Here is a 345611-nt window from a genome sequence, read left to right on the forward strand (position 1 = left end):
TGTATGCAACGACCTGATCGCCCGATCTAATGCGTCGTAGAAAGCCCTCATCTCGCGGAATTTCTACTCGATTGACGCAAGGCACGGCGAGTCCGAACATCCATTGCATATGCCTCAATCCGAGGTCTATCAGGCGTTAGGCCGCACACTGTCTTGCAAGGAGCGGATATGAGCAATGAACCCGGTACAAAGTCGGTCAACAGGGAAAAGGAGACCGGTAAGGCACGCGCCATCGTCGGAACATCGGTGACTCTCCTAGTTTTTCCGTAATTGCTTGGTTTCTTTTCGCTGGACGTATTTCCTATGCTGCGGCCGAGTGTTCCAAAGGCGCCAAGCAGTGTGCTGTTGGCGTCGCTGTTGCGCTGGGTATTGTTGATGTGTACGACAAGAAGGGTCACTGTACCGGTGTCGGATGCAACTTCTAATCTTTCAAAGAGCCCGAACTCGCGGGGCCCAAGTGCGGCCTAACCATTCATTAAAGCGGACGGCTCTGCTGCCGCTTAATTCCAGCGTTAGCATTCATGCCCATAGCCGAAATAATTGCAGCTCAGAGAGTCGTTGCGTCGGTAAGGAGCGCCTTCCCACGCGAGGCGCGCTTGATTGAGGCGGGTCTTCGAGATGGCTGTTATGACGTCGAAGAATCGCCTCATATCTGGCTGGAGCGCTTCTCTCAGCTCACTACAAATGCAATCAAAGAAGGCCAACAGTCCAAGGCCTCCGAACATTTCAAACTGCTATCTGCCTTGCTGGCTGATGCAGACGAACCAACTACTCGTTGCATCGACACTGCATACGTTGAGTCGCTTTTGTGGGACATAAAAGACAATAAGGCCAAGAGCGATGGTTGGCAGCTCATTCCATGCAACCTCCGGTCGCTCTACATTGCCATGTGGGGAGAGCGGTCCTTCATGCATAGCACGAGGTGAGGGCTCACTATGCCCTCAAGCGGACGCCGGACTGGATGTTAGGTGCTCCTGACGTGGCGGCCGGTGCCGCTTAGTTTAGGCGTTATACGGCCTAACGAAATTGCGGGAAGCTGCTTTGCTTTTCCAAACCCCTGTGCGGCGGTGAGGCGTGGTCGATAGGCCCGCAGGGGAATCGACAGGGATGTCGATTCCTTTTCGTCAGGACAGGAGTCCTGTCGAAAAGCCCGGCCACGGCTCACGGACTTGGCGGGCGCAGCCCGCCAAGCGCCAAGTGGGGTGGCCTCTCTTTTGGTTACTTTTCTCTGGCCACGCAGAGAAAAGTGACTCGCCCTCCGAAGGAGGACGAAAGCTCTAAAGTCTTTTTGGCTTTACCCATTGAGCCGTTGAGCGAGAAGGCAAAAATCGTTACTAGTGCGGAGTCCTTCGAATCCGCTTCGCTACGTTCAGGGTGAACGAAGTTGCGAGATGTGCGGCATGCGTTTATTCCCGGCGGTAACTTGGCGTGCATCGTGCCAAGCCATATCGCAGGTGCGCCAAATCAGCCCGCCGCAGGCGCCTTCTTCCCCGCCACCGCCACCTTGTCAAACTTCCGAATAAAATCCCGCACCTGCGGATAAACAGTCTCGCGCCACCGCCGTCCACTGAAAATCCCATAGTGCCCGGCGCCATCGATCACCTTGTGCGCCCGGCGCTTCGTCGGGATGCCGCTGCACAGGTCGTGCGCCGCCTGCGTCTGGCCCAGGCCGGAAATATCATCCAACTCACCTTCAATCGTCAGCAGCGCGCTGGTCTTGATCGCGCTGGGCGTGACGCGTTCGCCAGCGACATCCCACAGCCCACGAGGTAGCAGAAATTCCTGGAACACCTTTTCGATGGTGTCGAGATAGAACTCGGCTGGCATGTCGAGTACGGCGTTGTATTCGTCGTAGAACTTGCGATGTGACTCGGCGTCTTCCAGGTCGCCGCGCAGCAGATCCTGATAGAAATCCCAGTGCGAATTTAGATGGCGATTCGGGTTCATCGCGATGAAGCCTGCGTGCTGCAGGAAACCTGGATATACCTCGCGGCCGTGGCCGGGATAGTTCGCCGGCACGGTGTGGATCACGTTGCCCTGGAACCACGATAGCGGCTGGGTGGTAGCCAGGTTGTTGACGCTGGTGGGGCTGCAGCGTGGATCGATCGGGCCACCCATCATGGTCATGCTGCGTGGCGTGGCTTCGCCGCGCGCTGCCATCAGGGAGACGGCGGCCAGCACCGGCACGGTGGGCTGACACACTGAAATCACGTGGACGTTTGCTGCGCCGATATGGCGGATGAATTCCTCGATATAGGCGACGTAGTCATCGAGGTTGAACGGGCCGAATTCGTTCGGCACCATCCGCGCATCGACCCAGTCGGTAATGTAGACCTTGTGGTCGTGCAGCAGGGTGCGCACAGTGTCGCGCAGTAAGGTGGCGTGGTGGCCGGACAGTGGCGCGACCACCAGCACGATCGGATCGTGCTTCATCTTTTCGATGGTGGCCGGGTCGTCGCTGAAGCGCTTGAAGCGCTTCAGCTGGCAAAACGGTTTGTCCAGCGCAACGCGTTCGATCACCGCGATCTCATGATCGTGCGCCATGGCGCTGGTGATGCCGAACTCGGGTTTTTCGTATTCCTTGCCCAGCCGATGCATCAGCTCATAGCCGGCAGCCAGACGCTGCGCGCCGGAGAGCTTGCCGAGCGGGCTGCTGTTGTCGTTGAGCATGCGCGCGTTGGCTTGCGCGAAGTAGCTCAAGGGGCCGAGAAATGCGCGCTGCCATTCGTGGAGTTGATAAAGCATCGGAAAGGCTGGCCGGGAAAAGGAATTCTCCCATCTTAGCGCGGTTTGCTCTGGCTTGTTGCGATGCCGCAATTCCCTGCGGGAATGGTTCAGAAACTTTTCCAATCAGTCACTTGGCGGTGACCGTAGTTGCGGACGAACTTGGAAAGTTACTGGTAGCGACAGCGCAGCAGCAGCTCGTCCACGCCGCGCGTGTCACCCATGCCGGTGCGCCACGCCAGAGGTTTCTGGAAACGCACGCCCAGCGGCATGAAAACCCGGTTGTACCACCACATGGCGCGCTTGCGCTGGTGGGTGAGGAACCACAGGCCGACATCGAGCAGGCGCGAGGATTTTGGCTGCATGCCGTACACGGCGCTGTGTTCGATGGTGAAACCGTGCTGGGCCAGTCGGGTGGCGATCTGCGTCGGTTCGTAGCGGCGGCAGTGGCCGACGAAATCGTCGAAGGCGGTCCAGGCCTCGGGATGCAGCGGCACGGACAGCAGCAGAGTCGCACCCGGTGTGGCAACCCTTGCCAGTTCGGCCAGCGCGGCGTTGTCGTCGTCGACGTGTTCGAGAATATCCAGCGCGCAGATCAGATCGAAACGCGCATTGGCGCAGGGTAGCGCGCCGATCATGCCATGTACGGCGTCGGCACCACGCTGGTGCAAGCGGTGCAGCGCGGCGTGGCTGAGGTCAATAAAACAGGTGCCATCGAGCGGCATGCGCGGGCGCAGGCCGGGTGCCACTTCCAGCCGATGCGGTGCGTTGGCGGCCAGTTCGCTGAGCAGTGGCCAGGTGTTGAAGCGATCGGGATTGATCAGCTGCGACTCGGCCCACAACGATTCGTAAAAGCCGCGATTGGCGCGGATCAGTTCGGAATCATTGCGAGTTTGGGCTGGCTGGCTGGACATCTGTCGGGTGGAATCCAGAGACTGAGCGGATTATCAGGATTTACCGAGCAGGCGAATCTCGGTATTGGCGGCTAGGTCATGCAGGGTCCGCCGACGGGTATTGAACAACGCTACCGCAAACCATGTGAACCATATGACTAGCACCGTCCAGAGCGTGGCGCGAAGTCCCAGCACGGGTTCCAGCAGAAGCAACAGCAAGGGTGCGGCAGCGACGAGTAATCGGACCAGGCATTGCTGTATCGATGGTGTCGCGCCGGCCGTGGAGGTGACGCGGATGCGCCAGGGCCGCATGCCCACCGTCTGTCCGCCACGGCGCCATGCACTGATGAAATACGCGGCGACGACCAAGCCCTGCAGCGCCTGATACCAGACCGGCACCGAAGTCGTTGCGCCAGTGCTGATCAACTTGCCGCCGGTAGCCAGCTGGCACAGCAGACCTACCACCATCACGATCGCCACCACGATCAGCAGGTCGTAGACCAGGGCGAGTAGTCGCCGCCACAGCGGACAGGGGATCGAGCTGATATGGAGCGGAGTTGTTTGCAGCGTGGTCGGCATCGGCGGCTTATCGCTTGCGTAGTGCGCGCGCAATGGCCAGCATCGTGCGCATGAAAAAGGAAGAAAGTCGCACCAGTATCGCCGAAGCCGATCGGCACAGTATCGCTGCGTTTCTGGAGCGCGTGTGGTCGGAGGACGGACTCGCCGATCGCACGCTGGAGGCTTACCGGCGCGATCTGGAAGCGTTGGCTGGCTGGTTGGCTGGCCGTGGCCGCACGCTGCCCACGGCACAACGCGAGGACATTTCCGCGTATCACGGCCGCGCGTCGAATGGCATGCAGCCGGTCGCGATACGTTCGATCGCGCGGCGGCAGTCGGCGTTTCGCCGTTACTACGCGTTTCTGGCGCGGAACGAGCCAGGCTTTGCCGATCCGACCCTGTTGATCGAGCGGCCGCGCATGCCGCGCAGCCTGCCGAAGGCGCTGGCCGAGCGCGAGATCGTCGGTCTGCTCAACGCGCCCGATACCGCCACCACATTGGGCTTGCGTGATCGCGCGATGCTGGAGCTGATGTACGCCTCCGGCCTGCGCGTGTCCGAGCTGGTCGAGTTGCCGCTGGCGTCGCTCAATACGCGGCAGGGCGTGCTACGGGTGACGGGCAAGGGCGGCAAGGATCGGCTGGTGCCAGTCGGCGAAGTGGCACTGGAATACATCAATACCTACCTTGCTGGCGCCCGACCCGAGCTGGCGAAAGGTCGTCAGCCCGTCGCGCTGTTTCTCAGTCGTCGCGGTGAGCGCATGACCCGGCAGATGTTCTGGACCCTGGTGAAACGCTATGCGTTGAAGGTCGGTATCAACGCCAAACGCATTTCGCCGCACGTGTTGCGGCATTCGTTCGCCACGCACCTGCTCAATCACGGTGCCGACCTGCGCGCGCTGCAGATGCTGCTCGGCCACAGCTCGCTCAGTACCACCCAGATCTACACTCTGGTAGCGAAGGAAGGATTGAAGCGTCTGCATGCGCAGCATCACCCGCGCGGCTGAGGCCGCGCGCGAAGACGCGTTATGTGAAAGTCGGTTCAGGCGGTTATGCGAGAATGGCCTTTCGACGCCATGGTCAGGCACCGGCGTGACATGCCATGAGGCTTTTTTAGATGTTGAAGAAATGGTTACTGGCTGTCTGCGTGGTCGCGTATGCGTCCGGCGCGTATGCCACCGATGGCGCCGCCGGCTCGGTCAGCGGCAAGGGCGTCACTCCCGCGGCCGAGAAGATCGTGCGCCAGTCGATCGCCGTGTTGTCTACCAAGGCCGAAATCGATTCGATCGAGCTGGCGCCGATGCCAGGTTTCTATCAGGTGATTGCCTCGGGCCAGATGCTCTACGTCAGCGCCGACGGCAAATATCTGCTCAACGGTGACATGCTTGATCTGGGCAGCAAGCAGAATGTCAGCAAGGTTGCCTGGGCGACATTCCGCAAGGCCGAACTGGCCAAGGTGCCTGCCGCGCAGCGCATCGTGTTCGCACCAGCGCATCCCAAGGTCACCATCACCGTATTTACCGACGTCAACTGCGCTTTTTGCCGGGCGTTGCACGAGCACATCGCCGAGTTCAACAAGGCAGGCATCGCGGTGGAGTACCTGGCGTGGCCGCGCGAGGGCGTGGTCACCACTGCGGGTCGTCCTACGCCGACGTATACGGAGATGGTGTCGGTATGGTGCGCCAGTAATCGCAACGCGGCGTTCAGTGACGCCACCGCCGGCCGTGCGCCGAAGGCGGCCACCTGCACCAACCCGGTCAAGGATCAGTTCGAGCTGGGCCTGAAACTGGGTATCGACGGCACGCCGACCATTTTCGGCCCTGACGGCCGCACGCTGGGCGGTTACGTCACCCCCGATCAGTTGCTCAAGGCGATTGCCGATGGCAGCGACGGGGACGGCAGCGACCAGGGCGAAGATCCGGGCACCGGCGAATAGCGCGCAAGCTGCTCTTTTGTCGCAGGTTTCGTCGGACAGCGATGCCGTACTGCAGCATCGGTCAGGCTGCATCGGTTAGAATTGGCGTTTCCATTGCAAAGCGCCGTTCCCCGCATGATCGCACTCGACGGGCAGAGCGCCCTCTCGCCGTTCCGCCTTGAACGCCTCAACGCCCGCCTGGATGCCCTGCATCACGGCGTGCGCGTGCAGGCCTCGTGGTTTGTCTATTTTGTCGACACCGATACGGCGCCGCAGGGAACGCTGCGACAACACCTGCTGGCCGTGCTCGAAGCGAAAGATGCCAAGCCCGAGCCGGCCACGCTATGGGTAGTGCCACGACTGGGCACCATCTCGCCCTGGTCGAGCAAGGCGACTGACATTCTGCACGGCGCGGGTTTTGGTGGGACGGACTCGGACATTCGCCGCGTCGAACGTGGCATGGCCTGGCAGATTGCCGGGCTGCCGCCGGCTAGCGCGCCAAACCATGCGGCGATCATGGCGGAACTGTATGACGCGATGACGCAGTCGGTGCTGACCCATATCGACGAGGCGCAGGGTTTGTTCCTGGCGGGCCAGCCCGGTGATCTGGTGCACATCGCGCTCAGTGGTGAGCCGAAGGGCGCGCTGGACGAGGCGAATAGCCGATTGGGCCTGGCACTGGCCGATGACGAGATCGAATATCTGGCGGATCGCTACGCCGAGCTCGGCCGCGACCCGACTGACGCCGAACTTTTCATGTTCGCGCAGGCCAATTCCGAGCACTGCCGGCACAAGGTATTCAACGCCAGCTGGACGCTGGATGGTGTGGATCAGGAGAAAAGTCTGTTCGGCATGATCAAGCATACGCATGAGCAGTCGCCGGCGCATACCTTGTCAGCGTATTCGGACAACGCCGCGGTGATCGAGGGCAGTGTCGGCAAGCGTTTCTTCCCAGATGCCAAAGATGGCATCTGGCGCGCACACGAAGAGCGCATCGACTTCGCGATCAAGGTGGAGACGCATAACCATCCCACCGCGATTGCGCCGTGGCCCGGTGCGGCCACCGGTGCCGGTGGCGAAATTCGCGATGAAGGCGCTACCGGTCGCGGCGGCAAGCCGAAAGCCGGCCTCACCGGCTTTTCGGTGTCCGATCTGCGTATTCCTGGCCATCCACAACCGTGGGAAGTGGAGCGTCCGTTGCCACCGCGGATGGCCAGCGCATTCGAAATCATGCGCGACGGCCCGCTGGGTGCGGCGGCGTTCAACAACGAGTTTGGTCGTCCGTGTCTGGGCGGCTATTTCCGCACGTACGAACACGAAACCGGCGAAGCCGGCCTGCGTCGTGGCTACGACAAGCCCATCATGCTGGCCGGTGGCCTGGCCAACCTGCGCCCCGGTCATGTGCTGAAGCATGCCGTGCAGCCGGGTAACAAGGTGATCGTGCTGGGCGGCCCGGCAATGCTGATCGGCCTCGGTGGCGGTGCGGCATCGTCGGTCGCGTCGGGCAGTTCCAGCGCGGAGCTGGATTTCGCCTCGGTACAGCGCGACAACGCCGAAATGGAGCGGCGCTGCCAGGAAGTCATCGACGCCTGCTGCCGTCGCGGCGATGACAACCCGATCGTCAGCGTGCACGACGTGGGTGCCGGTGGCCTGTCCAACGCGATCCCTGAGCTGCTCAACGATGCTGGCGTCGGCGGCGAGATCGACCTGTCGAAAATCCCCTGCGACGATCCGCAGCTTTCGCCGATGCAGGTGTGGAGCAACGAGTCGCAGGAGCGCTACGTGCTGGCGATTGGTCCGGAGAATCTGGCCGAGTTCGAGGCGATGTGTCTACGCGAGCGCTGTCCCTACGCGGTGGTCGGCGATGCGACGCAGGAGCGTCGTTTGCGGGTAACCGATCCGCGCCGCGACCTGGTAGTGATCGACCTGCCGATGGACGTGTTGTTCGGCAAGCCGCCGCGCATGCATCGCAACGCCAAGCACATCAAGCCGCGCATCGACGTGCTGCCCGATCTCACTGGTATCGGCATGAACGAGGCGTTGCTGCGCGTGCTGCGGCTGCCGGTCGTGGGCAGCAAGAGCTTTCTGATCACCATTGGCGACCGCACGGTCGGCGGGCTCAATCATCGGGACCCGATGGTCGGGCCGTGGCAGATACCGGTGGCCGATTGCGCGGTGACGCTGGCCGACTTCGATGGCTACGTCGGCGAAGCGATGGCGATGGCCGAACGCGCGCCGGTGGCCATACTCAACAGCGCTCAGGCCGCGCGTCTGGCGGTCGGTGAGGCGATCACCAATATGGCCGCTGCGCCAATTGCCAGCCTCGGCGAGATCCGCCTGTCGGCCAACTGGATGGCTGCGGTGAATCATCCCGGCGAAGATGCCGCCCTGTTCGATGCGGTGAAAGCAGTCGGCATGGAGCTGTGTCCGGCGCTGGAGATTTCGATCCCGGTCGGCAAAGACTCGCTGTCGATGCAGACACAATGGCAGCACAATGGCACATCGCAGCGCACGGTATCGCCGGTGTCGCTGGTGATCACCGGTTTTGCCCGCGTCAGCGACGCACGCCGCACGCTGACGCCACAATTGCGACTGGATCACGGCCACTCCGACCTGTGGCTGATCGATCTCGGCGCGGGGCGCGATCGTCTCGGCGCCTCGGCGCTGACCCAGGTATTCAACCGTGGCGGCGGCGTGCCACCGGATCTGGACGATGCGAAGCGGCTGAAAGCGCTGTTCGATCTGGTGCAGGAAGCAAACGCCGGCGGTCTGCTGCTGGCCTATCACGATCGCTCGGACGGCGGCGCCATCGTCACCCTGCTGGAGATGGCCTTTGCCGGCCACTGTGGTTTGGAAATTCATCTGGACGGCTGGGCCGAAGCGACCCTGCGCGGCCTGTTCAACGAGGAACTTGGCGCGATCCTGCAGGTGGCCGAAGCCAACCGCGAACCGTTCGAGGCGCTGCTGGTCAAGCACGGCCTGGCTGCCATCAGTCACCGGATTGGACGGCCAAAGGAAAAGCTCGGCATCAAGCTGTTCCTCGGTGGTGACACCTTGTTCAAGTGGAACTGGAGCACGCTGTTCGAGGCGTGGAATGAAACCAGTTACGCGATGCAGCGCCTGCGCGACAATCCGGCCAGCGCCGATGCCGAGCAGCACTGGCGGCGCGACGATGCCGATCCCGGCATCACGCCGAAGCTCGGCTTCAGTACGACTGAGAATGTCGCCGCGCCGTTTATCGCCGCGTCCAAAGGTAGCGGCGAGCGGCCACGCATCGCGGTGCTGCGCGAGCAGGGTGTCAACGGCCAGGTGGAAATGTCGGCCGCATTCACTCGCGCCGGTTTCGATGCAGTGGACGTGCACATGTCCGATCTGGCCAGCGGCCGGATCAAGCTGGCCGACTTCCGTGGTCTTGCGGCCTGCGGCGGCTTTTCCTACGGCGACGTGCTTGGCGCTGGCCGCGGTTGGGCTACGTCGATCCTGTTCAACGAGATGTTGCGTGCGCAGTTCACCGCATTCTTCGCCGATGAATCCAAGTTCGCGTTGGGCGTGTGCAACGGCTGCCAGATGATGGCGCAGCTGAAGGAGATCATCCCCGGCGCACAGCATTGGCCGAAGTTTCTGCGCAACGCGTCGGAGCAGTACGAGGCGCGCGTGGCCACGCTGGAGATCCTCGATTCGCCCAGCCTGTTCTTCAAGGGCATGGCCGGTTCGCGCATTCCCGTGGCAGTGGCGCACGGCGAGGGTCGGGTGAGTTTCCCGAGTTCGTGCAGCCCGGCGAAGGCGCATGCGGCGGTTCGATTCGTCGACAACCGTGGCAAGCCGACCGAAAACTATCCGCTCAATCCGAATGGCTCGCCCGGCGGGCTGGCGGGGTTCACGGCAGCCGATGGCCGTGTGACGATTCTGATGCCGCACCCCGAGCGCGTATTCCGCAGCGTGCAGATGAGCTGGCATCCGGAGAGCTGGGGCGAGGATTCGCCATGGATGCGCATGTTCCGCAACGCCCGTGTGTGGTGCGGCTGATCCTGTTTGCTGATGCAAGGCTGCGCTGAGCCATGGCCCGGCGCTTTACGTTTTCACCGGCAGTCTGGCTGTCGAGGATTGCATGGGCCGTCGTGCTGGCGTTGTCGCCGTGGTGGATCGGTTTTCCACTGTTGCTGGCGATGGTCGCGGCTTTGCTTTTGCTTGAACATCGGCTTGCCCCCGAGCACTGCCGGCTGCTGAGGCACGGCCTGAGTTGGGGCCTGCCCGGCGCATTGTTCGCGCTGCAGCGCGCGATTGGCGGCAATGTCTTCGCTTGGGTAATCGCGCTGCTGGGTGTGCTGACTGGCTACACTCTGCTCGCAGGTTTGGAGGCTTGGCTCGATCGCGATCTGCGTCGCGCGAGAGCGGCAGAAGCTATCGGCGCAAGCGAGCCGGCTGTGGACAAGTCGATGGAATGGCCGCGACTGGCACTGGCGCCGATCGGACCGCCGGCAGAAATCATCGAGCTGCAGCTGCCGGTCTGGCATGCCGACGTCGACGGCATGGAAGATCCGAACGGTGGCCGCGTTATCTATCGCGATGGCGCTTTTCGTTTCGACGACGGCACGCAAGTCGAGCGTGTCAGCCCGCACGCTGGATTCAGTCCTTCGGGTCGCTGGTTTGCGGCGCGGATGGAGAACGATCGCGGTATCGTGTTGCGCGATCGTGAGCAGGGCAGGGTGCACCGTTTGCGTGGTTGGCGACTGGGCGGCTGGTATCGCGAGCAACCGTGGCTCGTCAAGCGTGATGGCGACATGCCGCTGGCCTTGCGCGCGGTGCTGGGCGAGGATGTTGCCGTTGACTGATGCCGTTCCCGTATCCGTCGATTCGGCCTGCACGCCGTTGCGCGTTCCTTTCCCTCGATTTTGTGACGGAATGATGCAATTCATGAATCTGGCGCACATTCAGCTCGATTGTTCGATGTTGCAAGGTTCTCCCATCACTCAACCTAAAGCATACTGATCAGGTGAATAGCCCAGATTCCCCTCGCTCGCCATTTGCGATCGCACTCAGCGTCATCGTTGTGTCTGCCGACAGCGGTCCAATGATGCGCGATTGCGTGCGCCGTCTGCTCAACACCACATTGGCGCTAGAAGTGATCCTGGTCGACAACGGCTCCACCGACGGCGTGCCGCAGGCCATCGGTCGCGCCTATGAGGGCGACCCGCGTCTCACCGTGATCTATAACCGCGCCAACCTCGGCTTCGGGCCAGCGATGAATATCGGCGCCACCAAGGCCATCGGCCAGGCGCTGCTGCTGCTCAATCCTGATTGCCTGGTGCAGGAAGCTGACCTGTCTCGCTTGCTGGAAGTCTTGACGCGCAATCCGAAGGCGGGCCTGATCGGTGCGGTGGTCTGTGACGCTGAAGGCCATCCCGATCCTGCCTCATGGCGTCGCGATCCGCTGCTGCGGCGTGCGCTTAACACGATGTTTGGACGATCCGGCGAAGGCGTCAATATCAACGAAGACATCCCCGAAGAAGTGATCGACGCCGAGGCGGTTTCCGGTGCGCTGATGCTGATGCCGCGCAGCGTCTTCAATCGCCTCGGCGGATTCGATGAGGACTATTTCCTGCATTGCGAAGACCTCGACCTCTGTCGCCGCGTGCGCGACATGGGCTATCAGGTGCTGCTGGCTGGCGATGTTCGCGTGACGCATGCCAAGGGCACATCGAGCGTGCACCGACCGGTATTCGTCAGCCGCAACAAGCATCGCGGCATGTGGCGCTGGTTCCGCAAGCACGATCCGGCGGGGCGCAATCCGATGATTGCGGGCGTCGTCTGGGTGGGTATCTGGTCGCATTACTTGCTGCAGATTCCCGGTCAGCTGTTGCGGCGCAAGTGACTTTGTCGGAGCCCGGCTCCCGACGGATCGAGCTGCTGGCTACCCTCGGTCTGCTGGCGATGACTGCCGTCTGGGGCTCGACCTTCGTGCTGATCAAGGACGTGGTCGCCCGCATGCCGGTGGCGGATTTTCTGGCGGTGCGTTTTGTGGTCGCCGCGGCAGTGATGCTGGCGCTGTTTGCGCGGCCGGTGATGCGCCTGGGACGCCAGCAAATTCTGCGCGGCCTGATACTGGGCGCTGTCTACGGCGCTGGACAGCTGCTGCAGACCTGGGGACTTTCGCGTATTGCGCCCAGCGTCAGCGGTTTCGTTACCGGCATGTACGTGGTGTTTACGCCGATCCTGGCCACCGTGCTGTTGCGTCACCGCATGCCCGGCGTTGTGTGGCTGGCGGTGCTGCTGGCGACCGGCGGCCTGGCGCTGCTTTCGCTCAATGGCGTGTCGGTCGATCTAGGCGTGTGGCTGACCCTGGCTTCGGCCTTGATGTACGGCCTGCATATCGTTGGTCTCGGCCAGTGGTCGCGCAGTGGCGAGGCATTTGGCATGTCGGCGGTGCAAATGGTAGCCATCGCCATCGTGTGTCTGCTGGTCACCGCGCCGCATGGGCCAAGGTTGCCGCCGGATCGCAGCGCGTGGTTCGCTGTGCTTTATATGGCACTGATCGCCGGTGCCGGGGCGATGCTGATGCAGACCTGGGCACAATCGCATCTGCCGGCAACCCGCGCGGCGATCGTGATGACCACCGAGCCGGTGTTTGCCGCCGGTTTTGCCGTCGCCTTCGGCAGCGATCTGCTGACCTGGCGCATGCTGGTCGGCGGTGGCTTGGTACTCGCGGCGATGTATACGGTGGAACTGATGCCGCGACGCGACGGCAACGCCGGTGAGCTACCGGCCGAGGCGATTCATCACGAAGTCTGATGTTGGCGCCGCGTGCCAGTCAGATGGCTGAGTGTTCGAAGGCCTCGTTCAGCCGGCTGCCTTCTTCATCTCTGCTCGCGACTGCAGGGCAATGCGGACCAGATAGATCACAATGAGCGAATTGGCGATCAGCACGGCCAGTTTGAGCCAGCTGAAGTGGTTGATGGACTCGTAAATCTCCAGCGGGATCAGCGATCCGGTGGCGATCACGGTGAACCATTCGGCCCAGTACTTCTGCAGCCACAGACCAATACCTTCGGTGGCGAAAATCGCCGCATAGGCCAGCGCCACGAGGCCGATCGCGACAAACTTGTTCGGCCCCATGTCCTCCAGCAGCTGCACCAACTTCCAGCGTAGGCCGTTGCTGTCGGCCAACGATAGATGTTCCAGCCAGTGCACCAGCCCGTCGAAATTCTGGGTCTTGTACAGATGGAACGAGGCGATGGCGACCAGGATGAGGCCGACCGTCTTCACCGCCTTGTAGATCGCGATAACCCGCAGGCCCACGCCATGCTGGGATTCACGCCTGAGAGGCTTACTCTTGCCTTGGCCTGCGTTGCCGGAAGCTGTTGTGCTGGACATATCGGACATAGGGTCGTTTCGTGAGTCTAGCTAGGTATTGTCGTTGTTAAGGGGTGAATGGTCGATGGAGGGGTTTGTCCCGTGATTGTTCGATGAAAACCTCCCGGCAACGGTCGGCGGCGGGTATTCGCTGCCGCTGAGGTTATAACAGTTCAGCTTGACGCCACTGCAGCCGGTCGGCACGCTGCGTGGATGAATCTTCTGCTTCTGAGAAATGCGCAGGTCTATGCGCCCGAACCGCTGGGCCTGCAGCATCTGCTGCTGGGCGGTGGACGCATTCTGTGGATGGGCACGCAGCTGGCCGATTTACCGGCCGCACTGTCTGTAGACACGATCGATTTGCAAGGCCGCCGGCTGATTCCCGGCTTTATCGATGCGCACGTGCATGTCACTGGCGGTGGTGGCGAGGCAGGTTTTCGTACGCGCGTTCCGCCGGTTGGCGTGTCGCGTTTCACCCGCGCTGGCATCACCACGGTGGTGGGCTTGCTCGGTACCGACGATGTCGCCCGCGGGCCGCGCGATCTGCTGGCGACCGTCTATGCGCTGCGTGAGGAAGGGCTGAGCGCGCTGGCGTTCACTGGCGGCTATCACGTGCCGCCGCAGACGCTGACTGGCAGTGTGCGCGGCGATCTGGTGTTTATCGAGGCATTGATCGGCATCGGTGAAGTGGCGATCAGCGATCACCGCTCCAGCCAGCCCACGCTGGACGAGCTGATGCGGCTGGCTTCCGACGCGCATGTTGCCGGCCTGATGACCGGCAAAGCCGGCGTGCTGCATCTGCATCTCGGTGACGGATTGCGCGGGCTCGATCTGGTGCGCCAGGCGCTGGAAAAAAGCGAGCTGCCGCCGCGTGTGTTTCATCCCACCCACGTCAATCGGCGCAAGGGATTGTTCGACGAGGCGCTGGCGCTCACCGCGCACGGCTGCACGATCGACCTCACCGCGTTTCCGGTGGAAGAGGGTGAAGACGCATGGAGCGCCGCCGATGCGCTGCTGCGCTATCTCGACAGCGATGCACCGGCCGAGCGCATTACGGTGAGTTCCGATGCCGGTGGCTGCCTGCCGACCTTTGATGCCGATGGCCACGTCTGTCGCATGGGTGTGGGCGAATCGGGTGCGCTGTTGGAAACCCTAAATGAAGTTGTCGCACGCGGCGTATCGCTGGAGCGCGCGCTGCCGGCGTTCACCAGCAACCCGGCACGGCTGCTGCGGTTGGTGTCGAAGGGGCGCATCGGCGTCGGTGCGGATGCCGATCTGGTGGCGCTGGACGATGCGGGCGCTGCGCACGATGTCATCGCTCGCGGCGTGGTGCATGTGCGCGACGGACACATCAAACACCACGGCACGTTCGAGGATACGTCGACATAACGGCACAACGTGCGTTGTCGCACTATCTGCAGGGCGCAATCGTGCGCCATGAACATTTAACCGACGTTCGATGCGTCACGATTGATGGGCTAACTCCATTGATCCCAGAGACTCAGAGAACCCATGACTCCAAATAAAGACGAGAACGAAATCGATGAGGGCAGGATGAGTCCCAGCAGGGTGGTGGAAGGGGAGCAGCGAGGCTGGATCGTGCCAATTGGTGGTGCGGAAGAAAAAGAAAACGACCCACGGATACTCAAGCGATTCGTCGAGTTGTGCGGTGGCAGCGATGCCAATATCGTGGTGATTCCCACGGCCAGTCAGTTGGCCGATACGGGCGAGCGCTACGAAAAACTGTTTACCGGATTGGGCGTGGGCGAGGTCGGTGTGCTCGACTTCGACATGCGCCGCGATACCGAGGAAAAGAATCGCCTTGCGCGGCTTGATCAAGCGACCGGTATCTTTTTTACCGGCGGCAATCAGTTGCGCCTGTCGACGATGTTGGGTGGTACGCCGGTGGCGCAGCGCATACGTGCCTTGAACGCGCGTGGCGTGCATGTGGGTGGCACCAGTGCAGGGGCGAGCATTCTCAGCGAACACATGATCGCCTTCGGCAAGGAAGGTCTCTCGCCTACCGCTGGCAGCGTGCGGCTGGCGCCAGGGCTGGGCCTGACCAACCGTTTCATCATCGACCAGCATTTCAGCCAGCGCGACCGGTTGGGCCGGTTGATGGCTGCACTGGCGTACAACCCCTATGCCGTGGGCATCGGCCTGGATGAGGACACCGCGGCGTTTATCCGCCCGGACAACACGGTCGAAGTCGAAGGCAGCGGCTCGGTCACTGTGCTGGACGCGGGCAACCTGCAGTTTTCCTCGATGGCGCAGGCTGGCGAGCACGATCCGGTGTGCATGCTTGGCGTCACTATTCACGTGCTGATTGCTGGCGCCACCTTCAACATGCAGACGCGCCACGCCTCGGCAGGTACGCTGGCTACTCCGAAAAAAAGCGACTGACCCAAGCACGACCCAGCGAGACCGCCGTAGCCCATTCAATCTTCCAAGGAAACCCCATGCGCATTCTGGAACGCTCTGTTTTTGTCGGTCCGTCGCTGTATGCGCATTTTCCGGTTATCCGGCTCGAGCTGGATCTGGGTGAGCTGGAGCAATGGCCGACCGGCCGTCTTGGTGCGGCTTTCGTCGATGGACTGATTTCCGCGCTGCCAGGCCTGGCCGAACACGGTTGTTCGTATCGCGAGCCAGGCGGCTTTATCCGCCGCATGCGCGAAGGCGACGGCACCTGGCTCGGCCATGTGCTCGAACACGTGGCGATCGAACTGCAGAACGTCGCCGGTGAAGACGTGACTTTTGGCAAGACCCGCAGCGTCGACAAGCCCGGCGTGTATTCCGTGGTCTATGAGTACGCACAGAAGGAGGAGGGCATCGCGGCGGGCGAACTCGCGCTGCGCCTGCTTTCGTCATTGCTGCCCGAAGAACTGCGAACGCGTGGTAGCGTGCCGGAAGGCTGGGAGTGGCCGACGGCACGCGATGAGTTCATCCGCTATGCGCAGCGCCGTGCGCTGGGGCCATCGACCGCTTCGCTGGTGCGTGCCGCCGAAGAGCGCTGCATTCCGTGGCTGCGTTTGAACGGCCAGTCGCTGGTGCAGCTTGGCCATGGCAAATACCAGCAGCGCATCCAGGCCACGGTCACCGGCCGCACGCCGCATATCGCGGTCGAGCTGGCCAGCGACAAGGAAGAGACCAACAAGATCCTCGCCACCCTCGGCCTGCCGGTGCCGAAGCAGGAGCTGGTCACCAGCGAGGATGGCGCGCTACGCGCCGCACGCCGGCTTGGCGTACCGGTGGTGACGAAACCTTTCAACGGCAACCACGGTCGCGGCATCTCGATCCATCTAATGACTGACGAGGAAATCATCGCCGGCTTCAACGAGGCGCGCGAAATTTCGCGTTCGGTGATTGTGGAGAATTTTCTCAGCGGCGACGATCATCGTCTGCTGGTAGTCAACGGCGAACTGGTGGCCGCTACGCGCCGTACGCCTGGCCATGTGATCGGTGACGGCACGCACACGATTGTGCAGCTGGTCGATGCAGTGAATGCCGATCCACGCCGCGGCGTCGGTCACGAGAAGGTGCTGACTCGGCTGGTGCTCGACGCACAGGCGGAGATGATGATGGAGCGTGTCGGCTACACGGCCGAGTCGATACCGAAGGCCGACGAGACGGTCTTTCTGCGCTCCACTGCCAACCTCTCCACCGGCGGCACGGCGACCGATGTCACCGACATCATCCATCCCGACAATCGCGATATGGCCGTACGGGCTATTCGGGCCATTGGCCTGGACGTCGGCGGCGTGGATTTCCTCACCACCAATATTGCCGAGAGCTACAAGACCATCGGCGGTGGCATCTGCGAGGTCAACGCCGCGCCGGGCTTCCGCATGCATGTCAGCCCCAGCGAAGGCTCGCCGCGAGATGCGGCCGGCCCGGTGATCGATATGCTGTTTCCGCCGGGCACGCCTTCGCAGGTGCCGATTGCGGCGATCACCGGTACAAACGGCAAGACCACCACGGCGCGCATGCTGGCGCACATCACCAAGATGGCCGCGTATACGCCCGGACTGACGACTACCGATGGTGTTTACATCGACGGTCAGCGCACGGTCGAAGGCGACATGACCGGGCCGGTCTCCGCGCGTATGGTGCTGTCCGATCCACAGATCGATATCGCCATTCTGGAGACCGCTCGCGGCGGTCTGATCCGTGCCGGCATGGGTGTGCCCAAGGTCAATGTGGGCGCGGTGCTCAACGTGCAGTCCGATCATTTGGGGCTCAAGGGCATCGATACGCTGGAGCAGCTGGCCGAGGTCAAGCGGATTGTCGTCGAGGTCGCCACCGATTGCGCCGTGCTCAACGCGGACGATCCGCTGGTGCTGAAAATGTCCGGCTACACCGACGCCAAGGTGATCTGCTACGTCACCATGAACCCCTCGCACGCGCTGGTGCGCGAACACGTACGCGCTGGCGGCCGCGCTTGCGCGCTGGAGGCGGGCGTCAATGGTTCGATGATCACGCTATACGACAAGGGTAGCCACATCCCGTTGCTGTGGACGCACCTGATTCCGGCGACGATGGAAGGCCGCGCATTGCACAACGTGCAGAACGCCATGGTTGCCGCGTCGATGGCGTTCTCGCTGGGCATCAAGCTCGATGCGATCCGTCAAGGTTTGCGCACGTTCGACACCACGTTCTTCCAGGCGCCGGGTCGCATGAACGTGTACAGCGAGCATCCGTTCAAGGTGCTGTTCGACTACGGCCACAACGCGCACGCGGTATCGGTGATGGCCGATCTTGCGCAGCGGCTCGATGTCACCGGTCGGCGCATCGTGGTGATCTGTGGACCTGGCGATCGCCGCGACGAGGATCTGGTCGCCATCGCCAACGCGGTGGCCGGCCGCTTCGATCACTACATCTGCCGTCGCGACGATTCACTGCGCGGCCGCGATGGCGACGAGGTGCCGGGCATCCTGGCGCGTGCGCTACAGGCGGCCGGCATACCCGACGAAGCTATCTCGATCATCCCGGACGAACAGAAGGCCATCGACGCCGCGCTGCATATGGGTCGCCACGGCGATCTGTTGCTGATCTTCGCCGATGCGCTGGTGCGTTCGTGGAAGCAGATCATCAAGTTTCGGTCCGAGGGTGCGCCAGAAGTTCGCGCGGAGTCCGCCACGAGTGCTGTGGTATCCGTGATCGGCGAGTCGGTTTTCGACGAATCGAGCTTTGCCGATCTCGGTGACGTGGTGCGCGACGAGCGCGGCGTGCGCTTCTCGCGCGAGAGCGACGACTAATTCGATGCCTGCGATTGAACCTTCCGATCCGGCAGTTTTTACTTCCACGGCGTCTACACCGGTGTCATCTGAGCCTATGCCGTTCGAGGACTCGCGGCGGCTCACCGGTATCAACCTGTATTTTGCCGGGACCGGTGCGGTACTCGAAACGCTCGGTGTGCCGCCTGATGAAGCACTGGTGCGTGCGTGGCGCAAGCAGGTCTCGTTAGCCCGCGATGCACTCGGTTGGCCGCACGCGCCACTGTTCGAACGTCAGCACGTCGGTGGTGCCGCGCTGGCCTTCGAGGCGCCGGTCGACCAGCTCTACAGCGCCACCGAGGTCAACGAGTGGGCGTGGCTGGCCACGCTGGCCGACGCGTCCGCGGTGAACGTTGGCCTGCATGCGCCGGGCCATCCGGCGACGTGGGATAACGATTCCGCTTTCCACACGTTGCGGGCATTTGTAGCCGCCGAACGTCGCCCCGAATTGTTGGCTCTAGTACGCGCCGCCGGAGCACGTGGAATCGCTGCGCTGGCGGATGAGGATGCATTGTCGATTGGCGAAGGTATCGGCTCGCGTGTCTGGCCGATCTCGGAACTGCCCATTGTCACTGCGGTGGACTGGCCATCGCTGCACGATATTCCTGTTGCCGTGGTTACTGGCTCCAACGGCAAGACCACGACCGTGCGGCTGCTGGCAGCGATGGCCAGCGCACACGGTTGGCATGCTGGTCACAGCTGCACCGATGGCGTGTTTATCGATGGCCAAGCGATCGACACCGGCGACTTTTCCGGCCCGGCCGGCGCGCGCGAAGTACTGCGCCAGCCGACCGTCGAAGCGGCCATTCTGGAAACCGCGCGCGGTGGCATCCTGCGCCGCGGCCTCGCCGTGCAGCGTGCAAACGTGGCCGTAGTCACCAACGTCAGCGACGATCACTTCGGTGAATACGGCATCCATAATCTCGACGATCTCACTGAGGTCAAGCTCACCGTCGCTCGCGTGCTGGGGCACGATGGCCTGCTGGTGCTCAATGCTGACGATGCCATGCTGGTAAAACATGCCGAAACGATCGTTGCGCCGCTCGCATGGTTTTCGCTCGACGACACTCATCGGCTGTTGCTTGCTCATCGCGAACGGGGCGGCAGCACTTGCGGCGTGCGCGATGGTCATCTGCGTCTGTTCCATCAGGGCATCGATCACGATCTGGGCATCGTTGCCGACATGCCGCTCAGTTTTGTCGGTAGCGCCACCTACAACGTCGCCAATATCTCTGCTGCCGCGCTGGCCGCTACGGCGCTGGGCATCCCGGCCGACACCATCGGCAAGGTACTGGCACGCTTCGGCAGCACTCACGCCGACAATCCCGGTCGCCTTCAACATTGGAAGTTCGGCCAGCTGCAGGTCTTCGTCGACTACGCGCACAACCCCGAAGGCCTGCGCGGTCTGCTGGGTGTGGCGATGAGCGCCGGCAGCAGCGGGCGACTTGGCCTCGTACTTGGCCAGGCCGGTAATCGCGAAGACGCCGAGATTTGCGAACTCGCGGCCGTCACCGCCAGCTTCAATCCCCAGCGTGTCGTGCTCAAGGACATCGAAGGTATGCTGCGTGGTCGTCAGCCAGGCGATGTGACCGACATCCTGCGTGCCGAACTCCTGCGCCAGGCCATGTCCGCCGACACCATCGTCGACAGCCTCGACGAAATCGATGCCGTGCGCGGTCTGCTGAACTGGGCACAAGACGGCGATCTGCTGGTGCTACCCACGCATGGCACGCAGGCGCGACAGGCGGTCGTGGCGTTGCTTGACCAGCTTCAGGCAACGGATTGGTTGGCGGGCACGCCGCTCCCGTAGGTTGGGGTTCGCTGCGTTCCGCCTGACCTACACGGCTATCGCCGACGCGTTGGGATTACGAGCCGCTCTTGCGGCTCGCCCTTCGGGCCATTCGTTTCACGAATGTTCGTTCCGGCATTATGCCTTCACTGTCGCGTTGCTCATCCCAACCTACAACATCACGCTCACGTGCCTGAGCTACCCTTGTATACAAGCCCCCATCGACACCCGACCCCATGACTTTCCACAGCACCGACACCTACGTCGCCACCGCCGACCTCAGTCTTGCGGTCAATGCGGCCATCACCTTGCAGCGTCCGCTGCTGATCAAGGGCGAGCCGGGCACGGGTAAGACCTTGCTGGCCGAGGAGCTGGCGCGCTCGCTGCAGACGCGGCTGATCACCTGGCACATCAAGTCCACCACCAAGGCGCAGCAGGGCCTGTATGAATACGACGCGGTGAGTCGCTTGCGCGATTCACAGTTGGGCGTGGAAGGTGTGCACGACGTGCGCAACTATCTGCGCAAGGGCAAGCTGTGGGAGGCCTTCGAGTCGGGCGAGCGCGTGGTGCTGTTGATCGACGAGATCGACAAGGCCGACATCGAGTTTCCCAACGACCTGTTGCAGGAACTCGACCGCATGGAGTTCTACGTCTACGAGACCGACGAAACCATCAGCGCCCGCCATCGCCCGATCATCATCATCACCTCCAACAACGAGAAGGAGCTGCCGGATGCGTTCCTGCGTCGCTGCTTCTTCCACTACATCGCCTTCCCGGATGCGGAAACACTGCAGCAGATCGTGGCCGTGCATTTCCCCGACATCGAGAAGGCGCTGGTCGATAAAGCGCTGGCGATGTTCTTCCAACTGCGCGACGTGCCTAACATCAAGAAAAAGCCGTCGACGTCGGAGCTGATCGACTGGCTCAAACTGCTGCTGGCCGATCGCATCCCTGCGTCGGCGCTGCGCGAGCGTGATCCCGGCAAGGCCATACCGCCGCTATATGGCGCGCTGATCAAGAACGAGCAGGACGTGCAGCTGCTGGAGCGGCTGGCCTTCATGCACCGTCGTCAGTCGCGCTGAGGTCGATGGCGCATGTTGATCGGTCTGTTCAATGCAGTGCGGGCGGCTGGCGTGCCGGTGAGCTTGCGTGAACTGCTCGACCTGCACAGTGCGCTGCAGGCGCATCTGGCATTTGCCGACCAGGACGACTTTTACGAACTGACACGGTTGATCTGGGTCAAGGATGAGCGCCATTACGACCGCTTCGACCAAGCGTTCGGCGCGTGGTGGCAGGGCGTCGTCACCGAACCGCTGACGCCCGATGCGCTGATTCCCGACGAGTGGCTACGGCGTGACTTCATGCGCCAATTCAGTGACGAGGAAAAAGCGCAGATCGAGAAACTCGGCGGCCTGGACGCGTTGATGGAAGCGTTTCGCCAGCGTCTTGCGGAACAGAAAGAACGTCACGCCGGCGGCAACCGCTGGATCGGTACCGGCGGCACCAGCCCGTTCGGTTCGGGCGGCTATCACCCGGAAGGTATCCGCGTTGGCCAGGGCGGCAATCGCAGCGCGGTCAAGGTATGGGACAAGCGCCAATTCCGCGGGCTCGCCGACGATGCCGAGCTGGGCGTGCGCAACCTGCAGATGGCCTTGCGCCGATTGCGCCGCTTCGCGCGGCAGGGTGCGCAGGAAGAGTTCGATCTTGGTGGCACCATCAACGCCACCGCGCGCGACGCCGGCCTGCTTAACGTCAAGATGCGGCCAGAGCGCCGTAACGCGATCAAGGTGCTGCTGTTGCTCGATATCGGCGGTTCGATGGATGACCACGTGCACACCTGTGAACAGCTGTTCACCGCCGCGCGCGGCGAGTTCAAGCGGCTGACGCATTACTACTTCCATAACTGCGTGTACGAGCGCTTGTGGCAAGGCGATGGCGGAACGTACAGCAACAGCATCGACACGCTGGAAGTGCTGCGCACTCATCCACCCGACACGCGGCTGATCTTCGTTGGCGATGCCGCCATGGCGCCCTACGAAATCACCCACTCCGGCGGCAGCGTTGAGCACAATAACGCCGAATCTGGTGCCGTGTGGTTACAGCGGATGGCCACCAAATTCCCACGCCTTGCGTGGCTCAACCCGATGCCGATGAACAGCTGGGATTACACCGTTTCCAACCGTCTGATCACCGAACTGCTCGGCCCGCGCATGTTCGAGTTGACGCCCAAAGGGATTGAGCTGGCGATGCGGGAACTGGTGCGCTGAGCTGATGGCCGGTTAGACGTTTCTGAAGAACGACTCAAAGTATTTTCGTAATCCGTATCGGGAGCTATTTGTGCGTGGCAATAATCCACGGGCATCGTCCATGTCTTTACTACCTGCATCCCCGGAGACTCTATGCCGAAGTTCTGCTCCATCGTCTGGTTGGCTTTGCCATTGAGTCTGCTGTCATTGCAGGCCATGGCCGCCTGTGGCACATCCACCGATCCCGAACACGTCGTGCAGGCCGAGGTCGATGCGTTCAATGCGCACGATATCGAGGCCTTCGCCGCGTGCTTTGCCGACAATGTCGCCATCGTGGACCTCGCTGGCAAACGGCCAGTGCGCAACGGTCTTCCTGCGCTCAGGGACGCTTATGCCTTCCTGCGCACATCGCCGAAGGATTTCCATGTGGAGATCGTCAAGCGCATCGTCAGCGGGCCAATCGTGGTCGATCACGAGCGCGCGCTTGGTCTGCCTGCGGAGAAGGGCAAGCCTGAGGCGGTGGCGGTCTATGAGGTGCGCAACGGCAAGATTTTGAATATGTGGTTCCCGCCGCCGAAATGAGGCCGAAGGAATGAGGCGACGAAAAGTAGCAGCCGCCTACAGTTAGCTCGGTTCGGCCGTTACATTGAGGACGCGTCGCAGGAAATCCAGACTGTCCTGGTATACCCGTTCCGCCTCAGCCGAGCGCCAGGGCGAGGCGATGACATGCGAGGCATTGGCGTAGGCTTGTCGAAGCTTGCATTCTGACGGTGTGCCCAGAGCGTCGAACATCTCGTCCATCGCCGCTACCGATGAGGTCGGATCCTGCTCTTGTTCGTCTTTGTAATAGCAGGCAAGAAACAAAGGTGCGTGCACCTGGCGGAACAGCGCCGGCTGCATGCGCTGGAACAGGGCGTAAAGACTCCGGTAGCCGTCCACATGCGCCGCCGCGCTGCTGTAGCGGCGACGCTCCGGTGGATACGCATCCAGCGAGCGCGTTAGGATTTCGTCGCCGCGTTCGCATAGCGCCTGCAACGCCGAATGGTCGCGTACGCGGACACCCGGCGACCATGCCAACACGGCCGCCACTGATGACGGATGTGCTGCTGCCAATTGGATGGCCAGGGTGGCCCCCATGGAGGTACCGACCAGGATGACCTGCTCGCCCAGCGTATGGCCGATCGCGAGCGCCTCGGTGGCTGCTTCGATCCAGTATTCGGCACGGATGCCGCGCATCGCACCGTCCTCGCTCAGGCCATGTCCTGGTAGTCGTGGCAAGTAGAGATTGCCCTGCAGCGCCTCGGCCAAGCGCCGATGCTGCGGATCGCCTTCGCCCTGGCTTGCGGTGAAGCCGTGCAGATAGACGATGCTATACCGCGTCCGCTCGAGCCGCGACGGATCGTGCCATACGATGCGTGCCTGGTTGTCAGGACGGATGCCCGGTTGCGCCGCTTCACGCGAGGACAGCCACTGTTCGAGCCGTTGCAGATCCTGCGGCAGCTCAGGCAGCGGGAAAAAGTCGGAGGGCGCCATCGAATCCATCAATCCAATTCGCCCGATCAGCAGCAGCGTCCGCCAGTACCGCGATAGCGCGCCACTTGTCGCTCGCGGAAAAATTCTTTGTAGCTCGGCACGGCGCGCTCTGGATGCTGTTCGCGCAGGTGCTGCACATACGCGTCGTAATCGGGCACGCCACAGCACAGGCGGGCAGTTTGCACGGCGCGTTTCCAGCCGTGATGCAGGGCAGTGGTGATTGCTGATCGGGTCATCGTTGCATCCTTTCAGTGCGTCACGCTGTTGAGTGCCACGTAGGGTTCTTCGTTCGCCGTTGGCTTCTCGGTTTGCCACGCCTTGACTAGCGCGCGTAGCGAGAAGGCGAGCATGGTCACGATCAGCAGCATGAACAGGCCGGTGAGGGCGGCGTCGACCTGGTTGTTGGTGACGATGCGCTGCATCTCGGCGGCGGTCTTCGCCGGTGCCAGCAGATGACTCTGTTGCGCGGCCTGCGTGTATTTGGTGGCGGCAGCCGTGAAGCTGATCGGGCCGACCAGCTTCTGCCAGCCAGCGGTGAGCGTGCAGGTAACCAGCCACACAGCGGGGATGCCAGGCACCCACACGTAACGCTGGCGCTTGAGCTTCACCACGACCACGGTCGCCAGCATCAGTGCGATGGCCGCCAGCATCTGGTTGGCGATGCCGAACAACGGCCACAACGTATTGATGCCGCCAAGCGGATCGACCGCGCCCTGATACAAAAAGTAACCCCAGAGCGATACGCAGATCACGGTGGCCAACAGGTTGCCAGTCCACGATTCGGTGGCCTGCAGCGGCTTGTGAATCAGACCGGCGATCTCCTGGATCATGAAGCGGCCCACACGCGTGCCGGCGTCGACGGTGGTGAGGATGAACAGTGCCTCGAACAGGATCGCGTAGTGGTACCAAAACGCCATCATGCCGCCGCCGGGCAGGATATTGTGCAGCAGCTGCGCCATACCGACAGCCAGCGTCGGCGCACCGCCGGCGCGGCTGAGAATGCTGGTTTCACCGATGTTTTTCGCGGTCTGTAACAGCTCGTCAGGTGTAACCACGAAACCCATCTGGCTGATTGCAGTGGCGGCACTCTGCACGGTGCTGCCGATCAGTGCACCGGGCGCATTCATTGCGAAATAGACGCCCGGATGCAGCGATGCGGCAGCGATCAGCGCCATGATCGCCACGAAGGCTTCCATCAGCATGCCACCGTATCCGATCAGTCGCGCTTCGCCCTCGTTGCCGATCAGCTTGGGCGTGGTGCCCGAGGCGATGATCGCGTGCCAGCCGGATACGGCGCCGCAGGCGATGGTGATAAACAGGAATGGGAACAGGCCGCCCTGAAACACCGGCCCTGTGCCGTCGATGAATTTCGTCACCGCCGGCATCTGCAGCGTTGGCGCGGCGATGAAGATCGCCAGCGCCAGCAGCGCGATGGTACCGATCTTCAGGAACGTGCTGAGGTAATCACGCGGCGCCAGCAGCAGCCACACCGGCAGCACCGAGGCACAGAAGCCGTAGGCGATCAGCAGCCATGCCAGCGCCTTGGCGTCGAAGTCGAACAGTGGCGCCAGCGTCGGTGATGCAGCGACGTGTGCGCCGTAGCCGATCGAGGTCAGCAGCAGCGCCAGCCCGATCAACGACACCTCCAGAATGCGTCCCGGTCGGAACCAGCGCAGATAGATGCCCATCAGTAGCGCGATGGGAATTGTGGCAGCCACGGTAAACGTGCCCCATGGGCTGTGCGTGAGCGCTTTCACCACCACCAGCGCCAGCACCGCCAGCACAATCATCATCAACACCAGTACGCCGAACATAGCCACCACACCGGGCGCCGGGCCAAGCTCCTCGCGCAACATATGGCCGAGCGAGCGGCCGTCGCGGCGTAGCGATAGCGCGAGAATCATGAAATCCTGCACTGCGCCAGCGAACACCACGCCGAACAGGATCCATAGGGTGCCGGGCAGGTAACCCATCTGTGCCGCCAGTACCGGACCGACCAGGGGGCCGGCACCCGCAATGGCGGCGAAGTGGTGGCCGAACACTACCCATTTGTTCGTCGGGACATAGTCCAGCCCGTCGTTGCGCAGCACCGCCGGCGTGGCGCGGGTTGCATCCATGCGCAACACAAATCTGGCGATGAAGCGGCTGTAAAAGCGGTAGGCGATGGCGAACACCGCCAGTGACGCCGCTACCAGCCAGATCGCGTTCACCGGTTCGCCGCGACGCAGGGCCACCACACCGAGGCATACCGCACCGATCACGGCGATGATCGCCCACAGCAGGCGGCTGGCGATGGTGACTGGGGCATCGGGAGTGTTGAGAGAATCGGGCATGGAGGCTATCTCGTGCGACTGAGAATGCAAGAGTCGCGGGGCTGGAGGCGGCGGTCAATGCTGCAATGCTCTCTAGGGGTTCCAGCCAATCGATATGGCCTCGCGGGAAGCGTGCTGTCATCCCGTTTGATGCGTAAACTCGGCGCTACCGTCACTTTGCAGGAGTCCGTCATGCGCACTTTCGCCCGTTGTGTGTTCGGCGTTGTACTTGGTAGCGCTGCGCTGTCGCTGAGCGCGGCCGGCGCTGGCCAGTTGGATAATTTGCTCAATAAGGCAAAGCAGGCCGCGCACGGTTCGTCATCATCGAACCTGGGCAGCAACCTGCCGACCAGCGATATCGCCTCGGGCATCAAGGAGGCGCTGGCCAAGGGAACCACCAATGCGATCAACAACCTTGGCCACGAAGGCGGATTCTCGAATAACCCGAGCGTGCGGATTCCACTGCCGGGCAAGCTCGAGCAGGCCGGCAATCTGGCGCGCAAGCTGGGGCAGGGTGCCAAGGTTGATGCGTTCCAGCTGAGTCTTAATCGCGCAGCGGAAAAAGCCGTGCCGCAGGTTGCCGACATCTTCGGTGACGCGATACGCAAGATGACGCTGGACGATGCGCGCGGCATCCTCACCGGCGGTGATCATGCCGCCACCGATTTCTTTCGTCGCGTGGCGGGTGATGCGCTGACCGCACGGATCCACCCGATCGTGGCGCAAGCCACCGACAGCGTCGGCGTCACGCAGAAGTACAAGGCATTCACAGCAAGCAGTGGCGGTGGCGGCGGTGCGCTCGGTGGCTTGGGCGGTGCATTGGGCAAGTTCGGCGGTGGCAAATCGAACACGGACGGCAGCCCGCTCGATCTGGACAACTATGTCACCGCAAAAACGCTGGATGGCCTGTTTGCCATGATCGGCCAGGAGGAGCAGTCGATTCGGCAGAACCCCGCGGCGCGCAGCACCGACCTGCTGAAGAAGGTGTTTGGCGGCAATTAGCTCCACAACGTTTTTTGAACGTCGATGCTGCTTGAGTAGAGGCTGAACCCGGCGCATTGACTTGCATTCGCGTGATGCGACCACATCAAGTCAAGAGGGCGTTTTAGACGATGAGGCTTGCATGATTCACGAGATTTTGAGGATGGGCGACGAGCGCCTGCTACGCATTGCGCCGCTGGTGCCCGAAGCACTAATCGGCAGCGCCGAGCTGGATACGCTGATCGCCGACATGTTCGAGACCATGCATTCGGTCGGCGGCGTGGGGCTGGCTGCGCCACAGATCGGCGTCGACATGCAGTTGGTGATTTTCGGTTTCGAGAGCAGCGAGCGTTATCCTGATGCGCCGGCGGTGCCGCAGACGATCCTGCTCAATCCGGTGATCACTCCGCTGTCGCAGGATATGGAAGAAGGCTGGGAAGGCTGTCTCTCCGTTCCTGGCCTGCGCGGTGCGGTGAGCCGCTTCAGCCTGATCCGCTATGAGGGCATCGATCCCAAAGGCGAGCGCATCGAGCGCACTGCCGAAGGCTTTCATGCGCGCGTGGTGCAGCACGAATGCGACCATCTGATTGGCCGTCTATATCCCACCCGCATTACCGATTTCAGCAAGTTCGGCTACACCGACGTGCTGTTCCCCGGACAGGAGTTGACCGATGACTAAGCGTGCATTGTGGAAAGGCGTGGTGCTGGCCGAGAGCGACAATACGGTGGTGGTCGAGAACAACCACTATTTTCCGGCCGAGTCACTGCACAAGGAAAACTTTCGCAGCAGCGATCACCATACGGTCTGCGGCTGGAAAGGCACGGCCAGCTATTACGACGTGCTGGTCGGTGACGAGGTGAACGCCAACGCGGCCTGGTATTACCCTGAACCGAAGGAGGCCGCGAAAGAGATCAAGGATCACGTGGCGTTCTGGCACGGGGTCGAGGTGGTCTGATCTCTGGTGCTAGTCGATATGTCGCGGGTCGCTGAAGTCGATCATCAATCGCAGCTTTTGATCAAAGCCAGGTAAACATCGCGTCGCCCCGGGTATGCTTCATCCATCACTCTTTGGGGCGATCTGATGAATGTGTCCGGCGCCGCGCCTGCGCGTGGCTTTCGTTATTACGACATGCTGGTTGCCGGCATGGTCGCGGTCCTGTTGTGTTCCAACCTGATCGGCCCGGCCAAGGTCAGCGTGATCGATCTGCCGTGGATCGGTGCACTGAGTTTCGGCACCGGCAATCTGTTCTTTCCGATCGGCTATATTTTCGGTGACGTGCTGACCGAGGTGTACGGCTATGCACGGGCGCGGCGCGCGATCTGGGCCGGCTTCGGCGCGATGATCTTCGCCACGGTGATGTCGTATGTGGTCATCCACATGCCGCCCAGCGGCGCCGAGCCGTTCAATCAAAAGTTGCAGCCAGCGCTGGAGACCGTCTTCGGCGGTACCGCGCGTATCGCGGTGGCCTCGATGATCGGCTACTGGGTCGGCGACTTCGTCAATGCGTTCGTGATGGCTCGGCTCAAGCTCCTCACCAAGGGCAGGCATCTGTGGACGCGCACGATCGGCTCCACCGTGTTCGGCCAGGCTTTCGACAGCATCACCTTCTACCCGATCGCCTTCTATGGCATCTGGGAAAGCACGACCCTGGTCAAAGTGATTCTGTTCAACTGGACCATGAAGGTACTGGTCGAAGTGGTGCTGACGCCGGTGACCTATGCCGTGGTTGGCTGGCTCAAGCGCACTGAAAACGTGGATACCTTCGATTACGGCACGCGCTTCAATCCCTTCAGCCTGCGCGATGAAGGTGGGCAGGCGCCGCATGCGTGAGGTCGTCAGAGTGAGCCGCTTTGCGACAGAGCATGCGGGTGTGCCGGCCAGCGCACCGCGCAATGTCGGCATCGATTTGCTGCGCGGTCTGGCCATCGTGTTGGTGATTTTCAACCATATTGGCATTCGCATTCCGCTGAAGAAGACCGCGCTGGCTGATTTGCTGCCGGCGCGTTTTCTGTCCGATCTGAACTACAACGGCTACGAAGCGGTGTTCGTGTTCTTCGTGATATCGGGTTTCCTGATTACCGGTAACGCGCTGCGCCGTTGGGGCGATCTGGCGCGAATCGACATGAAGACCTTCTATGCGCTGCGCTTCTCGCGCATCGTGCCATGCCTGCTGTTGCTGGTGGCCTTGCTAAGCGCACTGCACGGGCTTGGCGTACAGGATTACGTCATTGATCGTCCTGGGCAGTCGCTACCTCGCGCCGTTCTGGCCGCGCTCGGCCTGCATCTGAACTGGTACGAGGGCATGACCGGTTACCTGCCGGGCAACTGGGACGTGCTGTGGTCGCTGTCAATCGAAGAGGTGTTCTATATCGGCTTTCCGATCGTCTGCCTGCTCACGCGCCGCGTCTGGATACTCGCACCATTGCTGGTGCTGCTGGCCGTGTCGATGCCGTGGACGCACGCGGCGCTGACGGACAACGAGATCTGGCAGGAGAAGGCATATCTGCCGGGCATGTCAGCCATCGCGATTGGCGTGATTGGCGCGCTGCTGGCGCGGCGCTGGCCGGTGCTTTCGATGACGCAGGCGCGCGTTTTGATCGTCGTGGGCGCGCTCGGCATGATCGCGGAAATGTTTGGTGGCCGCTTTCTCTGGCCGATCTTCGGTGACAGCATCCTGCTGCTGCTTACGGTATCGGCGATGCTGATGCTGATTGCCCTGCAGGCGCGCCCCGTATCGAGGGTCCGCAGATTCGGCTGGCTGGCTTCGTGGGGCAGGCTCAGCTACGAGATCTATCTCAGCCACATGTTTGTGGTGTACGGCGTGGTGCATGTTTACAAGGCCATGGGCAGCGATGTCACGCTCGGTTTTCTGTGGTATCTGCTGGCGTTGCCGCTGTGCTGGCTACTTGGACGTGCGGTGCAACGCTATGTGTCCCAGCCATCCGAGCGGTGGCTGCGTGCACGGCTGATCACGGCGAAGTCATCGATCCGCTTGGCGCAGGTGAACGAAAGCGCCTGAGCTGCAGCTCAGATTTCCAGCAGGTCGTGTCCCACGATCAGACGCCCTTTAAAGTGCGGGGCCACCGCGTTGCGCCATATCTCATCGGCGATGGGCGGATAGCCGCCCGGTACGAAATGGGTAAGCACGAGTGTCTTCACGCCGGCTTCGGTGGCGATGCGCCCGACCTGCTCGGTGGTGGTATGGCTGGCGAGCAGGTGTTCGCGCAGTCGCGCGGCGTTGGGTTCGGTGGCGATCAGCTTTTCCAGTGCGGGCAGGTACATCACTTCGTGCACCAGCACGTCGGCACCGCGCGCCAGCGCTATCAGATTGTCGGAGGGACGCGTGTCGCCGGAGAACACGATGGAACGATCCGGGCAGTCGAAGCGATAGGCGAACGCGGGCGTGACGGGTGGATGCTGCACCAGGGCGGCGGTGACTTTTACGCGTGCGTCCTGCATCACTACGCCGGCTGCGCTGAGTTCGTGCGGCACGATGAGCGGTGCCAGGGGCTGTCGTCCCTCGTCGGTGATGCGCGTGCGGATGTCGTAGTCGTTCATTTGCAGGAACAACCGCGTCATCTCGGCGAGCGGCGGCGGTCCCCACGTATCCACGCGTGTATGCAGCGGACCGGCCCAGGAGAGCCACAACAAGTTGCCGTAGTCGGCGTTGTGGTCGGAGTGCTGATGGGTGATGAAGACGTTGCGGATTGCGCCAAGATTGAGCCCGGCCTTTACCATCTGGCGCGCCACGCCGTTGCCGCAATCGATCACGTAGACCACGCCGTCGACAACAATGGCGTTGGCCGGCGCGGATCGATCCGCCTTCGGCGTGGGGCCGCCGGCGGTGCCGAGCAGGATCAGACGCGAGCGAGGCTTGGCGTTGGTGGCTTGCGCCATCAGGCGCAGCGGCAGCGTGCCGGCGGCCAGAGCCAGACCGCCGGCCAGCAGCAGGCGTCGACGCGAGGGATCGAAGCTATCGGTGTGATCGGAAGGTTGGCGCATGGGACTTGTCATCCGGGAGACCGGATGACAGTAGCGCAATGACGTGGGGATCGCTTAGCGATAGCACGTTGCAGAGGCCGTGCAGGTCATCGGTTTGGTGGGGTCACGCTTTGCTGCGTGTCGCCGCCGGTTGCATGTCGAAGGCAAGCGTCATTCTGGGCTCGTTATCTGGAAAGGGTACGGTGCCGTGCCACATATACGAGGGGAACAGCGCCAGATGTCCGGCCTTCGGACGAATCACCCGACGCGGTGATAGATCCAGTCCCAGTTCGACGGCAGGCTGGCCAAACTGGATGCAGCCGGTTTCCTGTCCGGTTTCCTGACTGACCGATGGCGGCAGTGATACATAGAAGGCTGAGCTCATCCAGCCCTCTTGATGGAAGTGGTTGGCATGGTGTCCGGACGATCGCAGCTTGACTGACCAGGAGCCCACCATCCTCACGCGGTGACTGTTCCTTCCGAGGAAAGGGTGCGTTGGGTCAACCGGCAAAGAGGCCAGCCAACGTTCCGTTGCCGCCTGCAGTGTGGCCCGGGCCATGGCGATCGTGGGGTCTGGCTTGGCAAAAAGATGCCCTGATGTCTGAGAGCCGTTGCGCACGCTCTGGTTGAGTGGGTCGCGTCCTGTCAGATGCATGCCATCCAGCGTGGCCTTCAATGCTTCCAGTGACTCGGCCTGGCTGGCAAACAACGGCATGGGTTCGACCTCGACCATGCCAACCAGTCGTTCGTAGTCCATCAGCCAGTACTCGCGAGGGTCGCCGGCCAGCCGCCAGGCGGTGCCCAAGTGGGCCCATGATTCCTGATTGGTGGAATCCAGAACGATCGCTTCATTCGCATAGCGTGTTACCGCATCCCAGTCGCCAGACCCATAGGAATGGCGGGCATAGGCGTTGAGGAAGTCCGCGCTGCGCAAACCAAGTACGGGGTAGGCCTGTGCATACAAGCGGCTGGCTTGTTCGCGCAGCTGCAGCGAATCGCATGCAAGGGCTTCCATCCACACAAGGAACAGGTCGTCACTGTTCGAGCGTCGCATTGCACGCACGAGATCAAGCGCTTCCTGACTCTTGCGCGCCTCGATCAGCAGACCGATGAACTCTATTTGCAAGGCGTGATTGCGCGGTTGTTGCCGCACGGCGGTGCGCATGATCGCGAACGGATCGTGTTCGGCATCGTGCTCCGTATCATGTGACCACAGCAATCGAGCGAGCTTCACCTGCCCGGGAGCGAAATCTGGATGTGTGATCACCAGTCGCCGGCTTTGTTCCATGGCTTCATCCGTACGCCCCAGATCCGCCAGCAGACCAGTGATGGCGTTTGAAATGGCGGGACTCGTTGCACCATGTCTTCGGGCCTGCTCGAAACTTGCCATGGCCTCTTCCAGATGCCCAAGCGATTGCAATGTCGTCCCTAGGTCGATCCACGGCGAGCTATCGCCCGGCGAAAGCATTGTGGCCTTGCGCAAGGCTGCCGCTGCCGCATCGAGATCACCCAGAGATTGCTGCGCCCTGCCCAAGCCCTGCCATGCATGTGCCGCATCGGGTTGCAATTTCACCGCATGCTGGAATGCCCCGGCGGCCTGCGTAACGTCACCCAGTTCCAGCATGATCGTGCCAAGCCTGATCCAGGCGCCGACGAAACCAGGCTCAGCCACAGTGGCAGCGCGGTAACTTTCGACTGCTGCTTGCCGTCGCCCCTGACGACACAGCCAAGTGCCGAAATTGAACAGGATGCCAGGGTGGTGCGGAGCCTGTTCCAGTGCATGCATGAAGCTCGCTTCCGCTCCCGCCACGTCCCCGACGTCGGCCAAGCACATCGCAAGCAACTGCAAGGCATCTGCCGAGTGCGGGGCATCTTTCACCACCCGTCGCACCAAGGCGAGGGCATCACCGGCGTGGCCCTGCCGCAGCAACTGATGAGCCGACTCTAGCTCTTTCAGCTGTGCTGGGGTCAATCGCTGCGGTATGCCAGGCGTCATGAGACAACCTCTCGTGCAAGGCCACTCGCATCTGGTTGAGATGTCCCCTGACGTCAGGTACGCGAATACCCCAGATCGCTCGCGTACACGGCCCCCACCAGACGAGCTCTGTGCTGATACTGACTGAGCGATTTGCGTCCGTCTACACTCGGATGCGCGATGCGCCTGCGCCAATATCCGGCAGATACCCTACGGGTCAGTGGGTGCCGGTATACCTCAGCGGTAGCGGTTGATCGTATCGCGCAGATCCAGCGCCGAGGCGCGTGCGGCTTCGACGAAATCTTCGCCGCTGCTGGCGTAGAGAATCGCGCGGGACGAGTTGATCATCAGGCCGGTGTGGTTGGCGGTCTGGCCATAGCGCACCACGGCTTCCACGTCGCCACCTTGCGCGCCGATGCCAGGTACCAGCAGCGGCATGTCGCCGATCAGTGCGCGGACTTCGGCCAGCTGTTTCGGCCAGGTGGCGCCGGTGACCAGGGCGCAGTTGCCGTTTGTATTCCAGTCGCGCGCGATGATCTGTGCCACGTGCTGGTAGAGCGGTTTGGCGACGCCATCGGCGTCATGCACGGTGAGATCCTGTAGATCGGCCGCACCAGGGTTGGAGGTATGGCAGAGCAGGATCACGCCCTTGTCGGCGCGATCGAGAAACGACTGGGCCGAGTCGCGACCGAGGTAAGGATTGAGCGTCACGGCATCGGCGCCGTAGCGATCGAACGCCTCGGTGGCGTAGTGCTGTGCTGTAGAGCCGATGTCGCCGCGCTTGGCGTCCAGGATTACCGGCACACCGGGGTGCTTGTCATGGATATGTGCGATCAGTCGCTCGAGTGCATCCTCGGCACGCAGCGCGGAGAAGTGTGCGATCTGCGGCTTGAATGCGCAGGCCAGATCGGCGGTGGCATCGACGATGGCGCGGCAGAAATCAAATACCGCATCCGGTTCTCCGTGGAATGCGGCGGGAAATTTCGCGGGCTCCGGATCCAGCCCTACGCAGACCAGCGAGTTGTTGCGTGCCCATGCCTGCTGCAGCGACTGCATGAAACTCATCGTGGTCTCCCGTCTTTGTAAGCATGCCGGCTTTATCAAAAGCCGGCATGAGATTTCAGCGCAAGTGCAACGTCCGTGAATTACGCCAGCTTCTTGTACTTCACCCGGTGTGGCCGCGCGCCTTCTTCGCCGAGGCGACGCTTCTTGTCGGCTTCGTACTCGTTGTAGTTGCCGGGGAAGAATTCGACGTGTGAATCGCCTTCGAACGCGATGATGTGCGTGGCGATGCGGTCGAGGAACCAGCGGTCATGCGAGATCACCATCGCGCAGCCGGGGAACTCGAGCATCGCATCTTCCAGTGCGCGCAGCGTCTCGACGTCCAGATCGTTGGACGGCTCATCGAGCAGCAGTACATTGCCACCTTGCATCAGGGTCTTGGCCAGGTGCAGGCGACCGCGCTCACCACCGGAGAGCGAACCAACGAGTTTTTGTTGGTCGGTGCCCTTGAAGTTGAAGCGACCGATGTACGCACGCGATTGCAGTTCGTAGCGGCCGATGGTGATGATGTCGGCACCGCCGGAGACTTCCTGCCACACGTTCTTTTTCGCATCGAGGTTGTCGCGCGACTGGTCGACGTAGGCCAGCTGCACGGTGTGGCCGAGCTTCACCTCACCCTGGTCCGGCGTTTCCTGTCCGATGATCAGCTTGAACAGGGTCGACTTGCCGGCGCCGTTGGGGCCGATCACGCCGACGATGGCGCCCGGCGGCACCTTGAACGACACATCGTCGATCAGCAGCTTGTCGCCGAACGACTTGCTGACGTTCTTGAACTCGATCACTTCCTGGCCCAGGCGCTCGCCCGGCGGGATATACAGCTCGTTGGTCTCGTTGCGCTTCTGGTACTCGACCGAGTTCAGCTCTTCGAAGCGATTGATACGCGCCTTGCCCTTGGACTGACGGCCCTTGGCAGCGGAGCGCACCCATTCGAGTTCGCGGGCGAGGGCTTTCTGGCGACCCTTTTCTGAGGCTTCTTCGCGTGCCAGACGCTCGCCCTTCTGCTCCAGCCACTCGGTGTAGTTGCCCTTCCACGGAATGCCGCGGCCGCGATCGAGCTCGAGAATCCACTCGGCGGCGTTGTCGAGGAAGTAGCGGTCATGCGTCACAGCTACCACGGTACCTGCGTAGTCGTGCAGGAACTGCTCCAGCCAGTCGACCGACTCGGCGTCCAGATGGTTGGTCGGCTCATCGAGCAGCAGCATGTCTGGCTTGGACAGCAGCAGACGGCACAGCGCCACGCGGCGCTTTTCACCACCGGACAGCGGCCCGATCTTGGCATCCCACGGCGGCAGGCGCAGCGCGTCGGCGGCCACTTCCAACTGGCGCTCAAGGGCATGCGCGTCGTTGGCGGCCAGCAAGTTCTCGAGCTTCTGCTGCTCGATAGCCAGCTTGTCGAAGTCGGCGCCTTCTTCGGCATAGGCGGCGTAGACCTCTTCCAGCCGCTTCTGCGCATCCAGAATTTCGGATACGCCTTCCTCGACGGCTTCGCGCACGGTCTTTTCTGGATCGAGCTGCGGTTCCTGCGCCAGGTAACCGATCTTGGTGCCGGGGTTGGCGCGTGCCTCGCCCTGGAAGTCGGTATCCACGCCGGCCATGATCTTCAGCACGGTGGACTTGCCGGCGCCGTTGACGCCGAGCAGGCCGATCTTGGCGCCAGGGAAGAAGGACAGCGAGATGTCCTTGATGATCTGACGTTTCGGGGGAACGATCTTGCTCACCCCGTTCATGGTGTAGATGTACTGCATGCAGCCTCCGTAGGCTTACCGCGCCGTCCACAGAGGGCGACGCGAAAAGAAAAATCGTCTAGCCGCCTATTATAGCGGCTTGTGGTGATCGGACGTTGACGGAGGGCGCTTTCGCGAGTGCTCCGGGTCCTGATCGAGTCACACCTCCGAGGCATGTCCATGCAGGTCGGCTGTCATCTGCCGGCGGATTGCCTCCAGCGCGCTGCGGCATGGCCATGACGGTGGCTGATCCTCGGTGAATCCCGATGGTTGGAACGCCTGCCCATGAACTTCAAAGCCATCGCGCTGCCCTGGCGCTATGTGAACGTGCTGGACTGGCAGCTGGCTCGACGCCTGCGCCCGCACGGACGTCTGGCCGTGTTTGCCCATGAGTTCGTGTGCTTCGGCGTCAAGCAGGCGTCCGCCTGCCTGTTCGGCGGGCTGATGGTGGCGCTGCTGCTGGCTACCTGGCGCTGGTATCCGGCCGATGCGCCGTTGGCGCGCTATGACTTCCTCACGCTGGCGGCGCTGGCGATCCAGCTGGTCTTGCTGCTGTCGCGGCTGGAAAGCATCGAGGAGGCGCGGGTGATCCTGCTGTTTCACGTCGTCGGCACGCTGATGGAGCTGTTCAAGACCTCGGTCGGCTCCTGGGAATATCCCGAGCCGTCGCTATTGCGGCTCGGCGACGTACCGCTGTTCAGCGGCTTCATGTATGCGTCGATCGGCAGCTACCTCGCGCGGGCGTGGCGGTTGTTCGATTTCCGCTTCACACGCCATCCGCCGTTCCGTTCCACCGTGGTGCTGGCAATGGCGATCTACCTGAACTTTTTCACGCATCACTATCTGCCAGATATCCGTGCGCTGCTGTTCGTTGCGCTGGCGTGGCTGTTCGGACCGTGCTGGGTGCATTTCCGCGTGCGACGCGTGCATCGACGCATGCCATTGCTGTTGGGTTTCGTGCTGGTGGCGTTGTTCATCTGGTTCGCGGAGAACGTCGGCACGCTAAGCAAGGCCTGGCTGTATCCGGCGCAGCGGCATGGCTGGCACATGGTACCGCTGGGCAAGCTCGGCGCGTGGCTGCTGCTGATGGTGATCAGTTATGTGATGGTATCGGCTGTGCACATGTGGCCGATGCGATCAGCGCGTCGTACCAGTTAGGCCTTGTCGGGCTTCGGTCGGGCCGCGTCGAACAGCGTGCCGGCGGTACGCGTATGCAGGGCGGTGGCGTCGAAGCCTTCCGGCAGCAATCCAGCGATTTCCAGCATTACCGCGCCATGTAGCGACGCCCAGATCTGGTGGCCCAGGATGGCCGCGTCGGCCTCGACGGCGCCTTCAGCGATCATCACTTCGACATGGGCGGCAATGGTCCTCCACATGCGCGCGTGGGCCGCGCTGTACTCGGGGTCGTCCTTGTTCGGCTCCGGGTATTCGAACATCAGCCGATAGGTTGGCGTGTTGTGGCGGGCGAAGGCGATGTAGGCATCGCGCACGGCACGGCTGCGGCTGCGGCCATCGCCGGGCGAGGCCAGAGCCTGTTCCAGCGCTTCGGAAAACTGGTGCATGCCGCGTGTACGCACCGCGGTGATGATCGCCTCCTTACCGGAAAAATAGCGATACGGGGTCATGGTGCCGCAGCCGAGTTCGACGGCGATGCGGCGCATGGTGACGGCGGCAGGGCCTTCCTCCACGAACAGCGTCGCCGCCGCCTGGCAGAGGCGCGCGCGAAAGGTTTCGGTTTCGTTCTCGCTGAGTGCCTTGGGCAAGATGACTCCGGATCAGTGGGCGGGCGCGGCCAGTCTCTTGCGGAAGAAGGTCAGCGCGTCGGCATTGATCTGCGCGTGGACTTTGACACGGTCCACTCCTGCCGGGTCGGTGCAGATATCGGGCGCTTCCTTGGTCAAGGCAGCGGAACACGGTGCGAGGAACACCCAATGATCCGCCTTCGGCACTGCCTTGACGCCGGCCAAGGTCTTGATCAGTGGCTGGATATGCTCGGCGTTTTCCGCGGGCAGCAGCACGTGGTCGTCTGTGCTGTAGTAGAGAAAGACCGGCCGGTCGATGGCCGCGGCGCCAGCTTTATCGAAGACCAGGCTCATCGGTGCCATGGAGAAGGCGGCCTTGACCCGCGGATCGGCGGTAGGGCCCCAGCGGGTGAGATCCTTTTGGACGCCTGCCATCATTTGCTGGAGCGTCTGGCCGTTCCTGGCGGCCTCCGCCTTGAACTGTTCGAGGGTGCCGCAGATCGACCGGTCGTCGGGTCGTCGCGTGCAGTAGTCGACAAAACGCTGGAACTGCGGCACGGCACCCACCACCAGCAGACTGGTGTAGCCGCCGTTGGAGAAGCCTGCGACACCGATGCGGTTCGCATCGATCAGGTCTTTCCAGCGGGGATCGTCGAGCAGGGCGCTGATCGTGGCCGACACCTGGACCGGCCGGCCGACCATCACCACAGCGTGGCCATCACCACTCTGGTCGTGGACATTGTCCCTGGGGTGTTCAAGCGTCGCGACGACAAATCCGTGGCTGGCCAGGTAGGTGGCCAGGTCATGGTGGCCCAGGTCGGAGCCGCCGTGGCCATGCGAGATCACCACCAGCGGCTTGGCGCCAGGGATGGCCGGAGCGTCGGTGGTGGCGGCAATGTCATACGGGCCTACGCGGGTGATGCTTTTGGCCTGCGCGGAGGGGTAGAACACATAACCGGGCATGGTGCCGCCGCTGACCGGATCGTGGATGCGGATGGCGTGGAATCCCACGCCGGAAGTGCTCTGAGCGAAGACGCTGGAAGGCGCAGAAACGAGCAGCAGGATCGCGAGACACCACGCGCGCGTGGCAAGGCTGCGGATGGAGATCGACATGGAGGTCCTGGTCAATGTTGATTGCGTACAACGTACAGTACATCGTACGGAAATGTCTGCGCAAGGCCCGGCGATGGCCCCCATCGCCCATGGCCGCTACACTTCAGAGTTAATCCCCGCCTATTACCCATGAGGTTCGAATGTTCCCCAAGGACTGCACAATCGCCGGTTACGACGAAGAACTGGCCAAGGCCATCGCCGACGAAGGCCAGCGCCAGGAAGATCACGTCGAACTGATCGCCTCGGAGAACTACGCCAGCCCACGCGTGATGGAAGCCCAGGGGTCGAAACTGACCAACAAGTACGCCGAAGGCTATCCGGGCAAGCGCTACTACGGCGGCTGCGAATACGTGGATATTGCCGAGAAGCTGGCGATCGAGCGATTGAAGGAGCTGTTCGGTGCCAATTACGCCAACGTGCAGCCGCACTCCGGCTCGCAGGCCAACCAGGCGGTGTACTTCGCGCTGCTGCAGCCGGGCGACACGATTCTCGGCATGTCGCTCGCCCATGGTGGCCATCTCACCCACGGCGCCAAGGTCAATTTCTCCGGCAAGATCTTCAACGCCGTGCAGTACGGCGTGAACGAACACGGCATGGTCGATTACGACGAAGTCGAGCGCCTCGCCGTGGAACACAAGCCGAAGATGGTGGTGGCCGGCTACAGCGCCTACTCGCAGCTGATGGACTGGGCGCGCTTTCGCGCCATCGCCGACAAGGTCGGTGCCTACCTGTTCGTCGACATGGCACATATCGCTGGCCTGGTCGCTGCTGGTGTGTATCCAAGCCCGTTGCCGCATGCGCATGTGGTCACCTCGACCACGCACAAGACGCTACGCGGCCCACGCGGCGGCATCATCGTCGCCAGCCGCAATGCAAGCGGAAGCGCCGGCGAAGAGATCGAGAAGAAGCTGCAATCGATCGTGTTCCCCGGCATCCAGGGTGGACCGTTGATGCACGTCATCGCGGCCAAGGCCGTGGCTTTCAAGGAAGCGCTGGAGCCGGAGTTCAAAACTTATCAGGCGCAGGTCATCAAGAACGCCAAGGCGATGGCCAAGACCTTTATCGAGCGCGGCTACAAGATCGTTTCCGGCGGCACCGAAAACCACCTGATGCTGGTCGACATGATCGGCAAGGACGTTACCGGCAAGGACGCGGAAGAGGCGCTGGGCAAGGCGCATATCACCGTCAACAAGAATGCCGTACCGAACGACCCGCGCAAGCCTTTCGTCACCTCTGGTCTGCGCGTCGGCACGCCGGCGATCACGACGCGTGGTTATCTCGAAGCCGATACGATCGAACTGACGAACTGGATTTGCGACGTGCTGGATAAGCCAGGCGATGAGGCCGTGATTGCCAAGGTGCGCGATGCGGTGACGGTGCAGTGCAAGAAGTTTCCGGTCTACGGCTGAGCTTTCTAGCATGTCGTCCTTGCAGATCGGACTCATCGGTGATCGCAATGACTCTGTCGTTGCGCATCGCGCTATCCCGTTGACGCTCGAGATGGCGGCCGTTGCGTGTGACGTGTCGATCGACGTTATCTGGATCGGCACGGATCAAATCGGTGATGGTGCGGCTTTGTCCAAGCTTGACGGCGTGTGGTGTGTGCCGGCCAGTCCGTATCGCGATATGGACGGCGCGCTCACGGCGATTCGCATCGCGCGCGAACAACAGATTCCCTTTCTGGGTACCTGCGGTGGTTTCCAGCATGCCGTGATCGAATACGCCCGCAACGTCATGGGCTGGACAGATGCCGAGCATGCCGAGACGGCCCCGCAGGCGGAACGCCAGGTCATCGTGCCATTGCTTTGCTCCCTGGTGGAGGTTGCCGACACGGTGCATCTGGTCGAAGGTTCGCGGCTGGCACGCGCGTATGGCGAGACATCGATTGCCGAGGGATATCACTGCAGCTATGGCTTGAGTGCCGACTTCCGCCACGCGCTGACCGACAGTCCGCTCCGTGTCAGCGCGCTCGATGATAGTGACGATATTCGCGGCATTGAACTGGATAACCATCCGTTCTTCGTTGCCACGCTGTTCCAGCATGAGAGGAACGTATTCAAAGGCCGGCTATCACCGCCGGTGCGTGCGTTCGTCGAAGCCATCATCCACACTCGGTAACCATGCATTGCCCCTTCTGCCAGCACGAAGACACCCGCGTGATCGATTCACGCCTCGCCGAGGACGGCGGAACGGTGCGGCGTCGGCGTGAGTGCCCGCAGTGCGGCGAGCGTTTCAATACGTTCGAAACGGCCGACCTGAAGCTGCCAACCATCGTCAAAAGTGGCGAGCGCCGCGAGACGTTCGATGAGCGCAAGCTGCGGGTGAGTTTCGAGCGTGCGTTACAGAAGCGTCCCGTCACCAGCGATGCGGTGGATGCGGCGGTGCGTGCGATCGTCAATGACCTGCGCCGCAGCGGCGACCGCGAGGTGCCGTCGCGCGAGGTGGGTGAGTTGGTGATGCGTGAACTGAAGAATCTCGACCAGGTAGCCTACGTGCGTTTCGCCTCGGTCTATCGCAGTTTCGAAGACGTACACGCCTTTCGCGAAGAGATCGAAAAGCTCGAGCGCGATCTGCCGGGGCTGGAAACACTGCAACTGCAGCTGCTCGGCGAAACCGCCGCCAGGCGCACCAAAAAAAGCTGATCGGCTTCGCGCACCGATGTAAGGAGCAAGCATGTTTGTGGCCATCTACCGTTGGCGTCTGCACCCCGAGCTGGAGCAGGACTTCATCGCCAACTGGCACCGCATTACGCTGTTGGGAGTTGCGGCGGGCTCGGGCGGCTCCAGTCTGTTCAAGGATACGGAAGGCTGTTGGGTTGCAATCGCACGGTGGACATCGCGCGCGGCACGCGAACATTTTTTCCAGTTGATGGAAGGCGATGACGCCGAGCCCGGCATGCGCGAGCGCGCGGCCCTGGCGATCATCGAGCGCCTGCCGCCGCAGGAGTTGGAAAGCGTGCTGGATTACTGGGCGCCATTCCCTGAATCCAACGCGGCATCCGGTTCATGACGGCTTTCAGCGCCATGGATCATGGCCATATGGCACACGCGCTGCGACTGGCCGAGCTTGGGCTTTACACCACGCAGCCGAATCCACGCGTGGGCTGCATCATCGCGCACGGGGAGCGGGTCGTCGGTGCAGGCTGGCATCAGCGCGCCGGTGAACCGCATGCGGAAGTGTTCGCCCTGCGCGAAGCGGGCGAACGGGCTCGAAGCGCGACCGCTTACGTTACGCTGGAACCTTGCGCGCATCACGGCAGAACGCCGCCATGCGCCGAGGCGCTGATCGCGGCGGGCGTGGCACGCGTGGTGATCGCTGCGGAAGATCCCTTCCCGCAGGTCGCAGGACGAGGTATTGCCATGCTGCGCGAGGCTGGCATCAGCGTTGAAAACGGTTTGATGCGTGATGCCGCGCGCGAACTCAATATCGGCTTCTTCAGCCGCATCGAGCGCGGCCGGCCCTGGTTGCGCATCAAGCTGGCGATGAGTCTGGACGGTCGCACCGCGCTGGCCAACGGCGAGTCCAAGTGGATTACCGGCGAAGCCGCGCGGGCCGACGTGCAGCGCTGGCGTGCGCGCAGCTCGGCCATCCTCACCGGCAGTGGCACGGTGCTGGCGGACAATCCGCGTCTGACCGTGCGCCTGCCCGACGATCAGGCATTTACGCCGCCGTTGCGCGTGGTACTGGATCGTCAGCGGCGCACGCCGGCAGGCAGTCATGTACGGGATGGCAGTGTGCCGACCCTGATTCTTCACTCGGCGACGATCGATGATTCCGCTGACGAAGGCGGCGAACCTTCCAGTCCGTCTGAATACCTGTTCGTGCCGGAGCAGGGCAACGCGCTCGACCTGAAGGCTGCGCTGACGCTGCTTGCCGAGCGCGGTTGCAATGAAGTCCAGGTGGAAGCCGGCCCGGTACTCTGCGGCGCGCTGTTCGCCGCCGGCCTGGTCGACGAGCTGTTGCTCTACATCGCGCCGCTATTACTGGGCGATAGCGCCCGCCCGCTACTGCACCTGCCCTCGCTGGACGACATGGCCCATCGCTGGAAGCTTCAAACGATTGAACATAGGCAGATAGGTGAAGATTGGCGCTTACGGTTACGTCCGGCCATCTCTATCTGAATGAAGAACCGTCTCGTTCAATAGGCGATCCAGCACGCTGAAGTTATAGGCTTGAGCATCAACTGGAGAGGCCGCCAGGGCAAGTCGGGCCAACTGGTCTTCGATGAAGCGATTGATGACAGGCATGGCTGGGGCGTTTTCACTCTCTTTTGCCTGTCGTTTGATTATCAGTAACGCACTGATCGCGGCGAGCAGGTCATCGTCGAAAACCAGTGGGTCGACCAATTGCTGGAATGCCATGGGAACCGGACCACGGCCTTGTTCTATCCACAGGCAAGCAAGAAGTGGCCGAAGTACGTACAGATACTTTTTCAGGCGCACGGTTTCGCCTTGCAAATGCTGGCGGTAGTTCTTTCTTGCCATGTGCAGATAGTGATGAAATGCGCGCTCCGGTCGATAAACCTGTGGCAAGGCATTTCTGATTGCGGTGATGAAGGCCTTGTTCTGGCGATATACCACGGGCGAAGAGAGCCACTCGACCAACGTGGCATTGCCTTGTCTTAATAAACCGAGCGCCTTTCGAAGCTCCCATCCGCTGACGTCGTAAACCGCGTCGATAGGAATTTCGATGACGTCACGTGCGGGAAAGACGGTGAGATACCAGTCAGTTTTATGCACGTAAACAAAGCGAACATCGTAATCACTGTCGGGAGAGGCGAAGCCCCAGCCACGGCTGCCGGATTCGCAGGCATAGAGAATATGCACGTCGTGTCGGCGTTCCACTTCATCGATGGTTTGCATGATCTGCGCGCCAATCTCCGGGTCAATCGGATGGTCGGCATGGTTTATTGTGTTGATGGACATTGCGCGGCGGACTCTGGTCGTTATGGCAGGATCTGATGATCAGGCACGGTGTGGCTCGGGTAAATCATCGGTTGTTCCTCAGGGTGAACGTAGTATTTCACCCCTTTGCGCTCAGGCATCCCTGGATGCGGTGTTAGAATGCACAAGTCGGCTTGCCGGCAAACACCATAGCGTCTTCAGGGCGGGGCGAAATTCCCCACCGGCGGTAGGTTGAAGGGCGGCCTTTATGGAGGCTTTCCGACAGCGAGCCCGCGAGCGCCTCGGCCAACTCCGTGAGGAGTTAGACAGAGGGTCAGCAGATCCGGTCAGAATCCGGAGCCGACGGTTGGAAGCTGGCGACAGTTTCCAGAAAGTCCGGATAAAAGAAGACGGTCGAACGTGCAGCCTCGCGGTTGCGCGCCGACCTCGTGCCTTGGGGCGTTTCTTCGCATGCATTCAACGCGGGAAACGTTTCATGAAACTGATCCAGTTGTTCCAGTCGATCATCCTCTCGAGCATCCGCCTCCTGCCGGAGGTGCGCTGATGTTTACCGGCATTATTCAAACCGTTGGTCGTATAGCGCGGCTCGAACCGCGTGGTGGCGATGTGCGTCTGGCCATCGATACGGCCGGACTCGATCTCGCCGACGTGCAACTGGGCGACTCGATTTCTGTCTCCGGCGTATGTCTCACCGCGATCACGCTGGAGGCGCGCGGCTTCAGCGCCGATGTTTCCAACGAGACGTTGTCACTGACTACGCTGGGCAAGCTGAAAGCCGGCGACCCGGTGAATCTGGAAAAGGCGTTGCGTCTGGCCGATCGTCTCGGCGGTCATCTGGTTTCTGGGCACGTCGATGGTTTGGGCAAGGTGGTGTCGATCACGCCGGATGGCCGTTCGCAGCGTTGGGTATTCGAAGTGCCCGCCGCGCTGGCGCGCTATATCGCTGCCAAGGGTTCGGTCTGTATTGACGGCACCAGCCTCACTGTCAACGAAGTGGCCGGGCAGCGCTTTGGCGTCAACCTTATTCCGCATACCGTCGAAAACACCGCCTTCCATGCGCGTCGCGTCGGCGATGCGGTGAACATCGAAGTGGACGTGATCGCGCGCTACGTCGAGCGCCTGCTGGCCAACCGCGATGCGCCGAAGCTCGACGAGGCCTTTCTGAAACAACACGGCTTTGCCTGAGCTCAACGCTTCTAGTTCGCGATGCCCTTGGCGTCGCGCAAAAAAACCTGCAGGGAACACTCATGGCCTTCAATACCATTCCTGAAATTCTGGAAGACATCCGCGCCGGTCGCATGGTGGTGATCCTCGATGACGAGGACCGCGAGAACGAGGGCGATCTGATCATGGCTGCCGAGAAAGTGCGCGCCGAAGACATCAACTTCATGGTGCGCGAGGCGCGTGGTCTGGTCTGCCTGACGCTGACTGAACAACGCACGCGCCAGCTTGGCCTGAAGCCGATGGTCAGTGACAACACCTCGCAATACCACACCAATTTCACTGTCTCGATCGAGGCGGCCGAAGGCGTGACCACCGGCATCTCGGCGCACGATCGCGCGCGTACCATCCAAGTGGCGGTGAAGCCCGATGCGAAGCCGCAAGACATCAACCAGCCGGGCCACATTTTTCCGCTGACCGCACAACCGGGTGGTGTACTCACACGCGCCGGCCACACCGAGGCAGGTTGCGATCTGGCTGGCCTTGCGGGACTTGAGCCGTCCGCCGTGTTGATCGAGGTGTTGCATGAAGACGGCTCGATGGCGCGTCGCCCTGAGCTCGAAGTCTTTGCGGCCAAACACGGTTTGAAGATTGGCTCGATCGCCGACCTGATCCGTTATCGCCTGGAAACTGAAAAGACCGTGACGCGTGTCTATGAGGACGACGTGCAGACCGAGTTCGGTCCATTCAAGCTGATCGCCTATCGCGACGCCATTCGCAAGGGCCTGCACTACGCGCTGGTGCGCGGCACCGTCGATGACGGCGCCCCCGTGCTGTCGCGCGTCCACGTGCGCAACACGCTTTCGGATGTGCTTCATCTGCAGCGCGACGATCTGGGCCTTACCGTCACCTCGGCCTTGCGCCGCATTGCCGATGAAGATCGCGGCGTACTGCTGGTGCTGTCCGGCGAAGACACGCCCGAAGCGCTGCTGGCACGCCTCAACCGCCAGCCCACCACGCAGGCGCCTGAAGAAATGCAGCAACAGGAATGGCGCCAGCACGGCTTGGGTGCGCAGATCCTGGTCGATCTGGGCGTGCATCGGCTGCGCGTGCTTGGCACGCCGCGAAAGCTGGTGGGCCTGGGTGGCTTCGGGCTTGAGGTGACGGAGTACGTCTGAGCGCGACGCGCCACTGCAAATGCTCTTCGGTGCCCCGTTTTCAACATGCCGCAGGTACTGCTTACCGGCATACTCCAGCTTTCTCACCGACTGACCGTGACGATGACACATACAGCTGTCCGCCTGCTGGCCCCCTCCGGTTATCCACACGATCGCGCTGCGATGGCGCGTGGCGTGACGCGCCTGCGTGAGGCGGGCTACGAGGTGAGTGGACTGGATGTACTCGATCGCGTCGAGCTGCGTTATGCCGGCAGTGATGCGCAGCGCGCTGCCGATATCAACGCGCTAGCTTCGATGGATTCCCTGCCTGACATCGCACTCGCGGTGCGTGGGGGGTACGGTGCCACGCGCCTGTTGCCGCATCTGCACTACGAGGAATTGCGCGAACGCCTGACCGGCAGCGATATCGTGCTGGTCGGTCATAGCGACTTCACTGCGATCCAAATGGCTCTGCATGCGAAGTGCGGGCTGGTGACTTTCGGGGGGCCGATGCTGGGCCCGGATTTCGGCGCCGAGGTCGCCAGCGAATTCACCCTGCAGCATTTCTGGAACACCATGCGCGCGCCGCAGTCTTCGGCCGCCTGGAGCACGAGCGATCAGGTCGATATCGACGTGGAAGGTCCGCTCTGGGGCGGCAATCTGGCGATGCTGTGCAGCCTGATCGGCACGCCGTATTTCTCGGCGATTGACGGCGGCATCCTGTTTGTCGAGGACGTCACCGAGCCACCATTCCGCATCGAACGGCTGCTGTATCAGCTGCATTTGTCGGGTGTACTGGGTCGCCAGCGCGCGCTGTTGCTGGGTGACTTCACCCAGTGCAAGGCCAGCAGCTACGACAACGGCTACAACCTGACGCAAGGTTTCGCGCAGTTGCGTGGTGTGGTCAATATTCCGGTCATCGACGGCTTGCCGTTCGGCCACGAACCGAAAAAATTCACCCTGCCGTTCGGTGCGCCAGCGCGGTTGCGGGTGTCTGGCGGCAAGGCGCAGTTGGATTTCAGCGGTTATCCGCATCTCAAGCGCTAATGCCTGAATAGCCATCCGGTACCTGCAATCAAGCAGGAGTGCTGGCAAACCCGTAAAATGCGCAGTCAGCCTGGACTGCGGTCCACCAAGGAATACGTAAATGAAGATCATCGAAGGCGATTTCGCCACACCCAAGGGCAAGTTTGCCATCGTCGCCGGCCGCTTCAACGGCTTCGTCGTCGAGCCACTGGTCGCCGGTGCGCGCGATGTGCTGGTACGCCATGGCGTGAAGGATGACGCGATCGAGCTGATCCGCGTACCGGGCGCCTGGGAGATCGCGCTGGCCGCGCATAAGCTGGCCAACTCCGGCAAATACGCCGCAGTCATCGCACTGGGCGCAGTGATACGCGGCAGCACACCGCACTTCGATTACGTCGCCGGCGAATGCGCCAAGGGTCTTGCGCAGTCCGCATACAGCTCCGGTGTGCCGGTGGCGTTCGGCGTATTGACCACCGACAGCATCGAGCAGGCGATCGAGCGCTCGGGCACCAAGGCCGGCAACAAGGGCGTCGACGCCGCACTGGCCGCGCTCGAGATGGTCAACCTGTACGGCAAGCTGTGATGGCACAGGCGCCGCAGGGCCTGGACATGGCCGCGCGTTCGCGCGCACGCCGTCGTGCGCTGCAGGCGCTGTATGCGTGGCAGCTCAGCGGCAGCCATATGAACGCGGTGATCGACCAGTTCCGCCACGAACAGGACATGGAAATCGCCGATCTCGAATACTTCGAGGATTTGCTGCATGGCGTGGAAAAAAACGTCGACACGCTCGACGAAGCGTTGCGCCCGCATATCGACCGCGAGGTCGCACAGATCGACCCGATCGAGCGCGCCGCGCTGCGACTGGCCACCTACGAACTGAAGTTTCGCCCCGACGTGCCATATCGCGTGGTGATCAACGAGGCGATCGAAGTCACCAAGCGCTTCGGTGCCGATCACGGCCATAGCTACGTCAACGGCGTGCTGGACAAGCTGGCCGCCGAACTGCGTGCGGTGGAGAAGCGCGGCTGATGTCGGGCGCAGCCAGCTTGCTTGAAGTGACTGCGCCTGTATTGGAAACCGAGCGCCTGCGCTTGCGTGCGCATCGGGCCGACGATCACGCGGCGCTGACGGCTACTTGGGCTGATCCAGTTGTGTATCGATATCTCAGCGGCCAGCCAACGCCACCGCCTGATGTGTGGATGCGGCTACTGCGCTACGGCGGGTTGTGGTCGGTGCTCGGTTACGGCTACTGGGCGGTCGAGGAAAAGGCCAGCGGCCACCTCATCGGCGATATTGGCTATGCCGACTTTCGGCGTGACATGACACCTTCGCTTGATGGCATGCCGGAACTCGGTTGGGTGCTTGCTTCGCAGGCGCATGGCAAAGGTTACGCCAGCGAGGCGCTTGCCGCCGTGCAGACGTGGGGCGACGCCCATTTCGGCGCGCACCGCTCCTGCTGCATCATCGATCCGGAAAACAAGGCATCGACGCGGCTGGCCGCGAAAGCCGGTTTTGACTTCTGGATGGAAGGCCAGGTTCACGGCTCTACCGTGCACGTCTTCACGCGCGACACGTAAACGCTACGCTGCCAGAGATAAGGAGATGGAATTCAGCCTGATCGAATGCATCCGCGCGCTCACACAACAACCGCGTGATGACGTCAGACTCGGCATCGGCGACGACGCTGCCTTGCTGTCTGTTCCGGTCGGGCAGGACCTGGCCGTTGCTATCGACACGTTGGTTGAAGGTGTGCATTTTCCGCCCGGCACGGCGGCGGCCGACATCGGCTGGAAGGCGCTGGCGGTGAATCTCTCCGATCTGGCGGCGATGGGCGCAAGCCCTGCCTGGGCTCTACTGGCGTTGACTTTGCCGCAGCCGAATCAGGCTTTTGTCGAGGATTTTTCTCGAGGCTTCGCTGAGCTTGCGCGGCCGCACCGGCTGGCGTTGGTCGGTGGCGATACCACGCGCGGACCGTTGAGCATCAGTGTCGCGGTGCATGGTTTTGTCGCGCCGGAAAAAGCGCTGGTGCGCACTGGTGCGAAGGTTGGCGACGCGGTACTGGTGACCGGCACGCTGGGCGATGCAGCGGCGGGTTTGCATGCGCTGGGCAATCCATTCCAGGCAGACGATAAGCACAGCAGCGCGCGCGATTTTCTTGTCGCCAGGCTCAATCGGCCCACGCCGCAATTGGCTGCTGGTTCAGCGCTGCGCGGTCTGGCGCATGCCTGCATTGATATCTCTGACGGACTCGTAGCCGACCTCGGTCACATTTGCACGGCAAGCGGCGTTGCCGCGGAAATCGACACCGCGCTGATGCCGTTGTCGCCCGCACTGATGGCGCTTTACGACGATGCCAGCGCGCAGCAGTTTGCGCTCACCGGCGGTGACGATTACGAGCTGTGCTTCACCGTGCCGATGGCACGGCTGGCCAACGTGCAGTCCGATCTTTCGCGTATCGGCTGCGGTTTTACGCGCATCGGCCGTATCGTCGAAGGTAGTGGCGTGAAAGTGCGTGGCGCGAATGGCGAATGGCTGGAAAGCGGGCACGCTGGCTGGGACCACTTCGCATGAGCACCAAGAAAACGCTCAGCGCCGAGCAACGGCGCGCGCTGCTCTCCACACCCGCCGGTTGGTTGGCCTGTGGTTTTGGTTCGGGCCTGACACCCGTGGCGCAAGGCACCTTCGGTTCGCTTGCCGCATTATTGCCGTGGCTGCTGCTGCGCAGCCTGTCGATGCCGCTTTACCTCTTGGTACTAGTAGTCGGTTTCGTCGTGGGCGTATGGGCCTGCGATGTCGCCGGTCGTGCATTGGGCGTGGACGATCACCGTAGCCTGGTCTGGGACGAATTCATCGGCCAGTGGATCGCGCTGGTCCCATTATTGATTCCAGCGCTGCTGCCGATTCGCCTGTCGATCTGGTGGCTACTGCTGGCTGGCTTCGCGTTATTCCGCCTGTTCGATGTTTGGAAGCCATGGCCGATCCGCTGGATGGATCGGCACCTCAAGGGCGGCATGGGCGTGATGGTGGATGATGTGGCGGCAGGGATTTTCGCGGCCATCGTGCTGGCGTTGGCGATGTATTCAAGTCGCTAGCAAAAACGCGCTTTTGCTCCGGTGGGGCGTGATGCGTCGCTTCGCAACAACCGAGTGCTCTGCGTTCGTTCACAGGCAGCCCATGCCTTGCAAGGTATCGGCAATCGCGGTATCGAGCTTCGTATGCGGCTCGGCACCGAGCAGGGCGACCAGCTTGCGATTGTCGAGTTGCAGTGGCTGACGCCACAGGTAGCGCATTTCACGTACTTCGCGGAATGTCGTGACGAAGGGCGATGCCAGCGTGACGAGCCACCAGGGGAACGATCGCAAGGGCAGTTTCGGATTGGCGGCAGCCTTTCGAACCGCATGCATCAAGGTATTGCCGTCAACCCAGTGGCCGCCAAAATGAAATCTCTCGAAGGCCGCCAGCTCGTTCTCGCGTTCCAGTAGCAACGCAACCGTGGTGCCGACATCCGGCAAATAAGTCCATGCGTGAGGCAAGTCGCGCTGTGCCGGATAACTTACGGAGCGTAGCTTCTGCCCCGGTTTCACCATGGCGTTAAACCAGTTGTTGCCGGCCCGTGGGCCGAAGAAATCACCGCAGCGAAGTATCAGCACGCGTACGCCGTCAACCGCTGCTGCTTCGAGGCGCTTTTCCATCTGCACCCGGATCGCACCTTTGCGCGTCTCCGGTTGCTGCGGCGAGCTTTCGGCCAACAGCGGTAGCGCGTCTGGTCCGAAATTGTAGACGGTGCCAGGCAACACGATACGCGCGTTGTTTTCCCTTGCGGCGGCGATGGTGTTGTCGAGCATCGGGAGCACCAGCGTATTCCAGTTTCGATAGCCGGGTGGATTGACGGCATGCACGATGACGCCAACGCCGCGCGCTGCCTTCGCTACATCATTTGCGTTCATGGCATCGCCCTCATGCCATTCGATACCAGCCGCCAAGTGGGCTCGCGTGGCGTCACGAACCAGTCCACGAACCGTCCAGCCGCGATGCACAAGCGCTGAAGCGATTTCACTGCCGGATCCGCCCGTAGCGCCAAGTACCAGAGCTATGCGTGCTGTTTCCATGATCTTCTCCCGTTGAATGTGGGAATCAGGATGGGCGCTTCGAGGCCAAATGAAAATTGGCTAAATGTGAACTTCTGCTATACATATATGCATGGCTATAAAAGAACCGGGTTGGGAGCTGTATCGGTCTTTCCTCGCGGTGATCCGCGAAGGGAGCCTGTCGGCAGCGGCGCGCAGCCTGGGCATGACCCAGCCAAGTCTGGGGCGGCATATCCGGCAGCTGGAATCCGATCTTGATGTCGTCCTGTTTACGCGTTCTCCGCAAGGGCTCGCTCCCACCGATCTTGGCGATGAACTGGCGACACACGCCCAGGCGATGTACGCGAGCTCCGCGGCCCTGCGTCGTGCCGCCTCGGGCAGCAATGCCGAGGTGCGTGGTGTCGTGCGCGTGACCTGCAGTGAGGTGATTGGCGCCGAGGTGCTGCCGCCCATTCTGGCTGCCTTGCGCCAGCAGCATCCCGGCATCGTGATCGAGTTATCGCTATCCAATCGGAGCGAGGATCTGTTGCGCAAGGATGCGGATATCGCCGTGCGCATGATCCGTCCGGTGCAGGCAGCACTGGTGGCTCGCTATATCGGCGCTATCCCGCTTGGACTCTATGCGCATCGTCGTTATCTGAAATCCAACGGCACGCCGCTGGTGTTGGCTGATTTACATCGGCACGCGACCATCGGCTATGACCATGACATGCCGGCACTGCGTGCCATCCGCGACAAGCTGCCGTTTGGCCGCGAGGATTTTTCGCTGCGGACCGATAGTGATCTGGCGCAGCTGGCGGCCATCCGTGCCGGGTACGGCATCGGTGGCTGCCAGTGTGCTCTTGCCGAGCGCGATAAAAATCTGGTGCGTCTGTTGCCGCAGGCTTTCGCGCCCAACCTGGATACCTGGCTGGTGATGCACGAGGATCTCAAAGCCAGTCGCCGCACGCGTCTCGTATTCGACCATCTCGCGCTGGCACTCGCGGATTATGTCGGTGTCGTGGCCTAGCCGGCTGAGCTAGTTTGCTGGAGCGCCGACCTGCGACTGCAGCAGGTCAATGTGCTGGTGCGTTGTGTCGATATCGACGGCCAATAGCGAATAAGTCCATATGCCATCGTGCTTGCTTGCACGCAGATGTATTGCGGCAGAGCCTTTGGGGCCATGCAGTGGAATGATCAGACGGGCCTCGCCATTCTCATTGCTGGTGCTGATATTGCCGGTGGTGAAGTAACTGGTTGCTATGGGCTGGCCCAGAGCAGCGATCACGGCCGGTTCCCTGCTTGCCTGTGTTACCGCCTGTTGATAGGCGCCCGAGTTTTTCATCATGCCGAGCACCAGCACAAAGATGCTGACGAACAAACCGGCAAACAGCGCTGCTGCCATGACGCACAAGACGGGCATGAACCACTTCCAGTGGCGATCCCACCAGGTTCGGCGTCCGATGGTGTTCATTCTTGCTTGTCCCCCGTCGTTGTCGTTGTCGGATCGAGCTTACACAACTCCGCAGCAGCAAACCGACACATGGATTGGACGCGCTAACGCCATTGTTGTCATGCTCGTCATCTCTGTTCCCGGCATAAGGATCATTCCCATGCAATATCGCCGCCTCGGTAGCACTGGTCTGCAACTTTCCGCGTTGTCGTTTGGCGCGTGGGTGACCTTCGGCAAGCAGGTAGGGCGTTCGCAGGCGCGCGAACTGCTGGCGCTGGCGCACGATCGTGGGGTGAATTTCTTCGACAACGCCGAGACGTATAACAACGGCGTGGCCGAGCAGCTGATGGGCGACGTGCTGGCAGACCTGCGTTTTGCGCGCGACAGCTATTGCGTATCGAGCAAGGTGTTTTTTGGTGCGGTGGACCATCCTCTGCCGACCCAGCGTGGGTTGTCGCGCAAGCATGTGATCGAAGCCTGTCATCAAGCGCTGCAGCGGTTGCGTGTCGATTACCTGGATCTGTACTTCTGCCATCGACCCGACCCCGATACGCCGATTGCGGAAACGGTGGCGGCGATGGATACCTTGATCCGCCAGGGTAAGGTGCTTTATTGGGGCACCAGCGAATGGCCGACGGAGGCGATCCACGAAGCACATCGCGTGGCCCGCGAAAATCATTTTTACGCGCCGGTGGTCGAGCAGCCGCAGTACAACTTGCTGCACCGTGAGCGGGTTGAGGTTGAATACGCACCTTTGTATGAGGCTTACGGCATGGGCACCACGATCTGGTCACCGCTGTCGTCCGGCCTGCTAACGGGTAAATACAACAACGGTGTGCCGGCGAATTCACGTATCACCCAGCCGGGTTACGAATGGCTACGCGACAGGGTGCTTGGCAAAGGTAAAGAGCGGGTCGACAAGGTACGCGCGCTGCAGCCGATCGCCGATGAGCTGGGTGTCGAACTCGCGCAGTTGGCAATCGCGTGGTGTCTGCTCAATCCGCACGTCTCCACGGTGATGCTGGGTGCAAGCAAAATCGAACAGCTGGAAAAGAATCTCGGCGCGCTTGACGTGCTGCTGCGTATCGACAAGGCGCTGCAAAAGCGCATCGAGCAGGCGGTCGCGTAGCACACGGTTCTCAATGACCGTTGTCGGCGCGATGAAACTTCGTGCCACGCGTACAGTCCCATGATTGTGGGTAGAGCGTACCTGTGGCATCGATCTCAACGGCTCGGATAACACAAGGGAACAACCATGAAGAACCTGATGCAGTTTCTGGCGAGAAACAGGGGCCTGTTCGTTTTCGTGATTGGCATGGTGATATTCCGCAGCGCGGCAGCGGACTGGAATGTAGTTCCGACCGGCTCGATGCAGCCGACAATCCGCATTGGCGATCGCATCCTGGTAGACAAGGCGGCCTATGACATCCGACTGCCGCTGACTCACGTTTCATTGGTGCATCTTGCTGACCCCATGCGAGGTGACATCGTGGTGCTGGACTCGCATGCGGCGGACGAGAAGCTGGTGAAGCGCGTGATCGGTGTGCCCGGCGACGTAGTGGCAATGCGGAATAACCAGCTCATCATCAATGGCAAACCGGCGATTTACGCTGCAGGGTCGGCGACCGGTATTCGCGATGACGCCAATGATCCGGCGCGCTATGCGCTCGAGAGTGTCGACAACGTCAGCCATGCGATCCGCCTTTCGATTTACCGGCCGTCGCCGATCACCAGTTTCGGACCAGTGAGGGTGCCGCAGGGGCAATACCTGTTGCTTGGCGATAACCGCGACAACAGCGAGGATTCGCGTTACCTGGGATTCTTTTCGCGTGCGGAGATCGTTGGTCGCTCGCGCTACGTGGTCGCATCGCTTGATCCGGGTCGCTATGACTTGCCGCGCTGGAATCGCTTTGGGGCGTCGCTCGACGGTAATTCGCTGAAGTAAATCCGACGGCTCGTATTCGTCTATTCAGGTCGCCGGTCCGGCTCCGCGGCTGACAGTAGGATCGCACAACGAGTCATTTGCCCCGCGAACAGTCGTCGTTCAATAGTTTGCGTGAATCGCAGCGATAGACAACAGTTGACACTTAAATGAGAATCATTATCATTAAAGGCGTCACTGACTTTCTACGGAGCGTGCCATGTCGATTTCCACCCTGTCTCAGTCTCATTCCATTGCGCCTACCATCACGGCGAATGCGCGATCGCTGCAACTGGTGAGTACGCGGGTAGCAGCGACGCCGGATACATCAGCGATTCCTCGAATCTCCAGCCAGTTGCTTCTGGATGGTGGTCGCGAGCTGGTGATTCAGCATCAAGGTGGCGAATACCACCTGCGGCTGACCCGCAACGACAAGCTGATCCTCACCAAATAATTCGTTTCGTAGACGCGCGAGGCCCGTGCTTGCGCGGCTGCATCTGCACCCCGAGGCCCTTGCCAGACCGCCCGCTGCTTGCGGGTTCCAGCCGGCCATCACCGCATGCCCATTACCGCTGGAGGTACCATGTACGGCTGGCTTGATACTTCGCTATGCGCGGCGCGCGCATGGTTTACTGATCCGAGTGAACGCTGCCTGCGCACCACGCCCACGGCACTCGTGCAGTGGTTGCCGTTGCTAGGCAGCGTGTTGTACGTGCCTTCGCGCATGCATGCTGATTCTTCCGCGCGATTGCCGAATGGCCTGCTCAGCGAAAGTCCGTTGCTGACGCCGCTGCTCCGCACGTCTTATCTGCGGGTACTCGGTATGGTCAGTGCGGACGGCCCGCGCGAATGGATCGAATGCCTTGATGTACGTGGCGAGATTCTCGCTGAGCTGCATTTATTGCCCGATACCGACTATCTGGCTTGGGACAACCTGCCCAGCGAAAGCGTTACGATCGATAGCGTGCCGCGATATGGCAGAGCACGGATGTTCCGCGGTGCGGCCACGCATCTGATCCGCTTCCGCTGCCAGTCGCTGGCTACCATCACCTGTCTTGGCGAAGCTTTGCCACCGCGCATCTCGTCGCTGGGACGGGTCATCGCGCAGGCGATTGCGGGCGCGCAGCCACTGTTACTGCATGGATCACCCATGTTGCCGTAAGGGCAATACGTGTGCGTCGGCTGAATCAAACAGCGACGCGCGATCCGCGTACAGCGTGACTGTCCGGCACGCTCGCCGCAGTGTCCGCGGACACTGATCACTGCGTCTCCGACGAGCGCAAAGCCTTACTTTGACTCATTCTTCGCGTTGGCATGTGGATTGCAATGCCCTGTGTGGGACCGCCCGGTGCGCGGTCAGGGATGCATCACATGATTCGCGACACTTCCGCGCAAGACCGTATCGTCGAGGTCAAACCCAACCGCAAGCGCCGGCTGATGCTGATCGGCGGCGGCGTGGTCGTACTGGTTCTGCTGGTATGGCTGGTGCCGGGTATTGGTCGCCTGTTTTCTGCCTCGTCATCGGTCAGCAGTTCACGGCTGTCGTTCGCCGTGGTCGAACGAGGTCAATTCATCAATGACATCGCCGCCGAGGGCAAGGTCGTCGCAGCAGTGAGTCCGACGCTATATGCCACCTACGGCGGCGCTGTCACGTTGCAGGTGCATGCCGGTGACACGGTGAAAAAAGATCAGGTGCTGGCCACCATTGATAGCCCCGAGCTGCGCAACAAGCTGGCGCAGGAGCAGTCCAAGGCCGATGCCATGCAGGTGGACTATCTGCAGTCGCAGGTTGACGCGCGCACCAAGCGCAGCGATCTGCAGAAAGCCTTCGACAACGCGCAGATTGACGAAAAGAGTGCTGAAACCAATCTGGCCCGCGAACAGAAAGCCTTTGCCGCTGGTGCCGCCACCGGCGTCGAAGTCGATCAGTCCAAGGACGCACTGGAAAAGGCGCGCATCGTGCTGGTGCATGCCAAGTCCGATCTGGGAATGAACAACGACAGCCTGAAGTTCAACATCCAGTCCAAGAAGCTCACTCACGATAACCAGATGCTGGTGGTGCAGGACCTGCAGCGCCAGGTCGACAACCTCAACGTCAAGTCGCCGGTCGATGGTCAGGTGGGTCAGCTGTTTATTGCCGAGCGCGCCACAGTGGCGAAGGACGCGCAGTTGCTCAGCGTCATCGATCTGTCTGCGCTGCAGGTGGAGATGCAGGTGCCTGAAAGCTTCGCGCGCGATCTGGGTATCGGCATGGGTGGTGAGATCAGCGGCAACGGCAACGTGTGGAAAGGTCTGGTCAGTGCGATCTCACCCGAAGTGGTCAATGGCGAAGTTGCTGCGCGGCTGCGTTTCGATGGCCAGACGCCGAAACAGCTGCGCCAGAACCAGCGTCTGTCTGTGCGCGTGTTACTCGACAAGCGCGACAACGTACTCACGGTGCAGCGCGGCTCGTTCGTCGACGAATCCGGTGGCAGCTATGCCTATGTGGTGCGCGACGGTATCGCCACCAAAACGCCGATTCGCGTCGGCACCAGCAGCATCGACAAGGTCGAGATACTCGGCGGTCTGAAAGAAGGCGACCGTATCGTTATCTCCGGCACCGACAACTTCAAGAATGCGGCAAAGGTTGCCATCAGTAATTGATGAAGGCGTGGAGCAGGGGGCACGGAACATGCGGTGCGGTGAAATTCCCACCCATGGCACGACCAAGCTCCCACTCCACGAAAAACATAAGCAAGCTCCAATCAAAACGTTCCACGTTCTCCAGTTCACGCTCTACCTAACTACCACCACCGAGGAAACATCATGCTGAAGATGAGCCATCTGTCCAAGGTCTATCGCACCGAAGTGGTCGAGACCTACGCGCTGCGCGATTTCAATATCGACGTGAAAGAGGGCGAGTTTGTCGCTGTCACCGGGCCATCCGGTTCGGGCAAGACGACCTTTCTGACGATTGCCGGTCTGCTGGAAACCTTCAGCGGTGGTGAGTACCACCTCGACGGTATCGAGGTGAGCAACCTCAACGACAACGCACGTTCGAAGATCCGCAACGAAAAGATCGGCTTCATCTTCCAGGCGTTCAACCTGATTCCCGATCTCAACGTGTTCGACAACATCGAGGTGCCCTTGCGCTACCGCGGCATGAAGGCCGCCGAGCGCAAGCGGCGCATCATGGAATCGCTGGAACGCGTCGGTCTGGCTTCGCGTGCCAAGCATTACCCGGCCGAACTCTCCGGCGGTCAGCAGCAGCGCGTGGCGATTGCCCGTGCGTTGGCCGGTTCCCCGCGTCTGCTGCTCGCCGATGAGCCGACCGGCAACCTCGATACGCAGATGGCTCGCAGCGTGCTCGAGTTGCTCGAAGACATCCACCGTGGCGGCGCCACCATCGTGATGGTGACGCATGATCCTGAGCTGGCTGCGCGCGCGCAGCGCAACGTGCACGTGATCGATGGCCAGGTGGTGGATCTGTCGGAAGACCCGCGCTTTCACGGTGCGGTGGTCGCGGCACAGGGCGGCGCCCGTTCGGACTGATCTCATCTGCTGTCTCGCGATGGCCGTTTATCCGTCTATAACCTGAGAGATTCATCCATGCGTGTGAAGTTGCTGCCCGTGCTACTCCTGCTGGCCATCGCTCCCTTGTCGGGTCACGCGGAGGATTTGATGGAGGCCTACCAGCAGGCCATCGCCAATGACCCGGTGCTGAGTACCGCCGATGCCACACGCCTGGTGGTTGCCGAGGGCGTGCCGCAGGCGCGTTCTGCCTTGCTGCCGCAGCTATCCGCCAGCCTTGGGCTGGAGCAGATCCACGGCAGCGACGGCTCGACGGTCGACGCCAACGGCAACTCGGTGACTACCAGCAGCATCGGCCACACCCGCGAGCGAGACATCAGTACCCAGTTGAGTCAGCCGATCATCAACTTCGCCAGCATCGCCACGCTGCGCGCGGCACACGCCACCAGCGATTCGCAGGAGCAGACCTATCGTGCAGCGCTGCAAAATCTTTACGTGCGCGTCGCCTCGGCCTACTTCAACGTGCTGGTCGCGGAGGACTCGCTCGACATCAACAAGGCTTACGAGGATGCGTACAAGCAGGAGTATGAGCAGTCCAGCGAGCGCTTCAAGGATGGCCTTGCCACTGCGGCAGACATGACGCAGTCACAGGCGTACTACCAGTACATCAAGACGCAGCGGATCAGCTCGCAAGACAATCTGAAAGACGCTCTGCGTGGGCTCGAGCAGATCACCGGCAAGCCTACGGGCACCCTGAAAAAACTACGCGACGATCTGCCCATGCAGCCACCTGTGCCAAACGATGCCAAGGCCTGGGTAGATGCGGCGATGGAAACCAACCCGACGATTCTTGCCGGTCACTACGCGGTTACCGCTGATGAGCGGAAGATCACCGCTGCACGTGCCGGCCATCTGCCCACCATCAGCGCCACTCTGAACTATGGCAAGTTCGGCAGCTGGTCCAGTGCCGTGCCTGGCAGTTCCGCCAATGGGCCTGGCATCACCACGGTGGGCCTGGTGCTCAACGTGCCGATCTTCAGTGGCGGACTTACACAATCCCAGGTGCGTCAGGCGATCTACCAGCGCGATGAAGACGAAGGCAATCTCGAAACCTTGCGTCGCCAGGCCGCTCGTGACGCCAACAATTATTTCAACCTCGTCACCGACGGCATCGAGCAGGTCAGCAGCGCGCGTACATCGCAGGAGGCCGCCACGAAATACGTGGCCTCGATGCGCGCGGGCTATGCCATCGGCACGCAAACGTTAACCAACGTGGTGTTCGCCATCCAGACACTGGCCGAAGTACAGAGCCAGTACACCGTCGTGCGCCACCAGTTCATCCTCAACAAGCTGTTGCTCAAGCAGGCTGCCGGGACCGTCGACATGCACGATCTCGAAGACATCAACCGGTTGCTGCAGTGAATGCCGGCCGCCGCCAAAACGCCATGCAGTGGAAGCCTGACCAGCTGAGCGGAGGGCAGAACTGTGTTTGCCTACTATTTTGAACTCGGCCTGCGCAGTCTGCGGCGCAATCCGGTGTTAACCGGGTTGATGATCGTAACGATCGCCTTTGGCGTGGCGGCGTCGATGACGATGTATTCGGTGTTTCGTGCGGTATCGAACAATCCGATTCCGCAGAAATCTTCGCAGCTGTATGCCGTGCAGATAGACAATTTCGGGCCTCAGAACAATCAGAACAGCGAACCGCCTGATGAGCTGGACTATATCGATGCGATGGCACTGCTACGGGCGCACAAGGCTCCGCGACAGACTGCCCTGTACCCGGTGAAGCTCTCGGTGATATCGGATGACGCAAGTCAGTTTCCGATCAGACCGACGACCTATGCGATCTCCAACAATGCTTTCCCGATGTTCGATATTCCGTTTCTGTATGGCGGCGGCTGGGGTGCGGAGGACGACGAAAATCGGGCGTCGGTCGTGGTGATCGGCCGGACGCTGAACGATCGGCTATTCCACGGCGCGAATAGCGTGGGTCGTGAAATCAATCTCAGCGGGCACAACTATCGCATCGCAGGCGTCATGGACAGCTGGGATCCCAAGCCGCTGTTCTTCGATCTGGCGAGTAACGGCGGGTTTGCCGATGCCATCCAGTTGTTTATTCCGATGAGTCGCGCGGTCGATTTGCAGCTCATTACCGCAGGCGGTACGGACTGCGGTGCCCAGAACTACGGAACTGGCTGGGATGCCTTTCTGCGTTCCAGCTGCAGTTGGGTTATTTACTGGGCCGAGTTGCCGAGCAAGGCGGATGCCGATGCCTATCGCCAGTACCTGCGTGACTATGCCGCCGCGCAGCAACGGGCAGGCCGGTATGGCTGGGCTCCCAACGTACGCCTGCGCGATGTATCGCAGTGGCTGGACTATGAACATGCCGTGCCGCCGGAGAGCAAGCTTTCGCTGTACTTGTCGTTGGGCTTTTTGGTGATTTGCCTGGTCAACACGGTCGGGCTGCTGCTGGCCAAGTTCATGCGCCGCGCCTCAGACATTGGCGTACGCCGGGCGCTGGGTGCATCGCGTCGAACGGTGTATGCGCAGTTTCTGATCGAGGGCGCGACGATTGGTCTAGCCGGCGGTGTGCTGGGCTTGTTGCTGACAGGTGTAGGCGTCTGGAGCGTCGGTTTGATCTTTGACGCGCAGATTGCACGGTTGGCCACGCTCGATTTTTCACTGGTCGCGCTGACGCTAGGGGTAGCCGTGCTGGCGACAGTACTAGCCGCGTTTTACCCCACTTGGCGGGCAGCACAGATCGCCCCCGCCTGGCAGCTGAAGTCCAACTGAGGTGATGGTCATGCTGCAGATCAAGCCTGTTCTCGCTGCGCTCAAACGGCACAAGGCAGGTACCGTGCTGATCGGTTTGCAGATCGCGCTGACGCTGGCGATTGTCTGCAACGCGCTTTTCCTTATTCAGCAAAAAGTGACGCATCTTTCGCGGACTACCGGGATTGTCGAAAGCGATCTGTTGACGGTCGGTAGTGAATGGACCAATGCCAGTGGGGTGGAGGTCGGATCTCTGGTTCGCACGGATTTGCAGACTTTGCGCCAACTGCCCGGTGTGGCGGATGTGGGAGTGAGTTACGGCTATCCGCTTCGCGGTGGTGGTTGGAACGACGGCGTAAGTACCAAACCTGATGCCAAGCAATCTGCAGCCTTGGCCTGGCGGTTCTTTGTGGATGACCATGTGCTGTCGGTATTGGGAGCGAAACTGATTGCCGGACGCAACTTTCGTCCGGACGAAATTCGCGTGGTGGACTCGCACAACCTTGTTACGCCAGCGCAGTTGATCATCACCAAGGCTTTGGCCGACAAGGTTTATCCGAATCAGTCGGCTTTGGGCAAACCGCTGTACATTGCAGCTGCGACTTCTCCCAGCACGATCATTGGCATCATTGATCATCTACAAGGAGGTTCGGCGAGCAGTTGGTCCGATGCCATTTCAGACTATGTGGTGCTCGAGCCAAAGCTGCTCACCGACAAGTCAAATGCCTATCTGGTTCGGGCGCAGCCCGGCCAACTGAGCGCGATAACCAAGGTCGTGCGAACCGCACTTTTCAAGACCAATCGCATGCGGATCATTCCCGATGGCGAAGGTGAGGGTGCCGGTGTGCGCAGCTTCGCCCAGGTGCGTGAGCAGGCCTACAAAAGCGATCGCGGCATGGCGATCATCATGAGCGTGATCTGCGCGGTACTTCTGATCATCACCGCTGCCGGCATTGTGGGGCTCACCAGTTTTTGGGTTAGCCAGCGACGCAAGCAGATCGGCGTGCGTAGGGCATTGGGTGCTACGCGCGGGGACATCCTCAGCTATTTCCTTGCGGAAAACTTTCTTATCAGTCTCGGTGGCGTGCTGGCTGGCATTGTTCTCGCGCTCGGTATGAGCCTGTGGCTGGTCATGCATTTCGAGACGCAGCGGCTTTCCCTGCCATACGTGCTGGTTGGTGTGCTGCTGCTTTTGCTGCTCGGCCAGGCTGCCACGCTGGCACCGGCACTGCGCGCCTCGCGCGTATCGCCTGTCGAAGCGACACGTTCGACATGATGGAGGCCTATTAAATGTTTGCCTACTATTTTGAACTCGGCCTACGCAGCCTGCGGCGCAATCCGGCGCTAACCGCGCTGATGGTGATGGCGATCGGTTTTGGTGTGGCGGCATCGATGATTACCTACTCGGTATTTCGCGCCGTGTCGGGCAATCCGATTCCGGAGAAATCCGCGCAGCTGTTCACGCCGCAGATTGACAGCTGGGGCCCGCAGCAGAATCTCAAGGGCGAACCTGCTGACGCGCTGAATTACATCGATGCCATGGCGCTGATGCGTGCGCATCGGGCCCGGCGGCAGACCCTGCTGTATGGAGTGGGTATGTCCGTACTACCGAGTGGCAACGACAGCTTGCCTGTCGCCGCGAACGGCTATGCGGTATACGGCGACTTCTTTCCGATGTTCGAAGTGCCTTTTCTTTACGGTGGCGGCTGGAACACGGCGGACGACGATCGGCGCGCGGCCGTGGTAGTGCTGAGCGAGGAGTTCAATCAGAAATTGTTCGACGGCGCCAATAGCGTCGGCCGCGAAATCACTCTGGATGGGCACGACTATCGCATCGCTGGTGTCACCCGACATTGGGATCCCCAGCCGCGCTTTTTCTCGTTGTTCAACACCAGCGGTTTCAAGGACGCCACGGATTTCTATCTACCGTTCACTCGTGCACTGGATGTGCAGGCTAATCCGGGTAGCAATAGCTGCCGTGGGCATATGGACTTTTCTGGCTGGGACGGCTGGCTGCGCAGCAGTTGCGTCTGGGCCACGCCATGGGTGGAGCTGGATAGTGCGGTGGAAGTTGCGCGCTACGGCAAGTTCCTCGAAGACTATGCAACGGATCAGCAGCGTGCAGGGCGTTTCGCCTGGGCACCCAACGTGCGCTTGCGCAACGTGATGCAATGGCTTGACTACCAGCATGTCGTACCGCCGGAAAGTCGCATCTCGCTGCTGGTGTCGCTGGGCTTCTTCGCGATCTGCCTGGTCAACACCATTGGTCTGCTGCTGGCCAAGTTCCTGCGTCGTGCGGGCGAAATCGGGATACGCCGTGCCTTGGGCGCCTCGCGCCGGGAAATCTATACGCAGTATCTGATCGAGGCGGCTACTGTGGGACTGGCCGGTGGCGTGCTGGGCCTGCTGCTTACCACCGTGGGCATTTCCGGGGTGGGTCTGCTGTTTCAGCCGCAGATCGCGCGCCTTGCGCACCTGGACTTTTCGTTGGTGGCGCTGACCCTGGCTGTTGCGATTCTCGCCACCGTGGTGGCGGCGTTCTACCCCGCCTGGCGTGCGGCGCGAGTGCAGCCAGCCTGGCAGCTGAAATCCAATTGAGGCGGAGACCGGCATGCAGATCAAACCCATTCTCGCCGCATTGCGCCGTCACAAGGCCGGCACCGTGCTGATCGCCTTGCAGATCGCGCTGACTCTGGCGATCGTCTGCAATGCGCTATTCATTATCCAGCAGCGGTTGGCGCATATGTCCGAGCCTACCGGTATCGACGAAGCGAACCTGCTGGTGATCTCCAACCAATGGGCGGGTCATAGGTCGCCGCAAGAGGTCGATGCGCAGATCCAGGCTGACTTGGCCGCCTTGCGACAGTTGCCCAGTGTGCGCGATGCCTCGCCAAGCGATGGCTATCCGCTGACCGGCGGTGGCTGGGACAACTACGTGATGCTGACGCCAGAGCAGATCGAGAAGACCACCGACGCGTCGGTGTATATGGGCGACGAGCATATGCTCGATACCCTGGGCGTGAAGCTGATTGCCGGGCGCAATTTCAACGCTTCCGAAGTCATGCAGATGACGTCGCGCCAAGTGGTGATTCCGCCTGTGGTAATTGTGACCAAGGCCCTGGCCGACCACTTGTTTCCGGATGGCTCGGCGCTGGGCAAGCCGATCTACTCGATGAGCAGCACGCCGAGCACCATCATTGGCATCATCGAACGTCTGCAGAGACAGGACGTCAAGACCTGGAGCAAGCCCTACGCCTACGAGTCCTTGTTGTGGCCGATGCGCGAGGACACAGATGGCCTCTACTACATCGTACGCGCCAAACCGGGCCAGCTCGCCGCCGCCATGCGCGCGGTTCCGCAGGCCCTATACGCGCAAAACCGCATGCGCATCATCGATCCCAAGGACGGTGGCACCTATGCCCAGATCCGCGAACGCATCTATGACAGCGACCGCGGCATGGCGATCCTGATGTGCATCATCAGCGCGGTATTGCTGGCGATCACTGCTGCCGGCATCGTCGGGCTGACCAGTTTCTGGGTCGGCCAACGGCGCAAGCAGATCGGTGTGCGCCGCGCTTTGGGTGCCCGTCGCGGAGACATCCTCAACTATTTCCTTACCGAAAATTTTCTGATCAGCGTGGGTGGCGTGATGGTCGGCACGGTGCTGGCGGTTGGGATCAACCTTTGGATGATGGCTCGGTTTGAGATGGCACGGCTGTCGCTGGCTTACGTGATCGACGGTGTGATCATCCTGCTGTTACTCGGCCAACTTGCCACGCTGGCTCCGGCCTTGCGGGCTTCGCGCGTGTCACCTGTCGAAGCGACACGTTCGACATGACGGAGGCCTGAAATGTTCGCCTACTATTTTGAACTCGGCCTGCGCAGCCTGCGGCGCAACCCGGTGTTGACGGCGCTGATGGTGATGGCGATCGGCTTCGGCGTGGCGGCGTCGATGACGACATATGCCGTGTTTCGTGCGGTGTCAGGCAATCCGTTACCTGATAAGTCAGGTCAGTTGTTCGTGCCGCAGATAGATAACTGGGGGCCGCAGAGTCGCAAGACGGGTGGCGATCTTCCGGAGTCGCTTAGCTACACCGATGCCATGGCCTTGATGCATGCGCACAAGGCCGTCAGGCAGACCGCGATCTATCCGGTCGGTTTCACCCTGGTACCGGTCGATCCATCGAGTCAGCCATTTGCCGTCAATGGATACGCGGCATACGCCGACTTTTTTGCGATGTTCGACGTGCCTTTTCAGTATGGGAGCGGCTGGCAAGGCGTCGATGACGATAATCGAGCCAACGTCGTCGTTATCAGTAATGAACTGAATCAGAAAATCTTTGCTGGCGCCAACAGCGTAGGTCGCGGAATTCAATTGGATGGCCGTGATTACCGTATTGCCGGCGTCGTGGCAGATTGGGATCCGCGGCCGCGTTTCTACGACGTCAACAACGGCAGCGGCTTCGGTGATGCTCCCGATGTGTTCATGCCATTGACGCGTGCGATCGATCTTCAGACCGAAACCCTGGGTAACAACAATTGCTACGGCACCACAGGCCAGGCACCGGGTTGGGACGGCTGGCTCCATTCGGAATGTGCCTGGATTTCACTTTGGGTGGAGCTGCCCGATGCCAATGCCGTGGCGCGCTACCAGTCCTATCTGGAAGCCTATGCCGCCGATCAGCAGCATGCCGGTCGCTTTCACTGGGTGCCAAATATTCGGCTGAGCAATCTCATGCAATGGCTCGATCGTGAACACGTGGTGCCCAAGGAAACGACGGTCTCGTTGGTGCTGGCGCTCGGCTTTCTACTGGTGTGTCTGGTCAACACCATTGGTCTGCTACTGGCCAAATTCATGCGTCGTGCATCGGAGATTGGTGTGCGTCGCGCGCTGGGCGCATCGCGTCGTCAGATTTACACGCAGTTTCTCACCGAGGCGGCGGTTGTCGGTGTTGCTGGCGGTCTGCTCGGTCTGTTGCTGACGGCATTTGGCGTACTGGGTATCAGCCTGGTTTTCGAACCTGAAATAGCGCGACTGGCGCGCCTCAATGTCAGCCTGGTCGGATTTACGTTGCTGGTTTCGGTCGCAGCTACGGTTGTTGCCGCGTTCTACCCCACCTGGCGTGCGGCGCGTGTACAGCCGGCATGGCAATTGAAGTCAAACTGAGATGGCCGGCATGCAGATAAAACCCATTCTCGCTGCGCTCAGACACCACAAGTCCGGTACGGCGCTGATCGCTTTGCAGATCGCGCTGACGCTGGCCATTGTGTGCAACGCGTTATTCATCATTCGTCAGCGTATGGCGCACCTCTCCCGTCCCACCGGTGTCGATGAGGCGAGTCTGCTGGTCATCCAGAATCAGTGGGCTGGTAAACCTTCGACGGATGAAATGTCGTCGTTGATGGCCGCCGACCTGGCCACGTTGCGGCAGTTACCAGGTGTGGCCGATGCCTACGCCACCAATGCGTGGCCACTGGGTAACGGAGGCATCTCGTTCGGCATGGGCTACACGCCCGAAAAGCAGGCATCGGTGACGAGTACGGCCATCTACTTCGCGGATCAGCACACGTTGCCGACGCTCGGTCTGAAGTTGATCGCAGGGCGAAATTTCCAAGCGGATGAAATCAGGCAGGCGAAAGATGTCTCCAGCATGGCGTTGTCGGAAATCATCGTTACCCGGGACCTGGCCGAAAAAATGTTTCCGCGTGGCGATGCATTGGGCAAGGCGGTTTACCTCAGTGCCAAGCCGAGCACCATCGTCGGCATCGTCGAACGCATGCAGGTGCCATGGGTCTACAGTTTTGCCGACAACTGGGCCGAGCGCTCGACGCTGGTGCCTGATCAGCTGTCGACGTTGCGGGGCGACAACTATGTGGTGCGTGTCAAGCCGGGTCAGATGGATGCGGTGTTTGATGGCGTATCAAAGGCTTTATTCGCAGCCAATCGACTGCGCGTTATTTCCCCCCGGGATGGTGTGCAGCGTTTAAGTGATGTACGCACCAAGGCCTACAAGAGTGATCGCGGCATGGCGATCATGATGGGTTTGATTTGCGTGGTGCTTTTGGCGATCACCGCTGCCGGCATCGTCGGGCTTACCAGCTTCTGGGTGGGCCAGCGGCGCAAGCAGATTGGCGTGCGCCGTGCGCTGGGTGCGACTCGACGCAATATTCTCGACTACTTCCTGACCGAAAATCTTTTGATCAGCACCGGCGGTGTGATAGTCGGCTCGGTACTCGCAGTGGGCTTGAATCTGGGGCTGATCGCGTATTTCGAATTGAATCGAATGCCGCTTGCGTATGTCGGCGTCGGTGTCCTTGTGGTGCTTCTGCTCGGCCAACTCGCCACGTTGGCACCGGCCCTGCGTGCCTCGCGCGTGTCGCCAGTGGAGGCAACCCGCTCGGTATGAACACCCTCAAATTTTATCCCATCGAATTTACCTGTCTGATGGCGCCCCAATCCGGAGATACGCATGTTCAGTTATTACCTTGAGCTCGCGCTGCGCAGTCTGAAGCGCAGCCCCGGACTTACCCTTCTGATGGTGCTGGCCATCGGCTTTGGTGTGTCGGCGTCGATGACAACGTACTCGGTGTTTCGCGCAGTGTCGGGTGATCCGATTCCATGGAAATCGTCGCAGCTGTTTGTACCGCAGATCGACATGTGGGGACCGGCCGGACGAGGGGCGGATGGCGAGCCGCCGAACGCGCTGGACTATATCGACGCCGTGGCGTTGATGCGTGATCACCGCGCCAAACTGCAGTCGGCGAGCTACCGCGTGGCGCCAACGATGGAGGTGCCGGGGTCGGGTCGTCATCCGATCAGCATTTCCGGGCATGCGGTTTACAGCGAGTTTTTTCCAATGCTGGACGTGCCGTTTGCTTATGGCAGCGGTTGGTCGGTCGATGCCGATACCAACCAGGCGGCTGTTGTAGTGATCAGCGGCAAGCTCAATCAGAAAATGTTCGATGGCCAGAACAGTGTCGGCAAGACACTGGATATCGGCGGCAAGGATTACCAGATTGTTGGCGTACTCGGTAAGTGGGACCCGCAACCTCGGTTCTATGACGTGGTCGACACTGGCGGATTCGATACCGATACCGATGACGTTTTTCTGCCTTTCACGCGCGCCATTGCCGTGAACATGAACAACGCCGGCAACACTTCTTGCAATAGCAATCCTGCGGAAGCCGGATTCGCAGGAATGCAGCGTTCAAGCTGTGTCTGGATCGAGTTCATGGCGGAGCTGGACGATGCCACCGCCATACAAAAATACCGTGAGTATCTTGACGGCTATGCGCTGGCGCAGAAAAGCGCCGGTCGTTTCACCTGGGCGCCGAACAATCGCCTGCGCGATGTGCCGGCCTTCCTCGATAACCAGCACGTAGTGCCGAGTGACACCAAGGTGTCGCTGTTGGTGGCACTGGGCCTGTTGATCGTCTGTCTGGTGAATACGGTTGGATTGCTGCTGGCCAAGTTTCTTCGTCGCAGCAGCGAGATCGGCGTACGTCGTGCGCTGGGTGCACCGCAGGCGGCGATCTATGCACAGTTTCTTACCGAGGCCGGCATCGTGGGTCTGGCAGGCGGTGTAGTCGGCTTGGTGTTTACGGCGCTGGGCGTGCTCGGCGTCGGCATGGTGCTGCCCAAGGACATTGCCGCGCTGGCGCACGTCAACTTCTCGCTGTTGCTGCTGACCCTTGTCGTCGCGGTGATCTCCGCACTGCTGGCTGGCCTGTACCCCACCTTCCGTGCGTCACGCGTGCAACCCGCGTGGCAGCTGAAATCGAATTGAGGAATCCATCATGAGCACGCATCCGATCCTCGCCGCTCTGCGCCGACACAAGGCCGGCGTCATCCTGATTGCCCTGCAGATTGCGTTGACCCTGGCTATTGTCTGCAATGCGATCTTCATCATCGGTCAACGTGTCGATCGTGTTAACCGTCCCACCGGTATTGACGAGGCGAATCTGTTTGTCATTTCGCAGCAATGGGTGGGCACGCCCGAGGATGGCGCGCCAGACGCTGTCGAAAAAATCGATTCGTTGGTGCGTGCCGATCTGGATACCTTGCGGCGGCTGCCAGGTGTGGAGTCGGTAGCCGCTACCAATTCGCTGCCGCTGTTCAACAGCTCGATGATCAATGGCATCACGCTGACGCCGGACCAGAAAAATTCGACGCTGTCGGCAACGATGTTTCTGGGTGACGAAAAGCTGATGAGCACGCTGGGTGTACAGCTCGTTGCCGGGCGTGCATTCACCGCGGCCGACGTTCAGCACCAGGGATTCCGCGATGACGCGCTGCCGCCCTCGGTCATCGTGAGTCAGGCCGCTGCCGAAAAATTGTTTCCGAACCAGAGTGCGGTGGGCAAGACGATCTACAGCGACACCAAGGGCACCACGATCATTGGCGTTGTCAAGCTGCTGGAGTCGTCCATGGTGGAAACTTTCGGCAATAACTCCGATTACTACACGATAATCGAGCCAGTTCGTCAGGACGGCAACATCTCGCGGTATGTAGTGAAAACCAGGCCGGGCCAGCAGGCCGCGGTGATGGCGGCCGCACGCACAGCACTGTTTTCCGCCAACCCGGAACGGGTCATCGACGAGGATCGTGGCATTCGCAGCTTTGCCGAGATACGCCACGAGGCTTATCGAGCCGACCGTGGCATGGCCATTTTGATGGCGGTGGTCTGCCTGATCATGCTTTGCGTCACCGCGGCAGGTATCGTCGGCCTGACCAGTTTCTGGGTCGGCCAGCGGCACCGGCAGATCGGCGTGCGCCGCGCGCTTGGCGCACGCAAGGTCGACATCCTGCATTACTTCCAGATCGAAAACCTGATGATTGCCGGTGGTGGCGTGGTGGTCGGCGTCGTACTCGCCGTCGGGCTCAACCTGTGGCTGATGAGTCAGTACGAGATGCCGCGCATGCCGGTGATCTACGTGCTGATCGGCATGGTCGCATTGCTGGCACTGGGTCAGGCGGCAGTATTTGTACCGGCACGCCGCGCTTCGCGTGTGTCGCCAATCGAAGCGACACGGGCGGCGTGATGCAAAGCAGGGGCGAGGGGCGAATCGTGAGGGGCAACAGTGACAACGCCGTGGCGCCGGCGTTGCTCACGCCCTGCATATCGACGGCTCACGAACCGACACCCTCGTTGCTTGCTGCTCGTTCCCCCTCTCTATTTTCTGCGCCTTCACCACTCACCCGCACCGGAGCCTGACGCATGTTTGCCTATTACCTCGAACTGGCCCTGCGCAGCCTCAAGCGCAGCCCCGGACTGACCATTCTGATGGTGCTCTCGATAGGTTTCGGTGTGGCCGCATCGATGACGACGTATTCGGTGTTTCGTGCGGTGTCGGGCGATCCGATTCCGTGGAAATCATCACAGCTGTTCGTACCGCAGATCGACATGTGGGGACCGACGGGGCGCGGCGACGATGGCGAGCCACCCGTCGCGATGGACTATACCGATGCGATGAAACTGATGCGCGATCACCGCGCCAAACTGCAGTCGGCGATGTACCAGGTTTCCCCGTCTATCGTTCCGGCCGATGCCAGCAAACATCCGATCAATGTCAGTGGGCATGCCGTATACAGCGAGTTTTTTCCGATGCTGGACGTGCCGTTCAAATATGGCAACGGTTGGAGTGCGGACGACGACGAGCAGCGCGCTGCGGTGGTGGTGATCAGCAGCAAGCTCAACGAGAAATTGTTTGGTGGTGCCAACAGCGTGGGCAAGACGGTCAATGTCGAAGGCAAGGACTACCGTGTGGTTGGTGTGACGAACGACTGGAATCCGCAGCCGCGCTTCTACGATGTCGTTAACAGCGGCGGATTCTCGACCGGTCTGGACGATGTGTTTCTGCCGTTCGAGCGGGCGATTGCGCTCTCCATCCCCAACGACGGCAACACCAACTGCAACGCAATCCCTGCGGAATCGGGTTTCGTCGGCCTGCAGCATTCCAGCTGCGTCTGGATCGCCTACATGGCCGAACTGGATGACGCGGCGACGGCAAGTACATACAAGGCATATCTGGACGGTTATGCGCATCAGCAGCAGCAATCCGGCCGCTTTGCCTGGGCGCCCAACAATCGCTTGCGCAATCTGCCGGACTGGCTGGATTCGCAGCATGTGGTGCCCAGTGACACCAAGGTCTCGTTGCTGGTGGCGCTTGGGTTGTTGATCGTCTGCCTGGTCAACACGGCCGGTCTGCTGCTGGCGAAATTTCTGCGCCGTAGCAGCGAAATCGGCGTGCGCCGCGCGCTGGGTGCGCAGCGCCTGTCGATCTACGCGCAGTTCCTTACCGAGGCCGGGATGATCGGTCTGGCCGGTGGCGTACTCGGCCTGTTGTTGACCGGCGTGGGCGTGGCCAGTGTTGGCTGGGTGTTGCCGAAGGACATCGCCGCGCTGGCCCGGGTGGATCTGATGTTGCTCGCCATGACCCTGCTGATTGCCGTCGTCGCGACGCTGCTGGCTGGCCTGTACCCCACTTTCCGTGCTGCACGCGTTCAGCCCGCGTGGCAGCTCAAGTCGAACTGAGGACAACGTCATGGCTCTCCATCCCATTCTCGCGGCATTGCGCAAGCACAAGTCCGGCGTCGTGTTGATTTCGATGCAGATCGCGCTGACCTTGGCGATCGTCTGCAATGCCATCTTCATCATCGGTCAGCGTATCGACCGGGTGAACCGGCTCACCGGGCTCGACGAGGGCAACCTGTTTCTGGTTACCCAACAGTGGGTAGGTGCTCCCAGCGGCGATGACCCTGCCGGCGTCGAAAAACTCGACAGCATGCAGAAGGAAGATCTGGTCGCGCTGCGCACTCTGCCGGATGTCGCTTCGGTCGCGTCGATCAATTCGCTGCCGTTGCTCAACTCCTCATCGAACGGTGAGATTTCGCTCAAGCCGGGAGCGACCGAGAGCAAGGGCAACACGCGGACGACCTTTTATTTTGGCGACGAACAGATGCTTTCCACGCTGGGGCTGCGTCTGATCGCCGGGCGTGCCTTCAATACGGGCGACATCCAGCACCATAGTTTTCGTGATCAGACCGAACCGTCGATCGTCATTGTCACCAAGCCCATTGCGGACAAGCTGTTTCCGCAGGGAAGTGCGGTCGGCAAGGTGATGTATCTCGATGGAGGTACCACGCCGACCACCATCATTGGCGTGGTCGAACGCCTGCAGGTACCGGGCTCCGGCAGCTGGACCAACAATTTCGCCTACAACGCCACGCTGGAGCCAACCCGGATCGACCACAACTATGCGCGCTATGTGGTACGTGCCAAGCCGGGTCGTCTGGAGGCGGCTATGCGTGCGATACCGCCGACGCTCTACAAGGTCAACCCGCTGCGCGTCCTCGACGACGACAGCGTCAAGTCGTTCGCCGATATCCGTGCCAGTGCCTACCGAGCCGATATCGGTATGGCAATCCTGATGGGTGTGGTCTGCCTGATTCTGCTCGGGGTTACCGCGGCGGGCATTGTCGGCCTGACCAGTTTCTGGGTCGGTCAGCGACATCGGCAGATCGGCGTGCGGCGCGCGCTGGGGGCTCGCAAGATCGACATCCTGCATTACTTCCAGATCGAGAACCTGATGATCGCAGGCATCGGCGCGGTGATTGGCGTACTACTCGCCCTCGGGCTCAACGCCTGGCTGATGCAGCATTTCGAGATGGATCGCATCCCGTTGGCCTATGTGCTGGTCGGTCTGGTCGCGCTGGTGATACTGGGCCAGGTTGCTGTCTTCGTTCCCGCACGGCGCGCGTCCAACGTGTCGCCGGTCGAAGCGACGCGAGCGGCGTGATGGGAGGCAGGGGCGAGGGGCGAGTTGTGAAGGGCGACGGTGGCAGCGTCGGGCTGCACATGTTGCCTGCTGTCGACGTTGTGCTGTTGCCTTCGCACCCGCCGGGCTGGTGGTCATCTCGCGGACTTGCGCTCTCGCGACTCGCCCCTCGTCTCTTACTTTTTCCCGGAGCCTGATGCATGTTCGCCTATTACCTCGAACTGGCCTTGCGCAGCCTCATGCGCAACAGGGCGCTCACCGCGCTGATGGTACTGGCGATCGCGCTCGGTATTGGTGCCAGCATGACCACGTTGACCGTGCTGCATGTGCTGTCCGGTGATCCGCTGCCGGAGCGCAGCAACACATTGTATTACCCGCAGGTCGATCCTCGTGACAGCGCCGGTCACGATTCCGACAAAGAGCCGATGGAGCAGGTGAGCTGGACTGACGGCAAGAATCTGTTGCAAGCGAAGCGTGCGAATCGTCAAGCGCTGATGACAGGCGGCACGGTGGCGGTCCAGCCGACGCAGTCCGCGCTCGACCCGTTCTACGAGGACGCGCGCTTCACCACCGCCGATTTCTTTCCGATGTTTGGTGTGCTGTTTCAGTACGGCCATGGCTGGAACGCTGCCGATGACGACAGCAGCGCACGGTTGGTGGTGATCAGCAGCGCGTTGAACGACAAGTTGTTCGGCGGCAAGGACAGTACTGGCCAGATGCTGCGGCTGGAGGGCACGGCATTGCGCATCGTCGGCGTGCTCGGCGACTGGCGACCAAACCCGCATTTCTATGACCTCAATGTGACCAACTATGCCGAGAGCGAGGGGGTTTATATGCCACTGTCCACCTCGCAGGATCTGCAGCTTGTCCATGATGGCTCCGTCGATTGCTGGGGCAACGGTGGGGCGGGTCAACGCCCGGACCACAGCGGAACTTGCGTGTGGCTGCAGTTCTGGGTGCAACTGGACAACCCGGCGCAGGCTGCGGTCTACAAAGAGTTCCTGGTGCATTACTCGCAGGAACAAAAAGCGCTAGGGCGTTTCCAGCGGCCGCCGAATGTACGCCTGCGCAATCTGATGGGCTGGCTGGACTACAACATGGTGGTGCCCGGGGACGTGCGCCTGCAGGTATGGCTGGCGTTCGGCTTTCTGCTGGTGTGTCTGGTCAATACGGTGGGGCTGATGCTGGCCAAGTTCATGCGCAGAGCGGGTGAGCTGGGTGTGCGCCGAGCGTTGGGCGCCTCGCGCCGTGCGCTGTTCGGGCAGCTGTTGGTGGAGGCTGGTGTGATTGGTCTCAGCGGCGGCATTGGCGGTTTGTTACTGGCCTTTCTCGGTCTGTGGCTTGTGCGCCAGCAACCGACCAGCTACGCGGCACTGGCGCATCTGGACCCCTGGATGCTGCTGACCACCTTCCTGCTGGCGCTAGGCGCGAGCCTGCTGGCCGGCTTGTTGCCGGCCTGGCGCGCTTGCCAGATCACTCCTGCCCTGCAACTGAAGAGCAACTGACATGGATATCCTGCCGATTCTCTCCACTTTGCGGCGGCACAAGATCACCGCATGGCTGCTCATCCTGGAAATCGCGTTGACCTGCGCGATCGTGTGCAACGCGGTGTTCCTGATCAGCCAGCGCCTGGAGCGCATGAATCTGCCCAGCGGCATCGCCGAGCATGAGCTGGTGCAGGTCCAGCTGGCCAACATCGGCAACCGCTCCGATGCCGAGGCGCGCGCCAAAACCGATCTGGCGGCATTGCGGCAGATTCCGGGTGTAACCCAGGTGGCGTTGGTCTTCCAAATGCCATTCACCGATGGTGGTTCGTCGAACAGCGGTATCAAGCTCGATCCGCAGCAGCAGGAGGACACGGTAGACGTCACCCAGTACATGGGTGAAAACCTGTTGTCTACATTGGGCACAAGACTGGTGGCAGGGCGTGATTTCCGGCCGGACGAATTCGTCGATCTCGATGCTGCCGTGACAGCCCTGCACAGCGGGAACCTCAAGGGCTTGCCGCAAGTGCTGGTGATCACCCAGATGCTGGCCGAAAGGCTATGGCCGGGGCAGAGCGCGCTGGGCAAGCAGATCTATCTGGGCCAGGGCCTTCCGTTCCGGGTGGTCGGCGTGGTCGCACACCTGGCTCGGCCGAACCGATTGTCAAAGGGCGTCGAATACAGCACGGTATGGCCGATCAGCATGAACGTGGCGCAGGGCGCCAGCTTCTTGATCCGCTGCGCGCCGCAGGAGCGCGAGCGGGTACTGAAATCCGCGCTGGCTGCGCTGAAGCAGCTGGACCCTAATCGCGTGGTGCTGCAGAAACGCACCTATGACGAGGCGCGCCACGCATTTTTCGCGAACGATCGCGCGATGACCGGCATCCTGGTGGGCGTGTGCCTCGCGCTGCTGATCGTCACCGCACTGGGTATTGTCGGCCTCGCCAGCTTCTGGGTGGCGCAGCGTCGACGCACCATCGGCGTGCGCCGAGCGCTCGGCGCCACCCGCGCCAACATCCTGCAGTACTTCCAGACCGAGAATTTTCTGCTGGCAACCATCGGCATCGTGATCGGCATGGCGCTCGCCTTCGGCATCAATCTGTTCCTGATGCAGCACTACGAATTGCCACGACTTCCCGCCATCTATTTCCCGGTTGGCGCGATCGCGTTGTGGGTGATCGGGCAGCTAGCGGTGCTTGGCCCGGCATTGCGTGCGGCGGCGGTGCCGCCGGTGGTGGCGACGCGGTCGGTGTGACTTGATGTGATTGCCTCCGCTGCTTGCAGGGGCGGAGAAGCTGACGGAGTGTACGAAATGTTCGACTACTACCTTGGCTTGGCGCTACGCAGTCTGCGGCGCAACAAAGTGCTTACGGCGCTGATGATCGTCACGCTGGGGTTGGGCATCGGTGCGTCGATCACCACATTGACGGTGCTGCGTTTGCTCTCAGGCGATCCGTTGCCACAAAAGAGTGCGCGCCTCTTCTATGCGCAAGTCGATCCGTATACCAAGGATGGCTATGAGGCAGGGAAAACCAAGCCGCAGCGCCTGATAGCCTACACCGACGCGATGAACCTGCTGCACGCACATCAGGCCGATCGACAGGTCGCGCTGGCATTGACCGACGCAAGAATTGCACCGCTGCGCAGCGGTGAGCATCCGTTCTTCAGCGATGGTGTGATGACCACGGCGGATTTCTTCACGATGTTCGATGCGCCGTTCCAGTACGGCGGCGGTTGGTCAGCGGCGGACGATGAGAGCCGTGCACAGGTCGTAGTGATCTCCGACTTCCTCAACGACAAGCTGTTTGGCGGGGCCAGCAGTGTGGGTCGGATCATTCGCGTCAATGACCACGATCTACGCATCATCGGCGTGTTGAAAAAGTGGGCGCCACAACCGCGCTTCTACGCGCAGGAGTTGGGCGGACGCAGCTATGGCGATGGTGATGCGGTGTTCCTGCCGTTGCAGACCGCGCGTGCCGCCAACATGGATCCGACGAACGACGACTGTTGGGCGGTTGCTGACATCACCAAGCTGGAAACGGCACCCTGCATATGGCTGGGCTTCTGGGTGGAGCTATCCAGCGATGCCGAGGTCGCCGCGTACACGCAATTCCTGTCGAACTATGCACAGCAGCAGATCGCACTGGGCCGCTTCTATCGCCCCGAGGTGGCGTTGTCGGATCTGATGCAGTGGCTGCGCAACGAGAAGGTGGTGCCTGACGACGTGCGCTTGCAGGCCGGTCTGGCTTTTGGCTTTTTGCTGATCTGCGTGGTGAACACGGTAGGCCTGTTGCTGGCCAAGTGTCTGCGCCGTTCGCAGGAGATCGGTGTGCGCCGCGCCTTGGGGGCCATGCGGCGTGAGATTTTCGCGCAGTTCATGGTCGAAGCCGGCATGGTCGGGTTGGCAGGCGGTTTGCTGGGCTTGGTCTTTGCGGAGTTTGGTCTCTGGTGCATCCGCCACCAGCCAGCTGAATATGCCGGACTTGCTCATCTGGACGTCCACATGTTTCTGCTCACGTTCCTGGTGGCGCTCGTTTCGAGCTTGGTCGCCGGCTTGCTGCCGGCGTGGCGAGCCAGCCAGCTTGCGCCCGGTTCGCAACTGAAGGCCGCCTGAGGTGCTTATGGAAATCCGACCGATTCTCGCCAGCCTGCGCAAACACCGGATTCCGGCCATCCTGATCGTGCTGGAGATCGCGCTGGCCTGTGCCGTGCTGTGCAACGCGGTATTCATGATCGGCCAGCGCGTGGTCGATATCCACCGCTCCAATGCCATCGACGAGCGGGGCATCGGGGTGATTACCGTGGACGGCAGCGACCCGAAGATGGCTTCCAGTGACATCCCGCGCAATCTTGGCCGGTTGCGTGGCATAGCCGGCGTACAAGCGGTGGCGGTAACCAACACGGTGCCATTGAGCAACAACAACTGGGGCTGGGCGTTTGGTGCCACGCCGGATAGCAGATTCAACGACGCCGTGAATATCTCGGCGTACTTCCTCAGTGAGGGTGGCGACAAGGCGCTTGGCCTGCAATTGCTGCAGGGACGTTTCTTCAGCTCAGACGAATACGCCGACAGCAAACGGGGTTCGATGCCACTGGTGGATACGCATGTCGTCATCATCACGCAAAGCTTGGCTGAGCGGATGTGGCCGGGGCAGCCGGCGCTGGGCAAAGTGCTCTATTCCAAACCGTTGGCCTACACGGTGGTCGGCGTGGTGGCTGATGTGCTGCGCCCGTTCGTGAACAGCCAGAAGGCCTGGTACAGCACCTTCTTTCCGCTCAGCCCCGACGGTGCGCTGAGCTACTACGTGGTGCGTAGTGCGCCGCAGGATCGCGACCGCGTGGTTCGGCAGGCCCAACAGACTTTGAGCGAGCTCAACCCGATTGCAGTCGTCAAGGGCCACAGCTACACCGATATCCGCGAACGGTATTTCGCCAACATGAGCAGCATGGCCTGGATGCTGGTGCTGGTATGCGTGGTGATGCTGGCGGTCACCGCTTTCGGCATCGTTGGCCTGACCAGTTTCTGGGTGCAGCAGCGTCGCCGGCAGATCGGCATCCGCCGTGCCGTGGGCGCCACGCGCGGCCACATCATGCAGTACTTCCAGGCCGAGAATTTTCTGCTTAGTACGGCTGGCGTGGTCATTGGTATGGGTCTGGCATTCGGCATCAATCTGTACCTGATGCAGCACTACGAGATGGAGCGCATGCCCTGGTATTACCTACCAGGTGGCGCGATTGCGTTGTGGCTGATCGGTCAGTTCGCTGTGTTCGGGCCGGCGCGTCGCGCAGCAGCAGTGCCGCCCGTGGTGGCGACGAGGTCAGCATGATGATGAAGTCTTTTGTGAGCCGGCGTCTGTTGGTCTTCCTGATCGTCTGCTTCAGTGTGACGTGGAGTGCGTGGGGCCTCCTGGGCTGGCTGGCGCGTACGCAGCAGCTCGTCTATGGCGAATGGCCATTCATGCTGCTCTATGTGCTCGGCGGTCTCGGGCCGATGATCGGAGCATATGTAGCTGTGCTGTCGACTTCGTCGCAGGCTCCGCTCAGGGAATTTCATCAACGATTGTTTCGTTGGCGGGTTGCCGGCTGGTGGTATGCCGTGGCCATTGGCCTGCCAGTAGTTCTGGCTATCGCCTCGACGATGATTGCCGTGCTGTTCCGTCCGGATCTGTCGAGCGCACTTTCGATCCGGCCCTGGTACATGTTCGTGCCGCTGCTCGCCGTCATGATCGTGGGCGGCGGCCTGGAGGAGCCCGGCTGGCGGGGTATTGCCCAACCGGAGATCGCGCGTACCACCGGGTCTGCAAAGGCGGCTCTATTGGTTGGCCTGGTCTGGGCTCTCTGGCACGTTCCGCTCTTTTTCCTCCCCGGTGTGAGTCAGTACGGCAGCAACTTCCCGGTTTTTGCACTGGGTGTGGTCGGCATGGCCCTGATGCTGGGTTGGCTGTACAGCCGTACCGCAAGCATCCTGCTCTGCGTTGTCTTCCATGCTGCCGCAAACGCGATCACCGCGCTTGGGGTCGCTATCCCACATGAGGCTGGTTGCCTGGTTCTACTGAGCCCATGCCTTCACGTCTTGGCGGGATTCGTTCTGCTGCTGGCGGCTCGGGCTCGATCCGATGAGCGCGTTGCTGCGGAGTTTGTATGAGCTTCGTATCCGGTGTGAGGGCAAGGCGTTTTCAGATGTTTTACTTTTCAGGGGGCGAATGAGCATGTTTGGTTATTACCTCAACCTTGCCCTGCGAAGTCTCATGCGCAACAAGATGCTGACCGCGCTGATGGTAATCGCGATTGCTGTCGGTATCGGTGCGAGCATGACCACGCTGACGGTAATGCACCTGCTGTCCGGTGATCCGCTGCCTGGGCGCAGCCAGCACATCTTCTATCCGCAGGTGGATCCGTCGCCGTTGCCCGATCCGGAGAACACCCACAAACCGTGGGACATGATGGATTACCGTTCGGCGACGGATCTGTGGAGTGCTCATCGCGCCGATCGCCAGGCGCTCATCGGCCGCAGTGCGTTGCGCTTGACCGCGCCCGATATGAACCAGCCGCCATTGATGGCGCAAGTGCTCTCGACCACTTCGGATTTCTTCCCGATGTTCGCGGTGCCTTTCCAGTACGGCGGTAGCTGGCAGCCTCAGGACGATCAGCAGCGCACGCGCGTGGCCGTGATTTCCTCTGATCTCAACATCAAGCTATTCGGCGGCGCCAATAGTGTCGGCCGCACGTTACGACTCAAGGACAGCGATGTGCGCATTATCGGCGTTCTCGCGCCATGGCGGCCATCGCCGCAGTTCTACGACTTGGTCGGTGGCCGTTTCTCGAACGGCCAGACGGCAGACTTCTACAGTAAGCCGCAGGAAGTCTTCATGCCGTTTTCGAGTTCGTTAGATATCAACACCGACGGCTTCATGGCCTTCACCTGCTGGCGTGCGCCGGATCCGGGTACGTCGATGACGACATCGCCTTGCGTCAGCGTTGCGTTGTGGGTGGAGCTCGGCAACGCCGCCAAAGTCGCTGACTACAAGGCCTTCATCACCGACTACGCCACGCAGCAGAAAGCGCTCGGTCGCCTGACGCATGCCGACAACACGAGGATGCCCAGCCTGATGCAGTGGCTCGACTTCAACCAGGTCGTGCCCAGCGACGTGCGCCTGCAGACCTGGCTGGCATTCGCGTTCCTGCTGATCTGTTTGTTCAACACGGTCGGCCTGCTGCTGGCGAAATTCCTGCGCCGTTCTGGCGAGATCGGTGTACGCCGTGCGCTCGGTGCGACGCGTGGTGCCGTGCTGACGCAGTGCCTGGTTGAAGCCGGTCTGATCGGGTTGATCGGTGGTTTCGGCGGATGGCTTCTGACACTGCTCGGACTTGCGTTGATCCGCCAGCAGCCGGTGGCGTACGCCGATCTGCTGCACCTGGATAGCACGATGTTCCTGGCGACGTTCGTCATGGCCATCGTCGCCAGCCTGCTCGCAGGTGCGGTGCCCGCTTGGCGTGCCAGCCGTGTTGCGCTTGGTCTGCAACTGAAGACTTTGTGATGCGCTTTCCATGCGCGTGAAAGCGGCCATCCGTGGCCGCACTCCTCAAAAAGAGCGTTTTCTTACAGGTACTTTCGACATGCAGATCCAGCCGGTTCTTGCCGCCCTGCGTCGCCATCGCCTCGCCACCATCCTGATCGCCATGGAGATCGCACTGGCGTGCGCGGTGTTGTGCAACGCATGCTTTCTGATTGCCAGCCGTATCCAGATGACACATGTCGACAGCGGCGTGGACGAGAGTTTCCTGGCTACGATCAAGCTGACCGGTTACGACGAGGCCAAGGCCAGCGATCTCAATGCCCGCGTGACGTCCGGTCTGCGCGAGATTCCGGGCATGCAGTCGGTCAGCGTGATCAATGAGGTGCCGTTCGGCGAGACCGCCGGTAACGCTGGCATCACGCTGGACAGCGCCGGTCAGAAGTTCGCTGGCGTGGTCGATTTCTACGTGGCCGGCCCGGGAAATTTCGAGGCGCTGGGCCTGCAGCTCATCTCCGGACGCGCACCGCGGGCAGATGATTTTCAACCGATGAAAGCGTTTCTTCCTTCGAGCGCAAACGTGATCGTGAGCCGCTCACTGGCCGAACACCTGTGGCCTGACACCGATCCGTTGGGCAAGGAATTCTGGTGCGGGGACTTCCACTTTCGCGTGACAGGCGTGGTGGCGCATCTGGCGCGTCCGAGTGCCGGTGAGGGTGGTCCCGGCACCATCGAGTGGTCGGTATTCACGCCGGCACAACCGGGCGCGAATCTCTCGGGCGTCTACCTGCTGCGCGCCGATCCGGCACAGCTCCCGCGCGTCTTGCGGGACGCGCGCGCCGCGATCGCCAAGTTGGCGCCGGATGCGGTAGTCGAACAACAGGCCAGCCAGACGATCGGCGATCTGCGGCAAGTCTATTTCCGTCAGGACCGCATCATGGCGGGAATGCTGCTGGGCGTGATCGTGGCTCTGCTGCTGGTCACCGCGCTCGGTATCGTCGGTCTCGCCAGTTTCTGGGTGCAGCAACGGCGCCGGCAGATCGGCATCCGCCGCGCGATCGGTGCGACGCGTGGCGACATCCTGCGCTACTTCCAGACCGAGAACTTCCTGATCGTTACGTCGGGTATCGCACTCGGCATGTTGCTGGCGTACGCGTTGAACCTGTTGCTGATGACGCAGTACGAATTGCCACGACTACCGCTGTACTACCTGCCCGCCGGAGCCCTGATCTTGTGGGGACTCGGCCAGCTTGCCGTGCTGGGTCCGGCGTTGCGCGCTGCCGCCGTGCCGCCGGTGGTGGCGACGTGGTCGGGATGAAGCCGCGCACGCCACGCCATTTCAATCAGTAGGAAACAATGACTCAAGTACTCAAGGGGGCACGATGTTCGGCTATTACTTCGATCTGGCACGGCGTAGCCTGATACGCAGCCCGATTCTCACCGCGATGATGGTGCTGGCTATCGGGCTTGGCATCGGCGCGAGCATGACGATGCTCACGGTGCTGCATGTGATGTCGGGTGACCCGATACCGGAGCACAGCGGGCAGCTGTATTACCCGCATCTCGATGCACGTCCGCTCAGTTCGAAGGACGACAAGAATGCGCCTGACCCCAGCGCGAATCTGAGCTGGATCGATGCAAGCAATCTCTTGCGAGCTCATCAAGGAGATCGACAGGCGGCGATGGCGGGTGGAAGCGTTCTCGTGCGTCCGGCACAAACCAGTCTGCGGCCGTTTTTCGAGACGGGTCATTACATCACCGCGGATTTCTTTCCGATGTTCGACGTGCCGTTCCGCACGGGCGGCGGCTGGACGCAGGTGCAGGACGAGCAACATGAGCGGGTCGTGGTGCTCAATGGCGACCTTGCTCGCAAGCTGTTCGGCGACACGTCCGCTACCGGCAAGATCGTTCGGCTGCAGGACACCGACTTCCGGGTCATCGGCGTGCTGAATGACTGGTATCCGCAACCCGCCTTTTATGGCGATACGAGCGGCCATGCCTTTGGCAAGACCGATGAATTTTTCCTGCCGTTGACGACGGCGATGGATCTGAAATTCGACAGTAACGGCAATATGTCGTGCTGGGGATCGGGCGGAGATCAGCGCACCAGCGGAGAATGCACTTGGCTGCAATTCTGGGTCAGCCTGGATGGCCCAACCAAGGTGCATGCGTACCAGCAGTTTCTCGAGGATTACTGGCGCCAGCAACAAGCTCATGGTCGCTTCGCACGGCCGGTTGATGCAAAGCTCTATGGTCTGCTGGCATGGCTCGACCACATGCAGCTGGTACCTGGAGATGTGCGTCTGCAGCTGTGGTTGGCACTGGGCTTTCTTGCGGTGTGCATGGTCAACATTGTCGGCCTTCTGCTGGCCAAGTTTTTGCGCCGTAGTGGTGAGGTGAGCGTGAGGAGGGCGCTGGGTGCACGCCGGCGCGACATCTTCCTGCAGTTCGGCGTCGAGTCGGCCGTGATCGGTGTCGCCGGTGGCCTGCTCGGACTTGGCATCGCACAACTGGGGCTTTGGAGCGTGCGCCATCGTCCGGATGACTATGCGCATCTCGCGCAAATGGATGTTTCGATGTTGTTGGGCACCCTGGTACTGGCCATTGTCGCCAGCGTCTTGGCAGGTCTGCTGCCGGCCTGGCGTGCCTGCCGCATTACGCCCGCCCTGCAACTCAAGACCCAATAAGGTGATGTCATGCAACTGAGGCCGATCCTTTCCAGCCTGACGCGTCACAAGCTCACGGCGTTCCTTCTGATACTGCAAGTGACCTTCACGTGCGCGATTGTCTGCAACGTGATGTTCATGATTGCTACCCGCACCAGCCAGATGCGTCTGCCCAGTGGTATCGCGGAAAACGAGCTGGCCATGATCGACTCGGTGGATATTGATGCGACCGAGAATCCGTTGGTCAGACACGAGCAGGATCTGGTCGCTCTGCGTGGCATCGCTGGTGTGAAATCGGCTGTGGTGGTAGATGCCTTGCCGCTCAACCGCGACAACTGGACCAACGGTATTACCACCGTTCCCGATGCCGATACACATGTGGGGGCGAGCGCATACAACGGCACACCCGGTGAACTGCAGACGCTTGGCCTGCACCTGATAGAGGGGCGTGATTTCCAGGCCGATGAATACATCGCCGAAGATGTGCCGCATGGTTACAAGGGTATCGACACGGTACCCGTCACCATCGTGACCAGGGCATTGGCCGAGCAATTGTTTCCGGGGCAGTCCGCACTGGGCAAGGATATTTACGCGAGCGGGACTCACCCCACCCGCGTCGTTGGGGTAGTCGATCACATGCTGCGTCCAGCGTTGCGCGATCCGGCTACCAATGAATACGCCATGCTTTTCCCAATGAAGCCCGATGACAGCGAGGTCACCTACGTGATGCGTACTGCACCGCACGACCGTGAGCGTGTGCTGAAAGAAGCTTCCGCCGTGCTGGTCCGGCTTAATGGCAATCGCATCCTCAAATCGCCACAAACATTTACTCAGGTGCGTGACAGCTATTTTCATCGCGACCAGACCATGGTCGGGTTGTTACTGGTGGCGGGTCTTGGCCTGCTTTTCGTGACAGCCCTTGGCATTGCTGGCCTGGCCAATTTCTGGGTGCAGCAACGACGTCGACAGATTGGCGTTCGCCGCGCGTTGGGCGCCACGCGCAGCGACATTCTGCGTTACTTCCAGACCGAGAACTTTTTGATCGTCAGTGGCGGAATCGTGCTGGGCATGGCGCTGGCGTTTGCGCTGAATCTTACACTGATGAAGTTCTACGAGCTGCCACGTCTGCCGCTTTACTACCTGCCTATCGGCGCGTTGGCGCTGTGGCTGCTGGGGCAGCTAGCCGTACTGGGCCCGGCGTTGCGAGCTGCCGCGGTGCCGCCGGTGGTGGCGACTCGGTCGGTCTGAAGAACCATGCACTCTGGCACGGGAGGATCGGCGCGTCGGGGGGCACAATCGGGGTTCACATTCTGGGAGAGGTGCTTGATGAAAACGCTACCGTTGTTGATTGCGATGAGCCTGCTGGGCTCGATGACTCTTGCGGCATCCGTGCAGGCGGCTCCTGCGACGCAGGCGTCGTCGATGAGTGTGGCAAGTCGTGTGGCGGCGCTCAATGCGTTGCTGGCGGAGCAGTGGCAGCATCAGTTGGAGAGCAGCCCGGAGTTCGCCACCACGCTCGGCGATCTTCGCTACAACAGTTTGTGGAGCAATGCATCGCTGGCGCATGTGGCGAGCGAACGCACGATTACCGAGAATTTCCTCAAGCGTTTCGAGGCAATCGATACGACTGGTTTCTCCGACAGCGACGCGCTCAACCAGCAGCTGATGGTGCGCCAGCTCAAGGACGGCCTGCGCAGTACCGATCTCAAGCTGTATGAAATGCCGCTGGATCAGATGAGCGGCGCGCATATTGCGCTGGCCGGTTTCGTCAGCTCGATCCCGTTCGACAACACGAAGGAATATGACGATTACCTCGCCCGCCTGAAGGCCGTGCCGAAGTTGTTCGATCAGGTGACGGAGGTCGCGAAGCAGGGCTTGCGCGACAAGATGATGCCGCCGAAGTACGTGCTGGAAAAAGTCGTGGTGCAGATCGACAACATTGAGAAATCGGCCGGTATGGAGAGCGTGTTCGCCGAGCCACTGAAGCATTTTCCGGCGTCGGTATCGGCGGCTGATCAGAAGCGCCTGCACGACGCCATTCTCGCAGCCATCGATGACAATGTGCGCCCGGCGTACAAGAAGCTCGGCGAGTTTGTGGCGAAGGATTACGCGCCGCACGGACGCGCCGAACCAGGTATCTGGAATTTGCCGAACGGCGACGCCATTTACCGTTTCGACGTCGAGCAGATGACCACTACCAAGGAGACGCCGGAGCAGATTCACGCGCTAGGTCTGGCCGAGGTCAAGCGCATCGAAGGGTTAATGACGGGCATCGCCAAGTCGCAGGGCTTTGCTGATCTGGCCAGCTTTCGCGCCTCGCTGAAAGCCAATCCGAAGACACATGCGACGTCGCGTGAGGACATCCTCAATCGCTATCGTGGCTATCTGGCGCAGATGCAGCCGCAGTTGCCCAAGTTCTTCGGTCTGTTGCCGAAAACCAAGGTCGTGGTGGTGCCGGTTGAAGCCTTCCGCGAGAAAGAGGCTGCTGCTGCCGAATATCATCAGGGCACGCCGGACGGTTCACGGCCCGGGCAGATTTTTGTCAATACCGGCGACTTCGCCAATCGCAGCGTGCTGACGATCGAGTCGACCGCCTACCACGAAGGCATTCCGGGTCATCATCTGCAGATATCGATTGCGCAGACGCTGCCAGCGCTGCCGCCGTTCCGTCAGCAGGGCGGTTACACCGCCTATATCGAGGGCTGGGCGCTGTATTCCGAGCAACTGGGCAAGGACATTGGTTTCTATCAGGATCCGCTGTCCGATTACGGCCGTCTCTCCGACGAGTTGCTGCGTGCCGATCGACTGGTACTCGACACCGGCGTGCACGACAAGCACTGGACGCGCCAGCAGATGGTCGATTTCTTCCATGCCCATTCCAGCGAGGACGAACCCGACGTACAGGCCGAGACCGATCGCTACATCACCTGGCCGGGCCAGGCGCTGGCCTACAAGACCGGTGAGTTGAAGATTCTCGAGCTGCGTGAGCGGGCGAAAAAGGAACTGGGCAGCCAGTTCGACATCCGCGCGTTCCACGACGAAATCCTCAATGGCGGCGCGCTGCCGCTGGACGTGTTGGAGACGCGGGTCAATGCGTGGATTGCGGCGGTGAAGTCAGGCAAGGCGCCGGCACATCCGGCGGCGGCTGCGAGCTGATCCAGGTGCGCTGCCCGGGCATGGTTCGGGCAGCGCTTTTGATCACGTCATACGGGGAGTTGTGATGCGACGACTGATACTTGGCGGAACGCTGGTGTTGGCCAGCATGCTGACTCAGTCGGCAATGGCTGACTGGAAATATCAGTTCAACTCGGACGACAGCCTGAGTTGGCGCATCGCTGGTCACGCGTTGAAGCTGCACTCGGATAACACCACAGGCATCACGGTTACCAAGATCGGTGCCGATCCGGTCTGGGGCTTGCAGAAGGGCGATGTCATCGTTGCCGTTGACGATTATCCGGTGAAGCACGTGAGCCAGCTGATGGATCGATTGCGTGCGGGTAGCCCCTCCAGCGTCAAGTTGCATGTGCGTCGCGGTGCCGAATCATCCGTGTTGACAGTGACGGCGGCTGAGTACGGGCAAGTGGTCTCGCCTACTGCGCCCGTACCGCTTAAGCCATCGGCCCCATCCGCTCCGTCTGTACCGGCCACATCGCCTGTGATGGAGAGCGGTTGGTATACCTATGAGCACGATACCGATGACAGCCTCAGCTGGCGCATCCCCGATCATGTATTGAAGCTGCAGTCGGATAACACGACCGGGATTACGGTTACCAAGATCAGCCCCGATGCTTTGTGGGGTTTGCGGCAGGGCGATGTCATCACCGCGGTCGACAATCATCCGGTGAAGCACGTGAACGAGTTGATGGCACAATTGCGTGCGAGCAGGCCCGTCGCGGTGAAGCTGAATGTGCGTCGTGGCAATGCAATGCCGGTGATTACCGTGGCCGCTGCCGACTATTCACGTATCGTATCGCCCGGACAACCGGCCTCACCCAGTAAATGACCTCGTGCATACATTTCGTTGCCATCGATACCCCACTAGTCCGATAGTCATGCAAACCTTTGGGCTCGGAGCGGCATCTATGTCCGCATGTGCAGAAAAAAAATGACGCGTAGCGTACTCATCATTGACGACAACCCGGCTGTTGGCGAGGCGCTTTCGCTGGCACTGTCGTTGAACGATATTCGACCACTCACCGCGTTGACGCCTGATGAAGGCCTGGCGATGCTGCAGCACGAGTCGATCGACGTGGTGATTCAGGACATGAATTTCACAGCCGACACCACGTCGGGCGAGGAGGGCGTGGCACTGTTTCGGGCTATTCGCCAGCAGCATCCGGATCTGCCGGTGATTCTGCTGACGGCCTGGACGCATCTGGAAACTGCCGTCGAGCTGGTTAAGGCTGGCGCGGCGGATTATCTGGCCAAGCCGTGGGACGACAGCAAACTGATCGCCACGGTGGAAAATCTGCTGGAGCTGTCGGAGTCCACCCGCGAGGTGGCACGTACCCGGCGCGAGCGCAGACGTCGGCGTGAGGCACTGCAGGGCAAATACGAGCTGGACAACCTGGTATTCGCCTCCGAGGCGATGGCGCGCACGCTGGAACTGGCCTGTCAGGTCGCCAAGGCTGACGTACCCGTGCTGATCACAGGCCCCAATGGCACCGGCAAGGAGCGGATTGCTGCGATCGTGCACGCCAATTCGGCCGTACGGCGCGGCGCGTTTGTCGCGGTGAACTGCGGCGCATTGCCGGGTGAGCTGATCGAGGCCGAACTGTTCGGTGCCGATGCGGGTGCCTATACCGGTGCCAACAAGGCACGCGAGGGCCGCTTCGAGCTGGCCGATGGCGGCACGCTGTTCCTCGACGAGATCGGCAACTTGCCGCTACCCGGCCAGATGAAGCTGTTGCGCGTGCTGGAAACCGGCCAGTTCGAGCGGCTTGGTTCCGGTCGTACGCGACAGGTGAAGGTGCGCGTGCTGAGTGCGACCAATGCCGATCTCAAGGCAATGATCCGCGCCGGCACTTTTCGCGAGGATCTTTACTACCGGCTCAACGTGATCGAGGTCAACCTGCCGCCGCTGACCGAGCGCAGCGACGACATTCTGCCGCTGGCGGAATTCTTTCTGGGTGGCCGTGCCGAGATCGGGGATGCGGCGCGCGATGCGATGCTCAATTATCCATGGCCCGGTAACGTACGCGAATTGAAGAATGCGATCGAACGCGCGGCGCTGCTCGCTGGCGGCGTTCCGATCACACCCGAGTTGCTGAATCTCGCGCCGCATGTTTCTACTGCCACGCGCAATCTCGACGAACCGAGCCGCGAAACGGTGGAAGCCGCGCTGCACAAGGCCGATGGTGTCGTCAGCCGCGCGGCGCAGAACCTCGGACTATCGCGGCAGGCGTTGTATCGGCGAATGGAGCGCTATGGTCTGGCGGCACCGGCCTGATGGTATTGGCATGGCCAAATGAAACGCCAGGGAGCGTCGCATGTGGCGTCGCCTGAATTCATTGCAGACGCGGCTCACCGTGCTGTTGGCGCTGGCCAGCGTGGCCGGCGCATTCATCTACGCGGGCGTTACGCAATGGCCGCTACCGCAGCTGCTGACATGGATGCAGACGGAGCTAACGGTCAACGATTCGACGGTACCACTTGCAGTCAAGGCAGCGCCGGTAACGCACCTGGGCATCTACAGCGCGCTCGGTATTTGTGCAGTGCTGTTGCTGCTACTCGCGTCCTGGCTGGCCGGCCAGGCGATGGCGCCGGTGAGCCGCCTGTTGCGCGCGCTGGAAGGTGCCGTAGCCAGCTATCGCGACGGTGATTTCAGTATTTCCATCGCGATCCATCGTCGCGATGAACTGGGTGAACTGATTCACATGCACAACGCGCTGGGTCAGACCCTGCGCGAGCAGCGCCAGCATCTGGCGCAGCGCGAGCTGCTGCTGGATACCGTGGTGCAGAACACACCGGTTGCCCTCGTGCTGACCGATAGCGTCGGTCGCGTGGCCTACGCCAATATTGCCTCGCGACATCTTTTCAACGAGGGACGCAGCCTGCACGGGCTGGAATTTGCCCGATTACTGGACGGTGTGCCCGAGGCGCTGCGCCGCGCAGTGGAAGACGGCGAAGACGCTCTTCTCAGTGTGGAAATGGACGGCAGCGAGGAAACCTTCCACATTTCGCAGCGGGCGTTTCGCCTGCAGGGCCGGCCACATCGGTTGCAGCTGTTCCGGCGGATGACGCGCGAGCTGTCGCGACAGGAAGTAGCGACCTGGAAGCGGGTGATCCGCGTGATCAGCCACGAGCTCAACAATTCCCTGGCGCCGATTTCCTCGCTGGCACACTCCGGTGCCGAGCTGGCGCGGCGCGGCGATGTCGATCGGCTGCCTGGCGTGTTTGCCACCATCAGCGAGCGGGCCAAGCACCTGCACAGCTTCATCTCCGGCTACGCCAGCTTCGCCAAATTGCCGACGCCGCTGTCGGTCGCCATCGAATGGGCGCCTTTCCTGGACGGACTGGCGCTGCACTGCAATTATCGCCTCGCCTCGCCCGCGCCGACGCGGCCGGGCCACTTCGATGCGGTACAGATCGAGCAGGTACTGATCAACCTGATCAAGAACGCGCATGAGTCAGGCAGCGCGGAGGACGATGTCACGCTGTCCATCATCGAGGTCGGCCGCGATTTGCGCATCGAAGTGGCCGATCGCGGGCCGGGCATGACCGAAACCGTGCTGGCGCAGGCGTTGCTGCCGTTTTATTCGACCAAGCGTGCTGGTACCGGGCTGGGTCTGGCTCTGACTCGTGAAATTGCCGAGGCGCACGGTGGCCGCGTGCTGCTGGCGAACCGCGAGGATGGCGGCTTGCGCGTCACACTGCTGCTGCCGCAGACCGCTGTTGTTCGTTAGCGGCGAGCGCCGACAGTGCGCGTAACAACAGCTCGCCTATACTTGTGACTTCGTCACGGATGGGGACAGGCAATGGGTCAGATTCTCGCGTTAGTCATCGTATTGGTCGTCGTGGTCACCCTGGCCAAGCTGGTGCGCATCGTGCCGCAGGGTTTCGAGTGGACGGTCGAAACCTTTGGCAAATACACGCACACGCTAAGCCCCGGTCTGCATCTGCTGATTCCGATCTATCAGACGGTCGGCCGCAAGATCAACATGATGGAGCAGGTGCTCGATGTGCCCTCGCAGGACGTGATCACCAAGGACAACGCGGTGGTACGCGTCGATGGTGTGGTGTTCTATCAGGTGCTGGACGCTTCCAAGGCGGCGTACGAGGTGTCCAATCTCGAGCAGGCATCGCTGGCGCTGATCATGACCAATATCCGCACCGTGCTCGGCTCAATGGACCTGGATGAATCATTGAGCCAGCGCGACGGCATCAATGCCAAGCTGCTGCGCGTGGTGGACGAGGCGACGCATCCCTGGGGCGTCAAGGTCAACCGCATCGAGATCAAGGACATCGCGCCGCCGCGCGACCTGATCGACGCGATGGCGCGACAGATGAAGGCTGAGCGCGAGAAGCGTGCCAACATCCTCGACGCCGAAGGTTTCCGTCAGGCGGCCATTCTCAAGGCCGAGGGCGCGAAGCAGTCGGTCATTCTGGCGGCCGAGGGCGAGAAGGAGGCCGCGTTCCGTGCCGCCGAGGCGCGCGAGCGTTCCGCCGAAGCTGAAGCCAAGGCCACCACGATGGTGTCCAATGCGATCGCCGGTGGCAACGTCAACGCGCTGAATTATTTTGTCGCCAACAACTATGTCGAGGCGCTGAAAGAGATGGCTAAATCACCGAATCAGAAAATGCTGCTGCTGCCGATCGAGGCCACCGGCATTCTCGGTTCGTTGGCCGGCATCGCCGAGCTGGCCAAGGAGTCGCTGGGCCAGCAGCAGCGCTCGATCGCGCAGCCGCCGACGTCCACCCCGTTCCAGCCGCCGCAGCGCTGAGGCCGATGCCATGCCTTTTCCCGTGCATTACCTGTGGTGGATTCTCGCGCTGTTGCTGATCGGCAGTGAGGTGCTGCTGCCGGGGTATTTTCTGCTATGGATCGGTCTGGCAGCGGCAGCGCTAGGTGCGGTGCTTTTGCTGACGCCGCCGCTCGGGCTGCTGGTACAGGCGGTGCTATTTGCTGTACTCGCGTTTGCGGCCTGCGTGCTTTATGCCCGCGTGTTGCGACCCAAACTGGATAAGCGCGAGCCCGGTAGCGAGACGCTCAACCGTCGTGGCGAGCGCATGATCGGCCAGCGCTACGAGCTGATCGAACCGATTGTCAACGGTCGTGGCAAGGCGCGCGTCGGCGATGGCCAGTGGCTGGTGAATGGGCCGGATCTACCGCTCGGCAGCCTGGTCGAAGTCGTTGCGATCGACGGTACCACGCTGAAGGTACGCGCGGCGGCATGAGTGCGAATAGCGCCAGCAGCGGCGTGATCCATCCGTCGTTCGCCACCACCGCGATCAGCACGCGCATGGCGTTTTTGCTGGAGCTGGCACGCCGACTGCATCAGTACGGTGCGGCGTCACCACGACTGGAGATGGCGATTTCCAGCTCAGCGCAACGCTTGGGATTGCTAGCCGATGTATGGTCCAGTCCGACCGCCGTCATTATTTCGTTTACCGATCTGGGGCAGGGTGAGGAAGGCGTCGCACAGACCACCCAGGTTATGCGTCTGGCGCCCGGCGATGTAAATCTGGCACGGTTGTGCGAGGCGGATGAGATCGCGGATCAGGTAATTGCCGGGGAGGTCGGTCTGCGCGAAGGCTTTCACCGGTTGCGCGCACTGGGCCGGCCGGATACACGACGTGAACAGGCGGCGGTGATTGCGACCTACGGCCTGTCAGCGGCCTGCGTGGTGGCGTTGTTTCTGCACAGCGCATGGCCCGATCTTTTAACGGCCGCCTTCATTGGCTTGATCATTGGCAGCATCACCGTGATGGCGGCCAAGCGACCGCGACTGTCGATCGCCAGCGATGCGATCTGCGCATTGGTGGCGACCACGGTGGCGATCGTGGTCAGCGCCTTCGTGGTGCCGCTGGCGATCAAGTCGGTGGTACTGGCCAGCCTGATTGTGCTGGTGCCTGGCATGTCGCTGACCACGGCGGTGCGCGAGATTTCCAGCCAGCATCTGGTGGCTGGCATGGCGCGCATGGGCGGCGCGGTCGCAACCCTGCTTAAGCTGACCTTTGGCACGGTGGCGGCAACGACGCTATGCACGGCCGTGGGCATTCAGGCGCGCGATTACACGTTACCGCCGTTACCGGGTTGGACCGAATTGCCGGCACTGGTCATTGGCGCGTTCGGGTTTGCCATTCTGTTTCGTGCGGCTCGCAAAGACTGGCTGGTGGTGATGGGGGCGGTGATTGTCGGTTATCTCGCCACGCGCTGGGGTGGCAGGATTTCCGGTTCGCTGCCGGCGGCGCCGTTTGGTGTGTTTCTCGGCGGTTTTTTACTGAGTGCGCTGGCCAATTTCTATGCGCGCTTTGCCCATCGACCGGGTGCGGTGATTCGTGAGCCAGGGATTATTCTGCTGGTGCCGGGCAGCGTTGGTTTTCGCAGCATGTCGTTTCTGCTTCAACGCGATACTTCGCTGGGCATGGATACCGGCTTGCTGTTGCTGACTCTGCTCGTGTCGCTTGTTGGCGGACTGATGTTTGGTGAGCTGCTGGTTTCACCACGTCGATCGCTGTAAGTAAAGCCGGTTTTAGCGATCTTTTCTGAACGCGCATCTACGCGCATCTATAAGTTCTGCGTAAAGAAAAACACCGGCTCGAGGCCGGTGTTTTTCTTTACGGAACGGCGCTAGATAATCTTGCGCCAGAACTTGGTTGAATGGACCCGCTGGTCAGATCGCCAGATCCTTTTCCTTCTTGCCGGCCTTCAACGCATCGTTGAACCAATGCGGACGTTTGCCACGGCCGGACCAGGTCTGTGCAGGGTTGGCAGGGTTGCGATATTTCGGCGCCACCGGGCTGCCGGCGCGTTTGGCTTTGCCGCGAGCCTGACCAAAAATGTCTTCGAAGGTATAACCTTCGGCCTTGATCAGCGCGTGGACTTTATCGCGCAGCTTGACGACCTTTTCCTTGCTCAACTCGGTCTGGCGAATCTGCGCCTTGGTGATGAGGTCTTTGAGCTGGGTGTGATTGAGGTTTTTGATATCGACGGCCATGATGGATTCCCGGGTAAGAATGTCTGATTGAGACTGTTTGATTGGTTTTTGAATGATTCGTTTTAATGTGTTTTTGATTAAAGGGTCTGGCCAGTATGCAGGGAAGGCAGACCCGATCAATGGTGTTTCACCGGTGATTCTGGCTGATTTATCAAAGCATTGTAAAGGTAGGAGTATTGGCGTACCTATTTTCGGATAGCTGGTGATTAATTTGCGCCGGATCGATAACTGTCGCGAGCTATTGAAATGACCTCTGTGCCACCCGAATGACCGAAACGAAAATGGCCGCACATGGGCGGCCATTTCGATTAAGTCCGGGTGGGTCTGGTTGAGCGTGTTTAATCAGACACTTTTGCCGGGTGATTTCCGATTCAGCGAGTTAATCCAGTAGGGTGAACAGCTCGTCCTGGCTGACGGCGCGGCTTTCGCTGTCCTGCCGGGCGCGATATTCCAGCGTGCCTGCGGCCAATCCGCGCTCGCTTACCACCACCCGGTGCGGAATGCCGATCAACTCCATGTCGGCAAACATGCCACCGGGGCGCAGGCCGCGGTCGTCCAGCGCGGCCTCGATGCCGCGTTCATTCAGTGATTGGTATAGCGCCTCGGCAGCGACGCTGACCTCCGGCAGGTTCTTCGGATTGATCACGCACACCACCACGCGCCATGGTGCCATCGCGTCGGGCCATACGATGCCGGCATCGTCATGGCGTTGCTCGATGGCAGCGGCCACGATGCGGCTGACGCCGATGCCGTAGCAACCCATGGTCAGCACCTTGCTCTGGCCATCGTCGTCGACCACGGTGGCCTTCAGGGCTTCGGCGTATTTCTGACCGAGCTGGAACACGTGGCCGACCTCGATGCCGCGCGCGATGTGCAGGATGCCGTGGCCGTCCGGCGAGACATCGCCTTCGACCACGTTGCGCAGATCGGCGATGCGGGTAACCCGCGCATCGCGCAGCCAGTTGGCGCCGGTGTAGTGGCTGCCGTCGGCGTTACCACCGCAAACGAAGTCGGCCAGCATCGCGGCATCGCGGTCGACGATGACGGGGACGGTGTCGGGCAGGCCGACTGGGCCGATGAAGCCCGGACGCGTGCTGGTGGCGGCACGGATTTCCTCTTCCGAGGCCAGCACGGATTCCTCCGGTAGTTCGGTCAGCTTGCCGGCCTTTACTTCGTTGATCTCGTGGTCGCCGCGCAGGCACAGTGCCACCAGCCCGTCGCGGCCGCGCACCAGCAAGGTCTTGATGCACTGTTGTGGTGGAACCTTGAGGAACGCCGAGACCTCGTCGATGGTTTTCTGGCTGGGCGTATCGACACGCTGCAATTCGGCGATCGGAGCCGGACGCTCGGCCGTGGGCGCCAGAGCCTCGGCCTTCTCCATATTGGCGGCGTAATCCGAACCGTCAGAAAACACGATGGCATCCTCGCCCGAATCGGCCAGCACCTGGAATTCATGACTGGCGTTGCCGCCGATCGCCCCGGTATCGGCCTGCACTGCGCGGAAGGTCAGGCCGAGCCGGGTGAAAATGCGCGTGTACGCCTGGTACATCGCTTCATAGGTTGCCGCCAGCGATTCCTGCGTGAGGTGGAACGAATAGGCATCCTTCATCAGAAATTCGCGTGCGCGCATCACGCCGAAGCGGGGGCGGATCTCGTCGCGAAACTTGGTCTGAATCTGGTAGAAGTTGACCGGCAGCTGCTTGTAGCTCTTCAGCTCGTTGCGGGCGAAGTCGGTGATTACTTCCTCATGCGTGGGGCCGTAACAGAACTCCTGTTGCTTGCGGTCCTTGATCTTCAGCAGCTGGCCGCCGAATTTCTGCCAGCGGCCGGTTTCGTCCCACAGTTCGCGTGGCTGGATCGAGGGCATCAGCATTTCGATGGCGCCAGCGCGGTCCATCTCCTCGCGCACCACCTTTTCTACCTTGCGCAGCACGCGCAGGCCCAGCGGCGACCAGGTGTACAGGCCCGAGGCCAGCCGGCGGATCATGCCCGCGCGCAGCATCAGCCGGTGACTGGCGATTTCGGCGTCGGCGGGTACTTCCTTGACGGTGGCCAGGTGGAATTGGCTGAGGCGCATGCGGGGTTCCGGCGTGATGAAAGACGCCAATTGTAGCGGGCTGCTGGCGAGGCCGTTCAGGTGAATGGCGCCGAGTGAGGCACAGACCTCCACCGGCGCAGAACAGGGCGCCAGTATGACAAGCGGGAAACGACTTACTTCCCGCAGTACTGCTGATACTGCGCCTGCGCCGCGCTGGCCTGCTGCTTGCGCGCACTGTCATCAAGCACGGTCTGTTTGCCATCTTGCTGCATCACCACCGGAGCACTGCCTTGCAGGGCCGCCAGATTGGTTGTCAGCGAGCTGCATAGCTTGCTGCGGTTCTCCGGGGTGTCGGCGAGCGTCGTAGTGGCAGGCGTCGGCGCGGCATCGGGTTTGCTGGCGGCTGCCGCCGTTACAGGGGGCGGCGTATCCGGATCAATAGTGCCGCTGGATTTCATTTCTTTGTACTTGGTTCCCTGGGTCGACGGTGGTGACTGCGAGTAATGCACCGTGCCGTTGGCATCTTTCCACTTATAGACCTGTGCACTGATGAGCGGAGCCACCAACAACAGCGCCAGGGCGATGAGTGAACGATGCATGGTTTTCTCCCTAAAAGTGGTTCGACGACAGAGGTAAATCGACGTGCAATGAATCATCATGAATCCGGCTGAGGGCCAGATCAACAGTTCTTTAGTTAGCACCCCTACCGTCCGGACTCAAGTGACCGATGGTTTACACTGCGCGCATCCTGCCACGGTCTTGATTCATGAGCGAACCGATGCCCGTCCGTCAACCGCCCCATCGCGGTATCTACCTGCTGCCGAACCTGGTGACCACCGGGGCGATGTTTGCAGGTTTCTACGCGATTGTTGTCAGCATTGGCGGACGCTACACCGATGCGGCAGTCGCGGTGTTCATTGCTGCCGTATTGGATGGTCTGGACGGCCGCGTGGCCCGGCTCACCGGCACCCAGAGCGAATTTGGCGTGCAGTACGACTCGCTGTCCGATCTGATCAGCTTCGGGCTGGCGCCGGCGCTCGTGATGTATACATGGTCGCTGTCCACGCTAAAGGACTTTGGCCCGCTGTGGGGCAAGCTGGGCTGGGCCGCCGCCTTTATCTATGCTGCCTGCGCTGCGCTGCGTCTGGCGCGATTCAACACGCAGGTCGGTGTGGCCGACAAACGTTATTTTCAGGGCCTGGCCAGCCCGGCGGCGGCGGCGGTGTGCATGTCGTTCGTGTGGGTAGTGGACAAGACCGGTTTGCCCGGCAGCGAGTTCTGCTTCATCACGCCGGTCGTTGCGGTGGTCGTGGGCCTGCTGATGGTCAGCCGATTCCGCTACTTCAGCTTCAAGTCGTTGACGATGGGTGAACGCGGGCGCGTGCCGTTCGGCTGGATGGTTTGCGCGGTACTGCTGCTCGGCCTGCTCATGCTCGATACGGCGTGGGTACTGTTCGTCGGCTTTACGATGTATCTGTTATCCGGGCCGTTGTGGACGATGTGGGGATTGGCCACCCACCGGCGCCGCATTCGCCGGAGCAACGCCTGATGACAATGCCATTGCGCCAGCGGGTTGCCGCCAACCAGCGAGTCCGGGTGCTACGGGCTCTGGGTGTAACGCCCTGGGTGCAACGCGTTGAGCGTAGTGTGCCTGTAACCAATTCGGTCGAGCCTGTGCTTCCCACGCATGACTTGGCGGTCGGCGTTGCCTGCGTGGTGGTGCTGCCCGAAGGCGGCAGCACGCGCGAGCTCGATCTGCTCGGTCGCTTGCTCAATGCCTGCGGGACAACCTTGGCCCGAGCTGCACGCGTCAGAGTGGTTGGCGGCCAGCTGACGGCCGACGTGCCGCACGCGCGGGCCTATCTGGTTTTCGGCGAGGCGCAGGCGCATGCGTTGGGGCGGACGTTGCCGGCGGCGGTCATGCATCGCGCGCAGATCGTGCTGGCGGATGAACTGCCGCTGGTGCTGACCGCCGCTGATGCCAAGCGACGGCTATGGAGTGCGTTGCGCAATCTGCGCCGCGCATTGGCCGCTCCGGAGAACTGAGCGATGGTCGCGGTCGTCAAGCCCGTCATTCAGGTACGCGCGATGCGCAGCGACGACCTGGCCAGGGTCAGCGAACTGGAAATCGCCTCGTATGATTTTCCCTGGTCGCTTGGCGTATTCGCCGACTGCCTGAAAGCCGGCCATCCTTGCTGGGTGCTGTGCGTGGACGCGTTGGTTGCGGGTTACGGCATCCTGTCGATGGGCGCGGGCGAAGCGCACGTGCTCAATATCTGCATCGATCAGGAGTATCGCGGCCAGGGACTTGGCCGGCATCTGCTGCGGCGGCTGCTGGATATCGCGCGCTGGAATGGTGCCGAGCGCATCTTCCTCGAAGTCCGACCGTCCAATCCGCTGGCGAAGACACTGTACGAGTCGATCGGGTTCAGGGAGATCGGCAAGCGGCCGCGATATTACCCGGCGAGGAACGGCCGCGAGGATGCGATTGTCATGGTGTTGGTGTTGGGCGCAGCGTCGACGTAGGACGTAGCACGCTGTGTTTTCGCCTCCTCTCCCCGACAGGGAGAGGATTGATATGCGAGGTGGGGCTTTCCTGCCCCTGTGGAGCTTGAGTAACTTTCCCCTTTCTTACCCCAGCTTCTGCGCCTGCTCACGCAGGGCGTCGATCTGTTGGGTCCAGTCGGTGATGCGTTGGCGTTCCTGTTGCACGACTTCAGCGGGGGCATTGGCGACGAAGTTGGCGTTGTTGAGTTTGCCTTCGCACTTCTTGATTTCGGTTTCGATGCGGGTGATTTCCTTGGCCAAGCGGGCCTTTTCGGCACCGAGGTCGATCAGGCCGGCCAGCGGAATCATCACGCGAAGGGCGCCGATCACAGCGGCAGCGGCGGCGGGTTCATCGGCACCGCTGTCGATCCACTGCGGTACCTCGACGCGAGCGAGGAAGCTGATCTGCGCGGCGAATTTCGTGATGCGCGTACGGTCGTTGGCATCGCCGTCGGCAAGTAGCAGCGGGATCACCTTGCCGGGCGAGATGTTCATCTCCGAGCGGATGCGGCGAATGCCGCTGAGCACGTTCTTGAACCACTCGATTTCGGCAGTAGCCGCATCGTCTGCGGTGTAGTCGTCAGCGCGCGGGTAGGCGCATTCAAGGATGAGGTGCTTGGAAGAGTCCGGTAGGGATGCTGGCGTGTTCTTTGCGCTCAGGGAGGAGCGGGCGGGCAACTCCTGCCAGATCTCCTCGGTGATGAAAGGAATGATCGGATGCAGCGCGCGCAACACCGATTCCAGTACCACCAGCAAGGTACGACGGGTGGATGCCGCCGCGGCCGCATCGTCGCCGCTCAGCGCGGGCTTGGACAGCTCCAGGAACCAGTCGCAGAACTCGTTCCAGACAAACTCGTACAGCGCTTGCGCCAGATGATCGAAGCGATAGCTGCCGAAGTGCTGCTCGACTTCGCTCAACGTCTGTTTGAGACGGGTGAGTATCCAGCGTTCTGCCTCGGTGACCGGGGCCCCGATGGGTGCGGCTATCTCGCCTTCGGACACGTTCATGAGCACGAAGCGCGCCGCGTTCCACAGCTTATTGCAGAAGGCTTTGTAGCCCTCGGCGCGCTTGATGTCGAAATTGATCGTGCGGCTGTAGCTGGCCAGCGCGGCGAAGGTGAAGCGCAGGGCGTCGGTGCCGATCGAGGGAATGCCGTCGGGATAATCCTTGCGGATGCGCTTTTCGACTTTCTCGCGCACCTGCGGAATCAACAGTGACTTGGTGGATTTCTCCAGCAGCGGCTGCAGCTCGATGCCATCGATCAGGTCCAACGGGTCCAGCGTGTTGCCCTTGGACTTGGACATCTTCTTGCCTTCCGCGTCGCGCACGATGGCGTTGATGTACACCTCGCGGAACGGCACCTGGCTGGTGAAATACTTGGTCGCCATTACCATGCGTGCGACCCAGAAAAAGATGATGTCGAAGCCGGTGACCAGCACGGCACTGGGCAGGAAGATCTTGTCGTCCTGCCAGTTGGCTACGATTTCGCCGCGTTCGTTCTTCACCGGGCCGTTGGCGGGCCTGGCGGGCCAGCCGAGCGTGGAGAATGGCCACAGCGCGGAGGAGAACCAGGTGTCGAGCACATCTTCATCCTGGCGCAGCGCGCCGACCGGTGGTGTGCTCGCGTTGGCACGCGCATCGGCCTCGTCCTCGCCCACGAAGATCGTTCCGGCCTCGTCGTACCAGGCCGGGATGCGGTGGCCCCACCAGAGCTGGCGGCTGATGCACCAGTCCTGGATATTGTCCAGCCACTGCGTATAGGTGCTGGTCCAGTTCTCCGGTACGAACTTGATCTCGCCCGAACGCACGGCATCGAGTGCGGGTTCGGTGATTGCCTTGCGGCCGCCGGGACGTCCATCTGGCAGCGTGTCGGATGTCAGGTCGACAAACCACTGGTCGGTCAGCATCGGCTCGATCACCGCGTCGGAGCGATCGCTTACCGGCACCTGCAGCTTGTGCGGTTCGACCTTGACCAGGAAACCGTCACGCTCGAGGTCTTTCACCACGGCCTTGCGCGCGTCGTAGCGATCCAGCCCGCGATACGCTTCCGGCGCGTTGTAGCTCATATGCGCATCGAGCGTCATGATGATGATCATTTCGAGGTTGTGCCGCTTGGCAACCTCGTAATCGTTGAAGTCGTGTGCACCGGTGATCTTCACGCAGCCGGTGCCGAACTCGGGCTCGACATAGGTATCGGCAATAATCGGAATACGCCGATCGCACAGCGGCAGGTCGACGAAACGACCCACCAGATGCTTGTAACGCTCGTCGTCCGGATGCACGGCCAGCGCGCCATCGGCCAGCATGGTCTCCGGGCGGGTGGTGGCGATGGTCATGCCGTCGAGGCCATCGATCGGACCATCGCTGAAGGGGTAGCGGATGTACCACATCGAACCATCGCGCTCGACGTTGTTCACCTCCAGATCGGACACCGCCGTGCCCAGCACCGGGTCCCAGTTCACCAGCCGGTTACCGCGATAGATCAGCCCCGCGCGATACCACTCGACGAACACCTTGCGTACGGCTGCCGACAGGCCCTCGTCCATGGTGAAGCGCTCGCGCGACCAGTCGGCTGCCGTGCCGATCCGGCGCATCTGGTTGGTGATGGTGGAGCCGGATTCCTCCTTCCACTTCCACACGCGTTCGACGAACGCCTCGCGACCCAGGTCGTGGCGTGTCTTGTCTTCGACGGCGAGCTGGTTCTCGACGATCTTCTGCGTGGCGATGCCCGCGTGATCGGTGCCCACCTGCCACAACGTATTCATGCCGCGCATGCGCTGGTAGCGCACCAGCATGTCCATCACGGTCTGCTGGAACGCATGGCCCATGTGCAGTGTGCCGGTGACATTTGGCGGCGGCAACAGGATGCAATACGGCTCGCCCCGGCTTTTATCGTCATGGCCCGCAGGCTTGAACGCACCGCTGGCTTCCCAGCGCGCGTACCACTTGGACTCGATCTGGGCGGGTTCGAAACTCTTTTCCATGGGGACTCGCAATGGCGCACCGTTTCGGGCGCGCAGATGGGCAACGGCAGAGATCCCATTGTACGGGGCAGGGATAGAGCTGCCAAAGCATTCATAATGGTGATTGCTGTGCGGAGCCGCCTTCAGTGAGCGGCTGCCCGCGAGATCCAGCGTTCACCTAATGGTCCGGCTGTTGCCACGACTATGGGTGGCGAGCTCCACGGTGACGCGTCCCCCACGTCATTGCCACCGTATATTGCCAAGGCATCTGAAGTGGATGCTGCCTAATTTCGGTGCCGTGATGATGAGAAGGCAGCTGCTGCAAGATGCGTGACCAAAAGGTTTGGCCAAAAAAGGTTTTTGCGTGCGATTGATCAAAACGTATGTGCTGGACAAGATGGAAGCGTGTTTTCGGTGGCCGCAGCGGCATATGCTGTGGATTCTGGCCACTTGTTGGATCACTGCAATCTCCGTGGTGGGTATTTCCAACGCGTACGCGGAAATACCCAAGCAAAAAGGCTGGACGCTGCAATTCAGTGACGACTTTGTCGGGGCGGCGAATCAGCTGCCATCCAGGGCGAAATGGCGCTTCGATACCGGCCACCAGTATCCGGCAGGCCCTCCCAAATGGGGCACGGGCGAGATACAGGCCTACACCGCTGCTCCGGCCAATATTTCCCTGGATGGACACGGCAACCTGCGCATTACGCCACTGCGCGATCATGCCGGCAACTGGACCTCGGCCCGCATCGAAACCAGGAAAGACAACTTCAAGCCGCCAAAGGGTGGTCTGTTGCGCATCGAAGCGCGTATCCAGATGCCAGACGTCAGCGACAAGGCGGCACTGGGCTACTGGCCCGCGTTCTGGGCACTCGGCCATAGCTATCGTCGCAACGGTAAATGGCCGCAGGCTGGTGAATTCGACATCATGGAAAACGTGAACGGCATCGACAGCGTATGGGGCATCCTGCACTGCGGCGTTTACCCCGGAGGTCCTTGCGGCGAGCCTGACGGGCTCGGTCGCCGTGCGGCGTGCGCTCCCGCGACATGCCAGGCCACATTCCATGTCTACGCTTTCGAGTGGGACAACAGCGTATCGCCGGTGCAACTACGCTGGTACGTCGATGGCACGCTCTTTGACCATGTATCGCAAAACCAGCTGCCGGCGGCAACATGGAAGGAAATTACCGGGCAGGGCGGCTACTTTCTTCTACTGAATGTGGCCATGGGTGGCGGATTTTCGTACGCGATGGCCGGCGCTATACCAACGCCGAATGAGACTACCGAGCCAGGGCATCCAATGGTGGTGGATTATGTGGCGGTGTGGACGAGAGCGAGTGCGGCTAAGCACTGATCGCTATCGTGCAGCGCGACTCAATGATGGGCCGTGGTGTTGTCGCTCCGTGAGCTTATTGAAGCCAAGAGCTTTCCCGGGAAACGGCGGATGTACACCGCTTACACCCCGCCATCAATCGTCAAAACCGTCCCCGACGTATACCCGGATAGCGGACTCGCCAGAAATGCCACCGCCGCCGCGATTTCCGCCGGCTTGGCGGGGCGGCCGAACGGCATGGTCTTGAACATTTCGCGCCAGCGTTCGGCGTCGCCCAGTTCACGTTCGGCGTTGGCGCGCTGCATGGTTTCCAGACGTTTGGTTTCGACCGGGCCGGGGTTGATGGCGACCACGCGAATGCCATCGACATGGCTGCCACGCGCCAGCGCTTTGGTGAAAGCCATGAGTGCAGCATTACCCGTGGCGCCAGCGAGATAGCCCGGTGGAAGCCACTGACCGGCAGCGCCGATCACGTTGACGATGACGCCGTGTTTGCGTTTGGCCATCATCGGATAGACGGCCCGGCTGAGCGAGATATAGCCGAATACCTTGAGGTCCCAGGCTTTGCGCCATGCGGCGTCGTCGACCGAAGTCAGCGTGCCGGGCGGAATCGCGCCGGCGTTGTTCACCAAGATATCGACGTTGCCTGCCCAGTCGGCGACAGCGCGAACGGTAGCGTCGGTCGACAGGTCGGCCGCCATGGTTTCCACGTTCACCGGAAATCGAGCTCGTAAAGCCGTAGCAGTCTCTTCTAATGCAGCGGCATCGCGGGCGACCAGTCGGAGGTCGCAGCCTTCGGTCGCCAACAGCTCGGCGATGGCTTGCCCGATCCCTTTGGAGCCACCGGTGATCAGCACGCGTTTGCCGGAAAGTTGCAGGTCCATGTTGTTGCCCTGATAGTCACTCGGAGGGTTAGAGGTATATCAGGACAGCCGTCATCGCCTGGTAAAACAGCGAGGCGCAATCAAATACTGGCTTAGGCCAGGAGCGTCCGGCGAAAGATTCTCAGCCGCGCAGCGTGCGCCCGTAAGCATGGACTTCATCCACCAGTACCTTCACGTGCTCGGGATCGACTTCCGGCGTAATGCCGTGTCCCAGGTTGAACACGTGACCCGGATGATTGCCGTAGCTATCCAGCACGGCGCGCGCCTCATGGCGGATAACCTCCGGGCTGGCGCGCAAAATGGCGGGGTCGAGGTTGCCCTGCAGTGCCACGCGGCCACCGACGGCGGCGCGGGCATCGGCGAGGTCGATGGTCCAATCAACGCCGAGTGCAGTGCAGCCGGTATCAGCGAGTGCGCCGAGGTGCTGGCCAGCGCCTTTGGAGAACAGCACGATCGGCAGATCGCGGCTGTGCGGGCTGGCTTTCAGCACATCGACGACATGAGCCATATAGCGCAGCGAGAATTCGCGGAACGGCGCGGGGCCGAGCAGGCCACCCCAGGTATCGAACACCATCAGCGTCTGTGCGCCGGCGGCGGCCTGGGCGATGAGGTACGCAGCGACGGCTTGCGCGAGAGTATCGAGCAGCCGGTGCGCGAGCCTGGGCTCGTTCCAGCACATCGCCTTGAGGGTGGCGAAATCCTTCGAGCCCGAGCCTTCGACCATGTAGCAGGCCAGTGTCCATGGGCTGCCGGAGAAGCCGATCAGCGGCATGCGGCCGTCGAGCTCCTTGCGGATCAGCCGCACGGCATCCATCACGTAGCGCAGCTCGGCGTCCATGTCGGGCACGGCGAGGGTTTCGACGTCGGCTCGTGTGCGCACGGGATGCGAGAAACGCGGGCCTTCACCTTGCGCAAAGCTCAGGCCCAGTCCCATCGCATCGGGGATGGTGAGGATGTCGGAAAACAGGATCGCCGCGTCGAGTTCGAAGCGCTCCAGCGGCTGCAGGGTAACCTCACAAGCCAGCTCGGGGTTCTGTGCCAGCGCCATGAAGCTGCCGGCGCGGCCGCGGGTAGCGCGATATTCCGGCAGGTAGCGGCCAGCCTGCCGCATCACCCAGATCGGCGTGGTATCGGTAGGTTCACGACGCAGTGCGCGCAGGAAGCGGTCGTTCTTCAGTTCGGTCATGTTAGAGCCTGTGTGCGGTCTCCACGTGGCCCGCGCCGGGAGCGGTTTGCGCCCAGGCCAAGGAAGAAGGAGGGAGTGTACGTCGGTACACGACCGAGTGATGACGCCGGCATGGGTGCAAACCGCTCCCGGCCCCAAGGGTTGAGCTGTCGCACCCGCCCGGCCGCCGCGCACAGCTTGACCTGACCACCAGTCAGGCGCTGCGCCACGCGCAACCACCGGGCGGGTGCGACAACTCAACGCGGACCACATGGAGACCGTACACAGGCTCTTAACGCCCGTACGGGCCTTCCAGGCCTTGCGCAAACATCACGCGAAACCCCCGCTTGAGCTGCGCGTCGCGGGCTTTTTCGAACGCAGCAATGGCCTCGTCACGCTCCAGATACTGCTCGCGCTTGAGCGAGGCGCGACCGCCCTGATTGCCGGATTCGCGGTACAACGTCCAGCCGCCGAGCAGATCCTGCTCCAGCGTGATCTGGACGTAGCGCGGTGCGTCGGAGTTGCCGGGCACGGTTTGCAGATAGAGGCGCATGGTTTCCCGATGAGCAGTACGGCGAGACAGACCGTAAAGCTTCGCATTCTAGAAGGCTGGCGGCTTGGTAGCGAGCGAGTCGATGCGTCAGATCAGCTAATACGGGTGTCTGGCAGGCCAAAGATTGTTGTAGATCGCAATGGCTGACCATAGGCAAGTCAGAACGAGTAGTCCGGTGAGCGCAATCCGATTGGCATGCTGTTCAATGGCTCGACCGCGTGGATAACGCCCGAAAGTGCATGCGAGCAAGGTCACGCGGCCAAGAGTGAACAGTAGGAAATTCCATATCATCCATACAAAGACAAACTTCACGATCGCAGCGATGCCACGGCGATCAGGTCCTTCATGAAATGCCCCGCATCGGTTCGACTTCAGCTGGCGGTGGCTGCATGAAGCGTTGCCAGTACATCGGCTTCGCTCACTCCGGCCACAATCTCCGCCCGTCCCATTCCGCGCCATAGAATCAGCCGCAGCGAACCGGCGGTGTTCTTTTTGTCCAGCCGCATCAGCGCCAGCAACTGCTGCGGGTCCATGCCGGGTGGAATGGCCGTGGGTAGGCCAATGGCGTGCAGCAAGCTGTGCAGGCGAGTGGTGTCGGCCGGATCGCTCATGCCCAGGCGTTCGGACAACTGCGCGGCCAACAGCATGCCTACGGCGACGCCTTCGCCGTGCAGCAGGGTGGTGTAACGGCCGGCAGTTTCCAGTGCGTGGCCGAAGGTGTGACCGAGGTTGAGCAGGGCGCGCTCACCCTGTTCGGTCTCGTCGCGCGCCACCACGCCGGCCTTGTAGCGCACTTTGCGCGCGATGGCCTCCAGCAAGGTGTTGCTGTCGCGGGCAGCGAGCAGATCGGCGTTGTGTTCCAGCCAGTGGAAGAACGGTTCGTCGCCAATCGCCGCGCCTTTCACCACTTCGGCGAGGCCTGCGCGGTATTCGCGATCGGGCAGGGTGATCAGGGTGTCGATATCGGCGAATACCGCGCGCGGCTGATGAAATGCGCCGACCAGATTCTTGCCTGCCGGCAGGTTGACGCCGGTCTTGCCGCCAACCGAGGAATCAACCATGGCCAGCAGCGTCGTCGGCATCTGGATGAAGTCGATGCCGCGCATCCAGCAGGCGGCGGTGAAGCCGGCCATGTCGCCGATCACGCCGCCACCCAGCGCGATGATGCTGGCGTCGCGAGTGGCGCCGAGTTTGGCCAGCGCGTCCAGCGCGAGGCCGACATTGGCGAAGGTCTTGTGTGCCTCGCCGTCCTCCAGCAGTAGGGACGACCACGACAGGCCTTCCAGCCCTTTCGCGACATGATCCAGATACAGCGGCGCGACGGTGGTGTTGCTCATCACCAACACATGGCGGCCACGCAACGCGGCGCGCCAGCGTGCGTGATCGGCCAGCAGGCCGGCGCCGATTTCAACCGGATAGCTGCGTTCGCCGAGTGCGACGGTGATGGTCTGGATGTCGGGGAGATTCATGCGGTCTGCTGGGATGAGGCAAGGGGATGACGCTGCCAATAATGATCGATCAACGCGATGCAGCGTTCGGTCGCGGTGGCCACGCTGCCGTGTTCGCCCGGTACCGCGAGATCGGCGACGTCGCGGTACAGCGGTTCGCGGATCAGCGCCATCGATTGCAGCCGTTCGTGACGATCGGAGACTTCCAGCAGTGGGCGATGGTGGTCGCGTTCCAGGCGCTCCAGCTGCTGCGCGATGCTGGCCTGCAACCACACCACGTAACCGCGGTCGAGCAGGTAGGCGCGATTGTATGCGGCCAGCACGGCGCCAGCGCCAGTGGCCATCAATACACCGTTGCGCTGGCTGCACTCGTCGATGGCCGCGGTTTCGCGCTGGCGAAAGCCCGCCTCGCCCTCGATCTCGAACACGGTGCTCACGTCCACACCGCACTGGTGTTCGATCTCCTGATCGATATCGACGAACGGCAGGCCATAATGCACGGCGAGGCGACGCCCGATGGACGTTTTGCCGGCGCCGGTCGGGCCGACGATGAACAGGTTGCGTGACGGGTTCATGCGCAAATGCTAACAGGGCGCGTACCCGTTGCTGTAGCGAGGCTATGGTGACTGAGGATGATGCATTGAGCGAACGCGTATTGCTGGCGGGCTGTGGCGACGTTGGTTTGCGTGTGGCGCATCGACTGTTGGCGCGTGGCGACGAGGTATGGGCGCTACGTCGCCAACCGCCGGTAGATGACGACAATGGCCTCCATTGGCTGCGCGGTGATCTCACCCATGCCGACAGCCTGCACGTCTTGCCTGTAGGCATCACGCAATTGGTCTATCTGCCGACGCCGGATCGGCGGGATGAAGCGGCCTATCGCGCCACCTTCATCAATGGGCTGCGACATGTGCTGGATGCGCTGAGCGGTGCTGCATTGCAACGTGTGCTGTTTGTCTCCTCCAGCGCGGTCTACGGCGAGCATGGCGGTGACTGGGTGGATGAATCGACGCCTGCGGCACCTTGCGGTTTCAACGGCAAAGTGCTGCTGGATGCGGAGCAGTGGCTGGCGAGCCAATCCGTTACTTCAATCACGTTGCGTCTTGCCGGGCTGTATGGTCCTGGCCAATTGCAGTTGCTCGATCGTCTGCGCACAGAGCAGGTTCGCGTACCGCGCAGGACGAAACATTGGGCCAACCGTATCCATACCGACGATGCGGCATCGGCGATCGTGCATTTGCTGCAACTCGCCGATCCGCTACCGCTATACCTCGGTACCGACGACACGCCGCTGCCACTGGATGTGTTGTACGACGCACTGGCACAACTGATCGGCGTTGATCCGCCGCAGGAAGGACCAACGCCCGCCGGGATCGGCAGCAAGCGACTCAGCAATGCGCGCCTGCGCGGCAGCGGTTTTGCACCGCGCTGGCCGGATTCGCGCGAGGGCTACGCGGCTGTGCTCGATAACTCATTCACTTGACCACAGAGAACACTCATGGCGAACAGCATCATCTGGCCAGCACCAGCAACGAGATCCGCGGCAGTTGTATCGTTCGATCGTTGTCGACCAGCTCAACCGTGGCTGAGTCCGGTCACATGCCGATCGTCGTCGTACTCGACGCAGCTGTCGGCGATTGCCGGCAAGGTCGCGAGAGCATGTCGGCTGAGGCGTTCGTAGTGGGCCAGGAAGCGGACCATCGCCTCGGCATCCATCGCCAGCGGCGCATGGCGCGCCAGCAGATCTTCTTCCTGTTCACTGCGCCAGCGACTCACGATATCCCAGCTCGGCGCCTGCAACACGATCAGTGCATCGAACTTGCGCCATAGCGGCTGATAACCGCGCAGCTGCTTGTTGACCCAGTGGCGCCAGCTGCCGTCGGGATCTTCCTTGCGCTCAAGCTCGTTGACCGGGTCGGCAAGGGCGGCTTCGGTTTCCGGACGAATGCCCAATGCCCACCCTTCCACGATGACGAGCTTCGGCGGTCGGGTCGAACGTGGCCAGCGCGAGGGGGGAATGCGCGTATCGCGACCTTTGTCGAATCGCGGGTGTGCCACCGGCAACTTGTCCGATGCCTTGGGCAGCGCGGCCAGCACAGACAGCATCAGCTCGATCTCATGCGTGCCTGGCACGCCGCGGGTGCGCAGCAGCGGGTGGATCTGGTGAGCCAGTGCCTCGCGGTCGCTGCGCGAGTAATAGAAATCATCAAGTGATAGCACGTCGGTATGCCAGCCGCGCGCTTCGGCCTGCGCCTTCATCACCCTCGCCAGCGTGCTCTTGCCGCTGCCCTGCAGGCCGGACAGGCCCAGAATATAAGGCCGGCGCGAGCGGGCGATGCGGCCGGCATACTGATCCAGCAGGTGGCCGGCAAGAGCCTCGTTCTGCGCGCTGGCCTGGGCCGTCATGGCGAACGACCCAGGCAGCAGCCAAGGACTGCGCGATGCAAAGCCGTGTCGCAGCAGTGCGCCATCACGCCACATGCATGGGCGTTACGGGATAGATGCGGCATTGCACTATCATCGGTCGTGTTCATCCGCGCCATGATGGCGCGTGTTGGCCTCGATGCAAAAGGAAAGTTTTTACCGCCATGCTCAACCCCGAAATTCTTAATACTTTTGTACAGCTGCTGGACGAAGCCAAGGCCAGCGGTGAACTCGAGCCGACGGCGATGAACCTGGCCACCGTGGACGGTTCTGGCCGGGTGGCCTCGCGTATCGTGCTGCTCAAGGGCGTCGATGAGCGCGGCTTCCGCTTCCACAGCAATTACCAGAGCGACAAGGGCAGCCAGCTCGACCTGCATCCACAGGTCGCGCTGTGCTTCCACTGGAAGCAGCTGCGCCATGGCGTGCAGGTGCGTGTGGAGGGTGTCGCGCGCAAGCTGCAGGCTGCCGAATCCGACGCGTATTTCGCCGGCCGGCCGCGCGGCAGCCAGATCGGCGCGTGGGCCTCGCAGCAATCGCAGACATTGCCCGATCGTGAAACCTTCGAGCAACGCGTGGCGAAGTACGAGCAGGAATTCGAAGGCCGCGATGTCACACGTCCGCCGCATTGGGGCGGCTTTCTGGTTGAGCCTGACACGGTCGAGTTCTGGTACGGCGCTGAGTTCCGCCTGCACGAACGCGTGCGTTGGAACCGCCACGGCCAGACCTGGACCAGCCGGTTGCTTTATCCATGAATCGCGCGATGTCCGCCGAGCAGGTCGCACAGGACAGCTTCGCGGTGCACACGCACGGCCGCGGCTTCAGCGACATCACGGCACGGGTGGATAATCTCGTGTCAGCCAGCCACGTGCAGACCGGCATCGCGAATATCTTTACCGCGCACACCAGTTGTTCGCTGCTGATCAGCGAAAACGCCGATCCCGCCGTTCGCCGCGATCTGGAGCGGTGGTTCGCTCGCGCTGTACCCGATGGCGATGCGATCTTTGAGCACGACGCGGAGGGTCCGGACGATATGCCGTCGCATATCCGTGCCACTTTGACCGGCGTCACGCTCACGGTGCCGGTGCATGGCGGCAAGTTGCAGCTGGGCACATGGCAGGGCATTTTTCTGTGGGAACACCGCACCGATCCGCACCAGCGCAAGGTCATGGTGACGGTACTTGGTCAATGAGCGTTGGACGCGTCGCGCGTGACTGATAGCAAGCCGTTGGATCATTATCCGCAACGCATCGTCTGCCTTACCGAGGAGCCGACCGAAGTGCTGTACGCGCTCGGTGAGGAACACCGCATTGTCGGCATCTCCGGCTTCACCGTGAGGCCATCGCGGGCGCGCAAGGAAAAGCCGAAAGTCTCCGCCTTCACCAGCGCCAAGATCGGCGAAATCATGAAGCTCGAACCCGATCTGGCCATCGGTTTCTCCGATATCCAGGCCGATATCGCGCGTGAGCTGATCAAGTGCGGCGTCGAGGTGTGGATCAGCAATCATCGCAGCGTCGACGGCATCCTCGCCTATATCCGCCGGCTCGGCGCGATGGTTGGTACGAGCGAAAAAGCGGAAGTCTACGCGCAACGCGCCGAGCAGCACATCGCTGATATCCGTGCGGCGGTTGCGAAGCTGCCACGCCGGCCGAAAGTCTATTTCGAGGAATGGGACGAGCCGATCATCACCGGTATCCGCTGGGTCGCCGAAATCATCGGCATCGCCGGCGGCGACGACTGCTTCCCCGAACTCGCGCGCGAACCGCTGGCCAAGCAACGCATTCTGGCCAATGGCGATGAAGTGATCCGGCGCGCGCCGGACGTCATTCTGGGCTCATGGTGCGGCAAGCGGTTCCGGCCTGAGAAGGTGGCTGCGAGGCATGGTTGGGAAACCATTCCTGCGGTGATCCACGGTGATCTCTACGAAATCAAATCACCGATCATTTTGCAGCCGGGGCCAGCAGCATTGTTTGATGGGTTGGATGCGATTCATCGGATTGTGAGGGAGTGGGCGCTGCGCTAAATCGGCTCTTTGTGATTGTTGGGGAAGGTGCGGTTAGTTGTATTGCATCGTGCGATGCCGATTATTGGCGGCGATAGTCGTGGTGACTTATGCAATCGTGTTCGCCTGCCGCGGGCTTTCGTCCGCCACCGGCGGCCGAGTCACTTTTCTTTGGCCACGCAAAGAGAAGTAACTCGCCCTCCGAAGGAGGACGAAAGCTCTGTTTCTAAAACATCGAAAAATCAGCCAGTCAAGGCCAACCTAGTCCCCAAATCCAACAACGGCGCCGCTATCAAAATGCGCGCCAGCAATAATCCCACCATCACCACCGTCGGCGAAAAATCAATATTTCCCACCGTGAGCTTCCCACGCAATGGCCGCAGCAGCGGCTCAACGATAGAGCCCGCCAGACGCAGTACCGGCTGCCGCCGATCCACGGCCAGCATGCTCATCAGCGACCACGCAAAAATCAGCACCAGATAAAACAGCAGCACAAAGTCGAGCAGTTCGGCGAACGCCAATACCACTAGGCCGAGAGCATGCGGCATCACACCGATCAGCAGAAACAGCACCAGTCGTTTCAGCAGCATGACCAGCCATGCGAGCAGCAGTGCCGCGAGGTTGATGCGACGCCAGTTGGGCAGTACCCGCCGCACGGGTGCCAGCACAGGATTGGTATAGCGGTAGACGAACTGGCTCAGCGGGTTGTTGAAATCGGCGCGGCAGGCTTCGGCAAGCAGGCGCACGATCAATAGGGTGATGACGGCGTCGAAAGCGAGCTCGATCAGCAGAGATATGGCATTTAGCAGATAGCTCACGAGATGGTATCCAGACTGGCGGCGAGTTCGACGCCGCGATGGGTGGCGGCTGCAACGGCGCGCGCAACGATGCGTGGGAGTTCGTCAGCGCTGAAGCTTTCGAGCGCAGCTTGCGTCGTGCCATTGGGTGAGGTGACGCGTTGACGCAGCACGCCGGGATCTTCGCCACCTTCGACCAGCATGCGGCCTGCACCCAGGCAGGTTTGTGCGGCTAGGGCGCGGGCGGTATCGCGCGGCAGGCCTTGTGCAACGGCAGCGGCTTCGAGCGCTTCGACCAGCATGAAAAAATACGCCGGGCCGGAGCCCGATAGCGCGGTGACGGTATCCATCAGCGTTTCATCGTCGATCCAGCGAGTGAGACCGGCAGCATCGAGAATGTGCTGTGCCTGCGCTTTTTGCGCCGGGCTCACCCGATGGTTGGCGCAAAGGCCGGTGGCGCCCGCACCGATCAGCGCAGGGGTGTTGGGCATGCAGCGCACGATCGGGAGGCCAGCACCGAACCAGCGCTCAAGCTGATCCAGCCGCACGCCCGCGGCGATCGAGATCAGCAGCGGTCGGTTGCGTTGCAGGGTGTCGCGCAGATCGGTGTGGATCGCGGGCATGATCTGAGGCTTCACGGCCAGCACGATGACTTCGGCGTCGGCCGCGGCGAGGCGGTTTTCGGCGTAGCAGGCGACGCCGAATTCGCGGCCCAGTGCGTGGCGCGCTTCGGCCAGCGGTTCAGCCACGCTGATGGTCGCTGCGGGCATACCGGTTTTCAGCAGGCCGCCGATCAGGCTGCGCGCCATGTTGCCACCGCCGATAAAGGCAAGTCGTGCCATGCAAGGTTCCTCAAAGGCCGAATGTCGAGGCCGCTACCTTACCGGAGGCGGGGGTTCGGCGATGCTGCCTTGTCGTCACAGCCGCACAGAATGGAGGCTGCCAGCAGGTCGACGTTGCCTCGCTTATGGCGGTGACTCCTGTTTTGCGAGGCAGCGCACAGGCTGCCGGGATTTTATGCTTTTGCGGTGGGAAAAGACTGGCTGCACAGCCTGTTGCGCGAGTAGTATCGAAGCGACTGCAGGGGGATTCGGGGTTCTTCGCTTACAGATGCAAGGGGGCGCGCGCAACGCGCGACAGCACCTTATCCGTGCGATTATCGTCGGCATTCGCGATGGCATATCTGCATTCACGCCATAAAACTCAAGCCATCCAGACGATGGGTTCAGGGGAAAACATAGATGGATATTGCCGAACTGCTTGCCTTCTCGGTAAAGAACAAGGCCTCGGACTTGCATTTGTCCGCCGGGCTGCCACCGATGATCCGCGTCGATGGCGACGTGCGCCGCATCAACATTCCCGCGCTGGAACACAAGCAGGTGCATGCGCTGGTCTACGACATCATGTCGGACAAGCAGCGCCGTGATTACGAGGAATTCTACGAGACCGACTTCTCGTTCGAGATTCCGGGGCTGGCGCGTTTCCGCGTCAACGCGTTCAATCAGAACCGTGGCGCCGGTGCGGTGTTCCGTACCATTCCGTCGGAAGTGCTGACGCTGGAAGACCTGGGTTGCCCGCGCATTTTCAAGGAGCTGATCGAGCAGCCACAGGGCCTGATCCTGGTGACCGGCCCGACCGGTTCAGGCAAGTCGACCACGCTGGCCGCGATGGTCGATCACATCAACAAGAACGAATACGGTCATATGCTGACGGTCGAGGACCCGATCGAATTCGTGCATACCTCGCAGAAGTGTCTGGTCAACCAGCGCGAGGTGCATCGCGACACGCTGGGCTTCAACGAGGCGCTGCGTTCGGCGCTGCGCGAGGATCCCGACTACATCCTGGTCGGCGAGTTGCGCGATCTGGAAACCATTCGACTGGCGCTGACGGCGGCGGAAACCGGCCATCTGGTGTTCGGTACCGTGCATACCAGCTCAGCGGCCAAAACCATCGACCGTATCATCGACGTCTTCCCGGCAGGTGAAAAGCCGATGGTGCGCTCGATGCTGTCCGAATCCTTGCGCGCGGTGGTTTCGCAGTCGCTGCTGAAAAAGGTCGGCGGCGGTCGCATCGCGGCGCACGAAATCATGGTTGGCATTCCGGCCATCCGTAACCTGATCCGCGAGGACAAAGTGGCGCAGATGTATTCGGCGATCCAGACGGGTCAGCAGTTCGGCATGCAGACGCTGGATCAGACGCTGCTGGACCTGGTCAAGCGTGGATTGGTAACGCGCCAGGAAGCATCGACGTATGCCAAGAACAAGGATTCTTTCAAGTGAGAGCGGGAGCAGGGAATAGTAAGCATGGATCGGCTGAAATATACCGGGTTCCGGCTTTGGCTCTTGTTTCCGGCTCCTTAGTATCCCGTTTCCTTTTCTGCGGAGTCTCGCCATGAGCGATTTTGATTTCACCTCGTTTCTGAAGTTGATGGTGCACAAGAAGGCATCCGATCTCTTCATCACGGCTGGTGTGGCGCCGTCGATGAAAGTGCAGGGCCGCATCGTGCCGATCACCCAGAGCCCGCTCAGTGTGCAACAGTCGCGCGACATGGTGCTGAACGTCATGACGCCAGCGCAGCGTGAGGAGTTCGAGAAAACCCACGAGTGCCAGTTCGCGATTTCCGCACAAGGCGTGGGGCGTTTCCGCGTGTCGTGCTTTTACCAGCGCAACTGCGTGGGCATGGTGCTGCGCCGGATCGAGTCGAAAATTCCAACGCCGGAAGAGCTGACCCTGCCGCCGGTGATCAAGCAGCTGGCAATGACCAAGCGCGGCATCATCATCTTCGTTGGCGCCACCGGCAGTGGCAAATCGACGTCGCTGGCATCGATGATCGGTTACCGCAATCAGAATTCGACTGGCCATATCATCACCATCGAGGATCCGATCGAGTACGTACACAAGCACGAGGGCTGCATCATCACGCAGCGCGAACTCGGCATCGACACCGACAGCTGGGAAAACGCGCTGAAGAATACCCTGCGCCAGGCACCCGACGTGATCATGATCGGCGAGGTGCGCACGCGCGAGACGATGGAACACGCGATCAACTTTTCCGAGACAGGCCATCTTTGCCTGTGCACGTTGCACGCGAACAATGCCAACCAGGCGATGGACCGCATCCTGCACTTCTTCCCCGAGGATCGTCGCGAGCAGCTGCTGATGGATCTCTCGCTGAACCTGAAGGGCATCGTGGCGCAGATGCTGATTCCCACGCCGGATGGCAAGGCACGCCGGGTTGCGGTGGAAGTATTGCTAGGCACGCCGCTGGTGCAGGATTACATCCGTCAGGGCGATATCCACAAGCTCAAGGAAGTGATGAAGGAGTCGACTTTGCTCGGCATGAAAACGTTCGATCAAAGCCTGGTCGAGCTGTATCACGCTGGCGAGATTTCCTACGAAGACGCGCTGCGCTACGCCGACAGCTCCAACGAAGTGCGCCTGCGAATCAAGCTGGCGCAGGGTGGCGACGCACATACCCTGTCGCAGGGACTTGACGGCGTTGAGTTGGAAGAAACGCGTGATTCACACGGGTTCGGCGGTGGAAGCAATCTGCTCAATCGCTGATTTCGCCTTGGCGCTCAAGCAACGGAAAAAGGAGCCAGAAGGCTCCTTTTTCCGTTGCTATCGCATTACGAGCAATGCGGGATCAGCCTGTTACATGCCGGAGCTGGAGCCCGATGCCGGTGCAGCGCTGACGGTCAGGCCGGAAGCATCAACACTCTTCACGCCCTTCACTTTCTTGGTCACGCGAATCACGTGCGACTTCTCGTGGGCGTTGGTAGCCGTGCCAGTCAAAGTAACGGCGCCTTCTACCGTGGTAACCGAGATATCGGTGGACTTGATGCCCTTGGTGGTGGCCAGTACGGACTTGATCTTGGTGGTGATCAGGCCATCAGCTGCCTTTTCCGGAACGGTCTGGTTGGAAGTCGCTGAATCCTGGGCCATGACTTGGCTAAACGGAACAGCTGCGAAGGCGACCATCAGGCCGGCGGCAATGACGCTGTTGCGAATCAGTGAACGTGTACGCATGGCTATCTCCTTGGTGATGGAAAGCTGTCGGTAGCGACAGTTGGATGCCGTTGCTGCCGGCTTCCGTGCTGCATATGGCAACAGCCGATGCGTGAAAATTGTGTGGCGATCCGGTGCTTCGGTTCAGCAAGTGACGATGCATGCAAGGCGGGCCTCACAGGGAACCGGCAGATTTGCAGACGGCTTTAGTAAGTCAATCGCGAGTTCAAAAAAAACCGGAGCGCATTGGCACTCCGGCTTTATGAGCGGTGTTGCACCCTGCGGCCACCAATGTAGATGGCCGCAAGAGGATGTGGCTTTTACTTCAACGTGGTCTGGCTGGTGATCACCATGCCGTCGGCCTCAACGTGCGTTTCCGCATCGATGCTGTTGACGCGGGCGGCCTGTGCCTTCATTGCGGCGAACTGCGCTTTTGAACGTGCGGCATCGGCGGCTATCTGAGTGGCGTCTTCAGGGCTGCTGTCTGCGGCATCGATTGACGGATCATCGCTCTTGCCCAGCGCAGCTGCAGTGGCGGAAAGGCTGTCCGCCTTCGCTTCCATCAGCTGTAGCCAGGTCATGTACATTGCGCCGCTAAGATGCATGCGGCCGGTGCGCCCGGTGTCGCCCGTGGGCGCCTTGAGCGTGTCGGCAAGCTGTGCATCTTCACCCGCACCCACGCCAATCGCGATGGCTTTGTCGCCGAGTGCAATCCACATCGGCTGTCCAAGCATGCTGGCCATATCCTTAGGCAGTGGTACTGGCGGTCCGTTGGGTGTGAGTTTGAGCTGGGCCAACGCCGGCACCATCATTTGGCTCATCGCCAGCAGACCGGTGGGGTTATTGCTGCCCAGCACGACACGGCCGGTGAAGGTCGGCATGCCGGTAGCGTCCTTGGCCGGCACCAGCGTGTCCAGCACGATGCGCAGGCCGAGCATGTCGCCGAACGGTGGAATCGCCGCCTTCTGCATGGCCGGGCCGAGCTTGGCGAAACCGTCGTTGAGATCGGTTAGTGCGGGACAGGTGAATGGATGAGCCGTGACGGCGTCGGCTTGAGCCGACCAGAATGTGCGCAATTGTGCGATCGGCAGTGCAATGCTGACGTCGAATGGCGCGGTCCCGGCGCTGCCCAGACCAGGTAGTTCCACCTTCAATCCGGAGAACGCCTTGCTGATGTCGTCAGCTAGCGCGATATCGAAGCGCACGTTCTGGTGTCCGGTATCCAGCTGGGTGTATCCGAAGCTGACGGCTGGCACGCGTGCGGCGATGCGGGCTGCTTCGGGTGCGCAGCTGGGCGAGGTCTGCAGCTGGTTGGCCACCGGCTCGCCGGTTTTGGCCGATTCAGCAGCGGCGTGTGCCTTGATGATCGAGGCGAACAATGGATCGGTGCCGCTGATCGCCATCGGCAGTGCGCGGGTCAGGTCGAGGTCGCCGACCACCCAGTTCTGATAACCCTTGGCCTTGGCCAGGGTCGCCAGTCGGCCGTCATCCTGCAGGCTCTTCTCCGGTCGGTCGAGGCCAAGCGCCTGACGCAGTAGCGCTGGCGATGCATCCGCCGGCAGCAGTGAGAGCACGGCCTGCTTGCCGACCATCGCGATAATGGCCTGCGTGCCTGAAGCCGCAAAGGTGTATTTGCGATAGCTCTGCGCACCGAGACTGACGACATCGAGCTTCTTGCCATACGCGGTTTCCAATCGTCCGATAAAACCATCGAAGGCTTTCGGGTCGCTCAGGCCGATGCGCAATACCGGCGCCAGGCCCAGGCCATACAGAGCGGAATAACCCTTCAGGTCGAGGCCGGCATTCTGGGCGAAGGTTTCGATCGTCTTGCCGTTGAATTCGGCGACCAGCGCGTGCATCAGGCGCGCGCCATCCGGATCTTTCTGGGCCATCTGGTCGGCCGTGGCATTGAGCTGAGCCAGCTGCGAAGGCAGTTGCGTATCGGCTTGGGTCAGCAGTGCCTTGCGCGTGTCGTCGTCCAGCACATCCAGATTGGCTACCACGTAAGGCGTATCGGCCGGCACGAAAGCCAGCGGAGCGTCCTTGTCCTTGTGTCCGCAAGCTGCCAGCACGAAGCTAGTCAAGCCCAGCGCCATGAAGCGCGTCGTCGATCGCATGATGATCCCCAGAGTTTATGAGTGCTGCGGGGATATTATGCCGCTTTGCGGGTTGTCGCGGTGCGGCAAATTAACGATAACTTTGCGTATCCGGCCAAAGATCAAAGAACGTCCGCTTTGGTTGCCGCTAGGCGGGAGCCTGGTTCGTCAGCGCGCCAGCAGCTCGTTCAGCACGGCCATACGTACAAACACGCCGTTGCCGACCTGTTCGAGAATGCGCGACTGCGCACCGTCAGCCACGTCGGAAGCAATCTCGATACCACGGTTGATCGGGCCAGGGTGCATCACCAGGCAGCCCTTGGCGGCAAGCGCGAGGCGGCGCTGATCGAGGCCGTAATGGTTGAAGTAGGCGGTTTCGTCCGGCAGATCGATAGCGGCCATGCGCTCTTTCTGCAGGCGCAGGGTAATCACCGCGTCGGCGCCGCGGATCGCCTCGTCGAAATTCTCGACGTAATGAACCTTGGGAAATTCCTCCGCTGACGGCATCAGCGTGGACGGGCCGCACACGCGAATTTCCTTGGTGCCCAGCGCGGTCAGCGCGTGGATGTCCGAACGCGCCACGCGCGAATGCTTGATGTCGCCGCAGATCACCACGATCAGATTTTCGAAATCCGGTCGGTGCTGGCGGATGGTCAAGACGTCGAGCAGACCCTGCGTGGGATGCGCGCGGTTGCCGTCGCCGGCGTTGATCACCGACACGCCGCTCATCGCATGTCCCACCAACTCGTCTGGCGTACCGGACTGCTTGTGGCGCACGATGATCGCATCGAGGTGCATTGCCTCGAGGGTATGCAGGGTGTCGAACAGTTCCTCGCCCTTGCTGGTCGACGAGAAGCCGATATCGAAGTTGACGACGTCTGCACCGAGTCGCCGCGCGGCCAATTCGAACGAAGTGCGCGTACGCGTGGAAGGTTCGAAGAACAGGTTCAGTACCGTGCGACCGGCCAGTACGCTGAGCTTGCGCGTACCGTGGGCACAGGCGTCTCGCAGCGCTTCGGCGCGATCGAGCAGGCGCTCGATGGTGTCGCGCGGCAGGTTTTCCAGCGTGGTGAGGTGGCGCAGACGTGGGCTCATGGCATCGGTTCTGAAAGTGGGGTATGAAGTGCTCAGTGATCGGTGGCAGGCGCTGCTGGGGTTTCAAGCAGCCAGCGTTCCACGATGACAGCGGCGGCCTCGGCATCGATTGTTACAGCATCACGCCGCCGCTTGAGGCCGGCGGCGCGCGCTTCGGCAAACCTTTCGGCAGCGTCCTGCGAACTGTGCCGTTCATCGACAAAGGCGACGGGCAGGCCGTAACGTTTTTGCAGTTGTCCGGCAAAACGGCGGGCGGTGCGACTAGCTGGCTGTTCACCGCCATCGAGGGTCAACGGCAGGCCAACGATCAGGGTGTCCGGCAGCCATTCCTTGTGCAGGGCATCGATGCGTTGCCAATCCGGCTCGCCATCACGCACGGCAATCGTGGTGAGTGCCCGTGCGCTGGCGGTAAAGCGATTGCCGACCGCCACGCCAGTGAGTTTGCTGCCGACATCGAAACCGAGCACACAGCTCATGCGTGGCCCGCGTAGCTGGACAGCTGCCGTGGGTCGACGCCGACCAGCCCGGCGGCGGCGCTCCAGCGATCTTCCAGTGGTGTGTCGAACACGATGCTGCCGCTGGCTTCGGCGGTCAGCCATGCGTTCGCCATCAGTTCCTGCTCCAGCTGGCCGGCGTCCCAGCCGGCGTAGCCGAGCGCCATCACGGCCTGGCTAGGGCCTTCACCGGCGGCCATTGCCACCAGGATGTCGCGCGACGTGGTGACAGACCACTGGGCATTGATGCGGTAGCTCGACTCCCAGTAGCCGTGCTCGCGGTGCAGCACGAAGCCGCGCTCCTGCTGCACCGGCCCGCCGATCAGCACTGGCGCGTCGGCCAGATCACTGTCGAGGCATTCGAGTTTCATCTGTGCCAGCACGTCACCGAAGCGATACTCGGACAACTGATTTACCAGCAGGCCGACGGCCCCATCCTCGTCGTGCTGGCAGAGCAGCGCCACGCCGCGCGAAAACGGCGGATCGGCCAGACTGGGCATGGCGATCAGGAAATGGCCGGTGAGTATGTTGGGTACGACGGTGTTCATGGCACCATTGTAAGCACGTCACACGCGTCGCGCTTCAGCGGGTTTGCAGCACGTTGTTCGGCTGGAACTGCCAGGTGCGGGTGATATTGAGTTCGTCGATCTTTTCGCCGCTTTGCGGTGCCGGTGGGAATGGCGCAGCCAGTCGCACAATCCGTTCAGCTGCGGCATCAAGCAGCTTTTCTCCGGAGCTGTGGATCACGTCAATGCTCTTGATGCTACCGTCAAGATTGAGCACGACGGTAAGCAGCACGTCGCCATGCACGCCACGCCTGCGCGCCTCGTCCGGATAGTTCAGATTGCCGATCCGTTCGACGCGGTCGGACCATCCGCGCATATAGGCGGCGTAAGCGTATTCCTTCGTGCTGGCAGTGAGGAATTTGATCTTGGGGCGCTTGGCGTAGGCTACCTTTTTACGATTCACCTCGGCGGTGAGCTTCGCGATGGCCTGCTCAGTCTGCGCTTCCGTGCTGGTGGCGGCCTGATTCTGCGGGTCGACCTGCTTTTCCGCGGTATCGCTATTCACGTCGAAGTTGCTGGTGCCGCTGGTAGTCACCATCCGGGTTGGCGTGGCATCGGTGGGTTGCGCAATGGCTGCTTCGACCGGAGTCGGCGCCGTGCCTGGGTTCGGCTGCGGAAGCGGGCCGGAAAAAAGATCCGAGGGCCTTGCGGCGCGGTCGTTTTGTCCGCCACCGCTGTTGTTGGCCTGGGCCAGAAAGTCCACTTTGTCCGGTGCTTCCTGATTGGCGACGTTGACCAAGGTAACGTCCAGCGTGGGAAGGCTGGGCTTCAGCTTCGCAAAGTGGAAGGTGATGCCGAGCAAGAGCACCCCGTGCAGCAACAGTGAAAACAGCAGGGTGGCGCTGATCGGGTTGGGTGCTTCGCCGGCCGCTTTTATCGAGACGGTCGGCTTGAGGTGATCCGTTGCAGGTTGACTCACGCGGCGCGATTTCCGGAAACGCGCTGCTCGATGACGTCGAACAGCTGGCCGGCAATATTAAGCCCGAACTGTGCGTCCAGTTCGCGCACGCAAGTCGGTGATGTGACGTTGATCTCGGTCAGGTAATCCCCGATCACGTCCAGGCCGACGAACAGCAGGCCGCGTCGGCGCAGCTCGGGTGCGACCTGGGTCACAATCCAGCGATCGCGTTCGGACAGCGGCAGGCCTTCGCCGCGACCGCCGGCCGCGAGATTGCCGCGAAATTCGTTGCCCTGGGGAATGCGCGCCAGCGCGTACGGCACCGGTTCGCCGTCGATCACCAGGATGCGTTTGTCGCCGGCGGTAATTTCGGGAATGTATTTCTGCGCGATGGTGAGCTGACGGCCTTCACCGTGGGCGCCGCCGGCCAGCAGGGTTTCCAGCATCGAGTTGAGATTGCTGTCGCCGGCCTTGACCCGAAAGATGCCGCGCCCACCCATCCCGTCCAGTGGTTTCAGCACTACCTCGCCATGTTCGGCGGTGAAACGGCGCAGTTCCGTCGCGTCGCGCGCTACCAGCGTCGGCACGATGCACTGCGGAAACTGCAGCGCGAACAGCTTCTCGTTGCAGTCGCGCAACGACTGCGGATCGTTGACGACGGCCACGCCACTGCGCTGGGCGACTTCCAGCACCATGCTGTCGTAGATGAACTGGGCGTCGACCGGTGGATCCTTGCGCATCAGCACCACGTCGATCTCGCGCAGATCCTGCCAATGCGCCTCGCCCAGCGTGTACCAGTTTTTCGGATCGTCGCGCACGCTGAGCGTAGCGATCCGCGCCCACGGCGCGCCATCGCGCAGCGCCAGATCGCCCTGCTCGAAATAATGCAGCGTGTGTCCGCGACGCTGGGCTTCCAGCAGCATGGCCAGACTGGTGTCCTTGGCTACCTTGATCGCGCCGATGGGGTCCATCAGCACGGCGACCGAAAGGGTCATGGCGATTCTCCGTTGTTATTCAAATGCGGTATTCAACCCAGCGCCGGACAAGCTCGCGGCCACGCAGGCCTCTTGAATTCGTCAGATTGACATCATCGGGTGCGATGGTCGTCGAGATGGTCGGCGGCGACAAGCTCGGCTTGGCCGGAGCTGTCGCCATGAGCCCGATGGTGCCAATATAGGTCACGTTGTGCGTGTTGCTTGTTGAGTCTGCGCGATTATTGCTTGACAGTCTTGGCGGGCAGGCGGTACACAACTAAAGCTTATTGAGCGCCGGCGCAGAGCGGGCTTCGCCTGATTTTGTTTCGTGATTTTTTACACGTACGAACGACGGCACACAAGTTGCTTGTCTTCGTGATTGACCTGAGCTCGCGCGGGCCCCAGGGGGAGTAGTGAATTTGAACGTTAGTGCTAATGACTTGACCGGTCTCAAGGTCATGGTGATCGACGACTCAAAAACCATTCGGCGCACAGCGGAAACCTTGCTGACGAAGGAAGGCTGTGACGTGGTGACAGCAGTTGACGGGTTCGAGGCGCTTGCCAAGATCTCCGACCAGAAACCGGCGATCATTTTCGTCGACATCATGATGCCGCGGCTGGATGGTTATCAGACCTGCGCGCTGATCAAGAACAATCCGCAGTTTCGTGCGACGCCCGTGATCATGCTCAGTTCGAAAGACGGCCTGTTCGACAAGGCGCGTGGCCGTATCGTGGGTGCCGAACAATATCTGACCAAGCCGTTCACGCGTGACGAACTGCTTGGTGCCATCCACCGCCATGTCAGCACCGTGCCTGCGAGCCGCTGACTGCAGATTCTGAGGGGAGCCTGTGGCCAATATTCTCATCATCGATGACTCACCGACCGACGTGCGCGTGTTCACCACGCTGCTCGAGCGTGCGGGGCATGAGGTTGTCGCCGTCAACAGTGCTGAAGAAGGCATCGAACGGGCGCGGGCTGATTTGCCCAGCCTGGTCATCATGGACGTGATCATGCCAGGCATGAATGGGTTTCAGGCCACGCGCACGCTGAGCCGCGATCCGATCACGGCGGGCGTGCCGATCGTGATGATCACGACCAAGTCGATGGAAACCGATCGGGTGTGGGGTTTGCGTCAGGGTGCCCGCGCGTTCATCACCAAGCCGGTGAATGAGAAAGAGCTGCTGGCCTGCATCAACGATCTGTTACCGGGTGTGGCATGAACCAGTCCGTCAACCGCACGCCTTTTGAGATTCTGGCCCGCTACGAGCGGCTGTCGCTGGCACACGCCTCTGACACGCAGGACAAGCTGGAAGCGCCTGGGTTGTGGCGCGGCATCGGTTTTCGCGTCGGTTCACGTTTGCTGGTCAGCGGCATCGACGAGATCAACGAGCTGCTGGCCGTACCCACGCTCACGCCGGTGCCGGGTACCCAGCCCTGGTTGCTCGGTGTGGCCAACGTGCGCGGCAATCTGGTGCCGGTAGTCGATTTTGCGCGCTTCCTGTTCGGCGAGCGCACGCAGTACTCCGATCGCACCCGCCTGCTGATCGTGCGCCAGGGCAATGGCAGCGTGGCGCTGCTGGTCGACGAAGTATTCGGCCAGCGCACGGTAGACGAGGAGCAGCGGCGTGACGCTGGGCGCGAGGACGACCCGCGGCTGACGCGCTTCGTCGAAAATCGCGTCGGCGAGCAGCAGTTGGCGATTTTCAGCATGCATCGATTGGTACGCGCACCGGATTTTCGTCAGGCCGCGGCCTGATCATCCGATCGCGCTTTAGACAAGAAGGGCCGGCGCCCATCGTGGCCGGATTTTGGTTAGCAAGTCCCAGGCCGGTACCCGCCCAACAAAGCGGAGCCGATCAGGTCAGGTCAGACGGACGAGGTGAACATGAGCACTACCGGGGGCGTTAGCAGGGAACGGGGTTATGCCGTTTACATTGTCCTGCTTGTGGTTTCGATTGGTTTTGCGGCGCTCGATTTCGGTTTGCTGAACCAGAAGAACAGCGAGGATCGACAGGCCATCGCGCTGACCACACAGATTCAGGTGCTGTCGCAGCAGACGGCAAAATCCGCGCTGGAAGCGGCGAACGGCAATGCCGAGTCCTTCAATGAACTCGCAGCCAATCGCAATTCCATTGATTCGGCAGTGCAGCGTCTGATCAAGGGCGATACGCATACAGATATGCCGGGCTACGACGATAAAAGCACCACATTGACCGGTCGCGCCGTGATCGCGCTGAATGATTCGTGGAAGCAGCTCGACGACGACATCGGCAAGATCCTTTCCAACAAGGCGGTGGTGACCGACTCCGGCGTGCGCGCCAATACGCTGGCGCAGCAGATGCCCTTGCTCAACTCGAGCATGGAGCAGGTGGTCAACATTCTGCAGCAGCACAACGGCAGCTCCGATCAGATGCTCGGCACGTCCCGCCAGATGCTGTCCGGTGACCGAATCATCCGTCGCGTGCAGGAAGTGTTACAGGGTGGCGACAACGCGCAGTCGGCGGCCGATGGCCTGTCCCGCGATGCGCAGTTGTACGGCAACGTATTGAAGGGTCTGCTCGAGGGCAATTCGGAAAGTGGCGTGAAGCCCATTGGCGACGCCAACGCCAAAAAGATCCTCACGGATATGACGGATAGCTGGAACAAGCTGGCCGATCCCGTGGCCAAGCTGGTTGCAGCGGCCGGCAACCTTGCCGACGTGAAGCACGCCGGTAACCAGGCTTCGCTGGATTCGCAGACGGTGCTGTTGCGCGCGAACGATTTGTCCGAGCAGGTCGGCAAGCTGCCGTTGCGCCGCCTGTTCCCGAATGTATGGTGGGGCTTGTTCGGTGCGATCGCCGCGGTGGTTTTCGCCGTCGCGCTGGTTATTACCCTGGTCGGCGATCAGCGCCGCCGCTTCGCCAGCAGTGCCGAGCTCAACCAGCGTAACCAGGAGGCGATCATGCGCCTGCTGGACGAAATGGGTTCGCTCGCCGAGGGCGACCTGACCGTAAAGACCACCGTGTCGGAGGACATCACCGGCGCCATCGCCGACTCGGTGAACTACGCCATCGACGAGCTGCGCTCCCTGGTAACCACCATCAACGAGACCTCCGAGCAGGTGTCGTCGTCGGCGCAGGAAACACAAACCACGGCGCGTCATCTGGCCGACGCCGCCGAACAACAGGCGCAGCAGATCAGCTCGGCGACCTCGGCGATCAACCAGATCGTGAGCTCGATGGACATCGTGTCGAAGGATTCTGCCGAGTCGGCCGACGTGGCCGAGCGCTCGGTGAAGATCGCTTCGCACGGCGCCGAAGTGGTGCGCGAAACGATCTCCGGCATGGACTCGATTCGCGACCAGATCCAGGAAACATCCAAGCGCATCAAGCGGCTGGGCGAATCCTCGCAGGAGATCGGCTCGATCGTGGAACTGATCAACGACATTGCCGAGCAGACCAACATCCTGGCGCTGAATGCCGCCATCCAGGCAGCCTCGGCCGGTGAGGCCGGTCGCGGTTTCGCGGTGGTGGCGGACGAAGTGCAGCGACTGGCCGAACGCTCGACCAGTGCGACCAAACGTATCGAAACGCTGGTGCAGACGATTCAGTCCGATACCAACGAAGCGGTGAACTCGATGGAGCAGACCACCGCCGAGGTGGTCGCCGGTGCGCGCCTGGCGGAGGATGCCGGTAGCGCGCTGGGCGATATCGAGCGCGTTTCGCACGATTTGTCGGCGCTGATTCAGAGCATCTCCACCGCGGCACGCGCGCAGTCGGCGGCGGCAACGGATGTCTCGGTGTCAATGAACGCGATTCAGGAAATTACTTCGCAGACCTCGCAGGGCGCGAGCCAGACGGCCGACTCGATCGGTACGTTGGCGCAGCTGGCGAGTGACCTGCGCCGCTCGGTGGCGCATTTCAAGTTGCCGGGTTGATTGAACTATCCGTCGGGCTGATGGCAGACCGATGAATACAAGCACAAGACGGGGGGCATTCTCGTTGGTTGCGTAACGTGCTGTTGGGCAATCGTCGAGAGAGGCACATGAGACTTCAAGACCACATCGATTTCACCACGCTGCAGTGGGTCAAGCCGGAGCTCGACGAAACCTTGTCGACCGCCCGCGAGGCCTTGGCAACGTACGTTGAGCATCCGACCAATCGCGATGCCATGCGTTCGTGCGCCGAGCATCTGCATCAAGTGCGCGGCACCCTGCAGATGGTCGAGTTGTACGGCGCAGCCCAGATCACCGCGGAGATGGAGACGCTGGCTGGCGCGCTACTTCAGGATCAAATAACTCACCGTGAGGAAGCATACGCGTCGTTGATGCGAGGCCTGATGCAGCTGCCCGATTATCTCGAGCGGTTGTCCAGCGGTCATCGCGATGTACCAGTGGTGTTGCTGCCGCTGTTGAACGATCTGCGCGCCAGTCGCGAGCAGCCGCCGCTGACCGAGTCGGCGATGTTCCATCCCAACCTCGATGCGTTCCTGCCCGAGCAGGCGCCAGCGGCGATGAGCGAGACGTATGCCGAAGCGCATCGTGGCGAGCTGGTGGATCTGCGCCTGCGCTTTCAGCAGCAGCTGCTCAGCTGGTTTCGTGGTCAGGATGCCGAGCATCAGCTGGTTGGCATGCGCACCACGTTGCTCGCCATTGCATCGCGCTGCTATCACGTTCACGGTCGCCGCCTGTGGTGGATTTCCGCCGGTGTGCTGGAAGGCCTTGAGCAAGGCATGCTGAAAAGCTTTGCCGGCGAAATACGTCAGTTGATCGGCAAGGTGGATCGCAGCATTCGCCAGCTCATCGAGCAAGGTGAAATCAGCCTTCGCGGCGGTGACGCCGACGATGTCGCCTGCAAGATGCTCTACATCGTGGCGCAGGCCAAAGAGCGCAGTCCGCAGATGGAGCTGTTGCGCAGCACTTATGCGCTCGACAGCCTGTTGCCGGATGCCGCCGAACTGGAGCACGCTCGCGGTTCGATGGCGGGTCACAACCGTGCGCTGCTCGATTCGGTATCGCGCGCCATCAAGGACGACCTGCTACGCGTCAAGGAGGCGCTCGATCTGTTCCTGCGCCAGGAGGGTGCCGATCCGTCGCAGCTGGCCTCGCAGAGTGAAATGCTCGAGCGCGTCGGTGACACATTGGGCATGCTGGCGCTGAACGTGCCACGCAGGGTCATCATCGAACAGCGTCGAGTGCTCGACGAAATCGCCAACCGCATGCGTCAGCCGGACGAAGAAACCCTGCTGGACGTCGCTGGTGCGCTGCTGTACGTCGAGTCGTCGCTGGACGACCATATCGAAAGCCTGGGTTCCGAAGAGGAAGCGGAAACTGGCGAAGCGGCGCATGGTCTGCCGCGCAGCGAGGCGCTCGGTGTGGTTACCGCGCTGATGCAAGAAGCGATCACCAATACCGGCAACGTCAAGAACGCAATCATCGCCTTCGTCGAATCGGGTTGGGAGCACAGCCATCTGGTCGTTGCTCCGGCCTTGATGGGCGAGGTTGCCGGTGCACTGCGGATGCTTTCCGCACCACGCCCGGCAGAGCTGGCCGAAGGCGTCGGCCGTTTCGTCGCCGAAGAACTGCTGATCGATCGGCGCGTGCCATCCGGCGTGCAGATGGATCACCTCGCTGACGCGCTGGCGGCGCTCGAGTACTACCTCGAGGCCGCGCGAGAACACCGTGGCGGTCTGGAACACATTCTCGATGTGGCCGAGCACAGCCTGGGCTTGCTCGGCTACTGGCCGCTGCCTGTCGCGCGGGAGTTGCCGGCACCATCGGTTATCGAGCCGGCGTCTAATAGCGCCGAGCACGATGCCGGGCTCGCCAACGAGGGTCTGGAGCACAAGGGCTTCGTGCATGAGACGCACCCCGAGCTGACCGAATCGGTCAGCATGTTACCGGGCGACGATCTGGCGCACCTGTTTATCGGTGAGAGCGAACAGCAAACGGCCACGGTACATAACATCGACGGCATGCGGCTGGCAGAAACCGAAACCACGGCTCCGCCCGTGTCCGAGAATCTCGGATCAGATGATCCGGACAACGACTGGATCGAGATCGAGGAAGAGGAATTCGAAGAGGTGCCGGTACGCGACGCGCTGGCAGCCAACACCGCCTTCAATCTCAACGCGGAAGGTATCGACGACGATATCCGCGAGATCTTCCTGGAGGAAATGCAGGAAGAAATCGACAGTCTGCGCAACGGCGAGAAAGTCTGGCTGGCTGATCCTGCCCAGCTTTCCTCGCTGATCACGCTGCGTCGTTCCTTCCACACGCTGAAGGGTTCGGGTCGACTGGTCGGTGCCGGTGTGCTCGGCGAGTTCGCCTGGAAAGTGGAGGACATGCTCAACCGTGTACTCGACAGCACCATCGAGCCGCACGAAGGCGTGCAGGCCGTGGTTCACCATGCGATCGCCGCGTTGCCGGAACTGCTTGCCGCGCTGAAAGGTGAAGGCACGCCGACAGCGCCGTTGGGCGCGATCATGCAGGCCGCCGAAGAAGTGGCCAATGGTCAGCACACCCGAGTGGAAGATCATCTGTCGACGGCCACGGAAATGGTTCGTCGCGTTGTGGTTCGACGTATTCCCCGATCGCAGATCGCGGCGGATGCCGTGCCGGAAGCCAGCCTCACCGACAGTCATACCGCGGCGGTTAACCTGGCGGCGTTTGAGCCGGAGTCGCCGTCCGAATCGGTGCTGGCCATGCCGGTGATGCCGCCGGTCGATCCGGTGCTGCTCGAAATCCTGCGTAGCGAAGTCGCGCAGTATCTGCATACGATTCGTGCTGCCATTCAGCGCAGCGATATCGAGTTGCCGATCAGCGAAGATCTTCTGCGTGCCGTACACACGCTGCACGGCGCGATCGCGATGGTCGACATTCCACTGCTGACCCAACTGCTGTCCCCGCTGGAAAGTCTGTTCAAGCGTCTGCGTGCCTTGAACATCGCGCTGTCGTCCGACGGTGTGCGCATGCTCGAGCAATCGGTCGATCTGGTCGATCACGTGATGGACCAGTTCGATGCCATCCAGCCACGCCTGCCCAACGCCGATGCGCTCACCGCGCAGATCACGGCGTTGCGTGACCGCTATCCGGAGTCGCAGGTCGCGCACGTTGTTTACGAGCGGCAGGCCGATGAGGAACCGGATGCCTCTGAAGTCGATACAACAAACGATCAGGCAACAGACGATCGGGTCAAGGCCGATGTCGTATCGGAATCGGCGCACGCTGATACATCGATCAACGATGCTGAGTTCGATGCAACATCTGAGGCAGAAGCTCCGGCAGAAGTTCACCCCGACGATGCGCACCACGCAGCGCTCGCAGCAGAGATGGTCGCTGCGCTGGGTGCATTCGAACCGGAAGTGGCTGCCGCTGAACGTGCCGCCGCCGAACAGCTGATTGCCGAAAAGGCCGCCGCAGAAAGGGTCGCTGCGGAGCAGCTTGCGGCCGAACAAGCGGCCGCCGAGCAGGCAGTCATCGATAAACTCGCGGCCGAGCACGCCGCCGAACTGGCAGCGCAGCAGGCGGCTGATGAGATTGCTGCCGAACTCCTGGCTTCCGAAAAGCTCGATGCCGAGAAGCGTGCCGCCGAACAGGCAGCTCTTACGAATCAGACCACAGATGCCACTACCGAGCATGCCGCTGCCGAACATGTTGAGGGTAGTCCGGCATCCGATGAGTCCGCAGTAGCCCAGGACGACGTTTATGCACTGGCTGGATCCGGCTATATCGACGCCGATCTGCTGGAAGTGTTTATCGATGAGGCGCGCGAAATTCTTGATCACGCCGACGGTGTGATGGCGCAGTGGCACGATGCCCCGACCGAGCTGTCGTACGTGCCCGAGTTGCAGCGCGATCTGCATACGCTCAAGGGTGGCGCGCGAATCGCCGGCCTGATGGGCGTGGGTGATCTTACCCATGCGGTGGAAACCCTGCTCGAAAAGCCCATTCGCGATCCGGCCAAGACGGGTCCGCTGATCGCAGCACTGGAAGCCAGCTTCGATCAGTTACACAAACAGGTGCAGTCGGTCTCGCTGGGCCAGGCCATCGACTATCCGCAGGGCATGATCGATCAGTTGCTGGCCCTGGCCGGTGAAACGAATCTTGCCGACGATGCCATATCGATTGCCGATGCCGCGCCGCATGCAAGAACAGCCAGCGCGTTGGTGCTTCCGGCGACACCTGTCGCAGCCGTCATTCCACAGGATCTGCCCGAGCTTCCCGATCTGTTGCCGGAAATGGAAGAAGAGGTTCGCTCGTCGCAGGAACAGATCCGCGTTCGCGCCGACCTGCTCGACAGCCTCGTCAACCACGCCGGCGAAGTGGCGATCTACCGTTCGCGTCTGGAGCAGCAGGTTGCCGGCTACCGCTTCAACTTGGTCGAGTTGGAACAGACCGTCTCCCGTCTGCGCAGCCAGCTGCGCATGCTGGAAATCGAGACCGAGGCGCAGATCATCGCGCGCTTCCAGCGTGAACATCGCGAAGCGGGCCTCACCGTGTTCGATCCGCTCGAGCTCGATCGTTACTCGCAGTTGCAGCAGTACTCGCGTGCACTGGCGGAGTCGGTCTCCGATCTGGTGTCCATTCAGACCTTGCTTGATGAACTCACGCGTCAGGCCGAAACTCTGCTGATCCAGCAGTCGCGCGTCAGTACCGAGTTGCAGGACGGTCTGCTGCGCACGCGCATGCTGCCGTTCGACACGATGGTACCGAACCTTCGCCGTACCCTGCGTCAGGCTGCACAGGAAGACGGCAAGAGTGCGCAGCTCTATGTCGACGGCGCGCACGGTGAAATGGATCGCAACCTGCTCGATCGCATCAAGGCGCCGTTCGAACACATGCTGCGCAACGCCATTGCGCACGGCATCGAGTCGCCTGATGAACGCCGCAAGGCGGGCAAGCCGAACGAAGGCGCCGTGCATATCCGGGTCGCGCGCGAAGCCACTGAGGTTGTGATCCGCGTCAGCGATGACGGTCGCGGCCTTGATCGCGAGGCCATTCTCAAGCGTGGTATTGAACGCGGGCTGTTGCGTGCCGACACCAAGCCGACCGACAACCAACTGCTTTCGCTGATCACCCAGCCAGGTTTCTCCACTGCGAGCACCGTGACCCAGTTGGCTGGCCGCGGCGTCGGCATGGACGTGGTTGCCAACGAGATCAAGCAGCTCGGTGGGTCGCTGTCGATCGAATCCGAAACGGGTAAAGGCAGCGTGTTTGTGCTGCGCCTGCCATTCACTCTCGCGGTGACCCAGGCCATTCTCGTGCGCATCGGTGAGGCGACCTTCGCGATTCCGATGACGTCCGTCCAAGGTGTGGCACGGGTCAGTCCTGACGACCTGGCCGTGCGGCTTGCCGAGGACGAACCGACGTTCCAGTACGGTAACGAGGAATACGGCATCCACGATCTGGCCGAACTGCTGGGCTTGCCGCCCGGTCTGCCGGCCGAAGGCGAACAGCAGCCGCTGCTGCTGACCCGCGCTGGCGATCTGCGCGCGGCGATCCGTATCGACGCGGTGCTCGGTTCGCGCGAAATCGTGGTGAAGTCGGTCGGCCCGCAGATCAGTTCGGTCCCCGGTCTGCTCGGCGCCACCATCATGGGCGATGGCTCGGTGTTGATCATTCTTGATCTTGCTCCGCTGGTCCGCCATGGCATCACACGTCGTCAGCATCGTCTGGCTGATGGGCTCAGTGCCGTGCAAGCGCCGGTGATCGAGGAAGTGCGGGTGCGGCCGCTGGTGATGGTGGTCGATGATTCGATCACCATGCGCAAGGTCACCAGCCGTGTGCTGGAGCGCCACGAATACGACGTCAGTACAGCCAAGGACGGTGTCGATGCAGTGGAAAAACTGCACGAACGCGTGCCGGATCTGATGCTGCTCGATATCGAAATGCCGCGTATGGACGGCTACGAGCTCGCCATACACATGAAGGCCGATCCGCGACTGCGCGATGTGCCAATCATCATGATCACTTCGCGCAGCGGCGATAAACATCGTCAGCGAGCTTTCGATATCGGCGTCGACCGTTATTTGGGCAAGCCCTATCAGGAGGCCGAGCTATTGGTGCAGATCAGTGAGGTGCTTGAGCAGCGTGTCGGAGCCGAGTCATGAGCCATGCCGCGCCGGCGGTTGCACTGCTGTTTGATGATGTCGAGCTGGGCGCGCAGCTGCGTGACGCTCTGAACGAGCGCGGTGCGCGCATTGTGCACGAGGGCGGTATGTCCACGCTCACGCGCGAGCTGCTGGAGAAAGTAGGCGCCCAGGTGCTGGTCGTGAACCTGGACGATTCGGCCGACGATGCGCTCGACCATCTTTACGAAGTAATCGATGGCGACACCCCTCGCGTGGTTTTCAACGATGCTCAGGCCAGTCGCGAACTGAGTGGCTGGGATCGTGCCCGCTGGGCTCGTCATCTCGCGGTCAAGGTGCTGGAGATGGGCGATATTGATCCGCCGCGTCCCGAGCATGCCCGCGGTGTCGAGGTGGTGACCAGCGAGACACTCGAGGCGCTTATTGCTGATGCTGTTTCCGCACCATCGTCGGAGCCGGAAGTTGCAGCAGAAGCCAATACTCCCGCTGCTGAAAGTCAGACGTCGGAAAGCCAGATTTCATCACTGATTCTGGAGTCGCCATCGTTCGAGTCCGAGCGGTCGGTGCAGGCCCCTACCGAAGAACAGCACGTGCAGGCGGCGAGTGAGGAGTCGGAAAATCTCGCGGCTGAACTGGAAGCGTTGCTGGCATCGGGCGACCTGTCGGATGAGGACGAGGCACCGACCGGTTCGGGTCTGCGTTTCACCGGCGACGAGGATTTGCCGCCTCTGCATGATGGCCATTTTGGCCTGCCAGCAGGCGAGGAAATCGAAACTGACAAGTCCGAGTTGTCGGGAGCTGCACACGCTGTCGCCGCGGTTGCAAGGGCAGAGAATGATGCAGGTCCGATCAGCGTGACACCGCCTGTTTTCCAGCTTGACCATCTGGAGCTGGCACCTCGCACTGATACATTGGTGGCAACGATCCATGCCGCCGCTGCGGAGCAGATTCCGGTCGATGCCCTCGTGGCCAGCACTGTGCGTGTATCGGACAGTTGGGCGTTGCTGGACGAAGACGAAGCAGCCATCCCCGCAAGCGTTTCGGCTGAAAAGTCTGCTGCGGAAGACTTCGGTATCCATAAGGTAAGTGCTGCCGATTTTCTGGCGCCAGAGGCTGACGAGGGCGAGCCGGACGACGAGCTGGTAATGAATCTTCAGCTTCTTTCGATGGAAGAGGCCATCGCGCCAAAGACCTATGAAGACCCTGAAGAGGTTCGGGCCAATAGCCTGGGCCAGATCGTGTTGCTCGGTGCCGCTGCCGGAAGCAGCGAGTCCGTCTGCGGCTTTTTGGCAGCGTTGCCGGCAATGACCAAGCTGGCTTTCGTGCATACCCAGCATCTCGGTGAAACGCCGGTCGATACCCTGGTGGAAACGCTTGCAGCGCATTCTGTGTTGCCAGTGCGGGTTGCCAAGCACGGCAGCCGTGCGCGCGTTGGCGAAGTACTGGTCGTACCGGCCGGGCAGCAGTTGCTGCTTGTTCGCGACGGCAGCGTCGAGCTTATGCCCAGCGGTGCCAATGCATCACATGGGCCATCCATCGATGCCAGTTTCAGCATGGCGGCCAATGTGTTCGGTCGCGATGCGTTGGCCATCGTGTTTTCCGGACGCGGTACCGATGCCGTCGCTGGATCGCAAGCGGTACACGATCGTGGCGGCAAGGTTTGGGTTGAGTCGTCGGCCGGTGAGCATTACGCCGATATGGTCAGTGGCATATCTGCCGAACGGTTAGTCAGTTTTTCCGGTACGCCCCATGAGTTGGCGGCGCATCTGATCGAGGTGTTTCCATGAGTGATGAGCCGTTACCGCGTGAAATCCGCTGCGTCCTGGTGCCGGTAAGCAACTTGCGTCTGCTGTTGCCCAACGCCACCGTCGCTGAAGTGATCACCTACAGCAAACCCGAACCGGTGACCGCTGCGCCGGAGTGGTTGCTGGGCCGCATCGCCTGGCGCGGCTGGCGCGTGCCGCTGGTGTCGTTCGCACAGTTGACCGGTAGCGAAGCTGGTGATGGCGAATCCAGTGTCCGCGTGGCGGTGCTCAAGGCGCTGGGTGGCAATCCCAAGCTCCCGTTTATCGCGATGCTGACACAGGGCTTTCCGCGCCTGACCACGTTGAACGCCGAACTGATCATTCCCACCCACGACGGCAGCCCGCTGCCGCCTGGGGTTCGAGCGCAGGTACTGGTGCGCGACGACGTCGCGATGATTCCCGATCTGGAGTGGATAGAAGCCGAGCTACTGGGTCTGCTCGACGATGCCGATCTGACGGAAGCGCCTGTGCCGCATGACGCGACGGAGTGGTCGGGTACAGGCGGCTGAAAAGCAGAGCTTTTCCTCTTGCAAAGCTAAATTGGGTCGGAAATATCAGCCGTCGCCGTGGATGGCCTGCAGTGCCGCCAGAGCGGCGAGGCCGGCGGTTTCGGTGCGAAGAATGCGCGGTCCAAGCCGCAGTCCCTCGAAGTTCGCCACTTTCAGCGCGCTGATATCACGTTCGCCCAATCCGCCCTCCGGGCCCACCACGAGCAGGCCGCCGGCATTCGTAAAGTGCAGCTCGCGCGACGACCTGACAGCCTCGGGAAGCAGGGCGAGACGCAGCGCGCCATCGGCAGTCAGGTCGTCCAGCCATTTTGATAGTGGCACGGCCGCACTGATTTCCGGCAACCGCGCCCGGCCGCTTTGTTCGCACGCGCTGGCGGCCACCGCGCGCCAATGCGCCAGCCGTTTTTCGGAGCGTGCTGCGTCTAGCTTTACCTCCGAGCGTTCGGTCAGCAGCGGCGCGATGCGTACCACGCCAAGCTCGGTCGCCTTCTGCACGATGAGATCCATCTTGTCGCCGCGCGCTACCCCTTGCGCCAGGGTCAGCGGGAGCGGTGACTCGTTCGATAGAGCGAGCTTTTCAGTGATACGGACGGTCACCTCGCGCTTGCCAACAACAAGAATTGTAGCGGCGTAATCGCCGCCATCGCCGTTGAAAAGTGTAATCGGATCACCGGTAACCAGCCGTAGCACGCGCACGGCATGCTCACCGGCCTGTGCTGGCAGGGTAAGCTCGGTACCTACACTCAGCGGTTGGGCAATATGGAGTCGGATGTTTCGCATGGAGCGTTCGCGCGGCAAAAAAGCAGCATAACCGAGCCGCCGCACGGTAGCCGAATGCTCATGGAAAACTGAATGTCAGCGAGATGGGTGGGAGCGTTTCATTGCCAGTTGTCGGTTACCGGCGCAGCATGTGAGCTGTCGCTCCCTGCGGGAGCTGCAGAGGGCTTGCCCATGTCCACATTATTCTCCTCAAAGTCACCCCGATCCAAGCAGATGATCTTCGCCTTTGCACTGATGGCCGGCTCGGGGATCAGCGCGGTAGCCGTCGCTCAGAGTTCGTCGCAGACGTCTCCAGCGTCATCTCAGACGGATGAAATGCCGGCGAATTCAAAGGCGGCATCGACCGATCATCGCCTGGTCAAACCGGGAGATCGCAACTGCCTGCAACATACAGGCAGCCTGATTCCGCCAAAGAATGGCGACTGTCTACCGGTGGCGGGACGCAGTTACGGTGGTGACGAGTTACGTAATACCGGCGCTATCGACAATGCGCATGCCTTGCAGATGCTCGATCCCAGCATCAGCCTAGGTCACTGAGAAAGGCGACTGGTTATTCACGTCGCATGTGGCGACGTGAATAACGCTCAGCCGGCGACAGCGAGCTCGATGCCGGCAATCGCTGCGTCGACCAGTTGATCGATATCCGACTCAGTGACGATGTATGGCGGCATGAAATAAATAACATTGCCCAGCGGCCTCAGCAGCACGCTGTGCTTCAGCCCATCCAGATATACGCGTAAACCGCGCCGTTCTTCGGCAGGGAAAGGCCGCCGGCTGGTCTTGTCCGCGACCATTTCAATCGCCGCGATCATGCCGGTCTGCCGTACGTCGGCGACATGGGAGTGGTCGCGCAGTGGTGCCAGTCGCTTCGCCAGATGAGTCGCAAGCTGGCGATTGCGTTCCAGTATCGGTTCGTCGCGAAAGATCGCCAGTGTCTCCAGTGCGACGCGGCAGGCCAGCGGATTGCCGGTATAGCTGTGCGAATGCAGGAATGCCTTGCCGGCATTGTATTCGGCGTAAAACGCCTGGTAGATCGCGTCCGTAGTGAGTACGGCGGATAGCGGCAAAAAGCCGCCAGTGAGCCCTTTCGACAGGCATAGAAAATCCGGTGTCGTATCCGCCTGCTCGCAGGCGAACAGCGTGCCGGTGCGGCCGAAGCCGACCGCGATTTCGTCAGCGATAAAATGTACCGCGAACTCATCGCACAGCGCGCGCAGGCCACTCAGGTAATGGGGGTGATACATGCGCATGCCACCGGCGCACTGCACCAGTGGTTCGACGATGACCGCGCAGGTTTCATGCGCGTGACGTTCGAGCAGCACGCGCAGTTCCTGCAGCCTGCGTGTGGCGATCTGCTCGGGACTTTCGCCGGGCTCGCCTTCATAAGCGTCCGGTGACGGCGCCAGAAAGGGCGTCAATAACAAAGGCGCGTAGGTTTTTCGATACAGGGCCACGTCGCTCACCGAGAGCGCACCCAGCGTCTCGCCGTGGTAGCTGCCGGTCAATGCGATAAAGCGGGTTTTTTCACCATGCCCCTGATTGAGCCAGTAGTGAAAGCTCATCTTCAGCGCCACTTCGATCGCCGCTGAGCCGTTGTCGGCAAGGAATACGCGATCAAGCCCCGGCGGCGTGATGCGCACCAGCTCCTCGGCCAGCGCAATCGCCGGTTCGTGCGTAAAGCCCCCAAAGATCACATGCTCCAGCGTGTGCGCCTGATCCGCCAGCGCTGCCGCGATGCGCTGGTTCGCGTGGCCGAACAGATTGGTCCACCACGAGCTGATGCCGTCGAGATAACGGTTTCCATCGGCATCGATCAGCCAGGCGCCTTCTCCACGCACGATCGGCACCATGGGTACGCCGGCGATGCCGTGGTCGTGCATCTGTGTGCAGGGATGCCAGAGGTGTTCGAGATCACGCGCGGCGAGCGCGGCGTTGCTGCTTGCGGGGTTGGTCATCCAGCTATCATCGGTGCTGAGCGCTGGACGCTCAAGTCCATCCATGAACAGGTTCGGGAATTGGCGGTTGAAGACTTTGCGGAAATGCTTGATCGGCGTAGGTGGGTTGTTGCTGGCCACGCTGTTGCTGGTGTGGTTTCTGCCCGCGCGTCTGGCCATGTTCTGGATAGCACCGCAATTGCACGGACTGCGTTTGCAGCAGGTCGATGGCCTGCTGTGGGACGGGCGGGCGGCGCAGGTGACGACAGCCGATGGCCATACACTCGGACAGCTGAGCTGGCAATTGTCGCGACTCGCCTTGCTGGGAAAGACGCAACTGCAGCTGGATTTCAGCGGACCACAGCTGGATTTCTCCGGCGCGATGCAAAAGCTGGCGGCAGGCCAGGTCGAGTGGCACGACGTCCACGCGCGCGTCGATCTCTCTTTGCTGGATGCGTATGCAAAGCTGCCATTGGGTCGGCCACGCGGCGAGCTGCAGGTGACCGTCGAGCACGCTCTCCTGCAGGCGGGCTGGCCTTTGCAGCTGCAGGCGAATAGCCAGTGGTCGAAAGCATCCCTGAAAACGCACAGTGGCGATATCGTCTTGGGCGTGCTGCAGTTGCAGGCACAGGCGCAGAGTGGGGTTATCGCGGCGCAGCTGCATGATGATGGTCATGGTCCGCTAAAAGCCGACGGTGAGTTGCAGCTCAGTCCGCTGGGCTGGCGACTGGACGCGATGCTGCTGGCTCGACAGACTGATCCGGTGCTACTCCACTGGCTGGCCCAATTCGGTCGGCCGGATCCCAGCGGCACCGTACATATTCAACGCAGCGGAGGTATGGCCATGGGCTTGCCCGCACCGACACCCGACAGGACACCCCACTGATCATGCAATCTGATATCGCAACCAAGGCCATGCTGGCAGCGCGCGAAGCTGCCGCGGCGGCAGGCGAAGTGATTCGGCACTACTGGCATCGCGGGGTAGAGGTCGAGCTGAAATCCGATGCCACACCGGTGACCATCGCTGACCGCGAAGCAGAGCAGGCCATCCGGCAAATCCTGCAGGCCGCGCTGCCGGAGGCGGCGATCTATGGCGAGGAGTTTGGACTCGAGGGCAAGCAAGGTGGCCTGCTGTGGCTGGTCGATCCGCTCGATGGCACCAAGAGTTTTGTGCGGCGTACCCCGTTCTTCTCGACCCAGATTGCCTTGATGGATGGTGATGAGTTGGTTCTCGGCGTGTCCAGCGCGCCGATCTACGGTGAAACGATGTGGGCCAGCGTGGGTGGCGGCGCATGGCTCGACGGCGAGCGGGTGAAAGTTGCGGATACCAGCGCAATCAGCCAGGCCTCGATCTCCACGGGCAACGTCAAAACGCTGACCGCCGATGTGCGATGGGATGCACTCGGCCAGCTCATTCGCGACAGCAACCGCATCCGCGGTTACGGCGATTTCTGTCACTACCATCTGCTGGCGCGTGGCAGCCTCGATCTGGTGATCGAATCGGACGTGAACATCCTCGATATCGCCGCGCTAGTGATGATCGTGCGCGAGGCCGGTGGTGTTTTCACTGATCTCGATGGTGGTCCAATCACGCTGAATACGCGCAGCGTGCTGGCTGGTACGCCGGCGATTCATGCTCAAGCGCTGGAACGTCTGTGTTTGTCCTCCACATGGCCGGAGTATTGACGATGGAAGACTTGAGCCGCATTTTCGGTGTGATGGCAGGTGGAAGCTTTCAGACGCTGGCCACCATTGCTGGCATTGTGGTGGCATGTGTCATCTGGGCGCGAGCACCTCGTGCCGCCATGCTACTGATGATTGCCAGCGTGTTGCAGTTGCTGTTGCAGGTGGCGTCGATCTGGTTTTACAGCATCTACCTGCCCGGACTGAATGCCACCCACGAGACTGGCGTTTCTATTCTTGCGAACGTGGGCCTGATATCCATGTTTGGTTTCGGCCTACTGCATGCGCTGGTTTATGGACTGCTGATCTGGGCTGTCGCCACGGGGCGCTCTTCTTCCGCGCGACCGCTGTAGCGGTTTCATTCCGAGCTTCGATAGCAACGGGTTATTCAATCGTGCGCGTTGTTCAACGTGCTTTGCCGAGTAGACCGTTGCTCTGCATGGCCTGCACTTGCAACTGCTCGGTGCCGTTAAAGCTGCTTGTCATCAGTTGCTGCAGTGCCGCCTGCTGCTGCCCGCTATCCAGCGAGGTATCGGCCTGGATGGCCTGGCTCTGTTGTGCATAGGTGTTGAGTCGCGCCTGCCACTGCGCGCGGCTTTGGTCCAGCTGCTGCAACCGGTCGGCGGCAGCATCACCCCAGGTTTGCGCACGCTCAGCGTAGCGCGTGCCGGCGTCTGTCTGCGCAGCATCGAACGCGTCGGTCTGGTTCTGAACCGTGTTGCCCAGCGAAGTTTGCGCCAGGGCTTCCTGCTCGGCTGCTGGCAGCGCAGCGTCCAGTGCCTGCAGTCGTTGTGCTTTTTCGGCTGGCGAAAGGCTGGGGTCAGATTGAATGGCCAGATGCTGCAGCGTTTGCCGCTGTTGTCGCTGTTCATCGCCGAAGAACGCCTCGGCGACATCATCGCCCAGCATCTGACGGCGCAGCGCAGTGATCTGGGCCAGTTGCTGATCCAATGACAACCCTGTCTGTGAGGCTAGTGCAACAGCCGCTTGCTGATAGAGCGTGTATCGATCAAAGCTCGCCATCACTTCGTCGATCAAGGGCGCATCGAGTTGACGGCGTAGGAGATCATCGTGCAGCAAGGTGCGGATTCCCGACAGATCCGTTTCCCCGATGAGCACGAGGTAGTAGTCGAACAGTCGGCGTAAGCCCATGTCGGGCTTCAGATGACCGCCGAAGCCCACGCTCACGCCGCCATCGGGCTCCGTACCGCGCAGCGACCCGTTCTTCAGCACGAAGTGCGGATCGCGAAGTGCGTTGCTAGAGGCTGTCGCCCGGGATCCACGCAGTGAGTCATTGTCTTGCTGGATTGCTGTCGCAGCGGTGGTCTTCGCGACGGGAGTGCCCGTCTTGGATAGTTCCGCGGCATTATTTCGCAGCAACAGCCCCGCACAGACCAGCGCCGCCACGCCGAGTATCCATCCCAGCTGGCGGCGTGACCTCACAGTCCCAGACCTTTCAGGCGATTGGCCTGGTCACGGTAAACCGCCACCGGATCGGAAGAAAACACGCCACGCAGTCCCAGCAACTGGTTGACCTCGTCCAGATGATTCCAGTCGTAGTTGTCACGGATAACCGTACCCCAGTGGCTGGAGCACTGTCCGACCAGGCCATCGTTTGCGCTACCGCTGAAGAACAGGCTGCCAGCGCCCAATAGCAGGTCAGACGGATCAAGCACATTGGTCAGCACCGAAGTGCCACCTGAAGAGTAATAACGAATGCCATTGACTACCGCGGCACCTGATCCGCACGAAGAAGTCGGCATGCCTGCAGGGAACTGCGCGTTGAACTGCGCCGTGCCGCTGGTCGTGAGCTGGCTCAGCGCATCCAGCGCATTTTGTGGATTGTTGCCGCCTGAGAACGTGTCGATCAGATTCCCCAGCGCGGTGGCAAACGCCACCGCGAGTGCGCGCTGTGCACTGCCTGGCGGTGCCAGCGTGGCAATGCCGTCCGCGACGGCGCTGCCGGTATGCGGCGTGCCGAAGGTGCTGACCGAGGCAACCAGATCAGGCCGCACCGCAGCGGCGTAGCGGACGTCCAGGCCACCCTGGCTGTGGCCGATCAGATTGAACTTGCTGTAGCCGTAAACCGCTTGCAGGTTTTCCAGTTGGGCGATCAGCTGGTTGCCGCGGGTGACGTCATTGCCCAGCTGGCTGAGTTCGACTGCGTAAACCGTGGCGCCGCCACTGCGCAGGCCATCGGTAATGCCGTAAAAATAATCGATCGTGCCAAACAGCTGATCAAAGCCGAACAGGCCATGCACCAGCACGATCGGATAGCGGGTCTGGGTGTAGCCGCTACTGCTGGCGGCGGTGGTGGTTCGGGCACCGACGGACGCGGCGAACGAAATAAACAGCGTGATCAACATGGCCTGCAAGGCTAATCGTAGCGAACGCATGCAATTCCCCTTTGAGATGGATGTCAGTTGGACCTCACGGCCACTGCACCGCTGCCCCCCGGCATGTATCAGCGTGACTGTCCGTACGCCGGAGTATCCATTCGACCTGTAGGGCGGTCAAATAAAACTTCATAAATATCCGCCATTTATATTGTGCGTCGCAAAAGAATAGACCTGATAACCAAGTCGCCATTCAATGAATACAGGTTGCCCGAGCGATGTGCATACGCACACGCCCGGTCCCGATAATCAAGTGTCTCGATCTGTCTATGTCGAGCGACTCACCGGCGAATTCTAACGATGGCAGGCTAGAATGGAGAAATGCGCAAACCACCCATCATCCACGCCACGCGAGACATTCAGAACAGCCATTTTTTGCGTGCCGAGCAGCTCGATCTGGAGTTCTCCAATGGTGAGCGTCGTACCTACGAGCGATTGAAGAGCAGCGGGCTGGGTGCGGTGATCATCGTGCCGATGCTCGACGACGAAACCGTCTTGCTGGTGCGCGAATACGGCGCTGGCGTGGGCCGCTACGAGCTGGGCTTGCCAAAAGGCCGGCTTGACCAGGACGAAACCGCCGAACAAGGCGCCGAGCGCGAATTGAAGGAGGAGGTTGGCTATGGCGCGCGCAAGCTCAAGATCCTGCACAACCTCTCACTTTCGCCGTCCTACATGACGCATATGGCGCATGTTGTGCTGGCACAAGACCTGTATCCCGAGCGATTGGTTGGCGACGAGCCGGAAGAACTCGACGTGGTGCCGTGGAAGATGTCCGAGCTGCACACCCTGATTGGTCGCGATGATGTGACCGAAGGGCGCTCGATCGCCGCGCTGTTCATGGCCCGCGAATACCTCGCTGGTCGCTTCGAGCGGCAGTAAGCCATTCATGAGTTCTGTACCCGAGTTCGCCCGGCACATCGGTGAGATTGCACGCGCTGCCGGCGAAGCCATCATGACGATTTACCGCAGCGATTTTTCGGTGCAGACCAAGGCCGATGCATCGCCGCTCACGGCTGCCGATCTCGCGGCGCAGAAGGTCATCATGGATGGCCTGTCCTCGCTGGAGACTGTCCTGCCGGTTTTATCCGAAGAGGCGAAAGCGCTGGCCTGGTCGCAGCGTCAGCATTGGTCGCGTTACTGGCTGGTCGACCCGCTCGACGGTACGCGCGAATTCGTCAAGCGCAACGGCGAATTTACCGTCAACATTGCGCTGATCGACGATCGGCAGACGGTGCTTGGCGTAGTGCTGGCGCCGGTCACTGGTGAGCTTTACGTCGCCGAACATGGCGATGGCGCGTGGTTGCAGACGCAGGCCGGCGGTGAATGGCAGCGCATCCAGGCGCGCGCGCTGGCGCAGCCACCAGTGCTCGCCGGCAGCCGTTCGCACGGCAACGAGCAGGCCGCCATGTTGCAGACCTTGCTGGGCGACGACCATCGACTCGTTCCGCTGGGTTCGTCGTTGAAGTTTTGTTTGATAGCCCGTGGTGCGGCGGACGTCTATTTGCGACTGGGCCTGACCAGCGAGTGGGATACGGCGGCTGCGCAATGCGTGCTGCAGGAAGCGGGCGGCGCAGTGCTCGACCTGCAGGGTAAACCGTTCACCTACAACCGCGGCGAGTCGCTGCTCAACCCGGAGTTCATCGCCGTCGGCGATACCAGCGTGGATTGGGCAGCGCGTTTACGGGCCACTGGCTACGTGTAATCAGCAAACTCGGCTGCACCCATTGAAGAGCCATAGATGACCGACACCACACGTTACAGCCTCGACGACCTGCTGGCGATCATGGCGCGCCTGCGCGATCCCGAACGCGGTTGCCCGTGGGATGTGAAACAGGACTTTGCCTCCGTCGCACCGTACACGCTTGAAGAAGCCTACGAAGTTGTCGATGCGATCGATCGCGGTCACTGGGATGATTTGCGTGACGAGTTGGGTGATCTGCTACTGCAGGTCGTTTTCCATGCGCAGATGGCAAAGGAAGCTGGGTTGTTCGACTTTGCCGACGTCGCTGACGCGATCAGCAACAAAATGCGCCGTCGTCATCCACACGTATTCGGCGACACGCAATTTGCCGATGACGCCGCGCGAAAACAGGCATGGGGAGACAGCAAGACGGCCGAACGCACGGCCAGAGGCGAGTCGGCGGACGATAGCGCGTTGGCCGGCATTTCTTCGGGCCTGCCGGAATGGCAGCGCGCACGAAAGCTGCAAGAGCGCGCGGCCAGCGTTGGTTTTGACTGGCCCGAGCCGGAGTCGGTGCTCACCAAGCTGGCTGAAGAAGTGGACGAGGTGCATGCCGAGTTCGCCGATGGCGCCGATCCTGCGCGGCTGGAAGACGAGATCGGTGATGTGCTGTTCGTGATGGTCAATCTGGCACGCCATGCAAAGGTCGATTTCTCCCGTGCGCTGCGCCATGCCAACCGCAAGTTCGAGCGACGTTTTCGTCAGATGGAACAGTTGGCGGCGGCTGATGGTGAAATCTTTGCGCAGCAGAGTCTGGCCGCGCAGGAATCTCTATGGCAACGTGCGAAGGCCATCGAACGCGGGTGATCGGTTATTGGGCAAGTCACCGCTGACGTGCTCCAATGCACAGCAATAAACATCGGCGTGCAACCTTTCCGCCGACAATGGCATCCTACAGGTGTCGACCTTCCACGGATTCCACCATGCGCCGCCTTTTTATCGCCATTTTATTGCTGGCCCCTGCGTCCGTGTTCGCTGCTGCCCCGTGCAAATATCAGGCGCCGCGCAATCTGCAAATCAACCTGACTGGTGTGCATGCGGTACAGATCGACGTGCACAGCCATAATTTGCATCTCACCGCGACTGATGCCGCGCAGAAGGTGATCGTCACCGGCCACGCGTGTACATCCGACAACGCCGTGCTCAACAGCTTGCAGGTCACCCAGAAGCTGGCGGGCGATCAACTGCTGATCGATATCGGCGCCGACAGCCAGGCACCTTCCAACCTATTTGGCAGTTCGTATGCCTACCTGGATATCAACATGCAACTACCGGCGCGTTTGCCGGTCACGCTCAGCGTCGGCTCGGGCAACGCCACGGTCAACGGCGTAAGACAGTTGCAGAGCCGAGTTAACTCGGGCGATCTGCACGTGCGCCACGTGTCGGGCAAGTTCACCGCGAGCCTGGGGGCGGGCGATATCGATGCAAGCGATATCGGCAGTCTCGAGCTGGGTTCGGTGGGGTCCGGCGACGTCAAGATCGAGGGCATCAAGGGTGATGCGAAGATCGGCAGCATCGGCTCGGGTGACGTCATGCTACGTCGGGTCGGCGGTAGCGTGCATGCCGACACGCTGGGCTCGGGCGATCTTGGCGTCAAGGATGTCGGTGGCAGCTTCAGTCTCGGTGCCATGGGTAGTGGCGACGTCACCCATGCCCGCGTCAAAGGCAAGCTCAGCCTGCCGCGCGATGATGATTGAGCGGCAGGTGTTACCGAATCATCCGAGCCAGTGCCAGGCAAGATAGACCAGCGGTGCGCTAACCAGCAAAAACGGAATCGAGACCAGGTGCAGCAACCGCAAGCCGTGCGGCTGTTTTGCAAGCCGCAGGGCGATCAGGTTGGCCAGCGAACCAATCGCCAGACCGAAACCACCCACATTGACTGCCACCGCCAGCGCAATCGCATCAGGTGCGCGATCGAGCAGCAGCACCGTCGCCGGCACATTGCTGATCAGTTGTGAGGCAAGAATGCCGCTGATGAAGACCGTCAGTGGCTGCTTGAAATCGAGCTGATCCAGCCCGTGTTTCACCAGTGGCAGTTCGGCGAAATGCCCCAGCCCCAGAAAGATCGCGGCAAAGGTCACCAGCAACAGCCAGTCGATTCGCGTCAGGCTCGCGCGTGCCAGTAGCACAAACAGCACCAGCAGCAGCACAGCACCCAGCAGTGCGTAGTCGTACTCCATCAGCACGACCATGCCGACCAGGCCGATCATCGACACTGTACCAAGCCGCTTTGACGTCGTTTGGCCGCTCATCCTGTCCATGCTCAGCTCGATGCCATCGCGCGGTAGCCACAGCAGGGTGAATGCTGTCAACAGCGCAAACATCACGGCAGCTGCAGGCAGCATCGCAACGACGAAATGCAGGAAGGGCAGCCGCGCGTGTTGCCACAGCAGCAGGTTCTGCGGGTTGCCGATCGGACTCAAGGTGGAGCCCGCATTCACCGCCAGCGCCTCCAGCACCACCATGCGCAGCACTGGCAGATTGGATATGCCGCCGATCACCACCGTCAGCGGCACGATCAGGAACAAGCTCACGTCGTTAGTCAGCACCATCGACAGCAGTGCCGTTGCCGCTACCAGCAGCAAGCCGAGTCCACGCAGCGAATGCGCGCGTGCGGCGATGCTGACGGCAGCGCGCTGCACCAACCCACTGTCGCGAATTCCCTGGATCGCGATCAGCAGGCCCATCAACCCGGCCAGCGTCGGCAGCTGCAGCCAGTGTTGATAGTTTGCCAGTGGTTGCGGATCGAACAGTGCCAATGCAATCGTCAGTGTGCCGAACAGCAGCAGCAACCATTCGCTCTTCAGCTTTTGCCGCCACGAGAACGGCGCGGCGTCTGGATTGGCTGCATCACTCATGCGATGGCGTATCCGTCGAAACTGCCGCCATCACCATCACCATCCGCTCAGCGCTTCGATCTGGTAAAGCCTCTGCCAGCTCGGGCGCGCACGAATCAGCGCCGCCAACCGATTCAATGCCGGCCACTCGCTGACCGGTCGCGGCATATTGCGCGACCAGCGCATCAGCATCGCCAGCAGCAGGTCGGCGCCAGTGAATTCGGCGCCCAGCAAGTACGGACCATTGGCCTTGAGATGCGCATCCAGCCGATCCCATATGCCTTCGATCTTTTTTTGCAGCGCCGCGCGTATTGCCGGATCGTGGTCGTCGCTACCCAGTTCGGCTGGATAAAACCACAGTCGATAGGTCGACATCAGCGTATTGCTGAGATACACGATCCACTGTGTCCAGGCGTCGTGCGCAGGCGTACCCGATAACGGTGCCAGCTTCGCTTCAGGGTGACGCTCGGCCAGAATCATCAACAGCGCAGCAGATTCGGTCAACGCCCGATCATCGATCACCAGGGTCGGCACGACGCCACCCGGATTGAGCCTCAGATAGTCCGGATCGTGTTGCGCATCCGTGTCGAAATCGACTAGCCGCAACTCATGCGGCGCACCGATTTCCAGCAGCGCGAGGTGCACGACCATGCTGGCGGTGCCGGGGGAGTAGTAGAGCGTATACATGGTTGGCTTCTCGGTAATGGCTGCGATCCTGCCGGTGAGAATATCCGAACAGCATCAGCCTTCCCGCAACAACCGCATCGGCGATGTTTGAGTCACCTTGCGCGTGCCGGCCAGGCCCAGCAGCATCACCACGATGGCCGCGCTCAATGCGCCAAGCGCAAGCGGCCATAGCGGAGGCACGAAGCCATCGATATGGAAGACAGCATGCCCCATCCACAAGCCCGCACCGGCGGCACCAAGTGCTGCGGTGAGTCCGGCGACAAGGCCGAGCAAGGCGAATTCACAAGCGGCGGCCGCACGCAGTTGATTGCGACGCGCGCCCAGGGTGCGTAGAAGGGCCGCTTCGTGACGGCGTTCGGCGGCGCTGGCAGCGAGCGCCGCCGACAGCACCAGCGCGCCGGCGAGCAGGCTGAAACCAAGGATCCAGCGCACGGCATTGCCTACGCGATCGACGATCTCGCGCACGCGATCGAGCAACGAATCGACGTCGATCAGGCTGAGGTTGCTGTAGTCGCGCGACAGCTGCGCCAGCTGATTCGCTTGCGTGCGCGGCAGGTAGAAGCTGGCGAGCCAGGTATGCGGCAAGCTGCTGGCGTGGTCGGGATCGAGCAGCAGGAAGAAGTTGACCCGGAATGAACTCCAGTCGACCTTGCGGATGCTGCCGATCTTCGCGTCGAGGTTGCCTTCGCCGACGTTGAAGCTCAGCGTGTCGCCCAATTTCAACGAAAACATGTCGCGCCACATCGTGTCGATCGACACCATCGCCTGCGCGGGGTGTGCATTTGGCCACTGGCCGGCGACGATCTGGTTGGCCGGCGGCAGCTCGCTGGCCCATGACAGCCGCAGCTGGCGATCGGCCGAGTCCTTCGAGCGTTCATCGGCGAACTTGATCGAATCGATCGGCTTGCCGTTGATCGCGGTGAGCTTGCCCACTGCCAGCGGCGCCATGTTGAGCTTCTCGCCGCCAATGCCTGTCAGCGCGTGTTCGAAGCCGGCGCGCTGGTCATCCTGCAGGTTCAGCGCGAACCAGTTCGGTGTATCGGTCGGCAACTCCTGTCGCCAGCCCTGCAGCAGCGAAGGCGCCACGATGGCAAGCAGCAGCAGGGCGCAGAGTCCGAGGCTCAGCGCGGTGGCCTGGATCAGGCTCAGCGTGCGCCGTCGTGCCAGCGCGGCCAGCCCGAGGCGCAGCGCGGGATGCGCGCCGGGTGCGACGCGTCGGGCAATGAACAGCAGCAGCGCGGCCAGCAGCGCCGCGACAACGGCAACGCCGAACAAGCTTGCTGCGAGAATGCCGGCCAGCTGCACCGAACCGCTCTGCGTCCAGATCAAGGCCAGCGCCACCACCAGCGGGATCAGATACAGCGCATCGAAGCGCCGTACACGCCGCTCCATACTTTGACGGAACACCGCCACCGGCGGCACCTCGGCCAGCCTCGCCAGCGGCGGCAGCGCAAAGCCGATCAGCACGGCAATGCCCATCGCTGCGGCGGCGAACGATGGCCCCAGCGGCAGCACGGTCGGCACGCTGCCGAACAGCTGACTGGCAAACAGCCACGCCAGTTGGGACAGCCCCAATGCCAGCACGAGCCCAATGGCTGCGGCGGGGATGGCTAGTGCGGCGAGCGTGTAAACCAGCAGGCCCAGCACGCGTTTGCGTGAGGTGCCCAGCGCGCGCAGCAAGGCGACTTCGGCTGTCTTGCGCCGTGCGTAGCGTTGCGCCGCCAGAGCGATGGCCACACCCGCCAGCAGTGCCGACAGCAGCGCGGTCAGCCTTAGAAAGGCGCCGGCGCGATCGAACGCGGTGCGCATGCGCTCCTGGGTCTGTTCGGTGGTCACCAACTCGGCGCCCTGCGGCAGTTTTGTTGACTGCACCCAGTCACGCCAGCTCTGCACCGCTGTCGGATCGCCGGCCAACAGCAGGCGATGGCGCGCACGGCTGCCGACGCCGAGCAGTCCGGCCTGTTCGGCGTCGGTGAGGCTCATCAGCGCGCGCGGTGCCAGCGCAAACAGCTCACCACCGTCGGGCTGGCGCAATAGCTCGGCCGTGATGGTCAGCTGGCGGCCACCGAGTTGCAGTTGCTGGCCAACCTTGAGGTTCAGCGCGACCAGCGCGCGATGGTCGAGATAGACGCTGCCCGCTGCCGGCGCTTGGCCGTTGTGCGAGCGTCCGGTCGCGTCGCCCAGCTCCAGCGTGCCACGCAGCGGGTAGTGCTGATCGCTGGCCTGCACGTCGAGCAGCTGTGTCTTCTGGTTGGCAAACGCAACGCTGGGAAAGCTGGTGGTGACAGTGGTGTTCAATCCGCGCTGATGGGCTTCATTGGCAAACGTATCGGGCAGGTTCTGCGGGGATTCGATGCCGATATCGCCGCCGATCAATTCGGCCGCGCTGGCCAGCATGCCGCGTTCGATCCGCGTCGACAGCGTGGCGACCACGCCGAGCGCAACCACCGCCAACACCAGAGACGCGGCCAATGTGCGCAGCTCCGGTAGGTGCCATTCGCGACGAACCGTGCGCAGGGCGAGCAGCAGCAATTTCATGCGCGGGCGCTCGTGAATTTTGTGGCCTCGTTCGAGGACACCACGCGGCCCTCTTCCAGTTCGATTCGTCGATCGCAGCGCGCGGCCAGCGTGGCGTCGTGGGTGACCAGTACCAGGGTGGTGTGATGATCGCGATTGAGTGCGAACAGCATGTCGCAGATGTGGTGGCCGGTGCGTTGGTCGAGGTTGCCGGTGGGTTCATCGGCAAACAGCACGCGCGGGCTATGCACAAAGGCGCGAGCAATCGCCACGCGCTGCTGCTCGCCGCCGGAAAGCTGGGCGGGATAATGCTTCCGCCGTGCACTGAGCCCCACCGCTTCGAGCGCGGCACGAGCACGAGCGCGGGCATCGCTGCTGCCTTCCAGCTCCAGTGGCAGCATCACGTTTTCCTCGGCGGTGAGGGCGGGCAGCAGATGGAACGACTGGAACACGAAGCCGACCAGGCGACGGCGCAGATCCGCGCGCGCTTCCTCGTCCATCTGTTCAAGCGCATTGCCGTCGAGAAGGATGCTGCCGCTGTTGGGCGTATCCAGCCCGGCCAGCAGGCCGAGCAAGGTGGTCTTGCCGGAGCCGGAGGCGCCGACGATGGCGAAACTTTCGCCGGACATGATCTGCAGGCTGACGTTGTGCAGAATGTCGAGCTTTCCCTCGGGACCGCTGACCGACTTGCTAACATCGCGGGTCTCTAGAAGCGCGCGGGAAGAATCAGTCATGCGTCGATGCCTTGGTTTGATGATGTGTTGCGGGCTGTTGCTGGGTGGTATCGGCAGTGCCGGTGCGGCGGCGCAGAAAACTGCAGTGAAGACGGTACTGGTGCTGGGTGACTCGCTATCCGCCGCACACAACATACCGATCGAATCCGGCTGGGTGTTCCTGCTGAACGCGCGCCTGTCCGACATGGTGCCGAAGGCTCTCGCGATCAATGCCAGCATCAGTGGTGAAACGTCGTTGAGCGGACGCAATCGTTTGCCGGCACTGCTGCAGAAATATCATCCGTCGGTACTCGTGATCGAACTGGGTGCAAACGACGGCCTGCAGGGACTGCCGCTGCCGGCGCTGCGCGACAATCTCGCCGCGATGATCGACGTGGCGCAGAAGCAGAAAATCCGCGTGCTGTTGCTGGGTATCGAGCTGCCGGTAAACTACGGTCCGCAGTACCGTGACGGCCTGCGGGCCATCTATGCCGATCTGGCAAAGACCAAGCGCACCGGACTGGTGCCGTTCCTGCTCGAAAGCGTGGCACTTGATCCCGCCATGATGCAGGACGACGGGCTGCATCCCGTCGCCAGCGCCGAGCCGAAAGTACTCGATACGGTGTGGCCGCAGCTGCAACCGCTGCTGAAATGACCGCGTAAACCAGGTTTGCGCTCAAGCACTGATGTGACGAGTCGCCCGGCTGTACTTCACATTTCGATCACCGTGCGGGCGTTTAGTCTTCGTTCTTCACATTTGTGAAAATCCACATAGTTGAAGCCAGAGCGACGAGGACGAGATATGACCGTACATGAAGATCAAGCCGGCCTGATTCTGCTGGTTGAAGACAACCGCCAGATCGCCGAAATGGTGGGTGAATTCCTTGAGCGCCGGGGTTATTCGGTGGATTACGCGGCTGACGGCGTCAGTGGCCTGCATCTGGCGGTGTCGAACAGCTATGACGTGATCGTGCTTGACCTCATGCTGCCCGGCCTCGATGGTCTCGAAGTCTGCCGCAAGCTGCGCAAGGAGGCGAAGAAGTCCACGCCGGTGTTGATGCTAACCGCGCGCGATACGCTGGATGACAAGCTGGTCGGTCTCGAAGCAGGCGCCGATGACTATCTGGTCAAGCCGTTCGAAGTCCGCGAACTGGAGGCGCGCCTGCGTGCGTTGATTCGCCGGGATCGTCGTCAGGTATCAACCGAAGTGCTGACCGTGGGCGACATGACGCTCGATACCGCCACGCTGCGTCTGACCCGTGAAGGCCAGGAACTGACCGTATCGCCGATCGGCCTGAAGCTGCTGGCCATCCTGATGCGCGAGTCACCGCGAGTGGTCAGTCGTCGGGATATCGAGCGCGAAATCTGGGGCGACACGTTGCCTGATTCGGATACGCTGCGCTCGCATCTGTACAACCTGCGTCGCGTTATCGACAAACCCTTCGCACAACCTCTGTTACACACGATTCATTCGGCAGGTTATCGCCTCGCCGAACTCGAGTCGGAGGTGGCATCGTCCACGCAATCGGCTTGATGCCTATGTTGGCATGCCACCATGGTTGAGTTGATGACGAGCAAGGGCGACCCAGTGACAGCATTTCGCACCGGCGCCTTCAAGCGCCGCATTGCGTGGGTGTTCGCGCTGCAGCTGGCGGCGATACTGATTACATGCGTGATGGGGGCTTACAACGTCGCGCCGTTGGCGGCGGTGATGGCCGTGATCGTGATCGTGATCGTTCTCGGCTGGATGGCCACGAAGCGCGAATGGCGGCCTGTGAGCGCGCTCGCCGTGATGATCAGCAGCTGGGACGAGTCGCAGGGAAATCCGGATGCACTGCGCCCCGAGCTTCTTGCGCGCGGCACGGATGCGGATATTGCTTCGCTGTCGAAGGGATTGCACGGTTTCGTCACGCGTATTGCCGATTACAACCAGCGCGAACGCAACTTCACCCGCGACGCCAGCCACGAATTGCGCAGTCCACTCACCGTCATCAAGATGTCGGTCGACATGCTGGCCGATGAGGAAAATCTCAGCGATTTCGGCGAGCGTTCGGTACGCCGCATCCAGCGTGCTACCCGTGAGATGGAGACGGTGGTCGACGCGCTGTTGATTCTGGCGCGCGAATCCGATACGGGCATGGACTCCGAACGCTTCGTGGTGAATGACGTATTGGTCCACGAGCTGGACGCCGCCCGTATCCTGCTCGCCGGTCGGCCCATCGTACTTGAGCTGGAAGAGCCCGCACGCTTCGCGTTGCAGGGATCGCGCCGGGTGTTTTCGGTGTTGTGCTGGCAGCTGATCCGCAACGCCTGCCAGCAGACCGAACAAGGCCGCGTGGTGATCACCGTGTTGCCTGGCGCGGTCACGGTGAGCAATCACGCTGGCCCCCATCCTGTGGACGCTGCAGCACAATCGGCGCGAGTGTTCGGCGCCGATCGCCATGGGTTTGAACTGGCCATCGCTCAGCGCATTAGTGAGCGCTTTGCCTGGCCGCTGGAACTGCAGACGCGCCCCGGGCACGAGAACGTCGCCCGTATCCGCTTTCCCAAGCCGTTGCCAGCCCAGCCGGTCGAAGCTTGACGTAGTCTGATTCAACGCTTCGAAGCGGTAGCAATCCAGGAATTCAACCTGTTCTTCGCTAGCGTCGGTGCCAAGCTTCACTGGCAGGCGCCAGCCAATCGATAGTCAGTGCTGCAAGGTCGCATCAACAGTAAAGCCGCAGCCCGTTTTTGCTTTGACCTCATCGACAGTCACGCCCTCGTTGAGCTCGATCAGTATCAGCCCCTGACCTTTCTCGACCTTGAACACGCACAGGTCGGTGATGATCAGGTCGACCACCTGTTTGCCCGTCAGCGGCAACTCGCACTCCTCGCGGATTTTCGGCGTGCCATCTTTGGCGTTGTGCTCCATCAGCACCACCACGCGCTTCACTCCACTGACCAGATCCATTGCGCCACCGGGTCCTTTCACCATCTTTCCGGGCACCATCCAGTTGGCCAGATCACCGGTAGCTGAAACTTCAAGGCCGCCGAGAATCGACAGGTCGATATGACCACCGCGGATCATTGCGAACGAATCGGCGCTGGAGAAAAAGCTCGATCCAGGCAGCGTGGTGATGGTCTGCTTGCCGGCATTGATCAGATCCGGGTCGACGTTGGCCTCATCCGGAAAAGGACCGATGCCCAGCAGGCCATTCTCGGACTGCAGAGTCACGTCGATGCCATCGGGAATGAAATTGGCCACCAGGGTCGGGATGCCAATGCCGAGGTTGACGTAGAACCCGTCCCGTAGTTCCTTCGCGGCGCGCTGCGCCATGGCGGTTCGCACCGGGCTTTCCTTGCCGGTATTGGCGCCAGCAATCGTGCGGAACTCGATACGCTTCTCGTATTTCTCGCCCTGGATGATGCGGTCGACATAGATGCCCGGCACGTGGATGTTGTCCGGTTCCAGCTCGCCCACGGCGACCAGATGTTCGACCTCGGCCACGCAGATCTTGCCGCAGGTGGCGATCATCGGATTGAAGTTGCGCGCGGTTTCGCGGAACACCAGATTGCCGTGTGCATCGCCTTTCCATGCCTTGACGATCGACAGATCAGCGTGGATGGCCTCTTCCAGCACATATTCCTTGCCGCCGAAGACCTTGGTCTCCTTGCCCTCGGCCAGTTTGGTGCCAAACGCGGTGCGTGTATAAAAGCCGGGAATACCGGCGCCGCCGGCGCGCAGCTTTTCCGCCAGCGTGCCCTGTGGTGTGAGATGCAGCTCAAGTTCGCCGGCCAGTACCTGCCGTTCGAATTCCTTGTTCTCGCCGACGTACGAGGCGTACACGCGCTTGACCTGGTGCGTCTTCAGCAGCGGACCCATACCAAAGTCGTCCACGCCGGCGTTGTTGCCGACGATGGTCAACTCCCTCGTGTCGGCTGCTAGCAGGGCGCCGATGAGGTTTTCGGGAATCCCGCACAGACCAAAGCCGCCGGCCGCGATAGTCATGCCATCGACCAGCAGTCCATCGAGAGCGGTTGCCGCGCTTGCAAACACCTTGTCCATTGCCGGGTTCCTGCAGTAAAGAATCAGCTGCCTAGGATACGATGAATCTGATGGTCATCTCGCGCCAAACCCGAGCGCGCATCGGGTCTCTGAAAGACGTTGATCCATGAGCCTTCATCAAACATCCCGGTGATGCTGCCGCCGTTGGTTATTCGATCCGAGATGCTGAAAAATCGGAGATCACCATGTCGAGAGAAAATTATCGAACAGATCAGTAGCCGCTCTGCGCATGCTGCGGCTGGATCGCTGGCATCCAACGCCGGGTTTGTGCCGATCAATCCAGAATCACGGGATAACTATCTCCTCGTGTTGAGTTCCGAAAGGTGAACTTCGAAACAAAGCCATCGGGGATGGCTGGCTATACTCGTCGCATCACGAGAGGGAAAGTGACGGTATGAAACACCGTTTATGGGTAGCGCTCGCCGTCTTCGGAATGACTGGCGTGAGTCACGCTGCCGTCTCGCCTGTATTGGTTATTCACGGCGGTGCCGGGGTCATCAGGCGCGATATGACGCCTGCGAAGGAAAAGGCAGTTCGCTCCGCACTGACACTAGCGCTGCAAAGCGGCTATGCGCAGCTCAAGTCGGGCAAGAGTTCGCTGGATGCGGTGACTGCAGCAATTACCGTGATGGAAGATGACCCGAACTTCAACGCAGGTAAAGGTTCGGTCTTTACGAACGACGGCAAGAACGAGCTGGATGCTGCGATCATGGATGGCATTACCTTGCGCGCCGGTGCGGTGGCCGGCGTACGGAGAATAAAGAATCCGATTCTGCTGGCCCGTGCGGTGATGGAAAAATCGCCGCACGTGATGATGTCGGGTGCGGGTGCCGAAGCGTTTGCCCAGAGCACCGGCATGCCGCTGGTCGACCCCTCGTACTTTCGCACCGAAGAACGATGGCAGCAGTTGCAGAAGGCTTTGAAAGAAGATGCCCATGAAAAGCCGCATCAAGACGCCGAAACGGCCAAACATTTCGGCACAGTCGGCGCGGTTGCGCTGGATACACAGGGTCATCTCGCGGCAGGCACGTCCACAGGTGGCATGACCGACAAGCGTTGGGGCCGCATCGGTGATTCACCGATCATCGGTGCCGGCACTTACGCGAACGGCGATTGCGCTGTTTCAGGCACTGGCTGGGGCGAGTACTACATTCGTACCGTGGCTGCACATTCGATCTGCATGCGCGTCACCTTGATGCGCGAGCCGCTGAAAGAGGCCGCCGCCGAGGTGATCAATCAGGAGATCCCATCGATGGGTGGCAATGGCGGTGCCATTGCGCTGGATGCGGATGGCGATATTGCCGTGCCTTTCAACACCGACGGCATGTATCGCGGCTGGATTGGCGCGGACGGCGTGCCACACGTAGCGATCTATGGCGATGAGGATGATGGTATTGCTGATCCGCCGCCGGCGTCAGCCGATAGTTCAATGCAGCCATGAGTCGCCAAGCAGCCCCGCCAGAATCAGTCCTCGCGCTCCGGCCGCTCACGCACAGGATGCTTGCTCAGCTTCCGTTGCAGGGTGCGGCGGTGCATGCCGAGCCGTCGCGCGGTTTCGGAAATATTGCCATCGCATTCAGTCAGCACGCGCTGGATGTGTTCCCACTCCAGTCGGCGCAGTGCCAGTGGCGCTTCAGGTGCATCGGGTGGATCGTTGTCTTCGCTGTCGGCGGTGTCACCGTCGAGCAGGGCGCGCACTACGGCGTCGGCGTCGACCGGTTTGGCCAGATAGTCGTGCGCGCCGCGCTTGATCGCTTCCACCGCGGTGGCAATGGAGGCGTAACCGGTGAGCAGCAAAACGCGAATGTCGGGAACCAGTGCATGCAGCTCGGGTATCAGTCGCAGTCCGTTCTCCTCGCCCAGCTTGAGGTCGAGCACGCAGTAACGCGGCTGATGCCGGCGGGTCAGCGCACGCGCTTCATCGAAATTGGTGGCGGTGAGTACCTCGAAGCCGCGCGAAGCCAAGGCACGCGCCAACACGCGAACGAAAGTCGCATCGTCATCGAGCAGTAGCAGCGGGCGCGCAACAGCCCCGGAAGTCGAGAGGGTGGTATGGGACGCCGACGGATTCAACAAGATTTCATTTGACTCGATCATGGTGGCACTTCTTTCGGGTGGATCGACGGGATTGTTGCCTCAGGCCAGTCGATATCGCGCCATTATGGCGATCTATAGCCCGTGTTAGCTATCGGTCGGCGATCACGGCCAGCGGCAGGCGCAGGCACATTTCGGCGCCGTGCTCGGTGTTGCCGGCGATCAGTTCGCCATTGAGTCGCTCGGCGGTCGCCTCGGCCAGTGCCAGGCCAATACCAAGGCCGCCCTGCTTCTGCGACTCGCCAAGCAGTGCCAGTTCGCCGGTCACCGCGAAGCCAGGTCCCTCGTCGCGCACGCACAACTGCAGCCAGCTGCCTTCGCGCACCACGATCAGTGCGACCATCTGTGAGCCGCGACTGGCAGAAGCATCCGCCGCGTTGTTGAGTAGATTGAGCAGTGCATGGCGCAAACCGGGCGGCGTGCGCAGCGCGGTGCGGGAGGTGTTGTCGTCCAGCACCAGGGAAACATCCGCCTCTGGCCGCAGCAGCTGAAAACGTTCCAGGCAGCCGTGGGTGAACTGGGCGACGGTGAGCCGTTCGGATTCCTGCGAAAGTTGTGCCTTGCCGAACGCCACCATCTCGCGAAGGATCGTGCGGCAGCGATTGACCTGGTCTTCCAGCAGCAGCAGATCTTCAGACAGCAGGCCGTCGGCGGCATAGTCGCGACGTAGCTCAGGTAGCAGCGTGCGCATGGTCGATAGCGGCGTATTGAGTTCGTGCGCGGCGCCGGCGGCCTGGGTGGCGATGGCTAAAATGCCCTCATCGCGTAACGCTCGCTCGCGCACGCGTTGCACTTCATGCTGCTGCAGACGCAGTGCGTGCGACAGCCGATTGATGAAAAACCCCAGCAGCAGCGCGCTGATCAGCAGATTCACGCCGGTGCCGGCCACATTCAGGGTCAGGTTGTTTTGGAAATCATCGTGCATCGGCACTGGCAGCGGTACGTGCCAAGTGAGCAGAATTGCGTAAGCCACGGCTGCCAGTGCCGACACTGCCAGCAACGCACGTGCCGACAACGCCGCCGCGGTCAAGGCGATGGGTACCAGCAGCAGGGTGATAAACGGATTGCTGGCGCCGCCGGTGAAATACAGCAGGTACCCAAGCACCAGCATATCGACGGCGATATGAACGAGGGTTTCCCGTTCGCGCATCGGCCATGGCTGGCTGAGCCGCCACGCAGCGAACACCGCAAACACTCCCAGCAGGCCAATGCCGACCAACAGTGGCAGCAGCGGAATCTGCAGTTGCATCCACCACGCGCAGAAAAGCACGGCGACGCTCTGGCCGGCGATGGCACAGATTCTCAGCCACGCCAGGGTGCGTGTGAGTGCAAACGGACCGATGCGTTGGGCTGGACGTCGCGTCACGGGTAATCAATCATCCAGCAAACCCGTCGCATCATGCGGCGGGTGGATGCGCATCAGGCGCGGTTGTCGAACTCCTCACTGCGAACGGCCGGCAGCGGATGGTGGTTGACCGCAGGATCGGAGTGGCTGGCCGACAGCCGGTTCATCAGCGGCAGCATGATCAGCGCGACCACCACGCAGGCGATGCCGACGAAGCCGAGCTTGTTGAACAGGCTCACGTAGATCGCCAGCGACTGTACTGGATCGGTGATGTTGTCCGGGATGTGTGCCGCGTTGGCCACGATGCTGCCCAGATACTGCGACAAGCCCACCGCGACGTAATAAGCACCCATCATGAAGCCGCCCATGCGCGAGGGCACATAGCGCGCGATCATCGCCAGGCCCAGACCGCTGACCAGCATTTCGCCCAGCGAGTACCAGCCGTAGCCCCAGACCATGGTCCATGACGACACCTGGCCGTTGACCGCCGAGTGCCCACCGACGCCATACATGAAAAAGCCGATCGCGACTGCTGCAAAGCCCAGCGCAAACTTGAACGCGATGGAAGGATCCTTGCCGACGCGGCCCAGCGTGTTGTAGATCAGGACCAAGACAGGGCTGAGAATCACGATCCATATCGCGTTGAGGCTTTGGTATTGCTCCGGAATCCAGTTGAGTATGTGCCAGCCGAACAAATCGAACGACAGGTTCACGTTGTGCTGCGCGAACAGGTTCAGTGACGTCGCCATCTGCGAGTAGAAGATGAAGAAGAAGATGGTCTGCACAGTGAGCACAAGCGCGGCAATCAGGCCGGCGCGTTCGTTCTTCTGGCTGCTGCGGATCAAATGCGCGAATACGCCGAGAATGATCACTCCGGCGGCGTACACGCAGGCCCTTGCGACTGCCTGACTTTGCAGAATGAAGGCCACCACGAACACCAGCAAGATCGCCGCGACGAGTACGGGCAGCGCCCGGCGCATCTCCATCGGACGTTCGTCTGCGGGTGAACCGATGTGCGCCAATGCGCGACGCATGAATGAGTAAATGATAAGACCCAGGATCAGGCCAACGGCGCACGCACCGAAGGCTGTGTGCCACCCCAAGTCTTCGCCATAATGAGCGGTCACAAAGTCGCGAATTTTCGGCGTCATGATCATCGAGAACATCGAGCCGATATTCACTGCCATGTAGTAGATGGTGAACGCGCTATCGATGCGGGTTTCGTCGCCTTCGTAGATCTTGCGCACCAAATTGCCCGCGTTCGGCTTGAAGAAGCCGTTGCCGACGACGATGACGCCGAGCGCGCAGTACACCATGTATGGAACGTCCGTCGGGATCCACAGCATCGCGTAGCCCAACATCAGTACCGTGGCGCCGATCAGCATGGTGCGGCGCGTGCCGAGCAGCTTGTCGCCGACCCAGCCGCCAATCGCGGGCGTCGCGTAGATCAGCGCGGCCGCCGCACCCCAAACCAGGTTGGCCTTGGTATCGACGAAGCCGAGCTTCTTGATCAAAAAGGTGACCATCAGCACCTGCATGCCGTAGAAGCCAAAGCGCTCCCACATTTCAATCAGGAAGACGGCGCTGAAGGAGCGGGTTTGCGAGACGGGCGGATTCTGAATTGCCATTAACGTTTCCGTGCGTGATTCGACATACGTGGTTCGGACCGCGGCTCTGCCGTGGCATCCCCTGTTCAAGGCGACTGTGGAGAGGGTCACATCTCTCGAAGCGTAACCTATTCGCCACGCGGGTGTAGTAGCAGTGCAGCATGCGATGGGGGGAGCCTTTGCGGCTGCTCGGGCTGATGTGTAAGTCGCTGGAGCCAGCCAAATCTTGAAACATCGGGGCTTGTGGCATTATTAGGCGGTTGTGTTTGTTGATTGAACCGGCCTCTTGAAGCGCGCTGCTTCCAAGGCGCCTCTCGAACCAGGGACCTTTGCCTTACCATGTCGATCGTTGCTTTTATTCCGTCGGGTACCCTGGTGGTCAGGTCTTTTATCCCCGGCAAGCGCCTGTTCGATTGTCAATCTGCTGGCCAGTTGCTGCCAGCGATCGCCTGACCGGATCCCGAACGATGGCAGCCGAAGGTTTTCGCGGTCCCAAGCAGCTCTGGAAAGCATTTCAGTGGTCGATGAAAGGTTTTCGTGCCGGTTGGCGTCATGAAGCCTCGTTTCGACTCGAGGCCTGTCTGGCCATTGCTCTTATTCCGCTCGGACTATGGCTCGGCAACGGCGCACTTGAAAAGCTCGCGCTGATTTTTCCGCCGATGCTGGTGCTCTCAGCTGAGCTGCTCAATTCCGCCATCGAGGCCGTAGTCGACAAAGTCAGTCCGGAATTTCATGAGCTGGCCGGCCGTGCCAAAGACATGGGTTCAGCCGCGGTTTTCGTGCTGCTGGTGCTGGTGGCGTTGAGCTGGGGGCTGATCCTGCTGCCGCGTTGGTTCTGACCTGGCGCCACGGCGCCGATCAGGAGTTTTGATCCGACCCCGGCACTTTATTGCGTATGGGCTGCAGGGGTGCTGCAATGGCAGTTAATCCGCAATGGAGCAAGCCTTGATGAAAACTTTGCGCGTACTCGTGCTTTTGCTGATTCTCGGTGGCTTATCCGGTTGCGGCTACAACGCCATGCAGCGGCAGGATGAGGCGGTCAAACAGGCCTGGTCCGAGGTGCTGAACCAGTATCAGCGGCGCGCCGATCTGGTGCCGAATCTGGTCAATACCGTCAAGGGCTATGCGCAGCACGAAGAGAAGGTTTTTATCGAAGTAGCCAACGCGCGCTCCAAGGTCGGCAGCCTGCAGGTCAATGCCGATACAGTGAACGACCCGGAAAAGCTGAAACAATTTCAGGCTGCGCAGGGTGAGTTGGGTGGTGCGCTGTCGCGGCTGATGGCGGTCACTGAGAACTACCCGCAGCTGAAGGCCGACGGCCTGTTCCAGAATCTGCAGGCGCAGCTAGAGGGCACCGAAAATCGCGTTACCGTGGCACGCAACCGCTATATCCAGTCGGTGGCTGACTACAACTCGATGATCCGCACCTTTCCGAACAATCTCACCGCCAAAATGTTCGGCTACCAGATCAAACCGAATTTCAGCGTCGATAACGAAAAGGCCATCTCCACGGCGCCAACCGTGGACTTCGGCACCAATACGCCAGCGCCTGCTACCTCGGCCCATTGATGATGCCTCGGCGCCTTTCGCGCCTGCTGTCGATACTGGCGATAGCCCTGCTGTCGCCGGTTTTACTTCATGCGGCCGATGCGGTGCCCAAGCTCGCGCGTCACGTCACCGACCTTACCGGCACACTCACCGCGGCGCAGGTCGATCAGCTGGATTCGCAGCTGATTGCGCTGGAAAAAGCCAAGGGCGCGCAACTGCTGGTGCTGATGGTTCCAACCACCCAGCCGCAGGATATCGATGCTTATTCCATTGCGGTCGCCGAGGCCAACAAGATCGGCCGCAAAGGTACCGATGACGGTGTGCTTCTGCTCGTCGCAAAGAACGATCGGCAGGTACGCATTGAGGTCGGCTATGGCCTGGAAGGCGCTATCCCCGATGCCGCGGCGGCGCGCATCAGCCGCGAATATATCGCCCCAAAATTCCGCGTCAACGACTATTTCGGCGGCATCACGGATGCGGTCGGTGCGCTGACCCAGCTGATCAACGGCGAGCCGTTACCGCCGCCTGTGCAGGGCAACCCTGAGCATCAGCGTTCCGGCTTCGGATTGCAGCACGGCCTGATGATGGGGCTGTTTCTGGCGCTTTTCCTGCGTAGTGTGCTCGGTCGGGCGAACAGCTGGGTTCGTGCGCCGATTGGCGCGCTGTTCACCGGAGGGCTCTTGTGGCTGCTCGTGTCGACTGGCGCAGGCATCATTGGTGCAGTCATGGGCGGCATTCTGATGTTGCTGCCAGGCGGTGCCGGTGGTTTCATTGGCGGCGGTGGCTGGGGCGGATTCGGCGGAGGCGGATTTGGTTCGGGCGGTGGTGGTTTTGGTGGGGGCGGAGGCGGTGGCTTCAGCGGCGGTGGCGGCAGCTTCGGCGGTGGCGGTTCGTCGGGGAGCTGGTGATGGCGCGACTGCAGCGGCTGCTAACCAACCTGTTCGGCCAATGGTTCGCCATGCGCCATCGGTTTCCAGAGTCATTGCTGAAAGATATGACTGCGGCCATCGCTGCCGGCGAGCGAACCCATCGGGGCGAAGTCCGTTTTGCGGTGGAGTCACGACTGGCGCCATGGCTGTTGTTGGAAGGTGTCGACGCAGTCGCTCGTGCGAGGCAGGTTTTCGCCCAACTGCACGTGTGGGATACCGAGCACAACACCGGGGTGCTGCTCTACGTGCTGATGGCCGAACGACGCATCGAAATCGTGGCCGACCGCGGTATTGCCCATCGTGTTGCTCAACCTGAATGGGACGATATCTGCGCCAGTATGCGCAACAGCTACGCCAGCGGTCGATGGCGCGATGGCAGTCTCGCTGGCATCTCTGCAGCGCATGCCCTGCTGGCGAAGCACTTTCCCAGCGATGGCACAGACAATCCTGACGAATTGCCGGACAGGCCCGTCCTGCTCTGAGAGTGGTTCCGATCTCTGCTTGCTCGTCTGGTCAAGTTACAATCGGGGTTTGCAATTAGCACGTTTCTCTCATGACCCAACCTTTCATCGTCCAGTTCAACCCGGTGGCCTTCGGCCTGGGACCCATCCAGGTGCACTGGTACGGTTTAATGTATCTGCTGGGTTTTCTGGTCGTGGCAGTGCTGGGCGAATATCGCCGCAGGCGTGGTCGTCTGCCGGTGAGTCGAGAGACGCTGGGTGACCTGTTTTTCTACGGCATGATGGGCGTGATCGTTGGCGGTCGCCTTTGGTACATGCTGTTTTATTACGCCGGTGGCCTTCACTGGATCTGGACCGAGCCGCTTGCGCTGTTCAGGGTGTGGGATGGCGGTATGAGCTTCCACGGTGGCCTGCTTGGCGTTTTGGCTGCGGGCCTGTGGTGGTCGCGCCGGCAACGGCTGCATTTTTTCGACACGATCGATTTCGTCGCGCCACTCGTTCCGATTGGTCTGGGGCTTGGCCGGCTTGGCAACTTCATCAACGGCGAGTTGTGGGGCAAGCCGACCGCGTTATCGTGGGGCATGATTTTCCCAAATGCGCACGCCGATGATATGGCGTATGCCGAAAGCCATCCGACCTGGTTGCCCACGTTGCAGCAATTTGGCGGTTTGCCGCGTCATCCCTCCGAACTTTACGAAATGGCCCTTGAGGGAGCCGTGCTGTTTGTGGTGATCTGGCTGGTGTCGCTAAAGCCACGGCCACGTTATCTGGTATCGGGTCTGTTTGGACTGCTATACGGCTGTTTCCGCATTGCGATCGAATTCGTTCGGTTACCGGATCCACAGCTCGGCTATCTCGCGTTCGGCTGGGTGACGATGGGCCAACTGCAGTCGCTGCCGCTGATCGTGATTGGCCTGTGGTTGATCCTGCTGTCACGGCGCGCACCCACATTGCCACTGGCTCCCATTAGCGCGAAGGCCTGATTGATCATGCGCCCTTATCTTGATCTGCTAAGCCATGTGCTGGAACACGGTGCCGAAAAATCCGATCGCACCGGCACCGGCACGCGCAGTGTCTTTGGCTGGCAGATGCGCTTTGACCTGGCGCGGGGTTTCCCCCTGGTGACTACCAAGAAGCTGCATCTGAAATCGATCGTGCACGAGCTGATCTGGTTCCTGCGCGGCGATACCAATATTGCTTACCTGAAAGAAAACGGCGTGCGTATATGGGATGAATGGGCCGATGCTGATGGCAATCTCGGCCCGGTTTACGGGCAACAGTGGCGTGCCTGGCCCACGGCCGATGGTGACGTGGTGGACCAGATCCGCTGGGTGATCGAGGAGATCAAGCGCAACCCCGATTCGCGACGGCTGTTAGTGAGTGCGTGGAATGTCGGGGAGCTGCCGAAGATGGCGTTGCTGCCTTGCCACAGCCTGTTCCAGTTCTACGTTGCCGATGGCAAGCTCAGTTGTCAGTTGTACCAGCGCTCGGGCGATATCTTTCTCGGTGTGCCGTTCAATATCGCCAGCTATGCCTTGCTGACGCATATGGTGGCGCAGGTATGCGGGCTAGGTGTAGGCGATTTCGTGCATACGTTGGGTGATGCGCATCTCTACAACAATCACGTGGAGCAGGCGCAGCTGCAGTTGAGCCGTGAGCCGCGTCCGCTGCCGCAGCTGCGGCTCAATCCCGAGGTGAGATCGATCTTCGATTTCCGCTTTGAAGACGTCGTCATCGAGAATTACGCGCCACACCCGCTGATCAAGGGGGCCGTGGCGGTCTGAACGCTGCTTCAGTTGTGAGGCTTCAGGCCGATGGAGCAGCAGAGCCTCCGGGTATGACCTCCTGATAGTTGGGCGAGACGCCCGGCAGAGCCCCGGCCTGCTAAGATTCGTCGCCGCTGGTACTGACTCCTTGAGGTCAGAAGCCAACTTACCGATCATGCTTTCCAAGGAATTTCATGGCTATTTCGCTGATTGCCGCGCTTGATGAGAACTTTGCCATTGGCCTCAAGGGGCAATTGCCTTGGCATTTGCCGGATGATTTGCGTTGGTTCAAGCAGTTGACCACCGGCAAGAACGTGCTGATGGGCTACAACACCGCTATATCCATTGGCCGTGCGCTGCCGGATCGCGTCAACATGGTGCTTTCCCGCCGTCACGAAGCACCATTTCCGGGTCAGATTACCGTGCGCTCGGTGGAAGAAGCGCTAGCGCGTACCGATCAGACCGGTCTGATGGTGATTGGCGGCGGTCAGGTATTTGCCGAGGCATTGCCGATTGCCCGTCGCATGTATCTGACCTGGGTCAGCGCAGCGATTAACGGTGCGGATACCTTCTTTCCCGGCACGCATTTCAGCGACTGGACCGAAGTTTCCCGTGTACATCACAAGGCCGATGCCGAGCACGCTTACGACTTCGATATGGTCGAGTACCTGCGCAGCAACTGACGAAACTACCCGTCGCGGCCGCTGGTATTTGATGACACGCTCTAGCTACCGAGTCCCACCCGCCATGCATGTGATGGCCGGTCTCATCGTTGACACGGATGGACGTGTGCTCTTGGCGGAGCGTCCGCAGGGTAAGCATCTTGGCGGATTCTGGGAGTTCCCCGGTGGCAAGCTTGAGCCGGGCGAGTCGGCATTCGCAGCGCTAGCCCGTGAATTGCGCGAGGAGCTTGGCATCGAGCTCAAGTCGGCCACGCCACTTATACGTGTGCCGTGGACCTACGATGACCGCACCTTGGTGCTGGACGCCTGGCATGTGGATCGATGGGACGGTACGCCGCAATCGCTGGAAGGGCAGGCGCTGCAATGGTGCGATCCCGCGCAGATTGATCCGGAAAGCATGACGCCCGCTGATCGGCCGATCCTGCAGGCGCTGCGTCTACCGTCCATGTATGTGATCACGCCTGCCGATGTCATGCTCGATCAGCATGATGAGTGGCGCGAGCGAATCTGTCGGGCAATTCAAGACGGGGTGCGGCTGTTGCAGCTTCATCTGCCGCTCTGGCCGGTCACGGCCGTTCGTTCGCTTGCAGCGGAGTTGTTGCCGACCACTCGCAAGTACGGCGCGCAGCTTCTGCTCAATGGCGATATTGAGGGGGCGCAGGCACTCGGTGTCGGTGCCCACCTCACTAGCGAACAGTTGCTGAAAACCTCGGAGCGGCCTTTGCCGTGGCATCAACTGATTAGTGTCGGTTGCCACGATGCGTCGCAATTGGCCAAAGCAACCGAGATAAGAGCGGACTTCGCTACCTTGCCTTTGAAAACGGCTTCAGTCGGCGGCACGGATGCCCCGCGGGCGGAATGGTCAGACTTCCAGTTACTGGCGGAAGAAGCTTCGTTACCGGTGTATGCCGTGGGCGTACTCGGTTCACGGGACCTGACGAAGGCAAAGCAGATGGGTGCCCAAGGCATGGCGGATATTCTTGGATTCTGGCCGACTTGAAGAGTGTTGTCTGAGTAGACGAAACATCGGGTGTCTGCCCATTCAGCGAAGGCACACCGCGCTCATTGCTGGTCCTGTACCGACAGCGCCAGAAATTTCTGATGCAGCTGAGCAACAGCCATATCGAGCGCGACCTCGTCGCCGCTGTTGTCGATGACGTAATCCGCCAGCGCCAGTCGCTCGGCGCGGCTGGCCTGCTGGGCGAGCATGCGGCGAGCCAATGTCTCATCAATACCATCACGCAGGACAAGTCGGTCGAATTGCGCCGACTCCGGCGCGTCGACCAGCAGCACATGTTTGATCCACCGGTAGTGCGCGAGGTTCTCAGCCAGCAAGGGAATGGCCAGCAGACAATAAGGCCCGATCTCAACGGCAACGCGATCGTGCAACCATTCCCGAACGAGAGGGTGAATGATCGCCTCCAGTTTGTGTCGGGCCATTGGGTCGGCAAATATGCGCTCTCGCATGGCCCGGCGGTCCAATTTACCCGTGCCATCAAGCACATCCACACCAAAGGCCTCAACCACGGAGGTCAGCCCCGATGTGTCCGGCGCAATCACTTTCCGCGCCGCGATATCAGCATCGTGCACATGTACGCCCAATGCCTCAAACCGGCGTGCCACCGCGGTCTTGCCCGCTGCGATGCCACCAGTTAGCGCAATGATCAGCGTATTCACCTGCATATTCATCCCAGGCCGGATAGGTGCAGATAGCCCTGTAGCAGGTTGTCGCCAGCCACGAACCACACCCAACCGGCCGCAGCAATGAACGGCCCAAATGGCATGGGGATCTGGCTATCCCGCTTGCGCAACACGATCAAGCTGACCCCCACTAGTGCGCCGATCAAGGAGGAAAGCAAGACAATCGGTAACAAAGAAATCGGCCCCATCCACGCACCGAGTGCAGCCAGCAATTTGAAGTCGCCATAGCCCATGCCCTCCTTGCCAGTCAGTAGTTTGAAAAGCCAGTAGACACTCCATAGGCTCAAATAGCCGATAGCGGCTCCAATGATGGCCGATGGCGCAGCGACGAACATTGGCAAAAGCGCCAGCAACAATCCTAACCACAGCAAGGGTAAGGTCAACTGATCCGGCAATAGCTGTGTGCGGAAATCAATGCCGGAAAGCGCAATCAGGGACCAGGTAAACACCAGTCCGGCAAGGGCTGACCATGACGGACCGAATTTCCAGACGATAACGGCACTGAGTACAGCGCACAGCAATTCCACCAAGGGATATTGGATGGAAATTTTCATCTGGCAGTAGCGGCAACGTCCTCGCAAGAACAGCCAGCCGAACACGGGAATATTGTCTAGCGTGGACAGCCTGTGCTTGCACTGCGGACAGTGCGATGGTTCGCGCACGATGCCAGGCGGCAACGGTGCTGCTGGCTCGGCTTCCAGCGCCAGGACTTCACGCGCCTCCTGCTCCCACGATGCCGCCATACGCTCAGGCAAGCGCAAGATGACCACATTGAGAAAACTGCCCACCACCAATCCAAGCGCACCGGCAAAGGCGATCCAGAGTACCAGTGGCATCTCGGGCATGACTTATTCCTGAGCTAAACAAAACGCCGCATCATCACCAGGTATTGGCAACGCTGCGGCGTCTCTGAACAACGAATTTAGAAAGTGCCGGCTAGCTTGAAGATCGGCAGATACAGAGCGATCACGATGCCGCCGACCAGTGTACCGAGAACCACCATAATGAGTGGCTCAAGCAGGGTGGACAAGGTATCGACAGCGTTTTCGACCTCACTTTCATAGAACTCGGCAACCTTGAACAGCATGTTGTCCAGCGCGCCGGACTCTTCGCCGATCGCAACCATTTGAACCACCATGTTGGGAAACAGGTTGGTCTGCTTCATCGCCAACTGAAGCTGATGGCCCACCGCAATGTCTTCGCGCATCTGGCGCACGGCGTCACCGTAAACAATGCTGCCGGTGGCACCAGCCACAGCGTCCAGTGCCTCGACCAGGGGGACACCGGCGCGGAAAGTCACACCCAACGTGCGCGCAAAGCGGGCGACGGCCGAGTTACGCACGATATCGCCCATGACCGGCATTTTCAGCGCGACCCGATCCATGAAATGCGCAAATTTTGGAGAGCGTTTTTTTGCGATGACGATGGCTGCAATGCTGCCGCCGATAATTCCAATAACAAGCCACCAATAGCTTTGCATGAACGTCGATGCATCAATCAGCATCTGGGTTGGAGCAGGTAGCTGTGCGCCAGCATCTTCAAAGGTCTTGGCGAATACCGGCACCACGAACAACAGCATGATCAAGATGACCACAAAAACCACGGCCAGCACTATCATCGGGTAAAACAGCGCCTTCTTGATCTTTTTCTTGAGCGCTTCGGTGCGCTCCTTGTAAGTGGCCACCGTATCGAGCACGGTATCCAGTACACCTGAGGTTTCACCCGCGTGGACCAAATTGCAATAAAGCTCATCGAACTGCAGCGGGTATTGGGCCAGCGCCTCATGCAAGGCAGCACCGCCCTCAATGCTCTGTTTTACCTCAAGTAGCATATTTTTGAAGCGGATGTTTTTCTGGCCATCCGCGATGATGTCGAACGACTGCACCATCGGCACGCCTGATGCCATCATGGTCGCGATCTGCCGGCTGAAGATGGCGACGTCTCCCGGTTTGACCTTCTTGCCGGTGGCTCCAAACAGCGGTTTTGCGCGCTCCCGTACGGTTTGCGGGTTCATGCCCTGGCGACGAAGTTCGGCCTTGACCAATGAGGCGTTCTTTGCCGGCATGTCGCCTTTCATGCGTTTGCCGCGCTTGTCCAGCGCTACCCATTCGTAAGTCGTTTGCTTGCTGACTTCAGCGCGCTGAACACCGAGTGCCCGCGCCTTGTTTGCTGCTGTGTTAGCCGTGGCCATGCCGTTTTCCCCTGTGGTCCAGCTCAGACCCGTCAGCAGCATGCTGCTGACAAGGTATTTAGCCAATTTATATCAAATCACGACCGCAAACCGTGGTCGCGTGCGCAAGTTCATCGCAGCATTCGGGGCGGTTTGCGGCTTAATCTTTGGTCACGCGATCAATTTCCGCGAGACTTGTAAAACCATTTTTGACTTTGAGCATCGCTGACGCGCGCAGATCATTGATGCCCGCCGCTTTGGCCACTTCGGCAATTTGCAGCGCGTTGCCACCCTTGAGCACGATTTTCTGGATATCTTCAAGCATTGGCATCACCTGGTAGATACCTACCCGACCTTTGTAGCCTTCATTGCAGCCATCGCATCCGACAGCTTGATAAATGACCATACCGGAATCAATATCGGCCTGGGTAAAGCCGGCCTTGAGCAGGACCTCGGGCGGCAGTTCTTGAGGCTTCTTGCACTCGTGCAGGCGCCGCGCCAATCGTTGCGCGATGATCAAGGTGACCGAGGACGTGATGTTGTAAGGCGCAATACCCATGTTCATCAGGCGCGCGATGGTCTGCGCCGCATCATTAGTGTGCAGGGTGGACAGCACCATGTGGCCGGTTTGCGCGGCCTTGATCGCGATCTCGGCGGTCTCCAGATCACGAATCTCGCCGACCATGATCACGTCGGGATCCTGGCGCAGAAACGAGCGCAACGCGCTGGCGAAGGTCATGCCACGTTTGACGTTTTGCTGAACCTGGTTGATGCCCTCGACGCGGATTTCGACCGGATCCTCCACCGTTGATATATTGCGCTCGGCCGTGTTGAGCATATTCAACCCGGTATACAGCGACACCGTCTTACCTGAGCCGGTCGGGCCAGTAACCAGCACCATGCCGTAGGGTTTGTGGATGGCGTCGATATAAAGTTTCTGCTGTTCCGGCTCGTAACCCAGCTTCTCGATGCCGATCTTGGCAGAGGAACCGTCCAGGATACGCAGCACGATCTTCTCGCCGAACAGCGTCGGCAAGGTGCTCACGCGGAAATCGATTGCGCGCGTCTTGGACAGGTTGAGCTTGATGCGGCCATCCTGTGGCACACGTTTTTCAGCGATATCCAGTTGTGCCATGACTTTCAGGCGCGACGAGATACGGTTGGCCATCTTCATCGGTGGGCTGGCAACAGCCTTGAGCATGCCGTCCATGCGTAGACGAACCCGATATTGCGTCTCAAACGGCTCGAAGTGGATGTCCGATGCACCACGACGGATGGCGTCCACGAGAATCTTGTTGATGAACTTGACAACGGGAGCATCGTCATTGGCATTCGCATCGATGCCCGTTTGTTCGGCTTCGTCATCGCCACCCTCTAAATCCAGTCCTTCCAAATCGCCGCCGCCCAAATCGGGCATGGTGTCCCGCATATTGTTGAGCAGGCTTTCGATTACGCGTATCAACGAACCGCGCTCGACCAGGATCGGCTCGACCATGCAGTTGGAATGGAACTTGATCTCATCCAGCGCATGCGACTGCATGGGGTCGGCAATGCCGACAAACAGCCGCTTGCCACGGCGAAACAGCGGCAACGCCTGATGTTTGCTGATCAAAGCCTCGCTGATCAGATCGAGCGGCATATTGGCTGGGTTGAGCGACGCCACATCGATCATTGGCATGCCGAACTCAGCCGAAGCGATCTGTGTGAGCTGAATACTCTCGACGAGATTGTGATCGAGTAGCCAGGAAGCGAAGGTAGCCTTGTTCTGGACGCTGTCGGCCATCGCCTTGCGCACATCGGCCTCGGGCAACATACCCTCGGAAACCAGCCGGCGGGCCATACCAGAGAGCCCCACTAGCGATGGCTGCAATTGTGATGACATGGTTTCTGACCCCTTGCACGTATGTAATTGAATCTACCGCAGTTCGGTCGTCAGGTCATCCCTTTCCTACGTTCGAACACTTATACGGCCGAGCGCCCGTGCTGGATGGCTCATCCGTCTGTCGTTTGCGGGAAGCCCAAGGGATGCGACCGGTGACTTGTGCGATGTTTTCCTGCCTGCGCTGGCGGCTGTTCGTCAGTTGCTGGTGCAGTCAAAGCCGATCTTTGGCGTCCCCGCAAGGCGCTGATGATTTGGATACTGCGCGCTTTCTGCCTGTCGAGTTGCATTCCTTAGGCTTAACGCTTCAGCAGGCTTCACGCTATCATCTGGGGAAGAAAGGGAACCAATCCGTTGAATCGCCTCAGCATCATCCTGCCCGCCAAGAACGAGGCGCCAGCGCTGGCAGCCCTGTTGCCGCGCTTGCGCATTGCCCACCCCGAAGCTGAGATCATCGTGGTCGACGACGGCTCCACCGACGACACTCGCGGCGTCTGCCAGGGCAGCGGCGTCACCTGCCTGTCATCGCCTTATTCCATGGGCAATGGCGCGGCGATCAAGCGTGGCGCGCGTGCCGCGACTGGTGACATCCTGGTGTTCATGGATGGCGACGGCCAGCACGATACGGTCGACATCGCCCGGCTGCTGGAAAAGCTGGAGCAAGGCTATGACATGGTAGTTGGCGCCCGCGACTGGGGCAGCCAGGCTGGGGTGGGGCGCGGCATTGCCAACACCTTGTACAACTGGCTGGCCACCCGCATGACCGGGCATCCCGTGCTCGACCTCACCTCCGGCTTTCGTGCCGTGGGCGCAAACAAGTTCCGTGAGTTTATCCATCTGCTGCCGAATGGCTTCAGTTACCCTACCACCAGCACCATGGCTTTCTTCCGCAGCGCCTATCCAGTCGCCTACGTGCCGATCAAGGCCGCGCAGCGCATCGGCAAGAGCCACATCAAGCCAATACGCGACGGACTGCGTTTCCTATTGATCATCTTCAAGATCGCGACTCTTTACGCACCACTGAAATTGTTCGCACCAACCGCAGTTGCGTTCTTCGCACTTGGTTGGGCGTATTGGGCTTATACCTTTCTTGAATTCCATCGTCTGAGTCTGGTCAGTGTTGCGCTGTGGAGCGCCTCGGTGATCATTTTCCTGATCGGCCTGATTTCGGAGCAGATTACGTCGTTGACCTATCGGCGCGATGCGTAGGTCGATTTGCGTGATGCAGTCATGAGAAAAATGCGTCTGCTCGCATTGACGACGTCATATCCGCTGTACGCGGGTAGTTCCGCTGGCGTATTTGTCCAAAGTCTTTATCGACGCTTGTCAGTCGAATGCGCTATAGATGTGGTCTGCCCCGCTGATTCGAAGCCCATGAAGGCGACGTTTGACGATAGCGCGGCAACGGGCATTCGCATTCATGCGGTGCGTTACGCTCCCAGGGCGTGGCGCAGGTTGGCCCAGGAGTCTGGTGGAATCGTTACGGGCTTGCGGCGCGCGCCGTGGTACGTATTGCTGCTACCGGGATTGCTATTCGGACTGTTTTGGCGCTGCTTGCTGCGCACGGGTGATACGGATTTGATCCATGCCAACTGGGCTGTATGTGGAGCCGTGGCGGGCATCATCGGGCGTTTGCGGAGGAAGCCCGTAGTCACAACGTTGCGCGGCAGCGACGTAACGCGCGCGACACGTTCATGGTTAGACCGAATGATCCTCGGCTTGGCCGTGCGCAACAGTCGAATCGTGATTTGCGTTTCGGAAGCGATGGCTGAGCAGCTGCGTACGCAATTCCCGAGTCGTACTGCCGACATCCATGCATGCCTCAATGGCGCCGATGAGTCATTCTTCCAGATCAACAGGGCCGTCTCCGACGACGCTGGCTTGCGGGTGCTGGCGGTGGGCAACCTGATTCCTCTGAAAGGCTTCGATGTGTTGATCGAGGCTGTCGCGCGTGCGCATCATCGTGAGCAAATGCATGCATGCATCGTCGGCGGTGGGCCCGAACGGGAAGCACTGCTCGCTCTGGCGGCATCCCGTGGCGTGTCTTCCTGTTTCACGTTTGCCGGAACCGTGCCCGCGACCGACATGCCTAAACGAATTTCCGAAGCGGATGTGTTCGTCCTTTCCAGTCGTTCGGAGGGGCGACCCAATGTTGTCGTGGAAGCTTTGGCTGGCGGTTTGCCCGTCATTTCCACCGATCTGGAGGGTGTGCAGGGAATGGTCAAGAACGGTGATACCGGCTGGCTGGTCGCAGTCGATGACCCAGATGCATTGGCCGCTGCGCTGGATCAGGCGGTTACCGATCGCGCAGAACTTCACCGCCGCGGTGCACGTGCACGCGCGGCCGCACGCATCCAGATCGGGACGTGGGTGGATACGGCGCGTTGTTACGAGGCGTTATTCCAGACAGCCTTGGCAGCAGACCGGAGAGGGCACCCATCGTGTGCGGAATAGCGTTTCTCAGGGCCCCAGCGGTCCCGCCTGCTGAGCGTCGCGAACTCATGGATGCCGCCTTGCAACGACTCAAGCATCGCGGCCCCGATGAAACCGGGTGCTTTGCCGGTGACGACTTCGTGGCGGGACACACGCGGCTGGCGATCATCGACGTCAACGGTGGTCATCAACCCATGCGTGACCCTAGTGGGCGCTGGGTCCTAGTGTTCAACGGCGAGATCTACAACTACCGGGAACTGCGATCCCGGTTGGCGGGGCGCTGGGACTTTCGGGATGACAGCGACACCGAAGTGTTGCTGGCCGGGTTGGTCACGGAAGGTGCAAGGTTTGTCGAGCGTCTGGATGGCATGTGGGCGTTCGTGTTGCACGATGTCTCGTCTGGCGACTTATTGCTATCAAGAGATCGCTTCGGCAAAAAGCCCCTGTATTACTGGCGCCATGGTGCAACGTTTGCCTGCGCCTCCGAATTGCCTGCATTGGAAGTGCTGACTCCGGAGGTGAGTGCCACGGAAGATGCTGCGGGCATCGCGGACTATTTCCGCTATGGTTACGCGCTGCCCGGAGCGACCTGTATCGCAGGCGTCAGCGAGGTTTTGCCGGCACACACGATGCGGTTGCGCGCAGACGGGCCCATTGTCCAAGAGCGCTATTGGGCGCCATCGATCGAGCCTTGGACAGGCAGCTTCGAGGATGCGGCCGAGCAGGTGCGCGAACTGTTGACGCAGAGCGTGCGCCGCCGCCAGTTGGCGTCCGACGTTGAAGTCGGGGCGTTCCTTTCCGGAGGCGTCGATTCAACGACCGTATGTGCGCTTGCGCAGGAATCGGGTTTTGGACGGCTGCGAACGTTCACCGCGGGCTTTGCCGAGCCGACTTATGACGAACGCGCGCCCGCAGCGCGGGCGGCAGCCGAGTTGGGAACGTTGCACACGGCTGAAGAAATCAAACCGGATATGGCGGCAGCGCTTGCAATGGAACTGCCCCGTCGCATGGGCCAGCCATTTGGCGATTCCTCGTTGGTCCCCAGCGCATTGGTTGCTTCGGTAGCGGCTCGACACGTCAAGGTGGTGCTGACGGGTGATGGCGCAGACGAGATCTTCGGTGGATATGCCCGATACACGGGCAGATTGCTGCGCCAGCGGTATCACAGGCTGCCGGCTTCGTTGCGTTCGATTGTCGAGCGCGGCGTGCTGGCAACACCTGAGCCTTACGCGCATCACAGCGGTAGCATTTTGAAGCGTGCGCATCTTTTCGTACGGCTGGCACGCGAGGACAGGGATACCTATATAGGGCCGCCGGCCATTCGCAAGGAGACGCTTGCGCAACTGGTGCCCGGCTTGGGTGCAGGAAACTCGATGCCCGATCGGCCATGGCCCGATGATCCGGACGAACTGAGGCACATGTTGCTGATGGATTGCCTGGTCTATTTGCCTCAGGACATTCTGCAGAAAGTCGATCGCGCGACGATGATGCATTCGCTCGAAGCCCGCAGCCCCTTCCTTGACAGAGCGCTGTTTGAATTTGCGATTCGCTTGCCTTGGCAATGGCACTTCTCAGGAATGCGAGGAAAACGCTTGTTGCAGGCGGCCATGCGCGGTCGCGTGCCTGACTTCATCTGGAATCGTCGCAAGCAGGGATTCGCCTCGCCGGTGAGTCACTGGCTACGCCATTGGTTGGGGGATGACCTCCTGGCCATGACGGATTCAGGAGACATTGGTGTCCTGGATGCTGCGGGATTGCGGGCGCTGTTGAGTGAGCACCGCGCAGGGCGTGCCGATCATTCCCAGCCTCTGTGGTTGGCCTATGCCTACCTGCGCTGGCGCGCCGGTTGACCGCGTGACTACATGCGCTGATCGCATATTGCTTGTCTTGCCGAGCCTCGAACGAGGTGGTGGCGAGCGCGTATTGCTGCAATTGGCTGGATCGTTTCTGGCCGCAGGGCGGGAAGTGCACGTGGTTGCCCTGCTTGGCGGCGGTCCACTGCGTCCGCTTGTTCCAGATATGGTGACGTTGCATGAGCTGATCGATGCCGGTGATGCGCCCAAGGGCCTTGCACTGGCATGGAAGGCACTCCCCAAGTTGGCATCGCTCATTAGCACGGTCAAACCACATGCCGTGCTGAGCACGATGACAGGCACGAATTTGCTGGTAGTGTTGGCATGCATGCGGGCACGCATTCGTACCCGTGTTGTCTTGCGGGAAGCATCCAGCCTTGTCAATACGAAAAGTGCCCTGAAACGGCAGGCAATGCGTTGGCTCTATAGGCACGCCGCCGGGCTGGTCGCCGTGTCATCTGGGGTTGCGCGGGATCTGCGTGGGTTGGGCCTCGCAGATGATCGTATCCATGTCATACGCAATCCGGTTGATGTCGAACGGTTGCGGCAGCTCGCGGCTGTCGGCTTGCCGCCATTGATGCAGGACAAAACCCCGTACGTGGTCTCGCTGGGGCGCTTGACCGAAGCGAAGGATTTCCCGACCTTGTTGCGGGCATACGCAACCAGCGCATTGCGCGACAGTCATTACCTCATTATTGTCGGGGAAGGCGAGCAGCGCGCGAATCTGGAAAACCTGATGCGAGATCTCGGGCTGGCAGATCGTGTTTTGCTCATGGGGGCGATGGACAATCCGTATCGTGTGCTTGCCGATGCCTCGTTGCACATTCTTTCTTCCCGCTGGGAAGGTTATCCGAATGTCCTGCTGGAGGCATTGGCGTTGGGAGTTCCGGTGGTATCGACCGATTGCCCGCATGGTCCGCGCGAGATACTCGATGGTGGACGCTACGGTCGCCTTGTGCCTGTTGGCGATGTAGCGGCATTGGCACATGAGATGGACGCGGAACTAAAGCAGTTATCACCCGGATCACCGGCCGTACTCGACGCCCACCTCCCGCAGATCATTGCGTCGCACTACCTCGCTTTACTGGATGGTGCATGTGTGGAAGGTTCGTCATGATCCGACTCGCGTACACATTAATCTGTGCGAACAACAATGGTGGCGGTGTGGAATTCGGGTTGTCGCCATGAAGGTTCTATTTGTTCTTCCAAACATCGCGGTCGGCGGAGTTGAACGCGTCCGTCTGATGCTGATGGAACACCTTTCCGCCCGTGGGATCGAATGTCGCCTCGCATTGCGCCAATGCCGGGGCGAGTTGCTCGGGCGCGCCTTCGGGCTCGCGCCCGTCGATGAACTCGCGCCGCGTGGTTTGTATCAGTTCGTCCCTTCGCTGGTGCGTCTGATCAAGCGTGAGCAGCCGACCCATATAGTCACAGCGTTTCCGGACGTAGGCATTTTGACCTGGCTCGCGCTTAGACTAGCGAGCAGTCGCGCAAAGTGGATACACACTGTCGATGTCACGGATGCCGTGACGGATTCTGATGGCGGAATTTTGGACAGATTGCGATTCAGCATGCGAGGCCGTGCGGCGGGATTTGTGCATCGACGTGTTGATGCAGTAGTCGCGGTTTCGGAAGGAGTGCACGCGGAGCTCACAGGCGAGCAGGCGCTTGATCCGCGACGTGTTGCGATGCTTTACAACCCGGTCGTTCCAGACGTTGAGCTTGGATTGCCGCGGGCGCAAAGGGAGAATGGCGGCCCGTGTCGGATCGTGGCAGTGGGCCGCCTGACGCCTCAAAAAGGGTTCGACATTCTTGTAAACGCGATGGCGCGGGTACGCGGCTCGTGGCAGCTTGCCATCTGGGGTGATGGCGCGGAACGCCCCAGGCTCACCAGGCTTGTCGCCGAGCTGGGCTTGCAGGATCGCATCCAGTTGTGTGGCTACGCGCCAGATCCCTTTCGCGCGATGCGTGACGCCGATGTGTTCGTGATGCCATCGCGATACGAAGGCTTCGGCAACGTCCTAGTTGAGGCGCTCGCATGTCAGTGCCAGATTGTTGCCACCGACTGCCCCCATGGGCCGCGTGAAATTCTGCAGGATGGACGTTTGGGTGAGCTGGTGCCGGTCGAGGATGCGGACGCGATGGCGGCGGCGATCGAGCGAGTCATGAGCGGACAGCGTCGCGTCAATCCGGAATTTTTGCTTGATCGAGCGCGTGGCTTCTCGGTGTCGAAGTCCGGCAACAAATGGGAATTGCTGCTGCACCGACTGGCTGCCACATGAATGAGGCAGGAAGGGGTTCTTGGTCGTGGCGGCAACGCCCGCTTGGTGATTGAGACCTCCCCAAGTCTCTCAGGCTTCGCGCGCCGCCTCTGTCGGCGTGCATAGGACGTTTTGGAATTCCTCGATATTGTCGACGTTAAGTGCCGTTAGGCGGCCACCGTGATGAATTGTCTCGAAGGTGTAATCCAGCCCCGAAAGGAACGCCAGGATGTCCTTGGCACGATAGCCAGCCGTCGTTGCTGTGGTGTCCTGGATTTCCACGATGAGTACCGGTTTGAATCGTCGGAGAATCTGCTCCGCGCCCATGAGGCATGGCAACTCGGCGCCCTCGATGTCGATCTTGATCAGATCGATGCGCTCCATAGGATGTTTGGCCAACCACGCATCCAGCGTTGTGACGGGGATGCGTTGCAGTGGAGGTTGGCCGGTTGCAGCACCGAACAAGCTGCCAAGTCCGTGGTGCTCGTCACTGGCCGTACCCTGGCCACAAGAGTCAAAAATCGGTACGTTGTCGGCGGGCACGTCAGATAGACCCACGCGCACGACGGCGATCTGCTGGATTCGGTTACGCTTGACGTTGGCTTCAAGCTCATCGGCGATTGCGTCGATTGGCTCGAATGCGATGACATGGCCGGTATGGCCAACGCGTTTGGCAGCGATCATCGAAATCTCTCCGATGTTCGCACCCACGTCGATTACGGTCATGCCGGGCCTTAGCATGCGATTGAAGAGCACGACAATTCTTCGGTTGTAATAGCCGGTCCAGAAGATCCGGCGCTGCATATGTTCAGACAAACTGAGGTCGACGTTCAGGTCACTGTCGAAGTCTCGAACCTGGATCTTGCCTTGAGCACGCCTGAAGCAAGCTTGCAAAATAAGTTGTGGGGCCGGAAATCTGCCGCCGAACGAGAATAAGTTTCCGACGTTGCGCAGGAACAGCAGCAGCCACTGCTTCATGGAGGGCGGTGCGGCCTGGATGTTGTAGTGGGTAGTCAAGTGGAGTCGCCTGGGTGTTGACGCGTGAACGACATGGAGCCGTATTGTTCAATTGCTCGGTTGCCGCGATGATGGCGCAGTACATAGATGAATGCGTGGTGCGGCCGGGTTGCTCAAGTGGGCTGAGCGGTTACTTCTTAATTGGCTACGCTCGCGTACGGCGTGGTGCGAAGTACTCCAATATCAGAGCACCACCACCAATCGCTGTCATCGACCACTCCGAGCACGCCAATGCCAGGGCCATGCCTGTCACGCCGTGTCCAGCGGTGAGTGGGACAGCTGCAATCATCAGTACAACCACGCCGACGATTTCGAATCCCACCCGAACCCATGGCCGGCTCAGCGCCATAAGCACATTGCCCAATGACATGCGCAGAGCCATTCCGGGAAGGGCGACACACAGCCAACGGACTGCGTGGTCGAGGCCAAGGTACTTGGCGCCAAAAAGCCATTCGAGTAGCGGCGCAGCCAGCCACAGGACAATCGCGATGGCGAGGCTGTAGACAAGGGTGGCACTGAAGATCCAGAACAGTAGCGCACCAGTACGCGTCGGATTCTCGTTGCCTTCGCGAAACAACCTAGGAAGCGCCGACTCCGTCATGGCGCTGACCGGAAGCATGGTGGCGGCAATGATACGCGTGCTGACGGCGTACAAGCCGGCGGACGACAGTGGCAACAATTTGGTGGCAATCGTTTTGTCGAGTTCTGCCGGGCCGCTGGCGGTAATGCTCAGTGCGGCGTAACCGGTGTTGCTGCGCAATTCGCTGATTTCCGGAAGGCGCCATTTGCGCGGAGACGGCCACGCGGATGGAAACGTTCGCACCGCCAGCACGAGCGCCAGCAGCGAGACCGCCGGGTACGCGTAGCCATAGGCAAGCAGAGGATCCGAGGGGTGCGTCATGAATACGCCAGCGGCGGCGGCGAGGCGCAGCACCATTGGTAGGGTCTTCAGCAGTTGCGAACGGGCAATGCGTCCAAGTCCCTGATGTTCGGATACGGCAAGGCGAAACAACGCCTGCAGCCATATTTCGGTGATACCGATGGCCAATAGCACCATCCAGGGTATCTCGGCAACGCGCAGCACCAGCGCGCAAACAGCGAGATAAATGGCCAGCAACACACCGCCGCACAAAAGTATTGTGGGGATCGCGTAGGCCAGCACTTGGTCGCGGCGCAACGGCTCCTTGCAGACCTCGCTTAGCAGCACGATATGAGTGCCGAAGGTCGAAACAGTTCCAAGGAGTACGGCCAGCGAGGCGACGCCGGCGAACGCACCGAACTGGTGCGGCCCCAGCATCCTCGCAACCAACAGCAACGTACCGGCCTGAATCAGCGTGTACAAACCCAATATGAAGGTTGTGCGGATGGTGCCGCGTGCTATGGGGCCTTTCATGGACGGTCGAGACGTCCTTTACGTGCAGGCAGCGCGAATATAAATTCGTTGCAGCCCAACCCGAGCGTGAGGGTCTGGCGTTGCAACTCGAATCTATCGGTAGTCAATCTGCGCACGACATCTTCCGGTTTTGCAACCTCAAATGGGTATCCGCCCAGCCAATCTCGCCAGTCGTGAAAGAGCGACATGCCGCGCTTTCGCACATATTGCCGTGCATGGGTGCCCGGCACGTGGAAATTCCGCAAGTCTTGCCATAGGGCGTACATGGAAAATAGCGGGTAGAACGCGGCTCCAACCAGCCAACGTCCGGGGGGGCCGCTGCAATAGAGACGCTTTATTGCGTGCCAAGCCTTCGAGCGCAAACCCTGATCGTTGTATAGCGCGAGGAGCAAAGTGCCGTGTTGCGCTACGCGCGATTGGGCCAGTTCGATGGCGGGCCACATGGCTCCCGTGTGGTGCAGGACGCCCCAGCTGTACACCAAATCAAATTGATCCAGCCCGGCCATGAATACGGGATCCAGCGCTGAGCCTCGCATGATTCGCCAATTCGTTGCGCGGGAGGCATAGCGCCTGCGTAGTTCTTCCGTGCATGCGACCGAATCGGCGTCAAAATCGAAGGACACGACATCGGCTCCAAGTTGGTGCATCACCAGACTCGACAGCCCGCTGCCCGAACCGATGTCCAGCGCACGAACGCCATGCAAGTCATCTCTGCCGAGCGACTCGCACAATCTGGCCCGCGCCTCATCGATTCGGTGCTCGTCGAGCGTCGTGAGAAAGGATTTCCAGTTTCGACCGAACGCGAACCGTAGGTGCGGGTCTTCGTGACGGGCAGGTTGATCAGGTGAATTCATATTGTGATTTTACCAGTGCGAAAACGCCACGCTCGAGCCGCGTCGATGACGCGTGTGCTATTCATTGGATTTGGTAGTTGCGTCGATTTGCTTGCGGAATTCACGGATATTGCCGTTCAGACGTCCTCCTATATTGAGACGCTGCAGCTCTTGAATTTGGCGCATCGCGGCATCGTGGCGACTCGATGCTAGTAGCATGCGCACCAGCGTGACGCGATAGGCTGGCTCGTTCGGAGCGTCGTTCACGGCACTTTCGGTCATGCGAAGGCCTAGGGCGTGGTTGCCCAACACGTTCCATGCGTAGTCGCCGTAGGTGGCTTGCAGGCGCGCGCTGGGCATGGGGTGACCCAGCGCAGCCTCGAAGGCTTGCATCATGCGATCAGTGAGCATTGGGCAGGCGCCATCCCGAGAGCATTGCGTCAGCGCGGCCAGCGAGCTTTCGTCTTGCACGCCGGGCTTTCGCGCTTTGAGCTTGGCGATCATGCTGTCCCACCACTGCGCCTTCAGTGGGAGCCCCATGCGTGAATTCATGAAGATCAGAGCCTGCTGGGGCAGGATCGAAGACTCGGGGAAATTCGCGGCCTTTTCCAGTGGCGCATAAGCCAAATGCGTGTACGGCGAAGCAGGGTCGTAGTGCGAATAGATGATGTACGTGCGGCCCAGTTCATATTGGGCGCGTGGCGAATCGGGTGCGCGTGCCGCCAGATCCTTTGCCAGTCGCAACGGATCACCCCAGGCATATGCCGTCATCGCGGTCAGTGTGGTCCAATGCAGCAGCAGTCCCGCCAACAACACGTGTCCCGCCAGCAACACGTATCGAAGCCACGCAACGCGAAACGATCGTGGCACGGCCAGCAGGGGCAAGATCGCCAGCAGCAGGCCGAAACTGGCGAAGTAGTTCCGATGCTCGTAGATCAGTTCCAGCTGCAGGATCGTGCCGGTCAGCAGTTGGCAGCCAAGGAACAGCGCGATGCCCAGCGCGGCCAGCGGACGGCGTGTGCGCAGCCACAGCATCAGTGCCACCAGCGCGATCAGCAGGAACAGGCTGGCCAGCGTGCTCCACGGCGCCAGCAGTCCGGTCGAGATGCGGAAATCATCGTGATAGAACGACAGCGCATCCGGCGTCGGCAGCAGGGTCCAGCGAATGTAGTCGACCACGATGCGTGTCTCGCTGAGCAGGCGCGTGCCCAGCGTGAAATCGCGGGTGGCCCAGGCTTGCGGTTTCAGCAGGCCGGGCAGCAACCAGCCAAGGCCGATCAGCATCGGCAGCACCAGCACAACCACGAAACTGCCGAAAATCCGCCAGTCACGTTTGCCTGACGATGTGCGGAAGCGGAACAGCATCCACTCCACCAGCAACGCATACAGCGGCAGCATCACCGCGGTTTCCTTGGCCAGCAGACCAAACGCCGTGGGCAGCGTGATACTGAGCAGGCACAGGGCGAAACCGCGTGCGTCGGGAGAAAAACGACCCCACCGCAATCCGGCGCGATGGTCAGGCAGCAAAGTGGATGCCGCCAGCATACGCCGGCGCCCGATCACATAGCCGATCAGGCCAAGCAGCACGAACAGGTTCGCCATGCTCTCCATGCGCTGCACCACGTAGAGCACCGCCGTGAGGTTGATCGGCAGCAGCATCCAGCCAGCGGCGATCAGCGCAGCGATGATGCCGGTGTGGCGCTCTTGCTCGGTAGGAGCGTACCCTGTGCGCGAAGGCTCCTGTTCACACATTGGCAAAGAGCTATCGCGCACAGGGTGCGCTCCTACAACAACCGACCGCAGCAACAGCCGCGCCAGCACAAACACCAGCAGTCCATTCAGCAGATGGATGACCAGGTTGGTCAGCTTCATCGCGTACGGATCAAGCCCGCTGGTGAGGTAGTTGGCAGCGAAACTGAGCGAGGCCAGCGGTCGCTTGAAATCACTGGCGGGCGACGACAGCGTGGCACGCACCAGCGCCGGAATGCTCACTTCACTGGGTTGTACGCCATGGTTGTCTACGATGTTGGGGTAGTCGTCGAACAGCCAGCTGCCGCTGAGACCGGGCCAGTAAATCGCGGTCACCAGCAGCAGCGCGACAACAAGCAGCCCCGCACCCGCATGGCGGCGAAGGTATATGGGGATCATCCGGTGAAACCCGTCACCGAGTGGCGCATGACCGGGCCATCGATGCAGCGCACGCGGGCAGTCGACGACGCGAACGTCGTGCCCAAGGTGCCGTCATGTGGCAGGCAATCTTCATCGGCCGTTGCGTGACGGTCGTGTTCAAGACGAATGGGCGGGCGACACTGCGGCCGCTGTTGCTGCGCTGGTCGGTGCGATCGAGGTCGCTGGTGCTGTTGCTGGCAGCGTTGTACGGCAGCTGGCTGGAACCAGGTCGGGGTCGCCAGCCACCACGCTGCAGCTCCAGCTGATCGGTGCGGCGTTGTTGTTACCAGCGTTTTCCGAAGGGCTCAGCAGCAGTACCGGGTCCGGCGTGGCGCCGGTGTCCCGGGTGGTCAGGGTGATGCGCCCATCGGCGGCAATCGCGACGTGCGCCACGTACGGGCCGGCCGTTGCTGCCGGGCTGTAGTTCAGCTCGCCGGCCTGGATGTGGGCCAGCCCGCCATGCACGGTGGCCGACTCCATTACCACCACCTTGGCCGCGTCGGTGACCTTGAGTGCGTCTGCGATGCGATTGCTGGCCTGGTGACCGCGCCAGGCGGGAATTGCGATGGCGGCCACCACCGCCAGCGCGAGGATCAACACGATGATCGTGATGGCGGATATGCCTCGTTGTGCATTCATGAGCAGGACTCCATGGCTCGAGGGATGACAGAGCGGAAGCGCTTTGCCGTCGGCAACTGTAGTTCAAGCAGTAGCGTGCCGGTCAAACTTATCCCGATCCCGTGCCTTTCCCCATGGTCTTTGCTGCTTGTTGTTGCCTGAGCACCTTAATTGCATCGGCATTGATGGCGCGGTCGTTGACCAAAAGTCGGCGAAGCAGTGGCAATCGATGGTAGTCAGTGTTTTGCAACGTCTCGATAGCCTGGTCATAGAGCCCGGCGCTGGCCAGATGTTTGGCTTGCAGGCGTGGTATCTCTGCATCCGGATCCTTTGCATAGGCCGCTTCAAGCTGCCGGATGACCTCATCCAGATTGCCGTGGGCCAGAGCCAATTCATAGAGTTGGTAATGCAGAAACCCATTGGCTATACCGTTGGCATAGCTGGGGTTGTCCAGCAGCGCATGAACCAGGCCTTGCCAGCTTGTGGCATTCAGCGCGGTGCAACGATGGGCATCGGCGAGTATCCGCAAATTCTTGATATTGGCGAATCCGCTGCTGTCGTAGGGGGCTGCACGTAAAAGGGTCGTCGATTCTCGCATGTCGTCAGGTGACAACGTGCCCAGCACGCATTTCAGGTAGATCTGGTTTTCGACCAGGCCAGTGTTGTCGGAATATTTCGCGAGAATGGTATCAACGGTTGCCGCCGCCATGGTCAGCTGGCCGTGCTGATACAGGCGATCGACCAGCATGGTCTGCGCCCGGATGGAGTCGGGCTGGTTTGCAGCCCACACCATGGCGAGATGGTCCTCGGAGTCGTAGACCCGGGCGCTGAGCGCAGTGGTGAAAGCGGACGCCGCCAGCCACAAGGCAGCTACGCCCAGCAGGCGCTTGCGCAACGTGGGCTCGCGCACGCCCGTAAGCCCGATGGCGATGGCGATGAACGGCCCGATGATCGGTACGTAGTTGCGGTGCTCGAAGTACAGCTCCAGCATAACGGTACTGCTTTCGATGACCTGCCCCCCCAAGTACCAGAGTATTGCCAGCGCCAGCAACGGCCGCCGCTTTCGCTCCACGAAGGCGACGAGCGCAGCGCCCAGCATACAAGCCATGGCAGGGAGTGTTGTCCACGGTGACAACAGATGACGGGAAATAGTGAAGCTATCGTGGTACAGCCCGTAAACGCCGAAGCGTGGCAAAAAGATATCGCCCAGGTAATCGAGCAGGATGCGCGGTTCGGTGAGCAGCCGCTGACCCAGTGTAAAATCGCGGTTCTCGCTGCCCAGGGCGAACTGCGGGATATTGATCAGCAAGTAGCCAAACACAAACAGCGCAGCTGGCCAGAGCAACAGCCGTCGCCACCATTGCAGCCGCTGCGGCAACCGTGTCACCTGCGTGTGCAGCATGGTGGCATCCAGCACCAGCGCGTACAGCGGCAACAGGATGCCATTTTCCTTGCTGAGAAAAGCCAGCATCGTACACACGCCCAGGCCCAGCGCCATCCATGCGGCGCGGCGCGGCGCACTCGTGTGTTCGTCCAGCAGGCCTTTCAAATAGGCCAGCAGCCCGAGCAGCACGAACAGCGCCATCAGCAGTGTCATGCGTTGTACGACCAGCAATACGCCCGAAATCTGGATGGGGTTCAACAACCACGCTGCAGTGGCCAGCAGTGCGGCGAGGTTGGTTGCGGTGGTTATCGCTGCCGGGTCGCGATCGTGGCCACCGGCGTAGTGTCGCGCCAGCACGGCGGTCAGCCGATACACCAACACCCCGCACAGCAGATGAATGCCGAGATTGACCAGCTTGAAGGGGAAGGGATGATCCGGCCAAGATGCCTTCTGCGGCAGGAAGCTGAGCATCGCCAGCGGGCGTCCGGGGAAGTTGCGCGGCTGCGACAGGTAGATGCCCAGGTCGCGCAAGCTCGCTACGTGATCGATGCTGGCCAGAGCTGCCAGATTGGGAAAGTCGTCGAACAGGAACGGCCCGTGGAGACCGGGCCAGTACAGCGCAGCGCAGAGCGCCAACAGGGCGGCCAGCCACAGCCAGCGGTAGGTCAACGTCATGGGGTCATCGCAGGCTGGAGGAACGGCGCAGTATGCCCGAAACGCCACCTGTCACTGGCAGGTTTGCGGCAGGTACATCACCGGCGCATCGCTGCTGCAGACCCACTGCGTGCTGCCGCCGGCAGAGTTCATCGTGAATGCTACTTGTGTGCCACGCAGTTGCTCGGACACGGTGTTGTTGCGCATGTGCGCCGTGATCACGCAACTGCCGCCGACGGTGTTGACATCGGTGCTGGTGACGTAGAGGCCCGAGTAGCTGGTAGTGTTGCTGGCCAGGTCAACGCCGGAGGCGCTGCCAATGATCGGACACGAGCCGTTCTGATTGTAGTAAGTCGTCACGTCGCTCTTCAGGCCGTCGGCGAGGGTGAACGCCTCGCTCAACTGCGACTTGGCGATGGAACGGGCATACGCCGTGATCGCCAGGCTGGCCAGGATCGCGATGACCGCGACCACGGTCATCAATTCGATCAGCGTGAATCCGCGTGAGTGTTTCATGGATGCTCCCCCTTGCATATCTTGGGTGAAGCAAGCTCCAAGCCATTGAAGCATGCGCGTCTACGTGAAGCATGGGCCAAAGAAAGGCCCCTCTAAAGAAGAGGGGCCTTGATTGCAATGTTACCGGTACGGCCAAGGATTAATGGCAGGTCGCCGGGGTGTACTTCGGAAGGATCGCTGCCGCGGGCACGCAGCTCCAAGTGAACGTGCCACCATTGTTGGTGCCGTTGAACACCACGGTGTAGCCACCGAGCGGCTGGGACACCGAGCCGGCGGCCTTGAACGTGACGGTGATCGGACAGAGCGTACCCGCGGCGACACTGGCGCCGACAGTAGCGCTAGCCACATATTTGCCCGCATAGCTGGCTCCGGTGGACGCCAGGCCGCCACTGGTTACGGCAGTACCCCCAACCACCGGGCAGGCACCCGTCTGATTGAAATACTCGACAATTGGCGTCTTCAGACCGTCGGCGACGGTCTGCGACTCGGCGAACTGGGTCTTGGTGATATAGGTCTGGTACGCCGGGATCGCGATGGCGGCCAGGATCGCGATGATCGCAACCACGATCATCAGTTCGATCAGGGTAAAGCCTTTCTGCATGCTCTTCATGGTGGTTCCTTGTGTGTTGGTTAGCTAACCGTAGTGATGCCCCCTAAGCCCCGGTCCCCCATCCCCCTAGGCAGGATCGGACCCCATACTTGTGGTCAGTGACGACCAGGAAGCTCATGGCAGATCAAGCACGGCACGTGCCATCTCTGCACCCGGCCGGTATTTGTGCGTGGCGGGTTGCGGAATTTTGCGCGTGCGCACACAAGGCAGCAAGCGATAAGCCCGCCGAATTTGAGGATTTGTCTAACACGTCTCGTGATGTCATCGCTGCCGGTAAATAAATGTCATCAAGTGACGTGACACGTCACTTTTGGCGGCCAATCCATGGGGCGATTGACAACACGAGGATCGGTTGCTGTTGATCAGTTGAGAAGACGGCTGTGTAATCGGCGTTCTGCTGCTGCAGCGGCAGGAACTGCAAGACCTGCCCGCGTGAGGCAAAGGCCTGCTGCAGTTGTGTCAGCTGCTTTTTTCTGCCCGGCATTCGCTGGTTTCAACCGCTCCATCGGCAGGGCATGTTTCATCAGGTCGCCTGCCACTTATTCGTAAGGTACGTAGAACTCGGGCAACTGGTCGACGTCCTTGCCGCCGGACATGGCTTGCGCCAGCACATCGAAAGTGCGGCTTCCTCTCGGCGACAACGCACCTACTACTAGTCGTGGTCCACGCTAGGAGCGGTTGCGGTATTCCGGGCGGCGGTCCTTGGCAAGGTCGGCGTCGCTCAGCTGATCGGCTGCCACCACCAGCCGATCGACTTCGCCCACGATGAACACTGGCTGTGCCTGGCAGATGACGTGGAAGCCATAGCCGAAGGCCACCATTTGCAGAATTACGATGATCGACAGATCCAGCCTTCACAGCCGTTTGGCTTTACCCGGGCTCATCACCAGCAGGGTCAACAGCGGACCGAAGGCGATATCGACGCCCATCAGCAACGGGATCAGGCTACTGGCACCTGCAGCAACGAAGTACGGTGGCGGGAATCACAGCATGTACAGCAGGGCGGCGACGATCGCCGCGAGGATCAGACTGATCGACAGATGGAGGACGGCGGCTTTTCAGCGTGACATGGCGTGGCTTCGATGGCGATGGACAGATGATGACGAAATATACGATGTCGCGTGGGTCGGCGCAGCAGGTTTGTGCCTGATTGGGTTGGACGAAGCCAGCCGCACCGAGCTCACAACCCGGAATCCATTTTGTAGGAGCGCACCCTATGCGTGATGCCTTTGCCAATGCCTTTGCAGGCGTGGAGAAAAGCATCGCGCACTACGGGCCTGCCGCGTACCGAGCTTGCCTGAGGATTGCTTGGCGCTTACCGTGATGGTTTGACTCAACCGGGAAAATCACGATGAAACCTTTGATTGCCGCGCTGCTGCTGGCGCTGCTGGCGACGCCTGCGATGGCGGGCGATGTGGTGGATACCAGCTTCGTCAAGATGCAGGGGCCACACCCCTTCAACATTCGCGACTTGGTGATGATGGATCGGGTGAGTGATCCGCAGCTCTCGCCGGATGGGCGATATGCGGCGTTTGGGGTGCGCAGTACGGACTATGCGGCGAACAAGGGTGTGAACGCGGTTTATGTGCTGGATCTTGCTGATCATTCGGCGGGTAATGTTAAACCGGTGAAGGTGCTCGACAAGGCGAGCTCGGCGCGCTGGTCGGCAGACGGGCGCAGTCTCTATTACGTGGCACCGGTGGGCGGCGTGGCTCAGCTTTGGCGGGTGGACCTTGGCGGCAAAAGTGGCTTGAATCTGTCGGCCCACGCCAACCCGGTGCAGGTGAGTCACGCACCGCTGGATCTGGGCGCGTACAAGCTGTCGCCAGATGGTAAGCGTGTGCTGTTGTCGTATGAGGTGTTTACAGATTGCGCCACGCTGACATGTACAAAGGAGCGTGTTGACGCGCGTGACAAGGACAAGGCCAGCGGCACGCTTTACACCAAGCTGTTCGTGCGGCATTGGGATACATGGGCCAACGGTCGGCGTAATCAGCTGTTTGTCGCCAGCTTTGATGGCAGCGGACAACTGCCTGCCGAGCCGACGTTACTGAGCCGTGGCATCGATGGGGACATTCCGAGCAAGCCGTTCGGTGATGAGAGCGAGTTCTCTTTTTCTCCGGACGGTGAGAGCGTCTATTTCGATGTGCGCATCGCGGGCAACAGCGAGCCGTGGTCGACCAATTTCGACGTTTATCGCGTGCCGGTGGAGGGTTCGTCCGCGCCGAAAAATCTTACCGCGGATAACAAGGCGTGGGATGCGTATCCGGTGCCTTCGCCTGACGGCAAGACGCTTTACTACCTGGCCATGAAGACGCCCGGCTTCGAGGCCGATCGCTTTGCGATCATGGCGCTGGATCTGGCGACGGGAGCGAAGCATGAGGTTGATCCGCGCTGGGATCGCTCGCCGGGAGGCATGACGATTTCCCCTGATGGCAAAATGCTGTATGCCACGACCGATGCTGAAGGTCAGCATCCACTGTTCGCGATCAGTACGTCCAATGGTGAAGTCACGCGACTGTCTGGTGACGGCGCGGTAGAAGGTTATTCGTTGGCCGCAGGCAAGTTGCTAATGGCTAGCGATGACCTGAAGCGGCCAGTCGACTTGTATCTGGCATCGGCAACGGGGGCGCATTCGAAGCAGGTCACACACTTCAATGCGGAGGGTCTGAAAAATGCCAAGGTCGGTGATTTCGAGTTCTTCAAGTTTGCGGGCTGGAACAACGAGACGGTACAGGGTTACGTGGTAAAGCCGGTCGATTATCAGCCGGGAAAGACCTATCCGGTGGCTTTCATCATTCATGGTGGCCCGCAAGGTGCGATGAGCAATGAGTGGAGCTATCGTTGGAACCCGCAGACTTACGCTGGGCAGGGCTTTGCGGTGGTAACGATCAACTTCCATGGTTCCACCGGTTACGGCCAGGCGTTTACTGATGCGATCTCGGGCGACTGGGGTGGCAAGCCGCTGGAGGATTTGAAACTCGGCTGGAAGGCTGCATTGGATAAATACAGTTTCCTCGATGGCGATCGTGCCTGTGCACTCGGCGCGAGCTACGGCGGCTATATGACCTACTGGATCGCCGGGGTGTGGAATCAGCCGTGGAAGTGCCTGGTGGATCATGATGGCGTGTTCGATGCGCGCGCGATGTACTACGACACCGAGGAGCTGTGGTTCGAGGAAAAGGAAAACGGCGGCACGCCATTCGACCAGCCGCAGAACTACGAGAAATTCAATCCGGTCAATCACGTCAAGGACTGGCGCGTACCGATGTTGATCGTGCACAGCGGTGACGATTTCCGCATTCCTATCACGCAAGGTCTGGGAGCATTCACTGCATTGCAGCGTCGCGGTATCCCCAGCGAACTGCTGACCTTTCCGGACGAGAACCACTGGGTGCTGAAGCCGCATAACAGCGTGCAGTGGCACGATGCTGTCAACGCGTGGCTCAAGCAATGGACGGCGAAGGATGCACCCAAGGCGCCATCGAACTGATTCGGTCGAACCCCATGAAAACGACGGCCAAGGGTCGCCGTTTTCGTTGCTCGCCTTTGTATATAGATAGCGACGTTATAGCCACTTCGCCCGTTTGAGTGCAACAAAAAGTCCGCCGACGACTATGAGCATGACGACGATGACGGCGGGGTAAGCCCATGGTTGGGCGAGTTCGGGCATGTGGGTGAAGTTCATGCCGTACCAGCTGGTGAGCAGGGTGGGGGCAGCCAGCATGGCGGCCCAGCCGGCGAGTTTTTTCATGACTTCGTTCTGGCCGTAGGTGACCAGGGAAAGGTTGACGTTGATGGCGGCGGCGAGCATTTCGCGCATGGCGCTGATCGATTCGTTGACGCGGAATACGTGATCGTAGACGTCGCGGAAATACGCGCGCAGTTCCTTTGGTATCAGATTCGCATGCAGCCGTGTCAGCTGGCTGATGACGTCCTGCATGGGTGCCACGGCAAGGCGCAGCGTCATCAAGTCACGTTGCATGTCATAAAGCCGCCGCACCGTGCTGCGCTTGAACGTCTCGGCGAAGATGTCTTTTTCCAGCTGCTGCAATTCTTCACGGAACTCGCGCACGATGGGCAGCAGGTTGTCGACGATGAAATCCAGGATGCTGTAGAGCGCGTAACTCGGGCCATGCGCCATCAGCTCGGGCGTATGTTCGCAAGCGCGCCGTGCTGGCGCGTAGGAAAGCGATGCGCCGTGGCGCACGCTGACCAGATAACGGGGGCCGAGAAAAATGTGGGTTTCGCCCAGCGCGAGTTGTCCTTCGACGAGTTGCGCCGTCTGCACCACGACGAACAACGAGTCGCCATAGGTTTCGATCTTGGTGCGCTGATGCGCCGTATGCGCATCCTCGATCGCCAGATCATGCAGGCCGAATTCTTGCTGCAGCTTCAGCAGTAATTCTTCGTCTGGCTCATGCAGTCCGACCCATACGAAAGTGTCCGACTCGGTCAGCACATCGCTTATGGCCTCAAGAGCGATGTCGCCGATTCGGCTGCCATCCTTCCGATAGGCGATGCAGTTGACCACCATTTTCCTGTCGGTGACGAGTGGTGCGGGCTGGGCTGGTGTTGTCAGGTTCATGTCAAACATGATGCCCCGCGTCCGAAGACAGGGCAATTGCAGTGCGCGCTATGCAGAAAGACGTGCCTTCTGCCGCAGGCTCCATGCCAGCACCAGCCAGCAGGGTAGCGCGAACAATAGCCATGGCTGATTCTGTTGTACGACACCGGGTAACAGATGCAGTAGCAGGGCGGCCAGCATCGCCAGCAGTTGCAACGGCAGCAATATTTCGATGAAACGCGGAGGCGCGCTGCCACGACGTGCACGCCATACGGTGGGTAGCAGTAGAAATGCGAACGGATTGAACAAAAACAGGTTGGCGTTGGCCCATGCGGAGTGGTGAGTGGTCAGTGTCCACAGCACCAGCAGCAGGATGCCGACGACACCGGCTGCGAACAGGTACAGCGAGCTCAGCAGGGCGTAGCCGATGGGCCACCAGCGTCGCGTCAGCAGGATCACTACAGCGAGGAACAGGCCGGCTGCTGCCAGCGGAAGTCGCAGATCGGGGGCGTTAACTGGTGGCACGTCCAGCCGATTGGGCGAGATGAGTTGCTCGCTCTGCACCAGCGGTTGCGTACCGTCATGGCCGTTGTCGATCCGCACCGTGCGCAGTTGTTCCTGCAGCACCATGGGCAGAAAGCTTTCCTGCCAGGCGTTGAGCGGCTCGTCGGCATACGGTCCGAGGCCCAGATCGAGCACCAACATCAGCCATGGCTGGGCACTCATCAGGCGAGCGGTCTGCTGGCGAAACGTCATGCCGCCGGGCCGCGCCATCAGTTGTGTTTTCAACGCGCCACCAAGAATCTTGTCCAGCGCATCGCGCACGCGGGTGGTGCAGTTGTCGGCGTAGTAGTCGTAGTTGTAGCCGGCGTTTTCCGGGCGCAGGTTCCACAGTAGAAAGTCGCGCAGCGCACTGGCCTGTTGCGGCGTGAACGCAAGACGCTGGCGTGTGACCGAACGGCCGTCCTGCGTGTAGCTGGCCTGCTCGGGTGCGCTGTATTCGGCGTCCATCAGGTAATGCATATGGCCGCGTGCGAAATTGACGAAGAAGTTCGACTCGTTGAAATCGAACACACCATAGTTGAAGTCGACCGACTCGCCGGGAACGGTGTCACGCACTTCAATCGCATCGTGACCAAAGCGTTCCCAGTAGGTTTCGCCAGGGCCATAGCTGATCAGTGAGACTTCCAGATTCGTGCCCGGTGCATTGGCGACGCTGGCATCGGCCGCGGACATGCTGTCGACTAAAAGCAGGCCGACAAAAACCAGTATGAGCGGCAAAAGTCGATTCATGAGATGCATGGGGGCCGGCCGAAGTAGGCAAGGATTGGAGTGATGATTTTCGCCATTTCTGATGTCGAGGTGGAATCGAAAGACGCGCCCGTTCGATCAAGAAACGGAAACCGCTGCCGTTTCAATCCTTGCCTTGTCGCAGCACGCGAAACGCCTGCACGCGGCGATCATCTGCTTCGGTGACGTGGAACAGATAAATCCCGATGACCACTTCCTCACCAACTTCAGGTAGGTGGCCAAATTCCGAAGTGACCATGCCGCCGACGGTGTCATATTCCTCGTCGGAAAAATCGGCGCCGGTGTTTTCGTTGAAGTCGGCAATAGGCGTCAGCGCGCTGACGATCCAGTCGCCGCCGGGCTGTTCGTGCATCAATTCGGGTTCGTCGTCGTCGTGCTCGTCGTCGATCTCGCCGACGATTTGTTCGAGCACGTCCTCAATGGTGATCAGGCCAGCCACACCACCGTATTCGTCCATCACCACGGCCATATGATTGCGGGTGAGTCGGAACTCGGCCAGCAACACGTTGAGCCGCATCGATTCGGGAATCAGCACGGCCGGGCGGAGGATCGTGAGGATGTCGAACTGACTGGCATCGCCAAAGAATTTCAGCAGATCCTTGGCCAGCAGGATGCCGAGGATGTCGTCCTTGTCCTCGCCATGCACGGGAAAGCGCGAGTGGCCGGATTTCACCACCACGGCCAACATGTCCGAGAGCGACGATTCGGCAGCGAGCATCACGATCTGCGCGCGCGGGACCATGACATCGTCGACGCTCAGCTCGGTGACCTTGATGGCACCCTCGACCATGGTCAGGGTGTCGACGGATAGCAGTCCGTTGGTCTGGGCGGCGCGCAACTCCTCGATCAATTCGACGCGGTTGCGTGGTTCGCCGGAAAACATATGGCCCAGTCGGTCCCACCAACTACGGTGCGCCGGGCCGCTGGTACTGCCAGGGTCGTCGTTCATTTATCGCGTGGGTGCTGCCCGCTAACGGGACGGTAAATCGAGTTTAACGGAAAATTCGTGACGATTCAGCGCAGTGGCGTTGATGTGCGGATGACGGTGTGGTGTAACAGACTACGCAAGTTTCTCCAAAGCGGGCGCACCTACCGGTACGGATCGGCAATGCCGAGGCCGGCCAGGATCCGTGTTTCCAGTGCCTCCATCACCTCGGCTTCGCTGCTCTTGATGTGATCGTAGCCAAGCAGGTGCAGCACACCGTGGATGGTCATATGCGCCCAGTGATCGCGTGGCAGCTTGTTTTGTTCCGCGGCTTCCCGCAGAACCACCGGGGCACATATGGCCAGATCGCCGAGCAGCGGCAACTTGAATTCCGGTGGCAGCTCCGCGGGGAAGGACAGTACGTTGGTCGCATAGTCCTTGCCGCGGTAATCGCGATTGAGTGCGCGCCCCTCATCGCTATCGACAATGCGGATGGCCAGCTCCGCGGGCTTGCGATATTTCGCTCCGCGCAGCGCCGCATCCACCCATTGCCGAAAACTGATGGCAGCGGGCAGGCCTGATCGCGGCAGCGCATAGCCGATGGCGACGACGGAATGTGTGGAAGCCTTGCTGCTGCCATGAGTCATGATGATGGCCTTTCAGGCACGGCGGCTCAGTCCGTATTGCCCGACATCTTGCCGTGGCCAAGACCTGACTGGGTATCGCCAGTGTCCTCGAATGCTTCATAGGCCCGCACAATTTTCGCTACCAGCGGATGACGCACGACGTCGCGCGAGGTGAAAAAAGTGAAGCTGATGCCGCTGACATCGCGCAGTACTTCCGTCGCCTGGCGCAGGCCGGAACGGACGTGGCGGGGCAGGTCGACCTGAGTCACATCGCCGGTGATCACGGCCACGGTGCCGAAACCGATGCGGGTCAGGAACATCTTCATCTGCTCGACGGTCGTGTTCTGTGCTTCGTCGAGAATCACGTAGGAATCGTTGAGCGTGCGCCCGCGCATATACGCCAGTGGTGCGATCTCGATGACGTTGCGTTCGATCAGTTTGGCGACTTTTTCGAAGCCGAGCATTTCGTACAGCGCGTCGTACAACGGACGCAGATACGGATCGACCTTTTGCGAGAGATCGCCGGGCAGGAAGCCGAGTTTTTCACCAGCCTCCACCGCGGGGCGCACCAGCAGCAGGCGCTGCACGCGATTGGCTTCCAGAGCTTCCACGGCACTGGCGACGGCGAGATAGGTCTTGCCGGTGCCGGCCGGGCCGATGCCGAAGTTGATGTCATGGGTGGCGATGGCGTGCAGGTAACGGGTCTGGTTGGTGCCGCGGCCCTTGATCACGCCACGCTTCACGCGAATGGCGACTTCTTGCGTGCTTTCGGTCGATGCGTCGGTGATCGCATCGATGCCCGATTCGGCCAGGTGCAGGTTGATCTTGGCGCCGGTCAGCGATTCATCTTCGGTGGCTATGTACAGCGCGCGCAGTACTTTTTCCGCTGCCCTGATGACGGCGGGTTCACCAAGCACCTGAAAAATATTGCCGCGATGGTTGATCTCCACGCCCAGGCGTAGCTCGATCTGGCGTAGATGCTCGTCGAACGGACCACAGAGATTCGCGAGGCGTGCGTTGTCTTCGGGATCGAGGACAAAGTCGTTCTCGCCGATGCCGCTATTCGTGCTTGTGCTGGTCATAGTTCCCGGTGCATCACGTAAACATCGGTGGGTCCGTGCACGGCATGGCGGAACGCGCCCGGCACCTGGCCGACAATCTGGAAACCGTGGCGCTGCCACAGGCGCACGGCGGTGGCGTTGGTGGATACCACGAAGTTGAACTGCATGGCCGTGAAGCCGGCGCAGCGGGCCTGTTCCATCGAATGCTCGCACATCATGCCTGCGATGCCCTGGCCACGTGCCGCGGGTGAGACCATGTAGCCGGCATTAGCGACGTGATCGCCCAGGCCGGGTTGGTTGGGTTTCAGCAGATAAGCGCCAAGCACTTTGCCATCGCATTCGGCGACAAAACAGCGGCTGGGCGGCACGGTCCACATGTCGCGCGCCTGTTCGAAACGCATGTCGGCTGGATAGCTGTACGTGTCGCCGCCAGCAATCACCGACTGGAATATCGGCCACACGCGTACAAATTCGTCGGCACCGATTTCGCGCAGCGCAACGGCTTCGCTCATGAAGCCAGTGCGACCGGTGTGTCGGTGATTTCGTCAGCCAGCACGATGCGACCGCGCAGCGAATTGCTCATCGCGTCGGTGATCAGCACATCGACAAACTGGCCGATCAAGCGCGAATGGCCGGAGAAATTGACGAAACGCATATTCTCGGTGCGGCCGGTCAGTTCGCTCGGATCGCGTGTGCTTGGCTTTTCCACCAGTACGCGTTGCACACTGCCGATCATCGCTGCGCTGATTTTTTTGGCGTTGGCGTTGAGCGTGGCCTGCAGGCGCATCAACCGCTCGTGCTTCTCTGCCGCTGGCGTGTCATCGGCAAGGTTGGCGGCGGGCGTGCCCGGGCGCGAGGAGAAAATAAAGGAGAAACTCTGGTCGAAGCCGACATCGTCGATCAGCTTCATGGTCTTGTCGAAATCCTCGGCTGTCTCGCCGGGGAAGCCGACGATGAAGTCGGATGACACGCAGATGTCCGGCCGTACCGTGCGCAGCTTGCGGATCTTCTGCTTGAACTCCAGCGCGGTGTAGCCACGTTTCATCGCGCTGAGGATGCGATCGGAACCGGCTTGCACCGGCAGGTGCAGGTAGTTGGCCAGCTGCGGCACATTGGCGTAGGCCTCAATCAGCGAGTCGGAAAACTCCAGTGGGTGCGAGGTGGTGAAGCGGATGCGACCAATGCCGTCGATCTGCGCGATCGCATGGATCAGCACTGATAGGTCAGCCACGCTGCCATCATGAGTCGGGCCGCGATAGGCGTTGACGTTCTGGCCGAGCAGGTTCACTTCGCGTACGCCCTGGGCGGCAAGTTGCGCGACCTCGACCAATACGTCGTCGAACGGACGGCTGATTTCCTCACCGCGGGTATACGGCACCACGCAGTAGCTACAGTACTTCGAGCAGCCTTCCATGATCGACACGAAGGCGGTAGGGCCTTCCGCGCGCGGCTCGGGCAGGTTGTCGAACTTTTCGATCTCGGGAAAGCTGATGTCGACCTGTGGTCGGCCGGTAGCGCGCTGCTTTTCGATCAGCTCGGGCAGACGGTGCAGGGTCTGCGGGCCGAATACCAGATCGACATACGGCGCGCGCTTGACGATCGCGTCACCCTCCTGCGAGGCCACGCAGCCGCCGACGCCGATCAGCACCGGCTTGCCGTCTTTCTTGTGCTGCTTCCAGCGGCCGAGCTGGCTGAAGACCTTTTCCTGTGCCTTCTCGCGAATCGAGCAGGTATTGATCAGGATCACGTCGGCTTCGGCTTCGTCCAGGGTCAGCTCCATGCCATGCGACGCCTTGAGCACATCGGCCATCTTGGCCGAGTCGTACTCGTTCATCTGACAACCGTGGGTCTTGATGAAAAGCTTGCCGCTCATGACAGGGAGTTACCGTGGTTCGTAAAACGGAAGGCGCATGGCTGCAGACCTTGCCAGCTAGCGCGATGCCGCCATTGTGCAGCATCGAACCGCGTAGTTTACGCCGCCGTGATCAGGCTCGCCAGTGAACAGGCAGCCCGGGATGGACCGGGCCGCTTGTTCAGAGCCAGCGTTTCGACTCAGAAGTCGATACTGGCCGAGAGCTTGATCGTGCGCGAGGCGCCCTCCGTCAGATAACCACCGAGCGCCGAGGCCCAGTAATTGCTGTTGCCGATATTGAGTACCGCGGCGCGGAAGGTCACCTGACGACCGTCGATGGTTGTGGCATAGCTGGCGCCGGCATCGACCCGTGTCCAGGCTGGAATGCGCAAGGTGTTGGCCAGATCGACGTATTCGCCGCCGGTGCGGGTCACGCCCAGATTCAGCCCCAGCCCGCTGGTGCCCGGCACAGCCCAATCCACGCCGGCGTTGTATTGCCATTTCGGTACGCCGACCGCGGTGTTGCCATTGTCGAGGCCGCCAGCGGTCTCGGTCAGCTTGGCATCGATATAGCTGGCACCGCCGACCAGTTTCAGCCCGCTCACCGGTTCGCCGTAGACACTCCACTCCGCACCGCGGTTGCGTTGTTCGCCGGCGATGCTGAAAACGCGCGTGACGCCATCGGTGATGCCACTGGGCTGCTTGATCTGGAACAGGCTGAAGGTGCTCCCAAAGTTGCCCTGGTCATACTTGATGCCGGTTTCGAGCTGCCTTGAGCGATACGGCGCGAACACCTGGCCGAAATTGGCGGCGCCGATCGGTGCTTCGGGTCCTTGCGACAAGCCCTGGATGGAGTTGGCGAACAGCGAGAAATTCGGATTGAGCTTCACCACCAGGCCGATCACCGGCGATGTGGCGGTTTTGCGATAGTCCGCGGTCTGCACACCGGTGGTGTAGGCATAGCCCAGGGTCTGCAGCGTCTGCCGACGGGCGCCAACGGTCAGCAGCACCTGGTCGTCGACGAAACCCAGCGTGTCGGACAGCGCCAGACTGTGCAGCTTGGTGCGGCCGGTCACCACCGGATCGCCGCCGCTGAAGACAGTCGGCGGATACGGCATCGCGACATAGTCGTAGAGGTTGGTCGGCGAGGACGCGGAGAACGTGTAGCTGACGGTCTTTTTCTGATTCAGCGCGGAGACGCCCAGATTGATCTTCTGGCTGACCGCGCCGGTGGTGAAATGCGCATTGAGGCCGGCCTCACCACTTTGCGCGTCGTTCTGATACGGCACGCCCAGTCGATAGATCGAACCGCTGCCGTTGCCGTCCACGGTGGGTGACGCGTACTCGCCGTTTTCGTTGGAATGGTCGGCACCGACCGCGACGTAGCCGGTCAGGTTGGGTAGAAAATCGTATTCGGCGCGAACCAGGCCGTAGGTATCTTCCAGACTGGAGTAGCTCCACGGCTGTGCGTAGTTCGCGCTCGCCGATGGTGGCTTGGGAACGCCGTCGCCAGTCAGGTAAACCACGCTGCGACCATCGTCGATGCGTTGCAGCTGATGGCTGATGTCGGCCTTGATGCGGAATTTGTCGCCGCGGTAATCGAACGCGATGGACTGTTCATTCGACTTGCGGCTTTCGCGATCGATCGACGTATCGCCATCACGGCCGCCGAGATTGACGCGGATACCGTATTCGTCATTGGTGCCGAAGCGCCGGCTGAAATCGAACTGCGCGCCGGCCTGGCTGTCGCTGCCGTAGTCGACCGTGGCACGCGTCAGCGGTGTGTCCAGCGCCCACTTCGGTTCCACGTTGATCGAACCGCCGATGCCGCTGCCGCCGGGCGACACGCCGTAGAGAAACGCACTGGCGCCGCGCAGTACGTCGAGTCGGCCGATCGCGTCGGCGTCCACCATCTGTCGCGGAATGATGCCGTACAGACCGCCGAACGTAATGTCATCGCCATCAAGAGGAAAGCCACGCAGCACGAATGTTTCGGCGAAATTGCCGAAGCCATCGGCGACGCGCACGGCCGGATCATCGGCAACCACGTCGGCAATGGTGTACGCCTGATGGCTGGCGATGTAGTTCTCGGTGTAGCTGGTCATTGCAAACGGTGTGTCCATCAGGTCCTGTTCGCCCAGCACGCCCAGATTGCCGCGGCGGGCGATTTCTCCGCCACCGAAGGTCGGCAAGCCGACGCCCTGTACATTCACTGTGTCCATGGTTTTCGCCTTGCGGATTTCCTTGGTATTGCTCTCGTCGTTGGTACTGGTTGCATCGGTCGGCTGGGTTTGCGCGTGCGCTGCAAAACTGCCTGCCAGTGCCGCTGCCAGCAGGCAGGGCAATGCGGCGCGGCGCAGGCCGACATACTGACGACTTGGAGCCGGCGACTGGGTCGAAGTGTTCATGGAGTTCCTCAAAAGAGCGTTGGTGATGGATAAAAGATCAAAGCGAAAAGGCTCGCGGCGCCGCCGACGAAGGCAAGCCAGCGCGCGAAGCGGGGGCGATACGGTTGCAGCAGGACCCAGGCGATGGCGGCCAGCATCCAGCTCGCACACCAGTCGACGCTGCCGATGTCCCAGTCGCGCCAGCGCACGCTGATGGCGTAGGCAAGCAGCGTCGTCAGCCAGCCGATGATTCGCAGCACGCGACTACGCACGGGCGATGGGTCGACGCCGAAGTGCTGCCGGTAGTGCCGCGCGACAGCGAGGCATAAGCATGCCCAGCTCAGGTAATTCAGTGCCAACAACGACAGCCACATCGTCATGGCGTTTCCACCGCGGGAAGCGCCGTTTCCGACCGAGCCACGGATGATCGAGGCGGTGCCATGCGCGGATCACGTCTGGCGAGCTGACGCGGACGCGTGCTGATCCAGGCCAGCCACGCGAAACCCAAGCCGAAGGGCAAAGCCGTTGCATCGATGCCGGCAAGCACCCAGTCGCGAGCGATAATGCTGGCCAGCAGGCTGCTGTGGGGCTGGGTCAAAGCGTTCATCAGCGGCAACGCGAACAACAGTGCGGCGGTGGTGCCGAACAGATCGCGCCATGGCTTGCCGTGGCGCAGGCGCAGCACACCCCAGATCGTCGCGAGCAACCAGATCGCGCAGAAGCTTTGCGCCTCCATGCCAGCGCGCCCGGCTAGTTCATACGGCAGCAGACGGTTTGCCCAGAGCAGGGAAACGCTTGCCAGCGGCATGCCGGCAATCACGCCGACGTTCAGCGCGCGCACCAGCCCGTAGCCGGAGCGTAATCCGGCGGCCTCGACTTGTCGTGTGCGTTTTTCGATCCATACCTGCGCTGCAGTGGCAAGCATCACGCAGCCGGTGGCGCCGAGCAGAAAATACAACCAGCGAATTGCCGCGCCGCCAAATTGCACGCGGTGCAGTCCGCTCAAGAATTGATAGGTGCGATAGGCGGTCGGCGGACCCTCGTTCTCGCCGCGGAAGCTGCCCTCGGTGCCGTCATAGATCAGGTTGCGGCGGCCACCGGCGACTTCATCGTTGCCGGCCGACAGCGCGCTGATCGTGATCGAAGCATCGTGGATATGTTCAATCTCCAGATACTCCACCGCACCGCCAAGTCGTTGCACCGCATCGTCCAGAATCTTGTCCAGCGAGGCCACCCGGCGTGGTGGTCGGTGCTGCTCGACCGCATGCGACGTGCCGGATAGCGCTTCGTAGTAGCGCGCCATGTCGCCGCGATAACCGATCTGCACACCGGCCGTCATGTAGCTGGACATCATGATGATCACGCCGGTGTAGGCGATCATCAGATGAAACGGCAGGCCCAGCACGCCGGTGAGATTGTGCCCGTCCAGCCACGCACGCTGGCCACCGGGGCGCGGCCGGAACACAAAAAAATCCTTGAACACGCGGCGATGAATGATCACGCCGCTGATCAGTGCCAGCAACATCAACATGCCGGCCAGCCCGACCAGATAGATGCCGAGCGTGCCCGCCTGCAGGTTGTAGTGCAGGACGAAAAAGAAGTTGCCGCCGACCGTGGGCGGAATCAGCGCTCCATCGCGTGGATTCAGCGCGACATCGATATACGGTTTGCCGGGTTCGAAGGCGAAGCCGCGAATCGATGGATCGCGGTCGCTGGGTGGTCTGAGATATAGCGTCTCGGCATTCGGAGCCATGCCGCGCAAGGTCTTCGCAGCGGCATCCATCGAGGGCGGCCCCGGTTTGAGCTGATGCAGGGCCGGACGCATCCAGTAATCCAGCTCCTTGTCGAAGCAGGCCAGCGTGCCGCCAAGAAAAATCGCAAACAGCACCCAGCTGACGATCAGGCCTGCCCAGGTATGCAGCCAGGCCATCGATTGCCGAAACGTGTTTCTCATGGGCGCATGCCGTAATTGCGGAATACGAAAGCAAGAACCAGCATCACGCCGCCACCGGCGAGCAGCGGCCACCAGCAGCGCCACGCATTGCGCGCAGCAAATACGCCTATTGCCACGACCGTCCACACCACGAAGCTGAGAAGACTGGCAGTCACGACGCGATTGATTCGGCTCATCGGCAGCACCACGGTGAGCAGCGCTGCGCTGGCATAGGCGACCAGGTAGCCGCCGACCAGCGCCGCGATAATCCTCGATGCCACCGCGAGTCGATAGATGGGGGTAACCGCCGTGCGTCTTTTCAAGTGGCCACTAGATGTTTCGGACATGTATTTGCTCGACGCGTAAGAGGTGTGTCTGGGCCTATTCCTGGCGTCATCGCAACCGGCGCTGCAGACGAACTAGCGGGTCTGTGACTTGCCCGACGCCGGTGCTGCGGCGCGCTGTGGCGCACTCCGGTATGACGAAGCGATGCCATGGCTGCCATTGGGTTTTCCTGGAGGCGAAGGCCTGACCGCAACCGCAAAAGGCTGTGTGGCGAATGGCTCGTTGCGTTGGAAACCTGGGGTCTATTAAATATTTATTACGAATCATTCGCAATAAGTATTTTGCGGCGCCGCACTGACGACTTGGCTTGCCCGATGCCTTTCGTCAGACTCGTCGCCATGAATGCCGTCGTCCGTACAGGGGAGCGCGCCGGTTTCCGCTCCCGCCCAAACCGCTTGTTTGTTGCCGCCCTGATCGGCTTCATGCTGTGGACGGGAGGCTGTTTTTGCCGGCAGCCATTCTCGATGGCACACGCGGGCACGCTCTATCGCTGTACTGGTGTCAGTGGCGAAACCGTATTCAGCAGCAGCACGATCGGGTATCGCGGGTGCAAGAAGATCGCCAGCTTTGCCTCGGCATCACCGACAACACGCCAGAAGGCAAGGAATCTTCCAACTTCGCTGAATCTGGTCGGCGGCTCCGTTACTACCTCGGCCCGAAGCATTGCGGCCAATGGCGCTGATTCCGCCTCGTTCGATCGGGTATTGGCGCGAGTCGAAAACAGCAGTCGCCTCGATGGCGACGTGTCAGCGCAACGTCCATCGCTCGTTGGAGTGCAGGGCTCAGTGGAAACCACCGCCAAACTTCTGCTGGCAGCGGTGCCCAGCACAGCGCTTGCCGCTGTCGTTGCCATTCAGCCGGGTTATCACGAATCCAAGGAGGCCATGGCGCCGCAGTTGGAGATTGATAAAAACGGAAACCGCGTGCGACGGGGTTCGACTTATCGCGTCGTGCGCTCCGATGGCGTCGTGGAGTACACCAACGTTCCGCCAGTGCACCTGAAAGGCAACACGGTCACCATGCTTTTCAGTTACACCGAAATCGACACATGCATGGCCTGCAACCTGCATTCGCCGATTCACTGGGGTACGACGGCGCTCAATCTCACCGCCTATGCCGATGTGATCCGCGCGGCAAGTATCGAGTATGGGGTGGACGAGGCGTTTTTGCGCGCGATCATCCATGCTGAAAGTGCGTTCAATCCGCGCGCATTGTCCATCAAGGGTGCGCAGGGATTGATGCAGCTGATGCCGGCGACGGCTAGCGATATGGGTGTGCTGGATGCCTTTGACACCAGCCAGAACATCCGCGGCGGCGCGCGTTATCTCGGCCTGCTGTTGCGTGACTTCAATGGCAACGAAGAGCTGGCGGCGGCGGCCTACAATGCGGGGCCGAACGCGGTAGTGCGTTACAGCGGCGTGCCGCCGTATGCGGAAACGCAGGTCTACGTGGAGCGCGTTGGCACTCTGCGCAAACGCTACGGTGTGGCGATTCATCCGCCGCTGGCGTCGAACGGTCAGGGTTAGTCATGCGCTGATAGCGCTGTCAGTGTGAGCTAGCGCGATCGAATCAGTTGGTAACCACGGGGGTGGCGCTCATTGGCGGACGCTGCGCCAGAGTGACGTCGAGATGGAAGGGACTGCCGTTGCGCAGGCCGGAAACTTCAGCCTTGCTGCCAGGCTTCAGTGCTGCTTCGTGGCGGCGCAGATCGGTGGGGTCGAGGATGTCGTCGTTGCCGATTTTCAGCAGGATATCCCGCGGCTGGATGCCGGCGAGCGCGGCAGGGCCACCGGGCGTGACATCGGTCACCTGCACACCGCGCGCAGCGGAAGGCAGCCCGCTATCGGCAGCCACCGGGACGGATACGTAATTGGCACCGATCCAGCCGCGCACCACGTGACCGCTGGCGATGATCTGATCCAGCACCTTGCGGGCAGTGGTGACGGGAATGGCGAAACCGATGCCCTCGGCGCCAGCGGCTTCGCCGATCAGCAGGGTGTTGATGCCGATCAGCTGGCCTTCGGTGTTGATCAGCGCGCCGCCCGAGTTGCCCAGGTTGATGGCTGCATCGGTCTGGATGAAATCCTCGGCGCTGGAGCTGTTGAGCTGGCGGCTGACCGCGCTGACGATGCCCATGGTCACGGTCTGGCCGAGACCGAGCGGGTTGCCGATCGCCAGCACAACATCGCCGGCGCGCAGATCTTGCTTGCTGGCCATCTGGATCACTGGGAGATTGCTGGCATCGATCTTCAGCACGGCCAGATCGGTTTCCTCGTCAGCGCCGACGAGGGTGGCCTTGGCGATGCGGCCGTCGTAGAGCAACACCTGGATATCCGCCGCCTGGGCAATCACGTGATTATTGGTCAGCACGTAACCCTGGCCTTGGGCATTGACGATGACTCCCGAACCCAGCGTCTGTTCGCGATGCTGGTAAGTCGTGGGCATCCCGCCGAAAAGCTGTTGTAGCACCGGGTTGTTGTACATCTTCAACGCCTGCTCGGTGACGATCTTGTTGGCGTAGATGTTCACCACCGACGGTGCGGCGACCGCCACGGCATCGGCATACGAGACCGGACCCATGCCGGAACGCGCCGGACTGACCTGCTGCACCGGCGCCGTCGTGGACAAACCAAAGCGTGTGCGCAGGCGCTCGCCGCTACCGGGCCAGAACAGCCCGATGACAAACGCTACCGCCAGCCCCAGGATGACGAAGCGAGCGATGAAGGCGAGTGTGCCGGCGGCATGTTTCATGTCGAAAAGAGATTCCCGGCGAGTCGTGGCGAATGTTCACGGCGGATCGACGTCGCCGGGTGTGCGGTTTTATTGTATGGGTGAAGGCCTGACGCTACACTAACGCGATTTTTGAGGGGTCCCAAACCCCATCCTTAGAACACTTCCGGAGAGCCTGATGGCGAATGAAGTTGTCGACCACGGCCGCCGCCGTTTCCTGACAGCAGCCACCGCGGTGGTCGGGGGTGTTGGGGTCGTCTCGGTGGCAGTACCCTTCATCAAGTCATGGGAACCCAGCGCTCGCGCCAAGGCTGCCGGTGCTCCGGTCACCCAGTCGCTCGCCAAGATCGAAAGTGGTCAGCAGCTGATCGTCGGCTGGCGCAGCTTGCCTGTATTCATCGTCAACCGCACCAAGGATCAGCTGGCGACCCTGCCGACGCAGGATTCGCGCCTGGTCGATCCCAAGTCGGACGGCAGCTCGGCGCAGCAGCAACCCAAGTACGCACAGAATGAGTCCCGCTCGATCAAGCCCGAGTGGCTGGTGATGATCGGCATCTGCACCCACTTGGGCTGCGTGCCGGGGTATGTGGGCGAGATGAAACCCGAGCCATTCGATCCAAACTGGAAGGGTGGCTACTACTGCCCCTGCCATCATTCGCGCTACGACATGGCCGGCCGCGTCTATCAGGGCGTGCCAGCACCGAAGAACATGCAGATCCCGCCGTATCACTTCATTGACGATACGACCATCCAGATTGGCGTCGATCCCAAGGGGGCTGCGTAATGGCCAACGTGTTCACCAACATCGGCGACTGGGTCGGCGATCGGGCGCCCGGGCTTGCACCGTTCTATCGCAAGCACATGACCGAATACTACGCACCGAAGAATTTCAATCTTTGGTACTACTTCGGCGTGCTGGCGATCGTGGTGCTGGTCAACCAGATCCTCACCGGCATCTTTCTCACGATGAACTACAACCCGAGTGCGGCGGGTGCGTTCGACTCCGTGCAGTACATCATGCGCGACGTGGAGTGGGGCTGGCTGATCCGCTACATGCACTCCACCGGTGCGTCGCTGTTCTTCGTGGTGGTATTTCTGCACATGTTCCGCGGCCTGATGTACGGCTCGTACAAGAAACCGCGCGAGATGGTCTGGCTGCTCGGCATGCTGATCTTCCTGGTGCTGATGGCCGAGGCATTCATGGGCTACGTGCTGCCGTGGGGCAATATGTCGTTCTGGGGCGCCAAGGTGATCATCTCGCTGTTCGGCACCATTCCGGTAATCGGCAGTACCTTGGTCGAGTGGATCATGGGCGACTTCCTGCCGGCTGATGCCACGCTCAACCGCTTCTTTGCATTGCATGTGATCGCGCTGCCGATCGTGCTGCTGCTTTTGGTTGTGTTGCACATCTTTGCGCTGCACGAAGTGGGTTCGAACAATCCCGACGGTGTTGACATCAAGCATGGCCCGAAGGGCAATCGCTGGGATGCGACCAAGCCGGCTGACGGTGTTCCGTTCCACCCGTATTACACGGTGCACGATCTGGTCGGCATCGGCTTCCTGTTGCTGATCGCGGCCTTCATCATCTTCTTCGCGCCGACCTTCGGTGGCTGGTTCCTCGAGCACGACAACTCGATCATGGCCAACAACCTGGTCACGCCGGCCGAGATCAAGCCGGTTTGGTACTTCACCCCGTTCTACGCGATCGTGCGGATGATTCCGTCATTCTTCGGCACCGCCGTATGGGGTGTGCTGGCAATGTTCGGTGCGATCGCCGTGCTGTTCTTCCTGCCGTGGTTCGATCGTGGCCAGGTTCGCTCGATCCGCTATCGCGGTACCGGTTACAAGGTCGCACTGGGTTTGTTTGTGGTCGCTTTCCTGGGGCTGGGTGCAGTCGGCACAGGTATAACGGCCGAAGTGATCCCGGAGTGGTTCGGCAACGTCGACCTCACCACCTGGGAAAATCTGTTTGGCCGCGTGATGACGTTTATCTACTTCGGCTTCTTCCCGTTCCTGTGGGCTTACACGCACTTCGGCTGGGAAAAGACCAAGCCGGTGCCGGAGCGGGTGACCGGGCATGACTAATCCAACGATCCTCATGAAGCGGCGGCCCCTGATGAAGCAGCGGTACCTGAGCAAGCGTTTTTTGTCTGCGGTGGCCATGGCGTTCGGACTGCTGCTCGGCAGCGTGTCGGCGCAGGCGGCGGAAGAATCCGCCCTGATGTCGTCCGGTGCCAGTGTGCGCGATCAGGCGTCGCTGCAGCGCGGTGCCAAGCTGTTCTTCAACTACTGCGTCGGCTGCCACTCGCTGAAGTACGTGCGCTATTCACGTATCGCCGAGGATTTGAATCTGTCCGAGCAGGACGTGATGCAGAACCTCAATTTCACCGGTGGCAAGTTCGACGACCAGGTGATCTCGCACATGCCGGCCGACTCGGCCACCAAGTGGTTCGGCAAGGCGCCACCGGATCTGTCGCTGGAAGTCAGTGCCAAGGGCGAGGACTGGGTTTATACGTACCTCAATTCGTTCTACCTCGATCCGCATAGCCCGATCGGCTGGAACAATACGGTACTGCCTAACGCCGCCATGCCGTTTCCGCTGGCCGAATTGCAGGGTCTGCAGACCGCGGTGATGAAGCCGGGTACCACCGACGTGGTGGAAAAGCTGGAGATCTCGCACCCGGGCACGATGACGCCGGCGCAGTACCAGCAGTCGATGCGCGATCTGACCAGCTTCCTGGAGTACGCCTCGGAGCCAGCCGCTTTGCAGCGTGCCCACTACGGCATCTGGGTGGTGCTGTTCCTGGCGTTCTTCACCCTGCTGGCATACGTGCTTAACAAGGAATACTGGAAAGACGTCCATTAAACCGGATGGGCATCATCCGATTGCGGCGGCCACGAGCCGCCGTAGTCGTCTAACCGATAGGGAAACGCGCATGGTTCAGAGCGCCCGCTCGCGTAACGTATTGACGCTTTACACCACCGCCGATGACATCCAGTGTCATCGGGCAAGGCTCGTACTGGCCGCCAAAGGCGTGAGCTATGAACGTGTGCTGGTGGATCATGCCAAGCCGCCGGAAGATCTGATCGATCTGAATCCGTATGTCACCACGCCGACGCTGGTCGATCGCGATCTGACCCTGTTTGACACATCGGTGGTGTGCGAATACCTGGACGAGCGTTATCCGCACCCGCCACTGATGCCGATTGACCCGCTGTCACGCGCGCGCCTGCGCGTGGCCGCGGTGCGCATCGAGAAGGATTGGTTGAGCGAAGTGGACGTTATCCGTGCCGGCGGGCGTCCAGCGGATGCAGCGCGCAAACGGTTGCGCCAACATTTGCTGGCCAGCCTGCCGCTGTTCAAGGCATCGAAATTCTTTCTCAATCCGGAAATGAGCTTGGTCGATTGCCTGGTGGCGCCGGTGATCTGGCGACTGTCGTGGCTCGGCGTCGAACTGGGTCGCGAAGGCAAGCCGATCATCGATTACGGCGAACGTTTGTTTCATAGTCAGGGTTTTGCGCGCAGCATGACCGATCAGGAAAAAGGCATGCGGCAACTCCATGAGCAAGAATGAACCCACATCGATGAGTTCGAATCGTCCGTACTTGCTGCGGGCGATCTACGACTGGATCAGCGATAACGACCTCACTCCCTACGTACTGGTCGATGCCGCCGTCGAAGGCGTACGCGTGCCGCCGCAGGTGATCAAGAACGGGCAGGTCGTGCTGAACCTGGCAATGCGTGCGGTGGCCAATCTGGATCTGGGCAACGAGTGGATCAGCTTCTCGGCTCGATTCTCTGGTGTCAGCCAGACCATCAATATTCCAGTGCAAGCCGTATTGGCGCTCTACGCCCAGGAAAATGGGCAGGGCATGATGTTTCCGGCCGAGGAGGGTGGCGATAATCCGCCGCCGGATGTTCCCGATGACGCACCGCCGGCGCCAAGTGCAGAGCAGCAAGGTGGCGACAAGCCCAAGCGCGGTGCACCGCATTTGCGCGTGGTCAAATAATATCCGCGGCGAACACGCCGTCTGCGGAGTACTTCGGTCTGGAGTGTTGCGTAGTCGCCGCAGACAGCGCTAATGAAGCCGGTCGTCCGGTCGACGGCCAGGATGCAGTGGCACGACATTGCTCGATGCCTTGACCAGCGCGGATGCCACGATCGATTCGGCAGAAGCCAGTTCGATCGTTGGGAGGCTGAGGCCGCTCAAGGCATCGCCGATCATCCAGAGTCGGCCCGGCTCGCGGTCATCCCCATCGATGCTGACTTCAAAGGCATAGCCGCGTTCGACCCTGCGCAGCCCATTGACGCGACGCAGGCGCACAGCCCGCAGACCGACGCTTTCATCGAGCAACTGCAGTCCATGTTGCTGGCATTGCCGGCGTGCTTCTTTCACCGCTCGCTCGCGGGCGGCGGTCAACTTCAGCCACAGCACAACGATGGCGCAAAACGCCAACAGCGCCAACATGTTTTCGACGTCGCTCATGCCTGCAGTGTGTGGGCGTGGTGAGCTGCGCGCAAGGCGACGGCTGGAGATCAGTCCAGGCGCAGCCGCAAGGACAGGTCGATCGCCCGGACATGTTTGGTCAGCGCGCCGACGGAAATGAAATCCACGCCGGTATGAGCAAATGCTGCGATCGTTTCGAGTCCGACATTGCCGGACACTTCAAGCGGCACGCGCCCGGCCGTGAACTGCACGGCTTCGGCCATCAGCGGCAGCGGGAAATTGTCCAGCATGATCCGGTCCACGCGCGCGTCGATCGCTTGCGCCAGCTCGTCGAGATTTTCCACCTCGACTTCCAGCATCAACGTCGGATGAAGCTGGCGCGCTGCATCTACCGCGGCGGCAATGCTGCCAGCGGCAATGATGTGGTTTTCCTTGACCAGAATGGCGTCGTACAAACCCATGCGCTGGTTGTAGCCACCGCCGCAGCGCACCGCGTATTTCTGCGCAAGGCGCATACCGGGTAAGGTTTTCCGGGTGTCCAGCAAGCGTGTTGTCGTGCTTGCCAGTGCGGCGACATAAGCGGCGGCTTGCGTGGCAGTACCGGACAGCAACTGGAGGAAGTTCAGCGCCGTGCGCTCGGCACTGACCAGGGCCCGCGCTTTTCCGGACAAGCGGCAGATCACGGCGCCGGGTGCAACGCGCTGGCCGTCGGCCGTATGCCAGTCGATCTGCACGGAGGGGTCCATCCGGCGGAAGCAGGCCTCGAACCAAGGGATGCCCGCAATGACGGCGCTTTCGCGGCAGGTCAACTCGGCCTGGGCCTGCGCGCCGGCCGGTAGTAATTCAGCGGTAGCGTCGCCGGGCCCTAGATCTTCGGCGAAGGCGCGTTCGATGTCGGCGGAAATTTTGGCAGCAGAGGGCGGGTCGAACGATGGTGCTGAACTCACTGGGCGGGGTTCTCTGGCTGACTCAGGCGGCCGACAATCGAGCTCATGGCGCGGTCGAACAAGGCATTGGCCGCGAGCACTATGGCGTGGCCATCGGCCAGCAATACCGCCAGTTCCTCTGGCGCATAGTCTGCCACTTTCAGACCGCGGCGATTGACGAAAAGATAGCGGCCGGTCATCGGGCTGATCCACGAGAGCTTGGCGCGTTCCATTGCCTGGTCGGTGTTGCTGAATTCCAGCCAGGTACCCGGCTGAAGCGCCTGTACCTGATGCCACTCCGGGCTGTCTAGCGGCACCATCACCGAATCGACGTCGTGACTGGTACCTACCTTGGCGTCCTGATCGACGATGGGTTGGATCGTATCGGGCATCGTCCGCATGACGGTGTCCTCTTCCACGGGTACGCCTTCAGGCTCGTCGAGCGTTTCACCGAGCTGCTGGCGGTAATAGGCGTGCAGCTGGCCGAGCAATCGCTCGATGTCCTGTTCCTGAAAGGCCACGTTGGCCAGGCCAAGACGCAGCGAGCGCTCTATCCCTGGCAGCATCTCACGGAGCAGCTTTCGGCTTTCAGCATCGTTTGCAAGCCGCGTGCTGGCGATGAAGTCATCGACAAAATGCAGCGCACTCCTGAACTCGTTCGATGCTTCGCCCTGTCGCAGCAGGGTCAGCACCAGATGATTGGCCCAAGCCCGTGCGAGCACGCCATGCACCAGCGGTGGTAGCTGGTGCTGGCCGATGCGATCGATGATTTCACGCGCCGCACGTCGACGGGCCTGCTCGAGTTTTTCGCGGCCGCGGGTGGACTCGGCAACGCGCTGCTCGGCGAGTTCGGAGCGGCGCTTGTTGACGTCGTGGAATTGCTGCAAATCGACCAGCAGCCGGTCGAAGATGCTCATGTCATCGTCGAACTCGTGCAGCAGCTTCTCGACGATCACTTTGACTTTTTCATGCAGGCGGCGATCGCGATCGGACTCTTCCGACCAGCCCTTGGCCTGTTCGGCCAATCCGTCAAGCAGTCGACGCGCCGGATGCTGACGATGGGCGAACATCTTGCGGTCGAGAATGGCGGCCTTGAGGTAGGGAATTTGCAGACGCGCCAGCATTACCTGCATCTCGGCGGGCAGGTTGCGGTCTTCCAGAATGAATTCGAACAGCATGCCGACCAGGTCGATGGTGTCCTCATCGATGGTGGCAACATGGCTGGGGCGCTCGCCGCGCAGCGCACCCACCTGGTTCAGGAGCTGTGCCTTCAGTTGCATCACTTCGCGGCTGAGATCGGCGGCGTCATGATCAGACATTGTCTGCGGCAACGGACCGGCGCTGGCGATCTGGCTCTGCAGCACGCTCAGCGCGCCAAGCAATTCATGGGCTGAAGGCAACGGTCCGGTTGGCGTGGAGCCTGCGCCGCCAACGCCGCTGGTTCCGTTGCCGAATCCGGCACCGGTGGCTGGTGCGCGGCGTGCACTGAACAAGGCGTGGAGGGTTTGCAGCAGGTCGTTCGGTATTTCACCGGACTCTTCCGTCGTGGCGACTGATCTGGCCGCGGCCTCATCGCCCGAGGCTTTCGCCGTGCTGGTGCGGCCATGGCTGTTGCCGCGCACAAGCTCATGTCGCAGCTGCGGCAGCACGCCGGCATCAACCAGCTCGTCGTTGATTTCCTGATAGAGCTCTTCCAGCGACGACAGTACATACCGATCGAAAAGCTTGTAGATGATCAGCTTGACGCGCATATCCGCGGTGAGTTCGCGCAGCGCCTGACGAAATGCCTGCGAGAGAAACGCAGGTGCCACCGGATTGCTGGCATCGTCGATCTTGTGGCCGCCGCAGATGACCGACAACCGCTGGTTGACCGCAAACAGATCACGCGACAAGCGCGAGTCGTTCTTGCTGATCATGCTGGTGATCGCCAGCGACTCTTCGAGTTCGTTGTCAGCCACCAGCGACAGCTCCACTCCGTTATTGGAGGGCGTCGGTGAGGCGAATGCTGATGGCGACTTCGGATGGGTCAGCTCGCCCAGCTCACGGTTGATGGCCGCCAGAAAATGGCGTTCCACCAATGGTCTGCGTTTGCGTACATCGCGCATGCCGTCGAAGTAGTGCATCTGGGCGGCATTGTTTTCCGCTTTCTCGGCCAGATCGAACAGTGCGTCGTCGACTTGTTCGAAGGTATTGTTGACCCACTGCTGCAACCGCCGATTGGCGATAGCGCGGACGGCATTCAATAGCTCTCCAACCCGTTCGCTGGATGGATCCAGGCGCGGGCCGAGATTGACGATCTTTGAAGAGTCACTGACTTCGTTCATCGCCACGCCTTGGGGTATTGCTGCACGCAATCATAAAGCACGCGGTGAGAGTCTGACGGCCCGCCCTGAGGCTGACGATAGGCCAAACCGGGCGGCGTGTCATGTACATATGGCAGAACCGAGAACTGTGCCCCAAACGAATCAGGCGCCAGCGGGGAAGTCGGTCAGTTGGGTGGTGCCGATGCCTTCCTCGGGCAACATCACCGGGATGCCGTCCTCGATGCGATAGATCACCTTGCGATCGGTGGTGATCAGGGCCTCGGAAATCTTCTCGCGAACGGGTACGCCGGCGACCGAATCGACCTGACCGGCGACGACGGCACCGTTGAGCGCATCAAGCTCATGCTTGCTCAGCAGTCGAACCGGTGTCTTGCTCACCGGGCAGCACAAAATATCGAGCAGACGCTTGTCCATGGCGGGTTCGCAGGGTGTGCCGGAGCAGGGGAAAGCTTGTACGATAACCGTTTTTGGACGGCCCGGCCATGACATCGACAACCAATCCGCTGCGCGTTGGCGTAGTGATGGGCTCGCGCTCTGACTGGGACACCATGCAGCACGCGGCCAGCGTGCTGGAAGAGCTGGGTGTGTTGCACGAAGTGCGTGTGGTGTCGGCGCATCGCACGCCCGATTTGCTCTTTCGCTATGCCGAAGAAGCGGTTGGCCGGGGTATCCAGGTGATCATCGCCGGTGCCGGTGGGGCCGCCCATCTGCCTGGCATGCTGGCGGCGAAAACGCGGTTACCCGTGCTTGGCGTGCCGGTGCAGTCGAAAGCGCTCAGCGGCATGGATTCGCTGCTTTCGATTGCGCAGATGCCGGCTGGTATTCCCGTTGGCACGCTGGCGATCGGTCGCGCGGGCGCGGTAAATGCCGGTTTGCTGGCCGTTTCCGTGCTGGCCCTGCATGATCCCGAACTTGCCACGGCGCTGGACGCGTGGCGTGCAAGGCAGACGCAGGCAGTGCTCGATCAGCCGGATCCGCGGCAGTGACTGATCGCAAACAGCGGGTGCTCGGGGTTCTGGGTGGTGGTCAGCTGGCGCGCATGCTCGCGTTGGCGGCCGCGCCGCTGGGCGTAAAAACCCTGGTGGTGGATAGCTCGGCGGAGGCGTGTGCGGGACAAGTCGCTCCGCTGGTAGTTGCCGACTGGACGGATTACGCGGCGCTGGAAGCGTTTGCCGCGAAGGTCGATGTGGTCACCTTCGATTTCGAGAACGTGCCGGCTGAGACAGCCCGCTGGCTGGCCGAGCGCGTTGCCGTCTTTCCTTCGCCGCAGGCATTGGCGATCGCGCAGGACCGGCTGGCCGAGAAAACCCTGTTCCGCGAATGTGGCTTGCAGACGCCCGAATTCATGGCCGTCGATTCGCGTGAGGCACTGGATCAGGCCTTGGCCAGGGTCGGCGCGCCGGCGATTCTCAAGACACGTCGGCTGGGCTATGACGGCAAGGGTCAGTTCCGGCTGAAAAGCATCGCCGATGCCGACACGGCGTGGACGGCGCTGGGCGCGCAGGCGTCGACGCATGGACTGATCCTGGAAGCCTTTGTGCCGTTCGAGCGAGAGCTGTCGGTGATCGCCGTGCGCGGTCGCGACGGCGCATTCGGCACGTGGCCATTAACGCAAAACTGGCATGTCGATGGCGTGCTCTCGATGAGTCTGGCGCCCGCGCTGGACATTGTGCAGTTGCAGCAGCGCGCCACCGCGCTGGCACAAATGCTGGCCGAGCGGCTGGATTACGTCGGTGTGTTCGCTCTCGAACTGTTCGTGAAAGACGGCGAGCTGCTGGGTAACGAAATGGCGCCAAGGGTGCATAACTCTGGCCATTGGACGATCGAAGGCGCGCATATCAGCCAGTTCGAGAACCACGTGCGTGCGGTGCTCGACCTGCCGCTGGGCGACACCGGTGCTCGTGGCGCATCGGCAATGTTCAACTGGATCGGTGATCTGCCCGACGCTGCGCCGGTGCTACGCGCCGTCGACGCGCACTGGCACGACTACGGCAAGCAGGTGCGACCGGGCCGCAAGGTCGGGCATGCCACGCTGTGCGCGCCGGATGCGAGTGAGCTTGCCGTGCGATTGACGGAGCTGGCTAAAGCGCTGGATCGTGTGGCGCAGGCGGCGCATACCGTGCAGGCACTTCGATAAAACGCAGCCTCGCCGGCTTTTGACATCCATGCAATGAAAAAACGGAGCCGCATGGGCTCCGTTTTTTGTCTCACGCGATGGACTTGTGAATCAAGCCAGGTTGCTGGCCGCAAATTCCCAGTTCACCAGATTCCAGAACGCCTCGACGTACTTCGGACGGGCATTGCGGTAATCGATGTAGTAAGCGTGTTCCCACACGTCGGTGGTGAACAGCGGCTTGTCGCTGCCGGTGATCGGCGTGGCGGCGTTCGACGTATTGACGATGCCGAGTGAGCCGTCCGGACGTTGCACCAGCCAGGTCCAGCCCGAGCCGAAATTGCCGGCGGCGGATTTGCTGAACTCTTCCTTGAACTTGTCGAACGAACCAAAGGCCTTGTCGATCGCGTCGGCGAGCTTGCCGGTGGGGGCACCGCCGCCTTTGGGGCTCATCGAATGCCAGTAGAACGTGTGGTTCCAGATCTGCGCGGCGTTGTTGAACACGCCGCCGGAGGATTTCTTGATGATGTCTTCCAGCTTGGCGTCGGCAAACTCGGTGCCTTCGATCAGCTTGTTGAGGTTGGTCACGTAGGCCTGATGATGCTTGCCATAGTGATATTCCAGTGTTTCGGCGGAAATATGGGGCTCAAGCGCATTCTTTTCATACGGAAGCGGGGACAGTTCGATCGCCATGAGTGGCTCCTTAGCGGTGGCTGGGGGAGATTGACCGGTTCAGCAGACGGCGGCCAGTGGGTGACTGGTACAATACCGATCTGCCTGCATTGTAAAGATGAAACGCGAAGCTATGGACATTAACGAGCGAATCCAGACGATCTTGGCCGAACATCCCATCGTGCTTTTCATGAAAGGCACGCCGCAGTTTCCTATGTGCGGCTTCTCCAGCCGTGCGGCGAAAGCACTCACCAAGGCGGGTGCCGATTTCTACACGGTCAACATATTGGCAGATCCACAGCTGCGCTCGGGTTTGCCGCACTTCGCCAACTGGCCCACGTTTCCGCAGCTGTTTATTCAAGGCGAGCTGATCGGCGGTTGCGATATCGTCGAAGACTTGAACGCTGCCGGTGAGCTGGCGCGCATGGCAAACGACGTCGCCGGGATAGCGAATTAATGACGTTGCCGGTTTCCCGATTGCCGGCCGACTGGGCGACGGCTGCCGATGCATTGAGCGATCGCGTGGTGCTGGTCACCGGTGCCTACGGTGGTCTTGGCGCAGCGGTATCGCGCGCGGCAGCGCGTGCGGGCGCCACGGTGGTCATCACCGGCAAGCGCAAGCGCCAGTTGGAGCAGTTGTACGACGCCATGCTTGCCGAAGGTCTGAGCGAGCCGGTGATTCATCCGCTCGATATGGAATCGGCCACGCCGCGTGAATACGAAGCCCTGGCCGATGGGCTGCAGCGCGATTTCGGCCGGCTCGACGGCATTGTCCACGCAGCGGCCAGCTTTGCCGGTCTGAGCCCGATCGCGATGCACAAACCGGACGACTGGCTGCGCGCGATGCACGTCAACGTCTCCGCGCCGTTTGCGCTGACCCAGGCCTGCATGTCGCTGCTGACACAGGCAAGCGATAGTTCGGTGGTATTTGTGCTTGACGATCCTGAGCTGCTGCAGCGCGCGCACTGGGGCGCATACGGTGTATCGAAGGCGGCGCTCGAACGGTTTGTAGCCATTCTTCATCAGGAAACGGATGCCAGCCCGATGCGCGTGAATGCTTTGCTGCCACCACCGATGCGCACGGCGTTACGGCGACAGGCGTATTTTGGCGAAGACATCATGCAGCGGCCGCTGCCCGATGCCGCGGCGGCGGCCGCCGTCTATCTACTAAGCGCGCAGTCTGTTGAATCCCGTGGTTCGATGCTGGACATGCGCGCCGACTGAAACACCCATCGGTGTGATCGATGCGGTAACGGTTATCCTGTGATGACCTCAATGGGGATGATTCACGATGGAAACGGAGATGACCACGTTGTCGGCGGGGATCATGCTGTTTCTGATCATGGACCCGCTGGGCAATATCCCGTTCTTTTTGAGCTTGCTGAAGGACGTGCCGCCCAAGCGTCGGCGCGCAGTGATGGTGCGCGAACTGCTGATTGCGCTGGGCGTGCTGCTGGTATTCCTGTTTGGCGGCCAGCACATCCTCAAGCTGCTGCAGCTAAAGCCTGATTCGATCAGCATCGCCGGTGGCATTGTGCTGTTCCTCATCGGTATTCGCATGGTGTTTCCTCCGGCCGATGGCGGCGGCATCTTTGGCAAGCCGGGTGAAGGTGAGCCCTTTATCGTGCCGATGGCGATTCCCGGCGTGGCTGGTCCGTCGGCGATGGCGGCGTTGCTGCTGCTGACCAATACGCAGCCAGGCCGTACCGCCGACTGGGTTACCGCTCTGGTGTTGGCGTGGCTGGCCACTTCGCTGATTTTGCTGAGTGCCACCTATCTTTTTCGATGGCTGGGCGAGAGCGTGCTTACGGCACTGGAGCGGGTGATGGGCATGCTGCTGATTGCACTGTCGGTGCAGATGTTCATGTCCGGTGTCGCGTCCTTCATGCACGTAAGTTTGTGACCGAAACAGCGAATCAACTTGCGATTCGCATCAGCGTGACCGGCTCTTGTAACAATTGATCTTCAGGATGTGCGAAAACCTGAGGACACGGTCATGCTCTCTATCGAACAGACCCTTACCGAGCGGTTGCCCTGGCTCGCGTTGCACCCCAGAATTCGCCGCCCGATGGCAGACATGCTCGGGCGACTGGCCGACGAGGACGGTTTCAATCGGGTTCTCGACAAAGTCGGTGCCGCCGAAGGTTTTGATTTCGTCGAGCGTGTGCTGGATATGCTCGGCACCAGTTATCACGTGAGCCCGCGCGAGCGCGAAAATATTCCGGTGGATGGTGGCTTGCTGGTAGTGGCCAATCATCCGCTGGGTATGCAGGACGCACTGGCGGTGCTGCAATTGGTGGGCTCGGTGCGCAGCGATGTGCGCATCCTCGGCAATGACTGGTTAGCCGTTGTTCCGCAACTGAAAAAATTGCTGTTGCCGGTCGATGTTTTCGGCAAGGGGGCGACATCTCGACTGCGCGGCATTTATCGCGCGCTCGATGAAGGTCAGGCGCTGATTGTATTTCCTGCCGGCGAAGTATCGCGAGTGCGTGCTGGCGGCGTACGTGATGGCCGCTGGTCGGATGGGTTCGCGAAGCTGGCGATGCGCCGCAAGGTGCCGGTATTACCGATCCACGTCGCTGCACGCAATTCGGCGATGTTCTATGGCTTGTCGATGCTGGCCAAGCCACTGAGTACCGCCATGCTGCCGCGCGAAGCGGTGGCCGCGGGTAGTCGGCGCATCGGATTCAGTATCGGCGCGCTGGTTAGCGTCGACGAGCTGGAGCTGCGCAGCGGCGGCTCATCCGAGCAAGCTGCGAAACTGATGCGTCGGCATGTGTATCGCGTCGGCCAGCATCGCGGGTTGATCTTTGGCGGTCAGGTACCGCTGGCGCATCCGGAGCCGGTGGATCAAGTCGCTGCCGAATTGATGCGGTCGGAAAAGCTCGCCGAGCTTGCCGATGGCAAACAGGCGTGGTTGTTCAAGGGCGCACTCAACAGTGCGGTGATGCGTGAAATCGGCCGGTTGCGCGAACTGACGTTTCGCAAGGTTGGCGAGGGCACCGGTACGCGTCGTGATCTGGATGCCTACGATCCGCATTACGAGCATCTGGTGCTGTGGGATACCAGGGCGCTGCGCATCGTCGGCTCTTATCGCTTCGGTCACGGTGGCCGATTGTTGGCCGAGCGCGGCATGGCCGGGCTGTATACATCCAGCCTGTTCCATTATTCGCCGGCGCTGGAGTCACGCCTGACGCAGGGACTGGAGTTGGGCCGCAGCTTCGTGGCACCGGCTTACTGGCGATCGCGCGCGCTCGATCAGTTATGGCAAGGCATCGGGCTCTACCTTCAACGCCATCCGGATCTGCGTTACATGTTCGGCCCGGTCAGCATGTCGGTCAGCATGCCGCGCGAAGCGCGCGAGTGGATTGTGGCCGCGCATCGGCATTATTTTGGTGCGCCAGGCCTGGCCGAGGCACGTCAGCCGTTTGTCATCTCGACCGATGTCACTCAAGGCGTGCAGCAGGCGTTGCACGGCCTCGATGCATCGGCTGGTCTGGGCAAGCTCAAACATCATCTGGATGCGCTTGGCGTCAGCCTGCCGGTGCTGTATCGCCAATACGTCGATCTGGTCGACGCCGATGGCGTGCAGTTTCTCGATTTCGGCGAGGACCCCGGTTTTTCCGGATGCGTCGACGGTCTGGTCATGTTGGATCTGGCCAGACTCAAGCCCGCCAAGCGGGTGCGCTACTTGGGCAAGACGGCCTAGCTATTCGCCGCGCAGTGAGTGTCCGCATTCGCTGATCAATAGCCGAGTCTTACGCTCAACCTGAGTCGCTTTCAGCAAGTTCATGCGAAACCCGCCGACGCATTACGTGATGCGTCAGTCTTGATTTGACTTTGTCAAAGCCTCGACGCGGTCGGCGCTTGCCTGCGGCAGCAGAAATAGCGGATAGCGAATCCGCAATATATTGCGATCATAAGCGGACTGAAAGTTTTGTAAAGACGTTGTAAAGTTTGCATGTGATTATGGCGTGATTGCACTTTTAAAGATTCTGGGGAACGTTGTTACGAGCTTCAAGAAAATGCGCAATCGCTGGGGTGATGCCAGACGAATACGTTTTTAACTGCGCAAATTCAGCATGGCGAGTGACGCGTGTTTTTGTGAGAAATGGGCAATCGCTGGCAACGGTCATCGCGCGATTCACGCCCCGCACCAACTAATTCATGACTCAATAGGGATAAATTCAATGAAGCGAAACCACCTTTCCGCAGCGATTGCGCTTGCCTGTTTCATGACTGCTGGCGCTGTGATGGCGCAAACAGCCACTGATCAGGCTGCAAACACGGATACCACCACCCAGTCCGCGCAGCGCGTCGGTGTCTCCAGCACGTCGAACACCACAACGTCCAACGACACCAAGCGTGTGCAGCAATTGTCGGCGGTGCAGGTGGAGGGGAAATCTCTGTCGCTTGGTGGTGGCTTGATGTCGGTGCAGACAGCGCCGAAGGCTGTTTCGACGATTACCCGTGATGCCATCGTTCATGCGGCGCCAGGCGCCACGTTCGTGCAGTTGATCGACAGCATTCCGGGCGTCAATGCGTCCACTGACGACTTCAGTGGTCTTGCCAATGGCAACTACAGCATTCGCGGCTTCACCAGTGACGAAATCGGTACCACCGTCAACGGTGCACCGATCAACGACAGCGGTAACTACAAAATCTATTCGACCGAGTACGGCGACACCGAAAACATCGGCGACATTACCGTGCTGCAGGGTTATCCCGATGTGGATACGCCGATCAGCGGCGCCGCCGGCGGTTCCATCGCCTGGGCCACCATCGACCCGTCGCACAAGGCTGGTCTGGACTTGACGCAGACGTTTGGTAGCAACGATTACCGTCGCACCTTCGTTCGTCTGAATACCGGTGATACCGGCCCCGTGCGCTCGTGGTTGTCCTATTCCAACAACCAGGCCGATATGTGGCGTGGCCCCGGCTACCAGAACGTAACCAAGGTGGATGGCAAATCCATATGGACCATTGATGACAACAACTCCCTATCGGGGTCTTTCCAGTACAACCGTGAATCCAATATCGAGTACGCAAGCCTGACCAAGGCACAGGCTCAGCAGAACTATCACCAGAACTATGACGCGACGCTGCTGACGGCGACCGACACCAACTTCTACAAGTTGCATACCAATCCTTTCAGCAACTGGTTGGTGAGTCTGGACGGTGAGTTCAAGCTGAGTGACAGCCTGCACCTGTCCGTGGTGCCTTACTTCCAGTATGGCAATGGCGGCGCCGGCGGCGGTTCCGTTTTCACAGAATCGACATCGCCGCTCAATTTGTACCAGTACAGCAATCAGGATCTGAACGGCAACGGTGTTGTTGGTGGCAAGAACAACAAGGCCCTGGCGTATTCGATCAGCAACACGTACACCTTGCGCCCCGGCGTCATCGCCAAGTTCAACCAGGACTTCGGCGAGAACAATAGCCTTGAGTACGGCTTCTGGTACGAGCGTCCGCGCCAGGAACAGAGTGAAGCCTTCACCCCGGTGAATCCGACCACAGGTGTGCCCTCCGATATCCAGGGGTTGACCGACCTGATTCGCTACCCGAATGGCAGCATCCAGAAGCTCTACAACGAATACACGACCACGGAAACCCGCAAGGCTTTTGCCACGGACACATGGACGCCGAATGATTTCTGGACATTCACTGCCGGCACGTCTTTCCTGTCAGAAAAGCGCACTGGTTTTGACTATGAGTATCCGGGCTCGGTGCGAAGTGGCTACACGCAATACGGTGTCGACGATGCCAACGCGACGTATCACAAATGGAGCCCGACGGCGGGTGTGAAGTATCAGCTGAACGAGCAGAACCAATTTTATTTCGGTATCGGCAAAACGTTCCGTGCACCGATCAATGGTGCCATTCTGCAAAACGCCGCCGTGGCGAATGCGCCTGGTCAAACCACGCCGGCCAGCAACCTCGTCAACAAGCCTGAAACCGCAACCACGGCTGATCTTGGCTGGCGCTACTACGACGATAAGTTCTCGGCCAACGTGGATGCCTATGCGTCCAACCTCAATAACAAGCAGATTTCCGGCTTCGATGAAGTTACCTTCGCGACCGTTTACCTGTCCTTGCCCGTAGTCCACAACCGAGGGCTCAATACCGAAGCCAGCTACAAGGTCACGCCGAACTGGACGTTGTACGGTTCCTATACCTATACCAAGTCGACGCTGGAAGCCAACCTCAACACGTCCGGTGACGGTATCTACAACACCGAGGGTAAGACGCTGCTGAATACGCCGAAAAACATCGGCTACGTTCGCGTCAGCTATAACCAGGGACCGTTCTGGGCAAGCCTGGATGAGAAATATCGTGGTCCGATCTGGGGCGACTGGTCCAACACGCAGAAAGTCGGCGGTTACGCAACGCTCAATTTCAATGCAGGCTGGAACTTCGACGACTTCTCGTCCTTCATCCACAAGCCATACATCAAACTCAACTTGTTCAACATCACGGATCGCCAGGCACTCACCAATGCCAACAACATCAGTGCATTCCTCGCGTCCAATCCGGACAAGATCAAGGACGTGAACGGTACGACGTTGTATGCCTCGGAGCCTTACTACTCGCTGCTGGAAGGTCGTACGTTCTTTGTGACGTTCGGTGCATCGTTCTAAGAGTCAAGTCAACCGCTTGCTGATGCAGTAATCGCACAATGCCCTCGCTAACGCGGGGGCATTGTCGTTTTGGTGGTTCGAATAGCTCTAAACCATTGCGGTACAGCGCAACTGTCCGTTGATCGCCTTTCATCGGCAGATCTTGTTTATTGCTTCAAGGCGGTCAGCCTTTGTTGATGGTGCAGCAGCCTCCGGCGTTGTTCTTGACCGCAATCAATCGACGCGGGATGCTAGGCGGTCGGCTCCGCAATCGGAGTCAGGCTGAGGTGTTCGGCCGTAAAGGAGCGATGTGATGAATACAGTTCAACCCAGTGCCGCGGGTGCAGGAAATACCGTCAGCGCGCGTATTTCGCCGATAGGCGGGCTGGATATTCTTTCCCGTAACGAAGTGGCGCGGTTGCGCGGTGTCAGTGATTCGGGCCTGCATGCGCTGCTGCGTCGTTGTGCTCTGGCGGTGCTGACATCCGGCAGCATCAGCGACGACCCGCGGGCGATTCTGGAGCAGTACCCGGATTTCGACATTCAGGTATTGCAGCAGGATCGCGGCATCAAGATCGAGCTTAGTAACGCGCCCGCGCAATCGTTCGTGGATGGCCAGATCATCCGTGGCATCAACGAATTGCTGGTGGCGGTGGTGCGCGACATCGTCTATGTGTCGACCCAGCTGGAACAGACCGGCGTCGATCTGGACGGTACTGCCGGATTGACCCAGGGCGTGTTCGAGATCCTGCGCAACGCGCGCATCCTGAAGCCGCATGTCGATCCCAACCTGGTGGTCTGCTGGGGCGGCCATTCGATTTCGCGCGAAGAGTACGACTACACCAAGCTGGTGGGTTACCAGCTTGGCCTGCGCGGGCTGGATATCTGCACCGGCTGCGGCCCCGGCGCCATGAAGGGGCCGATGAAGGGCGCGACCATTGCGCATGCCAAGCAGCGTCGCCGGCACAACCGCTATATCGGCATCACCGAGCCAGGCATCATCGCCGCCGAATCGCCCAACCCGATCGTCAACCATCTGGTGATCATGCCGGATATCGAGAAGCGGCTCGAAGCGTTCGTCCGCATGGGCCACGGCATCATCGTGTTTCCTGGTGGCGTCGGTACGGCGGAGGAAATTCTTTATCTGCTGGGTATCCTGTTGCATCCTGACAATGCGGGCGTGCCGTTTCCGCTGGTCTTCACCGGACCGCGCCAGTCGGCCGCGTATTTCGAGCAGATCGACCGTTTCCTGCGACTGGCGCTGGGCGACGAGGTCGCGCAGCACTACCAGATCATCGTGGATGATCCGCCGGCCGTGGCGCGTGCGATGGTCAAGGGCATCGATAAGGTACGCAAGCATCGACTGGATACGAAGGATGCGTTTTTCTTCAATTGGGCGCTGCAGATTCCGTTCGCATTCCAGATTCCGTTTCGTCCCACCCACGAAGCCATGCGCGCGCTGCAGATCCACCGCGATCGACCGCGCCACGAGCTGGCGGCGGATCTGCGCCGCGCCTTTTCCGGCATTGTTGCGGGCAACGTCAAGGAAGAGGGCGTCAAGGCGATTGAGCAGTTCGGCCCGTTCGATATCGATGGCGATGCCGACATCATGCGTGCACTGGACAAGTTGCTGCAGGCATTCGTCGAGCAGCACCGCATGAAGCTGCCGGGCGGGGCCGCTTACGTGCCGTGTTATCACGTGCGCACACCCTGAAAGTATGCGGCGATCCGGTCATCATGGCTTGACAGCTCGCCGCACGATCTACAAACTACGCAGCTCACGCCCGAATAGCTCAGCTGGTTAGAGCACTTGACTGTTAATCAGGGGGTCGCTGGTTCGAGTCCAGCTTCGGGCGCCAAGTACACCAAGGGTTGCGAGAGATCGCAGCCCTTTTTTATGGGCGACCGTAAAATTCACTGTAAAAAGAGTGGCTACTTTGCGACGTTTTCGGCCTCTACATCGTTCTCGATGAGTTCGTAGGTCACCCGGTACCGGGCGATCGCGTATTTCCGCGTGTCTTCGAACATGCCATAACAGTTCGCTGATCACGCAGACTCAGCCGAGTCGAAGTCGTAAAAAAGACCCGCCGAAGCGGGTCCTTATCCATCTGTGCATGCTTGGGGAAGCTTGGCGGGACAGCGATCGCCTCACGGCGACTAGGGGGTGGTCCAGACAGTTTATGCGCGTCGCGAGGGCGCGCCAGTGAACTGATGGCACATGCTCACGCCAGCCGTTTGGCATCTGGCGCTACAAGGTCCACACAGGACAGGCGCAAGCGACGCTGTAACGTCTGCTGGAGCCGACTATCGAGGCAATCTCTAGTTACGCGCGCGGTGCTCGATCGATAGCCGACACAATGGCATCTACCAAGTCATCGACGCCGTAAGGCTTCTGCAGGCATACGGAATAAGGCGGATAGTAGTGCGTGTAATATTTTGGGTCCGCCGAAACCAGAACAATGCCAGCGTGGGGGTGGAGCTCAGCAAAGCGCGCAATGAAATCTGCACCTGTGCCGGTTCTGCGCACTCGAATATCGATGATCAAGACATCCAAATTGCCCTGATCTAGATGGCTTTCCGCGAGAGCGAAGCTGCCGGCCTGGAGCAATGCAATGTTCTTTAATCCGGCTAGCGAGTCCGCGACCGCTGCTGACAACGTAGGATCGCGGTCGATAAAAAGCGCCTTCAGCGGAGCGTCCACCGGCACACCTCATCGCATTATTGTTCCCCGCGCGTATTGTGTATGACGCGCCATATGGCGCTCAAGCCTTCCTCTCGCCAGTTGTCATCTGCACGCTGCGGCGTTGCGACTGGCGACCAGTCGGTTAGCAGATCAGAAGAAAAGGATTTGGTGCGTTAGAGCTGTCGAGGCAAGGCCACAGGATAGATACCGCTAGTCTTACGAAATGACGCGCACTGCATCAGGGGCCTGCGCCGGGCGCCGAGTTGTCAGACGGCCGCGCTTCTTGATGCCTGACGCCTAGATAAAAGCCCACAGCCAATATCGCGATCGTTGCGGCGATCAGGACGAGTTACGCTTGCGCTTCATGGGACAAGTCTACGCGTCCCACATCATGACGAGAGCCCATCAATACCGGTCCTTCCAGAGTGCGCAGTTCGATCAACCTGTTCATCTGGCAACATGAGTTGGCGGCCGGTCGTTTCATGGTGAGCGACGGGACAAACTGACTTGGCGTTGCAGCGCATGCCCGTCTCAATGCAATGACCCAGCCGATGAGGCTCCAGCCAAAACACAAATTGAGCATAAAGATGGCTGATGCGTTTGGATTTCTTCGACTTGTTGCGACAAGCGCGGGCACGAAGTACCAGAACAGACCGATCGCGAAAGCGACCAGTAACATAGCTATTCTCACGATTCCCCCCGGAATCCATCGGAGTTATGCGTCCGACGGTTCGCTGGAATATAACGCTATTTCTTGCGGCTCGTGTGAACCTGTCAGGTTGGCTGGCACTGCAAGCTGGGCAACATCTACGCCGCTTACTTCACCTGCTCAAGCGCTGCTGATTCAACGTGTCAGCAAAACCCTACAAACTTTCGCGTCATCTGCCGATTCACGGAGGTGCGGAGTACGCGCAATCTAGCTACGTCTCGCAAGACCTGCTGATTTGGATGTCAGGCAACGTCGCCGATTGGCGATGTCAGGGCGTAAGGACTAGCGGGGCGCTTATGCAGAGGGAAGCGCAATGGTGCCTAGGGAAGGGCACCATTTTCATGCCCGGAATCAGGTTTCCCTTACAAGACATCAGGCTATCCGCCGCTAGTCCGGTTCGTCGCCACGGCGCAATGTGATGCCATCCTGAGATAAGGCCGCCAGCGAGGTTGTCGCAGATGAGCGTTGTCTTCACCATCAAAGAAGAATCGAACGGGCTGTGGGGCGTCTATCGCGACTGCGAACTGCTGATAAAGCAGCTCACCGCGGCCGCGGCCATCAAGGACGGCCGAGAGCTGGCGCGATTGATTCACGGGCAATCGGGTGAGGCGGTCACCGTTGCACTGGAAACGCCTTATTCGAGCATCTTGCTGGCGCGATACGCCAAGCCTGCACCCATGCTCAAGCTTGTAGCGGCTTGATGGATGCGCCGATCGACCTTGGTAACCTACTGAGCCTCGCGCACTGGTGTGGTCACTTCAGTTGCAGCGAGCGCGATCTGCTCGATGCCATACGAGTCACCCACAGCACCGACGTCGGTACAGTCGGGTTGTATCTGGCCACGCGGTTTGAGTTGGAAGACCTTGAGCCCACTCCAGCAACGGGCTCCGTATGCAGCGTCTATTGACCGGGCTCGACGCTGTCGCATCTCCTGACACATTCGCCGTGCAAGCTCGAACCAGATCACGGGAGATAGCAATGGATGGAACAACGTTTGTGGTGTGCGGTTTTCATCAAGGGCGCAAGCTGAAGCCCCATCACTTCAACACCGAAGCGCAGGCACGCGAGCATGCGGCCCATATGGGGCGTTCGCTGGATTGCGTCGTGCTGACGACCAGCAACACCATATCGCGCGCGTCTATTGATCAAGAGCTCACAGCCAACGCGCCACCCCACCATGATGCGAACACGTCCCGCGATGGTTCATGCTGAAGCTGTAGCTGCCATCGCGGCATTGAGCAGACGCACCGGCAGGCACGGCGCCCGATACGGTGTGCGCCGGCTTATGGACTGAATACCCCTCGCGGTTAACGTAGCTGCCTTGCTCGATGAGCGTGGTCGAGCCATTTGTGACGTTCTGCGCGCTTTGTTGAGGCTGTTGCTGCGCGTCACTCGGTGTGACGAGAAGGCTGTTGAGCCCCATGGCGAGCAGGCATAGGGATAGAGAGAGGCTGATGTGCTTGAACATGTGGATCCCCCCTTTTGTTCGGACAAAGGGATCAATGCAAGAGTGTTGCCAGTGCCTACAAGAAGTCGGGCGTGGCACCTCTGGATAATTTGCCCCTTATGAGTGGGCACCACAGACTTTTGCGCAGCGCGATGTCACTATTGACAGGCAACCAAGGGGACGGGGCAGCGCAGAGGCATCGTGGCTCGACGAGGGTTGAGCGAGCTGACACCTGCGCGACAGAACTCTGTCGAACACAATCCATTGACCAAAAACGATCGCGCAAGGAAGGGCTGTATGTCACGCAAGTGGACGCGTTGGGGACTGCCGTTTGGCCTGTTTCTGTGTGCCGCGATGCATGCCACCTCGGCGATGACTTACAGCGGGCTTATGGCTGGTCTTATATGAAGAGACGAAGGTCATGTAACAAGCAAGGAAGTTGCCTGGCAGTTGGCGTTATCGCAAACGACTTCACGCAGACCCGGCACAGGCATTTACTTTGGGACAAAGAATGAACATGGTTTTCTTTATGCAACTAGCCTCGCTATATCGACGTACGCGCGATTCGTGGTCCCGGGTTCGACGATTCACACTCATCCTGATCTGTTGGTGTTGTTTTGGTTTTTTCCCTTCTGCGTCTCGCGCCCAAAACCTGATTGGCCCACAAGCTGCAGCGTTATCTGCGTGTCAATCAGTGATTTCAGAAGATCAGGCTACCTATGGTGTCAATGACGGTGGCATGCTTGTTGAACCGTGCACTGTATCTAGAGACCCCAGTTTTGGTTATTACGGGTACATATTTCTCTATACAGCTTCCTCGGGACTGTACGACCACTCTTACCTTGATTTCATTGGCTTACCGTCTCAGACCAGCGGCCAAAAGAGCTTGGGACCGCCATGCAATTGTGCTGGCGACCCCATCAACCTTGGGACAGGCAACGAGTATCGCGACGAAAACGATGCATCGCTCGGCGCACTCAGTTTTCACCGCTATTACAACAGCAACGTTAATGTAACTCCTTCCCATATCGGCATGAACTGGCGGCACAGCTTTGATCGGAGCCTCCAATATCTGCAGAACGGAAGCTTCGCCGGTGTAACGATCTTACGCCCCGATGGGCGGGCGCTCTTTTTTACGCTTCAGGGGAGCCAATGGGTCGCCGATCTCGACGTTGCTGATCGTCTGACTGAGCAAACGGATGCGTCTGGCAACCCGAGCGCATGGACCTATTTCGTGGCCGCAACGCGTAATCTGGAAAGCTACGATGCCAACGGCAACCTGGTGTCCATCACCACTCCGGATGGACAGGTTACTACGCTGACTTACAGCACATCCTCCACACCAGCGAGCGTTGCGCCTCGAGCTGGCTTGTTGCTGATGGTGACCGATCCCCGTGGACGTTCGCTGAACTTCACGTATAACACCCAAGGCAACATGACCACCGTGACCATGCCCGACACTGGCGTGCTCACCTATGGCTATGACGGCATCGGTAATCTGAATAAAGTCACCTACCCAGATACGACGTACAAGCAATACGTCTACAACGAAAGTGCACTGACAAGCGGTGTTAGCCAGCCCAACGCGCTCACCGGCGATATCGACGAATCCCAAACACGCCTGACCAGCATTGGTTATGACGCGCAAGGACGCGCGACGATGTCGCGCTTGGGAACCAGCGTCGAACTAACGCAAGTCAGCTACGGTAGCAACGCCGCGACGGTGACCTATCCGACCGGCGCCCAGGCCACGTTGAACTTCGCCACCATCAACAACTCGATACACACCAGCGCGGTCAGTGCGGCTTGCGGATACGACTGCGGTCAACCCAACGCCGCGGCGACTTTCGACACGAACGGCTATCCCGCCTCGACCACTGACTTCAGCGGCAATCTCACCACCACCACTTACGACAACGATGGTTTGCTTCATGTCGAAGTCGACGCCTCTGGGACGTCGATTCAACGGACCATTACCACCGGTTGGGATGATGTGAATCGCGTCCCTCTGACGCGCACGGTTCAGAACGCCAGCGGATCGGCCGTTGCCTCCACGAGCTGGGTCTACAACACGCTCGGTCAGCCGTTGGCCCGCTGCGAGCTTGATCCAACCAATTCTGCCGCCGCCTCCTATACCTGCGCCGCGACCGGGACGGTACCTGCCGGGGTGCGTCGCTGGACCTATACCTACTGCACGGCTGTCAACACAACCCAGTGCCCGCTGATCGGCCTGCTGTTGACCTCGACCGGTCCACGCACCGATCTGAGCCAGACCGCGACCTACAGCTATTACACGACCAGCAGTGCCACGAACTGCGGTACGCCCGGCAGTGCCTGTTACCAAGCGGGCGATCTGTATCAGATCACCGATGCCATCGGTCACGTCACCACCTACGCCTCGTACGACGGCGCGGGTCGCGTGACGCGCATCACCGACCCCAATGGGGTCAACACCGATATGACCTACACGCCGCGCGGCTGGCTGGCCTCGCGCAGCGTCGGCGGATCGACCACGGCGTTCACGTATATGCCCTACGGTGAAGTCCAGACCATCACTGATCCCGATGGCGTCGTGACTACCTACGGTTATGACAGCGCGCACCGTTTGACCGATATCACCGACGCCCAGGGCAACGACCTCCACTACACGCTCGATGCGGCCGGCAACAAGACGGCCGAGCAGATCAGCACGGCTTCCGGCACCGCGGTGCACAGCCTGTCGCGCAGCTACAACGCACTCGGGCAGCTCACGGCGGTGATCGATGGTCTGAGCCAGACCGTCTTCAACGCGGGCTACAGCGACAGCTACGACGCCAACGGCAACCTGACGCACAGCGCCGATGGCCTAAGTATCCAGCGCCAGCAGAGCTACGACGCGCTCAATCGCTTGAAAAGCACCATCGACAATTACAACGGCGCCGATACTGCGACGGCGAACACCACCACGACGACCAGCCAGGATGCGTTAGACCGCATTACCAGCGTCACCGATCCCACAAGCCTAGTGACCAGCTATACCCATGACGGACTCAGCAACCTCACCGCGCTGCAAAGTCCGGATAGTGGCGCCAGTTCATCGACCTTCGACGCAGCCGGCAATGCACTGACCCATACGGATGCTAAGGGCATCGTGGCGACATCCACTTACGACGCGCTCAATCGCAAAACCAGCACCAGCTACATGGACACCACGGCCAATGTCACCTACACCTACGACGAAGCCAATAGCGTCACGGGTTGTACGGCCTCCGCACCTATCGGTCGGTTGACGCGGATGGTGGAGAACGCGGTCAGTACCACCTACTGCTACGACGCGCGCGGCAATGTCATCCAGAAGACGCAGGTGGTCTCGGGGACAACCGACAGCACCTCCTACAGCTACACCGCCGCGGATCGACTGAGTGGCGAGACCGCGCCCGATGGCACGGTGATCAGCTACGCCTTCAACAGCAATGGTCGCATCAGCGGTGTCCAGGTCACACCCAGCGGCAGCACGTCCGCATCGCCCACCGTGGTCAGCAGTGTCACCTGGCTGCCGTTCGGGCCGATCAGCGGCTACACGCTGGGCAATGGCCAAACCGTTACGCGCGCCTACGATGCCAACTACAGGCTCACGGACCTCACAAGTCCCGCTCTGACGCTGCATTTTGGCCGGGATGCGATGGGCGACATCACCGCCCTGGGCAACGCCCCCGGTGCCAATCCCGCCATCGAGAGCTATCAGTACGACCCGCTGTATCACCTCACCAGCGTCACCAATAGCAACGGCGTGCTGGAGAGCTATACCTACAATTCCACCGGCGACCGACTGAGCAAGACCGCCTCCGGTCTGGCGACGGGCGCCTACAGCTATACCAGCGGTACGCATCAACTCGCCAGCATCGGTAGTGCTCCCCGCGCCAACGATGCCAACGGCAACACCACCGGCAGCGTGATAGGCGGCCAGACCTACGGCTTCGCCTACGACTCACGTCAACGCATCGCGCTCGCGCAGGCTAACGGTGCGACGGTCGGCACCTACCTCTACAACGCCCTCGGCCAGCGGGTGTACACATCGGCCGCCAGTCTGCGCTTCGACTACGACCAAGCCGGACACGTCCTCGCCAACTATGGTGCGAGCAGCCGCGACTACATTTGGCTGGGCGATCTGCCGGTGGCCACCGTGGACACCACTGGCACCGGTAGCGTCACGTCTAGCACGGTCAACTATGTGGTGGCTGACCAACTCGCTACGCCCAGAGCCGTGACCAACAGCGCGGGTACGGTCATCTGGTCTTGGGCCTATGCGGGTAACCCCTTTGGTGAGCAGCAACCGATCAGCAGTACCGGCTATGTGTTGAATCTGCGCTTTGCTGGGCAGTACTACGACGTGGAGAGCGGGACGAATTACAACATGTTCCGCACGTATGAGTCGGCGACAGGGCGCTATTTGCAGAGCGATCCGATCGGCTTGGATGGCGGTATCAGCACGTATGCGTATGTGGAAAATGAACCGCTGGATGGCTTCGATCCAATGGGATTAGCCAACAACGGCGGTGAGCGCGGTTGGTCTGGTGGCCCAGGTGGCACCAGCAACCCGGGGAAACACTGGAAGGATGACCCCGCAAATCCGGGATGGGGATGGCAAAAAAATCCTCAAACAGGGAAAAAAACCTATAAGAAGCGCCCGCCTTACGTCTGTCCTCCAAACGACGGCTCTGAAGGCAATGGCCAAAAATTTGATCCGGTGCCGGCAGAAAAAGCGGGCCTAACGGCCCTAGTGGTGGCGGCAATTGTCGCGGCTGCGGCGGCGCTCGCAAATTAAGTCGATACTCAGTGACGAAGGAATATTTGCTATGAATATGAAAATAGAAGAGGCTCGCGAAAAATTAGAAAGCGCTTGTCTCTTATACGAGACCGGTGAGAGAACTAAGTCAGTGCATCTTTTTTTAGAAGCGGCTCGCCTAGGCAATATACAAGCGCAGGTCAATTTGGCAAATATTTACGATGAAGGCGACGGGCTGAGAAAGAATTTTGAAAAGGCTCGATTTTGGTATAAAAAAGCGACCTCATCGGGTAGCGCCGAAGCCGCTTACAATCTCGGAATAAGCTATAAAAATAGAAAAAACGTTCGTTGGAGCGCATATTGGCTTTCAATCGCTCAAGCTATGGGCGATGAAGATGCAAAAGAGCAGCTTCGTAATTTGAAAAAATTGGCCAAATAGGTATTCAGAAAACGACAGCGCGAGATAACAATAAAGCAAAGCGTCACGTGGATAATTTGACACCTGTTGGCCGCTATTCATAGCCTATCAGCGTAATCTGTTTGGGGAGCAGTCGCCGACATCGACGGGATACGCACTCAACCTGCGCCACCCCGGCCAGTGGTATGACGCAGAGACGGGCACGAACTACAACATGTCCCGTATGTACGAGCAGGCGATAGGGCGATATCTACATAGCGATCCGATTGGACTTTTAGGCGGTATCAGCACTTACGCTTCAGAGAGGATTTTATGAATATTAGCGCATTTAGGTCAGCGCTTATTTTAATAATTTTTACTATATCGATGACTGCTAGCGCTGGAGAAAAATTTTACGTCCGCGCAGATAGCGTGCGAATAGAACACGATAACGTTCGCTTAAAAATGAGTGTTTGGAACTGTTCAGAATCGCCAGTAAATACACAGCTTGCATATCTTCCCTGGGGCGAACACGCCATAGGCTTGATCGCCTATGCGGCTGGGCAAATGAGTGGCCAGGCTTTCAGTCAAGTAACTTACATAGAGGATTTTCCAGGAAAAGACGTTCTAATACCCACCAATTCATCCGTGACTAATGAAATTAATTTAAGCCGTCTTTTCCCTAAATTATCCGGCTACAAATATATGAAAGATGTCGTAATATTTTGGGTCTACGACAAGGGTCTTCTTGATCACAGTTCTTCAAACTATGTCGGGGGCATGATTCAAGTTTTACCAACCAATCAAATTTTCACGTCTCCATCGAATCCATGTAAGTAAATATGGCTGAAGCGTAGGAGAAAAATGGTCGGTAGGCTCGTTGACAACATCTGCGCTAGCTGGTCGCGACCATTCCATTGACAGGCAAACCGGCAACTTTGTAGCCGTCGAACGTCACCGCCTGCTGTCCTATCCACTCGTTGAGCTGCAGGGAGCGCGTCTGCAGCGGTTGCAGTTCATTGACCGCGAACACTTGAGCTGCCGGAGTCACCGACCCGAAACCGGTCGTACCCGTCGACACCAGCCGGAGCAGTTGGAGCAACAAAGTGGTCAGAGACATCATGCATTCTGCGAATTCCTTGGGGGACGACCGCGCGGCCTGACGGTTGCTGCCCGCTGTAGCTCTGTTTCGATCGCCGACTGGAATCGAGTAGAGCTCCATGCCCGCTGCTGCTGTACGTAAGCGCGTATCTCATCGAGTCGGTCTTGCCCAATCGCATCGACAAACAGTTCGCTATACGTCGCACATCGTTGTTCAACGATCTGACCTAGTGAGGGGTAGTGTTCGGATAAGAAGGAAACGGTGACGCCGAAGTATGTCGCGGAACGCCGAAAACTCTGATGCCCGAAGTGCTGCCGATACGCAGCCAGTATCGCCATGTATTTTCAGAAAGCCGGCGCACAAGCCGTTTTTTTGTTGTCCAGGGACGTTGCCCGTCAATGCATCTGCGCGCAGCTGGCAGCCTGCGTCGGCGTGGCGGGAGTCCCTCGCACACGTCCGGAGTTGGCGATCACTACGCTCAGCACGTTCTCGGTACTGGCCGGAGTGCAGAACAGCAGCGTGAGATTGCTCCCGCTGGCGCTGCCGTCCGCGTGAAAGCGCACAAAACGTCGCCCCGTGCTACTCAGGATGGCCAGTTTGCCGGCATAGCCGCGGCTGCTGTAAATCAGCGCGTCATCGGGCTGATTGTCCAGGTTGGCGTCGTGTGCGAGTAGCCAGCCGCTGTCCCAACGGATCGTATCGCTGCAGTGCGCGCCGTCGATCGTTGGGCAGAACAGCGTTTGCTTGCCGCTGGTGATCGCTGTTTCGCGGGCGTACTGCAGCGCTGCGATGAAATCGATCTGGGCGGCCTGAACCTGATTGCGGGTCAGCATTCTGCGCAAGGGAGGCGTGGCCATGCCAACCAGTGACGCGATGATGACGAGCACCATGATTTGCTCGATCAACGTGGCGCCACGCTGCCCGTGGCGATTTTTTCCGTCGCGCCAACAAAAATGCCGGTGTTTAGACATGGCGTCGCTCCTGCGTTGCCCGAGTCAGCCATGCTATCGATCAGGAAAATGGCACCAAGCAGCCAAACAATCCCGCTGCTGTGGGCATCTGCTGACAACATGTGTCAGCAGGGCCAATTTAAAATGTGCCCTCTGGCCCTTATGTGTAGTCCATGACTGATCGCTTCCAGCTCGTTTCTCCCTACCAGCCTGCCGGCGACCAGCCACAGGCCATCCAGCTATTGAGCGAGGGCTTCGAAGCCGGACTCGCGGCGCAGACGCTCCTGGGCGTGACCGGGTCGGGCAAGACCTACACCATTGCCAACGTGATCGAGCGGGTGCAGAAGCCGACCATCGTGATGGCGCCGAACAAGACGCTGGCGGCGCAGCTGTATGGCGAGTTCAAGGAGTTCTTCCCGAACAACGCGGTGGAATATTTCGTCAGCTATTACGACTACTATCAGCCGGAAGCCTACGTCGTCGCATCGGATACCTTCATCGAGAAGGATGCTTCGATCAACGAACATATCGAGCAGATGCGGTTGTCGGCGACCAAGGCGCTGCTATCGCGCAAGGATTCCATCATCGTTGCCACGGTGTCGGCGATTTATGGTCTGGGTAATCCGGAAGATTATCTGTCGTTGCGGTTGATCCTGGCTAAGGGCGAGCGGATCGACCAGCGCAAGCTGATCCATCAGCTGACCGAGCTGCAGTACACCCGCAACGAGATGGAGCTGCGTCGCGGCACTTATCGTGTGCGCGGCGAAATCATCGACGTGTTTCCGGCTGAATCGGAAATCGAGGCGCTGCGCATCGAGCTGTTCGATGGCGAAGTGGAAAACATGGCGCTGTTCGATCCGCTGACCGGCGAAACGATCCGTAAGGTGCAGCGTTATACGGTTTATCCACGTACACATTACGCCAGCACGCGCGAGAGCGTGCTCAATGCGATCGAGACGATCAAGCTCGAACTGAAGGATCGGCTGGAGCAGCTTTATCGGGACAACAAGTTGGTCGAGGCGCAGCGGCTCGACCAACGCACCCGCTTCGACATCGAGATGATGACCGAGGTGGGTTACTGCCAGGGCATCGAAAACTATTCGCGCCATCTCACCCGTCGTGCGCCGGGCGAGCCGCCGCCGACACTGTTCGATTACCTGCCATCCGATGGTCTGCTGGTGGTGGATGAGTCGCATGTCTCCGTGCCGCAGATCGGCGCGATGTTCAAAGGTGACCGTTCGCGCAAGGAGACCCTGGTCGAGTTCGGTTTCCGCATGCCGTCGGCGATGGACAATCGTCCGCTGCGCTTCGAGGAGTGGGAGCAGCGCGTGCCCCGTGCCATCTATGTGTCCGCCACGCCGCGCGCCTACGAACTGGAAAAATCCGGCGATGCCGTGGTCGAGCTGCTGGTACGCCCGACCGGCCTGGTCGATCCGGAAGTGGAAGTGCGCCCGGTGCGCACGCAGGTCGACGATCTGCTGGGCGAAGTGCACAAGCGTGTGGCGCTGGGCGATCGTATCCTGGTGACCACGCTGACCAAGCGCATGGCCGAAAATCTCACCGAATACCTAAGCGAGCAGAACGTGCGCGTGCGCTATCTGCATTCGGATATCGAGACGGTCGAGCGTAGCGAGATCATCCGTGATCTGCGTCTGGGCGAATTCGACGTGCTGGTCGGCATCAACCTGCTGCGCGAAGGCCTGGACATGCCCGAGGTATCGCTGGTGGCGATTCTCGACGCGGACAAGGAAGGCTTCCTGCGTTCGACCGGTTCGCTGATCCAGACCATCGGCCGCGCCGCGCGCAACGTGCGCGGCAAGGCGATTCTCTACGGCGACACGATCACCCGCTCGATGCAGGCGGCGATCGATGAAACCGCCCGCCGTCGCGAGAAGCAGGTGGCATGGAATCTGTCACAAGGTATTACGCCGACCACGATCGTACGGCGCATCGCGGACATCATGGAGGGCGCGCGCAGCGAGGCGGGCAATCGCCGCGGCAGCAAATCGGCCACCCGTGCCCGTGCGGTGGCCGAGCCGGCGGCTGACTATGCGGCACTCAGCTCGCAGCAGGCCTCGGCTCTGCTCAAGAAGCTCGAGGCGCAGATGTACAAACATGCGCAGAATCTGGAGTTCGAGAGCGCGGCCCAGCTACGGGATCAGATCCACAAGCTGCGCGAAAAGACCCTGCGCTGAGTCCGCCGATGGCTCTGGGGCGCCATCCATCAGGATGTTGTCGGGCGTCCGTCACTACCGTACAATACGCAACTCGCCCGGCCAGCCGCGGCGAAACGGGCAGTTAGCTCAGCGGTAGAGCACTTCCTTGACATGGAAGGGGTCACAAGTTCGATCCTTGTACCGCCCACCAATTCGAAAAACAGCAACGGCGCGGACTTCACAGTCCGCGCCGTTGCTGTTTGGGTGTGTGGGACTACCCTCCGAGTTGATGCGAATACCCGTGACCGCGCTAGCCAAGCCGGGTAAGCGGGGCGCTTTTGACGATGCACCGCAATATTTGGCCTGTACAGCTGAATCCCCTCGCCTTGGCTCTTGCGGAAGCCGCCGGTGGTGCGTGTACTCTTGAAAGCCTGTCGATTGGGCGTCGTTCACTGCTGAACGGTCGCCGCGTCGTCACTCTGTTTCGTCTGCCGGTGAATTCCGTATATGCAATCCATAGAAACGCTGATCAATGACGCCTTCGAGCGTCGCAATGAACTCGGTACAACCGAAATCGAAACCCATTTGCGCCCTGCCGTCGGTCAGGTGATCGACCTGCTCGAATCCGGCGAACGGCGTGTCGCGGAGCCGGATGGCAAGGGCGGCTGGACGGTCAATCAATGGATCAAGAAAGCCGTGTTGTTGTACTTCCGCCTGAATGACAACGTGGTGGTCGACGGTGGTGCGGCCATGGCCTTCGACAAGGTGCCGCTGCGTTTCATGCAGGGCAATGACGCCGAACTGCAGAGTCTGGGTGCACGTGTGGTGCCGGGCGCGCTGGTACGCCGTGGTGCGCACATCGCAAAAGATGCGGTGCTGATGCCCAGCTACGTGAATATCGGCGCCTATGTGGGCGCTGGCAGCATGATCGATACCTGGGCGACGGTCGGCTCATGCGCACAGATCGGCGCGCACGTGCATCTGTCTGGAGGCGTCGGCATCGGCGGCGTGCTGGAACCGCTGCAGGCCAACCCCACCATCATCGAGGACAACTGCTTTGTCGGTGCACGCTCTGAGGTGGTCGAGGGCGTGGTGGTGGAGAAGGGCAGCGTAATCGGCATGGGTGTATTCCTTGGCCAGTCCACCCGCATCTACAACCGCGCCACCGGCGAGGTGAGCTACGGCCGCGTACCGGCTGGTAGCGTCGTGGTGGCCGGCAGCCTGCCCGCGAAGGACGGTAGCCACAGCTTGTACGCGGCCATCATCGTCAAACAAGTGGACGAGAAAACCCGCAGCAAGACGGGTATCAACGAACTTCTGAGGAGTGTCGAATGAGCGTCGAACTCTATGGCCTGGAAAAGTGCAGCACCTGCGACAAGGCCCGCGCCTGGCTTGATCAGCAAAAGGTCAAATACAGTTTTACCGATTACCGCGAGCATCCCGTGGCGCCGGCTTCGCTGAAGGCCTGGGCCAAGCAGCTGGGCTGGGAGAAGCTGGTCAATCGCGCCAGTTATACCTGGCGCGATCTTACCGACACACAGAAATCGGCCAGCACCGACGCCGACTGGCTCAAGCTGATCAAGGATTACCCCGCGCTGGTCAAGCGTCCGGTAGTGGTGAAAGGCGACAGCGTCAGCGCGGGTTTCACCGAGAAAAAATTCAAGGAGCTGTTCGGTGGCTGAAGTGATGCCCGATGCCATCGTTGTGCTCTATGGCATCGACGGTACCGACATCTGCGGCAAGGCACGGCACTGGCTCGATCGCTTCGGGCCGGATTACCGCTTCGTCGATCTTCGGCGCGAGCGTCCCGAGCCTCCCGTGCTCAAGGCATGGGCGGCGTCGCTGGGCAGCTGGGATGCGCTGGTCGATCGAGGTGGCAACGGCTGGAAAGGTTTGCTGCAGCAGCGGCGCAATCCGGGCAGTGATCCGGAGTGGACCTTGCTGATCCGCGAACACCCCGAGATCCTGCGGCAGCCGATTACGGTGGCTTCTGACGGTCGCGTGGCCGTCGGTTTCACCGGCGGTATTTACGAACGCCTGCTCGGCAAGGGCAAAGCAAAACACTGACTATTGCGTCACGAGCGATCAAACCGGAGCGATCAAACAAACATGAGCGATGTGCTGGACCTCACCTGCGAACTCATCCGCCGCCGCTCGGTAACTCCCGACGATGCCGGTTGTCAGGCGTTGATTGCCGAGCGGCTCGCGCGCGTCGGCTTCACCATCCAAAGCCTGCGCTACGGCGAAGTGGACAATCTGTGGGCTACGCATCGCGGTTCGGATGCGTCGGGTCCAACGCTGATGTTCCTTGGCCACACCGACGTGGTGCCCAGCGGCCCCGAGACATCCTGGCAGAGTCCGCCATTCGAGCCGACCATCATCGATGGCCGTCTATACGGCCGTGGTGCCGCCGACATGAAAGGCTCGGTGGCAGCGATGGTGGTAGCGCTGGAGCAGTTCGTGGTGGCGCATCCCGATCACCTGGGTCGCGTTGGCCTGTTGATCACCAGCGATGAAGAGGGAGTAGCCATCGACGGCGTGCGCAAGGTGATCGAGCATTTTCGTGCCAATGACGAACGGATCGAATTCTGCGTTGTGGGCGAGCCGTCGGCGAAGGAAAAGCTGGGTGATCTGATCCGTGTGGGTCGCCGAGGTTCGCTATCGGCCACGCTGACTGTGCGCGGTATTCAGGGCCATGTCGCCTATCCGGAAAAGGCGCTTAACCCGATTCATGCCTTCGGCCCCGCGCTCGCGGAGCTGGCGGCCGAGCGTTGGGATGAAGGCAACGCCGACTTTCCGCCGACCTCGATGCAGGTGTCCAACCTCAACGCTGGCACCGGTGCCAACAACGTAATCCCCGGCACGCTTACCGCGCTATTCAATTTTCGCTACAGCACCGCCAGCCGCGCCGAAGATCTGCAGGCGCGCAGCGAGGCGATCCTGCACAGACACGGTCTGGACTTTCATATCGACTGGCAACTCTCCGGTCAGCCGTTTCTCACGCCGCCCGGCGGGAAGCTGCGCGAGACCGTCGTTGCCGTGTGTCGTGATCTCTGCCAGCTCGATCCCGACCAAAGCACTGGCGGCGGCACTTCCGATGGCCGCTTCATCGCACTGCTCGGTACCGAAGTCGTTGAGGTCGGGCCGATCAATGCGACGATTCATAAGGTGGACGAGTGCGTGGCCGTGCAGGAGCTCGAGCAATTGCCGGCGGTTTATCAGGCCGTGTGCGAACGATTGCTGGCTTGATTTTCGATCTTTCGCAGACGCTCAGTGCTGGTAAGGAGGGCACTGATCGCTTTGCGACACCCTGCCGGTTCCATGGAACAATCCGTCTCGCCCAAGTTTGACCTCGACCGTGTTTTGGCTGATAAAGCTGCCTTCGTTCAGCGCTTCATCCTGGATGCAAAGCACCTTGATGCCGCCGTTGTCTTCCACGATTCTTATCCCGAAAAGCCTCTGCTTTTCCTGATCGACGGACCTCACTCCCCCGTCAGCTTTTTCAAACTGGACGAAGCCGTAATCCTTCAGAGTGTTGGCCCCTGGGCGCCTGCGTGTATAGATCGAACTGGGGATGGACAGGACATCAAGATGCTCGGCTACAAATAAAGCGGCATTCTCAACGCGGGGTGCTGTCTGTGCGAGCGAAACGTTTGGCCAGGCGGCCCAAACGCAAGAGACAAGCATTGCCGTAGCGCAGATCTTCATCACTCTATAGTCCTTGTCCAGAAGATGAGTCTGAGCAAGATTAGCGTGAACCGTAGCAAGTTTCGACGCGATAGGCGGCTTTCAGACTGCCGTTTGATCCTGCTGTCGCTTGATGCAAGAGCTTGCGCCGCTTGTCCAGGCTATCCCGAATCTGACCGGTCCATGGTCTGGAGCTTCAAAGCTTCATCATGCTCCGATAACGTGGCAGGCTGGTTGGATCCAATCGTCGAAATCCAATGATAAAGAAGAGGGGAGCGGTGATGTCGTGCAGATATGGAAGTAGCAAGGCCGGAAAAATCCTGATGGCATGGGTGAGTATTGGCGTGCTTGCCTTCGGTTTGATTGGCGCAGCTGGCGCACAGGATGCGGAAAAGCCACCAGTCACGGATGCGCAACTGGCGAGCGCGCGTTGCATCATCGGTCTGGAGAAATTTCTTCCCGCCGATTACTACTACTGCCTTGCCTCGCAGAGTTACGGCGAGCAGAACTACGGCGAAGCACAGAAGTTTTTCCAGACCGCAGCATCCTGGGCCAGCAAGCCGGCGCAGTACGTGCTCGGCGTGATGGCATTGAATGGCGATCATCAGCCGGTGAATCGGCCGTTGGCGCTGGCCTGGATAGAGTTGTCGGCCGAGCGTCATACCGAACGCTTCAGTGAGGCTTATGCGACGCTGCGAAAGCACATGTCACCGCGGGAGATCGCCGCTTCAGAGAAGCTGCTGCAAAGTTTGCGGCCAACCTATGCCGATGCCACTGCGGCTAACCGCGCCGAAGAGCGCTATCGCGATGGCATGCGCATGCTGCGAGATAAAGGTGTCGGATCAAACTACTGCATGCAGGGCATGTTTGATGCCGCTGATCTGGCTGGTAGTTCGATAGGTCCGGATCAGGCGTCGCAATGTCCGCCGACGACCGTGGTCGCCGAGCAGGTCGATAAAAAGGCCGCCGATGTTTTCGAGGACTGGCACGGTCACGTCACGGTCGAGCCGTTGCAGCAGGTACAAACCCGAAACGGTCAGCCGCTGCCGGCGAAAGCCGGCAACGGTTCATAAGTCGCGAAGTGCATTCGTCAGCGGTCACGGAATTCCGATGAGCTGCTGATCGTTGCGATCACCAGTTCACGAAACCATTGGTGCGCCCGATCGTCGGTTTTTGATTGATGCCAGTAAGCGAGTATCGGAATCGGTTTGAGCTTGATCGGCAGGGGATGAATCGTGATCGGTAGTAGTCGCGAGAAACTGTCGGCGTAGGAGCTCGGCATAGTCAGCAGGAGGTCGCTGGTCGAGGCGATCTGGCAGGCGGAAAAGTAGTGCTGGCACACCAGCCGTACATCACGCGACCGACCGTCCTGGGCCATCAGCACATCGAGCGGCACGGCTTCACCCAGTTGCGAGACGGAGACATGTCGCGCGCCAAGATAGTCACTCTTGCGCAGCACGCCGACCGTTAAAGGATGGCCTTTGCGTGTCGCCACCACCATCGACTCGTCCAGCAGATGCTGGCTGCAAATGCGCGAACCCGCTTGCAGACGCCGGTCGACGACCAGATCAATCGTGCCCGCGCTGAGTTCGCGATCAACATTCGTGGCGGGTATGCGGCGGCTGACAATCAAGACGTTGGGCGCGTGCGTGGCGATCTGCGCCAGCAGCGACGGAAACACGATGGACTCCAGCACGTCGCGAAAGCCGACGGTGAAGGTCATGTCCAGCTCATCGGCGCGAAAGGTCGCGTGCATCTGCGTCGTGGCCTGCAATCCGCGTAGGTGGAGTTGCACTTCGGCCATCACGCTGCGCGCCTTGTGCGTAGGCACTACCCGATTCCCCTGACGCACGAATAACGGATCACCGAACAGCTCACGCAGCCGGTTGAGCGAATGGGTGATCGCCGGCTGCGTGAGATGCAACGCGCGCGCCGCCGCGCTGATGCCGCCATGGGTATGGATGGCATCCAGTACCCGAAACAAGTTCAGATCCATCCGCAGGTCGGGACGATTCATCGGTGGCTCGCGAGATATCCAGGCATGCTGCATTGCACGAGCCAACATATTAACTGAGCTGATGGATGGACATAAAAGATATTCATATCACTGATTGATGCCGACCGGCGTACGCTTGGCCGATAACTTACGCAGGTTGGCAGGAGAAGCTTGATGGATTTCGCACATTCCGAGCGTTCGCGCGCGCTGGCCGAGGCGCTCAATCGCTTCATGCGCGACGAGGTCGGCCCCGCCGAAAGCATCGTCGCCAATGCGTTGACCGGCAGTGGCGACTGGCACCAGTGGCGACAGCCTGCGGTGATGGAGACGCTCAAGGCCAAGGCGAAAGAGGCCGGCCTGTGGAACCTGTTTCTCTCCGAGCCCGAGTACGGCGCCGGCCTCAGCAACGTTGACTACGCGCCGTTGGCCGAGATCATGGGTCACTCGTTTATTGCGCCGGAAATCTTCAACTGCGGTGCGCCGGACACCGGCAATATGGAGGTGCTGCTGCGTTACGGTTCGGACATGCACAAATCGCGCTGGCTGAAACCCTTGCTCGATGGCGAGATCCGCTCCGCCTTCTGCATGACCGAGCCGGATGTAGCCTCTTCCGATGCCACCAATATGCAGGCGACGGCGACGATTGACGGCGACCATATCGTGCTCAATGGACGTAAATGGTGGTCGACCGGTATCGGCCATCCGCACTGCCGTGTGGTCATTTTCATGGGCCTAAGCCATCCCGATGCGCCGCCGCACCAGCGCCATACGATGGTGGTCTGCCCACTCGATGCGCCAGGTGTGAAAGTTGAGCGCATGCTGCCGGTGTTCCACGCCTATGACGAGCCGTCCGGCCATGGCGAGGTCAGCTTCACGAATGTGCGGCTACCGTTGGATCACGTGATTCTCGGCACCGGTCGCGGCTTCGAGATCGCGCAGGGTCGCCTTGGGCCGGGCCGCATCCACCACTGCATGCGCGCGATCGGTGCATCCGAGCGCGCACTTTCGCTGCTGTGCGAGCGTGCCAGCACGCGTGTGGCGTTCGGCAAGCCGTTGATCGAGCTGGGCGGCAACAAGGATATCGTGGCCGATCTGCGCATGGCGATCGAACAGGCGCGTTTGTTGACGCTGAAAGCGGCGTGGTTGATCGATACGCAAGGCGTCAAGGCGGCGATGAGCGAGATATCGCAGATCAAGGTGATTGTGCCGAACCTGGCGCAAAAGGCCGCCGATGCCGCCATCCAGATCCACGGTGCAGCCGGCCTGTCGAACGATTTCCCGATTACCGCCCTGTTCGCCAATGCGCGCATCCTGCGCCTCGCCGATGGTCCCGATGAAGTGCACCGCGGCCTGATCGCCAAGCTGGAAATGCGTGCGCAGGGTGCAGCGATGGCCGGAAGGCATTCATCATCGGAGAGCCGGTCATGACGGCGGCGGTCGACCAGGCACGCGGCGTGCGCGACGAAGACCAGCTGGATATCGGCAAGGTTGACGCGTTTCTCAAGCAGCACATCGACGGCTTGCACGGCGAGCTGTCGATCTCGCAGTTTCCCGGTGGCGCGTCCAACCTGACCTATCTCATCAAGTACGGCGAACGCGAGCTGGTGCTGCGCCGTCCGCCAGCAGGAGTGAAGGCCAAATCCGCGCATGACATGTTGCGCGAGGCGCGCGTCATGGCGGCGCTGAAGCCGCACTATCCGCGGGTGCCGACCATCCTGGCGATCAGTGATGATCAGACAACGCTGGGCTACGATTTCTACGTGATGGAACGCCTGCGCGGCATCATCCTGCGCCGTGACCTGCCGGTGGAGTTTGGTCTGGATACCGATGGCGTGCGCCGGCTGTGTAAAGGCTTTATCGATCGGCTGGTAGAGCTGCATCAGGTCGATGCTTCACAGCCTGAGCTGGCCAGTCTGGGCAAGGGTGAAGGCTATATCGCGCGGCAGATCAGTGGCTGGAGCGATCGCTGGCGCAAGGCCCTGAACGAGGACACCGACCCTTGCGAAGACATACTCGCCTGGCTCGCTGAAAAGCAGCCAGCACGCGAAACCGCCATCTGCGTCATCCACAACGATTACCGTTTCGACAACGTCGTACTCGATCCCGAACACCCGCTGGATATCGTCGGCGTGTTGGACTGGGAACTGAGCACGTTGGGCGACCCGCTGATGGATCTGGGCTGCTCACTGGGCTACTGGATAGAGGCCGATGACGACCCGGTATTTCAGTCGTTCCGGCGCCAGCCCACCAACGCGCCGGGCATGCTCACACGGCGCGAACTGGTGGAGTATTACGGCGAGCGCACCGGCTGGAACGTGGACAACTTCGAGTACTACGAAGTGTTCGGCCTGTTCCGCGTCACGGTAATCATCCAGCAGATCTATCGCCGCTTCGTGCTCGGCCAGACCACCAATCCGCAGTTCGCCGGCTTCGGCCAGGCCGTCGCCTATATGAGCCAGCGCTGTCGCAAGCTCATCGCCGCATCGAGTCTCTGAAGTATGGCGAATGTGCTGCTTATTCGTCACGGCCAGGCCAGCTTCGGCACCGTTGATTACGATCGGCTGTCGCCGCTGGGTGAAGAGCAGTCGCGTCGGTTGGGCCGCTGGCTGAAGCAGGCCGGCAAGGTGCCCGATCTCGTGGTCGTGGGACCGCTGCGTCGGCACGCGCACACGGCCGATCTTTGCGTCGAGGCAGCCGGTGTTACAGCGCCGCGCATCACGATCACCGGACTCGACGAGTTCGAGCATGAAGAGGTGCTGGCGCGCCATCGTCCGGACCTCGCTTCGCACGAAGCGCTGCTGGCCGAGCTGGCGCGACTCGACGATCCGCACCGCGCGTTCCAGCGCATGTTTGCCGAGGCCGTCGCCCGCTGGACGAGTGGTGAATTCGATCACGAGTACGGGCGCAGTTGGGCGGCGTTTCGCGGCGCCGTGATGGAAGGCTTGCAAACACTGGCCGCACAGGATGCGCGCACCATTTGGGCATTCACTTCAGGCGGTCCGATCGCCGTCATCATCAATGCGCTGGTCGGCGCACCCGCAGCGGATACCTTTGCGCTGAGCTGGCCGCTGGCCAACACGTCGACCAGTCGCATTTCCATCGGAGCGCAACGTCATAGTTTGATCAGCTATAACAGTTGGCCGCATCTCGAAGGTGCCGATTCCAGGGATCTGGTCACGTATCGATAGTCGCATCAGATATTCAGATAGACGTCCGGACACCAAACAATATATTTCAACCGCAAGGACACCTGCTCATGAGCGCCACCGAACTGTTCGACCTCTCCGGCAAGATCGCCCTCGTCACCGGAGCCAGCCGTGGTATCGGCGAGGAAATCGTCAAGCTGCTGGCCGCACAGGGTGCGCATGCCATCGTCTCCAGCCGACGCCAGGCAGATTGCCAGACAGTGGTCGATCAGATCGTGGCCGCCGGTGGTTCGGCCGAGGCGATGGCCTGCCATATCGGCGAGATGGATCAGATCACGGCGCTGTTCGCCGCGATTGAAGAAAAGCACGGGCGTCTCGATGTACTGGTCAACAACGCGGCGACGAATCCGTACTTTGGCAGCATTCTGGATACCGAGCCGTCGATTTTCCAGAAGACCGTCGACGTGAACATTCGCGGCTATTTCTACATGTGCACGCACGGCGCCAGGCTGATGATGAAGAACGGCAGCGGATCGATCGTCAACGTCGCCTCGATCAACGGCGTGGTGCCTGGCCATCTGCAGGGCATCTATTCGATCACCAAGGCCGCGGTAATTTCGATGACCAAGGCGTTCGCGGTGGAGTGCGCCGAAGGCGGCGTGCGCTGCAACGCACTATTGCCGGGCCTGACCGATACCAAGTTTGCCTCGGTGTTGGTCAATACACCGGCGATCCTCAAGCAGGCGATGGCGCACGTGCCGATGCGCCGCGTGGCACAGCCATCCGAAATGGCTGGTGCGGTGCTGTATCTCGCCTCAGCGGCGGCGTCCTACACCACCGGCGCCATTCTGAATGTGGATGGCGGTTACCTGTCGGTCTGATCCGATGACCTCCTTCCAGAGTAGGGATGTCTCCACTTGTCTCGGGCGGCTACGGGTGACCGTGGACGGCGCCGGGCCAGCGATTCTATTCTGGCCGAGTCTGTTGATGAGTGCGCAGATGTGGGCCGCACAGGCCGAGCATTTCAAGGACCGCTTCCAGGTGGTTTTGATCGATCCGCCAGGACATGGGGATAGCGAAGCCCTGCAGCGAACCTTCACTTTCGAAGAATGTGCTCGGTGCATTGAGCAGATACTGGACGCTTTGAACATCACGCGTGCCCACTTCGTCGGCAACTCATGGGGCGGGATGATTGGCGGCACATTTGTGGCGCTTCACCCTGATCGTGTGGGTGCGGCCGTGCTGATGAATTGCACGGGCTCAGCGGCAGGCCTCCGCCAGAAGATCGAGTACGCGGTACTTGTGCGGCTTGTTCGTACACTCGGTGGTATACCGCCCTGGCTATCTTTTTTGCCGCTGCGTGCTTTTGCAGGTCCGACGACGGAGCATGAACGTCCGGAAGTCATTCTTGCCATCCGCGAGGCGGTCGCGCGCGTCAATGGACGTTCGGTGCACTGGGCTATTCGCAGCGTTGTACCGAAGCGTCCCAGTCAGATTGATTTGTTCAGAACGATCCGCACGCCAGTGCTGGTTCTTGCAGGCGCTGAAGATCGTACCTTCCCGGTGGAAGAAACCCGCGCCATGGCCGCGGCGATACCCGGTGCGGAGTTTCGTGTGGTTACCGGCGTGGCCCATCTCGCTGGGCTGGAATGTCCCCGAATCGTCGATGAAATCATCGATGACTTTTTGAGCCGCGCGCAACTGCCGGCTGGTTGATCGAATTCTGATGCGCATCCAGATCAAGGAACCTAATGACATCTTTTATTGAACAACGCGTTGCCGGGAAAAAGGCTTTTATCACCGGTGCAGCCGGTGGTCTTGGTGCGGCGATGGCGCACCTGTTGGCACGACACGGCGCCAAGGTTTTTCTCACCGATATCAACGAGGAAGCGGTGTACGCCGTCGCCACTGCCATCAATGCCGAGCACGGCAAGACCGTGGCATGGTCCGCTGCGCAGAACGTACGCGACGAAGAGCGCTGGCAAAGCGCACTGGCCGAGGCTGACTCATCGATGGACGGCATCTCGGTGCTGGTCAATAACGCCGGTATCGGCGCGATCGGCGGCGTGGAAACGCTGCAGCCGAAAGAGTGGCACCGGGTGATGGGCGTCAACGTCGATGCCGTCTACCTCGGCTGCAAGTACGCGCTGCCGCTGCTACGCCAGCATCAGCCCGGCTCGATCATCAATATCTCATCGATGGCGGCGTACAAGATCGATCCCGACTACACCGTCTACAACGCATCCAAGGCGGCGGTGGCATCGCTGAGCAAGTCGGTGGCGCTCGACTGTGCGCGCCAGAAGATGGACGTGCGCTGCAACTCGATCCATCCATCGTTTATCCGTACCGGCATCGTCGAGCCGTTCTTCGAGCAGCTTGGCGAGGAAGAAGCGATCAAGAAACTCACCCGTGGCGTGCCTTTGCGCCGGCTCGGCGAAGTCGATGATGTTGCCTATGCCGTGCTGTATCTCGCCTCCAACGAAAGCCGCTATATCACTGCCGCCGAGTTCCGCATCGACGGTGGTGCCTCAGCGGTTTGAATAGCGCACCGCGTTTACTCCATTCACCACACAGGTAATCCCCATGTCCACGATGAACCGCCAGCTCCGCCTGAAAACCCGCCCCGAGGGACTCGTGCAGCGCGAAAATTTCGACCTGGTCGAGCAGTCGCTCGACGAGCTGAAAGACGGCGAGGTACAGGTCCGTGTGCTGTACATCTCGATGGACCCGACCAACCGCGTGTGGATGCGTGATATCCCGCAGTACATGCCGCCGGTGGCCATTGGCGAAGTGATGCGCGGGCTTGGCATCGGCCGCGTAGTGAAGTCGCGTTCCTCGCACTACAGCGAGGGCGATCTGGTGCAAGGCATCACCGGCTGGCAGGATTTTCTGGTCTTCCATGACAGCGCCAAGGGCTATGTGCGCCTGCCTGCCGACCCGGGTATTCCGCTGCCGACCCTGCTTGGTGCCTGCGGTATGAGCGGCGTGACCGCGTATTACGGCATGACCGATATCGCGCCGGTGCAGGCCGGCGAAACGATGGTCGTGTCGGCAGCGGCGGGTTCCGTCGGTTCCATCGCCGGGCAGATCGGCAAGATCATGGGCGCACGTGTGGTCGGCATCGCCGGTGGCGCGGACAAATGCCGTTATCTGGTCGATGAGCTTGGCTTCGATGCCGCCGTCGACTACAAGGCCGAGGGCTGGAAGCAGGTGCTGAAAGAAGCCACGCCTGACGGTATCCACGTCAACTTCGAAAACGTGGGTGGCGAGATCATGGCCAGCGTGTTGTCACGCATGGTTATCGGTGGTCGCGTGGCCCTGTGCGGCCTGATCTCCGGCTATAACAGTGACGGTCGCCCCGGCGACAATTTCGGCGTGATCGTGATGAAGCGCTTGATCGTCCGAGGTTTCCTGATTCTCGATTACACGAAAACCAAGGAAGCCGTCCATGCGCTTGCTGGCTGGATTCGCGAAGGCAAACTCAAAGCTGAGGAAACCGTCGCCGATGGTCTGGAGAACGCGCCGGTCGTACTCAACCGACTGTTTGACGGCAGCCACAAGGGCAAGCTGTTGTTGAAGGTGGCTTCGGACGTTTGATTACTCGCGGTTTAATGGCTTACTTGATTTGTCCCGCGATCGCTGCCTGATCGAATAGAGGCGTGGTTTTGACCGCAATGGTGTAAGCCTGTCGCTTCGGCACATGTGATGTCCGAAGCATCGCTGAAGGAGGAAGAATGGTGTCAGAGGTCTTGCAGGCACTCGCCGGCGAATGGACGGGCGAGGAACAGATTGCGCAGACGCGCTGGGGTCCAGGTGGGGTGGCGGCCAGCGCGGTGGAATCCCGCTTGGTGCTGGGTGGCAACGTGTTGGTACAAGATTATCGCGAGGAACGCGAAGGGAAACCGTCGCTGGCAGCGCACGCGGTTTTCGTGGCGGGCCAGGCGCACGATCAATACAGTTTGTATTGGTTCGACAGTTATGGCTTCGTTCCGACCGAGCCGGCGCCTGGGCAATGGGATGGCCACCGGTTGTCCTTTCTGCGCAGTTCGCTGCGCGGGCAGACACGGCACATTTATGCGCTGCATGAAGATGGCAGCTATGAGCTGACACTGGAAAGCTCATTCGATGGTGGCGTCAACTGGGAGCCGGTGCTGACGGGGACGTATCGGCGGAAGTCATAGTGGCTGCTTCTCGATAGCTGCTCGTCGAACGCGGACTGGGCTACGCAGGACAACTGAGATGTCCAGGTTCGCGTTCGTGCATCCCAACTTGCCAATGCAAGATTCAGCAGTCAAGCACAGCTTGGTCCTGGCAATACGGTGTTGCCCAGTCGAGGTGACTGGCTGGCGCCGTTGTAGGGCATTTGCCGGCTAACCCTCGAACGTGTAGAGCTCGCTGGCGATTTTCCAGCGATCGCCAATCTTCAGGAGTTGCAGCACTTTCCATCCAGGCAAAGACTTCGACGACTTGCCATCACGGGTAACCGGCTCAGTCAGGAAGTTGAGCGAGACCTGGGCCAGCGGGCCATGCTGGTCGATGCGGACGTTATAGAACGTTTGCCGATACCGCTGACTACCGCCAAAGACGGCCTGGCGAAAGTTTTCGTAATGACGAAGGTCTGCTGATTTCTCTGGAGCTGTCGACTCTTGCACTGAGGTAAATGGAATCTCCTCGTCGAGAAGTAGGGCCCGGAAACCGGCCTCGTCGCGCTCCGTCAAACAGCGGGTGTAGTTCCCCAGCAATGCCTCGATCGCCTGCCGGTCGGCATTGTCGGTTGAACTGACGGGCACGGGAGAAGACGCCACGGTCAGGTTCGCTCCGATCAGACTGATTGCCAGGATGCTGAGATAGGCAGGGATTGGTTTCATGGGTTGCGGCACTCGTTGCGGGGGAAGGCGAGGTATTCCACGTCGTAGGTGTCCACGTCCGGTTTGGTGTCGGGAGATTGATGCCAAAAGCAGGTGCGGATCAGTTGCCATGTCGTCGTATCGAGTCCGATATGGATCGAGTGCAAAGCCGCCTCATGTCCTGCGGCATCTGCCCTGACACGCTCATCCAAAATGAGCGTCATGAGATCGGTGGACGGATCTACCGATATGAACTCCTGGGTGGCGTGTTGCGGTAGCTTGGATGGGTCGCCCATTTTGGAATGGATGGCGATCCATGTGGGTACCTCAGGGCGACCATACTTGGCACAGACGCGGGCGAATGCATCCGAGAGCAGGAAGGCACGCATGGCTTCGGCGTTCTGCCAGACATAGAACGGCGAGTATCGATTGGGGCGTCCTTGCGTGACACTTGATACGAGGAAAGCCTTTTGCACTAGGCCGTCGAGCGAATTGAAGCCGGAGCCGATCACCGCAATTCGCTCACGTAGAGCGGCCATATCGTGATCATTGTCCAAATCGAATCGGTACTGCATTAGCAACATAATGGCTTCCGTGACCGCTGAACTAGGGTCTAGTCTGTGCAGTTCCGCTGCGCCATAAAAGTGAGCGGTTTTAAAGTCATTGATGAGGTTTGCTAAACGATGATTCTTGATCTGGCCGCCCTGCGCACGCTCGTTGCAGCGGTTGACCTTGACGGTTTCGGCCGCGCCGCAGAGCTTCTCCATCGATCGCCATCCGCCGTCAGTATTCAGATGCGTGCGCTGGAGGAACGATTGGGGAAGCCGCTGTTTCGAAAAAACGGCCGACGCCAGGAGCTAACGGAGTCGGGCGAACAGCTGCTTGGCTTTGCGCGACGGATGCTGGAACTCAATGACGAGGCCGTTTTGACAGTCCGTGGTACCGGGCTGCACGGGAAAGTTCGCCTTGGCGTTCCGCAGGACTTTGCGGACAGCTGGCTGCCGCAAACGCTCGCGCTGTTCACGTCGGCACATCCCAAGGTGCAGCTCGATATTCTTGTCGGGCAGAGCGACCGCCTCCTGCAACTTCTGCGAAACGGCGCGTTGGACCTCGCTCTGACCTTCGGCGATGACGGCGGACTGAGTAGTCAATTGATCGCCACGCTTCCTGTGTACTGGTACGCGAACGCGACATGGGAGTTTCCCGAGCGCGAACCGCTTCCGCTACTCGTGCTTGAGCAGCCTTGTATGTTTCGCCAGAGCGCCATTGATGCGCTTGACCGTGCCGGATGTAGCTGGCGGATCGTTTTGTCCGGTACCAGTGTCTCTGCTCTCTGGGCCGCGGCGAAAGCGGGACTCGGCTTGGTGGCTCGCACGGCGATCCATATCCCTGACGGCGTTGCTTGTCTCGACGGCCGGTTTGGCCTTCCAAAACTAAATGCAGCGCCGCTGCATCTCGTTCGTTCGTCAACTCGCGGCGACATGGCCATCGAAGACCTGGCTGGCCTGATGGTCAACGCCGTCGACAGTCCTGTTCTCTGAGGCTCGCACAACAGCGTGCGCTTAAACACACTTCCGTCGGCCATCTGAATCAGAGACTGTGTTTTCGCTCAGCGGTAACCATTCCGCTTTCGGGGGCCTGCGCGAGGATCGCTTTCAACAATCCTGGAAAACGGGTATTCAGGTCCGCAAGACGTAGTGTGTTCTGGTGGATAGCACCGGCCGCGCGCGTGTGCACCAGCCCTGCGTCGCGCAGGATACGGAAGTGGTGAGACATGCTCGACTTGGGGCGGCCCCCGTCCAATTCCCCACAGGTGGCTGCTTCCACGCGCGCCAGATGCCGAACGATCTCCAGTCGGGCGGGATCGCTGAGCGCGTGAAAAATCCGCTCAAGCGTGAACTGGTCAGCAGTAGGGTGTTTGTACGGACGCATAAGGTAAATGGTACGGCTTTTGACCATTACTCGATAGTTCGACTATTATCGAACATTCGTAGATTACTTTCGGAGCCTCCAGATGCCTTCATTGTTCGAACCGTTCAAGCTCAAGGACGTCACCTTGCGCAATCGCATTGCCGTGCCGCCCATGTGCCAATACTCGGCCGAAGACGGGTTGATCAACGACTGGCATCGCGCGCACCTGACGGGGCTGGCGCGCGGCGGCGCCGGTCTGGTGATCGTGGAAGCAACAGCAGTTTCACCGGAGGGGCGTATTACCCCTGGATGCACAGGCATCTGGACCGACGAGCAGGCGCGAGCGTTTGTACCGGTCGTCGAGGCGATCAAGGCTGGCGGTGCCGTGCCTGGCATCCAGATCGCTCACGCCGGCCGCAAAGCCAGCGCGAATCGGCCTTGGGAGGGAGACGATCATATCGTTGCTGACGATCCGCGCGGCTGGGAGACTATCGCGCCTTCGGCGATTGCCTTCGGTGGCAATTTGCCGAAGGTTCCAAAGGCCATGACGCTGCAAGACATTGCACGCGTACGTGCGGATTTCGTCGCGGCAGCCAAGCGTGCCCGCGATGCCGGCTTCGAATGGCTGGAGCTGCATTTCGCGCATGGCTACCTGGGCCAAAGCTTCTTCTCCGTGCACTCCAACCAGCGCGATGACATTTATGGTGGCAGCCTGGAAAATCGCAGCCGCTTTCTGCTTGAAACGCTGGCTGCGGTGAGGGAAGTATGGCCTGGATATCTGCCGCTCACGGCCCGCTTTGGCGTGATCGAGTACGACGGACGGGACGACGAGACGCTGGCTGAATCCATCGAGCTGGCGAAAGGCTTCAAGCAGGGTGGGCTGGACATGCTCAGTGTCAGTGTCGGCTTCTCCACACCCTCGGCCAATATTCCCTGGGCACCTGCGTTCCTTGCGCCGATCGCAGAGCGGATTCGTCGTGAAGCGAATCTTCCTGTTTCTTCGGCATGGGGCATCGGCACACCCGAACTTGCCGAGCGTGTCCTTCAGGACGGTCAGCTCGATCTCGTCATGGTTGGCCGCGCGCATCTGGCCGATCCTCACTGGCCGTACCAGGCCGCGCGCGCATTGGGTATCGAACGTCCGTCATGGACGCTGCCGGCGCCTTACGCGCATTGGCTGGAACGCTACGCGGCAGCTTAATCCTACGTCTTGCATCACTCCATGCAGGATGCGGCTGGCGGGTGTTTTTCCGGAACCAGCGTTTCCGCCCTCTGGGCCGCGGCCTTGGACCGGCGCAAAACATTCACGACACTTGCGTTGAGTCTCACCTCATTGATCGGATGAGCCGTCGTACCCCGCGGGCGGTGCGCAACAGGGTGGACCCAAGCCGATGCTGGCCCGACCGAGTATTTTGACAGTGGCAGACAGTTCGCCTTGGAAGGCGGGTTTTGCATGGCTTCCGACCAGCTCAAAACGATAGTCGTGCCCAGCGGCAGCAGCGAGAGTGAATCGGCCACCATCGATGATCTTGTCCGGTTTGCCGTTATCAAATATCTGCAGCTTACGTCCCTCCCACGGCGTCAGGAAATGCAGCGTTGAGTCCTCTCCGGCACGCAGGCTGAAAGCTGTTACCTGGCCATCAATTGCCTGCACATCAACGATGGCACCGCCTTGCAGTGCCGTCGATCCGGCGATCGTCCACCCAGGCGGTATCGCCGGTCCCACGCGTATCAGTCCGTCGTTGTCCTGTATGGCCAGCACTTCTGACAGGGTGAGTGCGACCACCCCGGACTGCTCGATATAGAACTCGTCGGGCGCACCGGGTACCAGGGCCGACATGCCGTTCGGAAAAACCTGATACAGCTGCACCAATTGGAAAATCGCGTCGGCTACTTCGGTCCCCAGCCCAAGGCGCGCGGCTTGAATGGGATCCAGACTCCAGTCCGCGGCGTGGACAAACGGGCGTAGCGCATAAGTACGTTGTGCGAGCTTGAACAGCGGGCTGTCGATGCCGATCAGGTCGTACGGCCATACCGGTTCCAGACCGATATTTTCGCCATTGCTGTACGGCACAGTCGGTTCATAACTGGCGGCGATCACCTTGTCTGCGGGCAACGCGTCGGCGGAAGGTGAGGCGACGATAGATGCACCTACCAGAGGTAGCGGAGGTGTTTTCTGCAACGCAGTCTTCAGTTGCGCCGAGAGATCAGCATCTCGTTGTAGCAGCTGCGCTGCGGCAATCGTAGCCGGGTAAAGCGCATGGATGGCTGCCAGATCGGTGGTTGGATCGGTGACGTCCATCTGCGTTTCATGGGCGTTCGATGGTGAGGTGTGCAGTTGCTCATCTTTACCGTCTTTCTGATAGCTGAGCAGAAACCGCGCAGACTCTGCCATCAGCGGATAGTTTGCATGCAGAAACGCCAGGTCACGTGTCTGCAAATAGGTTCGCCATACCCAAAGGCCGATCTCCGCACCACTCGATAGCGTGCGCGCATTCGAACTGGCGGACCAACTGAGATCGCAGCTATGTGTGGTGATGGGGAATGGCCGCAAGCCATCGCTCTCGTATTCCACGCCCTTTCCATTGAATCGCATCGTTTCCGGAACACATATGCCGGGACGGCCGCCCATGTGTTCCAGTGTCCAGCGATGGATAGCATCCAGGTTGTTGCGATACAGCGCGAATACCGGTGCATTGAGTTGCGGGACGCCCGCTGCCAGGTTGGCGCCGACTTGCATGCGCAGATTCCAGAACCAGAACGCAGCAGGGTCCCAAAAATGATCGTCTTTGGCAGAAGAAAACAGATCAGCTATACCTGCCTGTGATCCGGGAATGCTGTCGCCGTTATGTGCGGCTGATGCAAACAAATAAAGCATGCGCATGGTTTCTGCATAGCGCGCCGTGCCGTCTCTGGATTCGGCCCGGATCAGCAGCGCATGTGACCAGAAAGTGTGCCACCAAACGGTTGTACTGCTTGCATCAATGGGTACTCCGAGTGCGTCGTGCACGACATCGATGGCCGCCCGATGCCCATCAAAGGCCGGTGCGGCAATGATGACTCGCAAAGCGCCCTGTATCGTGGGACGAGCCGTGATTTCAACCGTACGTGAGTCGATGACGCTCGCCGTTGAATCGCGCCCGTTAACGACCTCGATGGCAGCGACCGAACCAAAACGCCGATTCGAGGCGCCGGGTAGCTTGTCATCGAGCCATGTCTCTGCCAGCACAGCCATGTCGCCCTGCGTGGAAGCGATCGGATTTCTTGGCTCCCATAGATGCAGGCGGATATGTTGCAAAGACGAGGGAGGCAGCCCGCGTACGTCGACGATGACCCGATCTGCCGAATGATCGACCCATGTGCGTAGCGATACGCCGCCACCATTTTCTTCCAACGCACCGTCGTATAGATTCACCCGGCCGCGAAAGCTTCTGTCGCTGGTGAGTCGTTGCAGATCGGGAAAGCTCACCTGACCAGATGATCGCCGGTACGGCAGTGTGTCCGCCCGATTGAGCTGTACGGTCAGGCCGTCCTTCGCCCAGAACGCTGCGCCCAGCCTCCCATTGCCGAGACCAACGGCTTGGGAGGGAAGAATATTTGGCTGATAAATGGCTATGTCTGATCGCGCAACGATGGCTTCAGTCGGAGAGTCGGCAGCCAGTGTGCTGAGTGGAACTATTGAACAAAGAAGCACCAGGCACGTCAGCCAAGCCCTGATCATCATTAGCCCCATAGGAAGAGAGTTCCGCCATAAAAGCTGATTCTGCGCTAAAGGATTGGTGCTGTGCTTCTGTCCGCGATTCTTTTACAAATTGCACTGTCTCGATACTTCGAAGAACGTGGATTACCGTCCGCTTTCGGCGGCGGACATTACGAATGTACGTCCTTTTGCATCGCACGCATCTCTGCAACGGGACCTCGCTGGGCCGGGTCGTTGCCGAATCGCGCGACAAAATCAGAAATTGTTTGATCTAGTCCGTCGCGTGGCTGATCTTTCTGAATGCTCGCCCGAAGCAGCCAACCCTGAGGATTGTCAGGGCTCATCTGAATCAGCCGATTGGCCACTGCCCAGCCTTTATCCCAATCATGACTCGAATTGACGTAGATATTTCCGAGCTCGATCAAAGTCCACGAGTCCGACGGATTCATGCGTAATGCTTGCTCATAGTCCTCGATGGCACCATTAAAATTTCCAGTTGACTCATAGGCCAGGCCGCGCGCATCGAATGCATTTTCATCTTGCGGAGCCAGTTTAATCAGTGCGTTGCCTTCGGCAACCGCCCAGTCCGAATAACCTAACGCTGGCAGGTCAAATGCACGGCTTTCGCGTTGATCGATCTGGCTTGGATCGAAACGAAGCAATTGCGAGCGATAAATGACCGACAGGACGGGAGAATTGCGATTCTTGGCCGCCCAACCAGCGCTCATCAGCATACCGACCGGCGCCGTCTCGGCAAATACTTGTCGGTAGAGGTTGAACTCTGTGACAGGGTTGCAAGGACAATTCTCGACATAGGCTTCGCCGCCACTGCTCTCTGATACAAGCAACTTCAGCAAAGGGTTTTCGCTGACGTGATGCTGGGCGCTAGCAATGATTCGCTGCATTTCTCCCACAGAGCCGCCCCATTTGGGCTGCGCCATCCAGACCAAGCGCGCATAAATTGTGTAATTAGCTGGATCTACCGCGAGGCCACGTTTGGCCGCGCTCATCAGGTAGGGACCATCACTTTCCAATGTGCCCGCGTAAATCATCGCTGTGTAGGCGGGAGTCATATGCGGATCAAGCTTGACTGCCTGGTCGAGGTCCGTGCGCCCACTTTCAAGTAAGCGGCTCATCGATTCGAAGGAACTCTGCGGCGTCTTCGCAGCGTACTCGGAGCCGCGAATCTGCTGAGCCATTTGCACGTATGCCGTGCCACTGGCAGCCAATGCGAAAGGACTCATAGGCATTTGGCGCTTCCAGGCATCCATGAGCGCGCGGGTTTCTTCGGATCCATTCCTGAAATCTATGTTGAACGTACGATCCAGAGCTCCCTGCATTCCTGGCTGCGACGACTGTGCGTGCATCGCATCGGCAAGGCGCCTATCCAGTTCCGCCGCATGTCCGGTTTGAATGAGATCCCGTGCTTCATACGGTGTCACCCACGGATCGAATTGATAGTGGCAGTAGGCAGAGGTTACTGTCTTTGACCAGGCAAGCCCCGGCGGATCAGGATAGTGAAGGCACCTTTGTAGCTGGTCGGAAATCGCCTCTGCCTGCCTGGCGGCAGTCAGGAATTGATTGAGCTGATCATCATCAAAGGGAGGCGCGTTTACTGTTTCTGGTGGCGTAAGCCGTTTGACTGCTGGATGCGCAGTTGCAATTGTATCGGCAGATGATCGAGTCTCGCCCCAGGGCCATAACGACAAGCAGGCCGCAACAGATATCAAAAATATGCCAGCAATAAGAAGCCAACGCGTACGTGATGCCATGTCTTGTATCCCCTGTCGAAAATGCAAAATCTATATGTAGTTTGCAGTATCTAGCGCTCTCTAACGCAAATGGATTTTGATTTGTATAGAGGGGCGAACTTGCAGGTTCTCGCGGCTCCAGCCTTCTTGAGCAATTTATGGGCAAGTTTGATGTCGGCTATTGTCGAAAACGGACGCTGCTATTTTGTATGGTTCGTTGTCGATACAACGCGCCAGCTATTGAGCAAGGTGCGTGTCTGTTCCAGTACGGTCGCTTTCAGCAATGCGCCCTTGGCCGTGTCGATCTCCTTCCATCCGAGCAGATCGAGGCAAGCCCCTGGAGGATGGTAGAACGGCATGATCTGGCCTTTGAGCGTGAGCATCCGGATGCGTGTGACGGAGTCGTTGACGCTGGCGCCCGTAATGCGCGAAAGCAAGGCCAGGGTCACCTTGTTCAGTGGCTGCTTCAATCGTCGATGGAGCAGTTTGGAAGCGACATTGGCTTCTTCGTCGGCGAGCTCTCGAGCAACGAAGAGTCGTCTTTTCGACACATGCGGTTGCAAAAGCACGCTGTCCAGGGTCACTGCCTGGATACCGATGAACGCATCGATCAGGGCATCCATGTCGCCATTACCCTTCAATATGTCATTGGCTTGCCGCATGGCTGGCGCGAAGCGGTCCCTGAGATCGTTCGTGATGTATTCGGCGCACGCCTGATACACGCCTTCCTTGTTTTCGAAGTAGTACTGCAGTGCCGGCGCGTTGACCCCGGCGGCGGCGGCGATGTCGCGTGTCGAAGCACCGGCGAAACCATGCTCGCCGAACAGCTTGATAGCCGCGGCGATGATTCGCTGGCGCGTTTCGTCGCCACGTGCGTAACCGCCCGCCGTGGGGCGACGGGGACGCTTGGTTGGACTCATGCGCTGGCTCTCATGCGAGTTTTCTCCTGCTGGCGCCCCAACAATAACATTTGACAAAAGTATTCCAATCGGAATAAATATTCCACTTGGAATACTTTTGGACGACTCCCCATGCCCACTACGACTGGATCTGCATCGGACGCCGATGCCTCGAAAGGTGCTGCTCCACCGGCGCGCCCGTCGAAAATACGCCGCTTCCTCATGCCAGCCGGCGTTGTGTTGGCCATCGCGGCGGTGTTGGCCCTCGCTTACTGGTGGCTGGTGGGTCGCTTTATCCAGAGCACGGACGATGCCTACCTGCAGGCCGACAGCGTCACGGTCGCCCCGAAGGTCAGTGGCTATGTCACCGACGTTTACGTCGGCGACAACGTTCCGGTAAAGGTCGGCGATCCATTGGTGAGGCTCGATAGTCGCCAATATCAGGCCGCGCTGGATCAAGCCCAGGCCACGATCGATGCGCGCAAGGCGGATATCCTGCGCGCGCAGGCTGGCGTTCCGCAGCAGCGTGCTGCTATCGAACAGGCAAAGGCGCAACAACAAGCTGCAGCGGTCAACAGCCGCCATGCCGAAGACGAAGTGCGTCGCTACGGACCGCTGGCGACAACCGGTGCCGAAAGCGGCGATCAGCTATCGGTGTTGACCACCAACCGTGATCAGGCGCGCGCAACGCTGAGCGCCGATGCTGCGGCGCTTGATCAGGCGCAAGCGCGAATGGCTGATCTCAACGCTCAGCTCATGCAAGCGCAGGCGCAACTGGAAGTGGCGGAGGCATCGGCGCGTCAGGCGCAGCTCGATATGCAAGACACCTTGATTCGCAGTTCGCTGGCCGGTCGCATCGGTGACCGCACGGTACGCGTGGGGCAGTACGCGCAACCCGGTACGCGGATGATGACCGTCGTGCCGGTGCAGAGCATTTATCTCACGGCCAACTTCAAGGAGACCCAAGTCGGCCGGATGCGCGCAGGTCAACGTGCGAGTCTGCATGTGGATGCGTTGGCGGGCGCCGATCTGCACGGTGTGGTCGACAGCTTCGCGCCGGGCACCGGTTCGCAGTTTGCGTTGCTGCCACCTGAAAACGCGACCGGCAATTTCACCAAGATCGTGCAGCGTGTACCGGTGCGCATCCGCATCGATGCTGATGCGAATACGCGGAAATTGCTGGTTCCCGGTTTGTCGGTGACGGTAGACGTGGATACACGCCCTGCGCAAGACGATCAGTCGGTGACGACAGCAGGCAATAGTCATGGCTGAGACGGCAGCCATGCCGGCCAGTCACCCCGAACGTGCCAGTGCCGCGGATTGGATCGCCGTGGCCGCCGGTTCGCTCGGCGCGTTGATGGCCACGCTCGACATCTCCATCACCAATTCCGCGTTGCCGCAGATCCAGGGTGAAATCGGTGCCACGGGTACGGAAGGCACCTGGATTTCGACTGGTTACCTGATGTCGGAAATCGTGATTATTCCGCTGGCCGCCTGGCTGACGCGCGTATTCGGTTTGCGCAAATTTCTGCTGGGCGCCGCGGTGCTGTTTATCCTGTTCTCGATGATGTGCGGCTTGTCGCACACGTTGACGGCAATGATCATCGGCCGCATCGGCCAGGGCCTGACCGGTGGCGCGATGATTCCGACCGGCCAAACCATCATTCGCAGTCGTCTGCCGATGTCGCAGTTGCCGATCGGCATGACGCTCTTTGGTTTGATCGTGTTGCTCGGACCATTGCTGGGCCCGGTGCTGGGCGGTTGGCTTACGGAAAACATCAGCTGGAGCTGGTGCTTTTTCATCAACTTGCCAGTGTGCATCGGTCTGATCGCGTTGCTGTTGCTTGGTCTGCCGCCGGATCATCCGCAATGGGATGCACTTAAACAGGCCGACTGGCTGGGTATCGCCGGACTCTCGGCCGGCCTCAGCTCGTTGACGGTGGTGTTGGAGGAAGGCCAGCGCGAACGTTGGTTCGAGTCCAACATGATCGTCTGGCTAAGTCTGTTGTCGCTGGCCGGCATGGTGCTAATCGCGATCTCGCAGTTCACCGCCAAGAGACCGGTAATGCGCTTGAGCCTGCTCCGCAATCCGCGTTATGCCAGCGTCATTCTTATCGTGCTGGTGGTCGGCGCGGTGTTCTATTCGGTCATCTATCTGATACCGCAATTCCTTGGTTTGATCGCCGGATACAACGCAGAGCAATCGGGCTGGGTAATGCTGGTCTCCGGCGTGCCGGCCTTTCTGATGATGCCGATGCTGCCGCGCCTGCTGGGCAAGGTCGATTTTCGAATCATGGTGATCACCGGCCTGATGTGTTTCGTGGTGAGCTGCATGTTGGACATCCATTTGACGGCGCAGAGCGTCGGTCATGATTTCTTCTGGTCGCAGTTGATTCGCGGCGCGGGCCAAATGCTGGTGTTCATGCCGTTGAACCAGGCGTCAATGGCAGCGGTAACCCGGGAGGAGGCTGGCGACGCCGCCGGTGTTTACAACATGGCGCGTAACCTCGGTGGCTCGATCGGCTTGGCCGTCATCGGCACCGTGATCGACCGGCGCAATACGTTTCATGTGGCGACCATCCGCGAATCGCTGACGGCGAATTCGGTGTTGGGCCAGGATCGTCTCGCCGCCAACGCAGCCGGCTGGTTCGCGCGGACCGGTGATATGGCCTACGCGAAGATGCGCGCGCTCGGCCAGCTTGCCGCGCAGATTCAGCAGCAAGCGATGGTGATCACTTTTTCCGAAGTCTTCTACGTGCTGGGCATCGCACTGCTGTGCTGCATTCCACTCGCGTTGCTGCTGAAGACGCCCAGCTATGGCGCGCCAGCCGCCGCTGGTCACTAAGGATCTTAGTCATGCGTACAAGCGACTCATATGTTTCGCGCGTCCTGTTTTTCGCGCTGCTCGCCTCGCTCGCGGCGTTGCCAGGCTGCACCGTTGGCCCCGATTATCGTGGCGCGCCGGACGTAGCAGGTGGCGCAGGGCACGCCAACACTTTTGTACGTACACCGGTGACGGGCATCACATCGGCGCACGCGCCAGGCCAATGGTGGAACACGCTCGGTGATGCGCAACTGAGCGCATTGATCGACGCGGCGTTGGCGCACAACCAGGATTTGCAAGCGGCGCAGGCCCGTTTGCGCGAGTCGCGTGCACAGCTGCAACAGCAGCGTGCCGAAGCGTTGCCGACTGTGTCAGCCGATGCGGCCGCGCTACGCACACGGGAGCCGGATTTATCCGGCCTGCAAACATCGCAGACCAACACGAGCCAAACGACGCCAGCAGGGCAATCCATCCGCACGTCGCAGGGGCAAGGTCCGTTGCAGCTGTACACCGCCGGCTTCGACGCGTCATGGGAGTTGGACCTGTTTGGCGGCACGCGCCGCGCGATCGAGGCTACCTCGGCCCAGGCTGATGCCGTCGACGCCGATCTCGCCGATACGCAGGTGTCGCTGGCTGCCGAAGTGGCGCAGGCATACATCAGTCTGCGCGACCAACAGCAGCGCCTGACGTTAGCCAATCAATCGGCGGAACTCGAACAACAAACACTCGTCTTGATCCAGCAGCGGCGCGCGCGCGGCGTCGCCGGCGATGCCGATGTCGAACGTCAAACCACGCAAGTGGAAAACACCCGCGCGACACTCATTCCGCTGGACGAGCAGATCTCCGAGTCGCTCGACCAACTCGCCGTGCTTACCGGCCAAGCTCCCGGCGCACTCGACCGTGAATTATCGGCACCTGCACCGTTGCCTGTTATGCCCGCGACCGTGCCAATCGATGATCCGGCAAGGATGTTGCAGCAGCGCCCGGATATTCGCGCGGCCGAACGTCGGCTTGCCGCGAGCAACGCGCAGATCGGCGAACGCACCGCCGATTTGTTTCCCAAGGTGACGATGTTGGGTTTCGTCGGCTCCAACGCCGCCGATCCCGGACACTTGACACGAAGGAGCTCACTCACCTGGCTCGGTGTGCCCTATCTGCAATGGAATGTGTTTGACTTTGGACGCACGCGCAGCAGTATTCGTCAGGCCGAAGCGAACCGCGACGAAGCCGACGCCCGCTATGCGCAAACCGTACTCGCTGCATTGCAGGACGCCAACAACGCGCTATCTCGCTACGGTCATCAACGCGAAAGCGTTGCTCGCTTGCAGCAGATCGAAGCGTCAGCCGATCGTTCCGCGACGTTGATGCGCCAACGTTACGACGCGGGTGCCTCCTCGCTGATCGATTTGCTGGATACGCAACGCACACAATTCTCCGCGCAGCAAAACCTCGTCCAGGGACGCGCCGATCTGCTGAAAGATTTCGTGTCACTGCAAAAGAGCCTCGGACTTGGCTGGGTTCCAGCACGCTAGGGCAACTGGTGGCGACGTCATCCGAAACGTCCGCTTCGGGAGGGCATTCCGAGATTGCCGTGATTTCCAAAGCGCAAGGTCCGCTCACGGCCAGAGGCCGACATTTAGGCGTACTAAATGTTACGTCGGCTCGTTCGAAAAAATTCCGTGCAAACTTTCTGATTTAGCGCGTCGTCTAGCGTTGCTGCCATAGATTTTGCAGCTCATCAGCAATGCGCTGAACGTCCTGTGCACCAAGCAAAATCAGTTCTCGCGCCTTACTTTTTTCGAGGTGCAGGACGATGCGGCCGGAATAGCGAACGTTACCCATTCCCCACTTACGACTCATATCTGTCGATATGGAAACGATATCCGGCATCGAGTAATAGAAGTTTGCACCGTCCAAATTAAGAAAGCTTTTCGGATCAGATGACGCATTGCGATATCGCTGAAGGATTCCCGGGTCCACGTAGGTCATTGGGTTACTTGCGATATCAGGCGCCATATAGCCAGGGTTCGCCATCACGCCTCGCACGCGCATGGCACCGATGCCGCTCGAAAATGCAGATACGAGAAACGTCCTATTCAAGATTCCTGCGTAGTACTCCATCGCTATAAAGTTGCATGCGCAAGGACCTGACGCCGGCGATACGTCATTTCGCTGGTCCGGTCCTTTCAGCGCGGCAATTGGCGGGCGCGTGGAGATCGCCAAGAACAATCTACGAAGCATCTTATGGTGTTCCATGAAAAAGGAGCGGCACATTCGCATCATGGGTCGAGAATAGCGGCAAAGACTGGAGGTTCAATGTCCGTAGAGGGTCGCGGAAGCAGACGTTCTACCTCGCTTTGCTAGCCCAGGTGTTTAGCCATCGATCGAAGGAATGACCTGCGCCGGATTTCCTCCGACGAAGCTATTCGGAGGAACGTTCTTACAGTCCATCCGCTTGGGCCGTGCACCGTCCACCATTAGCTGGGAGATCCAGGGCAACGGCGGGCCGGATGTTCGGGACAACTTGGCCGTGCACAACTGGGCGAGGTGGCCTTCGCGATGCAGGGGGTAGCGCTGCGGACGACCGCGAACAATGGCGGGGAACCGCCTAGCCAAGGCTTAGGATATCCGGTAGAGTCTGGCGCGCACGACGCCATAGCATTCACGCCACGCGTTTACAGGGAAGTATTCTATGAAGCACGCAATCGTTGCGCTTGCAGCAGCCATTGGCGCTGCCGGCGTGTTGCCGGTCGTCCATGCCACGGACAATTACGCGTTTTATAGCGCCAACAATGTGGTTGGCCTGAGTCTCGGATCGCAGCACCAGAACTATAGCGAGTTCATTAACGGTGCGACCGCCGATGGCAACTATGGCGACGTCAAACCCTCTTACCGCCTGTACGCCACCACGCAGCGTGACTGGCGGAATATCAGCGATTTGTATTTTGCCGTATCGGCAAGCTACGCCAGCGGCTCAACGACCTACGATGGCGCCCTGGTGAACCTGCTCACGGGGGCGCAAACGCCTGTTACGCAACGTACGCCAACGCGCTTGTTCGACTGGAATATTCGTGGCGGCAAGGCCTTTACACTCAATGAGGATGAAACGGTCCAGCTGATTCCTTATCTGGATTATGCGCAGCATCATTGGGATCGCCTGGACGGAGGCGGTGAAGGCGATTATTCCGAGTACTACAAGCATAGTGTCATCAGCGCTGGTGTCATCGGCCAATATGCGGTCACAGACGTGCTGGTGTTGAGCGCTGAAGCGCAGTTGGGCTACCTGTACAACGCGAGCGTGCACGCGCCGGCGCTGGAAGGGCTGATCGATCTGGGGAATGGTGAGTACATTAACGGGACTAACGGCCCGATTATTCTCGGTAACCACGATACCGTGATGCTCAGCTTGGGTGTCGACTACGCATTGACTTACAATTTCCACGTCACCGCCGACTACCGCTGGCAGCGCTACGGCTATGGCATGGGTGTCAATAACGATTTCTCCGAGCCCAACTCGACCTCGATCATGCAGCGGGTTGAAGTAGGCGTGGCGCTGACATTCTGAGTGCTCTGGCTTGTTCCGAAAAAGCCGGGGCGTTCACTTAACCTGTTGATGGCCGTGCAGCATCAAGTCGGGCCTCATTGAGCGAAGCGTTTTGCTCGTTTCCCGGGGCGCTTGAACAAAGCGCTGGTTGTTGATCACTTGCCGGGGTAGGCACTCTACTGCTCTGGGTCGTAGCCGAGTTCGCATTCCGCGAAACCGTTATTCAGCCACAGCGCTGGGTTCGAGGGCCAGCGTGTGTTGTGCCGGTCCTGGCAGCAGCGGTGTGGGCTTGCCGTTGACCCAGTCCGCGTGGCCGGCGCCGTAGTAGGGTGATAGCGGGTTGTCGCTCTGGCCACCGGGCATTTCGAGGATGCCCTGGGCCTCGTGGCCTGGGGCAACGTCGAAGCGCTCGGAGGCGCCGAAGCCGGGAGCGGCGACGCGCGGCATGTTGTTGTCGCCGGGCAATGGATCGTCGGGCATGTTGAGGGTGCGGCCTAGCCACTTGGGCAGGGCAACGGAAAGCGGATGCCTGATGTCGCTGCGATTCTTTTCACCCCAGGTTCGCGCAGCGAGGCCGCCAGGCTGCTTGTCGAGTTCGCTGGCGACGTGGCTGGCGGCAGCAAGCAAAAGTGCATGCCAGTCGCGATAGGTCGGATTGAGCAGGTTGGCTGGCTGCGTGGTGATCAGATTCCAGACCGCGCCTTCGGCGGCATTTTCGGCCGGCCACGCAAAGTCGCCATAGCGTTGTTTGACCCGCGCCACGAACGGCGACAGCACGACTTCGGTCACCTGTGTGCGGAAGGCACGCACTAGCCGGTAGTCGACACTGTCGACATCGGCGCGGCCGCGCCAGGTGGCGGTGAGTTGGCGTAGCGTTTGCAGCTCGGGGTCATGCGTATCGGCGAGTGTCTGTTGCAGCAGCTGCTGCCAGCGCGTCAGCAGCACGGCGCGGTTGTCCAGCTGTACGTCGAGCAGATTGTTCGGAGCAAATTTATTCTGCGCGCGCAAGTCGTCACGGATCTGCTGTGCGCGGGCACCAAGGTCGTGGCCGCCGTTGCCGAGCAGAGCCAGTGCATCGCCGCTCACCGTTCGGTTGTTGGCTGTCCACAGACGCGCATCTGAAGGATTTTCGATGCGTGGATACTGCGCCGGTGTGGCCCAGCCCTGCCAGCCGCTGCCGGGCTTTGACCAGTCTGAAGGCCGCAGCGGATCAATAGTGGCGCGCAGCGGAATGCTGTTGCCGGCCAGCGTCCAGCCGATATGACCGGTGCTGTCGGCAACCACGAAGTTCTGTGGCGGCATGCCAAACTGCGGGGCGAGATCGAGTGCCGCATGCGTGTCGGTCGTCTGCTCCAGCTGCATCAGTGTGACGTTATAGCTGCGTGGTTGATCGGCGATCCAGGCCAGCGCCAGCGGCGTGTCATCGACATCGCTGGCCATGATCGGACCCCAGCGTGTGTCCTCGACTTTCAGAACGGTGTCGGGTTTGCCTTTGACGTGGATATGTTCATCGTGGACGTCGATATTCGCCCAGCCTTCGGGCACCTTGTAGCGGCTGGCGTTGGTCGGGTCTCGTTGTACACGAACCCAGTCCAGCCAGTCGCCGTAACTGTTGGTGAAACCCCAGGCGATCTGGCCGTTGGAGCCCACGATCATCGCTGGCGTGCCGGGCAGGGTGACGCCGTTGATATCGCGTTGTCCGTTCGGCGCGCTGGCGTCGGGATAGCGCAGACGCGCACGGAACCAGATGTTGGGTACGCGCAGGCCCAGGTGCATGTCGTTGGCGACCATGGCGGCACCGGTATCGGTGAGCGAGCCGGCGACAGCAAAGCTGTTGCTGCCCGGACGCGGCGCATCAAGCGCGGGAAGCAGCGCGGCGGTGAGGTCGGTCGGTTTGTCGACTGTGGCGAGACGATTCAGGTCGAAGACGCTGGCATCGGGAACGGCCTGTCGTGGCGACAGCTGATTATCCAGTGGCGCCTCCCAGTCGGGATCGGGCGCCATCAGGAAATCCACCAGTGGGCCGGGCAGTACCGAGCGCATCTGCGCCAGTCGCAGCTCGCGCTCGTTGCGGCCGTCACCGTTCAAATCCAGGTACATCGCGGCAATCACCAGCGCGCTGTCTTCCGATCGCCACGGCTGCGGCTGGCTGCCCAGTAGCAGGTATTCCCACGGCCGCACGTGCAGATCGGCGAGTCCGGCATTGACGCCGTCACGGTAGCGGTCGAGCTGATGCTTCTGCGTTGGCGACAGCTGAGCGTACGCGGCTTCGACCACGGCACGCAGGCGATGGCGGCGATGATTGAGGTCGCTGGGCAGTGCAGCCGGCCCGACCAGCTCGGCCAGCTCGCCGGCCGGCATGCGGCGCATCAGGTCCATCTCGAAGAAGCGCTCCTGCGCGTGCACATAGCCCAATGCAAAGCTGATGTCGTCGCGGTTGGCACCATCGATGGTGACGGTGCCCAACGCGTCCCGGCCGATGCTGACCCTGGCGCTCAGGCCGGGAAACGGTCGCTGCCCATCAAGCCGCGCGCGGCTGCCGGCGAGCAACCAACATGCCGTGATAATGGCGATCAGCAACAGCACGACAATGGCGACCAGCAAGCTTCTGACGATGTGCCTGCGCAGCGAAGTCATTGCGCGACAAACACGGCGAAGATGCCGGCATACGGCTTCACCATGAAAGCCGGCGCGCCGGCGTAGCCGTTGCCGTCGACATAGATCTGCGAAATGCTGCCGTCCAGATACAGCGCGTCCTGGCAGCCCAGCTCATCCCTGAATAGCCGTCCAAACGTGTGGAAATTCACTGGCGTCTCGCTCACCGCAAAGACGACTTCGCTGGAGGTTTTTACACAGACGCCACTGCGCCACTTCATGCTGTCGGAAGCGTCGATGAACTGATCATTGAGCTTGCCGTCAATCACCAGCATGGGGCCGGACTGGCTAGCCCACTGCGCGTGCTGACCGTCAGCCTTGAAATCGCTACTGGTGCGCACGGCGGCGTGGCCATCGGGATAGACCACAAATACACCATTGGGCAGTAGTGAAAAATTGCCCGACGCGGGGTTGCCGTGATTGAGATTCAGCGGCACCACGGTCTTGCCGTTTTCCACATACAGGCCCAGCGGCACGGATTGTTTGTCGTAGATACCGGCGTTGGCCGCGAACAGCAGCTTCTGGCCATGGGCTTCGCCCCATTGGCGCAGAGCATCGATGCTGCCGAACGGCTGCGATGTCTGCGGGTCGCGCCAGTGCAGGCTCAGCTTTTCGCGCTTGAGATCCAGATGCACCACGCGGTAGTTTTGCCCGTCGAACGTCAGCTCGCTGCTGTCGACTGCCCGCGCGGGCGCAGCGCAGCCGAGCAGGTTGGTGAGCAACACAAACGCCAAGGCCCAACGCAACAAAGGGCGGCAGGCAAAGGGATGAGAGGATGAAGGCGAAGTGAGAGGGCACATCTTCTGATGGTCGCCGGCCGGCCCGGTCTGCGCAAGTCCGCAGGCAAGGGTCGTTCAGCACTTGCTGAGGCATAGCCCCATGTCTGCCGCTAAACTTGGCGTTTTACTGGCGGCGTCAACCCATGCCTTACACCCCGATCGTGGCCACACTGGGCTATGTGCTCTCGCCAGATCGCCGCGAAGTTTTGATGATTCATCGCAATGCGCGGCCGGATGATCAGCATCTGGGCAAGTACAACGGCCTGGGCGGCAAGATGGAGCCGGGCGAGGATATCGCCGCCTGCATGCGCCGCGAGATTCTCGAGGAGGCCGGCATCACCTGCGAATCCATGCAGCTGCGTGGCACCCTCAACTGGCCCGGCTTCGGCAAGAACGGTGAGGACTGGCTGGGCTTTATATTTTTGATCGACAGCTACGCCGGTACGGCATTCGGAAGCAATGACGAAGGCAAGCTGGAATGGGTGGCGCGCGACCGGCTCATGTCGCTACCGATGTGGGAAGGCGACCGGCATTTCCTGCCGCTGGTATTCGATGAGGACCCGCGGCCGTTCCATGGCGTCATGCCGTATCGCGACGGCCGCATGCAGTCGTGGTCGTATACGCGTTTGTGATCCGCCGGCCGTGGTTTCTTGGCCCCATCAGTAGCCGCGGTAACGGCCGCCGCTGAACTGGTTCTGGTTCACGCTGATCGAGAAACTGACGCCGCCGGACGGATGATCGCAATCGCCGAAGGCTTTGGTCACGTTGACCGTCGCGCCTTGATAGGTGCTGGTCCCCATGTGGCTGCCGGTGGCCACTCCCGTGCTGACCGCACCGTGGACTTGCGCGTTGTTGAACTTGGAGTCGTCGCAGGTCTGGGCATCGGCCTTGCCGTCGTCGCCGAGCCGGCCGCTGGTATCACCGTAATAGACGCCCGGGGTGGTGCTGATGGGGGGCGTATTCGTCGCCGTGCTGGTATTTGCGGTGCGGCCGTTGCTGACCACCGTGCCGGGATGGACGCTGGTGGGTGCGGGCGTGTTCGCGGTTGTTGCGCTGGACGCTGGCGCCGCCGCCGTGCTGCTGCCAGCAGGAAGATTGCTAGGCAGTTTGAGGTTGAGCGGTTGGTTGGTTGATTGCGCCCACGCGGAGCTCGCCAACACGCTGATAGCCGAGGCGAGAAGTAATGGCTTGATGTTCATACGTGCTCCGAGGACCTGACAAGTGAAACGCGCCAGCCGGCTGGGCGTGTACATTCACATTGGAAAGCGCAGTGCGGCAGGAAGTTCCTGCCGCCGTTGCTCAGCCGGTGGTCTCGATCCGCTCGACCCGACGCAGGCCACGTGGCAGCAAACCGCCACGCGTAGCCCGATTGCCGCCGTATTCCACCAGATCCGACCACTTGAGCGTGAGTTTACGCTGACCAGCGTAAAGGGTGACTTCACCCTTGCCCTCGCTGACCACGGCCACCCCGGCCACGCGCTCGTCGCCGGAGGTGAGCTTGGCCTTGGGAATCTCGATCAGCTTGTTGCCTTTGCCCTTGTCCAGCTCAGGCAGTTCGGCGACCGAGAACATCAACAGGTGGCCTTCGGTGGTGACCACCACGACGCGGTCGCGCGCGGGGTCGGTGCTGATCTGCGGCGCCAGCACCTTGGCCTTGTCGGTGAGGCTGATGGTCTGCTTGCCGGCCTTGTTGCGACCGGTCAGCGATTCGAAGCGGGTGACGAAGCCGTAGCCGAAATCGCTGGCCAGGATCAGGCGGGTGTCGTTGTCGCCGGCGATCACCGCGTCGAAGCTGGCGCCACCGGCCGGGCTGAAGCGGCCGGTCAGCGGCTCGCCGTTGCCGCGCGCCGAAGGCAGCGTGTGGGCTGGTGTGGAATAGCTGCGGCCGGTGGAGTCGATAAAGGCCACCTGCTGGGTGGTGCGCGCCTTCACCGACGCCAGCAGGCCGTCGCCGTCGCGGTAGTTCAGGCCTTCGGCGTCGATGTCATGGCCCTTGGCCGCGCGGGCCCAGCCCTTCTGGCTCAGCACCACGGTCACCGGCTCGCTGACCACCAGCGCACTTTCGTCCAGCGCCTGCGCGGCGTCGCGCTGCACCAGCGGCGAGCGGCGGTCGTCACCGAACTTGGCGGCATCGGCGCGCAACTCTTCCTTGATCAGGCTCTTCAATTTGGCAGGGGACTTCAGCAGCACGTTGATCTTGGCGCGCTCCTCTTCAAGCTGGTCACGCTCGGCGGTGATCTTCATTTCCTCGAGCCGGGCCAGCTGGCGCAGGCGGGTTTCGAGGATGTAGTCGGTCTGCTCTTCGCTGAGCTTGAAGCGCGCCATCAGCACGTCTTTCGGCTCATCTTCGGTGCGCACAATGCGGATCACCTCATCGAGATTGAGGTAGGCGATGCGCAGGCCTTCCAACAGGTGCAGGCGGCGTTCAACCTTGGCCAGTCGGTGCTCGAGTCGACGCGTGACCGTGCTGGTGCGGAAGCTCAGCCATTCGCTGAGGATGCGCTTGAGATCCTTCACCTGCGGCCGGCCGTCCAGGCCGATCATGTTGAGATTGACGCGGAAACTCTTTTCCAGATCGGTGGTAGCGAACAGGTGCTGCATCATCTCGTCGGCATCGACGCGGTTGGAGCGCGGCACGATGACCAGGCGGATGGGATTCTCGTGATCGGACTCGTCGCGCAGGTCCTCGATCATCGGCAGTTTCTTGGCGCGCATCTGCGCGGCGATCTGCTCGAGGATTTTCGACGGGCTGACCTGGTGCGGCAGCGCGGTGATCACCGTGTTGCCTTCCTCACGCTGGTAGACCGCGCGGGCGCGCACCGAGCCGATGCCGTTCTGGTACATCGTCAGCAGATCGCTGCGCGGGGTGATGATTTCGGCTTCGGTTGGGTAATCCGGCCCGCGCACGTGCTCGAACAGGTCGGCGACGGTGGCATCGGGATCGTCCAGCAGGCGGATGCAGGCGCTGGCCAGCTCGCGCAGGTTGTGCGGCGGGATGTCGGTGGCCATGCCCACGGCAATGCCCATCGAACCATTGAGCAGCACATGCGGCACGCGCGAGGGCAGCCAGCTCGGCTCGTCCATGGTGCCGTCGAAGTTCGGTACCCAGTCGACCGTACCCTGGCCTAGCTCGCCCAGCAGGGCCTCGGCGATCGGACTCAGGCGGGATTCCGTATAGCGCATCGCGGCGAAGCTTTTCGGATCGTCCGGCGAGCCGAAATTGCCTTGGCCGTCGACCAGTGGGTAGCGATACGAGAACGGTTGCGCCATCAGCACCATCGCCTCGTAGCAGGAGCTGTCACCGTGCGGATGGAACTTGCCGATCACGTCGCCGATGGTGCGGGCGGATTTCTTTGGCTTGGCGGTGGCGGCCAGGCCCAGCTCGCTCATCGCGTAGATGATGCGGCGCTGCACCGGCTTCAGGCCGTCACCGACGAAGGGCAGGGCGCGGTCCAGCACCACGTACATCGAGTAGTCGAGGTAGGCCCGCTCTGCGTATTCCTTGAGCGGGATCTGTTCGTAATTGGCTTGCAGGTTCATGGCTTGGTTTCGATCAGGGGTACGTGGCAGGGCACGTAGCCGGTCGATGGTGCCAGATGAAGAGTCGGTTAGGCTAGAATCAAAGCGGACAAACGTGGCCGCAATCCAAGGTGAGGCCGATGCACTATCTACGCAATATGGCGGTTTTGGCTTGCGCACTGCTGGCGGGTTGCGCCTCGATCATCGACAAACATCCGAAGATCGCCTATGCCGACAAGCGGCATCCGCTTTCGGATACGGCGATTTTCTCTTGCGCGGAGGTACCTGGCTTCACTTGCGGGATTATCCGGGTTGACGACAGGAGTACCTGGAACCCTTACAACGCCGGCAATACGGTGTGGGTGCGCGTTTTGCCCGGAGAGCACCATGTGGGCGTGGTCGCTTCCCACGCGAATGACATCAACTGGCTTTCGTTCGATATCAAGGACGTGCAGCCGGGCCACGCTTACAGCATTGAAATCGCCACCGCACCGCCACCGCCACCGCCGGTTGTCGTGCCAGGCTCGCATGGCAAGAAAGCGGGTAAGACGAACAGTAATAACAAACAGCAAAATGCCGTTGCCACAAGCATGAGCGTTTCCTACAAGGACCTGGGCAAGATGGACTCGTACACCATCCGCATTGGTCAAAACAGCATCCATACTACGAAGCTCACGGCAAGTTTTTGAGCCTCCGCGATCTGCGCGTGCGACAGGATCAGCGGGTCTGCGTGGTGATTCCCAACTTGGCTAATTGAGCCTGCACACTGTCCGGGCCAGCCAGATGCGCGGCGCCGACGGCGATGAAGACGGTGCCGGGATGCTGCAGCAAGGCGGCAATTTTTGTCGCCCAAGCCTTGTTGCGATCGACGATCAGGGTTTTATACAGCTCCGGTGATTCCTTGCGTACATCCTCGTCTTCCAGGCGCGCGATGGCAGCGGTATCGCCGGCTTTCCAGGCGCTGATCAGGCTGGTCAGCTCGGTACTGTCCTTGTCGACGTCGTGCAGAGTCGAGCGGAGAAAATCCAGCTGTAGTTCGGGCGATAGGTCGGCCAGAAAGCGGATCTGTTGTTCGGAGGTTTCCAGCCCGTTGACCGGTTTGCCGGCCTTGACCATCTGCGCCTGCAATAGCCTGTCGACGCCATGCGCTGGATCGAGGCCTGCCTTGATCAGCGGCGCCATAGCCAGCGTGAGCGCCGCCAGCCATGGTCGCATGATCTCGATGGTCTGCGTGCCACCGGGGATGCCGGCGGTTTCCGCAGCCTTGGCCAGCGTGGCATTTTCAGCCGTGGTGAGCTGGTCGGACAGTGGGTGCGTAGGGTCGAGCCCGTACTGCATTACCAGCGCCTGCATATTTGCCGGGTTATCGTCGGTCAGCTCGATGGTCAGCGAATCACTCGCAGCCAGCGCCTTGTCCAGCACCGGGTAGTGCCAGTCGGTATCGGTGGGCAGCAGATGCACGGTACCGAACAGATAGACTGTCGTGGTCGCGCTTTTTACTGCCCACAGCGCCGGTTGCGCGAAAGCGGGTGTTGCGAGCGCCAGCGCCAGCAGCGCGGGAGCCCCGAGGCGAAGGAGATGGCGACGGCAAAACAGGGGCATGATCGTCCTTGCGGTAAACGATGGCGCGAATGCGCCACGACGCTATGAATGATGGTGGCACGAAGCGACAGTCGTGGCGATGCAAAAAACGCGCACAGCGTGGGACAAATCAGCGTGGCACGCGATACCCGCCTGCCACGCCGTGCGGGCTCAGCGTGAGCTGCCACAGCTGATCGCGCCGGCTGCGAAACACCGCGGCGGAAACCGCCAGGTAGTAGCGCCACATCCGACGAAACCGCTCGTCGTAGCTGGCCGGCAACGTCGGCCACGCCGCCTCTACGTTGTGGCGCCAGGCTGTGACCGTGCGGTCGTAGTCGGTGCCGAAGTTGTGCCAGTCCTCGACCACGAACAGGTCTTCCAGTGCCGCGGTGACCTCGCTGGCGGCGGGGATCATCGAGTTCGGGAAAATGTACTTCTCGATCCAGGGGTCGGTTTGCGCCGGCTGACCATTGCTCCCGATGGTGTGCAGCAGCGAGAGGCCATCGTCTTTGAGGCAGCGTCGCACGGCGTCGAAATAAGTACGGTAATTCCTGCCGCCGACATGCTCGAACATCCCGATGGAATACACCGCGTCGAAGCGCTCGTTGATCTCGCGGTAATCCTGCAGGCGGATCTCGATCGGCAGCCCGGCGCACAGCTGCCGCGCGTACTCGGCCTGTTCCTGCGAGATGGTGATGCCGACGCCTTCAATGCCGTAATGCTCGGCGGCATACTTCAGCGCTTCGCCCCAGCCACAGCCGATGTCCAATACGCGTTGCCCCGGCTTGAGCTGCAGCTTGCGGCAGATCAGATCGAGCTTGGCGGCCTGCGCGTCGTCGAGATTGTCCGCTTCGGCCCAGTAACCGCAGGAGTAGACCATCCGCTTGCCGAGCATGGCGTGGAACAGGTCGTTGCCGAGGTCGTAATGGACCTTGCCGACCTCGAATGCGCGCTCGCCGCGCTGCAAGTTGAGGAAGCGCGCCTTGAGATGGGCGAGCAGGGTGTCGAGAGTCTTCAGCTCCTGATCGAGCCCGGCGGTGAGCAGCTTGGTGCACAGCGCCGGCAGATCATCCGCATCCCACCAGCCGTCCATATAGGACTCGCCAAGGCCTAGCGAGCCGTGGGCGAACACACGAGCGTAAAGGCGTTCGTCATGTACGCGCAGATCGGCTGATGCGTTGCCGTTCAGATGAATGCCGGCGTGGTCGAGCAAGGCGCTGGCGCGTTCTTTCAGAGTGTCCTGACTCATGCGTTCCTCAATAGGAGTCTGGGTTTGGTTTGAGCAAGCGACGATGAAGAGAGCCGCCGGACATCGTGATGCCTACTTTGTACCGAGCAAGGCAAAGCTTGCCGGTGAACGTGCATAGACGGCGTCGACGCCAGCGTCCCTCACCCGTTGCACCAATGCATCCGCCTCTGCGTTACCGAGCAGAAACTCGATCTTGACCGGCAAGTCATCGGCCAGTTCGAAGAACTGCTCTTCGTGCAGCACGCCGTGTCGGCCGAACCCGGCAATGGCGCGGAATACGGAGCCACCGCCGAGGCCGTGCTGCTTGGCCTGTTCCAGCAGCCATTCGGTCAGCAAGATGCCGTTGTGCTTGGTATGTGCGTGGCAGTAGAAGTAGAGATGCGTACCCTGTTGCAGCGTTTCCTGATTCATGGCAATCACCTCATATCGATTACGCCATTCATGGCGAACTCCGGGATCAATGACGCAGCAGGCTGCGAGTAAGCATGAGGCCGAGCACAGTCATTGTCAGCGAACCAATCAGGTGCACGGCCACATGGCTACCAAACCAGAAATACTGCTGGCGCAACAGCAACGTGGTTGCCTCGGCCGAGAAAGTGGAAAAGGTGGTCAAACCGCCCAGAAAACCGGTGAACACGAATAGCCGCAGCTCGGGCGGCAGCGTCTGGAAGTGATCGAACACCCCCATCACGCAGCCCATCATCAAGCCGCCGGCGAGATTCGCGGCCAGCGTGCCCAGCGGTAGCGTGGGAAACATCGGGTTGAGTAATAGGCCAAGACCCCAGCGCAGCCAGCAGCCCAAGGCACCGCCAACGCCGACGGCAACAATTCCGGTAAACCCCATAACGCGTCTCCTGACAAAATCCAAAGTGTCCGGTTACCGCGGTAGCAGGCACGCCTGCGCCGCCGGAAGCCGGTGGTGCAGGCATCATCAACCTCGTCGCTGGTCACGCGTGAGGCGGTTTGCTCTTCCGAAGCTGGAGGCGCCGGCGGAACAGGAGGTATGCCATCTCCTTGGATTCGGTCACAGACTGCGATCGCTGATCCAGCGCTTATCCTAGTCGATCTGGCGGGCGCATCGTCAAGCGTGCCTGGTTCGCGGGCTGTCTTATACTTGCGCAGCCTTTTCCCAGTAGCCATTGTCGTCATGAATTCCTCTCATCGCGCTGTGCGGCGCAGCCTGCCGTGGCTGCTTGCCGGGTTGTCGATGATCGGTCCGTTCTCGATCGACGCGGTGTTTCCGGCATTCCCGCTGATCGGCGCGCGTTTCCATGTGGATGATGTCGCCCTGCAGCAGTTGATCAGCGTATATCTGATCACTTATGCCTCGATGAGCTTGTTCCACGGTGCCATCTCCGACGCGATCGGCCGCAAGCCGGTCATTGCCACGGGCATGCTGGTGTACGCGTTCGCCTCCGCCGGTGCGGCGATGTCGACCTCGTTCCCTATGCTTCTGGTTTGTCGTGGCCTGCAGGGCATGTGTGCCGGCGCGGGTCTGGTCGTGGGGCGGGCAGTGATCCGCGACACCTTCCAAGGCGCCGACGCGCAGCGGCTGATGTCGCGGGTAATGATGATCTTTGGCGTGGCGCCGGTGATCGCGCCGATGGTTGGCGCCCTGCTGCTGGGATTCGGTGGCTGGCACGGCATTTTCTGGGTGCTGACGGTGTTTACCGCGCTGCTGTCGCTGGCCTTGCTGCTGTTGCTGGAGGAGAGCCATCCGCCGTCGCGGCGCACGTCGTTTTCGCCACGACCGCTGCTGGCGAGCTACCTGTCCTTCAGCCGTGATCGCGCGTTCTGGCCACTGCTGATTTCCAGTTCGGTCAATTTTGCCGGACTGTTTCTCTATATTTCCTCGGCGCCGCGCATCGTGCGCGAGCTGCTGCATCTTTCGGCGGCAGGTTTCCCATGGCTGTTCATGCCGGTGGTGATTGGCTTGGTCGGAGGCGCGTGGCTATCCGGGCGGATGGCGGAACGACGCAGCGCGCGTTTTACGGTGAACCTCGGTTATGCCGCGCTACTGTCAGCGTGCGCGCTGCATATTTTATTGGCGCTGATATTCCGCGAGCCGCAGCTACCGTGGTCAATGTTACCGCTGACCCTGGAAGGCATCGGTGTGCAATTGGCATTTCCGACGCTGACCTTGCTGTTGCTGGATCGCTTCCCCAACCAGCGTGGCAGCATTTCTTCCGTACAGGCATTTGCCAGCCTGATCTTGTGCAGCGCCGTCGCTGGCGTGCTCTCGCCGCTGCTTTCAAGCAGCATGTTGCCATTGGCGCTGGGTGCATCAGCGCTGAGCGTGTGCGGCATGCTGTCCTGGTGGTGGTATTGCAGCATCAGTCAGCGTTCGCTAAATCAGTCGCTGGCGACAGCGGATGCCAGCGTGACCTTGCAGGCGGAAATCGCCGAGCCGCTCTAGTTTTCGCTGCTCCTGCGAACCTGCGGCCAGGTTCATGCATCCTGGTCGGACATCGCCAGATCGATCGATGCCGGAAGCGGCTCGGTCACTGCGACGGGCAGCATTAAAACGGCGCCGGCAAGCGCCCGAGCAAGGGTTGGTGGCCGGTAACTGGAATCGATACGCCAGCGTTGCCACACCGATTCGTCCACGGTTTCGTTCACCCCGGTGCCGAAGGTACGGTTGAACGGCGCTTTGAAATATTTGTAGATGCCATGCATGAATTCCACATACGAATTGCGTGGTACCCCGGTATCCGCGTCAGCGTCCGGAATCACGATTTCGCTGCAGGCCAGCCCCGCTTCGATGGCCTTGCGCTGAAGCCAAGCCAGCGGTAGATCCGGCAGTGGGTCAGGTATGCGTCCGGCACCATCGCAATCGTTACCGCCGCCGACGTCACCATGCGAGCCGATAAACCAGCGCTGCTCGATATCAATTTGCTCGACCTTTTTCGAGGCGATGCTTTCATCCGGCTTTGTTGTGTACGGATTACGTGTCCACACCGTTGGTGCATAGTCGGCGCAATGCTCATCCAGTGCCAGCGCGTGATACGCATACTTCACGATCTTGCTCAATTCCGTATCGTGGAATCGATAGCGCGAGCGGGCGAATGGGAACCACGATGAAGTATCGGGAATGCCGAGCGAGCCGACCGTATCCCACACGCCGATAAAGTGGACGTCTATTTCGATCGAATGTACCGCACGATAGTCCATTGCGCCGAGATCGTCCGGCTTGATCGTTGTATTGCGATAGAAATCATAGGCATCGGATACGACGGACTTGTCTACTCGGCCAAGCGCATCGCGTTTGAGCAGACCGCACTTGCGGATCATTCCGCAAAGGCTGCGCGCGGTATACGCGCCGCGGCTGAAGCCGAAAAGATAAAGCTCGTCCCCGCGTGTCCAGTTTTCGCAGAGCCAGTGATAGCCTTCCATCACGTGGTTCGACAAGCCGAGACCGAACGCACCACCGAGCAGGTGCTTTATGCCAGAGGACACGCCAACACCAGGTATGTAGGTGGCGAGTTGCGGCAGGCCTGCCGCATCGTTGGGCGCGATAAGGCGCCGCAGCCGTTCCACATTGGTATTCGACTCGGGCTTGTTCCAGGTGCCATCGAACAGCAACGCAAGTCGGCGTGTGGTCACGGTGCCCTCCAGTGCAAAGCGATGTGGCTGGGAGAACTTTAAAACTCGATGATCAGCACGGCCAGTCCCGCGGCGAGAATGATCCCGCCGCGGATACGCTCAAAGCGTTGGCGACTTGTCGTGCAGCATCGTCTCGCGCACGATCGCGATCGGTGCAAACCCTTGCTGCATGAAGCTGTCGTGGAACTGCTGCAGGTTGAAGTTCTTGCCTTCCTTCGCGGCCAGGTCGGTGCGCAGCTTCATGATCTGCAATTTGCCCAGCGTGTAGTACAGATAGGTTGGATCGGAGGTGCCGCGCTTGGTTTCCACTTCGCCGACCGTGCGCGACTGGTAGCCCTGCTTGACGAAGAAATCGATCGCCTGGTCCATCGTCATCTGACCGGTGTGCAGCTTGATGCCGACGACGAAGCGCGCGTTTCGCAGCAGGGCATCCTGCAACTGGCCCAGGCGTAGCAGCAGTTGCTGATGCTTGTCGTTCGGATAGACATAAGCCGCCAGCCCTTCGTCGAGCATCATCTGCTCGCAGTAATGTGCCCAGCCTTCCACGTTGGTGGTGGCGCCAAGCAGCTTGCGCGCGCGGTCGTCCAGCTTGTGCATCCACAGGAACTGGATGTAATGGCCCGGATAGGCTTCATGCGTGGCGATGGCGGAAATGACCGGATAGCTGAACTGCGCCATGAACTCCTTCGTGCGCTGCGCGGTCCAGTCCGGCTCGGGCAGGGTGACGTTGAAGTAGGCCTCCTTGGCCACAGTCTCGTAAGGTCCCGGCGTATCCATCGAGGCGAACGTGATCGCACGCATGAATGGCGGCGTTTCCTCCACGATCGGGCGCACGTCGGAGGGAATGGTGATGATCTGTTTCTGCTGGATAAAACCGACCAGGTTGTTGAACGTGGCGCGGAAGGTATCGAGAATCTTGTCCGACGCGGGATAGTCGGAACCCAGCTCGGCCAGCACCTGCTGCGGCGTCTTGCTGGGATCGAGCTGCTTTGCGACTTCGGCAAAGGCCTGCTGGTTCTGCTTCATGTTGGCCATGTCGATCGCGATCAACTGGTCCAGCGGGATGTTGACCATCTCGTCGTACTTGAGCTTGTCGCGAAACGCGACGGTACCGATGCGGAAGTCGCCGTGCGAGCGCGGCAACACCTCGGTCTTCAGCCAGGTCTGGTAATCCTGCAGCGACTTGATCACCGCGGCGTTGCTGTCGGCGAACTGCTTTTTCAGCGCAGCATCGGTGACATCAGTAAATGCCGATGGCACATCTTTCTGGAAGAACTGCACCAGGCCGGGCAGCTGCTGCAGCGCGATCTGGGTGTAGATGAGCGGCGGGTTGTCGAGGTTCTTGTGGGCGTCGGCGAGCACCGCCGGCATCAGCTGCTCGCGCGCAATCAGGTCACGCAGGCGCGTTTCCTGCGGCGCGAACTTGCGCTCCATCAGCGTGAAGGCGCTGTTGGTGATGCCGCTGGAATAGATGTCCGGATTTTTCTGCCAGGGACGGATCGTCTGCAGGGTGAGCAAGGTGCTGCGAATATTGTTCAGCACCAGCTCGCGGTCACCGCGTACGCGCTCGCCGAGTTTCGCCGGATCGATGGCGGCTACCTTCGTCTGCCACTGCTGCAGCGCCTTGACGTTGGCATCGACGCCGGCGCGCGAGTAGTCCTCCAGCTTGGCGTCGAAGTCGTGCAGGCCGTCGGCGGTCGCCATGGTGGGATTGGTGGGGAAGTAATAGGTGTCGAAATAACTGTCGGACAGGCGAGTGAATGCCTGGTCTGCAGCAGATGTCACCGGCACGGCGGTAGCTGTGGTTTCCGCTGCAGCGACAGAATTGCCAAGCGCCATGATGGCGAGCGTGCCGATCAGCGCCTGTGTAAGTTTCATCATCAGTCTTCTCCCGAGCCTATGCCGCTGACCAGCGCAGCAGCCAAATAAGCGGCCAACATTAGCAGAGTCTGTCTGTGGCGTTGGCGCTCAGACGGGCCGGGTCGATGTGCTCCGGCCGACGCTCAGCAGGGTAGGCCGCGTTCCAGCAGAAACGCGCGTGCATCGGCCGCATCCTGCTCGAACCACGCACGTGTCGAGCCTAGCCGGAACGAATAGCCCCAGGCGTCCATATCGGCTATCAGCCGTTCGCGGCCGACACCGGGCAGACGGTCGGCCAGCACGATCTGCAGGTAGCAGGTCGCGTTTTCTTCCTCGATCGAATCAGTGGCGTCGGTATGGACGTCCGGACGTCTTTCCTCAGGCAACACGATCAGGTGCCCGGCTTCGTGCAGCAGCGAGTGCACCGGCGTGTCGTCACGTGCGTAAACCGTGATGCCGATGATGCCGGCTTCCTCGTCGCCCCAGAAACTGCCGGGAATAGGCTCGTTATCGGCGACGCGCTCAAGCTTCAGGCCAAAGGTGGCGAGCAGGGCTGCCGGTGCATCGAAGCCGAGCTGACCGACGCGCAGCACTGTATTCGCCGGGTCGTTGTCGACCGGCTCGCCCGGGGAGATGCTGGCTTGGGTTTGAGGATGCATGAGGTGTTGCCAGATCAGACGGCGTACCGGATTTCAGCGCTCCGGCGACGCCCGGGCTCAGCCGGTCGCAGTGTCACTCTTCGTTGCCGAATTGCCGTCCGGCAGGGCGACGGAAAGCTCGAGGATCTCGTGACCGCTATCCTGCTCGAGCTTGATGCTGATCGCCTCGATGTCGACGTGGACGTATTTCTTGATCACCTCGAGCAACTCGCTGCGCATCATCGGCAGATAGTCGGGTGCGCCGCGATTGGAGCGCTCCTGCGCGACGATGATGCGCAGACGCTCGCGGGCGACATTGGCCGTGGGTTCGGGCTTGCGCTTCAGGAAATCCAGAATGCCCATCGTGATCAACCTCCGAATACGCGCTGAAGAAAGCCTTTCTTCGGCACGTCGATAAAGCGCAGCGGACGTTCTTCGCCGAGGATGCGCGCTACGGTGTCGCTGTAGGCCTGACCGGCAAGTGAATTGGCGTCGACGATCACCGGGATGCCGTTGTTCGACGCGGTCAGCACGTTTTCCGATTCGGGAATCACGCCGACTACGCTGATGCCGAGAATTTCCTCGACGTCCTTGACGCTGAGCATTTCGCCAATGGCGACGCGTGCCGGGTTGTAGCGGGTCAGGAGCAGATGCTGGGTGATCGGCTTTTCGCCGCGCTCGGCGCGCCGCGTTTTGCTGGCAAGCAGGCCGAGGATGCGATCAGAGTCGCGCACCGAGGAGACCTCAGGATTGACCACCACCACTGCATGATCGGCAAAGTACATCGCCAGGTGCGCGCCTTTCTCGATGCCGGCTGGCGAGTCGCATACCACGTAGTCGAAGCCGTCCTCGGACAGGCCATCGAGTACTTTCTCGACGCCTTCCTGGGTCAGCGCGTCCTTGTCGCGGGTCTGGCTGGCCGCTAGCACGAACAGGTTCTCGTGGCGCTTGTCCTTGATCAGTGACTGCTTGAGCGTGGCCTCGCCGTGCACAACGTTGACGAAGTCGTAAACCACGCGCCGCTCGCAACCCATGATCAGGTCGAGGTTGCGCAGGCCGACATCGAAGTCGATGACGGCAACTTTCTTTCCGGCCATGGCCAGGCCGGTGGCGAGGGAGGCGCTGGTGGTCGTCTTGCCGACGCCGCCTTTGCCGGAAGTGACGACGATAATCTCAGCAGTCAATGGCTCATCTCCGGAATATTTTTATAATTGATTGATTTAAAGATTTAGAGCTTGGCGATCAGCAACTTTTCGCCATCGAGCCAGCATTGCACGGACTGGCCCTCGAGGTCGTCAGGAATTTTTTCAAACACCCGATAATGCCCGGCAATCGCCACCAGCTCGGCGCGAAAGTCGGATACGAAGATGCGCGCCTTTTCGTCGCCCTGGGCACCGGCCATGGCGCGACCGCGCAGGCCGCCGTAGATGTGGATATTGCCATCGGCGATCACTTCGGCACCATTGGCGATCGCGCCGGTGACGATCAGGTCGCGGTCGCGCGCGTAAACCTGTTGTCCGGAGCGCACCGCGCCGGCGTGATGTTGGGCGCCAATGGACGTGCCGGGCGCTGGCGCGGACAGGATCGGTTCGCGCAGGTCAGGCTCAGGCTGGATCTCCTCACGTGTTTTCGCCTTGCTGCGTGGCAGTTCGGCGGCTGGCGCAGTTTCGCTGCCACCTGCCGGCTCATAGGCCGCGCGGAACTTGGCAATCAGCGGCAGGCCCATGCGTTTTGCCAGCGCCTCGGTCTCGCTGGTGCCATAAGCCAACCCGACCGGCAGCATGCCAGCGCTGCGCACCGCTTCGAGCAGGGCATCGACGGCACCGTCGTCGGGCAGGTCGAGCAGGTGGCTCAGATCCAGCACCACAGCAGCGCGCGAAAACATGGCTGGCGCGGCACGCACGCGCCGCTCCAGTTCATCGCACAGTGCGGCTGCATCGACTCGGCGCACACGCACGCAGGCAATACCGACCTGGCCAAAGCGCAGGTCGCAGGCGTCGGAAGTCTCCGCTTTGACGTTCATGAGCGGGGTTCTCCGGACGATGGCTTGCTAATCGGTGAAAGGGTGATTGATGAGACAGTAATCGGTGAAATCAGGCGCGTGCTCTCGGCCAGCCAGGGCAGGTCCGGCAGGCCGCCGTGATCGAGCCAGGTTTCGCGTACAAAGGTATAGCTGGGCAGATCCTTGGCCAGCAGGCTCACCTGCGGACCGTCATTGCCCATGCGCTGCTGGCCGACTTCCTGAAAGCCGTAAGTGCCGTGGAACAGCACCACGACGTCATCGCGTGGCTCCAGAAACACTTCGCAGGTCATCAGCGGCACGCGAACCTCGGCGTAGCTGTTCACGTCGGAATAGAAGATGCGGCCCAGACCGTGTCGACGGTAGGCGTTGGCGATTACGATGCGGTCGATGTAGACAAACTGCGGGTAATGCGCGGCGAACCAGCGGTAATTGGTGCTTTCGTAATCGCCGCCTTCACGCAGGGCGATGACGAAGCCGGCCAGGTTGCCGTCGATCTCCGCCACGCGAAAATACTCGGCGTGATCGTGGAAATAGCGCAGGTGGTTGGCGTCAAGGGCGAGGATGGAGCGACCGGCGGTGTTGTTGAGTGCCAGTACGGCATCCAGGTCGTGCTCGTGCACGTCGCGGATGGCAAGAGCCATGCGTTGCTCCGCAATGATGAGATCGATAACGAGGCCGATGCTGCCTCGTGCAAGATGGCATTATGGCATGCGGATGCGGCCCTTACATCTCGCATCGCGGCAGGTAGTTGGCCCGGCAGCTAGTCGACCTGTAAGTAAGAGTTTCGTAAAGCCATGGCGCAGGATCGCCAAAGGATCAGGCATGACTTCTCGCGCATTGCGCGATGGCCCGCCACGGCCAATGATGCACGGTATGCGCTGGCCCTTTTTCAATCACACCCGTCTGCTTCGCTACGCGGGCTTTTTTACCTACCTGTCGGTGGGTACGCCACTGATCACCAATTGGGCGACCGAGCGGCTGAACCAGTTGCAGCGTCCCAATTTCGCGCTGCTGCTATGGACGCTGTGTTACCTCATCTTCGGCCTGATGTACTGGCTGCTGACCAGCAACCTGGGCTCGCGCCGTCACCCCGTGCTGAAACTGCTTGGGCTGACCCTGATGACGGCAATGGCCGTGGCGGTAGGCTGGTATAGCCATAGCGGCCTGTCGGCGATGCTGATGGTGGTGGCGTCGCTGGTGCTGCCTTGGCTGCTGCCGTTCTGGCTGGGCGTGCTCTGGCTGGTGTTGCAGCAGCTGAGCCTAGTCGCGATTTTCGTCACTTTTCCCGAATACGACCAGAGCATCGCGCTGAGTTTCCTGCAGGCCAGTATTTATCTGGGCATTTCGGTGCTGGTGTTCGTCACCTCCACGGTGGCCAGCCAGCAGGCCGAACAGCGCGAGGTGCAACGACGGCTCAATTCCGAACTGCGCGCCACCCGCGCGCTGCTGGCCGAGTCCAGCCGTATCGCCGAGCGCATGCGTATCGCCCGCGATCTGCATGACCTGATCGGCCATCATCTGACCGCGCTCAGCCTGAATCTGGAAGTGGCCAGCCATCTCACCAACGAAGCTGCCGGCGCGCACGTGCGAAAGGCGCAGAGTACGGCCAAGCATCTGTTGGCTGACGTGCGCGAGGCGGTCAGCGAGCTGCGCCAGGATGACGCGATTGATCTGACCCAGGCACTGCGCAGCCTTACCGACGGTGTACCAGGACTCAGCATTCACGTGGCCATGCCGCCGCGTTTCAGCATGGAAGATCCGCGTCGCGCACAAGTGCTGCTGCGCTGCGCGCAGGAAATCATCACCAATACCGCCAAACACGCTGGCGCGCGCAACCTGTGGCTCAACTTTGCCTACGCTGACGCGAGCCTGCTGGGCTTGCATGCCCGTGATGACGGTCGCGGCGCGGCGCAGGTCGAGCCAGGCAATGGACTTTCGGGTATGCGCGAGCGGCTGGCCGAATTTGGCGGCAGCCTGACGCTGGAAACGGGCATGAGTCAGGGGTTTGCCCTGACCGTGCGGCTGCCGCTGGGCGAACACAGCGCGTTGGCGCATGCGCCGACCCGCTTCGAGCCGCCAGCCTTGAGCGTGTCGTAACATTGCGGTCAGAGCCCGGTGATCACGGCAGTCGTGCCAGAATAGTGACGGCCGTGCAGGGCAGGCACCGCCGAATTCATGCGTTACTTCGTGCATCATTCCACGAGTTATTTTGCGAGCTGCGTTTGGCGAGCTCACGTTTGTCCGAGGATTCGCGATGATTTCCGTTTGTCTTGTTGACGACCAGAATCTGGTGCGCCAAGGTGTCCGATCCTTGCTGGATCTTGCTGAAGATATTCGCGTGATCGCCGAGTGCGTCGATGGCGCCCAGGCGGTTGTGGACATTCCGCGCATCAAGCCGGACGTGGTGCTGCTCGATCTGCGCATGCCCAACATGAGCGGGCTGGAAGTGCTGCAGGCGCTTTCTGCACGCAACGAACTGCCGCCGACGATCATCCTGACCACCTTCGACGATGACCAGCTGGTGCTGCAGGGCCTCAAGGCTGGCGCACGCGGTTATCTGCTGAAGGACGTTTCGCTGGAACAGCTGGTGGAGGCCGTTCGCACAGTGGCGGCGGGCGGTTCGCTGGTGGCGCCGATGGTGACCCAGCGACTGATGGCCGGCGTCTCGCGCATGCATAACCAGTTCACCAGCCTGGAGCAGCCCGATCCGCTGACCGAACGCGAGACGGAAATTCTGCGCCTGCTATCCGGCGGCTATAGCAATAAAGAGATCGCCAATTCGTTGAAAGTGGCCGAGGGCACGGTGAAAAACCATGTGTCCAATATCCTTTCCAAGCTGGGCGTACGCGACCGCACGCGGGCGGTACTGAAAGCGCTGGAACTGGGCATCGTCTGAATTTTGCCCGTTTGCTCCCTTTTCGCCGCCGCGCACTTTGCTGCGACGCGACGAAAGTCCGGCTCGGCGTATAGGGTTGGCGCGGGCGCTGCAGCTGGGTTTGCGCGTTTTGGATGGCGGGGGAAAACGTCATGGCGTTCGAGCCCGCGAGCAAGTAACATCCGTAAGCTCGGCATGTGCCGGACCCCGCCGTTACTGCTGCACGAGCTCGTGCAGAAGCCGGCAATCCATTTTTAGACACTTAAGCTGTTTGTCATTGGCGTAGAGACGCTCGGAGAACTCTGGAATGATGCGTGCCCTTGAATTTCTTGTTGCCCTGGTCATCGTCGCCGCACTCGGCGTGCTGGCAGCGGTGGTCATGCCAGGCAGTGGTCATGTGGATCGCTCGCTGGACGTCGGCAAGGACTTGCGTCAGGTTTATGACGTGCTGGACAACTTCCACCGCTTCCCGGATTACTCGGTGCTGCGTACGCTTGATTCGAGCGTGGACTTCAAGTTCTCCGGCAAAGCTTACGGCCCGGGTGCGGAAATCAGCTGGACCGCTAACGACCCGAAAGTCGGCAACGGCGGCCTGACCATTGCCAGCGCCACCCCGAACTTCGACAAGATCGACAGCAACACCAAGAGTGCCTCCATCGTCTGGGATCTGGACAACAGCTGGCGCGGTCTGGACAAGCACTTCACGCTGGACCTGGAGCGCAAGGGCAGCCGCGGGCAGTTGACCACGGTGAAGTGGTCGTATGACGTGTCCTACGGCTGGAATCTGGTCAATCGCTTTGCCAATCTGTACATCCATGGCGACCCCGATTCATTCATCCAGTTCAGCCTGAACAACCTTCAGAACGTGCTGGCCGGCGTGCCCAACATCGACTACAGCGAGCTGATCCCCTATATCGCGCAGACGCAGCAGGCGCCGGTGCTCATGGTGTCCACCTCGATTGCCCGCAAGGATGGTCTGGATGGTCTGGATGACGCCACCAACAAGGCCATTGGCCAGATTCAGGCGGCAGCGAAGAAGCTGGGTGTCAACATCACCGGCCCGCGCGAGCTGATCACCACCAATTATGGCGATGACACGTTCACCTTCGACGTGGCGATGCCGATCGACTCGAGCACCCTGACCGTCGCCGGGCAGAGCCAGCAGCTGACTGTCGCAACGCCGCCGGCGCTCGACGCGTCCGGTGCGCCGGCTGAGGCTAGCACCGCGGCAACTCCCGCTGCGGCTGACAACGCTGCTCCGGGCAGCCGTGATCGCTTTGGTCGTCTGGTGGTCGACGGCAATGTGCGTGCCTTGCTCGCCTTCGGCGGCTCCACACTGGAGGGCGTCTGGAATGGCACCTTCGCCGGTGTGCCGCAGGTGCGTGACATGCTCAAGGCCTATGCGCAGACGCATGGCTACAAGTTCGACGACGTCGTCAACCGTTCGTACGACATCCTGGTGACGCCGGAAGTGAAGGATGCTGGCGGCAACGTCACGAGCTATGCCAAATACGACATCTATCTGCCGATCACCAACGCGCCATTGCAGACGCCAGAACAGGAGGCCGGCATGAAGCCGCCGTCACCGGACTCCGATTCGCCGGCCAGTGCCAGCTCGGCGCCGGCCGCCGCAGCACCTGCGCAGGCAGCCAGCGCAGGCAAGTAAGGTTGATCGCTGTTGCATGAACAAAAGGCTCTTCCCACTGGAAGGGCCTTTTGTTTTTATCCATCAGGCGAACCATCTGCCCGTAACGATGCCTAACCGCGCAGGAGTCTTGCGCTACATTGCAGCAGGATGTCGTGCGCCGATGATGCAGATCACGGGCGTTCGATGATCCGTCCAGTCACAGTCTTTCCGCGGACATGATCGAAACCGACCAGCTCACCCGATGCTATGGCAACCTGACTGCAGTGGATGCATTGAGCATTCGCGTCGAGCCGGGCCAGGTGCTCGGTCTGCTTGGCCCCAACGGCGCCGGCAAATCCACGGCGATGCGCATGATCGCCGGATTCCTGATTCCCACCTCCGGTACGGCCCGCGTCTGCGGCTACGACGTCTCGCGTGAGCCGTTGAAAGCCAAGCGCGCGCTCGGCTATTTGCCGGAAGGTGCGCCAAGCTATGGCGAGATGACGGTGCGCGAATTCTTGCAGTTCATCGTGCGCATGCGCGGGCTGAAAGCGGACGCGGCGTATCGGCGTTTCGACGAGGTGGTGCACCGCCTGCAGCTGGAGGAAGTGCTGGGGCTGGGCATCGATACGCTGTCCAAAGGCTTGCGTCGCCGCGTCGGTCTGGCGCAGGCGATCCTGCACGACCCACCTGTGTTGATGCTGGACGAGCCGACCGATGGCCTCGATCCGAATCAAAAGCATGCGGTGCGCCAGCTGATCGACACGATGGCGCGCGAGCGGACGATTCTGATTTCCACCCATTTGCTGGAAGAGGTGCATGCACTGTGCAACCGCGTGGTGATCATCGCCCACGGCAAACTGCTGGCCGACGCCACGCCGGCGGAGCTGGAGCAGCGCTCGCGTTATCACGGCGCGGTATCGTTCAGTGCACCCGGGGCCGGCATGTCGCAGGAAATGCTCGGTCGCTTGCCACAGGTAGCATCGATCGAAGTCGATCCACTGGATGGTCGCATCACCGTGTTTCCGAAAACCGGTGAACGCATTCTCGAGCCGGTGGAAACGTTGCTGCGTGAGCAGGGCCTCGAGGTTTCGGAAATCCAGCTGGAACGTGGCCGCCTGGACGAGGTGTTTCGCCAGATCACCACGCAGGACGCCGACGCTGGCCGCAACGTCAGTTCGGAGACGGCGGAATGAGTCCGATCAACGCGGTGATGCGGCGCGAATTGCGCAGTTATTTCGTGACGCCGGTGGCGTACGTGTTCCTGGTGATCTTTCTGGTGTTGGCAGGCACGCTCACGTTCTACGCCGGCGACTTCTACGAGCGAGAACAGGCCGACCTGCAGCCATTTTTCGTGATGCATCCGTGGCTATACCTGATTCTGGTGCCGGCGATCACCATGCGCATGTGGGCGGAAGAATCCAAGGGCGGTACGCTGGAACTGTTGCTGACGCTGCCGCTGACATTGTGGCAAGCAATGCTGGGCAAGTTTCTGGCGGCATGGCTGTTTATCGGGCTGGCACTGCTGCTGACCTTTCCGATCTGGATCACGGTCAATTATCTAGGTGCGCCCGACAACGGTGTAATCGCGGCAGGCTATCTGGGCAGCTGGCTGATGGCGGGAACATTTATCGCGATTGGCGCGTGTCTTTCGGCATTGACGCGCAGTCAGGTGGTGGCGTTCATCCTCACGGCGCTGGTGTGCGTGCTGCTGATCCTGGTCGGCCAGCCGCAGGTGCTGGATTTCTTTCAAGGCGCGCTGCCGCGCAAGCTCGTCCGCGCCATTGCGCATATGAGCATGTTGCAGCATTTCGAAGCGATCTCGCGGGGCGTGCTGGATGTTCGCGACCTGCTGTATTTTCTGATCAGCATGATCGGCTGGTTGATCGCCGGCGTGCTGCTGCTTGACCTGAAACGGACGCGCTGACCGATGGCCAGCCTGCCGCCAATCATTCAGCATTTGCGCCGTGCGTTTTCCAGGGCGATGCATCTGAGCCGTCGCACCGTGCTCTACGGCCTGTTGCTGCTGTTGATGTTGATCTTCGCTACGCTGATCGTTACCACCAGCCGATGGCTGCGCGCGTCGCGGGTCGATCTCACGACCGATCAGCTGTACACGTTGACCCCGGGTACGTTGCAGATCATTGATACGTTGCAGCGTCCGCTGAAAATCACCCTGTATTTTTCCGATCATGCGGCGCGCGATCTACCGCAGCTGCGCAGTTACGAGCAGCGCGTCAGCGAAATGTTGCAGGAGATGGTGGCGCGTTCGCATGGGCGTATCCAGTTGCAGATCATCGACCCGGTGCCGTACTCCGACGATGAGGCCAGCGCCGAGGGCAACGGCCTCACCGCAGCAAGTGGTGGCACCAACGGCGAGCGGATGTTTTTTGGTTTGGCCGGCAATGCCGTCTCCGGTGCGGTCGACAGCGATGTGATGGAAGATCGCCCGGTCGAACGTACACTGGCGATTCCGTTTTTCGATCCAGCCCGCGAAGCGTTCCTCGAATACGACATCGCCAAGTTGCTGTACGAGCTAAACCAGACCAGCAAGCCGGTAATCGGTGTGCTCAGTTCGCTGCCGATCGACGGCAACCCGGTACTCGGCGAACAGCCGTGGGCTGTGATGCAGCAGCTTGGCCAGCTGTTCGACGTCAAGACGCTGGACATGGATACGCTCAAGCATGTCGATGACAATTTGAAGATGCTGTTGTTGATCCAGCCGCGCCAGCTGTCGGTTGACGCGCAATATGCCATTGATCAATACGTGCTGCGCGGCGGTCACCTCGCCGTATTCGTCGACCCCGATGCCGAGCTGGACACTTCGACGGAAACGTCGACCAGCGCGGTGATCGGCGGCCAACCGGATCAGAGTTCGGATTTGCCGCGGCTGTTTGCGGCATGGGGCGTCGTTTTCGATCCACGCAAGATCGTGCTGGACCGTGCGCGCATGCTGTCGATCGAGCTGGGCGGCAACAGTTTCAATCATCCGGCCATGCTCGGCCTGAGCTCACAGGAGCTCAATCGCAACGACGTCATCACTGCGAGTTTGCAGCGCATCGACGTATCCAATGCCGGCCATTTCGATCTGACGCCGACGGCGCGCACCCGGTTGATTCCACTTTTGCAAAGCAGTCTCGATGCAGAGCTGGTGTCAACGCAGCGAGTGATTGCGGCGAGCAACGATCCCACCCTGCTACTGCAGGGTTACCGGCCAGATAACGCGAACTACGTGCTGGCGGCGCGGTTGCGCGGGCCGTTCGAGTCGGCATTTCCTGAACGTGCACGTCAGCCCGGGCACCTGGCAATCTCGGTGCCGAATGCCGAGGTGATTCTGGTGGCCGACACGGATCTGCTCACCGACCGGCTATGGGTGGAGCCGCAGAACATTCTAGGGCAGACCATGATGCGGGTGTTTGCCAACAACGGCGATTTCGTTACCAATCTGGTCGACAATCTCACTGGCTCGTCGGCCCTGTTGTCGATCCATGGACGCTCGACTTCGCAGCGGCCCTTCACCCGCGTGCAGGCGTTGCGCAACGTGGCCGATCAGAAGTTTCTTCAGAAAGAGCACGAGCTGGAGCAAGAGCTTGCCGATACCCGCCGCAGGCTGGATGAACTGCAGCCGGCCAAGGGTAGTCAGCCCAGCACGGCCAGCGCCGAACAGCGCCGCGAGATCGAGCAGTTCCGTCAGCGTCAGCTGGCGATCAACAAGGAACTGCGTGACGTGCAGCATCAGCTCAATGCCGAAATCGATGCACTGGGTTTCCGGCTAAAGTTCATCAATATCGTCCTGGTCCCCATTCTGGTGACCTTGTTTGGACTGCTATACGGCTGGCGTCGTTCACGGCGCAGCCGCGAGCGACGCTAATGGTGATTGTCCTGGGTAATGCGCCGACATGATCGCCACGTTGCTGAAATGGCTGGTGCCGTGGGAATTCTCGTGGGTGTTCCTGGCGATTTTCCTCGGAACCTGCGTGCTCTATGTACGCGGCAGCCGTCGGCTGTCGGTGAGCTTCAGTCGCCAGCTGGTGTTCTGGGTCGGCATGGCGATCATCTATCTGTCGCTGCAGACGTATCTCGATTACTACGCCGAGCATGAGTTTTTCATGCACCGCATCCAGCAGGTGTTGCTGCACCATCTGGCGCCGCTGCTGATCGTCACGGCTTATCCGGCCAGCGTACTGCGGGCTGGCCTGCCGCTGGCGTGGCGGCTGCGCGTGCTGCGCCCGTTGCAACGCTCGTGGCCGTGGCGTGTGGTGATGGGGGTGCTGCTGAATCCAGCGGTGGCGACGGTGCTATTTATCGGTTTCATCCTGATCTGGCTGATCCCGTCGATGCAGACCATGGCGATGCTGGACTGGCGCGTGTACCGCTTCATGAACTGGACGATGCTGATCAGTGGCTTCGCCTACTGGTCGCTGGTACTGGATCACCGGCCGCATCCGCCAGGGCGTATGATCGCCGGGTTGCGCGTACTGTCGCCGGCGGTGACCATGACGCCGCAGATTCTGGTCGGGGCTATCGTGACTTTTTCCAGAACCGATCTCTATCCAATCTTCGAAATCTGCGGTCGCGCCTTCACCTTCAACGTGCTGACTGGACAGCTGATCGGCGGCGTGATCACCTGGGTGCCGGCGGCATTGATCGAATCAATCGGCGGCCTGATGGCATTGCGTCAGTGGCTACGCTTGTCACGTAACGGACGGCTACCACGTCGTGTGCCGAGACAGCCGATCGTGCGGTCGGCTACAGGTGCTGTATCGAACAAGTAATTCTTGTGTTCGGCCTCTAAGGACCGGAGTCCATAGCGTTTGCCGGGCGCGCGAGGAAATTCGTGGCAAGCGTGCTGCCGTCCGCGAATTTCAGATTCAGCGTTATCGTATCGCCGGGTTTCACCGGGTGGGTCGCCTTCATCAGCATCAAGTGGTAACCCGCTGGTGCCAGTATGGCTTTGCCATGTGCGGGAACGCTCAGCGAGTCGACCATGGCCATGCGACTCATGCCGCCATCGCTGGAGCTCTTGTGCAGCATTACGTCAGCATAGAGCGGACTACTGGCGCCACTCAGCACCGCCGGCTGATCGCCATCGTTTTCCAGCGTCACATATGCGCCGGCGGGTAGGTCGCCCGGCAACACGCGCAGCCACGCATGGCTGGCCTGGACGTGTGCGGCTTCCGTGGCGTTAGTGCTGCTTGCGACCATCAAGCCAGCAAGCAGAAATAGCAATGTGTGTGATTTCATGACTGGGTTCCGGTGTCCAGCAGCAGATGCAGGTCGTGCACCAGATCATCCTGTGAGTCGGCCGGCGTCGCCAGTACGCGCGCGCCACCTTTGTTGTCGAAAACGTAGATCGCCGAACTGTGGCTCACTTCGTAACTGCCATCCTTGCCACTCGGCTCGCGCGTATACGCGGAGCGGTAGCGTTTGCTCAGCGCCTCGATGTCGCGCGCGTCGCCGGTAAGGCCAATCGCGCGGGGGTCGAACGCATTGACATAGGTGTGCATCACTGCCGGCGTGTCGCGCGCCGGATCAACACTGACAAACAGGATGCGCGCCTTGTCGGCCAACGGCCCCAGCCGCTGCATCACGACATGCAGCTGTGCCAGCGTCAGCGGGCAGACATCGGGGCAGTGCGTGTAGCCGAAGTACAGCACTACCACCTTGCCGCGATAATCCGCGCCAGTCACCGCCTTGCCGTGATCGTCGGTGAGCTTGAAATCGAGATCGGGCATATGGCCGCTGACGTCGGTCAGTCGGAACGGCAGCTTCTGGCTGCTATCGCAGCCGCTCAACGCGATGACAGCGAGCAAGAGCAATAGCAGCGCGAGGCGAAGTGATGGCAGAGGCTTCATGCGAGAATTCGGCAAGTTCATCCCGTCAAGCATACGACACCGGCTGCAGCTCGGTGTTCGTCAATCAGGAAGTCCCGGACCCATGCGTCAAATTGTCAGTACACGCACCGGCCTACTGGTCGGCGCAGCCGGCGCCAGCGCCGTGCTGCTGGGTGCTTTCGGTGCGCATGCGCTGCAGGCCGTACTCGACCAGCACCACAGCGAGTTGTGGCATACCGCAGTGAACTATCACGTATGGCACGCGTTGGCGCTCGCGCTGGCCGTGGCTGTCGGCGGTGGCCGCAGCAGACGGGTTGCGATCATCTGTTTCGCTCTGGGTATCGCACTATTCAGTGGCAGCCTTTACGCGCTGGCGCTCGGAGCGCCGCGCTGGACGGGCATCATCACGCCGTTTGGTGGCCTGGCTTTCATCATTGGCTGGCTGGCGCTTGGCCTGTCGCTTCGTGCCCGCGCTGATTGAAGCGTGTTGAAAGAAGGTATCGATTCGAGCCGATTGGCGACTTGAGGCAGGCTCGGCGTCATCCCCGTGTCATGCCATGGCGTCAGCATGCAGCCATGAACATCGCCAATCGCTTGCGAATGTCCCCCTGGTTGCCGGCCTCCGCCATGCTCGCCGCGCTCGTCGTGGTTGTCATGAGCGGCTTTGGTCTCAGCCACGCGGCACGTCTTGCTGGCCCGGCATCGCCCACATCCAACATGCTGGTCCACTGGCACGACGCCAGTCACGACTGGCTGTTGGTGGGCGATGGGCAGAGCGACCAGCTGAGCATCTACAACGCGGTTGATGGCAGCCTGGTGCGGCGTGTTGCCGTGCGGCATGGCCTCAATGATGCAAACGCCCTCGCGCAACGCGATGGTCGTCTGTTTGTCGTCGGTGACGATGGCAAGCTCGGCGAGCTGAAGCTGCCGCAGTTGCAAATGGTTGCCGCTAACGGCCCTTGATCCAGAGCGGGTTAGCAGCTGCTGACCCGCGGCAATGCAGCGTGCAAAACGAAGGTCAGCAGTTCAGTTGCTCTCGTCATCGGCGGTAGATGTCTTGCCGGCTTTCAGGCGGCCCGCCTTGCGTAGCGCCTCCCGCAGCACATACTCGATTTGCGCATTGACACTGCGCAGCTCGTCGTCCGACCACTGCTGCATGGCCTTCAGCACATCAGCGCTGATGCGCAGCGGGTAGGCTTTTTTGTCAGCGGCCATGCTTTGGTTTGGTCTCCCGCAGTCGCAGCAGCACGAAGATCATCACGATCACCAGCACGCTGATGCCGCCAACAAAGATCACCTGGGCAAGATTGTCGGTCGCCTGGTCGTATGCGCCCTGATAGCGGAATACGACATAGCCGACTATCCAGATGGCCATCGCAAACAGGAGGTTGCCGACATCCCGGCCGGCGCGCCGACGCATGGCATCGTCGACTTTGCTCCAGTCGACCATGCCGTGCACGAAACCCTGCGGGCCATTCGTGCGGATGACCCAACCCAGCACGGCGAGAATGGTGGCGGGAAACAGTTGGGTCAGCAATTCGGAAAGTTGTGTGGACATGCCGAGCGCCTCAACCGCTGTACAGCGAGCCAGTATTCACCACTGGCTGCGTGCCGCGCTCACCGCACAGCACCACTAGCAGGTTGCTGACCATCGACGCCTTGCGCTCCTCGTCGAGCTGCACCACGCCGCGCTTGGAGAGCTGGTCGAGCGCCATCTCGACCATGCTCACCGCGCCTTCGACGATCTGCGTGCGGGCCGCGATAATGGCGCCGGCCTGCTGCCGCTGCAGCATCGCCTGAGCTATCTCCTGTGCGTAGGCGAGGTGGCTGATGCGCGCCTCGACCACCTGCACGCCGGCCTTGCCGAGTCGTGTCTGGATCTCGTCGCGCAGGTGCGAGTTGATCACCTCGCCGTGGCTGCGCAGCGAGGCTTTGCTGTCATCGTGCGCGTCGTAGGGATAGCTCTGCGCCATCTGCCGCAATGCCGACTCGCTCTGGATGTGCACATAGTTTTCGTAGTCGTCGACGCAGAACACGGCCTCAGCGGTATCCAGCACCTGCCACACCACCACGGCGCCGATCTCGATCGGGTTGCCGTCGCTGTCGTTGACCTTGAGCTTGCCGCTCTCGAAGTTGCGCACGCGCAGCGAGATTCGCTGTTTGCTGAAAAATGGATTGGTCCAGCGCAGACCCTCAACGCGCACCGTGCCGGCGTACTTGCCGAACAGCTGCAGTACCTGGCCCTCGTTCGGGGCGACCTGGAAAAAGCCTTTCGCTACAAACACCGCGATGGCAAAAATCGGCACGCCGATGGCGGGAAGCCAAAGTGGCAAGCCGCCGTTTGCCTGGATGCCGAACCCGAACCCCATCGCCAACAGCAGCAGACAGACAGCGATGAAAGGAATGCCGGCAATCGAGAAACCCTTGCGTTCGTTCATTGGTGCGATCCTCCCGTGGAGATAAAATTAGATATCAAAATGATATCTAATTCAAGTGCCTTGTGGCAGGACGCCTGACCGGGATGCTGGCCTGTCGTTTGGTGACCGGCCGTTCGCCCTGGCCTCGCCCTACAATGCGGGTTTGCCTCAGGAGCACCCGATGAAACCGTTCGGCACCCCTCATTCGTCGCATGCGTTTCGCGTGCTGTTGCTGGGTTGCGGCGAGCTGGGCAAGGAAGTCGCTATCGAGCTGCAGCGATTTGCGGTCGAGGTGATCGCAGTGGATCGTTATGCCAATGCGCCGGCGATGCAGATTGCCCATCGTAGCCACGTCATCGACATGCTCGATGGCGACGCGTTGCGCGCCGTGATCGAGCAGGAGCAGCCCGATCTGGTGGTGCCGGAAATCGAGGCGATCCACACGCCGACCCTGATCGCCATGGAAAAGGAAGGTCTGCACGTGATTCCCACCGCGCGTGCTGCGTGGTTGACGATGGATCGCGAAGGCATCCGTCGACTCGCTGCCGAGGAGCTGAAGTTGCCGACTTCGCCCTACCGCTTCTGCGATGACGAAGCGCAATACCGCGAAGCCGTGGCGGCGATCGGCCTGCCGTTCGTGATCAAGCCAGTGATGAGTTCCTCGGGCAAGGGCCAGAGTGTGGTGAAGCGAGAGAACCAACTGCAGGCCGCGTGGGATTACGCGCAGTCCGGCGGCCGTGCAGGCAAAGGGCGCACCATCGTCGAGGGCTTTGTGGCCTTCGACTATGAGATCACCTTGCTCACCGTCCGTCACAAGGGCGGCGTGAGTTTCTGTGCACCGATCGGCCATCGTCAGGAAGACGGTGACTACCGTGAATCGTGGCAGCCGCAGCCGATGAGTGATATTGCGCTGGCCGAAGCACAGCGCCAAGCCGAAGCGATCACCGGCGCGCTGGGTGGCTGGGGCGTGTTCGGCGTCGAGTTTTTCGTCAAGGGTGACGCGGTCATTTTTTCCGAAGTCAGCCCGCGCCCGCACGATACCGGGCTGGTGACGTTGATTTCGCAGGAGCTTTCCGAATTTGCGCTGCACGCGCGGGCGATCCTCGGGCTGCCGATTCCGGTGATCCATCAGAACGGCCCCTCGGCGTCGTGTGCCGTGCTGGTCGAAGGTGAAGGGGAGGCACCTCGGTATCACGGCGTGGCCGAGGCGCTCGCCGAGCCGGATACGCAGCTGCGCATCTTTGGCAAACCGGCGGTGAAAGGACGTCGGCGCATGGGTGTGACGCTGGCACGCGCCGAGACGGTGGAGGCAGCGGTAGCCAAGGCAAAGCGGGCGGCAGGTTGCCTGCGCATTGAGCTGTAATCCGGTAAACCTTATGGGTTAGGCTCCGCCCGAAACGACAAAACTCCGCGTCCGCATCGCGACGCCAACGACACAAGGGAACGAATATGCAATCGACGGGCTTCGCACACTGGTTGATCGTGGTGGTGGAAATCGGTGCGGCGATTGCGCTGATGGTGCTGGCGCTTGGTGTCGTGGTGATCGCATCGATGTGGTTCATCGACCGCAATCAGAAGGCCAATTCGGTATTGCGCAATTTTCCGGTGGTGGGCCATTTTCGCTACTGGTTTCTGCATCTGGGCGAATTCTTTCGCCAGTACCTGTATTCCAGCGATCGCGAGGAGATGCCGTTCAATCGGGCCGAGCGCACTTGGGTATACCGTGCCGCCAAGAACGTCGACAACACGGCGGCGTTCGGTTCCAGCCGTGACCTGCGTGCGGAAGGCGTACCGTTTTTCGTCAATGCGCCGTTTCCCGATCTCGGCCAGGAGCACGTCGAGCCCGTGCCAGTCACGATCGGCCCGTATGCGCGCGAGCCATATAGCCACTCCGCGTTTTTCAATATCTCGGCGATGAGCTTCGGCGCTTTGTCAGCGCCTGCGGTGCGTGCGCTGTCGCGCGGCGCGGCCAAGGCGGGCATCTGGATGGATACCGGCGAGGGTGGTCTGGCGCCGTACCACCTTGAGGGCGGTTGCGACATCGTGTTCGAAATCGGTACGGCCAAATACGGCGTGCGCACGCCAGACGGTCAGCTGGACGATGACAAGCTGCTGGCGATCTGCGCACACAAGCAAGTGAAGATGGTCAGCATCAAGCTGGGGCAGGGCGCCAAGCCGGGCATGGGCGGCCTGTTGCCGGCGGCCAAGGTCACGCGGGAAATCGCGGAGATCCGCGGCATCCCGGTCGGCAAGGACTCGCAGAGCCCCAACCGTCATCTGGACATCGGCAATATTCACCAGCTGCTCGACAAGATCGCGCATATCCGCGAACTCACCGGCAAGCCGGTGGGTTTCAAGGCGGTGTTGGGCGGGGTGGACTGGATCGGCGATCTCTGTGACGAGGTGAAAAAGCGAGGTATTCAGAGCGCACCGGATTTCATCATCGTCGATGGCTCCGAAGGAGGCACCGGCGCGGCGCCGCAGACGCTGATGGAAGGTGTCGGCCTGCCGCTGCACGAGGCATTGCCGGCACTGCTCGACATGCTGATTACCAAGGGCCTGCGTGAGCGCGTCAAGGTGATTTGTTCGGGCAAGTGCATCACCGCCTATGACGTGGCATGGGCCCTCTCGATCGGCGCGGATTTCGTCAACTCGGCACGCGGCTTCATGCTGGCGTTGGGTTGCATCCAGTCACTGCAGTGCAATCGCAATACCTGTCCGACCGGCATTACGACGCAGAACACCAAGTTGCAGCGCGGCCTAGTGGTTGCCGACAAGAGCGAGCGGGTATTCCACTATGCCGACAACCTGATGCACGAGGTCGGCATCATCGCCCATAGCTGCGGCGTCAGCGAGCCCCGTGAGCTCAACCGCAGCCATTGCCGCGTGGTTGGCAACGATGGTTTGTCGGTTCCGCTGGAGACGTTATACCCGTATCCGAAAGTGGCGAAGTTGCCGGAAAATGCCTGATCTTGCGTAGATTGGGATGAGCGGTACGCGAATCCCAACATGTCGTGCCGCGGCGTTGGGATTCGCCAATGCTCATCCCAACCTACGAAGGCAGCATCGGTAACCAGCTGCCGGCTTTGCGAATTTCAAGCGGCTGGAAGCGGCGCTTGTAATCCATCTTCGGATGGCCGTCTATCCAGAAGCCCAGATACAGCCAGGGTATGCCGCGGCGGCGAGCGAGTTCGATCTGCTGCAGGATGGCGAAGGTGCCGAGGCTACGTGCGGATTCAGCAGGATCAAAAAAGGTATAGACCGCGGACACACCGGTGAGGCAGACATCGGTGACGGCGATAGCCAGCAAACGCTCGCCGTTACGGATTTCCAGAAATAGCGTGGGGCTCCACGGCGCGGTGAGGAAGCGGCGGAAGTCGCTGGCTTCCGCTTCGTCCATGCCACCGCCGACATGGCGGCGACGCAGATAACTTTCGTATAGCGCATGTCGCTCGCGGTTGTAGCTGGGTATCGATTCGCTGATGCTGAGATCAGCATTGCGTTTCAGGCAGCGGCGCTGTGAGCGATCCGGCTGGAAATTTTCCACATTCACGCGACACGGGGTGCAGGCGTGGCACTGCGGACACTGTGGAAAATACAGGTGACCACCGGCGCGACGAAACCCCTGTTCAAGCGCAGGGCCGTAAAGCTTGTCGAGCTGCGGTGCGGCCGGGTCGATCACCAGATTCTGCGCCGTACGTTCGGCGTAATAGCCGCAGGCGTGGGGCAGCGTCTGGAACAGGCGGATGGTGGGCTCGGCGCGCATGCTCCGATTCTATGCCGTTGCGGCAGCACGAAGCGATGCGGCATGAATCATCCGCTGCATCGCTAGACGATATGCATGTACCGCAGTACGACCATGGCGCAGGCCGCAAGCACGGCGATCATCACGATGCGACGTACGCGCACCACGGTGCCACGGCGCTGAATGGTGGGCGTGGGATTGCGCGCGGCCGCCAGCTCCTCGCCGTGACGGATGACCGGCTCGATGCCGATGCTGCGCAGCAGTTCACGGGCACGAGTGTAGTCGTCCGCCCGGCTGATCCACACCTGCGGCCAGGTTTCGCGATCTTCAGTGCGTTCGGAATAGCTGAAGCGCTGGTAGCTGGGCCGATTCCAGTTGGAGCGGTTGGTAACCAGGGTTTCGATGGCGTGTTCGCTCATGAGGGCAACCACGCGGTCGATGTTTTCCTGTCGCTGGGAGGTATAGATCTGGCGCATAGTTAGTTAGTGTATCAATCGCCGCGAAGGCGGATCAGGCCTTCTTGCGCGGTGGAGGCCACCAACCGGCCGTCGCGGCTGAAAATTTGCCCACGGGCAAACCCGCGGGCGCCCTGCGCGGTGGGGCTGTCGAACGAGTACAGCAGCCACTCATCGGCGCGGAAAGGGCGATGGAACCACAATGCATGGTCGAGGCTGGCCATCTGCACGTTGTGCGTGTAATAGGAAATGCCGTGCGGCAGCGTGGCCGTGCCGATCAGGTTGAAGTCCGACGCGTAGGCCAGTAGCACGCGATGCAGCGCGGGTGAGTCGTCTACTGGTGCGGCGACGCGGAACCAGATGTGCTGGATCGGCGGTCGCTTGACTGGATGCAGTCTGTCCTGCGGCCATACGTGGCGGAACTCGATCGGCGAATCCACGCCCAGCCAGCGCTGCAGCTTTACCGGCAGCTTGGTCAGCTGCTCGGCACTCAGCGGCTGCATGGGTTCGATATCTTCCGGTACGGGAACTTCGGGCATCGAGGATTGGTGCTCGAAGCTCTTTTCCGGCACCTGGAACGAGACCGAGCCGTTGAGTATCGGTTGTCCATGCTGGATCGCCACCACGCGGCGCGACGAAAAACTGCCGCCGTCGCGGGTGCGCTCCACGCTGTAGACGATCGGAGCATCGATATCGCCGGCACGCAGAAAATACGCGTGCAGCGAGTGTGCCTCGCGGATCGGATCGACCGTATTCTGCGCCGCTGCCAGTGCTTGTCCCAAAACTTGCCCGCCGAACACGAACTGGGTGCCGATGTCGCGGCTCTGGCCGCGGAACAGGTTGTCTTCCAGCCGCTCGAGGTGCAGCAGATCGACCAGTTCGGCGACGTGATTTTCCAGCATGGCGTTGGCTCGGTACAGGTGGAGTGCCACGATTATAGCGGTAGCCGATCCATCACCCGCTGCGGACCGTTTGACTTGGCCCCTAGGCTCGGCGAGTCAGTCCGCTGTCGTGTAGCACGCGATCCCAGGGAAACAGCGGACCTGGATCGAGCTTGCGCGGCACTTCCTTTGATGCGTCGTCGCTGGCTGGCATGCGTGCGGTGTCCAGATCTTCATGCCCGGCGATAGCGTGGAGGTTCGGGTGATCGAGGCGCAACTGCTCAAGCAGGGCGACCAATGCGGTGATCTGCGCGTCGGTGTAGGGCTCGGTCATGATCTGGTGGCGCGAATCCCACCAATGCGGATAGCGGCCCAGGTTCACCAGCTCGATGCCTACGGAGTTCGGATTGTGGCCGCGCACGTGGTTGGCCACCCGAGTGGGCGGGACGTAGCAATAAATCCCGCCGTCGCGATCAACGTAGTAGTGGCCGCAGTTGCCAGTACCGTTTTCATGCAGCGCTCTTTCACCGTACTCGCGAGCGATGGCCAGATCCGGCAGTTCGGTGCAGTGGATTACCACGACTTCCACTGCGCCGACGTCGCGCTCGGGCAATTGGTCGATATAGGGCAGCGGTTGATCGTGGATGGTCAGTGACATGGGCCAAGTCTCGCCGGAAACGCTGCCTGTTACCATGTGCAACTCACTTATTGCAGTTATACGGAGTCCGCCATGCGCGGCCAGATCATTCTTTCGCACGGCCTGAACTCCGAACCGAATGCCACCAAGGTCAGCGCGCTGGCTGCGCAGGCCGAAGCCCAGGGCTGGCAGACACAACGGCCGGATTACCGCGACGACGATGCGCGCGGCCATGATGGTTGCGTCGCGCCGCGCATCGCCCGCCTGCGCGCCACCATCGAGGCGCTGCCCACGCCGCCACTGCTGGTGGGTTCCAGCATGGGTGCATTTGTCTCGGGTCTGGCCTCGCTGGATGTGCCGGTACTCGGTCTGCTGCTGCTGGCTACGCCCAGTGAAATCCCCGGCTATGCGCGGGCGTTCGATCTCAGGCACGGCGTGCCCACCATGCTGATCCACGGCTGGCGCGACGATGTCTGCCCGCCCGAAGGCATGCAGGCCTTCGCAGGCAAGCATCGACTGCCGCTGCTGCTGCTGGATGACGATCACCGCCTGGGTGCGAATATGGATGTGATTTCTGCGCAGTTCCAGGGCCTGCTCGATCAATTGGCGACCGCCGCATGAGTCATTACTTTGCTACTTGCCCCAAGGGGCTCGAATACCTGCTGCGTGACGAACTGATCGCGATGGGTGCGATCGATGTCCGCGAAGCGCTGGCCGGCGCGCATTTTTCCGGCACGCTGGAAACCGCCTACCGTGCCTGTCTGTGGTCGCGGCTGGCCAGCCGGATTCTGCTGCCGCTGGCGGACTTTGATGCGGCTGACGACGATGCGCTGTATCGCGGCGTGCAATCGATCGACTGGAGCACGCATCTGGCCGCCCACGGCACGCTGTCGGTCGATGCGGGCACGGCGCTGAGCAAGCTCACGCACAGTCAATTCATTGCACAGCGCGTGAAGGATGCGGTGGTCGACCAGTTTCGTCAGCGTGATGGCAACCGGCCCGCTGTGGATACCGACGAGCCGGATATCCGCATCAACTTGAGGCTACGCCGCGACCGCGCGACGGTATCGCTGGATCTCGCCGGCACGCCGTTGCACCGGCGCGGCTGGCGTGAAGTACAGGGTGAGGCGCCGCTGAAGGAAAACCTCGCCACCGCCATGTTGCTGCGCGCACGCTGGCCGGAGGTGTACGCCGCTGGCGGCGCGCTGCTCGATCCGATGTGCGGTTCGGGCACGCTGCTGATCGAAGGCGCGCTGATGGCTGCCGATGTGGCGCCCGGCCTGCGCCGCGAATACTTCGGTTTCCTTGGCTGGCACCAGCACGACATCACACTGTGGCGTGGTCTGTTGACCGATGCGAACGAGCGTGCCGAAAAGGGCCTGCGCGAATTGCGCAGCGTGTTCTTCGGCAGCGATGCCGATCCGCGCATGGTTCAGACGTCCAAACGCAATGCGCAGGAAGCGGGTGTGGCCGGATTCTTTACGCTGGATCGGCAGGAGGTGTCGCACGCCGCGCCGCCGCCGGGCGTCGACTACGGCCTGGTCATCACCAATCCGCCGTACGGCGAACGCCTGGGCGAACGTGCCGAGATGCCGCTGCTGTATCGCGCCGTCGGCGATGCCTTGCGCGCTCGCTTCACCGGCTGGCGCGCTGCCGTGCTGGCCGGCGACGTGGAGCTTGGCCGGGCCATGCAGCTGCATGCCGACAAGCGCTATACGCTGTACAACGGCGCACTGGAAACCGTGCTGCTGACGTTCGACCTGAGCAAGCGGGACGAAGCACCACGCGAGCCCAAGCCACTGTCGGCCGGTGCGCAGATGCTGAAGAACCGGCTGGAAAAGAACGTCAAGCACTTGCGCAAGCGGCTGACCCGCGAAGGCGTCCACTGCTGGCGTGCCTACGACCAGGATCTGCCCGAGTACGCCGCGGCGATCGACGTCTATGGCGATACGCATGGCAATGATCATCTGCACATTCAGGAATACCGCGCGCCTGCCGATGTGCCGCCCGACGTGGCACGACTGCGCATGCGCGAGATTGCTCGCGTCGCGGGTGAAGTACTCAACGTGCCGCGCGAGCGCATCGCGCTGAAAACCCGCGAGCGCGGCAAGGGCGGTTCGAAGTACGGCCAGCTCGACCAGCGCAATGAGTTCATCGAGGTGGAAGAGGACAGCCTGAAGTTTCTGGTCAACCTCACCGACTATCTGGATACCGGTCTGTTCCTGGACCACCGGCTGGTGCGTGGAAAAGTGCGCGAGCTGGCCGATGGCAAATGCTTCCTCAACCTGTTTGCCTATACCGCGACGGCCAGCGTGCATGCGGCTGCCGGCGGCGCGCTGGAAACCACCAGTGTGGATCTGTCAGCCACGTATCTGGAATGGGCTTCGCGCAATCTCGCGCTCAACGGATTCAGTGGCGCAAGCCATCGGTTGATGCAATTCGACGCACTGGAATTCCTGCAGCGTGACCGCGGTCATTACGGGCTGATCTTCGTCGATCCGCCGACGTTCTCCAATTCCAAGCGTGCCGACGATTTCGATGTGCAGCGCGATCATGTGAAGCTGCTTGATGCCTGTAACGAGCGATTGACGCGCGATGGCGTGATCGTGTTTTCCAACAATTTCCGACGTTTCAAACTGGACAAGGCCGAGCTGGAACAGCGCTTCGTGATCGAGGAATGGACGGTGCCCAGCATCCCGTTCGATTTCGCTCGTCGGGCCGACATCCACGGCTGCTGGCTGCTGCGTCGTCGTCCGGCTGACCCGGGAATAAATCCATGGGATTCGGCCCGTATTAAAAAGTAAACGCTTCAGTTCACATTAAGCCCGAAAAGTCGAGCATAGGTCCCGTACCAACGGAGAACTGCCATGAGCAACAAACGTTTCAGTAGTGCAACCAAGATGTTGGCCCTCGGCCTTGCTGTAACAGCGGCAGTCGCCATGCCGCTTAGCGCATCAGCACGCGGCTGGGGCGGATATGGCTACCATGGCGGCTACGGTGGTTATCACGGCGGTTACGGCCGCGGTGGTTACTGGAGTGGTGGACGCTGGATCGGCGGCGCCATTGTTGCCGGTTTGGTTGGCGGCCTCGTCTACAGCGCGACCCGTCCGGCACCGGTGTACTACGGCTACGGTCCCCCGGTCGTGTATACACAGCCAACCACGGTGGTATACGAGAATGCCCCAGTCGTTACCCGTACGGTGACGACTTACAGCCAGCCTACGCAGTACGTGCGCGACGATGGCTATTACGGCAACTGATATCAGATCTGTTTTTTAAGATCTAGCAAGATAAAAGAGCCCGGCTTGATGCCGGGCTCTTTCATTGGGGCATATGCCCACCAAGGTGGCGCTCCAACACCAGTTATTGCATGGCGTCATCCCTAGCCGGCTGCCAGCCATCCGCGAATGTCGCGCCCCAATCACAAGATTTCAACGCTTGGCACGGCATCCTTGCCGCCATGTTTTTCAGCCATCCTCCGCGCCAGGTTCTGGGCATCGTAACTGCGCCGAGGTGTAGAGCGAAGGATGGTTGCCATGTCTAGCGAAATTTTTCTGGTTTCTTCCAAAGCTGCCGTGCGATTCAGCAGGATTCGTGCGAAGACGCTCGGGCTGGTCGCGGGACTGAGTGCTGAAGATCTGCTGGTGCAGTCGATGCCGGATGCCAGTCCAGGCAAATGGCACCTGGCGCATACCACCTGGTTTTTCGAGCACTTTGTGCTTGGCCGCGATCCCACCTATAAGACGCGCGATCCGGCTTGGCATTTCCTCTTCAATTCCTATTACCAGTCTATCGGGCCAATGCATGCCCGCCCGCAGCGCGGACTGATATCCCGTCCGTCGCTGGCCGAGGTGTTCGACTATCGTGAGCGTATCGATACGGCGGTCAATGAACTGCTTTCGCGCGATGACGATCCTGAGCTGGCGGAGTTGATTGAACTCGGGTTGCAGCACGAGCAGCAGCATCAGGAGTTGTTGCTCACCGACATCAAACACGCACTCTCGTGCAATCCGCTGCTACCTGCCTATCAAGACAGGAAAGCAGCCTTGCCGCCGGCATCGGCGAGTTTGATGCCTTTGCGTTTCATCAGCGGCAAGGAAGGCATCGTTGAAATCGGCCATCGTGGTGAAGGCTTTGCCTTCGACAGCGAGACACCGCGGCATCGCACGCTATTGCAGCCGCACGCGCTGGCCAATCGGCTGGTGACCAATGCTGAATACCTCGCGTTTGTGCGCGAGGGTGGTTACCGCGAACCTGGCCTCTGGCTTTCCGATGGCTGGGTTACTGTGCAGCGCGAAGGATGGGAACGCCCGGCTTACTGGCAGGATGATCTGGCCAGCGAATTTACGCTGGCCGGTGTGCAGGAAATCCGCCTGAACGATCCGGTATCGCATGTCAGCTACTTCGAAGCCGAAGCGTTTGCCCGCTGGGCCGGTGCCCGCTTGCCGACCGAGGCCGAGTGGGAATCCGCGGCTCAAGGTCTGCCCATCAAGGGAAACTTCCAGGACGACCAGCGGTTTCATCCTGCTGCCGCCAGCGACGACGGCGGCCTACTGCAGATGTATGGCGATGTCTGGGAGTGGACGGCATCGCCCTACATCAGCTACCCGGGTTTTCAACCTTTGCCCGGCTCGCTGGGCGAGTACAACGGCAAATTCATGAGCGGACAATGGATTCTGCGCGGTGGCTCCTGTGCCACCCCGCGCGATCATATCCGCGCCAGCTATCGCAACTTTTTTCCACCCCATGCCCGTTGGCAGTTTGCCGGGCTACGATTGGGACAAGATCAATGAACGCGCAAGTTTCGGGTCTCAGCGACGACGATCGTCGCCCACCTTCCAATGAATTGCTGGAAATTGCCCAGCGTGGATTGGCGCTGAAGCCGAAGCGTCTGCCGTCGTGGCTGTTCTATGACGAACGCGGCTCCGCGCTGTTCGACGAGATCTGCGAACAGCCCGAGTACTACCTGACGCGCAGCGAGATCGTGCTGATGGATGAACATGCCGGCAACATCGCCGACACCCTGGGCAGCGATGTACGCCTGGTCGAGTATGGCAGCGGCAACGCACGCAAGACGAGCATGCTCCTGCAGCATCTGCACGAACCGGTGGCCTACGTGCCGGTGGAGATTTCAGCCGAGCCCCTGCGCGAAAGTGTCGAACGACTCGGCGCGGAATTTCCATCGCTGCCGGTGCAGCCGCTGTGTGCGGATTTCACCAAGCCGCTGCGCCTGCCGATTCCACCGCGTGCGCCGCGTCGTACGGTGGTGTATTTCCCGGGCTCCACCATTGGCAATTTCGACAACCGTGATGCGGCCGTCTTGCTGCGCAAGATGCGCAACGAGATGGGCGATGCCGGCGGCATCCTGATCGGTGTGGATCTGAAGAAAGATCATGCAGTCATCGAGGCGGCTTACAATGATCGCGCCGGTGTCACGTCCAGATTTACGCTCAACATGCTGACACGCCTCAACCGGGATATCGGCAGCAATTTCGATCTGACTGCCTTCCGTCATCGCGCGCACTACAACCCGATGGCTGGTCGTATCGAGACGCATATCGTCAGCGCCAAGTCGCAGCAGGTAAAAATTGGTCGCGCCAACGTGGCGTTCCGCGAAGATGAGGCGATCCAAGTCGAATACAGCTGCAAGTATTCGCTGGCGGACTTCGAAGCGTTGGCTGCCAAGGCAGGGCTGGCCGTGCTTCGCGTGTGGACCGATGCGCAGCAGATGTTCAGCGTGCAATACCTCGTGCGTGCTAGCACGGTAGCGCGTTGAACCGGCAGGTTCATAAGCCGGCCCTTCCCAGCGGCCTGAAAGCAGGCGCGTCAACACCTGCCTGTACGGCAGGTGTTTTTACGTTTCAGTTGCCGTTGTTGGCAGGCTTTGCCGCTGGCCGGCCCGGTGGACGCTGCTGACCCGGATTGGGGCGGTTGTTGCCGGGGCCTGAGCCGGGCCGCTGATTGCCGCCACCGGGGTTTCCCTGGCCCGGTCGGGTTGGCCGATTACCGTTCTGATTCCCTTGACCGGGCCGGCCAGGGCCGCCGACGCCGGGTTGTGGACGCGCTGGTGGACGATTGCCTGCGGGTGGGCGAGTAGGGCGCGGCGGGCGGTGCTGTATCGGTGGGCGCGGCGGTGGGCGCTGTATAGGACGTGGCGGCGGGCGATAGGGGATCGGGCGACCATACCAGCGACTGCGATCGCGGTAGAACGGTCGATCCCGATAATAGTTACCCCAATAGCTGCCGATCACGAAGCTGACAATCGGGATGCCGATTTGTGCGCCATATGCAGGCACCAGTACGCGCTGATTCTGGTAGTTGTATTGCAGATAATTGCCGGCGATCCAGCCGCGATTGCCAAAGGCGATGACATCGCACCATTCCCATCCATCCGTGCACCCTTGGATGGATATCTGAGTGCCGATCGGGATTGTGGTGATTCGCGGATAGCTGCTATCCGGTCCCGCACGCAAATTGACATTGGTCGTAACGAAGCCATCCGCGGCATGTGCGAGCAGCGGGGCGAGAAGAAACAATGAAGCCAGCAAAGCGAAAACTGGACGTTTCATGAGATCAATCTCCGGCGGTCAGCTCGAGTTGGCAGGCCGGCTGACCATGCACCTGGCATGGTCGAAGCCGCCTCGCACCCCATGACATTGTTCCAGTTTTGGCAGCAGCGCAAGCTCAGTGCGAATTTAGTTCAACCGCCTCAAAGGCAGAGGGCGTGCTTCGCCCTCTGCCGTTCAATGGCGATTACTTGACGCCGTAAAGTGCGCGTACGTCGTGCGACAGCGCGGACTGGCTGTCTTCGCGCGCGTAGAACATGTGTCCGCCGGCATACTCTTTCACCTGCACGCGGGTCGGATCACCCATCTCGGGCATCTGATCGACGATCAGCACCGAGGCCATGAACGGGCAGGACAGGTCGTCCCAGCCGTGGGCAATCAGCACGCGCAGACCGGGGTCGTTGGCAACCGCTTCGCGCAGCTGCGATACCGAGCCCTGATTGGCATCGTCGTCCTCATGCCACAGCTTGTTCACGTCATAGCTCAGTGCGTTATAGCGGCCGTCGTATTTCCAGCCGACCGTCTGCGTGACGAAGTTGACCATCGCGCTGGTGGTGGGCGCGATGATGCCGTTGAGGATCGGATCGCCGGTCTGCTGATGCGGTGCGTACGGGAACGGGTCCCATGCAGTGACGTTGGAATCGTAGCGACTGCCCAACTTACCCTCGGCGCGATAGACCTCGCGCAGATAAGCCTGCGTTTCCAGCCGACCGCCGGAGCGTTTTACGAACAGTGGATCGAGCCCAGTCAATTCGGTGACCTTGCTGACTACGCGATCAGTCGCCTGCGGATCGGAGCGGCCCTTCATCAGGTCGGTGGCGTATTCGCCGCGTGTGTATTCGATGATCGGTGCCATCGCTGCGTCCGTGAGCTTGTGCTCACGCTCCAGGTGCGCCGCGGCGATTGAGGGCAGGGTCAGCATCCATGGCAGAGGCGATACGTTTTCGTCATCGGATGCCGCCGAGTCGAGATACGGCGACAGCAGCACCAGGCCGTTCATCGCCACACCGAGCTGGGTTTGCAGATAGTCGGTGATGCGCGGGCCACGGAAGCCGCCGTAGCTCTCGCCGACCAGATACTTGCGTGAGGTCATGCGCCCGTTCTTGACCAGCCAGTCGTAGACGATGCGCGACAGGTACTTGATGTCGTTGTCGGTACTGTAGAACTGCTTGGTTGCTTCCTTGTCATCGACCAGCGCGCGACTGTAGCCCGTGCCGACCGGGTCGATGAAGACCAGATCGGTAAAGCCTAGCCAGGTGCCGGGATTGTCGTGCAAGGTGGCGGGTGCCGAAGGCGTGTCACCCTCGACACCGAAACTCACTTTTTTCGGCCCAATGGCGCCGAAATTGAGATAGACCGAAGATGCGCCCGGTCCGCCGTTGACGGCGAATGTCACCGGCCGATCCTTGCCTGGCATCGTGTATGCGGTGAATACCACTTCAGCGGTGATAGTGCCCTTGTCATCGCGCACCGGCAGCGAGCCGACGGTGACGGTGTACTTGAGCGATCGGCCATCCACGCTGGTGCTCTGCGAGACGTGTGCGTCGGCTGGCAGCGGTGGCAGGTGGAAGCCATTGCTGCTGCCGGCGTCATCCGTCGATGCCGGCTTGTCCGCCTTGTGACCATCGGCGGCAATGGCGGATAGATTGAAACCGGCTAGCACAAGCGTGGCCAGCAGGGCAGATTGCAGAGACTTGCGCACAGATCCGTTCCTCAGGACTAAAGGCACAAGCCTAACCGTCCGTTGTGCCGCCGGAGTGTGCATAAAGGCATGGATGAGGGATTCGCTGCGCGTCACATTGGAAACATAGCCATGCGATGGCGTGCGTAGCCACACAGCAGAACGGGATGATTTGTATCATCCCGTTCTGTTTCATCACGGTCATCTGGACAGCATCATCGATCGATCAATGGCCGTTGTCGTCGTTATGGTCATTGTCGTGGTGATCTTCAGGGTGCCCTGTCGGATGAGCTTGCGGCTGCGGTCGACCCTGGCTGGTTGCCGGCTGGCCTATTCCTGGCCGAACGGCGGGGCCTTGCCCCCGCTGCGGAACCGATGGCTGGCCGTTCTGTATGGCGCGCTCGGGATAACCCGGGCTCACGGGTCCGAGACGTCCCGGCCGCTGATACCCTGCTCCGGGTTGGCCGCCATAGTTACCGTTTGGCCCATGCCACTGGCCGGGGCCACCCGGACGTCCCGGGTAGGGGCCGTGCGATGGTGGCGATGGTGGCCTACTCACATAGGGCCGGTTATACCAGTTGGCGCGTTGGCCATAGAACGGACGGCTGCGATAGTAGCGATCCCAATAGGCGCCGATGCTGAAGGCGACGATGGGAATGCCGATTTGCTCACCGTACTCCGGCAGCAGAACCTGCTGATCCTGGTACTCGTACTGGATGTAACCGCCGGGGATCCAGCCGCGGCTGCCGTCGCCTTCGTTGATCACGTCGCACCATTCCCAGCCGTTGGTGCACCCCTGTACATCGACTTCTGTGCCGGTCGGCAGTTGGTCGACCAGCGGGTAACTCGGGTCGGGGCCTGCGCGCAGGTTCACGTTATCGACCACATACCCTTCGGCCGCATAGGCACATACGGGCGCTGCCAGACACAGCACAGCGAGGGAAGACCAAAGCTTGCGTTTCATCACGTCGATCTCCGGCGAAAAAAGAGAGTGCTCCCTATCGAGCGAGCGCGTTCACTTTATATGCGCTTTTGACCGTGATCACGTGGTTTTTACGGCGAGGCTTTGGCTCGCCGTTCAGGCAGCTTTTCTTGGAACAAAACGTAGCGCCACGGCATTCATGCAGTAGCGCAAGCCGGTCGGCTTCGGGCCATCGTCGAAAACGTGGCCGAGGTGGCTATCGCAATTGGCGCAGCGGATTTCGATGCGATCCATGCCGAACGTGTTGTCGTGTTTTTCAAACACGTTGGTCTTGGCGATCGGCTGCCAGAAGCTGGGCCAGCCAGTACCCGAGTCGAACTCGGTTGCCGCATCGTACAGCGCGGTGGCGCAGCCGACGCAGCGGAACAGACCAGGGCTGGCGGGCTTCTCGTGATCGCCACTGAAGGCCCGTTCGGTACCGTCACGGCGCAGCACATCATAGCTGGCCGGAGACAGTCGTTGCTTCCATTGCGCGTCGCTCAATATCAACCGCGGCACTTGGTGTGCACCGAGGTCCTTGCCGTCGCCGGAAAAGACTTCCAGCAGCACATTGCCCGGTTTGCCGATCGGCTTGTTGCTCGCCGCGGATTCCTCGGCAAACAGGCGCGGGATAAGCACGCCACCGCCGATAGCCAGCAGCGCGCCACCGGCGACGGCGGCACGAACGAAGCGGCGACGATCCGCAGCGAGAGTTTCATTGATGCGTGACATGGGAACCTCCGTTGAAACGGGTAAATCGGGAACGACTCCAGTGGCGATGCTTCCGCGAGTGACTTGCCGCACGCGGCACTATCGGAACAGCCATCGCAGTGTCTCCGGATCAGCCGAACGTGAAGGCATATGCCTGCACACCCGGGTCAAGAAATTCGATCTCGAACAAGCGCTCGCCGCTGCCGTTGGTCTGACGTACCAGCTGATACAGGCGTTGGGCGTTCACGACACCATTGCCGTCGGCATCGGTATCCATGCCGTGGTCAGCGCCCGGCGCGTTGCCGTCGATGCGCACGCGGAAACGAACAGGCTTGACGTCAGCGGACGGACCGAGCACGAGATGCAGATCGCGCCCACGAAAGCGATAAACGATGCGGCCACCCGCTTTCTCCAGCTGTACGTTTTCTGCATGCACGGTCCAACGCCCGTCGAGCGACCACTGGTTGCTGCCAAGCGTGGTCGGTGCGCTGTAATCCCAGGCGTCGTCATGTGCGACCTTGCCACCAGCGAAGTTCAGCGCGCGGGCGTAGCCGACGTAAGTCTCCGGTGACACCGTCGCACTGTCCGACGCGGCGGCCTCGACACCTTGTTGACTCCCGCTGACATATCCACCGGGCAGATTTTTCTGGCCGGCTTCGGTCAGCAGCTGGCGCAGCAGATCCTCGCTTTCGGCATAGCCACCTTCACCGAAGTGGTGGTGGCGAATCTGTCCCTGTGCATCGACGAAGTAGTGCGCTGGCCAGTATTCGTTGTGGAAGCCCTGCCAGATCGCGTAGTTGTTATCCAGCGCGACTGGATAATCGACGCCCAGATCCTTCACCGCCTTGGCGACGTTGGCCGGATCTTTCTCGAACGCGAACTCCGGCGAATGCACGCCGATCACCACCAGACCGTGATCCTTGTACTTGTCGGCCCAGCCGCGCACGTAAGGCAGGGAGCGAATGCAATTGATGCAGGAGTAGGTCCAGAAATCGACCAGTACTACCTTGCCGCGCAGCGACTCGGTCGTCAGCGGTGGGCTGTTGATCCATTGGCTGGCGCCTTCGAGAGAGGGCATCTGGCCTTCCACCGGCAAGGGTGCGCCGGCTTTCAGCACCGGCTCGGGCGCCGGCGCCGGGCGCACGGCGTTGATCAGCTTCTGTTCGATGCCGCCGGTACTGGCTAAGGACACGCGTGTCAGCAGGCCTGTATCGAGTCCTAGCGCGATCGCAGCAACACCGGCGAGCACCAGTACGCCGAGTACTCGGCGCACCCACTCACCGGCGCCCAGCGAGCGCTTCATCAGCGCAAACACCTTGCCGCCAATCAGCAGGGCCACGCCGAGCGACGTTGCCGCTCCGCCGGCGTAAGTGAGCAGCAGCAGGGTGGTCTGCACGCTCGCGCCATTCAGTGCGGCGCCGGTCAGCAGCAATCCTAGGATCGGCCCGGCACACGGTGCCCACAACAGCCCTGTAGCTACACCAAGGCCGGCGGCCGACCAGATTGAATCGCCGTCACTGGACGATCCCTGCGACAGCTTGTTGCCCAGCGCCACAAAGGGGCGACTGATCCATTCGGCCAGATGCGTTGAAAGCAGCGTCAGGCCCAGGAACGCCAGCACCACCAGCGCGATGATGCGACCGTATTGGTTGGCATGTACCGCCCAGCCACCGCCCAGCGCGGCCAGCGTCGCCACGGCAGCAAACGTGATCGCCATGCCCAGCAGCATCGGCAGGCCGTTGCGCATGAATGGCCGATCCGAGCGGGCGAATACGAAGGGCAGCACGGGCAGGATGCATGGGCTGAGGATGGTCAGCACACCGCCGAGGAAAGCAAGAATCAAGACAATCATGGAGGCTTCGTAGGTGAGGGGTTCGACAGGTTATTCGCTGCCGTACGGGCAGGGGTTACGCGTGAGAAATGCAGCCGATCCATGCACTGCTGCGCAGGTGCATCTGCGTAATGAACATTTACGACGTAACCCTGATCGCGGATGCGGCGAAAGCCCAATTGAGAGTTGCGAATTAAGGAGCGGCCATGCCGCACAGCTTGACCGCCAATGGCTTCATGGGTGTAGATAGTGGCCTTTCCCTCTGGGCGAGTGCCACTCGAACCGTGCAAGCTGAAGCTGTCTCCCCTAGCGCCAGTGAATCGCCCGACCAGCGTCGGGCGCGCTTGATGGCGGCTGCGCAATCGGGTGACCGGCGTGCGTATGAGCGGGTGCTGGCCGATTCGATACTGTTGATTCGCGTCGCGGCACGGCGGCAAGGCGTAGCGGTGGACCGTCTGGACGATGTGGTGCAGGAAACGTTGATCACCGTGAATCGTGTACGGCATACCTACGATCCTTCGCGTTCGTACGATGCGTGGCTTACTGCGATCGCCAATCGTCGTGCCATTGACGCGCTGCGCAGCCGCGGTCGTCGTGACAGCCGAGAGATCCACGATGACATCGCCTTCGATAATCATGCGGATATCGACGATGCCAGCGCTGTGACCGAACAGTTGCAGCGTGCTCAGCGCCTGCGTGAGGCGATTGCCGAACTGCCACCGGGTCAGCGCGAGGCCGTGGAGCAAATGGGCCTGCACGAACGGTCGCTAAGCGAGGCGGCCGAGCTGACCGGCCGCAATACCGGCGCATTGAAAGTGAATCTGCATCGCGCGTTGAAAGCATTGCGCGAACGCTTCAATGGAGAGCCGTGATTGCCATGTCCGATCCACGATCCTACGAAGCCTTGATCGATCGTCTCGGTGCCGAATTGGTGCCAGTACGACGTTTGCGGCCGCCGTCTTTGCGCACGCTGGGCTGGCTGCTGGTGGTGGCAGCTATCGCGGTCGTGCTGTTGATGCACTACGGCACGGGCGGCATGCTGAAACGTTTCGCCGGCACGCCGGATCTGGCTTGGGCTGGCATGGGTGCGGTCATCACAGCCATCAGCGCGGCGTGGGCTGCCTTTGCGCTAAGCGTGCCCGGTCGCCGCGCGGCTTGGGCATGGCTGCCGCTGCCGGGCGCGTTGCTGTGGATCGGGGCCAGCGGTCTGGGTTGCTTGCGCCAAACCGTTAGTCACGTGCTTGCGCCGGGGACGCAAATATCCACCATGCATCAATCGGCAGACTGCCTGGTCTTTATCGTCGGGTTTTCCGTACCGCTGTCCGCACTGATGGTTTTTCTGCTGCGCCGTGCATATCCACTTCGGCCCGTGCTTACGGCTGTGCTGGTGGGTTTGGCCAGCGCAGCGGCGTCGGCAAGCCTGTTGGAAATTTGTCACTCATACGATGCAGCAGCGACAGATTTGCTGACGCATGCAGCTGCCGTGGTGCTGGTCGTCGCGGTCAATGCGGCGATGGGCGGCCGGCTGTTGTCGAAGGCCTAGCCGTTTCTTCGCTGCCAACGCATTGCTGGATGACACGATGCGCTTGAGCCGATGAAACAGGTTGATGTAGACCAGTCAGTCGCGAAAGTTGTCGAACTGCAGCGGTAGTTCGACCTCGGCCTTGCGCAGCACGGCCATCGCGCTCTGCAGATCGTCGCGCTTCTTGCCACTGACGCGCAGTTTGTCGCCGTTGATCTGCGCTTCGACCTTGAGCTTGGCTTCCTTCATCGAGGCGATCAGTTTTTTCGCGATCGGCTGCTCAATCCCTTGTTTGACGGTGATTTTCTGCCTTGAGCCAGCCAGGTTGGTTTCCGGGTCGGCGACATCCAATGCGCGAACGTCGATTTTTCGTGCGACCAGACGGCCGCGCAGGATGTCCATCATCTGATTCAGCTGGAATTCGCTGGCTCCGCTCTGCGTGATCACGAAATCATCCAGCTCAAATTTTGCATCCGAGCCCTTGAAGTCGAAGCGGGTCGTCAGCTCGCGGTTGGCCTGGTCGACCGCATTCGTCAGTTCGTGTTTGTCGACTTCGGAAATCACGTCGAAGGAAGGCATGGCGGTAGCTCTTGTTAATCGGTGAGGCAGTGTAAGCGATGCCGACATCCGTCGCTGGTGGATAATGCTGAATTGCAACGTGCGGAAGCTCGGCCAACCATGAAAGTTCCGGTGTTATGAAAACCGATGCCATAAAGACCGACGTGCTGATCATCGGTGCCGGTGCGGCTGGTCTGATGTGCGCCGTGGCAGCAGGCCAGCGTGGGCGCAAGGTGCTTTTGCTCGATCACGCCAACAGGGTGGGCAAGAAGATCCTGATGTCCGGCGGTGGTCGCTGCAATTTCACCAATCTGGGGGTCACGCCGGGCCAGTTCCTTTCGGCCAACCCGCATTTCGCCAAGTCGGCGTTGGCACGCTACACGCCGGCCGATTTCATCGCCCTGGTCGAGAAGCACCGCATCGCCTATCACGAGAAAGAACTGGGCCAGCTTTTTTGTGACGACTCCTCCAAGCAGATCGTCCGCATGCTGCTGGATGAATGCGAGGCGGTTGGTGTGACCATCGAAACCAGTTGCGCCGTAAACCGCGTGCGCAAGACGGATGGTGGTTTCACCGTGACGACCGCGCGCGGTGAGGTGTATGCCGAATCGCTGGTGATCGCCAGCGGCGGGTTGTCGATTCCCAGCATGGGGGCCAGCGGCTTCGGCTACGAACTGGCAAGACAGTTTGGTCATGAGGTATTGCCCACGCGGGCGGGGCTGGTGCCGCTGACGCTGAGCGGCAAGCATCAGGAGCATTATCAGGATCTCGCCGGCGTCGCGTTGCCTGCGGTGGAAACGAAGGTCGGCAAGCAGGTATTTCGCGCGGGTCTGCTGTTTACCCATCGCGGCATCAGCGGCCCGTCGATCCTGCAGATTTCCTCGTACTGGCAGCCTGGCGATGACCTGCGCACCAATCTGCTGCCGGATACCGCGGTTGGTCCGTGGCTGATCGAGCAGCGCACGGCACGACCACTGGCCGAACTGAAAACCGTGTTGAGCGACGTACTACCCAAGCGACTGGCACAGCGCCTATGCGAACAGTGGTTCGACAGTCGGCCGATGCGCCAGTACCGGGAAACCGAGTTGAGCCGGATCGGCGAGCAGCTCAATGCCTGGCCGATCACGGCCAGCGGTACCGAGGGCTACCGTACGGCCGAAGTCACGCTGGGTGGTGTGGATACCAGGGGCCTGTCCTCCAGCACCATGCAGTCGAAGCATGTGACGGGGCTGTATTTCATCGGCGAAGTGGTGGATGTCACCGGCTGGCTGGGTGGCTACAACTTCCAGTGGGCGTGGGCCTCGGGGCAGGCGGCGGGCGAGGTGGCTTGAGCGTTTCGCGCGATCTGAACACGGCGCATGGTTCACTTGGCGGCTGACAAACGATGAGGATGCGTGCATGAAGGTTGGATTTATCGGTCTCGGTGCGATGGGCAGTGCGATGGCCAGCAATCTGCTGGCGGCTGGTCACACGGTGACGGTGTGGAATCGTTCTGAAGCCGCCGCCGCGCCGTTGGTGTCGCTGGGTGCCAAGCTCGCACGCACCGCGGATCGCGCCGCACAGGGTGACGCGCTGTGCAGCATGCTGGCCAACGATCAGGCCGTGCGCGAGGTGATCCTCGATAGCGGCCTGCTCGATGCGATGGACCCTGGCACTGTGCATGTGAACCACGCCACGATTTCAGTGGCCTTGGCCAAAGAGCTCGCCGAGGAGCACGCCAAGCGTGGACTGGAGTACGTTTCCGCCCCGGTGTTTGGGCGCCCGGACGCCGCAGCGGCTGCGAAGCTCAACATACTGGTCGCCGGCAAGCTGGCCGTAGTAGAACGCGTGCGGCCCCTGTTGGAAGCGATGGCGGTGAAGCTATGGCCGATGGGCGAGCAGGCCGAACGCGCTAGCGTGGCGAAGATCGCCGGTAACTTCATGCTGGCGGCGGCGATCGAAAGCATGGCCGAGGCGACCGCGCTGACCCGTGCCTACGGTGTCAGCGCCGCTGACTTCCTCGATGTAATGACCAGCACGTTGTTTGCATCGCCGGCGTACCAGGGCTACGGCAAGCTGATCGCCGAAGAGCGTTTCCAACCCGCCGGCCTCACCCTGCCGCTGGGTCTGAAGGATGTCGAGCTGGCCCTGACCGCCGGTGGCACGGCACGCGTGCCGCTGCCGTTTGCCGGCGTACTGCGCGATAGCCTGCTCGAAGCGCTGGCTGGCGGTGATGCCGAGCTGGACTGGGCGGCCTTGGCACAGGTGGCTGCTCGGCGAGCGCATCTGGACGAACGCAAGTAAGGGTTGCGCGAGTCGACGCTCGCTCGAGTTTGATGCCGGCGCCGATTCAACCGTCAATCCTGCAGCGTCCAGTCCAGACTGCCATTGATCACCGTGTGGGTGCGGCCACCGATCCACACCGAACCGCCGTCGATCAGTGCTACGAGCCGGGCATCGTGGCCGATTTCACGTCCCTGGCTGACCTGATAGCCACGGGCCAGCTCGCCGTTCGGCTCGGTCTGCGCAATGTATGCGGCGATGGAACCGTTCGCCGCGCCTGAGGCGGGATCCTCCACGATGCCGGCGCCGGCGGGCAACGCACGGACCACCAGCTGATAGTTGGCGTTCGTGCTGCGGGCAAATGCGCACAGACCCATGCTGTCGCTGGCCCTGGCCAATGCACCGATCGCGGCATGATCGGGCTTCCATGCACGCAGGCTGGCCTCATCCGACACCTCGGCCAGCCACCAACGCCGACCACCGTCGACCAGCGCAGGCGGCAATCGGCCCGAACCCACGCCCACCAGCGCAGCTGGTAGCAGCGGGTGCGCATCATGTCCGCTATTCACTATGTGCTGAGCGGGCGACAGCAGCGACAGCTCGCGCTTTGGGCCGCTGCCATGCACGCGGATCGGCAGCGTTCCGGCACCGCATTCCTGCCACAGCAGGCCATCGCGTGGCTCGACCAGATCGCACTCGAGCGCGGCGTGTGCACTGCCAATGCTGGGATGGCCGGCAAACGGGATTTCCTTGTGCGGCGTGAACATGCGCACGCGGTAGCTCGCCTTGGGGTCCTGCGGTGGAAGCAGGAAGGTCGTTTCGACAAGGTTCGTCCAGCGGGCGAAGCGCTGCATGTCCTCGGCGCTCCAGTCTTGTGCGTTGACCACCACGCCCAGATGATTGCCGCCGCCGAGGCTGGCGGTGAAGACGTCGAGATGCATGTAACGAAAAGAAGTCATGATGTCCCTCCTTGGGGGCTAGCGCTGCAGTAGACACCGGATCGTGGTCGCGTCGCGATGTTTCTGATGGCGGTGAGTTTGCCCGCAGTCAGCTTGGTCATGCCGCCTCGCGCACTTCCGATTTTTGCCAGCGAAGTCGACAAGACCATGCACTAGCGCGAAGATGTCACGCTTTGCTTATCTCTCGCGGAATCGTTTATGCCGGTTACCTTCATCATCATCGCCATCACCGGCATCGTGTCGTTCATGGCCTTCAAGAACAGCCGGCTGATGAACGACCTCATCCTGTGGCCGCCAGCGATCACCCGTCAGCACGAGTACCACCGTCTGGTGACTTACGGCGTGGTGCATGCGGATTTCGGCCACCTGTTTTTCAACATGCTGACGCTGTATTTCTTCGGTCAGGTCATGGAAGGGTTTTTCACCGGACGTCTTGGCGGTTTCGGGTTTGCGCTGTTCTATATCGGTGGTCTGGTGGTCTCGATTCTGCCGACGTATCTGAAGAATCGCACCAATCCCAACTACCGCAGCCTTGGGGCATCCGGCGCTGTTTCAGCTGTGCTGTTCTCATTCGTTTTGTTGGCGCCATGGCAAAAGATCATTGTGCTGGTGATACCCATGCCGGCGATTCTCTATGCCGTGCTGTATACGGGCTACTCGATCTTCATGGATCGACGCGGGCAGGGCAACGTCAATCACAGCGCTCACCTTTGGGGTGCGGCCTACGGCGTCATCTTCACGCTGCTTATGGATCAACGTGTGCTTCCTTACTTCCTCAATCAGTTGTCGCATCCTTCGTTTTGATGACTGATGCGCCGGATTTGTCGCGAAGGTTTCAGGCGATTTCGTAAGGTCAGCCGTTAATATCCGAGCGATTCAAGGCGTGCATACTGGCTCATGTTTCATTGATCGCCGTTTAATTTTATTGGTCACCGCAGGAGAACGAACGCATGGCTACGAAAGGCAAGTCGGCAACGAAAAAGTCCGCGGCAAAAAAGGCGTCCGCAAAAAAAACAGCTGTAAAAAGGGCAGTCGTAAAACGCACCGCGAAGAAGGTTGCCACCCCGCGTAAAGCAGCGGCTGCCAAGAAGGCGCCCGTAAAAAAGGTAGCCACTAAAAAGGCAGCAGTGAAAAAGACAGCGACAAAAAAGCCGGCTGCAAAAAAAGTCACCCTTAAAAAGTCGGTAGTAAAAAAAGCTGTCGCGAAAAAGAAGCCGGTGGCCAAAAAGGTTGCCGTGAAGAAGCCGACAGTGAAGAAATCGGCCGCGAAGAAGCTTGTCGGAAAGAAGTCAGTCACGAAAAAGATCGCGGCCACCAAGCCGGCAGCCAAAAAGGTTATTGCCAAGAAAGCAGCGCCGAAGAAGTCCGTTGCCAAGCCGGTGACGAAATCTGCGGTGGCGAAACCTGCCGTGAAAAAGCCGGTAGCCAAGGTCGCTGCGACGAAAAAGCCGGCGGCGAAACCCGCGGCACCCAAGCCAGCCGTCAAGAAGGTTGCATCGTTTCCCAAGACCAAGGCGACCCCGCTCAAGTTGCCGACGCTGCCGGAGCCGGAAATCCATCACATCAGTCCGGCCGAAGCAGTGGAGCATATCCAGGCACTGCTGGAGGCCAAGCTGGAGCGCGTGCGTCAGGGGCCGAGCTGGCCTGGCGCGGTGACTGTGCAGCCCGCGACGAATACGCCCGATCCCCATGCGCCCACGCCTGGTGCCGGCGGCCTGTCCAGCGAAGCGGCGTTTGGCCATGCGCTGGCACATGAGCGAGGCGACCAGTCCAAGCGCAAGGGCTGATGCGTGCGCATTGACGGTCCTGCGTATATGGCTGGTGGGTAAATGCCCATCAGCCATGTGTTTGTACCTCAGGAGGCGTTCAAGCGCATAGGACTAGCGTTCAGGTCATGACTCCCGTTGGAGTCGGAGACAAACCATGAAACGCCTGCTCGCAAGTCTCGTTCTGCTCGCCGCCATCACTACTTTGTCCGGGTGTTATTACGACCCCGGCTATAGCTACGTTCGCGGTTCCAGTTACAGCGGCGACGTGTATTACGGTCAGGCCGCGCCGGTATATCAGGGTGGTTACTACGGGTACCCCGGCTACGGTTACTACGACAATGGCTATTACGGCTGCTGCAGCGTAGGCGTCGTCGGTGGTTGGTACGGCGGTTATGGTGGCCCGCGCTACTGGCGCGGTGGTTACGGATATGGCGGGGGCCATTGGCAAGGCCGTCCCGGTTACGGCGGCGGCCATCCGGGTTACGCTGGCGGACATGGTGGCGGTCATTACTCGCATGGCGGCGGCTCCTCGCACGGCGGAAGTAACGGTCACTAAGACAGAACGCGGGGCCTGCGGCACAATCGCCGCATGCCTCGCCTAAATTATTTGCCACGTTCCATTCGGTTTCCAAGGCTCATCGCCATCACGGCGGTGGGCCTTTTGCTTGGCGCCTGCGGCAGCCTGCGTTATTACACACAGGCAGTGCGCGGGCAGAGTGAGCTGGTCTTTCATCGGCGCAACATTGGTACGATCGTCAGCAATCCGGCGACTGACCCCAAACTGGCCGCACGACTTTTACTGGCCCAGCAGGCGCGTCTTTTCGCTTCGCAGCACCTGGGGTTGCCGGATAATCGCAGCTATACGCGCTACGTCGATCTGCATCGAAACTATGTGGTGTGGAACGTGTTCGCGGCGCCGCGCTATTCGGTAGAGCCGGTGCTTTATTGTTTTCCCGTCGCAGGCTGCGTGGCTTATCGCGGTTACTTTGCCGAGGCGGATGCCAAGGCCGAAGCGGCACGGCTGCAGAAAAAAGGCGACGACGTCGAGATCGGTGGCGTCTCGGCGTATTCCACGCTGGGCTGGTTCGCTGATCCGATTCTCAGCAGCATGCTGCGTTGGGACGACGACGAGCTGGACAGCACCATCTTCCACGAGCTGGCGCATCAGCTGATCTACGTAAAAGACGACACGGCATTCAACGAGTCTTTCGCTACATTTGTGCAGGATCAGGGCTTGCGCGAGTGGCGACAGTCGCGCGGGCTACCGGCGCAAGACGATCGCACGCAGGCGATGGACAGCGGCTTCACCAAACTGGTACTGGATCTGCGTGACCGACTGAAAAAGCTGTACGCCAGCGGCGTGGGCGACACGGCGATGGAAGGCGGCAAGCAGCAAGAGATCGCCGCATTTCGCGAACGTTACAAGCAGTGGCGCGATCGCGACTGGCCGAAGGAACATGGCTACGACGCCTGGGTGGCGGCGCCAATCAACAATGCGCGCTTGCTGCCGTTCGGCTTGTACGATCAGTGGACGCCTGCGTTCGCCGAGCTGTTCAAGCAATCGCAGGGTCAATGGCCGGCTTTCTATCAGCGCGTAAGGGACCTTGCCAGGCAGCCCAAGCTGCAGCGGGATGCCACGCTCGTGCAATTGGGGAGACGTGTTGCGACATCTTTGGCAGCGCCCTGAGCAAGCCGTCCTTGGCCTGGGGATCGTTGCCGATGAATGATCAGAGCGTGCGATAGTCCGTATAGCCCTCGGCGCCGCCGCCATACAGCGTGGCAGGATTGATGGCGCTGAGCGGCGCACCGATGCGTAGCCGCTTGATTAGATCGGGATTGGCGATGAATGGACGTCCAAACGCAACCAGGTCAGCCAGGCCGTTGCTGACAACTGCCTCGGCCATCTTTTCGGTGTAGCCGTTGTTGACCATCCAGCTGCCATGGAAGCGGCGATGCAACGCTTCGTAATCGAAGGGTGCAATATCGCGCGGGCCGCCTGTGGCACCTTCGATCACGTGCAGATAGGCCAGGCCGAGCGGGGCGAGCCTTTCAACGGCGCGCTCGAACAGTGGCTGCGGATGGGAGTCGCGCGCGTCGTTGGCCGGTGTCACGGGGGAGAGGCGCACACCGGTACGGCCGCTGCCCGCCGTCTGGGCAACGGCGCTGACGACGTCGTACAACAGGCGTGTGCGATTTTCGATACTGCCGCCCCAGGCGTCGTCGCGGTGATTGCTGCCATCACGCAGGAATTGGTCGATCAGATAACCGTTGGCCGCATGCACTTCGACGCCGTCAAACCCGGCATCCATCGCCCGCGCGGCGGCATAGCGGTATTCCGCGACGATGCGCGGCATTTCTCCAGCAGCCAGTGCGCGCGGCTCCGAAACTGGCTCGAAGCCGTTGGCGGTGAAGGTCTTGGCCTTGGCGCGGATCGCTGACGGAGCGACCGGTGCCTTGCCGCCCAGCTGCAGGCTGGTATGGGAGATGCGGCCGACGTGCCACATCTGCAGCACCATCTTGCCGCCGCGCGCGTGCACGGCATTAGTCACGGCCTTCCAGCCCTTGACCTGCGCGCTGCTGTAGATGCCGGGTGTGTCGAGGTAGCCCTGACCCTCGGGACTGATCTGGGTGGCTTCGGCGATGATCAGTCCCGCGTCGGCGCGCTGCGCGTAATACTCGGCCATCAGCGGCGTCGGCGTGCGGCCAGGGCCGGCACGATCGCGGGTCAGTGGTGCCATCACGATGCGGTTGGCCAGCGCGATATCGCCCATCTGGACTGGGTCGAACAGCGATCGGGGAGAACGATCTGACATACGGTGAATCCTTGCTGGTCGCGGAAATATCCTGCATGGATGGGTGCGGATGGCTTGCGCACCAAGTTTGGCAGGCTGAAGTCGCCATGATGCACAAGCGATCGTGATGTGTCGGTGTAACGTGGTTGGCACCAGCAAGGATGGTTACCCAGTTGTCATTCCACATACTGAAACTCATCTCTTTGGCTTGCAGGAATCAGGGTTGTCGACTTGATCATGTCCGATACCGCCGTACCCGAGTTCTTCGGGCGACTCCTCATGCAACAGGTCAACAGCGTGTCCCTTGACGATGTATTGCGCGAGGAGGGAGCGCCGCTCAGCATCCTGTTTCTGTGGGGTCGCGACTGCCCCAATTGCGATATCGCCAAGCGCGCCATGCTGCTGGCGCGGGATCGTTTCCAGTGGCCACGGGTGCGCTGGCTGCACGATAACGTTTACGACGATCCGACCATGGCCACGCGGTTTGGGTTGCACGGCATACCTGCGTTCTTCGTGTTTCGCGGTGAGCGAAAGATGGGACGGATTGGCGAGTGGCCTGGCACGCAAGCCTTTGTTCAAGCTATTGAAAATCAGATTGTGCTGGCGGCGACGGTCTAGCCAGCCTGTCGCTTAGCTGAACGAGTCTGGGACGTTTACGTTGAAGTCACGTACCCGCGGACACACTACATCCATGCATCGCCGTGACGGCGACCATAAGTGACGCAAAACACCGCTCACTGAGGGGCTGCTCTTCCTCCCCTGGACGCAGCCTGACAAGCCCCACCGGTCCTCCCCTGGCCAGTGGGGTTTTTTTTTGCCCTGAGTTGTTCGGTACGCAGGGGCGGTGCGCTCCGCTCCCTACATCTGCCCTGCAGGATGGGTAATGATTCAGCATCTGTCTGCGCAAGCATTCTCCGCAAGAGCCATTGATGATCATCGAATCGCTACTCGATACCGACCTGTACAAGTTTTCGATGATGCAGGTGGTGCTGCACCAGTATCCGGCGGCGCAGGTCGAGTACCGTTTCAAGTGCCGCAATCCCGGCATCGACCTGGTGCCTTATATCGATGAAATCCGTACCGAGCTCGCGGCGCTATGCCAGCTGCGCTTCAAGGCGGATGAGCTGCTGTATCTGCGTACCTGGCGTTTCCTGAAAAGCGACTTTGTCGATTTTCTCGATCTTTTCCATCTGAACGAAAAATATGTCGAGATCAGGCCGTCCAACGCGAACAACGGGGAAATAGATATCCGTATCTGCGGTCCCTGGCTGCACACGATTCTTTTCGAGGTGCCGCTGCTCGCGATCGTCAACGAGGTGTATTTTCGTCACGTCAGCGCAGGGTTGGATATGGCCGAAGGCCGCCAGCGGCTGCACGACAAGATTGCGTTGCTGCGCGACACGCCCGATTACGCCGGTTGCCGCATCGCCGACTACGGGACGCGGCGCCGGTATTCACGGGCATGGCAAGCCGAAGTGGTGACTACGCTGCGCGATGGCCTGGGCAAGCAGCTGGCGGGTACCAGCAACGTATGGTTGGCACGTGAGCTTGGGTTGACGCCGCTGGGCACGCTGGCGCACGAGTACCTGCAGGCGCACCAGGCGCTGGGGCCACGGCTGCGTGACTCGCAGGTGGCTGCGCTGGAGGCGTGGGCGAAGGAATACCGCGGCGATCTCGGCATTGCGCTATCGGATGTCTACGGACTCAATGCGTTTCTGCGCGATTTCGACATGTATTTCTGCAAGTTGTTCGACGGTACCCGGCATGACTCCGGCGATCCGTTCGACTGGGGCGAGAAGGTGTTGGCGCATTACCATGCCAACCGCGTCGATCCCCGCAGCAAGGTGCTGGTGTTCAGCGATGGGCTCGATATCCCGAAAGTGATGCAGCTCTACGCGCACTTCCGCGATCGCTGCCTGCTCGCATTCGGCGTCGGCACCAACCTCACCAACGACGTGGGCCCGACGCCGCTCAATATCGTCATCAAGATGACCCGCTGCAACGGCCAGCCGGTAGCCAAGCTCAGCGACTCGCCGGGCAAGAACATGTGCGACGACGAAGCCTACGTTACCTATCTGCGCCAGGTGTTCGAGATTCCGGCGACGCAGGGGTTGTAGTCATTCAGAAACTCAGCACTCAGAATGCTGGCAACACCGCACCGTGATACTTCTGTTCGATGAAGGTCTTGATCTCGGGGCTGGTGAGCGCCTTGGCCAGCTTCTGTACGCGCGGATCGTTCTGATTGTCTTCGCGGCCAACCAGATAATTCACGTACGGTGAGTTCTTGTCTTCGATCAGCAGCGCGTCTTTGGTCGGATTCAATCCGGCAGCCAGCGCATAGTTGGTATTGATCAGCGCCAGGTCTACTTCATCGAGTGTGCGCGGCAGCATGGCCGCTTCCAGCTCGCGAAACTTCAGGTGCTTCGGGTTGGCGGTGATGTCCTTCAAGGTAGCCATCTCGTCGTTCGGATTTTTCAGCGTGATCAGCCCGTGCTTGGCCAACAAAAGCAGCGCGCGGCTGTTGTTGCTGGGGTCATTGGGAATGGTCACGTTGGCACCATCCGGCAGCTGATCGATGTTTTTGTACTTGCGCGAATACGCACCGAACGGCTCGATGTGCACGCCGGTGATGATCACCAGTTTCGTGCCGCGTTCGCGGTTGAACGCATCAAGGTAGGGCTTGGTCTGAAAGAAGTTCAGGTCGATGTTTTTTTCGGCCACCTGCGAGTTGGGCTGCACGTAATCGGCAAACACCTTGATCTCAAGATCGACGCCTTCTTTGGCGAGCATCGGCTTGATCTGCTTGAGGATCTCCGCGTGCGGGATCGCGGTGGCGGCGACCGTCAGCGTATTCGAGTCACTGCTGGAGGATCCGCCATCATGGGCGGAGCAACCTGCCAAGGCGAGCAGTACAGCGAGGGAGGCAAGCAGTTTCTTCATGACGATGAGCTTTGTGCGGCGCACAAGAGTAGCCGTCCATACTGCCAAATGCAAAGTGCCATGTGTTGTTGCTCAACGCCGACCGTAGTGTGCCACGATGCGATCGCCGAGCATCTGCAGCAATTGCACCAGCACGATCAGCAGTGCCACGGTCACCAGCATGTAGTCGGATTTGTAGCTCAGGTAACCGTAGCGGTAGGCCAGATCGCCCAAGCCGCCGGAGCCGACCGCGCCGCCCATCGCGGTGTAGCCGACCAGGGCGATGGCCGTGACGGTCACGCCGGCCAGCAGGCCGCCGCGTGCCTCGGGAAGCAATACATGGCGCACGATCTGCCACAGGCTGGCACCCATCGCCTGGCTGGCCTCGATCACGCCGTGCTCCACCTCGCGCAGCGCGGTTTCCACCAGCCGAGCGAAGAACGGTGCCGCGCCGATCACCAGCGGCGGAATCGCGCCGCGTATACCGAGCTTGGTGCCGACCAGAAAATACGTAACTGGCATCAGCACGATCATCAGGATGATGAAAGGCACCGAGCGCAGGATGTTCACCAGCAACGAGGTGATGGCGTATAGCTTTGGCATCGGGCGTAGCTGACCGTTGCCAGTGAGGTACAGCAGTACACCCAGCGGCAGGCCAAGCAGTACGGTGAGCAGCAGCGAGCCGCCAAGCATCAACAGCGTATCGATGCACGCATGGCCGATTTCGCCCCAATCGTCGATGTTCGGGAACAACGTCTGCAGAATCGGTGCGTGGCTCATCGGCGCAACTCCTCGATCTCGATACCCGCTTCGCGCAGGGCCAGCATGGCTGCATCCACGCGCTCACCCTGCATCGCCAGCGTCAGTTGACCATAAGGCATGTCCTTGATGCGGTCGATGCGCCCGGCGAGCAGGTTGAAATCGATGCCGGTTTCACGCGCGACCCGACCTAGTGCCGGTGTCCATGTCGCGTCACCACGAAAGCTCAGTCGCAGGATGCGTCCGGGCACACGTGCAAAGGCAGCCTCCTCACCAATGGCTTCCTCTGGCAGCGCCTCGTTGACGAAGCGCTTGGTGGTGGCATGCTGCGGATGCAGGAAAACGTCGATCACGCTGCCGCGCTCCACGATTTCGCCGGCATCCAGTACGGCGACGCGGTCGCAGACACGGCGTACGACATCCATTTCGTGCGTGATCAGCACGATGGTGAGTTTCAGCTCTCGGTTGATCTCGGCCAGCAGCTCCAGTACCGAGGCCGTGGTCTGCGGGTCGAGCGCACTGGTGGCTTCGTCGCACAGCAGAATGGATGGTCGGTTGGCCAGCGCACGCGCAATACCCACGCGCTGCTTCTGGCCACCGGAAAGCTGTGAGGGGTATTTGTCGGCATGGTCGGTCAGGCCAACCCGCGCCAGCAACTCGTCGACGCGCTTGCGCAAGGTCACTGCATTGCGCTCACCCGCCAATCGCATCGGAAACGCCACGTTATCGGCCACTGTCTGCGAGGCGAGCAGGTTGAAATGCTGGAAAATCATGCCGATCCGCCGCCGTTGCGCGCGAAGCGCCGGTTCGGCCAGTGCGGTCATTTCGGTGTCGTTGACGAAGATGCTGCCACCGCTGGGGCGCTCAAGCAGGTTGATCAGCCGTATAAGCGTCGATTTGCCGGCGCCGGACAAGCCGATGATGCCGAAGACTTCGCCATCGACGACCTCCAGGCTGAAAGGCTTCAGCGCAGGGATATCGTGACCGTCGACACGATAGGACTTGTGGACATCGACAAAGCGGATCACGGCATGGCCTGGCTTTTGCGCTAAACCGTCATTCTATGTCACGAGCGTCATCATGGATGGCGTAGACTCGGCAGAGTTACCCCACCAGCAGGAGCTTGCCTTATGTCCAGCGTCTACGATTTCACAGTCCGCGATATCGACGGCAACGAGCGCTCGCTCGGCGAATGGCGCGGAAAAACCCTGCTGATCGTCAATGTCGCCTCCAAATGCGGTTTTACCCCCCAATACAAGGGGCTGGAGAACCTTTGGCAGGATCAGCGTGACAAGGGGCTGGTGGTGCTGGGCTTTCCCTGCGACCAGTTCGGTCATCAGGAGCCGGGCGATGCGGAGGAGATCAAGACGTTTTGCAGCACCCGCTACGATGTGACGTTCCCGATGTTCTCCAAGGTCGAAGTCAACGGCGATCATGCCGATCCTCTTTACCAATGGCTGAAAAGCGAAGGCAAGGGCATTCTGGGCAGTGAATCCGTCAAGTGGAACTTCACCAAGTTTCTGGTCGATGAACATGGCCAGGTAGTGAAGCGCTACGCGCCGACGGATACACCTGAAAAGATCGGCAAGGACACCTTGGCCCGTCTGGGCGGCTAAACGCTTTCCGGGAATGCGGCGTTGGCCGAGGTGGCAGTCAACTCCGTCCGTGGAAATTCGCCAACAGCAGAGCGATCGCGTTGACGTCGCTGCCCGCACTGGGTCCGTTCGTGGGCGGCTCGTAATTATTCAGCATGATGGCAAACGCCAGCCGCTCGCCTGCTGCACTGGTGACATAACCAACCAGGCAGTGCACGTAGGTCATGCTGCCAGTCTTGGCATGTACATTATTTTCGGCCGCGGTGTGACGCATCTGCCCGGTCAGGGTGCCATCGATGCCAGCGATCGGCAAAGCTTCGTGCAGCTGTGCGGCATAAGGCTGCGCGGCTAGATAGGCGAGCAGTCGCACCATCGCATCGGGCGTCACCAGATCGCGTCGCGACAGTCCGGTGCCCTCGTCGATCAGGCCGGCCGATGGCGGAATCCCGATCTGCGTCAATAGCTGATGCAGCGCCTTGACGGACCACTGCTCGGTGCTGGCAAAAGGCACGATCCCGGGGGTAGCTTCCATCGACTGCTGATGCTTGCCCACACTCAAAAAAAGATTCTGCAGATACAGATTCTGCGATCGCTTCAGCCCACGCTGCAGAACATCCATCAACGGCGGTGACTGGATTTCAGCCAGCGTATCGGCGCGCGCGACAAGCGCCGTATCGTCCTGCGGCCAGTGCAGTGCGTGCACCTGGCCGGTCAAGTGGATTCCTCGATCTGCCAGCGCCTGTCGCAGTTGTGAGCCCGCTACCAAGGCGGGGTCCGGCAGGGCGAGCTTGAAATGCTGTGGCGGTGTCTTAGCTGCGATGGTGCCGAAAGCGTAGAGCGTGCTGTCGCCCGGCGCGCGGTAGAGATTGATATCACTGGGCAGGCGCGACAGTGTCGTCGTCAGCTGGCCTAGCTGGGGCATCTGCGCATCGACCGGATCAAAGGTCAGGCTGGCGGGCAGCCCGGTTGCCGATCCTGGGCTCACCGTGATGTCGACGATATTTTCGTCCACGCTCAAGGCGGAAGACGGCACGGCAAACCAGCTCTGCAGATCGCCGGCTTCCCAACCGGATCCGAATGCGGGGCCAGTGAAGTAGCTGTCGTCGGCGATCAGATCGCCGCGCACCTGTCGTACACCACGCTGGAATAGTTGATTGGCCAATTGATCGGCCCAGTCGGTGCTGGTTGCCGTGCCCAGTGTCGGGTCACCCATGCCATAAAGAATCAACGGGCCATTCAGACGGCCATCGTGAATATCATTATTAGCCAACAATCGGGTCGGCATACGGTAATCCGCGCCCAACGTGGAGAGGCTCAGCGCGGCGGTGAACAGCTTGGCGGTGGAGGCTGGTTGCATCAACTGATCGGCGTGATGGGTGTACAGCGCGCGGCCACTGTCCAGTGAAACCACGGCGATGCCCCAGTTGGCAGCGGCGAAACGCGGCTGGCTGATCTGCCCATCGATGTCTGCCGCCAAGCCCGCAGCGCTGGCCGTGCTGGCCGATGAGGATGCTGTGGCTGAGCCCAAGGCAAACCAGCAGGCGCAGACAAGCAGGCCGGCGGCAAAATGGCGATATTTCACGCTTGGTGCGGGAATCATGACTTTAGTATCGCCAATCCCGCGGCATCCTGCTTACTGCCATTTCGCGGTGATCTGGTAGCCTTTGTCATTCGTGTCGGCACCTGGCCGGCGGACCTACAACTATTCGTGAGACTTCCATGCAGATTGCCCACAACTCCGTTGCCGCCTTCCATTACACGCTGACCGATGACCAGGGTCAGGTTGTTGACAGCTCCGAAGGTCGCGAGCCACTGACCTATCTGCACGGTACCGGGCAAATTGTGCCGGGACTGGAAAAGCAGATGGAAGGTCGCAGCGTCGGTGACAAGTTCAACGCTGACGTATCACCTGAAGAGGGCTATGGCGTGCATCACGACGAGCTGATTCAGGAAGTGCCCAAGGATGCCTTCCAGGGTGTCGAAGACATTCAGCCCGGTATGCAGTTTCAGGGCCGCGGCCCACAAGGTGAGATCAACGTCACCGTGACCAAGGTCGAAGGCAATACCGTGTTCATCGACGGCAACCATCCGCTTGCCGGCCAGGCGTTGCATTTCGCCATCGAAGTGACTGATGTGCGTGCGGCTACGGCGGAAGAGCTGGAGCACGGTCATGTGCACGGCGCGGGTGGTCATCACCACTAAGTTTTGCCTGTACGGGGGCGACATGGAACGACGCCTGGATATCGCCATTGTGGGTTACGGTGCGGCTGGTCAGGCCGCATCGTTGTTTTTGTCGAAACAAGAACACGCGCTGAGCGTGTTCGAACAGGCCGACTCGCCAGGACCGGTGGGTGCTGGATTTTTGCTGCAGCCGACTGGACTGGGTGTGCTTGCCCGACTCGGTCTGGCTGAGCAGGTCATGGCCCAAGGTCAGCGGATCGAGCGGCTGTATGGTTGCAACGCGAATGGCCATGGCGTCATGGACATGCGTTACAGCGATCATTCGCCTGGCTGCTTTGGGCTCGGCCTGACGCGCGGAAGTCTGTTCAAGCTGATGCGTGATGCCTGGCCTGATGCGGCACAGCTGCGTACAGGCATTCGGATGGATCGGATCGACGCGGACGGCAAACACCTGATCGACAGTGTGGGCGAGCGGTACGGCCCATTCGATCTGATCGTGATAGCCGATGGCGCAAACTCGCGGCTGCGCGACTCTGCTCCGAAGATCGTTCGGCGGCAGGCGTTGTATCCGTGGGGAGCTATGTGGTGCCTGCTACCGGCCGAGAGCTGGCCGCATCCGGATACGCTGCACCAGCGCTACGGAGGTAGCCGCGAAATGATCGGCCTGCTGCCGGTGGGGCAACGCGCCGATGGCGATGGCCGCTGGCTGACCTTTTTCTTCAGTCTGCCAGGCGGACAGGTGGATGGATTTGATGGCGACTCACTGGTCCACATGCGCGACAGGACACGCATGCTCTGGCCGCAGGCGCTGCCATTGCTCGATCACATTCGTGAGCCGGCCCAATTGAATCGCGCTCGTTATCGCGATGTGGTGTTGCGTGCGCCGGTAAATGGAAGGCTGGTTTTCATTGGCGATGCGGCGCACGCCATGAGTCCGCAGCTGGGGCAGGGCGTGAACATGGCGCTGCTGGATGCCGAAGCGCTGTCCGATGCATTGGCGGATGCCAGCGATATCGATGATGCGCTGCGCGCTTATCCTCGCTTGCGCAGGCAGCATCTGGCCGTCTATCAGCAGTTGAGCCGATGGCTTACACCTTTGTTCCAGTCAGATCGTGCTGGGCTGGCGCGCGTACGCGATGCCTGTTTTGGTCCGTTGGGCCGGTTTCCGCTGGCGTGCGGCCAGATGCTGAAGATACTCACCGGTACAAAACAAGCGTGGTGGCGTTAAGGCAGCACGCCTTGGCGAACGCGACGATCAATACCAGTCGAGCAGCGTGATGCCCACGCCCAGATAAGTGGCATTGTGGTTGTAATCGATCAGGCTTTCGCCGTAACCCTTGAACGCTTCCATGTAGCCGCGCAAATTGCCGATCAGCGGGAAGCTCCAGGTGAACTGGGCAGCGCCATGCGCATCGCTGCCGCCGCGCAATGAGCTGCGCAGCATCAGGCCGAATTCCTGACCATTCCACTCGTGGATGATCTGCATGTCGCCACGGCCCATGTAATTGCTGATATCCGGGTTGTTATCACTGGTGCGCGACTCGGGAATGCGCCACCACGGACGAAACATCACCGTCCAGCTGTCGCGTTCGAAACCGATGTCGGCCATCACGCGGTTCCAACTGCGGGAAAGCGGGTCGGATTGGCCGTTGGACTGATGGTCTACGCCAATGCCAAGCAGTCGACCGTCCCAGCCGAATAGCTGGTAGTTGGTGTTGAACATCAGTATGGCTTCGGGCTCGTAGTCGGTCTCGCGGAACGGGCGCGAAGCCTCGGTGTTATAGACCTGCCAGTGTGAGTCCTGGGTATAACCGACCCACACGTCGCCGGCGTCACCGAACACGCCTTGCCATATCTTGGTCTTCAGGCTGAGCTGGAATTTCGCTTCCACATTGTCCAGTTGCTGCGGCGTGGTCACCGTGTTGACGGGATTGGGGCTATGCGGTTCATCGTTCTGATTGCTGGTGGCGAAAGCTGGCATGACGTACACCGGTTTGTAGCCACGTATATTGAACGTGCCGAGTTTGCTTTCCGGAGAAAGCTCCCAGCGGCTGTCGAGCAAAGACAGCGGCTTGCCGGCCGTCGCGTCGCTAGGTACGGCGGCGGTGGGCCTTTCGTGGCCAAAGATACTGGTCGGTGCGCTGGTGCTGGGCTGGTCGCCGCGTTTCTGTGCCGCGGGAAGGTTGACCCTGCCGGTGGAGCGGTCGTAGCAGGCCAGTCGTTGCGCGTCGCTTTCGATGCCGGTGCAGGCACGTATATCGGTTGGGCTAGGGTTCTGCGCATGCGCCGGTGTGGCGATAACGCCGGTCAGTAACGCCAGTGGCGCCGCAATGAAAAGAGGCTTCATGAAGAACTCCAGAAAATCTGATGGCGAGGATCAAGCCAGACTTCTGTGCCACGCATCCCCGGCGCGCGATGGAAAGTTTCTCATAACGACACCAAGCAAAGAGCCGGCCGTCGTCGTTTACTGCGACCGGCTTCTCGCCACGACGGCTTAAAGCTGTTTTAACCAGCGCTGATATTCGGCCTTGCTGACTTTGCCATCACGATTACTGTCCGCATGGATGAAGTCATTGGCCAGTGGCGGATACGCATCCGCCTGACTCTCGCTGATGGATTTGCCGCCGCCGGATAATTGCTCGAACGATGGCGGGGGTGGAATGGCAGGTGCACTCGCTGGAGCGCTGTTGACGATTACCTCACCCTGCGGAGTCTGCATGGCGGCTGTAGTGGGAGATGGTATGGCAGCGGCGGTACTCGCTGGCGCAGGCGGCGGTGTCGACATGTCTTGTGCGAGCAATGCGCTGGCGAACAGCAGCATGCCAACGGTGAAGGCAGAGATCAGTGGTTTGCGAGATTTCATCGTAGATACTCCGTGCCAGAATAAAGGTGCTTGAACAAAGCGTCGTCCCAACTTTACTGGCGTCCGAAACCTTTTCAGCAAGATACTGTTGGCCGGAAGGGCGGACAATGCTGATGCCAGCAAAGACCTGATCTAATGAAGCCCTCTTATCCTGTTCGTGAATCCGTGAAGCTTCTGTGTCGTTGAATGCTGCGCACACCCAAGGCCCTGCGATAACGCTCACACAGGCGCGTTTGTTGCATCTGCATGCGCAGGGCTTGTTGCAGCCGTTGCGGCGGCGTGCGCGGCGTGCCGATGTCGTGGCCATGATCGAGCGGATGCGGCTTCTGCAGATCGACACCATCCACGTTGTCGCGCGTAGTCCCTATCTGGTGCTGCATTCGCGCCTTGGTCATTACCCGAGAGTGTGGCTGGACGAGGCGCTTGCCGGCGGTCGGCTGGTCGAATGCTGGGCACACGAGGCGTGTTTTGTTCCTGCCGTGGATATTGCCTTGCATCGCGGTTGGCGCGAACAGCGTACTCATCATTGGGCTTATCGCAATGCCGCGCAGATGCACCGCGATCAACGCGCGGGCATGGACGAACTGCTGGCAGGTATTCGACATTCCGGTCCGGTGCGGGCTGCGAATTACGCGAGAGCAGAGGCTGACAAGGGGGCGGCCAAATCCGGCTGGTGGGCCTGGAAGCCCGAGAAGCGCTGGCTGGAAGCGTGGTTTGCGCTTGGTGAGCTGATGGTGGCGCGGCGCGATGGGTTTCAGCGTGTGTATGATCTCGCCGAAAATGTGTTGATCCGCCTTGATCCGCCTTTTGATCACACCGCCGAACCGCAGTCGGTAGCCGAGCTTCGACGGCGTTTCATCGCCGATAGCGTGCGTGCGCTAGGGGTGACGCAGGCCGCGTGGGTCGGTGATTATTATCGGTTGAAGCCGACTGTTACCGACGAGGAACTGGCACCGCTAATGGCCAATGGCGAACTGCTGGCTATAGCCGTGCAAGGCTGGAACAAGCCAGGTTATGTGCATCGGGATCACGCCGACGCCTTGCAGAAAACCAGCCTTGGCCGACTGCGCGCAACGCATACGGCGCTGCTTTCGCCATTCGATCCGGTGGTGTGGGATCGTGCCCGCGCACGGGCCATGTTCGGCTTCGACTACTCCCTCGAGTGCTACACGCCGGAGGCCAAGAGAAGCTATGGCTACTTCGTGCTGCCGATTCTGCATCGGGGGAGGTTGGTCGGACGGCTCGATGCCAAGGCACATCGTGCCGATGGCGTGTTTGAGATCAAGTCGTTTTTCCTGGAGCAGGGCGTCAAGGCGGTCCCGGCTTTGTTGGCTGCTGTAGCATCAGCGATTATCACGACTGCCCGGTGGCACGATACGCCTGAGGTTCGAGTCACCGACACTGAATCGACTGCGCTGACAAAAATGCTTCGAGTTGCCTTGATCGCAGCGCTTTGATTTATCGATATCGATGAATCAAGGCGTGGTGCTGGCGGGCGCTGGATTCGCGTCGCAGGACTTGCCGTGGAGCGCATCGCGTAGCAGGCTGGCGAGCGAGTTGCAGCGAGCGGCCAGTTGCGGGCGAATGTCCGGATCCTGCGAATCACGCAGCAGGCTGGTGCGCATGGCGTCATAGCGCGATTGCAGCTGACTCGGTGCAAAAATGTTGGCGGCGCGGTGACAGGCCATGTAGCTGGACAGGTAGTCATCACAGGCTGCAATACCGGTGTGATCAGGCAGATTGGCGGCTGACTGGGTCGCCGTGCCACTAGCCGAAGCCCGATGCGCAGTGCGCGTAGAGGTTGTCGTACTGCTGGCGGTCGGTGCCGATGTTGTCCGTGTCGCCGTGACGGTCGTCGTTTTGGCCGGTGGTTGATGGGCGCAACCTGCGATTAAAAGAACGGCTATCACGCTGGCCAGGGTTAAACGGGGCATGACGTACATAGGGTGCTCTCCTCAAAAGCGGGTTGGAACGGACATGCCGAAAAGCTGGCCTGCTGTGGTTTTCGTCTCATCCACACAATAGACAGGGTTGGAAGTAAAAAGAATCTGAATTTGAGATCAAGACGGCCCGTAATCGCAAGAAAATGCCAAGACAAGCGAAATTCAGCCCCGAGCAGCGTAATCCCGCCTCGATTGCACCGTTCAAGCCTCAGTTCCAGCCGCCACGTGCCAATGTCGACAGGCTGACAGCGATTCGTGCTCTCTTATCCTGATAATTTGCGCAAAAATGCCTTGACAAATTGCTCGCAAGCTTGAAACGGGTTAGGTATGCTCTAGTTACTGTGTTTGCTCGGCAGCGTGCGTGCCCGGTATGGATCTCATTAATCCACATCGCTACACCCGATCCAGGCACGCCAGTAAACCGTCGGCCCAGGGGCCGGTTTGTCTAAGCGCCAAGTAATGGATTGGAGTGAGTCATGTCGGATCGTGAAACAGGTACAGTCAAGTGGTTCAATGACGCCAAGGGGTTTGGCTTCATCAGTCGGGAAAGTGGTCCTGACGTGTTCGTGCATTTTCGTGCCATCAGCGGCTCCGGCTTCAAGAGCTTGCAGGAAGGCCAGAAGGTCACGTTCGCCGTCGTCAACGGCCAGAAGGGCCTTCAGGCTGAAGATGTAACGCCGGTCTGAACCGACGCGACCACATCAGAAGAAAGCCGGCGCAAGCCGGCTTTTTTTGTGGTCGATGCCTCAATTCGCTAGCCTGTCGGTATGCCCGATCAATTCTCTGAAAATGCGTTTGCCCCGCCGCCTTCCGATTTACCCGTGCTGACGAGTCAAGTCGTCCTCCCGATCACCGCCGTCGATGGCGCACGTTTTGAACTGCTTTGCGTGCATCCGGATGGCGGGTGGCAGCAGCTACTGTACTGGCTACCCGCGATGGGCGTGCCGGCCAAGCACTATCTGCCTATGGCCGAAGCGCTGGCAGTGCACGGCATTGCGGTGGTCATCCACGAATGGCGTGGCATTGGCTCCAGCGATCAACGGGCCGGGCGGATCAGCAATTGGGGCTATCGCGAATTGTTGCTCGATGATTTGCCGCCCGCGATGGCAGCCGTGCAGGCGCAATGGCCGCAAAAAACCTGCTGGCTCGGCGGCCACAGCCTGGGCGGACAGATCGCCTCACTTTATGCCGCACTGCATCCTGGCGAGCATGCCGGTATCGCGCTGGTGGCCAGCGGTGCGCCGTATTGGCGCGCCTATCCGCATAGCCTGTTGATCAAGGTGGGTTGCATGCTGGCGCCATTGGTAGCCAATCTAGTGGGTCACCTGCCAGGTCGCCGGATCGGCTTTGCCGGGAACGAGGCGCGCCGCCTTACGTCCGACTGGGCACGTAGCGCGCGCAATGGACGCTACTCGGCCACCGGCATGTCGCAGGATATGGACGGACTTCTCGGTGCGTTGCGGTTGCCGGTATTCGCGCTACGCCTGCGCGATGACTGGCTGGTGCCCAAAGCCTCGTTGGAGTGGTTGCTCGGCAAGATGCCACAGGCGCCAAATGTGGTCGACATGCTGACTCCCGATGATATGGGCGGTCAGCCGGCCGATCACTTCAGCTGGATGAAGTCGCCGGCGCCGATCGTCAAACGCATCGCCGCATGGATTACCGCTCGCACCATCACGATGAGTTGATGCTGATCATTCGATGTTGGGTGCTTGATACGTCGTTGACATGCCTGCATGTCTGACATCGATTCCTATCGGAGCAACCCATGAATCTGTTTGATCCGCTGGCTCAGCGTAGTCTGGCCTTGCGCCATCGTCTGGTGATTTCGCCGATGTGCCAGTACTCGGCTACCGATGGCTTGCCCGATAACTGGCACCTGGTGCATCTGGGCAGCCGGGCGGTTGGCGGCGCGGCGCTGGTCATCACCGAGGCGACGGCAGTATCGGCGCAAGGTCGCATTTCGCATGGCGATACTGGTTTGTGGAACGATGCCCAGGTGGAAGCGTGGAAGCCGATTGTGCGCTTCGTGCAGTCCAGCGGCGCCATTGCTGGCGTGCAACTGGCGCATGCCGGACGCAAATCCAGCGCTCAGTTGCCGTGGGAGGGCGGCGGTTCGCTGGCTGCCGATCAGGCGCCATGGACCACGGTGGCGCCTTCTGTCATTCCCTTCGACGCGGGTTGGCATACGCCGCAAGCGCTGGACGAAGCGGGTATTCAACAAGTCGTTGCTGACTTTCGTGCAAGCGCGCGGCGTGCCTTGGCCGCTGGCTTCCAGCTGATCGAGCTGCACGCGGCGCACGGCTATCTGCTGCATCAGTTCCTGTCGCCATTGAGCAACCAGCGAACCGACCCGTATGGCGGCAGCTTCGACAATCGCACCCGTATCGTGCGCGAAGTGATCAGCGCCGTGCGAGAGGTGTGGCCGGCGGAACTGCCATTGTGGCTGCGTATCTCGGCCACCGACTGGGCTGAGAACGACGCTGGCTGGAATATCGAGCAGAGCGTGCAACTGGCGCAACAGGTCAAGCCGTTGGGTGTGGATCTGATCGACGTCTCCAGCGGTGGCATGTTGGCGCACGCGAAGATTCCTGTCGGCCCCGGCTACCAGGTGCCGTTTGCGGCGCGTATCCGCCGCGAGGCAGACATCGCCACCGGCGCAGTCGGTATGATCACGGAAGTCGAACAGGCGCAAGCAATCATCGCCAATGGCGAGGCCGACGTGGTGCTGACTGCCCGCGAAAGTCTGCGCGATCCGTACTTCGCCCGCCGTGCCGCGAAGACCCTGGATGTGAAGATCACGCCGCCGGTTCAATATGGGCGTGCCTGGTAGCCGTTATTGATTATCCCAAGGAGATCGCGATGCAAATTGCCCCGACCCTGATCGAAGGCCGCGTGCACGATCTGGGTGATGACTTCGCCGTGCGTCGCCTGCTGCCCGCGCAGCAGGCGCGACACGTGGGGCCGCTGGTGTTTTTCGATCATATCGGTCCGGCCAGCTTTGCGGCGGGCAAGGGCATGGACGTGCGGCCGCATCCACATATTGGGTTGGCGACAGTCACGTGGTTGTTCGAGGGGGCGATCCGCCATCGCGACAACCTGGGCAGCCTCGCCGACATTCGCCCCGGCGAAGTGAACTGGATGACTGCCGGTAACGGCATCGTGCACTCCGAGCGTACGCCGCCAGACGAACGACGCGATGGTCAGACGCTGCACGGTATCCAGATCTGGGTGGCGCTCCCGCAGGCCGACGCCGAGGTCGATCCCGAGTTCCATTACCACGATCGCACCCAGTTGCCGCGCATCAGCCAGCCGGGTGTCGATGCGATCCTGATCGCTGGCGAGGCTTACGGTGAGCGCTCACCGGTGAAAGTATTCGCCCCGATGTTTCTGCTTGAGGTGAAACTCGCTGCCGGTACTGAACTGGCACTGCCGCCGGAGCATGCCGAGCGGGGCGTCTATCTGGTCGAGGGCGCGGTACGTTGGGGCGAGCTTGATCTCAGCACGACGCAAATGGCGGTCCAGGCCGGATCATCGGCACCATCGCTGCGCGCGAAGCAGGATAGCCGTTTGATGCTGTTCGGCGGCGCCCCGCTCGATGGCGAGCGCCATCTGTGGTGGAACTTCGTCGCCAGCAGCCGTGAACGCATCGAGCAGGCCAAGACGGAATGGGCCGCGCAGCGTTACGCCCCAGTGCCTGGTGACGAGGAAGAGTTCATTCCGTTGCCTGGCTGATCGGTTGTGTGACGCGTTCCATCTCGCTCATGCAAAGCGTATGTTGCGGCGCCCGTTGCTCCGGTCGCATAGCGAGTTCATGCTTGGGCAGTAGATTGATCGCGGAGCAAACTCATGACCAGTTTTACCAACTTCAGCGAGTTCTATCCCTATTACCTTGCCGAGCACGGTAACCGCGTGTGCCGACGGCTGCATTTTATCGGCAGCAGCCTGGTGATCGCAGTAGTGGTATTGGCGCTATCGACGGGGCAATTGCGCTGGCTCTGGCTGGCGCCGGTTGCCGGTTATGGCTTTGCCTGGGTGGGGCATTACGTGTTTGAGAAGAATCGCCCGGCCACGTTCAAGCACCCGCTCTACAGCCTCCTCGGCGATTGGGTGATGTACGGCCAGATGCTGCGTGGAAAGGTTCTCTTCTAGAGAACAGGCTCTCAGCGGTATTTGTCGTGACAGCTCTTGCAGGCTGCGCCGATCGGTTTCATCGCTGCGGCCAGCGCAGCGCAGTCAGCCGGCGCCGATTGCAGCGCCTGTTGCACGCGGGTTTGTAGCAAGGTCGCCGCATCAGTAAACGGCTGCTCGGCAACGCCGAACGTCGGCACGACATCGGTTGCGGTGGACTGCACGCGTTCCAGATGGTGCTGGATGCTGGCGGCGGTGCACTGCTTGGTCTTGAGCGCGCGGCTCAATTCATCCATGTGGTAATCCATGGTATCCATTACTGCCTTCGGCATCGGGTTGCGCGCGGCCAGCGTGCTCATCACATTGACCGTACCGATAATGCCGATCACCAGTCCCAGCAGAATCATCAAGGCAACGCGCATCGGTACGGTTCCAAATGAATTCGACAAGACCGCCAGAATAACCCGCCCGTGCGCGACCTATCCATGCAACAGGGATAAAATAACGGTTTGGCACATTGGCAGGGCAGATCGGTGACCTCTTGGCAGGCAACAGCATTTCCGTCCCAAAGCAGGTCAGCATGAGCGTCGAAAATTTTCCGATCGAGCGCTTTGCCGGCGTGGAACGTCTCTATGGCGTTGGCAGCGTTGGCGCGTTGTCCAACGCGCACGTCTGCGTGATCGGCATCGGTGGCGTGGGCTCGTGGGCGGCCGAGGCGCTGGCGCGCAGTGGTGTCGGCAAGCTCACCCTGATCGATGCCGACGAGGTCTGCATCTCCAACACCAACCGCCAGTTGCATGCGCTTGATGGCGAATACGGCAAGAGCAAGGTCGGTGTGATCGCGACGCGCGCGCATGCGATCAATCCTGCGATTCAATTGGATGGGATTGAACGGTTTCTCACGCCATCCACGCTGGATGAGCTGCTCGATCGCGGTTACGACGTGGTGCTCGACGCTTGCGATGCATTCCGGGTCAAGCTCGAAACCATCGCGTGGTGTCGGCGACGCAAGCTGCCGATCGTCAGCGTCGGCTCGGCCGGTGGTCGTACCGATTCCACCCAGATCCGTGTGCGCGACTTGTCGCGCACCGAGCACGATGCAATGTTCAGCCTGATCCGCAAAAAGCTCCGCACCGACTTCAACTTTCCGCGCAACCCCGATCGCTACTTTGGTGTTTCAGCTGTCTATTCGCTGCAGAACGTGCAGTACCCGCAGCCCGATGGCACGGTATCAGGCAATCGGCCACCGGGTGGCGATCCATTGAATCTGGCTTGTGGCGGAGGTCTCGGCGCGGCCACGCATGTCACGGGCGCGTTTGCCTTTGCTGCCGTCGGCAAGGTACTGGAAAAGCTGCTTGAGACGAAGTGAGTTTGCCGTTGAAGTCGCATCACGCAACTTCGCCTAAGCAAATCCTCACCCCATGTGATGGCCGCCGTTGATGGCCAGGTTGGCACCGGTGATCCAGCTGGACTGATCGCCGGTGAAAAACGCCACGGCGTGGGCAATTTCTTCGGGCCGGCCAAGGCGCCCCATCGGGATCTGCGCGATGATCTTTTCGCGCACGTCTTCGGGAACCGCCATTACCATGTCAGTGCCTACGTAGCCAGGCGACACCGTGTTCACGGTGATACCGAAGCGCGCGTTCTCCTGCGCCAGCGAGATGGTGAAGCCGTGCATGCCGGCCTTGGCGGCGGCGTAGTTGGCCTGGCCGTACTGGCCTTTCTTGCCGTTGATCGAGCTGATCTGCACGATGCGACCCCACTTGCGCTGGCGCATACCCTCGATGACCGGGCGGGTGACGTTGAAGCAGGCGTTCAAGTTGGTGTTGATCACCGCCGTCCACTGTTCGTAGTCCATCTTGTGGAACGTGGTGTCGCGGGTAATGCCGGCGTTGTTGATCAGAATGTCGACCGGGCCGCATTTTTCCTCGACGCCGCGGATCATCGACTCGCATGCTGCTGCATCGCAGACGTCACCAGGCACCATGCAAACGTCGATGCCTTCCTTTTTCATCGCTGCATGCCATAGGTCGGCTTTTTCAGCGTTGCGAAAATTGGTCGACACACGATGGCCTTGCCCAGCCAGATACCGAACAATCGCGCTACCAATACCGCCAGTACCGCCGGTAATGAAGGCCGTACGTTGCGTCATGAAGTGATCCTAGGGTCCGTTGCCCGAATGAAATGGAAATCTACGAAATATTCGTAGTGAAGCTGATTGGATGGCTAAACGAATCGACGCTGTCGAGCCGACTAGCCAGCTTGGATTTATACACTAACCGCTGCTGATACGAACGCGATTGCGCCTTTGAAGGTTTATACCGATTCAGCCAGCACAGCGGGAGCTGCAATGCGGCAAAGTCGCAGGGTCGAATACGGACAGCGCCCGAGACAGCAGTTCGAGCGGCGTGTTTGCGGCAGGTGCTATCGGCACATCGAGAAACGCCAGCGCGCGGTGCAGTGCAGGCATCGGGTTGGATGGCTCAACCGGACAAGCCTGCTCGGATTTCGACAATTTGCGGCCATCGGCATCCAGTGCCAGCGGCAAATGCCGATACGTTGGCGTGGGCAGACCTAGACAGTGCTGCAGCCAGATCTGCCGTGGGGTGGAGTCGAGCAGATCGTTGCCGCGAACCACGTCAGTGATGCTCTGAAACGCATCATCGACGACGCAGGCTAGTTGATAGGCGTACAAACCTTCCACCCGGCGTATCACAAAATCACCAGCTTGCTCGCGAAGGTTTTGCCGCTGCGGTCCTTGCAGCGCGTCATCGAATATCACGTCGTTGTCCGGCACCCGCAGTCGCCAGGCCGGTGCACGTATCTCGTCCGGCGGGGCGATGCAGATGCCGTCGCGATGCATGCCACCGGCTGCTGCCAGATCGCTGCGGCTGCACCAGCAGGGAAAAATCTGATCGACAGCGCGCAGTTTTTCGAAGGCACTGTCATACGCCGCAATACGCTGTGACTGAAACAGCACCGGTTCATCAGCGACTAGGCCGAAAGCCGTTAGCGCCGCAAGGATGGTGCTTGCCGAGTCGGGTACCTCACGCGGCGGATCGATATCCTCCATCCGCACCAGCCACTGTCCGCCCGCATGCCGTGCGCACAGCCAGCTACCCACGGCGGCGACCAACGAGCCGAAATGCAGCAATCCGGTGGGCGAGGGAGCGAAGCGGCCACGATAAGTCATCGGCTTAGTTTAGGTGGAGTGCGGGCGTCGTCGGCACATCTGCGCAAGGACATGACCAAGAAACGTCGCAGGATGGCCCTTCGACACTACGCCAGCCCCAGAACGAATCTATTGGCCGCATACTGCAAAACAGGCTGAGCAATAGCTGCATCGAGGAGTCACTGCGTGAAAGTTCTCTTGTTTGGTGCCACCGGCATGGTGGGTCAGGGCGTGCTGATCGAATGCCTGCGCGCCGCAGACGTATCGCTGGTGCAAAGTATCGGTCGCACTGCGCTGGATCAGCAGGACGCCAAGCTGCGCGATGTCGTGCATCGCGATCTGCTCGATTACAGCGCCATCGAATCGCAACTCGAGGGTTTCGATGCCTGCTTCTTCTGCCTCGGCGTTACCTCCGCGGGCAAGACCGAAGCGGACTACGCACACCTCACCTATGACATCACGCTGGCGGCGGCGAACACCCTGGCGCGCCTCAATCCGCAGATGACCTTCGTCTATGTCTCCGGCGCGGGCACCGACAGCACGGAGCAGGACCGCAGCATGTGGGCGCGCGTCAAGGGTCGTACGGAGAACGCGCTGCTGAAGCTGCCGTTCAAGGCGGCCTACATGTTCCGGCCCGGCGTGATCCAGCCGCTGCACGGCGTGCGCTCGAAAACCTCGTCGTATCAAATTTTGTACACGCTGACGCGACCGTTGCTCCCGCTGCTGCGGGCGATGCTGCCGGCAACGATATTGACCACGGAAATCATGGGACAGGCGATGCTGGCAGTAGCCAGGCGAGGCGCCGCAAAGCCGGTGTTGGAAGCCGCTGATATCAACGCGATTGCCACCACCGCAGGCTGATTGCCTGCGCCAATGGATTCAAGCCATCGGTACGCTGACCTTTTCGGCCGGTGTTGCCTCGATCTCCACCGCGTGCGCGCTGGGGCGGATGGGTTTGCCGCGTGCGTCGGCGAGGCCGCGAGTGAGTTCGGCGCCCATCAGCACGATGATCGACGAGTAGTAGACCCACGTCAGCAGCACCACGAACGCACTGGCCGGCCCGTAGGCGCCGCCGACATTGCTGTGACTGATGTAAAGCCCGATGCCGAACTTGCCGATGATGAACAGGACGGCCGTCAGCAGGCCACCACCCAGCGCGTCGCCCCATTCGATCAGCGCATCCGGCAGTACCTTGTACATGGCACCAAACACCATCACGAAAATGACGGTGGAAATGACATCTTCGATGATCAGCCATGCCAGCGTATTGCCCGGTACCAGCGCTTCGATGATGCCGCTGAGCACAAACGAGATCACCAGCAAAAAGCCAATGCCCACCAGCAAGGCAAGCGCATGTGCGCGTGTCCTCATCCATTGGCCAACCGCCGCGCCAGGCTTGGGCTTGACCCGCCAAACGCGGTTCAAGGTGCCCTGCAGCTGCGCGAAAACCGCCGAGGCGCCAAACGCCGTCACCAGCAGGCCGATGATGCCGGCGATATTGCCCGTTTGGGGTCGTGCCTTCGCATTGCTCATGATGCCTTTCACCGCATCGGCGGCGCGCGGCCCCACCATGCCGTTGAGTGCGTTGATAAGGCGCACATCCCAGCCGCTGTGCAATAGCGACACCACCCAGATCAGCAGCACCAGCAAGGGCGCAAAGGACAGGGCGGAATAAAATGCCAGCGCCGCGGCGCGCGTCAGCAGCTCGTCGTCGCTGAAGCCGCTGGCGGCGGATTGGACTGTGAGCTTGGCCGTTTTAAAATGGCTCATGGGACAACACTCCCAAATGGATGAAACGGGACACGACCGCGCCGGTGGTAGTGACCATGCCAAAAACTGCGTTCGCCGTGGTGAAGAGCTGGCGAAAAAGGCGCTCACGGTGCCTGAGGCCGAGGCTCCACCGTCGCCCAAAGGTACCGCGACGCCCTGAACCAGCGCCGCTGCCATGCGGTCTTATCCTTGAAACTACACCGTCGTGCCCCGAATCATAAGCTGCTAGATCAACATGATCCGTTCATCAGCCTCCCACAACCCAGCGTTCGAGAGACCACCATGCGCCGCATTGCCCTGTTCCTGCTGACCAATATCGCGGTATTGATCTTGCTGAGCATCGTCTGCCACCTGCTCGGTATCGACCAGATGGCCGCCAGCCGCGGCTATGGCGGCATGGGAGGGCTGCTGGCATTCGCGGCTGTATTCGGCATGGGCGGCGCCTTCATTTCGCTGGCCATCTCCAAGTGGATGGCCAAATGGTCGACCGGCGCCAGGGTTATCGCCCAACCGCAGAACGAAACCGAACGCTGGCTGCTCGACACCGTTCGCCGGCATGCCCAGCAGGCCGGCATCGGCATGCCGGAAGTGGCGATCTACGATGCGCCGGAGATGAATGCGTTTGCTACTGGCATGAGCAAGAACCATGCGCTGGTTGCGGTGAGCAGCGGCCTGCTGCAGCAGATGGATCGTGAACAGGTCAAAGCCGTGCTGGGCCATGAGATCGGTCACGTCGCCAACGGCGACATGGTGACGCTGACCCTGATCCAGGGCGTGCTCAACACGCTGGTGATCCTGGCCGCACGCATCGTCGGCCGCGCGGTCGATAGCTGGTTGTCGGGCAGCAGCAACAACCGCGGGGGTGGAGGCATCGGCTACTTCGTGGTGGTGATGGTGCTGCAGATCGTGTTCGGCCTGTTCGCCTCGATGATCGTGGCGGCTTTCTCGCGCTGGCGCGAGTTCCGCGCCGATCAGGCGGGCGCGCAGTTTGCCGGCCGAGGTGCGATGATCTCCGCCTTGCAGCGTCTCAAGGTCAACCACGGTGAAAGCACGCTGCCCAATACCATCGCCGCGTTCGGCATCTCCGGCCCGCTGGCTGAAGGCTTCAAGCACCTGTTCATGAGCCACCCACCGCTGGACGAGCGCATCGCGGCATTGCAGAAAATCTGAATTCAGGGGCGAGGGGCGAGTAACGAAGGCATCTTTTCGCTGCAGTGGGCTTGCGCCCTCGCTCCCCGTCCCTAGCCCCTACCAACTAATCGATAAAACGTCACCCATAGGTAACCCATGAACGCACCCGTCGCCGAAACCCGTAAATTCGAAGCCGAAGTCGCCCAGGTGCTGCACCTGGTCACGCACTCGTTGTATTCGCACAAGGAAATTTTCCTGCGCGAGCTGATCTCCAACGCCTCCGATGCCTGCGACAAGCTGCGCTTCGAGTCGATCGCGCATCCCGAGTTGCTGGTGGGCGGTGGTGAGCTGCATATCGACGTCAGCTGGAACCCGGAGGCGCGTACCGTCACCATCAGCGACAACGGTATCGGCATGACCCGCGATGAAGTCATCGCCAATATCGGCACCATCGCCAGCTCCGGCACCAAGCGTTTTCTCGAAGCCATGTCCGGCGAGCAGAAGGCCGATGCTCGATTGATCGGCCAGTTCGGCGTGGGCTTTTATTCCGCCTTTGTGGTGGCCGACAAGGTCACCGTGCGCAGCCGCCATGCTGGCGCGCCGGCGAGCGAAGGCGTGCAGTGGGAGAGCGACGGCAAGGGCGAGTATTCGCTGGAGCAGGTCGAGCTGCCGGAAAGCGGCACCTCCGTCGTGCTGCACCTGAAGACCGACGAGGACGAGTTCCTCAAGCGCTGGCAGCTGCGTTCGCTGATCACCAAGTATTCCGATCACGTCGCCTTTCCGATTCGCATGCCGGTGGAGAAAGACGACAAGCCGACCGACGAATGGGAAACCATCAACGCTGCTTCGGCGCTGTGGACCAAGCCCAAGTCGGAGATCAGCGACGAGGACTACCAGAGCTTCTACAAATCGCTGGGTCACGATTTCAACGACGCGCTGGCGTGGACGCACAACCGCGTCGAAGGCAGTCAGAGCTTTACCACGCTGTTGTACCTACCGTCGCAGCCGCCGTTCGATCTGATGATGGGCGGACGCGACGAGCGCAAGGGGCTGAAGCTCTACATCAAACGCGTGTTCATCATGGACGCGGCCGAAGAGCTGCTGCCGAACTACCTGCGCTTCGTCCGCGGTGTGGTCGATGCCGACGATCTGCCGCTGAACGTCAGCCGCGAAATTCTGCAGCAGAACCGCCAGCTCGAGCGCATCAAGGCCGCCTGCGTCAAGCGCGTGCTCGACCTGATCGAAAAACTGGCGCGCGATGAGCCCGAGAAATTCGCCACCTTCTACAAGGCCTTCGGCAACACGCTCAAGGAAGGCATCAGCGAGGACGCCAACAACCGCGAGCGCATCGCCAAGCTATTGCGCTTCGCCTCGACCAAGGGCGAAGGCACGCAGCAGACCGTGTCGCTGGATGACTATATCGGTCGCATGGCGATCGGTCAGGAGGCCATCTGGTACATCACCGCCGACAGCTACGCCGCCGCCTTCGGCAGCCCGCAACTTGAAGCGTTCAAGGCCAAGGGCATCGAAGTGCTGCTGATGTTTGACCGCATCGACGAATGGATGATTGGCTCCCTGAGCGAGTACGAAGGCAAAAAACTCAAGAGCGCGGCCAAGGGCGATGTGCCGCTCGATGACGCTGACAAGGCCAAGCAGGAAGAAGCCACCAAGGAAGCCGAGCCGCTGCTCAAGAAGCTTAAGGAACTGCTCGGCGATCGCATCGGCGACGTCAAGGTCTCCGCGCGCCTCACCGACTCACCCTCGTGCCTCGCCCTGAGCGACTACGAAATGGCCCCGCATCTCGCCCGTCTGCTGCGCGAAGCCGGTCAGGACATGCCCGAGTCCAAGCCCACGCTGGAGATCAATCCACAGCATGCGCTGGTCAAGCGCGTCGAGACCGAAACGGATGAGGCGAAGGCGAAGGATCTGGCCACGTTGCTGTTGGAGCAGGCCGAGATTTCCGCTGGGGCACAGTTGCCGGATCCTTCGGCATTTGTGCAGCGGATGAATCGGGTGTTGCTGGGGTAAGACGCTTCGCGCCATGACGTATGAAGAGCCCGCCGAAATGGCGGGCTTTTTCTTTGCCATTCTTGTAGAGCTAAAAAGCTATCGTGCGCCGATGGCGACCGAGTCACTTTTCTCTTGCGTGGCCACGTCCGCGCTTGGAGCGCGGACGAACAGCGAAGCTGGCCCGAAGGGCGGAGGGCAGGATGCCCGGAGTAAGAGAAAAATAACCCAAAGAGAAGGCCACCCCGCTTGGCGCTTGCCGGGCATCCATGCCCGGCAAGTCCGTGAGCTGTGTACCCCAGTGGGCATAAAGCCGGGCTTTTCGACAGCACATCCCTGTACTGACGAAAAGGAATCGGCCTCCTGCCGATTCCCGCTACGCGGCCTGTCGTCCACACCTCACCGCCGCACAGGGGCCCGGGTAGAGCGGCGGGCCTCCTGCCCCGCACTCGGCACACCTGCTGATTGGCTAGCTCGGTCCCGTTATGCGTGGCGATGTGAGAGCAGAAAACCGATGATCCGAAAGAAAGGGTTCTGACACGAATGGTACTTACTTAAGCCTCTTCGGGTGGCCAAATCGCCGTATTTTGTCGCGAGCGATGGGACGTGGTTGAGTGAGGAGCGGCAAC

Annotated in this window: 325 protein-coding genes, 2 tRNA genes and 2 riboswitches; of the genes, 193 read left to right on the top strand and 134 right to left on the bottom strand. The window is 60.8% G+C overall.

Annotated features, from left to right (window positions below; genetic code table 11):
• Nucleotides 1-596: 596 nt before the first annotated feature.
• Nucleotides 597-926, top strand: coding sequence for a hypothetical protein (locus tag HDE80_RS01545; protein WP_184667219.1), 330 nt, complete (start codon nt 597-599; stop codon nt 924-926).
• 538 nt (nt 927-1464) lie between these two features.
• Here HDE80_RS01545 and phaZ read toward each other — a convergent pair.
• From phaZ to HDE80_RS01560, 3 genes are all read right to left on the bottom strand, one after another.
• Nucleotides 1465-2745 carry a polyhydroxyalkanoate depolymerase gene (gene phaZ, locus HDE80_RS01550; RefSeq protein ID WP_184667221.1) on the bottom strand — a complete coding sequence of 427 codons (1281 nt, stop codon included), beginning with the start codon at nt 2743-2745 and terminating at the stop codon, nt 1465-1467.
• 149 nt (nt 2746-2894) lie between these two features.
• Complete coding sequence (locus tag HDE80_RS01555; protein ID WP_184667223.1) at nt 2895-3638, bottom strand: methyltransferase domain-containing protein; 744 nt, start codon at nt 3636-3638, stop codon at nt 2895-2897.
• A 33-nt stretch (nt 3639-3671) separates the two neighbouring features.
• Nucleotides 3672-4229 carry an RDD family protein gene (locus tag HDE80_RS01560; RefSeq protein ID WP_255483530.1) on the bottom strand — a complete coding sequence of 186 codons (558 nt, stop codon included), beginning with the start codon at nt 4227-4229 and terminating at the stop codon, nt 3672-3674.
• Nucleotides 4230-4246: 17 nt separating this feature from the next.
• Between HDE80_RS01560 and xerD the strand changes: the two genes are divergently transcribed.
• The 6 genes from xerD to HDE80_RS01590 all read left to right on the top strand — a co-directional run bounded on the left by xerD (nt 4247) and on the right by HDE80_RS01590 (nt 12876).
• A complete protein-coding gene (gene xerD / locus HDE80_RS01565; protein ID WP_184667225.1) occupies nt 4247-5179 on the top strand; it encodes a site-specific tyrosine recombinase XerD in 933 nt (310 codons plus the stop codon).
• Between the two features lie 110 nt (nt 5180-5289).
• Entirely contained in the window at nt 5290-6108 is an 819-nt protein-coding gene (locus tag HDE80_RS01570) for a DsbC family protein (protein WP_184667227.1), read from the top strand.
• Between the two features lie 114 nt (nt 6109-6222).
• Nucleotides 6223-10113 carry a phosphoribosylformylglycinamidine synthase gene (gene purL, locus HDE80_RS01575; protein WP_184667229.1) on the top strand — a complete coding sequence of 1297 codons (3891 nt, stop codon included), beginning with the start codon at nt 6223-6225 and terminating at the stop codon, nt 10111-10113.
• A 32-nt stretch (nt 10114-10145) separates the two neighbouring features.
• On the top strand, nt 10146-10919 hold the full coding sequence (locus HDE80_RS01580; protein WP_184667231.1) for a hypothetical protein: 774 nt from the start codon (nt 10146-10148) through the stop codon (nt 10917-10919).
• A 161-nt stretch (nt 10920-11080) separates the two neighbouring features.
• Complete coding sequence (locus HDE80_RS01585) at nt 11081-11959, top strand: glycosyltransferase family 2 protein (protein WP_184667233.1); 879 nt, start codon at nt 11081-11083, stop codon at nt 11957-11959.
• A 2-nt stretch (nt 11960-11961) separates the two neighbouring features.
• Nucleotides 11962-12876 (top strand): DMT family transporter, encoded by a 915-nt coding sequence (locus tag HDE80_RS01590; RefSeq protein ID WP_255483557.1) that lies wholly within the window; start codon nt 11962-11964, stop codon nt 12874-12876.
• 48 nt (nt 12877-12924) lie between these two features.
• Here HDE80_RS01590 and HDE80_RS01595 read toward each other — a convergent pair whose 3' ends face one another.
• Entirely contained in the window at nt 12925-13458 is a 534-nt protein-coding gene (locus HDE80_RS01595; RefSeq protein ID WP_184667767.1) for a DUF2127 domain-containing protein, read from the bottom strand.
• 192 nt (nt 13459-13650) lie between these two features.
• On the opposite strand from HDE80_RS01595, the gene iadA reads away from it, so the two are divergent.
• The 7 genes from iadA to HDE80_RS01630 all read left to right on the top strand — a co-directional run bounded on the left by iadA (nt 13651) and on the right by HDE80_RS01630 (nt 23327).
• Nucleotides 13651-14826: a beta-aspartyl-peptidase gene (gene iadA / locus HDE80_RS01600; RefSeq protein ID WP_184667235.1), complete on the top strand. Its 1176-nt coding sequence runs from the start codon at nt 13651-13653 to the stop codon at nt 14824-14826.
• Nucleotides 14827-14949: 123 nt separating this feature from the next.
• A complete protein-coding gene (locus HDE80_RS01605; RefSeq protein ID WP_255483532.1) occupies nt 14950-15840 on the top strand; it encodes a cyanophycinase in 891 nt (296 codons plus the stop codon).
• Nucleotides 15841-15896: 56 nt separating this feature from the next.
• A complete protein-coding gene (gene cphA / locus HDE80_RS01610; protein WP_184667237.1) occupies nt 15897-18692 on the top strand; it encodes a cyanophycin synthetase in 2796 nt (931 codons plus the stop codon).
• Between the two features lie 61 nt (nt 18693-18753).
• A complete protein-coding gene (locus tag HDE80_RS01615; protein ID WP_345776392.1) occupies nt 18754-20520 on the top strand; it encodes a Mur ligase family protein in 1767 nt (588 codons plus the stop codon).
• A 215-nt stretch (nt 20521-20735) separates the two neighbouring features.
• On the top strand, nt 20736-21581 hold the full coding sequence (locus HDE80_RS01620) for a MoxR family ATPase (protein WP_184667239.1): 846 nt from the start codon (nt 20736-20738) through the stop codon (nt 21579-21581).
• Nucleotides 21582-21593: 12 nt separating this feature from the next.
• Complete coding sequence (locus HDE80_RS01625; RefSeq protein WP_184667240.1) at nt 21594-22766, top strand: VWA domain-containing protein; 1173 nt, start codon at nt 21594-21596, stop codon at nt 22764-22766.
• 132 nt (nt 22767-22898) lie between these two features.
• Nucleotides 22899-23327, top strand: a complete 429-nt coding sequence (locus HDE80_RS01630) for a nuclear transport factor 2 family protein (RefSeq protein WP_184667242.1) — start codon at nt 22899-22901, stop codon at nt 23325-23327.
• A gap of 42 nt (nt 23328-23369) precedes the next feature.
• Here the strand turns inward: HDE80_RS01630 and HDE80_RS01635 are convergent, their stop codons facing one another.
• From HDE80_RS01635 to HDE80_RS01645, 3 genes are read right to left on the bottom strand one after another with little or no spacing between them, the layout of a single operon-like run.
• The gene (locus HDE80_RS01635; protein ID WP_184667243.1) at nt 23370-24278 is read right to left on the bottom strand and encodes an alpha/beta hydrolase; all 909 of its coding nucleotides are present in this window, start codon (nt 24276-24278) and stop codon (nt 23370-23372) included.
• Between the two features lie 26 nt (nt 24279-24304).
• A complete protein-coding gene (locus HDE80_RS01640) occupies nt 24305-24514 on the bottom strand; it encodes a YbdD/YjiX family protein (protein WP_184667245.1) in 210 nt (69 codons plus the stop codon).
• Nucleotides 24515-24526: 12 nt separating this feature from the next.
• On the bottom strand, nt 24527-26611 hold the full coding sequence (locus tag HDE80_RS01645; protein WP_184667247.1) for a carbon starvation CstA family protein: 2085 nt from the start codon (nt 26609-26611) through the stop codon (nt 24527-24529).
• A gap of 171 nt (nt 26612-26782) precedes the next feature.
• Here HDE80_RS01645 and HDE80_RS01650 point away from each other — a divergent pair, with 171 nt between their 5' ends.
• The 5 genes from HDE80_RS01650 to HDE80_RS01670 all read left to right on the top strand — a co-directional run bounded on the left by HDE80_RS01650 (nt 26783) and on the right by HDE80_RS01670 (nt 30592).
• Nucleotides 26783-27592, top strand: a complete 810-nt coding sequence (locus HDE80_RS01650; RefSeq protein WP_184602002.1) for a DUF4197 domain-containing protein — start codon at nt 26783-26785, stop codon at nt 27590-27592.
• 121 nt (nt 27593-27713) lie between these two features.
• Nucleotides 27714-28250, top strand: a complete 537-nt coding sequence (gene def / locus HDE80_RS01655; RefSeq protein WP_184667248.1) for a peptide deformylase — start codon at nt 27714-27716, stop codon at nt 28248-28250.
• Nucleotides 28243-28527 carry a DUF427 domain-containing protein gene (locus HDE80_RS01660; protein ID WP_184667250.1) on the top strand — a complete coding sequence of 95 codons (285 nt, stop codon included), beginning with the start codon at nt 28243-28245 and terminating at the stop codon, nt 28525-28527. Before def ends, HDE80_RS01660 begins: the two co-directional genes overlap by 8 nt.
• 126 nt (nt 28528-28653) lie before the next feature.
• Complete coding sequence (locus tag HDE80_RS01665) at nt 28654-29403, top strand: queuosine precursor transporter (RefSeq protein WP_184667252.1); 750 nt, start codon at nt 28654-28656, stop codon at nt 29401-29403.
• Nucleotides 29396-30592, top strand: coding sequence for an acyltransferase (locus HDE80_RS01670; protein ID WP_184667254.1), 1197 nt, complete (start codon nt 29396-29398; stop codon nt 30590-30592). Before HDE80_RS01665 ends, HDE80_RS01670 begins: the two co-directional genes overlap by 8 nt.
• A gap of 8 nt (nt 30593-30600) precedes the next feature.
• On the opposite strand, the gene HDE80_RS01675 is transcribed toward HDE80_RS01670, so the two are convergent.
• From HDE80_RS01675 to ettA, 4 genes are all read right to left on the bottom strand, one after another.
• Entirely contained in the window at nt 30601-31575 is a 975-nt protein-coding gene (locus HDE80_RS01675; RefSeq protein ID WP_184667257.1) for an MBL fold metallo-hydrolase, read from the bottom strand.
• Between the two features lie 103 nt (nt 31576-31678).
• Nucleotides 31679-33550 (bottom strand): tetratricopeptide repeat protein, encoded by a 1872-nt coding sequence (locus HDE80_RS01680; RefSeq protein WP_184667259.1) that lies wholly within the window; start codon nt 33548-33550, stop codon nt 31679-31681.
• Nucleotides 33551-33766: 216 nt separating this feature from the next.
• On the bottom strand, nt 33767-34594 hold the full coding sequence (pyrF, locus tag HDE80_RS01685; RefSeq protein WP_184667261.1) for an orotidine-5'-phosphate decarboxylase: 828 nt from the start codon (nt 34592-34594) through the stop codon (nt 33767-33769).
• A gap of 80 nt (nt 34595-34674) precedes the next feature.
• On the bottom strand, nt 34675-36336 hold the full coding sequence (gene ettA, locus HDE80_RS01690) for an energy-dependent translational throttle protein EttA (protein ID WP_184602009.1): 1662 nt from the start codon (nt 36334-36336) through the stop codon (nt 34675-34677).
• Between the two features lie 264 nt (nt 36337-36600).
• Between ettA and HDE80_RS01695 the strand changes: the two genes are divergently transcribed.
• Nucleotides 36601-37473: a DUF817 domain-containing protein gene (locus HDE80_RS01695; protein ID WP_184667263.1), complete on the top strand. Its 873-nt coding sequence runs from the start codon at nt 36601-36603 to the stop codon at nt 37471-37473.
• On the opposite strand, the gene HDE80_RS01700 is transcribed toward HDE80_RS01695, so the two are convergent.
• Together HDE80_RS01700 and HDE80_RS01705 are read right to left on the bottom strand one after the other, a co-directional pair.
• The gene (locus HDE80_RS01700) at nt 37470-38078 is read right to left on the bottom strand and encodes a TetR/AcrR family transcriptional regulator (RefSeq protein ID WP_184667264.1); all 609 of its coding nucleotides are present in this window, start codon (nt 38076-38078) and stop codon (nt 37470-37472) included. The genes HDE80_RS01695 and HDE80_RS01700 overlap by 4 nt on opposite strands.
• Before the next feature lie 12 nt (nt 38079-38090).
• The gene (locus HDE80_RS01705; protein WP_184667266.1) at nt 38091-39170 is read right to left on the bottom strand and encodes a dienelactone hydrolase family protein; all 1080 of its coding nucleotides are present in this window, start codon (nt 39168-39170) and stop codon (nt 38091-38093) included.
• A gap of 140 nt (nt 39171-39310) precedes the next feature.
• Here HDE80_RS01705 and glyA point away from each other — a divergent pair, with 140 nt between their 5' ends.
• Genes glyA through ribD form a run of 5 tightly spaced genes read left to right on the top strand, consistent with a single transcriptional unit; the run spans nt 39311 to nt 43291 of the window.
• Nucleotides 39311-40579, top strand: a complete 1269-nt coding sequence (glyA, locus tag HDE80_RS01710) for a serine hydroxymethyltransferase (protein ID WP_184667268.1) — start codon at nt 39311-39313, stop codon at nt 40577-40579.
• Between the two features lie 10 nt (nt 40580-40589).
• Nucleotides 40590-41288, top strand: coding sequence for a CTP synthase (locus tag HDE80_RS01715; protein ID WP_184667270.1), 699 nt, complete (start codon nt 40590-40592; stop codon nt 41286-41288).
• Between the two features lie 2 nt (nt 41289-41290).
• Nucleotides 41291-41812, top strand: a complete 522-nt coding sequence (gene nrdR / locus HDE80_RS01720; protein WP_184602015.1) for a transcriptional regulator NrdR — start codon at nt 41291-41293, stop codon at nt 41810-41812.
• Nucleotides 41813-41843: 31 nt separating this feature from the next.
• Entirely contained in the window at nt 41844-42179 is a 336-nt protein-coding gene (locus HDE80_RS01725; RefSeq protein WP_184667272.1) for an antibiotic biosynthesis monooxygenase, read from the top strand.
• Entirely contained in the window at nt 42176-43291 is a 1116-nt protein-coding gene (gene ribD / locus HDE80_RS01730) for a bifunctional diaminohydroxyphosphoribosylaminopyrimidine deaminase/5-amino-6-(5-phosphoribosylamino)uracil reductase RibD (RefSeq protein WP_255483533.1), read from the top strand. The genes HDE80_RS01725 and ribD overlap by 4 nt, the downstream gene beginning before the upstream one ends.
• Here the strand turns inward: ribD and HDE80_RS01735 are convergent.
• Complete coding sequence (locus HDE80_RS01735; RefSeq protein WP_184667273.1) at nt 43268-44095, bottom strand: nucleotidyltransferase domain-containing protein; 828 nt, start codon at nt 44093-44095, stop codon at nt 43268-43270. The genes ribD and HDE80_RS01735 overlap by 24 nt on opposite strands.
• A 168-nt stretch (nt 44096-44263) precedes the next feature.
• Nucleotides 44264-44469: riboswitch (FMN riboswitch) on the top strand.
• A 148-nt stretch (nt 44470-44617) separates the two neighbouring features.
• Here HDE80_RS01735 and HDE80_RS01740 point away from each other — a divergent pair.
• The 8 genes from HDE80_RS01740 (at nt 44618) to HDE80_RS01775 (ending at nt 50510) form a co-directional block, all read left to right on the top strand.
• Complete coding sequence (locus tag HDE80_RS01740; protein ID WP_184667275.1) at nt 44618-45259, top strand: riboflavin synthase; 642 nt, start codon at nt 44618-44620, stop codon at nt 45257-45259.
• A 62-nt stretch (nt 45260-45321) separates the two neighbouring features.
• Nucleotides 45322-46413, top strand: a complete 1092-nt coding sequence (gene ribBA, locus HDE80_RS01745; protein ID WP_184667277.1) for a bifunctional 3,4-dihydroxy-2-butanone-4-phosphate synthase/GTP cyclohydrolase II — start codon at nt 45322-45324, stop codon at nt 46411-46413.
• 102 nt (nt 46414-46515) lie between these two features.
• Nucleotides 46516-47439 (top strand): muramoyltetrapeptide carboxypeptidase, encoded by a 924-nt coding sequence (gene ldcA / locus HDE80_RS01750; RefSeq protein WP_184667279.1) that lies wholly within the window; start codon nt 46516-46518, stop codon nt 47437-47439.
• A 100-nt stretch (nt 47440-47539) separates the two neighbouring features.
• A complete protein-coding gene (gene ribE, locus HDE80_RS01755) occupies nt 47540-48001 on the top strand; it encodes a 6,7-dimethyl-8-ribityllumazine synthase (protein WP_184602022.1) in 462 nt (153 codons plus the stop codon).
• A complete protein-coding gene (gene nusB / locus HDE80_RS01760) occupies nt 48001-48447 on the top strand; it encodes a transcription antitermination factor NusB (protein WP_184667281.1) in 447 nt (148 codons plus the stop codon). Before ribE ends, nusB begins: the two co-directional genes overlap by 1 nt.
• Nucleotides 48447-48995 (top strand): GNAT family N-acetyltransferase, encoded by a 549-nt coding sequence (locus HDE80_RS01765; RefSeq protein ID WP_184667283.1) that lies wholly within the window; start codon nt 48447-48449, stop codon nt 48993-48995. Before nusB ends, HDE80_RS01765 begins: the two co-directional genes overlap by 1 nt.
• A gap of 25 nt (nt 48996-49020) precedes the next feature.
• Nucleotides 49021-49989: a thiamine-phosphate kinase gene (thiL, locus tag HDE80_RS01770; RefSeq protein WP_184667285.1), complete on the top strand. Its 969-nt coding sequence runs from the start codon at nt 49021-49023 to the stop codon at nt 49987-49989.
• Nucleotides 49986-50510 (top strand): phosphatidylglycerophosphatase A, encoded by a 525-nt coding sequence (locus HDE80_RS01775; RefSeq protein ID WP_184602026.1) that lies wholly within the window; start codon nt 49986-49988, stop codon nt 50508-50510. The genes thiL and HDE80_RS01775 overlap by 4 nt, the downstream gene beginning before the upstream one ends.
• Before the next feature lie 69 nt (nt 50511-50579).
• Here the strand turns inward: HDE80_RS01775 and HDE80_RS01780 are convergent, their stop codons facing one another.
• Complete coding sequence (locus tag HDE80_RS01780) at nt 50580-51527, bottom strand: NAD-dependent epimerase/dehydratase family protein (RefSeq protein WP_184667287.1); 948 nt, start codon at nt 51525-51527, stop codon at nt 50580-50582.
• Between the two features lie 91 nt (nt 51528-51618).
• Between HDE80_RS01780 and HDE80_RS01785 the strand changes: the two genes are divergently transcribed.
• Nucleotides 51619-52515, top strand: coding sequence for a LysR family transcriptional regulator (locus HDE80_RS01785; protein ID WP_184667289.1), 897 nt, complete (start codon nt 51619-51621; stop codon nt 52513-52515).
• A 9-nt stretch (nt 52516-52524) separates the two neighbouring features.
• On the opposite strand, the gene HDE80_RS01790 is transcribed toward HDE80_RS01785, so the two are convergent.
• Nucleotides 52525-52959: a cytochrome c oxidase assembly factor Coa1 family protein gene (locus HDE80_RS01790; RefSeq protein ID WP_184667291.1), complete on the bottom strand. Its 435-nt coding sequence runs from the start codon at nt 52957-52959 to the stop codon at nt 52525-52527.
• Nucleotides 52960-53098: 139 nt separating this feature from the next.
• On the opposite strand from HDE80_RS01790, the gene HDE80_RS01795 reads away from it, so the two are divergent.
• The 33 genes from HDE80_RS01795 (at nt 53099) to HDE80_RS01955 (ending at nt 92769) form a co-directional block, all read left to right on the top strand.
• Nucleotides 53099-54067, top strand: coding sequence for an aldo/keto reductase (locus HDE80_RS01795; protein ID WP_184667293.1), 969 nt, complete (start codon nt 53099-53101; stop codon nt 54065-54067).
• 126 nt (nt 54068-54193) lie between these two features.
• Nucleotides 54194-54883, top strand: coding sequence for a signal peptidase I (gene lepB, locus HDE80_RS01800; RefSeq protein ID WP_184667295.1), 690 nt, complete (start codon nt 54194-54196; stop codon nt 54881-54883).
• 196 nt (nt 54884-55079) lie between these two features.
• Complete coding sequence (locus HDE80_RS01805; protein ID WP_184667298.1) at nt 55080-55313, top strand: hemin uptake protein HemP; 234 nt, start codon at nt 55080-55082, stop codon at nt 55311-55313.
• A 129-nt stretch (nt 55314-55442) separates the two neighbouring features.
• Nucleotides 55443-56021, top strand: coding sequence for a hypothetical protein (locus tag HDE80_RS01810; RefSeq protein WP_184602033.1), 579 nt, complete (start codon nt 55443-55445; stop codon nt 56019-56021).
• Between the two features lie 209 nt (nt 56022-56230).
• Nucleotides 56231-57502 carry an efflux RND transporter periplasmic adaptor subunit gene (locus tag HDE80_RS01815; protein ID WP_184602034.1) on the top strand — a complete coding sequence of 424 codons (1272 nt, stop codon included), beginning with the start codon at nt 56231-56233 and terminating at the stop codon, nt 57500-57502.
• 162 nt (nt 57503-57664) lie between these two features.
• Complete coding sequence (locus HDE80_RS01820; RefSeq protein WP_184667301.1) at nt 57665-58390, top strand: ABC transporter ATP-binding protein; 726 nt, start codon at nt 57665-57667, stop codon at nt 58388-58390.
• 57 nt (nt 58391-58447) lie between these two features.
• Nucleotides 58448-59791: a TolC family outer membrane protein gene (locus HDE80_RS01825; protein WP_184667303.1), complete on the top strand. Its 1344-nt coding sequence runs from the start codon at nt 58448-58450 to the stop codon at nt 59789-59791.
• Between the two features lie 63 nt (nt 59792-59854).
• Nucleotides 59855-61165: an ABC transporter permease gene (locus HDE80_RS01830; RefSeq protein WP_184667305.1), complete on the top strand. Its 1311-nt coding sequence runs from the start codon at nt 59855-59857 to the stop codon at nt 61163-61165.
• Nucleotides 61166-61175: 10 nt separating this feature from the next.
• Nucleotides 61176-62420 (top strand): FtsX-like permease family protein, encoded by a 1245-nt coding sequence (locus tag HDE80_RS01835; RefSeq protein WP_184667307.1) that lies wholly within the window; start codon nt 61176-61178, stop codon nt 62418-62420.
• A 14-nt stretch (nt 62421-62434) separates the two neighbouring features.
• Nucleotides 62435-63742: an ABC transporter permease gene (locus HDE80_RS01840; protein ID WP_184667309.1), complete on the top strand. Its 1308-nt coding sequence runs from the start codon at nt 62435-62437 to the stop codon at nt 63740-63742.
• Between the two features lie 13 nt (nt 63743-63755).
• Nucleotides 63756-64982 (top strand): FtsX-like permease family protein, encoded by a 1227-nt coding sequence (locus tag HDE80_RS01845; RefSeq protein ID WP_184667311.1) that lies wholly within the window; start codon nt 63756-63758, stop codon nt 64980-64982.
• A gap of 12 nt (nt 64983-64994) precedes the next feature.
• Nucleotides 64995-66311 carry an ABC transporter permease gene (locus HDE80_RS01850; RefSeq protein WP_184667313.1) on the top strand — a complete coding sequence of 439 codons (1317 nt, stop codon included), beginning with the start codon at nt 64995-64997 and terminating at the stop codon, nt 66309-66311.
• A 10-nt stretch (nt 66312-66321) separates the two neighbouring features.
• Nucleotides 66322-67551, top strand: a complete 1230-nt coding sequence (locus HDE80_RS01855; protein WP_184667315.1) for an FtsX-like permease family protein — start codon at nt 66322-66324, stop codon at nt 67549-67551.
• 63 nt (nt 67552-67614) lie between these two features.
• On the top strand, nt 67615-68931 hold the full coding sequence (locus HDE80_RS01860) for an ABC transporter permease (protein ID WP_184602043.1): 1317 nt from the start codon (nt 67615-67617) through the stop codon (nt 68929-68931).
• A 10-nt stretch (nt 68932-68941) separates the two neighbouring features.
• Complete coding sequence (locus tag HDE80_RS01865) at nt 68942-70186, top strand: ABC transporter permease (protein WP_184602044.1); 1245 nt, start codon at nt 68942-68944, stop codon at nt 70184-70186.
• A 176-nt stretch (nt 70187-70362) separates the two neighbouring features.
• Nucleotides 70363-71679 (top strand): ABC transporter permease, encoded by a 1317-nt coding sequence (locus HDE80_RS01870; RefSeq protein ID WP_184602045.1) that lies wholly within the window; start codon nt 70363-70365, stop codon nt 71677-71679.
• A gap of 10 nt (nt 71680-71689) precedes the next feature.
• Entirely contained in the window at nt 71690-72943 is a 1254-nt protein-coding gene (locus tag HDE80_RS01875; protein WP_184667317.1) for an FtsX-like permease family protein, read from the top strand.
• A 179-nt stretch (nt 72944-73122) separates the two neighbouring features.
• Nucleotides 73123-74427: an FtsX-like permease family protein gene (locus HDE80_RS01880; protein ID WP_184602047.1), complete on the top strand. Its 1305-nt coding sequence runs from the start codon at nt 73123-73125 to the stop codon at nt 74425-74427.
• A gap of 1 nt (nt 74428) precedes the next feature.
• Nucleotides 74429-75661 carry an FtsX-like permease family protein gene (locus tag HDE80_RS01885; protein WP_184667319.1) on the top strand — a complete coding sequence of 411 codons (1233 nt, stop codon included), beginning with the start codon at nt 74429-74431 and terminating at the stop codon, nt 75659-75661.
• Nucleotides 75662-75718: 57 nt separating this feature from the next.
• Nucleotides 75719-77020, top strand: coding sequence for an ABC transporter permease (locus HDE80_RS01890; protein WP_184667321.1), 1302 nt, complete (start codon nt 75719-75721; stop codon nt 77018-77020).
• Nucleotides 77021-77027: 7 nt separating this feature from the next.
• Complete coding sequence (locus tag HDE80_RS01895; RefSeq protein WP_184667323.1) at nt 77028-78233, top strand: FtsX-like permease family protein; 1206 nt, start codon at nt 77028-77030, stop codon at nt 78231-78233.
• Nucleotides 78234-78262: 29 nt separating this feature from the next.
• Nucleotides 78263-79051, top strand: coding sequence for a type II CAAX endopeptidase family protein (locus tag HDE80_RS01900; RefSeq protein ID WP_184667325.1), 789 nt, complete (start codon nt 78263-78265; stop codon nt 79049-79051).
• A 64-nt stretch (nt 79052-79115) separates the two neighbouring features.
• Entirely contained in the window at nt 79116-80444 is a 1329-nt protein-coding gene (locus HDE80_RS01905) for an ABC transporter permease (RefSeq protein WP_184667775.1), read from the top strand.
• 79 nt (nt 80445-80523) lie between these two features.
• A complete protein-coding gene (locus HDE80_RS01910) occupies nt 80524-81738 on the top strand; it encodes an FtsX-like permease family protein (RefSeq protein ID WP_184667777.1) in 1215 nt (404 codons plus the stop codon).
• 64 nt (nt 81739-81802) lie between these two features.
• The gene (locus tag HDE80_RS01915; protein ID WP_184667327.1) at nt 81803-83107 is read left to right on the top strand and encodes an ABC transporter permease; all 1305 of its coding nucleotides are present in this window, start codon (nt 81803-81805) and stop codon (nt 83105-83107) included.
• A gap of 9 nt (nt 83108-83116) precedes the next feature.
• Complete coding sequence (locus HDE80_RS01920; RefSeq protein ID WP_184667329.1) at nt 83117-84334, top strand: FtsX-like permease family protein; 1218 nt, start codon at nt 83117-83119, stop codon at nt 84332-84334.
• Between the two features lie 78 nt (nt 84335-84412).
• Nucleotides 84413-86242, top strand: coding sequence for a DUF885 family protein (locus HDE80_RS01925; RefSeq protein ID WP_184667331.1), 1830 nt, complete (start codon nt 84413-84415; stop codon nt 86240-86242).
• A 64-nt stretch (nt 86243-86306) separates the two neighbouring features.
• Nucleotides 86307-87089 carry a PDZ domain-containing protein gene (locus HDE80_RS01930; RefSeq protein WP_184667333.1) on the top strand — a complete coding sequence of 261 codons (783 nt, stop codon included), beginning with the start codon at nt 86307-86309 and terminating at the stop codon, nt 87087-87089.
• A 102-nt stretch (nt 87090-87191) separates the two neighbouring features.
• Complete coding sequence (locus HDE80_RS01935) at nt 87192-88535, top strand: sigma-54 dependent transcriptional regulator (protein ID WP_184667335.1); 1344 nt, start codon at nt 87192-87194, stop codon at nt 88533-88535.
• 40 nt (nt 88536-88575) lie between these two features.
• On the top strand, nt 88576-89991 hold the full coding sequence (locus HDE80_RS01940; protein ID WP_184667338.1) for an ATP-binding protein: 1416 nt from the start codon (nt 88576-88578) through the stop codon (nt 89989-89991).
• A 72-nt stretch (nt 89992-90063) separates the two neighbouring features.
• The gene (locus HDE80_RS01945) at nt 90064-91029 is read left to right on the top strand and encodes an SPFH domain-containing protein (RefSeq protein ID WP_184667340.1); all 966 of its coding nucleotides are present in this window, start codon (nt 90064-90066) and stop codon (nt 91027-91029) included.
• Nucleotides 91030-91039: 10 nt separating this feature from the next.
• Complete coding sequence (locus HDE80_RS01950; protein ID WP_184667342.1) at nt 91040-91483, top strand: NfeD family protein; 444 nt, start codon at nt 91040-91042, stop codon at nt 91481-91483.
• Complete coding sequence (locus tag HDE80_RS01955; RefSeq protein WP_184667344.1) at nt 91480-92769, top strand: threonine/serine exporter family protein; 1290 nt, start codon at nt 91480-91482, stop codon at nt 92767-92769. Before HDE80_RS01950 ends, HDE80_RS01955 begins: the two co-directional genes overlap by 4 nt.
• 153 nt (nt 92770-92922) lie before the next feature.
• Here the strand turns inward: HDE80_RS01955 and HDE80_RS01960 are convergent, their stop codons facing one another.
• The 3 genes from HDE80_RS01960 to HDE80_RS01970 form a co-directional block, all read right to left on the bottom strand.
• Nucleotides 92923-93246: an H-NS histone family protein gene (locus HDE80_RS01960; protein ID WP_184667779.1), complete on the bottom strand. Its 324-nt coding sequence runs from the start codon at nt 93244-93246 to the stop codon at nt 92923-92925.
• 379 nt (nt 93247-93625) lie between these two features.
• Nucleotides 93626-95323, bottom strand: a complete 1698-nt coding sequence (locus HDE80_RS01965; protein ID WP_184667346.1) for a proline--tRNA ligase — start codon at nt 95321-95323, stop codon at nt 93626-93628.
• A 134-nt stretch (nt 95324-95457) separates the two neighbouring features.
• Complete coding sequence (locus HDE80_RS01970; protein WP_184667348.1) at nt 95458-95883, bottom strand: DUF4124 domain-containing protein; 426 nt, start codon at nt 95881-95883, stop codon at nt 95458-95460.
• 167 nt (nt 95884-96050) lie between these two features.
• Here HDE80_RS01970 and pssA point away from each other — a divergent pair, with 167 nt between their 5' ends.
• From pssA to rimI, 3 genes are read left to right on the top strand one after another with little or no spacing between them, the layout of a single operon-like run.
• Nucleotides 96051-96833 (top strand): CDP-diacylglycerol--serine O-phosphatidyltransferase, encoded by a 783-nt coding sequence (gene pssA / locus HDE80_RS01975; protein ID WP_184667350.1) that lies wholly within the window; start codon nt 96051-96053, stop codon nt 96831-96833.
• On the top strand, nt 96833-97330 hold the full coding sequence (locus tag HDE80_RS01980) for a hypothetical protein (RefSeq protein ID WP_184667352.1): 498 nt from the start codon (nt 96833-96835) through the stop codon (nt 97328-97330). Before pssA ends, HDE80_RS01980 begins: the two co-directional genes overlap by 1 nt.
• A 3-nt stretch (nt 97331-97333) precedes the next feature.
• Nucleotides 97334-97810 (top strand): ribosomal protein S18-alanine N-acetyltransferase, encoded by a 477-nt coding sequence (rimI, locus tag HDE80_RS01985; RefSeq protein ID WP_184667354.1) that lies wholly within the window; start codon nt 97334-97336, stop codon nt 97808-97810.
• 105 nt (nt 97811-97915) lie between these two features.
• Here the strand turns inward: rimI and HDE80_RS01990 are convergent, their stop codons facing one another.
• On the bottom strand, nt 97916-100816 hold the full coding sequence (locus tag HDE80_RS01990) for a valine--tRNA ligase (RefSeq protein ID WP_184667363.1): 2901 nt from the start codon (nt 100814-100816) through the stop codon (nt 97916-97918).
• A gap of 343 nt (nt 100817-101159) precedes the next feature.
• On the opposite strand from HDE80_RS01990, the gene HDE80_RS01995 reads away from it, so the two are divergent.
• Nucleotides 101160-102149 carry a glycoside hydrolase family 16 protein gene (locus HDE80_RS01995; RefSeq protein ID WP_345776393.1) on the top strand — a complete coding sequence of 330 codons (990 nt, stop codon included), beginning with the start codon at nt 101160-101162 and terminating at the stop codon, nt 102147-102149.
• Between the two features lie 101 nt (nt 102150-102250).
• Here the strand turns inward: HDE80_RS01995 and HDE80_RS02000 are convergent, their stop codons facing one another.
• The 5 genes from HDE80_RS02000 to HDE80_RS02020 form a co-directional block, all read right to left on the bottom strand.
• The gene (locus HDE80_RS02000) at nt 102251-103012 is read right to left on the bottom strand and encodes a short-chain dehydrogenase/reductase (RefSeq protein WP_184667365.1); all 762 of its coding nucleotides are present in this window, start codon (nt 103010-103012) and stop codon (nt 102251-102253) included.
• Between the two features lie 121 nt (nt 103013-103133).
• Nucleotides 103134-104198 (bottom strand): uroporphyrinogen decarboxylase, encoded by a 1065-nt coding sequence (hemE, locus tag HDE80_RS02005; RefSeq protein ID WP_184667367.1) that lies wholly within the window; start codon nt 104196-104198, stop codon nt 103134-103136.
• Nucleotides 104199-104469: 271 nt separating this feature from the next.
• Entirely contained in the window at nt 104470-104730 is a 261-nt protein-coding gene (locus HDE80_RS02010; protein ID WP_184602072.1) for a WGR domain-containing protein, read from the bottom strand.
• A gap of 371 nt (nt 104731-105101) precedes the next feature.
• Entirely contained in the window at nt 105102-106199 is a 1098-nt protein-coding gene (gene aroB, locus HDE80_RS02015; RefSeq protein WP_184667369.1) for a 3-dehydroquinate synthase, read from the bottom strand.
• Entirely contained in the window at nt 106196-106753 is a 558-nt protein-coding gene (locus HDE80_RS02020; protein ID WP_184602075.1) for a shikimate kinase, read from the bottom strand. Before HDE80_RS02020 ends, aroB begins: the two co-directional genes overlap by 4 nt.
• A gap of 65 nt (nt 106754-106818) precedes the next feature.
• Between HDE80_RS02020 and HDE80_RS02025 the strand changes: the two genes are divergently transcribed.
• A complete protein-coding gene (locus HDE80_RS02025) occupies nt 106819-107661 on the top strand; it encodes an SDR family oxidoreductase (protein WP_184667785.1) in 843 nt (280 codons plus the stop codon).
• 92 nt (nt 107662-107753) lie between these two features.
• Here HDE80_RS02025 and HDE80_RS02030 read toward each other — a convergent pair whose 3' ends face one another.
• Entirely contained in the window at nt 107754-108584 is an 831-nt protein-coding gene (locus tag HDE80_RS02030) for a kinase (RefSeq protein ID WP_184667371.1), read from the bottom strand.
• 182 nt (nt 108585-108766) lie between these two features.
• Between HDE80_RS02030 and pdxH the strand changes: the two genes are divergently transcribed.
• The 3 genes from pdxH to HDE80_RS02045 are packed head-to-tail and all read left to right on the top strand — an operon-like array spanning nt 108767 to nt 110622.
• On the top strand, nt 108767-109354 hold the full coding sequence (gene pdxH / locus HDE80_RS02035) for a pyridoxamine 5'-phosphate oxidase (RefSeq protein ID WP_184667373.1): 588 nt from the start codon (nt 108767-108769) through the stop codon (nt 109352-109354).
• On the top strand, nt 109351-109791 hold the full coding sequence (locus HDE80_RS02040; RefSeq protein ID WP_184602079.1) for a secondary thiamine-phosphate synthase enzyme YjbQ: 441 nt from the start codon (nt 109351-109353) through the stop codon (nt 109789-109791). The genes pdxH and HDE80_RS02040 overlap by 4 nt, the downstream gene beginning before the upstream one ends.
• An 18-nt stretch (nt 109792-109809) precedes the next feature.
• Nucleotides 109810-110622, top strand: a complete 813-nt coding sequence (locus tag HDE80_RS02045; protein WP_184667375.1) for a cobalamin-binding protein — start codon at nt 109810-109812, stop codon at nt 110620-110622.
• A 221-nt stretch (nt 110623-110843) separates the two neighbouring features.
• Here HDE80_RS02045 and HDE80_RS02050 read toward each other — a convergent pair whose 3' ends face one another.
• Together HDE80_RS02050 and proC are read right to left on the bottom strand one after the other, a co-directional pair.
• The gene (locus tag HDE80_RS02050; RefSeq protein WP_184667377.1) at nt 110844-111419 is read right to left on the bottom strand and encodes a YggT family protein; all 576 of its coding nucleotides are present in this window, start codon (nt 111417-111419) and stop codon (nt 110844-110846) included.
• Entirely contained in the window at nt 111416-112240 is an 825-nt protein-coding gene (gene proC / locus HDE80_RS02055; RefSeq protein WP_184667379.1) for a pyrroline-5-carboxylate reductase, read from the bottom strand. The genes HDE80_RS02050 and proC overlap by 4 nt, the downstream gene beginning before the upstream one ends.
• A gap of 399 nt (nt 112241-112639) precedes the next feature.
• On the opposite strand from proC, the gene HDE80_RS02060 reads away from it, so the two are divergent.
• The gene (locus HDE80_RS02060) at nt 112640-113677 is read left to right on the top strand and encodes a type IV pilus twitching motility protein PilT (protein WP_184601587.1); all 1038 of its coding nucleotides are present in this window, start codon (nt 112640-112642) and stop codon (nt 113675-113677) included.
• A 112-nt stretch (nt 113678-113789) separates the two neighbouring features.
• On the top strand, nt 113790-114962 hold the full coding sequence (locus HDE80_RS02065; protein WP_184601586.1) for a PilT/PilU family type 4a pilus ATPase: 1173 nt from the start codon (nt 113790-113792) through the stop codon (nt 114960-114962).
• Between the two features lie 90 nt (nt 114963-115052).
• On the opposite strand, the gene HDE80_RS02070 is transcribed toward HDE80_RS02065, so the two are convergent.
• From HDE80_RS02070 to gshB, 7 genes are all read right to left on the bottom strand, one after another.
• Nucleotides 115053-115427, bottom strand: a complete 375-nt coding sequence (locus HDE80_RS02070) for a BON domain-containing protein (RefSeq protein WP_184601585.1) — start codon at nt 115425-115427, stop codon at nt 115053-115055.
• A 299-nt stretch (nt 115428-115726) separates the two neighbouring features.
• Nucleotides 115727-117523 carry a hypothetical protein gene (locus HDE80_RS02075; protein ID WP_184667381.1) on the bottom strand — a complete coding sequence of 599 codons (1797 nt, stop codon included), beginning with the start codon at nt 117521-117523 and terminating at the stop codon, nt 115727-115729.
• Between the two features lie 147 nt (nt 117524-117670).
• On the bottom strand, nt 117671-118597 hold the full coding sequence (locus tag HDE80_RS02080; protein ID WP_184667383.1) for an aspartate carbamoyltransferase catalytic subunit: 927 nt from the start codon (nt 118595-118597) through the stop codon (nt 117671-117673).
• 32 nt (nt 118598-118629) lie between these two features.
• Entirely contained in the window at nt 118630-119073 is a 444-nt protein-coding gene (ruvX, locus tag HDE80_RS02085) for a Holliday junction resolvase RuvX (RefSeq protein ID WP_184667385.1), read from the bottom strand.
• Nucleotides 119070-119639, bottom strand: coding sequence for a YqgE/AlgH family protein (locus HDE80_RS02090; protein WP_184667387.1), 570 nt, complete (start codon nt 119637-119639; stop codon nt 119070-119072). The genes ruvX and HDE80_RS02090 overlap by 4 nt, the downstream gene beginning before the upstream one ends.
• Nucleotides 119640-119673: 34 nt before the next feature.
• Nucleotides 119674-120534, bottom strand: coding sequence for an energy transducer TonB (locus HDE80_RS02095; protein ID WP_345776404.1), 861 nt, complete (start codon nt 120532-120534; stop codon nt 119674-119676).
• Nucleotides 120535-120572: 38 nt separating this feature from the next.
• A complete protein-coding gene (gene gshB, locus HDE80_RS02100) occupies nt 120573-121550 on the bottom strand; it encodes a glutathione synthase (protein WP_184667389.1) in 978 nt (325 codons plus the stop codon).
• A gap of 392 nt (nt 121551-121942) precedes the next feature.
• On the opposite strand from gshB, the gene pilG reads away from it, so the two are divergent.
• The 7 genes from pilG to HDE80_RS02135 all read left to right on the top strand — a co-directional run bounded on the left by pilG (nt 121943) and on the right by HDE80_RS02135 (nt 133912).
• Nucleotides 121943-122356 carry a twitching motility response regulator PilG gene (gene pilG, locus HDE80_RS02105; RefSeq protein WP_343205934.1) on the top strand — a complete coding sequence of 138 codons (414 nt, stop codon included), beginning with the start codon at nt 121943-121945 and terminating at the stop codon, nt 122354-122356.
• A gap of 22 nt (nt 122357-122378) precedes the next feature.
• A complete protein-coding gene (locus HDE80_RS02110) occupies nt 122379-122750 on the top strand; it encodes a response regulator (protein WP_184601579.1) in 372 nt (123 codons plus the stop codon).
• The gene (locus HDE80_RS02115) at nt 122747-123286 is read left to right on the top strand and encodes a chemotaxis protein CheW (protein WP_184667391.1); all 540 of its coding nucleotides are present in this window, start codon (nt 122747-122749) and stop codon (nt 123284-123286) included. Before HDE80_RS02110 ends, HDE80_RS02115 begins: the two co-directional genes overlap by 4 nt.
• Before the next feature lie 129 nt (nt 123287-123415).
• On the top strand, nt 123416-125446 hold the full coding sequence (locus HDE80_RS02120) for a methyl-accepting chemotaxis protein (protein WP_184601577.1): 2031 nt from the start codon (nt 123416-123418) through the stop codon (nt 125444-125446).
• A gap of 107 nt (nt 125447-125553) precedes the next feature.
• Entirely contained in the window at nt 125554-131619 is a 6066-nt protein-coding gene (locus HDE80_RS02125) for an Hpt domain-containing protein (protein ID WP_184667393.1), read from the top strand.
• Complete coding sequence (locus HDE80_RS02130) at nt 131616-133385, top strand: chemotaxis protein CheB (RefSeq protein ID WP_184667394.1); 1770 nt, start codon at nt 131616-131618, stop codon at nt 133383-133385. Before HDE80_RS02125 ends, HDE80_RS02130 begins: the two co-directional genes overlap by 4 nt.
• The gene (locus tag HDE80_RS02135; protein WP_184667396.1) at nt 133382-133912 is read left to right on the top strand and encodes a chemotaxis protein CheW; all 531 of its coding nucleotides are present in this window, start codon (nt 133382-133384) and stop codon (nt 133910-133912) included. Before HDE80_RS02130 ends, HDE80_RS02135 begins: the two co-directional genes overlap by 4 nt.
• Nucleotides 133913-133957: 45 nt before the next feature.
• Here HDE80_RS02135 and HDE80_RS02140 read toward each other — a convergent pair whose 3' ends face one another.
• Nucleotides 133958-134692, bottom strand: coding sequence for a 16S rRNA (uracil(1498)-N(3))-methyltransferase (locus HDE80_RS02140; protein WP_184667398.1), 735 nt, complete (start codon nt 134690-134692; stop codon nt 133958-133960).
• A gap of 171 nt (nt 134693-134863) precedes the next feature.
• Between HDE80_RS02140 and HDE80_RS02145 the strand changes: the two genes are divergently transcribed.
• Nucleotides 134864-135229, top strand: coding sequence for a hypothetical protein (locus HDE80_RS02145; protein WP_184667399.1), 366 nt, complete (start codon nt 134864-134866; stop codon nt 135227-135229).
• A gap of 47 nt (nt 135230-135276) precedes the next feature.
• Here the strand turns inward: HDE80_RS02145 and HDE80_RS02150 are convergent, their stop codons facing one another.
• Nucleotides 135277-136647: an adenosylmethionine--8-amino-7-oxononanoate transaminase gene (locus tag HDE80_RS02150; protein ID WP_184667797.1), complete on the bottom strand. Its 1371-nt coding sequence runs from the start codon at nt 136645-136647 to the stop codon at nt 135277-135279.
• Nucleotides 136648-136735: 88 nt separating this feature from the next.
• Between HDE80_RS02150 and HDE80_RS02155 the strand changes: the two genes are divergently transcribed.
• From HDE80_RS02155 to HDE80_RS02165, 3 genes are read left to right on the top strand one after another with little or no spacing between them, the layout of a single operon-like run.
• Nucleotides 136736-137512, top strand: coding sequence for a type II secretion system protein N (locus tag HDE80_RS02155; RefSeq protein ID WP_255483534.1), 777 nt, complete (start codon nt 136736-136738; stop codon nt 137510-137512).
• Nucleotides 137513-137514: 2 nt separating this feature from the next.
• On the top strand, nt 137515-138312 hold the full coding sequence (locus HDE80_RS02160) for an inositol monophosphatase family protein (RefSeq protein ID WP_184601569.1): 798 nt from the start codon (nt 137515-137517) through the stop codon (nt 138310-138312).
• Between the two features lie 2 nt (nt 138313-138314).
• Nucleotides 138315-138662 (top strand): hypothetical protein, encoded by a 348-nt coding sequence (locus HDE80_RS02165; RefSeq protein WP_184601568.1) that lies wholly within the window; start codon nt 138315-138317, stop codon nt 138660-138662.
• A 52-nt stretch (nt 138663-138714) separates the two neighbouring features.
• On the opposite strand, the gene HDE80_RS22325 is transcribed toward HDE80_RS02165, so the two are convergent.
• Both HDE80_RS22325 and HDE80_RS02175 read right to left on the bottom strand, forming a co-directional pair.
• Nucleotides 138715-139752, bottom strand: a complete 1038-nt coding sequence (locus HDE80_RS22325; RefSeq protein ID WP_184667401.1) for a lipase secretion chaperone — start codon at nt 139750-139752, stop codon at nt 138715-138717.
• On the bottom strand, nt 139749-140705 hold the full coding sequence (locus tag HDE80_RS02175; protein ID WP_255483535.1) for a triacylglycerol lipase: 957 nt from the start codon (nt 140703-140705) through the stop codon (nt 139749-139751). The genes HDE80_RS22325 and HDE80_RS02175 overlap by 4 nt, the downstream gene beginning before the upstream one ends.
• A 321-nt stretch (nt 140706-141026) precedes the next feature.
• Between HDE80_RS02175 and nudE the strand changes: the two genes are divergently transcribed.
• From nudE to HDE80_RS02195, 4 genes are all read left to right on the top strand, one after another.
• Nucleotides 141027-141584 (top strand): ADP compounds hydrolase NudE, encoded by a 558-nt coding sequence (gene nudE, locus HDE80_RS02180; protein ID WP_184601566.1) that lies wholly within the window; start codon nt 141027-141029, stop codon nt 141582-141584.
• Nucleotides 141585-141591: 7 nt separating this feature from the next.
• Nucleotides 141592-142407: a 3'(2'),5'-bisphosphate nucleotidase CysQ gene (gene cysQ / locus HDE80_RS02185; RefSeq protein ID WP_184667403.1), complete on the top strand. Its 816-nt coding sequence runs from the start codon at nt 141592-141594 to the stop codon at nt 142405-142407.
• A gap of 36 nt (nt 142408-142443) precedes the next feature.
• Entirely contained in the window at nt 142444-143253 is an 810-nt protein-coding gene (gene mazG / locus HDE80_RS02190; RefSeq protein ID WP_184667405.1) for a nucleoside triphosphate pyrophosphohydrolase, read from the top strand.
• Nucleotides 143254-143369: 116 nt separating this feature from the next.
• A complete protein-coding gene (locus HDE80_RS02195; protein WP_184601563.1) occupies nt 143370-144143 on the top strand; it encodes a DUF4097 family beta strand repeat-containing protein in 774 nt (257 codons plus the stop codon).
• Between the two features lie 18 nt (nt 144144-144161).
• Here the strand turns inward: HDE80_RS02195 and HDE80_RS02200 are convergent, their stop codons facing one another.
• The 4 genes from HDE80_RS02200 to HDE80_RS02215 are packed head-to-tail and all read right to left on the bottom strand — an operon-like array spanning nt 144162 to nt 149221.
• Nucleotides 144162-145304: an SLC13 family permease gene (locus tag HDE80_RS02200; RefSeq protein ID WP_184667406.1), complete on the bottom strand. Its 1143-nt coding sequence runs from the start codon at nt 145302-145304 to the stop codon at nt 144162-144164.
• A 36-nt stretch (nt 145305-145340) separates the two neighbouring features.
• Nucleotides 145341-145970: a glutathione S-transferase family protein gene (locus HDE80_RS02205; RefSeq protein ID WP_184667408.1), complete on the bottom strand. Its 630-nt coding sequence runs from the start codon at nt 145968-145970 to the stop codon at nt 145341-145343.
• Between the two features lie 54 nt (nt 145971-146024).
• Nucleotides 146025-148508, bottom strand: coding sequence for an FtsX-like permease family protein (locus HDE80_RS02210; protein ID WP_184667410.1), 2484 nt, complete (start codon nt 148506-148508; stop codon nt 146025-146027).
• Nucleotides 148505-149221 (bottom strand): ATP-binding cassette domain-containing protein, encoded by a 717-nt coding sequence (locus tag HDE80_RS02215; RefSeq protein WP_184667416.1) that lies wholly within the window; start codon nt 149219-149221, stop codon nt 148505-148507. The genes HDE80_RS02210 and HDE80_RS02215 overlap by 4 nt, the downstream gene beginning before the upstream one ends.
• Between HDE80_RS02215 and HDE80_RS02220 the strand changes: the two genes are divergently transcribed.
• From HDE80_RS02220 to HDE80_RS02230, 3 genes are all read left to right on the top strand, one after another.
• Nucleotides 149220-149855, top strand: a complete 636-nt coding sequence (locus HDE80_RS02220; RefSeq protein WP_184667417.1) for an arylesterase — start codon at nt 149220-149222, stop codon at nt 149853-149855. The two genes, HDE80_RS02215 and HDE80_RS02220, sit on opposite strands and share 2 nt — an antisense overlap.
• A gap of 147 nt (nt 149856-150002) precedes the next feature.
• The gene (locus HDE80_RS02225) at nt 150003-150734 is read left to right on the top strand and encodes a response regulator transcription factor (RefSeq protein ID WP_184601556.1); all 732 of its coding nucleotides are present in this window, start codon (nt 150003-150005) and stop codon (nt 150732-150734) included.
• 33 nt (nt 150735-150767) lie between these two features.
• Complete coding sequence (locus tag HDE80_RS02230; protein WP_184667418.1) at nt 150768-151781, top strand: HAMP domain-containing sensor histidine kinase; 1014 nt, start codon at nt 150768-150770, stop codon at nt 151779-151781.
• 105 nt (nt 151782-151886) lie between these two features.
• Here the strand turns inward: HDE80_RS02230 and HDE80_RS22330 are convergent, their stop codons facing one another.
• Nucleotides 151887-153245, bottom strand: a complete 1359-nt coding sequence (locus HDE80_RS22330; protein ID WP_184667419.1) for a 3-oxoacid CoA-transferase — start codon at nt 153243-153245, stop codon at nt 151887-151889.
• 394 nt (nt 153246-153639) lie between these two features.
• On the opposite strand from HDE80_RS22330, the gene HDE80_RS02240 reads away from it, so the two are divergent.
• Nucleotides 153640-154686, top strand: a complete 1047-nt coding sequence (locus HDE80_RS02240) for an isoaspartyl peptidase/L-asparaginase (protein ID WP_184667421.1) — start codon at nt 153640-153642, stop codon at nt 154684-154686.
• Nucleotides 154687-154709: 23 nt separating this feature from the next.
• Here the strand turns inward: HDE80_RS02240 and HDE80_RS02245 are convergent, their stop codons facing one another.
• The 3 genes from HDE80_RS02245 to HDE80_RS02255 form a co-directional block, all read right to left on the bottom strand.
• Nucleotides 154710-155342 (bottom strand): response regulator transcription factor, encoded by a 633-nt coding sequence (locus tag HDE80_RS02245; protein WP_255483536.1) that lies wholly within the window; start codon nt 155340-155342, stop codon nt 154710-154712.
• A gap of 88 nt (nt 155343-155430) precedes the next feature.
• Nucleotides 155431-156705, bottom strand: a complete 1275-nt coding sequence (locus HDE80_RS02250) for an ATP-binding protein (protein ID WP_184667422.1) — start codon at nt 156703-156705, stop codon at nt 155431-155433.
• A 53-nt stretch (nt 156706-156758) separates the two neighbouring features.
• Nucleotides 156759-158312, bottom strand: coding sequence for an oligopeptide:H+ symporter (locus HDE80_RS02255; RefSeq protein ID WP_184667424.1), 1554 nt, complete (start codon nt 158310-158312; stop codon nt 156759-156761).
• Nucleotides 158313-158758: 446 nt separating this feature from the next.
• Between HDE80_RS02255 and HDE80_RS02260 the strand changes: the two genes are divergently transcribed.
• The 8 genes from HDE80_RS02260 to HDE80_RS02295 all read left to right on the top strand — a co-directional run bounded on the left by HDE80_RS02260 (nt 158759) and on the right by HDE80_RS02295 (nt 164678).
• Entirely contained in the window at nt 158759-159130 is a 372-nt protein-coding gene (locus HDE80_RS02260; RefSeq protein ID WP_184601550.1) for a diacylglycerol kinase, read from the top strand.
• A 106-nt stretch (nt 159131-159236) separates the two neighbouring features.
• Entirely contained in the window at nt 159237-159860 is a 624-nt protein-coding gene (locus HDE80_RS02265) for a LemA family protein (RefSeq protein WP_221437382.1), read from the top strand.
• Nucleotides 159861-159862: 2 nt separating this feature from the next.
• Complete coding sequence (locus HDE80_RS02270; protein ID WP_184667428.1) at nt 159863-160747, top strand: TPM domain-containing protein; 885 nt, start codon at nt 159863-159865, stop codon at nt 160745-160747.
• Nucleotides 160747-161250, top strand: coding sequence for a TPM domain-containing protein (locus HDE80_RS02275; protein WP_184667430.1), 504 nt, complete (start codon nt 160747-160749; stop codon nt 161248-161250). The genes HDE80_RS02270 and HDE80_RS02275 overlap by 1 nt, the downstream gene beginning before the upstream one ends.
• A gap of 71 nt (nt 161251-161321) precedes the next feature.
• Nucleotides 161322-162212: a prolipoprotein diacylglyceryl transferase gene (lgt, locus tag HDE80_RS02280; RefSeq protein ID WP_184667432.1), complete on the top strand. Its 891-nt coding sequence runs from the start codon at nt 161322-161324 to the stop codon at nt 162210-162212.
• 6 nt (nt 162213-162218) lie between these two features.
• On the top strand, nt 162219-163013 hold the full coding sequence (locus tag HDE80_RS02285; protein ID WP_184667434.1) for a thymidylate synthase: 795 nt from the start codon (nt 162219-162221) through the stop codon (nt 163011-163013).
• Between the two features lie 176 nt (nt 163014-163189).
• A complete protein-coding gene (locus tag HDE80_RS02290) occupies nt 163190-163678 on the top strand; it encodes a dihydrofolate reductase (protein WP_184601544.1) in 489 nt (162 codons plus the stop codon).
• A gap of 73 nt (nt 163679-163751) precedes the next feature.
• Entirely contained in the window at nt 163752-164678 is a 927-nt protein-coding gene (locus tag HDE80_RS02295; RefSeq protein ID WP_255483560.1) for a Nudix family hydrolase, read from the top strand.
• A 62-nt stretch (nt 164679-164740) separates the two neighbouring features.
• On the opposite strand, the gene coaE is transcribed toward HDE80_RS02295, so the two are convergent.
• From coaE to pilB, 4 genes are all read right to left on the bottom strand, one after another.
• Nucleotides 164741-165361, bottom strand: a complete 621-nt coding sequence (gene coaE / locus HDE80_RS02300) for a dephospho-CoA kinase (protein WP_184667805.1) — start codon at nt 165359-165361, stop codon at nt 164741-164743.
• 2 nt (nt 165362-165363) lie between these two features.
• Nucleotides 165364-166224: an A24 family peptidase gene (locus HDE80_RS02305; RefSeq protein WP_184667436.1), complete on the bottom strand. Its 861-nt coding sequence runs from the start codon at nt 166222-166224 to the stop codon at nt 165364-165366.
• 77 nt (nt 166225-166301) lie between these two features.
• The gene (locus tag HDE80_RS02310) at nt 166302-167570 is read right to left on the bottom strand and encodes a type II secretion system F family protein (protein WP_184667438.1); all 1269 of its coding nucleotides are present in this window, start codon (nt 167568-167570) and stop codon (nt 166302-166304) included.
• A 139-nt stretch (nt 167571-167709) separates the two neighbouring features.
• Entirely contained in the window at nt 167710-169431 is a 1722-nt protein-coding gene (pilB, locus tag HDE80_RS02315; protein WP_184667440.1) for a type IV-A pilus assembly ATPase PilB, read from the bottom strand.
• A 351-nt stretch (nt 169432-169782) separates the two neighbouring features.
• On the opposite strand from pilB, the gene HDE80_RS02320 reads away from it, so the two are divergent.
• The 5 genes from HDE80_RS02320 to HDE80_RS02340 all read left to right on the top strand — a co-directional run bounded on the left by HDE80_RS02320 (nt 169783) and on the right by HDE80_RS02340 (nt 175996).
• A complete protein-coding gene (locus HDE80_RS02320) occupies nt 169783-170637 on the top strand; it encodes a glycosyltransferase family 2 protein (RefSeq protein ID WP_184667442.1) in 855 nt (284 codons plus the stop codon).
• A 30-nt stretch (nt 170638-170667) separates the two neighbouring features.
• The gene (locus HDE80_RS02325; RefSeq protein ID WP_255483561.1) at nt 170668-171882 is read left to right on the top strand and encodes a glycosyltransferase; all 1215 of its coding nucleotides are present in this window, start codon (nt 170668-170670) and stop codon (nt 171880-171882) included.
• Between the two features lie 47 nt (nt 171883-171929).
• Complete coding sequence (gene asnB, locus HDE80_RS02330; RefSeq protein WP_255483537.1) at nt 171930-173711, top strand: asparagine synthase (glutamine-hydrolyzing); 1782 nt, start codon at nt 171930-171932, stop codon at nt 173709-173711.
• A gap of 4 nt (nt 173712-173715) precedes the next feature.
• Nucleotides 173716-174831, top strand: a complete 1116-nt coding sequence (locus HDE80_RS02335; protein WP_184667448.1) for a glycosyltransferase — start codon at nt 173716-173718, stop codon at nt 174829-174831.
• 67 nt (nt 174832-174898) lie between these two features.
• The gene (locus tag HDE80_RS02340; protein WP_184667450.1) at nt 174899-175996 is read left to right on the top strand and encodes a glycosyltransferase; all 1098 of its coding nucleotides are present in this window, start codon (nt 174899-174901) and stop codon (nt 175994-175996) included.
• 69 nt (nt 175997-176065) lie between these two features.
• On the opposite strand, the gene HDE80_RS02345 is transcribed toward HDE80_RS02340, so the two are convergent.
• The 10 genes from HDE80_RS02345 to HDE80_RS02390 all read right to left on the bottom strand — a co-directional run bounded on the left by HDE80_RS02345 (nt 176066) and on the right by HDE80_RS02390 (nt 185990).
• Entirely contained in the window at nt 176066-176992 is a 927-nt protein-coding gene (locus HDE80_RS02345) for an FkbM family methyltransferase (RefSeq protein WP_184667452.1), read from the bottom strand.
• 145 nt (nt 176993-177137) lie between these two features.
• Nucleotides 177138-178385, bottom strand: coding sequence for an oligosaccharide flippase family protein (locus HDE80_RS02350; RefSeq protein ID WP_184667453.1), 1248 nt, complete (start codon nt 178383-178385; stop codon nt 177138-177140).
• On the bottom strand, nt 178382-179239 hold the full coding sequence (locus HDE80_RS02355; protein ID WP_184667455.1) for a class I SAM-dependent methyltransferase: 858 nt from the start codon (nt 179237-179239) through the stop codon (nt 178382-178384). Before HDE80_RS02355 ends, HDE80_RS02350 begins: the two co-directional genes overlap by 4 nt.
• A 57-nt stretch (nt 179240-179296) precedes the next feature.
• A complete protein-coding gene (locus HDE80_RS02360; RefSeq protein ID WP_184667457.1) occupies nt 179297-181366 on the bottom strand; it encodes a hypothetical protein in 2070 nt (689 codons plus the stop codon).
• Nucleotides 181367-181504: 138 nt separating this feature from the next.
• Nucleotides 181505-182026 carry a pilin gene (locus HDE80_RS02365; protein ID WP_184667459.1) on the bottom strand — a complete coding sequence of 174 codons (522 nt, stop codon included), beginning with the start codon at nt 182024-182026 and terminating at the stop codon, nt 181505-181507.
• Nucleotides 182027-182114: 88 nt separating this feature from the next.
• Nucleotides 182115-184064 (bottom strand): hypothetical protein, encoded by a 1950-nt coding sequence (locus HDE80_RS02370; protein WP_184667461.1) that lies wholly within the window; start codon nt 184062-184064, stop codon nt 182115-182117.
• Between the two features lie 51 nt (nt 184065-184115).
• Entirely contained in the window at nt 184116-184559 is a 444-nt protein-coding gene (locus HDE80_RS02375) for a pilin (protein ID WP_184667463.1), read from the bottom strand.
• A 139-nt stretch (nt 184560-184698) separates the two neighbouring features.
• Nucleotides 184699-185169, bottom strand: coding sequence for a pilin (locus HDE80_RS02380; RefSeq protein WP_184667465.1), 471 nt, complete (start codon nt 185167-185169; stop codon nt 184699-184701).
• A gap of 362 nt (nt 185170-185531) precedes the next feature.
• Entirely contained in the window at nt 185532-185693 is a 162-nt protein-coding gene (locus HDE80_RS02385) for a hypothetical protein (RefSeq protein WP_184667467.1), read from the bottom strand.
• A gap of 144 nt (nt 185694-185837) precedes the next feature.
• On the bottom strand, nt 185838-185990 hold the full coding sequence (locus HDE80_RS02390; protein ID WP_184667469.1) for a hypothetical protein: 153 nt from the start codon (nt 185988-185990) through the stop codon (nt 185838-185840).
• A 530-nt stretch (nt 185991-186520) separates the two neighbouring features.
• Here HDE80_RS02390 and HDE80_RS02395 point away from each other — a divergent pair.
• Nucleotides 186521-188662, top strand: a complete 2142-nt coding sequence (locus HDE80_RS02395) for a S9 family peptidase (protein WP_184667471.1) — start codon at nt 186521-186523, stop codon at nt 188660-188662.
• Between the two features lie 75 nt (nt 188663-188737).
• Here the strand turns inward: HDE80_RS02395 and corA are convergent, their stop codons facing one another.
• The 11 genes from corA to HDE80_RS02450 form a co-directional block, all read right to left on the bottom strand.
• A complete protein-coding gene (gene corA / locus HDE80_RS02400; protein WP_255483563.1) occupies nt 188738-189757 on the bottom strand; it encodes a magnesium/cobalt transporter CorA in 1020 nt (339 codons plus the stop codon).
• 48 nt (nt 189758-189805) lie between these two features.
• Nucleotides 189806-191038 (bottom strand): DUF4105 domain-containing protein, encoded by a 1233-nt coding sequence (locus tag HDE80_RS02405; RefSeq protein ID WP_184667473.1) that lies wholly within the window; start codon nt 191036-191038, stop codon nt 189806-189808.
• A gap of 112 nt (nt 191039-191150) precedes the next feature.
• Nucleotides 191151-191996 (bottom strand): transporter associated domain-containing protein, encoded by an 846-nt coding sequence (locus tag HDE80_RS02410; RefSeq protein ID WP_184667481.1) that lies wholly within the window; start codon nt 191994-191996, stop codon nt 191151-191153.
• 140 nt (nt 191997-192136) lie between these two features.
• Nucleotides 192137-192619: an rRNA maturation RNase YbeY gene (gene ybeY / locus HDE80_RS02415; RefSeq protein WP_184667483.1), complete on the bottom strand. Its 483-nt coding sequence runs from the start codon at nt 192617-192619 to the stop codon at nt 192137-192139.
• A gap of 26 nt (nt 192620-192645) precedes the next feature.
• Entirely contained in the window at nt 192646-193680 is a 1035-nt protein-coding gene (locus tag HDE80_RS02420; protein ID WP_184667485.1) for a PhoH family protein, read from the bottom strand.
• Nucleotides 193677-194171, bottom strand: coding sequence for a GNAT family N-acetyltransferase (locus tag HDE80_RS02425; protein ID WP_184667489.1), 495 nt, complete (start codon nt 194169-194171; stop codon nt 193677-193679). Before HDE80_RS02425 ends, HDE80_RS02420 begins: the two co-directional genes overlap by 4 nt.
• Nucleotides 194168-195532: a tRNA (N6-isopentenyl adenosine(37)-C2)-methylthiotransferase MiaB gene (gene miaB, locus HDE80_RS02430; protein ID WP_184667499.1), complete on the bottom strand. Its 1365-nt coding sequence runs from the start codon at nt 195530-195532 to the stop codon at nt 194168-194170. The genes HDE80_RS02425 and miaB overlap by 4 nt, the downstream gene beginning before the upstream one ends.
• Nucleotides 195533-195711: 179 nt before the next feature.
• Nucleotides 195712-197919, bottom strand: a complete 2208-nt coding sequence (locus HDE80_RS02435; RefSeq protein ID WP_184667507.1) for a TonB-dependent siderophore receptor — start codon at nt 197917-197919, stop codon at nt 195712-195714.
• Nucleotides 197920-197927: 8 nt separating this feature from the next.
• Complete coding sequence (locus tag HDE80_RS02440; RefSeq protein ID WP_184667509.1) at nt 197928-198278, bottom strand: DUF3325 domain-containing protein; 351 nt, start codon at nt 198276-198278, stop codon at nt 197928-197930.
• Nucleotides 198275-199852, bottom strand: a complete 1578-nt coding sequence (locus HDE80_RS02445) for a PepSY-associated TM helix domain-containing protein (RefSeq protein WP_184667510.1) — start codon at nt 199850-199852, stop codon at nt 198275-198277. The genes HDE80_RS02440 and HDE80_RS02445 overlap by 4 nt, the downstream gene beginning before the upstream one ends.
• Nucleotides 199849-200178: a hypothetical protein gene (locus HDE80_RS02450; protein ID WP_221437383.1), complete on the bottom strand. Its 330-nt coding sequence runs from the start codon at nt 200176-200178 to the stop codon at nt 199849-199851. The genes HDE80_RS02445 and HDE80_RS02450 overlap by 4 nt, the downstream gene beginning before the upstream one ends.
• A 420-nt stretch (nt 200179-200598) precedes the next feature.
• Here HDE80_RS02450 and HDE80_RS02455 point away from each other — a divergent pair, with 420 nt between their 5' ends.
• A complete protein-coding gene (locus tag HDE80_RS02455) occupies nt 200599-201702 on the top strand; it encodes a lytic transglycosylase domain-containing protein (protein WP_255483564.1) in 1104 nt (367 codons plus the stop codon).
• A 43-nt stretch (nt 201703-201745) separates the two neighbouring features.
• Here HDE80_RS02455 and HDE80_RS02460 read toward each other — a convergent pair whose 3' ends face one another.
• On the bottom strand, nt 201746-202927 hold the full coding sequence (locus HDE80_RS02460) for a trypsin-like peptidase domain-containing protein (RefSeq protein ID WP_184667512.1): 1182 nt from the start codon (nt 202925-202927) through the stop codon (nt 201746-201748).
• A gap of 157 nt (nt 202928-203084) precedes the next feature.
• On the opposite strand from HDE80_RS02460, the gene petA reads away from it, so the two are divergent.
• From petA to HDE80_RS02485, 5 genes are all read left to right on the top strand, one after another.
• Nucleotides 203085-203690, top strand: a complete 606-nt coding sequence (gene petA / locus HDE80_RS02465) for a ubiquinol-cytochrome c reductase iron-sulfur subunit (RefSeq protein WP_184601516.1) — start codon at nt 203085-203087, stop codon at nt 203688-203690.
• Nucleotides 203690-204991 (top strand): cytochrome bc complex cytochrome b subunit, encoded by a 1302-nt coding sequence (locus HDE80_RS02470; RefSeq protein ID WP_184667514.1) that lies wholly within the window; start codon nt 203690-203692, stop codon nt 204989-204991. Before petA ends, HDE80_RS02470 begins: the two co-directional genes overlap by 1 nt.
• Complete coding sequence (locus HDE80_RS02475; RefSeq protein WP_255483539.1) at nt 204984-205772, top strand: cytochrome c1; 789 nt, start codon at nt 204984-204986, stop codon at nt 205770-205772. The genes HDE80_RS02470 and HDE80_RS02475 overlap by 8 nt, the downstream gene beginning before the upstream one ends.
• A gap of 70 nt (nt 205773-205842) precedes the next feature.
• Entirely contained in the window at nt 205843-206481 is a 639-nt protein-coding gene (locus tag HDE80_RS02480; protein ID WP_184667516.1) for a glutathione S-transferase N-terminal domain-containing protein, read from the top strand.
• Nucleotides 206468-206917 carry a ClpXP protease specificity-enhancing factor gene (locus HDE80_RS02485; protein WP_255483540.1) on the top strand — a complete coding sequence of 150 codons (450 nt, stop codon included), beginning with the start codon at nt 206468-206470 and terminating at the stop codon, nt 206915-206917. Before HDE80_RS02480 ends, HDE80_RS02485 begins: the two co-directional genes overlap by 14 nt.
• 69 nt (nt 206918-206986) lie before the next feature.
• Here HDE80_RS02485 and HDE80_RS02490 read toward each other — a convergent pair whose 3' ends face one another.
• The 4 genes from HDE80_RS02490 to HDE80_RS02505 form a co-directional block, all read right to left on the bottom strand.
• Nucleotides 206987-207394, bottom strand: a complete 408-nt coding sequence (locus HDE80_RS02490) for a DUF3301 domain-containing protein (protein ID WP_184667518.1) — start codon at nt 207392-207394, stop codon at nt 206987-206989.
• Between the two features lie 50 nt (nt 207395-207444).
• A complete protein-coding gene (gene nadC, locus HDE80_RS02495) occupies nt 207445-208302 on the bottom strand; it encodes a carboxylating nicotinate-nucleotide diphosphorylase (protein ID WP_184667520.1) in 858 nt (285 codons plus the stop codon).
• Nucleotides 208299-210605 carry a DUF1631 domain-containing protein gene (locus HDE80_RS02500; protein WP_184667522.1) on the bottom strand — a complete coding sequence of 769 codons (2307 nt, stop codon included), beginning with the start codon at nt 210603-210605 and terminating at the stop codon, nt 208299-208301. Before HDE80_RS02500 ends, nadC begins: the two co-directional genes overlap by 4 nt.
• 141 nt (nt 210606-210746) lie before the next feature.
• Nucleotides 210747-211019: a Trm112 family protein gene (locus tag HDE80_RS02505; RefSeq protein ID WP_184667524.1), complete on the bottom strand. Its 273-nt coding sequence runs from the start codon at nt 211017-211019 to the stop codon at nt 210747-210749.
• A 68-nt stretch (nt 211020-211087) separates the two neighbouring features.
• On the opposite strand from HDE80_RS02505, the gene purE reads away from it, so the two are divergent.
• Together purE and HDE80_RS02515 are read left to right on the top strand one after the other, a co-directional pair.
• Entirely contained in the window at nt 211088-211591 is a 504-nt protein-coding gene (gene purE, locus HDE80_RS02510) for a 5-(carboxyamino)imidazole ribonucleotide mutase (protein WP_184667526.1), read from the top strand.
• Nucleotides 211588-212742 (top strand): 5-(carboxyamino)imidazole ribonucleotide synthase, encoded by a 1155-nt coding sequence (locus HDE80_RS02515; protein WP_184667528.1) that lies wholly within the window; start codon nt 211588-211590, stop codon nt 212740-212742. Before purE ends, HDE80_RS02515 begins: the two co-directional genes overlap by 4 nt.
• Nucleotides 212743-212832: 90 nt before the next feature.
• Here the strand turns inward: HDE80_RS02515 and HDE80_RS02520 are convergent, their stop codons facing one another.
• On the bottom strand, nt 212833-213411 hold the full coding sequence (locus HDE80_RS02520) for a Fe-Mn family superoxide dismutase (RefSeq protein ID WP_184667530.1): 579 nt from the start codon (nt 213409-213411) through the stop codon (nt 212833-212835).
• 112 nt (nt 213412-213523) lie between these two features.
• Here HDE80_RS02520 and grxD point away from each other — a divergent pair, with 112 nt between their 5' ends.
• From grxD to HDE80_RS02555, 7 genes are all read left to right on the top strand, one after another.
• Nucleotides 213524-213847 carry a Grx4 family monothiol glutaredoxin gene (gene grxD / locus HDE80_RS02525; protein WP_184667814.1) on the top strand — a complete coding sequence of 108 codons (324 nt, stop codon included), beginning with the start codon at nt 213524-213526 and terminating at the stop codon, nt 213845-213847.
• Nucleotides 213847-214614: an SDR family NAD(P)-dependent oxidoreductase gene (locus tag HDE80_RS02530; protein WP_184667532.1), complete on the top strand. Its 768-nt coding sequence runs from the start codon at nt 213847-213849 to the stop codon at nt 214612-214614. The genes grxD and HDE80_RS02530 overlap by 1 nt, the downstream gene beginning before the upstream one ends.
• 79 nt (nt 214615-214693) lie before the next feature.
• Entirely contained in the window at nt 214694-215293 is a 600-nt protein-coding gene (locus HDE80_RS02535) for a YhgN family NAAT transporter (RefSeq protein WP_184601505.1), read from the top strand.
• A gap of 93 nt (nt 215294-215386) precedes the next feature.
• Nucleotides 215387-217099 carry a lysophospholipid acyltransferase family protein gene (locus HDE80_RS02540; RefSeq protein WP_184667533.1) on the top strand — a complete coding sequence of 571 codons (1713 nt, stop codon included), beginning with the start codon at nt 215387-215389 and terminating at the stop codon, nt 217097-217099.
• 481 nt (nt 217100-217580) lie between these two features.
• Entirely contained in the window at nt 217581-220028 is a 2448-nt protein-coding gene (locus tag HDE80_RS02545; protein WP_184667535.1) for a TonB-dependent receptor, read from the top strand.
• Between the two features lie 292 nt (nt 220029-220320).
• Nucleotides 220321-221721, top strand: a complete 1401-nt coding sequence (ppnN, locus tag HDE80_RS02550) for a nucleotide 5'-monophosphate nucleosidase PpnN (protein ID WP_184667537.1) — start codon at nt 220321-220323, stop codon at nt 221719-221721.
• A gap of 68 nt (nt 221722-221789) precedes the next feature.
• Nucleotides 221790-221866 (top strand) — tRNA-Asn (locus HDE80_RS02555).
• Between the two features lie 464 nt (nt 221867-222330).
• On the opposite strand, the gene HDE80_RS02560 is transcribed toward HDE80_RS02555, so the two are convergent.
• Nucleotides 222331-222708: a hypothetical protein gene (locus tag HDE80_RS02560; protein WP_184667539.1), complete on the bottom strand. Its 378-nt coding sequence runs from the start codon at nt 222706-222708 to the stop codon at nt 222331-222333.
• A gap of 1149 nt (nt 222709-223857) precedes the next feature.
• Here HDE80_RS02560 and HDE80_RS02570 point away from each other — a divergent pair.
• A complete protein-coding gene (locus HDE80_RS02570; RefSeq protein WP_184667543.1) occupies nt 223858-224100 on the top strand; it encodes a hypothetical protein in 243 nt (80 codons plus the stop codon).
• A gap of 452 nt (nt 224101-224552) precedes the next feature.
• Here the strand turns inward: HDE80_RS02570 and HDE80_RS02575 are convergent, their stop codons facing one another.
• Complete coding sequence (locus HDE80_RS02575) at nt 224553-224867, bottom strand: DUF3761 domain-containing protein (RefSeq protein ID WP_221437384.1); 315 nt, start codon at nt 224865-224867, stop codon at nt 224553-224555.
• Between the two features lie 1213 nt (nt 224868-226080).
• Between HDE80_RS02575 and HDE80_RS02580 the strand changes: the two genes are divergently transcribed.
• The 4 genes from HDE80_RS02580 to HDE80_RS02595 all read left to right on the top strand — a co-directional run bounded on the left by HDE80_RS02580 (nt 226081) and on the right by HDE80_RS02595 (nt 230848).
• Nucleotides 226081-229650 carry an RHS repeat protein gene (locus HDE80_RS02580; protein WP_184667544.1) on the top strand — a complete coding sequence of 1190 codons (3570 nt, stop codon included), beginning with the start codon at nt 226081-226083 and terminating at the stop codon, nt 229648-229650.
• A 31-nt stretch (nt 229651-229681) separates the two neighbouring features.
• Nucleotides 229682-230050: a tetratricopeptide repeat protein gene (locus HDE80_RS02585; RefSeq protein ID WP_184601496.1), complete on the top strand. Its 369-nt coding sequence runs from the start codon at nt 229682-229684 to the stop codon at nt 230048-230050.
• Nucleotides 230051-230147: 97 nt separating this feature from the next.
• Nucleotides 230148-230345, top strand: coding sequence for an RHS repeat-associated core domain-containing protein (locus HDE80_RS02590; protein ID WP_221437404.1), 198 nt, complete (start codon nt 230148-230150; stop codon nt 230343-230345).
• Entirely contained in the window at nt 230342-230848 is a 507-nt protein-coding gene (locus HDE80_RS02595; protein WP_184601495.1) for a hypothetical protein, read from the top strand. The genes HDE80_RS02590 and HDE80_RS02595 overlap by 4 nt, the downstream gene beginning before the upstream one ends.
• Before the next feature lie 55 nt (nt 230849-230903).
• Here HDE80_RS02595 and HDE80_RS02600 read toward each other — a convergent pair whose 3' ends face one another.
• Both HDE80_RS02600 and HDE80_RS02605 read right to left on the bottom strand, forming a co-directional pair.
• The gene (locus HDE80_RS02600) at nt 230904-231128 is read right to left on the bottom strand and encodes a hypothetical protein (RefSeq protein WP_184667546.1); all 225 of its coding nucleotides are present in this window, start codon (nt 231126-231128) and stop codon (nt 230904-230906) included.
• A gap of 377 nt (nt 231129-231505) precedes the next feature.
• Nucleotides 231506-232081 carry a GspH/FimT family pseudopilin gene (locus HDE80_RS02605; RefSeq protein WP_255483542.1) on the bottom strand — a complete coding sequence of 192 codons (576 nt, stop codon included), beginning with the start codon at nt 232079-232081 and terminating at the stop codon, nt 231506-231508.
• A gap of 152 nt (nt 232082-232233) precedes the next feature.
• Between HDE80_RS02605 and uvrB the strand changes: the two genes are divergently transcribed.
• The 6 genes from uvrB to dapE all read left to right on the top strand — a co-directional run bounded on the left by uvrB (nt 232234) and on the right by dapE (nt 237465).
• Complete coding sequence (gene uvrB / locus HDE80_RS02610; RefSeq protein WP_184667548.1) at nt 232234-234255, top strand: excinuclease ABC subunit UvrB; 2022 nt, start codon at nt 232234-232236, stop codon at nt 234253-234255.
• A gap of 97 nt (nt 234256-234352) precedes the next feature.
• Nucleotides 234353-234427: transfer RNA gene (locus tag HDE80_RS02615), tRNA-Val, on the top strand.
• Nucleotides 234428-234723: 296 nt separating this feature from the next.
• Nucleotides 234724-235551 carry a 2,3,4,5-tetrahydropyridine-2,6-dicarboxylate N-succinyltransferase gene (dapD, locus tag HDE80_RS02620; RefSeq protein ID WP_184601492.1) on the top strand — a complete coding sequence of 276 codons (828 nt, stop codon included), beginning with the start codon at nt 234724-234726 and terminating at the stop codon, nt 235549-235551.
• Entirely contained in the window at nt 235548-235898 is a 351-nt protein-coding gene (locus HDE80_RS02625) for a Spx/MgsR family RNA polymerase-binding regulatory protein (protein WP_184667549.1), read from the top strand. Before dapD ends, HDE80_RS02625 begins: the two co-directional genes overlap by 4 nt.
• A complete protein-coding gene (locus HDE80_RS02630; RefSeq protein WP_345776394.1) occupies nt 235891-236283 on the top strand; it encodes an ArsC/Spx/MgsR family protein in 393 nt (130 codons plus the stop codon). The genes HDE80_RS02625 and HDE80_RS02630 overlap by 8 nt, the downstream gene beginning before the upstream one ends.
• Nucleotides 236284-236325: 42 nt before the next feature.
• Entirely contained in the window at nt 236326-237465 is a 1140-nt protein-coding gene (gene dapE / locus HDE80_RS02635; protein ID WP_184667551.1) for a succinyl-diaminopimelate desuccinylase, read from the top strand.
• 21 nt (nt 237466-237486) lie between these two features.
• Here dapE and HDE80_RS02640 read toward each other — a convergent pair whose 3' ends face one another.
• Complete coding sequence (locus tag HDE80_RS02640) at nt 237487-237924, bottom strand: hypothetical protein (RefSeq protein WP_184667553.1); 438 nt, start codon at nt 237922-237924, stop codon at nt 237487-237489.
• Nucleotides 237925-238226: 302 nt separating this feature from the next.
• Here HDE80_RS02640 and HDE80_RS02645 point away from each other — a divergent pair, with 302 nt between their 5' ends.
• Nucleotides 238227-238976 (top strand): hypothetical protein, encoded by a 750-nt coding sequence (locus HDE80_RS02645; protein ID WP_184667556.1) that lies wholly within the window; start codon nt 238227-238229, stop codon nt 238974-238976.
• Between the two features lie 17 nt (nt 238977-238993).
• Here HDE80_RS02645 and HDE80_RS02650 read toward each other — a convergent pair whose 3' ends face one another.
• Nucleotides 238994-239920, bottom strand: a complete 927-nt coding sequence (locus HDE80_RS02650; RefSeq protein ID WP_184667557.1) for a LysR family transcriptional regulator — start codon at nt 239918-239920, stop codon at nt 238994-238996.
• Between the two features lie 153 nt (nt 239921-240073).
• On the opposite strand from HDE80_RS02650, the gene HDE80_RS02655 reads away from it, so the two are divergent.
• The 8 genes from HDE80_RS02655 to HDE80_RS02690 all read left to right on the top strand — a co-directional run bounded on the left by HDE80_RS02655 (nt 240074) and on the right by HDE80_RS02690 (nt 247226).
• Nucleotides 240074-241327 (top strand): acyl-CoA dehydrogenase family protein, encoded by a 1254-nt coding sequence (locus HDE80_RS02655; RefSeq protein ID WP_184667559.1) that lies wholly within the window; start codon nt 240074-240076, stop codon nt 241325-241327.
• Nucleotides 241324-242394 carry a phosphotransferase family protein gene (locus tag HDE80_RS02660; RefSeq protein WP_184667561.1) on the top strand — a complete coding sequence of 357 codons (1071 nt, stop codon included), beginning with the start codon at nt 241324-241326 and terminating at the stop codon, nt 242392-242394. Before HDE80_RS02655 ends, HDE80_RS02660 begins: the two co-directional genes overlap by 4 nt.
• 3 nt (nt 242395-242397) lie before the next feature.
• A complete protein-coding gene (locus HDE80_RS02665) occupies nt 242398-243087 on the top strand; it encodes a histidine phosphatase family protein (RefSeq protein ID WP_184667563.1) in 690 nt (229 codons plus the stop codon).
• Between the two features lie 68 nt (nt 243088-243155).
• Entirely contained in the window at nt 243156-243926 is a 771-nt protein-coding gene (locus tag HDE80_RS02670) for an SDR family oxidoreductase (RefSeq protein WP_184667565.1), read from the top strand.
• Between the two features lie 4 nt (nt 243927-243930).
• Nucleotides 243931-244761, top strand: a complete 831-nt coding sequence (locus HDE80_RS02675; RefSeq protein WP_184667567.1) for an alpha/beta fold hydrolase — start codon at nt 243931-243933, stop codon at nt 244759-244761.
• A 35-nt stretch (nt 244762-244796) separates the two neighbouring features.
• Nucleotides 244797-245585 (top strand): SDR family oxidoreductase, encoded by a 789-nt coding sequence (locus tag HDE80_RS02680; RefSeq protein WP_184667569.1) that lies wholly within the window; start codon nt 244797-244799, stop codon nt 245583-245585.
• Nucleotides 245586-245628: 43 nt separating this feature from the next.
• Nucleotides 245629-246642 (top strand): NADP-dependent oxidoreductase, encoded by a 1014-nt coding sequence (locus HDE80_RS02685; protein ID WP_184667570.1) that lies wholly within the window; start codon nt 245629-245631, stop codon nt 246640-246642.
• Nucleotides 246643-246782: 140 nt separating this feature from the next.
• Nucleotides 246783-247226 carry a DUF1579 family protein gene (locus HDE80_RS02690; RefSeq protein WP_345776395.1) on the top strand — a complete coding sequence of 148 codons (444 nt, stop codon included), beginning with the start codon at nt 246783-246785 and terminating at the stop codon, nt 247224-247226.
• 189 nt (nt 247227-247415) lie between these two features.
• Here HDE80_RS02690 and HDE80_RS02695 read toward each other — a convergent pair whose 3' ends face one another.
• The gene (locus tag HDE80_RS02695) at nt 247416-247913 is read right to left on the bottom strand and encodes a nuclear transport factor 2 family protein (RefSeq protein ID WP_184667574.1); all 498 of its coding nucleotides are present in this window, start codon (nt 247911-247913) and stop codon (nt 247416-247418) included.
• Complete coding sequence (locus tag HDE80_RS02700) at nt 247910-248659, bottom strand: DUF4865 family protein (RefSeq protein ID WP_184601477.1); 750 nt, start codon at nt 248657-248659, stop codon at nt 247910-247912. Before HDE80_RS02700 ends, HDE80_RS02695 begins: the two co-directional genes overlap by 4 nt.
• 48 nt (nt 248660-248707) lie before the next feature.
• Between HDE80_RS02700 and HDE80_RS02705 the strand changes: the two genes are divergently transcribed.
• Nucleotides 248708-249433 carry a LysR substrate-binding domain-containing protein gene (locus HDE80_RS02705; RefSeq protein WP_255483543.1) on the top strand — a complete coding sequence of 242 codons (726 nt, stop codon included), beginning with the start codon at nt 248708-248710 and terminating at the stop codon, nt 249431-249433.
• Nucleotides 249434-249482: 49 nt separating this feature from the next.
• On the opposite strand, the gene HDE80_RS02710 is transcribed toward HDE80_RS02705, so the two are convergent.
• Complete coding sequence (locus HDE80_RS02710; protein WP_255483544.1) at nt 249483-249851, bottom strand: helix-turn-helix domain-containing protein; 369 nt, start codon at nt 249849-249851, stop codon at nt 249483-249485.
• A 55-nt stretch (nt 249852-249906) separates the two neighbouring features.
• Between HDE80_RS02710 and HDE80_RS02715 the strand changes: the two genes are divergently transcribed.
• The gene (locus HDE80_RS02715; protein ID WP_184667580.1) at nt 249907-251004 is read left to right on the top strand and encodes an NADH:flavin oxidoreductase/NADH oxidase; all 1098 of its coding nucleotides are present in this window, start codon (nt 249907-249909) and stop codon (nt 251002-251004) included.
• A gap of 129 nt (nt 251005-251133) precedes the next feature.
• On the opposite strand, the gene HDE80_RS02720 is transcribed toward HDE80_RS02715, so the two are convergent.
• The 3 genes from HDE80_RS02720 to HDE80_RS02730 form a co-directional block, all read right to left on the bottom strand.
• The gene (locus HDE80_RS02720; protein WP_184667582.1) at nt 251134-253524 is read right to left on the bottom strand and encodes a glycoside hydrolase; all 2391 of its coding nucleotides are present in this window, start codon (nt 253522-253524) and stop codon (nt 251134-251136) included.
• A 149-nt stretch (nt 253525-253673) separates the two neighbouring features.
• On the bottom strand, nt 253674-255275 hold the full coding sequence (locus HDE80_RS02725) for a tetratricopeptide repeat protein (protein WP_184667584.1): 1602 nt from the start codon (nt 255273-255275) through the stop codon (nt 253674-253676).
• Nucleotides 255276-255454: 179 nt separating this feature from the next.
• Nucleotides 255455-256174 (bottom strand): CerR family C-terminal domain-containing protein, encoded by a 720-nt coding sequence (locus tag HDE80_RS02730; RefSeq protein ID WP_184667586.1) that lies wholly within the window; start codon nt 256172-256174, stop codon nt 255455-255457.
• A 111-nt stretch (nt 256175-256285) separates the two neighbouring features.
• Here HDE80_RS02730 and HDE80_RS02735 point away from each other — a divergent pair, with 111 nt between their 5' ends.
• From HDE80_RS02735 to HDE80_RS02745, 3 genes are read left to right on the top strand one after another with little or no spacing between them, the layout of a single operon-like run.
• On the top strand, nt 256286-257425 hold the full coding sequence (locus HDE80_RS02735) for an HlyD family secretion protein (RefSeq protein ID WP_184667588.1): 1140 nt from the start codon (nt 256286-256288) through the stop codon (nt 257423-257425).
• Entirely contained in the window at nt 257418-258998 is a 1581-nt protein-coding gene (locus HDE80_RS02740) for an MDR family MFS transporter (protein ID WP_184667590.1), read from the top strand. The genes HDE80_RS02735 and HDE80_RS02740 overlap by 8 nt, the downstream gene beginning before the upstream one ends.
• A gap of 11 nt (nt 258999-259009) precedes the next feature.
• Nucleotides 259010-260509, top strand: coding sequence for an efflux transporter outer membrane subunit (locus HDE80_RS02745; RefSeq protein WP_184667592.1), 1500 nt, complete (start codon nt 259010-259012; stop codon nt 260507-260509).
• 175 nt (nt 260510-260684) lie between these two features.
• Here HDE80_RS02745 and HDE80_RS02750 read toward each other — a convergent pair whose 3' ends face one another.
• Nucleotides 260685-261218: a hypothetical protein gene (locus HDE80_RS02750; RefSeq protein WP_184667594.1), complete on the bottom strand. Its 534-nt coding sequence runs from the start codon at nt 261216-261218 to the stop codon at nt 260685-260687.
• Nucleotides 261219-261669: 451 nt separating this feature from the next.
• Between HDE80_RS02750 and HDE80_RS02755 the strand changes: the two genes are divergently transcribed.
• Nucleotides 261670-262542 (top strand): hypothetical protein, encoded by an 873-nt coding sequence (locus tag HDE80_RS02755; protein ID WP_184667596.1) that lies wholly within the window; start codon nt 261670-261672, stop codon nt 262540-262542.
• Between the two features lie 198 nt (nt 262543-262740).
• Here HDE80_RS02755 and HDE80_RS02760 read toward each other — a convergent pair whose 3' ends face one another.
• Entirely contained in the window at nt 262741-265158 is a 2418-nt protein-coding gene (locus tag HDE80_RS02760) for a penicillin acylase family protein (RefSeq protein WP_184667598.1), read from the bottom strand.
• Nucleotides 265155-265910, bottom strand: coding sequence for a phosphodiester glycosidase family protein (locus tag HDE80_RS02765; RefSeq protein WP_255483545.1), 756 nt, complete (start codon nt 265908-265910; stop codon nt 265155-265157). The genes HDE80_RS02760 and HDE80_RS02765 overlap by 4 nt, the downstream gene beginning before the upstream one ends.
• Before the next feature lie 188 nt (nt 265911-266098).
• Here HDE80_RS02765 and HDE80_RS02770 point away from each other — a divergent pair, with 188 nt between their 5' ends.
• Nucleotides 266099-266587, top strand: coding sequence for an 8-oxo-dGTP diphosphatase (locus HDE80_RS02770; protein ID WP_184667602.1), 489 nt, complete (start codon nt 266099-266101; stop codon nt 266585-266587).
• 27 nt (nt 266588-266614) lie between these two features.
• Here the strand turns inward: HDE80_RS02770 and HDE80_RS02775 are convergent, their stop codons facing one another.
• Both HDE80_RS02775 and parC read right to left on the bottom strand, forming a co-directional pair.
• Complete coding sequence (locus tag HDE80_RS02775) at nt 266615-267154, bottom strand: hypothetical protein (protein WP_184667604.1); 540 nt, start codon at nt 267152-267154, stop codon at nt 266615-266617.
• Between the two features lie 100 nt (nt 267155-267254).
• Nucleotides 267255-269495 (bottom strand): DNA topoisomerase IV subunit A, encoded by a 2241-nt coding sequence (gene parC, locus HDE80_RS02780; RefSeq protein WP_184601457.1) that lies wholly within the window; start codon nt 269493-269495, stop codon nt 267255-267257.
• Nucleotides 269496-269614: 119 nt separating this feature from the next.
• Here parC and HDE80_RS02785 point away from each other — a divergent pair, with 119 nt between their 5' ends.
• Nucleotides 269615-270163, top strand: a complete 549-nt coding sequence (locus tag HDE80_RS02785; protein ID WP_184601456.1) for a hypothetical protein — start codon at nt 269615-269617, stop codon at nt 270161-270163.
• A 28-nt stretch (nt 270164-270191) separates the two neighbouring features.
• Here the strand turns inward: HDE80_RS02785 and HDE80_RS02790 are convergent, their stop codons facing one another.
• The 4 genes from HDE80_RS02790 to crcB all read right to left on the bottom strand — a co-directional run bounded on the left by HDE80_RS02790 (nt 270192) and on the right by crcB (nt 273148).
• Complete coding sequence (locus tag HDE80_RS02790; RefSeq protein WP_184667606.1) at nt 270192-271076, bottom strand: TraB/GumN family protein; 885 nt, start codon at nt 271074-271076, stop codon at nt 270192-270194.
• Nucleotides 271077-271185: 109 nt separating this feature from the next.
• Nucleotides 271186-272304 (bottom strand): cyclopropane fatty acyl phospholipid synthase, encoded by a 1119-nt coding sequence (gene cfa / locus HDE80_RS02795; protein ID WP_184667608.1) that lies wholly within the window; start codon nt 272302-272304, stop codon nt 271186-271188.
• Nucleotides 272305-272376: 72 nt separating this feature from the next.
• Nucleotides 272377-272715, bottom strand: a complete 339-nt coding sequence (locus HDE80_RS02800) for a DUF190 domain-containing protein (RefSeq protein WP_184667610.1) — start codon at nt 272713-272715, stop codon at nt 272377-272379.
• Between the two features lie 46 nt (nt 272716-272761).
• Nucleotides 272762-273148 carry a fluoride efflux transporter CrcB gene (gene crcB, locus HDE80_RS02805; RefSeq protein WP_184667612.1) on the bottom strand — a complete coding sequence of 129 codons (387 nt, stop codon included), beginning with the start codon at nt 273146-273148 and terminating at the stop codon, nt 272762-272764.
• 71 nt (nt 273149-273219) lie between these two features.
• A riboswitch (Fluoride riboswitch) is annotated at nt 273220-273327 on the bottom strand.
• A gap of 124 nt (nt 273328-273451) precedes the next feature.
• On the opposite strand from crcB, the gene HDE80_RS02810 reads away from it, so the two are divergent.
• On the top strand, nt 273452-274720 hold the full coding sequence (locus tag HDE80_RS02810; RefSeq protein WP_184667614.1) for a multidrug effflux MFS transporter: 1269 nt from the start codon (nt 273452-273454) through the stop codon (nt 274718-274720).
• A gap of 32 nt (nt 274721-274752) precedes the next feature.
• Here HDE80_RS02810 and HDE80_RS02815 read toward each other — a convergent pair whose 3' ends face one another.
• From HDE80_RS02815 to HDE80_RS02845, 7 genes are all read right to left on the bottom strand, one after another.
• Entirely contained in the window at nt 274753-275907 is a 1155-nt protein-coding gene (locus HDE80_RS02815) for a DUF2235 domain-containing protein (protein WP_184667616.1), read from the bottom strand.
• Nucleotides 275908-276006: 99 nt separating this feature from the next.
• Nucleotides 276007-277788, bottom strand: coding sequence for a DUF885 domain-containing protein (locus tag HDE80_RS02820; RefSeq protein WP_221437387.1), 1782 nt, complete (start codon nt 277786-277788; stop codon nt 276007-276009).
• 122 nt (nt 277789-277910) lie between these two features.
• A complete protein-coding gene (locus HDE80_RS02825; RefSeq protein WP_255483546.1) occupies nt 277911-278426 on the bottom strand; it encodes a hypothetical protein in 516 nt (171 codons plus the stop codon).
• A gap of 57 nt (nt 278427-278483) precedes the next feature.
• On the bottom strand, nt 278484-278768 hold the full coding sequence (minE, locus tag HDE80_RS02830; protein ID WP_184667617.1) for a cell division topological specificity factor MinE: 285 nt from the start codon (nt 278766-278768) through the stop codon (nt 278484-278486).
• 5 nt (nt 278769-278773) lie between these two features.
• Nucleotides 278774-279589, bottom strand: coding sequence for a septum site-determining protein MinD (gene minD, locus HDE80_RS02835; protein WP_184601448.1), 816 nt, complete (start codon nt 279587-279589; stop codon nt 278774-278776).
• 44 nt (nt 279590-279633) lie between these two features.
• Nucleotides 279634-280428 (bottom strand): septum site-determining protein MinC, encoded by a 795-nt coding sequence (gene minC / locus HDE80_RS02840; protein WP_184667619.1) that lies wholly within the window; start codon nt 280426-280428, stop codon nt 279634-279636.
• Nucleotides 280425-281069: a GNAT family N-acetyltransferase gene (locus HDE80_RS02845; protein ID WP_184667621.1), complete on the bottom strand. Its 645-nt coding sequence runs from the start codon at nt 281067-281069 to the stop codon at nt 280425-280427. Before HDE80_RS02845 ends, minC begins: the two co-directional genes overlap by 4 nt.
• Before the next feature lie 232 nt (nt 281070-281301).
• On the opposite strand from HDE80_RS02845, the gene HDE80_RS02850 reads away from it, so the two are divergent.
• The 7 genes from HDE80_RS02850 (at nt 281302) to HDE80_RS02880 (ending at nt 289705) form a co-directional block, all read left to right on the top strand.
• Nucleotides 281302-282525 carry a sensor histidine kinase gene (locus tag HDE80_RS02850; protein ID WP_184667829.1) on the top strand — a complete coding sequence of 408 codons (1224 nt, stop codon included), beginning with the start codon at nt 281302-281304 and terminating at the stop codon, nt 282523-282525.
• A 157-nt stretch (nt 282526-282682) separates the two neighbouring features.
• Entirely contained in the window at nt 282683-283324 is a 642-nt protein-coding gene (locus tag HDE80_RS02855) for a response regulator transcription factor (protein ID WP_184601445.1), read from the top strand.
• Nucleotides 283325-283610: 286 nt separating this feature from the next.
• Entirely contained in the window at nt 283611-284969 is a 1359-nt protein-coding gene (locus HDE80_RS02860) for a polyketide cyclase (RefSeq protein WP_184667623.1), read from the top strand.
• A 197-nt stretch (nt 284970-285166) separates the two neighbouring features.
• Complete coding sequence (locus tag HDE80_RS02865; RefSeq protein ID WP_184667625.1) at nt 285167-286126, top strand: ABC transporter ATP-binding protein; 960 nt, start codon at nt 285167-285169, stop codon at nt 286124-286126.
• Nucleotides 286123-286857, top strand: a complete 735-nt coding sequence (locus HDE80_RS02870) for an ABC transporter permease subunit (RefSeq protein ID WP_184667627.1) — start codon at nt 286123-286125, stop codon at nt 286855-286857. Before HDE80_RS02865 ends, HDE80_RS02870 begins: the two co-directional genes overlap by 4 nt.
• Before the next feature lie 57 nt (nt 286858-286914).
• The gene (locus HDE80_RS02875; protein ID WP_184667832.1) at nt 286915-288801 is read left to right on the top strand and encodes a Gldg family protein; all 1887 of its coding nucleotides are present in this window, start codon (nt 286915-286917) and stop codon (nt 288799-288801) included.
• Nucleotides 288802-288829: 28 nt separating this feature from the next.
• Nucleotides 288830-289705 carry a cytochrome c oxidase assembly protein gene (locus HDE80_RS02880; RefSeq protein WP_184667629.1) on the top strand — a complete coding sequence of 292 codons (876 nt, stop codon included), beginning with the start codon at nt 288830-288832 and terminating at the stop codon, nt 289703-289705.
• Nucleotides 289706-289721: 16 nt separating this feature from the next.
• Here HDE80_RS02880 and HDE80_RS02885 read toward each other — a convergent pair whose 3' ends face one another.
• Nucleotides 289722-290174, bottom strand: a complete 453-nt coding sequence (locus HDE80_RS02885) for a copper chaperone PCu(A)C (RefSeq protein WP_184667631.1) — start codon at nt 290172-290174, stop codon at nt 289722-289724.
• Nucleotides 290171-290785 (bottom strand): SCO family protein, encoded by a 615-nt coding sequence (locus tag HDE80_RS02890; RefSeq protein WP_184667633.1) that lies wholly within the window; start codon nt 290783-290785, stop codon nt 290171-290173. The genes HDE80_RS02885 and HDE80_RS02890 overlap by 4 nt, the downstream gene beginning before the upstream one ends.
• An 82-nt stretch (nt 290786-290867) precedes the next feature.
• Here HDE80_RS02890 and HDE80_RS02895 point away from each other — a divergent pair, with 82 nt between their 5' ends.
• Together HDE80_RS02895 and HDE80_RS02900 are read left to right on the top strand one after the other, a co-directional pair.
• Nucleotides 290868-291245, top strand: a complete 378-nt coding sequence (locus HDE80_RS02895) for a DUF423 domain-containing protein (RefSeq protein WP_184667635.1) — start codon at nt 290868-290870, stop codon at nt 291243-291245.
• Between the two features lie 95 nt (nt 291246-291340).
• A complete protein-coding gene (locus HDE80_RS02900; RefSeq protein ID WP_184601436.1) occupies nt 291341-291727 on the top strand; it encodes a hypothetical protein in 387 nt (128 codons plus the stop codon).
• 63 nt (nt 291728-291790) lie between these two features.
• Here the strand turns inward: HDE80_RS02900 and HDE80_RS02905 are convergent, their stop codons facing one another.
• Genes HDE80_RS02905 through HDE80_RS02915 form a run of 3 tightly spaced genes read right to left on the bottom strand, consistent with a single transcriptional unit; the run spans nt 291791 to nt 293202 of the window.
• Complete coding sequence (locus tag HDE80_RS02905; RefSeq protein ID WP_184601435.1) at nt 291791-291979, bottom strand: Arc family DNA binding domain-containing protein; 189 nt, start codon at nt 291977-291979, stop codon at nt 291791-291793.
• A complete protein-coding gene (locus tag HDE80_RS02910) occupies nt 291969-292322 on the bottom strand; it encodes a hypothetical protein (RefSeq protein WP_184601434.1) in 354 nt (117 codons plus the stop codon). The genes HDE80_RS02905 and HDE80_RS02910 overlap by 11 nt, the downstream gene beginning before the upstream one ends.
• Nucleotides 292323-292332: 10 nt before the next feature.
• On the bottom strand, nt 292333-293202 hold the full coding sequence (locus HDE80_RS02915) for an SPFH domain-containing protein (RefSeq protein WP_184601433.1): 870 nt from the start codon (nt 293200-293202) through the stop codon (nt 292333-292335).
• Between the two features lie 160 nt (nt 293203-293362).
• Between HDE80_RS02915 and purT the strand changes: the two genes are divergently transcribed.
• Entirely contained in the window at nt 293363-294544 is a 1182-nt protein-coding gene (gene purT / locus HDE80_RS02920) for a formate-dependent phosphoribosylglycinamide formyltransferase (RefSeq protein WP_184667638.1), read from the top strand.
• Between the two features lie 86 nt (nt 294545-294630).
• Entirely contained in the window at nt 294631-296151 is a 1521-nt protein-coding gene (locus HDE80_RS02925) for an FMN-binding glutamate synthase family protein (protein ID WP_184601431.1), read from the top strand.
• An 82-nt stretch (nt 296152-296233) separates the two neighbouring features.
• Here HDE80_RS02925 and HDE80_RS02930 read toward each other — a convergent pair whose 3' ends face one another.
• From HDE80_RS02930 to HDE80_RS02945, 4 genes are all read right to left on the bottom strand, one after another.
• Nucleotides 296234-296947, bottom strand: a complete 714-nt coding sequence (locus HDE80_RS02930; protein ID WP_184601430.1) for an arginyltransferase — start codon at nt 296945-296947, stop codon at nt 296234-296236.
• A gap of 62 nt (nt 296948-297009) precedes the next feature.
• Nucleotides 297010-297402: a hypothetical protein gene (locus HDE80_RS02935; RefSeq protein ID WP_184601429.1), complete on the bottom strand. Its 393-nt coding sequence runs from the start codon at nt 297400-297402 to the stop codon at nt 297010-297012.
• Nucleotides 297403-297416: 14 nt separating this feature from the next.
• On the bottom strand, nt 297417-298283 hold the full coding sequence (gene tesB, locus HDE80_RS02940; protein ID WP_184667640.1) for an acyl-CoA thioesterase II: 867 nt from the start codon (nt 298281-298283) through the stop codon (nt 297417-297419).
• Between the two features lie 82 nt (nt 298284-298365).
• Nucleotides 298366-298920: an N-acetylmuramoyl-L-alanine amidase gene (locus HDE80_RS02945; protein WP_184667642.1), complete on the bottom strand. Its 555-nt coding sequence runs from the start codon at nt 298918-298920 to the stop codon at nt 298366-298368.
• Nucleotides 298921-298992: 72 nt separating this feature from the next.
• Here HDE80_RS02945 and HDE80_RS02950 point away from each other — a divergent pair, with 72 nt between their 5' ends.
• The 5 genes from HDE80_RS02950 (at nt 298993) to egtD (ending at nt 304675) form a co-directional block, all read left to right on the top strand.
• Nucleotides 298993-299520: an alpha/beta hydrolase gene (locus HDE80_RS02950; protein WP_184667644.1), complete on the top strand. Its 528-nt coding sequence runs from the start codon at nt 298993-298995 to the stop codon at nt 299518-299520.
• Entirely contained in the window at nt 299517-301703 is a 2187-nt protein-coding gene (gene rlmKL, locus HDE80_RS02955; RefSeq protein WP_184667646.1) for a bifunctional 23S rRNA (guanine(2069)-N(7))-methyltransferase RlmK/23S rRNA (guanine(2445)-N(2))-methyltransferase RlmL, read from the top strand. The genes HDE80_RS02950 and rlmKL overlap by 4 nt, the downstream gene beginning before the upstream one ends.
• Nucleotides 301704-301766: 63 nt before the next feature.
• The gene (locus HDE80_RS02960; protein ID WP_184667648.1) at nt 301767-302159 is read left to right on the top strand and encodes a hypothetical protein; all 393 of its coding nucleotides are present in this window, start codon (nt 301767-301769) and stop codon (nt 302157-302159) included.
• Nucleotides 302160-302435: 276 nt separating this feature from the next.
• The gene (gene egtB / locus HDE80_RS02965; RefSeq protein ID WP_184667650.1) at nt 302436-303692 is read left to right on the top strand and encodes an ergothioneine biosynthesis protein EgtB; all 1257 of its coding nucleotides are present in this window, start codon (nt 302436-302438) and stop codon (nt 303690-303692) included.
• Complete coding sequence (egtD, locus tag HDE80_RS02970) at nt 303689-304675, top strand: L-histidine N(alpha)-methyltransferase (protein WP_184667652.1); 987 nt, start codon at nt 303689-303691, stop codon at nt 304673-304675. Before egtB ends, egtD begins: the two co-directional genes overlap by 4 nt.
• 85 nt (nt 304676-304760) lie before the next feature.
• Here egtD and HDE80_RS02975 read toward each other — a convergent pair whose 3' ends face one another.
• The 5 genes from HDE80_RS02975 to HDE80_RS02995 all read right to left on the bottom strand — a co-directional run bounded on the left by HDE80_RS02975 (nt 304761) and on the right by HDE80_RS02995 (nt 310670).
• Nucleotides 304761-305468 carry an SH3 domain-containing protein gene (locus HDE80_RS02975; RefSeq protein ID WP_184667654.1) on the bottom strand — a complete coding sequence of 236 codons (708 nt, stop codon included), beginning with the start codon at nt 305466-305468 and terminating at the stop codon, nt 304761-304763.
• A 184-nt stretch (nt 305469-305652) separates the two neighbouring features.
• Nucleotides 305653-307167, bottom strand: a complete 1515-nt coding sequence (locus HDE80_RS02980; protein ID WP_184667656.1) for a peptidase S10 — start codon at nt 307165-307167, stop codon at nt 305653-305655.
• 205 nt (nt 307168-307372) lie between these two features.
• Complete coding sequence (locus tag HDE80_RS02985) at nt 307373-308110, bottom strand: SH3 domain-containing protein (protein WP_184667658.1); 738 nt, start codon at nt 308108-308110, stop codon at nt 307373-307375.
• Between the two features lie 114 nt (nt 308111-308224).
• A complete protein-coding gene (gene msrB, locus HDE80_RS02990; RefSeq protein WP_184667660.1) occupies nt 308225-308839 on the bottom strand; it encodes a peptide-methionine (R)-S-oxide reductase MsrB in 615 nt (204 codons plus the stop codon).
• A gap of 109 nt (nt 308840-308948) precedes the next feature.
• On the bottom strand, nt 308949-310670 hold the full coding sequence (locus HDE80_RS02995; RefSeq protein WP_184667662.1) for a cytochrome c biogenesis protein DipZ: 1722 nt from the start codon (nt 310668-310670) through the stop codon (nt 308949-308951).
• 185 nt (nt 310671-310855) lie between these two features.
• Here HDE80_RS02995 and HDE80_RS03000 point away from each other — a divergent pair, with 185 nt between their 5' ends.
• Together HDE80_RS03000 and HDE80_RS03005 are read left to right on the top strand one after the other, a co-directional pair.
• Nucleotides 310856-311521, top strand: coding sequence for a sigma-70 family RNA polymerase sigma factor (locus HDE80_RS03000; protein ID WP_184667664.1), 666 nt, complete (start codon nt 310856-310858; stop codon nt 311519-311521).
• A gap of 5 nt (nt 311522-311526) precedes the next feature.
• Nucleotides 311527-312192 carry an NrsF family protein gene (locus tag HDE80_RS03005; protein ID WP_184667666.1) on the top strand — a complete coding sequence of 222 codons (666 nt, stop codon included), beginning with the start codon at nt 311527-311529 and terminating at the stop codon, nt 312190-312192.
• A 75-nt stretch (nt 312193-312267) separates the two neighbouring features.
• Here HDE80_RS03005 and HDE80_RS03010 read toward each other — a convergent pair whose 3' ends face one another.
• The gene (locus HDE80_RS03010) at nt 312268-312750 is read right to left on the bottom strand and encodes a YajQ family cyclic di-GMP-binding protein (RefSeq protein WP_184601414.1); all 483 of its coding nucleotides are present in this window, start codon (nt 312748-312750) and stop codon (nt 312268-312270) included.
• Between the two features lie 116 nt (nt 312751-312866).
• Between HDE80_RS03010 and HDE80_RS03015 the strand changes: the two genes are divergently transcribed.
• Both HDE80_RS03015 and HDE80_RS03020 read left to right on the top strand, forming a co-directional pair.
• The gene (locus HDE80_RS03015) at nt 312867-314060 is read left to right on the top strand and encodes an NAD(P)/FAD-dependent oxidoreductase (RefSeq protein ID WP_184667668.1); all 1194 of its coding nucleotides are present in this window, start codon (nt 312867-312869) and stop codon (nt 314058-314060) included.
• Nucleotides 313984-315012 carry an NAD(P)-dependent oxidoreductase gene (locus HDE80_RS03020; RefSeq protein WP_184667670.1) on the top strand — a complete coding sequence of 343 codons (1029 nt, stop codon included), beginning with the start codon at nt 313984-313986 and terminating at the stop codon, nt 315010-315012. Before HDE80_RS03015 ends, HDE80_RS03020 begins: the two co-directional genes overlap by 77 nt.
• 53 nt (nt 315013-315065) lie before the next feature.
• On the opposite strand, the gene HDE80_RS03025 is transcribed toward HDE80_RS03020, so the two are convergent.
• A complete protein-coding gene (locus tag HDE80_RS03025) occupies nt 315066-315950 on the bottom strand; it encodes a PhzF family phenazine biosynthesis protein (RefSeq protein WP_184667672.1) in 885 nt (294 codons plus the stop codon).
• Between the two features lie 198 nt (nt 315951-316148).
• Here HDE80_RS03025 and HDE80_RS03030 point away from each other — a divergent pair, with 198 nt between their 5' ends.
• The 4 genes from HDE80_RS03030 (at nt 316149) to HDE80_RS03045 (ending at nt 319406) form a co-directional block, all read left to right on the top strand.
• Nucleotides 316149-316754, top strand: a complete 606-nt coding sequence (locus HDE80_RS03030) for a rhomboid family intramembrane serine protease (protein ID WP_184667676.1) — start codon at nt 316149-316151, stop codon at nt 316752-316754.
• Nucleotides 316755-316900: 146 nt separating this feature from the next.
• Entirely contained in the window at nt 316901-317737 is an 837-nt protein-coding gene (locus tag HDE80_RS03035) for a histone H1-like repetitive region-containing protein (protein WP_184667678.1), read from the top strand.
• Between the two features lie 136 nt (nt 317738-317873).
• Nucleotides 317874-318275 (top strand): hypothetical protein, encoded by a 402-nt coding sequence (locus tag HDE80_RS03040; RefSeq protein WP_184667680.1) that lies wholly within the window; start codon nt 317874-317876, stop codon nt 318273-318275.
• Nucleotides 318276-318371: 96 nt separating this feature from the next.
• Complete coding sequence (locus tag HDE80_RS03045; RefSeq protein ID WP_345776405.1) at nt 318372-319406, top strand: aminopeptidase; 1035 nt, start codon at nt 318372-318374, stop codon at nt 319404-319406.
• 40 nt (nt 319407-319446) lie between these two features.
• Here HDE80_RS03045 and HDE80_RS03050 read toward each other — a convergent pair whose 3' ends face one another.
• Nucleotides 319447-320532 (bottom strand): alkene reductase, encoded by a 1086-nt coding sequence (locus tag HDE80_RS03050; RefSeq protein WP_184667684.1) that lies wholly within the window; start codon nt 320530-320532, stop codon nt 319447-319449.
• Between the two features lie 216 nt (nt 320533-320748).
• Between HDE80_RS03050 and HDE80_RS03055 the strand changes: the two genes are divergently transcribed.
• Nucleotides 320749-321129, top strand: a complete 381-nt coding sequence (locus HDE80_RS03055; RefSeq protein WP_184667686.1) for a thioredoxin family protein — start codon at nt 320749-320751, stop codon at nt 321127-321129.
• Between the two features lie 311 nt (nt 321130-321440).
• Nucleotides 321441-322628 carry a nicotinate phosphoribosyltransferase gene (pncB, locus tag HDE80_RS03060; protein WP_184667688.1) on the top strand — a complete coding sequence of 396 codons (1188 nt, stop codon included), beginning with the start codon at nt 321441-321443 and terminating at the stop codon, nt 322626-322628.
• 19 nt (nt 322629-322647) lie between these two features.
• On the opposite strand, the gene HDE80_RS03065 is transcribed toward pncB, so the two are convergent.
• From HDE80_RS03065 to HDE80_RS03075, 3 genes are all read right to left on the bottom strand, one after another.
• On the bottom strand, nt 322648-323451 hold the full coding sequence (locus HDE80_RS03065) for a MetQ/NlpA family ABC transporter substrate-binding protein (protein WP_184601404.1): 804 nt from the start codon (nt 323449-323451) through the stop codon (nt 322648-322650).
• Nucleotides 323452-323523: 72 nt separating this feature from the next.
• Entirely contained in the window at nt 323524-324210 is a 687-nt protein-coding gene (locus tag HDE80_RS03070; RefSeq protein ID WP_184601403.1) for a methionine ABC transporter permease, read from the bottom strand.
• Nucleotides 324207-325217: a methionine ABC transporter ATP-binding protein gene (locus HDE80_RS03075; RefSeq protein ID WP_184601402.1), complete on the bottom strand. Its 1011-nt coding sequence runs from the start codon at nt 325215-325217 to the stop codon at nt 324207-324209. Before HDE80_RS03075 ends, HDE80_RS03070 begins: the two co-directional genes overlap by 4 nt.
• Nucleotides 325218-325319: 102 nt before the next feature.
• On the opposite strand from HDE80_RS03075, the gene HDE80_RS03080 reads away from it, so the two are divergent.
• A complete protein-coding gene (locus HDE80_RS03080) occupies nt 325320-325805 on the top strand; it encodes a glutathione peroxidase (RefSeq protein ID WP_184667690.1) in 486 nt (161 codons plus the stop codon).
• Between the two features lie 37 nt (nt 325806-325842).
• Here HDE80_RS03080 and dacB read toward each other — a convergent pair whose 3' ends face one another.
• Complete coding sequence (gene dacB, locus HDE80_RS03085; protein ID WP_184667692.1) at nt 325843-327384, bottom strand: D-alanyl-D-alanine carboxypeptidase/D-alanyl-D-alanine-endopeptidase; 1542 nt, start codon at nt 327382-327384, stop codon at nt 325843-325845.
• Between the two features lie 119 nt (nt 327385-327503).
• Between dacB and HDE80_RS03090 the strand changes: the two genes are divergently transcribed.
• Together HDE80_RS03090 and HDE80_RS03095 are read left to right on the top strand one after the other, a co-directional pair.
• Nucleotides 327504-327986: a peptidylprolyl isomerase gene (locus HDE80_RS03090; protein ID WP_184667694.1), complete on the top strand. Its 483-nt coding sequence runs from the start codon at nt 327504-327506 to the stop codon at nt 327984-327986.
• A 22-nt stretch (nt 327987-328008) separates the two neighbouring features.
• Nucleotides 328009-329193: an NAD(P)/FAD-dependent oxidoreductase gene (locus tag HDE80_RS03095; protein WP_184667695.1), complete on the top strand. Its 1185-nt coding sequence runs from the start codon at nt 328009-328011 to the stop codon at nt 329191-329193.
• 27 nt (nt 329194-329220) lie between these two features.
• Here HDE80_RS03095 and HDE80_RS03100 read toward each other — a convergent pair whose 3' ends face one another.
• Both HDE80_RS03100 and HDE80_RS03105 read right to left on the bottom strand, forming a co-directional pair.
• Nucleotides 329221-330312: a phospholipase A gene (locus tag HDE80_RS03100; protein ID WP_184667696.1), complete on the bottom strand. Its 1092-nt coding sequence runs from the start codon at nt 330310-330312 to the stop codon at nt 329221-329223.
• Between the two features lie 147 nt (nt 330313-330459).
• Complete coding sequence (locus tag HDE80_RS03105) at nt 330460-330828, bottom strand: hypothetical protein (protein WP_184667697.1); 369 nt, start codon at nt 330826-330828, stop codon at nt 330460-330462.
• A gap of 176 nt (nt 330829-331004) precedes the next feature.
• On the opposite strand from HDE80_RS03105, the gene HDE80_RS03110 reads away from it, so the two are divergent.
• Complete coding sequence (locus HDE80_RS03110) at nt 331005-332285, top strand: crosslink repair DNA glycosylase YcaQ family protein (RefSeq protein WP_345776396.1); 1281 nt, start codon at nt 331005-331007, stop codon at nt 332283-332285.
• A gap of 18 nt (nt 332286-332303) precedes the next feature.
• On the opposite strand, the gene HDE80_RS03115 is transcribed toward HDE80_RS03110, so the two are convergent.
• Nucleotides 332304-332771: a hypothetical protein gene (locus HDE80_RS03115; RefSeq protein WP_184667698.1), complete on the bottom strand. Its 468-nt coding sequence runs from the start codon at nt 332769-332771 to the stop codon at nt 332304-332306.
• Between the two features lie 476 nt (nt 332772-333247).
• On the opposite strand from HDE80_RS03115, the gene HDE80_RS03120 reads away from it, so the two are divergent.
• The 5 genes from HDE80_RS03120 (at nt 333248) to HDE80_RS03140 (ending at nt 336923) form a co-directional block, all read left to right on the top strand.
• Nucleotides 333248-333457 carry a cold-shock protein gene (locus HDE80_RS03120; protein ID WP_184601395.1) on the top strand — a complete coding sequence of 70 codons (210 nt, stop codon included), beginning with the start codon at nt 333248-333250 and terminating at the stop codon, nt 333455-333457.
• 135 nt (nt 333458-333592) lie between these two features.
• On the top strand, nt 333593-334459 hold the full coding sequence (locus HDE80_RS03125; protein ID WP_345776397.1) for an alpha/beta fold hydrolase: 867 nt from the start codon (nt 333593-333595) through the stop codon (nt 334457-334459).
• An 80-nt stretch (nt 334460-334539) separates the two neighbouring features.
• A complete protein-coding gene (locus tag HDE80_RS03130) occupies nt 334540-335604 on the top strand; it encodes an NADH:flavin oxidoreductase/NADH oxidase (protein WP_184667700.1) in 1065 nt (354 codons plus the stop codon).
• Between the two features lie 29 nt (nt 335605-335633).
• Nucleotides 335634-336506, top strand: coding sequence for a pirin family protein (locus HDE80_RS03135; protein ID WP_184667702.1), 873 nt, complete (start codon nt 335634-335636; stop codon nt 336504-336506).
• A gap of 114 nt (nt 336507-336620) precedes the next feature.
• Nucleotides 336621-336923: a DUF962 domain-containing protein gene (locus HDE80_RS03140; RefSeq protein WP_184601391.1), complete on the top strand. Its 303-nt coding sequence runs from the start codon at nt 336621-336623 to the stop codon at nt 336921-336923.
• Nucleotides 336924-336934: 11 nt separating this feature from the next.
• Here the strand turns inward: HDE80_RS03140 and HDE80_RS03145 are convergent, their stop codons facing one another.
• Nucleotides 336935-337324, bottom strand: coding sequence for a cytochrome c (locus HDE80_RS03145; RefSeq protein ID WP_184667704.1), 390 nt, complete (start codon nt 337322-337324; stop codon nt 336935-336937).
• A gap of 158 nt (nt 337325-337482) precedes the next feature.
• On the opposite strand from HDE80_RS03145, the gene HDE80_RS03150 reads away from it, so the two are divergent.
• Nucleotides 337483-338271 carry a tRNA threonylcarbamoyladenosine dehydratase gene (locus HDE80_RS03150; protein WP_184667706.1) on the top strand — a complete coding sequence of 263 codons (789 nt, stop codon included), beginning with the start codon at nt 337483-337485 and terminating at the stop codon, nt 338269-338271.
• Nucleotides 338272-338316: 45 nt separating this feature from the next.
• Here HDE80_RS03150 and phbB read toward each other — a convergent pair whose 3' ends face one another.
• Nucleotides 338317-339054, bottom strand: coding sequence for an acetoacetyl-CoA reductase (phbB, locus tag HDE80_RS03155; protein ID WP_184667708.1), 738 nt, complete (start codon nt 339052-339054; stop codon nt 338317-338319).
• Between the two features lie 174 nt (nt 339055-339228).
• Complete coding sequence (gene gluQRS, locus HDE80_RS03160) at nt 339229-340095, bottom strand: tRNA glutamyl-Q(34) synthetase GluQRS (protein WP_184667710.1); 867 nt, start codon at nt 340093-340095, stop codon at nt 339229-339231.
• A 165-nt stretch (nt 340096-340260) separates the two neighbouring features.
• Here gluQRS and HDE80_RS03165 point away from each other — a divergent pair, with 165 nt between their 5' ends.
• A complete protein-coding gene (locus HDE80_RS03165) occupies nt 340261-340935 on the top strand; it encodes an epimerase (RefSeq protein ID WP_184667712.1) in 675 nt (224 codons plus the stop codon).
• An 18-nt stretch (nt 340936-340953) separates the two neighbouring features.
• Here HDE80_RS03165 and HDE80_RS03170 read toward each other — a convergent pair whose 3' ends face one another.
• Entirely contained in the window at nt 340954-341844 is an 891-nt protein-coding gene (locus HDE80_RS03170; protein ID WP_184601385.1) for a YihY/virulence factor BrkB family protein, read from the bottom strand.
• A 282-nt stretch (nt 341845-342126) separates the two neighbouring features.
• Here HDE80_RS03170 and htpX point away from each other — a divergent pair, with 282 nt between their 5' ends.
• Both htpX and htpG read left to right on the top strand, forming a co-directional pair.
• Nucleotides 342127-343014: a protease HtpX gene (gene htpX, locus HDE80_RS03175; protein WP_184667714.1), complete on the top strand. Its 888-nt coding sequence runs from the start codon at nt 342127-342129 to the stop codon at nt 343012-343014.
• Between the two features lie 117 nt (nt 343015-343131).
• Complete coding sequence (gene htpG, locus HDE80_RS03180) at nt 343132-345003, top strand: molecular chaperone HtpG (protein WP_184667716.1); 1872 nt, start codon at nt 343132-343134, stop codon at nt 345001-345003.
• Nucleotides 345004-345611: the final 608 nt, after the last annotated feature.

This window comes from Rhodanobacter sp. A1T4, from assembly GCF_014207185.1.
Taxonomy (GTDB): Bacteria; Pseudomonadota; Gammaproteobacteria; order Xanthomonadales; family Rhodanobacteraceae; genus Rhodanobacter.

Coding starts and splice junctions, on each gene's coding strand:
- phaZ (WP_184667221.1), bottom strand. CDS start 2,745: ATGCTTTATCAACTCCACGAATGGCAGCGCGCATTTCTCGGCCCCTTG.
- HDE80_RS01555 (WP_184667223.1), bottom strand. CDS start 3,638: ATGTCCAGCCAGCCAGCCCAAACTCGCAATGATTCCGAACTGATCCGC.
- xerD (WP_184667225.1), top strand. CDS start 4,247: ATGAAAAAGGAAGAAAGTCGCACCAGTATCGCCGAAGCCGATCGGCAC.
- HDE80_RS01570 (WP_184667227.1), top strand. CDS start 5,290: ATGTTGAAGAAATGGTTACTGGCTGTCTGCGTGGTCGCGTATGCGTCC.
- purL (WP_184667229.1), top strand. CDS start 6,223: ATGATCGCACTCGACGGGCAGAGCGCCCTCTCGCCGTTCCGCCTTGAA.
- HDE80_RS01580 (WP_184667231.1), top strand. CDS start 10,146: ATGGCCCGGCGCTTTACGTTTTCACCGGCAGTCTGGCTGTCGAGGATT.
- HDE80_RS01595 (WP_184667767.1), bottom strand. CDS start 13,458: ATGTCCAGCACAACAGCTTCCGGCAACGCAGGCCAAGGCAAGAGTAAG.
- iadA (WP_184667235.1), top strand. CDS start 13,651: ATGAATCTTCTGCTTCTGAGAAATGCGCAGGTCTATGCGCCCGAACCG.
- HDE80_RS01605 (WP_255483532.1), top strand. CDS start 14,950: ATGACTCCAAATAAAGACGAGAACGAAATCGATGAGGGCAGGATGAGT.
- cphA (WP_184667237.1), top strand. CDS start 15,897: ATGCGCATTCTGGAACGCTCTGTTTTTGTCGGTCCGTCGCTGTATGCG.
- HDE80_RS01620 (WP_184667239.1), top strand. CDS start 20,736: ATGACTTTCCACAGCACCGACACCTACGTCGCCACCGCCGACCTCAGT.
- HDE80_RS01625 (WP_184667240.1), top strand. CDS start 21,594: ATGTTGATCGGTCTGTTCAATGCAGTGCGGGCGGCTGGCGTGCCGGTG.
- HDE80_RS01630 (WP_184667242.1), top strand. CDS start 22,899: ATGCCGAAGTTCTGCTCCATCGTCTGGTTGGCTTTGCCATTGAGTCTG.
- HDE80_RS01635 (WP_184667243.1), bottom strand. CDS start 24,278: ATGGCGCCCTCCGACTTTTTCCCGCTGCCTGAGCTGCCGCAGGATCTG.
- HDE80_RS01640 (WP_184667245.1), bottom strand. CDS start 24,514: ATGACCCGATCAGCAATCACCACTGCCCTGCATCACGGCTGGAAACGC.
- HDE80_RS01645 (WP_184667247.1), bottom strand. CDS start 26,611: ATGCCCGATTCTCTCAACACTCCCGATGCCCCAGTCACCATCGCCAGC.
- HDE80_RS01650 (WP_184602002.1), top strand. CDS start 26,783: ATGCGCACTTTCGCCCGTTGTGTGTTCGGCGTTGTACTTGGTAGCGCT.
- def (WP_184667248.1), top strand. CDS start 27,714: ATGATTCACGAGATTTTGAGGATGGGCGACGAGCGCCTGCTACGCATT.
- HDE80_RS01660 (WP_184667250.1), top strand. CDS start 28,243: ATGACTAAGCGTGCATTGTGGAAAGGCGTGGTGCTGGCCGAGAGCGAC.
- HDE80_RS01665 (WP_184667252.1), top strand. CDS start 28,654: ATGAATGTGTCCGGCGCCGCGCCTGCGCGTGGCTTTCGTTATTACGAC.
- HDE80_RS01670 (WP_184667254.1), top strand. CDS start 29,396: ATGCGTGAGGTCGTCAGAGTGAGCCGCTTTGCGACAGAGCATGCGGGT.
- HDE80_RS01675 (WP_184667257.1), bottom strand. CDS start 31,575: ATGCGCCAACCTTCCGATCACACCGATAGCTTCGATCCCTCGCGTCGA.
- HDE80_RS01680 (WP_184667259.1), bottom strand. CDS start 33,550: ATGACGCCTGGCATACCGCAGCGATTGACCCCAGCACAGCTGAAAGAG.
- pyrF (WP_184667261.1), bottom strand. CDS start 34,594: ATGAGTTTCATGCAGTCGCTGCAGCAGGCATGGGCACGCAACAACTCG.
- ettA (WP_184602009.1), bottom strand. CDS start 36,336: ATGCAGTACATCTACACCATGAACGGGGTGAGCAAGATCGTTCCCCCG.
- HDE80_RS01695 (WP_184667263.1), top strand. CDS start 36,601: ATGAACTTCAAAGCCATCGCGCTGCCCTGGCGCTATGTGAACGTGCTG.
- HDE80_RS01705 (WP_184667266.1), bottom strand. CDS start 39,170: ATGTCGATCTCCATCCGCAGCCTTGCCACGCGCGCGTGGTGTCTCGCG.
- glyA (WP_184667268.1), top strand. CDS start 39,311: ATGTTCCCCAAGGACTGCACAATCGCCGGTTACGACGAAGAACTGGCC.
- HDE80_RS01715 (WP_184667270.1), top strand. CDS start 40,590: ATGTCGTCCTTGCAGATCGGACTCATCGGTGATCGCAATGACTCTGTC.
- nrdR (WP_184602015.1), top strand. CDS start 41,291: ATGCATTGCCCCTTCTGCCAGCACGAAGACACCCGCGTGATCGATTCA.
- HDE80_RS01725 (WP_184667272.1), top strand. CDS start 41,844: ATGTTTGTGGCCATCTACCGTTGGCGTCTGCACCCCGAGCTGGAGCAG.
- ribD (WP_255483533.1), top strand. CDS start 42,176: ATGACGGCTTTCAGCGCCATGGATCATGGCCATATGGCACACGCGCTG.
- HDE80_RS01735 (WP_184667273.1), bottom strand. CDS start 44,095: ATGTCCATCAACACAATAAACCATGCCGACCATCCGATTGACCCGGAG.
- HDE80_RS01740 (WP_184667275.1), top strand. CDS start 44,618: ATGTTTACCGGCATTATTCAAACCGTTGGTCGTATAGCGCGGCTCGAA.
- ribBA (WP_184667277.1), top strand. CDS start 45,322: ATGGCCTTCAATACCATTCCTGAAATTCTGGAAGACATCCGCGCCGGT.
- ldcA (WP_184667279.1), top strand. CDS start 46,516: ATGACACATACAGCTGTCCGCCTGCTGGCCCCCTCCGGTTATCCACAC.
- ribE (WP_184602022.1), top strand. CDS start 47,540: ATGAAGATCATCGAAGGCGATTTCGCCACACCCAAGGGCAAGTTTGCC.
- nusB (WP_184667281.1), top strand. CDS start 48,001: ATGGCACAGGCGCCGCAGGGCCTGGACATGGCCGCGCGTTCGCGCGCA.
- HDE80_RS01765 (WP_184667283.1), top strand. CDS start 48,447: ATGTCGGGCGCAGCCAGCTTGCTTGAAGTGACTGCGCCTGTATTGGAA.
- thiL (WP_184667285.1), top strand. CDS start 49,021: ATGGAATTCAGCCTGATCGAATGCATCCGCGCGCTCACACAACAACCG.
- HDE80_RS01775 (WP_184602026.1), top strand. CDS start 49,986: ATGAGCACCAAGAAAACGCTCAGCGCCGAGCAACGGCGCGCGCTGCTC.
- HDE80_RS01780 (WP_184667287.1), bottom strand. CDS start 51,527: ATGGAAACAGCACGCATAGCTCTGGTACTTGGCGCTACGGGCGGATCC.
- HDE80_RS01785 (WP_184667289.1), top strand. CDS start 51,619: ATGGCTATAAAAGAACCGGGTTGGGAGCTGTATCGGTCTTTCCTCGCG.
- HDE80_RS01790 (WP_184667291.1), bottom strand. CDS start 52,959: ATGAACACCATCGGACGCCGAACCTGGTGGGATCGCCACTGGAAGTGG.
- HDE80_RS01795 (WP_184667293.1), top strand. CDS start 53,099: ATGCAATATCGCCGCCTCGGTAGCACTGGTCTGCAACTTTCCGCGTTG.
- lepB (WP_184667295.1), top strand. CDS start 54,194: ATGAAGAACCTGATGCAGTTTCTGGCGAGAAACAGGGGCCTGTTCGTT.
- HDE80_RS01805 (WP_184667298.1), top strand. CDS start 55,080: ATGTCGATTTCCACCCTGTCTCAGTCTCATTCCATTGCGCCTACCATC.
- HDE80_RS01810 (WP_184602033.1), top strand. CDS start 55,443: ATGTACGGCTGGCTTGATACTTCGCTATGCGCGGCGCGCGCATGGTTT.
- HDE80_RS01815 (WP_184602034.1), top strand. CDS start 56,231: ATGATTCGCGACACTTCCGCGCAAGACCGTATCGTCGAGGTCAAACCC.
- HDE80_RS01820 (WP_184667301.1), top strand. CDS start 57,665: ATGCTGAAGATGAGCCATCTGTCCAAGGTCTATCGCACCGAAGTGGTC.
- HDE80_RS01825 (WP_184667303.1), top strand. CDS start 58,448: ATGCGTGTGAAGTTGCTGCCCGTGCTACTCCTGCTGGCCATCGCTCCC.
- HDE80_RS01835 (WP_184667307.1), top strand. CDS start 61,176: ATGCTGCAGATCAAGCCTGTTCTCGCTGCGCTCAAACGGCACAAGGCA.
- HDE80_RS01840 (WP_184667309.1), top strand. CDS start 62,435: ATGTTTGCCTACTATTTTGAACTCGGCCTACGCAGCCTGCGGCGCAAT.
- HDE80_RS01845 (WP_184667311.1), top strand. CDS start 63,756: ATGCAGATCAAACCCATTCTCGCCGCATTGCGCCGTCACAAGGCCGGC.
- HDE80_RS01850 (WP_184667313.1), top strand. CDS start 64,995: ATGTTCGCCTACTATTTTGAACTCGGCCTGCGCAGCCTGCGGCGCAAC.
- HDE80_RS01855 (WP_184667315.1), top strand. CDS start 66,322: ATGCAGATAAAACCCATTCTCGCTGCGCTCAGACACCACAAGTCCGGT.
- HDE80_RS01860 (WP_184602043.1), top strand. CDS start 67,615: ATGTTCAGTTATTACCTTGAGCTCGCGCTGCGCAGTCTGAAGCGCAGC.
- HDE80_RS01865 (WP_184602044.1), top strand. CDS start 68,942: ATGAGCACGCATCCGATCCTCGCCGCTCTGCGCCGACACAAGGCCGGC.
- HDE80_RS01870 (WP_184602045.1), top strand. CDS start 70,363: ATGTTTGCCTATTACCTCGAACTGGCCCTGCGCAGCCTCAAGCGCAGC.
- HDE80_RS01875 (WP_184667317.1), top strand. CDS start 71,690: ATGGCTCTCCATCCCATTCTCGCGGCATTGCGCAAGCACAAGTCCGGC.
- HDE80_RS01880 (WP_184602047.1), top strand. CDS start 73,123: ATGTTCGCCTATTACCTCGAACTGGCCTTGCGCAGCCTCATGCGCAAC.
- HDE80_RS01885 (WP_184667319.1), top strand. CDS start 74,429: ATGGATATCCTGCCGATTCTCTCCACTTTGCGGCGGCACAAGATCACC.
- HDE80_RS01890 (WP_184667321.1), top strand. CDS start 75,719: ATGTTCGACTACTACCTTGGCTTGGCGCTACGCAGTCTGCGGCGCAAC.
- HDE80_RS01895 (WP_184667323.1), top strand. CDS start 77,028: ATGGAAATCCGACCGATTCTCGCCAGCCTGCGCAAACACCGGATTCCG.
- HDE80_RS01905 (WP_184667775.1), top strand. CDS start 79,116: ATGTTTGGTTATTACCTCAACCTTGCCCTGCGAAGTCTCATGCGCAAC.
- HDE80_RS01910 (WP_184667777.1), top strand. CDS start 80,524: ATGCAGATCCAGCCGGTTCTTGCCGCCCTGCGTCGCCATCGCCTCGCC.
- HDE80_RS01915 (WP_184667327.1), top strand. CDS start 81,803: ATGTTCGGCTATTACTTCGATCTGGCACGGCGTAGCCTGATACGCAGC.
- HDE80_RS01920 (WP_184667329.1), top strand. CDS start 83,117: ATGCAACTGAGGCCGATCCTTTCCAGCCTGACGCGTCACAAGCTCACG.
- HDE80_RS01925 (WP_184667331.1), top strand. CDS start 84,413: ATGAAAACGCTACCGTTGTTGATTGCGATGAGCCTGCTGGGCTCGATG.
- HDE80_RS01930 (WP_184667333.1), top strand. CDS start 86,307: ATGCGACGACTGATACTTGGCGGAACGCTGGTGTTGGCCAGCATGCTG.
- HDE80_RS01935 (WP_184667335.1), top strand. CDS start 87,192: ATGACGCGTAGCGTACTCATCATTGACGACAACCCGGCTGTTGGCGAG.
- HDE80_RS01940 (WP_184667338.1), top strand. CDS start 88,576: ATGTGGCGTCGCCTGAATTCATTGCAGACGCGGCTCACCGTGCTGTTG.
- HDE80_RS01945 (WP_184667340.1), top strand. CDS start 90,064: ATGGGTCAGATTCTCGCGTTAGTCATCGTATTGGTCGTCGTGGTCACC.
- HDE80_RS01950 (WP_184667342.1), top strand. CDS start 91,040: ATGCCTTTTCCCGTGCATTACCTGTGGTGGATTCTCGCGCTGTTGCTG.
- HDE80_RS01955 (WP_184667344.1), top strand. CDS start 91,480: ATGAGTGCGAATAGCGCCAGCAGCGGCGTGATCCATCCGTCGTTCGCC.
- HDE80_RS01960 (WP_184667779.1), bottom strand. CDS start 93,246: ATGGCCGTCGATATCAAAAACCTCAATCACACCCAGCTCAAAGACCTC.
- HDE80_RS01965 (WP_184667346.1), bottom strand. CDS start 95,323: ATGCGCCTCAGCCAATTCCACCTGGCCACCGTCAAGGAAGTACCCGCC.
- HDE80_RS01970 (WP_184667348.1), bottom strand. CDS start 95,883: ATGCATCGTTCACTCATCGCCCTGGCGCTGTTGTTGGTGGCTCCGCTC.
- pssA (WP_184667350.1), top strand. CDS start 96,051: ATGAGCGAACCGATGCCCGTCCGTCAACCGCCCCATCGCGGTATCTAC.
- HDE80_RS01980 (WP_184667352.1), top strand. CDS start 96,833: ATGACAATGCCATTGCGCCAGCGGGTTGCCGCCAACCAGCGAGTCCGG.
- rimI (WP_184667354.1), top strand. CDS start 97,334: ATGGTCGCGGTCGTCAAGCCCGTCATTCAGGTACGCGCGATGCGCAGC.
- HDE80_RS01990 (WP_184667363.1), bottom strand. CDS start 100,816: ATGGAAAAGAGTTTCGAACCCGCCCAGATCGAGTCCAAGTGGTACGCG.
- HDE80_RS02000 (WP_184667365.1), bottom strand. CDS start 103,012: ATGGACCTGCAACTTTCCGGCAAACGCGTGCTGATCACCGGTGGCTCC.
- hemE (WP_184667367.1), bottom strand. CDS start 104,198: ATGACCGAACTGAAGAACGACCGCTTCCTGCGCGCACTGCGTCGTGAA.
- HDE80_RS02010 (WP_184602072.1), bottom strand. CDS start 104,730: ATGCGCCTCTATCTGCAAACCGTGCCCGGCAACTCCGACGCACCGCGC.
- aroB (WP_184667369.1), bottom strand. CDS start 106,199: ATGAATCTCCCCGACATCCAGACCATCACCGTCGCACTCGGCGAACGC.
- HDE80_RS02020 (WP_184602075.1), bottom strand. CDS start 106,753: ATGAACCCGTCACGCAACCTGTTCATCGTCGGCCCGACCGGCGCCGGC.
- HDE80_RS02030 (WP_184667371.1), bottom strand. CDS start 108,584: ATGACGGCCCAGGCCAGCGCGCAGAACGAGGCTCTTGCCGGCCACCTG.
- pdxH (WP_184667373.1), top strand. CDS start 108,767: ATGCTCAACCCCGAAATTCTTAATACTTTTGTACAGCTGCTGGACGAA.
- HDE80_RS02040 (WP_184602079.1), top strand. CDS start 109,351: ATGAATCGCGCGATGTCCGCCGAGCAGGTCGCACAGGACAGCTTCGCG.
- proC (WP_184667379.1), bottom strand. CDS start 112,240: ATGGCACGACTTGCCTTTATCGGCGGTGGCAACATGGCGCGCAGCCTG.
- HDE80_RS02060 (WP_184601587.1), top strand. CDS start 112,640: ATGGATATTGCCGAACTGCTTGCCTTCTCGGTAAAGAACAAGGCCTCG.
- HDE80_RS02065 (WP_184601586.1), top strand. CDS start 113,790: ATGAGCGATTTTGATTTCACCTCGTTTCTGAAGTTGATGGTGCACAAG.
- HDE80_RS02070 (WP_184601585.1), bottom strand. CDS start 115,427: ATGCGTACACGTTCACTGATTCGCAACAGCGTCATTGCCGCCGGCCTG.
- HDE80_RS02075 (WP_184667381.1), bottom strand. CDS start 117,523: ATGCGATCGACGACGCGCTTCATGGCGCTGGGCTTGACTAGCTTCGTG.
- HDE80_RS02080 (WP_184667383.1), bottom strand. CDS start 118,597: ATGAGCCCACGTCTGCGCCACCTCACCACGCTGGAAAACCTGCCGCGC.
- ruvX (WP_184667385.1), bottom strand. CDS start 119,073: ATGAGCTGTGTGCTCGGTTTCGATGTCGGCAGCAAACTCACTGGCGTG.
- HDE80_RS02090 (WP_184667387.1), bottom strand. CDS start 119,639: ATGAACACCGTCGTACCCAACATACTCACCGGCCATTTCCTGATCGCC.
- gshB (WP_184667389.1), bottom strand. CDS start 121,550: ATGACCCTTTCGGTCGCCGTGCTGATGGACCCCATCGGCGCGATCAAG.
- HDE80_RS02115 (WP_184667391.1), top strand. CDS start 122,747: ATGAACCAGTCCGTCAACCGCACGCCTTTTGAGATTCTGGCCCGCTAC.
- HDE80_RS02120 (WP_184601577.1), top strand. CDS start 123,416: ATGAGCACTACCGGGGGCGTTAGCAGGGAACGGGGTTATGCCGTTTAC.
- HDE80_RS02125 (WP_184667393.1), top strand. CDS start 125,554: ATGAGACTTCAAGACCACATCGATTTCACCACGCTGCAGTGGGTCAAG.
- HDE80_RS02130 (WP_184667394.1), top strand. CDS start 131,616: ATGAGCCATGCCGCGCCGGCGGTTGCACTGCTGTTTGATGATGTCGAG.
- HDE80_RS02135 (WP_184667396.1), top strand. CDS start 133,382: ATGAGTGATGAGCCGTTACCGCGTGAAATCCGCTGCGTCCTGGTGCCG.
- HDE80_RS02140 (WP_184667398.1), bottom strand. CDS start 134,692: ATGCGAAACATCCGACTCCATATTGCCCAACCGCTGAGTGTAGGTACC.
- HDE80_RS02145 (WP_184667399.1), top strand. CDS start 134,864: ATGTCCACATTATTCTCCTCAAAGTCACCCCGATCCAAGCAGATGATC.
- HDE80_RS02150 (WP_184667797.1), bottom strand. CDS start 136,647: ATGACCAACCCCGCAAGCAGCAACGCCGCGCTCGCCGCGCGTGATCTC.
- HDE80_RS02160 (WP_184601569.1), top strand. CDS start 137,515: ATGCAATCTGATATCGCAACCAAGGCCATGCTGGCAGCGCGCGAAGCT.
- HDE80_RS02165 (WP_184601568.1), top strand. CDS start 138,315: ATGGAAGACTTGAGCCGCATTTTCGGTGTGATGGCAGGTGGAAGCTTT.
- HDE80_RS02175 (WP_255483535.1), bottom strand. CDS start 140,705: ATGCGTTCGCTACGATTAGCCTTGCAGGCCATGTTGATCACGCTGTTT.
- nudE (WP_184601566.1), top strand. CDS start 141,027: ATGCGCAAACCACCCATCATCCACGCCACGCGAGACATTCAGAACAGC.
- cysQ (WP_184667403.1), top strand. CDS start 141,592: ATGAGTTCTGTACCCGAGTTCGCCCGGCACATCGGTGAGATTGCACGC.
- mazG (WP_184667405.1), top strand. CDS start 142,444: ATGACCGACACCACACGTTACAGCCTCGACGACCTGCTGGCGATCATG.
- HDE80_RS02195 (WP_184601563.1), top strand. CDS start 143,370: ATGCGCCGCCTTTTTATCGCCATTTTATTGCTGGCCCCTGCGTCCGTG.
- HDE80_RS02200 (WP_184667406.1), bottom strand. CDS start 145,304: ATGAGTGATGCAGCCAATCCAGACGCCGCGCCGTTCTCGTGGCGGCAA.
- HDE80_RS02205 (WP_184667408.1), bottom strand. CDS start 145,970: ATGTATACGCTCTACTACTCCCCCGGCACCGCCAGCATGGTCGTGCAC.
- HDE80_RS02210 (WP_184667410.1), bottom strand. CDS start 148,508: ATGAAATTGCTGCTGCTCGCCCTGCGCACGGTTCGTCGCGAATGGCAC.
- HDE80_RS02220 (WP_184667417.1), top strand. CDS start 149,220: ATGCGTCGATGCCTTGGTTTGATGATGTGTTGCGGGCTGTTGCTGGGT.
- HDE80_RS02215 (WP_184667416.1), bottom strand. CDS start 149,221: ATGACTGATTCTTCCCGCGCGCTTCTAGAGACCCGCGATGTTAGCAAG.
- HDE80_RS02225 (WP_184601556.1), top strand. CDS start 150,003: ATGACCGTACATGAAGATCAAGCCGGCCTGATTCTGCTGGTTGAAGAC.
- HDE80_RS02230 (WP_184667418.1), top strand. CDS start 150,768: ATGACGAGCAAGGGCGACCCAGTGACAGCATTTCGCACCGGCGCCTTC.
- HDE80_RS22330 (WP_184667419.1), bottom strand. CDS start 153,245: ATGGACAAGGTGTTTGCAAGCGCGGCAACCGCTCTCGATGGACTGCTG.
- HDE80_RS02240 (WP_184667421.1), top strand. CDS start 153,640: ATGAAACACCGTTTATGGGTAGCGCTCGCCGTCTTCGGAATGACTGGC.
- HDE80_RS02245 (WP_255483536.1), bottom strand. CDS start 155,342: ATGATCGAGTCAAATGAAATCTTGTTGAATCCGTCGGCGTCCCATACC.
- HDE80_RS02255 (WP_184667424.1), bottom strand. CDS start 158,312: ATGGCAATTCAGAATCCGCCCGTCTCGCAAACCCGCTCCTTCAGCGCC.
- HDE80_RS02260 (WP_184601550.1), top strand. CDS start 158,759: ATGGCAGCCGAAGGTTTTCGCGGTCCCAAGCAGCTCTGGAAAGCATTT.
- HDE80_RS02270 (WP_184667428.1), top strand. CDS start 159,863: ATGCCTCGGCGCCTTTCGCGCCTGCTGTCGATACTGGCGATAGCCCTG.
- HDE80_RS02275 (WP_184667430.1), top strand. CDS start 160,747: ATGGCGCGACTGCAGCGGCTGCTAACCAACCTGTTCGGCCAATGGTTC.
- lgt (WP_184667432.1), top strand. CDS start 161,322: ATGACCCAACCTTTCATCGTCCAGTTCAACCCGGTGGCCTTCGGCCTG.
- HDE80_RS02285 (WP_184667434.1), top strand. CDS start 162,219: ATGCGCCCTTATCTTGATCTGCTAAGCCATGTGCTGGAACACGGTGCC.
- HDE80_RS02290 (WP_184601544.1), top strand. CDS start 163,190: ATGGCTATTTCGCTGATTGCCGCGCTTGATGAGAACTTTGCCATTGGC.
- HDE80_RS02295 (WP_255483560.1), top strand. CDS start 163,752: ATGGCCGGTCTCATCGTTGACACGGATGGACGTGTGCTCTTGGCGGAG.
- coaE (WP_184667805.1), bottom strand. CDS start 165,361: ATGCAGGTGAATACGCTGATCATTGCGCTAACTGGTGGCATCGCAGCG.
- HDE80_RS02305 (WP_184667436.1), bottom strand. CDS start 166,224: ATGCCCGAGATGCCACTGGTACTCTGGATCGCCTTTGCCGGTGCGCTT.
- HDE80_RS02310 (WP_184667438.1), bottom strand. CDS start 167,570: ATGGCCACGGCTAACACAGCAGCAAACAAGGCGCGGGCACTCGGTGTT.
- pilB (WP_184667440.1), bottom strand. CDS start 169,431: ATGTCATCACAATTGCAGCCATCGCTAGTGGGGCTCTCTGGTATGGCC.
- HDE80_RS02325 (WP_255483561.1), top strand. CDS start 170,668: ATGCGTCTGCTCGCATTGACGACGTCATATCCGCTGTACGCGGGTAGT.
- asnB (WP_255483537.1), top strand. CDS start 171,930: ATGGATGCCGCCTTGCAACGACTCAAGCATCGCGGCCCCGATGAAACC.
- HDE80_RS02340 (WP_184667450.1), top strand. CDS start 174,899: ATGAAGGTTCTATTTGTTCTTCCAAACATCGCGGTCGGCGGAGTTGAA.
- HDE80_RS02350 (WP_184667453.1), bottom strand. CDS start 178,385: ATGAAAGGCCCCATAGCACGCGGCACCATCCGCACAACCTTCATATTG.
- HDE80_RS02355 (WP_184667455.1), bottom strand. CDS start 179,239: ATGAATTCACCTGATCAACCTGCCCGTCACGAAGACCCGCACCTACGG.
- HDE80_RS02360 (WP_184667457.1), bottom strand. CDS start 181,366: ATGATCCCCATATACCTTCGCCGCCATGCGGGTGCGGGGCTGCTTGTT.
- HDE80_RS02365 (WP_184667459.1), bottom strand. CDS start 182,026: ATGAATGCACAACGAGGCATATCCGCCATCACGATCATCGTGTTGATC.
- HDE80_RS02370 (WP_184667461.1), bottom strand. CDS start 184,064: ATGACGTTGACCTACCGCTGGCTGTGGCTGGCCGCCCTGTTGGCGCTC.
- HDE80_RS02375 (WP_184667463.1), bottom strand. CDS start 184,559: ATGAAACACTCACGCGGATTCACGCTGATCGAATTGATGACCGTGGTC.
- HDE80_RS02380 (WP_184667465.1), bottom strand. CDS start 185,169: ATGAAGAGCATGCAGAAAGGCTTTACCCTGATCGAACTGATGATCGTG.
- HDE80_RS02385 (WP_184667467.1), bottom strand. CDS start 185,693: ATGAAACATGCCCTGCCGATGGAGCGGTTGAAACCAGCGAATGCCGGG.
- HDE80_RS02390 (WP_184667469.1), bottom strand. CDS start 185,990: ATGGTGGCCTTCGGCTATGGCTTCCACGTCATCTGCCAGGCACAGCCA.
- HDE80_RS02395 (WP_184667471.1), top strand. CDS start 186,521: ATGAAACCTTTGATTGCCGCGCTGCTGCTGGCGCTGCTGGCGACGCCT.
- corA (WP_255483563.1), bottom strand. CDS start 189,757: ATGAACCTGACAACACCAGCCCAGCCCGCACCACTCGTCACCGACAGG.
- HDE80_RS02405 (WP_184667473.1), bottom strand. CDS start 191,038: ATGCATCTCATGAATCGACTTTTGCCGCTCATACTGGTTTTTGTCGGC.
- HDE80_RS02410 (WP_184667481.1), bottom strand. CDS start 191,996: ATGAACGACGACCCTGGCAGTACCAGCGGCCCGGCGCACCGTAGTTGG.
- ybeY (WP_184667483.1), bottom strand. CDS start 192,619: ATGACTCATGGCAGCAGCAAGGCTTCCACACATTCCGTCGTCGCCATC.
- HDE80_RS02420 (WP_184667485.1), bottom strand. CDS start 193,680: ATGACCAGCACAAGCACGAATAGCGGCATCGGCGAGAACGACTTTGTC.
- HDE80_RS02425 (WP_184667489.1), bottom strand. CDS start 194,171: ATGAGCGAAGCCGTTGCGCTGCGCGAAATCGGTGCCGACGAATTTGTA.
- miaB (WP_184667499.1), bottom strand. CDS start 195,532: ATGAGCGGCAAGCTTTTCATCAAGACCCACGGTTGTCAGATGAACGAG.
- HDE80_RS02435 (WP_184667507.1), bottom strand. CDS start 197,919: ATGAACACTTCGACCCAGTCGCCGGCTCCAAGTCGTCAGTATGTCGGC.
- HDE80_RS02440 (WP_184667509.1), bottom strand. CDS start 198,278: ATGACGATGTGGCTGTCGTTGTTGGCACTGAATTACCTGAGCTGGGCA.
- HDE80_RS02445 (WP_184667510.1), bottom strand. CDS start 199,852: ATGAGAAACACGTTTCGGCAATCGATGGCCTGGCTGCATACCTGGGCA.
- HDE80_RS02450 (WP_221437383.1), bottom strand. CDS start 200,178: ATGTCCGAAACATCTAGTGGCCACTTGAAAAGACGCACGGCGGTTACC.
- HDE80_RS02455 (WP_255483564.1), top strand. CDS start 200,599: ATGCTGTGGACGGGAGGCTGTTTTTGCCGGCAGCCATTCTCGATGGCA.
- HDE80_RS02460 (WP_184667512.1), bottom strand. CDS start 202,927: ATGAAACATGCCGCCGGCACACTCGCCTTCATCGCTCGCTTCGTCATC.
- petA (WP_184601516.1), top strand. CDS start 203,085: ATGGCGAATGAAGTTGTCGACCACGGCCGCCGCCGTTTCCTGACAGCA.
- HDE80_RS02470 (WP_184667514.1), top strand. CDS start 203,690: ATGGCCAACGTGTTCACCAACATCGGCGACTGGGTCGGCGATCGGGCG.
- HDE80_RS02475 (WP_255483539.1), top strand. CDS start 204,984: ATGACTAATCCAACGATCCTCATGAAGCGGCGGCCCCTGATGAAGCAG.
- HDE80_RS02480 (WP_184667516.1), top strand. CDS start 205,843: ATGGTTCAGAGCGCCCGCTCGCGTAACGTATTGACGCTTTACACCACC.
- HDE80_RS02485 (WP_255483540.1), top strand. CDS start 206,468: ATGAGCAAGAATGAACCCACATCGATGAGTTCGAATCGTCCGTACTTG.
- HDE80_RS02490 (WP_184667518.1), bottom strand. CDS start 207,394: ATGAGCGACGTCGAAAACATGTTGGCGCTGTTGGCGTTTTGCGCCATC.
- HDE80_RS02500 (WP_184667522.1), bottom strand. CDS start 210,605: ATGAACGAAGTCAGTGACTCTTCAAAGATCGTCAATCTCGGCCCGCGC.
- HDE80_RS02505 (WP_184667524.1), bottom strand. CDS start 211,019: ATGGACAAGCGTCTGCTCGATATTTTGTGCTGCCCGGTGAGCAAGACA.
- purE (WP_184667526.1), top strand. CDS start 211,088: ATGACATCGACAACCAATCCGCTGCGCGTTGGCGTAGTGATGGGCTCG.
- HDE80_RS02520 (WP_184667530.1), bottom strand. CDS start 213,411: ATGGCGATCGAACTGTCCCCGCTTCCGTATGAAAAGAATGCGCTTGAG.
- grxD (WP_184667814.1), top strand. CDS start 213,524: ATGGACATTAACGAGCGAATCCAGACGATCTTGGCCGAACATCCCATC.
- HDE80_RS02530 (WP_184667532.1), top strand. CDS start 213,847: ATGACGTTGCCGGTTTCCCGATTGCCGGCCGACTGGGCGACGGCTGCC.
- HDE80_RS02535 (WP_184601505.1), top strand. CDS start 214,694: ATGACCACGTTGTCGGCGGGGATCATGCTGTTTCTGATCATGGACCCG.
- HDE80_RS02540 (WP_184667533.1), top strand. CDS start 215,387: ATGCTCTCTATCGAACAGACCCTTACCGAGCGGTTGCCCTGGCTCGCG.
- HDE80_RS02545 (WP_184667535.1), top strand. CDS start 217,581: ATGAAGCGAAACCACCTTTCCGCAGCGATTGCGCTTGCCTGTTTCATG.
- ppnN (WP_184667537.1), top strand. CDS start 220,321: ATGAATACAGTTCAACCCAGTGCCGCGGGTGCAGGAAATACCGTCAGC.
- HDE80_RS02570 (WP_184667543.1), top strand. CDS start 223,858: ATGAGCGTTGTCTTCACCATCAAAGAAGAATCGAACGGGCTGTGGGGC.
- HDE80_RS02575 (WP_221437384.1), bottom strand. CDS start 224,867: ATGTTCAAGCACATCAGCCTCTCTCTATCCCTATGCCTGCTCGCCATG.
- HDE80_RS02585 (WP_184601496.1), top strand. CDS start 229,682: ATGAATATGAAAATAGAAGAGGCTCGCGAAAAATTAGAAAGCGCTTGT.
- HDE80_RS02595 (WP_184601495.1), top strand. CDS start 230,342: ATGAATATTAGCGCATTTAGGTCAGCGCTTATTTTAATAATTTTTACT.
- HDE80_RS02600 (WP_184667546.1), bottom strand. CDS start 231,128: ATGTCTCTGACCACTTTGTTGCTCCAACTGCTCCGGCTGGTGTCGACG.
- HDE80_RS02605 (WP_255483542.1), bottom strand. CDS start 232,081: ATGTCTAAACACCGGCATTTTTGTTGGCGCGACGGAAAAAATCGCCAC.
- uvrB (WP_184667548.1), top strand. CDS start 232,234: ATGACTGATCGCTTCCAGCTCGTTTCTCCCTACCAGCCTGCCGGCGAC.
- dapD (WP_184601492.1), top strand. CDS start 234,724: ATGCAATCCATAGAAACGCTGATCAATGACGCCTTCGAGCGTCGCAAT.
- HDE80_RS02625 (WP_184667549.1), top strand. CDS start 235,548: ATGAGCGTCGAACTCTATGGCCTGGAAAAGTGCAGCACCTGCGACAAG.
- dapE (WP_184667551.1), top strand. CDS start 236,326: ATGAGCGATGTGCTGGACCTCACCTGCGAACTCATCCGCCGCCGCTCG.
- HDE80_RS02640 (WP_184667553.1), bottom strand. CDS start 237,924: ATGAAGATCTGCGCTACGGCAATGCTTGTCTCTTGCGTTTGGGCCGCC.
- HDE80_RS02645 (WP_184667556.1), top strand. CDS start 238,227: ATGGCATGGGTGAGTATTGGCGTGCTTGCCTTCGGTTTGATTGGCGCA.
- HDE80_RS02650 (WP_184667557.1), bottom strand. CDS start 239,920: ATGAATCGTCCCGACCTGCGGATGGATCTGAACTTGTTTCGGGTACTG.
- HDE80_RS02655 (WP_184667559.1), top strand. CDS start 240,074: ATGGATTTCGCACATTCCGAGCGTTCGCGCGCGCTGGCCGAGGCGCTC.
- HDE80_RS02660 (WP_184667561.1), top strand. CDS start 241,324: ATGACGGCGGCGGTCGACCAGGCACGCGGCGTGCGCGACGAAGACCAG.
- HDE80_RS02665 (WP_184667563.1), top strand. CDS start 242,398: ATGGCGAATGTGCTGCTTATTCGTCACGGCCAGGCCAGCTTCGGCACC.
- HDE80_RS02670 (WP_184667565.1), top strand. CDS start 243,156: ATGAGCGCCACCGAACTGTTCGACCTCTCCGGCAAGATCGCCCTCGTC.
- HDE80_RS02675 (WP_184667567.1), top strand. CDS start 243,931: ATGACCTCCTTCCAGAGTAGGGATGTCTCCACTTGTCTCGGGCGGCTA.
- HDE80_RS02680 (WP_184667569.1), top strand. CDS start 244,797: ATGACATCTTTTATTGAACAACGCGTTGCCGGGAAAAAGGCTTTTATC.
- HDE80_RS02685 (WP_184667570.1), top strand. CDS start 245,629: ATGTCCACGATGAACCGCCAGCTCCGCCTGAAAACCCGCCCCGAGGGA.
- HDE80_RS02695 (WP_184667574.1), bottom strand. CDS start 247,913: ATGAAACCAATCCCTGCCTATCTCAGCATCCTGGCAATCAGTCTGATC.
- HDE80_RS02700 (WP_184601477.1), bottom strand. CDS start 248,659: ATGGAGAAGCTCTGCGGCGCGGCCGAAACCGTCAAGGTCAACCGCTGC.
- HDE80_RS02710 (WP_255483544.1), bottom strand. CDS start 249,851: ATGGTCAAAAGCCGTACCATTTACCTTATGCGTCCGTACAAACACCCT.
- HDE80_RS02715 (WP_184667580.1), top strand. CDS start 249,907: ATGCCTTCATTGTTCGAACCGTTCAAGCTCAAGGACGTCACCTTGCGC.
- HDE80_RS02720 (WP_184667582.1), bottom strand. CDS start 253,524: ATGATCAGGGCTTGGCTGACGTGCCTGGTGCTTCTTTGTTCAATAGTT.
- HDE80_RS02725 (WP_184667584.1), bottom strand. CDS start 255,275: ATGGCATCACGTACGCGTTGGCTTCTTATTGCTGGCATATTTTTGATA.
- HDE80_RS02730 (WP_184667586.1), bottom strand. CDS start 256,174: ATGAGTCCAACCAAGCGTCCCCGTCGCCCCACGGCGGGCGGTTACGCA.
- HDE80_RS02735 (WP_184667588.1), top strand. CDS start 256,286: ATGCCCACTACGACTGGATCTGCATCGGACGCCGATGCCTCGAAAGGT.
- HDE80_RS02740 (WP_184667590.1), top strand. CDS start 257,418: ATGGCTGAGACGGCAGCCATGCCGGCCAGTCACCCCGAACGTGCCAGT.
- HDE80_RS02745 (WP_184667592.1), top strand. CDS start 259,010: ATGCGTACAAGCGACTCATATGTTTCGCGCGTCCTGTTTTTCGCGCTG.
- HDE80_RS02750 (WP_184667594.1), bottom strand. CDS start 261,218: ATGCTTCGTAGATTGTTCTTGGCGATCTCCACGCGCCCGCCAATTGCC.
- HDE80_RS02755 (WP_184667596.1), top strand. CDS start 261,670: ATGAAGCACGCAATCGTTGCGCTTGCAGCAGCCATTGGCGCTGCCGGC.
- HDE80_RS02760 (WP_184667598.1), bottom strand. CDS start 265,158: ATGACTTCGCTGCGCAGGCACATCGTCAGAAGCTTGCTGGTCGCCATT.
- HDE80_RS02770 (WP_184667602.1), top strand. CDS start 266,099: ATGCCTTACACCCCGATCGTGGCCACACTGGGCTATGTGCTCTCGCCA.
- HDE80_RS02775 (WP_184667604.1), bottom strand. CDS start 267,154: ATGAACATCAAGCCATTACTTCTCGCCTCGGCTATCAGCGTGTTGGCG.
- parC (WP_184601457.1), bottom strand. CDS start 269,495: ATGAACCTGCAAGCCAATTACGAACAGATCCCGCTCAAGGAATACGCA.
- HDE80_RS02785 (WP_184601456.1), top strand. CDS start 269,615: ATGCACTATCTACGCAATATGGCGGTTTTGGCTTGCGCACTGCTGGCG.
- HDE80_RS02790 (WP_184667606.1), bottom strand. CDS start 271,076: ATGCCCCTGTTTTGCCGTCGCCATCTCCTTCGCCTCGGGGCTCCCGCG.
- cfa (WP_184667608.1), bottom strand. CDS start 272,304: ATGAGTCAGGACACTCTGAAAGAACGCGCCAGCGCCTTGCTCGACCAC.
- HDE80_RS02800 (WP_184667610.1), bottom strand. CDS start 272,715: ATGAATCAGGAAACGCTGCAACAGGGTACGCATCTCTACTTCTACTGC.
- crcB (WP_184667612.1), bottom strand. CDS start 273,148: ATGGGGTTTACCGGAATTGTTGCCGTCGGCGTTGGCGGTGCCTTGGGC.
- HDE80_RS02810 (WP_184667614.1), top strand. CDS start 273,452: ATGAATTCCTCTCATCGCGCTGTGCGGCGCAGCCTGCCGTGGCTGCTT.
- HDE80_RS02820 (WP_221437387.1), bottom strand. CDS start 277,788: ATGATGAAACTTACACAGGCGCTGATCGGCACGCTCGCCATCATGGCG.
- HDE80_RS02825 (WP_255483546.1), bottom strand. CDS start 278,426: ATGCATCCTCAAACCCAAGCCAGCATCTCCCCGGGCGAGCCGGTCGAC.
- minE (WP_184667617.1), bottom strand. CDS start 278,768: ATGGGCATTCTGGATTTCCTGAAGCGCAAGCCCGAACCCACGGCCAAT.
- minC (WP_184667619.1), bottom strand. CDS start 280,428: ATGAACGTCAAAGCGGAGACTTCCGACGCCTGCGACCTGCGCTTTGGC.
- HDE80_RS02845 (WP_184667621.1), bottom strand. CDS start 281,069: ATGGCTCTTGCCATCCGCGACGTGCACGAGCACGACCTGGATGCCGTA.
- HDE80_RS02850 (WP_184667829.1), top strand. CDS start 281,302: ATGCGCTGGCCCTTTTTCAATCACACCCGTCTGCTTCGCTACGCGGGC.
- HDE80_RS02855 (WP_184601445.1), top strand. CDS start 282,683: ATGATTTCCGTTTGTCTTGTTGACGACCAGAATCTGGTGCGCCAAGGT.
- HDE80_RS02860 (WP_184667623.1), top strand. CDS start 283,611: ATGATGCGTGCCCTTGAATTTCTTGTTGCCCTGGTCATCGTCGCCGCA.
- HDE80_RS02865 (WP_184667625.1), top strand. CDS start 285,167: ATGATCGAAACCGACCAGCTCACCCGATGCTATGGCAACCTGACTGCA.
- HDE80_RS02870 (WP_184667627.1), top strand. CDS start 286,123: ATGAGTCCGATCAACGCGGTGATGCGGCGCGAATTGCGCAGTTATTTC.
- HDE80_RS02875 (WP_184667832.1), top strand. CDS start 286,915: ATGCATCTGAGCCGTCGCACCGTGCTCTACGGCCTGTTGCTGCTGTTG.
- HDE80_RS02880 (WP_184667629.1), top strand. CDS start 288,830: ATGATCGCCACGTTGCTGAAATGGCTGGTGCCGTGGGAATTCTCGTGG.
- HDE80_RS02885 (WP_184667631.1), bottom strand. CDS start 290,174: ATGAAATCACACACATTGCTATTTCTGCTTGCTGGCTTGATGGTCGCA.
- HDE80_RS02890 (WP_184667633.1), bottom strand. CDS start 290,785: ATGAAGCCTCTGCCATCACTTCGCCTCGCGCTGCTATTGCTCTTGCTC.
- HDE80_RS02895 (WP_184667635.1), top strand. CDS start 290,868: ATGCGTCAAATTGTCAGTACACGCACCGGCCTACTGGTCGGCGCAGCC.
- HDE80_RS02900 (WP_184601436.1), top strand. CDS start 291,341: ATGAACATCGCCAATCGCTTGCGAATGTCCCCCTGGTTGCCGGCCTCC.
- HDE80_RS02905 (WP_184601435.1), bottom strand. CDS start 291,979: ATGGCCGCTGACAAAAAAGCCTACCCGCTGCGCATCAGCGCTGATGTG.
- HDE80_RS02910 (WP_184601434.1), bottom strand. CDS start 292,322: ATGTCCACACAACTTTCCGAATTGCTGACCCAACTGTTTCCCGCCACC.
- HDE80_RS02915 (WP_184601433.1), bottom strand. CDS start 293,202: ATGAACGAACGCAAGGGTTTCTCGATTGCCGGCATTCCTTTCATCGCT.
- purT (WP_184667638.1), top strand. CDS start 293,363: ATGAAACCGTTCGGCACCCCTCATTCGTCGCATGCGTTTCGCGTGCTG.
- HDE80_RS02925 (WP_184601431.1), top strand. CDS start 294,631: ATGCAATCGACGGGCTTCGCACACTGGTTGATCGTGGTGGTGGAAATC.
- HDE80_RS02930 (WP_184601430.1), bottom strand. CDS start 296,947: ATGCGCGCCGAGCCCACCATCCGCCTGTTCCAGACGCTGCCCCACGCC.
- HDE80_RS02935 (WP_184601429.1), bottom strand. CDS start 297,402: ATGCGCCAGATCTATACCTCCCAGCGACAGGAAAACATCGACCGCGTG.
- tesB (WP_184667640.1), bottom strand. CDS start 298,283: ATGCTGGAAAATCACGTCGCCGAACTGGTCGATCTGCTGCACCTCGAG.
- HDE80_RS02945 (WP_184667642.1), bottom strand. CDS start 298,920: ATGTCACTGACCATCCACGATCAACCGCTGCCCTATATCGACCAATTG.
- HDE80_RS02950 (WP_184667644.1), top strand. CDS start 298,993: ATGCGCGGCCAGATCATTCTTTCGCACGGCCTGAACTCCGAACCGAAT.
- rlmKL (WP_184667646.1), top strand. CDS start 299,517: ATGAGTCATTACTTTGCTACTTGCCCCAAGGGGCTCGAATACCTGCTG.
- HDE80_RS02960 (WP_184667648.1), top strand. CDS start 301,767: ATGAGCAACAAACGTTTCAGTAGTGCAACCAAGATGTTGGCCCTCGGC.
- egtB (WP_184667650.1), top strand. CDS start 302,436: ATGTCTAGCGAAATTTTTCTGGTTTCTTCCAAAGCTGCCGTGCGATTC.
- egtD (WP_184667652.1), top strand. CDS start 303,689: ATGAACGCGCAAGTTTCGGGTCTCAGCGACGACGATCGTCGCCCACCT.
- HDE80_RS02975 (WP_184667654.1), bottom strand. CDS start 305,468: ATGAAACGTCCAGTTTTCGCTTTGCTGGCTTCATTGTTTCTTCTCGCC.
- HDE80_RS02985 (WP_184667658.1), bottom strand. CDS start 308,110: ATGAAACGCAAGCTTTGGTCTTCCCTCGCTGTGCTGTGTCTGGCAGCG.
- msrB (WP_184667660.1), bottom strand. CDS start 308,839: ATGTCACGCATCAATGAAACTCTCGCTGCGGATCGTCGCCGCTTCGTT.
- HDE80_RS02995 (WP_184667662.1), bottom strand. CDS start 310,670: ATGATTGTCTTGATTCTTGCTTTCCTCGGCGGTGTGCTGACCATCCTC.
- HDE80_RS03000 (WP_184667664.1), top strand. CDS start 310,856: ATGCCGCACAGCTTGACCGCCAATGGCTTCATGGGTGTAGATAGTGGC.
- HDE80_RS03005 (WP_184667666.1), top strand. CDS start 311,527: ATGTCCGATCCACGATCCTACGAAGCCTTGATCGATCGTCTCGGTGCC.
- HDE80_RS03010 (WP_184601414.1), bottom strand. CDS start 312,750: ATGCCTTCCTTCGACGTGATTTCCGAAGTCGACAAACACGAACTGACG.
- HDE80_RS03015 (WP_184667668.1), top strand. CDS start 312,867: ATGAAAACCGATGCCATAAAGACCGACGTGCTGATCATCGGTGCCGGT.
- HDE80_RS03020 (WP_184667670.1), top strand. CDS start 313,984: ATGTCACCGGCTGGCTGGGTGGCTACAACTTCCAGTGGGCGTGGGCCT.
- HDE80_RS03025 (WP_184667672.1), bottom strand. CDS start 315,950: ATGACTTCTTTTCGTTACATGCATCTCGACGTCTTCACCGCCAGCCTC.
- HDE80_RS03030 (WP_184667676.1), top strand. CDS start 316,149: ATGCCGGTTACCTTCATCATCATCGCCATCACCGGCATCGTGTCGTTC.
- HDE80_RS03035 (WP_184667678.1), top strand. CDS start 316,901: ATGGCTACGAAAGGCAAGTCGGCAACGAAAAAGTCCGCGGCAAAAAAG.
- HDE80_RS03040 (WP_184667680.1), top strand. CDS start 317,874: ATGAAACGCCTGCTCGCAAGTCTCGTTCTGCTCGCCGCCATCACTACT.
- HDE80_RS03050 (WP_184667684.1), bottom strand. CDS start 320,532: ATGTCAGATCGTTCTCCCCGATCGCTGTTCGACCCAGTCCAGATGGGC.
- HDE80_RS03055 (WP_184667686.1), top strand. CDS start 320,749: ATGTCCGATACCGCCGTACCCGAGTTCTTCGGGCGACTCCTCATGCAA.
- pncB (WP_184667688.1), top strand. CDS start 321,441: ATGATCATCGAATCGCTACTCGATACCGACCTGTACAAGTTTTCGATG.
- HDE80_RS03065 (WP_184601404.1), bottom strand. CDS start 323,451: ATGAAGAAACTGCTTGCCTCCCTCGCTGTACTGCTCGCCTTGGCAGGT.
- HDE80_RS03070 (WP_184601403.1), bottom strand. CDS start 324,210: ATGAGCCACGCACCGATTCTGCAGACGTTGTTCCCGAACATCGACGAT.
- HDE80_RS03080 (WP_184667690.1), top strand. CDS start 325,320: ATGTCCAGCGTCTACGATTTCACAGTCCGCGATATCGACGGCAACGAG.
- dacB (WP_184667692.1), bottom strand. CDS start 327,384: ATGATTCCCGCACCAAGCGTGAAATATCGCCATTTTGCCGCCGGCCTG.
- HDE80_RS03090 (WP_184667694.1), top strand. CDS start 327,504: ATGCAGATTGCCCACAACTCCGTTGCCGCCTTCCATTACACGCTGACC.
- HDE80_RS03095 (WP_184667695.1), top strand. CDS start 328,009: ATGGAACGACGCCTGGATATCGCCATTGTGGGTTACGGTGCGGCTGGT.
- HDE80_RS03100 (WP_184667696.1), bottom strand. CDS start 330,312: ATGAAGCCTCTTTTCATTGCGGCGCCACTGGCGTTACTGACCGGCGTT.
- HDE80_RS03105 (WP_184667697.1), bottom strand. CDS start 330,828: ATGAAATCTCGCAAACCACTGATCTCTGCCTTCACCGTTGGCATGCTG.
- HDE80_RS03115 (WP_184667698.1), bottom strand. CDS start 332,771: ATGTACGTCATGCCCCGTTTAACCCTGGCCAGCGTGATAGCCGTTCTT.
- HDE80_RS03120 (WP_184601395.1), top strand. CDS start 333,248: ATGTCGGATCGTGAAACAGGTACAGTCAAGTGGTTCAATGACGCCAAG.
- HDE80_RS03130 (WP_184667700.1), top strand. CDS start 334,540: ATGAATCTGTTTGATCCGCTGGCTCAGCGTAGTCTGGCCTTGCGCCAT.
- HDE80_RS03135 (WP_184667702.1), top strand. CDS start 335,634: ATGCAAATTGCCCCGACCCTGATCGAAGGCCGCGTGCACGATCTGGGT.
- HDE80_RS03140 (WP_184601391.1), top strand. CDS start 336,621: ATGACCAGTTTTACCAACTTCAGCGAGTTCTATCCCTATTACCTTGCC.
- HDE80_RS03145 (WP_184667704.1), bottom strand. CDS start 337,324: ATGCGCGTTGCCTTGATGATTCTGCTGGGACTGGTGATCGGCATTATC.
- HDE80_RS03150 (WP_184667706.1), top strand. CDS start 337,483: ATGAGCGTCGAAAATTTTCCGATCGAGCGCTTTGCCGGCGTGGAACGT.
- phbB (WP_184667708.1), bottom strand. CDS start 339,054: ATGACGCAACGTACGGCCTTCATTACCGGCGGTACTGGCGGTATTGGT.
- gluQRS (WP_184667710.1), bottom strand. CDS start 340,095: ATGACTTATCGTGGCCGCTTCGCTCCCTCGCCCACCGGATTGCTGCAT.
- HDE80_RS03170 (WP_184601385.1), bottom strand. CDS start 341,844: ATGAGCCATTTTAAAACGGCCAAGCTCACAGTCCAATCCGCCGCCAGC.
- htpX (WP_184667714.1), top strand. CDS start 342,127: ATGCGCCGCATTGCCCTGTTCCTGCTGACCAATATCGCGGTATTGATC.
- htpG (WP_184667716.1), top strand. CDS start 343,132: ATGAACGCACCCGTCGCCGAAACCCGTAAATTCGAAGCCGAAGTCGCC.